General features: G+C 55.3%; 437 protein-coding genes, 5 tRNA genes, 6 pseudogenes and 3 riboswitches (1 of these 451 only partly in view). Of the genes and pseudogenes, 215 read left to right on the top strand and 233 right to left on the bottom strand.

What is annotated here, in order from left to right; genetic code table 11:
• On the top strand, positions 1 to 247 hold the 3' portion of the coding sequence (locus WKS99_RS07195; protein WP_340405655.1) for an AraC family transcriptional regulator. It extends 599 nt beyond the left edge of the window; 247 of the gene's 846 nt are visible here — the last part of the coding sequence; its start codon lies off the left edge, out of view; its stop codon occupies positions 245 to 247.
• Between the two features lie 149 nt (positions 248 to 396).
• Here WKS99_RS07195 and WKS99_RS07190 read toward each other — a convergent pair whose 3' ends face one another.
• From WKS99_RS07190 to WKS99_RS07175, 4 genes are all read right to left on the bottom strand, one after another.
• The gene (locus WKS99_RS07190; RefSeq protein WP_147571208.1) at positions 397 to 1,275 is read right to left on the bottom strand and encodes a YitT family protein; all 879 of its coding nucleotides are present in this window, start codon (positions 1,273 to 1,275) and stop codon (positions 397 to 399) included.
• Positions 1,276 to 1,299: 24 nt separating this feature from the next.
• The gene (gene pgsA, locus WKS99_RS07185) at positions 1,300 to 1,824 is read right to left on the bottom strand and encodes a CDP-diacylglycerol--glycerol-3-phosphate 3-phosphatidyltransferase (RefSeq protein WP_147571209.1); all 525 of its coding nucleotides are present in this window, start codon (positions 1,822 to 1,824) and stop codon (positions 1,300 to 1,302) included.
• A 346-nt stretch (positions 1,825 to 2,170) separates the two neighbouring features.
• Complete coding sequence (gene rimO, locus WKS99_RS07180; protein WP_340405654.1) at positions 2,171 to 3,496, bottom strand: 30S ribosomal protein S12 methylthiotransferase RimO; 1,326 nt, start codon at positions 3,494 to 3,496, stop codon at positions 2,171 to 2,173.
• A 20-nt stretch (positions 3,497 to 3,516) separates the two neighbouring features.
• Positions 3,517 to 3,750 carry a helix-turn-helix domain-containing protein gene (locus tag WKS99_RS07175; protein WP_147571211.1) on the bottom strand — a complete coding sequence of 78 codons (234 nt, stop codon included), beginning with the start codon at positions 3,748 to 3,750 and terminating at the stop codon, positions 3,517 to 3,519.
• A gap of 69 nt (positions 3,751 to 3,819) precedes the next feature.
• Here WKS99_RS07175 and WKS99_RS07170 point away from each other — a divergent pair, with 69 nt between their 5' ends.
• Complete coding sequence (locus WKS99_RS07170; protein ID WP_186852473.1) at positions 3,820 to 4,074, top strand: hypothetical protein; 255 nt, start codon at positions 3,820 to 3,822, stop codon at positions 4,072 to 4,074.
• Here WKS99_RS07170 and WKS99_RS07165 read toward each other — a convergent pair.
• The 10 genes from WKS99_RS07165 to WKS99_RS07120 all read right to left on the bottom strand — a co-directional run bounded on the left by WKS99_RS07165 (position 4,071) and on the right by WKS99_RS07120 (position 16,019).
• Entirely contained in the window at positions 4,071 to 4,691 is a 621-nt protein-coding gene (locus WKS99_RS07165) for a regulatory protein RecX (protein WP_147571212.1), read from the bottom strand. The genes WKS99_RS07170 and WKS99_RS07165 overlap by 4 nt on opposite strands.
• Entirely contained in the window at positions 4,692 to 5,801 is a 1,110-nt protein-coding gene (gene recA, locus WKS99_RS07160; RefSeq protein ID WP_186852472.1) for a recombinase RecA, read from the bottom strand.
• A 119-nt stretch (positions 5,802 to 5,920) separates the two neighbouring features.
• Positions 5,921 to 6,784, bottom strand: coding sequence for a peptide chain release factor N(5)-glutamine methyltransferase (gene prmC, locus WKS99_RS07155; protein ID WP_147571214.1), 864 nt, complete (start codon positions 6,782 to 6,784; stop codon positions 5,921 to 5,923).
• A gap of 102 nt (positions 6,785 to 6,886) precedes the next feature.
• Positions 6,887 to 7,873, bottom strand: coding sequence for a DUF1385 domain-containing protein (locus tag WKS99_RS07150; protein WP_340405653.1), 987 nt, complete (start codon positions 7,871 to 7,873; stop codon positions 6,887 to 6,889).
• A 173-nt stretch (positions 7,874 to 8,046) separates the two neighbouring features.
• Positions 8,047 to 9,474: a sensor histidine kinase gene (locus WKS99_RS07145; protein WP_147571215.1), complete on the bottom strand. Its 1,428-nt coding sequence runs from the start codon at positions 9,472 to 9,474 to the stop codon at positions 8,047 to 8,049.
• A 251-nt stretch (positions 9,475 to 9,725) separates the two neighbouring features.
• Complete coding sequence (locus WKS99_RS07140) at positions 9,726 to 10,415, bottom strand: response regulator transcription factor (protein ID WP_147571216.1); 690 nt, start codon at positions 10,413 to 10,415, stop codon at positions 9,726 to 9,728.
• Positions 10,416 to 10,437: 22 nt separating this feature from the next.
• Entirely contained in the window at positions 10,438 to 11,913 is a 1,476-nt protein-coding gene (locus WKS99_RS07135; protein ID WP_240287862.1) for a VCBS repeat-containing protein, read from the bottom strand.
• Between the two features lie 230 nt (positions 11,914 to 12,143).
• Positions 12,144 to 14,225, bottom strand: coding sequence for a sensor histidine kinase (locus tag WKS99_RS07130; protein WP_147571218.1), 2,082 nt, complete (start codon positions 14,223 to 14,225; stop codon positions 12,144 to 12,146).
• On the bottom strand, positions 14,226 to 14,921 hold the full coding sequence (locus WKS99_RS07125) for a response regulator transcription factor (RefSeq protein ID WP_147571219.1): 696 nt from the start codon (positions 14,919 to 14,921) through the stop codon (positions 14,226 to 14,228).
• Between the two features lie 147 nt (positions 14,922 to 15,068).
• Positions 15,069 to 16,019, bottom strand: a complete 951-nt coding sequence (locus WKS99_RS07120) for a 3'-5' exonuclease (RefSeq protein WP_240287865.1) — start codon at positions 16,017 to 16,019, stop codon at positions 15,069 to 15,071.
• Positions 16,020 to 16,173: 154 nt separating this feature from the next.
• Between WKS99_RS07120 and WKS99_RS07115 the strand changes: the two genes are divergently transcribed.
• On the top strand, positions 16,174 to 16,422 hold the full coding sequence (locus WKS99_RS07115) for a hypothetical protein (protein WP_262669792.1): 249 nt from the start codon (positions 16,174 to 16,176) through the stop codon (positions 16,420 to 16,422).
• On the opposite strand, the gene WKS99_RS07110 is transcribed toward WKS99_RS07115, so the two are convergent.
• The gene (locus tag WKS99_RS07110; RefSeq protein ID WP_186852468.1) at positions 16,412 to 17,263 is read right to left on the bottom strand and encodes a patatin-like phospholipase family protein; all 852 of its coding nucleotides are present in this window, start codon (positions 17,261 to 17,263) and stop codon (positions 16,412 to 16,414) included. The genes WKS99_RS07115 and WKS99_RS07110 overlap by 11 nt on opposite strands.
• 181 nt (positions 17,264 to 17,444) lie before the next feature.
• Here WKS99_RS07110 and cysK point away from each other — a divergent pair, with 181 nt between their 5' ends.
• Together cysK and WKS99_RS07100 are read left to right on the top strand one after the other, a co-directional pair.
• Complete coding sequence (cysK, locus tag WKS99_RS07105; protein WP_240288907.1) at positions 17,445 to 18,377, top strand: cysteine synthase A; 933 nt, start codon at positions 17,445 to 17,447, stop codon at positions 18,375 to 18,377.
• A gap of 140 nt (positions 18,378 to 18,517) precedes the next feature.
• Entirely contained in the window at positions 18,518 to 19,831 is a 1,314-nt protein-coding gene (locus WKS99_RS07100) for an Ig-like domain-containing protein (protein WP_262669793.1), read from the top strand.
• Between the two features lie 100 nt (positions 19,832 to 19,931).
• Here WKS99_RS07100 and WKS99_RS07095 read toward each other — a convergent pair whose 3' ends face one another.
• From WKS99_RS07095 to WKS99_RS06995, 21 genes are all read right to left on the bottom strand, one after another.
• A complete protein-coding gene (locus WKS99_RS07095) occupies positions 19,932 to 20,459 on the bottom strand; it encodes a hypothetical protein (RefSeq protein ID WP_147571224.1) in 528 nt (175 codons plus the stop codon).
• A 4-nt stretch (positions 20,460 to 20,463) separates the two neighbouring features.
• Positions 20,464 to 20,961: a pantetheine-phosphate adenylyltransferase gene (coaD, locus tag WKS99_RS07090; RefSeq protein WP_186852466.1), complete on the bottom strand. Its 498-nt coding sequence runs from the start codon at positions 20,959 to 20,961 to the stop codon at positions 20,464 to 20,466.
• A complete protein-coding gene (rsmD, locus tag WKS99_RS07085) occupies positions 20,958 to 21,551 on the bottom strand; it encodes a 16S rRNA (guanine(966)-N(2))-methyltransferase RsmD (RefSeq protein WP_262669812.1) in 594 nt (197 codons plus the stop codon). The genes coaD and rsmD overlap by 4 nt, the downstream gene beginning before the upstream one ends.
• A 3-nt stretch (positions 21,552 to 21,554) precedes the next feature.
• Positions 21,555 to 22,151: a nucleotidyltransferase family protein gene (locus WKS99_RS07080; protein WP_262669794.1), complete on the bottom strand. Its 597-nt coding sequence runs from the start codon at positions 22,149 to 22,151 to the stop codon at positions 21,555 to 21,557.
• On the bottom strand, positions 22,144 to 24,435 hold the full coding sequence (locus WKS99_RS07075) for a xanthine dehydrogenase family protein molybdopterin-binding subunit (RefSeq protein WP_262669795.1): 2,292 nt from the start codon (positions 24,433 to 24,435) through the stop codon (positions 22,144 to 22,146). Before WKS99_RS07075 ends, WKS99_RS07080 begins: the two co-directional genes overlap by 8 nt.
• Positions 24,435 to 24,899 (bottom strand): (2Fe-2S)-binding protein, encoded by a 465-nt coding sequence (locus tag WKS99_RS07070; RefSeq protein ID WP_147571228.1) that lies wholly within the window; start codon positions 24,897 to 24,899, stop codon positions 24,435 to 24,437. Before WKS99_RS07070 ends, WKS99_RS07075 begins: the two co-directional genes overlap by 1 nt.
• 3 nt (positions 24,900 to 24,902) lie before the next feature.
• Positions 24,903 to 25,694, bottom strand: a complete 792-nt coding sequence (locus WKS99_RS07065) for an FAD binding domain-containing protein (protein WP_340405652.1) — start codon at positions 25,692 to 25,694, stop codon at positions 24,903 to 24,905.
• 178 nt (positions 25,695 to 25,872) lie between these two features.
• On the bottom strand, positions 25,873 to 26,646 hold the full coding sequence (locus WKS99_RS07060) for an ABC transporter ATP-binding protein (protein ID WP_340405651.1): 774 nt from the start codon (positions 26,644 to 26,646) through the stop codon (positions 25,873 to 25,875).
• Positions 26,639 to 27,646, bottom strand: coding sequence for a FecCD family ABC transporter permease (locus WKS99_RS07055; RefSeq protein WP_340405650.1), 1,008 nt, complete (start codon positions 27,644 to 27,646; stop codon positions 26,639 to 26,641). Before WKS99_RS07055 ends, WKS99_RS07060 begins: the two co-directional genes overlap by 8 nt.
• Before the next feature lie 22 nt (positions 27,647 to 27,668).
• Positions 27,669 to 28,751 carry an ABC transporter substrate-binding protein gene (locus WKS99_RS07050; RefSeq protein ID WP_240287876.1) on the bottom strand — a complete coding sequence of 361 codons (1,083 nt, stop codon included), beginning with the start codon at positions 28,749 to 28,751 and terminating at the stop codon, positions 27,669 to 27,671.
• A 118-nt stretch (positions 28,752 to 28,869) separates the two neighbouring features.
• Positions 28,870 to 29,205, bottom strand: a complete 336-nt coding sequence (locus WKS99_RS07045) for a winged helix-turn-helix domain-containing protein (RefSeq protein WP_186852461.1) — start codon at positions 29,203 to 29,205, stop codon at positions 28,870 to 28,872.
• Positions 29,206 to 29,216: 11 nt separating this feature from the next.
• Positions 29,217 to 29,729 (bottom strand): cob(I)yrinic acid a,c-diamide adenosyltransferase, encoded by a 513-nt coding sequence (locus tag WKS99_RS07040; RefSeq protein ID WP_340405649.1) that lies wholly within the window; start codon positions 29,727 to 29,729, stop codon positions 29,217 to 29,219.
• A gap of 199 nt (positions 29,730 to 29,928) precedes the next feature.
• Positions 29,929 to 30,849: a tocopherol cyclase family protein gene (locus WKS99_RS07035; protein WP_186852459.1), complete on the bottom strand. Its 921-nt coding sequence runs from the start codon at positions 30,847 to 30,849 to the stop codon at positions 29,929 to 29,931.
• 105 nt (positions 30,850 to 30,954) lie between these two features.
• The gene (locus WKS99_RS07030) at positions 30,955 to 32,019 is read right to left on the bottom strand and encodes a galactose ABC transporter substrate-binding protein (protein ID WP_262669799.1); all 1,065 of its coding nucleotides are present in this window, start codon (positions 32,017 to 32,019) and stop codon (positions 30,955 to 30,957) included.
• Positions 31,976 to 32,929, bottom strand: coding sequence for a sugar ABC transporter substrate-binding protein (locus tag WKS99_RS07025; RefSeq protein WP_147571234.1), 954 nt, complete (start codon positions 32,927 to 32,929; stop codon positions 31,976 to 31,978). The genes WKS99_RS07030 and WKS99_RS07025 overlap by 44 nt, the downstream gene beginning before the upstream one ends.
• Positions 32,926 to 34,692 carry a cache domain-containing sensor histidine kinase gene (locus WKS99_RS07020; protein ID WP_240288908.1) on the bottom strand — a complete coding sequence of 589 codons (1,767 nt, stop codon included), beginning with the start codon at positions 34,690 to 34,692 and terminating at the stop codon, positions 32,926 to 32,928. Before WKS99_RS07020 ends, WKS99_RS07025 begins: the two co-directional genes overlap by 4 nt.
• A 148-nt stretch (positions 34,693 to 34,840) precedes the next feature.
• Positions 34,841 to 36,445 (bottom strand): response regulator, encoded by a 1,605-nt coding sequence (locus tag WKS99_RS07015; RefSeq protein ID WP_147571235.1) that lies wholly within the window; start codon positions 36,443 to 36,445, stop codon positions 34,841 to 34,843.
• A 140-nt stretch (positions 36,446 to 36,585) separates the two neighbouring features.
• Positions 36,586 to 37,644, bottom strand: coding sequence for a galactose/methyl galactoside ABC transporter permease MglC (locus WKS99_RS07010; protein ID WP_147571236.1), 1,059 nt, complete (start codon positions 37,642 to 37,644; stop codon positions 36,586 to 36,588).
• A gap of 17 nt (positions 37,645 to 37,661) precedes the next feature.
• Positions 37,662 to 39,170, bottom strand: a complete 1,509-nt coding sequence (locus tag WKS99_RS07005; RefSeq protein WP_147571237.1) for a sugar ABC transporter ATP-binding protein — start codon at positions 39,168 to 39,170, stop codon at positions 37,662 to 37,664.
• Between the two features lie 160 nt (positions 39,171 to 39,330).
• The gene (locus WKS99_RS07000; protein WP_340405648.1) at positions 39,331 to 40,491 is read right to left on the bottom strand and encodes a galactose ABC transporter substrate-binding protein; all 1,161 of its coding nucleotides are present in this window, start codon (positions 40,489 to 40,491) and stop codon (positions 39,331 to 39,333) included.
• Positions 40,492 to 40,785: 294 nt separating this feature from the next.
• Entirely contained in the window at positions 40,786 to 41,052 is a 267-nt protein-coding gene (locus WKS99_RS06995) for a GNAT family N-acetyltransferase (protein WP_186852454.1), read from the bottom strand.
• A 163-nt stretch (positions 41,053 to 41,215) separates the two neighbouring features.
• On the opposite strand from WKS99_RS06995, the gene WKS99_RS06990 reads away from it, so the two are divergent.
• A tRNA-Gln gene (locus tag WKS99_RS06990) sits at positions 41,216 to 41,289 on the top strand.
• Positions 41,290 to 41,805: 516 nt separating this feature from the next.
• On the opposite strand, the gene citG is transcribed toward WKS99_RS06990, so the two are convergent.
• From citG to citC, 4 genes and pseudogenes are all read right to left on the bottom strand, one after another.
• Positions 41,806 to 42,726: a triphosphoribosyl-dephospho-CoA synthase CitG gene (citG, locus tag WKS99_RS06985; protein ID WP_340405647.1), complete on the bottom strand. Its 921-nt coding sequence runs from the start codon at positions 42,724 to 42,726 to the stop codon at positions 41,806 to 41,808.
• An 18-nt stretch (positions 42,727 to 42,744) separates the two neighbouring features.
• Positions 42,745 to 43,116: pseudogene (gene citX, locus WKS99_RS13480) on the bottom strand (citrate lyase holo-[acyl-carrier protein] synthase); the annotation flags it as partial.
• Positions 43,117 to 43,349: 233 nt separating this feature from the next.
• On the bottom strand, positions 43,350 to 44,264 hold the full coding sequence (locus WKS99_RS06975) for a LysR family transcriptional regulator (protein ID WP_186852987.1): 915 nt from the start codon (positions 44,262 to 44,264) through the stop codon (positions 43,350 to 43,352).
• Positions 44,265 to 44,511: 247 nt separating this feature from the next.
• Entirely contained in the window at positions 44,512 to 45,522 is a 1,011-nt protein-coding gene (citC, locus tag WKS99_RS06970) for a [citrate (pro-3S)-lyase] ligase (protein WP_340405646.1), read from the bottom strand.
• A 249-nt stretch (positions 45,523 to 45,771) separates the two neighbouring features.
• Here citC and citD point away from each other — a divergent pair, with 249 nt between their 5' ends.
• The 6 genes from citD (at position 45,772) to WKS99_RS06940 (ending at position 51,739) form a co-directional block, all read left to right on the top strand.
• Positions 45,772 to 46,074 carry a citrate lyase acyl carrier protein gene (gene citD / locus WKS99_RS06965; protein ID WP_186852989.1) on the top strand — a complete coding sequence of 101 codons (303 nt, stop codon included), beginning with the start codon at positions 45,772 to 45,774 and terminating at the stop codon, positions 46,072 to 46,074.
• Entirely contained in the window at positions 46,067 to 46,972 is a 906-nt protein-coding gene (locus WKS99_RS06960; protein WP_243201012.1) for an HpcH/HpaI aldolase/citrate lyase family protein, read from the top strand. Before citD ends, WKS99_RS06960 begins: the two co-directional genes overlap by 8 nt.
• Position 46,973: 1 nt before the next feature.
• The gene (citF, locus tag WKS99_RS06955) at positions 46,974 to 48,530 is read left to right on the top strand and encodes a citrate lyase subunit alpha (RefSeq protein ID WP_186852991.1); all 1,557 of its coding nucleotides are present in this window, start codon (positions 46,974 to 46,976) and stop codon (positions 48,528 to 48,530) included.
• Between the two features lie 153 nt (positions 48,531 to 48,683).
• Entirely contained in the window at positions 48,684 to 49,709 is a 1,026-nt protein-coding gene (locus WKS99_RS06950; RefSeq protein WP_186852992.1) for a Bug family tripartite tricarboxylate transporter substrate binding protein, read from the top strand.
• Positions 49,710 to 49,781: 72 nt separating this feature from the next.
• Positions 49,782 to 50,222, top strand: coding sequence for a tripartite tricarboxylate transporter TctB family protein (locus WKS99_RS06945; RefSeq protein WP_186852993.1), 441 nt, complete (start codon positions 49,782 to 49,784; stop codon positions 50,220 to 50,222).
• A gap of 17 nt (positions 50,223 to 50,239) precedes the next feature.
• Positions 50,240 to 51,739, top strand: coding sequence for a tripartite tricarboxylate transporter permease (locus WKS99_RS06940; protein ID WP_186852994.1), 1,500 nt, complete (start codon positions 50,240 to 50,242; stop codon positions 51,737 to 51,739).
• 388 nt (positions 51,740 to 52,127) lie between these two features.
• Here the strand turns inward: WKS99_RS06940 and WKS99_RS06935 are convergent, their stop codons facing one another.
• Positions 52,128 to 52,331 (bottom strand): hypothetical protein, encoded by a 204-nt coding sequence (locus tag WKS99_RS06935; protein ID WP_340405645.1) that lies wholly within the window; start codon positions 52,329 to 52,331, stop codon positions 52,128 to 52,130.
• 2 nt (positions 52,332 to 52,333) lie between these two features.
• Positions 52,334 to 53,170, bottom strand: coding sequence for a TrmH family RNA methyltransferase (locus WKS99_RS06930; RefSeq protein ID WP_340405644.1), 837 nt, complete (start codon positions 53,168 to 53,170; stop codon positions 52,334 to 52,336).
• Between the two features lie 246 nt (positions 53,171 to 53,416).
• On the opposite strand from WKS99_RS06930, the gene WKS99_RS06925 reads away from it, so the two are divergent.
• The 6 genes from WKS99_RS06925 (at position 53,417) to WKS99_RS06900 (ending at position 61,280) form a co-directional block, all read left to right on the top strand.
• Positions 53,417 to 54,850, top strand: a complete 1,434-nt coding sequence (locus WKS99_RS06925) for a HAMP domain-containing sensor histidine kinase (protein WP_340405643.1) — start codon at positions 53,417 to 53,419, stop codon at positions 54,848 to 54,850.
• Positions 54,843 to 55,532, top strand: coding sequence for a response regulator transcription factor (locus WKS99_RS06920; RefSeq protein ID WP_147571243.1), 690 nt, complete (start codon positions 54,843 to 54,845; stop codon positions 55,530 to 55,532). The genes WKS99_RS06925 and WKS99_RS06920 overlap by 8 nt, the downstream gene beginning before the upstream one ends.
• A gap of 150 nt (positions 55,533 to 55,682) precedes the next feature.
• Positions 55,683 to 57,407 (top strand): efflux RND transporter periplasmic adaptor subunit, encoded by a 1,725-nt coding sequence (locus WKS99_RS06915; protein ID WP_340405642.1) that lies wholly within the window; start codon positions 55,683 to 55,685, stop codon positions 57,405 to 57,407.
• Position 57,408: 1 nt separating this feature from the next.
• Positions 57,409 to 58,155 (top strand): ABC transporter ATP-binding protein, encoded by a 747-nt coding sequence (locus WKS99_RS06910; protein ID WP_186852997.1) that lies wholly within the window; start codon positions 57,409 to 57,411, stop codon positions 58,153 to 58,155.
• On the top strand, positions 58,152 to 59,339 hold the full coding sequence (locus tag WKS99_RS06905; RefSeq protein ID WP_147571245.1) for an ABC transporter permease: 1,188 nt from the start codon (positions 58,152 to 58,154) through the stop codon (positions 59,337 to 59,339). The genes WKS99_RS06910 and WKS99_RS06905 overlap by 4 nt, the downstream gene beginning before the upstream one ends.
• Positions 59,340 to 59,426: 87 nt before the next feature.
• Positions 59,427 to 61,280 (top strand): S-layer homology domain-containing protein, encoded by a 1,854-nt coding sequence (locus WKS99_RS06900; protein WP_340405641.1) that lies wholly within the window; start codon positions 59,427 to 59,429, stop codon positions 61,278 to 61,280.
• Positions 61,281 to 61,353: 73 nt separating this feature from the next.
• On the opposite strand, the gene WKS99_RS06895 is transcribed toward WKS99_RS06900, so the two are convergent.
• The 3 genes from WKS99_RS06895 to WKS99_RS13475 form a co-directional block, all read right to left on the bottom strand.
• On the bottom strand, positions 61,354 to 65,985 hold the full coding sequence (locus tag WKS99_RS06895; protein WP_340405640.1) for an S-layer homology domain-containing protein: 4,632 nt from the start codon (positions 65,983 to 65,985) through the stop codon (positions 61,354 to 61,356).
• Between the two features lie 116 nt (positions 65,986 to 66,101).
• Positions 66,102 to 66,318, bottom strand: a riboswitch (cobalamin riboswitch).
• Between the two features lie 71 nt (positions 66,319 to 66,389).
• Positions 66,390 to 67,808, bottom strand: coding sequence for a phospholipase D family protein (locus tag WKS99_RS06890; protein ID WP_340405639.1), 1,419 nt, complete (start codon positions 67,806 to 67,808; stop codon positions 66,390 to 66,392).
• Between the two features lie 771 nt (positions 67,809 to 68,579).
• The gene (locus WKS99_RS13475) at positions 68,580 to 68,834 is read right to left on the bottom strand and encodes an elongation factor P hydroxylase (RefSeq protein ID WP_186853001.1); all 255 of its coding nucleotides are present in this window, start codon (positions 68,832 to 68,834) and stop codon (positions 68,580 to 68,582) included.
• Positions 68,835 to 68,989: 155 nt separating this feature from the next.
• On the opposite strand from WKS99_RS13475, the gene WKS99_RS06885 reads away from it, so the two are divergent.
• Complete coding sequence (locus WKS99_RS06885; RefSeq protein ID WP_340405638.1) at positions 68,990 to 69,517, top strand: hypothetical protein; 528 nt, start codon at positions 68,990 to 68,992, stop codon at positions 69,515 to 69,517.
• Positions 69,514 to 70,167, top strand: a complete 654-nt coding sequence (locus tag WKS99_RS06880) for a hypothetical protein (protein ID WP_147571251.1) — start codon at positions 69,514 to 69,516, stop codon at positions 70,165 to 70,167. The genes WKS99_RS06885 and WKS99_RS06880 overlap by 4 nt, the downstream gene beginning before the upstream one ends.
• Before the next feature lie 95 nt (positions 70,168 to 70,262).
• Here the strand turns inward: WKS99_RS06880 and WKS99_RS06875 are convergent, their stop codons facing one another.
• From WKS99_RS06875 to WKS99_RS06865, 3 genes are all read right to left on the bottom strand, one after another.
• Positions 70,263 to 70,907 carry a TetR/AcrR family transcriptional regulator gene (locus tag WKS99_RS06875; protein ID WP_186853003.1) on the bottom strand — a complete coding sequence of 215 codons (645 nt, stop codon included), beginning with the start codon at positions 70,905 to 70,907 and terminating at the stop codon, positions 70,263 to 70,265.
• Positions 70,904 to 72,166 (bottom strand): cation:proton antiporter, encoded by a 1,263-nt coding sequence (locus WKS99_RS06870; protein WP_186853004.1) that lies wholly within the window; start codon positions 72,164 to 72,166, stop codon positions 70,904 to 70,906. Before WKS99_RS06870 ends, WKS99_RS06875 begins: the two co-directional genes overlap by 4 nt.
• 647 nt (positions 72,167 to 72,813) lie before the next feature.
• Positions 72,814 to 72,898, bottom strand: a tRNA-Leu gene (locus WKS99_RS06865).
• Between the two features lie 260 nt (positions 72,899 to 73,158).
• Between WKS99_RS06865 and WKS99_RS06860 the strand changes: the two genes are divergently transcribed.
• Complete coding sequence (locus tag WKS99_RS06860) at positions 73,159 to 74,355, top strand: cation:proton antiporter (RefSeq protein ID WP_186853005.1); 1,197 nt, start codon at positions 73,159 to 73,161, stop codon at positions 74,353 to 74,355.
• A gap of 45 nt (positions 74,356 to 74,400) precedes the next feature.
• Here the strand turns inward: WKS99_RS06860 and WKS99_RS06855 are convergent, their stop codons facing one another.
• Positions 74,401 to 75,408 carry a hypothetical protein gene (locus WKS99_RS06855; RefSeq protein ID WP_186853006.1) on the bottom strand — a complete coding sequence of 336 codons (1,008 nt, stop codon included), beginning with the start codon at positions 75,406 to 75,408 and terminating at the stop codon, positions 74,401 to 74,403.
• Positions 75,409 to 75,423: 15 nt separating this feature from the next.
• On the bottom strand, positions 75,424 to 76,140 hold the full coding sequence (gene trmB, locus WKS99_RS06850) for a tRNA (guanosine(46)-N7)-methyltransferase TrmB (protein ID WP_147571256.1): 717 nt from the start codon (positions 76,138 to 76,140) through the stop codon (positions 75,424 to 75,426).
• Between the two features lie 395 nt (positions 76,141 to 76,535).
• Here trmB and WKS99_RS06845 point away from each other — a divergent pair.
• The 4 genes from WKS99_RS06845 (at position 76,536) to WKS99_RS06830 (ending at position 80,245) form a co-directional block, all read left to right on the top strand.
• A tRNA-Pro gene (locus tag WKS99_RS06845) sits at positions 76,536 to 76,611 on the top strand.
• 383 nt (positions 76,612 to 76,994) lie between these two features.
• Positions 76,995 to 77,639, top strand: coding sequence for an SGNH/GDSL hydrolase family protein (locus tag WKS99_RS06840; RefSeq protein WP_340405637.1), 645 nt, complete (start codon positions 76,995 to 76,997; stop codon positions 77,637 to 77,639).
• The gene (locus WKS99_RS06835) at positions 77,569 to 78,129 is read left to right on the top strand and encodes a TetR/AcrR family transcriptional regulator (protein ID WP_340405636.1); all 561 of its coding nucleotides are present in this window, start codon (positions 77,569 to 77,571) and stop codon (positions 78,127 to 78,129) included. The genes WKS99_RS06840 and WKS99_RS06835 overlap by 71 nt, the downstream gene beginning before the upstream one ends.
• A gap of 145 nt (positions 78,130 to 78,274) precedes the next feature.
• A complete protein-coding gene (locus WKS99_RS06830) occupies positions 78,275 to 80,245 on the top strand; it encodes an oleate hydratase (RefSeq protein WP_340405635.1) in 1,971 nt (656 codons plus the stop codon).
• Between the two features lie 178 nt (positions 80,246 to 80,423).
• Here the strand turns inward: WKS99_RS06830 and WKS99_RS06825 are convergent, their stop codons facing one another.
• The 11 genes from WKS99_RS06825 to WKS99_RS06775 all read right to left on the bottom strand — a co-directional run bounded on the left by WKS99_RS06825 (position 80,424) and on the right by WKS99_RS06775 (position 88,041).
• A complete protein-coding gene (locus tag WKS99_RS06825) occupies positions 80,424 to 82,004 on the bottom strand; it encodes a tyrosine-type recombinase/integrase (RefSeq protein ID WP_340405634.1) in 1,581 nt (526 codons plus the stop codon).
• A complete protein-coding gene (locus tag WKS99_RS06820; RefSeq protein ID WP_340405633.1) occupies positions 81,997 to 83,205 on the bottom strand; it encodes a tyrosine-type recombinase/integrase in 1,209 nt (402 codons plus the stop codon). The genes WKS99_RS06825 and WKS99_RS06820 overlap by 8 nt, the downstream gene beginning before the upstream one ends.
• 3 nt (positions 83,206 to 83,208) lie before the next feature.
• Entirely contained in the window at positions 83,209 to 83,511 is a 303-nt protein-coding gene (locus WKS99_RS06815; RefSeq protein ID WP_087397577.1) for a DUF6809 family protein, read from the bottom strand.
• Between the two features lie 214 nt (positions 83,512 to 83,725).
• Positions 83,726 to 84,061, bottom strand: coding sequence for a type II toxin-antitoxin system RelE/ParE family toxin (locus WKS99_RS06810; RefSeq protein WP_340405632.1), 336 nt, complete (start codon positions 84,059 to 84,061; stop codon positions 83,726 to 83,728).
• Positions 84,054 to 84,308 (bottom strand): type II toxin-antitoxin system prevent-host-death family antitoxin, encoded by a 255-nt coding sequence (locus tag WKS99_RS06805; RefSeq protein ID WP_071429261.1) that lies wholly within the window; start codon positions 84,306 to 84,308, stop codon positions 84,054 to 84,056. Before WKS99_RS06805 ends, WKS99_RS06810 begins: the two co-directional genes overlap by 8 nt.
• 87 nt (positions 84,309 to 84,395) lie before the next feature.
• The gene (mobP3, locus tag WKS99_RS06800; RefSeq protein WP_340405631.1) at positions 84,396 to 86,201 is read right to left on the bottom strand and encodes a MobP3 family relaxase; all 1,806 of its coding nucleotides are present in this window, start codon (positions 86,199 to 86,201) and stop codon (positions 84,396 to 84,398) included.
• On the bottom strand, positions 86,201 to 86,608 hold the full coding sequence (locus tag WKS99_RS06795; RefSeq protein WP_340405630.1) for a hypothetical protein: 408 nt from the start codon (positions 86,606 to 86,608) through the stop codon (positions 86,201 to 86,203). Before WKS99_RS06795 ends, mobP3 begins: the two co-directional genes overlap by 1 nt.
• A gap of 84 nt (positions 86,609 to 86,692) precedes the next feature.
• Complete coding sequence (locus WKS99_RS06790; protein ID WP_340405629.1) at positions 86,693 to 86,869, bottom strand: hypothetical protein; 177 nt, start codon at positions 86,867 to 86,869, stop codon at positions 86,693 to 86,695.
• A gap of 160 nt (positions 86,870 to 87,029) precedes the next feature.
• On the bottom strand, positions 87,030 to 87,401 hold the full coding sequence (locus tag WKS99_RS06785) for a hypothetical protein (protein ID WP_340405628.1): 372 nt from the start codon (positions 87,399 to 87,401) through the stop codon (positions 87,030 to 87,032).
• Complete coding sequence (locus tag WKS99_RS06780; RefSeq protein WP_340405627.1) at positions 87,395 to 87,835, bottom strand: helix-turn-helix domain-containing protein; 441 nt, start codon at positions 87,833 to 87,835, stop codon at positions 87,395 to 87,397. The genes WKS99_RS06785 and WKS99_RS06780 overlap by 7 nt, the downstream gene beginning before the upstream one ends.
• Positions 87,832 to 88,041: a helix-turn-helix domain-containing protein gene (locus WKS99_RS06775; protein ID WP_340405626.1), complete on the bottom strand. Its 210-nt coding sequence runs from the start codon at positions 88,039 to 88,041 to the stop codon at positions 87,832 to 87,834. Before WKS99_RS06775 ends, WKS99_RS06780 begins: the two co-directional genes overlap by 4 nt.
• 506 nt (positions 88,042 to 88,547) lie before the next feature.
• On the opposite strand from WKS99_RS06775, the gene WKS99_RS06770 reads away from it, so the two are divergent.
• Positions 88,548 to 89,513 carry a DUF6076 domain-containing protein gene (locus WKS99_RS06770; RefSeq protein ID WP_340405625.1) on the top strand — a complete coding sequence of 322 codons (966 nt, stop codon included), beginning with the start codon at positions 88,548 to 88,550 and terminating at the stop codon, positions 89,511 to 89,513.
• A gap of 119 nt (positions 89,514 to 89,632) precedes the next feature.
• Here the strand turns inward: WKS99_RS06770 and WKS99_RS06765 are convergent, their stop codons facing one another.
• Together WKS99_RS06765 and WKS99_RS06760 are read right to left on the bottom strand one after the other, a co-directional pair.
• Entirely contained in the window at positions 89,633 to 90,010 is a 378-nt protein-coding gene (locus WKS99_RS06765) for a rhodanese-like domain-containing protein (protein ID WP_204876479.1), read from the bottom strand.
• Positions 90,007 to 90,540, bottom strand: coding sequence for a GDSL-type esterase/lipase family protein (locus WKS99_RS06760; protein ID WP_340405624.1), 534 nt, complete (start codon positions 90,538 to 90,540; stop codon positions 90,007 to 90,009). The genes WKS99_RS06765 and WKS99_RS06760 overlap by 4 nt, the downstream gene beginning before the upstream one ends.
• A gap of 451 nt (positions 90,541 to 90,991) precedes the next feature.
• Between WKS99_RS06760 and dndB the strand changes: the two genes are divergently transcribed.
• The 5 genes from dndB to WKS99_RS06735 are packed head-to-tail and all read left to right on the top strand — an operon-like array spanning position 90,992 to position 97,028.
• Entirely contained in the window at positions 90,992 to 92,026 is a 1,035-nt protein-coding gene (gene dndB / locus WKS99_RS06755) for a DNA sulfur modification protein DndB (protein WP_340405623.1), read from the top strand.
• A gap of 1 nt (position 92,027) precedes the next feature.
• The gene (dndC, locus tag WKS99_RS06750) at positions 92,028 to 93,500 is read left to right on the top strand and encodes a DNA phosphorothioation system sulfurtransferase DndC (RefSeq protein ID WP_340405622.1); all 1,473 of its coding nucleotides are present in this window, start codon (positions 92,028 to 92,030) and stop codon (positions 93,498 to 93,500) included.
• 12 nt (positions 93,501 to 93,512) lie between these two features.
• Positions 93,513 to 95,495: a DNA sulfur modification protein DndD gene (gene dndD, locus WKS99_RS06745; RefSeq protein ID WP_340405621.1), complete on the top strand. Its 1,983-nt coding sequence runs from the start codon at positions 93,513 to 93,515 to the stop codon at positions 95,493 to 95,495.
• Between the two features lie 4 nt (positions 95,496 to 95,499).
• On the top strand, positions 95,500 to 95,889 hold the full coding sequence (dndE, locus tag WKS99_RS06740) for a DNA sulfur modification protein DndE (RefSeq protein ID WP_340405620.1): 390 nt from the start codon (positions 95,500 to 95,502) through the stop codon (positions 95,887 to 95,889).
• A complete protein-coding gene (locus WKS99_RS06735) occupies positions 95,889 to 97,028 on the top strand; it encodes a cysteine desulfurase family protein (protein WP_340405619.1) in 1,140 nt (379 codons plus the stop codon). Before dndE ends, WKS99_RS06735 begins: the two co-directional genes overlap by 1 nt.
• A gap of 140 nt (positions 97,029 to 97,168) precedes the next feature.
• Here the strand turns inward: WKS99_RS06735 and WKS99_RS06730 are convergent, their stop codons facing one another.
• From WKS99_RS06730 to WKS99_RS06690, 9 genes are all read right to left on the bottom strand, one after another.
• Positions 97,169 to 97,996: a restriction endonuclease gene (locus WKS99_RS06730; protein WP_340405618.1), complete on the bottom strand. Its 828-nt coding sequence runs from the start codon at positions 97,994 to 97,996 to the stop codon at positions 97,169 to 97,171.
• A gap of 14 nt (positions 97,997 to 98,010) precedes the next feature.
• A complete protein-coding gene (locus WKS99_RS06725; RefSeq protein WP_340405617.1) occupies positions 98,011 to 98,676 on the bottom strand; it encodes a hypothetical protein in 666 nt (221 codons plus the stop codon).
• Positions 98,663 to 101,830, bottom strand: coding sequence for a hypothetical protein (locus WKS99_RS06720; RefSeq protein ID WP_340405616.1), 3,168 nt, complete (start codon positions 101,828 to 101,830; stop codon positions 98,663 to 98,665). Before WKS99_RS06720 ends, WKS99_RS06725 begins: the two co-directional genes overlap by 14 nt.
• Positions 101,827 to 102,627, bottom strand: a complete 801-nt coding sequence (locus tag WKS99_RS06715; protein ID WP_340405615.1) for a hypothetical protein — start codon at positions 102,625 to 102,627, stop codon at positions 101,827 to 101,829. The genes WKS99_RS06720 and WKS99_RS06715 overlap by 4 nt, the downstream gene beginning before the upstream one ends.
• 14 nt (positions 102,628 to 102,641) lie before the next feature.
• Entirely contained in the window at positions 102,642 to 105,158 is a 2,517-nt protein-coding gene (locus tag WKS99_RS06710) for a helicase-related protein (protein ID WP_340405614.1), read from the bottom strand.
• Positions 105,151 to 108,372, bottom strand: coding sequence for an SNF2-related protein (locus WKS99_RS06705; protein ID WP_340405613.1), 3,222 nt, complete (start codon positions 108,370 to 108,372; stop codon positions 105,151 to 105,153). The genes WKS99_RS06710 and WKS99_RS06705 overlap by 8 nt, the downstream gene beginning before the upstream one ends.
• A 63-nt stretch (positions 108,373 to 108,435) precedes the next feature.
• A complete protein-coding gene (locus WKS99_RS06700) occupies positions 108,436 to 112,692 on the bottom strand; it encodes a PIN domain-containing protein (RefSeq protein ID WP_340405612.1) in 4,257 nt (1,418 codons plus the stop codon).
• Positions 112,693 to 112,695: 3 nt separating this feature from the next.
• Positions 112,696 to 115,971 carry a UvrD-helicase domain-containing protein gene (locus WKS99_RS06695; protein ID WP_340405611.1) on the bottom strand — a complete coding sequence of 1,092 codons (3,276 nt, stop codon included), beginning with the start codon at positions 115,969 to 115,971 and terminating at the stop codon, positions 112,696 to 112,698.
• 88 nt (positions 115,972 to 116,059) lie between these two features.
• A complete protein-coding gene (locus tag WKS99_RS06690) occupies positions 116,060 to 116,269 on the bottom strand; it encodes a helix-turn-helix domain-containing protein (RefSeq protein WP_340405610.1) in 210 nt (69 codons plus the stop codon).
• A 305-nt stretch (positions 116,270 to 116,574) separates the two neighbouring features.
• On the opposite strand from WKS99_RS06690, the gene WKS99_RS06685 reads away from it, so the two are divergent.
• Together WKS99_RS06685 and WKS99_RS06680 are read left to right on the top strand one after the other, a co-directional pair.
• A complete protein-coding gene (locus WKS99_RS06685) occupies positions 116,575 to 117,249 on the top strand; it encodes an alpha/beta hydrolase (RefSeq protein ID WP_340405609.1) in 675 nt (224 codons plus the stop codon).
• A 233-nt stretch (positions 117,250 to 117,482) separates the two neighbouring features.
• The gene (locus WKS99_RS06680; protein WP_340405608.1) at positions 117,483 to 117,731 is read left to right on the top strand and encodes a hypothetical protein; all 249 of its coding nucleotides are present in this window, start codon (positions 117,483 to 117,485) and stop codon (positions 117,729 to 117,731) included.
• 853 nt (positions 117,732 to 118,584) lie between these two features.
• Here the strand turns inward: WKS99_RS06680 and WKS99_RS06675 are convergent.
• The 5 genes from WKS99_RS06675 to WKS99_RS06655 all read right to left on the bottom strand — a co-directional run bounded on the left by WKS99_RS06675 (position 118,585) and on the right by WKS99_RS06655 (position 123,045).
• The gene (locus WKS99_RS06675) at positions 118,585 to 119,121 is read right to left on the bottom strand and encodes a hypothetical protein (RefSeq protein WP_262670037.1); all 537 of its coding nucleotides are present in this window, start codon (positions 119,119 to 119,121) and stop codon (positions 118,585 to 118,587) included.
• Positions 119,105 to 119,395 carry a hypothetical protein gene (locus WKS99_RS06670; protein WP_340405607.1) on the bottom strand — a complete coding sequence of 97 codons (291 nt, stop codon included), beginning with the start codon at positions 119,393 to 119,395 and terminating at the stop codon, positions 119,105 to 119,107. The genes WKS99_RS06675 and WKS99_RS06670 overlap by 17 nt, the downstream gene beginning before the upstream one ends.
• 457 nt (positions 119,396 to 119,852) lie before the next feature.
• Positions 119,853 to 120,782, bottom strand: coding sequence for an Ig-like domain-containing protein (locus WKS99_RS06665; RefSeq protein ID WP_340405606.1), 930 nt, complete (start codon positions 120,780 to 120,782; stop codon positions 119,853 to 119,855).
• A gap of 27 nt (positions 120,783 to 120,809) precedes the next feature.
• The gene (locus tag WKS99_RS06660; RefSeq protein WP_340405605.1) at positions 120,810 to 121,964 is read right to left on the bottom strand and encodes a hypothetical protein; all 1,155 of its coding nucleotides are present in this window, start codon (positions 121,962 to 121,964) and stop codon (positions 120,810 to 120,812) included.
• 208 nt (positions 121,965 to 122,172) lie between these two features.
• Positions 122,173 to 123,045 (bottom strand): tyrosine-type recombinase/integrase, encoded by an 873-nt coding sequence (locus tag WKS99_RS06655; protein ID WP_340405604.1) that lies wholly within the window; start codon positions 123,043 to 123,045, stop codon positions 122,173 to 122,175.
• Between the two features lie 448 nt (positions 123,046 to 123,493).
• Between WKS99_RS06655 and WKS99_RS06650 the strand changes: the two genes are divergently transcribed.
• From WKS99_RS06650 to WKS99_RS06380, 55 genes are all read left to right on the top strand, one after another.
• Positions 123,494 to 124,609 (top strand): hypothetical protein, encoded by a 1,116-nt coding sequence (locus WKS99_RS06650; RefSeq protein ID WP_340405603.1) that lies wholly within the window; start codon positions 123,494 to 123,496, stop codon positions 124,607 to 124,609.
• A 15-nt stretch (positions 124,610 to 124,624) separates the two neighbouring features.
• The gene (locus WKS99_RS06645; protein WP_340405602.1) at positions 124,625 to 126,097 is read left to right on the top strand and encodes a DUF6138 family protein; all 1,473 of its coding nucleotides are present in this window, start codon (positions 124,625 to 124,627) and stop codon (positions 126,095 to 126,097) included.
• Positions 126,094 to 127,476 carry a DUF6138 family protein gene (locus tag WKS99_RS06640; RefSeq protein WP_340405601.1) on the top strand — a complete coding sequence of 461 codons (1,383 nt, stop codon included), beginning with the start codon at positions 126,094 to 126,096 and terminating at the stop codon, positions 127,474 to 127,476. Before WKS99_RS06645 ends, WKS99_RS06640 begins: the two co-directional genes overlap by 4 nt.
• Positions 127,477 to 127,489: 13 nt before the next feature.
• Positions 127,490 to 127,768, top strand: coding sequence for a hypothetical protein (locus WKS99_RS06635; RefSeq protein WP_340405600.1), 279 nt, complete (start codon positions 127,490 to 127,492; stop codon positions 127,766 to 127,768).
• Positions 127,769 to 127,789: 21 nt separating this feature from the next.
• A complete protein-coding gene (locus WKS99_RS06630; protein WP_340405599.1) occupies positions 127,790 to 128,299 on the top strand; it encodes a hypothetical protein in 510 nt (169 codons plus the stop codon).
• A complete protein-coding gene (locus tag WKS99_RS06625; RefSeq protein ID WP_002576934.1) occupies positions 128,296 to 128,529 on the top strand; it encodes an immunity 17 family protein in 234 nt (77 codons plus the stop codon). Before WKS99_RS06630 ends, WKS99_RS06625 begins: the two co-directional genes overlap by 4 nt.
• 16 nt (positions 128,530 to 128,545) lie before the next feature.
• Positions 128,546 to 129,085, top strand: coding sequence for a hypothetical protein (locus WKS99_RS06620; protein WP_445297952.1), 540 nt, complete (start codon positions 128,546 to 128,548; stop codon positions 129,083 to 129,085).
• 41 nt (positions 129,086 to 129,126) lie between these two features.
• Positions 129,127 to 129,327: a hypothetical protein gene (locus WKS99_RS06615; RefSeq protein WP_340405598.1), complete on the top strand. Its 201-nt coding sequence runs from the start codon at positions 129,127 to 129,129 to the stop codon at positions 129,325 to 129,327.
• Between the two features lie 39 nt (positions 129,328 to 129,366).
• Positions 129,367 to 129,954: a hypothetical protein gene (locus WKS99_RS06610; protein WP_340405597.1), complete on the top strand. Its 588-nt coding sequence runs from the start codon at positions 129,367 to 129,369 to the stop codon at positions 129,952 to 129,954.
• Positions 129,955 to 129,964: 10 nt separating this feature from the next.
• The gene (locus WKS99_RS06605; protein WP_340405596.1) at positions 129,965 to 131,104 is read left to right on the top strand and encodes a hypothetical protein; all 1,140 of its coding nucleotides are present in this window, start codon (positions 129,965 to 129,967) and stop codon (positions 131,102 to 131,104) included.
• Between the two features lie 20 nt (positions 131,105 to 131,124).
• Positions 131,125 to 131,469: a hypothetical protein gene (locus WKS99_RS06600; protein ID WP_340405595.1), complete on the top strand. Its 345-nt coding sequence runs from the start codon at positions 131,125 to 131,127 to the stop codon at positions 131,467 to 131,469.
• A gap of 7 nt (positions 131,470 to 131,476) precedes the next feature.
• Positions 131,477 to 132,556 carry an ankyrin repeat domain-containing protein gene (locus tag WKS99_RS06595; RefSeq protein WP_340405594.1) on the top strand — a complete coding sequence of 360 codons (1,080 nt, stop codon included), beginning with the start codon at positions 131,477 to 131,479 and terminating at the stop codon, positions 132,554 to 132,556.
• A gap of 4 nt (positions 132,557 to 132,560) precedes the next feature.
• Complete coding sequence (locus tag WKS99_RS06590; protein WP_340405593.1) at positions 132,561 to 133,181, top strand: hypothetical protein; 621 nt, start codon at positions 132,561 to 132,563, stop codon at positions 133,179 to 133,181.
• Positions 133,182 to 133,194: 13 nt separating this feature from the next.
• Positions 133,195 to 133,791 (top strand): hypothetical protein, encoded by a 597-nt coding sequence (locus WKS99_RS06585; protein ID WP_340405592.1) that lies wholly within the window; start codon positions 133,195 to 133,197, stop codon positions 133,789 to 133,791.
• 14 nt (positions 133,792 to 133,805) lie between these two features.
• Complete coding sequence (locus WKS99_RS06580; RefSeq protein WP_340405591.1) at positions 133,806 to 134,645, top strand: DUF2262 domain-containing protein; 840 nt, start codon at positions 133,806 to 133,808, stop codon at positions 134,643 to 134,645.
• A 12-nt stretch (positions 134,646 to 134,657) separates the two neighbouring features.
• On the top strand, positions 134,658 to 135,020 hold the full coding sequence (locus tag WKS99_RS06575) for a hypothetical protein (protein WP_340405590.1): 363 nt from the start codon (positions 134,658 to 134,660) through the stop codon (positions 135,018 to 135,020).
• Positions 135,021 to 135,032: 12 nt separating this feature from the next.
• The gene (locus WKS99_RS06570) at positions 135,033 to 135,536 is read left to right on the top strand and encodes a DUF2004 domain-containing protein (RefSeq protein ID WP_147571301.1); all 504 of its coding nucleotides are present in this window, start codon (positions 135,033 to 135,035) and stop codon (positions 135,534 to 135,536) included.
• 16 nt (positions 135,537 to 135,552) lie between these two features.
• Positions 135,553 to 135,963 (top strand): hypothetical protein, encoded by a 411-nt coding sequence (locus WKS99_RS06565; RefSeq protein ID WP_240287948.1) that lies wholly within the window; start codon positions 135,553 to 135,555, stop codon positions 135,961 to 135,963.
• Positions 135,964 to 136,018: 55 nt separating this feature from the next.
• A complete protein-coding gene (locus WKS99_RS06560; protein ID WP_240287949.1) occupies positions 136,019 to 136,615 on the top strand; it encodes a hypothetical protein in 597 nt (198 codons plus the stop codon).
• Positions 136,616 to 136,637: 22 nt separating this feature from the next.
• A complete protein-coding gene (locus WKS99_RS06555) occupies positions 136,638 to 137,273 on the top strand; it encodes a hypothetical protein (protein WP_340405589.1) in 636 nt (211 codons plus the stop codon).
• 26 nt (positions 137,274 to 137,299) lie between these two features.
• On the top strand, positions 137,300 to 137,854 hold the full coding sequence (locus WKS99_RS06550; protein WP_147571305.1) for an SUKH-3 domain-containing protein: 555 nt from the start codon (positions 137,300 to 137,302) through the stop codon (positions 137,852 to 137,854).
• A complete protein-coding gene (locus tag WKS99_RS06545) occupies positions 137,851 to 138,846 on the top strand; it encodes a DKNYY domain-containing protein (RefSeq protein WP_340405588.1) in 996 nt (331 codons plus the stop codon). Before WKS99_RS06550 ends, WKS99_RS06545 begins: the two co-directional genes overlap by 4 nt.
• 26 nt (positions 138,847 to 138,872) lie before the next feature.
• The gene (locus tag WKS99_RS06540) at positions 138,873 to 139,418 is read left to right on the top strand and encodes a hypothetical protein (RefSeq protein ID WP_340405587.1); all 546 of its coding nucleotides are present in this window, start codon (positions 138,873 to 138,875) and stop codon (positions 139,416 to 139,418) included.
• A 16-nt stretch (positions 139,419 to 139,434) separates the two neighbouring features.
• Positions 139,435 to 139,761 (top strand): DUF5713 family protein, encoded by a 327-nt coding sequence (locus WKS99_RS06535; protein ID WP_340405586.1) that lies wholly within the window; start codon positions 139,435 to 139,437, stop codon positions 139,759 to 139,761.
• 221 nt (positions 139,762 to 139,982) lie between these two features.
• The gene (locus tag WKS99_RS06530) at positions 139,983 to 140,714 is read left to right on the top strand and encodes a DUF4241 domain-containing protein (protein ID WP_445297945.1); all 732 of its coding nucleotides are present in this window, start codon (positions 139,983 to 139,985) and stop codon (positions 140,712 to 140,714) included.
• 11 nt (positions 140,715 to 140,725) lie between these two features.
• The gene (locus WKS99_RS06525; RefSeq protein ID WP_340405584.1) at positions 140,726 to 141,685 is read left to right on the top strand and encodes an NTF2 fold immunity protein; all 960 of its coding nucleotides are present in this window, start codon (positions 140,726 to 140,728) and stop codon (positions 141,683 to 141,685) included.
• Between the two features lie 8 nt (positions 141,686 to 141,693).
• Positions 141,694 to 141,930, top strand: a complete 237-nt coding sequence (locus tag WKS99_RS06520; protein WP_340405583.1) for a hypothetical protein — start codon at positions 141,694 to 141,696, stop codon at positions 141,928 to 141,930.
• A 15-nt stretch (positions 141,931 to 141,945) separates the two neighbouring features.
• Entirely contained in the window at positions 141,946 to 143,427 is a 1,482-nt protein-coding gene (locus tag WKS99_RS06515; protein ID WP_340405582.1) for a hypothetical protein, read from the top strand.
• 14 nt (positions 143,428 to 143,441) lie between these two features.
• On the top strand, positions 143,442 to 143,993 hold the full coding sequence (locus WKS99_RS06510; protein ID WP_186853055.1) for a hypothetical protein: 552 nt from the start codon (positions 143,442 to 143,444) through the stop codon (positions 143,991 to 143,993).
• 22 nt (positions 143,994 to 144,015) lie between these two features.
• Positions 144,016 to 144,615, top strand: coding sequence for a hypothetical protein (locus tag WKS99_RS06505; RefSeq protein ID WP_186853056.1), 600 nt, complete (start codon positions 144,016 to 144,018; stop codon positions 144,613 to 144,615).
• A 2-nt stretch (positions 144,616 to 144,617) separates the two neighbouring features.
• Positions 144,618 to 144,860, top strand: coding sequence for a hypothetical protein (locus tag WKS99_RS06500; RefSeq protein ID WP_340405581.1), 243 nt, complete (start codon positions 144,618 to 144,620; stop codon positions 144,858 to 144,860).
• Positions 144,861 to 144,878: 18 nt separating this feature from the next.
• Positions 144,879 to 145,748 carry an NADAR family protein gene (locus WKS99_RS06495; RefSeq protein ID WP_340405580.1) on the top strand — a complete coding sequence of 290 codons (870 nt, stop codon included), beginning with the start codon at positions 144,879 to 144,881 and terminating at the stop codon, positions 145,746 to 145,748.
• Positions 145,736 to 146,194, top strand: a complete 459-nt coding sequence (locus WKS99_RS06490) for a C-GCAxxG-C-C family protein (RefSeq protein ID WP_240287971.1) — start codon at positions 145,736 to 145,738, stop codon at positions 146,192 to 146,194. Before WKS99_RS06495 ends, WKS99_RS06490 begins: the two co-directional genes overlap by 13 nt.
• Positions 146,195 to 146,216: 22 nt before the next feature.
• Positions 146,217 to 146,660 carry an Imm51 family immunity protein gene (locus tag WKS99_RS06485; RefSeq protein ID WP_240287973.1) on the top strand — a complete coding sequence of 148 codons (444 nt, stop codon included), beginning with the start codon at positions 146,217 to 146,219 and terminating at the stop codon, positions 146,658 to 146,660.
• Positions 146,650 to 146,979: a hypothetical protein gene (locus WKS99_RS06480; RefSeq protein WP_240287975.1), complete on the top strand. Its 330-nt coding sequence runs from the start codon at positions 146,650 to 146,652 to the stop codon at positions 146,977 to 146,979. The genes WKS99_RS06485 and WKS99_RS06480 overlap by 11 nt, the downstream gene beginning before the upstream one ends.
• A gap of 18 nt (positions 146,980 to 146,997) precedes the next feature.
• Positions 146,998 to 147,315 carry a DUF6881 domain-containing protein gene (locus tag WKS99_RS06475; protein ID WP_340405579.1) on the top strand — a complete coding sequence of 106 codons (318 nt, stop codon included), beginning with the start codon at positions 146,998 to 147,000 and terminating at the stop codon, positions 147,313 to 147,315.
• Positions 147,312 to 147,722 (top strand): DUF6966 domain-containing protein, encoded by a 411-nt coding sequence (locus tag WKS99_RS06470; RefSeq protein ID WP_147571317.1) that lies wholly within the window; start codon positions 147,312 to 147,314, stop codon positions 147,720 to 147,722. The genes WKS99_RS06475 and WKS99_RS06470 overlap by 4 nt, the downstream gene beginning before the upstream one ends.
• An 11-nt stretch (positions 147,723 to 147,733) precedes the next feature.
• On the top strand, positions 147,734 to 148,030 hold the full coding sequence (locus WKS99_RS06465) for a hypothetical protein (RefSeq protein WP_243201020.1): 297 nt from the start codon (positions 147,734 to 147,736) through the stop codon (positions 148,028 to 148,030).
• A 672-nt stretch (positions 148,031 to 148,702) separates the two neighbouring features.
• Positions 148,703 to 149,677: a hypothetical protein gene (locus tag WKS99_RS13470; RefSeq protein ID WP_374740645.1), complete on the top strand. Its 975-nt coding sequence runs from the start codon at positions 148,703 to 148,705 to the stop codon at positions 149,675 to 149,677.
• A 15-nt stretch (positions 149,678 to 149,692) separates the two neighbouring features.
• Entirely contained in the window at positions 149,693 to 150,061 is a 369-nt protein-coding gene (locus WKS99_RS06455; protein ID WP_240287984.1) for a hypothetical protein, read from the top strand.
• A 14-nt stretch (positions 150,062 to 150,075) separates the two neighbouring features.
• Positions 150,076 to 157,284, top strand: coding sequence for an immunity protein Imm33 domain-containing protein (locus WKS99_RS06450; protein ID WP_340405577.1), 7,209 nt, complete (start codon positions 150,076 to 150,078; stop codon positions 157,282 to 157,284).
• 45 nt (positions 157,285 to 157,329) lie between these two features.
• Positions 157,330 to 158,103, top strand: coding sequence for a hypothetical protein (locus tag WKS99_RS06445; RefSeq protein WP_340405576.1), 774 nt, complete (start codon positions 157,330 to 157,332; stop codon positions 158,101 to 158,103).
• A gap of 73 nt (positions 158,104 to 158,176) precedes the next feature.
• Positions 158,177 to 159,040, top strand: coding sequence for a CbrC family protein (locus WKS99_RS06440; protein WP_340405575.1), 864 nt, complete (start codon positions 158,177 to 158,179; stop codon positions 159,038 to 159,040).
• Between the two features lie 28 nt (positions 159,041 to 159,068).
• Positions 159,069 to 159,347: an Imm32 family immunity protein gene (locus tag WKS99_RS06435; protein WP_147571324.1), complete on the top strand. Its 279-nt coding sequence runs from the start codon at positions 159,069 to 159,071 to the stop codon at positions 159,345 to 159,347.
• A complete protein-coding gene (locus WKS99_RS06430; RefSeq protein WP_340405574.1) occupies positions 159,344 to 160,456 on the top strand; it encodes a hypothetical protein in 1,113 nt (370 codons plus the stop codon). Before WKS99_RS06435 ends, WKS99_RS06430 begins: the two co-directional genes overlap by 4 nt.
• A gap of 52 nt (positions 160,457 to 160,508) precedes the next feature.
• A complete protein-coding gene (locus WKS99_RS06425; RefSeq protein WP_340405573.1) occupies positions 160,509 to 160,898 on the top strand; it encodes a hypothetical protein in 390 nt (129 codons plus the stop codon).
• Between the two features lie 36 nt (positions 160,899 to 160,934).
• On the top strand, positions 160,935 to 161,684 hold the full coding sequence (locus WKS99_RS06420; RefSeq protein ID WP_340405572.1) for an SMI1/KNR4 family protein: 750 nt from the start codon (positions 160,935 to 160,937) through the stop codon (positions 161,682 to 161,684).
• 53 nt (positions 161,685 to 161,737) lie between these two features.
• Positions 161,738 to 162,088, top strand: coding sequence for a hypothetical protein (locus WKS99_RS06415; protein ID WP_147571328.1), 351 nt, complete (start codon positions 161,738 to 161,740; stop codon positions 162,086 to 162,088).
• A gap of 66 nt (positions 162,089 to 162,154) precedes the next feature.
• Positions 162,155 to 162,670 carry an SF0329 family protein gene (locus WKS99_RS06410; RefSeq protein ID WP_340405571.1) on the top strand — a complete coding sequence of 172 codons (516 nt, stop codon included), beginning with the start codon at positions 162,155 to 162,157 and terminating at the stop codon, positions 162,668 to 162,670.
• 18 nt (positions 162,671 to 162,688) lie between these two features.
• Entirely contained in the window at positions 162,689 to 163,048 is a 360-nt protein-coding gene (locus tag WKS99_RS06405) for a hypothetical protein (protein WP_186853072.1), read from the top strand.
• A gap of 14 nt (positions 163,049 to 163,062) precedes the next feature.
• Positions 163,063 to 163,722, top strand: a complete 660-nt coding sequence (locus tag WKS99_RS06400) for a DUF3885 domain-containing protein (protein ID WP_186853073.1) — start codon at positions 163,063 to 163,065, stop codon at positions 163,720 to 163,722.
• A gap of 28 nt (positions 163,723 to 163,750) precedes the next feature.
• Entirely contained in the window at positions 163,751 to 164,530 is a 780-nt protein-coding gene (locus WKS99_RS06395; RefSeq protein ID WP_340405570.1) for a hypothetical protein, read from the top strand.
• A gap of 10 nt (positions 164,531 to 164,540) precedes the next feature.
• The gene (locus WKS99_RS06390) at positions 164,541 to 165,254 is read left to right on the top strand and encodes a hypothetical protein (RefSeq protein WP_186853075.1); all 714 of its coding nucleotides are present in this window, start codon (positions 164,541 to 164,543) and stop codon (positions 165,252 to 165,254) included.
• A 185-nt stretch (positions 165,255 to 165,439) separates the two neighbouring features.
• Complete coding sequence (locus WKS99_RS06385; protein ID WP_186853076.1) at positions 165,440 to 166,315, top strand: spondin; 876 nt, start codon at positions 165,440 to 165,442, stop codon at positions 166,313 to 166,315.
• Positions 166,312 to 167,193 carry a DUF4261 domain-containing protein gene (locus WKS99_RS06380; protein ID WP_340405569.1) on the top strand — a complete coding sequence of 294 codons (882 nt, stop codon included), beginning with the start codon at positions 166,312 to 166,314 and terminating at the stop codon, positions 167,191 to 167,193. Before WKS99_RS06385 ends, WKS99_RS06380 begins: the two co-directional genes overlap by 4 nt.
• Before the next feature lie 418 nt (positions 167,194 to 167,611).
• On the opposite strand, the pseudogene WKS99_RS06375 reads toward WKS99_RS06380, so the two are convergent.
• A pseudogene (locus WKS99_RS06375) lies at positions 167,612 to 168,127 on the bottom strand (O-acetyl-ADP-ribose deacetylase); the annotation flags it as partial.
• Between the two features lie 260 nt (positions 168,128 to 168,387).
• On the opposite strand from WKS99_RS06375, the gene WKS99_RS06370 reads away from it, so the two are divergent.
• The 5 genes from WKS99_RS06370 to WKS99_RS06350 all read left to right on the top strand — a co-directional run bounded on the left by WKS99_RS06370 (position 168,388) and on the right by WKS99_RS06350 (position 174,683).
• Positions 168,388 to 169,056, top strand: coding sequence for a response regulator transcription factor (locus tag WKS99_RS06370; RefSeq protein ID WP_240288002.1), 669 nt, complete (start codon positions 168,388 to 168,390; stop codon positions 169,054 to 169,056).
• Complete coding sequence (locus tag WKS99_RS06365; RefSeq protein ID WP_262670089.1) at positions 169,034 to 170,536, top strand: sensor histidine kinase; 1,503 nt, start codon at positions 169,034 to 169,036, stop codon at positions 170,534 to 170,536. Before WKS99_RS06370 ends, WKS99_RS06365 begins: the two co-directional genes overlap by 23 nt.
• A gap of 394 nt (positions 170,537 to 170,930) precedes the next feature.
• On the top strand, positions 170,931 to 171,791 hold the full coding sequence (locus tag WKS99_RS13465) for an ABC transporter ATP-binding protein (RefSeq protein ID WP_435322184.1): 861 nt from the start codon (positions 170,931 to 170,933) through the stop codon (positions 171,789 to 171,791).
• Complete coding sequence (locus WKS99_RS06355) at positions 171,788 to 173,977, top strand: hypothetical protein (protein ID WP_340405568.1); 2,190 nt, start codon at positions 171,788 to 171,790, stop codon at positions 173,975 to 173,977. Before WKS99_RS13465 ends, WKS99_RS06355 begins: the two co-directional genes overlap by 4 nt.
• A complete protein-coding gene (locus tag WKS99_RS06350; protein ID WP_340405567.1) occupies positions 173,970 to 174,683 on the top strand; it encodes a hypothetical protein in 714 nt (237 codons plus the stop codon). Before WKS99_RS06355 ends, WKS99_RS06350 begins: the two co-directional genes overlap by 8 nt.
• Positions 174,684 to 174,859: 176 nt before the next feature.
• Here WKS99_RS06350 and purF read toward each other — a convergent pair whose 3' ends face one another.
• From purF to WKS99_RS06310, 8 genes are all read right to left on the bottom strand, one after another.
• Positions 174,860 to 176,272 (bottom strand): amidophosphoribosyltransferase, encoded by a 1,413-nt coding sequence (gene purF, locus WKS99_RS06345; RefSeq protein ID WP_340405566.1) that lies wholly within the window; start codon positions 176,270 to 176,272, stop codon positions 174,860 to 174,862.
• A 223-nt stretch (positions 176,273 to 176,495) separates the two neighbouring features.
• Positions 176,496 to 178,100, bottom strand: coding sequence for a CTP synthase (locus tag WKS99_RS06340; protein ID WP_240288012.1), 1,605 nt, complete (start codon positions 178,098 to 178,100; stop codon positions 176,496 to 176,498).
• 36 nt (positions 178,101 to 178,136) lie between these two features.
• On the bottom strand, positions 178,137 to 179,552 hold the full coding sequence (purB, locus tag WKS99_RS06335; protein WP_186853085.1) for an adenylosuccinate lyase: 1,416 nt from the start codon (positions 179,550 to 179,552) through the stop codon (positions 178,137 to 178,139).
• 12 nt (positions 179,553 to 179,564) lie between these two features.
• Entirely contained in the window at positions 179,565 to 180,839 is a 1,275-nt protein-coding gene (locus WKS99_RS06330; protein ID WP_186853086.1) for an adenylosuccinate synthase, read from the bottom strand.
• Between the two features lie 14 nt (positions 180,840 to 180,853).
• Complete coding sequence (gene purC, locus WKS99_RS06325) at positions 180,854 to 181,579, bottom strand: phosphoribosylaminoimidazolesuccinocarboxamide synthase (RefSeq protein WP_240288014.1); 726 nt, start codon at positions 181,577 to 181,579, stop codon at positions 180,854 to 180,856.
• Positions 181,572 to 182,660 (bottom strand): carbamoyl phosphate synthase small subunit, encoded by a 1,089-nt coding sequence (locus WKS99_RS06320; RefSeq protein WP_240288911.1) that lies wholly within the window; start codon positions 182,658 to 182,660, stop codon positions 181,572 to 181,574. The genes purC and WKS99_RS06320 overlap by 8 nt, the downstream gene beginning before the upstream one ends.
• 29 nt (positions 182,661 to 182,689) lie before the next feature.
• Complete coding sequence (gene asnB, locus WKS99_RS06315; protein ID WP_340405565.1) at positions 182,690 to 184,273, bottom strand: asparagine synthase B; 1,584 nt, start codon at positions 184,271 to 184,273, stop codon at positions 182,690 to 182,692.
• A gap of 67 nt (positions 184,274 to 184,340) precedes the next feature.
• Positions 184,341 to 186,437, bottom strand: a complete 2,097-nt coding sequence (locus WKS99_RS06310) for a glutamine synthetase III family protein (protein ID WP_340405564.1) — start codon at positions 186,435 to 186,437, stop codon at positions 184,341 to 184,343.
• Positions 186,438 to 186,794: 357 nt separating this feature from the next.
• Between WKS99_RS06310 and WKS99_RS06305 the strand changes: the two genes are divergently transcribed.
• The 4 genes from WKS99_RS06305 to WKS99_RS06290 all read left to right on the top strand — a co-directional run bounded on the left by WKS99_RS06305 (position 186,795) and on the right by WKS99_RS06290 (position 191,735).
• Positions 186,795 to 188,009 carry a glutamine synthetase family protein gene (locus tag WKS99_RS06305; protein WP_262670100.1) on the top strand — a complete coding sequence of 405 codons (1,215 nt, stop codon included), beginning with the start codon at positions 186,795 to 186,797 and terminating at the stop codon, positions 188,007 to 188,009.
• A 36-nt stretch (positions 188,010 to 188,045) separates the two neighbouring features.
• Positions 188,046 to 188,630 (top strand): ANTAR domain-containing response regulator, encoded by a 585-nt coding sequence (locus tag WKS99_RS06300; RefSeq protein ID WP_147571351.1) that lies wholly within the window; start codon positions 188,046 to 188,048, stop codon positions 188,628 to 188,630.
• 147 nt (positions 188,631 to 188,777) lie between these two features.
• Positions 188,778 to 189,908 carry a DUF362 domain-containing protein gene (locus WKS99_RS06295; RefSeq protein ID WP_262670101.1) on the top strand — a complete coding sequence of 377 codons (1,131 nt, stop codon included), beginning with the start codon at positions 188,778 to 188,780 and terminating at the stop codon, positions 189,906 to 189,908.
• A 156-nt stretch (positions 189,909 to 190,064) separates the two neighbouring features.
• A complete protein-coding gene (locus WKS99_RS06290) occupies positions 190,065 to 191,735 on the top strand; it encodes a nucleoside kinase (protein ID WP_340405563.1) in 1,671 nt (556 codons plus the stop codon).
• Between the two features lie 83 nt (positions 191,736 to 191,818).
• Here the strand turns inward: WKS99_RS06290 and WKS99_RS06285 are convergent.
• The 9 genes and pseudogenes from WKS99_RS06285 to WKS99_RS06245 form a co-directional block, all read right to left on the bottom strand.
• A pseudogene (locus WKS99_RS06285) lies at positions 191,819 to 191,962 on the bottom strand (thioredoxin family protein); the annotation flags it as partial.
• A 676-nt stretch (positions 191,963 to 192,638) separates the two neighbouring features.
• Complete coding sequence (locus tag WKS99_RS06280) at positions 192,639 to 192,983, bottom strand: MTH895/ArsE family thioredoxin-like protein (RefSeq protein WP_187029858.1); 345 nt, start codon at positions 192,981 to 192,983, stop codon at positions 192,639 to 192,641.
• A 20-nt stretch (positions 192,984 to 193,003) separates the two neighbouring features.
• A complete protein-coding gene (locus WKS99_RS06275; RefSeq protein ID WP_340405561.1) occupies positions 193,004 to 194,005 on the bottom strand; it encodes a permease in 1,002 nt (333 codons plus the stop codon).
• A 90-nt stretch (positions 194,006 to 194,095) separates the two neighbouring features.
• Positions 194,096 to 194,410 carry an ArsR/SmtB family transcription factor gene (locus tag WKS99_RS06270; RefSeq protein WP_119345130.1) on the bottom strand — a complete coding sequence of 105 codons (315 nt, stop codon included), beginning with the start codon at positions 194,408 to 194,410 and terminating at the stop codon, positions 194,096 to 194,098.
• 88 nt (positions 194,411 to 194,498) lie between these two features.
• Positions 194,499 to 195,683: a plasmid recombination protein gene (locus WKS99_RS06265; protein WP_445297944.1), complete on the bottom strand. Its 1,185-nt coding sequence runs from the start codon at positions 195,681 to 195,683 to the stop codon at positions 194,499 to 194,501.
• 444 nt (positions 195,684 to 196,127) lie between these two features.
• Positions 196,128 to 197,279 carry a helicase RepA family protein gene (locus WKS99_RS06260; RefSeq protein WP_340405560.1) on the bottom strand — a complete coding sequence of 384 codons (1,152 nt, stop codon included), beginning with the start codon at positions 197,277 to 197,279 and terminating at the stop codon, positions 196,128 to 196,130.
• A gap of 3 nt (positions 197,280 to 197,282) precedes the next feature.
• Positions 197,283 to 197,603, bottom strand: a complete 321-nt coding sequence (locus tag WKS99_RS06255; protein WP_340405559.1) for a plasmid mobilization protein — start codon at positions 197,601 to 197,603, stop codon at positions 197,283 to 197,285.
• Positions 197,604 to 197,606: 3 nt separating this feature from the next.
• Positions 197,607 to 198,683 carry a site-specific integrase gene (locus tag WKS99_RS06250; RefSeq protein ID WP_340405558.1) on the bottom strand — a complete coding sequence of 359 codons (1,077 nt, stop codon included), beginning with the start codon at positions 198,681 to 198,683 and terminating at the stop codon, positions 197,607 to 197,609.
• A gap of 13 nt (positions 198,684 to 198,696) precedes the next feature.
• The gene (locus WKS99_RS06245) at positions 198,697 to 198,885 is read right to left on the bottom strand and encodes a DNA-binding protein (RefSeq protein WP_295580496.1); all 189 of its coding nucleotides are present in this window, start codon (positions 198,883 to 198,885) and stop codon (positions 198,697 to 198,699) included.
• 166 nt (positions 198,886 to 199,051) lie between these two features.
• Between WKS99_RS06245 and WKS99_RS06240 the strand changes: the two genes are divergently transcribed.
• Positions 199,052 to 199,603: a helix-turn-helix domain-containing protein gene (locus WKS99_RS06240; RefSeq protein ID WP_340405557.1), complete on the top strand. Its 552-nt coding sequence runs from the start codon at positions 199,052 to 199,054 to the stop codon at positions 199,601 to 199,603.
• A gap of 176 nt (positions 199,604 to 199,779) precedes the next feature.
• Here the strand turns inward: WKS99_RS06240 and guaA (WKS99_RS06235) are convergent, their stop codons facing one another.
• Positions 199,780 to 201,069 carry a glutamine-hydrolyzing GMP synthase gene (gene guaA, locus WKS99_RS06235; protein ID WP_340405556.1) on the bottom strand — a complete coding sequence of 430 codons (1,290 nt, stop codon included), beginning with the start codon at positions 201,067 to 201,069 and terminating at the stop codon, positions 199,780 to 199,782.
• Positions 201,070 to 201,285: 216 nt separating this feature from the next.
• Between guaA (WKS99_RS06235) and WKS99_RS06230 the strand changes: the two genes are divergently transcribed.
• The 11 genes from WKS99_RS06230 to WKS99_RS06180 all read left to right on the top strand — a co-directional run bounded on the left by WKS99_RS06230 (position 201,286) and on the right by WKS99_RS06180 (position 213,400).
• A complete protein-coding gene (locus WKS99_RS06230; protein ID WP_340405555.1) occupies positions 201,286 to 201,915 on the top strand; it encodes an ECF transporter S component in 630 nt (209 codons plus the stop codon).
• 13 nt (positions 201,916 to 201,928) lie between these two features.
• On the top strand, positions 201,929 to 202,891 hold the full coding sequence (locus tag WKS99_RS06225; RefSeq protein ID WP_340405554.1) for a P1 family peptidase: 963 nt from the start codon (positions 201,929 to 201,931) through the stop codon (positions 202,889 to 202,891).
• Between the two features lie 468 nt (positions 202,892 to 203,359).
• Positions 203,360 to 204,487: a sugar diacid recognition domain-containing protein gene (locus WKS99_RS06220; protein WP_147571360.1), complete on the top strand. Its 1,128-nt coding sequence runs from the start codon at positions 203,360 to 203,362 to the stop codon at positions 204,485 to 204,487.
• 215 nt (positions 204,488 to 204,702) lie between these two features.
• Complete coding sequence (locus tag WKS99_RS06215; RefSeq protein WP_340405553.1) at positions 204,703 to 205,767, top strand: TRAP transporter substrate-binding protein; 1,065 nt, start codon at positions 204,703 to 204,705, stop codon at positions 205,765 to 205,767.
• 87 nt (positions 205,768 to 205,854) lie between these two features.
• On the top strand, positions 205,855 to 206,349 hold the full coding sequence (locus tag WKS99_RS06210) for a TRAP transporter small permease (RefSeq protein WP_262670117.1): 495 nt from the start codon (positions 205,855 to 205,857) through the stop codon (positions 206,347 to 206,349).
• A gap of 3 nt (positions 206,350 to 206,352) precedes the next feature.
• Positions 206,353 to 207,648, top strand: coding sequence for a TRAP transporter large permease (locus tag WKS99_RS06205; RefSeq protein WP_340405552.1), 1,296 nt, complete (start codon positions 206,353 to 206,355; stop codon positions 207,646 to 207,648).
• Between the two features lie 71 nt (positions 207,649 to 207,719).
• Positions 207,720 to 208,367, top strand: coding sequence for a class II aldolase/adducin family protein (locus WKS99_RS06200; RefSeq protein WP_340405551.1), 648 nt, complete (start codon positions 207,720 to 207,722; stop codon positions 208,365 to 208,367).
• A gap of 33 nt (positions 208,368 to 208,400) precedes the next feature.
• A complete protein-coding gene (locus WKS99_RS06195) occupies positions 208,401 to 209,453 on the top strand; it encodes an alcohol dehydrogenase catalytic domain-containing protein (protein ID WP_340405550.1) in 1,053 nt (350 codons plus the stop codon).
• Positions 209,454 to 209,479: 26 nt separating this feature from the next.
• Complete coding sequence (locus WKS99_RS06190; RefSeq protein WP_340405549.1) at positions 209,480 to 210,454, top strand: NAD(P)-dependent oxidoreductase; 975 nt, start codon at positions 209,480 to 209,482, stop codon at positions 210,452 to 210,454.
• Entirely contained in the window at positions 210,441 to 211,937 is a 1,497-nt protein-coding gene (locus WKS99_RS06185) for a xylulokinase (protein WP_340405548.1), read from the top strand. The genes WKS99_RS06190 and WKS99_RS06185 overlap by 14 nt, the downstream gene beginning before the upstream one ends.
• Positions 211,934 to 213,400: a xylulokinase gene (locus WKS99_RS06180; RefSeq protein WP_147571368.1), complete on the top strand. Its 1,467-nt coding sequence runs from the start codon at positions 211,934 to 211,936 to the stop codon at positions 213,398 to 213,400. The genes WKS99_RS06185 and WKS99_RS06180 overlap by 4 nt, the downstream gene beginning before the upstream one ends.
• 953 nt (positions 213,401 to 214,353) lie before the next feature.
• On the opposite strand, the gene WKS99_RS06175 is transcribed toward WKS99_RS06180, so the two are convergent.
• From WKS99_RS06175 to WKS99_RS06135, 9 genes are all read right to left on the bottom strand, one after another.
• On the bottom strand, positions 214,354 to 214,593 hold the full coding sequence (locus WKS99_RS06175) for a hypothetical protein (RefSeq protein ID WP_340405547.1): 240 nt from the start codon (positions 214,591 to 214,593) through the stop codon (positions 214,354 to 214,356).
• Positions 214,594 to 215,092: 499 nt separating this feature from the next.
• Entirely contained in the window at positions 215,093 to 216,289 is a 1,197-nt protein-coding gene (locus WKS99_RS06170; RefSeq protein ID WP_147571370.1) for a M20 metallopeptidase family protein, read from the bottom strand.
• Positions 216,282 to 217,565 (bottom strand): L-cysteine desulfidase family protein, encoded by a 1,284-nt coding sequence (locus tag WKS99_RS06165; RefSeq protein ID WP_147571371.1) that lies wholly within the window; start codon positions 217,563 to 217,565, stop codon positions 216,282 to 216,284. Before WKS99_RS06165 ends, WKS99_RS06170 begins: the two co-directional genes overlap by 8 nt.
• 144 nt (positions 217,566 to 217,709) lie before the next feature.
• On the bottom strand, positions 217,710 to 218,615 hold the full coding sequence (locus WKS99_RS06160; RefSeq protein WP_147571372.1) for an L-2-amino-thiazoline-4-carboxylic acid hydrolase: 906 nt from the start codon (positions 218,613 to 218,615) through the stop codon (positions 217,710 to 217,712).
• Positions 218,616 to 218,631: 16 nt separating this feature from the next.
• Positions 218,632 to 219,483, bottom strand: coding sequence for an L-2-amino-thiazoline-4-carboxylic acid hydrolase (locus tag WKS99_RS06155; RefSeq protein WP_262670129.1), 852 nt, complete (start codon positions 219,481 to 219,483; stop codon positions 218,632 to 218,634).
• A 207-nt stretch (positions 219,484 to 219,690) separates the two neighbouring features.
• Complete coding sequence (locus WKS99_RS06150) at positions 219,691 to 221,079, bottom strand: sodium:solute symporter family protein (RefSeq protein WP_147571374.1); 1,389 nt, start codon at positions 221,077 to 221,079, stop codon at positions 219,691 to 219,693.
• Between the two features lie 180 nt (positions 221,080 to 221,259).
• Positions 221,260 to 222,195, bottom strand: coding sequence for a LysR family transcriptional regulator (locus WKS99_RS06145; RefSeq protein ID WP_262670130.1), 936 nt, complete (start codon positions 222,193 to 222,195; stop codon positions 221,260 to 221,262).
• Between the two features lie 176 nt (positions 222,196 to 222,371).
• On the bottom strand, positions 222,372 to 222,659 hold the full coding sequence (locus WKS99_RS06140) for a hypothetical protein (RefSeq protein ID WP_340405546.1): 288 nt from the start codon (positions 222,657 to 222,659) through the stop codon (positions 222,372 to 222,374).
• Positions 222,660 to 223,288: 629 nt separating this feature from the next.
• Entirely contained in the window at positions 223,289 to 223,549 is a 261-nt protein-coding gene (locus WKS99_RS06135) for a hypothetical protein (RefSeq protein ID WP_147571401.1), read from the bottom strand.
• Between the two features lie 30 nt (positions 223,550 to 223,579).
• Between WKS99_RS06135 and WKS99_RS06130 the strand changes: the two genes are divergently transcribed.
• Positions 223,580 to 223,906: a hypothetical protein gene (locus WKS99_RS06130; protein WP_340405545.1), complete on the top strand. Its 327-nt coding sequence runs from the start codon at positions 223,580 to 223,582 to the stop codon at positions 223,904 to 223,906.
• A gap of 18 nt (positions 223,907 to 223,924) precedes the next feature.
• Positions 223,925 to 224,062: a hypothetical protein gene (locus WKS99_RS06125; protein ID WP_262670134.1), complete on the top strand. Its 138-nt coding sequence runs from the start codon at positions 223,925 to 223,927 to the stop codon at positions 224,060 to 224,062.
• 107 nt (positions 224,063 to 224,169) lie between these two features.
• Here the strand turns inward: WKS99_RS06125 and WKS99_RS06120 are convergent, their stop codons facing one another.
• The 10 genes from WKS99_RS06120 to WKS99_RS06075 form a co-directional block, all read right to left on the bottom strand.
• Complete coding sequence (locus WKS99_RS06120; protein WP_340405544.1) at positions 224,170 to 224,694, bottom strand: hypothetical protein; 525 nt, start codon at positions 224,692 to 224,694, stop codon at positions 224,170 to 224,172.
• A gap of 180 nt (positions 224,695 to 224,874) precedes the next feature.
• Positions 224,875 to 224,951: transfer RNA gene (locus tag WKS99_RS06115), tRNA-Pro, on the bottom strand.
• Positions 224,952 to 225,064: 113 nt separating this feature from the next.
• A complete protein-coding gene (locus tag WKS99_RS06110) occupies positions 225,065 to 225,634 on the bottom strand; it encodes a peptidoglycan-binding domain-containing protein (protein WP_147571403.1) in 570 nt (189 codons plus the stop codon).
• Positions 225,631 to 226,878 carry a peptidoglycan-binding protein gene (locus WKS99_RS06105; RefSeq protein ID WP_262670136.1) on the bottom strand — a complete coding sequence of 416 codons (1,248 nt, stop codon included), beginning with the start codon at positions 226,876 to 226,878 and terminating at the stop codon, positions 225,631 to 225,633. Before WKS99_RS06105 ends, WKS99_RS06110 begins: the two co-directional genes overlap by 4 nt.
• Positions 226,879 to 226,887: 9 nt before the next feature.
• Entirely contained in the window at positions 226,888 to 227,283 is a 396-nt protein-coding gene (locus tag WKS99_RS06100; RefSeq protein WP_147571405.1) for a spore cortex-lytic protein, read from the bottom strand.
• Positions 227,284 to 227,414: 131 nt separating this feature from the next.
• Complete coding sequence (locus WKS99_RS06095) at positions 227,415 to 228,416, bottom strand: NAD(P)H-dependent glycerol-3-phosphate dehydrogenase (RefSeq protein ID WP_340405543.1); 1,002 nt, start codon at positions 228,414 to 228,416, stop codon at positions 227,415 to 227,417.
• A gap of 136 nt (positions 228,417 to 228,552) precedes the next feature.
• Positions 228,553 to 229,242, bottom strand: coding sequence for a glycerol-3-phosphate acyltransferase (locus tag WKS99_RS06090; protein ID WP_147571407.1), 690 nt, complete (start codon positions 229,240 to 229,242; stop codon positions 228,553 to 228,555).
• Positions 229,243 to 229,244: 2 nt separating this feature from the next.
• Complete coding sequence (gene der / locus WKS99_RS06085; RefSeq protein ID WP_186851989.1) at positions 229,245 to 230,570, bottom strand: ribosome biogenesis GTPase Der; 1,326 nt, start codon at positions 230,568 to 230,570, stop codon at positions 229,245 to 229,247.
• Positions 230,571 to 230,742: 172 nt separating this feature from the next.
• The gene (locus WKS99_RS06080) at positions 230,743 to 232,125 is read right to left on the bottom strand and encodes a DUF512 domain-containing protein (RefSeq protein WP_340405542.1); all 1,383 of its coding nucleotides are present in this window, start codon (positions 232,123 to 232,125) and stop codon (positions 230,743 to 230,745) included.
• 79 nt (positions 232,126 to 232,204) lie between these two features.
• Complete coding sequence (locus WKS99_RS06075; RefSeq protein WP_147571410.1) at positions 232,205 to 232,639, bottom strand: DUF5655 domain-containing protein; 435 nt, start codon at positions 232,637 to 232,639, stop codon at positions 232,205 to 232,207.
• 124 nt (positions 232,640 to 232,763) lie between these two features.
• Here WKS99_RS06075 and WKS99_RS06070 point away from each other — a divergent pair, with 124 nt between their 5' ends.
• Positions 232,764 to 234,092, top strand: a complete 1,329-nt coding sequence (locus WKS99_RS06070; RefSeq protein WP_147571411.1) for a sodium-dependent transporter — start codon at positions 232,764 to 232,766, stop codon at positions 234,090 to 234,092.
• A 95-nt stretch (positions 234,093 to 234,187) separates the two neighbouring features.
• On the opposite strand, the gene WKS99_RS06065 is transcribed toward WKS99_RS06070, so the two are convergent.
• A complete protein-coding gene (locus tag WKS99_RS06065; protein ID WP_262670140.1) occupies positions 234,188 to 234,358 on the bottom strand; it encodes a hypothetical protein in 171 nt (56 codons plus the stop codon).
• Positions 234,359 to 234,585: 227 nt separating this feature from the next.
• On the opposite strand from WKS99_RS06065, the gene WKS99_RS06060 reads away from it, so the two are divergent.
• The 3 genes from WKS99_RS06060 to WKS99_RS06050 all read left to right on the top strand — a co-directional run bounded on the left by WKS99_RS06060 (position 234,586) and on the right by WKS99_RS06050 (position 238,520).
• A complete protein-coding gene (locus WKS99_RS06060; RefSeq protein WP_340405541.1) occupies positions 234,586 to 235,734 on the top strand; it encodes an alanyl-tRNA editing protein in 1,149 nt (382 codons plus the stop codon).
• Positions 235,735 to 235,743: 9 nt separating this feature from the next.
• Positions 235,744 to 237,072, top strand: a complete 1,329-nt coding sequence (locus WKS99_RS06055; protein WP_340405540.1) for a putative ABC transporter permease — start codon at positions 235,744 to 235,746, stop codon at positions 237,070 to 237,072.
• A 131-nt stretch (positions 237,073 to 237,203) separates the two neighbouring features.
• A complete protein-coding gene (locus WKS99_RS06050) occupies positions 237,204 to 238,520 on the top strand; it encodes a helix-turn-helix domain-containing protein (RefSeq protein ID WP_340405539.1) in 1,317 nt (438 codons plus the stop codon).
• 36 nt (positions 238,521 to 238,556) lie between these two features.
• On the opposite strand, the gene WKS99_RS06045 is transcribed toward WKS99_RS06050, so the two are convergent.
• Positions 238,557 to 240,233, bottom strand: a complete 1,677-nt coding sequence (locus tag WKS99_RS06045) for a hypothetical protein (RefSeq protein WP_340405538.1) — start codon at positions 240,231 to 240,233, stop codon at positions 238,557 to 238,559.
• On the bottom strand, positions 240,230 to 240,787 hold the full coding sequence (locus WKS99_RS06040; RefSeq protein ID WP_340405537.1) for an RNA polymerase sigma factor: 558 nt from the start codon (positions 240,785 to 240,787) through the stop codon (positions 240,230 to 240,232). The genes WKS99_RS06045 and WKS99_RS06040 overlap by 4 nt, the downstream gene beginning before the upstream one ends.
• Positions 240,788 to 241,024: 237 nt before the next feature.
• Here WKS99_RS06040 and WKS99_RS06035 point away from each other — a divergent pair, with 237 nt between their 5' ends.
• The 3 genes from WKS99_RS06035 to hslO are packed head-to-tail and all read left to right on the top strand — an operon-like array spanning position 241,025 to position 242,954.
• On the top strand, positions 241,025 to 241,318 hold the full coding sequence (locus WKS99_RS06035; protein ID WP_147571416.1) for a YerC/YecD family TrpR-related protein: 294 nt from the start codon (positions 241,025 to 241,027) through the stop codon (positions 241,316 to 241,318).
• Positions 241,318 to 242,070: a class I SAM-dependent DNA methyltransferase gene (locus tag WKS99_RS06030; RefSeq protein ID WP_262670144.1), complete on the top strand. Its 753-nt coding sequence runs from the start codon at positions 241,318 to 241,320 to the stop codon at positions 242,068 to 242,070. The genes WKS99_RS06035 and WKS99_RS06030 overlap by 1 nt, the downstream gene beginning before the upstream one ends.
• Positions 242,071 to 242,075: 5 nt before the next feature.
• Positions 242,076 to 242,954, top strand: a complete 879-nt coding sequence (gene hslO, locus WKS99_RS06025) for an Hsp33 family molecular chaperone HslO (RefSeq protein ID WP_147571418.1) — start codon at positions 242,076 to 242,078, stop codon at positions 242,952 to 242,954.
• 124 nt (positions 242,955 to 243,078) lie between these two features.
• On the opposite strand, the gene WKS99_RS06020 is transcribed toward hslO, so the two are convergent.
• Positions 243,079 to 247,176, bottom strand: a complete 4,098-nt coding sequence (locus tag WKS99_RS06020; protein WP_340405536.1) for a DUF6923 family protein — start codon at positions 247,174 to 247,176, stop codon at positions 243,079 to 243,081.
• Between the two features lie 380 nt (positions 247,177 to 247,556).
• On the opposite strand from WKS99_RS06020, the gene WKS99_RS06015 reads away from it, so the two are divergent.
• From WKS99_RS06015 to WKS99_RS05995, 6 genes are all read left to right on the top strand, one after another.
• Positions 247,557 to 248,402, top strand: a complete 846-nt coding sequence (locus WKS99_RS06015) for a tyrosine-type recombinase/integrase (RefSeq protein ID WP_147571420.1) — start codon at positions 247,557 to 247,559, stop codon at positions 248,400 to 248,402.
• A 449-nt stretch (positions 248,403 to 248,851) separates the two neighbouring features.
• On the top strand, positions 248,852 to 249,982 hold the full coding sequence (locus WKS99_RS06010) for a zinc-ribbon domain-containing protein (protein WP_340405535.1): 1,131 nt from the start codon (positions 248,852 to 248,854) through the stop codon (positions 249,980 to 249,982).
• A 40-nt stretch (positions 249,983 to 250,022) separates the two neighbouring features.
• Positions 250,023 to 253,670, top strand: coding sequence for an S-layer homology domain-containing protein (locus tag WKS99_RS06005; protein WP_340405534.1), 3,648 nt, complete (start codon positions 250,023 to 250,025; stop codon positions 253,668 to 253,670).
• 419 nt (positions 253,671 to 254,089) lie between these two features.
• Positions 254,090 to 254,548 (top strand): HAD hydrolase-like protein, encoded by a 459-nt coding sequence (locus WKS99_RS06000; protein WP_340405533.1) that lies wholly within the window; start codon positions 254,090 to 254,092, stop codon positions 254,546 to 254,548.
• A gap of 326 nt (positions 254,549 to 254,874) precedes the next feature.
• Positions 254,875 to 254,994 (top strand): DeoR family transcriptional regulator, encoded by a 120-nt coding sequence (locus tag WKS99_RS13460; RefSeq protein WP_445297951.1) that lies wholly within the window; start codon positions 254,875 to 254,877, stop codon positions 254,992 to 254,994.
• Positions 254,995 to 255,017: 23 nt separating this feature from the next.
• On the top strand, positions 255,018 to 255,608 hold the full coding sequence (locus WKS99_RS05995) for a hypothetical protein (protein ID WP_340405532.1): 591 nt from the start codon (positions 255,018 to 255,020) through the stop codon (positions 255,606 to 255,608).
• A gap of 137 nt (positions 255,609 to 255,745) precedes the next feature.
• Here WKS99_RS05995 and murI read toward each other — a convergent pair whose 3' ends face one another.
• From murI to WKS99_RS05980, 3 genes are all read right to left on the bottom strand, one after another.
• Positions 255,746 to 256,564, bottom strand: coding sequence for a glutamate racemase (gene murI / locus WKS99_RS05990; protein ID WP_340405531.1), 819 nt, complete (start codon positions 256,562 to 256,564; stop codon positions 255,746 to 255,748).
• Between the two features lie 316 nt (positions 256,565 to 256,880).
• A complete protein-coding gene (locus WKS99_RS05985) occupies positions 256,881 to 258,809 on the bottom strand; it encodes a TRAP transporter permease (RefSeq protein ID WP_340405530.1) in 1,929 nt (642 codons plus the stop codon).
• A gap of 107 nt (positions 258,810 to 258,916) precedes the next feature.
• Complete coding sequence (locus WKS99_RS05980; RefSeq protein ID WP_340405529.1) at positions 258,917 to 259,933, bottom strand: TAXI family TRAP transporter solute-binding subunit; 1,017 nt, start codon at positions 259,931 to 259,933, stop codon at positions 258,917 to 258,919.
• Between the two features lie 197 nt (positions 259,934 to 260,130).
• Between WKS99_RS05980 and WKS99_RS05975 the strand changes: the two genes are divergently transcribed.
• Positions 260,131 to 261,030, top strand: a complete 900-nt coding sequence (locus WKS99_RS05975; protein WP_340405528.1) for a LysR family transcriptional regulator — start codon at positions 260,131 to 260,133, stop codon at positions 261,028 to 261,030.
• A 43-nt stretch (positions 261,031 to 261,073) separates the two neighbouring features.
• Here the strand turns inward: WKS99_RS05975 and WKS99_RS05970 are convergent, their stop codons facing one another.
• The 7 genes from WKS99_RS05970 to WKS99_RS05940 all read right to left on the bottom strand — a co-directional run bounded on the left by WKS99_RS05970 (position 261,074) and on the right by WKS99_RS05940 (position 265,352).
• Positions 261,074 to 261,709, bottom strand: coding sequence for a hypothetical protein (locus tag WKS99_RS05970; RefSeq protein WP_340405527.1), 636 nt, complete (start codon positions 261,707 to 261,709; stop codon positions 261,074 to 261,076).
• Positions 261,710 to 261,774: 65 nt separating this feature from the next.
• Positions 261,775 to 262,257: a plasmid recombination protein gene (locus WKS99_RS05965; protein ID WP_340405526.1), complete on the bottom strand. Its 483-nt coding sequence runs from the start codon at positions 262,255 to 262,257 to the stop codon at positions 261,775 to 261,777.
• 358 nt (positions 262,258 to 262,615) lie between these two features.
• Positions 262,616 to 263,428 carry an AAA family ATPase gene (locus WKS99_RS05960; protein WP_340405525.1) on the bottom strand — a complete coding sequence of 271 codons (813 nt, stop codon included), beginning with the start codon at positions 263,426 to 263,428 and terminating at the stop codon, positions 262,616 to 262,618.
• Positions 263,352 to 263,615, bottom strand: a complete 264-nt coding sequence (locus tag WKS99_RS05955; RefSeq protein WP_340405524.1) for a hypothetical protein — start codon at positions 263,613 to 263,615, stop codon at positions 263,352 to 263,354. The genes WKS99_RS05960 and WKS99_RS05955 overlap by 77 nt, the downstream gene beginning before the upstream one ends.
• A 135-nt stretch (positions 263,616 to 263,750) precedes the next feature.
• Positions 263,751 to 264,071, bottom strand: coding sequence for a plasmid mobilization protein (locus tag WKS99_RS05950; RefSeq protein ID WP_340405523.1), 321 nt, complete (start codon positions 264,069 to 264,071; stop codon positions 263,751 to 263,753).
• Between the two features lie 3 nt (positions 264,072 to 264,074).
• A complete protein-coding gene (locus tag WKS99_RS05945) occupies positions 264,075 to 265,151 on the bottom strand; it encodes a site-specific integrase (RefSeq protein ID WP_340405522.1) in 1,077 nt (358 codons plus the stop codon).
• A 12-nt stretch (positions 265,152 to 265,163) separates the two neighbouring features.
• Entirely contained in the window at positions 265,164 to 265,352 is a 189-nt protein-coding gene (locus WKS99_RS05940) for a DNA-binding protein (RefSeq protein ID WP_288860173.1), read from the bottom strand.
• A 166-nt stretch (positions 265,353 to 265,518) separates the two neighbouring features.
• Here WKS99_RS05940 and WKS99_RS05935 point away from each other — a divergent pair, with 166 nt between their 5' ends.
• Positions 265,519 to 266,070, top strand: a complete 552-nt coding sequence (locus tag WKS99_RS05935; protein WP_288860174.1) for a helix-turn-helix domain-containing protein — start codon at positions 265,519 to 265,521, stop codon at positions 266,068 to 266,070.
• A 176-nt stretch (positions 266,071 to 266,246) separates the two neighbouring features.
• Here the strand turns inward: WKS99_RS05935 and guaA (WKS99_RS05930) are convergent, their stop codons facing one another.
• The 4 genes from guaA (WKS99_RS05930) to WKS99_RS05915 all read right to left on the bottom strand — a co-directional run bounded on the left by guaA (WKS99_RS05930) (position 266,247) and on the right by WKS99_RS05915 (position 272,995).
• On the bottom strand, positions 266,247 to 267,788 hold the full coding sequence (gene guaA / locus WKS99_RS05930) for a glutamine-hydrolyzing GMP synthase (protein ID WP_340405521.1): 1,542 nt from the start codon (positions 267,786 to 267,788) through the stop codon (positions 266,247 to 266,249).
• Positions 267,789 to 268,045: 257 nt separating this feature from the next.
• On the bottom strand, positions 268,046 to 268,579 hold the full coding sequence (locus WKS99_RS05925) for a hypothetical protein (protein WP_262668862.1): 534 nt from the start codon (positions 268,577 to 268,579) through the stop codon (positions 268,046 to 268,048).
• Positions 268,580 to 268,703: 124 nt separating this feature from the next.
• Positions 268,704 to 271,913, bottom strand: a complete 3,210-nt coding sequence (gene carB, locus WKS99_RS05920; protein ID WP_340405520.1) for a carbamoyl-phosphate synthase large subunit — start codon at positions 271,911 to 271,913, stop codon at positions 268,704 to 268,706.
• Positions 271,913 to 272,995, bottom strand: coding sequence for a carbamoyl phosphate synthase small subunit (locus WKS99_RS05915; protein WP_147571425.1), 1,083 nt, complete (start codon positions 272,993 to 272,995; stop codon positions 271,913 to 271,915). Before WKS99_RS05915 ends, carB begins: the two co-directional genes overlap by 1 nt.
• Before the next feature lie 237 nt (positions 272,996 to 273,232).
• On the opposite strand from WKS99_RS05915, the gene WKS99_RS05910 reads away from it, so the two are divergent.
• The 3 genes from WKS99_RS05910 (at position 273,233) to WKS99_RS05900 (ending at position 274,876) form a co-directional block, all read left to right on the top strand.
• Positions 273,233 to 273,913 carry a DUF421 domain-containing protein gene (locus WKS99_RS05910; protein WP_340405519.1) on the top strand — a complete coding sequence of 227 codons (681 nt, stop codon included), beginning with the start codon at positions 273,233 to 273,235 and terminating at the stop codon, positions 273,911 to 273,913.
• Positions 273,914 to 273,925: 12 nt separating this feature from the next.
• Positions 273,926 to 274,306 carry a DUF4363 family protein gene (locus WKS99_RS05905; protein ID WP_147571427.1) on the top strand — a complete coding sequence of 127 codons (381 nt, stop codon included), beginning with the start codon at positions 273,926 to 273,928 and terminating at the stop codon, positions 274,304 to 274,306.
• Positions 274,307 to 274,507: 201 nt separating this feature from the next.
• The gene (locus WKS99_RS05900) at positions 274,508 to 274,876 is read left to right on the top strand and encodes a hypothetical protein (protein ID WP_340405518.1); all 369 of its coding nucleotides are present in this window, start codon (positions 274,508 to 274,510) and stop codon (positions 274,874 to 274,876) included.
• Positions 274,877 to 274,922: 46 nt separating this feature from the next.
• Here the strand turns inward: WKS99_RS05900 and gdhA (WKS99_RS05895) are convergent, their stop codons facing one another.
• The 6 genes from gdhA (WKS99_RS05895) to dapF form a co-directional block, all read right to left on the bottom strand.
• On the bottom strand, positions 274,923 to 276,266 hold the full coding sequence (gene gdhA, locus WKS99_RS05895; RefSeq protein WP_186851963.1) for an NADP-specific glutamate dehydrogenase: 1,344 nt from the start codon (positions 276,264 to 276,266) through the stop codon (positions 274,923 to 274,925).
• A gap of 12 nt (positions 276,267 to 276,278) precedes the next feature.
• On the bottom strand, positions 276,279 to 277,625 hold the full coding sequence (gene gdhA, locus WKS99_RS05890) for an NADP-specific glutamate dehydrogenase (RefSeq protein ID WP_340405517.1): 1,347 nt from the start codon (positions 277,623 to 277,625) through the stop codon (positions 276,279 to 276,281).
• A gap of 365 nt (positions 277,626 to 277,990) precedes the next feature.
• On the bottom strand, positions 277,991 to 279,826 hold the full coding sequence (gene glmS, locus WKS99_RS05885) for a glutamine--fructose-6-phosphate transaminase (isomerizing) (protein ID WP_340405516.1): 1,836 nt from the start codon (positions 279,824 to 279,826) through the stop codon (positions 277,991 to 277,993).
• Between the two features lie 332 nt (positions 279,827 to 280,158).
• Positions 280,159 to 280,755 (bottom strand): sugar O-acetyltransferase, encoded by a 597-nt coding sequence (locus tag WKS99_RS05880; protein ID WP_340405515.1) that lies wholly within the window; start codon positions 280,753 to 280,755, stop codon positions 280,159 to 280,161.
• A gap of 132 nt (positions 280,756 to 280,887) precedes the next feature.
• Positions 280,888 to 282,111 (bottom strand): LL-diaminopimelate aminotransferase, encoded by a 1,224-nt coding sequence (locus WKS99_RS05875; RefSeq protein ID WP_147571431.1) that lies wholly within the window; start codon positions 282,109 to 282,111, stop codon positions 280,888 to 280,890.
• Between the two features lie 92 nt (positions 282,112 to 282,203).
• Positions 282,204 to 282,995 carry a diaminopimelate epimerase gene (gene dapF, locus WKS99_RS05870; protein ID WP_340405514.1) on the bottom strand — a complete coding sequence of 264 codons (792 nt, stop codon included), beginning with the start codon at positions 282,993 to 282,995 and terminating at the stop codon, positions 282,204 to 282,206.
• A gap of 209 nt (positions 282,996 to 283,204) precedes the next feature.
• Between dapF and WKS99_RS05865 the strand changes: the two genes are divergently transcribed.
• Positions 283,205 to 285,319: a glutamine synthetase III family protein gene (locus WKS99_RS05865; protein ID WP_412531158.1), complete on the top strand. Its 2,115-nt coding sequence runs from the start codon at positions 283,205 to 283,207 to the stop codon at positions 285,317 to 285,319.
• Between the two features lie 57 nt (positions 285,320 to 285,376).
• Here the strand turns inward: WKS99_RS05865 and nrdR are convergent, their stop codons facing one another.
• Complete coding sequence (gene nrdR, locus WKS99_RS05860) at positions 285,377 to 285,832, bottom strand: transcriptional regulator NrdR (RefSeq protein ID WP_147571434.1); 456 nt, start codon at positions 285,830 to 285,832, stop codon at positions 285,377 to 285,379.
• Positions 285,833 to 286,024: 192 nt separating this feature from the next.
• On the opposite strand from nrdR, the gene WKS99_RS05855 reads away from it, so the two are divergent.
• The 3 genes from WKS99_RS05855 to ppk1 all read left to right on the top strand — a co-directional run bounded on the left by WKS99_RS05855 (position 286,025) and on the right by ppk1 (position 290,600).
• Positions 286,025 to 287,428: an alanine/glycine:cation symporter family protein gene (locus tag WKS99_RS05855; protein WP_340405513.1), complete on the top strand. Its 1,404-nt coding sequence runs from the start codon at positions 286,025 to 286,027 to the stop codon at positions 287,426 to 287,428.
• Between the two features lie 107 nt (positions 287,429 to 287,535).
• Positions 287,536 to 288,441 carry a Ppx/GppA phosphatase family protein gene (locus tag WKS99_RS05850; protein ID WP_262668854.1) on the top strand — a complete coding sequence of 302 codons (906 nt, stop codon included), beginning with the start codon at positions 287,536 to 287,538 and terminating at the stop codon, positions 288,439 to 288,441.
• Positions 288,438 to 290,600, top strand: coding sequence for a polyphosphate kinase 1 (ppk1, locus tag WKS99_RS05845; protein ID WP_340405512.1), 2,163 nt, complete (start codon positions 288,438 to 288,440; stop codon positions 290,598 to 290,600). Before WKS99_RS05850 ends, ppk1 begins: the two co-directional genes overlap by 4 nt.
• A gap of 14 nt (positions 290,601 to 290,614) precedes the next feature.
• On the opposite strand, the gene WKS99_RS05840 is transcribed toward ppk1, so the two are convergent.
• Both WKS99_RS05840 and WKS99_RS05835 read right to left on the bottom strand, forming a co-directional pair.
• Positions 290,615 to 291,301, bottom strand: a complete 687-nt coding sequence (locus tag WKS99_RS05840; RefSeq protein ID WP_340405511.1) for an RsiV family protein — start codon at positions 291,299 to 291,301, stop codon at positions 290,615 to 290,617.
• Between the two features lie 90 nt (positions 291,302 to 291,391).
• Complete coding sequence (locus tag WKS99_RS05835; protein WP_186851954.1) at positions 291,392 to 293,218, bottom strand: LTA synthase family protein; 1,827 nt, start codon at positions 293,216 to 293,218, stop codon at positions 291,392 to 291,394.
• A 390-nt stretch (positions 293,219 to 293,608) separates the two neighbouring features.
• On the opposite strand from WKS99_RS05835, the gene WKS99_RS05830 reads away from it, so the two are divergent.
• The 3 genes from WKS99_RS05830 (at position 293,609) to WKS99_RS05820 (ending at position 296,078) form a co-directional block, all read left to right on the top strand.
• Positions 293,609 to 294,484: an ABC transporter substrate-binding protein gene (locus WKS99_RS05830; protein ID WP_147571440.1), complete on the top strand. Its 876-nt coding sequence runs from the start codon at positions 293,609 to 293,611 to the stop codon at positions 294,482 to 294,484.
• A gap of 129 nt (positions 294,485 to 294,613) precedes the next feature.
• Positions 294,614 to 295,345 (top strand): amino acid ABC transporter permease, encoded by a 732-nt coding sequence (locus WKS99_RS05825; RefSeq protein WP_147571703.1) that lies wholly within the window; start codon positions 294,614 to 294,616, stop codon positions 295,343 to 295,345.
• Positions 295,346 to 295,349: 4 nt separating this feature from the next.
• Positions 295,350 to 296,078, top strand: coding sequence for an ATP-binding cassette domain-containing protein (locus WKS99_RS05820; protein ID WP_147571702.1), 729 nt, complete (start codon positions 295,350 to 295,352; stop codon positions 296,076 to 296,078).
• A 66-nt stretch (positions 296,079 to 296,144) separates the two neighbouring features.
• Here WKS99_RS05820 and spoIIR read toward each other — a convergent pair whose 3' ends face one another.
• From spoIIR to WKS99_RS05765, 11 genes are all read right to left on the bottom strand, one after another.
• Positions 296,145 to 296,762 (bottom strand): stage II sporulation protein R, encoded by a 618-nt coding sequence (gene spoIIR, locus WKS99_RS05815; RefSeq protein WP_186851953.1) that lies wholly within the window; start codon positions 296,760 to 296,762, stop codon positions 296,145 to 296,147.
• Between the two features lie 75 nt (positions 296,763 to 296,837).
• Positions 296,838 to 297,689 (bottom strand): 4-(cytidine 5'-diphospho)-2-C-methyl-D-erythritol kinase, encoded by an 852-nt coding sequence (gene ispE / locus WKS99_RS05810; RefSeq protein WP_186852152.1) that lies wholly within the window; start codon positions 297,687 to 297,689, stop codon positions 296,838 to 296,840.
• Between the two features lie 38 nt (positions 297,690 to 297,727).
• Complete coding sequence (locus WKS99_RS05805; RefSeq protein WP_340405510.1) at positions 297,728 to 299,020, bottom strand: DUF1015 domain-containing protein; 1,293 nt, start codon at positions 299,018 to 299,020, stop codon at positions 297,728 to 297,730.
• Positions 299,007 to 299,210: a hypothetical protein gene (locus WKS99_RS05800; RefSeq protein WP_340405509.1), complete on the bottom strand. Its 204-nt coding sequence runs from the start codon at positions 299,208 to 299,210 to the stop codon at positions 299,007 to 299,009. The genes WKS99_RS05805 and WKS99_RS05800 overlap by 14 nt, the downstream gene beginning before the upstream one ends.
• A gap of 96 nt (positions 299,211 to 299,306) precedes the next feature.
• Complete coding sequence (thrH, locus tag WKS99_RS05795; protein ID WP_340405508.1) at positions 299,307 to 299,906, bottom strand: bifunctional phosphoserine phosphatase/homoserine phosphotransferase ThrH; 600 nt, start codon at positions 299,904 to 299,906, stop codon at positions 299,307 to 299,309.
• Positions 299,907 to 299,998: 92 nt separating this feature from the next.
• Positions 299,999 to 301,189: an aminotransferase class I/II-fold pyridoxal phosphate-dependent enzyme gene (locus WKS99_RS05790; protein WP_147571445.1), complete on the bottom strand. Its 1,191-nt coding sequence runs from the start codon at positions 301,187 to 301,189 to the stop codon at positions 299,999 to 300,001.
• Positions 301,186 to 301,665, bottom strand: coding sequence for an Lrp/AsnC family transcriptional regulator (locus tag WKS99_RS05785; RefSeq protein WP_147571446.1), 480 nt, complete (start codon positions 301,663 to 301,665; stop codon positions 301,186 to 301,188). Before WKS99_RS05785 ends, WKS99_RS05790 begins: the two co-directional genes overlap by 4 nt.
• A 251-nt stretch (positions 301,666 to 301,916) precedes the next feature.
• Positions 301,917 to 303,890 carry a TRAP transporter permease gene (locus WKS99_RS05780; RefSeq protein WP_262668844.1) on the bottom strand — a complete coding sequence of 658 codons (1,974 nt, stop codon included), beginning with the start codon at positions 303,888 to 303,890 and terminating at the stop codon, positions 301,917 to 301,919.
• Positions 303,891 to 304,052: 162 nt separating this feature from the next.
• Positions 304,053 to 304,550 carry a DUF1850 domain-containing protein gene (locus WKS99_RS05775; RefSeq protein ID WP_147571448.1) on the bottom strand — a complete coding sequence of 166 codons (498 nt, stop codon included), beginning with the start codon at positions 304,548 to 304,550 and terminating at the stop codon, positions 304,053 to 304,055.
• Positions 304,551 to 304,583: 33 nt separating this feature from the next.
• Positions 304,584 to 305,639: a TAXI family TRAP transporter solute-binding subunit gene (locus WKS99_RS05770; RefSeq protein WP_147571449.1), complete on the bottom strand. Its 1,056-nt coding sequence runs from the start codon at positions 305,637 to 305,639 to the stop codon at positions 304,584 to 304,586.
• A 408-nt stretch (positions 305,640 to 306,047) separates the two neighbouring features.
• Positions 306,048 to 307,661: a recombinase family protein gene (locus tag WKS99_RS05765; protein ID WP_262668843.1), complete on the bottom strand. Its 1,614-nt coding sequence runs from the start codon at positions 307,659 to 307,661 to the stop codon at positions 306,048 to 306,050.
• A gap of 184 nt (positions 307,662 to 307,845) precedes the next feature.
• On the opposite strand from WKS99_RS05765, the gene WKS99_RS05760 reads away from it, so the two are divergent.
• The gene (locus tag WKS99_RS05760) at positions 307,846 to 308,889 is read left to right on the top strand and encodes a hypothetical protein (RefSeq protein WP_340405507.1); all 1,044 of its coding nucleotides are present in this window, start codon (positions 307,846 to 307,848) and stop codon (positions 308,887 to 308,889) included.
• Positions 308,890 to 308,898: 9 nt separating this feature from the next.
• Here the strand turns inward: WKS99_RS05760 and WKS99_RS05755 are convergent, their stop codons facing one another.
• From WKS99_RS05755 to WKS99_RS05740, 4 genes are all read right to left on the bottom strand, one after another.
• Positions 308,899 to 309,249, bottom strand: coding sequence for a recombinase family protein (locus WKS99_RS05755; RefSeq protein WP_340405506.1), 351 nt, complete (start codon positions 309,247 to 309,249; stop codon positions 308,899 to 308,901).
• 60 nt (positions 309,250 to 309,309) lie between these two features.
• Positions 309,310 to 309,573 (bottom strand): hypothetical protein, encoded by a 264-nt coding sequence (locus tag WKS99_RS05750; protein WP_340405505.1) that lies wholly within the window; start codon positions 309,571 to 309,573, stop codon positions 309,310 to 309,312.
• A 68-nt stretch (positions 309,574 to 309,641) separates the two neighbouring features.
• Complete coding sequence (locus WKS99_RS05745) at positions 309,642 to 310,892, bottom strand: recombinase family protein (protein WP_340405504.1); 1,251 nt, start codon at positions 310,890 to 310,892, stop codon at positions 309,642 to 309,644.
• A gap of 27 nt (positions 310,893 to 310,919) precedes the next feature.
• A complete protein-coding gene (locus tag WKS99_RS05740; RefSeq protein ID WP_340405503.1) occupies positions 310,920 to 311,090 on the bottom strand; it encodes a hypothetical protein in 171 nt (56 codons plus the stop codon).
• Positions 311,091 to 311,311: 221 nt separating this feature from the next.
• On the opposite strand from WKS99_RS05740, the gene WKS99_RS05735 reads away from it, so the two are divergent.
• Together WKS99_RS05735 and WKS99_RS05730 are read left to right on the top strand one after the other, a co-directional pair.
• Positions 311,312 to 312,301: a Fic family protein gene (locus WKS99_RS05735; protein ID WP_340405502.1), complete on the top strand. Its 990-nt coding sequence runs from the start codon at positions 311,312 to 311,314 to the stop codon at positions 312,299 to 312,301.
• 66 nt (positions 312,302 to 312,367) lie between these two features.
• Positions 312,368 to 312,658, top strand: a complete 291-nt coding sequence (locus WKS99_RS05730) for a hypothetical protein (RefSeq protein WP_340405501.1) — start codon at positions 312,368 to 312,370, stop codon at positions 312,656 to 312,658.
• 259 nt (positions 312,659 to 312,917) lie between these two features.
• On the opposite strand, the gene sigK is transcribed toward WKS99_RS05730, so the two are convergent.
• Positions 312,918 to 313,565 (bottom strand): RNA polymerase sporulation sigma factor SigK, encoded by a 648-nt coding sequence (sigK, locus tag WKS99_RS05725; RefSeq protein ID WP_262668834.1) that lies wholly within the window; start codon positions 313,563 to 313,565, stop codon positions 312,918 to 312,920.
• A 303-nt stretch (positions 313,566 to 313,868) separates the two neighbouring features.
• Between sigK and WKS99_RS05720 the strand changes: the two genes are divergently transcribed.
• On the top strand, positions 313,869 to 315,641 hold the full coding sequence (locus WKS99_RS05720; RefSeq protein ID WP_186851947.1) for a Na/Pi cotransporter family protein: 1,773 nt from the start codon (positions 313,869 to 313,871) through the stop codon (positions 315,639 to 315,641).
• Between the two features lie 47 nt (positions 315,642 to 315,688).
• Here the strand turns inward: WKS99_RS05720 and udp are convergent, their stop codons facing one another.
• Entirely contained in the window at positions 315,689 to 316,462 is a 774-nt protein-coding gene (gene udp, locus WKS99_RS05715; protein WP_240288219.1) for a uridine phosphorylase, read from the bottom strand.
• A 229-nt stretch (positions 316,463 to 316,691) separates the two neighbouring features.
• On the opposite strand from udp, the gene WKS99_RS05710 reads away from it, so the two are divergent.
• From WKS99_RS05710 to WKS99_RS05690, 5 genes are all read left to right on the top strand, one after another.
• Positions 316,692 to 317,399 (top strand): hypothetical protein, encoded by a 708-nt coding sequence (locus WKS99_RS05710; protein ID WP_147571459.1) that lies wholly within the window; start codon positions 316,692 to 316,694, stop codon positions 317,397 to 317,399.
• Positions 317,400 to 317,492: 93 nt separating this feature from the next.
• A complete protein-coding gene (gene trkA / locus WKS99_RS05705; RefSeq protein ID WP_147571460.1) occupies positions 317,493 to 318,884 on the top strand; it encodes a Trk system potassium transporter TrkA in 1,392 nt (463 codons plus the stop codon).
• 7 nt (positions 318,885 to 318,891) lie between these two features.
• On the top strand, positions 318,892 to 319,209 hold the full coding sequence (locus tag WKS99_RS05700; protein WP_340405500.1) for a hypothetical protein: 318 nt from the start codon (positions 318,892 to 318,894) through the stop codon (positions 319,207 to 319,209).
• A 36-nt stretch (positions 319,210 to 319,245) separates the two neighbouring features.
• On the top strand, positions 319,246 to 320,682 hold the full coding sequence (locus WKS99_RS05695; protein ID WP_147571463.1) for a TrkH family potassium uptake protein: 1,437 nt from the start codon (positions 319,246 to 319,248) through the stop codon (positions 320,680 to 320,682).
• 211 nt (positions 320,683 to 320,893) lie between these two features.
• On the top strand, positions 320,894 to 322,996 hold the full coding sequence (locus WKS99_RS05690; protein WP_186851944.1) for a sodium-translocating pyrophosphatase: 2,103 nt from the start codon (positions 320,894 to 320,896) through the stop codon (positions 322,994 to 322,996).
• 44 nt (positions 322,997 to 323,040) lie between these two features.
• Here the strand turns inward: WKS99_RS05690 and WKS99_RS05685 are convergent, their stop codons facing one another.
• From WKS99_RS05685 to WKS99_RS05660, 6 genes are all read right to left on the bottom strand, one after another.
• Positions 323,041 to 323,262 (bottom strand): HPr family phosphocarrier protein, encoded by a 222-nt coding sequence (locus tag WKS99_RS05685; protein ID WP_147571468.1) that lies wholly within the window; start codon positions 323,260 to 323,262, stop codon positions 323,041 to 323,043.
• Between the two features lie 279 nt (positions 323,263 to 323,541).
• Complete coding sequence (locus WKS99_RS05680; RefSeq protein ID WP_340405499.1) at positions 323,542 to 325,017, bottom strand: DUF3488 domain-containing protein; 1,476 nt, start codon at positions 325,015 to 325,017, stop codon at positions 323,542 to 323,544.
• Positions 325,010 to 325,555: an RNA polymerase sigma factor gene (locus WKS99_RS05675; RefSeq protein WP_147571472.1), complete on the bottom strand. Its 546-nt coding sequence runs from the start codon at positions 325,553 to 325,555 to the stop codon at positions 325,010 to 325,012. The genes WKS99_RS05680 and WKS99_RS05675 overlap by 8 nt, the downstream gene beginning before the upstream one ends.
• 133 nt (positions 325,556 to 325,688) lie before the next feature.
• A complete protein-coding gene (locus tag WKS99_RS05670) occupies positions 325,689 to 326,285 on the bottom strand; it encodes a cytidylate kinase-like family protein (protein ID WP_340405498.1) in 597 nt (198 codons plus the stop codon).
• Positions 326,286 to 326,287: 2 nt separating this feature from the next.
• Positions 326,288 to 331,102, bottom strand: coding sequence for a hypothetical protein (locus tag WKS99_RS05665; protein WP_340405497.1), 4,815 nt, complete (start codon positions 331,100 to 331,102; stop codon positions 326,288 to 326,290).
• Positions 331,083 to 333,530: an MMPL family transporter gene (locus tag WKS99_RS05660; protein ID WP_340405496.1), complete on the bottom strand. Its 2,448-nt coding sequence runs from the start codon at positions 333,528 to 333,530 to the stop codon at positions 331,083 to 331,085. Before WKS99_RS05660 ends, WKS99_RS05665 begins: the two co-directional genes overlap by 20 nt.
• 182 nt (positions 333,531 to 333,712) lie before the next feature.
• On the opposite strand from WKS99_RS05660, the gene WKS99_RS05655 reads away from it, so the two are divergent.
• Positions 333,713 to 334,354 (top strand): TetR/AcrR family transcriptional regulator, encoded by a 642-nt coding sequence (locus tag WKS99_RS05655; protein WP_147571480.1) that lies wholly within the window; start codon positions 333,713 to 333,715, stop codon positions 334,352 to 334,354.
• Between the two features lie 99 nt (positions 334,355 to 334,453).
• Here WKS99_RS05655 and WKS99_RS05650 read toward each other — a convergent pair whose 3' ends face one another.
• Positions 334,454 to 335,251 carry a PepSY domain-containing protein gene (locus WKS99_RS05650; protein ID WP_147571482.1) on the bottom strand — a complete coding sequence of 266 codons (798 nt, stop codon included), beginning with the start codon at positions 335,249 to 335,251 and terminating at the stop codon, positions 334,454 to 334,456.
• Between the two features lie 1,028 nt (positions 335,252 to 336,279).
• On the opposite strand from WKS99_RS05650, the gene WKS99_RS05645 reads away from it, so the two are divergent.
• From WKS99_RS05645 to WKS99_RS05615, 7 genes are all read left to right on the top strand, one after another.
• Entirely contained in the window at positions 336,280 to 336,498 is a 219-nt protein-coding gene (locus WKS99_RS05645; protein ID WP_340405495.1) for a hypothetical protein, read from the top strand.
• 4 nt (positions 336,499 to 336,502) lie between these two features.
• A complete protein-coding gene (locus WKS99_RS05640; RefSeq protein ID WP_340405494.1) occupies positions 336,503 to 336,682 on the top strand; it encodes a hypothetical protein in 180 nt (59 codons plus the stop codon).
• Positions 336,683 to 336,686: 4 nt separating this feature from the next.
• Positions 336,687 to 338,639 carry an AAA family ATPase gene (locus tag WKS99_RS05635; RefSeq protein ID WP_340405493.1) on the top strand — a complete coding sequence of 651 codons (1,953 nt, stop codon included), beginning with the start codon at positions 336,687 to 336,689 and terminating at the stop codon, positions 338,637 to 338,639.
• Between the two features lie 141 nt (positions 338,640 to 338,780).
• Positions 338,781 to 339,098 (top strand): hypothetical protein, encoded by a 318-nt coding sequence (locus WKS99_RS05630; RefSeq protein ID WP_340405492.1) that lies wholly within the window; start codon positions 338,781 to 338,783, stop codon positions 339,096 to 339,098.
• A gap of 92 nt (positions 339,099 to 339,190) precedes the next feature.
• Entirely contained in the window at positions 339,191 to 339,415 is a 225-nt protein-coding gene (locus WKS99_RS05625) for a putative PDDEXK endonuclease (protein ID WP_340405491.1), read from the top strand.
• Positions 339,416 to 339,480: 65 nt separating this feature from the next.
• Positions 339,481 to 340,110: a sigma-70 family RNA polymerase sigma factor gene (locus tag WKS99_RS05620; protein ID WP_340405490.1), complete on the top strand. Its 630-nt coding sequence runs from the start codon at positions 339,481 to 339,483 to the stop codon at positions 340,108 to 340,110.
• Between the two features lie 72 nt (positions 340,111 to 340,182).
• On the top strand, positions 340,183 to 340,749 hold the full coding sequence (locus WKS99_RS05615) for a hypothetical protein (RefSeq protein WP_340405489.1): 567 nt from the start codon (positions 340,183 to 340,185) through the stop codon (positions 340,747 to 340,749).
• Positions 340,750 to 341,119: 370 nt separating this feature from the next.
• Here WKS99_RS05615 and WKS99_RS05610 read toward each other — a convergent pair whose 3' ends face one another.
• The 3 genes and pseudogenes from WKS99_RS05610 to WKS99_RS05600 all read right to left on the bottom strand — a co-directional run bounded on the left by WKS99_RS05610 (position 341,120) and on the right by WKS99_RS05600 (position 344,126).
• Positions 341,120 to 341,530: a hypothetical protein gene (locus tag WKS99_RS05610; RefSeq protein WP_340405488.1), complete on the bottom strand. Its 411-nt coding sequence runs from the start codon at positions 341,528 to 341,530 to the stop codon at positions 341,120 to 341,122.
• A 354-nt stretch (positions 341,531 to 341,884) separates the two neighbouring features.
• A pseudogene (gene rpoN, locus WKS99_RS05605) lies at positions 341,885 to 343,245 on the bottom strand (RNA polymerase factor sigma-54).
• A 188-nt stretch (positions 343,246 to 343,433) separates the two neighbouring features.
• Complete coding sequence (locus WKS99_RS05600) at positions 343,434 to 344,126, bottom strand: NAD/NADP octopine/nopaline dehydrogenase family protein (protein WP_340405487.1); 693 nt, start codon at positions 344,124 to 344,126, stop codon at positions 343,434 to 343,436.
• Here WKS99_RS05600 and WKS99_RS05595 point away from each other — a divergent pair.
• Entirely contained in the window at positions 344,096 to 344,614 is a 519-nt protein-coding gene (locus tag WKS99_RS05595) for a helix-turn-helix domain-containing protein (RefSeq protein WP_340405486.1), read from the top strand. The genes WKS99_RS05600 and WKS99_RS05595 overlap by 31 nt on opposite strands.
• Before the next feature lie 519 nt (positions 344,615 to 345,133).
• Here the strand turns inward: WKS99_RS05595 and WKS99_RS05590 are convergent.
• A pseudogene (locus WKS99_RS05590) lies at positions 345,134 to 345,356 on the bottom strand (tyrosine-type recombinase/integrase); the annotation flags it as partial.
• Between the two features lie 157 nt (positions 345,357 to 345,513).
• Between WKS99_RS05590 and tnpA the strand changes: the two are divergent.
• The 8 genes and pseudogenes from tnpA (at position 345,514) to WKS99_RS05565 (ending at position 348,699) form a co-directional block, all read left to right on the top strand.
• Positions 345,514 to 345,858: an IS66 family insertion sequence element accessory protein TnpA gene (tnpA, locus tag WKS99_RS13455; protein WP_445297942.1), complete on the top strand. Its 345-nt coding sequence runs from the start codon at positions 345,514 to 345,516 to the stop codon at positions 345,856 to 345,858.
• On the top strand, positions 345,852 to 346,208 hold the full coding sequence (gene tnpB, locus WKS99_RS05585) for an IS66 family insertion sequence element accessory protein TnpB (protein WP_340405485.1): 357 nt from the start codon (positions 345,852 to 345,854) through the stop codon (positions 346,206 to 346,208). Before tnpA ends, tnpB begins: the two co-directional genes overlap by 7 nt.
• Before the next feature lie 78 nt (positions 346,209 to 346,286).
• Positions 346,287 to 347,084, top strand: a complete 798-nt coding sequence (locus WKS99_RS05580) for an IS66 family transposase zinc-finger binding domain-containing protein (RefSeq protein ID WP_340405484.1) — start codon at positions 346,287 to 346,289, stop codon at positions 347,082 to 347,084.
• Positions 346,985 to 347,638: pseudogene (tnpC, locus tag WKS99_RS05575) on the top strand (IS66 family transposase); the annotation flags it as partial. The gene WKS99_RS05580 and the pseudogene tnpC, both read left to right, overlap by 100 nt.
• A gap of 12 nt (positions 347,639 to 347,650) precedes the next feature.
• Positions 347,651 to 347,920: a transposase domain-containing protein gene (locus WKS99_RS13450; protein WP_445297950.1), complete on the top strand. Its 270-nt coding sequence runs from the start codon at positions 347,651 to 347,653 to the stop codon at positions 347,918 to 347,920.
• 125 nt (positions 347,921 to 348,045) lie between these two features.
• Positions 348,046 to 348,285, top strand: coding sequence for a helix-turn-helix domain-containing protein (locus tag WKS99_RS05570; protein ID WP_340405483.1), 240 nt, complete (start codon positions 348,046 to 348,048; stop codon positions 348,283 to 348,285).
• 58 nt (positions 348,286 to 348,343) lie between these two features.
• Entirely contained in the window at positions 348,344 to 348,481 is a 138-nt protein-coding gene (locus WKS99_RS13445) for a sporulation initiation factor Spo0A C-terminal domain-containing protein (RefSeq protein WP_445297941.1), read from the top strand.
• A 23-nt stretch (positions 348,482 to 348,504) separates the two neighbouring features.
• Positions 348,505 to 348,699, top strand: coding sequence for a sporulation initiation factor Spo0A C-terminal domain-containing protein (locus tag WKS99_RS05565; RefSeq protein ID WP_340405804.1), 195 nt, complete (start codon positions 348,505 to 348,507; stop codon positions 348,697 to 348,699).
• Positions 348,700 to 348,876: 177 nt separating this feature from the next.
• On the opposite strand, the gene WKS99_RS05560 is transcribed toward WKS99_RS05565, so the two are convergent.
• From WKS99_RS05560 to WKS99_RS05515, 10 genes are all read right to left on the bottom strand, one after another.
• On the bottom strand, positions 348,877 to 350,412 hold the full coding sequence (locus tag WKS99_RS05560; protein ID WP_340405482.1) for a UxaA family hydrolase: 1,536 nt from the start codon (positions 350,410 to 350,412) through the stop codon (positions 348,877 to 348,879).
• A gap of 12 nt (positions 350,413 to 350,424) precedes the next feature.
• A complete protein-coding gene (locus WKS99_RS05555; protein WP_340405481.1) occupies positions 350,425 to 351,144 on the bottom strand; it encodes an aldolase/citrate lyase family protein in 720 nt (239 codons plus the stop codon).
• A 96-nt stretch (positions 351,145 to 351,240) separates the two neighbouring features.
• Positions 351,241 to 352,152 carry a dihydrodipicolinate synthase family protein gene (locus WKS99_RS05550; protein ID WP_340405480.1) on the bottom strand — a complete coding sequence of 304 codons (912 nt, stop codon included), beginning with the start codon at positions 352,150 to 352,152 and terminating at the stop codon, positions 351,241 to 351,243.
• Between the two features lie 40 nt (positions 352,153 to 352,192).
• On the bottom strand, positions 352,193 to 353,161 hold the full coding sequence (locus WKS99_RS05545) for a C-terminal binding protein (protein ID WP_340405479.1): 969 nt from the start codon (positions 353,159 to 353,161) through the stop codon (positions 352,193 to 352,195).
• 17 nt (positions 353,162 to 353,178) lie between these two features.
• A complete protein-coding gene (locus WKS99_RS05540) occupies positions 353,179 to 354,363 on the bottom strand; it encodes an iron-containing alcohol dehydrogenase (RefSeq protein ID WP_340405478.1) in 1,185 nt (394 codons plus the stop codon).
• Positions 354,364 to 354,433: 70 nt separating this feature from the next.
• The gene (locus WKS99_RS05535; protein ID WP_340405477.1) at positions 354,434 to 355,507 is read right to left on the bottom strand and encodes an Ldh family oxidoreductase; all 1,074 of its coding nucleotides are present in this window, start codon (positions 355,505 to 355,507) and stop codon (positions 354,434 to 354,436) included.
• A 50-nt stretch (positions 355,508 to 355,557) separates the two neighbouring features.
• Positions 355,558 to 356,592 (bottom strand): tripartite tricarboxylate transporter substrate-binding protein, encoded by a 1,035-nt coding sequence (locus WKS99_RS05530; RefSeq protein ID WP_340405476.1) that lies wholly within the window; start codon positions 356,590 to 356,592, stop codon positions 355,558 to 355,560.
• 58 nt (positions 356,593 to 356,650) lie between these two features.
• Positions 356,651 to 358,147, bottom strand: a complete 1,497-nt coding sequence (locus tag WKS99_RS05525) for a tripartite tricarboxylate transporter permease (protein WP_340405475.1) — start codon at positions 358,145 to 358,147, stop codon at positions 356,651 to 356,653.
• Between the two features lie 16 nt (positions 358,148 to 358,163).
• The gene (locus WKS99_RS05520) at positions 358,164 to 358,676 is read right to left on the bottom strand and encodes a tripartite tricarboxylate transporter TctB family protein (RefSeq protein ID WP_340405474.1); all 513 of its coding nucleotides are present in this window, start codon (positions 358,674 to 358,676) and stop codon (positions 358,164 to 358,166) included.
• A gap of 18 nt (positions 358,677 to 358,694) precedes the next feature.
• Positions 358,695 to 359,693 carry a hydroxyacid dehydrogenase gene (locus tag WKS99_RS05515; RefSeq protein WP_340405473.1) on the bottom strand — a complete coding sequence of 333 codons (999 nt, stop codon included), beginning with the start codon at positions 359,691 to 359,693 and terminating at the stop codon, positions 358,695 to 358,697.
• A 292-nt stretch (positions 359,694 to 359,985) separates the two neighbouring features.
• On the opposite strand from WKS99_RS05515, the gene WKS99_RS05510 reads away from it, so the two are divergent.
• Positions 359,986 to 360,750 carry an IclR family transcriptional regulator gene (locus WKS99_RS05510; RefSeq protein ID WP_340405472.1) on the top strand — a complete coding sequence of 255 codons (765 nt, stop codon included), beginning with the start codon at positions 359,986 to 359,988 and terminating at the stop codon, positions 360,748 to 360,750.
• Between the two features lie 112 nt (positions 360,751 to 360,862).
• Complete coding sequence (locus tag WKS99_RS05505) at positions 360,863 to 361,063, top strand: hypothetical protein (RefSeq protein ID WP_340405471.1); 201 nt, start codon at positions 360,863 to 360,865, stop codon at positions 361,061 to 361,063.
• Positions 361,064 to 361,175: 112 nt separating this feature from the next.
• Here the strand turns inward: WKS99_RS05505 and WKS99_RS05500 are convergent, their stop codons facing one another.
• The 3 genes from WKS99_RS05500 to WKS99_RS05490 all read right to left on the bottom strand — a co-directional run bounded on the left by WKS99_RS05500 (position 361,176) and on the right by WKS99_RS05490 (position 362,164).
• Positions 361,176 to 361,310, bottom strand: coding sequence for a hypothetical protein (locus WKS99_RS05500; RefSeq protein ID WP_340405470.1), 135 nt, complete (start codon positions 361,308 to 361,310; stop codon positions 361,176 to 361,178).
• Between the two features lie 240 nt (positions 361,311 to 361,550).
• On the bottom strand, positions 361,551 to 361,772 hold the full coding sequence (locus WKS99_RS05495) for a hypothetical protein (RefSeq protein WP_340405469.1): 222 nt from the start codon (positions 361,770 to 361,772) through the stop codon (positions 361,551 to 361,553).
• Between the two features lie 68 nt (positions 361,773 to 361,840).
• Positions 361,841 to 362,164, bottom strand: coding sequence for a hypothetical protein (locus WKS99_RS05490; protein WP_340405468.1), 324 nt, complete (start codon positions 362,162 to 362,164; stop codon positions 361,841 to 361,843).
• Between the two features lie 323 nt (positions 362,165 to 362,487).
• Between WKS99_RS05490 and WKS99_RS05485 the strand changes: the two genes are divergently transcribed.
• Entirely contained in the window at positions 362,488 to 362,709 is a 222-nt protein-coding gene (locus WKS99_RS05485; RefSeq protein ID WP_340405467.1) for a hypothetical protein, read from the top strand.
• Between the two features lie 127 nt (positions 362,710 to 362,836).
• Here the strand turns inward: WKS99_RS05485 and WKS99_RS05480 are convergent, their stop codons facing one another.
• A complete protein-coding gene (locus tag WKS99_RS05480) occupies positions 362,837 to 363,034 on the bottom strand; it encodes a hypothetical protein (RefSeq protein WP_050622681.1) in 198 nt (65 codons plus the stop codon).
• A 331-nt stretch (positions 363,035 to 363,365) separates the two neighbouring features.
• Between WKS99_RS05480 and WKS99_RS05475 the strand changes: the two genes are divergently transcribed.
• From WKS99_RS05475 to WKS99_RS05465, 3 genes are read left to right on the top strand one after another with little or no spacing between them, the layout of a single operon-like run.
• Complete coding sequence (locus WKS99_RS05475) at positions 363,366 to 363,581, top strand: ABC transporter ATP-binding protein (RefSeq protein ID WP_340405466.1); 216 nt, start codon at positions 363,366 to 363,368, stop codon at positions 363,579 to 363,581.
• 3 nt (positions 363,582 to 363,584) lie between these two features.
• Positions 363,585 to 363,917, top strand: coding sequence for a hypothetical protein (locus WKS99_RS05470; RefSeq protein WP_340405465.1), 333 nt, complete (start codon positions 363,585 to 363,587; stop codon positions 363,915 to 363,917).
• Complete coding sequence (locus WKS99_RS05465; protein WP_340405464.1) at positions 363,838 to 364,956, top strand: tyrosine-type recombinase/integrase; 1,119 nt, start codon at positions 363,838 to 363,840, stop codon at positions 364,954 to 364,956. The genes WKS99_RS05470 and WKS99_RS05465 overlap by 80 nt, the downstream gene beginning before the upstream one ends.
• 133 nt (positions 364,957 to 365,089) lie before the next feature.
• Here WKS99_RS05465 and WKS99_RS05460 read toward each other — a convergent pair.
• From WKS99_RS05460 to WKS99_RS05430, 7 genes are all read right to left on the bottom strand, one after another.
• Positions 365,090 to 365,176: transfer RNA gene (locus WKS99_RS05460), tRNA-Leu, on the bottom strand.
• Positions 365,177 to 365,248: 72 nt separating this feature from the next.
• Positions 365,249 to 365,641, bottom strand: coding sequence for a DUF3783 domain-containing protein (locus tag WKS99_RS05455; protein WP_186851937.1), 393 nt, complete (start codon positions 365,639 to 365,641; stop codon positions 365,249 to 365,251).
• A 55-nt stretch (positions 365,642 to 365,696) separates the two neighbouring features.
• Complete coding sequence (locus WKS99_RS05450) at positions 365,697 to 366,980, bottom strand: O-acetylhomoserine aminocarboxypropyltransferase/cysteine synthase family protein (protein WP_147571487.1); 1,284 nt, start codon at positions 366,978 to 366,980, stop codon at positions 365,697 to 365,699.
• Between the two features lie 89 nt (positions 366,981 to 367,069).
• Positions 367,070 to 367,585, bottom strand: a complete 516-nt coding sequence (locus tag WKS99_RS05445) for a GerMN domain-containing protein (RefSeq protein WP_186851936.1) — start codon at positions 367,583 to 367,585, stop codon at positions 367,070 to 367,072.
• Positions 367,582 to 369,081: a sensor histidine kinase gene (locus WKS99_RS05440; RefSeq protein WP_147571492.1), complete on the bottom strand. Its 1,500-nt coding sequence runs from the start codon at positions 369,079 to 369,081 to the stop codon at positions 367,582 to 367,584. The genes WKS99_RS05445 and WKS99_RS05440 overlap by 4 nt, the downstream gene beginning before the upstream one ends.
• A gap of 53 nt (positions 369,082 to 369,134) precedes the next feature.
• Positions 369,135 to 369,839 carry a response regulator transcription factor gene (locus tag WKS99_RS05435; protein WP_147571494.1) on the bottom strand — a complete coding sequence of 235 codons (705 nt, stop codon included), beginning with the start codon at positions 369,837 to 369,839 and terminating at the stop codon, positions 369,135 to 369,137.
• Between the two features lie 25 nt (positions 369,840 to 369,864).
• Positions 369,865 to 370,263: a ComEA family DNA-binding protein gene (locus tag WKS99_RS05430; RefSeq protein ID WP_240288248.1), complete on the bottom strand. Its 399-nt coding sequence runs from the start codon at positions 370,261 to 370,263 to the stop codon at positions 369,865 to 369,867.
• Positions 370,264 to 370,377: 114 nt separating this feature from the next.
• Between WKS99_RS05430 and WKS99_RS05425 the strand changes: the two genes are divergently transcribed.
• The gene (locus WKS99_RS05425; protein WP_262669687.1) at positions 370,378 to 371,745 is read left to right on the top strand and encodes a D-alanyl-D-alanine carboxypeptidase family protein; all 1,368 of its coding nucleotides are present in this window, start codon (positions 370,378 to 370,380) and stop codon (positions 371,743 to 371,745) included.
• A 200-nt stretch (positions 371,746 to 371,945) separates the two neighbouring features.
• Here the strand turns inward: WKS99_RS05425 and WKS99_RS05420 are convergent, their stop codons facing one another.
• The 8 genes from WKS99_RS05420 to WKS99_RS05385 form a co-directional block, all read right to left on the bottom strand.
• Positions 371,946 to 372,188 carry a TIGR03905 family TSCPD domain-containing protein gene (locus tag WKS99_RS05420; RefSeq protein ID WP_147571500.1) on the bottom strand — a complete coding sequence of 81 codons (243 nt, stop codon included), beginning with the start codon at positions 372,186 to 372,188 and terminating at the stop codon, positions 371,946 to 371,948.
• Between the two features lie 73 nt (positions 372,189 to 372,261).
• Positions 372,262 to 373,023 (bottom strand): sporulation transcription factor Spo0A, encoded by a 762-nt coding sequence (gene spo0A / locus WKS99_RS05415; protein WP_147571502.1) that lies wholly within the window; start codon positions 373,021 to 373,023, stop codon positions 372,262 to 372,264.
• 232 nt (positions 373,024 to 373,255) lie between these two features.
• On the bottom strand, positions 373,256 to 374,392 hold the full coding sequence (gene spoIVB, locus WKS99_RS05410) for a SpoIVB peptidase (protein ID WP_240288252.1): 1,137 nt from the start codon (positions 374,390 to 374,392) through the stop codon (positions 373,256 to 373,258).
• A gap of 274 nt (positions 374,393 to 374,666) precedes the next feature.
• Positions 374,667 to 375,014 carry an arsenate reductase family protein gene (locus WKS99_RS05405; protein ID WP_147571504.1) on the bottom strand — a complete coding sequence of 116 codons (348 nt, stop codon included), beginning with the start codon at positions 375,012 to 375,014 and terminating at the stop codon, positions 374,667 to 374,669.
• A 119-nt stretch (positions 375,015 to 375,133) separates the two neighbouring features.
• Positions 375,134 to 375,328, bottom strand: a complete 195-nt coding sequence (locus tag WKS99_RS05400; RefSeq protein WP_147571506.1) for a hypothetical protein — start codon at positions 375,326 to 375,328, stop codon at positions 375,134 to 375,136.
• Positions 375,329 to 375,426: 98 nt separating this feature from the next.
• Complete coding sequence (locus WKS99_RS05395; protein ID WP_147571508.1) at positions 375,427 to 375,825, bottom strand: serine proteinase; 399 nt, start codon at positions 375,823 to 375,825, stop codon at positions 375,427 to 375,429.
• 195 nt (positions 375,826 to 376,020) lie between these two features.
• The gene (locus WKS99_RS05390; RefSeq protein WP_147571510.1) at positions 376,021 to 377,367 is read right to left on the bottom strand and encodes a uracil-xanthine permease family protein; all 1,347 of its coding nucleotides are present in this window, start codon (positions 377,365 to 377,367) and stop codon (positions 376,021 to 376,023) included.
• A gap of 188 nt (positions 377,368 to 377,555) precedes the next feature.
• Positions 377,556 to 377,756, bottom strand: coding sequence for a hypothetical protein (locus tag WKS99_RS05385; protein WP_147571512.1), 201 nt, complete (start codon positions 377,754 to 377,756; stop codon positions 377,556 to 377,558).
• On the opposite strand from WKS99_RS05385, the gene WKS99_RS05380 reads away from it, so the two are divergent.
• A complete protein-coding gene (locus WKS99_RS05380; RefSeq protein ID WP_147571514.1) occupies positions 377,755 to 379,014 on the top strand; it encodes a diaminopimelate decarboxylase in 1,260 nt (419 codons plus the stop codon). The two genes, WKS99_RS05385 and WKS99_RS05380, sit on opposite strands and share 2 nt — an antisense overlap.
• On the opposite strand, the gene WKS99_RS05375 is transcribed toward WKS99_RS05380, so the two are convergent.
• A complete protein-coding gene (locus WKS99_RS05375) occupies positions 378,987 to 379,283 on the bottom strand; it encodes a DUF6809 family protein (RefSeq protein ID WP_186851933.1) in 297 nt (98 codons plus the stop codon). The genes WKS99_RS05380 and WKS99_RS05375 overlap by 28 nt on opposite strands.
• Positions 379,284 to 379,368: 85 nt before the next feature.
• Between WKS99_RS05375 and WKS99_RS05370 the strand changes: the two genes are divergently transcribed.
• From WKS99_RS05370 to WKS99_RS05360, 3 genes are read left to right on the top strand one after another with little or no spacing between them, the layout of a single operon-like run.
• Complete coding sequence (locus WKS99_RS05370) at positions 379,369 to 379,581, top strand: helix-turn-helix domain-containing protein (protein ID WP_186851932.1); 213 nt, start codon at positions 379,369 to 379,371, stop codon at positions 379,579 to 379,581.
• A 13-nt stretch (positions 379,582 to 379,594) separates the two neighbouring features.
• The gene (locus WKS99_RS05365; protein WP_262669747.1) at positions 379,595 to 379,945 is read left to right on the top strand and encodes a CidA/LrgA family protein; all 351 of its coding nucleotides are present in this window, start codon (positions 379,595 to 379,597) and stop codon (positions 379,943 to 379,945) included.
• Positions 379,942 to 380,622 carry an LrgB family protein gene (locus tag WKS99_RS05360; protein WP_147571531.1) on the top strand — a complete coding sequence of 227 codons (681 nt, stop codon included), beginning with the start codon at positions 379,942 to 379,944 and terminating at the stop codon, positions 380,620 to 380,622. Before WKS99_RS05365 ends, WKS99_RS05360 begins: the two co-directional genes overlap by 4 nt.
• Positions 380,623 to 380,678: 56 nt before the next feature.
• Here WKS99_RS05360 and ftsZ read toward each other — a convergent pair whose 3' ends face one another.
• From ftsZ to WKS99_RS05300, 12 genes are all read right to left on the bottom strand, one after another.
• Positions 380,679 to 381,824 carry a cell division protein FtsZ gene (ftsZ, locus tag WKS99_RS05355; protein WP_147571533.1) on the bottom strand — a complete coding sequence of 382 codons (1,146 nt, stop codon included), beginning with the start codon at positions 381,822 to 381,824 and terminating at the stop codon, positions 380,679 to 380,681.
• A 169-nt stretch (positions 381,825 to 381,993) separates the two neighbouring features.
• Entirely contained in the window at positions 381,994 to 382,860 is an 867-nt protein-coding gene (locus WKS99_RS05350) for a cell division protein FtsQ/DivIB (RefSeq protein ID WP_340405463.1), read from the bottom strand.
• Between the two features lie 99 nt (positions 382,861 to 382,959).
• Positions 382,960 to 384,219, bottom strand: coding sequence for a UDP-N-acetylglucosamine 1-carboxyvinyltransferase (gene murA / locus WKS99_RS05345; RefSeq protein WP_147571537.1), 1,260 nt, complete (start codon positions 384,217 to 384,219; stop codon positions 382,960 to 382,962).
• A gap of 82 nt (positions 384,220 to 384,301) precedes the next feature.
• A complete protein-coding gene (locus tag WKS99_RS05340; RefSeq protein ID WP_340405462.1) occupies positions 384,302 to 385,429 on the bottom strand; it encodes a UDP-N-acetylglucosamine--N-acetylmuramyl-(pentapeptide) pyrophosphoryl-undecaprenol N-acetylglucosamine transferase in 1,128 nt (375 codons plus the stop codon).
• A gap of 61 nt (positions 385,430 to 385,490) precedes the next feature.
• On the bottom strand, positions 385,491 to 386,657 hold the full coding sequence (locus WKS99_RS05335; RefSeq protein WP_186852149.1) for an FtsW/RodA/SpoVE family cell cycle protein: 1,167 nt from the start codon (positions 386,655 to 386,657) through the stop codon (positions 385,491 to 385,493).
• Positions 386,658 to 386,792: 135 nt separating this feature from the next.
• Positions 386,793 to 387,779, bottom strand: coding sequence for a phospho-N-acetylmuramoyl-pentapeptide-transferase (gene mraY / locus WKS99_RS05330; RefSeq protein WP_147571541.1), 987 nt, complete (start codon positions 387,777 to 387,779; stop codon positions 386,793 to 386,795).
• 172 nt (positions 387,780 to 387,951) lie between these two features.
• The gene (locus WKS99_RS05325; RefSeq protein ID WP_147571543.1) at positions 387,952 to 389,466 is read right to left on the bottom strand and encodes a UDP-N-acetylmuramoyl-L-alanyl-D-glutamate--2,6-diaminopimelate ligase; all 1,515 of its coding nucleotides are present in this window, start codon (positions 389,464 to 389,466) and stop codon (positions 387,952 to 387,954) included.
• An 83-nt stretch (positions 389,467 to 389,549) separates the two neighbouring features.
• Positions 389,550 to 391,985, bottom strand: coding sequence for a penicillin-binding transpeptidase domain-containing protein (locus tag WKS99_RS05320; protein WP_147571545.1), 2,436 nt, complete (start codon positions 391,983 to 391,985; stop codon positions 389,550 to 389,552).
• 91 nt (positions 391,986 to 392,076) lie between these two features.
• The gene (locus WKS99_RS05315) at positions 392,077 to 392,640 is read right to left on the bottom strand and encodes a hypothetical protein (RefSeq protein WP_147571547.1); all 564 of its coding nucleotides are present in this window, start codon (positions 392,638 to 392,640) and stop codon (positions 392,077 to 392,079) included.
• A gap of 50 nt (positions 392,641 to 392,690) precedes the next feature.
• Positions 392,691 to 393,626 (bottom strand): 16S rRNA (cytosine(1402)-N(4))-methyltransferase RsmH, encoded by a 936-nt coding sequence (gene rsmH, locus WKS99_RS05310; RefSeq protein WP_340405461.1) that lies wholly within the window; start codon positions 393,624 to 393,626, stop codon positions 392,691 to 392,693.
• Between the two features lies 1 nt (position 393,627).
• Complete coding sequence (mraZ, locus tag WKS99_RS05305; RefSeq protein WP_147571551.1) at positions 393,628 to 394,044, bottom strand: division/cell wall cluster transcriptional repressor MraZ; 417 nt, start codon at positions 394,042 to 394,044, stop codon at positions 393,628 to 393,630.
• Positions 394,045 to 394,392: 348 nt separating this feature from the next.
• On the bottom strand, positions 394,393 to 395,934 hold the full coding sequence (locus tag WKS99_RS05300) for a 4Fe-4S dicluster domain-containing protein (protein ID WP_147571553.1): 1,542 nt from the start codon (positions 395,932 to 395,934) through the stop codon (positions 394,393 to 394,395).
• 302 nt (positions 395,935 to 396,236) lie between these two features.
• Between WKS99_RS05300 and WKS99_RS05295 the strand changes: the two genes are divergently transcribed.
• From WKS99_RS05295 to WKS99_RS05280, 4 genes are all read left to right on the top strand, one after another.
• Positions 396,237 to 396,806 (top strand): uracil-DNA glycosylase, encoded by a 570-nt coding sequence (locus WKS99_RS05295; RefSeq protein WP_147571706.1) that lies wholly within the window; start codon positions 396,237 to 396,239, stop codon positions 396,804 to 396,806.
• 139 nt (positions 396,807 to 396,945) lie between these two features.
• Positions 396,946 to 397,506: an RNA polymerase sigma factor gene (locus WKS99_RS05290; RefSeq protein WP_186851924.1), complete on the top strand. Its 561-nt coding sequence runs from the start codon at positions 396,946 to 396,948 to the stop codon at positions 397,504 to 397,506.
• Positions 397,487 to 398,968 carry a stalk domain-containing protein gene (locus WKS99_RS05285; protein WP_340405460.1) on the top strand — a complete coding sequence of 494 codons (1,482 nt, stop codon included), beginning with the start codon at positions 397,487 to 397,489 and terminating at the stop codon, positions 398,966 to 398,968. The genes WKS99_RS05290 and WKS99_RS05285 overlap by 20 nt, the downstream gene beginning before the upstream one ends.
• 367 nt (positions 398,969 to 399,335) lie before the next feature.
• The gene (locus WKS99_RS05280) at positions 399,336 to 400,418 is read left to right on the top strand and encodes an acyltransferase family protein (RefSeq protein WP_186851922.1); all 1,083 of its coding nucleotides are present in this window, start codon (positions 399,336 to 399,338) and stop codon (positions 400,416 to 400,418) included.
• Between the two features lie 65 nt (positions 400,419 to 400,483).
• Here the strand turns inward: WKS99_RS05280 and WKS99_RS05275 are convergent, their stop codons facing one another.
• Together WKS99_RS05275 and WKS99_RS05270 are read right to left on the bottom strand one after the other, a co-directional pair.
• On the bottom strand, positions 400,484 to 401,338 hold the full coding sequence (locus tag WKS99_RS05275; protein ID WP_186851921.1) for an aminotransferase class IV: 855 nt from the start codon (positions 401,336 to 401,338) through the stop codon (positions 400,484 to 400,486).
• Between the two features lies 1 nt (position 401,339).
• The gene (locus tag WKS99_RS05270) at positions 401,340 to 401,900 is read right to left on the bottom strand and encodes a phosphatase PAP2 family protein (RefSeq protein WP_340405459.1); all 561 of its coding nucleotides are present in this window, start codon (positions 401,898 to 401,900) and stop codon (positions 401,340 to 401,342) included.
• Positions 401,901 to 402,056: 156 nt separating this feature from the next.
• Here WKS99_RS05270 and WKS99_RS05265 point away from each other — a divergent pair, with 156 nt between their 5' ends.
• From WKS99_RS05265 to WKS99_RS05210, 12 genes are all read left to right on the top strand, one after another.
• Positions 402,057 to 403,148: a glycosyltransferase family protein gene (locus WKS99_RS05265; RefSeq protein ID WP_240288274.1), complete on the top strand. Its 1,092-nt coding sequence runs from the start codon at positions 402,057 to 402,059 to the stop codon at positions 403,146 to 403,148.
• A 268-nt stretch (positions 403,149 to 403,416) separates the two neighbouring features.
• Positions 403,417 to 403,914, top strand: coding sequence for a 5-(carboxyamino)imidazole ribonucleotide mutase (purE, locus tag WKS99_RS05260; RefSeq protein ID WP_340405458.1), 498 nt, complete (start codon positions 403,417 to 403,419; stop codon positions 403,912 to 403,914).
• A 30-nt stretch (positions 403,915 to 403,944) separates the two neighbouring features.
• Positions 403,945 to 404,430, top strand: coding sequence for a hypothetical protein (locus tag WKS99_RS05255; protein ID WP_340405457.1), 486 nt, complete (start codon positions 403,945 to 403,947; stop codon positions 404,428 to 404,430).
• Positions 404,402 to 405,088: a phosphoribosylaminoimidazolesuccinocarboxamide synthase gene (locus WKS99_RS05250; RefSeq protein WP_147571707.1), complete on the top strand. Its 687-nt coding sequence runs from the start codon at positions 404,402 to 404,404 to the stop codon at positions 405,086 to 405,088. Before WKS99_RS05255 ends, WKS99_RS05250 begins: the two co-directional genes overlap by 29 nt.
• A gap of 158 nt (positions 405,089 to 405,246) precedes the next feature.
• Complete coding sequence (locus WKS99_RS05245; RefSeq protein WP_147571569.1) at positions 405,247 to 406,671, top strand: amidophosphoribosyltransferase; 1,425 nt, start codon at positions 405,247 to 405,249, stop codon at positions 406,669 to 406,671.
• Between the two features lie 136 nt (positions 406,672 to 406,807).
• On the top strand, positions 406,808 to 407,854 hold the full coding sequence (purM, locus tag WKS99_RS05240) for a phosphoribosylformylglycinamidine cyclo-ligase (protein WP_340405456.1): 1,047 nt from the start codon (positions 406,808 to 406,810) through the stop codon (positions 407,852 to 407,854).
• The gene (purN, locus tag WKS99_RS05235) at positions 407,851 to 408,507 is read left to right on the top strand and encodes a phosphoribosylglycinamide formyltransferase (RefSeq protein WP_240288280.1); all 657 of its coding nucleotides are present in this window, start codon (positions 407,851 to 407,853) and stop codon (positions 408,505 to 408,507) included. Before purM ends, purN begins: the two co-directional genes overlap by 4 nt.
• Positions 408,508 to 408,541: 34 nt before the next feature.
• Positions 408,542 to 408,623, top strand: a riboswitch (ZMP/ZTP riboswitch).
• Positions 408,624 to 408,669: 46 nt separating this feature from the next.
• Positions 408,670 to 409,377 (top strand): IMP cyclohydrolase, encoded by a 708-nt coding sequence (locus WKS99_RS05230; protein WP_147571576.1) that lies wholly within the window; start codon positions 408,670 to 408,672, stop codon positions 409,375 to 409,377.
• Between the two features lie 27 nt (positions 409,378 to 409,404).
• Positions 409,405 to 410,577, top strand: coding sequence for a phosphoribosylaminoimidazolecarboxamide formyltransferase (locus WKS99_RS05225; RefSeq protein ID WP_240288282.1), 1,173 nt, complete (start codon positions 409,405 to 409,407; stop codon positions 410,575 to 410,577).
• Between the two features lie 239 nt (positions 410,578 to 410,816).
• Complete coding sequence (gene purD, locus WKS99_RS05220) at positions 410,817 to 412,073, top strand: phosphoribosylamine--glycine ligase (RefSeq protein ID WP_147571580.1); 1,257 nt, start codon at positions 410,817 to 410,819, stop codon at positions 412,071 to 412,073.
• On the top strand, positions 412,070 to 412,735 hold the full coding sequence (locus tag WKS99_RS05215) for an HAD family hydrolase (protein WP_340405455.1): 666 nt from the start codon (positions 412,070 to 412,072) through the stop codon (positions 412,733 to 412,735). Before purD ends, WKS99_RS05215 begins: the two co-directional genes overlap by 4 nt.
• 265 nt (positions 412,736 to 413,000) lie before the next feature.
• Positions 413,001 to 413,576, top strand: a complete 576-nt coding sequence (locus tag WKS99_RS05210; RefSeq protein ID WP_147571584.1) for a DUF4352 domain-containing protein — start codon at positions 413,001 to 413,003, stop codon at positions 413,574 to 413,576.
• 72 nt (positions 413,577 to 413,648) lie between these two features.
• On the opposite strand, the gene nifJ is transcribed toward WKS99_RS05210, so the two are convergent.
• Positions 413,649 to 417,284 carry a pyruvate:ferredoxin (flavodoxin) oxidoreductase gene (gene nifJ, locus WKS99_RS05205; RefSeq protein ID WP_186851915.1) on the bottom strand — a complete coding sequence of 1,212 codons (3,636 nt, stop codon included), beginning with the start codon at positions 417,282 to 417,284 and terminating at the stop codon, positions 413,649 to 413,651.
• A 370-nt stretch (positions 417,285 to 417,654) separates the two neighbouring features.
• Between nifJ and WKS99_RS05200 the strand changes: the two genes are divergently transcribed.
• The 4 genes from WKS99_RS05200 (at position 417,655) to WKS99_RS05185 (ending at position 421,552) form a co-directional block, all read left to right on the top strand.
• On the top strand, positions 417,655 to 419,163 hold the full coding sequence (locus WKS99_RS05200; RefSeq protein ID WP_340405454.1) for a YifB family Mg chelatase-like AAA ATPase: 1,509 nt from the start codon (positions 417,655 to 417,657) through the stop codon (positions 419,161 to 419,163).
• 53 nt (positions 419,164 to 419,216) lie between these two features.
• Positions 419,217 to 419,675: a VOC family protein gene (locus tag WKS99_RS05195; protein WP_186851913.1), complete on the top strand. Its 459-nt coding sequence runs from the start codon at positions 419,217 to 419,219 to the stop codon at positions 419,673 to 419,675.
• A gap of 93 nt (positions 419,676 to 419,768) precedes the next feature.
• On the top strand, positions 419,769 to 420,935 hold the full coding sequence (gene thiI, locus WKS99_RS05190; RefSeq protein ID WP_340405453.1) for a tRNA uracil 4-sulfurtransferase ThiI: 1,167 nt from the start codon (positions 419,769 to 419,771) through the stop codon (positions 420,933 to 420,935).
• A 29-nt stretch (positions 420,936 to 420,964) separates the two neighbouring features.
• Positions 420,965 to 421,552 carry a GNAT family N-acetyltransferase gene (locus tag WKS99_RS05185; RefSeq protein WP_147571594.1) on the top strand — a complete coding sequence of 196 codons (588 nt, stop codon included), beginning with the start codon at positions 420,965 to 420,967 and terminating at the stop codon, positions 421,550 to 421,552.
• Between the two features lie 328 nt (positions 421,553 to 421,880).
• Here the strand turns inward: WKS99_RS05185 and eno are convergent, their stop codons facing one another.
• The 5 genes from eno to WKS99_RS05160 form a co-directional block, all read right to left on the bottom strand.
• Positions 421,881 to 423,182: a phosphopyruvate hydratase gene (eno, locus tag WKS99_RS05180; RefSeq protein WP_186851911.1), complete on the bottom strand. Its 1,302-nt coding sequence runs from the start codon at positions 423,180 to 423,182 to the stop codon at positions 421,881 to 421,883.
• A 307-nt stretch (positions 423,183 to 423,489) separates the two neighbouring features.
• Entirely contained in the window at positions 423,490 to 425,004 is a 1,515-nt protein-coding gene (gene gpmI / locus WKS99_RS05175; RefSeq protein ID WP_147571598.1) for a 2,3-bisphosphoglycerate-independent phosphoglycerate mutase, read from the bottom strand.
• 126 nt (positions 425,005 to 425,130) lie between these two features.
• Entirely contained in the window at positions 425,131 to 425,904 is a 774-nt protein-coding gene (tpiA, locus tag WKS99_RS05170; protein WP_147571600.1) for a triose-phosphate isomerase, read from the bottom strand.
• 221 nt (positions 425,905 to 426,125) lie between these two features.
• Positions 426,126 to 427,397, bottom strand: a complete 1,272-nt coding sequence (locus WKS99_RS05165; RefSeq protein WP_340405452.1) for a phosphoglycerate kinase — start codon at positions 427,395 to 427,397, stop codon at positions 426,126 to 426,128.
• Positions 427,398 to 427,426: 29 nt separating this feature from the next.
• A complete protein-coding gene (locus WKS99_RS05160; protein ID WP_147571604.1) occupies positions 427,427 to 427,930 on the bottom strand; it encodes a tRNA (cytidine(34)-2'-O)-methyltransferase in 504 nt (167 codons plus the stop codon).
• A 408-nt stretch (positions 427,931 to 428,338) separates the two neighbouring features.
• Between WKS99_RS05160 and WKS99_RS05155 the strand changes: the two genes are divergently transcribed.
• Positions 428,339 to 428,956, top strand: coding sequence for an MBL fold metallo-hydrolase (locus tag WKS99_RS05155; protein ID WP_262669705.1), 618 nt, complete (start codon positions 428,339 to 428,341; stop codon positions 428,954 to 428,956).
• Between the two features lie 51 nt (positions 428,957 to 429,007).
• Complete coding sequence (locus tag WKS99_RS05150; RefSeq protein ID WP_186851907.1) at positions 429,008 to 430,276, top strand: competence/damage-inducible protein A; 1,269 nt, start codon at positions 429,008 to 429,010, stop codon at positions 430,274 to 430,276.
• A gap of 99 nt (positions 430,277 to 430,375) precedes the next feature.
• On the opposite strand, the gene WKS99_RS05145 is transcribed toward WKS99_RS05150, so the two are convergent.
• Together WKS99_RS05145 and WKS99_RS05140 are read right to left on the bottom strand one after the other, a co-directional pair.
• Positions 430,376 to 431,365 (bottom strand): anti-sigma factor, encoded by a 990-nt coding sequence (locus WKS99_RS05145; RefSeq protein ID WP_340405451.1) that lies wholly within the window; start codon positions 431,363 to 431,365, stop codon positions 430,376 to 430,378.
• Positions 431,343 to 431,855, bottom strand: coding sequence for an RNA polymerase sigma factor (locus WKS99_RS05140; protein ID WP_147571612.1), 513 nt, complete (start codon positions 431,853 to 431,855; stop codon positions 431,343 to 431,345). Before WKS99_RS05140 ends, WKS99_RS05145 begins: the two co-directional genes overlap by 23 nt.
• Positions 431,856 to 432,112: 257 nt before the next feature.
• Between WKS99_RS05140 and WKS99_RS05135 the strand changes: the two genes are divergently transcribed.
• Positions 432,113 to 433,513 carry an MATE family efflux transporter gene (locus WKS99_RS05135; protein WP_186851905.1) on the top strand — a complete coding sequence of 467 codons (1,401 nt, stop codon included), beginning with the start codon at positions 432,113 to 432,115 and terminating at the stop codon, positions 433,511 to 433,513.
• 48 nt (positions 433,514 to 433,561) lie between these two features.
• On the opposite strand, the gene WKS99_RS05130 is transcribed toward WKS99_RS05135, so the two are convergent.
• From WKS99_RS05130 to bioB, 4 genes are all read right to left on the bottom strand, one after another.
• Positions 433,562 to 435,241, bottom strand: coding sequence for a PepSY domain-containing protein (locus WKS99_RS05130; RefSeq protein WP_340405450.1), 1,680 nt, complete (start codon positions 435,239 to 435,241; stop codon positions 433,562 to 433,564).
• The gene (locus tag WKS99_RS05125; RefSeq protein WP_340405449.1) at positions 435,238 to 435,819 is read right to left on the bottom strand and encodes an RNA polymerase sigma factor; all 582 of its coding nucleotides are present in this window, start codon (positions 435,817 to 435,819) and stop codon (positions 435,238 to 435,240) included. The genes WKS99_RS05130 and WKS99_RS05125 overlap by 4 nt, the downstream gene beginning before the upstream one ends.
• 153 nt (positions 435,820 to 435,972) lie before the next feature.
• A complete protein-coding gene (locus WKS99_RS05120) occupies positions 435,973 to 436,527 on the bottom strand; it encodes a biotin transporter BioY (RefSeq protein WP_147571619.1) in 555 nt (184 codons plus the stop codon).
• A 15-nt stretch (positions 436,528 to 436,542) separates the two neighbouring features.
• Positions 436,543 to 437,499: a biotin synthase BioB gene (gene bioB / locus WKS99_RS05115; RefSeq protein WP_147571620.1), complete on the bottom strand. Its 957-nt coding sequence runs from the start codon at positions 437,497 to 437,499 to the stop codon at positions 436,543 to 436,545.
• A 189-nt stretch (positions 437,500 to 437,688) separates the two neighbouring features.
• Here bioB and WKS99_RS05110 point away from each other — a divergent pair, with 189 nt between their 5' ends.
• The 7 genes from WKS99_RS05110 to WKS99_RS05080 all read left to right on the top strand — a co-directional run bounded on the left by WKS99_RS05110 (position 437,689) and on the right by WKS99_RS05080 (position 444,305).
• Positions 437,689 to 438,849 carry an S-layer homology domain-containing protein gene (locus WKS99_RS05110; protein ID WP_240288304.1) on the top strand — a complete coding sequence of 387 codons (1,161 nt, stop codon included), beginning with the start codon at positions 437,689 to 437,691 and terminating at the stop codon, positions 438,847 to 438,849.
• 135 nt (positions 438,850 to 438,984) lie between these two features.
• A complete protein-coding gene (locus tag WKS99_RS05105; protein WP_147571622.1) occupies positions 438,985 to 439,215 on the top strand; it encodes a DUF2508 family protein in 231 nt (76 codons plus the stop codon).
• Entirely contained in the window at positions 439,212 to 439,478 is a 267-nt protein-coding gene (locus tag WKS99_RS05100) for a pro-sigmaK processing inhibitor BofA family protein (RefSeq protein ID WP_147571623.1), read from the top strand. Before WKS99_RS05105 ends, WKS99_RS05100 begins: the two co-directional genes overlap by 4 nt.
• Before the next feature lie 188 nt (positions 439,479 to 439,666).
• Positions 439,667 to 441,121: a MerR family transcriptional regulator gene (locus WKS99_RS05095; RefSeq protein ID WP_340405448.1), complete on the top strand. Its 1,455-nt coding sequence runs from the start codon at positions 439,667 to 439,669 to the stop codon at positions 441,119 to 441,121.
• A 132-nt stretch (positions 441,122 to 441,253) separates the two neighbouring features.
• Complete coding sequence (gene serC / locus WKS99_RS05090; protein WP_147571625.1) at positions 441,254 to 442,339, top strand: 3-phosphoserine/phosphohydroxythreonine transaminase; 1,086 nt, start codon at positions 441,254 to 441,256, stop codon at positions 442,337 to 442,339.
• 230 nt (positions 442,340 to 442,569) lie between these two features.
• Positions 442,570 to 443,742 carry a phosphoglycerate dehydrogenase gene (locus tag WKS99_RS05085; RefSeq protein ID WP_147571627.1) on the top strand — a complete coding sequence of 391 codons (1,173 nt, stop codon included), beginning with the start codon at positions 442,570 to 442,572 and terminating at the stop codon, positions 443,740 to 443,742.
• Positions 443,742 to 444,305, top strand: coding sequence for a rhomboid family intramembrane serine protease (locus WKS99_RS05080; protein WP_340405447.1), 564 nt, complete (start codon positions 443,742 to 443,744; stop codon positions 444,303 to 444,305). Before WKS99_RS05085 ends, WKS99_RS05080 begins: the two co-directional genes overlap by 1 nt.
• 52 nt (positions 444,306 to 444,357) lie before the next feature.
• On the opposite strand, the gene WKS99_RS05075 is transcribed toward WKS99_RS05080, so the two are convergent.
• Entirely contained in the window at positions 444,358 to 445,785 is a 1,428-nt protein-coding gene (locus WKS99_RS05075) for an MATE family efflux transporter (protein ID WP_340405446.1), read from the bottom strand.
• Between the two features lie 350 nt (positions 445,786 to 446,135).
• Here WKS99_RS05075 and WKS99_RS05070 point away from each other — a divergent pair, with 350 nt between their 5' ends.
• Genes WKS99_RS05070 through WKS99_RS05045 form a run of 6 tightly spaced genes read left to right on the top strand, consistent with a single transcriptional unit; the run spans position 446,136 to position 448,545 of the window.
• Entirely contained in the window at positions 446,136 to 446,516 is a 381-nt protein-coding gene (locus tag WKS99_RS05070) for a GntR family transcriptional regulator (protein WP_147571630.1), read from the top strand.
• Positions 446,513 to 447,373: an ABC transporter ATP-binding protein gene (locus WKS99_RS05065; protein ID WP_240288310.1), complete on the top strand. Its 861-nt coding sequence runs from the start codon at positions 446,513 to 446,515 to the stop codon at positions 447,371 to 447,373. The genes WKS99_RS05070 and WKS99_RS05065 overlap by 4 nt, the downstream gene beginning before the upstream one ends.
• Complete coding sequence (locus WKS99_RS05060; RefSeq protein ID WP_147571632.1) at positions 447,370 to 448,023, top strand: ABC-2 transporter permease; 654 nt, start codon at positions 447,370 to 447,372, stop codon at positions 448,021 to 448,023. Before WKS99_RS05065 ends, WKS99_RS05060 begins: the two co-directional genes overlap by 4 nt.
• A gap of 24 nt (positions 448,024 to 448,047) precedes the next feature.
• Entirely contained in the window at positions 448,048 to 448,179 is a 132-nt protein-coding gene (locus tag WKS99_RS05055; RefSeq protein WP_340405445.1) for a hypothetical protein, read from the top strand.
• Positions 448,180 to 448,191: 12 nt separating this feature from the next.
• Entirely contained in the window at positions 448,192 to 448,359 is a 168-nt protein-coding gene (locus WKS99_RS05050) for a hypothetical protein (protein WP_240288312.1), read from the top strand.
• A gap of 60 nt (positions 448,360 to 448,419) precedes the next feature.
• The gene (locus WKS99_RS05045; protein WP_262669713.1) at positions 448,420 to 448,545 is read left to right on the top strand and encodes a hypothetical protein; all 126 of its coding nucleotides are present in this window, start codon (positions 448,420 to 448,422) and stop codon (positions 448,543 to 448,545) included.
• 197 nt (positions 448,546 to 448,742) lie between these two features.
• Here the strand turns inward: WKS99_RS05045 and WKS99_RS05040 are convergent, their stop codons facing one another.
• Positions 448,743 to 450,506 (bottom strand): Na+/H+ antiporter NhaC family protein, encoded by a 1,764-nt coding sequence (locus WKS99_RS05040; RefSeq protein WP_240288314.1) that lies wholly within the window; start codon positions 450,504 to 450,506, stop codon positions 448,743 to 448,745.
• Between the two features lie 118 nt (positions 450,507 to 450,624).
• A riboswitch (Lysine riboswitch) is annotated at positions 450,625 to 450,793 on the bottom strand.
• Between the two features lie 87 nt (positions 450,794 to 450,880).
• Positions 450,881 to 451,285 (bottom strand): PaaI family thioesterase, encoded by a 405-nt coding sequence (locus tag WKS99_RS05035; protein ID WP_340405444.1) that lies wholly within the window; start codon positions 451,283 to 451,285, stop codon positions 450,881 to 450,883.
• Positions 451,286 to 451,421: 136 nt separating this feature from the next.
• On the opposite strand from WKS99_RS05035, the gene WKS99_RS05030 reads away from it, so the two are divergent.
• Both WKS99_RS05030 and WKS99_RS05025 read left to right on the top strand, forming a co-directional pair.
• Positions 451,422 to 452,102, top strand: coding sequence for a rubrerythrin (locus tag WKS99_RS05030; protein ID WP_340405443.1), 681 nt, complete (start codon positions 451,422 to 451,424; stop codon positions 452,100 to 452,102).
• Between the two features lie 105 nt (positions 452,103 to 452,207).
• Positions 452,208 to 453,140: an alpha/beta hydrolase gene (locus WKS99_RS05025; RefSeq protein ID WP_340405442.1), complete on the top strand. Its 933-nt coding sequence runs from the start codon at positions 452,208 to 452,210 to the stop codon at positions 453,138 to 453,140.
• 217 nt (positions 453,141 to 453,357) lie between these two features.
• On the opposite strand, the gene WKS99_RS05020 is transcribed toward WKS99_RS05025, so the two are convergent.
• From WKS99_RS05020 to ftsH, 4 genes are all read right to left on the bottom strand, one after another.
• Positions 453,358 to 453,567, bottom strand: coding sequence for a hypothetical protein (locus tag WKS99_RS05020; protein WP_340405441.1), 210 nt, complete (start codon positions 453,565 to 453,567; stop codon positions 453,358 to 453,360).
• A 42-nt stretch (positions 453,568 to 453,609) separates the two neighbouring features.
• Positions 453,610 to 454,044, bottom strand: coding sequence for a hypothetical protein (locus WKS99_RS05015; protein ID WP_340405440.1), 435 nt, complete (start codon positions 454,042 to 454,044; stop codon positions 453,610 to 453,612).
• A gap of 51 nt (positions 454,045 to 454,095) precedes the next feature.
• Positions 454,096 to 454,941 (bottom strand): hypothetical protein, encoded by an 846-nt coding sequence (locus tag WKS99_RS05010; RefSeq protein WP_147571638.1) that lies wholly within the window; start codon positions 454,939 to 454,941, stop codon positions 454,096 to 454,098.
• 71 nt (positions 454,942 to 455,012) lie between these two features.
• On the bottom strand, positions 455,013 to 457,217 hold the full coding sequence (ftsH, locus tag WKS99_RS05005) for an ATP-dependent zinc metalloprotease FtsH (protein ID WP_445297940.1): 2,205 nt from the start codon (positions 457,215 to 457,217) through the stop codon (positions 455,013 to 455,015).
• Between the two features lie 271 nt (positions 457,218 to 457,488).
• Here ftsH and rlmB point away from each other — a divergent pair, with 271 nt between their 5' ends.
• Genes rlmB through WKS99_RS04985 form a run of 4 tightly spaced genes read left to right on the top strand, consistent with a single transcriptional unit; the run spans position 457,489 to position 461,296 of the window.
• Positions 457,489 to 458,274 (top strand): 23S rRNA (guanosine(2251)-2'-O)-methyltransferase RlmB, encoded by a 786-nt coding sequence (rlmB, locus tag WKS99_RS05000; RefSeq protein ID WP_147571639.1) that lies wholly within the window; start codon positions 457,489 to 457,491, stop codon positions 458,272 to 458,274.
• Positions 458,275 to 458,301: 27 nt separating this feature from the next.
• Positions 458,302 to 458,472 carry a hypothetical protein gene (locus tag WKS99_RS04995; RefSeq protein ID WP_186851891.1) on the top strand — a complete coding sequence of 57 codons (171 nt, stop codon included), beginning with the start codon at positions 458,302 to 458,304 and terminating at the stop codon, positions 458,470 to 458,472.
• 28 nt (positions 458,473 to 458,500) lie between these two features.
• Positions 458,501 to 460,741 (top strand): hypothetical protein, encoded by a 2,241-nt coding sequence (locus WKS99_RS04990; protein WP_340405439.1) that lies wholly within the window; start codon positions 458,501 to 458,503, stop codon positions 460,739 to 460,741.
• A 33-nt stretch (positions 460,742 to 460,774) separates the two neighbouring features.
• Positions 460,775 to 461,296: a GNAT family N-acetyltransferase gene (locus WKS99_RS04985; protein ID WP_186851889.1), complete on the top strand. Its 522-nt coding sequence runs from the start codon at positions 460,775 to 460,777 to the stop codon at positions 461,294 to 461,296.
• The last annotated feature ends 77 nt before the right edge of the window (positions 461,297 to 461,373 follow it).

Raw genomic sequence — 461,373 nt, 5'->3', positions numbered from 1 at the left:
CGTCTTCAAGGCGGCCACTGGCTTCTCCGTAATGGAATATATCATCTACAGCCGGGTACTGCGGGCCCGCCAGCTTCTCCAGGAGGGCACCAGCGTCCAGCAGGCCGGGGAGTTGTCCGGCTTCTCAGACAACTCTCATTTCATCCGCACCTTTGGCCATCTCACCGGGGTCACGCCCGGCCGGTATGCCAAGGAGTATCAGAGCAGCGATCAGATCCTGCTCCGTGAAAATCTGAAGCATAGATAGGGACAGGCCCCTTTTTTTCCCGATTTTCCCAGATGAGGCCCCCACTACGGGTCAACATCTGCAAATCAGCTTCTTCTCTTCCTTTTGTCTATTTTGACCGGATATATCAAAGGGCGCTGTGTGCCGCGGCACACAGCGCCCTTTCTTTTTCAATCCCTTGGCCTTCGATAGAACTTCCCGTGGACCCGTTCAGTCCGAATGACATTGACAAAGGCTTTGGGGTCGGCCTGACGTACCTTACGGACCAGGCCCTTGCTTTCTCCCACGCTGACCACCGTATAAATCATGACGCAGGGCTCCCCATTGTACAGGCCAACCCCCTCGATCAAAGTAGCGGTATGGTGGGTATCCTGTATCTGGGCACACACGCCCCCCACCGTTTCCCGTCCCGTGACGATAAACAGGGTGGCCCGGCCGCTGTCCGGGTCCAGCAGACGGATGGTCTGAGTGCTGGTAAACTGGAAAATGATGGAATACAGGGCCCGCTCCCATCCGAAAAGCAGTCCGGCCACCGTCAGCATCACCGCATTGCCCGCCAGAATATAGTTCCAGGCATCGATATTCTTCCGTTCGGACAGGGCGATAGCAATAAAATCAGTACCTCCGCTGGTGGCTCTGGCCCGCAGGCAGAGGCTGACCGCGAAACCGGTGATCAAGCCGCCGAACACACAGATCAGCAGCAGGTCCTCTGTAATGGGGATGGTAGGCACCAGGTCAGTGAAAATGCTGACCAGGACAATACACTGACAGGAATAGAGGGTAAACTTCTTTCCCACAAACCTGAAGCTAATAGCGGCGGGCACCGCATTGAGCAGCAGATATACTGGCGAGAAGGGGATGTCTACTCCCCAAAACTCCCAAGCCGCGCGCTGGGTCAGACGGGCAAGCCCCGTAAAGCCGCCGGGAAACAGGTCGCCGGCCTGGACAAAGCTTTTCATATTGACGGCGATGATAAGCGACGCCAGCGTCACCAGGACCAGGCGGAACAGGATATCTCTGACAGGGGACCGCACCGCTTTTTCCGACATAGCCGCTTCCTCCGTATTACTGGTCTATTTCACATCGGCCAATACGTCCAGGTTCTTCATAAAGTATTCCACGCCGGAATAGATGGTAGCCAGCACGATGACAGCCACACAGATATTGTTGACCCAGGGGGCGATGGGCAACAGCATCAGCACGATGCACACCATAGTGGAGGCGGTCTTTACCTTGCCGGACCAGCCGGCGGCGATGACTCTGCCTTTGTCAGCGGCCACCATACGCAGGCCAGACACCCCGAATTCCCGGATGATGACCACCAGCAGCGCCCAGCCGGGCATCTGGCCAATCTCTACAAACCAGAGCATGGCGGCGGTGACCAGACATTTGTCCGCCAGAGGGTCCATAAACTTTCCAAAGTCAGTGGTCTGGTTATAGTGGCGAGCGATATAGCCGTCCAGGGTATCGGTGAGGCTGGCAATCACAAAAATGGCCAAGGCCCAATAGTTCGCCCCAGGCACATCCAGATAGAGGACCAGCAGGAACAGCGGGATCATAACGACCCGCAGCAAAGTCAGCTTGTTGGCGGTATTCATCTTATCGTTTCTCCTCTTTTTCCGGAACATACTCTATCAATGTCCTCGAATTGGTCATCCAGGTAAGCGCAGAGGTATTCAATGACGCGGGATTCCACATAGACCTTTTTCCGTGTGTATAGTCTCCAGATCAGACACCTCAGCCGCTTTATCTTTTCTAATGACATATTTTTTCAGGCCCTTTTGTTTCAAGAGCTGGAACAGCTTATTATCGAGCAAGGACACCCAGATCACATATATGTTATCATAGCACATTATCAGCACTGGACAAAGCTGGATTCAACATAAAATCTCACTTTGATTCTGCGTCAGCCAAAATCACGCTTCATCCAGCGCCGCGTTTGTATCAGTCCTCAATTTCGCCGGTCAAATCTCCATCAGACACGCCGGTGATACGCACCTTGACAAATTCCCCCGCGGGCACCAGCCCGGCGGCGGTAAAATACACATGGCCGTCGATATCCACCGAGTCGGCATAGGTGCGCCCGGCGTAACAGCCGGCCTGACTGTCAAAGCCCTCGCACAGCACTTCCATCACTGTTCCCAGGCGTTCTTCGTTGTACGAGTCCATGATCCGGGACTGGAGGTCCACCACCAGCTCTACCCGGCGGGCGGCTACCTCTCCATCCACCTGGTCCTCCATGGCGGCGGCCAGAGTGCCTTCCTCGGGGGAGAACTGAAACACACCGGCCCGCTGGATCTTTTCCTCCCGCAGGAAAGCACACAGCTCCTCGAACTCCTCCTCCCCCTCTCCAGGCAGGCCGCAGATTAGGGAAGTACGGATGACCACGTCCGGCATCGCCGCCCGCAGCTTGGCGAAGAGGGCCCGTATCTCCGCCTTGGTGTTTCGGCGGCGCATGGCCTTCAAAATGTTGTCGTTGCAGTGCTGGATGGGGATGTCCAGATAGTGGAGTATCTTGGGTTCAGAGACGATGACCTGGATAAGCTCATCGGTGACGGCCTCAGGATAGAGGTAGTGGAGTCGGATCCAGTGGAAGTCCAGCCGGCACAGCTCCTTCAACAGCTGGGCCAAAGTGGCTTTCTCCTCCAGGTCCAAGCCATACCGGGTAATGTCCTGGGCAATGACGATGAGTTCCTTCACCCCGGAGGCGGCCAGCTTTTTGGCCTCAGCCACCAACGACGCTACGGTACGGCTGCGATAGCGACCACGGAGTTTCGGGATGATACAGAAGGCACAGCCATTGCTGCACCCCTCGGCGATCTTTAGATAGGCGGTGTAGGGGGGCGTGGTGACAATGCGCTCGCCGTCCTCATAAGTGCGGTGGATGTTGCCGAAGTGCTCCGCCTTCTCCCCCTCCATCAGTTCCTCTACGGCGGCCACCACGTCGCTGTAGCTGCCGGTGCCCAGCATCCCATCCACTTCGGGCAGCTCGGCACGGATATCGTCGGGGTACCGCTGACTCAGACAGCCCGCCACTAACAGCTTCTTCAGCTTACCCTGGTCCTTCAGTTGAGCCAGCTCCAGGATGTTGTCAATGGCCTCGCTCTTGGCAGACTCGATGAAGCCGCAGGTATTGAGGACGGCCACATCGGCCCCCTCTGGATCGCCGGTGACGATGTGGCCCGCCTGGCGGCACAGGGCCATCATCTGCTCGGTATTCACCAGATTCTTGGCGCAGCCCAGAGACACAAACGCTACTTTATAAGTCATAGGATCGCTCCGTTTATCATTTATTTCCCCCGCCAGGCAGGGTCATCTGTAATTCCCAGAAGATAATCTGTGGAGACATGAAAATAGCAGGAAAGAGCAACCAATTTATCAATGGTCGTTCCCCGCGCTCCGCTCTCTATCGTACTAATCGCTTTGTGTGAGAGCCCAATCGCTTCTCCCAGTTCCTTTTGATTCAGGCCCGCCCGTTTTCTCAATGCAAGCAAACGGCTGCCGAACACATTTGAATTTGTCATAAATGCTCCTTGACATTTACCTTTTAGTAGACTATAATCTACTCAAAGGTAAGAAAGGGTGTTTTATTTATGTACGATTATATCTCCGCGCTCTGCCTGGGCGAAAGCCTGCGGGATCCCCCGGTCAACCCCCTTGAGAACATACCGTCCAGCCTGAAGAAGCAGTTGGAGGGCATCGCTCCGGCTATGGGCGAGCAGTTCAACCAAGAGTTCCTGCGGCAGCTTCGGCTGGTCCTCACCCGAACGGAGCTAAAGAGCTACCGGGACGGCTTTCAGACCGGGGCCCAGCTGATGCTCTCCATGCTGGAGGACTGCTGCAGCTAGTCCAGCTCCACCTCCGCCCCGCAGCGCCCCAGGGCCTCGTTGATCTCGCTCCAGTGGTAGCCCCGGCGGGCCAGGGCGTCAGACAGCTTCTTCAGCTCCTGACGGTCAGGCGTCCTGCCCCCCAGCTTTTTGGTCAGGAAGGCGTCGATGGCCGTGGAGGAGTCCTGCGCCTGGTCGAGGGCATCCTCCCACAGCTCCCTTGGGACGCCCCGGCAATACAGCTCGTCCCGCAGCTTCCGCTCCCCGTATCCCTTAGCGGAGTAGTAGCGGACTACTTGGGCAGCGTAAGCCGCGTCGTCCAGGTAGCCCAGCTCCGCCATCCGTTCACAGATGGCGGCGGCCTCCTCCTGGGTGGCCTCCCACTGGGACAGCTTTCGCTCCAGTTCCTTTCGGGACTGGGGCTTTCTTGCCAGCAGGGACAGTGCCTTCTCCTTCAGGCCGCTCCGGTGGAGAGAGGCCATCAGTCCCTCGGCCTCCTCCTCGGTCAGCTCCTTCCCGGCGCAGAGGGCAAAATCAATGATTTCGTTCTCCCCCAGACGCAGGATGGAGCCGTCCTCCAGCACAGCCAGCCACCGGCCCTGGACCCGCTTGGAGGGCTTCAACTCCTGGATGACCACTTAGTCCTCTCCATCCTCGAAATCGTCCGCAGCCACATCCACCGCCCGCCCGGCGGCCCTGGCGGCAATCTGGGCCTGCTTGCTCATCAGCTTGAAGGCGTTGGCCCGTACCTGGGCCTCAATGTCCTCGGCCAGCTCCGGGTGGTCCTGGAGATACTGTTTCACCGCGTCCCGGCCTTGCCCCAGGCGCAGCTCACCCATGGCAAACCAGGAGCCGGACTTCTGGACGATATCCAGCTTGACCGCCAGGTCCACCAGCTCGCCCCACTTGGAGATGCCCTCGCCGTAGAGGATGTCAAACTCCGCCTCCCGGAAGGGAGGCGCGACTTTATTCTTCACGATCTTGGCTCTGGTGCGGTTGCCGATGATCTCAGAACCGTTCTTCAGAGCCTCCACCCGCCGCACGTCGATACGCACTGAGGAGTAGAATTTCAGCGCCCGACCGCCGGTAGTCACCTCGGGGTTGCCGTACATGACCCCCACCTTTTCTCGGAGCTGATTGATGAAAATAACGATACAGTTGGTTTTGGAAATGGAGCCGGCCAGCTTACGCAGGGCCTGGCTCATCAGTCGGGCCAGTAAGCCCACATGGCTGTCCCCCATGTCCCCCTCGATCTCCGCCCGGGGCGTCAGAGCGGCCACGGAGTCCACCACCACCACGTCGATGGCTCCGGAGCGGACCAGAGCCTCGCAGATCTCCAATCCCTGCTCGCCGGTGTCCGGCTGGGAGATGAGCATGGAGTCGATGTCCACCCCCAAGGCCCTGGCATAGCCGGGATCCAAGGCGTGCTCCGCGTCGATAAAGGCCACCTCTCCCCCCCGTTTCTGAGCCTCGGCCACAATGTGGAGGGCCAGAGTGGTCTTACCGGAGGACTCCGGCCCGTAGATCTCGATGATGCGGCCCTTTGGAACGCCGCCAATGCCTAGGGCGATATCCAGGGACAGGGAGCCAGTAGGGATGGAGTCCACCACCACATCGGCATTCTCTCCCAGGCGCATGATAGAGCCCTTGCCATAAGCCCGCTCGATCTGGGCCATAGCGGTCTCCAGTGCCTTTTTCTTGTCAGACGCGGGAGTTGCCGACTCCACCACGGGTTTTTTAGCAGCCATGTACATCTTTCCTTTCTCGCCGGCGGCTCTCAGCCGCCGGCCTCTGTCTGTCCCATATATTACCCTTTTATCTATCCGATAAACGGTACTTTTTGTGGGGGGCGGCCCCTTGTTCTAGCTCAACTGTTGATGGTCCCCTCCACCACCCGCCAGATCCCCTGGGTATCGGCTGTGGTCTTAATGTCCTCAAAGCCGTTTCGGGCCAGGATCTCCTCCACCTCGGGTGCCTGGCCGATCCCCACCTCGAAGAGCAGGGTGCCTCCCAACCGGAGGGCGGATTTCCATTTGGCGGAAATGAAGCGGTAAAAGTCTAGCCCGTCTTCGCCGCCGTCCAGAGCCATATGGGGCTCGTAGTCCCGGACAGAGTGTTCCAGACCCAGAATGTCCGCGGTAGGTATGTAGGGGGGGTTACAGACGATGGCGTCAAAATCCCAGAGTGCGGAGCTGGGCGGCTCCATCGCGTTGACGGATAAGCAGGTGACTCTGGAGTTCAGGTCGTTGCGGCGGACATTCTGCTTGCACAGCCGCAGGGCTCCCTCGGACAGCTCCGCCAGCACCACCCGGCAGTTGGGCGCATTGGCGGCCACCGCCAGCCCCACACAGCCGCTCCCGGCGCATAGGTCCAGCACTCTGGCCCCCTCGCCGGCCTCCCGTGCCTTCAAAATCCCCCGCTCGGCCAGCACCTCGGTGTCCATCCGGGGGATAAGGACATCCTGGGAGATATTGAGCGGCAGGCCATAGAACTCCCACTCGCCGATGATATAGGCCACCGGCTCCCCAGCCAGACGGCGCTGGACCAGCTCCTCTACCCGGCGCTCCAGCTCGGCGGACACATAGAGGGACATATCTCGGTACAGCTGCTCACGGCTCTTGTCCGAGGCGTAGCACAGGATTTCTCTGGCCTCCAGCTGGGCCCCCTCCACTCCGGCCTTTTTCAGCCGGGCCCTAGTATCCAGAAACAGATTGTTATAGGTGGTGGCCATACTATCACCTTCCCCGTTTATTTGTATACGGACATAGGCGCACAGGGCTCCCGTTAACGGCCGGAGACGGCCTATCAAAACGGAGCCCGCTTTCCTTTGGCGCTACCAGGCGTCCTCCCCCTGCTTCTCCGGCAGGACCAGCTCCAGGGCCCGGATGCCCACCTCAATCATGGAGTCATCCGGCTCGAAGGTAGTGAAGTTCTGAAGCCACAGGCCGGGGGCGGTAAGGAGCTTGGTCACAGGTCCGTCATGGCGGCCTGCCCAACGATTAAACTCATAGCTGATGCCCACGATAAGGGGCAGCATCGCCAGGTGGGCAAGAAAGCGTAAAATGGCATTCTCCACCGGCCAGATGGCAAAAACTACTGTGGACACTAAAATGGAGACCGCGATGACCATAAACAGGAAGCTGGTACCGCAGCGCGGGTGGTGCCGCGGCTGTTTTCTCACGTTCTCCACCGTAAGGGGCAGCCCAGCCTCATAGCAGAAGATAGTCTTGTGCTCCGCCCCGTGGTAGGAGAATACCCGTTTCATCTCCTTCATCCGGGAGCACAGGGCCAGATAGCCCACAAAAATTACGATCTTCAACAGACTCTCCGCCACGTTCCGAACCAGCATAGACGGGGTAAAAAACCGGACCGCTGTGCCCAGCAGGGTGGGCAGCAGAAAAAACAGGGCAATGGACATCCCGATGCCCAAAATCACGGCCAAGGTAGTGAAGAACGCGGTGGCCTTCTCGCTGCCCAGCCTGTCGTTGAGCCAATTTTCAAATCTGGAGGGCTCTTCTTCCTCCCCGTCCTCAGGGTAGAAATCCGCCGAAAACATCAGGGCAGTCACTCCGTTGTACATGGAGTCGCAGAAGGTGACCACGCCGCGGATCAGGGGCAGCCCCAGGATGGGATATCGGTCCCGGATCAGCTTAATATCTTTCTCCTGTATCTCCAGCTCTCCGTCCGGCCGGCGGACCACCACAGACTGCTTTTTGGGGCCCCGCATCATGATGCCCTCAATCAGAGCCTGTCCACCGCACATGGTCTTAAAACCCTTTTGGCAAGCCCCTTGTCTTTCTTGTTCTGTCTGAATCGACATTTGATTCTCCTTATGTTGGCACTGATAGAATAGGTATATCCAACTATGTCCGGGGAGCTCCCGGCAGTTTCGCCCCCTGTTCTCCAGAGGTCTCACCGTCCCATTCTGAATATTCTCCCCGATATTGTACCAGAGTTGAACGAAAATAGCAAGGTAAAATAGAACTTATGTTCTCATTTGTCCAATGGGAGCCGGATGACCACCAGGCACCCTCCCCCTTCGGCATTTCCAATGAACAGCTGTCCCTCATGCCGAACCACAATCTCCTCACACACCGCCAGACCGATACCGGAACCCCGTGCTTTAGAGCTGCCTTTATAGAATTTATTTTTAATAAATGGTAGCTCTCCCTCCGGGATACCGGGTCCATAGTCCCGGATGCGGATGACGGCTTCCTCCCCCTCCCGGGCGATAGACACATCAATGCGCTTTCCAGAACCTCCATGCTTGGCGGCGTTGTCCAGCAGATTACAGAACACTTGCCGCAGCCGGTGGGGGTCACCGGAGATCGGCAGCATTTCCTCCGGGCAGTCTGTGTACTCCAGTGCGATCCCCTCTCTACGGAAGAACTCGGTATAGGTATACACCGCGTCCTCCAGCTCTGCCTTCAGATCCAGGGGCTCCACCGACAGGGTAAAGCGGCCGTCAGAAATACGGGAGAACTCCAGCAGCTCCTCCACCATATTGGTCAGCCGCCTGGCTTCGGACAGGATGATCTCCATTCCTTTCTTCATATCCTCCGGGTCCCGCAGCTCGCCGCTCTGCATGGTTTCAGCCCAGCCGGTGATGGCGGTCAGGGGGGTACGCAGCTCATGGGACACCGAGGAGATGAACTCACTCTGGGTCTTTTCCGACTGGCGTATCTTCAGGGACATATCGTTGATGGTGTCGGTCAGCTCCCCGATCTCGTCGTCAAATTTCTTCTCGATCTGGACTCCATAGCTTCCGTCCGCAATGAGCCTGGCCGTTTCCGTGATGCTGGCCAGAGGCTCCACAATGGAGCGCACAAAATAGAGATTGGAGAAATAGACCATGGCAAAAATGGCCAGAGCGACCACCGTGATGAGGGACACTGTCAGGATGAACTGGCGGTCGATACCTGACATGGAGGTGACATAGCGGATCAGCCCCTCGGTATGGCCCTGATAGACCACTGGGCTGCAGGCGGCAGCGATGCGCTCCCCCGTACTCGGGTCCCGCCCAATCCACGGTGTCGTCTCCTGATCCTCCAGCGCCCCCTGGATATCCGGCGTATCCGGCGTAGTTCCGGCCGCCAAGTCATTTCCTGAATAAAGAACGGCCCCCGTCTCGTCCAGGAACTGGAGCTCCAGCAGCCCCTTTTCCTCGTATTCGCTGACTGTGCGCTGGGCCACGGTACTATACTCACTGCTGGTATAGTTGCGGAAGCTGTACGCCGTGGAACTGGCCCGGCTCATCAGATCGTCGGTAGTGCCTGTATAATAGTAACTCCGCAGGCTGGCAATGAAGGTGCCCAGGGCCAGAGCTAAAATCAACAGCACTACGCCGACGCTGTTCAGCAGCCAGCGCCGACGAATGCCTCTTATCTTACCCTTATCGTGAAGTTCCATCTTTTTTGCCACTGGAGCACCTCCTTTCCCGTTTTCTGTCCCCTTATGGAGCGGTGGCAACAGTTCTTTTTCAGCATCAGCTTCCTTACGAATAGCCGCAGCCCCAGACCGTATTGACAAACACCGGCTTTGGGGCGTTGCTTTCCCATAGAGCAGGTACCCAGAAGTAAATTCCGCCTTCGGAAATTCTCCAGCCCCCTGGGCCTAAGAATTTATGGCCGGCCCCGTCGAGCGGGGAGGACAACGCCCAAACGCCGTCAGGCTTAACTGCCCCACTTATAGCCGTAGCCCCAGACCGTATTGACAAACACCGGTTTTTGGGCGTTATCCTCAATCTTGATCCGCAGGCGGCGGATGTTCACGTCCACAATCTTCAGCTCCCCAAAGTAGTCTTTTCCCCACACAGTATCCAGGATCTCTTCACGGGACAGGGCCTTTCCTGGGTTCTCCATAAACAGCTTGACGATGGAATACTCCACCTGGGTCAGCTTTACCTTCTGCCCATCCTTTTCCAGTGTCCGGTTCCTAGTGTTGAGCAGAAAGGGGGGATCGCTAATCTCATCAGGGCTGGCCGCCGTCTCATCCCCGCCTGTACGGCGAAATAGGGCGTCCACACGCGCGGTAAGCTCCGCCGGGGAGAAGGGCTTGGTCACATAGTCATCCGCTCCGGTCATAAGCCCGGTTACCTTGTCCATCTCCTGGGTCCGGGCAGTAAGCATGATAATGCCGATTTTGTTGTCCATGGCCCGGATACGGCGGCAGACCTCAAACCCGTCAATGTCAGGCAGCATGATATCCAGCAGGGCCACCTTAATCCCTGGATTGGCCTTCAGTGCGGCCAACGCCTCCTCGCCGGTTCCGGCCTCTATCGTCTGGTAGCCCGCCCGCTTCAAGTTGATGACCACGAAGCTGCGAATATTCTCCTCGTCCTCCAGGACCAAAATTTTTCTCATCTCTGTTTTCCTCCGTCGTCTGTCACTGGCTATACCAGTCTGCCTGGATCGTCCTGAAATACTCCAGCAGGCTGGTCTCGTCCAAGCCGCAGTCCCAGTCGCTGTCATAGAAGGCAGCGGAATAAATCACATTCTCCTCCTCCCGGAGAACGAACCGGCCCTCTCGTGTGGATCGGGCCGCCCGGTTCAGCCCGGTCAGCCGGTAAATGCTTAGGAAGGGCACAGGCTCCTTATCCTCGCCCTGCCAAAGAGAGAAAATAACCTCACGCTGGCCGATGACCTGGTCATTGCGGGAAATGGTAATCTTGCCCTCCCACTCCTGTGGGATGACCAGATACCAAGAATCAGTCACATTGTGATAGGTGGTCATCACATGGTCCCGCTCCCCTGTTTCCTGATACTGATACCAGTCGATCAGCCAGAAATTGGTGGCGGCATTGTCTCCGTATACCGGCAGGCGGCTGGGAGAGGGCAGCTCTATCACATAGTCGCCGTTGATGTCAGTGGGGTCCACCTCAGTATAGCCCAGCATGACTTCCCGGCTTACCCCGGTCAGCGGATCCATTGTTAGATTGGTCAGCCGCCCATTCTGATAGGAGAGCACATCGATCACCCGCCGGCCGTCGGAAAGGGTGCTGGTCACATAGAGAGCCGGTGGATAGAACTCTCCTCCCAGGTAATTGGCTCGGATACGGGTCAGGGACACGATGCCGGCAGACAATGGCACGCTGCCCAAGCTGACCATGGCTCCATCTCTCCATCCGTAGACCTCCACATGGCTGCCCACGCCAGCGGAGTCAATACGGACCACTGCTACCTCGCTCCTGGTGTCCCGGTCAATATCCAGCAGACGGTAACCACTGGAGAAGGAGGAGCCCTCCGTAGCGGCACTGCACCGAGTCAGCAGCAGTTCAGTAGCCAGCAGCTCCGCCCGCTCGGCAGGAGCCGCGCCCCATACCGTGGGGCCGGCCTCCGCAGCCTCCGTTCCTCCGGACACTGGAAGCATCAGCTCGTCCAGAGTATAGACACCCAGCTGATATACGCCAGTGCTGATCTGCCAGTTGACCACCAGCTCCTTATATCCGCTGCCGTTCAGGTCCACATAGTCTATGGAATAGATGGCCGAGCCGTCCCCCTCTACCACAGCGGACACCCGGTATTCCTCTCCTATCTGGGTAAAGATAAATATTTTAATGGACTTCTCAATACTGGGGATACGCAGGAAGGTGATCGCGCTCTCCCGGGTCCCATCCCCGTCCAAATCCTGGAGCTGGATGGTGGCAGTATTGTCGCCTGCCAGGATGACTGCTGTTTCCGCACTGGCGTCAAACTCCATTTCCAGGGCGGTGCGCACCTCCTGAATGACTGCGTTCAGCTTCTCATAGCCGGCTGACTTCTCCGGCTGGCGGTAGAGGTCCTGGGGAGACTGGAACAGGCAGCCGGACAGCAGCAGCATCAGCGCCGCCGGAAAGAGTATCTTATACCATTTTCTCCTCATGCCCTCCACTCTCCTCTCATTTCAGCCTTCTGCCGCTTCCCATAAAAATCCTATTTATCATCATACCACAAACCCGGTAAAAAGGATATACTTTTTTATTGGTTTTCTAAGCTGGCAGCGGCGGATGTCCTTGGGAGCTCGCTCTCCGGTACGGCTTCCCTCTTATATGCAGCCGGTATGGATATAAAAGCAGACCGCCCGCGAGATGCGGGCGGTCTGTCAGTTTACCCTCAATTCGCCTGGGGCAAGGTGATACACGCTTTGAACAGGTCCCCATCCACCTTCAGCTGGAAAATGCCCCCCTGAAGCTCAGTCAGGCTTCGGGCGATGGACAGTCCCAAGCCGGAACCCTCGGTGGTGCGGGACTCATCCCCCCGGACAAACCGCTCCATCAGACGCTCCGGCGCCACGTTCAGCGCCTCTCGGGAGATATTCTTCACCGATAGGACCACCTGTCCGTGCCCCCGCTCCAGGTCCAGGTAGATTCGGGTACCCTCCATGGCATATTTGGCACAGTTGGACAGCAGATTATCGATGACCCGCCACAGATGACGCCCGTCAGCATAGACCCAGGTTTCCCCATCCTGAAGATTCCTTACCACGGTCAGATGGCGGGCGGCCAGCTTCTCCTCCCACTCCCCTAGGGCCTGGTCGATCAACTGGACCATACCGATCTTCTCCCGGCTGACGGACAGCACGCCGGTAGACGCCTTGGACGCCTCCACCAGATCCTCCGTCAGCTTCTTCAGCCGCTGGGATTTGCGGTCCAGCACCTCAATGTATTCCTGGGCCTTGGGGTCGGTCTGCTCCGTAGTTTTTAACAGGTTGACATAATTTATAATGGAGGTGAGCGGCGTCTTCAAGTCGTGGGACACGTTGGTAATCAGCTCCGCCTTAAATCGCTCGCTTTTCATCTTCTCATCCACAGCACTGGACAGGCCCACCGAGATGTTATTCAGGTCCTCGGCCTGGAGACGCAGGTCATGGAACATCCTGTTGGTGTCGATCTGATGCTCCAAGTCCCCTGCGGCGATAGCCCGGCTCCCTTTTCGCAGGCGGTGGAACCCGATGGCCCACCAGGCCAGAAAGAGGAACACCACACCGTTGAGGCCAAACCACAGCAGCCCCGCCAGGCCGTTGTAGCGGGCCGAGGTAAACAGCATGACATTGGCAAAGAAATAGATCAAAAAGCCCAGGAGCACCTTCCAGATGAAGGGCAGGTTGACAATCAGCTCGTGGACAGTGCGCACTGTCCACCCGACCACCCTGCACAGCAGGGTGGTCCGCGCCAACGCCCCGGCCTTAACTCGGACCACCAGGGTACGCAGTGCCAGACAGATGACCCCGACCAGCGCCGCTGTGAGCAGGGAGAGGGCCAAATATATGACCCAGAGCACCCACTGCTCCTCCTGGGAATAGAAATGGACTTGCACGATGAATTGGTACAGGTAGTCCCCAAAATAGAGGCCTCCGGCGGCTAGGGCGGTCCCCACAGTCAACAGGAAAAACCAATGGAACTCCAGGAATATCTTATCCTGCCAGGAGAGTATGATCTCCTCTTTTCCCTCCTTATGTCCCGCCGACCACAGCAGAAATAGCAGGCACAGCAGACTGGCCGCCATCAGGGACAGAGCGGCGGTACACCGGGGGCGGAAGCTCTCTAGGGCCTGGTCAAAGCTGGTGGATAGCTGGTAAAATTCGTCTGCCCGGCTCTCATCCACGTTCAGTGGGAGCCCGCACTCAATGACCATCTGTTCCACGGCGCTCTTGCCCTCAAGCTCCGCCTCACCCGGCACCTGCTCGCTCCCCTGTCCCGACACGCCGATTGAGAATACATAATCATTTTCACTGTTATAGAGGTCGTATTCTTCCTGTGTAAAATGCTCGCCCACCACAAAGGTGGAGTACCACACGGAGGACACCGTCGCAGAGAGAGTCTCCCCCTCCTTCAGATTGGTGGCCAGGACCTGGCCGCCGTCGGCGGTCTTGACCTGAAACCGAAACCAGGTGCTTTCAGCGTCCATCCGCTCCTCCAGCTCCTCCAAGCTCTCCTGGATAGACTGGACAGCCAGATAAGACAGGCTCTCCCCATTTCGTTCCAGCTGGATGGCATCCGCCACCCCGCCGGCCAGCTGGCCCTCTCGGTCTCGCAGCAAAACATAGTAGATACCCGTCTGCTGCCAGTTCTCGGCACCCACGCAGGACAGAGCGGTCAGTGCCCTGTATCCGAACCAGCTACTAGAAAAAGCAAGGGCCAGCATCAGAAAGGCAGCCGTCAGTTTAGCCCATGGGCTCTTCCGTACCGCTTCCATTCAGGCCCCTCCCTTCTCCATCTTGTAGCCCAGCCCCCACACCACCTTCAGCCAGCGGGGGTCCGCCGGGTCGATCTCGATCTTCTCCCTCAGATGGCGGATATGGACGGCTACCGTGTTCTCCGATCCGTAGGCCGGGTCGTTCCATACCTGCTCATAGATTTGGGCGGAGGAGAACACCTGGCCGGGGTGGGAGATCAGCAGCTTCAAAATGTTGTATTCAATGGGCGTCAGCGCCACGGGCTCTCCATCCACTGTGACCCGTTTGGCACTGTCATCCATGGACACCGGGCCAACGGTGATGAGGCCAGTGCTCTTTTCTGAACCTCCCAGGCTGGTATAGCGCCGCAGCTGACTCTTGACCCGGGCTATGACCTCCAGTGGGTTGAAGGGCTTTGTGATATAGTCGTCCGCCCCGATGTTTAACCCCAGTATCTTATCTGTGTCCTCGCTCTTGGCCGTCAGCAGAATAATGGGCACATTGTTCTCCTCCCGCAGCTTGGCTGTGGCTCGAATCCCGTCCAGCTCCGGCATCATGATGTCCATCAGGATCAGATGGATCTCCCTCTGCTCCACAGCCTTGAGCGCCTCTCTCCCATTATAGGCCTTGACCGTCTGATAGCCCTCACTGGTCAAATAGATATCCAGCGCCGACACAATGTCCCTGTCATCATCGCAGATCAGGATAGTATACATGGTCCCTCTCCTCCCGCTTTCCGTGCTTGTTGCTCTAAGGATAACATACAGAGTTTAAGTTGCAAGTGGGAAAATATTAAGAAGTGCTTAAATTGAGCAGAACAGGGGGCGGACCAGCAAAGCCAGTCCACCCCCTGCTGTTCTTTTTTAAGACGCCTTCTCCCTCGCTTCGTCCCCGGATCGTCTTCTTCCGCCGCGCCTCCGCCGCCGGCCGCCCAGCGCCTTGCAGGAATGGAGTTGACCCTTCATGGCCTCGGAGTATGCCTGGATGGTGGCATCCGTCAGAGGTGGGAGGGACAGCCTGCCCCGGAACAGCCCGTCCTCCCCAGGGCTCATCACAAACCGAACCAAGAACCTGCCGTGTTCGCGGCAGGGGAAGGTACCGAAATAGACTCCCTCCCGTCTGGAGCGCCACTGGATGACCCAACCTTTCTCTCCGCACAGCGGGCAGCTCATCAGACGGCTGGTCCGGCTATTCAGTCCGCTCCTGGCCGTTTGAAATGGCCCGATCTCGCGGCTGCTCCCCCCCGGTTCAGAGGTCCAGGTAAATTTTTTTACCCAAGCGGGCGACGACAGCTCGTCGATAGCCGCCGGGGAGATCCACTGGCTGACCACCGCCGTATAGACGCAGTCGTTCAGCGCGTTGTGAAATTCAAAGGGCGCTGGAACGCCGCAGTATTCCACCGCCCGGTACAGAGCAACGCTCTGGCCTGTGCCCACAGTGATGGAGAACGCGCGCTGGAGGTCCCACACCTTTTTTGACAGGTCGGCCTCCATCTTCCAGTACCGGCAGTTCTGGGCCAGCACCTCCATATCGCCGCTGCCCCAGGCGCCAAATTCCCGCTCTTCGCCGCACCAATCCAGGAAGGCTCCCATGGCCTCTGGAAAGGTGGTCTCCGAATCCAGGGACCGCCGCAGCTCCGGCAGATACCTGGCCATCTGTTTCATCTTCTTGTGGACGCGGGGCCGGATAAAGGCGCAAAAGGTATCTGTAATGGGGCCACCCAGCCGGTCTACCCGCACCGCGCCGATCTGGAGGACCTCGTCTAAAACGGTCTTGTCATATCCCTGGTTCCACTCCAGGTCCAAAATGATCATCCTGTCACCTGCCTGTATCTTCTGTATACGACCATACCACATCCTCCTGGAAACGTCAATGGATATCCATGGTTCACCCGTCCCGCGCCTTCGACAAGGCGGCGCGAAAAACCACCCCGGCGGCCAGCGCATAGAATGACCGGGGGTGGTTGTATTGGGTCAACTTTTCCGCGGCGGCAGCCAGGAGCTGCTGGCCATAGCCGTCATACTGGCCCTACTCCTGGCCCAGGACCAGGACAGCGGCCAGTTAGGCCGTATGTCCGCTTTTTTTACCGTGCTGGGAGATATCCTGGCCCTTTTCGCCCTCCAGCCCGACCTTGTAGAGCGGTATCAGGGGCTCTGCTCCCTGCCGGCCAAGGAGTCGGACTGCCCAGCGGACAGGAGGCAGCACCTCATCGGCTGAAAAAGTCCTGGATCTCCTCCAGCCGGTCCACAGCGTCCTGATAGCCGGCCGCCCACAGCAGCCGCAGCTTCTCCGTGTTCCGCTCTGTCCGTGAGACGCCCAGGGTGGAACGGGGCGCGATGACCAGAAGCCGGCCCTCCCGCTCCGCGCGGAAGAGCTCCTCCCGGTCCTGGTTATAGACCTGGGCCCGCTGTTCCATAGCCGCCACAAAATTGGGATATTCCCGGTACTTCTTCCGCACCAGGGGCAGCAGCTTATCTGGCCTGCGCCGGTATTCCCTGGGCCTGGTCAGCACCACCAGAACACGGTCGCAGCCCTGCTCCAGCGCCCTCCGCCATGGGATAGCGTCTCCAACACCGCCGTCCAGATAGGGCTGACCGTTGATATGATAGATGGGAAACATCAGGGGCATGGCGCAGGTAGCCTGGAGCACCAGGGACTCCCGGTCCTGCCGGGGGATCTCCAGATAGTCCGCCCCGCCGGTGTTCAGATTAGTGACCACCGCCTCCGCCTTTCCGGGATAGGCCTGAAAGGCGTCGTAGTCAAAGGGGACCAGCTCGTTTGGGATAGTCTGATAGGAAAACTCCAGACCGAAATAACTCTGATTCTTCTTATCCGCCAGATTACGCATCCCCATGTAGCGCCGGTCGGGGGCAAAGCGAGTGACCACCTCCAGATTTCTGCGGGGCTGCCGGGACAGATAGCTGACGCCGTAGGCCGCCCCTGCCGACACCCCGATGAAATAGTCTGTCATGATACCGCCCTCCAGCAGGCCGTCGCACACCCCGCTGGAAAAAATGGCACGGAGGGCCCCGCCCTCCAGGACCAGTCCTGTTTTCATAGGTTTTCCTTTCTTGACATACTAAGAGATAAGAGCATTATACCCCCTATCTCCCGTCCTTTGCAATCGAATTGACAAAAAACTCTGCCGGGGGTATGATTTTTAATATCAGGCAACTGGGACAGGCAGTGCCTATCCTTGGCTGCTTTGTATCATTTTGAATGGAGAAAGGTTGGTCATCATGGCCCGTATCTATACTGGAATCGAGCCGCTGGTGGGAGGAACACCTCTCCTGGCACTGACACGCTACGGAAAAGCCCACCACTTCACCGCCACTGTTCTGGCGAAATTGGAATACCTTAACCCAGCCGGCTCTGCTAAGGACCGGGTGGGGCTGTCCCTCATTCTGGACGCGGAGGAACGGGGTCTGCTCAAGCCAGGCGCCACCATTATCGAACCCACCTCTGGCAACACTGGCATTGGTCTAGCCTGTATCGCTGCCGCACGGGGATACAAGGTCATTTTAACCATGCCGGATACCATGAGCGCAGAGCGGCGGTCCATGCTGGCGGCCTATGGTGCCCAGCTCGTCCTCACTCCTGGCGCCCAAGGGATGCAGGGAGCGGTGGGAAAAGCTCAGGAGCTGGCCGCCTCGATCCCCGGCAGCTTTATCCCCGGCCAGTTTGAAAATCCAGCCAATCCCCGTGCCCACTACCAGACCACCGGGCCGGAGATCTGGCGTGACACAGATGGAAACGTGGATATTTTTGTAGCCACTGTTGGGACGGGTGGGACTTTGTCCGGTACTGGCCGGTATTTGAAGGAGCAAGATCCCAATATCAAGGTAGTAGCGGTGGAACCTGACGCCTCTCCCCTGCTGTCCGGGGGCCAAGCCGGCCCTCACGGCATACAGGGCATTGGGGCCAATTTTATTCCCCAGACCCTGGATCGTTCTGTCTACGACCAGGTTATCCGTGTAAGGGATCAGGACGCCTTCCAGGCTGGGCGGGAGCTTGTCCGGACCGAGGGAGTGCTGGCCGGCATCTCCTCCGGCGCCGCCCTGTGGGCGGCGGGAGAGCTGGCCCGACTGGAGGAGAACCGCGGGAAGACCATCGTGGTCCTCCTGCCCGACTCTGGGGACCGATATCTCTCCTCCCCCATGTTTGCAGACTGACCGGAGCTCCCCGCATCCGTTGCTGGATGCGGGGAGCTTTGTCTAAAAGGCAGGATCTTTTCTGGTAATTTCTGTGTTCGCATAATTTGGCTCCAATGGCAAAAGAATAGGGATACACCTAATTTTGAAGGAGGTATCCCATGAATCGCTTTCATCCGTTCCGCCGGGTCATGGCTCCCATCCTAGCCCTGGCTCTGGCCTTTACCCTGTCCCTTCCCGCCTCCGCTTTCTTCTGGAATAAAAAGGAGAGCGCCGCTGTCAACGACTTCTCCAAAAACGGGCTTATCGGCACCATCATCTCCTTCTCTCTGGAGGACTTCGCGGTCACCGGAGATAAGAAGACCCAGCTGACTGCCATCACCATCGAGAGCCTGCCTGACCCCGGCGCTGGCACACTAGTCATCGGCGGCCAGCCCCTCCAGGTAGGCACTGTGGTAGACTGTACCGCTCTGGACGGGCTCCGGTTCCAGAGCTCTCCTGTCCCCACCGTGACCACCACCACCTTTACCTTCACCCCCAGCCTCGCCCCCACGCAGGACTGCGGGCCCGTTACCGTCACCTTGTACCTTCTGGACCAGGAAAATCAGGCCCCAATCGCTCGGAATATGGAGCTATCCACCTATAAAAACGTGGCCATCACCGGATATTTCGACGCCGTGGACAGCGAGGGGGACGCCCTGTCCTTCCAGCTCACCTCCACCCCCGCCCGGGGCGCTGTGACTCTGGCAGAGGACGGCTCCAGCCAGTTCGTGTATACCCCCTATGAGAACAAGACAGGGAGCGATTCCTTCACTTATGTAGCCGTAGACCCCGCTGGCAACACCTCCGCGGAGGCCAAGATCACTGTCCACATCGAAAAGGCCGACACCAAGGTGACTTATGCCGACATGGAGGGGAATCCCGCCCATAAGGCTGCGATTCGCCTGGCCGAGGAGGGCATCTATGTGGGCCAGTATATGAACGGCCACTACTTCTTCGACCCCAAGCAGCCCGTCAGCCGGGCCCAGTTCTTGACCATGGCCATGGCCGTGTCTGGTCTGGAAGCCATGGAGGACGTAACACTCACCGGCTTCTCTGACGACAGCGCCATCCCCACCTGGGCCAAGGGCTCTGTTTCCGCGGCTCTGAAGGCCGGCACCATCCAGGGCTCCAAAGATGAGAGCGGCGCCCCCGTCTTTGGGGCGGATACCCCGATCACTCGTGCCGAGGCCACAGTGATGCTAAACAACCTGCTGGACGTGACTGATGTGCCCGTAGAGGTATTTTCTTCTGACAGCCAGGGTCACTGGGCCTCCCAGGCCGCGGCCAACCTAGCCTCCTCCGGCGTCATCCGAATGGAGAGCACCGGCGCCGCAGCTCTATCCAATCAGCTGACCCGGGCCGAGGCGGCCGAGATGCTGGACGGGGCCATGGATGTGCTGGCTGACCGGGAGGACGGCTGGCTGCCCTGGTGAAGCTAAGTCTCCATTCGCCCCCGCTTCGCCGTGATCCCCTGACTCAGACAAAGCAGCGCCGCTGGAAGCTTCCTTCCAGCGGCGCTGTTTCATTTTGTTCTCAATCCTCGTCAGCCGCGGCGTCATAGATAGGCCGGGAGCCGGTGCTCCCCGCCTGGGGCACAGCAGACGCTCCAGCGGCAGCCCGGAAGCTGGCCCGAGACTTCTTGATCTCATCATAGGCGGCAGCCACTGCCTCCTCCGTACGACGCAGCACATCTTCGCAGTACTCGTTGGCCGACCGCTTCAGATCCCGGCTTCGCTCCTCAGTCTCCCGCTTCAGATCGTTGGCCTTCTGCTTGGCCTGGAGGGTGATGACATCCTCCGCCAGCAGCTGGCGCGCCTTATCCTCCGCCGCCTTGCGGATGGAGTCGGCCTCGCGTTTTGCGGAGGCGACCAATTCAGCCCGGTTGGCCATCATCTTTCTGGCCTCAGACAGCTCTACCGGGAACTGGCTTCGGATATCGTCGATCAGATCCAGCGCCCGGTCCCGTTCGATCATACACTTATCACCGGAGAGAGGGACGTTCTTCGCCTCGTCAATCATCTCAAAGAGCATATCCAGCAATTCTTCTACTCCGCTTGCCATGCCATTACCCTTCCTTTCTTTCCATCTGCCCCATGCGCTGGTTCACATCGTTGACGATCTCTCTGGGGACGAAGTCCGCCAGATTGGCTCCGTAGCGGGCCATCTCCTTCACGATGGTAGAGCTGAGGTAAGTATATTTTTCACTGGAGGCCAAAAACATGGTCTCCAACTTGGGATTCAGCTTGCGGTTAATGACCGCCATCTGGACCTCCTGCTCAAAATCCGATACCGCCCGCAGGCCCTTGACCACCACATGAGCCCGACGGCGCTTGGCGTATTCCGCCAACAGCTCGTTGGAGAAATCCACCTCTACATTGGGGAAACGGGCGGTGGAGCGGCGCAGCAATTCCACCCGCTCCTCCGGGGTGAACATCCCCTGTTTTTTGGAATTGACCATGACGCACACGATCAGCTTGTCAAAGCAGGCGGCAGCCCGCTTGATGATATTCAGGTGCCCCAGAGTCACTGGATCAAAACTGCCGGGATAGATGGCAGTACTCATCGTCTATCACTCCCCGCCCGGCGGCAGACTGTCAGCCTGATCTTGCCGTAGCGATACTCTCTCCCCCGTTCATAGGGGGGCGGCAGGGCGGGCAGCTCCCGTTCCGCCGCACTTTCACAGATTATTATACCATGTTCCCGAAGAATGTCAAACTCTGTGATCCGCTCCACGCTCTTTTCCAGCAGCTCCGTGTGGTAAGGCGGGTCCAACAGGATCACATCAAATTTTTCCCCGCAGGAGGAAAGGAAGGACAGGGCGTCCCCTTGGACTACCCGAGACCGCTCACTCAGGCCGGTCAGCCTCAGGTTCTCCCGAATCAGGGCGGCGGCCTCCTTTCTCATGTCCACAAAGGTACAGTGGTCCGCACCCCTTGACAGGGCCTCGATGCCCAGCTGACCAGTTCCGCCAAAGAGATCCAGCACCCTTCTGCCCTCAATCTCGAACTGGATGATATTGAATAGGGACTCCTTGACCTTATCTGTGGTGGGGCGGGTATCCATCCCCTGAAGCTCCTTCAGTCTTCTGCCTCTAGCCGAGCCGGAGATTACACGCATGGTTTTTCTTCCTTTCCTTTGCCGTACTTGGACAATGTTTCAGGCTTCTGATCCATTTTCTTCCAGAGCCTGTCTAGTATCCACATCCTCAAGTTCCCGTGGGGTGTCCACCTGGATTCGCTGACACCGTTCCCCACAGGCCTCCAGGACAGCCCGTCCACCCCGGTCGCCGGTGAGATCCAATAATTGGGGTATCAGCTCCGCTGAAAAGAGGGTGGGATTGCCTACCCTATCTCCCCAGGCGGCGGTGGCGGCCAGCAGTCCGGGCCGGGCCGCATCCAGCAGTCGGGACACAGTCCCCGCCCCCAGCCAGGGCTGGTCCGCCACGGCAAACAGCAAAAAATCCTCTGGAGCGAATCCATCCAAAGCTTGGATAGCGCTCTTTATTGTAAAGGATAATCCCTTGTCACTTTCAGGGCTATCCACAACCCTGGCGCCTAACGCGGCGGCCATCTCCCGAATCTCCAGATAACTGGAGACCACGGTCAAGGTACAGTCTTCCCGTCTTTGGATCAAATCAGCCAGCATATCCAGGCCATATCTATAAAGTGATTTTCCTTTCCAGTTGTAGAGCAGCTTGTTGCTTCCAAACCGGCGGCCGCTGCCTGCGGCCAGATAGAGGATGTGTTTACTCATCCCGGCCAAGGAGCACCTTTTCCGGCGTGATGGGCAGGGAGTGGTGCCGCAGGCCGGTGGCCCGGTACACGGCATGGGCGATAGCTGGGGCCGGCGTATTGATGACGATCTCCCCAATTGACTTTGCGCCAAAGGGGCCAGTCTGCTCATAGCTGGATTCAAATTCCACCTGAAGCCTGCCCATATCCAGACGGGTTGGGATCTTATAGCGCATGAGGGAATCCTCCCGGATACGCCCCTCCCTGTTGTAGGTCACATCCTCAAACAGTGCCATGCCAATCCCCTGAACAATGCCCCCCTCGGTCTGGACTCTGGCCAGATTGGGGTTGATGGGCGTGCCGCAGTCCACCACGGCCGTATAGTTTAAAACCTTTACAGCTCCAGTTTCTTTGTCCACCTCCACCTCGGCCATGCCTACCATAAAGGGCGGCGGCGAGATGGGGGAGGAGTGGGAAACCGTGGTCTGGACCGCTGTTCCGTTTCCGCACATGGACTTGGTAGCGATATCAAAGAGGGATACCTGGGCGGATCCGTCCAACCGACGCACCGCCTTCCTGGCGTACTCCACTTCCTCTCTGGGGCAGTCCAGCAGCTCCGCCCCAATGGCGCAAAGCCGCTCTTTTAACTCGGCACAGGCTTTCTCCACAGCCTTTCCGGTGACATAGGTGGTGCTGGAGGCATAGGAGCCGGAATCATAGGGGGAGGCGTCGGAGTCAGCGCCAAAGACAGCTACTTCATCCACCTCGCACTCCATACACTCGGCGGCCATCTGGGCCAATATAGTATCGCACCCAGTCCCCATGTCCGCGGCGCCGATGGTCAGGTTAAAAAATCCCTCGTCACTCAGCTTGATAGTGGCGGAGCCCACGTCCACCCCAGAGATTCCGGACCCCTGCATGGCCATGGCTACGCCTGCCGCCCGAATCTTTCCGCCGCCCAAATCCCGGACGGGGTACTTCTCCTCCCAGTGGAACAGCTCCTTACAGCGGGTCATGCACCGGTCCAGGGCGCAGGCGTCCGCCCGCTCGTTATAATAGGCGGGCATGACCTGCCCCTGGCGGACCATATTCTTCTCCCGCAGGGCCACCGGGTCCACCCCAAGCCGGTCGGCCAGCTCGTTCACCGCCGACTCCACAGCAAAGATGCCCTGAGTGGCCCCATAACCCCGGTAGGCCCCGGCAGACTGGACATTGGTGTACACCACGTCATAAGCGAAGCGGAAGGCCTCCAGGCTGTTGGTATACAGGGGAATGGATTTGTGGCCGGACAGACCCACTGTGGTAGGGCCGTGCTCACCGTAGGCCCCGGTATTGGATAAGGTATACACATCCAGGGCCCGGATGGTCCCATCCAGGCTGGCTCCCAAGCGCACCTTGATCTCCATCTCGTGGCGGGGAGAGCCGGCAGTCTGGCACTCCTGCCGGGTATAGATCATCTTGGCCGGCCGGCCCGTCTTCCAGGTGACCAGAGCGGGGTATACCTCGGCCACCACCGTCTGCTTGGCCCCGAAGCCGCCGCCGATGCGGGGCTTCTCCACATGGATCTTGGACTTTGGGATATCCAGAGCGTTGGCCAGAATACGCCTGACATGGAATACGATTTGAGTGGAGCTGACGACATGGAGCCGGCCATAGGGGTCCATCTCCGTATAGGTGCGGAAGGTCTCCATCATGGCCTGCTGGCAGGCTTTGGTGTGATAGGTCCCCTCTACCACGATATCACACTGGGCGAGCACCTGGTCCACATCCCCGTCCTGGCAGCTCTCGCTGGCGCACAGGTTGCGGCGGTTGTCCGCCCCCACAGGGCACAGGGACCGCCAGTCCTCCTCAGGGTGGACCAGGATCATGTTGTCCTTGGCGGTGTGGTAGTCCAGTACAGGCTGGAGGACCTGGTAGCGAACCCGAATGCGCTTCAGCGCCCGGTCCACCGCCCCTTCGTCCTCCCCGGCCACGATGGCCACAGCGTCTCCCACAAAGCGCACTCGCCGGTCCAAAATGAGACGGTCGTAGGGGGAGGGCTCTGGATAGGTCTGTCCGGCCATCGTGAACCGCTTTTGGGGCACATCCTTATAGGTAAAGATGGCAGCCACGCCGGGAATGCTCTCGGCGTTTTCCGTGTCGATCTCCTCAATTAGAGCGTGGGCGTGGGGGCTACGCAGCACCTTGACCACCAGACAGTTCCGTGGCGTCACGTCGTCCACATAGGCGGGCTTGCCCAGGAGGAGGGCCATGGCGTCCTTTTTCCTGACCCCCTTGCCCACGATCTTAAGCTCCTGCTGGTCCATCACGCCTTCCCTCCCTTTCTGCTGTCCAGATAGGCCCGGATGCCCCGCAGTTGCCCCTCATAGCCGGAACAGCGGCACAGGTTGCCCGCCAAAAATGTCCGTATCTCCTGGTCCGTGGGGTCCGGATTCTCCCGGAGCAGGGCAATGGTATTGACAACAAAGCCGGGATTGCAGAAGCCGCACTGCTCGGCGCCCTGGTCGGCAATGTAGGTGACAAACGCCTCCGCCTCCCTCTGAAGGCCCTCCAGGGTCTGGACCGTCCGGCCATCCGCTCTGGCCGCCAGTACGCTGCAGGACAAAACCGGTCTGCCGTCCAGCAGCACTGTACAGGCGCCGCAGTTGCTGGTCTCGCATCCCCGCTTCACACTGTAGCAGCCCTGGTCCCGCAAAAAATCCAGCAGCAGCGTATCCGGCCGCACCGAAGCGCTGACAGCCCTTCCATTTAGATTCAGGTTGATCTCCATATGTCACTCCACCCCTTCCAGCTTCAGCAGTCCCCGGCGGACCAAAACCGGACAGAGCGCCCTTCGGCTCTCTTCGCTGCCCAGGGCGTTTCCCCCTAGCTTCACTCGCTGGGACAGTTCAAGGGCGAATGCCTGGGCGATTTCCCGGGTAATACCTCCGGCCAGCAGGCCTCTCTCATCGCTATAGGTCCGGGCCACCATAGGACGGGCGCCCACCGCCACCCGATATTCCTCCTCCCGGCGGACAATGGCGCAGGCGAGGAGAGGAAAATCAGTGGCGCTGTTTCGCTGGGACAGGTATACCGCCCCTGTCACACCTTTGGGGACAATGACTTTGGTAAGGATGTCCCTGGAAATATGACTCTCACAGAAGTCAGCCAGCGGCATCACTCCGGCGTGATACAACTCCACGCGGGCCCCCAGGGCCATCAGAATGGTCAAGACATCAGAAAAGCCGAAGCGTCCAAAGACGCTTCCTCCCACAGTGGCACAGTTACGGAACTGTACCCCCACGATATGCTCCACGCTGTTAGAGATGGCCCCCCCTGTCAGCTCGTTGAGCCCAGGGTGTTTCTCCAGCTCCCGCAGGGACACCATGGCCCCTATCTCAAAGGCGTCCTCCCTCTCCGTGATCTGGTCCAGCCCTAGGCCGCACAGATCAATGGCGACTCCCACCTTTCTGTCCTGCATCTTCAGCCAGAGCATTCCCCCCAGCACCACGTTATTGCGCTTCTGACACAGCTCATAGGCCTCCTTCAGACTTTGGGCCTTGACATACCGGTCGATGGTCAGCAAAGCGTTCCCCTCCATATCTTGATTGGCACAGATGTCCGTCATAATCCACGGGATGCCGCAGCGGCACAGCCAAATTGGCTCTTGCCTGGCGGCATCATCATTCAGCGGCTATTATACCATCCTTTTTCTCCTTTGACAAACAAAAAACGACGCCCTATTAAAGGGCGCCGCTTCCCGTTCAATCGGGCAGACAGTAAAACCTGCCCTCCGCCTCCCGGCGGACACGGATGGAGGGATACAGCCTTCTCAATGCCGCCTGGAGTTCCTCTTCCCTCCGTTCGGCCACTATAATATCGTCCACCAGCCTTCCTCCGTCCAGCAGGAGCAGCCGACGACAGCGGTCCAAGGCCAGAGCCGGGTCATGGAGGACCATCAGGGCGCACTTTTCCCCCTCCACCATCTGAGTGATCCGGTCAAAGAGCAGGGCGGTATTGTCAAAGTCCAGGGCAGTGTTGGGCTCGTCCAGCAGCAGAATTGGGGCGTCCTGGGCTGCCAATCGTGCCAACTGGACTAGCTGGCGTTGTCCCTCGCTGAGTTGGGCACAGTCCCGGTCCAACAGGTGATCCACTTCAAACCGGGCCGCCGCCGCCCGAACTCGTTCCCGCTCCTCTCTGTCTCCCCCGGAGAGGGGACCCGTCCAAGGGTAACGACCCATGGCGATAACCTCCCCCACCAACAGACCGGGAAGCAGCCGTGCCCTCTGGGGGAGCAGCGCCACCTTCCGGGCCTTCCGCCTCGGGTCCCATCCGGCACAGTCCTGTCCATCTAGGAGTATAGTCCCCTCCATCACCTTGGCCCCGCCAGTCAGGCCTCGGAGCAGCGTGGTTTTTCCACACCCATTTCTCCCTAGGACAGCGGCCAGCTCCCCCTTGCGGATAGAGAAAGAGATGTTCTGGACCACCGGCCTTTGATAGCCTGCGCTGAGGTCCCGTACCTCCAGCAGCTTATCCATCCCGGCCTCCTCTCTGCCCCACCAGCAGGGCCAGCAGTACCGGCACACCAAAACATACTGTCCAGATGCTCAAAGGCAGCTCTCCCCCACCAGCTAGGCTTCGGGCCAACAGATCGGCGGCCAGCAGGATATCTCCTCCCACCAAGGCGCACAGCGGCAGATAGGGTCCGCCCCGCCGGCCCAGGAGAAGGAAGGCGATGTGGGGGGCAATCAGCCCCACAAAGGCCACCACTCCGGCCACTGACACCACCGCCGCCACCATCAGCGTGGTCAGACCAAGCAGCAGGCTCCGCCACGGTCCAGGGGCAAGGCCCATGGTCCGGGCGCTCTCCTCCCCCATGGAGAGGATGAGCAACCGCTGCCGGAACAGAAAGATGAGAAGGGCCGGGATAAGGATGACAGCCGCCGCAGGCCACACCTTATCCGCCGTCATAGCGGCCAGGCTGCCCATGGTCCAAAACTCAATGGCGGCCAGCTCTCCCTCCGGGTCAGCCACAGTCTTCAGCACCATCAACCCGGCATCCGCCGCCGAGGAGATGATGACCCCCGCCAAGATATAGGTCCCCGTCCGCTCCAACCCGGCCCAGCGCACCAGGGCCAGAACCAGGACCAGCGAGGCCATTCCCATCAGGAAGGCGCCTCCCATGATCTGGGCGGAGGTTCCGGCCCCCAGCACAATAGCGCAGGCCGCTCCCAAGGAAGCCCCTGAGGCTACCCCTGTCAGGTCCGGGGAGGCCAGAGGATTGCCGAACAGCGTCTGATAGACTCCGCCAGCCAGACCCAGGGCCCCGCCGGCCAGCAGCCCCATCCACACCCGCGGCAGACGGAGTGTCCACAGCACCTGGGCCTGGGTGGTCCCCTTCCGTCCCCCAGCGAGGATGTCCCATATTTCATTGGAAGAAAGGGGGAAGCTGCCCACCTGTACCGAAACTAGGACCAGAGCCGCCATTAGGACGGCTGCTATCCCCAGGGCCTTCCCACTCCGACCAAACCGTTTCACAGGCCGCATCCCCCTCCTTTCGTTACTTGGTGATCAGGCTCCCATCCAGTTGAAAGCCGTAGAAGGTCTGATAGAAGTCCTGCGCGTCGGCCACAAAGTCCGCAAAGGGATAAACGTCCTCATGGAGGACGCTGGTCAGCCACATTGTGCCCAGAATGCCGGAGGGGATGGGAGAGTCCCACTCCTCAATGCCGCTGGGCATGGCGTAGACCGCGCCGCTCTGGACCGCTGGAAGGGAGGCCAACTGGGGATCCCCTAGAATATCCTCAGCCGTATACTCCGCTCCCGCTGGGATAATGACCACCTCCGGCGCCATGGCCAAGACGCTCTCATAGGATACTTCGGCCCAGTAGTCCCCCTCCAGGCCAGCGGCCACATTGGTCCCTCCGGCGCCCTCGATCAGAGAGCTCTGATACATAGCGTCCGGGGCGGCGGTAAGGTAGGAGGAGTTCCCCGCCAGATAGACCAGCGGCCTCTCCGTGCCCTCGGTGAGCTGGGCCATCCGGTCCAGCTGTTCCTCATAGTAGTTTGTCAGCTGGGCCGCCCGGTCCTCGACCCCGCAGGCCTGCCCCAGCAGCTCCAGCATAGTCACTAGTCCTTCATGGGTTTCAGGCTCCACGACCATCACCGGAAGGCCCAGCTCCTCCAGAGTATCCGCATAGTCCATCAGCTTCTTTGGCATGACCACCAGATCCGGAGCCAGAGCGGCCACCGCCTCTACATCCAGTTCTTTCATGGTGCCCACCTGGGGCTTCTCCAGCAAGGCAGAGGCCGCCATATGATAGATTGGACGGGTATCCGCCTTTTTTTCCAGACCTACCACCCGGTCGGCTACGCCCAGAGCAATCGCCGCGTAAGTGGTCACATAATAGCAGCTTACCACCGTCTGGGCCGGACCCTCCAGTTCTACCTGCCGCCCGGCCTGGTCCGTAAAGGCGACTATCCCCTCCTGCCCGCCGCTTTGGACCTCAGCGGAGCCAGCGGCCGCCCCCTGGCTCCCACTGGAAGCCGCGGGGCCGTTCTTCTGGCCACAGGCGGCCAAGGAAAGGGTCATCACAGCTGCAATGGCCAGTGCCAGCAGCCGCTTTTGAAAGTTTATCTTCATCTCTCTATCCCTCTTTATCTTTTGTCGATCTCTGGTCGGCAAATGCCGAGCGTTATTCTAACACAAGAATATCCCTTTGTCAAAAACACCCCTGCCCGTCGGGCAGGGGTGCTCTCAGCTACTGAAAATATTGTGCAAACGCCTTTTGGGCCGCCTGCTCTACTTGGGCGCACATGGCCTCATACCGCTCCAGCAGATCCCTGCCTTCCGGGGTAAGTACGGAGCCTCCTCCTTTGGGGCCGCCGGACTGGCGGTCCAGCAGGGTAAAGCCCCACTCCTTTTCCAGCTTACGCAGCAGGGTCCACGCTTTGGAGTAAGACATCCCCATGGCCTCCGCCGCCTGGTGAAGAGAACCGCCCTCCTCCACACCGCGGAGCAGCCGCATGGGGCCGGGGCCAAAGCTCTTGTCCTGCCGGTAGAGCCTCACGGTCAGATGATAGCGCAGATGCTCCATTTCTTACCCCCTTAAAATTCGATCCCAGGGCGAGCCTGTGTCCCGCGGTCAAAGGGGTGGCTGTGGCAGACCATCTCTGTTGAGTAGTGGGCCGCCTCCTTCATCCAATCCGCGGGCTCCCGGCCAGTAAGCACTACCTCACAATGCTCCGGCCGGCCCAATACAGCCTGACGGAGCATTTCCCGGTCTACCGCGCCAAGCTGCCAGGCCGCACAGGCCTCGTCCAGGATCAGCAGGTCACAGGGGACCTGGAGAGCCTGATGAAGCAGTCTGGTCTGCGCCTGCGCCAGTTCTTTTCGCTCCGCCTCCGACATCTGGAAGAAGAACCAATCTCCAGCCGCCCCAGAGTATATCCTGGCCCCCAACCGCTCTAAAGGGGAAAGTTCCCCGCTCATTCCCCCTTTTAAGAACTGGACTACGGTGACTCCCATACCTTTTCCAAGGGCCCGGAGGGCCAGCCCCATAGCCGCTGTCGTTTTTCCTTTTCCCGTTCCCCAGTAAAGGTGGACCATTCCCCGCTCCATGCTTGTCCCTCCCCATTTCCGCCTGCCTCCAAAAAGCCTTCTCCGCTCCGGAAAGGGCTAAAGCGCCGTTCGCGGCACAGGCATCTTGATATCAGATTGATTTAACTACATTTTCTGAGAAAAATCAAGCTTTGTGACCGGCCGGCTGGGAACAAGGCCATCCCTCTCCTGTCTGTATCTTGTTGGAGTCCATGTTTCCTTATGAATACCGGCCCCTCCCCCGGCGCTTTTTTCCCTCGTCCGCGTACTCATAGCTGGCCAGCTCATCTGTCCGGTCGAACATCAACTTTCCCCGCTCCCACAGGCGGTAGCGGACGGTGGCGCAGAGGCTCTCGTGGATGGTCCGCTCCATCTGTCCGGAAACAGGGGCCCGGAGGGGCTGTCCGCTCTCCCGGACCAGATCCACTGATAATTCCAAATCTCCCTGTCTTAGACGCGCCCCCTCTTTACCCCACTGGACTACTTTTACTCCCTGGTAGGTGGCCATCCGGTAAGATCTGCCTCCGAACCATATCTGACAGATACAGCCGGTAAACCCTCCCACCAGAATAGGGATGTGGGCAATAGAGAGCATGATGCTCCCCTTCTGGCGCTCTTGCCAGCAGCACTGCGTCCACAGGTAGGTCCTGGGGAACGACCTCCCCCTGTCCCCCTCGATATATCCCGTTCCATGGGAGAAATCCAAATACCGCCCGTTCAGGCAGAGCAGCCCCTCCAACGGGTGGGCCATACTCAGCACCGTGTGGACGCACTCCATGGCCGGCACCCGTCGAAAGGGGCCCATAATGTCTGACTCCAGCCTGGTAAACGGGCCGTAACGCAGCTCTCCTTTCAGGGAAAAATCCCCTTCCTCCAAATCCACATAGACTCCGTCCTGGGAAAACCAGTTTCCGCTGACTCGAACCTTAAACTGGTCCGCCCATGCCTGAAACGCCCGTTCTGGGAAAGAGAATATTCTAGTCTGGTCCGCAGTGATCACCTGGATGGTGGCAGAGCGTTCCCCGCCGCGCCGCTGGTGAATCGCCGGGATCAGGGCCAACTCCCCCTCCGGGCCCTGATGCTTTAGATACCAGCCCTCAAAATAGGCCCCACGCCGGCCCGGACCATGGTAGTATTCCATGCTCTCTCCACCTTTTACTCTGTTTAAGATCCATTCCCCCATAGTATATCCCCGCGGGAACAAAATATCAGCGGGACAGGAACCACGCCCCGTCCCGCCAAAGACCTATTCCATTTGAAAGTCCGCCAGATTCTCTTTGGTCACTTTCTGGTAGGAGAGCCAGACGTAGTGGTCCCCAGTCAGCTCCACAGTGTCCCCAGAGTCCTCCACACCGCTCAGTGCCAGTGTGAGGTCCAGCATCGCCCGTGCGATCCCCTCGGCGTCGTTGAGGACCGTGCCGTACAGCGTTCCCTCCGCTACGGCCTGAAGCGCCGGGGCGGTGGCGTCTACCCCCACCACCAGAGGCAGCTCCCAGTCCGTCTGTCCATAGGCGTCTATCGCGCCCAGCGCCATGTCGTCATTGTTGGCGATGACCGCCTCGATCTGGTCCCCAAATTCCTCCAGCCACTGGCCCATTTTTGTGGCGGCCGGCCCCCTCTTCCAGTTTCCGGTGTCGCTTCCCAGTTTCTCCAGCTCCACCCCAGCCTCTGACAACACCTGGATGGAATACTCGGTACGCAGCAGGGCGTCCTGGTGGCCCGGCTCTCCCTCCAGCATCACATACTGGAGGATACCGTCTCCGTTTTTATCCAGCCGCTCCCGGTCGGACAGCCATGCCTTCAGCACCAGTTGCCCCTGAAGGATGCCTCCCTCCTCCGCTCTGGCGCCCACATAGTAGAGCTGATCCCATCGCTCCATATCCTCCGCCACCGGCTGGCGGTTGAAGAAAATCAGGGGCACCCCGGCCTCCTCCGCCTTGTCAATGAGAACCGCCGCCGCGGTGCGGTCCACGATATTGACACACAGCACATCGCAGCCCCAGGTAATCAGCCGGTCCACCTGTTCCAGCTGGGTCGTCTGATTGCTCCTTCCATCAGCCACAGAGAGGTTGATCTTGATGTCCCTGGCCAGTTCCTCCTCCTGGGCGATCCGCTCCAGGTCCTGTACAATGGTGGAGATGAACGTGTCGTCTTGGGTATAGAGCGCCAGCCCCACCCGCAAGGTCTCTGTTTCCGCTCCCTTTTCTGGGCCGCAGCCAGACAGAGGCGCTATGGCTAGCAGGGCCAGCAGCAGGACGGCAACTCCTTTAAGATGTGACTGGGAAGAGTAATTTTTGGTTGTCCGGCTCATAGATGTCCTCCCCTCGGATCAGGAAAAAGGGCGGCGGCTTCATTTCGCTCCGCTCCCCCCTGGCCAGTTTGGCGGCTCCGTCCACCGCCAGATAGCCCGCGGCGTAGTCGCTCCAGGCGGCCACGGCGGACAGGGCGCCCTGATCCAGGGCCGCTACAACGGCGGCGGTCGCGCCTACGCCGTAGAGATCCGCCGAAAGCCCCTCCAGGCTTTTCACACTGGCGGCCGCTTCCGTGGCCGCCGGCTCAAACGTCATCATCTGGGCAGGGCTCAACTGCCTAAGCAGCTCGGGCAGCCGGCTCGCCAGGCTGTCTACAGAGACTGTCTCAACCTGTGTCTCCACCCCAGCCCCGGCCAAGAGATCTTTGGCCGCCGCCAGGCGCTGGGCCACAGCGGTACAGTGGGGAGCGGTGTCAAGCAAAAGCACCGTTCCACCCTTCCAATCCTCCAGTGCCGCCTGGGCCAGACTGGCCCCCATCTCAGCATTGGGGACTACCACGCTCAAATCAGCCCCCTCCAGTGGGGATTCCAATGTGACCACCGGAACGTCCCTGTCCAACTCCCCCAGGCTTTTCTCCAGCGCCGCCGGGTCCGCGGGGGCGACCACCAGAGCGTCCGCGCCCTGCTCGATCTCCCGCTGTAACAGCTCCCACTGCTCCCTGCCGTCGTTGGCGGTGGCCAGGGTCAAAAACCGCAGTTCAGCCCCCAGCTCCCCGGCCGCCTGCTCCATCCCCATACGGGTGTTGGTCCAGAGGGAGCTGTCCTGCTCCCGAATGATGACCGATAGCTCCAGCGGCTGTGGACGCCTGTGCAGTCCAGACATCTGAGGCAGCAGAAGGGTGAGGGCCACAGCGGCTCCCAGAGCTGTCAGGATGGCCAGCTGGATCAGCGCGCTTCTTCTCTTTTTCATGGCACGTCCTCCCGCTGGTACTGAGCCGCCCCGTCCTGATCCAGAGCGGGGAGGCGGATCCGCACAGTGGTCCCCTCGTCGGGTTCGCTGAATATGGTAAGCCCATATCTGTCTCCGAAGGTCAGCCTAATCCGCCGGTGGACATTCCGCACTCCAATCCCCGATCCGCTGGTGCGGATTTCGGGCCTGTCCTCATCCAGCAGAGAGGCGGCCACCTCTGGACGCATCCCCAGCCCGTTGTCCGCTACATCAATGACCAGGTCCTCCCCCTCCCGCCGGGCTGTGACGGTGATGAGGCCGTCGTCCTCCGCTGAGGCCATCCCGTGGTAGATGGCGTTCTCCAAGATAGGCTGTACAATAAGCTTCATGGTATATAGGCCATCGGTCCCAGGCAGGGCATTGATTTGCGTGGTAAATTTGTTTTTATAGCGTATTTGCTGGATATTCATATAGTGGCGGGCGTGCTCCAACTCGTCCGCCAGGGGGATGATGCTCTTTCCTCGGCTGAGAGAGATGCGGAACAGCCGGGCCAGGGAGGTGACCATTTGGATGGCCTCCTCATAGCGGCCCGCCTCGGTCATCCAAATGACGGAATCCAGAGTGTTATAGAGGAAGTGGGGATTGATCTGGGACTGGAGGACCTCCAGCTCACTTCGGCGCTTCTGCCCCTCCTGCTCGATGATGTCGTCCATCAGGTGCCGCATGGTGGACACCATGGACCGGATCGAGTGGCCCAGGCGCTGCACCTCATAGCAACCTCCCTCCTCGATCTCCACGTCCTCCCTGCCCGCCTCCAGCTCCTTGATGGACTGCTCCAGACGGCGGATAGGATCCGAGATATGGGCAGATATCCGGAAATTCAAAAAGGCCATGAGGAAGATAGAGAACAACAGCAGGGACAGCCCAAAAAGGAATATCTGCCGGGAGTCGGAGACAAACCCTCCCTCCACCGGCACGACTCCCACCAGCTTCCAGCCGGTATAGCCCACGGTCTTTACGGTCACCTGGCGGCGTTGGCCCTGGAACTCCTCGCTGTGGGTGCCATCCCGGTAGCGTGCCGCTGCCTGGTTGTTCTCCTCCTGCAGCCCGGAATAGATGAGCTGCTGCCGGGGATGGTAGATCAGCTCGCCGCTGCCGTCAATGAGATACAGGTAGCCCCCATTGGGCAGCTCCACGTTGCGGCACACCTGTTCAATGCCAGCAAAGCCCATATCCACCAGCAGGACACCCCCCTCTGTGGCTCCGTCCCGGGTCAGCTGGACATAGCGGCTGAGGGAAACCACCCACTGGTAGTGGTAGTCCGGGTCCTCGAAGAGATCCTGGACATGGGGTGTAGAGAAATGGAGGTTCTCCTTCTTCTGAAGCGCCGAGAGGAACCAGCCCGTCTGCGTCAGGTCCGCTGGCTGTTTCAGGGTGCTTAACGGAACGGCAGACACCAACCCTCCCCGCAGGTCAAAGAGGGCGATGGACACCAGGGAGTCCCGGTCGTCCTCATATAACAGCTCCATGGGTGCGGTCAGGCTGTCCCGCCCCAGGTCCGCGCTCTTGATAACCCGGTAGTACATGGTGTCGGACACCCGCATCATAGAGCGGAGATAGCTGTCCAGATTCAAATTGACCTGAGCCAGCACCCGCTGGCTGTTCTCCGCCACCAGTTCCCCGGTGGCGGAAGAAAAGCGCCAAAACAGGCTCAGGCCCATAAAGATCATCCCCACCACCGCCACCGTGGTAAAGGAGAGGGAGATAACCATTTGGATGCTCATTTTCTGGTATCGCTGGGCCCAGCGGCTGGTAAACCGCTTTAATATAGAGGTCACTCTCCCCCTCCTCTCTTTTCGTTGACCAGGTCCCCTTTCCTGGGAAAGGGGCAGCGGGCCATGGCCCGCTGTTATGCCCATCCGGCGGATGGCGTCAGCCCGTCTGTCCCGCCCTGAATTTGGAGGGGGACACACCGAACCGGCGCTTGAACACATAGCTGAAATAGTTGGGGTCAGTATAACCTGTTTGCTCCGCGATAAGGTAGGTCTTTTCCTCTGTTTCCCGCAGGAGCTGGGCGGCCCGCTCCATCCGCACCTCAGTCAGATAGGCGATGAAGCTCATCCCCACCTCCCGTTTGAAGAGGGTGGAAAAATAGGTAGGCGACAGGTGGAGATAGGAGCAAAGGGTTTCTACGCTCAAATCCCCATCCCCATAGTTCCGGGCAATAAAATCCTTGGCCCGCTCCACCGTCTTCCAGGTGGAGTCTGTCCGCTGCTGCCCCAGCAGTTCCCGCAGCTTCAGGCCGCCCTTTACCAGCCACCGCTCCAGTTCATCCAGCGAGGAAAAATCCGTGATGGAGATCGCCCCGGTAAAGCCGGACCCAAACACCCGCTCCAGCTCCACCCCGCCTCCTCTGGCTAGTTTGATCAGGCAGGTCATGGTCTCCAGGAAAAACAGGTGGCACTGGGGCAAAGAGAGCCCCGCCTCGCGGACCCGGTCCATCAGTGTACGAATGGTCCGCTCCACCTCTTCTTGGCTTCCCAGCTTGATCGCCGCTGTCAGTTGGCGCTGGTCCTCCTCCTCGAAGGCCAGCCGGACCGTGTGGTCCGGCTCCATATCGCCGATATAGATGACCTGTACGCTCCCCTTCAGCACACGGTAATCCAGGGCGGAACGGGCCCCCTCGGCCGAGGAATGGAGCTCCTCCGGCCCATCGCAGGGCAAGCCCACCCCCACGGTCAGCGACATCCCCAGATAGCTGTAAGCCAGGGCACACAGCCGCCCCAGCTCCTCAATCAGGGGATATATCCCCTGATCTCCCATATGGGCCAGCAGAGCCACTGTATCATTATACAGGATGGCCCGGATGGTACAGCCCTCCAAGGCAAAATGCTCCTCCAAAAACGCCCGGACAGACAGGAGGAGCAGTTCATCCCGCTCCGGCTTTCCCGCTTCGTTGAGGCAGTCCACCTGGACTAGCGCCGCCGCCCAAGTCCCCTGAGGCAGTTCAATCTCGTATCGGCCCGCCCGCTCCTGAATCAGATCAGCCCGTATCTGTCCATCCAGCAGCCGGGCGTAGAACATTTCACGCAGCACGGGCAGGCTCTCCTCATACCGGCGGCGGAGGGTCTCCATATCCCGCCGCTCCAGCCGCTGCCGGTCCAGCTGGTCCTTCAGCTTGTTCAGCACATCCATCAGCTCAGGGGCGTTGATGGGCTTCAGGATATATTCGGATACGTCCATACCGATGGCCTGGCGGGCGTATTCAAAATCGTCAAAACCGGAGAATACTACTAGTTTAGCCGCCGGAAGGGACTGTTTCAAGCGGCGGCACAGCTCCAAGCCATCCATAAATGGCATTTTGATATCAGTGAGGACCACGTCCGGCCTGAGCTGCTCGGCCAGCTCCAGGGCCTCCTGGCCGTTCTCTGCCTCGCCCACCAGGGCGAAGCCCAGACTGCTCCAGTCGATCTTGCGGCTGATGCCGGCGCGGATCTCCTCCTCGTCGTCGGCCAGCAGCACACGGTAGGGCTCCATAGTGACCCCTCCTTTGGAAAGAGTATAGCACAGGTCTGCCAAGCTATTCAAGGGCCTCCCTTCTTTCCCACAGAAGAAAGGCGCCCGTCCGCCGTGTGGTGGATGGGCGCCCAAAAGGCCAGAGGAACGTGCGGTAGAAATTACTTTTTCACCAGATATTTGCGCATATCCAGAGCGCAGGCAAAGAGGATGATCCCGCCCTTGATGGCATACTGCAGGTTCTGGTCCATGCCCACCAGAGGCAGGGCCACGAAAATCAGGCGCAGCATGATAACACCGATGACGATGCCGCTGATCTTACCGATGCCGCCTACAAAGGACACGCCGCCGATGACGCAGGCCGCGATGGCGTCCAGCTCGTAGTTGACGCCGGTGTTGGCGGTATTGGAGGCGATACGGGCGGACTCCACGAAGCCGGCCCAGCCGTACATGGCGCCAGCCAGGGCAAAGACGGCGATGGTGGTGGCAAACACGTTGACGCCGGACACACGGGCGGCCTCCTCATTGGCGCCCAGGGCAAACATGTTCTTTCCGAAGGTCGTCTTGTTCCAGATGAACCACATCAGAACGGTCAGCAGCACAGCGTAGATCACATAGTTGGGGATCTGAATGGATCCGAAGGTCAGCAGAGGGGGATTGCCCACCACGAAGTTGCGGTAGCCCTGATCCAGACCGGAGATGGCCATGCCGTTGTTGTTGCCCTGCTGAACATATAGCAGAAGGATAGTGTACAGGATCAGCTGGGTCGCCAGGGTGACGATGAAGGGGTGCAGCTTGAACTTAGCCACAAAGAAACCGTTAAAGGCGCCGATCAGAGCGCCGATGCCCACCACGATCAGGATGACCAGGGGGATGGGCAGGGTGCCGATATTGGGCCACATCTTGTTGGCGGCGTCGCTGGCCTGGAGCAGGGAGGCGGCCACACAGGCGGTGATGCCCACGGCCCGACCGGCGGACAGGTCGGTGCCGGTCAGCACGATGCAGCCGGCGATGCCCAGCGCCACAGGCAGATAGGCCGCGGTCAGGGACAGCAGGTTGACCAGAGAGCGGGGGGCCAGGAAAGAAGGCTGGGTGATCGCCACATAGGCGGCCACCGCCAGCATAATGATGATCAGGGCATTGTTCAGCAGGGCGTTGCCGACCTGCTTGGCGTCAATGCCTTTCGCCTTGGCGGCGAGCTGCTTGGATTCGTTACTCATGAATCGTTTCCTCCTCTTTACACATACTTCGCCGCCAGGGTGAGGATCTCCTCCTGGCTGGTGTTCTTCGCGTCTACCTCACCGGCTACCTGACCGCCGGACATGACGATGATGCGGTCGCATACGCCCAGCAGCTCAGGCATCTCGGAAGATACCATAATGACCCCCTTGCCTTCGTTGGCCAGGTCGATGATGAGTTGATAGATCTCGTATTTGGCTCCCACGTCGATGCCACGAGTGGGCTCGTCCAGCAGAAGAATCTCCGGCTTGGTCAGCAGCCAGCGGCCGATGATGACCTTTTGCTGATTGCCACCGGATAGAGAACGGATCTGGGTCCTCTGGCTGGGCGTTTTGATGTGCATGGCCTGGATGGCCCAGTCGGTGTCCTCTTTCATCTTCTTGTCGCTAAGATAGGCCAGACGGCCAAAGCCCACCAGGTAATTTTTGATATTGGAGATGACGGTGTTCTCCTTGATATCCCGAATGCCGAAGATGCCGGTGGCCCGGCGCTCCTCGGTAAGGAGGGCAAAGCCGTTTTTGATGGATTCTCTGGGGGTCCGGTTCTGGATCTGCTTACCGTGGAGGGTAATAGTTCCCCCCTGTCGGGTCATGGCACCGAACAGATTTTCCAGCACCTCGGTCCGGCCGGAGCCGTCCAGACCGGCGATACCCAGCACCTCACCCTTTTTCAGTTGGAAAGTAGCGTCCTTCAGCCGGGTATATTTTCCCGCAATATGTTGGACGTCCAGGATCACCTCTCCCGGCTTGTTGGTCTTGGGCGGGAAGCGGTTGGTCAGCTCACGGCCCACCATCAGCCGGATGATCTCGTCCATGGTCAGCTCCTTGGCCGGCTTGGTAGCCACCCAGGTCCCGTCCCGCATAATGGTGACATCATCACTGATCCGCAGGATCTCCTCCATCTTGTGGCTGATATAGATGATGCCGCAGCCCCGGTCCCGCAGCATATTGATAATCCGGAACAGGTGCTCCACTTCAGTCTCTGTCAGGGAGGAGGTGGGCTCGTCAAAGACGATAATCTTGGAATTATAGGATACTGCCTTGGCGATCTCCACCATCTGGCGCTGGGAAACGGGCAGCGTGGACATCACAGCATTGGGGTCCACCTCTACCTCTAAGGTCTCAAAAATCTCCTTTGTGCGCTGGTCCATTATGCGCTCGCTGACCACAAATCCGGCTACTTTAGGATACCGGCCCAGCCACAGGTTGTCCTTCACCGTGCGGGTCAGGGCCTGGTTCAGCTCCTGGTGCACCATGGCCACACCATTCTCCAGGGCCTCTTTTGAGCTTCTGAAATTGATCTCCTTGCCGTCCAGCGTGATGGTACCCGCGTCTCTGTGATAGATGCCGAACAGGCACTTCATCAGGGTGGACTTGCCGGCTCCGTTCTCCCCCATCAAGGCATGGACTGTACCAGGACGGACAGTAAGGTTGACGCCGTCCAGCGCCTTGACGCCCGGGAATTCCTTGCAGATGCCGCGCATCTCCAGCAGTGCTGGCTGCTCCATATTGTTCCTCCTCTCTCTTGGTGAAGCTTCCGCTTCATACGCGCCCGGTACAGGCCGCGTCTCAAGCGGGAGCTTCACTTGGAGAGCGGGGCTGCCATCCGGCAGCCCCGCTCGCTTTGGGTCGTTTCTATTGGGGCCGATTCAGCTTTGCCACCAGTCCTTAGTCCTGGGTAGTAGCGTCATACATGGCGTAAGGCACTCGGATCTTAGCCACATCAGCGTCAATGGTGAAGGAATCGGTATTGGCCATCAGCTCAACGCCGTCCTGAACGTTCTTGACCAGGGTGACGATGGTGGAGGCCATGCCCACGGCGTCCTGCTTGATGGAACCGGTCATGTTGCCAGCCTTGATCAGAGCCTTGGCGGAGTCGGTGGCGTCAACGCCGAACACGGGGATGATGGTGGTGCCCTCGCCGTTGTTATAGCCCACGTTCTGCAGAGCGGCGATAGCGCCCTCGGCCATACCATCGTTGTTGCAGATGACCAGCTCGATCATGTTGTTGTTGCCCTCGTTATAGGAGCCCAGCAGAGACACCATGTAGTCGTTGGCAGCCTGAGCGGACCACTTGCCGGCCTGGTCAACCAGGTACTTGGTGGAAGCGGAGGCATCGTAGTAAGCCAGCTCGGGCTTGCCGCCGGCAGTCAGGATGGCGTTGGCGTCCTCAACGGCGAACTGGGTGCGGGCCTCAGCCTCAGCGTTGGCCTCCTGGCCCTTGAACATCACATAGGAGATGGTGCCGTCGCCGTTCAGGTCCACGGCGTCGTAGTTGGCCATCAGGTAGTTGCCGATCATCTCACCCTGCATATGGCCGGCGTCGGGGGCGTTGGTACCCACGAAGGCGCACTTCTCATAGCTGTTGATCACCTCATTGTCGGCGACCTCGCGGTTGAAGAAGATGACGGGGATGTCAGCGGAGCGGGCGGCCTCAACGATATCCTTGGCGGGATCGGAAGTGGAGGTCTCCACGATGTTGACGATCAGAAGATCGGAACCGGCGGTGATGGCGGTGTTGACCTGGTCAGTCTGGGTGGGCTGGGAGCCGGCGCCGTCCCAGTTGTTGGGCTCAATGCCCAGGGCCTTCAGCTGCTCGTCCATGGACGCGCGGACGCTGGAGATATAGATATCGGAGAAGTCATAGTAGAACACGTCTACCCGCATATCGCTGGCGGGAGTGGCAGTCCCCTGAGAGGTGCTGCCGGCGGCGCTGCCAGCAGAGCTGCCGGCGTTGCTGTTCGCACTGTTGTTGTCCTTGCTGCCACATCCGGCAAACAGGCCGATCATCATGACAGCGGCCAGAGCAAGTGCAAGCTTCTTTTTCATTGTTATTCCTCCTGTTTCGTTCAGTTGGCGTCTTACGTAGACTCGCTGAAAAAACCGACGTTTCTTTCAGCGTCCTTATTCTAATCGTTTCTCGCCGCAAAAACGATAGAAAAAACTACGAACTTCTATAAAAAAACTTGGTTTCGTGAGCAAACAAGAGAAAAATTTTCCGAAAAAAGACGAACCCAGCCCTTTTTCCCTTACAGTATACCCCTCATTTCTCCTGCCTTACACCACAAATTGAAGCAATAAAAAAAAGACGGCCTTGAGCAGGTCGTCCTTCGTGCAGGGGAATTAAAGCAGATCAGACTGATCAGGGTGCTCCTTGAACCACTTTGCCGCATAGCTACAGGTTGCCTTGGCACGCAGGCCCTCCATCCGGATCTGCCGCACGGCAGCATCCAGCAGTTGGCCGGCCACCCCCTGTCCCCGCAGGGACTGGTCTACAAAGGTGTGGTCAATGTCAGCCACCCCCTCTGAAACGGGGAATGTGACCTCTGCCACCAGCTTTCCCTGTTCATCCAAGGCAAAAATGCGCTCCCGCTCATGCTGAAACTCCATATCCATCACCTCTTAAAAGGTAGTATACCTTACTTTCAGATAGAAGGCAAGACAGGACCATCTTTCTTTTTTTGCTTTCAAAATAAAAAAATAAAAAAATTCTATTGACAATTTTCTATCCTCTGCTATAATAACATTCGTGCTTGCGACAGCAGGCGCAAATAGCGGGATTGTGTAAGGGTAGCACGACAGACTCTGACTCTGTTTGTGAGGGTTCGAATCCTTCTCCCGCTGCCACGTCGGAGCAAACGTTATGTCGTTTGCTCCGACTTTTCTATTTAAAATTCAGAGCGCACTCATTTTGTTCCTCCTCTTTTCCAAACCGAACCCGCTGTCACTGGGCTTCGATCTGGGTCCATCGCTTTACAGCGGTTTGGTCTTATGATGAGAAAACGCCTGTTTTACCGTCCTTTACAAGCTAGAACCCCTGAAAGTGCTAAAAAGCACTTTCAGGGGTTTTTTACTGATCAACGCTATTTTTTTCGCCTGTTGGTATTGAAACAAATCGGCTATCCAGTCATCTTATGTACAATTTTCCTCCCTTTATTATGCAGGTCGGGAATCCGAGCCCTTAAATCTCGATTTCGATTGTACATAAATTCTCTGCTACGTACCCCGTTCATAGTCAACTACCATACCACAAATCACATATCATATCGTTATCTTTACATACATATCAGCCACACCAATTTTTAAGGCGCTACAAAGGAGGCAGCGGCCGGAGTCAGACTTCTTCATTACGACACGGCGCTTTTATGAAACACACTCTACCTGGCAAGGTGAAGTATGCTGCAGAAAGTAGAGAAAATAGGTGATTGCCAGTAGATCGGCGCATCCCCCTGGAGATAGATTTCGCTGGATGAGCTCTGTATCCAGCACAGAGGCCGCCTGATCAGGGGGAATGTCACTGAGTAGTAAATCCCGTGTACGACGGACCACCCACTGCCATCCCTCCATTCCACCCCTTGCTATCAAGTTGGTATCGGTGACTGAAGTCATAAGAGCAAGCAGTACTGAGACACCAGCCTCATCCAGACTAGCGCCATCTGTCAGCGCCTGGTTGAGGGCGGGTAGGCCTATCTGCTCCACAGCGGGCAACCCTGCTGCCAACTCTCCCCGAATCCCCCGAATTCCATATTTTATATAGAGTCTATTCCCCGCAGTAGAAGCAGTGTCTGGCGAAATGGTATCCAGCTCAGCTAGAGCCGCCCGGCGTGTCATGGCGGCACACTCACGCAGAATTTCGGATATATTCCATTTAAAGGATGCCGGATTCCACAACCGGCCTACCGCTGCACACACGGTTCCAAGAGAAAAAATCGCACCTTTGTGGGTATTTACGCCACCTGTGACTTGAAGCATAGTGCGCTCCGCGCCCACGCCGTCGGGGCGCAGTTGGAGGAAGGTCTCCTCCGGAGGAAGAGACGCTGTCTCCTGTCCCACAGATACAGCGCGGCGAAAGTAAGGCAACAGGGCACAGGTGCTATCCAGAAAGGTAAATAGGTTCATATCACAGTGGCTTCCATTGTTCCGGCAATCCACCAGCCCAGGCTTCGGTGTGGTACACACCTCATAGAGGAGAGAGCGGCTGGCTAAATCCGCCAAGCTACATCGATCCTGTTCGGCAAAAAAGTTGCGGAGCAGGTTTGTTGTAACTTGCTGGATCTCTGCCACAGAATGGAGCCGTCTAGAGGCACAGTTCTTCCCTTTACATCCACAGACCAGGCATCCACGGGGCGGGAGCATCAGATCGGCGCGATTCCATTTTTCGTGTACTGGATCCAAGACGTCCATATCGAAGATGCGGCCTATTGGGTGTCGATCCTCCAGACCGACACACAGCCGCTTAATCTGCCGCCCATCACCACGGACAGCCCACAGGGCTTCACATCCGGTTGGACTATCGGTTTGATGGCGCTCTACTGTCTCCAGACCAGCGGCGGTTAGCGCCTCATCTAATCTCTTCAGTCCCTCTAGAAACGCCCGTCGGAGCAAAGCATTGTTTTTAATTGGTCCAGCAATATTTAGAGAAAAAGAAATCAGGGCAGTACCAAGTCGGCGCATCAATTCTCTCTGGGACTGAGCCCGTGCCTCACGTGCTATAAGGACTTCTTTAAGTGTTATTTCCCGATCTATGGTAACACACCTCCTCCTGCCATAAAATAAGTTCTGACTTTCTTTGACGTTTCTACCCCCACGGGAGGAAAATACCAACTGCTTCGTGGATAACCAGTACACAAGCCGTCACAGGAACCCTGCAGAGGCCACCCGCGACAGATTGGATAGTCAATGGTCCATTAAAAGGTATATTTTTTCACCAAAAACTCTCTTTGCAGATGTCTTACCGCTACAGAAAGATAGGCATTTTTCAGAGTGGACAAAACAAAAGAATAGGGTGTGGCAAACCGCTCGTCGATTCGGAAAGATTCCCGCTGTTGCAGTGCCAGGGATATCTGTTTACTTGGCATGATAACCGATGCGTAATCTACCTGTGAGAGCGCATCTAGCGTACTCAGATTTCGACTAATCTGGCAGATTTTCGGGACAATACCGGCGTTGGCTAGAATCTGGTCGCAAACCATACGGCTGCGCTGACCAGGCAGGGTAAGAATGATGGGCTCCTCTTTGAAAAAGTCCAAATCAATATATGGTTGCTCAAGTCCAGGCTTATGAAAAACAAATTCCTTATAGCGACTTCGCCGACTGGGAATGACAATCATATTGTCCTTACTGAATTCAAAGTAGTCCAACTCCCCCTGAAGAACCGGGAGATGTAGAATCCCAATATCAACCTCGTGGCGGACGAGCTTTTGCTCAATTTGGCTACTGGTGGCCTCGATGAGGGTAACGGAAATCCCAGGATACTTTGCCTGGAAATCAGGGAGGATGTAAGGGAGCACATAGGTAGCCTGAGTGCCGGTAAAGCCAAGCCGAATCTCTCCGTTTTCTGAGTTATCCACATCTCGGAGCCTTTGTTTCAACTGTGCCTGCTCCCTCAGAACCTTCTGGGCAAATTCAAAAAAACACTGTCCCTCACTAGTCAAAACAACGCCCGTGTTATTACGAACAAACAGCTCCGATCCAGTCTCTTTTTCCAGCTTCTGTATACACTGGCTCAGAGCAGGTTGAGCGACGAAAAGTTGGGAGGCGGCTCGGGTTATACTCCCCTTCTCGGCAATCAGGACAAAGTATTCCAGATCCTTAAAGGTCATACAGGTACCTCCCTGAAATAACATATGTTTATTCTTGATACCCAATTCCGTACTGCGCATCCACTCCCACATTCCTCCCTGACGTTTCTGCCCACACAGGCGAGAAACGATAGAAAAAAATTTGCGTTTTGGGACACAGGGGAACGCAGAATTTTATTTTGTAGAAAACTGAGACTATCCAGAAAAATATGGTCCCTATCTGGAGCAAACCCAGATAATGGTCCTGAGTATAATCATCCGACTACGGTTATCGTGTGCTACCAAAGCGGCGAAGAAGATAATCCCGCGTGCAGGTTGGCACTAGGCTGGACAACTCTGGGGTCACGCAACCATGTTCTCCAAGCAGTTTACGCACCCGAGAGGCGCTGATTGGCTCACCACCTGACATAATTCTGGGAAATTCGACAAAGGATATGCCGTAGCGTTGAAGAAGATGAGTCATGGTTTTATTGTACTGGCGTGTCACTGAATCCAGAGGTTCCTGCCCCGCAAAGCGAACCTGGATATCTAAGGCAGGGGCAATCCGCTCGCCAAAGATCGTAATATCTAGCTCGCTTTGCAGGTCAGATGCGCACTCTGTATCCTTGAGAAAATAGGCGGGAAATGTTTGGCTGGAGATCATGTACTGACCGCCGGGACAGACCAAGACATTAGGCAGATGCCGAACTCCCTCCTGGACCAGGGACAGGCGGTCCAGGAAAGGGAAAAACGAGCGGTCCTCCTCTACGACAAAGATATACAGCAGGTCACATCGGCTGGATGCCTGTTGAATCAGGTACTGGTGTCCTAGTGTAAACGGATTGCAGTTCATTACTGCCGCGCCGATACAATCTAGTCTTTTGACGGGACGTGGAATGCCTGCCAGATAGCTGTCGAGTCCGTTGCGGTCACTTTCCAGCAAGACGACACAGTCTGTTTGCCCCACGACGGTATAACCGCAACGGGAAAACATGGCGGCATTGTGAGGACGGGTGTAAACAAACAGATTGAAGTATCCCTTTTGAAACCGGTCCTGGGTCAGGCTAGAAAGTAGAAGGCCCAGCCCATTTTGTCCCTGTAGAGGTGCGTCAATCGCAAAGCACTTCAGCAGCGGTCCGCAAGCACATCCACAGCCGGAGAGCGTGTCCTCCTGGTATAGACCGAACGCACACTCCACATCGGGCTCTAGGCGTAGGCCATGTGCAGATAAAAACTGAGACAGAGATTCACGCTCCCAGCGGAGCGACAGGCAAATTTCCCGGATTTCGACTCCATCCATTCCCTTCTCACCCCATAGTGATAGTAATATTATTATAAGAGGAACATTACTGGAGCGCAAACATAAAAATTCAATGAGGCCCATCACATTTTCTTATTGCCCAAGCAGTTGCAGTATAAGCATTTTATTTGAGGTACATTTTCTTTTTGTATTTCTGCTCACAATTTCAATCGTGATATACTGTACCCATCCAGAGGAAAGAACCAAGATTTTCATATAAGTGGACAAAAAATCTGGGAGGGGATAGCTATGGAAATCAAAAAACCAGCAATGGCCGGGAGTATGGAGTCCAGTGACTGTATGGTCACAGTACGTCCTGGGGAGAGTGGAATAAAAATCGACCTTCAAAGTGATGTGGAAATGATGTTTGGGGCGTCAATTTTGGAGACGACGCGGCAGTCACTAGCTGAACTCGGTGTGGAGCGGGCGCAAATTTCCATTGTGGATCGGGGCGCACTGGACTGTGTGATTCGTGCTCGGGTTCAATGTGCGGCTCTGCGGGCTGCTGAACGCTCCTATGACTGGTCGAGGGAGGGTGCTTGTCTTGGCTGAACGACAGATTCATTTAAAACGCACAGGGCTTTATGCCAGCGGGTGCAGTCCAGTTAATATGATACAGGCGGTGTTCTACAATGAGGACATGTTAGTTTACGATCTGGAAGACTCAGTGCCGGCATCGGAAAAGGACGCCGCACGGCTCCTTATCTATCAAATGATGAAGTATCATCGTCCACGGAACAAGTATGTAGCTATCCGCATCAACGCGCTGTATTCTGAGTATTTCGAAGAGGATCTACAGGCGGTAGTACGAGCCAATCCAGACGCCATCCGCCTTCCAAAAATTGAATATGCCAAAGAGGTTCAGAGCATTTCTCAGCGGATAGCTCAGATTGAAGATCAGGTCGGGCTTGAAGTTGGGAAAATAGATCTGATCTGTAATATTGAGTCTTATATGGGGATAATCAATGCTCAGGAAATTGCCTCTGCTGATCCTAGAGTGGTGGCGCTTACCGTCTCCGCAGAGGATTTGACCGCCAGCATGAAGGCGCAGCGGACAAAAAAAGGACTGGAAGTTTTCTATGCTCGTAATGCAGTCCTGTTGGCTTGCCGGGCTGCGGGAATCGATGCCATTGACGTAGTATTCAGCGATATCAACGACGAAGAAGGGCTGCGAGAAGACACAGCGCTGGCGAAAAATTTGGGCTTTGACGGGAAAACGGTGGTTCATCCCAGACAGATTGACGTAGTCAACAGCTTTTTCACGCCGAGCCAAAAAGAAATCAACTATGCGCTACGGGTATTGGACGCGGTGGAACAAGGGAAACAGTTAGGCAAGGGGGCAGTTACTCTGGATGGGAGCATGATCGACAAACCGATTGAAATGCGGGCGCGAACCACTTTGGCCCAGGCCGAGGCCGCCGGTATTAAGCTGGACAGGATGGTGATTTAGGATGAAGAATGCGGTTGGCCGGGAATTACCAGAACAAATTGGCGAATATAAGGTCAGGCCCTATCAGGGAGCCTATGAAGGGATGCCTTCCGAAGTACCGATTCACACACTGCGCCGGGCAGGAAAGAGCTTTTCCCATACAGAAAAGTTGGTCTTTTCCCTGAAGGAGGCCATTGAACGGGTAGGACTAAAGGACGGCATGACCATTTCCTTCCATCACAGCTTCCGGGAAGGCGATAAAGTGATTGGGCAAGTTCTGACTGCCATCCGAGAGATGGGAATCAAGAATCTTACCTTTGCGCCCAGTGCGGTAGTTAATATCAAAGAACCTTCGGTAGTAGACTTTGTCCGCGATGGCACCATCCGCCGTATTGAGGCCAGCGGAATTCGGGGCGATTTGGGGGATGCGGTTCTGGAAGGCCTACTGGATCATCCCGTTATCTTGCGCACCCATGGCGCTAGACCCAGGGCCATAGAGGCGGGAGAATTAAACATTGATGTGGCATTCATTGGAGTATCTGCCGCTGACGAATACGGAAATGCCACGGGGCAGATCGGTCCCAATGCCTGTGGCGCCCTGGGCTACTCCTTTATCGATGAACGCAGCGCAGATAAAGTAGTAGTTATTACAGATTTTCTGGTGGATTATCCCTGTACTCCTGCCAGTATTTCTCAGCAGTTTGTGGATGTGGTGGTGAAGGTAGAGCAAGTGGGGGATCCGGAAAAAATTGGGAAGGGCGCCGCCAGAATGACCAAAAACCCTAGAGATCTGATCATCGCCCGCCGTGCCGCCGATGTCATGGCCGCCTCACGGCGCTTCCAGACAGGTTTTTCCTTCCAGACCGGAGCGGGAGCTATCTCCATCGCTTGCACTAACTATTTGGCCCAGCATATGGAGCAGAGGGGCGTTACTGCCAGCTTTGCGTTGGGAGGCATGACAGCCAGCATCATAGAGATGTATCATAAGAAGCTGGTCCGCGTGCTGGAGTGCAGCCAGAGCTTTGACGCCGTAGCGGCCCGGGCCATCGTGGAAGATGCAAATATTCTGGAGATCGATAACTCAGTTTATTCCAATGCGTTTACGAAAGGAGCAATGCTGGATAAGCTGACCTTCGGTGTACTGGCCGCGTTGGAGGTAGACATCGACTTCAATGTCAATATATTGACCGGATCGTCTGGAGAGATGCTGGGAGGGCTGGGAGGCGGCCCTGATGTGGCTGCGGGCGCAGATATCAGTATTGTTTGCCTTCCAGTTTTAAGAGGGCGGACCCCCTCTATTACAAAACGGGTATTTACCTGTTGTACTCCGGGTGAGACCGTCGCCGCAGTGGTGACAGAAGCTGGAATAGCGTTGAATCCCAAACATGTACATTATCAGGAGCTATGCGAAGATCTGGAGCGGGCAAACCTGAAGCTGGTTACAATTCAGGAGTTACAGCAGTTGGCAGAATCACTAACTGGTATACCAGCCCCGATTGAGACAACTGACCGAGTGGTGTGTATTGTGGAATACAGAGACGGGTCAGTTATTGATGTGATTTATCAAATTAAACGGTAGCGCCAAGGCAGATCCATCATAATACATATAAAAATTACTTATATCCACATCGTTTTTTGATATTTTTTCAAAATGTCAAAAACTGATATAATACCAACAGGGTGATTATAGGATCATTCCCATATCTTATTTGTTATAATAGGAGGACTGAATATGAAGCGTTTATCCATTTTGGCACTAGCACTTGCGATGATGTTCAATCTGATGGCCTGCAGCAGCAATACGTCCGGTCCTGAATCGAATTCCGGTTCCAACGGCGGAAGCTCCACTTCGGAGCCCTCCAGTAGTGGAAATGGAGAAGAGTGGAAGCCTTCCCGGACTATTGAGCTAGTTGCCTGCTATGCTGCTGGTGGCGGACATGACATTTTGTTGCGTACAATGCAGAAGATCATTGCAGATGAAAATCTCAGCAGTGCTAACTTTAATGTGGTAAACAAAGATGGTGGTTCCGGTGCTATCGGTATGGCCTATGTAGACGGGCACGCCGGGGATCCCCACTACCTCATGTGCACCACTTCTTCCTTTACCACAACTCCGCTGCAGACCGATCTTGGGTTTAACTATGAAGACTTCACCCCCATTGCGCTCCTGGGCCTGGATCCCTCGATTATTGTGGTGCGCACCGACTCCGGGATCACGAACCTGGACGAGTTGCTGGAGACGCCGGATGTCTCTCTCGGCGGCACCGGCGTGGGCACCATCGATTACATCATTACCAATAAACTCAACGAGGCAAAGGGTGTTGAAATCAACTACATCCCTTATAATGGTGACGGCGAGCAGGTAACCGCTCTGCTGGGCAATCAGGTAACCAGCATCTGCTGTAATTACAATACAGTTTCGGAGTATATCAACAATGGCGACTTTACCTGTATCGCCACCTTTACCCCGGAGCGGCTGGACGCCAATCCCGATATTGCCACCGCAAAAGAGCAGGGCTACGATATCGAGATGAGCCTGTACCGCGGTGTGTGCGCCGCTGCTGACATCACTGAGTCGGAAAAGCAGTTTTATTATGATTTAATGACCAAGGTGAATGAATCTGAAGCCTGGCACAATGATTATTTGGAAGCCAATGGTGTGGAGCCCTATTTTCTGCTGGGGGATGACTTCAAGGCTTATCTGGATGAGGTAAATGAGGAGTTTACCGTTGCGCTACAAGAGGCGGGTCTAATCTAATGTGAATAGCGGGTGGGACGACCGAAGCCGCCCCCCGCCATCACAAAAGGAAAGGGAGGTACTTCTGTTTTTATGATTACCATGTACCGGGTATTCCTTGTCTTTATGGGTGCAGTTTCTGCGTATATGATCCCAGAGGCAATGGGACTGCCCAAGGATTCCCAATATACTATCGGGCCCGGCTTCCTTCCTAGTATTATGCTGGGGGCGATCCTGGTGGGCTGCGTGTTACTGCTGATTATGGATTCCCGTCACAAGGATACAGCCTCCATTGATAAAAGTGCGTATGGACGGCTTGGCCTATATCTGATGTCTACTGCGCTGTTAATTCTGGCCATGGAATATATCGGCATAATTCTCAGCGTTATCGTCTATATTTTCTGTGTTATTTTCTTCATTGAGAGGAACGGCCTTACATCTGCGCTGAAAGTCTCCCTGGTCACTGGGCTTGGCATCTATCTAATCTTTCACACCTGGCTACAGGTTCCCATGACCATCTGTAATTTTTTCTGAGCTGAGGAGGAAAACACATGGAAATTCTACAAAATCTGGGGGCAGGCTTCTTAGTAAACCTGACACCCTATAATTTGGTGGTTATCTTTCTTGGCTCTATGGTAGGAACCATCGTGGGGGCACTTCCCGGCCTTGGCCCATCTGCCGGTCTGGCCCTTATGATTCCTCTCACGTTTACAATGGATGCTTCTGCCGGCTTGGCGCTGTTGATGGGTGTCTATATGGGGTGTATGTTTGGTGGACGTATTACCTCAATTCTAATTAATACGCCGGGCGACGCACCGGCCATTGTGACCTGCCTGGATGGATATCCCCTGATGCAGCAGGGAAGAGGCGGCTTCGCACTAGGCATCTCTGCAATTAGTTCGTTCCTGGGGGGCTTTTTCGGTATTGTCGTACTGGTATTTCTGGCACCTACCATTGCTTCTCTGGTCATCAATTTTGGCGCACCAGAATATTTTATGCTGCTTCTGCTAGGGCTATGTACTATCGCACTACTAGCAGGTGACTCTGTAATCAAGGCACTCTTTATGACCGCGATTGGATTTGTAATCGGTCTTGTAGGATGTGACTTTGTTTCTGGCTACACCCGGTTCTGCTACACCCCGGAACTGCTTGAAGGCATTGATTTCGTAGTTGTCATAATGGGAATGTACGGTATCGGTGAAGTGCTGCACAACATCGAGCACAAGGTTCATTTGAATTTAGGCAAGCCAAACTTTAAAATGAGCGAATATATCCCGACAGGAAAAGAGATCAGGGATGTCTCTATGCCCATGCTCCGCGGTTCCATTATCGGCACCGTAATTGGAATCCTTCCCGCCGCTGGCGGCACAATCGCAACCTTCTTAGCTTATGCTACCGAGAAAAAGCTGTCTAAAACACCGGAAAAATTCGGTCAGGGAATCCCGGCCGGCCTTGCCGCTCCAGAGGCCGCTAATAACGCCTCGGTGGGTGGCGCTCTAGTTCCTCTAGTCACTATGGGAATTCCAGGATCCGGCGGCACCGCAATTTTATTGGGTATTTTTATTATGTTTGGTATGCGCCCCGGCCCCCTGCTGATGGTTGAGTCGGGGGATATCGTGTGGGCCATGATCGCCGCTCTGACCATCGCCAATGTGTTCCTGCTAATCTCTAATCTGCTGATGATTCCCCTGTTCGTCAACGCCATTCGCCTGGTAGACAAAAATTTGTCCGTATTAGTACTTACCCTGTGCTGCGTAGGTGCGTACGCACTCAATTACAGCTTCTTCAACGTGTGGTTGATGCTTTTGTTTGGCCTCTTTGGCTATATGACGAAAAAATTCAAGCTACCTACCGGCCCCCTCATTCTCTCAGTTGTACTAGCATCCTCTTTAGAGAGCTATTTCCGGCAGTCTCTTATGCTTTCCAAGGGCAGCTATATGATTTTTGTGACCCGTCCAGTCAGCCTGGTTATCCTTCTCATCATCGTAGGTTTCTTTGTTTACGGTGTAGTGAGCAAGCAGGTCAAGAAAAGAAAGGGAGCAAAGGCTTAATCTTCTCATATCAGATACTGGGACAGTTGAGCGATGATAGTTTCATTGACAGATTCAACAGAATACTCAGCAGCATATGATCTTAACCCGGCCTCCCCGCATCTCCAAAATTAGGATTATCTTACAGATAGAATCTCGAAACGCAAAAACGTTACACTTAAACGGCGACAAGGAAAAATATAATTTCATTATATGGAAGCAAACAGGGCCAGCGATACATTCACTGGCCCTGTTTGCTTTGATGGTACCAAAGCAAATAGCAGATATATCCGTATGCCCTTCTCATACCTTCCCAGCTCTCAGGATCAGCTGGACGTTTGACTTGAGCTCTGCCGAATTGTCGGCAGCTGCCCTTTCGCATGGAGGTTTAAATACGTCGGAATGTTTTTTAGTCCTGCCCCAGCTCATCCAGGCGGTCCTGCAGCTCGTCCACCAGGTCCTCCAGCTCCTCATGGAGCTCTCCCCAGCGTTCGTGTTCCTCTGTACCCATATGCTCTGGTTCCTGTCCGTCTAACCGGTCTATCTGATCCCTCACCCGGTCCAGGCCTTCCTGGGCCTCTCTGCCACCGCGGAAGGTGATAATATCCGCCATATTTACCCCTTCTTTTTCACCCGCAGCTGCCAAAAGGCCACCGCGCTGGCTGCTGCCACGTTGAGAGAGTCTACCCCGTGTCCCATAGGGATGCATACCGTATCGTCACACCCGGCCACTGTGGCAGGAGCCAGGCCATCCCCCTCTGTTCCCAAGACCAGGGCCAGCTTGTCCTCCGCCATCAGGCGCGGGTCCTCAATGCTGATCGCCCTGCTGTCCAAAGCCAGGGCCGCTGTCCGGAAGCCCAGCTCTTTCAGTCGGTCCAGTCCGGGCCTGGGCCACTGGGAGGCGTCGCTCCCAATCCAGGTCCACGGAATTTGGAAGACAGTACCCATACTTACCCGGACCGCCCTGCGATGGAGCGGGTCGCAGCAGGTAGGGGTGACCAACACGCCGTCCAGGTCCAGCGCCGCCGCCGAACGGAAAATCGCCCCCACATTGGTCGCGTCCACGATCCCCTCCAGGACGGCGATTCGGCGGGCGCCGGCGCACACCTTCTCCACCCTGGGCAGTACCGGACGTCCCATGGCACACAGCATCCCCCTGGTGAGGTGATAGCCGGTCAGCGCCGTCAAAATCTGGTCGTCCGCGGTGTAGACCGGCGCCTCCCCGCACCGCTCTATAAGAGCCCGCCCCGCTCCCTCCAAATGTTTGTGTCCCATCAGCAGGGCGATGGGCTGACAGCCGCTGTCCAGAGCATGTCCGATCACTTTGGCGCTCTCCGCGATAAAGATCCCCTTTTCCGGCTCTCTCCGGCTACGAAGCTGCCCCTCTGTTAGTCGGGCAAAGAGATCCAGCTCTGGCGCCCTCCAGTCCGTTATCTCGATCACATGGGCCATCGTTCCGCTCCTCCAATGTTTAGGAAGGGAGGTCAGCCCCGCTTGTCCCGCCGGTTCTCCCCTCGTTTCTGTCATTTTACCACAGCCCGCCACAGGGTACAAGGGACACCTAGGACGCTGCCCGATACCAGTCCACCCCGCCGCCCGGCAGCGTATCTGTCCGAATTTGTAAAAAGTTTAGATTTTCCCCCTTCTTTTTTTACAAACAGGCACTATAATAAAATCATTATTATGGGAGGTGTCTGTATGAGCATCAAGCGACACCTATTTTTCTATAATACTATATCGGTGTTTACGGCTCTGGTGGTCATGTTGCTGGTCAGCGGGGTAACCACCCACTTTACCGCAGAAAACTACCGGCGGCAGAGTATGGCATCCATGGACGTGACTGCTACCATTGAGGTGCAGGAACTGCTCCAAGGGGAGGAAATCATACGAAAAGACTGGCCCGCCCTGGACCATCAGCTTCGGACACGGGGATATGCACTGACCGTCACCACACAGGAGGGGGATCCTGTATTCTCCTCTTTGGATCCGGCCCAGGACCGGCTATACCATGAGGTGGGCCAGGAAGCGAACTGGGTGGAGGCCACCCCTATCACTATCCAGAGTGCTGATATGGTCATGGTAGGCACAATCAGCGACAACTACTCGGTTGTATCAGTCTCCACCCCCGCCATGCCCATGTTTCTGGGCAGCAAGAGGCCCCCGGCTGAGATTGCCGTCCTTTCCATGGTCCTTAGCGGAATGGCTGCCATTGTCGTTATCGTGGCGCTCAATCTGCTGTTTACCCGCCGGCAGGTCAGAAGGCTGCTGGCACCGGTGGACGCCCTCGCCAGGGCTGCCCGTCGTGTGGAGGAGGGGGACTTCTCCCAGCCGGTGGACTATGGCGGACAGGATGAGTTCTCCTCGGTGTGTACCGCCTTTAACCAGATGCAGGAGCACCTGTTGGCCGAGCGGGAGAAGTCCGCGGCCTATGAGCGGGCCCGCACCGATCTGGTGTCTGGTATCTCCCACGACCTCCGCACCCCCCTCACCTCGGTCAAGGGATATATCAAGGGACTGCGGGACGGGGTGGCCCAAACTCCCGAGCGCCAGCTCCAGTATCTGGATATCGCCTACCGCAAGGCCTGTGATATGGACATACTGCTCCAACGGCTATTTGATTTCTCCCGCCTGGAGACAGGGAACCTCCCCCTCTTTCCCGAGCCCGCCGATCTGGGGGACTTTGTATCCCACTTTGTCCAGGAGGCTGGCCAGGAGGTGGAACAGGAGGGCGGCCGGGTGGAGCTCCACATGATCCCCTCCGCTCACCCGGTGTCTATGGACTCAGAGCAGATCTACCGGGTACTGAACAATCTGAAGGACAACGCCCTTCGGTACGCCGGGGCCAATCCGCTAATCCTCACCCTGACCGTATGGCGGCAGGGCGACATGGAATGCGTCCGCTTCGCTGACAATGGTCACGGGGTAGCGCAGGAGTGTCTGCCCCGCCTGTTTGAACGGTTTTGGCGGGAGGACCAGGCCCGGAGCAGCCAGAACGGCGAGGGCAGCGGCCTGGGGCTGTATATCGCCAAATGCATCATCGAGGCCCACGGAGGGACTATCCGGGTTAAAAACGACGGGGGGCTGGTCTTTGAGATCGCCCTGCCCCGAAGGGAGGACGACTGCCATGGCTAAACTTCTGCTGGCTGAGGACGACCAGGCTATCTCTATGCTGGAGCGGGACTATCTGGAGATGGAGGGCTATGAGATCACGGCGGTAGACAACGGACAGGCCGCCATCACAGAGGCACTGAAGGGGGAGTATGACCTGATCCTGTTGGATCTGATGCTTCCTGGCTGCAATGGGTACGACGTTTGCCGTCTCATTCGGGACAAAATAGACATTCCCATCCTGATGGTGACTGCCCGTACCGAGTCAGTAGACAAGGTCCGGGGGCTGGGTCTTGGGGCGGACGACTACATCGCCAAGCCTTTTGACCCGGCGGAGCTGGTGGCCCGTGTCAAATCCCATCTGGCCCGCTATGCCCGGCTTACCGGCGGCCAGGAGGAACAGGAGGCCCTCACGGTTGGGGATCTCCGCATCCTGCCCCAGAGCTGGAAGGTCTTTAAAGGGGAGCGGGAGGTCAAGATGCCCAACCGGGAGTTCGCTCTGCTGAAATTTCTGGCGGAGCACCCCAATGTGGTCTTCTCCAAGGAAAAGCTGTTTGAGGCCATCTGGGGCTGTGACTATCTGGGGGACAGCGCCACTGTCACCGTCCACATCGGCCGCATCCGGGACAAGGTGGAGGACGACCCAGCTCACCCCACACTCATCGAAACCGTATGGGGCGCAGGCTACCGCCTAAACCGGCAATAACTGATAAAACGCCGCTGAGAAGTCTATCGCTTCTCGGCGGCGTTTGAAATTGTTTGAGTCCTGTTTATCTTTTGTTGTGATTTTCTCCTCCCCCCGTTCAAATTTGTTAGATACACTGGACCTACCTTATGTTGGAAAGGACAGTGTCCCATGATGAAGTTACCGGTTTTATTGAAGCGAGAAGTCCCGTCACCGGAGGATACCCCTCCCAAGTCGGGCTCCAGTCCGTGGAAAAAGAGACTGCTGAGGAAAAGGGTACTGATCCCCGCAGTGGCCTGTGTGGTGGCCCTCTCTCTGGGGATACACTTTTTCGGGGGCGGCCAGACCGCCCTGGCCGCCGACTTGACCTATACCACCGCGGCGGTGGAGCGGCGGGATATCACCTCCGAGATCACCGGAAGTGGGTCTCTGGAGGCGGCCAACTCCTATTCCGTCACCTCCCTGGTGGATGGCACCATCCTCGCTGACTATTTTGAGGAGGGGGATCAAGTGAACGAGGACACTGTTCTCTACGATATCGACAGCTCTGACATGGCCAGCTCTCTGGAGCAGAGTGAGATCTCTCTGAGTCAGGCCCAGCGCAGCTACAACAATAAGTTGAAGGACCTGGCTGACCTGACCGTCATCGCTCCCAAAGCAGGACAGGTGGTGGATATCGCCGTGGAGGCAGGGGACGATGTGAGCGCGGGGCAGACCGTCGCCACCATCCGGGACTCAGACACTATGACTTTGAAGGTCCCTTTCCTGGCCGATGAGTCAGCCGGTTTCTATGTGGGCCAGAGCGCCCAGGTCACCCTGGACAGCACCTTTGAAGTGCTGAATGGCACAGTCACGGAGGTATCTGGCGTGGATCAGGTGCTGACAGGCAACGTCATTGTCCGGGATGTGACCATACAAGTCAGCAATCCTGGCGGTTTGTCCACCAGCCAGACAGGCTCTGCCACAGTGGACGGCTGCGCCAGCGCCAGCGGAGGCAGCTTCTCCTATCTGGCAGAGCGGTCAGTAACTGCCGAGGTCTCTGGCACTGTCGCCAGCATCCACGTCAGCGAGGGCGACCGTCTCTCCCAGGGGGGAGCTATCCTCACGCTGACCAGCGATAATCTGGAGGATGAGCTCCAAAGCGCCGCCGAGGCTTTGAGAAATGCGGAGCTTTCTCTGGAGAGCCGGTATGACCAGCTGGATAACTACACCATCACCTCCCCCATCTCCGGCACTGTCATCGACAAGAACTACAACGCGGGGGAAAACATCGAGACTGGTCAGACCCTGTGCTCCATCTACGACCTATCCTATCTTACCCTGACGCTTAATGTGGATGAGCTGGACATCTCCAATATCCAGGTGGGGCAGCAGGTGCTTATCACCGCCGAAGCGGTAGAGGGCCGGACCTATACAGGAGTAGTCACCAAGGTCAGTGTGGCAGGCACCTCCTCCAGCGGGACCACCACCTATCCGGTCACCATCCGCATTGACGAGACAGACGGTCTTCTCCCCGGCATGAATGTGGATGCCACCATCACACTGGACAGCGCCGGCGGCGTACTGGCCATTCCCAGCGCCGCCCTTAACCGGGGGAACACCGTTCTGGTCACCGCCGACTCCCCCAGCGCCGCCAATGGCACTCTGATGGAGGGCATCGGCGGGGACGGCGAACAGTATTATTCCGTCCCTGTGGAAGTAGGCGTCAGCGACGACAGCTACATTGAAATCATCTCCGGCCTGCAGGAGGGGGACACCGTGGCCTATATCCCAACCACCTCCTCGGGCAGCTTCGAGATGGGCAGCATGATGATGATACCTGGCGGAGGCATGGGCAGCGTTACCATCAGCGGCGGGCCCGGAGGCGGTATGGGCGGCGGGCCTGGAGGGTTCTGATATGAGCGCACTGATCACCTTTCAGAACGTCTGCAAGTATTACCATATGGGGGACGCCACGGTAAAGGCCGCCGACCACATCTCCTTTGAGATCTGCAAGGGGGAATTCGTGGCCATCGTAGGTTCCTCCGGTTCTGGCAAGTCCACATGTATGAATATCATCGGCTGCCTGGATGTACCCTCGGAGGGCACCTACCTCCTCCAGGGCCGGGATGTGGGCCAGATGAACAAAAATGAGCTGGCAGAGATTCGGAACGAGATGCTTGGCTTCATCTTCCAGCAGTACAATCTCCTGCCCAAGCTGAATCTGCTGGAAAATGTAGAGGTCCCGCTGATGTACGCCGGGGTGTCTAAGGGGGAGCGCCGGGAGCGGGCCCACCAAGCGCTGGCCCAGGTGGGGCTGGACGACAAGTGGCGCCATAAGCCTATGGAACTGTCCGGCGGCCAGCAGCAGCGGGTATCTATCGCCCGTGCTTTGGTCGGCCATCCCTCTGTCATTCTGGCCGATGAGCCCACCGGAGCGTTAGACTCCCGCACTGGGCGGGAAGTGCTGGCCATGCTCCAGGATCTCCATGAACAGGGTCACACCGTAGTGCTCATCACCCACGACAACTCCATCGCCGTCCAGGCCCAGCGAATCATCCGTCTGGAGGACGGACATGTGGTATATGACGGCCCCTCCGACGATCCGGAGGCGGTAGTCACCCCCCGGGCCGCCGGAGCAAGGAAAGGGGGACAGCCCCAATGAGAATCACCGAATCTCTCTCCCTAGCGCTGAAAAATATCGTGTCCAGTAAGACCCGGACCCTCCTCACCATGCTGGGCATCATCATCGGTGTGGCGGCGGTCATTGTCATCGTGGGCCTGGGAAACGGCCTGGAGGGCTATGTGGCCGACAGCTTTGCGGACATGGGGACCAACACCCTCACCGTATCTGTCCAGTCCCGCGGAGCCACCCGGACTATGGAGGTAGAGGATATGTACCAGATCGTGGATCAAAATCCCGACTATCTGGACCTGTGCTCCCCTACCGTGTCCATGATGGGGGTCAAGATCGGTACGGATCTCACCTCTACCTCCGCCACCGGGGTCAGTGAGGACTATTTCAGCATCAAGGGCTACACGCTCTCCCAGGGCCGGGGGTTACAGTACAGCGACATCGCTTCCCGCTCCAAGGTCTGCGTAGTCGGAGCTTATGTCAACCAAGCCTACTTCGGGGGCAGCGCCGTGGGCCAGACCCTGCGGGTCGGTGGACAGGCGCTGACCATCGTGGGAGTTCTGGACCAGCAGGCGGAAACCATGGAGGAGGGAGGAAGCGACGACTGCCTCTTCCTCCCCTACTCCACCGCCGCCCGTCTGGGGGGTGGACGGGTTTCCAGCTATGTCATCACCATGGTGGACGAGAATCTGATGGACGCCAGCCAGTCTGCCCTGGAATCGGCCCTGCGCAGCTTTTTCGGCAGTGATGACTATTACACAGTCGTTACCATGTCCGAGCTGCTGGACTCCATGACCAGTATGATCAATATTTTAGTGGGTGTGCTGGCTGGGATCGCCGCCATCTCCCTGGTGGTGGGAGGCATCGGCATTATGAATATTATGCTGGTATCCGTGACCGAGCGCACCCGTGAGATTGGCGTACGAAAATCTCTGGGGGCCAAGGAGCGGTATATTATGGAGCAGTTCGTCATCGAGGCGGCGGCCACCTCCGCTCTGGGAGGCGTCATCGGCATCGTTCTAGGCTATCTCCTGTCCGCGGGAGCCACGGTGGCGGTGGTCCGGCTGATGGGCGAGGCCCTCACCGTGTCCCCCACCCCCACGGCGGTATTGGCGGCCTTCGGCATCTCCGCTGGTATCGGCGTTTTGTTCGGTTACCTCCCGGCCAAGAAGGCCGCCCGCCTCAACCCCATTGACGCGCTGCACTACGACTAAACCAGGGTGGAGCGTGAAGAACAGTATGGAAACAGCTTGTATATGGAGTCTCTTCACTCTCCACTCTCATCAAAAGGAGTTTTTACGATGAAATTAACTCGCCTTCTCTCCACTCTGCTGGCCGCCTGCCTCTCCATGTCTCTGCTGTGCACAGGCTCCCTCGCGGTCAGCGACAGTGCGAAACTAGAGACCATCCAGGTGTTGGGCATCCTGTCCGGGGACGGCTCCGGCAATCTGAATCTGTCCAGTTCTGTCACCCGGGCCCAGTTCGTCACTATGATGGTGGCCGCCTCCAGCCATAAGGATGCGGTGGGAAGTTACGGCAGCTCCCTGTTTAAAGACCTGAAGGGGGACCACTGGGCCAGCCCCTATGTGAAAGTGGCGGTGGAGCAGGGTTGGATGTCCGGTTATGTGGACGGCACCTTCCGCCCGGACCAGGGCATCACCTTGGAGGAGGGCTGCACAGCCCTTCTGCGCCTGCTGGGCTATGATTCCAGCACACTAACCGGGGCCTACCCCACGGCTCAGTTGTCCAAGGCCAGTGCTCTGGGGCTGCTGGACGACGTAGGCGCTGTCCAAGGTCAGCAGCTCACCCGGCAGGACTGCGTAGACCTGTTCTACAATGCACTCACCGCCCAGAACAGCGCCGGGACGATCTACGGCACCACACTGGGCTATACTGTCACCAATGGACAGGTGGACTACTCGGCCCTGGTGACCGCAGATACCAAGGGCCCCTATGTGGCGGAGAGCGGTGCTCTCTCCCTCTCTTTTACCCCCTCGTCCGTATACTACAACGGGGCTCTCTCCTCTCTCTCCTCAGTCCAGCAGTATGACGTATACTACTATAACGCCAATATGAAAACTGTCTGGATCTACCACGACCGGGTAACCGGAACGCTCACCGGCGTCTCCCCCAGCAAGAGCGCCCCCACCTCCGCCACCGTGGCCGGGGTGAGCTACGACATCGGCACTTCCGAGGCCACTTATCAGCTCTCCAGCCAGGGCTCCTTCCAGGAGGGCGATCTGGTCACCCTCCTGTTGGGCATGAACGGCGAGATCATATCTGTGCTGGACGCCCAGGAGAGCGAAGCGACCTATTATGGCAGTGTGGTATCCAGTGTCAAGGGGGCCTCCAGCTCCTCCACCAGTAGCTCCTCCACCACCAGCGCCCAGGTGACCACCCAGGTAGCCTGTACCGACGGAGTCGTGCGCACCTTCTACCATAGTGGCTCCGCTTTAAATACAGGCCGTCTGGTCACGGTGTCAGTCACTCAATCCGGGACCAAGGTGACTTCTCTGTCCAACAAAAAGTTGGAGGGGAGCGTGAGCAAGGACGGCAGCAGCTTCGCTGGCCACGACTTCGCAGACGGAGTCCAGATCCTGGACACCGACGAAAATGGCGGCTACGCCCGTATCTACCCCTCCCGCCTGGCGGGCGCCAAACTGTCTGGTGACGACGTGCGCTACTACAGCCTGGACGCCAACGGAGATATCGACCGCCTGGTCCTCCATGAGGTCACTGGAGATACCTGGGAGTATGTCTATGTGAGCAGTGTAGTAAACAACTCCTCTGACATGAATATCTCCGCCTCCTACATCTATGTCCAGGATGGGCAGACCCAGACGCTGAACAGCAGTAAGCTTTACAGCGTCAAGAGCGGCGGCGCGGCCATGATCTATGAGGACGGCCAGGTGAGCTCCATGCGGCAGTTGTCCTCTGAAACGTTGGACAGCGTGTCCTCCCTGTCCGCCATGGCCGGCAATCAGGAATATGCCCTGGCAGAGGATGTTCAGGTCCTGCTTCGGGACGGCTCAAAATACTATCAGACATCCCTGTCCCAGATCAACGGCGAAGGTTACCGGCTCACCGGCTGGTACGACAACCTGGGCTGTCCCGCCGGAGAGCGCATCCGCATTATCGTGGCTACTCCCCGCTGACCTCCCTCTTCTTTATACGAAAATGGCCGGGCAGGATAAAATCTCCTGCCCGGCCGGTTCTTTTCTGTTCACGTCACCGCAGCATCAGGGCAACCAGTTGACGGAGCATCACAGCCGCCTCGGCTCTGGTGGCGGTGCCTCCAGGGGCCAGTGTCCCGTCCGGACGTCCGCTTAGGATGCCGCTGTCCACTGCCCAGGCCACCGCCTCCCGTGCCCAAGCGGACACGGAGCCGCTGTCCGTAAAACTGGTCAGCGTATCCCGCCCGCTGGTGACCATATCCAGTGTTTCAGCATAACGGAACAGCATCAGGGCGAGCTGTTCTCGGGTAACGGGGTCGTCCGGTCCGAAACGGCCGTCGCCATAACCGGAAATGATGTTCTCCCCAGCGGCCCAGGAGATGCCTTGGGCGTACCAGGCTCCCTCCGCCACATCGGCAAAGGGAAGGTCCGCTGTTTTTTTCTCTGGCTCCTCCAACTGGAAGAGGACCGTGGCCAGCATCCCCCGGCTCAAGGTCTGCCCAGGGGAGAACTGGTCCTCGCTCACGCCGGAGAACAGCCCACGGCCCGCCACGAAGTCCACCGCCGAGCTGTACCAAACTCCGTCCGCCACGTCGGAGAAGGCGCTCTCATAGTCCACCAGCTTCACAGTGGCCCCCTCCTCCAACAGGAAGACGGCCTTTCCATCGCTGATCAGGGACTTTTTCACCACTTCCTCCCTGCCGTCAGCGTGGACGATGACCACCAGCTTGTTTTCCTCCGCCTGATCAATGACCACCCTCTGGAGGCCCTCGCTGTCTTCGGGGAGGGTAACAGTGTAGGTGCCGTCAGACTTATTTTCCTCCACCTCAACGGAAGTCTGGCCCGATTCCCCCTTCCCGCCGGAAGCTCCGCCGCTTGAGGGGCGGTGGTAATCCGGGTCCACCTTGCTGGCGTCCTCGGTGTAAAACACCTGAATCTCATCCCCGCTGTGGAGGGAGCAGCTCCCCATGTACACGTCGGGAAATTCTCCGTTTACCAGATACATCCAGCCGGAGTCCTCGCCATGCTCCTTCTCCCGCAGGGAACCCCGAGGGCCGGAGATGGACACGATGTAGGTGCCGCGGCTTCGCTCCGCCGTGTAGCCGTACTCATCCAGCATCTCGGTGAACACATCGTAGACTGTGTAGGTCTCGCTCAGTCCACTCAGGGCAGTAGTTCCGATCCACTCCTCGCCATCCAAGCCGGACAGGGAGAAAGTGACGTTGTCGATGGTGTCCACCACTGCTGTGGTGCTGGTGGGGTCCGCGGTGCCCCGAACCAGCAGCTTCAGGCCGGGCAGGACGGCCTCATTTACCGCCGCTCTGGCGGCAAACGCGGCGACGGCCTGGGAGGTATCTGCGGTGACCTCCTGGTAATACAGGTCGGCCAGTTCAGCATACTTCGCATATTTCACGGTATCGCGCTGGTACAGCTCACCGTATTTGCCCAGCGTTTCGCTGGACAGATAGCTGGTGATGACGACGTTCTTAGGTTCTTCCTGCCGGGTAACCAACAGGTTCTCGTGGCTGATGACATTGGGGTTGCTGGATTTGAACAGCCGCCAGGCCTCCAGTTCCTCCCACCCCTCGATGGGGGTGGGGACGATGCCATAGCCCTTCATGTCCTTCATATCCCGGACCCAGACCAACTCGCCGTTCTCCTCATAGACCTCCTGGAAGGGGGACAGGTCGGTGGTAATGTTGTCGATGGCCTTGTTCTCTCCCCGTATGCCGTTGAAGTAGTTGGCCTTGACCTTCTCCATCAGCGCCAGCTCGTCATCGATCTCCTTCTGTGTCAGGGCGGGGACCTCGATGGTAAAGGACCGGGCGGCGGTGACGCTGGTTTCGTCGTCGTGGAGAGTGACCGTTATGATGACCTTCGCCGGCTCCTCCCCCACTCCGGGGCGGTACACCCAGAGCCGGGCGGCATTGTTCACACCCGGAGACTGGATGACCTCCTCGTGATCGCTGGACAGGGTGACAGGCATATACTTTCCGTCTACGCCGAAGTCCCGTGTGGTGGGCAGCTGGATATCGTTGATGGCTGTGTAGACGCCGCCCTCGTCCGGAGTCAGCCTCTCACCGGTCAGGGCGTCGGAGAGGCCCTTAGCCGCGAAGCCCTGGTCCAGCTTGGTTAGCAGCTCCTGTTCGATTTCGGCATACTGATCCCCGTCCATAGCTGGAACGGTCACTTCAAATGTATTGACAAGTTCAATGGGGGCTTCCTCGCCAATGACATCGTTGGTATACTGGAACGTAAATTTGGCCGTGAGGATAACGGTCTGATCTTCCTCCCCGCGGCGTACCACACCTACATAGGGGTTAAAGAGCGTGTCGGCAGTATTCTGGTTTTCTCTGCCGATGGAGATAGCTTCCTCGTTGTCAGACTCCCAGGATATCTGGGTCCAGTATTTCTTGTCCACCACCTTGGGCAGGGTGAGGTTTTCGGTGACAGCCAAGCCGTCTCCGCCTCCGATGGAGGAAAGGGTGACCTGGCTCATGATCTCCTCGCTCATAGCCGCCCTGACCTTGGCTGCATCCCAGTAAAGGATAACCGGCACATCGGAGAGCGTGGCGGCCGCCCCATCCTTCTCCAGCGTAAAGGCCACCTTGCAGCTTCCAAATTTGACGGCCGGAACCGTATTGGGGTCCTTATAAAAATAAGTGATGTCGCCGTTATCGCCAATACCTGCCCCTCCGTAGACTTCGGTGACAGACGCGACGGAGACGGTGATGTCATCAAAGCCCTTCTCCGCCAGATCGGCCAACACCATGCGGTTGAGGTTGGTGTCCGTGTCGTAGACCGGGCAGAGCCTGTAATCGTCGCTCAGGGCGGTAATGGCGTGCTGCAGTTCATTTTGTTTGTCCTCATCTGCGGCGGTGTCGGACCAAACTACAATTTTGTACAACGTATTGTAGAAAGCATCGTTGTATGTATATTTTGCAGACAGAGTTACAGTCACCGTCCCCTGAGTTGGGCGGATGACGGTACCGTCTGCCGCGATCACATCATTAAACCCGCCCCACTGGATCTGGGCAGTAATCCCGTTTTCTGTGACCACAGCGGGAAACTCCAGCTTGGTATCCTCTTTGATCTCGTCAGGCAGTCTATTTTCCTGATAGGCCACCGGGTACAGCTTGCCGTGGTCGGCAGTACGGACGGTTGCCTGGTGATCCTGGCAGCTGTGAATCACCCTGCCGCCGCAGGTGATCTCAACCCCGATTTTATATTTCTGGTCTTCTGCTCCAAAATCATCTTCCGAAATGGTATAGGTGGCTTCCGTGGCCCCGGCGATTGGATGAGAGGTGGGATATGCGGCCATAGGCTCATACTTGTACCACTGATATTTCATCTCCAGTCCGGGATACTGTTCCGGGGAATAGGTGCCGCCGCCCTCGATGTTAAGGGCAGCTTCTACCGTCTGCCCTACGGCCACCGCGCCGGGCTGACTTATATTTTGAATGGTGACAGTTGTAAAATGCGGGATCACCGTCAGGGTATAGTCATCTGTGTACTCCTCCCCATCGTAGGTCACCGTGGCTGTTACATTCACCACGCCGCCCTTGCCGGCGGTGACCACATAGCCTTTCACATCGCTGTCCTGGGTGGTTTCCACCCATGCGGCCGCCCCTTCATTGCTGGCGGAAAAGCTCCACTGGACCTCTGGGGTCTCGTCCCCCATATTCTGATAGTCTACATAGAGAATGGTATCATTTTTGTCGCCGCCGCCCGTCTGTACCCAAATTGTATCGCCGTTGGTAGAGCGGATGGAAATACTGGGCTCGGGGGGCTTGGGAGTATTCCCAGCCTGCCAGACGAGGATTACATTACCCTCTGCATCGGTGGTGAAGGCATCGCCCAGCAGAGAAGCGTCGATTGGAAGATCAGAGTTGTCAAAGCAGTTGAACAGTTCGCCGTTGAAGCCGCTGATGGCATCCGATGTGGTAAAGCAGTTGCGAATCGGGGTAGTTGAATATACCTGCCCGACGATACCCCCGGCCCTGTTGGAACCGGAGATCGTGCCGGTGCTATAGCAATTTTCAATGCTTGTCCCATTGGCGGAGCAATAGCCTAGAATGCCCGCCGCCGCGCCGCCTCTGATGTCTGCGGTGTTGGCACAGCCTGAGACGCACACAGATCCGCTGTTGACCCGCCCAATGATGCCGCCGGCCCCCGCATTTACTCCGGTCTTGGAAGACTGGACGCTGCCAGAAAAGGAGCATCGCTCGATGGTGACAGTGCCGTTGGTCTTGCCAACAATGCCACCAACATAACCACTCTTGGTTGCTGACACCGTTCCTTCAACCTTCAGATTTTTAATCGTCGCGCTGTTCACGGTGCCGAACAGTCCAACGCCGTTCGTGCTGCTGTCGTTGATGGACAGTCCGCTGATAGTGTGTCCAGCTCCGTCAAAGGTACCGGCGTAGGCGCTGGTGACATAGCCATTTTGCGGATTAAACGGTATCCATTCCTCATTTTCCAAATCAATGTCAGCCGTCAGCACAGCGGAGAGAGTTCGCTCCCCGCCATTGACCCGATCCCGGAACGCTTTTAGCTCCTCCGCAGAACTAATGTTTACAGAATCGTCCACAGCATTTTCTGCCGCCCACGCCGTCCCCGGCAGCAGGCCCAGCGCCATGACCAGGGTGAGTAGCAGGCTCAAGGCCCTTGTCCTTATTTTCCTCATCAAATCTCCTCCATTTCTCTCATTCAAAACTCAAATAATATAAAAAACGGCCGCGGCAGACCATAACAGGACTGCCGCGGCCGACTTTTCCCGCGGTGCATTTGGGCATACCAATGCCCTGTCATATAAACACCATAGGTCTTCCGGCTTGTGGGGTGTGGAGCACCGCTCCGCGCCTGTCGCTCCGCCTTCTCAGGATCGCTCCCAATGACCGGCTCACGCCATGAACGACAGCCTCCCCCGCATACGGCAACGGGTATTGCTCCGGGTTCTCACCGGATTCCCTCATCCCCGCCTCTGCCCAAAGCAGACACGAGGTCATGATGCTTTTTTTGTCATTATAAAATGATGTTCCGTCCTTGTCAATCCGAATTCCGTTCTGCCTCTTTGCCCAGACTATTATTTTACAAAAATCTCCGCAACGGGATGGTAAGTACCCGCAGGACCAGATAGAACGCCTTTTTCCCAAAGCTCAACTCCTTCGGCACATACTTTTCCCCATACTGATACTCTCCGTCCTCTCTCATTGTCTTACTGTACGTCTGATCGCGCTCGGCCTCTTCCCGAATCATCCGGTTCAATTTGGGAGAATCCACCACCAGCATCAGCTCCGTATCCTGATAGGTGCTTCTCATATCCATATTGTACGACCCGACTACGCTGAGTCTATCGTCAATTACCATAGCCTTTGTATGGCAGGAATGTTCCCCCATATACTCATAGACCTGTACGCCCGTATCCCAGATTTTCCGCCGTTGGTTCAGATAGTCGGTACATCCCCAGGGATTTGCGCCACTGGCTACATCGTTTGTAATAATCTGAATCTCTGTGCCCCCCGAGGTCAGCCGCTCCAGATCATGATACATCTCCCGCCCACAAATAATATAAGGGGTATAAACGATCACCTGTTTCCCCTGAGACATCAGCCGGTTGAGAGAATACCACATCCAGGGCTCCTTATTTTCCGCCTGGATCGGATTTGTCAAAAGGCTGATCCGCCCGGTTTCAAATGTACGCTCCCTCCAGTCCACGGGGACAAATAATTCTGGCTCTGCCGCCCTCATAGCCCGCTCCCGGCTGCGTAACGACTCCTCCTCTCGCTGCCGGTCTTCTTCTCCAAGGCGGCCCTGAAACAGTCTGCTGTCCGGAAGCGCCCAAACCGACTCAAAATAGTTCACCAGCTGATACAGCGAGTCCTCTGGATCCTGTCCAGACCGCATCACAAGAAGCTCCCGGTCGATGTTCGGCTTGACAGAGGGCTGCTCTCCCAAAAACAGATCCGTTGTATTTCTGCCGCCCAGAAGGTAGACCTTTCGATCTACGATCAAATATTTATCGTGGAGCCGCGCCTGCAGCTTCCAGGGCTGGAGCAAGTCAATCGGATTATAAATTTTCAGTTCCACGTTTTTGTGGCCGGCCAGCGCCTTGAATACCGGATCCTTCTTCACATCCAAAAAACCGCTGGCGCCGTCCACCAGCACACGGACCTGAACTCCTCTTTCCGCGGCACAGAAAAGGGCCGAGACCATGTCTGTCCCGCTGCTGTCCCCATTGAAATCGAAGGTCGAGAGGATGATCTCCTCCTTCGCGTTTCCAATCAGATTCATCCGGCAGAACAGTGCATCCTTATTGTTGTCAATATAGGCCGCCCGCTCCGGGCCGACGCCTGTCCCATAAAATCGGCGGTCTTCAAAAGCAGCTCGATACTCTGGTGAAACCTCCTTATGCTCTATGTACGGCACCACCACGGCCAGTATATACAGTAGAATCAGCAGAAACGGAAGCGCTTTTAGACAACAACGCAATACGGAGCTTTTCACCATACTAGTTCCTTTCTCCAAGCCACTTTAAGCTACTATCTTTCTCCTGGGATGTAGACAGTACTATATCAACAAACCATATATCCCGCAAGGGGAAAACCTCCGTTTTTACAGAAATGTCATACTTTTTGTCGAAGACGCTCTGTTATTCCGGGAATCCTTGTTAGGCATCCGCCGTCAAAAACTAATAATGTCAGGCTGACCATCAGGAAAGTGCCAAGGGACTCCGTTACCGTAGTAACCATAATTTGAGAGGCCGTTTTTTTCGTCTGTTTCCAGATGATCTCTGTACCCATCATCGAGACAAAGATAAAACACTCTTTGATACCTTACCACTGCGTATCCATGGTACCTCTTATCAATAAGCAGAGAGTGTGCGGGGCAATCAAAATTCCAGTAAGCAGCCAGCACCAAAATAAAAGGTAGTCTTTCCTTTATTCAGCATTTTTGTTGAATAACATGGCAACTAGAAATTGTCAATCTATGTCTCCATCTGTTATACGGTCCATTTGGACTCTGTCTGGCCGTACAGAGCCGCACTTACGCTCCATGATTTGAATGCGCCTTCTTCCATCCATTTTTATCCATTTTTATCCATTTTATTCATAAATAAAGCTTTATTATATACCTCTTTTTTGTCTAATTAAACTTCCAATTATGATACATTTTCGCCGTTTTTCTAAAAAATATTCTTCATTTTTCACACTTTAAATCCGTTTAAAAGAGGTATATCATCTTTATATTCTTTCTTAGAGGTGAATATTTATGAACTTCTCAAGCTTTGATTTCACGACCCTGCGGGATATACCAATATCCCACCCCTATTATGACACCCCGCGAATCTCCATCTCCGCAAAAGGGAGCGTTTCTATGAACGGAGCTCTGAAAAAAGCAGTAGGAGAACAGAGAGCGTTTCGGGCGAAACTTAGCCCTGATGGCTGTCTGTTTGCGCTTTATCCCAACGAATCGCCTAATATCCGTTTTTCTCCTAAAGGTGGGCACATCATGCAGCCAGCTCTCGTTGAGCATCTGGAGCAGCTCGGTCTATCACTACCTGTTTTGTATACGTTAGAGTGGAACACCGAGCAGCAAGCCTGGGTTGGCTGCTGTGATGAGTTACCTCAACCCCCATCCATTTCTAAACTAAGTCCCCCTCCAAGAGCCTCTAAAACTAGGAGGAAAGTATGAAACGTAAAAAAAAGAGTTTTTCTCTCCGTGGATATCGATTCATCGACGGTTTCATCTGGGAGATCTTCGATTTCTTCCATCTCCCTCATCAAAACAAAGATTTGTATCAGTGCGCTTGGGTCGCCTTTCTCTCCGCCTACCAGGAACGACCTCTTTCCTTTTCCCGTACCAATTCCCCTGGATGGATGCGGGCCTATCATATCATCTGGGACGCGCTTGCAAAAGAACAAAAGTGTACCAATATTTGGCGCTATAAATATACCTCTGCAGACCAACCGGCACGGTATGATATCCCTACTCCCCTCATTGAATTGCAGCATTCCCGCCATGGCGACTTCCAAAACAGTGTCTGTTTCCATGACTATTTGGCACACCTAGGTCCTGATACCCGCCTTATGGCCTATGGCCTGATTCATGGGGATACCATAGAGGAAATCCAATCCTATCTCCGCTGGGACTATGACCACACTCATTTTATTTACAATGATCTTCGGGAAAAGATGGAGGAGTATTTGCGTATATGAGTATCAAGGAGACACCTATATCGTCAGATTCAAGGGCAGCTTCAAAGCATAGGACTTATATCACTATATTAGAGACCTATGTGGCTATTTTAGGGACAATTCTCGGTCTTGTATTTACCTGGAGCCAACTTCGCCTTTCTCAAAATGAAGACGATCGATCTCGCCGTGCAGAACCACTTTCTTACACTTTAGAAGCTGTCAACACACATTATCAATATGATATTCAACAAGAGGGAGTCGCCATGTCCATTCCCGCACCCTCCCTCCGCCTTCATGTTACCCATGGCAGCTTGAGTTCTATTACTGCTATTTCTTTTGATGGATCAGCCTTCCATGAGTTGTCTGACCTTCCTATTTTAGATAGATGGGAGGGCTGTACAGTAGATGTTACTATGCCGGCAGAATCTCTGATTGTCAACGGAAATTTAGTATATGACTACTTTTTTCTTTTCCTCCAACCTACAGAGGGAGAAAATCAACTGGATTTGATTTGCAATACTATTTCTTTGGACACTCAAGAGGTACAAACCAGTATATTCCACCCTATCGCTCTAGCCCAGCTTTCATACCTTGCTGATAGTCCACAGAAAGAGCTGCTCCTGGTATATAATGCACTCCTAAACGACTTTAAAGGTTTAGGGCTATTATAATCTTTTTCCATTTTTCATTTGACATCCTAAGGGGCGACAGACCTACTCTGTCGCCCCCCTATCTATATATAAACCGGTTCCCATTTAACCGCGTATCATTGCTCTGTCTTTTGCTCCCTGCTTGGGGCATCCGCCTGCTGAAACACACCAAATAAGATCATATCCAGCAGCTCCTCTGTGGCTTCCAGCATAGCATGGATATCCTCCAAAGTGCGGCCTCGCAGCAGCATATCACTGAAGGTATAGACGATACTCTCCAGATAACGATTTACCTGCTCCTCCTTCAGTTCTGGGCGCCGCCTCATCCCAGACACGACTACTCTCAAAAAACGCCGATTCATCTCCTCCAGCGGTCTATGTAGAATCTGTATTTGTTCTCTAAGCTGTTCCGGTGGACGAAGCATGGCGTTTTCAAAAACGCGCTTGTGCTTGGGCTCCAGTTGAAAAAAGTATTCCCGGATCATAAAATATTTTTTTATCGCGTCAAAATTTTTCTGCCCGGCCAATTTCTCAGCCTCTCGTTCTACATAGGCTCTCAGCGATAAAAATGTATCCTGGACACAGAGCAGAAACAATTCGTCTTTGTTTGCGTAGTAGTGATACATCATCCCCTTGGATATCCCATGTCCAGAGCAAATGCTTTCCATGGTCACCTGACCATAGTCATGGCTCCCAAATTCTTCTCGTGCCGCACGGAGTATTTCCCGCCTACTCCGTTCTTGCCTTTCCTTTTGAGTCATGCTCCAGCTCCCCCTTCCACTGGAGACACCGTTTTCTTCGCTCTGCCCAACTCACCTGCCCACTCAAAGCCTTTTTTGGCCATAAACACCGCGATCAGTTCATTGATAACCGCCGCGGCCGCAATAGTCCCCTGCACAATAGCCGCGCAATCTGGTGCCGGTCCTGCCAACACAGACACTGCGATACCAGTAAACACCAGTGACACTCCAGAGTGCGGCAACAGTGTAAAGCCCAGGTATTTTCTCACCGGTTTGGGGGCATGGGTGACCGAAGCGCCAAAATAGGCGCCGAGATACTTTCCGATGGCACGGGCCACAATATAGACCGCTGTATAAATTCCGGCGCCGAAAATCAAATGGTAGTCCAGAGGTGCGCCCAAACTCAGAATGACCACTATCATGGCAACCCCGATGATAGGATCCATCACCTTCATGATCCCTTTCAGCTTTTCCTCCGAGACCATATTGGCGAAAACAGTGGAAAAAGACATTCCAATCAGCATAAAGTTAATCACCGGGGCTGGCAGCAGGCTGTTTAAGGCAGCCCCTATCCCCACAGAGACCAGGAGCATCAGGATTACGACAGACAACGTGCTGTTCTGAGTGTGGGTCATTCTCAACAGCTCTCCAGTGATAAACCCGGTAATCATTCCAAGCAGCACTGGGAGGAACACTAAAAAGAGTACCACGGGCACTGGAATCCCCTGGGTGGAAATATGGGCAGACACAAAAGCGATGACTAGAAAGAAAACTAAGGCACCCACCAGATCATCTAGAGCTGCCATAGGAATCAGTGTCCTAGTCACAGGTCCATCCGCCTTCATGTCCCGCACAACAGATAAAGAGGGGGCTGGAGCTGTAGCTAATGCGATCCCGCCGAACACAAACGCCAAATACAGCGGGATATCCACCACCAAAAAAATAACTCCAAATACCAAACTGACCACCAGGAAAGTACCAAGAGATTCAGTCACTGTAGTAATAACAATCTGAGAGCCAGCTTTTCTCATCTTTTTCCAGATGAGCTCTGTGCCGATCATCAGGCCAAAGGTACACTCAAAAACACTCTTTAACATCTCAAACCACCGCGCATCCAGGATACCGTTTCCCAGTAAACCCAGAGCGTAAGGTCCAAGTAACATCCCAGCAATTAACCAGCCCAAAATAGAAGGCAGTTTTCCCTTTGCGATCAGATTTCCAGCTAAAAACGCAATCAATATCGAAACAAGCAGCCTCAATACATCCAGCAGAAGTTCCATTGGCGGTATCCCCTTTTGTTCTTGAGATTTATAGACGGCATCGTCCGCAAGTTTGGATTATAGCATTTATAGACGATATCGTCCATAAAATTTTTGTAAACTTTTGTAACGGGTGAAACTCCATATCTAAGACTTTTTGAAATTTACTGTTTTGACCATCTTATCTATCAATGTGCGTACGCTCTGATTTTTCTCAGGAAAGTTGGAGCAAGCTATATACAGCTTGCCCCGATGCGTAAAGGACGGTTAAACTCGATATCTCCATGTACCCAATAAAAGCGCCACGAAGCGGCGATACCAAATCACGCCCCAGCGCAGCGGTTGTAATTTGGAGAGGGGGAGCAACAAAATAAGTGTGCTCCCACGTGCAAAGGATGGGCAAAATCGATATTTAGGACAGAAACGAAAAACAACCGTCCATAGGGCAGCACCAAATCGGAGTCCAGCGACAGCGGGTCTGGTTCGGAAGCGAGGAGCAGCAGAATGCGCGCGGTGAACTTTGGAATAAAATGAAAAAGCCGCCCGCAGGGCGGCCCCAAACCGGAGCCCAACGAAGCGGGTCCGGTTTGGAAAGGAGGAGCAACAAAATGAGTGCGCTCTGACTTTTATAAAAAGTCGGAGCAAACGATATGACGTTTGCTCCGACGTGGTGCGGGCACGGGGACTCGAACCCCGACGGATCGCTCCATGAGAACCTAAATCTCACATGTCTACCAATTCCATCATGCCCGCATATAAGAAACTGATACTAGACAATGATACACAACACTCGATAAAATGTCAATGGGTATGCAAGTCAAAATCGATATCCCCTATGGCAAACTTCACATTTTTAAATTAAAAAATGAACGAAATCTGAACGCTTGCTCCCTTGACTTTTTCGAAAGTTAAGCCTATGATTTGTCTGCAAAACAGGTAACGGCCTTACGGCGGTAAAGACGGTCCGTCGGATATGATAGTTGTGGCCCGCCTCTTTGCACAGGAGGTATTTTATGGACTCTTATACAATTTTCAAAGATATCGCCATCATTCTGGTGGCTGGCAAATTTTGCGGCCTGTGCGCGCGAAGGCTGAAAGTCCCCAGTGTGGTAGGCGAGATCGTAGCTGGTCTTTTGGTTGGGCCCTGTGTCTTTGGTCTGGTCCAGCCCTCCGATTTCTTGACCCAAATGGCCGAGATTGGCGTTGTGCTCCTCATGTTCTCGGCCGGTCTGGAGTCTGACACCCAAGAACTTCTGCGCAGCGGCCCCAAGGCCCTTGCTATCGCCACTTCCGGCGTTCTGCTCCCCCTAGTTGCGGGTACGGGCCTTTTCCTGCTGTTTTATGGCGGGGACAACTCAGAGAGAAATCTGTTCTATGAAGCGCTGTTCATTGGCTGTATCCTGACCGCAACCTCTGTATCTATTACCGTGCAGGCTCTGCGGGAGCTTGGCCATCTAAAAGAGCAGGTCGGCACCACTATCCTGTCAGCCGCTATCATTGACGATGTACTCGGCATTATCGTCTTGACCCTCATCAGCGGCCTGAAAGATCCCGATTCCTCTTTGTTCATGGTAGCCTGGGGAACTTTGATGTTCTTCCTTTTCTCTGCCGTGGTAGGTTATCTAATCTATCAGTTCTTTGATCGAATGGATGCTCGTCACCCACAGACCAGGCGGTTACCCATCCTTGCTCTGTCCTTCTGCTTGGCAATGTCCTATATTGCCGAGGAGTATTTTGGAATTGCCGATATCACCGGCGCCTATGTAGCCGGATTGGTGTTATCCAATCTGCAAGACGCCCCCTATATCGAGCGCAAGATGGACATTAACTCGTATATCATTTTTGGCCCCCTGTTCTTTGCTTCCATCGGCTTAAGTACCGATGTGGGCGAGATGAATCCTAAGCTCCTTCTGTTTACCCTCGCCTTCCTTGTGGTCGGTCTGCTGTCTAAAGTGGTCGGCTGCGGCGGAATGGCCCGTCTATGCCACTTCTCCGGCAGAGACTCCCTCAAGATCGGTGTCGGTATGATGAACCGGGGCGAAGTGGCCTTGATTGTGGCCCAAAAGGGGCTACTGCTGGGCCTTCTCAATTCCATGTTCTTCACCAGTGTTATCATCTTGATTTTGGTGTCTGCTATCATCACCCCCATCTTTTTGAAGATCCTATATAGCCGGGACTCTCGACTAGAACCGACACCTCCGACAGCATAAACGCTCAAAAACGCCGCCTCGTTTTTCCCAGGCGGCGTTTTTATGTCAGAAATCAGGATACCCCACCAGGGGCTTCCAGCCGAAAAATTCCCGCAGCTGGCGGCCATCATATAGATAAGCGCCAGCGCTGTCCGACCAGGTCAAACAGTCTCCGGTCCACACCGGCCCGCTGGAGCTGCTGGATATCTGTGGGCACTCAAAGTGGAATCTAGGCTGGCTCCCATTCACAGCCGAGGACCATATCCCGTGGTGGAAGGGCTCTCTTTCAGAACCAGACCTTAAAGCTGCCTCCCGAGGGCAGCACAGCCTCAGACTAAACCACAGACGCCCCCCGCTAATCCCCAGCAGGTCCATCTCTTCCCACACCTCCTTCTCCCGCTCAAAGGGAGCCAGGATATCCGGGGCGCTTCCCCACCGCAGGATATCTCTGTAACCTCGAAGTATCGTGGTGCATCTGCCGGTTTTTATATCCAGTGCCTTCACCCCACTTGACTTGGTATATACCACGCTTGTTTCATCCAGCCAATGGTAATGAAAGATGGAGCATTTCGTATCCCGAACCTCTCCGGTATCCAGATCATATAGGTGCAGCACCTTGTTTCCGGAGCGGTATTTATAGTAAGACAGGTACCGACCCTCCGGACTGATCCCCAGTCCCATAGGGGCCCCTTTGGCCTGTTGAAAGCGAACCAGCTTCTCCCCCTGCCGCTCCCCCAATCTCCAACGCCAAAAGCTATTCCCGTCGCTAAAATACAGCGTATTCCCCGGTCCCATAATCGAATCCGCGGTAAAGCAGTCCTCTTTTGTAACCTTGATGGGAACTGTGAGTAGCTGTCCTTCCTGCTGGTCATAAAGCCAAAGGCCGTGGGCCTCCTCAGGCACATATCTCAGCCCTTCGGCAGTGGCTCGGGAATTCCCTATGGCCGCATAGCGCTCTCCGCCCACTAAGTGGGCATACACGCCGGGCGCCAGTGGTCCCGGCAGGGGCACATGCGTGATTTTCTCTCCGTCCAAAATCTGAAAGTCGCTTCCCATTAGGCGGTAAAAGCGCATGATACCGCTCTCCTTCTATCCCGTCTCCGCATCCGTCTTTGTCCTGCGGCTCTGGTCAGGTCCTACGATGGGCTTATATTCCGGCTCCGGATTCATCGCTTCCTTCGTTCCTACGCAGCGGTTGATAGGCGTCCCCATTTGATAGAATTTTTCTTCATAATCCGTCATTACCCCGTTGATACCCTGTCCGTGGAGATCACGAGTAACTTCAGATAGTATGAATCCAGCCTTTGGAAATTGGAAAAGGGACCACTCAAACAGATCCCGGTTGTCGCTCTTGAAGTGGATCTGCCCCCCCTCTCTAAGGATCCCACGATACAGAACCAGGAATTGCTCGTGGGTCAATCTGCGGCGGGCGTGTTTCAACCCTGGCCATGGATCGCAAAAATTGATATACAGCAGATCCACCTCTCCCGGCGCAAAATAATCCCGGAGCTTGGCTGCGTCACCATCAATAAAAAGAATATTATCCAGTCCCTTTTCCATGCTTCGCTCCATAGCAATGACCATGGCGTCAGGCACCCGCTCTAAAGCGATATATAAGACATCTGGGTTCCGTTGAGCGGTCTCCGCAGAAAACCGCCCCTTTCCACATCCGATCTCTAGCCTAATTTCCTTGGCGTCCGGCTTTAACTGTCTCCAATGTCCCCGGTAGGAGGACGGTTCGCGAATCAAAAAACGGGCACACCGCTCCATTCGGGGAATTAGATTGGGCTTTTTTCTCATTCTCATAGGGATGTCACCTCTCAGGTTTGTTACAAAAATATCTTATCATATTGATAGGAATACTTGCAATCTTTTTCAAAATATACTATACTATATTTTGTTAGCTGATTGTCAGTCTGTGAGCAAACAATATGCCGGTTTGTTGGTATATATCAAATGTAAAATGAAACATCGAATATCTGGATATAGTGAAGGTAGTATTGCGCTTGATTTGAGTGGATAGATGACCTATCCATTCCTTTGAAAGCGAGATTTCGGAAGTCCTTAGGACAGTAGCTTGCGGCGGAAATCCCTCAGTTGAAAAACTCCCGCAAAATCGGGTTTGACCACAGAGTTGCCCACAGACATGAAAAACTTACTTTTTCTTTCTCCGCATGGTACCATACAGAAAAATGAAATATCCGGGTGTAGCGCAGCTGGTAGCGCGCTTGCTTTGGGAGCAAGATGCCGGGAGTTCGAGTCTCCCCACTCGGACCAAAAACCGCCTCAAAATATCAGTTTTGAGGCGGTTTTCATAACTTTTTGAGCAATAATTTGGTTAGCGTTCTGCACAAATATGGCCTCAAATGTGGTCAACTCACTTTTGCGGATTTGTTTTGAATTTTCTCCGTAAATGGATTTTTGAGCCACTATTCACCATGATTTATTCAGAAAAGAGGAAAAGGCAAACTACACAATTTTTGAAATATGGGGTCGTGACCACCCATTCGCAATCAGTTCACGCTGCCGCAGCCTTATCTTTGAATCTTGTATCGCAAAATCTGATAGGTCTGGCCGCTCATTGTGGTCTTGTTCCTCCCAACTGGGCCGTGTATAATGGCAGTGGAAAGCAGTGAAAGAAACAAGTATGGAGCAGTGCTATGCGGATCCTCATGCTGGGCAACAGCTTTACATTCACCAACCATATGCCACAGATGCTTGCCGGTCTGACTGGGGCGGAGGTGGTCCACCATACCCGGGGCGGGGCAAGGCTGTCGGAACAGCTGAACCCCAGCACCAGGCTGGGCAGTCAGACCCAGAAGGCGCTCCAGAATGAAAAGTGGGACTATGTGGTGCTTCAGGAGATGAGCCACGGCCCCATCACTGCCCCCAAGAGCTTCTTCTCCAGCGTGGAGCGGCTCTGCCGGCAGATCCGGGCAAACGGGGCGGTCCCAATTTTGTTTGCTACCTGGGCCTATCAGAAGGGCGGGGCCAAGCTGGCGGCCAAGGGCTGGGACTACGACGAGATGGCCCAAAAGCTGTCCGAGGCCTACTACCAGGCGGCACGGGACAATAACGCTTTGATTGCCGATGTGGGCCGGTGGTTTTATGCGTTATCTGATACCCAGGACCTCTACGCCGCCGACGGAGCCCACCCCACTGAACTGGGTTCTCACATTGCGGCGGAGATCATCGCGGCTGTGATCCGGCAGCACGAAAAGGAGGCGCGGAAGTATGCCAAACACCACAAAGCAGGCTCTGGAGGAATCCCTGAAACATATGCTGCTGAAAAAGCCCCTGGATAAGATCACCATCCGGGACATTACCGAGGACTGCGGCATCAGCCGCATGGCCTTCTACTACCACTTCAAGGACATCTATGACCTGGTGGAGTGGGCCTGCATCGAGGACGCGTCCAAGGCCCTCCAGGGAAAAAAGACCTATGAGACCTGGCAGGAGGGGCTTTTGCAGATCTTTGAGGCGGTGCTGGAAAACAAGCCGTTCATCCTCAATGCTTACCGCTGTATCAGCCGGGAACAGATGGAGCGGTTTCTCTACCAGCTGACCTACGGCCTGATCCGGGGCGTGGTGGAGGAGCAGAGCCAGGGGGTGGCCGTCTCTGAGGAGGACAAGTCCTTTATCGCGGAATTTTACAAGTACAGCTTTGTGGGGGTCATGCTGGACTGGATCCGCCAGGGGATGACGGCCGATCCCCAGGCGCTGGCGGGAAAGATCAGCGCCGCCATGCACGGCAGCATCGCCAACGCCATTCGCAACTTTACACGCCAAGAATGAGCGCCGCTTTACAATCCGGGCCCGATGATCAGTTTTTGATCATTGGGCCTGGATTGTAAATGGAATGGAATGCCCGGTTGGAGTAAGATCAGACCATCAAACAGATCCCACCGCGCTGCGGCGGGATTGGAAAGGCGGATCTAACATGGATAAGAAATTTGGCAAGCTGACCGCGGCAGCGGCCGCGGCCGGAGCGGGTGCGGCGGTGATTCTGGCGAAAAAGGCGTCCGACGGCAAAAAAATAGCGGAGAAATCCGAACCCCGCACCTCCGACCCGGCATCCTACCGGAATACGGAGCTGGGCCGGCATCAGAAAAACCGCAAGGGTATCTATTACACCAACGGCAACTATGAGGCCTTCGCCCGGCCAGAGAAACCGGAGGGGGTGGAGAATAAAAACGCCTACATCGTGGGCAGCGGCCTGGCGGCTCTGGCGGCGGCCTGCTTCCTGGTGCGGGACGGGCAGATGTCCGGGGACCACATCCACATCCTGGAGGCCATGGACGTGGCCGGCGGAGCCTGCGACGGCATCTTTGATCCCTGCCGGGGCTATGTGATGCGGGGCGGCCGGGAAATGGAGGACCACTTTGAGTGCCTGTGGGACCTGTTCCGCTCCATCCCCTCCCTGGAGAAGCCGGGGGCCTCGGTGCTGGACGAGTTTTACTGGCTCAACAAGCACGACCCCAACTACTCCCTGTGCCGGGCCACGGTGGGCCGGGGCCGGGACGCCCACACTGACGGAAAATTCAATATCAGCCAGAAGGGGTGCATGGAGATCATGAAGCTCTTCATGACCCCGGATGAGGACCTGTACGACAAGACCATCGAGGACGTCTTTGACGATGAGGTGTTCTCCTCCACCTTCTGGCTGTACTGGCGGACCATGTTCGCCTTTGAGAACTGGCACAGCGCCCTGGAGATGAAGCTCTACTTCCAGCGCTTCATCCACCACATCGCGGGGCTCCCCGACTTCAGCGCCCTGAAATTTACTCGGTACAACCAATACGAGTCCCTGATCCTGCCCATGCAGAAGTACCTGGAGAAAGCCGGGGTGGACTTCCGGTTCGGCACCGAGGTCACAAACGTGATCTTCGACATCCAAGATGGCAGAAAGACGGCCACCGCCATCGAGTGCCGGGTCAACGGCGCGGAGCAGGGCATCGTCCTCACGGAGAACGACCTGGTGTTTGTCACCAACGGCTCCTGCACGGAGGGGACCATCTACGGCGACCAGGACCATGCCCCCAACGGGGATGCGGAGGTACGCACCAGTGGGTGCTGGAACCTGTGGAAGAACATTGCCAAGCAGGACCCCGCCTTTGGCCGTCCGGAGAAGTTCTGCTCCGACATCTCCAAGACCAACTGGGAGTCGGCCACCATCACCACTCTGGACGATAAGATCCTCCCCTACATCACCAACATCTGCAAGCGGGATCCCCGCACCGGAAAGGTGGTCACCGGCGGCATTGTCAGCTGTCAGGACTCCAAGTGGCTGCTGAGCTGGACCATCAACCGCCAGGGGCAGTTCAAGGAGCAGGAGCCGGAGCGAGTGTGCGTCTGGGTGTACGGCCTCTTTACTGATGTGCCCGGAGACTTCGTGAAGAAGCCCATGAAGGACTGCACCGGAAAGGAGATCACCCAGGAGTGGCTCTACCACATCGGCGTGCCGGTGGAACAGATCCCAGACCTGGCCGCCCACAGTGCCGTCTGTGTGCCCACCATGATGCCCTACATCACCGCTTTCTTCATGCCCCGGACCAGGGGAGACCGGCCCGATGTGATCCCCGACGGCTGTGTGAACTTCGCCTTCCTGGGCCAGTTCGCCGACACCCCGCGGGACACCGTATTCACCACCGAGTACTCCGTGCGCACCGCTATGGAGGCCGTCTACGGCCTGCTGGGGGTGGACCGTGGGGTGCCCGAGGTGTGGGGCAGCGTGTACGACATCCGGGAGCTGCTGCACAGCACCGTCTGCCTGATGGACGGCAGGTCCCCCCTGGAGGTTTCGCTGCCCGGTCCTCTGGAGCTGCTGAAAAAGCCTCTGCTGAAAGCAATCCGGGGTACTGTCATCGAGAAAGTCTTGCGGGATCAGGACGTGCTCCGGGACGGCATGTGACCGTTGCTTTTTGCCCTTCTGCGTCCTGAAAACCGAGGAGACGACCGTTACCCAGAATACTTTCATCCCTAACCGGGGACTCCTTCTCAAAGATTATCGCCCGTCATGAGATTGAAAACATTGATATAATGACAAATGAAAGAGGATCGTATCGAGTTATGATACGATCCTCCTCTATTCAGATTTCCCGCCCCAGCATCCCCCTGATCATCTCATACCACTTGGCCGCCGTATGCCGGGTCACCCCGGCGCCTCTGGCGATGGCCCGGTAGCTGTTCACATCGGGGTGGAACTTCATGTACGTCCAGATCTTCTTCTGGGTTTTCGTGAGCTTACCCGGCGGAGTGATGCCCCGCATTTTGTCCCACAGGGCCTGCCGCTCTGTGTTCATCTGCTGGATCAGCACCTTCAGCTTCGCCTCACATTCCTCCCGAGTGTGAGCGTAGACGCATTTGGAGTGCTTTGTGCCGTCCGGCCAGGTGGGGGAGTAGCGGCCCTCAAACAGATGATCATTGATCTGGGTAATACACCCAGTGCCGGGCTTCCGGGTCTTTCTCAGCACTGGCTGGAAGTTCGCAGCCAAGTCCTGCTCTATCTGAGCAGATTCCTCCCGCACCTCGTTGCCCAGTCCCCGGTCGATCTTGGCCGCCGCCTCGGTCTGCATATCCCCGGTGACGTGGGTGTAGATGTCCAGGGTAGTGGCCGCCGACACATGGCCCAGCATGGCGGAGAGGGTCTTCACATCCATGCCGTTTTCCAGGGACAAGGTGGCAAAGGTGTGGCGTAAATCGTGGAATCTGATCCTCTTACACCCGGCCCGCTCCAGAATGATCTGGAGCCGCCGGCGCACCGCTCCCGGCGTCATGGGCATATCCTCTTTGACCGGCGAGGGGAACATCCACCGGGAGTCCACCGTCTCCCGATACGCCCGCAGCACCTCCACCACGCCGGGCGGCAGGACCAGCCTGCGGGTGGAGGCACGGGTTTTGGGGACGCTCACCTGGAGCTGGCCTCGCACCTCGTAGACCTGCTTGTTCACGGTCAGGGCCCCGGTCTTGAAGTCCAGGTCGTCCCACTGGAGGGCCAGTAGTTCGCCCCGCCGCAGACCGGTGCATAAGTCCAGAAGGAACAACTCGTAGTAGCCCTCCGCCTGGGCCTGGATGAGGAACCGCTGGAGCTCCTCCCGGCCCAGCACCTGCATCTCCCGGCCACGCTTGGGCGGCAGCTTGCAGCCCACCGCCGGGTTGGTGCGGATCAGCTCCTCCTGCACTGCCTTGTCCAGCGCGGACCGGCAGGCGGCGTGGAGGCCGCGGACCATGGAGTCGGACAGCCCCTTGCCGAACTGCTCCGTGCGGATGAGCCGTCCAGCCGTTTTCATCCGGGCATAGAACTGCTGGAGGTCTTTCTGTGCCAGCTGGTTCAGGGGGATCTTTCCCAGTTCCGGGATGATGTGCTGATAGATCTTCGCCTCGTAGTTGGCCTGGGTGGTGGGGCGGATCTGGGGCTTCACATAGTTCTGATACCAAAAGTCCAGCCATTCCCCGAAGGGCATCTCCGGCCGGACCTTCTCCGTCCTGGGGCCAGTCATCGTCTCCCGGAGCTGCTTCAGCTTCTCCTGGCACTCCCGCTTTGTCTTGGCCAGGACGTTCTTTGTCCTGGGCAGCCCCTTCTCGTCGTAGCCGATGACCACCCGGCCCTCCCAGCGACCGTCCTTCCGCTGGCGGACAGAGCCCTCTCCCTTTTTCCGGCGCTTACCCATGGCAGGCACCTCCTTCCGGCGTGTCTCTCTGCCACAGTTTCAGGTCTTTCCCCAGGAGATCTTCCAGAAAGCCGCCCACGATGTGGCTGGCCTCCTGCTGCATGTCCGGCGTCACATGGGTGTAGGTGTCCAGGGTGAAGCTGGCGTTGGTGTGGCCCAGGATGCCGGACAATGTCTTGGCGTCCACCCCGCTGGTGAGGGCGTGGGTGGCAAAAGTGTGCCTTAAATCGTGGAATCGGATCGCAGGAAGCCCTGCCTCTTTTAAGATCCGTTTCATCCAGTAGTAGGCGGCGCTGGGGCGCACCGGCTTCTCCGGAGCCAGCGGTTCCGGGAAGATCCACTGGCTGACGGCGTGTTTTTTCCGCTCCTTCAGCCGCTGGACGGTGCTGGGCGGCAGGCGGATGGTCCGCCGGCCTTGACTGGTCTTTGTCTCACCGATCTCCAGCTCCCCGGCCTTGGGGACATTCACTGACCGGAGGATCTTCAGTGTCCCGGCCTTCTCGTCGAAGTCCTGCCACATGAGCCCGCAGATCTCGCCCCGGCGCAGGCCGGTAGTCAGCTCCGTGTAGAAGAAGTCCCGCCAGATCTCGTTGCGGTCCACCGCCGTCAGAAATGTCTCCATCTGCTCCCTCGTGAGGACTTGTTTCGGCTTATAGCTGGCCTTGGGCACCATGGCCCCGTCGGTGGGGTTCCGGGCAACCACATGGGCGGCCTCCGCGTCCTTCAGGCACCGGTGGAGCATGGTGTGGATGCGAAGCACCATGGTGTCCGACAGCTCATGGCCGTGTTCCGGGTGCTCGCGGACACGGCCCTCGTGTTTCAGTTTTCGATACAGCTTCTGGATGTCCATGCGGGTCACCCGGGACACGATTTTATCCCCCAGATAGGGCTTGATGTAGCATCGGATGAACTGCTCGTAACTGCGGAGGGTGTTGGGCCGCAGGGTGGCCGCGCCGTAGTCCTCCATCCACCGGTCCAGCCATTCGCCCAAGGCCATGCGGCTGTCCTCGGTGAGCTCCACGTCCTGAAAGGCCTCCAGGTCCCGGTGGAGCTTGTCCAGCAGCTCCTTCTGCGTTTTCGCCAGGACATACCGGAAGATGGACTCGCCGTTTTGCTTGTGGCCCACCACGATGCGGCCCTCCCAGCGGCCGTCCTCCCGCTTTCGTACCATGCCGTCGCCGGACGGCCTGCGTTTTGCCATAGGCTATTCCTCCTTATTGGGGTCGAGCAGACTGCCGTCGTCCTCGTCCAGGGCCTCCAGGATCATGCGTACTCCTAAACGGAAGCCCAGGATGAAGTTCTCCAGGGCCATGGTGCTGCCGATCTCATTTTCCGCGTTGATGAGCCGGAGCAGCAATGTTTTTTCCTTGTCCTCCAACAGGGCGGTGAGTTTCTCCTCGCACTCCGCTGACTGCTCCATGGCCTTTTTCAGGGCAGTTCCCGATTTGACGATCTGATCGTTGGGGGTGATGTTTCCAAAGTATAGATTTTCCAGTGTGTCTCTCATGTGTGCCGCCTCCTTTGTCAGCAACACACAATACCCGAACTTCCTTCCAATAGCTACCCCCAACTGCAACTATTTTCAGAAAGTTATCATCTGTGGGAGGCTTTTATCTTTGCATTGCGGTCCAGATTTTGATATGCCTGCCATAGAAAAACCGCCTGCATCTCTGCAGACGGTTCCGGTGACAAATCGTTTCTCCCTATGGAGAAGATTGTCTCTATTCGTTTGTTTCGTCGTCCTGCACATCTCCAAAGAGGATGCGAAGATAATCCCGGCGGCCGTAGAGCACACGATCCACATAGACATCGTTGTCAAGAACTCGGTAAAAAGTGAGGTAACTGCCGGTCACCAGGAAACGATAGTCACTCTCGACATCGGCAATCAAGGACAGGGACGGGCCAATCAGACTGTGCTCCCGCAATCTGCGGATGTCCTTTGTGATGTTCCGTACCGTGGAGATCGCTGCGCTGGGATTTTCCAAATTCTTTGCGATATAGGACTTGATCCCGGTCAAATCAGCCTGCGCCTCGTCGGATAAATGCAGGTTATTCATCTGCGATTCCGAGATGTTTCTCTACGGCCTCCAGCGTCAACCAGCCCTTTTCCTCCCCGGACTTGCGGCCCTTGGCCAACTCGTTCATCAGCCGGAGGGTGGCCTGTGTCCGCTCATAGTCCTGCATGTCCACGATGGCGTAGCGGCCCCGGCCATTCTTCGTCAGAAAAACCGGAGCGCCAACTGCCACGTCACGCAGAACCTCCGTGTAATTACGCAGATCGGAGATGGGTTTGATGTTCGGCATGGTGTTCAGCCCCTTTCTTGCCCTTAGTATACCTCGATCTGCTGTAAAATTCAACAGCATTTTTTACTGCGGATTAATTGGCAATTGCTACCACCCCATGGTCATGCCGCCCATGTCCTGCCGGGGAACCTCCTCATGGTCATCTGGCTTGTGGCCCATGGCGATCTTCTTTTCCCGGATTTTCCGCCGCAGCTTTCGGTCCACCTGTTGCCCCACCGGGGCGGCGGGGGGCACCGAGTTTTCCCGGAAAATCTGGCCCAGGTGGTGGAGCAGTTTGGTGGCTGACAGGAACACATTGGGTTTCCGGGTCTGGTCGAAGTGATTCAGGAAGAACTGTGCGTACTCGTTTCCCTGTTCTGCCGATTCATAGAAATACGCCCAGGCCTGTTCCCGGTCCTGTTTGACGTCTTGGCCGGCGAGGTACAGTTTCCCCAGAGTGTACTGGGCGTACTGGTTGCCCTGCTGGGCGGACTCGGTGAGATAGGCCATCGCTTTGGGCACATCCTTCGGGACAGATTCTCCCTCCAGATATAGCTTTCCCAGGCGGTAGGCGGCCCGGGAGTTCCCCTGGGCCGCCGCTTTTCCATACCAGGATACCGCCTCATCCATTCTCTTTTGGCTTTGCAGGAGCTTCCCCAGCGCGTATTGGGCGAAGTTATATCCCGCCTCCGCCGCCCGCTGGAACCACAGTTCCGCCTGCTGGTCGTCGGGAAGGACGCCCCGCCCGTCCCGCCAGCACTTGCCCAACTGATAGGCGGCCAGGGGGAAACCTCTCTGCCAGAGCTGTTCCAGCACCCGCACCTGTTCCGCTTTTTCCTCCTCTGGATTTTCGTACTCCTCCAGTACCTCTTTGGCACTCTGGTAGATTTCGGTCATCCGCCAGCTGGAGTCCCAGGCGAGGTACACCGCATCCTGGTCCTCATCCACCTCGTCCCTCATGCGGGTGTCCTCGAAGGTAACCGTGCCCAACCGGAGCCGCTCCGCCTCCCGGATGACCATGTTCTTGATAGCTTTGAACTCCTTCTGTTGGGAGAGGGGGAGGTGTTCTCTGGACACGTCCTTGTAGTAACGCTCCAGTTCATCCCGGAACTGATTCCACTGTTCATAGCACCCCGCCACCTCCGGGACCTTGGCCAGTTCGTCCACGATGGCGTCCACCTGCGCCTTCACCGACTTTTTCAGGTAGCCGTAGACCTTTTTGCCCTTGTGGTCCTCCAGCATTCCGGCCAGCGTCTCCATCTGCTCTGCAATGGTCGGGCTGTGGCACAGACCTGTTTCCATCTCCCGGATGAGCCGTCCCATGGTCTCCGCTGCCTGGTTCCGAACCTGTTGATAGGACAGATCTTTCTGCTGATAGAGGGACAATAGCTCGTCCTGGAAGATATCGTTGGACAGCTGGGAGCGCATCTGCTCGATGCCTTTCTCAGTCAGATAGCCCTGCTTGGGATTGGCAGACCAGGCCATCATATGGATATGGGGGTGGTGTTTTTCATCGTGAAAGGCGGCACACCATCGGAAGCTGCCTGGCGGTATTTTCATCGCTGTCGCCAATTCTGTTTGATGAGCCAGCAATAACCTGCGCCAGCTCTCGCTGTTTTCATAGCCCAGCCGGTGGGCATCCTCCCGTTTCAGGGAGTAGACGAAGGTCCACACCGGCCCGGTGTGCCCGTTGATCTCCTCCATGGTCTGTTCCAGATCGGTGGGACCGTCAGCAGAGAACAGGCCGTGGGAGCGGGGACGCTGGGCCATGTATTCCAGGTATCCGCCGCCGTCGTGGGAGGGGGACGGAGCCTCAATCAGCTCCACTCCCTCCCGGGTGGCGATGTACTCGGCGTAGTGTCCGCCGCCATTTCCCGGCTTGATGTAGCCTGACTTCTGGATCAACCCAGGCATCACTCAGCCTCCTGTTGATAGCGGACAGTGTCCTCGAAACTGATTTCACCGTTGGTTTCCTTCACCTCTTTGACGCACCGGACCCGGGCTTTTCGCAGCTGATCCGGGTCAATCTCTATGTCGGCAGCCAGAATATTCCCCATGAGATTTTGGTCCACCGACAACTTGAACAGCAGGTGTCCCATCCGTTTACCGAATGCATTCAGCTTGCCTTCCAACACATCGGCGAGGACCCGGGGCAGGTAAGCATCGGCAGATTCCGTGTCCAGGTAACCGGAGTAGAAACGGATGGCCTTTTCGATAAATTCGTTTCTTTTCGCACAGTTGTCCTTCTGGTAGTGTGACTCTACCTGATCCCACACATCGTCATCCATCCAAATGGTGTGTTTGTGTCTATTTTCTTTCATTTTCAAATACCTCCCAAATCCGTGATAGCGTCAGCGAATATCCCGCAACGGCGGGGGTATTCGCCTGTTTTCCTGAAAACAGCGTCAATCGCAGGTTTGGCGACCCAAAAAAGCGTCAGCCTCCATCCCTGGAAACCGCCCGCACTGCGGGCGGAAGTGACTGCCCAGGCGCAACAAAAGCGCCAGGGCTTTCTCCTGCTCCTCGTCGTCGCAAGCTCCATATCCCTCGTTTTCGACCCGCAGGGGCGAAAACTCGCTCATTCCGCTGCTCCGCCTCTCCCCAGCGAACCCGCTCCGCTGGGTTTCGCCGGGGGCCCCATTTTGCCCTCTCCAGAAGCCCCCGAAATCGGGCCAAATCCGCCCTTAAAGCCCCCAGTGGGGCAGGGACTCTGCCCTGCCCCCAAAGAGGGCACATGGTGGCTTACAGGCCGTTACACGGGGAGAGTTGCTTGCTGCAGGGAACGGCATACTGCGGCAGAAAAATCCGGCAGTATTCCTCCGGCCCGGACACCAGATGCCGGCGCATCATCTCGCCGCACTGAAACATCTGGAACACCGCATTTCGATAGCAGGCCGTTATCTCCTCACGGCACTCCCTCGCAAAGATCCTTTGTTCATCTGTCAGGGTTCCACGGCTCTCATCGCAGAGGAACAGAGCCACCCCATCTTCGTCGATAGGCTCCTCGTGCGTACGGTTCCACCGGTTGACAATGTACCGCCGCATGTCTACGGTGCGCCGTGCTGACAGAGACGGTTCCTGCTCGATCATGCAGTCGATTATCTGCATCAGCATCCGGATGCACACTCCTTCCTCTTCAGCGACGCCATGCGCTGCTCCGCTCTCTGTCGTTCCAGCGCCAGATCAGCTGCGTGGAGCTGCCGCGCATAGAACTGTTCGATGGACATCTGGATGGGCAGGATGTAGTAACGCAGACAGCCGTTAAGGGTGCGGCCGTCCCGGGTGGTGACGGTGGTGCGCTCCGTCCGGATCAGACCCCGGTCCTCCAGCTCGGTCACATACTTGCGCACCGTGTTGACGCTCATCCCCACCGCCTCTCCGATGGTCCGGTAGCTGGCCACACACTGGTAGGTCCTCCGATCCTCCCGATGGAGGAGAAACCCGTAGACTGCAATTGCCCCGGCAGACAGTCCCAGGGAGAAGATCTCGTTGGGGAGGGGGAAGTAGTTCTTGATGGGGTCCCGCTCGGGCCAGTGCTGTTTTCTCATTTCACACCTCCCGACTGTCCCTCCGCCCACCGGATGAACTGTTCTTTCGGAACTACCATACGGCTCCCCACACGCAGTGTGGGGAAACCGGGATCGTTGAGCAGCTCGTAGGCGGTGGAGATGGACACGCCCAGCACCTGCGCCACCATCTTGGCGTTGAGGAACAGGGGCAGGTCGTCGTAGGATTTGTAGACAGACAGTTTCAATGTTTTAGTACCTCCGGTGTTTCAAATTCAGAGAAAAAATTTCTTGCGTTTCGGAGGTCTCTCTGTTAAACTGAGACACAGATCAGGCTGTGTTTTCCGAAACGCGGCAGGCCGCTGAACTGTTGCAGCAGTTCGGCGGCCTTTTTTACAGGAACTGTCTTTTTAGATCTGTCTGGCCATGCACCATACCCGTTCCTGCCCTGCGGCCTTGTTTGACCAACACAGCGTTTTCTTCCCCTTGGCACGCTCAGCTGTCAGAGCCCTGCGACAACGTCCTGGCGCTGCTTCCCCGGAGAGTATCGTCTCTGGTGATGGGTATTCGGTTTTCAAGGTGCCGTTCCAAATGTTTGGGATCAGTTTCCCGTTGACAATCGGATTTTCCGGTGTTAGACTATGGTAAGATTATTTTGACAGTTCCTTTTCGACTGTATCGTAACATGATTTTCAATCGCTGTCAAGACTATCTTAAAAATAATTTATGATTGTCTATTCTGGAGGATACCGACATGTGGTATGCCAAGATGTACTTTTCAGAGAAAAAAGAGGTTTTCCAATTCGATAGCTACGGGGTCCAGGGCGTTCCCTCGACCAACAAGGAACTCCCGTTCCTGGAGAGCCTGCTGTCTTTTCTGGAAATGGACTGTGACGAATTGACTCCGTCGCTCCGTAGGATCGCAGAGAGCTGGGCGCGTCTGTTTCAAGATGGAGACCGGGAGGCTGGCACGGCCGCCATGGTGGAGCTGGGCCAGCTGAAGAGCCAGCACATCTATCTGGAACTTCTGTATGTGCGCTGGTATGACCGCTTCTCCCGGATAGGTGCGGACATCCCGGTCAGCGAACAGGAGGACCGGCAGATGCTGGAGGAACTGCGGAGGCTTCCGGAGCAGCTTCCGCTGTATCAGCAGCAGGTACAGCGCTTCTTTGATCTCGTTCTGGATGTGGATCAGGCGGGGCGTGACCCGCAGAAGCAGGCATCGGCCCACTATCTCTACGATGCCCCCAAGGACCCGGAGCTGTTCGCCTTCCGGCCCATCCCTCTCAGCTTTGAGCCGGTGGAGCCGGGCCGGTGCTCGCCGGTCTTATATCCCCTTCACATTTCGGACATGATCGACTACTCCCTGCGCAGCTGCGTGGAGCGCGGCATTACCGTCCGGCGGTGCAAGAACTGCGGCCGCTGGTTCCCCCAGACCGGCCGGGTCAGCGCGGAGTACTGTGAGCGCCCGGTGCCCTCCGGTCAGCAGACCTGCCGGGAGGCCGGAGCCTTCCAGCAGTGGACCAAGAAACAGTCCGACGATCCGGTGTTCAAGGCCTACCGCAAGGAGTACAAGAAGCGCTTTGCCTGGATCAAGGCCGGCCGTATCACCGACGAGCAGTTCTATGCCTGGAGCGAACAGGCCCGGGAGATGAAAAAGAAATGTGACCGGGAGGTCATCACCCTGGACGAATTCAAGGACTGGCTGGGGAAGCCGTGAGGACGAATCGGCAGAAAATGAACAACGGGACGCGCCCAAAGGCGCGTCCCGCGTATTCTTTGTATCGGCGATGCAGTTTTTGCAGGCCTCACATGTGCTTAGGCTCCCTATTTCCGAGTCTACGACTCCGTCTCATAGGGCCAGGTATTAATGCCGCCGAATTCGTAGATGTTGGTGTAGCCCAGTTCTGCCAAAGCAGAGGATGCCGTCTTGCTGCGGTTCCCGCTGCGGCAGTACACCAGAACTGTGGAATCCATTTCGGGGATCACTTCGGCGGCGGTATCCTCGTCGATGGTTCCCACCGGCAACAGGACGGCGCCGGGGATGTGGCCGCTGTCGTACTCATCCTGCTCCCGCACATCCAGGATGATGACTTCCTGGGCGTCCATCATCTCTTTGGCCTCCTCCTGGGTGATCTGCTGGTAGCCATCCGCAGAGTTTCCGCCGCACCCGGTCAACAGCAGAAGAGATAACAGTATAGGCAGGATTCGTTTCATTTGAGTTCCTCCAGAAGTTCGGCTGCAAAGGTTTTGTGCCCCTGCTCCGTAAAGTGGACGCCGTCGTAGGCCAAGGGGATGTCCCACTTTCCGGCGTCGGCAGAGCGGATGCCCAGATGCTCTGCCAGGGTCTGACAGAGTTGAGCAAAGGTGCGGGAATCATCGATGAGCTGCTGGCTGGGCACCCACGTGCCCAGCTGTACTGGTGGTGGGGCAATCAGCAGGATTTTACTTCGATCCAAGGAAAGGCTGGACAGAAAACGCTCCATCCTATCAGCGGCCTGCTTCGGACTTCGTCCCTGGAGCAGGTCGTTGGTCCCAAGCATGACGATCAGCAAATCGGTATCAGCAGGGAAGGCGAGGGCCGCAGATGGAATCTCTCGGCCATTCTGACCCATGTTGCAGACACTCCAGCCGGTTTCCACAGCCAGGATGTCAACCCATCGGCTGTCCGGATCATAGCGGCCACCCAGATAGGAGCGGGGATCGTAGCCGTAGGTGTTAGAATCACCGAAACAGACGACATTCATACATCGTCTCTCCTTTCTCTGCATGTAAGAGGTTTTAATCAGTCTGGATGCGTTTTATCTAATATCTCCAGTTTACTTGACTGCTTTTAGCTTACGTAAAATTTCTTTATCTGCCGAACAATGACAATTCATGAACTTCTCCCGATTTTAAAGGGCATAACTATTTCGACTATTTATATCAATTTTTTCACGATTTGAGGACATCAATACCCGGCACCCTTTGGTGTAAATAATCTATACCTACATTTAGGATTTCCTACAAGTACAACTTCCTTTTATCGTTGTTTGCATCTTCCTGAAAATACACAAACAACAGACTTCCACCCTCTTTACACAACTTCCAAAATGGCTTATAATGTGACATGTTATGACTGCTCCACGACGGGGCTACAGATCCTGTTTTCTGCTGTTCACTGTCCAATCATCTATTATGTTAGAGAGGGTGCCATTCTTGAGTTTCGCTTCTTTTGTATTTCCTGCCGTCAAGGGTATCCAGGCGAAAAGAGAATACTTTACCTCGATGGTTCCATTAGAGGTGATTCCTAAAATCTTTCAATTTGCTGGCGAAGAATTACCACCAGAAATTCGGGCACAGCGTATCCTAAATCGCGCCAGGATTCCAGAAATTCGAGATTATATTTTAGAGAATCCAGATGATTATGTGTTTTCTTCGATAACAGTTTCCGTTGATGGTGGTATGGAGTTTATTCCATTAAATGAGAATGAGCCCTTCCTCGGTCACATTACAATTTCTATGAGCGCAAAGTTCCTCATAAATGATGGTCAGCATCGCCAGGCCGCTATCGCTGAAGCAATAAAAAGGAATCCTGAACTAAAAAATGAGCATATCTCGGTTGTCTTCTATCGGGATGAAGGGCTTGCTCATTCTCAGCAAATGTTTTCAGACCTTAACCGCTATGCAATTCGCCCTACGAAATCAATTAACATCCTTTTTAACTCGCGAGAAGAATCATCCATTATTGCAAAGCGAGTTATTGATACGGTTAGTGTCTTTCAGGATATGGCCGAAAAAGAACACACCTCTATTTCTAATCGTTCTAAAGCACTGTTCACCTTGAGTGCAATCTGTAGTGGTACAGAAGCTTTATTGAAAGATCTTGACTTAGACTTGGAGGAGAAATGTAACCTGGCAATTCATTTTTGGGAACAGGTATCTCAGCATATTCCTTTTTGGAAAGCCGTGAAGGATGGTCAAATCAAGTCTTCTGATGTGCGCAAAAATACAATTTGTACATTGAGTATCACTCTCAATGCCATTGGATCTGGAGGAAATCAAATTATTCAAAGATATCCAGATACATGGGAGGCTCATCTTCGCCACTTAACGCATGTTGATTGGAATAAAACCAACCCTGTATGGGAAAATCTGGTCTTTGTTCATGGAAAAGTTGCTACAAACCGTACATCCCAAAAAGCCATGGCTACATATATAGAAAATATTATGACAGAAGAAATTGGTGGATAGAATGGCTAATTTAACCAAAGATGATATTCGTATTGTACTTAATACAATACAGGAAGTATATTTAGCAGATAAGATACCCTGGATTTGTGGATACAGTGGCGGTAAAGATTCCACCGCTGTTGTACAGCTCGTTTGGACCGCTCTCTCTCAGCTTCCAAAGGATAAATTACACAAACACGTTCATGTTATTAGCACCGACACACTGGTCGAATCCCCAGTTGTTGCGCTGTGGGCCACACGATCTATTGCACGCATGAAGGAAGCTGCAAACAACCCTGAACACAAGTTGCCTATTATTCCCCATAGGCTTGTTCCAGAGGTCACCAACACATTCTGGGTAAATCTTATAGGGAGAGGTTATCCATATCCTCGCCGTGATTTTCGTTGGTGCACTGACCGCATGAAAATCGATCCTTCTAACCGTTTTATTAAAAAGATTTTGGATGCAGAGAGTGAAGCAATCCTGGTCCTTGGAACGCGCAAAGCCGAGAGTGCTACCCGAAAAGCTGTCATGGAAGGTTATGAGAAGAAGCGTTATCGTGATCATCTTAGTCCCAATGGGTCGTTTCCTAACTCCTATGTTTTTACCCCTATTGAAGACTGGAGTAACGACAATGTCTGGCAATATCTTGTACAATACCCCAACCCCTGGGGGCACTCAAACAAAGATTTGTTAGCGATGTATAGTGGCGCCTCGGCGGATGGCGAGTGTCCATTGGTACTGGATACATCTACGCCCAGTTGCGGTAACAGTCGCTTTGGTTGTTGGGTATGTACTATGGTTTCTGAGGATAAATCTATGGCGGCTATGATCCAGAATGACGAAGAGAAAGCGTGGATGCTTCCCATGCTTGAATTTAGAAACGAAATCGCCGGCACTTGGGAAGTTGATAGAAAGCGTAGAGATTTTCGCCGTATGGATGGACGCCTAACATGGCACAATGAGCGACTGGTACACGGCCCATATACACAAGAAACTCGCAAGTACTTTTTAACTCGACTGTTAGAGGTTGAGAAGCTTGTTCATGAGATTGGACCAGAGGAAATCAAGGATGTGCCGCTGATCACCATGGATGAACTTAGGTTTATTCGTCAAATCTGGATGGATGAAAAGCACGAGTTTGAAGACTTGTTGCCTGAGATCTATGAATCTGTTACAGGAAAACGCTATGAAGATGGGACAATCAGCAAAAACAAGTATTTTGGGCCAGCTGAAGCAAGTATTCTTCAAGAGACTTGCCAGTCAGTATGCCCAAATGAGACTTTGATATATGAAATGCAAAGATCTCTGTTAGATATTGAAGCTAAAGCAGCAGCCATCTCTAACAAGAGGAATGTAATTCAAAATTTTGAGAAGGAAATTAAAAAAGCATTTTATCGTGATGAGGATGATGCCGCTCTTATTGCAGAAGAACGCGCAAAAAAAATCACAGGAATGCAGGAAACTTTTGACGATGGAAACTGGACTGAGTGAGGTGCCAGGAATATGTATTTTACAAAAATTGAGTTACATAACTTTGGCATCTACAAGGGCCACCACGAAATGTGTCTTTCCGACCAAATCGGCAATCGTAATGTTACTCTCATAGGGGGGTTGAATGGTCGAGGAAAAACGACCTTTCTTGATGCTATTTTACTTGCGTTATACGGAAAACAGGCATTAAAGTATATCCAAGAAAACGCACGTTCCTATGAACGACTACTCATAGAACACATTAATAAACATGCGACAGATGAGCTTACTTATGTCGCCGTATCACTCTGCCTGGACGATGGAACTGCCTTACGCGTTTGCCGTAATTGGAAATTAAAAGGCAAGAAAGTTGATGAATCTATTAGTGTCGAGAAGAATGGCACCATAGATAAGTACCTTGGTGAAAGTTGGAGTTACTATATTGAAGAGATCCTACCTTTTGGGATAGCGAGATTTTTCTTCTTTGATAATGAAAAGATTACACAACTGGCCGATGACGCTTCATTTGAGCAGATTAAAACTTCAATTAAATCTGCAATTGGTGTTTCTACCATTGAAAAAGCGATTACTCATATTGATGAAGTAATTCGCCGGAAGAAAGATGCTTTGCAGGCTTTCGAAAAAAGCGAAGTTAACCAGGGTTACCAAGAGGTAGAAGCGCAGCTCAAGGAACTCAATGCAAAAATCGAAGCAGCTCGTCGAGAGGCTGAAGTCTTAAAAGCAAATTGCGAAAGCATTGCAATTGCTATAGACACTAAGGAAAAAAAGTTCTGGGCTTCTGGCGGTGACTTAACACTCAGTCGAGATGCAATTAAACAAGAAAAAGAAAAGATTAAGGCATATGTACAAGAAGTTCGTGACGAAATCATGCTTCGCGTGTCTGATCCAGCTACCCCACTCTTTATGTGTCGCAAATTGGTAACACAAGCTTATGATGAAGAGATTGATGAGCAAAAAAAAGCGGCACTGAAACTTTCTGATCCAATCGTCGAAAGTATTCAAAAAAATATTTTGGATCGATTTAATCAGAGTGATTTTGATGACAGAACGCTCAGAATTATCACAGATATTGTAAAGCAAGAGATTAGAAAATTTACTTCAGTAGGCGAGGACATGGAACACATTAACATGTCTCATACGACTATGCTTCTCTTTGATAAATTGATTGTCGAAATATTTCATTCCCTTGATCAAAAAATAAAAACTTTAATCAGCCATGTGGATGCGCAAGAAAATGAGCTCATGAGCTTAGATGCACACCTTGGTGAATCAGATGAAAAGACTATGGCTATGAAACTCTACGAAACACTTAAAGAATATGAGCGAAAAAAGGCCTTAGCTGATGACCAATATAAAAAGCAACAGAGCTTAATCGAAAACTTGGAGCATCAAAAAGAAATTCTTCATTCTAAGCGTTTGCAGTTAATCAAAGCTATCGCAGAAAAAGAGAATACAAATGATGATAATTCCCGCATTATCAAATATTCTGTGATGTCTATTGAAGTTCTCAATGAGTTTAAGGTTCGTTTACAGCGCGAAAAAATAGACAAACTTTCTGCAACTGCTACAGAATGTTTCCAGACTCTGGTTGAAAAAGATTCACTTGTGAGCAAAATCCATATCGATACGGACAGCTTAGATGTAACTATACTTGATCCCGATGGACATGTAGTGTTAAAGAACCAGCTCTCTGCAGGAGAGCAGCAGATGTTTGCCATTTCTATTGTGTGGGCACTGGCCCGAACATCTGGATATAAGGCTCCAGTGGTCATCGATACACCTATGGCCCGCTTAGACTCTTCTCACCGAGCAAATTTTGTTAACAATTATCTACCATCTGCAAGTTCCCAGGTTATGGTTCTTTCCACAGATGAAGAAATTTATGGTAGGTATCTTGATATGATCCGAGAAAATGTTGTAAATTATTTTACTCTACATTATCGGGAAGATGAACAATGCACCTCTATCATCAATGGTTATTTTGAGGGGATGTGATAGTATGATTATAAAACATTTTAAACTGTCACAGCCAGAGAAAGACCGGCTCATTCGGATTAAAGCAAAAACTGGTGTTCAAAACTGGAATATTCTTTGCCGATGGGCATTGTGCTGGTCACTGGCGGAGCCCACGATTCCAGGCAGCATTGATCCGCAGTCTGACAGCAATGTTGAAATGGATTGGACTACTTTTGCCGGCGAATATGCAGAAATCTATGAAGCAATTATCCGGCAGCGTTGTTTGAATGATGGCTTGGGAGATGATCCAAACACGTTGATTAGATACTTCCGACTTCATCTTTATCGAGGTATCAACCATTACAGCACCAGGGACGCTTTGAAAAACTGTTCAGATCTGCTCGAATCTGCTCTCCCGAAGGAGGAAGCATAATGGCTGTTTATCTTGACTACAACGCTTCTGCTCCGATAGATGAAAGAGTTTTGGAGAGAATGATTGAAGTGTATCGCTCTCATTATGGCAACGCAGATAGTAGAACTCATATTTTTGGTACTGACGCTAAAGAAATTGTTTCCTCTGCAAGAAAATCCATTGCGGAGATCCTGTCTGTGGACAGTACGGACGTTTTCTTTACCAGCGGTTCCACCGAGAGTAATAACATGGCGATTCTCGGATTGCTCGACTATGCTCTTGAAAGTGGCCGCAATCACTTCATTACCACATCCATCGAGCACAAGTCTGTTTTGGAAGCCATGAAACACCTGCAAGAAAAAGGATGTGTCGTGGATTTTGTTTCGCCCGATGCGTCTGGTCGAATCAAACCAGAGCAGATTCTCAGCCTCGTCACGGACAAGACTCTGCTTGTTTCCATGATGCAGGTCAACAGCGAAACCGGCGTGATACAGCCTATTGAAGAGGTCGGTGCAGCATTGGCAGGAACTAAGACATATTTTCATGTTGATGCCACACAAGGTTTTGGTAAGTTGAATGACAGCTTGCGAAATGCCAAATACAATATGCTCAGCATCACTGCCCATAAGATCGGCGGTCCCCAGGGAATTGGTGCGTTTATCATGCGGCGTGACCGTACATATAGACGGCCTCCCATCAAACAGCTTATGTATGGCGGTCAGCAGGAACGCGGATACCGTCCGGGAACCACACCGGTGGCCTTGGTTGCGGGCTTCGCTCTCGCAGCGCAGCTAAGCGACAAGGAATCTGACGCCCACATGGAAAGCTGTAGAGCAATCAAACAAAGATTCCTGGAGGCTGTGCAGGGTCTGAACTACACTTTGAATGGAGACCAGGAATACTGCATACCGTCCACTGTGAACATCAGTTTCCACGGTGTTGATGCAGAGGGTATCTTTCTTGCGGTGAAAGAGGATTATGCGTTCTCTAATGGTTCAGCCTGTAACTCCGGCAGCCACGCTCCAAGTTATGTATTGGCAGCCATGGGGCTGGATGAAGAACGAGTGAGTGAGGCTATCCGTCTTTCTTGGAACCATGATACAAAAGTTGACTTCTCAGCCCTTACGAACTATGTGAAGTCTATGACTGATTATGACTGAAAACAATGTAAAATAAGAATCAAGCGCAATAGGAAAAATGGCCTCTCCAAAAGCTGTTCCGGCTTTTGGGGAGGCCACTCTTTGTACGTGGTTTTTCAAAGGGTTATTTTGCGATAGTCCCTTATCTTTTGATAAGGTGTTCAAGCAGTACCGAAAAAGTCCGTGTCAATTTCATAAGTGCCAAATGTTTGCACACATCGAACACCTATACCGCTACGTAACATTAAATCAGTAAGTAGTGCACCATCAATTAGTACAATTTGCTTTCCTACCTGCTCTAAGACTTCTTTTCTCGCGTCTTTAGTAAAGCTGGAAGTTGTAATAAACACTCCCTTGGTAACTTTTTTCATCGCTCCGGAAAAAGCCTGTATTTCTTTGCATCCAACATTATGACTTGACGCATAACGTTTGGCTTGGATATAAATTTTGTCCAAGCCAAGTTTATCTTCATTGATGATTCCATCAATTCCACCATCGTGAGATTTGCCTACAACTTGCCCTGCATCTGTTCCATAACCATATCCTAAAGCAAGAAGGAGCTTAACTACAAGGTGCTCAAAAAAGCTTGGATCATTATTAAGAATCATATCAAGAAGTTGACTTTTTATGCTGTCTTTATGTTCATTGTAATACTTTTGTATTTTCTCCTCTGGTAATAGGTCTGATGCAGAGGATACGGGAGGCTTTTTGGGAATATCATCACCTGAAGCAGTGAATGTTGATTCTATGAGTGAGTAAACGGCTGTTCCGCGTTTGCCAGAAACAATGTAGAAATGTTTAACCGGATGTGCTGACGGAAAGTCGAGTCCTCGACAATGCCTGCGGAGGCTATGTCCAACAATTGAGTTTGGATCTGCCGTATTAAAGGTATATAATTTTCCGGAAAGTATTTGATTTGTTATTTCTTTACAGGTCAATCCATCTTTTTCCTTACTAAGTACAGCTTTAATCGCTTCAAGAATAGTCATTGTCACCCTCCTTTCTAAAACCTAATTTTCAGTTTGCCTGTGAGATTCTTTTCCTTGAGCCATGCCATGATATTGGGGGTCAAATCCAAAACCGTAGCTCGCTGAGAAGAGACCTTCTTTAAGAAGTCTTCGATTTCGGGGTTCAAAGAGAATTGATTAGTAATTTGCTTTGCTTCCGCCACATCGGAAACCAGGCTATTTACCGCTTTAACGGATGGATTTCCAGCAACTGTTTGAGTGATGCTGTCTGTCAAGTCCTTTGCCCGTTTGGGGTCATTTGATAGACCACCAATCATAGACAAATAGCCTTTGGGTCCATCTGAATACTTCTGAGCTGCATCCCGCCATACAATTTTAATTTGCGTTGCAAACGCATCTCCCTTGGATTTCAGTAGCTTAACGGTTTCCAAGGTTAACTGCATTTCGGAAACGCCGTTTCCACAATCGTCGATGCAAGCCAGTAATTCGCTGCGAGTAGGCTCATCCATAAGCGGAGTGCTAACAATTCCTTTTTCTTTCATGGCCTCAGCGCAATCAATGGTGTCTTTAATACTCTCGGTTGCCTGGGCAAGCTGTGCCAACGCCTTCGCATACGTTTCGGCGTGCTGCTTGCTTTCGATTGTTGCTCGGCGTTTTTTGATCGCGGAGGTGCAATTTTTGATCGTTTCAGTTAACAGCATTTTCGTACACCTCCATATTCTCAAGTTGAGTATAAAGTGCTTCCATAGAGGACAGGGCAGCTTCAGACAATGCCTCCGTACCAGAAAAACCGCCAGTAGCGGCTATATCTTTTTTGGCCTTGGCCCCTTCTTGGTCAGCCTTTTGAGCAATCGTCTGAATATCTCGAAGGAAAGCATACAACACATGCAGTGAGTTGCCAGAGTATGTTGTCAGCTGCTTTATTGCTGGCACAGAGGCCGCAGCGTTAATCAGCTTGATATGCTTCATCACAGTTTTGGCTATTTCAATGGGAGGCTTTTCATACTTGACCCTCAGCTCTGTACTTCCTATGATTCCATTCGCAGAAAACACAGAAAACAGCTCTTGAATAGCAGCCAGAGAATCCATAAGGTTCTCCTGGGTGGGTTCACCAATATACTCTTTGAGTTTACCTACCACCTTTGCAGCTTCCTGAGTATCCGCAACCATAGTTTTTTTAATGCTGGGATAGAGCGCTTTCAACAGCGTAGCAGGATTATAGAGAAGATGCTTCTGTGGGATGCTACCAGGCAATGTTGCTTCAATATCCCAATCGGCAACCATAAGCTTTTCAGTGGCCAGTACCAGCTCGTCTGTTCTATAACAGGATTTCGCGTTGGGATCGACTGAAAAATGGATTGCGCCCATTGTGGTTGCCGAAGCTTGTTTTAAGAAGGTCAAGGCACTATCAAAGTCAGCTTTACGGTTAAGGACGAACTGAATCATGTCGTTCCACTCACGGGTGTCTCTCTTGATGCTATCGTCCTTCTTGAAATCTTTGAACAAAGATTTGATTGTTGAATAGGGAGAACTGGTATCAACCTTTTGACCCAAGATACACGCTTTAAGATATTGGATTGCAAGGCACCACTCCAATACCGGGAGAGGATCTTCCCCCTGCTTAGTAGCGGTAACTTTTTCGATGATTTTAGCTTTTCTGCGTTCCAACCAAGTAATCAACCTCTGCTGGTAATAAGCTGCGCCCGCGAAATCCCAACCTTTTGCGTAGTTCAGTTCATTCAAGGCCATCAGAGCATCGCGGCTTTCGGAACTTCTGTCCATGTAAACGATGGCTCTATCAATATTTGTGGGAGAACTTTGATCGTCAATATAGTAGCAACCCAGGTCAGAAAGGCGCTCTTCTGCAATATAGGCCGGGATACCAATATCCTGCCAGTTGATTGCACCACATTGTTTGGAATCTCCACGAACAAGAGTACGAAGCCAACCACGATAGTCGGGATCATATTTCAATATTTCACCCTTGGTAAACCAGGCCGTGATATCATCCTTAAACTTACGATAATTCTTTGTGGCACCATCGACAGGAGGCTTGGCCTTGGGAGGCTCTGAAGTAGTAGTTTGATGAACAGGAGTGCCCTCACTGTGTTTTACTGGTTCGGATGCAGTCGCCGGAGATACAGTTTTCCCCGTGGATTTGTCCACGATTTCGCCTATGCCAGTAAAGGTAGTCAATCCTATATCTGCAAGGAAAGCTTGATTAAGGCCACCAAAACGCAGTATCCCATCGGTTTCTTTCACGCCGGATGCAGAGCCGTCACCCCAAATAGCAAACAACGCTTTCAGACGGTTCTTATCGTCAGAACCCATACTTTCCAAACGGTCAATTGAAGAACTGTGTGGGTCATTGGACATCTGAGCGTTACTGGGGTTAAGCGGGAAATACCAACCATCCCCGTACTGCTTGCCATCAAAATATTCTTTTAACTGAGCGCGAATAACATTCTTCAAGAACATTCTCGGGCTTTTCGTCGCAAGAGATTCATACAGAGTCAGTAGTGCATGCCGGTTAAAGGGATATAGTGTTACCTCCTTATTGCCGATGGTTGTGGTATCCCATTCACAAGGAGGTGTGAAATCACTGATTGGCAATTCACTCAAATCTGCGCCAGAGTCAATCCAATTATGGAGTGCTGCAGGGTCACAGTAAATTGCGTTCAAATACCGGCCAGCCATCTGAATAATAAATTCGTCCGTGCCATAGGAGCGTTCTGTAACTTCAATTTGATGTGTTACACGGTCTTTGAAATTGCCGCGAAACGCATAATAATAGTCGTTGGTGATACCGATTATCGAAGTAACACGACACAGATCGACGTAGTCGCCGCCATGCTCATAAGAAAGCGCCGTAATGAGTTCCTGATCGATTCCGGTAAAGCCGGTGAAGTCTTCAATAAAAATAGTAAGATTTTTGCCTTGTGTTTTCAAATCTCGTCTTAGTTGCGCAAAAATTGTCTCTGCATTTTCACTTGAAATATCTGCGCAACGCTGAATGACCTCTCTCGTAAATCCATTGAGATAGTTAATGAGTTTTGTAATCTCAAATTCATCGCCTTTCAAGGAGGCCGCAAAGAGAGATGCTTGGGGATCTCCCTGTTTCATTACAGCACGGATGATTTTAGATACATTGAAATCATCTTCTGTAAAAATGGTTGTGTCTTGAAGAATCTGATTGCTCGGAGCAGTGATAACATTATAACATCTGGATATTGCGCCGCCTTCACGCAGCAGATGTTCACTTACACGGCTGTCAGCAAGATAACTGGCAATGTCACGGCATTTGACAGCTTTGTATGTTTCACCCGACACATCGTTTCGTACAGCAGCAATATAAGCATACAAAATCTCTGTTTTGAAAGAGCCTTCATCTTTGGAATCGGAAGAGACCACAAATTTACGCAGCTTCTCTGCAACATCTGGATCTTTAATTGCATTCTGTTCCAATAACTGAGAGAAGGCACCGCGAACAGAGTTATTCAAACGACGCAGGAAAACCAGCTGCTCAGTTGCTGGATTATATACAGTGGAGGGACTCCTTTCAAACTTGCCTTTCAGATAGCGGATGAGATGAGATTTACCGGTGCCATGATTGCCTCGAACAATGATCATGCGATGTTCATTGTCAGGATTATAAATCAGTTGCTCGAAAACCTCATCTTCGCTCATCAACTTTGTTGGGGCAGGCATTTTCCCCTCTTCGTAATAACCACCACGGAAAAGTTCAAGAGACGAGAATGGCATGTGAGTAGACATGAAATAGGCATCTTCAGTGGCCATATCATCTGTTTTAATCGCATACCGTTCCATTACAGAACGATATTGTTCCCATTTCATGAGTTAATCGCCTCCTTCACCGAAATGTGTGTGAATCCGTTGATGGGATCACCGTCTACATAGTAGAGCATAACAGGAGTGGAGTCAGACCATGTTTCAAGTTTAATAAGCCCAATTTCGTGCAGTGTGCGGAGGCCAGCAGAGAGAGCCAACGGGAGCTTGCTACCAACCTCGACTTCTGGTAATTTTGTGCTCAACCAGAGCATAAAATCCTGGGCAAGAATGGTCTCATTATATGTGAACTTCTCGGTGTATGTAGTCGCCAATATATCTTCTAAACGGAGCTTCATATTGGGGATTATCATTGTTCCGCTCAAATAGCCAAGCCCTAAAAAAGTAGCCCAAAAGCGCCATCCAAGGACAGCGTTTTCATTCAGGGCAGCAAGCTCTTTCACCTCAGAAGCACAGGTCTTGGCTATACCTTCCCAGGATTTCAATGCAAAAATTCGTTCATTCTGAGCAATCAGCCACTTAGTGAACATATGAAATGTGGTGTTTTTTGCGGAGAAGACCCGAGCACCCACATATCGCCGAAAAGCTTTAGGTGAGGCGATTACACCGGGATCAACTGCTAAAACCAAATTTTCTGCTTCAGCTTTGATAAGGGAAAGTTCTTCGAGGGCCACATTGATCGACTTGTTGATCTGGTCGATTTCCTTTTCGTCATTGATCCCCAATGTCATGCATTGCCGAACCTCATCGCGACTCATGCTTTTATGGGAAACCAATCGGCAGACAGAGAGAACTCGCTCCGGCGTCGGCTCCATTCGCATGCCGTCTGGATTGACTTTGAACATACGAATAACCTCCTTTAGAATTTTTGAATGGGAATAGGATAACCGTCGCTATACTCTCTTATCGTCTTACCACCATTGTCAACGATAGTATTCTCGTTGCAGTAGAGGATCTTACGATAGCCAAAGGCATCCAGTTTTCCAAGGTTCTTGTACAGAGTAAAGTTTGTGGCAGTGTCACCGTCAAAAATACAGACAACACCTTTGGCGAAGAGATAGGGGCAATGGACAACCGCATAATAGAACTCTTCGTAATTTAAGAGAATGCCATTGTAGACAATCTCATTAGCCAGACGGCTTGGAACAATAAATGCACCGATATTGTTTTGATAAGCCTTTTCTGCAATCACAACAACTTCTTCGGTGCTGTAAGGTCCTGTTGATGGTCTGCTGATAATCATTTCATTAAAGGACCCCATATTTCTCCCCAAGCGTGGAGCAGGAGGTGCAGCTGGAAGCTTGATCTCAGGATCAGTTCGCAGCTTGTAAGTATCATCACTTGTGATGCGGCCTTCCGGATCTGCTGGACAGCCGTTGCATACTTCCCGTGAAAGCGGGAAAAGGTGTCTGAAAACACGTCCCCAACACAATGCTTTAGGAGAGGATACAAGCTCACTCATGATTCTATAACCAACCATTTGTGCTTCATATTCTCTGGCACGGGGTTCTGTCAGTGCAGCTGCGAGGCTGTCATCATCGCTGAGAATATCAGGTTGTAGCAACTTAACCGTAACCGTGTAATATTTTTTGGGCGGAATCGATTTCTTGTCGAACACATAGTTTGCATCCAGAAGGTCAATAAACCCAGTCCGATACAGGAACAGGAGCAGATTGACATTCCATGCAACATTCCGGTTTCCTGCATACTCGGCCTCCTCGTCTGTCATCGTGGGCGGAGTAGCAGAGGTATTCAGAACACACTCGTCAGAATCAACCATTGCTGCCGGGTTAGAAAGCAGTGCGTTCCAACGAATAACAGCTCGTTCAACCGTGAGAACTCTTTTGCTGACCAGTCCCAATGCCCTACGCACATCACCATCGCTGTCATATCTGCTTTGGTAAGGGATAAACAGACTGAGCGATGGAAGTCTATCACGACCGCCACGCCCTACCTCCTGATAAAATCTGCTTAAATTTTCAGGACAGCAAGCGTGAATAATTGTTCTGACATCAGGTTTATCAACACCAATACCAAAGGCAGAGGTGGCAATCACAACATCAAAGTCGTGATTTTTCCAGCCGGATAATATAGTGTTTCGGTCTATTTCCTTGGTTTCTCCGGTGAAAACGGGGATATTTTTGTATCCAAATTCACGAAGCTTTTTTTGCAGTTCCTTAGCTTCTCTTGGTTCAAGCACATAGACAACCATCGGCTTTGGAAGCAATTTGATGGCTTCGATAGTCTTATCAACTTGTTCTTTTCGAGACTTTGCAGAGTGGAAATAGAATCGTGGCTCCTGGCGAAGTGCATCGCAACGAACCTGAGCATTTTTTCCGTTTGAACCAAACAGTGCAAACAAGGTATCAACTACATCATCAGACAGCGTAGCCGAAAGCAGAAAAGTACGAATAAACTCTTCTGATTCATACTTCCACTTCTTCAAAAGTATAGAGAAAATCTGAAAGTCAGGTCTAAAAAATACGCCCCAATCTGGAACGACATGGGCTTCATCAACCACAATATTGGCTAAATAGTGGTCTTTTGCGGCATTGTCCAGTATGCGGTGAAGCTCCGAGTTTTTGAGGATTGCTTCAGGCGAAGTAAAAAGAATACGGGCTTTTCTGCCTTTCAGGGATTGGATAATTTTAGCCCTTTCAAGCTCGGACTGCTCACCCCGATAACAATAAATCTCCGTTCCATTTGTCAAGTTTTGCTGCGCTACATAGTACTGGTCTAAGGACAACGCTACAGTGGGCACAATTACAACAGTCAATCCATCAGAAGAGCTTGCCAACAGTTGCGTGACCAAGCTCTTACCGCCGCCGGTAGGAAGGGAAATAAGAAGCGTATGCCCATTGGGTAAATTCAAAGCGGTATGAACGGCTACCTTTTGCTCAAAGCTTTTATAGGCGCTAAAGCCAGTATGTGTTGCCAGTATCGCGTCACCAGAAGATTCAGTTTCAAACTCAATACCATCGTCATGGCGAAGAGCATACACATCTTTGATATATTGATGGGGTTCGAGCCATTCAGGAATATGGTGTAAGCAAGACACTTGCAAGTCGTTTTCACACACAAGATCGAACTCTGCACCGTACTCTTTTACAACCGCATAAAGTTTTTCAGTAAGCTTAACGCGACCAAGAACTAAGATAAGGTCACGAATATTTAGGCATATATCCTTTGCTGAGGCTTCTTCTCGTTTGAACTGAACGACACGTCGGATAAATCCAATTACATAGCGTGACCTTGCTGCCTCCTGCATTTTCAAAGAATCAGATGTATCGACAAGATTTTTCTCTAATTCCGCAATGGCACTTTGGGACTTCATGGCCCCCACTATGTATTGCTGTAATACTTCTTTACTATCCATTACTTCTCACCCTCAAGAAACAGACTGCATCCAGCTCTGGCTTCGCATTTTTGAGTGCTCGAAGCGTCACATCGAATAAATGTGCCCTTTCATCAACACCAGACATATCCCGTTCAAAGTAGATGCATTCTGCTCTATATCCATTCAAAACACGCTGCATTTCTTTCTCAGCCGCTTCGAAATCAGAGCGTTTTTCAAGCCTGACGCAGGCCCGCTTGTAGGCTGCCGCAGAGGCTTTGTCAACTAAAGGCTCCCATAAGCTTGGAGGGTTTCGACTAATAAAGCGCTCCAAGGGAGAAATTGACATTTTTCCGCTGCCACGCCGCCCAAGGTGACTGGCATTATTGGGTTGCAGTTTAAGCAAAGTATTGAGGACTTGCTTTTCAGGGACTTCTTTGCTCCTTGTCGTTAATGGTACGGTAACAAGGATCTGCTTGAGCGGAAGATACATCCTATATTGTGCCAGTGTCTGTAGCGTCATTCCATTTTCAAGCAACTCATCAAGTTCCGGCACGATATTATAAATAAATACGAGTCCATCATAATTGTATGTAGAAATTGTTTCAATGCCAGTGCATCTACCTCTGTTACAGCCCACTGCGTTTGAAATGATAGAATCGTAAACAGGATCGCCCGGCGCAAAGAACAGAATATCTTCTCGAGTGGCTGCGGTTTGACGATCAAAAGAACCAAGAATTTTTCCTTCTCTTCGCATAATGGACGTACTGCTGTATTTATGCCAATCAGGTGGAATAAACAGGGACTGTCTTGCCGCATTTACGCTGAAAGTGCTTTCTCTAAACTCAATCAAGCCGGAACTGGTGGGCCTCTCCGGGGAGAGGCCGGCCTGTTTGCCCCACCCCATCATAGCTGTGGCAAATAGGTTGTCATCTTCTGATGCGTAGATGCCCAAAACATTATCAATCCCTTGGGACAATGGACGGTATAAGGTGGCTCCGAGGTCGAAATCCTGCTCGTCCTCAACGCTTTCCCGCATTTCCTCTGCTTGGTCCAGAATATCATCAAATGCATTTGTAAGGCCGGTATAGTAGTCATCAAGCAGAGCTTCAACAATCAGTTGGTTCAGTTCCCCCGTGATGATTTCAAGTCCACTCAGAGACTGTTCAAACAGTTTCATGCCGTCTTTCCAAATATGAAAGAGTTGCTCCTCAACAGAAGTATCTGCATAAAGTACAACAGACACAACATCCTTGTTGGGGTCGCGTCCAAGCCTGTCTAAGCGACCGATACGCTGTTCGAGTGCGTTGGCATTCCACGGCAAATCAAGATGAATAATCTGAGCCGCATTCTGAAAGTTTCGGCCTTCACCACCGGTTTCGTCACAGATAATTACACGACATGCAGGATCGTTCTGGAAAGCATATACGCTATCTTCTAGTTCGTCACGCCCCATGTGCTGTCCAAAAGCCACCGCATAAATTCCCGTAGCGGTATATCTTTCGTTGAACAGTTTTAAGAACTGAACAAGCGTAGCGTTATGTGCAGTGAATACTACCATTTTGCAATTCTCATCGTCCAAGATATCTGTCTCCTGGTCAATGTAATTCATTGCAGTCATTAAGCGCCCTTTGATTAAATCAGGATCTTCATCAAGCGCGACATTTACTAAGCTGTGCTCGTTTTCCGCTTGACGTCTCCAAGCAGCTGCGCTGTCCAACAATATTCCATCATCAATTTGGAGCTTATGGAGGGCATCTTCAAAGGCCCACGGGCTACTGAACAACGCAGAAAGAAGAGGAATAGCAGTTTGGGTCACATATTCTTCATCTTCGCCGTTATCAGCAAGATAGGCGAGAGTGTTCTGAATTGCCCCAATCTCATTATAGTTTTCGTTAAGAGACAGCGGTGAGTACGGGATAGCACACAAGGTCCGTCGAGCCATTTTTTCAGAAATTAACTGCCGACGATTGCGGATTACTCTTCGCTCAATTCTGTAATTCTCGCAAATATACGCCAAAGCTTGCTTGACCTTGGAAAGTCCCTGGTCTTCCGCATTAAGATCAATTTCCTTAACCATCTTCTCCAAGGCTATATCCTCAAGTGTTTCTACAATACTATTTAGATCGTCTAAGACGATTTCTGTGTACTCGTCATAGCGTTCCAAATATCCCAAAAGAAGATTGGCGGACTTCTGGATACGTTTTTGCCGCTTTACCATCCAGGAAAAGCGTTCAGCAGACATGGTCTCATATTGCTCTGGATTGAGTAGCGCAAGCAGACGGCGATATTCCTCGTTTCTGTCCTGAATGGGGGTTGCAGACAAAAGCAGAATGTGTGTTACTTTCCTGCTGAGATTCTGCACTTGACTGTACCAAGTATCGTTGGCAAGAAGTCTATGCGTTTCGTCTACAATAGCAAAATCCCAGGGCATAGAAAGAATCGCCAAAGATTTGCCGATATCCTCCATAGGGAGCAGACAAATTGGAGCGCGAGGAGAGGCAATAGCAGAATCAAAGCCATATTTGTAATGTAGCTCATTTTTCCACTGGCTGGACAAAGCACCGGGCACAATAATGAGTACCTGGAGATCTTTCTTTTCGCTGGCCAATATGCTGAGAATAGAGCACGCTTCGACAGTCTTACCCAAGCCAACTTCATCAGCCAGCATATAGCGGACAGGCGTAGTTTCAAAGCAACGAGCCACGGTGCTTATCTGGTGCGGGAGCAGAAAAGCACGGCAACCAGCAAGCACACGGAAACCATAGGTAGCGTTGTTCACAAGGTGAAGGTTCTTGCTTACTTTGAGATGATTGATAAACCATGTAGGGTGCTGGAACTCATAGGCTCGGAGCTGTTTGTTGGGTGCAAAGTTCATCTGCGAATAATCAAACTTGAGCTCTGTTTCGCACTCTTTGATGTGCTTTCCATTCGGTAGTTTAATCCAATACCAATAGGGTTCGTCCTCGGAATAGGGTTCAGAGGCACGAGACACGATTGTTCCTCGTCCCCAACGCCCCTCAACAACACCGCCCGGACAGGCTTCACAACGAGTTACCGCCTGGGCGAAGAACACATTGTGCTGAAACAGATCCTCATAGTATTGTCTACTGCCCAACAGATCGTGCATTTCGACCTTAATTGTATCGGCAATTTCATTGTACTCAACAAGCTGAGCAAGGACATAAAAGCGAGGATAATCCCTGTCACCTTCTTCAACAATGATGGGACAGCGATAGTAACATCCTACTAACATACGTAGCGCTCCTTTCTCAGCTTAAACAAGAAACCAAAGCTACGTTAGTAGTTTCTTGCTGCGTTATAGGGTTTCAAGTTCTCGTTTGATATGTTCTTGTTCTTTCAAAAATCTTGCGGTAAAAGGAACGCCTTTCTTGACTTTCAAACCGGCAAAACTGCTCTCAGTCTGAGCCATAAAATCAGCGAGCGTTTTAATCCCGTTGTTCTGTAAGACAGAAATCTGGCTTGCCTCCAAGTGAAGAACCTTAGCACTGATTTTTTGCGCAAGGTATTCTTCCTGGGCTTTTGCCCGTCTTTCAGTTTCTGCAGTTTCACTTATTTCCTTTGCGGGAGCATCTATTGCCTCAGGACATTCAACTAAATCCGTGACCGCTACTGTTTTCGCGCTTGCAACCGACTGGGTCATATCATCAAACGAGGATTCGGGAGGGGTAAGGAAGTCCTTGGACGTCCATACCTCAAGCCCCTCTCCAGATGCCTTGTTAGAAAGGCTCCTGTCATCGGTAATAAAGATGACAGGAATATCGGTATAGTACTTATAACGAAGGGCCACAGTCAAAATCATATTGTCGTTATGCTCCTTCTCGCCGATATCCGCACGATAGACATTGGGAACTAAATCGATCAATCCCTCGGCGTAAGTAAGCGGGAAATGCCTCTTGTAGTTAAAAATTGCCGTTATAGCCCGCTGAGCCTTGATTTTCCGCTCGTCCGCGCCGAAACGGGTCTTATGATGTTCAAGCTCATTGTTTACATCCTTGGGAACTACAACAAGTTCACCATCATTTACGCCGTCGAGTAGATTCGGACAATTCATAATCGAGCATGTGTCAAACACAATAATCGAAGAATACTTGTGCAGCTCTGCAAGTTCAACCTCTGTGAATTCAAGTGCTCTCTGTTTTTCCAGCAGTGCGTCCTGGGTTTTGACAGTATGAGAGAGGCTACGGTTCTGCTCCTCAGCTGTTGCAAGGCGATCCTCGGTTTCTGTAAGCTTGTCCCGAAGTTCTTGACTTCTACGTTCCTCCTCTGCTAAACGAGTTTCAATGCGGGTGGTATCCTCACAGCGGTTTCTTCTCAAAGTAAGTTCACTTTTAAGACTCTGGATTTCCTGACGGTTACCTTCTACCATTTCTTGAATAGCCTTTAGCGTTTGCTCAAAAGCCCCCCATTTGTTCAGCACGGCTCTGCCCCCGGGTGTAGCATTCTCAACAACAGAACCGGGAATGGCAGATGGGGGCGATTCGACCACCGCATTTACAACATCGTTATGGGTAACATCAGCGGTCGGTATCTCATGCACAACTGGTCTCACACTGGAAGAGGTAGGAGTTTCGTTTATATTCGCTGCCAGAGACTCAGAAGTGGAGGGCCGTGGAGCTCTGGTAGTAGTATTTACATGAGCCGAACGACTGCTCCGGGGCTCACTTCTGGAGCTGGACATGCTGATTTGGCTACCCAAGAAAGATTCCATACAATTTCCTCTGTGAACACAATAGGTGCACCAATCAGAGGGAATAGCAGTTTTGTTTTTTCCTAAAGATTGGTTGAGATAATCCTTGGCTTCTCCACGAAGAATATCGATTTGCATTTGGTTCTCTGGTTTCGGCAACTTGCGGAGTGAATAAATCTTTTGCCAGCCATCTCTTCTTGTAAGTGCTTCGAATTCATGATAAGGATTTTTTATTTCGACTTCAGAAACATCAACGGCAAATAGCGCAGTCCCAAAAAGCTTTCGCGTCTGCATATGGGCAGGATCATAGGGCTTTACAGTTGTTCCATGATCTTCTGTAATTATTTCATGGACAAGGTAATTTTTAGCTCTTAACTTAAGGTCGAAAATCTCAGTTGATTTCCAAAACTTAAAGTAGGGTTCAAGTTTTTGGGCTTCTTGTTCCAGAATTTTGGGTAAATACTTTATTGCGTCAGAGCGATTTTGCTTTCCAACTCTCTTCCATACCGCTTCAATCAACAGGTTCTCGAAAAACTTTTGGTACAGGAAGTTTCCTTGTATAACAGGAGCATCTTCCATTACATAGTCCAGAAAGAACCGATAGGGACACAAAAACATGTCCATCATTTGATAGCGGTCATATTTAATGCTCTTGGTAACTTCTTGTCCGACAGATATAGAGAACGGTACAGTTTTATTGATGCTCTCTATCAGTTCAGCCTTGGGTATCAATCCCAAAATGGCCAACAGAGCATACGGCTCTGTGGTTTCATCGCCATACTGCTTCACATAGCTAAGCCGAACATCACAGCGGTTGTAACACAGACCGTAGAACAAAGCATATCTAAGGAAATTGCTACGTTCACCCAGGGCGGTATAGTACACCTGGAATTGCAAATCAATTGGTGAATAGGTAGCATGAATAAACTCATCCGTGAGAGGCCACGGGAGTTGATCGTTGACGGTCATATTCATGTCGCGGTCTGATACACAAGCAAAATGGTAGACCTTATGTTGCTCTTTCTCAAATTGACGTTTGCTTTGCAGAATATCGCCATCGATCTGCTCAAAATTCTTTACAATCCAGTCTACACCTTGATTTTCGTCATTCTTCTGTTTCAAATAGTAATATAGCCCTTCTTGCAAATCTCTGAATGTACCGGAGAAAGTAGAGTTCTCCGGCTTGATTTTATCGAGGCGTAGCTGTAGATCCTTAATCAAGGCTCGCTCCTGCTCATTGGCCAGGGCTAACTCACGCTGTTTGAGGAACTCTTCGAGGTTGTGGAAATGCTTGCCGAAATTAATGAAATCCTCACGGGAATTGTCCAAGGCAAACAGATAGGTTGCAATTTCGTTAATCTCTTCGATCGCTCGGATGAGCGCAAGTAAGTCTTCCTTCGTGACCTTGTACTTGTTGTAAACGGACAAATTTTTGAGTTCGGAGAGCACATCCGTCCCCGGAGTTGCAGCCAGTTTATCATAGTTTTTAGCATAGCCCTCAACGACCTCGCGTTGGAATTCCTCGTATGTTGTCACATTCTCAAAGAGAATCGCGACATTGTAGAATGTCCGAAGTAGCACTTCTCCGGGGGCCACACTTAGGATGTTGGAGGATAAACATTCTTTGATGGCGTTGATATCGAAGATAATGTGTCTGTTCTCATAATCCCACAGACGGTAAATTGCAGAGAAGAACTGTCCGATGGGATAGGAAAGGAAGTGCCGATCATTGGCATATTCAGGATAGTAGATTTTGAGCAAGGTATGTACATCTCTGTTTGCTGTATATACTTGCTCATCTAAATGTCGGAGAACAGCAGCCTTATTCCATACATCATTGCCTCTCTCCATGACGCTGCGAGAGTCAGAATAGCTCTGGATAGCTGCATCAAAGTGGTTGGAGACAAAATGTGCATACTCAGTAATGTTCGCGAATTCCATAAGCTGAACACTCTTGTACAGCTTATACCATTTTCTAAGTAATGGACTACCTATTGCACTTCTACCTTCGCAAATCTCACCCAAAGCGCAGGCCAGAGCGTTGCTGGGATTTTGCATCGTAGGTGACTCGTATTCACGAATGGCAGTGTCGTGGTGAATGGGAACTTCGAAACACCCGTAGATTTCATTCCAGGAGGAATAAATCGTTGGATATTTCTTTTGATAATTGAACAAAAAGATGATGGTCATGCCCATCTTTTCCATAGCAAGCAAAAGACGGAGCTGCACCGGCGTGAACTGATGCACACCATGCACCACTATGCTATTAAAGGGCTGTTCTTTCGTAACGCCCACGGCTCTTTCGCAGCGTTTTACTTCCTGCGGTGTTCCGGTACACTCTTCAACTTCCTTTTTTGCGAGAGCAACAACGATTTCTTTAAGCTTTTCACGGGAAGGGGTTTGAGGAAACCGGAAAAGAGAACTCTGCTGTGCTTGTTTTAGCATATAGACAAAGAGCCTTTGCTCCGTGTTGCCCTTACTTCCATCAATGGCAGCTGCACTAATATCCAATTCTATAAAAAGGCGGACAGCTTCAAGGAAGTGGTTCTGATTGTGCTCCAAGGACATGTGAAAAGGTTTGCTAATCTTCCGTTTCTCTAACAGCTGCCTGAATACTGCAGAGAAAGCGCTGTACTGCTGAATCCGAAGGCTGATATTATCTGTCCATTGCATATAGACATCTTCATGTTCGACCAGATCATCTAACGGACAAATCAAGCCCTCAATTTTATCTCCGAGAACATCCTTAAGTCCATTTACAAGGGTTCGCGCACTGCAGAAGTGAGGCAAGGCAGAAATCTCATTCCAGAAATCCGCTTTATCTAACTTATAGGGATCTTCGTATGTGTAGATTTTAAACGGCATTTCTTACACCTCCGGTTCTATGAGATTTTGCCAGGATAGATTCTGTTTCCCTTGGATTTCAATCCATGAAAACGAGCGAATTGATCTTGTCATAGCAACATAGAGGATTCGAGTTTCCTCACGGGCTTTTTCAGACTTTTCGATAATTTCGTCGTAGAAGTCGTTTTGAATTGTCTCACCGGAATTACCTACGTTCATACTATATCCTATTCGATACCGGCCCTGAGACTTTGCAGTACTAATGTGAAGCTGCGTCTTCTTGATGAAGTCAATCGAGGCAGAGCAAAAAGGCATGATTACATGACCATACTCAAGGCCCTTCGATTTATGTACCGTGATGCACTGAATGGCAGAATCATCCTCATTGCTTGCTGGCGTCCGGCTGTCAACGGAGACTTGGGAGACGATACTATTATAAAGATGTTCCTGTAGCGTGTTGATAGTAAGCCTGTCCACATTGCAAGCGTTAATAAGCTGCTCAAACAGCAAGTCCACATTCAGCTGATAGTAGTGCTGTTTCCAAGGATCATCACTAAAGTGTTTCCAGGGTTCCAGGGTGCTGTACACCTTGCGGATGGCTTGCAGGATAGGTCGTGTTCTTAAACTTGCTACAATAGTTTCCCAAGTGTTATGTTTTTTATCAACGGTGTTTACAAGCATCCGATTCATAAAATTGATAAGGTAATTGACCTGTTCTTTCTCGTCTGCCTTCGCTCTCCACTTTCCGTTACGGATCTTCATACGGATTTCATAAAGATTGGACTTGGGAATGTCCAAATTAAAGAAATTTGAGGTCACGAGGTTGTAGAGATAGTCAGCTTCATCAAAATGAACCAGGGCATTGACCAAAGTGAGCATGTCCATAGCAGGCTGGGACATATACAAGTCACCGCCTGTATTGGTATGTACGCTGATTCCAAGGCGGGCACAGTCAGTACGAATCATATCAGCTTGCCAGTTTTCGCGAACCAGAATGGCAATGCTCTTTTCCTTTGCGGAGAGTTTCATGCCGTGGCTCTCTTCATATTGGATACGCTTCTGGATTCTTTTGATTTCGTCGACAAGAACAGGAATACGCATTTCCTCATTTGCAGCCGGAAGACGCCGGTAGAAACGACTCTTGGAGGACAAGTATCTTCCGTTGTAGTCTCTTGTGGCGATGAGTTTATCTTTGTCCAGATCGTAGGTAAGCAGTTCTTCGTCCATTTTCCCCCATGTGGTGAAGGAGCGATCAAAGATATCCAGCAAATGCTTGTCAGTGCGGTAGTTCCGTCGCAAAGAAAACTCCAACCATTTCTCAGGGTTTTTGTCAATGCCCAACTGGTCAAAGGCTTTTTCCTTTGCTCCACGGAAGCGATAAATGCACTGCTTAATATCACCTACAAGAAACAGATTGTAGTCGAGTACCTGGGCAATCCGCAGCAAAGATTCAATCTGAGAGTCATCCGTGTCCTGAAACTCGTCAACAAACATAAATTGCTGGGCATCCTTGTCCGTTTTCAGTTCTCTGATTCTGTTCTCACTGGCTGGATCATTGATGAAACGGTTAAGAATAGACATCATGGAGCTGAGATGGATTTTGTTATTTTCCAGAAGCTCCTTCAGATATTCTCGTTCAACGGATGGAATTACGCTGGCCAGTAGCTCGTGCAATTCACCGTGAGACTCATTATTCAAAAGAGTTCCAAAATCTTGAGGTTCAATAGCTTCGATATTGACACTCTTATTATGTAGTTTTCCGATGAAGTCAAGGATGCTATCACGGATAGCATAAACAGGCATACCAAGCTTATCTGTATAGTCCTTGCCGTATTCGATTCTTTTTTGATGGATATACGCATCAAGTAAATCCGAAATCTTTTTGCGGCGGTAAAATTCGCTGGAGGTTATACCCAAGTCAATTCCGTAGCCAAAAGAGGTACCCATTTGAGCAATCAAATTTTTCGCATAGGAATGAATTGTGCTAATCTGCATGTGGTCGATTCTGGAGATCATCTCTAAGTAATCCGGGTTGGAGGTTACGAGGTAGCAATTTCTAAAGTATATCTTGAGCTTTTCCTCCATTTGATTCGCAGCCTCATTTGTGAATGTAATCATCACAATACGGTCAGCCATTTTCCAAAGAGGGACATTTTGGGTATAGCAAATAAAGCCAATGCGGGAAATCATTGTATAGGTTTTGCCAGTACCCGCACCAGCACGAATTACAATGTTCTTTTTCGGCGAAGCGTGCTCAACTTCATACTGCTCAAAATTAAACTGGCTCTGTTCGCTAAGTTTTTTGAGAATAAGCTCTTGAGCACGGCTATATTTGCCGTTCTGGATTACAAAGGAGGTGGTATCCTTATCAAAAGGTGCACTCAATACGCTCATGGAACAATGGAAGCCCATGAACATGTCATTAACAGAATTGGCTGGAGGAGTATGGCTTTTCTGCTGTTCAAATGCAATTTCAATATTGTCACGATTCCGTACTAAGCCTCTTTGTGTGAGTACCGTATCAAGAGCATTGAGTACAAATATCATTTGTTCTTTCTTGGAGAAAACACAATATAGCTTGCAGCCATGCATATACTGAGTTGTGATGTCGTTAATGATATTGCCGTTCAACTCATCAGTCTCTGCGAAATAATAAAAACGGGAATAGTCATGTTGATGGTAAAAATGTACCAGCTCTTTTTCAATTTCAGATTCGTCATCTTCATCCAAGTTAATATCAGTTTCGTACAGATTTCGAACCTCCAACATGGTTTTAGAATCAAACGGATCCCTTTTCCAGTGGAGGGTTTCTGATAAGGCCCGGTCTATTTTTTTGCAGAAGGAAGTTGTATCCTCCAGATCTTCTTTTAATATAGTAAATGACTCATCTAAAACAACATCCAGCCTTTTTTCGTGATAAAAATTTTTTGAGACTTGAGGAAGGCAGACCATTTGAAATACCAATGGAATCTTGCCTAAATTCTGACGTATGTGTCGCTCAAGTGTAAAACGATATCCACGCGCCTGTTTTTGGGGCGTAGCTGGCACGTTTCCCTCATTGGTTCTGATTATAATGGTATCGCTATGCTCGATCCGAAGAATGTTTTCTTCACGCCACCCCTTTAATTCCACAACTAAAATACCTTTTCCTGGCATGAGAATGCAGACGTCAAATTCACGGCCATATATTTGACGGTTCCAGTAAATGATGTAATCATCGTCTAAAAACTCTTGGGCCTTGGTTATAAACAAGTTTTCTCCGAAATTGGTAGACCGTACACTTCCAATCAATTTTGCCATGGAGCAAGCCTCGCTTCCCTATACAAGCGGCATATATTTACACCTGCCCGTATAATATTCTCTCATAATAAAAGTCCATTTTTCAGGACTATTCTTTGTCGGGCACGATTTCCAAAATATCACCGATCTGACAATTCAAGGCTATACATATTTTTAGAAGAATCTCTGTGGTTACATGGCCGTTCCTGCCCATTTTAGTAACAGAGGCTGGGCTAATTCCTGCTTTTGCACACAAATCTTTCTTCTTCATGTCCTTATCAATAAGTAGCTTCCAAAGCTTTTTATAGCTGACTGCCATAGAAGATTCCTCCATACTGATAAACAAAAAAGCTCTGCCAAGCGGCAGAGCTTTTTTCCGTTGCAGCCATACCGCCAAGGTCTATTTCCAACACCTGACAGCGTTGTGTATAATAATAGCATATTCAACAGAGATACGCAAGAAAATCATGCATTCGCACGATTCTTAGTTTCCTTACGAGAGGATTCCATGCGACTTCAATGGATCACATCTGTTGTATTCGCGGTTCCTTTGCTGTACAATGAGGAAAACGAGTTCAATTCCAGCAGATAGCAATTGTTGGAATGGAAAGCAGATGAACCAATATGCGAAACTTTGCAATAGACGGCAAGAGTATATCTGTTTTCTCAGCCGTTCAAACAGAGGCCCCAATTATCTACCTAAACACCTTCGCCAATGAAGGACAAAGAGTGTTCGAGGTTGCGCAGGTGGTTGGCTGCCCACCCTTTTCCCTGGTGGCCATCAGTAGTCTGGACTGGAACCGGGATATGGCCCCTTGGGACAGTCCGGCGGTGTTCAAGAACGGGGAGCCCTTCACCGGCGGGGCGGATGACTACCTGCGGCTGCTGGTGGAGGAGATCATGCTGGAGGTGGAGAAGGGGCTGGCCGGGCCTCCGGCATGGCGGGGGATTGCTGGATACTCTTTGGCTGGCCTGTTCGCCCTGTACGCCGTCTACCAGACGGATGGGTTTTCACGGGTGGGGTGTATGTCCGGCTCCTTGTGGTTTCCTGGTTTTAAGGAATACGTCTTTTCCCACGAACCGAAGCGCCGGCCGGAGTGCATTTACTTCTCTCTGGGTGACAAGGAGGCCAAGACCCGCAATCCAGTCCTGAAAACAGTTCAGGAAAATACAGAGGGAATCCGGGCTTTTTACCAAAGTAAAGGTATTGACACAGAGTTCCAGCTGAATTTCGGAAACCACTTTGTCCGGGGGATCGAACGGACCATTGCGGTCATTCAGTGGTTGTTGAGCAGATAGGGAATGGTCTTTGCCCTTATTCTTTGAATAGGCGTGTGAGAAACTGATATGCCTATCGCACAGAAAATACTTGTTTAGCACCCTCGGCAGAGGTACAATAGATCAAACAGCAGAAAGGATTAAAATAAATGGGTTATCACCGTTTTTCTTCTTGGCAGATAGGCTGCCTGTAAGAGAGCATGTTTCCTTGACGACTCTTGCAGGCGGCCCGAACTGTCAAGGAGTGAGCACAATTGAACAGAAACCGCAGTTACTATCGCAAACAGCGCATGCGCGCGATCCATCGCAAGGAAACGATTCTCCGCCAGCTTGGAGGAGAAGAGAATGTCCTTGCGTGGGAACACGGCGCCGCTGGACGGCTGTCCAAGGGGAAGATCCACTGTTCCTGCTGGATGTGCCGCAGGAAGTCGTATGACGACCCCCAGATTCGGGATAAGCGGGCGGCCATGGATGCCGCCCAGCAGCTGCTGGAAATCGAGTAACTTCTCTCACGAAAAAACGCTTCCCGGACGGGACCGGCAGACACTGCCGCCCCTGGTCAGGAAGCGTTTTTGACCCCATATTTGACCACAGTCAGGACCGGAACACATGGAAACAGCGGATTTAAGAGCGTCAAAAAATATTCGATACCGAGCGGAAAGTGCTGGAAAGCACTACAAATCACCACAAAAAATTTGGTTCAAGCGTTTGGGAGCAAGATGCCGGGAGTTCGAGTCTCCCCACTCGGACCAATTCCCCTTGGAGCAGACGCTCCAAGGAGAGTTTTTCTTTATTTTGCGGAGCAAATTTGGAAATTCACTTTTCTCCTATTGCCCGTTGGTAAATTTCGTCCAGCTTAATTTGCATTTCTGTATATATTGCATTTTTCTCATCTATTTCCTGAATGATATACTTTATATTTACTTTTGTAGTCATCATTATAAGCACGATAAACTTAACAAACGAAACAGAGGTGAGAACTGTAAATAATGTCATTATTTCAGCATAATGAGGGATTTCATACGGGACAAACACGCACAATACTGTTGCTACAAATGATTCAGTTAAACCTACTCCAATTAAAAAGAACAGTTGCCCTTCTACCTTATTTTTTAGTAATTCATCGTTTATTTTTGATGCAGATGTCGCATAAATCGACCATATTGTAAATATATTCCTATAATAACCGATGCAACACCTTCTATTCCAGAACACCAAGATTCAGAAAAATAATCCGCCAAGATTTGAGTTACTTCAGTAATGCGCCAAGATAGGTTTATCCACAGAATCCCTGACATAATAATTAACGCTTCCAATTTGCAATTTTTCCATACGAAAGAGATTATGAGATTGAGCTTAGACAACAGGCCTTTCCTCCCAAATCTTATTAATTTCATAGTCCTCCCCAATTTCTATTGAATTCGAAAAGTAATCTTGCACCTGCTGATAATACTTTGTTCGCTCGTTTCTGAGTATCTCGTCCATATTATTTAGAATATATCCAGTTCCTAACTGTGTTACCTTGATTGGAAAAACCCCTTTTAAAATAGTAGTGCTGTCTTTCAATTTTGCTATATCGATTTTCTCATCAGGCCCATTGCGATAATTAACAGTTATCTCGTTGCTACAATTTGCATCCAAGTTGATAGATTCCAAAAGTTCAATAAGTACTCCTATGTTGAGAGTTGCTTTTTTCTTTTTGCCTAAGCCAAGTGTTAGCGTAAAAGTGTTTGATTCCCTCGTCGTTTTAGAAAGCTCCATCAGCGCTTTAAGATGTTCATGGACACCTTTTTCTTCGTGAACTTGACCGGAAAGAAAATCATTTAATGGCCGACCTATATTTAAAGCAATTGTTACACTTCGCACTTCCTGTGCATTACAAATCTTCCTCAAGTGCTATATTACGCATTATAGGGCGGAGGCGAACTTTATATTCTACATCCGGTGGAAGATAAGAATTAAAATAATCCTCAATATCGTTGTCATTAGGCCCCGCAAGATTAGATGATAGTAGTGCGACGCGGTACCGCTTGTGATATGCAATCGAATTGACATCGAACATATCCTGCGGAATGTCAATCAATTTTTCAGTCGTTGGATCGCTTCCGAAAGGTTTGTTTTTCTCTTTGAGTTTTCCAATGGGAACAACCAGATAATCCTTGTCCATGTGATTCCACTTGTACGCATGAACGCGCATAATTTTCCCATTAATTCGGCGAATGACATTTTCAGGGGAATCTTCCACAACTTCTTGAATTTTTTAAAAAGGGAACGATGGCACGAGATGTTACTTGTCCTCCGCCGCTGCTCTCAAATGCGATTGTGTAAGCCTTCATAAAATTCCCCATTGCTGACTCCTCCATTGTGTCAATTTATAATATTTAATATATCATGTCTGTTTCCCCATGACCAGCCATGCGAGACTCCCTTTTCATACTTAAGGCGGTTCCAATCGTTTTTTGTTTCATGTTCCGCAAGTTCTGATTCGTGGGTTGCGGCAAAATGGAGCTGAGTGCTCTGAATATGAGGCGTCAATCCGGACATCTGAAAACGCAAACATCCCCGCCTTTTATCGTTTCCATGCGGTACTTGTAAAAGGAACGGGAGTGTTTTTGACCACAGTTTTAGGTCCGACAGAGCCGTGTATAATAGCAGCTGAAAGAAATCAAAACCAGTAAGGTCACAATCTGGGCACGGGTGCAGCTCATGTCCGGGCTGAACGTGGTGGTGGAGGTGCCGCTGGTAATGCCCTGCTCCACAGCCCACTTCACCTCGTCGGCGTAGTAGGCGCTGGCGGGCACGTCCGCAAAGGCGGGGGCTTCCGGTTCAGTCTCGATCAGCTTGAAGCTGACCTCCACCTCTACACGGGTGCCGGGCATCTTGAAGGTGTACTTGCCGTTCCCCTTGTCGGTCAGGTCAAGCTCCCTGCCCTTGCTGTCGGTCACGGTCAGCTCGTCCAGCTCATAGCCCTTGTCGGGATCGACGGTGATGGTGACGGTGTTGCCCTGCTCGGCGTAGCGGTGGCTGGTCTTGACCTCGCCGCCCTTCACGTTCTTGGGCAGGGTGACGCTGTAAGTGGGGTCGTCGTCATCGGAAGAACCGCCGCCGGAGGTATAGGTGGTTACAGTGACCGTACAGGCGGCGCTTACATTTCCGGCGGTTACAGTAATCGTTGCAGAGCCGTTGGATACAGCGGTGACCAGACCGCTCTCATTCACAGTGGCGACGGCTTCGTTATCGGAGGACCATGTGACGGAATCGGTGGTATTGTCCGGTGTTACGTTTGCGATCAGTTGGACGGTGTTCGGCGTGGTATTGCTGTACGGGGTCACGCTGGTCTGATTCAGAGAAATGCTTTCGGCAGGGAGGTCGTTTTGCGTTACATCGCCGTCCTGGTCCACACTGCCGCCGTTGGGCAGCTCGGTGGTGCCGTTGGAATCGGTGACGGAGCTGCCAGTGCCCAGCATGATGTTGCCATCGTTGTCCATATAGCTACCGCCAGTTTCGCCCCCGTCGTTCTTGCCCACGGTGATGGTGGTATCGCCCTTCTGCACCTTGGAGCCACCGGCCAGAGAGATAGCCTAATCATTGTTCTCTGTTGAAGAAACCTGGCTCTCAGCTCCTTCTGCAAAAATCAGTTTTCCTCCGTTTTCTACTGATATGGCAGGTTCACCAACAGCGGTAATCGTATTCTCTCCCTCTTTACCACTCATTACACCAACAGTTCCACCAGGGAGAGTAAGTGTAGCTCCACTCTCTACTTCAAAAACAGGAGACGTTCCAGAACTTTCAAACTCGCCACCTTTTATAGCGACCGATGCACCGTCTTTAACACGAACTGCCGGAGCTTCACTCGAACTGTGCTTTAGTACAGTAGCCAGTTCCGAAGAGTTGACTCTTTGATATGTCGGCATACCTGTTTCCGTATTACCAGCTGAACTTGGCCCCGCCTCAAAGATAAATTCTCCGCTCTGTACCTCAACAAGAGGTTCACTAGACGTGTCATCTTCACTCCGCTCGATTTGGAAGCATCCCGAATGAACGGTTCCATCCTCTACTATAATGGCAGGCTGTCCTTCGGGTGCAATGAGAACGTCTGGAACCGCATTTATTTCTTTAGGTGTGCCGTAACGATTTTCCAGAATCAGAGTTCCTACCTCTGATACTACAATAGGTTCTGACAAGTGAATCTCAATTGCCTGAGTGTCGGTATATCCCATTTCTACACTGGGACTCTGATTCCGGAACATCAGAGTTCCGTTCTCAATTTTGATTTCACCGTTAAAGTTCAGCGTTGTTACGCCTTCCCAAAAGTAGTTGCCAATTCTGGTGTCACGTTTTACAATAAATTTATCTGTAAAGATAAGTGCATCCTCTCGTGCTTTGGTAATCTGAAGCCACATAGGGCTTTCCTCTGTAAACGCCAATGTCTGTTTTTCCGGCTCTGCATACCACATAGACATTCCATCTTTTAATGGGCCAGACTGAACCAAGTGAGATGACGGATTAGCATACCAACCGTATAAAGTATCAAGAGAATCTGTCGCTGTAACTGGTATAACCGCACCCGGATTCAAATCTTTTTGAATAGTTGCCGTCTTACCAGAATAATAGGTCACTGGTGCCAGTGTAATCAAACGTGCTACATCGTCAGTCGAGGCCGCAGCAGCTTGCAAAGGCACAGCTCCTAATATTATGGTAGATGCAAGAAGTGTAGATAAAATGCGTTTCTTCATTCTGTTTTTCCCCTCTCTATCTATGTAAAAATCATTTATGCCTGCCCCCACAGGCCGGGAAAACGTGAGATTACTTGACTGTCCCGGCAACACCCCCCAGTTCTTTTGACAGGCTCCCGCCCGTCTTTTCTGTGGAAAGAACGTCCGCAACAACATTCTTTCCGTTCTGTCGTTTTGGGCAGAAAAAAAGACCACAACAGAACGGAAACTATGTGGTCAAGACAAGGCCCATGCGCTCCATCTGCCGGGCGTGGACGGCCCCGCTCTCCATGGTGTAGACGCGGGTGGTGTTTACGCTGGAGTGGCCCAGAATGTCCGCCAGCCGGGACAGGTCCTTTTCCAGCGTGTAATAGGTCCGGGCGAACAGGTGGCGCAGGTTGTGGGGGAACACCTTGCCCGGCTCCACTCCGGCGCTGTCGCACAGGCGCTTCATGTCCCGCCAGATGTTGCTCCGGTCCAGGGGATTTCCCGTCCGGGTGGTGAATACAGGATTTTTGACGTCCGCCGGTTGGGCGGTCTTTTTTTGTGCCTGGAGGTATGTTCGCAGCAGGCGGCGCAGCTTGTCCGGGAGAAAGACGGTGCGCCGCTTGCCCTTGTTGGCGATCTCCGCCCGGCCCGTCTGAACGGCCTCCACGGTGACGAATTTCAGCTCGCTCACCCGGATGCCGGTGGCGCAGATGGTTTGCAGGACCAGAGCGAGGCGCCGGTTCCCGTCCAGCTCCGCCGCCCGGACCAGCCGGACGTACTCGCTCCGGGTCAGCTCCCGGCCCTCGTCGCAGAACGGGGACTTTTGAATGTTCAGCAGCTTCACGGCGCACTCCCGCCAGCCCATGAAGCGCAGAAAGCCGTTGACGGCGGCGATCATGCTGTTGACTGTAGCCGGGGCGTGGGCGGCGGTCAGTTCCTCCTTCCAGCCGATCAGGGCGGCCTTGGTGACGGGCCGCCCCGCCAGATGGCGGCCCAGGGCCTCCAGGTCCCGGACGTACTTTTCAATGGTGCTGTCCGCCCGTTCCTCCTCCCGCAGATGAAGGACATAGCGGCGGAGCAGGTTGGCGGTGAATTTGTGGCATTTTGGTTCCATAGCGGTATCTCCTTTGGTGTCCAGATATCGCTATTGTACAGGATCAGGGGGACATGATACGAACCGGAAGGTAAAAGCTTTTTCCTGTTAAGATTAATGTAAATTTTGGTTGATTATTTCCTCGTAATTCGGTATGATGAAAATAAACGATTCCAGCATATCATTTCCTTTGAACGAATCCTCCAGCCGTACAAGCATTGACATGATCAGAGTGTACACTGTATGTATAGAATCTGGAGTAATACATCTGGAACCTTTGGAAAATGCGTATGAATCATCCAATAACGGCCTCGTTTCTATATAAAAAACTGATTTTCTCCCAAGAAGAAACCACATCCGCCGGTGGATGTGGTGTTTCCCTCGCGGCCTTTTCACGCCCCGCGTCAGCCTGTCCAAGTGACAGAGCGTCGCGGGGCGTTTTTCTATCATCTGAAAGGAGTCGAAAAATATGAGCCTGAAATATACCTGCCCCGGCTGTGGGACCCCTTTGGGCTATGACGGATTGTGCTGGAAATGCAAGTGTGAGCAGGAGCGAAAAACTGCATTGGCCTGGACACCGGAACAGATTGCCGAGAAGCAGAGAAACCTGATCCAGAACATCCATCGGCTTGCTGATATGGAGGACCCCGAATGTACCGACTTCTGGCAGCTTCTGGGCTATCGGGATGCCATCACCCCGGAAATCCAGCGGGCGGCGCTGGCCGCAGGGGTGTTCTGGCCCTGTGAGATCTATTATCACGCTCCCGCTGATGTGGGGGAGGGCCTGATCCACGCGCTGCTGTCCACAGAGGATTCCAGTGAAGCGTCCAACCTGATGTGCTGCCTTGCTTTCCAGGGTGATGGCCGGGCACTGGAAACGCTGTTGGAACTGGAGAATCATCCCCGCTCCTGGCGCAAGAAGCTCTATGTAGACCCGTCCATTTACGCCCAGTGCGGCGGCTGGACCTTTAATAAAAAGGGACAACGGACCCAACTCAACTTCGATACCTGCTTTTCCTTCGTCAAGGGAGCCCCCGGCGAAGTGTCCCCCGTCCGCATCGGGCGGGCACGGGAGGACACCTGTCCCCACTGCGGCGGGCGGATGGCGGACATGCTGGTGCTGGACGGCCAGGACGAGCGGCTGAAGTTTCTGGGGCTGGACGGCATTCTGACCGCCACCTGCTGTCCCAACTGCGTGGGCTTTCTGAAAGGCCCCGCTTTCAACCGCTATACTTTGGACGGCGGCGTAGAGGTCTTTCCCTCCGAGCTCTTTGACGGGGCGGAGAAGACGGATTGCTATGTCCGGCCGGAGGACTACAGGTCCCTTACCGAAAATCCCTTCGTGCTGGGCGGTGCGCCTGTGCCCCTGTTCTATGGCGCCGCCTGTGACGATGTGAACACCGTCGGCGGCTTTGCCAACTGGGTGCAGGACTGGGAATACACCGCCTGCCCCCACTGCGGAAAGCCCATGAAATATCTGGCCCAGATCCAGTGGGATACTTTGATGGACGGCACAGAGGGCACACTCTACATCGAGTTCTGCCCCGACTGCCAGATCGTATCCATGCAGCACCAGCAGACCTGATAGGAGGAAATCGCTATGAATTTGCCAAAGTTCAACAGTGCGGACGGGCGCTGTTACTGGATGAAGCCCGAGGTACAGGAGGAACTGCAGCCGCTCTTTGACCAGTGCATCCAGGATGCCATTGACGGGAGAATCACGCGGCTTGATTCCCTCTGGCCGCCGGTAGTGGTTAGCAGTCAAGGTGCGCCCTTTGAGGTGTGGCAACTGCTTAGGGCGTGGACCGAAATACAGCGGGCCGAGACCCTGGATGCGGAAAAGGCCATCGCCTTCAGCGAAAACCTGCGCCGCCAGAGCCGGTGGGGTGAAATTGACCACCATCTACTTGATATGCTGAAACGGGAGCTGCAAGAGAAGTATTTTGTTGCAACAGGCAATGAAGATGATCACTTCTGGGATCGGGAGTATTCCCTGAAACCAGGCATTCGTGCAGAGGAGGTCCCGGAGACGCTGCTGCGTTTTGCCTGCTATGTGGCGGTGAGCTATAAGGTATATGGTATGGACTTTCAGTATCTGGACACCAATTACCTCTTTGGATTGGTGGAGAAAGTCCGTCCGGATATGGTGAAAAAGCTCCGGGAACATGGGACCGGCAGGCTGCCGCGCTCTCTGCAAAAGCGGAAAACAGAGCACTTCACCGCATCGGCCAACGATGCCTTTGCCGTAATCCGTATTACTGCCAGGGACAGTACAGAGGAATGCTATGCCGAAGTGCTGAACTACCTGTGTGAGCTTCTGGAGCAGGAGGATTTTCCCCGCAGCTATGCGGTGGAGTTCAAAGGACCGGAAAAGAGTTATCTTCCCATCACAGGACTGCCCAAAAAGGGAGTAAACCAGTTCTTTGCCTGTGCCGTACAGTACCCCGGCCTCCATCCCCTGATGGAACGGTACGCCCGGCTTGCCATGCGGCAGTATGAGCAGTACACCAATCTCAGTGATGAGCAGTGCGCTCTCCCGGGAAGTTTTGCCGTGTTTGCCCTGGGAATGCTGGGGCAAGAGTGGCGGCAGCTTATCTGGGATTATCTCGACCTTTGTGATGATGAGCACTCCCACTTACAGGAAAAATTCCTCAGAGAGTATGTAAAACAGTTCGGATTTACCGCCGATACCGTCCCTGTATTTGTCCGTGGGGTGCTGTCCATGCAGAACATGAAGTATTCCAAGGACTATGCCGCATGGATGGCAAACTCAGAGAGCCTGGACGCTCTGCTGGAGGCAAAAATCCACCTGTCTGAGATCGTTCCAAGCGGTTTCTCCTCCGACGAGGACGACGATGACGAGGATGAAGAACCCACCGAGGAAACAGAAGCCAGCCCGGAGGAAGTGCTGCAATACGCATGGGAAACGGTCTGCTATGTGATCTGGGGCAAAGCCAGCGCCAAGGGTGGTCAGAAAGTGGTGGAATCAGCTTCAGAGGAACTGAAAGAACTATACCGACAGATTTTTATTCCGATAATGGAGAACCTGGAAGAAAGTGGTGGCCTGCTATGAGCTTGCCAAAGCGTGACGGCGTGCATGGCCGCTACTACCTGATCCATAAACCGGATACGAACCCCGAGGTGCTGGAACACGCCGATCAGTGCATCCAGGATGTGTTGGATGGAACTGCAAAAGAAAACCATTCCGGCTATCCGGTGGTCGTTCGGACCCAAAGCGGAACACCCTTTCTTCCCAGCCAGCTGCTGGAGCGGTATCTGTCCAAACTGCCTTTGCAGGGATTCCCCTATGAGGAAGCTGTTATCTTCTGCGATGCCCTGCGGCGGCTGGTTGGCTGGGAAGAGATCCGCTATACATTGGAGAAGTATATAGAACAGCAGGTGCAGGAGCGGTTCTTCCTTGTGGGAGAGCGGGACGATGGGTTTACAGTCTTTCCGCCCTGTACGGTGTGGCCGGAGTTGCGGCCGGAGGATGTGGACGAAGGGCTGCTGCGCTTTGCCTGCTATGTGGCGGTCTGCTGCACGATGTATGGGCAGAGCTTTGAATCTCTTAAAACCGAACACATCCTCGGTCTGGTTTCCCAGCTCCGTCCCAACATGGTAAAGGAACTGAAAACCAATGGCAGCGGCAAGCTGCCGAAGGACATCCAGCGGCGTAAGACGGAGCATTTCATCGCATCGGCCAATGATGCCTTCGCCACCATCCGCATTACCGCCAGGGACTCCACCGAGGAGTGCTATGCTGAAATCCTGGACTACCTATGTGCGGTGCTGGAGCAGGAGGAATTTCCCCGCAGTTACTCGGTGGAGTTCAGAGGAAAGGAGAAAATCTATCTGCCCATTCCCGGCCTGCCCAAGAAGGGAGTCAATCAGCTCTTTGCCTGCGCTGTGCAGCACCCCAATCTGCATCCGGCTATGGAGCGATACGCTCGTCTGGCTATGCGGGAGTTTGAGTGGTACAACAACCTCCCCGATGAAGCCTGCGCCATGCCCGGTACCTTCGCCGTGTTTGCTCTGGGGCTAGAGGGAGAACAGTGGGCACCGCTGGTGACGGAGTATCTGGATCTCTGTGACGATGAGCACTCCTCCCTGCAAGAGAAATTCCTTCATGCCTTGATCCGGAAGTTTGGTTTTCAACCATGGACGCTGGGGGTATTGGTGCGGGGCGCTTTATCTATGCAGTGGCTGGAGCCTGCCAGGGAATTCCGCAGCCTGATCGCCAATGCGGAAAGCCTGGATGCGCTGCTGGCAGTCAAGCGCCGCTTTTCCGCTTATCTCCTGCCGGAGGAAAACGAAGACCCGAAATTCCAGGCCATCGCTTGGCAGAGCCTGCTCTGGGCCATCTGGGGCCCGGCCTCCGAAAACGGCGGCAGCAAGGTCATCAAGTCGGCGCCGAAGGAACTGAAAGAGAAATACCAGCAAGTATTTTCGTAAGGAGGGTTCTATCATGTGCGAGCACTGCCGAAACATTCAAACATGGAGAAAATTTGACGCCCCAAAGGACTACCTGGCCTGCATTGCTTATATTCAGCAGTTGGTGGGACAAGGCCAATTTGAACTGATGACAGAGGAGTCCACCTATCCGCTGGAGAAGGTAAAGACTGAGGATGGATGGGCAGACGAAATTATGGCTCACATGATCCGGTGCAAGCACTGTGGCCAGATCTTCACCTGTGTAGTCAACACCTGGCGGGGCAGCGGACACTTCAAAAAAGGCAAAGGATGACACAGAAAAGGCGGTGAAACGATGAATCAGACAGAAGAAACAAAACTGCTGGAGTATATTGAGCAGTGGAATGATGCGGACGAGTTCTCCCGATGTATTGAGGCTATCGAAGCCATCCCGGAGCAGGAGCGAGGTTATTTGCTGACCGTTAAACTGAGCCGGGCTTACAGCAATCTGGCGGTCCTGGGAAATCATGGAGTGCATGGGACCGACGGTGAAGTGGACGGGGATCTCATCCGACACGCCATTGATTTGCTGGAATCCGTCCGCACCCAGGGAGAGGACGATCCCTACTGGAACGCCCGGATGGGCTATTCCTGCCTGATGGCATACCGCTCCGCAGCCACCGCCTATACATACGCAAAACGCTGGCTTGCCATGGCCCCGGAGGACCCGGACACCCAAAAGCTGGTCCGGGACTGCGAGAAATATTTAGAAGAAGAAAAAGCCTTGGAGATGGATTGGAAAGAGCGGGAGGAGATCATCCGAAAGGAAACTCCTGATGATGGAAAGAGGGTTATATGTAAATGAACAGCGAGCAGATCACAGCATTTTTGCAGGAGCATTGGTACATTGCCTCGGTGCTCATCGGGGCCGTGATTTTAATTGGGGCGATCCGCAACTGGAATTGGCTCTGCGACCCCACCGGCACACGGGATGCCCACCGCCACAGCAGAGGATACCGGCGGGTGGTGTTCTTCCTGCTGGGCGTCCTCCTGATCGTAGTGAGCATCTGGGGATTTGTGCTGAAATTGAAGTAGGAGGAGAAAGACTGTGATGACTGAAAAATATCCTACCTGGCTCATCGGACATGTGAAAGGATGGGCGGAGAATCGTCTGCCCACCGTGACGCTCTGTTCTACCACCGGCAGTGAACTGCTGGAGGTTTGGTATTACGGAGATCTGCTCACGGTGAAGGGAGAGCCTCAATCCTATATTGTAGATGGGGACGAGGCCCCCGGACTGGTGGCGGCCCGCGATCCGGAGAGCAGCGAGGAGTTTGTCATCTTCGACGGCGGGCGGCATGGCTACGACAATATGTTCTGCGATGAACACGATCCATCTGAATTGGAACACCGCCCCCTCAAGCGGTATGAGATCCCCGCCTCCAAGCTGGTGCTGGAGCTGGGGTACAGCGTGGACTACGAGGATGAAAAAGAGGACTTCGAACCTGATGAGGCGGATACCGTGGAACTGATCAACGGCGGGCGTATGCCCTGGGAGCAGGTCAAGCGGGACGGCATCGACTATATCGCCCTTTACTATGTGAACGAGGACGGGAAACAAGTCCAGATTCTGGACGCAGAGCTGGCGTGAGTACAGCTATTCTATCCTTTGATAATCCGAGGAGGCGCCCCATGAACCAAGAAGAACAAATCCGCCTCTACCGGCTGATGGAAAAGCTCAACTGGTTCTTCTATCAGGAGATGCACTATTTGAACCGGGATATTGCGGAACAGACCGCGCGGGAGTGTTACCCGGAGATTCGGGAGTTTACATATGATATTTTATGGAACGACCTGCCCAAAGAGGCGCAGGAACAACTTGAGGAGGATTAACTCCAATCACTTTACACTGACCCAGGAGGTGGAACCGCAATGTCCATAACCGCCTATAAAGTTGAAGCCGTCGGACATGACCGAACCGGCGAAGACTATGGCTATGTGAATATCATGTACCGCTATGGCAACAAGCAGTCCTGTCCTCGGCCAGATCAATGTGAAAAGATAGAAGTTATGTGGGCGGATGAGAGCGTCTACGGGCCGCCCGCCCCCGGCAGCAAGGTGGGAGATTTTATCCAGACATGGCTGATGGGCTCCTGGGACTGCGGGGTATTTACCCACCGGGAGATCGCCCAGCGGCTCATGGATACCTTCACCGGTCTGAAGCTCAAGGAGCTGGCGTGGTTTGAGAACCCCAGAGAAAAGACGCTGAAAAATGGCAAACCGCGTGCGCGCCGGGCCAAGTGGCTGCCGGAGCGGGAGGTCGATCTGGTGTATCTCTACTCCGATCACTATCTTGACGCAAGAAATTCAGTTCCCGCTGAGACCGACTTCTTCACCGTCACAAGGATGGATTCCTGGGGCGTGAGCACCTGGTTCATGTGTACCCCAGAGGCCGCCGGGAAACTGATCGCCATGGATTACGACAATCTGGCCGTCAAGGAAACCACCATTGTGGGATAGGAGAAAATGAATGATGACTTTGGAACAACTGCCCCCCAAGGGCGTAAAGCGAGAACAGGCCATTTTGGAGCTGGGCAAGGAGGAAGCAAACGGCGAACTGCTTTTCCAGCTTGTGAATACAGAAAAGGGCAAATGCAAAACGGCTGCTCAAAAGGCTTTGGCGCAGCTGGAGTATGCCCCTGCTGCCCCCCTGTGGGCCAAACTGGTCAAGGGCAAATGGATGGGCAGCAATATCATGTCGGATACCTGTTCCGACTGTGTATCGGAGCAGATTGCCCCAGTTATTCTAAAGACTCTCTCCCAACTGCTGGACGAGGGGGACACAAAGCCCCTGGAAATCGAACAACTGAACTTCTGTTTCCATCTGATGTTGGGGAAAGCCTCGCCAAAAATGCTGGAGGTCTACCGCTTTCTGGCGGAAAACATCCAGCGGATCGCCCAGCTGAAACGCGCGCCAGTTTATCCGGATGATGATTGTACCTCCTGGTGGATCACAGACGGGCTTCGCATTTGGGATGCCACACCGAAGGAAAAAGAGAAAATTCCCGCTGTGGTGCTGACCGCCTCCCTGATCCGCAACCCGGATGAGCGACTGCAAGCATTGGCTGATGAGCTGAATGAACGCTACGGCGGCAGCTGGCTGATGCCGGTCTTTATGAAGGCGATCATCACCCAGCCCAAGGAGCAGGTGTATGAGACCTATTCGCCCCTTCTGGATACGCCGCAAAAAGGCTATTTGTTCCATGCGCTGGGAATGCTCCATTACCGCTGTTATCCGGAAGGCTGGACCTATGAACGCCTGGGCCCGGATGGAATGATCGCTCTGATTTTCTGGGGGGATTATAGCTATGGAACCTATGACACAAGGTTTATGATTGAACGCTATGTGGATCTGGATGAGCGGTGGCTCTTTGATCTGGCCAAGGACCCGGAGGGCCACAAACCTACGGTGACATGGCAGACCTACAACCGGGGCGGTGTGCTATATGGAAGCTACGACGAAATGTTCATCAGCCTGCTGCCCCGCAAGGTGGAAAACCCGGAACTGAAGCGCATTCTGTGGGAATACTTCCGTATTCGCAGCGAAAAAGTGAAAGTGGAAGAAAGTATTACTGTTTACAAAGACGCCGCTGAGCGGTTTGGCGATTAAGCAGGAATGGAGCGACTGGCATGATCGGAACAGATGAAAACCGGGCGGTGCTCCATGTGGAGGTCGTCTTCTGGAGCGGCAAACGAAAAATACCCCCCAGCCTGGTCAGTGGAAAGTATAGTCCCCATTTTGTTGTCACAGGAACCACTGAATATCTGGGTGTGTGCTTCCTGGATGGAACGGAGCGTTGTGCATTTGATGAAACGGCTTTGGGGAATGCTCAGCCCCTCTACCCGGACACTGTGGACTACGGCCCGCTGGAAAACAATGCGGAATTTTTGATCTATGAGGGAGCAAAAGTCGTTGGTAAGGGCCGGGTGCTGGGCCGGACGATACCATATAAAGTGAAGCCACAACGAAAGTAGGTGCCTTATGTACCAAATTGCATATATTGGCCACTGGGAGACCCTCCCGGAAACGGCTGCCGCCATCTGTGACCATGACACTTCCAAACTGGAGGCGTTGCTTCAAGGCGGTCTGAATTTAGATGTTCCCATCCAGCTCAGCGAATACATCAAGCTGATGCCATTGGAGATTGCGGTTTTTCGGAATGATGTGCCCATGATCCACTTCCTGCTGGAGCATGGAGCTGATCCCGGTCTGGCAGAGGAACAGCCCCTGCTGCTTACCGCCGCCCGCTGTTGTGGGCCGGAGGTGGTGGCGCTCTTTGCTGGACAGGCCGCAAAACTCAGCCCGAAGCAGAAAGAGCGGGCCTTCCAGGAAGTGCGCTGGGGCAAGCATCCGGAGAATATCCAGGTGCTGGAGCAAGCCGGGATCACAGTGGACAAGTTTGGCGGCGAGGCGTTCCGGGCGGCGGTGTCTGATGGGCAGGCCGAGCTTGCAAAACTGCTGCTGGAAAAAGGGGCGGACATCAATTACCACAAGCCGGACATGGTGTTCCCTTACGCCTCCACCCCTGTCACCGAGGCCGCCCGCTCAAACAATTTCCTCATGGTGCGCTGGCTGGTGGAACAGGGGACCGACATCACCATTGCTGACAAATACGGCGACCGGCCTTACACCGTGGCGGTGCAGAACAAAAATCAGGAGCTGGCTGACTACCTGAAGGCCCTGGAACCGGAGGACTGGCACAACGAGCAGGAAAAGGTCCGGCAGCTCATGCCCTATAAGCTGCCCGCCAAGCTGGTGGAATATCTGAAAACCGGCCCCTTGCGGCTGGAATTCCCGGAGCAGGAGTGGGTGAAGTGGGCGGAGCTCTACTCCTTCATGGATGTGCAGGAGATGACCTGGAAACGGAAGAAGCTGCTCTCCCTGATGGTGCAGATGGACAACTACAGCGACTATCTGCTGCTGTGGAGCCCCAGGGACAAAAAGCTGTGGTATCTGGACATCGAGCATGAGGAATTCCACCCTCTGGCCAAATGGGATGACTTCATCGCAGATCCCGGACGGTATCTGAACGGGATGATTGAGGGTGAGTTTGAGGAGTAAATCCATGACATCAATAGACTTTCTGAACAAGGTACATAAAAACCTGGACTCGCAGGAATACAGCCTCTCTTATTCTCCGGCCAAGTCCAAGAATTATATGCTGTACTGCAACGGCAGCTTTATCGGCGGCCTGTTCGATGAGGAGCTGTGCTTCGTCTACGCCGACAGTGTGAGCGAGCTGCTTGGGTGGCCGGGCCCCGTCTACCGCGGCTACTCCAGCACCGCCCAGCACAGGATGCTGGTGATTCCGGAGGAGCACTGGGAGAAGGCGCTGAAACTGCTCTATGCCGAAAAATTTGACTGGAACCGTTTGGTGTACGACATCACCTACACCAGCATTGGCGCGGCTGTGGTGGAGGACTTCTACGACGAGAATGTGGTATTCCTGCGCTTCTGCTTTGAAAAGGAATTGCTGAAAAAGAACCCTCTGGACCGGCAGGGCCGTATCCTTCGGATGGTCTATCTCAATCAGGATTTGACAGAAGCGGGCAAATATCTGTTCCCCAGACTGATGCAGAAGTTTCTTGTTTTTACAGACCGCAGCGGGAAAACCAGCCTGGAAACCATGCTGAAACGGTGGTACACCGCGCTGGAAAAGGAATACCGCAATCAGACGGCGGGATAAGGAGGGCAATAACATGATGACAGAAGAAAACAGAACCTATATTACTCAACTCAAGGTCACGGATGTTCCGTGGCACCGGCTCACCACCGCCTATGGCCGGGGGACGGAGTTTCCCGCACATCTGACGGTACTGGAGCAGATGTGTGACTTGGCGTCCGTCAAAGAGTCCCTCTATGAGCTCACCACCAACATGGAGCACCAGAGTACCCTTTGGCATACCACCCCTTTCGGCATGGTGTTTCTGAGCCGGATTCTGGGGAAGGCCCTTGCGGAGAGCGGCCGGAACCCCGCAGCCCATTTTCTGGCCGGGGAACTACTGGACTTCTTTGCCTGCATCCTCCAGTGCTTCCACGATGGAGATGAGCTGGAGCACGCCTCTCCCCTACCCTGCTTCTCCGATTTGTTAAAGGAAGAATACCTGTGGTCGGAGGAATACGACGAGGAAGAAGATGAGATGCGCTACGAGGAGGACGAGGTGTTCCCCGATGACCTGTTTTACAGCTTCTATTACTACTCATGGCAGGCAGTGCTGGCCTACCAGGGCGCACTGGAGCAGGAGATTCCTCCGGAGTTTACCCCCAAGATCGCGGCAGTTCTGGAAGGGCTGTAAGGGAGGCTGCACCCATGTTTGAAGAATTTTATGAGATGTACGAGCCCGAGGAGCAGGAAGTGGTGGCTTTGATCCGCAACTGCATCGGGGGCGGATACAACAATAGGGGCAACTTTTGGCAAATGACCGTCGTGACACTGGGCGTGGTGTTCTGTGACACCGGAAAGGTCAGCACCAAAGAGGAGCGGCTGGAGTGGCCGGTCACCGATGAGGAACGAAACAGCGGCAAGGGCTGGGGACGCTTTCAAAGCGAGCAGATCTGCCGCCTGAAGATCCGCCGGATGAAAGAAGACTGGGCAAAGGATCTGGTGGTGCGGCCCTGGTGTATCTCCCAGGTAGTCAAGGCCCATGAGGACTGCCCGGAGCTTCAAGCCGTTCTGGACGAGTACCACAAGCCGGTGGTGATTCAGGACCAGGTGCTGGGAGAACTGACACTGGACAAGGACCATGATGCCTTTGAGGGGGAGATTCAGTGGCGCGGAAAGGCTGTGCTTCTTTCTCTGGAGGTCAATGCTGAAAGCAAGCCCTCCTGGACCCGCGCCCGCAGTGCCGCCAAGAAGCTGCTGGCCGACTGTGAAACCTGGGACAAGGCCATGCGGGAGCTTGCGGCCAAGAACCTGACTGGGCTGGCCAACGACTGGCTCTCCCAGGATGAGGATAACCCCCGCGATCCGGAAACAGACCCCATCACGGAGGAAGAACTTGCCCGGCGGATCAGCATGACCAGCCTGTCCGTCACCTCCGGCGGCAGCTTCACCGCCTGGTTTGACTGCGACGAACTATTTACCGACCATGCGGTGACAGTCTACGGCTCCCTGAAAAAGGGCGTCAAAGCTGCCAACATCGAGGGGTAAGGAGGCGCAGAGATGAAACTGTATGAGTATTGGCTTGGGTTGTATCCCCTTGATTGGGAATTTTGCTTTATGCCAGTGCAAACCTATAAAAGCTTCATCGCAGAGCAGTATCATAAAAACCCCGCTTTTTACAACATATCAGCGGGTTCTATTGAGGCGGTATTGGCACACATTGACGCCATTTTATCTGCGGCTATGGAGGACTGGAATAAAACCACGAACCATGCTGTCCTGCGTTGTCCTCCAATGATTTTTCCTCTCCCAAAGGGACAGGAGAGCAATGTAGCGGAATTTGCTGTCATTCTCAAGATGGATAATGATGGAGATACAGTGGTCTATTCACCAATTCCATTGCCCCATCTGGAAAACCAATAAGGAGGTACAGAGATGAAACTGAACTGTAAACGCATTGATTTACCATATACGCCCGGCGAGGAAATCTTCAACTTTCCCGAAGAATCGGGACTGCCCTTTCTCTTCGATGTGGAGGAAGAACTGACTGCTGATCCTGCTGCTATGGATGCGGTGGGAGAAATGCTGGATGAGGCGGAGAAATTGGCGGAAAAGGCCAAAGCCGCCATCAAAGCGGCGCTGGCGGACGAGGACAGCCGCTACCATAGCATTGTGACATTTTTCATGGAGTTCCACCGGGACGAGGTAGGCCCGGATATTGCGGCGGAACTTTTTCCGGGAACCGACCCATCCAAGCTGTCCTTTGCCGAGATGGTGGACTTTTTGAAGCTCAAGCGGTTTGGCAGCCTGGTGGATAGCGAGATGAATCAACAAGTTTTCATTATGGATCTGTCCTTCAACCCGGAGATCACCGACGAGCTGATGGTGGTCTACTTTGATTTGAACAAGGAGATTTTTTGTATTACTCATGAGAGCTGAGGAAAGAGCGTTACCTATGGAAAAAGCGGCTGCTGTTAACACCTGCTTAGGTGTTTTGAAGGGACGGGACTGCATCTATCTGGATCAGGTGAAACAAGATGATCTGAACAATCTGACCTTTATGGGGGACATCAATGGCCATCTAATCTCCCAGCACAGTGACGAAAAAGACTGGTTTCCCTACACACTCACCTTCCGGCGGGTGCTGACCTATTTTGCCTGTGAATTGGACACCTATGAAAGTCTGGCTGGGACGGGGCGTCTGGATGGCAGCTCTTTTGATTTAATTGAGGATAGCACCTGGCTGAAGTCTTTGCCGGTGCGGGAGGACTTTGACAAAGGCATCTATCGGCACTACCGGCTGTTTACATACGATGATGTTTACAACATCATTGCGGTTTCCTATGAGTTTGCGGCAGAGTTGTAAATGTCTGAAATATGGATAATCATTGAAAGAATCAAGCCAGGAAGGGGGCGCGGCAATGAAACAGAATAGCAAACGGCGCAAATATCTGCCCACACTTCTGGTTCAGCAGATCCGCCTGCAATGGTATAAAGACTGCCGGGGCGGAAACGCGGCCGCACAGCGGAACCAGTATCCCAAAGCCATGCGGCTGCCGAAAGACTTCTTCTCTTACTATTCCTTTGGCCTGCCTACACACTTTGTATCGATCTTACAGAGGCCCGATGGATTTCAGATCGATAGGGACTGTCGCAGGCTGATGGAATGGAAGCCGAATGGCACAATGCGGCTTCACCCTTTCGAACTGATTCAGCAGGAGTCCGGAATCCAGGTGCGTTACCGCTATGATTGGCATATTGGTGCGATACCAGAGCGATATACCTACGATAAGGCCGGGCAAAAACAGCCCCTCAATGAACTGGCACTGGATTTGGCTCCCGGTGAGTATGGAAGCGCTGTCTGCAATGGGCGGTTCCGGGACTGGGATACAGGAATCTGGTATTATGTACTGGATATTTTGAATGTGATGCCGCTTACAGAACCCACTGACTCATTGACCAGTTTTACGGACAGAGAGCCTAATAAGATATATACCCAGATCGACCGACTGTGGTGACGAAAGACAGGAGGATAACCGCATGATTTCCACAAAAGATTTATCTGGCCTACCCAATGTGGAGCGCCTGAAAAACTTCTGCAAAGGGCTGGCGGCTCTGGACATCATCATGGTGGAGGAGGAATGGAGCTTCATCCGCCACTATACCTACAACCCCGCATGGCGAAAAGGCAAAGAGGCATTCTTTGCCACTGATGGCAGTGACCAAAGCATGATCGTCATGTTTGCGCCGGAAGGCTGTGTAATCAACGGTGTGGACTCTGAACTCTACGACTGGGAGGAAAAACTTCCCCGTATCGAAGACCTGACAGATGGGATGCCCCCTGCTTTGCAAAAACTCATGGGCAGCCGTGAAGTCAAAAAGATGAAAAGCACCTTCTGCGTCTGGACGGAAGATGGCACCACCTGGCACTGCAATCCCATGAACGGCGAGGACGCATCCAACGATCTGCTCTCCACGATTGATGGCAATCCACAGACCTATGTGGAGTACGGGAAGTGGTTTTACCCAGCAGACCTACCTTTGGAAGCTGTGCGCCAGCTTGCGGACGGGGTACCAGTGACAAAAGAACTGGTCGCTGCGTTGAACCCTAAGCGCAATGAATGGGAAGAAATCAAGGCGGGCCTGGGCAAGATTGGGTATCCAAATGAACTTTGATTCACAGCAGACAGGAGATGAATTGAATGATCAAAGAACGCATCCCCATCTCCGGCGATCTCAAAAGCAAGGTTAAGCAGCTGATGGAGTACGCCGGATGGCAGGAAGGCCGCAGTGTGGATATTTCCATTGCGGAGCAGTATTACGCCGCTCATGGCATCCCGATGATGAAGACCACCCAGCGATTTTACCGTAAGTATTTCGGCCTGTGCTGTGAGTGGTACCTGGCGCAGAAAAAGCTGAACTGGGCGGCTGACTTTCAATTCGCTCTGTTCCCTTACCTGGTCAATGGGATCAAAAATCATTTGGAAGAAGCCTTTTTTCGGGATATGTCCGGCTGTGAGCTGGCGGAGATCGAGCAGGCAGCTGGTCAGAAGTGCCAGCCCATCGGTCACATCGGCTATTACTACCCGGCAGAGGTTTGGATCTCGGAGTACGGGAAACTGTATGCAAAATATGAGTATCAGGACGAGATCGAGTGCTTTCCCGATGTGTTTGCCCTGATTGAACGGGAACTGCGGCAGTGCAAATTTGATTCCGCCGCTATGAAAACCGTTGGGGCACTGGACGGAAAACTATGAAACAGGACTTTATTATTTGGCGCAATCAAATATTGCAGAATCTGCGGGACATTTCACCGCTAACATTTGGGATGTCACAGGATGAGGTCATGGAGGTATTCGGCAAGCCAGATGCCGTTTCCACTATGAGAAGCGACGGGAAACCTTTGATCTTCAAATATTGTGACATTGAACTACATTTCGATAGAAAGGCCCCTCATGGGCTCCACTTGATTTACAGCGACGATGAGATTGAGTTGAGCATCACAGCCGAGCACGGAGAAATGCTGCAACCAATCACCAACACAGAGCCGGTGGACAACGAATTTTTCCTTCGGGATGGAGCCGTCTATTTCTCCGGCCTATATGAAAACGGTCTGCTCAAAGGTGTTGCGCCCAAAGGCTTCTGCTGCTGGCGTTACTGGGGCAAATCCTCTACGGCCTGCTTTCTCGGCGGGATTCGCCTGCGTGGAGCAGACCCGGCATCGTTTCGGGTGTTAAACTATGCCTACGCGATGGATAAAACAGCCGTCTACACCACCAGCGGGAGAATCCCAGATGCAGAGCTGGCAGCCTTCCAGGTATTAGACAACGGCCAGAACGATTCGGGTGCGCCCCAGGGATATGCAAAAGACGGTCATCAGGTCTACTTCCACAACGGGGACGGCAAGGTGAAGATCATCAAGGGCGCGGAAGTTTCCTCTTTTCGCTCCTTGGGCGATACCTATTTTGCCAGAGATGAGAAGCGGATCTATGCCTACGGCAAGCAGCTTTCCAAAGCAGAGCTGACTTCTTGGAAACTGCTTGGGCACTGGTATTCCCGGGATGCTAAGCGGGTGTATTACCTCAACCGGGAGATCAAGGGGGCGAATCGGGACAGTTTTGTGGTATGTACCCCGCTGGACGCGCCTCCGCTTGCCGATCATCTGGCCCGCGATAAAGACCACTTTTACCAGAACGATGAGATAATGGAAGAAACACAGTGGCGGGAAAGGCTGCACGAGATAACCTAAAAACCGTAAACGGAGGGAAAACGGCTATGGACTATTTGAAAACACTGCATGAAAATCCTGATTTGGCAGAGGAATTTGATTCGCTGTTTGACTTCTTCCTGCTGGATGAGTTGTCCCCGCGGGATGACGCAGAAGGCCGATGCACCTTTTCCCTGCCCGGCATGGCGTTTGCCAGGGATGGCTCCGGCGGAGAATACCACCTGTTGGAAGATGGCTCCATCGGCTATTACAGCAGCGAAGGCGAGGCAGGCCGTCTGGCTGAGAGCATGGATGACCTTTTTTCCCTGCTTGTGAGCTGTATTTGCTGGCACGACTGCTGTGACACAAAGCTGTATGTGGATTCCAAAACATTGGAGGAGTATGGGCAGAGGCAGCGCAACTGTAACTTGGAAGATATGGATGTGGACAGCTTACGGCGGGTGTCTGATGCCCTCGGCATCCCTACTGGTGAGCCGCTGGCTCCGGTTCTGGAGCGGTTCCGCAACGCAACCCAGCGTGAGCCTCTGTATCAGTGTATATTTCACGAGGACGACGGAAGCCTGACCGAATCATACGGTCTGATGTTTGAATGAGAAAGGAACAATCCCTATGAAAGCATTTGACCCCAATTACAAACTGCTGGACGAGATGTATCAGAACGATTACTATCCTGCTTTTCTGGTAGACAAGGTAAAGGACGAGCTTCAGAAGGTCATCGACCTGCTGGAGAGCGGTGAAACCGACACCGAAACGGTGCAGGAAACGCTGGACGAGGCGGTCTGCGGCATCAACGATCTCCAGGAGGAGTTTGACGAGCACGACAGCGAGATCGAAACGGTGGCACGGGAGTGTATCGCGGCAACTGTGGCCTACATTCTGGCGTGGTTCAACATCCCCATTGACACTGAGGAGGCCATCCGGGAACGGGACTGGTGATCCCTATGGCAGAAAAAGAACTGGCCGTTTGTGATGAGTGCGGCAGTCTGTTTTTCAAAGGCTCATCAAAGATGATGGGGCTGTGCCCGGAATGTGCCCATATTCTATATGGCTACCCGAATTGTGACCATCATTTCCAGAATGGCCGGTGTGTGAACTGCTGCTGGGACGGCTCAAAGAGTGTGTACATCAAGAAACAGAATCAACAGGAGGAAACTGATATGCCTACAACTGAATGGCTGAACAAATACGAATCCATCAAGGATAAACTGACCTGTAAAGATGACTTGGAGGCCCACTTCACAGAGAAAGTGATTGGGAACATGGGCGTGGATGTACTGGACATCGGCGCAGTCCATTTCACCACCGGGCAGATCTTCGCCTGTGATCCGCTGGTGGAGCTGGAGGACACTCTGCCGTTCCTTCAAACGATCCCCGCCGGAACTTATCCGGTGAAAATCTGCGTGGTGCCCAGCGAACAATACGGCGACCGCTACGCCTGCGTCAAGGTGGAGGTCAGCCAGGAAAAGCCTGTCCGCTATGAGCTGGGCATGACGGGCAACGAGGAGTTGGACGCGGCGCTGGGAGATGACGACTACTTCGGTTTCGGCGTGGATGCCGGGATGGGGTGTATCGCGGACATCCAGACCCAGGCGGCCTTCAAGACATACTGGGCCAAGCGGCTGGAGGAGGACCCGGACATCGACCCCTACAACGACCTGTTCTGCGACTTACTGGAGGAAAACGCCCAAGCCCACCCCAAATATCAGGGAGACTGCGGCGACTGGCTCAACTGGACAGTACCGGACACGGACTGCAATCTGCCCATCTTCTCCTCCGGCTGGGGTGACGGTTACTATCCCGTCTACTTCGGCTATGACGCCAAGGGAGACGTCTGCGCCGTGTATGTGCGCTTCATCGACATTGAAGCCTGTTATAGAGAGCAGGAATAAGGAGGCACGCTATGGAATGGCCAAAACGGGCACGGACAGCGGACTGGGAAAACGGTGTCCTGACCTTGGATGGAGAGAAGCAGTTTGAGATCCCGGAGCTGACCGCCGAGATCATGGGGCGGCTGGCCGGTTATACCCTGGTGGGCTTCCACACAAAGGGATTCCCGGTGACGGATGAACTGCTTGCCCCCTTTGCCGGGCATAAAAGCATGGTCAATTTCGGCGTGGAGAAGGGCGCGCTTACCGACGCTTGTTTCCCCGTCTTTTCCGCCATGCCCAAGCTGCGCTATCTGCTGCTGGACGGAAATGCCGCCATCCACGGCGGCGGCCTGTCCGCCCTGCAAAGCTGTAAGCTGGACCTTCTCACCCTCAACCACACCGGGCTGGACGACGTTGGACTGCTCCAGGCGTCCTCCATCCCCAAGCTCTCCCACATCCAGATCGACCATACCGCTGTGACATACGAGGGCCTGCTGGCCATCGCCGGCAACAACTACATCCATCCGGTGGCCCATAAGCAATTCACCAAAGAGCAGATGGAACACTTCTCCCAGCTCCAGCGGGAAAAGGCCAAAAAGCCCGCCCAGCTGGATGAGCAGGCAGCGTCGGAATGCCGCAGTGTGTTGTCCGCTTTCTTTGCCGAAATGACAGAATGGGAGCAGTATATGGAGCAGGTTGGGTTTGAAGATCCCGAGGCTGTGCCCCGCCTGCTGGCGATCTGGGAGAAGTATGTGAGCGAAAAGCCCCGTCCGGGCTATCTGCCTCTGGATCTCTCATACAGTGCCCAGGGCACCTACAAGGGCGAGCAGTTCCTGGATGCAGAGCAGATCACCAAGAACAAGCTCTATATCTATACCAGAGAGAAAAACACCGGCTTTGACCGCCGCTTTCTCATGAAGCGTGTGGGCGGGGGCTGGATGATCGACGCGGTGCAGGAGCGGCTGGACGGCTGGCAGCGCACAGGATTGTGAGGCATCACATGGCTTGGGAATATGAAACCTTTGGCCCGGACGGTCAATGCAAATTGTTCGGTGTGAACATCTTTGACTACGACTGGCAAACCACCGGAAAGCGGGTAAAAGTCCAAGACCCTATCTATCACCAGGACCACACTTTCGAGGTCTGGCAGGTGGAGCTCGGCGGGCAGATCCACCGCTTTGCCGCCGGAGAGTTCTCCAACTGCGTATGGGGATTTTATTTAGAGAAAGACGGATGAGAGGAGCGTGAACCCATGAAAGCCAGCGCTGGAGAGGTCTATACCGTTTACAACCAATATCTGAAACGCTACACCGCCTGCCAGGTGGCCTATATTGCGCCGCCGGACTCGGTGAGCAAGGAACCCTGGGCGGTGGTCCTCTCTCTGGACTGGGTGGGGGACGCGCCTCTGACCGCAGAGGAACTGCCCCATCTCCGTCCGCTCTACAAGGACTTCATGTACTGGTCCCGTGACCTTCACTTGCTGCGGGTGCCGGTGGAGGTCCCGCCCCAATATAAGTTAGTGGGCACACTTCCGCCCTTCACCGACCAGCCCTGCCGCTCCTACGGCGGCTGGAATGACGGCTATGATGTGTGCCTCCAGATTCGGTGGCAGGCCATCCCGGAAAAGCGGCGGCGGGCCTTCAAGGAGGCCATGGAAAGCGACGAGCAAACGGAGATCGGCGGTATCCCGCTGAAGACCAGCAGCCATCAGGTGATGGACCAGTACGCGCCATTCGATTCGGCGCTGGAACTAAAGGCGCTGCCCTGCCTCTCCGACCTCGTCTGCCAGCGGTGGCACCCGGATCTGCTGGAGTTTTTGCGGGAAAACCCATTCCTTGATGAACTGACTTTGCTGAACCACGGTCAGAGGACGCTTGATCTGCGGGGCACCAGCATCAGAAAGCTGATGCTGGACATGAACGGGCTGGAGGAACTGTGGCTGGGTGAGGATACAGAGCAGCTCCTGTTCCAGAACAAGGGGCCGGACGCCTGTGCCATCCATGCCCCCGAAGATGGCGGCGGTTTGACCCTCCAATTTATCGGGGAATACCGCCCGCACACGGAACTGCCGAACCTTTGGGGGCTGCATGGCATCCAGCTGAAGGACTTTGATCTCACCGGACTGGATGCTGTCCATCCCCATCTGAAGGAGCTGCGGCTCTGGGGCGCTCCGGGAAATCTGAGAAACTTCTCCGCCGTGGGAGGGTTCCGGGAACTGACGAACCTCTCCACCTTTGACCTGTTCGGCTTCGGGGCGGACGACATCCCCACCCCGGAGCAGATGCCGGAGCTTCGCTGGTTCTGGATGACCAGCCTGCCGGAGACAGCAGCAAAAGCGGCAAAGCAGCTCTGGAAAAGCAAGCCGGGAATGGATCTGCGCCTCACCAAACCCCGGAAACCGGAGTGGCTGGCGCAAAATCTGGACAATCCCTTCCGAGGCTGGGACGGCGCGGAGCATATCCCTGCCGCCGCCGCGAAAAAAGCAGCCAATCAATACCGCAAGACCCGCTCCCAGCTGATGAAGCTGGCCGCTGAACCGGGCGAGGGCGCCCAGGCCCCGGCGCTGGATGCGGTGGCAGCCTACACCCAGACCTTCAACAAGATGGGCTTTATCGAAACCGAGGAACGGGATGAAATTTACATGGCCCTGCGGGGTATCCTGGATGCCCTGCCGGGCGATACGCTCCAGAAAGAAGCCCTGATTGAGAAGTTTGAGGAACTAAGAGATTTTTGAGGAGAACAAGTAGCATGATAGAGTTCAGCAAGGATCATAGCTCGGCATGGATGGAAATGATGTCGGCCTATCAGGTTTTTCGGGCAAAGCTGTTTGATTGGGCCCACGAACCAGATCAGATAAAACAAAAGGATTTGCTGCTGGAGCTGGACTCTTGGCAAAATCGGGATCTTCACAGAAGGATGCTGGTAGTAGATCTTCTGCACAGCACAGATATGTGGGACGAAAAAGCCCTCCTCTTAGTTCTGAAAGAACTGACAGCGATTGCCCTACTGGAACAGGATGAGATTGCCGCTTATGCTCGAATGGCATTGTCTAAACTCAAAGACCAGTCGGAGCGGCTTACCATTGCCGATGAGGTGCTTCGTCTTGCAGCGGTCGAGGAAGAAAAGGCGGAACCTGATCCCGTTGTATTCCACAACGGCTGCCTGCTGCTGTATGAGTTGCACTGTGAAGTAGCGTTCTCGCAGTATGAAGATCGGTATGCGAATCTGATTGAGCAGGCATACGGTTTAGATGAAAAAGACTTGGCGGGCATGAAAAAAACGCTGTCCGCCGAGCCTTGAATTGAAAGGAATGTGTGGGCGCATGAGCCGAATCGTCGATGAACCCTATTTTACATACAATGCCTACAACGCCCTGACCTCCGGCATCCAGGTGAAATGCCCCAAGTGCCACGGTGCGGGTGTTGTAACGGCGGATGATGGCAACGCCTATTTCCTCTGCCTGAGCTGCGGTCATCAGGAAATCCGTGACCGGACGATCTACCGCTATGATGTCCATAACCAGTGCAAAAACTGCGGCAGGTACTACCGGGTGGATATTGAAGATACTGCAAAACAGCACTTTTCCGTTCTCCATGTGGCCTGTCCCTATTGTGGGACAACCATGTCGGGAGAAGTTCATAAAACAGCGGAGGCTTTCTCCTACATTGCTGATATTCAGAACGGACGAGAGCCTTATTTTGGCCTGGAGCTGTGGTTTTTGACCTCATTCCAGGGTAAGCCGGTCTGGGCCCTCAACCGGGAGCACCTTGCCTATCTGATCGACTATCTCAGCGCCGGCCTGCGGGAAAAGCCGTTTGGAAGTCCGAAAAAGACCCAGGCCGACCATCTCCCCACCTTCATGAAAACCGCAAAGAACCGGGAGCGGATCGTGAAGCTGCTGAAGAAAATGCAGGAGGAATGAGGATGGAACAGAAAGTAATTTACAACGGCCAAATTCTTACTCTGACTCACTTTTGGGCAACGGGAGAGCCCTGCCTGTGGATCACTGACCCGCAGCAGATCGGAATGCCCAAAATGGAGTTTGTGGGTGGATACCCAAATGAATACTGCATTTTTCTGAAAAATCTGACTGAAACGGAACTGGCACAGATCACATCCCTTGACGGCGTTCCACTGGATGTGAGAGAAGAACTGCGGCAGATCTAATGGGAAAGGACAAATCCTATGGCACTACAAGATAAGAAAATCATGCCTCCCCCCTGGCTGGCCCACCGGGAGATCGAGCGATACTCCATTGGCTGGCGCATGGGTTATGGGGAGGATTACATATACCGATTTGGCGATTGGCTGGACACTCTCTCGCCGGAGGAGCGGGCGGAATACCGCGCCCTCTTCCCCGAACCGATGACCTGGAAGGGCTGGTGGGATAACGAGGACAGCAGCGAGGTGCTGGAGCATGGCGGCTTCTTTGTGGAGGTGTGGCAGCCGGAGGGCCAGCCCAAGTACACCCGGCAGTGGCTCCAGCAGGAGTTTGCCGCCGGGAGAACGCAAGAGCTGTGCCTGTTCTGGGGCCATCAGCCTGCTGAGGACGGCCAGCTGACAAAAAGCTGCCTCAGCCAGTGGTGGATGGAGGACTTCTGGTCTGTTGCCGACACCTACCTCTGTATGGAGCAGTATATGATGGCAGGCAAAGCCGGGCTATTTGGGGATAGTGAAATCCGGGAGCAGATTTTGAAATGCAGCGACCAAAAGCAGATCAAAGCCCTGGGCCGCAAGGTGCGGGGCTTTGACCAGAAGGTATGGGACAGGTTCAAATACGCCATTGTGCTGCTTGGCAACTGGTACAAATTCAGCCAGAACCGCGAACTGCGGGAGTTTCTCCTCTCCACCGGGGACAGTGTGCTGGTGGAGGCCAGCCCCTACGATGCCATCTGGGGCATCCGGCTCTCGGCCAGCTCCCCGGAGGTCCAGGACCCCATGAAGTGGCGTGGACAGAACCTGCTGGGCTTTGCGCTGATGGAGGTACGGGACGAACTGCGCCGGGTGACGCAGAATGAAATGCTTTGCGATTGGAGTACAGTATGGGAACAATGAAACTCTATGAACTGGTCAACCACTACCACATCGGCACAGACCTGACCTGTGCCGAGGCGATGTTTCTGGCTTGCAATGAATATTACCATCTGAATTTATCCGAGGAAACCCGGAAGATGTTCTCCGTCATGGGCCTTGGGATGCAGACTGAGCAGTCCTGCTGCGGCGCTTTTACCGTGGCGGTGGGGATCATCGGTCTGACGACCGCCAAAGAGGGCCAGACGGATGTGGACAACATGGAAGGCTACCAGATGATCGCTGAATTGACGGAGTTTATGCTGGGCTTCTACGGAACGCTCCACTGTATCGAGCTGCAAAAGCTGGAGATCGTGGGATACGAAAATCCCTGCCACGCCATTGTGGAGGCGCTGGCCAAAAAGCTGGAGGAGCTGCTGGCGGGCCGCAGGATCTTCCGCCCGACAAACGGGGGGCAGATCGGTTCCTGATATGCCGGAAAAGGAGAACACCATGAAAGACCTTTGCCAATACGGAAACAGGCAGGATAATGAATGGGAAATCCTGCCCTGGATACCTGATCCGCGCCCGCCATTCAAAATTTGGGTGAAACCAGAGCAAATCGCGCCATTCTTTCTCATTCCCCACCACCCCTATGCAATCTCCCTTCTGCTGAAGATCAGCGACGGATTCCGGGCAGAGGAATTCTGCCGGCTGGGACTGACCGGCAGCAGCGGGGACTGGGAGCGGCTTGTCCGGGGCGTAATCCGGGAGTTTGAGGAAAACAACAGCGGCAAGGACCTGTTTCACTTCGACTCCGACAAGGATGTGTTCTGCGTGTATTCCCAATACATCGACGATTTGATGCTGCTGTCCAAGATGATCCGAGCGGCCTGTGACGATGAAAAAACGATGGGGGCTTATCTGGGCAAAGGAGAGGTGGAACATGAGAAATAAGGAACAGGAGCTCGCATGGCAAAAAGTAATAGAAGCCTGTATGGAGGATGTGAAAAAACACTTTGCTGATATAGAGCAAAGTGTCGAGTTCGGCGCATACATACAGCCGGAAAACTACTTCGTGTCCTACATCTTTGCCACCGACGTACAATTAGAAGCGGCACAGCAGAGCGGACTGACGGAACAGGTCAATTCCTATCACAGAGAGCAGCTGACAAAGCGCCATTACCCCATTGAGGGAATCAAGGACTGCACCTTTGCCTCTCAGGAGGAATGTGACCGGGAATTTGGCGGGAATTGGTATTACTATTTCAAATGATAGGATGAGGGCATCAAGATGATTGAATACATCAAGCTCTTTTGGGAGGGCGCACCGGGGGAAGAACCGCCGGTTATCCTCTATGAAGTGGATACAGAAAATGAGCGGCTGGCCCTCCGTTCCATTGACATCTTTGCGGATGGCAGCACCCGCAACATCCCTGACCTTTACGACGGTGCTATCGAGATCACGCCGATTCCCACCGTGGAGGAATTGAACACCCATGTCTGGGGCGAGGAGTTCCACGCCTGCGTCATAGAGAAAGCGGAATTTGAGGCTATCTGGCAGAATCACACCTACAATGAAGAATTAAAGGGGACAGGAGAAATTGGATGAAACAGACCGATATTTATACCGAGGCTCTAATCTGTCTGCGGTCGATTTTACAGACGGACCACCCGGAATTCAAAAACTGGATCGACTGGCTGGAGCGGGATATTGAGGACTGGACCCAGCGGCGGGAGGTCGCCCACCATCTTCAGGCATACGGCGGCATGGGTTCCTTCAACGACCTGCCCAGTATGCGTGGAAATCATGACTATATTTTCGACTTTCTCAAGTCCGTGTGCTATGCCTTCGGCCATCTTTATGGCAAACGGGAAGGCATTTCTCCAGAAGCGTTGATGAAAGAATGTGTCCATGATGCCGAACAAGCATCTTATCACCCCCGTAAAGAGCTGAACCAAGCCATTGCCCAGCACTTGATGCAGGGCGATTTGCAAGAGAATCTGAATCGGATGTAGGAGGACAAACGATGGTTCAAGCGTGGCGCAAGGTGAATTTTGGCACTGGAACAGTTACCTTTTTGGATGACACACAAAAAGAAGATATGCTGCAAGTGGAATATCCAAACGGATTTTTGTTGGATATGGGCTGGTATCAGGACAGATACATCATTTCCATCATTCATAATTTTGATTGGACGCATCCAGTCAAGCGGTATGAAGCGGCAGATAGGGATCAACTTCCTGCGCTGTTGACAGAGGCGGCTCACAGTGTAGAACGGGCATCTCAAAATGACAAAGTGGAGAAATGGCGCAAAGAATCGTGAGGTAAGCGTATGGCAAAAGACATCAGGGAGTGCCTGCTGGAGCAGGCAAGAAAATTTCATCAGTGGCAGGAAATCACTTATCCCGGAAAAACCGCCGAGGAGATTGGCGGTGCGTGGGAAGTCGATTATCCATACTGGAATGACACTTACAGCGCCTTTTGCCATGTGTTGACCCAAACGGATGCAGAAACGGCAGACAGCGTCCTGCTGGATGAGATGGTCTATCTGATCGCCAGGGCCAACGAAGCGGAGGGGTTTATACAGGAGACCACTTTCCATCCCAAATGGTTCGAGTGCCTCTGCCGCAGGGCCGCAGCCTCCAATGAGAGTGAGGCCAAGTGGCAGTTTGCCGCCTATCTGCCGGAATGCTCATGTAGTCAGAAAGTCAGGGATATAATTATGGATTTCGCAAAGGACCCCAATGAATATGTGAGCCGTCGGGCACTTTTGGCGATGCCCGCTCTGCGTCCCGATTGTGTGGAACAATTTGCTCCGCTGTTTTGGGAGCGCAACTGTTACTCTCCTGAACTTCAGGAATACCAGCGGATCGCTGTTCTGATTTCGCTGGACGCCATCCATTCCGACCTGCTTCCACAATACTTGGAGCGGGCCAAGCAGGATGGTCGGAGCTATCTGCTGGAACACGCAAAACGAATCGAAGGAGGACTTGCCATGAACGAAAAACTGTCCCGTCCCCAATTCAATCAAATGGAAACCACCGAGAAGCAGGCACTGATGGAACGCCTGGCTGCTCGTTATACTATGACCTTTCTCGGTCTACATACTTTTGACCGCTGGGGCCAGAGCTGCACCACCGGTATCTTCGAGAAAGATGGCCGGGAGTTCGTCTTTGTCCCAGGCGATACCATCACCCTGGGCTGGGAGCAGTTTGCCGTGGGGCTGAATCAGGAGAGCCGGGAGGAGTTGGAGTACCTGTTTCAGGAGTGGGAGATGGAACCGCAGAACCCGGAGGAGATGGTCCGGGAAAGCATGGCTCCCGTTCGGCAGGCGGCCATTGGCCCCATGCTGGTGGGCCGGGAGCTGGAGGAACTCTGCTGGGAGCCGGTCAAGATGGACGATCCCAGGCTGACTGCCCACCCTGACTGGCTGGAGAAGTTCCGTGATTTTGCCTGGAGCGACCTTGACAGTCTTACCTTGCACCAGTCGGCTCGCATAGAACGGACAGAAGATGGATTTCAGACCTGGATCTATAGCCGCACAGACTACGATGCGCTTCTTGCCGGGCTGGAACAGCAGGGGCTTTCGCTGCCCACGGCGGACGAGTGGGCCTACCTGTGTGGCGGCGGGTGCCGCACCCTGTTCCCCTGGGGGGATGGAATGGACTACTCCATGCACCTGCACCACTTTGAAAGCCCAGAGGATGAGGACAAACCCTTCGATATGGAGGAACCCAACTTCTTCGGCCTGTCCATCGCCTACGATCCCTATATGCGGGAAGTGGTGCAGGCTGATAGACTTACCACCTGCGGCGGTGATGGCGGGCGCAGCATCTGCGGCGGACTGGGAATCTTTCTCGGTTTCCTGCCCTGTTCTCCCCACTGTAAGCCGGAAGTGCAGGAGGACAAGGAACTGAACGGAGATTATGACTTTTATCGGCCCATTATCCGGGTGGAGTTTGATGGATAGACCGGAGTGATACGAATGGAAAAAGAGAATCTTGTTTGCCCCTCCTGTGGTCAGTTGGCGGCACAGATGAAGGAGGACGGCAGCATCTCCCACCGCCAATATGACCAGCTTCTCCAGAAACTCATGGAACTGGAGCGGCAAGGTGACATGGAACTGTTCGCCGGTGACTGCCCACTGGAGGATACCGGCGCGGTGCTGGACGCTGAACAGCACTATACCGCCTGCCACTATATGCAGTGCCGCAGCTGCGGAGCCCTCTACTTTGTGGGAGCCTGCATCCGGGGTGCGCCGGTCTTTCGGCAGGTGGCAGACATCAGAAAGGAAAAACTGGACACCCGGCTGTGGGGCCGATGTGGAACCTACTACTTACAGAAAAAAGACTGAAGGAGGCGTGACAGATGTATATCAAAAAATACTGGGGCAACTTTATGGGAGGCTCGGATGACAGCCTGAACCTTGTGGCATTTTTAGAGGACCAGAAAAAGGAGGAGATCCCCCTCAGCGAGATTTTTGCCAAGATTGGGCTGGACAAGCAGACCTGGGACTTCCGCCAGACTGTGGAGTATCTGGAATTCACCCACTCCAATGGCGTGGAGATGGACTTTCATTTCGCCATTGATGTGGTCACCGATCTGGCCGCCGTCCTGCTGGAGTGCAGCATCAGCGGCGGCGTAGACCTCCACGACCTGGATTCGTACCACACCCCCCATCGCCGCATCCGCGTCACCGCCACGCCGGAGGAGCACGACGCCATGAACAAGGCCCTGGCGGATTTTGCGCAGAACCCGCTGGAATATGACCTCAGTGAGATGATGGACGACGAGGAGATCCAGGAGATGGCTCGGGATGTGGAGGCCCTGCGGAAGGAGCTGTATGAGTCCGCCGGCCGCAACCGCAGCTACCATGTGAAAGCGGAGGATGTGAAACATCTGCTTCCCGACTGGGAGGGTGCCGATGGCTGCATCGCCACCAACCGTATCACGGTGGAGGGCTGCAAGGTTGGCTACTGCTACCGTGAGGAGCCGGACGGCGACTGGGACAGCGGCTGGCGCTTCACCGCTGGTGACGAGAGCGAGGCGTACATGGACGACCCCAACAATGCCGGGATCTACAAGCTGAATACGATCTGCAACGACGATCCCGACATCATCCCTCTGCTGAACACCCCCGCTCCCTGCGCCTTTGAGCGGGATGAGCATGGTGTGTTCCAGCAGATCAAAGACTGGAAACCGGAACAGGACGAGGAGGAGCCTGATATGGACATTTTGAAGCAGTGCCAGAAGTGGAATGAAAACGACGAATATCAGAAGATCATTGACGCGCTGGAGGCCATCCCCGCCCAGGAGCGCACCCCTGAGGAGGACAGCGAGCTGGCCCGGGCTTATAACAATTTGGCAGACCCATATAAGCCAGGTGGCAAGGATATGCTCAAGAAGGCCATCGCCCTGCTAAAGCCCCACGCGGAATATTTCGAGGGCGACCACTGCTGGAACTTCCGCATGGGTTACTCTTACTTTTATCTGGATCAGGAGGGCCGGGCTCTGCGATATTTTGAAAAGGCATTGGAAGCCCGCCCCGGTGATGAGGACACCAAAGAGTTTATTGACTGGTGCAAGAAGGGCATTTCCCTGCCCCAGTTCTCGGAGTGCTTCCGGGAGCGGACAGAGGACTGGTGGGAAACCTTTGCCGAGATGGAAGCAGAATTGCGCCAGATGATGGATGAGGACAAAGACCACACCCGAGGTGCGGAGATCATGGCCCAAATGGAGGAAACCCTGAATTTGGTTTTTGACGAGATTTCCTTCGAGATGGGCTTCAACGGCGAAAAGCATGAGCTGATCCTCACCCCGGAGGGTGACAAGGTCAAGCTGTTTGAGCTGGTCTATTTCCAGAAGCACGCCCCCAAGGAGGTACTGGAGCACTGGAATATCCTTGTGGGCCGTCAGCCCCTCCAGAACATCGGCCTTCGCACCGAGGATGGCTGGGAGATTTCCGGAGAGGATGTGCAGATCTGGCTGGAGGAGCAGGGGGAGAACAGCTTCGCCATCTCCGTCTACTGTGAAAAGCTGCTGCCCATGCTCCGTGAGGCGGAAGGCCGGGCCTGGTGGATGCTCACTACCCTCACCGATCAGGTGCTGGGCGAGATCCCCCACATGAGATACATAGACAGCTTTGATGTGCTGGAGGAACCCAAGGCAGAGCCGTCCTTCCTCCTGTCCCAGCTGCCCGACAAACTGCGGGAGCAGGGCCTGGAGCTCTCCACTGATCCGGAAGCCTATCTGGAGAGCTATCTTGGCTACGAAATGAAACCCAAACAGGACCCGGACGCTGACTGGCGGCTGGATGTAATGGCCGGTTCCACCTGCTGTGTGCCGCTCATCAACGGCTATCTGAATGCCGACAATGATTTCATGGACGATCTCCATGCCGACGGCGCAGTAGCGGGCTTCTTCTGCTATCCTCTGGATACCCTGCGGGAGGAGGAAGGAACGGAGAAGATCTTCGACTTCCGGGACAAGCTGGAGGAAGTGCTCACCGCCGGGGACGGCCCGGAGGTGCTCACCCTCACTGGCGGAGCCACCGGCCTCTACTGCGGCTATGTGGACTTCATCGCCTGGGACATCCCAGAGGCACTGAACATGGCGAAAGCGTTCTTTGAGGACAGCGACATCCCCTGGGCCAGCTTCCACACCTTCCGCCGTGAAGCGGGCACAGTGAACCTGAAAACACCGCCCCAGGAGGAACCGGACGATGAGGAGCAGGCCCCCGAGCTGGACGAAACGCTGACAGGCATGGACTATATCCCTTACACTCCGCAGAACGAAGAAGCATTCTTCCAGCAACTGGAGCAGTGGAACGACGAGGACGAGTACACCCGCTGCATCCAGGCATTGAACGCCATCCCGGAGGACTGGCGGAACTACCGCACCGCCTACGCCCTGGCACGGGCGCTGGAGAACTATGCCATCATCGGGGACCACGACGAGGGCACCCCCAACTACAAGGGGGACAAGGCCCTGCTGCGGGCCATTGAGGCACTGGAGTCCGTCCGGGAGGAGGGCCGGGACAAGGCGGAGTGGAATATGCGGATGGCCTACGGCTATCAGTATCTCCACGGGCAGGAGGAAAAGGCCATCCCCTACGCCCGGCGGTGGGCGGAGCTGGACCCGGAGGACGAAAATGCCCCGGCGGTGATTCGGGAGTGCAGGGCGGAGATCCGGAAACGCCAGCGCAGCCGGAACAAGAAGGCCAAATTCGTACCTGGCAACACCCCGTTCGAGGGCTTCGACCTCACCAACTTCTGGGATGATAATTGGTATGCGCTGAAGGAGTATGTCAGTGAGCCCCCCTCTGACGAGCTGATCGCCAGCGTGGAGGAGGAGCTGGGCTACAAGCTTCCCGCCGCCTATATCTGGTTGATGAAGCGGCACAACGGCGGGATCCCGGTGAACACCTGCTATCCCTGCGATGAGCCCACCTGCTGGGCGGAGGACCATGTGGCCATCACCGGCATTTTTGGAATTGGGCGGGAAAAGAGCTGCTCCCTCTGCGGGGAATTGGGCAGCCAGTTTATGATCGACGAGTGGGAGTATCCCGCCATCGGCGTGGCCATCTGCGACTGTCCCAGCGCCGGGCACGATATGATATTCCTGGACTACCGGGCCTGCGGCCCCCAGGGAGAGCCTGCGGTGGTCCATGTGGATCAGGAAAACGACTACAAGATTACCCATCTGGCAGACAGCTTTGAGGAATTTATCCGGGGCCTGGAACATGAATCCCTGTATGATCCGGATAAAGAAGATACAGACGATCTCGACGAGGAAGATGACGCTGACGGGGAGGAAAACAGCCACACAGGCGTCTTCACCGGCTTTGTCCTCCTGTCCAAGGCAGAATGGGATAAAGAGCAGTTCATCCGGGACATGAAGGAAAAGTGGGACATCACCGTGGATGAATACGACACCAGCGAGGAAAAGGACGATGACGCCCTGGTGTTTGAAGTAGGCGATATGCTGGCCGCCGTCAGCCTGGCCTCCTCTCCTATCCCCGGTGGTGAGGCTGAGGTAAATGCGGAAAACAACTATATGTGGGAGGATGCAGTCCAAGTGGCCAAGGAACACCGTGGCCACATCATGGTAGCGGTTCTGGGCAAGGAGGAGAAAGTTCTGGAGAAGGGCAAGCTGTTCACCAAGATGGTGTCCGCCTGCTGCCGCCAGAAATATGCCACCGGCATCTACACCAGCGGCGTGGTATTTGAGCCCCGGTTCTATGAGGGTTTTGCCGATATGCTCAAAGAGGACGAACTGCCCATCTTCAACTGGGTCTGGTTCGGTCTGTACCAGAGCGAGGGCGGCTTGAACGGCTACACCTACGGCATGGATGTGTTCGGCAAGGAGGAGATGGAGGTGCTGAACGCCGACGCCGAGCCGGAGGATCTGCGGGACTTTTTGGCCAGCCTTGCCTCCTATGTGCTGGCGTGTGATGTGACGCTACAAGACGGCGAGACCATCGGTTTTGCGGCAGATGATAAGCACACCATCACCCGCAGCCCCGGAGTCTCTCTGCCGGAGGAGCAGATGACCCTGAAAATCAGCTGGGAGCCGCTGGATGACGGCCCGGATGATGACGGTGGGGACGGTCCGGAGGGTGAAGGACCTCAGGATGAGGAGCCCGGCCAGCCCGAGACAGGTTCCCTCCTTTCAGCGGAGGATATCGAAGTTTTGGAGTCCTTTGATGACGGTGCATCGGGCTATTTCGGGAAAATGATTCAGTGGCTGGATAACTTTATTGAACAAGGCATTCAGGAAGGAAGATTTACAGAAAAACAGGCCCGTCAGGATCTTCAAATCGCCCTGTGGTACTCCTTCGCTTACAACAATCTGGACTCCTACCGCTGCTACTGCAAGGCAGCGGAGTGGATGAAGGACTCGGAACAGAACGCCAAAGGCTGCGCTGCTTGGTACTACCGCTACTCTGTGGCCCTCATGTACTGCGGGAAACTGAATGAGGCCATGGAATATGCCGAAAAAGGCGCTCGGGAGGAACCAGACTACCCCTGGGTGTGGCTTCAGGTGGGCAAGCTGCGGGCCCACTTTGGAGATAAAGCCGGGGCTTTGGAGGCGGTGGAGCGGGGCCTTGCCATAGAGCCCGGAGACCACGAATTTACCGTCTTACGGGAAGAGATCGAAACCGGTGCCACCCTGGAACAGATGGAGTATCACTGGATCAACCCGGATCTGGATCGGAAACTCCAGATGGGGTTGGATGAGGACGCTGATGACAAGCAGCGCTCCATTTCCTGCATCACGGTCAGTCAGAAGGGGCTGGAGGACTTCTGGAAGATATTCGGCCCTAAGCCGGAGGAATACGAACCAAATAATCCCTTCACCCATTTCCCTTACAGGAATATGGATTTGGTATTCCAGATGAACGAGGGCGGCATGTCCAAACTGAGCCCAGAATGGCTGTGGAAACTAAAAGGTTGGCTGGATAGCGGGGACTGGCTGGAGCGAAAACACCCGGACGGCAGGGTTGCCCGCCTGGACACAGTATTGGTTGGGCTGGACTGCCGCATCGGTCTTCTTTACAAGTTGACGGATCAGGAGGAATACTTCCAAATTTTTATCAATCCAGATGGCACGGAGCAGACAGACACCCTCTGGTCCTCGGAAGGAGGCAGCCAGCCCGAGGTCTACACCGAGGAGGAGATGGAGGCCGTCGAGGGGCACATCCAGCAGTATTTCGGCAAGTTCGAGAATGTGTTCCACGAGCTGGTTTCCCCCGACATCCATGTGGACATCTGCGTGGTGCCGCCCACAGAGGAGCGGGATTACTACACCCTGGTGACGATGGGCATGGGCGCCCACCGGATGAATGTGCCGGAGGAGCTGGCGGAGTACAAGCTGGAGCGGGCGGAGCTAGCCATCGCACTGCCTGCGGACTGGAAACTGGATCAGGAGTCCATGAAAGACGAAAAGTGGTACTGGCCCATCCGTCTGTTAAAATCCCTGGCCCGTCTGCCCATCAACTGTGACAGTTGGTTGGGGCATGGTCATACGGTGGAGAACCGGGAACCATTTGCAGACAACACCAAGCTGTGTACTGCTACCCTGATCGGTCCCCAGGGTACGGAGGATGGCTGCGAGGTCTGCACCCTCCCAGGCGGCGAGGAAATCAACTTCTATCAGGTCATCCCGCTTTATGCGGATGAATTGGACTATAAACTGGAACATGATGCAGACGCTCTGCTGAACAAGATGAGGGGGATCAGTTTTGTGGTAAACCCCACCCGCCAGGATGCTGTCACTCGTGGTACCCTTTCCAATAATGATTTTGACGGTGAGATGGACGACGCTTCCTATCACCTTGAGAGCATTGAGGAGAAGGAACTGCCCATTGACCCCATCAATGCTTATAACCACATGGCTATCTACTTGCGCTGGTGCATGGAGCACGACCTGATGGGCGAGGACTTTCTGAAAGAATACGGCGAAGTGGCCAAACAGGTCAAAGCCGACCCTGCTAGCGTGGATCTGCGGGCGTTTATCCGGGATGAGCTGGACGGCTGTCTGTTCTCTGTGCTATTCAATCAGCAAGGCCGCGCCTTTGCGGGCTATTACTACGGAGAGGACGACAGCCCCTACTATCCCGCCGATGTTGACGACAATGCCCACCGCTTCTTCGGCCCGGAGCGGTATCACTCCGATGAGTTCCGGGATGAAGCCTACCTGTTCATCCCCTTTGATGAGGACTACTACCAGGCCATGGCAAAGGCGATTGAGGAACGCTTCACCAACTGGCAAGGACAGGACTTCGACGAGGACACACTGGAACCCTCCGAACTGGCTGAGGCGTTGATGGAGTATCTGGACTGTGAATGCACCTATTTCCCCTCCATGAAGGACGATGACCCCATTATGGCCGCTTACGGTTATGCCAAACGGGAAAGTGTCAAAGAAGGCTTTGTGCCGGTGCTCATCAAGGCGGATGACGAAACGCTGTTGGAGTGTCTGGTAATGAACGCCGACCCGGAGCATGATGCGGATTGCTATGAATTTGACCTCAAAACCGTGGAGGAGTACCGTAAAAAGATGCTCTCCGCCCCCATCAAGGACAGCAAGGCAGTTCTGGAGGAACTGGTCGGCCAGCGTAAAGCGGAGGCCGAGGATGACGATATGGACTGGGATGAGGAAGTCCTGGGCGAGATGGAGGGCGGCTATGACAATGACCGCTTCTCCTGCTATTGGGATTCGGACAGCCACATGACCTATCCTCTCATTCTGGCCAAGATCCCGGTGAAGAACCCCTGGGAAATCTTCGCCTACCTGCCCTTTGGAAACTGGAATGAGTGTCCTGACACCCCGGACCTGATGGCAGTGGCGAAATACTGGTTCGAGCAGCATGGTGCCATCCCAGCCGCCATGAGCCACGATGAACTGGAGTTCCTGCTCCCGGCCCCTGTTTCCCAGGAACAGGCTATGGAAGTTGCCGCAGAGCAGTACGGCTTCTGCCCGGACATCGTGGACCAGGAGCAGGATGACCCCACTGTGGGCAATCTGGCGGATGTCCTGCGGCAGTCCACCGTCTGGTACTTCTGGTGGGATTGATGGGCTGTATCGGAATGACAGAATAGCAACGATAGGAGGAACGTTATGAAAAACTTGCAGATACTGATAACGTGCTGTTTCCTGGTACTGCTGACTGCCTGCGGGCGGGAGGGCGGCGGCACGGCCCAAACCCCTGTTGCTTCAGAGGAGATCACAGAGAGTATCACGCAAATGCCGGATGAACAGGAGAGTGAAGCCATGCCGGAAAATATGGAATTGGGGATCACAGTGAACGACGTCTATTATCCGATTCCGGTTTCTTTGAAGCAGTTAACCGAGGATGGGTGGAAAATCAGCGGGCAGACACCCTATTTCCTGGAGCCGTTTGTGGGTGAAGAGTATTACGAAACGCGGGCAGATTGGTCCCTGACAGAGGATGGGCAGGGGATTTTGCCGGGTGGGTCCATCATCCGGCTCCTGGAAAAAGACGGGGTGTTGTTAGAGGTGACCATTACAAACCAGGTGTCCACAGGGTCGGATACGCCACCTCAAAAAATCGAAGATGGTGTGGTAGATTCTATGGTGGTTTTTTATGATGAGAAACACACCAGCATCAAATTGGATAATCAGGAACTGAACCATGTAACCCAGGATTATTTGATTGAGAGGTATCCTTCCAGTGATGGTTGGACTCATCTTCCCAACACATACAGCGATCATCCAGAGTTTGGGATTTCCACAGAATATACCATCGAAAATGATCTGAACCAGTACAACAACAGTATCACGATCTATTTCGATTTGGAGAACAGACCGTTCAAAGTAAGTGTATGGAACGAGACCCCTCTGGACCAGGTGGAGCTGCCCCCACAAACATGACGGGCGGACTCATGTTTCCAGAGAGTGGTCTACGGTTTGGTGCTTCTGGTGGGATTGATGGGAGGTACGCCCGATGACAGAATATCAGAAAACCTACATCGAACTAAAAAAGCAGTTTTCCGCAACCGACGGCGGTCCGGACAGTGTCCGCGCTCTCTATGCCTTTAAGGAGGAACTGGAGCAGAGTGAGGACCGGCAGGCCAAGGAAGTGTTGGTAGATGTGTATGATCTGCTGGACTTCAAGAAGGATGCCTATGAACTGCTCTGCCAAATCGGCAAGCGCTCCGATAAAAAGACCCTCAAGCGGCTGGGCGTCTTGAAGGACTATGCGGAGAGCTGGGGCAACCACTATGCCATCCCCAAGCCCAAAACACCGGAGGAAAAGCAGAAGGAGAAGGAGCGGCGGGCCCAGCTGGGCCTGCCCACCTTCCGGTATCATCCGGACCCTCTGGAAACCGGCGCTTTTGAGGAGTCCGCAGATGGCGTTGTCTGCGACTGCTGCGGCAAGACGACCCGCATTTTCTATACCAATCCGTTCTTTTCTGTGGAGGAAGTTGCGTATCTGTGTCCGGCGTGTATCGCCAGTGGCGAGGCGGCCCGGAAATATGACGGCAGCTTTCAGGACGATTACTCTGTGGATGATGGTGTAGACGATCCGGAGAAGCTGGACGAGCTGATCCACCGCACCCCCGGCTACTCCGGCTGGCAGCAGGAATATTGGCGCGCCCACTGCGGTGACTACTGCGCCTATCTGGGCCATGTGGGAGCCAGAGAGCTGCGGGCACTGGGTGTGCTGGAGGGGGTGCTGGACGACACCATGTGGGACGAGGAACAGAAGGAACTGATTCAGGAATCCGTAAACGGCGGGCATCTGCAATGCTATCTGTTCCAGTGCCTCCACTGCGGAAAGCACCTGGTCTGGATGGATTTTGATTGAGAAGTTTTCAAAAGGTGGGATACAAGCGATGACAACCAAAACACTGACTATTCAATGGAATGAGGAACAACTGCCCATCCTTCCGTTAGAGCCGGAAGCCCACCTCTCCTTTGCCACCCATGATGACGGAAATGAGTTGGAGCTAACAGGAAACCGGGCTGGGCTGCTCCTATTGGCGAAAGCCGCTCTTGGTATGGCGGAAACCATTCGTGAGGATGGATTCCACATCCATCTGGATGACCTGTATAGCATCAACGCCGAGGGAAAAAGCATCCTGATTCGAAAGGAGGAACGGTCAAAACCATGATGGAAAAAACCTTCCTCAACCCCGCTACAAATAAGCAGTGGCGGATTGAAATTGACGGCCATACCATCCGAACCTGCCCCAATGGCGGGAAGGTCAAGGAGATCCTGTGTGACTCCGCCTTCCAGGTCAAGAGCAAGGCGGCCAGCGCCATGATGGGCCAGATGCGGAAAGGATTCGTCTATCAGAATCCGGACGCCGCTGTTGGGCAGGTGCGGTGCCATCGGTTTGTCGGAAAGGACAGCAACGGCTTCATGCCTCTGGCCGCCGCCCTCACGCGGGATGACTTCTTCCTGACGCGGGTGGTAGGCGATTTTGAGGACGAGCTCCTCTATCACTTCGATGGCAATGGGGAGATCCTCGAAACGATTTCTCTGGGCGGCAAGCGGATGACCTATGAACAGGTTCTCTGCCCCAATGATACTCTGCTGCTGAACAACAGCTATCTTTTGGAGCAGTTCTCCCTCCGCACCCATGCGGTCACCCCCTTTGCCAGCAAGAAAAACAGCATGAAGGCCATGCTGGACCAGAGCGGCGACCTGGCTCTGTGGTACACAGGCGAGGAAATCGTGGTCTTTGACTTTGGCAGCAACACAGAGGTGTGGCGGGAAACGGTAAAATGCAAGAAGTCGAAGAATCCGAATTTTGCCTATTACTGCTTCGGAATGCTCTCGCCCCGTCAAAGCAAAGCGGCCTACCGTGTCACCGAGGGTGAGTATGTGCTGGTCGATTTGAAGTCCGGCCAAAAAGTAGTGATCCCCAATGAGGGCTGGCATCCCTTCTTCTCCCCGGATGACCAGTGCTTCTCGGTGGGCGGCAGGTTCTATCTGACCCAGACCGGAGAGGAGATGACCAATCCTTTCCCGTTTTCTGTCCGGCAAGGGCTGAGTTTTTCAGATACCTGCACGGTGCGGACAAGTGGCAGCCTGATGGCCGTTCAGCAGGAGCGTGGCAGTTCCCCCATAGAGGTGTGGGATACCGGCAGCGGCCAGCTGCTGGCCACCATTGACGACCCCTTTGTGGTGCGGCAGGTGAGTTTTTCCTTTACCAAGAGCGGACTTGTCCTGCACACCGATTATGGGGCCATGAGCATCTATTCCTGCCCCCTCTGAAACGGAGGGATGAACTATATTTATTTTTACGATGAGAAAATGGAGGGGCACAATGAACTTTAACGAAGCAATGCAAATGCTTGGAACCAAGTTGCAAGGAAAGTACGGGCATTTAGGCTTCAAGTATAAAAAATCCGACAAAACACTTACGAGGCACAGTAAAAATTTCACCTATATGATTGCGTTTTCCTCATTTGGCGGGAACACAAAGGATAGCATAAGCATAGAGGTTTGCTATATAATCAACACCCGTCCATACGACCCTTATGGTTACGCCAAACCAGACGCCAACACACAACCACTGTTTTACAGTTTAAGAGACAATGAAATATATCTTGATATAGGAAATGAAGAAAAAATTAACAATGCCTTTGAGATTGTTTGTCAGTGGATGGATAAATTACTGATTCCAAAAATGAATGAGCTTTGTGCTACCGAGTAATGTGGAAGTTAAGGTTGGGAAAGAGCGTGGACACCTATGGACAAAGAATCATTGACAGTAAAACTCCTGGACTTGGCTGAGGGACGGGAAACACCTGAAACCTGGCAGAACTGGTGGGACGAACATGAGACGGAGTTGGAAGCCCTGCTGAGTCGGGGTGAATTTCTGAAGCTGAAGCCCTGCCGGCATGGTTTTCAGTGGGTCCCGGTGTTTGGCAGCCAAAAGGGAGCCATCGCCATTCTGGAAAAGAGCGGCACAGCATTTGAGGCCAGCGATCTCTACCAGGATCGGTATCTGGCGGAGCTGGACGCTTTCTGCAAGGAGCAGGAGCGAGTGCAGCGGGAAAAGCAAAAGGAATTCAAGACCAACAACCCGGAGTTGTTTGGCCGATACCCCAAGTTCTCCAAGGCGCTGGCAAAGGTGCTGGACTCCTCTGATGAGATCCAGCCTGCCGCCACGGAGGTGCAGATTGGGAATCAAGAAAGCGTGCTGGACTTCACGCTCCCGTCCCAGGTGCGGGAGTTCTTCCTGCTGACCGCAGGCATCCAGGTGTCCGCAGGCGTGACCATTGATTTGTCCGGCCTGTTTGATCTGACCATTCATAGAGAGCGGTATTGCGTGCTGGGCGAGTTCTGGAAAGAAGCGGACGGCGACCAGCTCCTGCTCCGCCCCGGAGAGGAAACCATCTGGTACTACGCCCATGAGCAGGACAAGGTAAAGCGCCTCTGCAATGATATGACAGAACTGCTGGAGAAGAAACTGGCGAGGTATTTCAATGAGCAATAAAAACAGCGCGGTGATTGAGGGCCGAACTGTAAATCAGCGAAGGAAGAATGAAAATGACATTAGAAGAAATGTTCTGTGATCTTTATGATAAATATAGTAAGGATTTTAACTGGTATATGATCCCCTTCACACAGGCGGACGGGGCATTTGTTGCTGAACTAAACAAAGAAATAGGACAAGACCACTTCTTATACGGCAAAAAAATCTGGGCGGTTGCGAAGTGCGAATCCAATGATGATGTGTTATATGTTCTCAGAAACGGAATAGGAAGAGACATTTACTATCTGTTTCATTTGACTTATTCGGCACAAAATGCGGACGGATTTCCCCGGTATGAGGAGTTTGCAGATATATTTGCAGTAAAAGAATTTATAGAACGATCATATATCGAGGATTATATGTAATCTTCAAATTTCAATTTATTGGGAATCTACCTTACCCGCAGCGGCAGCAGAAAGGAGGCGGTCACTATGTCAACTTGGAGCGGAATGCGGAACAAACTGGAAAGTGACTATCTGTGTCCGGCGCTCCGGGGCCACATCCAGTATTTTGCCACCAGTTACAGCAAAAGTGCTGACCATGAGGGCCGGGCAGCCATTCGTGTGGACGGCGTGGAAGTGCTGCGGAGCAACTACTACACCTATTTTGAGAATGTGTGGACGAAATTTCATCACCTGCGGTCCACAACGCTGAAGGATCACGACTCCGCAAAAGAGGCCATCTACCAGGCTCATGCCTTTGCGCTGGAGCAGGGTACCTTTGACCAAAAGGTGTTCTATGAGGCGTTTGGTATCTTTGACAACCAGAGCATTGAGAAAAGCCTTGTCAGCGAGAATCCTCTTGTCCGCATCTTTGCCCTTCTGGACCGCAGGCTGGGAAAGCGCCGCCTGCTGGCTTTGGAGGAATCCATGGAGCAGGAACTGGACTGGGTACGGGCCTTCTATGTGATCCGGATGCAGGCAGAAGGGCTGATGGAAAAAGAATAACATTTAGGAGGAACTGCCATGTCACAGATTGCATCCTTTTATCTTCTCAAAGGCGGCCAGCGGCAGGAATTACCCAACGGTAACTGCTCCGGCTCGGTCTATATGGCCATCTGGGACTGGTGTGAGCGCGAGCTTGATCTGGATGTCCGTTTTCCTGCTCCCCAGACGGAGGACACCCTGGACTGCGCTCTGCTGGAGGGAGAGCTGGCGTCTAAACTGCTGGCAGTTCTGCGGGAGCAGGACCTCCCGGAGCTGACCGCTGAAATTGCCCCAGACTGGGATCTGCCCACCGAGGCGGTGCAAAGCGGACTTGAAACGCTGCGCTCCCATCTGGAACTGGTGCGGGGCAATACAGCCCTGCTGTATGAAATGTTATAAGACGGAGGGATACCATGCTGGCAAAGCGGTTTGAACACATTTTACATGATCTGGGCATGGCTGGGCTGGAACACCCTTTGTTCTACCATGCGCCGGTGGGCATTCGGCTTGAGATTGGCGGAGATGAACCAGTCTATCTGGAATGCACCTATTTGGACGAGAACACCGAGAAACTAACTCCAAATCCCGCCTATGTTCAAGGCGCACTGGAGCGGGCGATTATGATCTACCGTAACCTTCCAGCGCCGCCAGGTATTCTGCGAATTGACGGGTATCCCGAGGAAAAACCTGTCGAGTCCCTGCTGACGGCCATCCAGCAGAGGGCCGCACTTCCTGCCCCGCATGAGCAGATCACAGCGACCATGATGGACGAGGACGGGGATACATATGCTCAAGTACAGTTTTACTGGGATCTCAGCAAAATCAGCTTTCAACCGGAGCGGCTTCTCCAGGAGATCATTCTGGGGGACATCGGCGGCTGGAACGGCTTTGTGTCCAGCGTCTATCTGACCGGGCCGGGGCCATTCCTCTACCACCTGTACGATGACCGTGGGTTGGATATACTGGGCGGCTCACGGGAACTGCTACTGCCGCTCTATCATCAATTCCATGACTGGATCTTGGAATACAATCTGGAGAAGATTGACCGACTGTTCGCTCCGGCAAAAGAATGACCGTACAGACAAAAAAGGAGGCATCACGATGGGACTTGATATCTACGCCGGAACATTGACCCGGTACTATTCTCACAACTGGAAAACCGTTGTCCAGCAGTGGGCGGAGGAAAACGGATACGCCTTTAACCGGATCACGCCGGATGGAGAACCCGCTGACAACGAGGAGGATCTGTCCCCGGCCGAGGTCCAGGCGGCGGTGGAGAACTGGCGGGATCAGATCTTGAGCGCCATTTCTCAGCCGGACCAGCCCCCCTACACCCCCTGGCCGGAGGATAATGAGAAGCCCTATTACACGGACAAGCCGGATTGGGATGCCTTCGGCGCTATGCTGCTGGTGGCCGCCTGTCGTACATACGAGGAACCGGTGCCATCTACTGTGGAGAAAGACTGGGACTTCATGGGGAACCCTATTATCGCCCGTCTTTCGGCAGATAAAGAACGGGTTTGGTCATTGTTTCGCGGTGCTACATGGTGGATTCCTTTGTCGGCCAGCTTCCTGTTCCAAGGACCGCTTCCTACCAACGATACAGCTACAATTGGTACGGTAGGAGGGCTTCGAAAAGAGCTGGAGAAGCTGAACCAGCTGGCGTGGCAGGCCGATGAGGATACCATCCTTGATTGGGCGGATACGGAGGGATACCCGGTAGACGGAACCATAGACGCAGATGGGCAGTACAGCAAGGCGGACATCCCGGAACACACCCAGTATGACACCCAATCCCTGGCCAAGTTCGCCTTCTCCATGTTCTGGCGGGCCATGCGATTTGCCGAGGAACAGCAGGTTCCCATTTTACTGGATTTTTAGGGAGGTTTTTATGGGATACGACGTGAGTTTTCACCCGATTTCGCCGGAAGAAATGCGGGAATGGTATTTTACTCCCCTTACTTGGATACAGCAGGGACAGGAGGAAAAGGTACTGGCCCTTGCCGCACGGCATGGAATGGAGGATTTCTATGCGGAAAAGTATCTGGATACCCTGCGGGTCGGGGCGGGGACAGAGCCGGATGAATTGTTTGATAAGAGCCACGGCTTTTATATTGCGGTAATCCAGGGCTTTTTCCGGGATTACTATTACACCAGAGGCAGTGCCTTTTCTTTCTTGGTGGAGCAAAAGCCGGAATATGCCCGGTACTTCACCCCATGGACACAGGTGGTACCAACCTTCTTTCCCAATCCAGCAAAAAATCGGATCATCGAAAACTACTGCTCCGGTGTATACCTGTCTCCGGATCAAGCCGCACAGCTTCTCCGGGATATGAAGCAGGGGCCGAAGGTTCTGGAAGATATGGAGAGGCTTTGGAGCGATGGGCAGCTTGCGGTGCTGAAAAAGGCCCTCACCGCCGCCGTGGAGCTGGGTGCTGGCCTGCTGGAAGCCACTGAGGTAGTGGAGCCCAATCCCATCCGCCCCAATGAGAGTACAAGCTATTCCAACCTGTACCACTGCGACCGGGATGGGGTATATCTCTACATAGACATGGCTCTGAAACAGATTAGCCAAACAATGGAGAGGAGTAAAGACCATAGTTGAAAACAGAAAATTGATAAGAAGGAGAAGCGATGGATGAATGGAATCATCCTTTTGGTGGGCGTTTTATTGTTCGCGATACTGATAATGTTGCTTCTTACAAAGCAATGGGGTGGTCTGATCCTCTTTTTCCTTGCCCTGTATTTGATTTTCAAATAGTGGATGAACTTTGCCTGGAGGTGGGTACTATGGAACAAAGACGCCCTGCGGACATCTTTGCGGAGGCCCTGGACTACCTGTGGAATGGGCTGGGCTTGGAGGAAAAGGGCTGGAAGCGGCTGAAAAAGGGCGACTTCAAAAAGAGAACAAAAAACGGCCTGACCTATCAGATCTGGTTTGATAGGAGCCGATACAACTACCTGGACTATGAGATCGGTCATGGAAATGTGGAGGTAGGCTTCACCTGCATCATTAAGCTGGGGGATGACCGCCTCTATTCTTTTAAAATAGAATCCACAACAGGCGGTTCGTTCTTCCGGATGCTGACAGAGGATCTGCGGCTGGACACCGGGCTGCTGGACACCTTCCTGCCCCTGATCAAAGCCCACTACCTCGATTTTATCGACCGCTTTGAGGCGGACCCGGCAGAGGCGCTCCAGCCGGTCTGCGCCCCCTTTACCCAGCCGGAGGATTACATCTGGCGCATTCATGTGGATGAGCAGATGGTGGAACGGTACGGAACGGCGGAGCAGCTGGCGGAGTACCGCCGTCAGGCGGAACTGCGCGGAACGCCGGAGCACAAGGCAAAGAACTGGATGGGCTCGATGTTGTTCCACCTCTCCCACTCCGATGATGTGGATCACGCCTGGGCCTCAAGCCGCACCAGAGCGGAGCTGGACCAGGTGGTGGACCCCTTTGTACAGGCCAAGCGGCAGACAGGACAGTGGTCGCAGGAGGATGAGGCGGGCTATCAGCTCTACCGGCAGGAGACAGACCCGGAGAAACGCACCTTTCGGGTCTGGTATCTCATCGCCAACCCCCGGGGCCTGCCGAAAGAGTTTGTCCAGAAAGAACTGGAGTTCCGGTGGAAGCTGTTCCCTCAAAAGAAGGAGGAGACCAAATGAGCAATAAAGTGTTCCAGCAGAACCTGGATGACAAAAAAGGCCCCCAACCCGGCGGCCCTTATCTCATTCAGATGCTGTTCAAAGAGCCGGCGGATATGCCGGACAAGGATGAAATGACCGCTGTGATGGAAAAGCACATCGGCGCTGTAGAGTGTTTCTGCCGCGACAAAAAGATGGCCGGCTATGCCGCCCTGGATCATATTGCGGAATTTCAGGACGGTAAGTGCCCGGTACAGTTGATGGTGATGAAATGCGACAAGTTCAAGGGCAAAGGCTTTGACGCCTTCCTGATGAGCCAGATGTGGGACTGCCAGGAGGACCGAGAGCGGATCTTCCGGGAGTGTCAGTATCAGGTCGTGGCCACCGATATGCTGGCAGCGGCGCTTCCGGCGCTGGAACGGGCCAACCTGGACGCCAACTTTTTGGAGGCTCTGGCAGAGCTGTATCCCACCTGCGAGGCGTTCTATTTCCAGAACTGTGGCAAGCTGTTTCTGGCGGAAGATGTGCGTTCCCACCAGATTGAGGGGCCAGACCGTTTCATCCGTTTCGGGGTCAATGTCCGCTTTTTCAACATCGAGGGCACCGAGGATATGCTCATCGATACGGTGGGCATGAGCACTTTGTTCCTGCCGGATCTCCAGTACCACTTCCACGGCATGGACCCCAACTGGGTGGTCAATCATGCCTACAATGTAGCGTCATATATTCTGGGGAACGATAATCCTATTAGCAACGGGGAAACCGTAGACGGCGTAGTAGACGGGAGAGTGAGCCGGGAGATTCAGTGGAAGTGCCAGTATGAGGATGCCCTGATCCAGCCGCCCAGAGGGGTACTGGATATCAACATGGGGGAATATGCCTCAGGGGGAGGACGCTGATCTGAGGGGATCTTTGTGTGTGCCAGCGCGCAAAATGGCGCACACAAAACCGCCTGATTATCCCTCTTATAAATTGCCCATTATCTCGGAAACAGACAGCGAAAAACGGTCCGTTAGGGTTTTCCTTCCCTAACGGGCCGTCCTGTTTTATTAGCTCGGTACAGGCTTTCATATTCATGTGCGGTCGGATTCGCAGCGGGGCTGTTTCACTCCTTCCCCGGCCCCAGCCTCTCAGCAAGCTCTGACCAAAAATGGACAGGGCCATGTTGCTTGCATAGAAATTGTAATTCCGGAGTATGAAAAAATAATTTTATGAAGATATTGAATCCGCGCAGAGTCTGGGCAAAACTTGGAATCGATGTTAGTCTTTTTTGTCGTATTGGGGCCTCGCTCATTTATTTTCCGCAACAAGACAATGGTCTTCAGTATCATCGGCAAGGTCCGCAAAAAGCTTCCTGGCGATAGAAAAGGCCGTCCGGTCAAAGATCACCAGATAGACCGTCACGTCGTGGTCCAGCACAAAGTGCCCGATGATGTCCACAGCCACCTTCAGCGCCTGCTCCTTGGGGTAGCCGTACACTCCAGCGGAGATAAGCGGGAAGGCCACCGTCTGGCAGCCATGAGCCAAGGCCAATTCCAGGGAAGAACGGTAGGCAGATTCAAGCAGTTCCCGCTCCCCGTGGCGGCCGCCCCGCCAAATTGGTCCCACCGTGTGGATCACATATTTTGCAGGCAGCCGGTATCCATTCGTGATTTTTGCCTCTCCCGTCTTACAGCCGCCCAAGGCGCGGCACTCGGCCAGCAGTTGAGGTCCGGCGGCACGGTGGATGGCGCCGTCCACACCTCCGCCCCCCAGCAGGCTCTGGTTCGCGGCATTGACGATGGCATCCACCTTCAGCGTCGTAATATCATTTTGCACAATGCGCAGGGGCATAGAGGCGCCTCCTTCATTTCTATCAAAATCAAATTTCTGCCCATCCTTCTATTTGACCACAGTATAGCATCCTTCCTATGTTTTGTCGATAGAGGGCCTGGAGTTTGTCTGCCCCTATTATCCCTGGGACGCCTTTGTAAATGTCATGGGGGTCCACCTAAAGTCTGTCATTTTATGGGTTGTTCAAATTGATATGGAAGATAGGCTTCTTCATACGAAATTCATAAACCTGTACTATACTAGTATAGAGGTGATCTCACATGAAAAAAATCTTGGTCGTAGAGGACGAGCCAGACATCCAAGAGCTCCTGGGCGCTTATCTCAGAGACACTGGATATGACGTAGAGATCGTGGGAGATGGGGTTGCGGCTCTGGACCGCTTTCAAAAGGGGACCTTTGATTTGATCCTTCTGGACTTGATGCTGCCAAAAATCGACGGCTTCGGCGTATGTGAATTGATCCGGCGAGAGTCTGATGTGCCCATCCTGATGCTCACCGCCCTGGATGGTGAGGAGGAGCAGTTACGGGGCTTTGGTCTGGATGTGGACGACTATGTGACCAAGCCCTTCTCCATGCCCATCCTTCTGGAGAAGATTCGGGTAATCCTCCGCCGTTTTGACGTTGTGGAGAGTGACAGCCGGCTGCACTACCGGGAGCTGGTGATAGACCCAGACGCCCGCGAGGCCCTTCTGAACGGCCGACCGCTGGAGCTGACCGCACGGGAATTTGAGCTGCTACACACCTTTGCCGCCGCCCCCGGAAGAGTGTTTACCCGGGAAATGTTGCTGGCCAAGCTGTGGGGTTATGACTTTTACGGAGATGAACGGGTGGTGGACAGCCACATCAAAAACCTACGCCACAAGCTGGGGGCCGGCTACATCGAAACGGTAAGGGGGGTGGGCTATCGTGCTGGGAAAACGGCTCGCTGAAAGCCTGACTGTCCGTGTTTTCCTCATTACTGTCCTAATTCTATTCGGTGCGGGGGCAGTGACCTTCGGTCTGATTGCCTGGGCCACCCCCAGCACCTATACCGCTGTTGTCAACGATGACCTGACACGGCAGGTGAAGGCCCTCGCAGTCAAGCTGGAGCAGTCCTCATATAGGGACTGTGGGCCTCTGTTGGACGATTTCATCCGTGCGTCCGGAGCCCAGGCTATGCTGGTCGGTCCGGACGGAGCGCTCGCCGACACTGGTGCCCAGTTGGCCGTCCAACCGCTGTATGAGGACAGCACCATGGTAATCACGGCATCCGGCAACTTGGGAGAGGCAGACGCCGCCATCGCCCGGGCAGAGGGTACCTCTGTGGCCGGTGATATGGTTTCCGTCACCATGTCCGAACAGGACACCATTGTCACCGAAGTACGGTTTTCCGATGGAGAGGATCCCTATTCTCTCTATGTCACCCCGCGGATGGAGGCGGAAAATCTGGCGGTGCGGGCGCTGGTCCAGATGGCCCCGTGGCTGTTGCTGGTGCTGCTGGTCTTTTCCCTTCTGTGCGCCTTTGGATACTCTCGCTATATCACCCGACCTATCGTCCGACTCAGCGGCATCGCCCAAAAAATGGCCGGGCTGGACTTCCACTGGGAGTGCGGAGAGCGGCGCCGGGACGAAATCGGGCAGCTGGGACGCAGCCTGGACCAGATGTCCCATCGGCTGTCCGCCTCCCTGGCTGAACTGGAGGCAGCCAACCAGACCCTGCGCGGAGAGATCGAACGGGAGCGAGAGCGCCAGCGGCAGCGGACGGCCTTCTTTTCCGCCGCCTCCCACGAGCTGAAGACCCCGGTCACCATTCTGAAGGGACAGTTGACCGGGATGCTGGAGGGGGTGGACGTGTACCGGGACCGGGACAAATATCTGCTCCGCTCCCTCCAGGTCACTGGACGGATGGAGAGCCTGATTCAGGAGATGCTGAACATTTCCCGTGTGGAACAGGGGATAGTAACCGTGGAGAGGGAAGCCGTGGGCCTGGCAGCCCTGTTGGAGAAACAACTTTCCCAAGATGCTGGGCTGCTGGAACAGCGGGGGCAGCGGCTCTCCGCCTGTCTGACCACCGAAATCACGGTAGAGGGGGACCCCTCTCTGCTGGGTAAGGCGGTGGGCAATCTTCTCTCCAACGCCGCCCTCTACTCCCCCGAGGGGGCCGAGATTCGGGTGTGGTGTGGCCTCCTGGATGGCTGCCCCGCCCTGACGGTGGAAAATACCGGGGCCCATATTGGGGAGGAGGCTCTCCCCCACCTGTTCGAGGCCTTTTACCGGGCGGAAGCCTCCCGGAACCGGAGCACCGGCGGCAGCGGCCTGGGGCTCTATCTGGTGAAAATGATCCTGGAGCGGCACGGAGCCACCTGCACCATTGAAAACACCCCAGAGGGAGTACGGGCGTCTGTCCGCTTTTTAGAAGAGGTATCATGAGAAAACCATTCCCTTCTCCCCCACTTTGGCCCCCGAATCATAACCACTGGCTGTGCCGGTGATTTCGATTGTAAAAAACACCGCTAGAAAAATCCACACATTGGAACGCTGATAGACACAATATGCGGCCTTTTCCCAGCGCGAGAATTGAGCCGCACGTTAATCGTCCCTCTGTTCAGCGAAGACAGCGGGAGAAAGCAGGCCGCAAAATCAGGAAACCACCATTCGTCAGGCCTCATCTCCCCAATCTACCGTTGGCGGAAGCATATCACGCTTTGTATACCAAATCCATATTCCCTCTGAATCTCCACACAAAACACACACCCGCTCCAAACCGTCTCCATACGGCGCTGGTATCCTAGCCGCATCCCAAGCAGAAAGGAACCTGACACATATGGAGATCAACATTCAAACCGTCGGCATGACCTATCCCAACGGAAAGCAGGCTCTTAAGGGCCTCTCTCTGGATTTGCGCTCCCCCAGCCTGGTGGGTCTGCTGGGCCCCAACGGGGCGGGCAAATCGACCCTGATGAAGCTGCTGGTGGCTGCCCTGCTCCCCACCACCGGCTCCATTCTGGTGGATGGACAGCCTCTGACCAGGGTGGAGCGGCAACTGAAGGCCCGACTGGGCTATCTGCCCCAGGACTTCGGACTGTTCGACGAACTCACTGTGGAACAGTTTCTGGACTACATGGCAGCCCTCAAGGGATTGCGGGGCCCCAGAGCCGTCATACGGCAGGTAATCCGCTCCGTCAATCTGGAGGAAAAGGCAAGGGCCAAAATCCGCACCCTGTCCGGCGGGCAGCGCCAGCGGGTGGGCATCGCCCAAGCTCTTTTGGGGGATCCGGAGCTGCTGATTCTGGACGAGCCCACAGTGGGCCTGGATCCAGAAGAGCGTATTCATTTCCGCAATCTCTTTTCCCAGACCGCCCAAAACCGGCTGGTGCTGCTGTCCACCCACATCATCGAGGACATACAGTCCGTGTGTGGGCAGCTTGTGGTCATTGACCAGGGCCAGGTCCTGTTTTCTGGCACCCCAGAGGCGTTGATCCAGACCGCCACCGGTCATGTGGGTATCTTTTGGGAGAAGGACGCTGCCCAGGAGAATGGACTTCACATCACCGCCCGAGTAAATACCGGCCAGGGAGTCCGCTGCCGGGCGGTGGCTGACGTGCTCCCTCCCTTCGCCCAGCCGTCGGACCCCACCCTGGAGGACGCCTACCTCTATCTCATTTCCCAGGAGGCGGTCCAATGAAGCCCCCGCGTCTGTTTTCTCTGGAGCTTGGGCGGCTACTGAAAAGCCGTCTGACCTGGCTGGTCCTGCTGTTGACCGTCCTCTCTCCTGCCGCCGGGTTGGTGCTCTACCGGCCTGCCGCCGCCAGCACCATGCTGTCCACCTATCTGGCCAACCCAGCTCTGGCCGGCGGCGTTGTGGGCGGCGTCCTGTTCGGCCTTCTGGCAGTGTACGAGCTGGACCGGACGGAGCGCGGCCGGTTCAGCCTGCTGGTGGACGGGGCGGTCTCTCCCCTGATGATGGCCCTGGTGCGCCTGCCCGCTCTAATGGCAACAGCGGCACTGGGACTGAGCCTTACTGTTGTAGTGTGGTTCCCGGTGAGCCGGCAACTCATCGGCTCTGTCTTTGATGGAGCCGACTACCTGTTGGCCTACGGGCTGCTCATGGGGCTGGCCCTTTGGCTGTCCATTTTGGCGGCAGCATCCGCCTATCAGTTCACCCGGCGGGTGGACCTATCCCTGGTTCTCTTTACCTCCTTTTCCGCTTTAAGTCTTACGGTGTGGGCCGGGGACTGGCAGTTGTGCTGGCTCAACCCCTGTGTGTGGGCCCTGTCCGATGACTTTTCTAACCTTCGTATCTTCCGGTCCGTGGCTTATATGCGCCTGACCTGGCTGGCAGCCCTGGCTGGGATATGGGCTGTTTCCTACCTGTGCGTCCGGCGGTATGAAAAGGGGCTCCTGGGTTCTCTGGCCCAGAATGCCCGGCGGGCCTACCGCCCCGCTGTGGCCCTGCTGCTCCTGATCGGCTCTGGCGCCGCCTATGCCGCCCAGCCCTTCGTAGACCACAGCAACCCGGACCTGATGGCCATGACCTTTTACGAAATTCCCTACGCCGAGGGGGTGGTGTGCACCGGCCGCTCCGCTCAGGTGTTTCCAGATACCGCCTCTGGAACAGTTTTCGGTCGGGCCAGCTATCAGTTTGAAAATACCTCCCAACAGGAACGAACAGCGTCCTTTGGCGTGACCCCTGGCTACACAATCTCTAATGTGCGGGCCAACGGTGTGGAGGCTCCTTTCTCTGTAAGCGACTACCAGGAATATAACGAAGCCCTGCTGGAGGTAACTCTCCCCGCTGATGAGCAGGTGGAGTTAATCATGGAGTACAGCGGCTTTCCCCAAGAGAGCAACGTCATGTCCACGATGCAGGGCAGCGCGGAGATCAGCGGGGAATACCTGTGTCTGGAAAACGCAGCCCTGTCTCCCCGGCTGATGAATGTGCTGCCAGGCGAGGCGGGTTATCCCACCACCATGGAGCTCACCCTGCCCTCCTCCATGACGGTCATCCCCTTCGGCTCCAGTGAGGCGGAAGTGGTGGCCCAGCACGACGACGGCACCGCCACCTGGCGCTATCAGTTCAGCAGCACCGGCGGAATCGTCTATGCTGGGGACTATATCCGGGAGGACATTCAGGCCGGGGGTATGACCATCCAGTTCTATTACGGCCGTAAGCACCAGGCTGTGATGGCGGAGGCTGGCGCGGCAGATGCGGTAAAGGCGGTGGTGGACTACTGCACAGAGCATTACGGTCCCCTATCTTTTGGCGCCGGGAAAACCCTGAAGCTTGTCCAGAGCCGAGTGTCTGGCGGCGGCTATGCCGCAGACGGGGCCAGCCTGCTGGATGAGGCGGACTTCACCTCCGCCAATCTCAGCGACGGAGGCAAGGGCGCCGCCCCCGGTGAGGTAATGATACACGAATTGGTCCACCAGTGGTGGGGCCTGGGCAATATGTTTGATTTGGCGGCCCCTGCCTCTCCCTGGTCTGCCGAGGGCTTGACCGTGTACACCACCTACCGTATCGTAAAGGAGCTCTACGGCGAAGATTACGCCCAAACACACTATGTAGACCAGTGGAAGCGGGAGGTGGAGGACTACTACCTAGATTTCTATGTCCGCAATCCAGAGTTCTTGGCCAAGTTGCCCCAGGAGGAGCAATTAGCGATCAGCAACAGTCTGTCCTTCATACGTCAGTACCACGAGATGCCCTTGAAGATCTTAAAGGCGGAGAAACTGGTCGGCGGGGAAGAGGCCATGGACCAGGTTCTGTGCGGCCTGTTTACCCGAGAGCTGGACCCCATGTATCCCTATCTCACCTATCAGGAGTTTTTGGATGCCTGCGGGCTGACGGAGGAGGCGTTGAATCTTGGCTAAGATTTTCGGATATGAGTGCAGGCGGCTGCTGTGGAACAAGTTTTTCCTGGGCCTGTTGGCAGTCCTGCTGTTTTACGGGTGGCAGGTCCTGGATCGGGTGACCATCCTGGGGGTGTCCCACACTGCCCCCTTCTCCCCATGGAGCTTTGGGGACTACCTGTGCCGGCTGCTCCCCCTGATGTGGATCGGGGCCCTGTTTTTTCTGACCTTCTTTACTTCGGGAAAGGCCCGGCGGGCGGCGGTGCTCACCGATGCCGCCCCGGCGGAGCCCTATCGATACGCCCTGGCCCGGTGCGCCGCCGCTCTGGTGGGGACGGGGCTGCTGGCCTTGGCCTGCCTGGGCGAAGCGGCGGTGTTTTACGGTCGATACTTCGGCTGGTACCGCTGGGGGGAACTGGTCCTCCCAGCCCTGGCTACCCTGGCCCCTCCTTTGGTGTTTGCCCTGGGAAGTGGCTGGCAGTTAGGGAGAGTACGGCCCTGGCTGATCTTCCCGTGGATGCTCCTTCCCATTCTTCTGACGGCGCTGCCCCTACCTGAATCCCTTGGACTGTTAAATGGCAGTATCTTTGTAAGCCGTCCTCTGGCCCTGGGCGTGCTAGATCCGGCCTTTTCCTTGCCCGTGGGCGCCATTGTGACCCAATGTGTTCTTCTCCTTGCAGGCGTGTTATTCCTGATCATCCGTCCTTCCAAGAGAAAAATACGCTGAACCTGTCCGGTACAGGCAGGATCTTATAAGGGGAGCGATTTCATCTCTCTAATCTAAAAATCTCCCATTTCAATGATTGAAATGGGAGATTTTCCTCTCTGTTTAAATATCTGATTCTTTTCCTTCCAATCTTAGGAGGTGACATCCCTCGATTTACTGTCCGCTGCTGGCACCATCTACTGGGATAGCTTCCGTTCAAAGCGGTCCTTCCTGGTATCCGAGGGTATTGCGGTGGGATATCGGCCGCTGAAACAGGCGTCACAGCAGTTCCCTCCCCCGATAAGTTCCCCCAGCTTGGACAGTGGAAGATACCCCAGCGAATCCGCCCCTATCATGTCTGATATTTCCTCTGGCGTGTGGCTGCAGGCAATCAGATTTTCCTTCGAGTCGATATCTGTGCCATAGTAGCAGGGATTCAAAAAGGGTGGCGCCGAAACACGCACATGGATCTCACAGGCTCCCGCCTCTCGTAGAAGGCTGACAATACGGCCGCTGGTAGTACCCCGGACAATGGAGTCGTCAATGAGGACTACTCGCTTTCCCCGGACAGTCTCTCCGATGGCACTGAGCTTGATCTTCACCTTGTCCAGACGCTGCTCCTGTCCCGGCGAGATAAAGGTGCGCCCAATATACTTGTTTTTGAGCAGTCCAATTCCGTATGGGATACCGGAGGCCTGGCTGAATCCAAGGGCGGCGTCCAGCCCTGAGTCCGGCACCCCTACCACCACGTCCGCCTGAGCCGGGTGCTCCTGTGCCAGGATCCTTCCGGCCCGGAGTCGGGCGGCGTGGACGGATACCCCATCGATGACCGAGTCCGGACGGGCAAAATAGATGTACTCAAAAATACAAGGCCGCCTCGCGGCTTTTCCACAGTGCTCCCTCCGGGCGACCATTCCTTCCGGACTGAATACCAGGATCTCTCCTGGCTCTACATCACGGACGAACCGCGCTCCTACGGCAGTCAGAGCACAGCTCTCCGAGGCTGCCACATAGCCCCCGCCAGGCAGTTCCCCATAACACAGGGGACGGAACCCATAGGGATCTCGGGCGCAGATCAGCTTCCTGGGAGACATGAGTACCAGAGAGTAAGCCCCCTCCAGCTCATCCATGGCCTTGCTCAGAGCTTCCTCAATGGAGGGGCAGGTCAGCCGCTTTCTTGTAATGGTATAGGCAATAATCTCTGTATCGCTGGTGGTATGAAAGATGGCTCCCTTCAGCTCCAGTTGCCCCCGCAGTTGGGCGGCGTTGCTGAGGTTTCCGTTGTGAGCGATGGCCATGTGCCCCTTCACATGGTTGACCTCAATGGGTTGGCAGTTGCCGCGATTTGCGGCCCCGGTAGTGCCGTACCTCACATGGCCCACCGCCATGGCTCCCTTGGGAAATCGGGCCAGCTCCTCCTGAGAAAAGGCCTGGCTCAACAGCCCCAGATCCTTTCTTGAGAAGAATACACCGTCGTCGTTGACCACGATGCCGCAGCTCTCCTGTCCCCGGTGCTGGAGGGCATACAGTCCGTAATAGGCCAGACTAGCCGCCTGGATCGGGGCTTGGCTGATGACGCCGAATACACCGCACTCCTCATGGATGCTCATTTCTATTCCTCCCGCTCTGAAGCTGGCGCCGGCCCGCGCGCTTCCTTATTCCCTGTTTTTCTCCTTCGCCGCGAATATAAATTCCCGAAACAGCGGATGTGCCCGGTTGGGCCGGGCGCAAACACGGGCTCCCCCCGTGTTTGTCCCGGTGTTTCAATGCCCTCCGGCTCTCCGCTGCCGCGGAAACCGCCGGAGCTGGCAAAAAGCCGGCCCGCGCACGCTCTTACGCTCCGCTTTTCTCCTTCGCCGCGAATATAAATTCCCGAAACAGCGGATGTGCCCGGTTGGGCCGGCTTTTCAGCTCCGGGTGGAATTGGACGCCTACAAACCAGGGATGGGAGGGCAGCTCTACTATCTCCACCAGCCGACCGTCCGGCGACAAACCAGACAGGCGCAGCCCAGCTTGGGTCAACCGCTGGCGATATTCGTTGTTGAACTCATAGCGGTGCCGGTGCCGCTCCGAGATGTCCGACGTTCTGTAAGCTTGGAACGCCGCTGTGTCTTCCCGGTCAATGCGGCACGGGAAGGCGCCCAGGCGCATGGTGCCTCCCTTGTCGGTCACGCCCCGCTGGCCCTCCATCAGGTCGATGACGGGATAAGGTGTGTCCGGGTCCAGCTCGCTGGAGTGAGCCCCCTTCATACCGCACACATGGCGGGCAAACTCCACCACCGCCATCTGCATTCCCAGACAGATGCCCAGAAACGGTATTTTATGCTCCCTGGCATAGCGGATGGCGGAGATCTTGCCCTCGATCCCCCGGCTGCCAAAGCCGCCGGGTACCAGGACGCCGTCCACTCCGGCAAGGAGCATCTCCACGTTGCCCTCTGTGACCGCTTCGCTGTCTACCCAGCGGATGTGTACCTTTACCCCGTTCTCGATCCCTCCGTGGGTCAGCGCCTCCACCACAGAGAGGTAGGCGTCATGGAGGGCCACATACTTACCCACCAGTGCGACCTCCACTTCTCCTTTTGGGTGCTTGGCCCGCTGAACCATAGTATCCCACTCGGTCAGGTCCGGAGCGTGGCACTCCAGCCCCAGATGCTTCACCACCACCTGAGCCAGTCCCGCCTTCTCCAGCATCAGCGGGACCTCGTAGAGCAGGCCGGCGGTCAGATTTGGGATGGCGTTTTCCACCGGGATATTGCAGAACAAGGATATCTTTTCCAGGATCTCCTGGGGCACCGCCTCATCACTACGGCACAGGATAACATCGGGCTGGATGCCCAGCGAGAGCAGCTCCTTGGCCGAGTGCTGGGTGGGCTTTGATTTCAGCTCCCCGGTCCCTGGGATGGATACGATGAGGGATACATGGAGAAACATGACGTTTTTTCTCCCCCGCTCGGCGGCCACCTGGCGGATGGCCTCCAGGAACGGCTGGGATTCGATATCGCCTACCGTACCACCGATCTCTACAATGGCTACATCGGTTTCAGGCCCCTCCAAGGTATAAATACACCGCTTGATCTCGTCGGTAATATGGGGGATGATTTGGACCGTTCCACCCAAATAGTCCCCTTTCCGCTCCCGATTCAGTACGTTCCAGTATATCCGGCCCGCTGATACCGAGGAGTTTACCGTCAGATTCTCATCGATGAAACGCTCATAGTGGCCTAGGTCCAGGTCAGTTTCCGCCCCATCATCGGTGACAAAGACCTCCCCGTGCTGATAGGGGGACATGGTCCCTGGGTCCACGTTGAGATATGGGTCCAGCTTCTGGACTTTTACCTTCAGCCCCCTCTGCTTCAGGAGCCGGCCCAAGGACGCCGCTGTGATCCCCTTGCCCAGGCCGGACACCACGCCTCCAGTCACAAAGATATAGTTTGTCATAGCCCCTTCTCTCCCTTCACTGGCCGCAGCCTGTTCTCACAGCTCGATCCGGGCAGTCTCCCGCTCCAGATCCGCAAACAGCGGACGGATGCTCTGGACAAAGTCCTCCACCTGCTGGGCACACCGGCCGGTATACAGCTCCGGGTTCAGCAGCCGCTCCATATCCCCTCGTGACAGGCCGAAGGACGGCTCCCCGGCCAGCCGGTCCAACAGGTCGCAGTCCCCCCCATCTTTCATCCGGGCGGTGGCTGCCATGGAGCAGCGGCGGATGATTTCATGGAGCTCCTGCCGGTCTCCCCCCCGCTTTACCGCCTCCATCATCAGATTTTCCGTGGCGATGAAGGGCAGGTACTCCTTTACCGTTTTCTCAATCACTCTTTCATTGACATGGAGCCCGTTTGTTACATTCTGGGCCAGACGCAGGATAGCGTCAGCGCACAAGAAGCCCTCGGGCAGGGCAATGCGCCGGTTGGCTGAGTCGTCCAGCGTCCGCTCCAGCCACTGGGTCGAGGCAGTCATAGGGGCATTCATAGCGTCGGCCATCAGATAGCGGGCCAGGGAGCAGATTCGCTCACAGCGCATAGGGTTGCGCTTATAAGCCATGGCGGAGGACCCAATCTGGTCCTTTTCAAAGGGCTCCTCCACCTGCCTGTCGTGCTGGAGCAGGCGGATATCATTGGCCATACGGTAACAGCTCTGGGCGATAGAGGAGAGGCAATTCAAAATGCGGCTGTCCAGCTTTCTGGGGTAGGTCTGGCCGCACACCGGGAAGCACTCCTCAAATCCGAAGTCAGAGGAAATCTTCCGGTTCATTTGACTGATCTTCTCCTGGTCCCCGTCAAACAGGTCCAGGAAGCTGGCTTCAGTGCCGGTAGTCCCACGGCAGCCCAGGAACTTGACGTTCTTCAGGGTGAAGTCCAGTTCGGACAGGTCGGACTCCAAGTCCTGGAGCCAGAGCGCCGCCCGCTTACCTACCGTGACCAGCTGGGCGGGCTGATAGTGAGTGTAGCCCAGGGTAGGCAGGGCCCGATATTGCTGGGCAAAGTCGGCCAGATTGGCCATCACCTGAAGCAGCTGCTGGCGGAGATAGCGCAGCCCATCCCGGTAAAGGATCAGATCGGCGTTGTCTGTGACATAGCAGCTGGTGGCCCCCAGATGGATGATGCCGGCGGCAGAGGGGGCCGCCTGTCCAAAGGCGTAGACATGGGCCATCACGTCGTGGCGCACCTCTTTCTCCCGCCGCCTGACACAGTCATAGTCGATCTCGGAGATGTGGGCCTCCAACTCCTCTACCTGCCCCTGGGTAATGGGCAGGCCCAGTTCCATCTCCGCCCGTGCCAGGGAAACCCACAGCCGCCGCCAGGTCTGATAGCGGGTATCGGCGGAAAAAAGCTGGAGCATATAGGGGGAGGCGTAACGGGTAGACAGCGGGGATTCATATCGGTCAGTCATTTGTCGTCCTCCTTATACTCTGATGACGCTGTCCCGCTCCGGCCCCACCGAGATATAGGCGATAGGACAGCCGATGGCCCGCTCCACATGGCCCACATACTCCTGGGCCTGGCGGGGCAGATCCTCCCACCTACGGGCCGAGGAGATGTCCTGCTTCCAGCCCGGCAGATACTCGATCTCCGGCAGGGCTTTGCCCAGGGCCGTGGGGAAGGGAAAGCTCTCTGTAGGCTGGCCGTCCAGCCGGTAGCGGACGCACACAGGGATTCGGTCCAGATAGCTGAGTACATCCAGTTTGGTCAGCGCGATCTCTGTGGCCCCCTGGATTTCCACCCCGTACCGGGTGGCCACCAGGTCGATGGGGCCTACCCGCCGCGGCCGGCCGGTCTTGGCGCCGTATTCCGCTCCCGCCTTCCTCAGTTTCTCCGCCTCCGGACCGAACATCTCACAGACAAAGGGCCCCTCCCCTACACAGGTGGAGTATGCCTTTACCACACCTACCACCCGGTCAATTTTGGCGGAGGGCAGGCCGGAACCGATAGGGGCGTAGGCCGCCGTGGTGTTAGATGAGGTGGTGTAGGGGTAGATGCCGAAGTCCAGGTCCCGAAGGGAACCCAGCTGGGCTTCGAAGAGGATGCTCTTTCCCCGGCTCTGGGCCTGCTTCAAATAGGCCCCGCTGTCACAGAGATAGGGCTTGATTTTTTCGCAGCTGTTGGCCAGCCACTCCTCCACCCTCTCCATGGTGAAGGGCTCTGCCCCATACACCTTAGTCAAGGTTAGGTTCTTCCACTCCAGAAGCTGGGCCAGATGGTCCCGTAATTCCTCCGGATAGAACAGCTCTCCGGCCATAATGGTCTTTTTCTGGTACTTATCGGAGTAGAAGGGGGCAATCCCCTGCTTGGTTGAGCCATACTTGTGGTCCTTCAGCCGCTTCTCCTCCAGCTCGTCCAGCTCCCGGTGCCAGGGCAGCAGAAGCGAGGCCCGGTCGCTGATCTTCAGATTCTCCGGGCTGATCTCCACTCCTCTGGACATCACATCCTCTATCTCTGTCCACAGGTTCTCCGGGTCCAGAGCCACCCCGTTCCCCAGGACATTGACGACCCCCGGGCGGAAAATACCCGAGGGAAGAAGATGGAGGGCAAATTTTCCATACTGGTTGATGACGGTGTGTCCGGCGTTGCCGCCCCCCTGGTAGCGGACCACAAGGTCATAGTCCTGGGTGAGCAGATCCACCATCCTTCCCTTGCCCTCGTCCCCCCAGTTGATGCCCACGATGGCGCAGTTTGACATATCTTTCCCTCCGTTTACAGTTGTTGGTTGAGCCGGTCCATGACCTGGCGGTAGGCCGCCTCCACGCCGCCCAGATCCCGGCGGAAGCGGTCCTTGTCCAGTTTGTCCCCAGTCTGACTGTCCCACAGGCGGCAGGTGTCGGGGCTGATCTCATCGGCCAGGATTATGGTGCCGTCTGGCAGCCGGCCAAACTCCAGCTTGAAGTCCACCAGTGTGACGCCGCACTGCTTCCAGATCTCCCGGAGCAGCCTGTTGACCTCCAGGGCATAGCGCCGGATGACCGCTACCTCCTCCGGGGAAGCCAGCCCCAGGGCGAGCACATGGTCGTCGTTGAGCAGAGGGTCCCCCAGCTCATCATTCTTATAGGAAAACTCCAGGGTCGGCCGGTAAAAGACCGCTCCTTCGGCCACCCCGTACCGCTTGGAAAAGGAGCCAGCGGCAATGTTGCGCACGATGACCTCCAGGGGGACGATGGCCACCCTCTTTACCAGGGTATCCCGGTCGTTGAGCTCCCGGACCAGGTGGGTGGGGATTCCCTCCCGCTCCAGCCGGGCCATCAGCAGATCGCTCATCCGGTTGTTGATGACACCCTTACCGACGATGGTACCCTTTTTCAGCCCATTGAAGGCGGTGGCGTCATCCTTATAGGATACAATCAGCAGCTCCGGGTCATCTGTGGCGTACACCTTTTTCGCCTTGCCCTCGTAGAGCAGCTCCCGCTTTTGAGGCATTTCACTCATTTGTTTTCCCTCCCATAGACGCTACAAATCGGTCAAACAGATACTCCATATCCCTGGGGCCGGGGTTGGCCTCTGGATGGAACTGTGTGGAAAAGCAGTTGGGGCGGCGGTAGCGCAGTCCCTCGCAGGTTCCGTCGTTGGCATTGATGTGGGACACCTGGGCCACCACCGGGTCCACGGTATCGGCCAGTACCATATAGCCGTGGTTTTGACTGGTGATAAACACCCGGCCCCTCTCTACATCCCGGACCGGGTGGTTCCCGCCCCGGTGGCCATAGTCCATCTTTCCCGTCCTGGCCCCGGTGGCCAGTGCCAGCATCTGGTGGCCCAGACAGATGCCATACAGGGGCAGGCCGCTGTCATAGAGCTTTTTTATCTCCCGGATCATGTCTGTGTTCTCCGCCGGGTCCCCAGGGCCGTTGGACAACAGCACCCCATCATAGCCGCCGGAGAGGACCGTCTCGGCCGGGGTGGAGGCGGGCAGCGCCGTGACGCTGCATCCCCGGCGGCGGAGACAGTCTATCATATTCTGCTTGACTCCGTAGTCCATCATGGCCACATGGTACCGCTCCTCCCCTATGGCGGGAAATTCCTCCGGGGCGGAGCGGGTAACCTTCTGGATCGTATCCCGGACCTTATAGGCGTGCAGCCGCTCCAATACCTGCCCCACATCAAACTGCTGGGCACAGGTCAGCATGGCGTTCATGCTCCCCTGGCTGCGGAGCAACTTGGTCAGGGCACGGGTATCCACCCCCTCGATGCCGGGGATATCATGCTCCTTCATATAATCCCCCAGGTCCATCTCTCGGCGGAAGTTGCTCCCCCTGGGGGACAGATGGCGAACCACCAGCATCTCCACCCAAGGGCGGCTGGACTCGTTGTCCTCGCTGTTCACCCCGTAGTTGCCGATGAGGGGATAGGACATGACCACGCCCTGTCCGGCATAGGAGGGATCGGTCAGGATCTCCTGGTAGCCAGTCATGGAGGTGTTGAACACCAGCTCGCACACCCGCGCCTCTGTGCTCCCGATGCTGGTACCGGAGAGGACGCTTCCGTTTTCCAAGATCAAAGTCGCTTTCAAACTGCTCACTCGCTTCCTATGTGATGGTCTTAAACTCCGCTCTGGCCGTAGTTGGCCAGCACACGGGCGGAGGGGTCATCCACGTCGCAGCCCTCCCACTCCCGGTTGGGCATCCAGAAATCCAGGACCATCCCGCTCTGCCCCGGATAGTATTTCTCAAATATCTCACGATAGAGCAATGACTCCTTGGTAAAGGGGCGGGCATGGACATACTTCTGCCTCAGCTTCTGGAAATCGTCATCGGTGTAACACTGTTCCGCGTATTCCTTCAGGTCGTCCACCAGTGAGTGGCCCACAGCGTCGGAGAAGGCCGCCTTCTCCCGCCACAGGATATCCTGGGGCAGCCAGCCGCCCTCCTCGAAGGCGTGGCGGAGCAGATACTTGCCCTTTCCATATCGGTTCCGCTTCCGCTCCGGGTCCACCGACATGACATAACGCACGAACTCCAGGTCTCCGAAGGGGACTCGTGCCTCCAGGGAGTTGACCGAGATACACCGGTCTGCCCGGAGCACATCGTACATATGCAGCTCTCGGACCCGTTTTTCCGACTCCTCCTGAAACGCTTGGGCAGAAGGGGCGTAGTCTGTATACTTATAGCCGAACAGCTCGTCGGATATCTCGCCAGTGAGCAGCACCCGAATATCGGTCTGCTCGTGAATGGCCTTACAGACCAAGTACATTCCCACGCTGGCCCGAATGGTGGTAATGTCGTACGTGCCCAGCAGGTGAATCACCCGCTCCAGGTTGGAGATCACATCCTCCCGTGTGATGATCACCTCCGTGTGGCGGCTGCCGATGTATTCCGCCACCTCCCTGGCGTATTTCAAATCGATGGCGTCGCCGCTCATGCCGATGGCAAAGGTCCGAATCGGGGTCTTGCTCCGCCGGGCGGCGATGGCGCACACCAAGGAGGAGTCAAGCCCTCCGGACAGCAGGAAGCCCACCTTGGCGTCGGCCACCAGCCGCTTTTCCACCCCGGCGATCAGCTTTTCCCGGATGTTCCGGCATACCGTTTCCAGGTCATCCCGGCAGATCCGCTCCACCTGGGTCATATCCCGGTAACAGATAAATCTGCCGTCCTTATAGTAATGTCCAGGGGGGAAGGGCAGTATTTCTCCCGCCGCCAGGCCCAGCAGGTTCTGGGGCTCGCTGGCAAAGAGGATAACTCCTTGGCTGTCATATCCGTAATAGAGGGGGCGGATGCCGATGGGATCACGGGCGGCGATGTACTCCTGTCTCTCACCGTCATAGAGGATGCAGGCGAATTCCGCATCCAGCATCCGGAACATCTCCACCCCGTATTCCCGGTACAGAGGGAGCAGCAGCTCACAGTCAGAGTCGCTGGCAAAGGTATATTTTTCTTCCAGTCGCTTTTTTAGCTTTTCAAAGCCGTATATCTCGCCGTTGCACACCACGAAGCTGCCGTCCAGCGCAAAGGGCTGCATCCCGGCAGAAGTCAGGCCCATAATGGACAGCCGGTGGAATCCCAGCAGGCCCTTTCCTGTGTCAACGATCCGGCTGTCATCCGGCCCCCGACTGACCGTGCGCTGAAAGCCGGCCTGAAATGCCTCCAGGTCGAGCACTGGGCCGCAATATCCCATAATGGAACACATAAACGCTCCTCCAATCTCTATTGGGCCCCGGTCCGAATGGAGGCCGGGGCCAGAAGGGATCTGGTCGTTACCGCACGCCAAACAGCAGGTCGCCGTAAGTGGGAAACGGCCAATACTTTTTGGGGGTCAGGGACTCCGCCTCGTCGCAGGCCAGGCGCAGCTGCCCCATTTTACACAGGATCACATCCCGGACAGCGGCGGCCTCCTGGGCGATATCCCCGGCGGAGGACACCTCCAGCACCGCCTGCTCCAGCTCCGCGGTTTTGGCCGCCATCTGATCCGTGAGAGCAGACAGCTTTTTTACCAGCTCGGACTCATACCCGCAGGGGCAGCCAGGGACCAGTTCCCGCTTGGCGGCCGCCCCTCTGGCGGTGTCCAGCGCAAAGGACTCCACGGCTGGCAGGATCTCCGTTCTGGCCATATCCACCATGGTGTTGGCCTCGATCAGAATGGTTTTGCAGTAGTTCTCCATCATGACCTCATACCGGGAGGTAAGTTCCTCCAAGGTCAGCACGCCGTGGGAGGTGAGGAGCCTGACATTCTTCTCATCCAGCAGATGGGGGACGCAGTCCGGGGTGGTGCGGTAGTTGAGCAGGCCCCGCTTCTCTGTGGCCTCAGTGATCCAGGCATCATCGTAGCCGTTTCCGTTGAAGATGATGCGCTTGTGCTCCCGGATAGTCTGCCGGAGCAGCTCCTGCAGGGCGGCGGGGAAGTTCTCGGCCCCCTCCAGGCGGTCGGCATAGAGCTTGAGGCTCTCAGCCACAGCGGTGTTGATCATGATGTTGGCGCAGGCGATGGAGTCGGAGGAGCCCACCATGCGGAACTCAAACTTGTTGCCAGTGAAGGCGAAGGGGGAGGTGCGGTTCCGGTCTGTGGTATCCTTGCTGAATTTGGGCAGGATATCCACCCCAAGCTTCATCTTGGTCCGGGCAGCTCCCTGATAGGGGGTCTCATGGTCAATGGCCTCCAGCACACCGTTCAGCTCATCTCCCAGGAAGATGGATACCACAGCGGGAGGCGCCTCGTTGGCTCCTAGGCGGTGGTCGTTGCCGGCCGTGGCCACCGAGATGCGCAGCAGGTCCTGATAGTCGTCCACCGCCTTGATGACGGCGCACAGAAACAGCAGGAACTGGGCGTTCTCATAGGGCGTATCACCGGGAGAGAGCAGGTTGACGCCAGCGTCGGTGGAGATAGACCAGTTGTTGTGCTTACCCGATCCGTTCACTCCTACAAAGGGCTTCTCATGGAGCAGACAGACCAGCCCGTGCCGGGCGGCCACCTTCTGCATGATCTCCATGGTCAGTTGGTTGTGGTCAGTGGCAATGTTGGTGGTGGTATAGATAGGGGCCAGCTCGTGCTGGGCCGGGGCCACCTCGTTATGCTGGGTCTTGGCCAGGACACCCAGCTTCCACAGCTCCTCATTCAGGTCCTCCATAAAGGCGGCCACCCTGGGTTTAATCACGCCGAAATAGTGGTCATCCATCTCCTGTCCCTTGGGGGGCTTGGCGCCGAACAGAGTTCGGCCGGTAAACCGCAGATCCCGGCGCCGCTCATACATTTTGGCATCCACCAGGAAATACTCCTGTTCTGGACCCACCGCGGTGGACACCCGTTTCACCGTGTCATTTCCAAACAGCCGCAGGATGCGGAGGGCTTGTCGGTTCAGGGCCTCCATGGAGCGCAGCAAGGGGGTCTTTTTGTCCAGCGCCTCGCCGCTGTAAGAGCAAAAGGCCGTGGGGATGCACAGCGTTTTCCCCTTGATAAAGGCATAGGAGGTGGGGTCCCAGGCGGTGTAGCCTCTTGCTTCAAAGGTAGCCCGCAGCCCCCCGGAGGGAAACGAGGAGGCGTCCGGCTCCCCTCGGATCAGCTCCCTGCCTGAGAATTCCATGATAACCCCTCCATCTGGAGAGGGGGTGATAAAGCTGTCGTGCTTCTCGGCGGTGATGCCGGTGAGTGGCTGGAACCAGTGGGTAAAGTGGGTGGCCCCCTGGGCTACGGCCCAGTCCTTCATGGCGGCTGCCACAGCGTTGGCCACACCCAAATTCAATTTAGCCCCCTCGTCGATGGTCTTCTTTAAAGACTGGTATACCTCAGCGGATAAATTTGCCTTCATCACCCTGTCGTCGAACACCATGCTTCCAAAATACTCCGGAACAGCTGCCATTGTCTTTCACCCTTTCTACTTCTAAAAAAATGCAAAAAAGGCGAAGGCGCCTCTAAGGAAAATCCTTAAAGACGCCTTTGCCTTTATGTGCCGCATTATAGCCCCGTGGCAGCCGTTTGTCAATGAGATTTTGGACTGTTTAGTACATTCTGTAACAGTTTCCAAAAACATTTCGCCCTATTTTTCCTGTTTCTGTCTGGACCGCCAAAATTTTTTCCCATAGGAGACAACACTGGAAAATCCATTTTTACCGGTGCTATAATAGCAGCGGATCCCGTTCCACCAGGCTGCCAGCCGGCTTTGCGGCCTTCGCATATGCCCGGCGACGCAAAAATATCCATGAAAGTTGGTGTGACCGTGAAATATTCCAAGCGCGAGGTCATGCAGTATGTTCAGGAGGAGGAGATCAAGTTCATCCGCCTCGCCTTTTGTGACGTATTCGGCCGGCAGAAAAACATCTCCATCGTGGCCACCGAGCTGCCCCGGGCCTTTGAGTACGGCATCGCCATTGACGCCTCCGCCATCGCCGGCTTTGGGGACGTAGCCCATTCCGACCTGCTCCTCCGGCCTGACCCAGAGACGCTGATGCTCCTCCCCTGGCGCCCGGAGCATGGGCGGGTGGTGCGGATGTTCTGCTCCATTGTCTATCCCGACGGCCAGCCCTTCCCCTGTGATTGCCGGGCCCTGCTCAAGCAGGCTGTGGCCCGCGCTGAGGAGAGGGGGCTTCAGTTTCTCTTTGGCGCGGAGCAGGAATTCTACCTGTTCCGGCGGGATGAAAACGGTGAGCCCACCAAGATCCCCCACGACAGGGCCAACTATATGGATACGGCCCCAGAGGACAAGGGGGAAAACATCCGCCGTGAGATCTGCCTCACTCTGGAGCAAATGGGCATCTGGCCTGAGTGTGCCCACCACGAGGAGGGGCCCGGCCAGAACGAGATCGACTTCCGCTACTCCGACCCTCTCACTGCCGCCGACAATGCCATGACTTTACAGGCCATCGTGAAAATCATTGCCGAGCGGAATGGGCTGTGCGCGGACTTCAGCCCCAAGCCCCTGGAGGGGAAACCGGGCAACGGCTTCCACATCAATATGTCAGTGAAGTCAACGGATGGACTGGACCACCTGCCCGAGATGGTAGCCGGTGTGCTGGACAAGGTGGGGGAGATGACCGCCTTTTTGAACCCTACCCGAGAGTCCTATTCCCGTCTGGGCGGCTATAAGGCCCCAGATTATATCTCCTGGTCCAAGGGGAACCGTTCCCAGCTGATCCGGATCCCAGCGGCGGCTGGTGAGTACCGTCGAGCGGAGCTGCGCTCTCCCGATCCTATGGCCAACCCATACCTGGCCTTCGCACTGATGATCTATGCCGGCCTGTACGGCATTGAGCGGCATCTGGAGATGCCTCATCCCGCCGAGGTGGACCTCTACCAAGCGGACGCAGAGACGCTGGTAAAATTCCGTCGGTTGCCTCAGAACCTCCAGTCCGCCTGCGCCACCGCCGCAGACAGCCCCTTTATCCAGACCTATATCCCGGAAGCCATCCTGGCGGAATACCGCAAGCGGGCCTGAAGCCCGTCTGCATAACAGGGAAAGGAGTGGGAAGCCATGAGCCTGAAGGAGCAGGTATACAGCGTTCTTTTTGTATCATCGGCGGAGCGGTTCAACATCGGCTTTTCCGCCGTCCTTCAGGAAACTCCCTGTGAGCCGGTGGTCACAGTGTCTAGCGTAAGCGCCGCCGAGCAGACCCTAACCCAGCGGTCCTTTGATTTTATCTTCATCAACTCTCCCCTTCCGGATGACTCCGGCGTTCGGTTCGCCGTTGACAGTTGCCGTCTGAGGGGGACTGTCATCCTTTTACTTGTCCCCAGCGACCTCCATGACGAGGTCTATGACCGAGTGGCAGAGCACGGAGTATTCACCTTGCCCAAGCCCTTTTCCCGGACCATGCTCCTCCGGGCGGTCAGCTGGATGGTCAGCACCCGGGAGCGGCTCCGGAGGCTGGAAAAGCGCGTCCTGCCTCTGGAAGAGAAGATGGAGGAGATCCGCCTGGTCAACCGGGCCAAATGGTTACTCATCAGTGAATTGAAGATGACCGAGCCGGATGCCCACCACTATATCGAGCATCAGGCGATGGACCGCTGTGTGTCCAAAAGATCCGTTGCGGAGGATATTATCCGTCTTTATACATAGCGGTCCCAAAAGGCCGGAGGGCGCTCCTCTTACCCCACCTGTGGCCCGCGTTCAAATCTCCTCTTGACATGGAGTGTACTCCAACCTTTATAATAGGACAAGTGAAAGTAGTCTTTGAGAATCATATTGTTCAGGAGGGAACCGATCATGGCAGAGTCCAAGGTCTATTTTACCGATTTTCGCACGATCGCCTTTGGCGATAGCCTGCCTATCAAACTGAAGAAACTCATCCGCAAGGCCGGCATCGGCCAAATCGACATGGATGGCAAGTTTGTGGCCATTAAGATGCACTTCGGAGAGCTGGGCAACATCAGCTATCTCCGCCCCAATTACGCCAAGGCGGTAGCCGACGTAGTAAAGGAGCTGGGCGGCAAGCCCTTCCTTACCGACTGCAACACTATGTACCCCGGCAGCCGTAAAAACGCTCTGGAGCACCTGGAGTGCGCTTGGGAAAATGGTTTCACGCCCCTCTCTGTGGGCTGCCCTGTTATTATCGGCGATGGACTGAAGGGGACTGACGATGTGGCTGTCCCCGTGGTGGGCGGTGAGTATGTGAAGGAGGCGAAGATCGGCCGTGCTGTGATGGACGCCGACGTTTTCATCAGCCTGACCCACTTCAAGGGACATGAGATGACCGGCTTCGGCGGGGCCATTAAGAACATCGGCATGGGCTGCGGCTCCCGGGCCGGTAAAACCGAGCAGCACAGCAGTGGAAAGCCCAGCATCTCCCCTGATCGGTGCCGGGGCTGCCTGCGCTGCCAGCGGGAGTGCGCCAACGGCGGACTGGTCTTTGACCAGCAGACACGGAAGATGCATGTGGACCACGACCACTGTGTAGGCTGCGGGCGCTGTCTGGGAGCCTGTAACTTTGACGCTATCTCCTTTGACAACGACAACGCCAACGAAGTCCTCAACTGCCGCATGGCGGAGTACACCAAAGCCGTGGTGGACGGCCGTCCCTCCTTCCACATCTCTTTGGTGGTGGATGTTTCTCCCAACTGCGACTGCCATTGTGAGAATGACGCCCCCATCCTGCCCGACCTGGGGATGTTTGCCTCCTTTGATCCCCTGGCGCTGGACCAGGCCTGCGTAGACGCCTGTCTGGCTGCTACCCCCATGCCCAACAGCCAGTTGTCCGACCATCTGGCCGACCCCGGCTTCCACGACCACCACGATCACTTCACCAACTCCTCCCCTGAGTCCGAGTGGCGCACCTGCCTGGAACACGCCGAGAAGATCGGTCTGGGGAGCCGGAAATACGAATTGATTCGCGTCTAATCCCGCGCACATGAATCATCCTCCCGCCTTACCAGCGGGAGGATGGTTTTTTCTGTTCCGCTGACTGGTTGATTTCCCATGCCCCCGGTGATACAATGATATTTGACCGTCGTCTTTCAATCCATCCGGCCGCGTTGACCTGAGGAAGGAGTTTTTATGGAACAGACCAAGCTGTGCGCCGTAACTGTGGGCGAGACTGCGCGCGCCTACCCCTATGGGACCACTTATCAAACCATTGCCGCTGACTTTCAGGAGAAATATGAAAACGATATTCTGCTGGTCAGCCGAAACGGGAAGCTCTGTGAGCTGAATAAAACATTGGACCGGGACTGCACCCTGGACATAATCACAGCAAAGGACAAGCCCGGCATCCAAACCTACGAGCGAAGCGCGGTCTTTCTGATGCTCAAGGCCTTTTATGATGTGGCAGGCAGCGAAAACGTGGAGCGAATTTCTGTGGAATACTCTATTGGCCCAGGGCTGTTTATTCGGGCCAAGGGCAGCTTTGTCCTCAACCAGTCCCTCTTGGATCAGGTCGGCGAGCGGATGCGGCTGCTTGTAAATCAGGCAATCCCCATTCAAAAACACTCTATCAGCACGGACGACGCTGTGGAGCTGTTTCAGAAAAATCGGATGTACGACAAGTCCCGTTTGTTTGAATTCCGGATCAATTCCCATGTCAATATCTATTCTCTAGACGGCTTTTCAGACTATTTTTATGGATACATGGTCCCGGACACCAGCTATCTCAAATGGTTTGATCTTCAACTGTTCCAGGAAGGCTTTGTCCTTCTTCTGCCCAGCCAGAAAAACCCCCATGCGCTGGCGGAATTCCACCCCTCTGTCAAGGTCTTTCAGGCCCTTTATGATGCCACGCTTAGGTCCGAGAAGCTGGGCATTTCCAACGTGGCGGAGATGAATGAGACGATTGCCAGCGGCGGCGCCACCCAGATGATCCTGACCCAGGAGGCCATGATGGAGAAGCAGATTGGCGACATCGCCGAAGAGATCTCCCGACGGAAAGACGTCCGGTTTATCATGATCGCCGGCCCCTCCTCCTCTGGTAAGACTACCTTCTCTCACCGCCTGTCCACACAGCTGCTGGCCTGTGGGATGCGCCCCCACCCCATCGCTACAGACAACTATTTTAAAAACCGCGCAGATACTCCCCGCGACGAGAATGGGCAGTATGATTTTGAAAGTCTGGGGGCCATGGATGTCGAACTGTTTAATCAGGATATGACCAGGCTTCTGCGGGGGGAGAGCGTTGAGATTCCTCAATTCAACTTCAAAAAGGGGGCGCGGGAATATAATGGTGACTACCTCACCCTCGGCCCCCAGGATATTCTCGTCATCGAGGGCATCCACTGCCTGAATGACCAGTTTTCCTATTCGCTCCCCACGGCAAGCAAGTATAAAATCTATATTAGCTGTCTGACTACACTGAATATCGATGACCACAACCGCATCCCTACCACGGACGCCCGCCTCCTCCGCCGGATCGAGCGGGACGCCAGGACTCGGGGGTACAGCGCAAGAGCCACGATCCAGATGTGGCCGTCTGTCAGACGGGGCGAGGAGCGTTATATCTTCCCCTATCAGGACAGCGCGGATGTGATCTTTAATTCTGCCCTGATCTATGAAACGGCTCTGCTGAAGCCATATATCGAGTCTTTGCTCTTTGCCGTGCCCAAAGACTGTGGCGAGTACACAGAAGCCAAACGTCTTTTGAAGTTCCTGAACTACTTTTTACCTATTCCCTCCGACGATGTTCCGAAGACCTCCCTGATGCGGGAGTTTATCGGCGGCGGCTGTTACAAGGTCTGAAGACAGGCCCTGCCGCCTGTGTTTTTACTTTAAATATAAAGCCTGTGACTTTTGTCACAGGCTTTTTCTATTAAAAAAGAAAGTTAGAAAGTAGTATATAATTTGATATTTTTTATCGCCTTGCCATCCACCACCAGCGCCGGGGTCGTCATAACCCCATAGGCGGCGATTTGCGTGAAGTCCGTTACATGGTCGATAGTAGTGTCCATTCCCAGCTCCGCCAGGGCAGATCCCAAGAGGTGAGGAGGGACAAACTCTCAGAAATAGAGAAAACAGGGTGCCCCTCTGATTTCAACCGTCAGACGGGCACCCTGTTTTTTCAACCATAAACCATTGGTACCAAATCGTTGCCACAGAAGGCCTTAATCCCTCAAAACCCAGTCATATCGGGCTTTTTGGGCCTCTGAAATCATTCCCACTCGGCAAATTCAGGTATATGGGATTGTATTTAGGGTAGTTTTATGGGCGAAATATTCGCGAATATGTTAATGTTTTGCCTGCTTATTTGGGGCAGTTCATTTTCTTAGTATCAAAATAGTATCACAAAAATTGAGGAATTGCAAGGGTTTCAGGCCCTAAACGGCCATAATCAAAACTTACCTCAATTTGATGTAAGTTTCTGTCGAAATCGGTCTAGAATTGAGACCGATTTCGACCACCGCCCGGGAGCGCAATCGCTCCCAGATAATAGGGGATTGATTTCCGCTCTTGCGGAAATCAATCCCACCATGGGACGCAATTCGACAACCGACCCCCACCCAAAATCAAAAGAGGCGGGCAAGCACCTTTGGGGCTTGCCCGCCTTGATGACCGCAGAGCAAGACCGGGCGGGGCGGTCAATGGCGGCGCACTTGTGCGCCGTTCATCTTGACCATTGACGGCCCCGGCTGGGGTTGCTATAAATCATCCTCTTACCTTCTGAATGAGGGCTTTGGCTTCGTCTTTTTTCAAAACCTTTCCATAAGATACCACCTTCCCATCTACCACAAGAGCGGGGGTCGTCATTACGCCATAGGCGGCGATCTGCGTGAAATCCGTTACATGGTCGATCGCGGTGTCCATCCCCAACTCGGCCAGCGCCTCACGGGCGGCCTCCTCCAAAGCGTTGCACTTGGCGCACCCGGAACCAAGCACCTTAACGCCACCGGAAGCCTTGACCGCCTCTGCATGGGCCATCGTTTCTGGGGTGCAGTTGCCGCCACAGCAGCAGGACGCGGGTTCTTCTTTCTTCTTGCTGAACAGTCTCATGTTTCATTACCTCCTAAAAATTAAATCAAAATGAATTGGAACACATTGAACAGATAGCCGACGATGACGATACCAATGGTGCAGATGGCGATAAACAACGCCAGCAGTTTTGGCTTGACGGCTTTGCGGAGCATGATAAGGGACGGCAGAGACAAGGTAGTAACAGCCATCATAAAGGATAAGACGGTGCCGAGTTGTGCCCCCTTAGAAAGCAATGCCTCCGCAACAGGAATTGTGCCGAAAATATCCGCATACATCGGAATACCAACGATAGTAGCCAGGATCACACCAAAGGGATTACTGCTGCCAAGCACCATTTCGATCCAACTTTCCGGTATCCAGTTGTGGATCACAGCGCCAATCCCGACACCGATTAAAATATAGGGAAACACTTTCTTGAATGTGCCAAGCATTTGTTCCTTTGCGTAGGTGAGCCGTTCCCGGATCGCCAGGTCTGGAGACTCAATGTCAACGCTGCCAGCCGAAAGTACAAAACTTTCAACATACTTTTCCATACGCAGCTTTTCGATCATGCTACCGCCGATCACCGCAATCACGAGCCCAAGGATCACATAGACAACAGCCACTTTTGCCCCGAAAATGCTCATGAGCAGGACAAGACTTCCTAAATCAACCATTGGAGACGAAATCAGAAAAGAAAATGTCACGCCCAAAGGAAGCCCCGCGCTTGTGAAACCAATAAACAGCGGAATAGATGAGCATGAACAAAAAGGCGTTACAGTTCCCAGCAGAGCGGAAATGATATTTGCCCAAATCCCACGGAAACGCCCTAAAATGCGTTTGCTCCGTTCTGGAGGGAAATAACTTTGGATATAGGAAATCGTAAAAATCAGCACACAGAGCAGCACCGTGATTTTCAAAACATCATAGATGAAAAACTGAATACTGCCGCCTATGCGTCCATTTACATCTAAGCCCAGCGCCGACAGCCCAACGCCAAGAAGTTCATTCAGCCATTTCATGCCAAGCACCTGGTCTTGAATGAAATCCCACACGCCCATACAAAAGCCTCACTTTCCATAGATAGAAAATATATCAAAAAATTTTGATGTATCGTGCCGATAGAAACGCCATCTAAGTAGATGGCGTTTCTATCCACAACGAGGACAGGTACCCTCATGCTCCATGTCTGGAGTTGTCAACTTCTTCAGCAATTCCACCGCATAGTTCCTGCCAGCAGGACTCAGGCGGTAGTGCATCCATTTACCCTCCTGGCGACTGACAACAATGCCAGAATCGCAGAGGATTTTCATGTGGTAGGAAAGGCCGGACTGCGTTAAATCCAATGGCTCTTGCAGGACGCAAGCACACTTTTCACCGCTCCTTAACTGTTCCAGGATTGCAAGCCGCTTAGGGTCACAGAGGGCCTTGAATACCTTTGCCTGCTCTTGATACGCTGTCCCCATGTTTTCACCTCACATCAAATTATTTTGATATGATTAGTATATGCGGCAATTATGCGTTTGTCAACAGTTCAATCAAAATTTTTTGAAGTCAACGCCCGCCACGCTCAAGAGAACGCCGGGGCCGCTTGCGGCCTTTCTCCGCCTGTTCCCTCTGCTTATCGGCCTCCACCGCCGCCGCTACCTGCTCCGGGCCAAAAACCCGTTTGACCCGTGTATAGTCGGCGGAGATCTGCCGCAGTTTCTTGTTCTCAATCTTCACCTCCATCAAGCGGTCAGACAGATGGGCGTTTCCCTCCCGCACCCGGTCATAGTCCCCTTGCAGACGGTCAAACTTCCCTTTCAATTCGATGTAGGCCCGGTACAAAGAGCGCAGCACTTGAACGATTTTCGCTAGCAGGGGTTTTGCCTTTTTCTCCCGGTAGGACTTGCCGCTCTCCAGCGTCCCGGCCTCCGGCAGAATTTCCTCCGGGTCAGCGGAGAAATCTGCCGCCAACCGCTCCATGTTTTTTACCGCCGGGGCCAGTTCTTTCAGCCGCCGCTCCTGGCTCTCCACCTGGCTCTCTTTCTCCGCCTTGACTGTCTCCAGGGCGGCGATTTCCTTTGTCCTCTGCTCTTTCTTGTAGTCCAGCACAGACAGGTGCTTGTCGTGGGTGCCCTTGTCCTCCCACTCTATCCCGTGGCGCTCCATCACAGCGGCAAGCTGTTCCTTTTCAGAGCGTACCCACTGGCTCCACTCCGTGTCGCCCCTGGTGCCGCCCTTGAAGCCCTGGGCCGCTAACGCCTGTTTCAGCGATACTCTGGTATCAAGCCCCCGCTTGCTCCCCGTGGTGTAGGGAACAAAGTCAATGTGCAGATGGGGCGTGGCCTCGTCCATGTGGAGGTGAGCCGAGAATACCCTGAGATTGGGATTGCGCTCCTGAAACGCTTTCATGTATTCGCCCAGCACCGTTAAGGCAAGCCGCCCCTCATCGCTGTCGGCGCTCATATCGTCCTTGTTGCCTACTTGTAGGATAATTTCATGGAACGGCTTTTCCTGCTTGCCGGATCGGATTTTCTCATAGTAGTTTTCAATCTTGCGGTCTGCCCTGGTCTGCTTAGCGTTGTATCGCTCCAAAGCCTCGTCAAAAAGTTCATGGTACACCGCCTTGATATTCTCATGGCAGTATATTACATTCAGGTGGGAACGCTCTGGATCGGTATTCTTGGCGTGAAACTTCCTGCTGTTATGATTGACCGAGCCACGCCCCACCATGACGCTGATCGTCCTTTTCAAATTGATCCCTCCTTCCTTTTCCGCCGCGCCAGCGGCGGGCCTTTGTTACTTTCTGCGAAAGTAACGCAAAAGCACTTTTGACAGCCTAACGGCCATCAAAAGCGCATTTGCGCCCTACGGGGTGGTGTGGGGGCGTTGCCCCCGCCGTCTGCGGACGGCTCCCCCAGCAGGGCCGCCCTTTGAAAAGGGCACCCTGCACCCCGCCTAAACTTTTTCACTCGCCGTGGGGCAGGGAGGAAAGGCCAGCGGCTTTCCTCCCACCCGGTGAGTGTTGTCCGTGGGCCGAAAGTCAAGGGGTACGGGTTGTATTGCCTTGCGGCAATCTCCACCCGCAGGTATGCCCCCTTGACTTTCGCCCCCGCTCCTCGTGACGGTTGTGACGATGGTGACGATGTTTCAGGCACCGCCCCGTTCTCTATTTCATCGTCACAACCGTCACCATCGTCACACTTCCTCTACCCATACCAGCCTGATACGGCTCCCGGTGCGGATATGGGTGTTTGTATAGCCGATATGGAAGTCAAGGAGCAACTTCCCGGCCCGGACATTCAGCCGCTTTGTCAACGCATTGGGCTGAATATCCAGTCCCAGGACAGCGGCAAGGTCGGTGGCTGTCCCGTTCCATTCGGGCCGCTCCGCCGTCACCAGAGCGGCCACGGCCTCTAAAACTGGGTCGGGCGGCTCCTTGTGCAGTTCCGTCTCCCGCCGCTCCAACTCCCACACAAGCCGCTCCTCGTCTTTTTTCAGATATAGCCTTTGGTCTTGCAGGTCACGCCCGGAAATATCCAGCGTGGCGGCGCTGTCTGTCCTCCGCTCCTTTTGGAGCAGAATGGCCCCGTCTGCCGCCCCCATCAGGCCATTGGTGCCGGAGATTTTGTCAAACCTGTCATCGGCCTGTTGTTTCCGTGTATGGTGTACCAGCAGGACGCAGACCCCGCTTGCGTCAGCAAACCGTTTCAGTTTGGTTATCACCTCATAGTCGCTGGCATAACTGTACCTTTCGTCCCCGGTCTCCCGGATTTTTTGCAGGGTGTCGATGATGATAAGCCGGGTGTCCGGGTGTTCTTGGACAAAGCCCTCCAACTGCTTTTCCAAACCGCCGCCCAGCGTGTGGGCACTGATGGAGAGGAACAGCCCCCCGGCGCTGTCTGCCCCGAACATTCGGTATAGGCGCTCCTGCAAGCGGGGGTAATCGTCCTCCAGGGCCAGATAGAGGACGGCACCCCGGCGGACTTCGTACCCCCACAAGGGGAGGCCCATACTCACATGATAGGCAAGTTGGGCCATGAGGAAGGACTTGCCGACTTTGGGAGCGCCCACAAAGAGGTACACCCCCGGATAGAGCAAGCCCTCCACCACGGGGGGCTTGCTGGGAAACACATGGTCATAAAGTTCGTTCATGGAGAGAGAGGGCAGATAGGCCGGGTCATTGACCCGGTCTATCTGCCGCAGGATTTCCCTAAAATCCCGCTCTTGGGGCTTGTGTTCGGTCTGTTCCTCTGCTATACTTTGGTCAGGTTTTTGTGAGAGCGGCTGTCCCCCGTCTGCGCCAACAGGCGGATATGGGGCAGTCGTTTTCTCTTTTCCTCTATCCATCTATCAATCCCCCCTCATGCCGTCCATGATGGCGGCGATCTGTTGAATGGTGTCCAGCAGTTCGCCGTCCACACCACCCCCGGCCTCTATCCGTTGCAGTTCCGTCAGTACAGCGGCACACTCGTTCCGCAATGCCTTGTAGACCCGTGGATTGCCTTGCACTATCACCTCCCGGCACAAGAGTCGCCGGGTGATATAGTCCTGTTTCGTCAGCCCCGACAGACACACATAGGTGTCCAGTAAATCGGCCTCCTCCGGCGATAGTCTGAACGCTACCTGACGATTTCTCCAGCGATTGTGGTTATCAAGATTTTTCGCTGACATGATTTAGGCCCCCTTTCTCTCCATGTCCAGCCTGTCCGCCATCTCCGCCTGCCGGGTGGGGAACAGGTGGGCGTAGCGGTAGGTAATATCAATGCTCTCATGCCCCACCCGGTCAGCGATTGCCAGGGCCGTAAAACCCATGTCAATCAGCAGGGAAATGTGACTGTGCCGCAGGTCGTGTATTCTGATCCGCTTGACCCCGGCCTCTTTCGCTCCCCTGTCCATCTCCCGGTGGAGGTAGGATTTCGTCACCGTGAAAATGCGGTCTGTCGGCTCCACGGCGTACAGGCTTTTGATATAGTCCTGCATTTCGTCACAGAGGAAAGAAGGCATTTGAATGACCCGGTTACTCTTTGGCGTCTTGGGGTCGGTGATAACATCCCGGCCCTTGATACGCTGGTAGGACTTTGAGATGGTAACAGCCTGCTTTTCAAAATCGAAGTCCGCCGGGGTGAGGGCCAGCAGTTCCCCCTCCCGTACGCCGCACCAGTAGAGCATTTCAAAGGCGTAGTAGGACAGCGGCTTGTCCATCATGGCCTCGGCAAATTTCAGGTACTCCGCCTTTGTCCAGAACAGCATTTCCCGGCCCTTGGCCTTGCCCATGTTGCCCACCTGGGCGGCTGGATTGACTTTCAGATTGTAGTGCCGCACCGCATGATTGAACACGGCGCTCAACTGATTATGGAGCGTTTTCAGGTACACCGGGGAATAGGGTTTGCCCTTTTCATCCCGGTGGTTGAGCATTTCATTCTGCCACGCCATGACCTCTTTCGAGTGTATGTCACACATCTTCCGTTTGCCGAAGTAGGGCACCAACTTCTTGTAGAGGATATGTTCTTTCGTGCCCCAGGTGTTTTCCTTGATACGGCCCTTCATGTCCGCCACATAGACGGCCACAAAGTTCTCAAAGGTCATTTCCAGATCGGCGGTCTGCTGTTGCAGGAATGTCCGCTCCCACTCCAACGCCTCCCGCTTGGTGGGAAAGCCCCGTTTCATCTTCTTGACCTTTTTGCCTGTCCAGTCCTCGTAGTAAAAGGACGCATACCATGTACCCTTTGCCTTGTCTTTGTATGCTGGCATTGTCGTTCCCTCCTTACTGCCTGTCCCGCAGTCCGTAGAATTTTTCCTCGAAGTAGCGCCTGCTCACCCGTCCGGGGATGGTGATAAAACCTTTCTCTTTCAGTTCCTCGTTCATCTCGCGCACCAGTTTGTAGGCGTAGGGCTTGGAGATACCCAGTTCGCTGGCTACCTCCTCCGCTTTTACAAACAGTTCCTTGCTCATGTTCTGCACCTCCTTATTTATATTTCGCAAATATGTTAATGACTACACCCTCATTATACATTAACATCAGAGTTAATGTCAAGAATTTAATTCGCATTTTTGTTAAACTTTATCTTGCGTATTTCGCTTTTTTGCGCTATACTATTTTCAAAGGCGGTGTTACATAATGACAGTTGGAGATAAAATAAAGAAAATCCGCACTTTTCGAGGCATGACGCAAAAGGAATTAGGGATCGCCATCGGCTTTGAGGAAAAGGGAGCGGACAACCGTATCGCACAGTACGAGACGAATTACCGTGTGCCCAAGCGGGAGTTGCTGGATAAGATAGCGGAGGCGCTGCGGGTAGACCGCCAGAACTTCTATACCATTCGACCCGGCTGTGCTGAGGACTTCATGCGCACATTCTTCTGGCTCGACGAGGACAGCCCCGGCTCTATCTGCCTGTTTCCGCTTGTCCGTGTCCCCGGTAAAATCAAAGAAGAAACCGTTGTCCAGTATAACGACAGTTACGACTGGCCCGCACAACCTCCCGTGGGCATTTACTTCAACTATGGGCTTGTAGATGAGTTCATGCACGAATGGCTCTTGCGTCAACAGGAGTTACACGCCGGGGAAATCACAAGGGACGAATACTTTGAATGGAAACTGAACTGGCCCCGTACCTGTGACGATGGCAAGGAAAGCCAGTATTACGTCACCTGGCGGAAAAATAAATAAGACAAGCAAAAAACCGCCCTGCTGAATTTGTCGTTCAGCAGGGCGGTTTTGCTTGTCCTTTTGGGATTATTCTCTTGGGAGTACCGGGCAGACACGAATAGTATCAATCCAGTATCAAGAGCCTTGCGGACGGGCAAAAAAGCCTGTATTCATGCGGGTTTGCGCCGTTTTGACGGTCATTCCCACTCTATGGTGCCAGTAGGCTTTGGTGTCAGGTCAAACAGCACTCGATTGACTCCCTTTACCTCGCTGGTAATGCGGGCTGTGATATGCTGGAGCAAGTCGAAGGGCACATTCTCCACTGTGGCGGTCATGGCGTCCACGGTATTGACAGCCCGGATAATGACGCACCACTCGTCGGCCCGCTTGTTCTCCCGGACGCCCACGCTCTTCAGGTCGGGAATGGCGGTAAAGTACTGCCATACCTTCCCCTCCAAGCCGTTTTTGGCGAACTCCTCCCGAAGAATGGCATCCGACTCCCGGACAGCCTCCAGGCGATCTCGAGTAATCGCGCCCAGGCAGCGCACTCCCAGGCCAGGACCGGGGAAGGGCTGGCGGTACACCATGGAATCGGGTAGGCCCAGAGCCTTACCACAGGCCCGCACCTCATCCTTGAACAGCATCTTTAGCGGCTCTACCAGCGCAAAGTTCAGATCCTCCGGCAGACCGCCCACGTTGTGGTGGCTCTTGACCGCCTTGACGGTTTTGGTTCCGCTCTCGATGATATCAGGGTAGATGGTCCCCTGACCCAGGAATTGGATACCCTCCAATTTTCGGGCCTCCTCCTCAAAGACGCGGATGAACTCCGCTCCAATGATCTTACGCTTCTGTTCCGGATCAGCTACCCCGGCCAGCTTGTCCAGGAAGCGGTCCACCGCGTCCACGTAGACCAGATTGGCGCCCAGTTCCTCACGGAAGACCTTGACCACCTGTTCGGGCTCCCCCTTACGCAGCAGGCCGTGGTTCACATGCACACAGGTGAGCTGTTTGCCGATGGCCTTAATGAGCAGAGCGGCCACCACAGAGGAGTCCACTCCTCCGGACAGGGCCAGCAGCACCTTTTTACCGCCCACCTGCTGGCGGATGAGCTCCACCTGGTCGGCAATAAAGTTCTCCATATTCCAGTTGGCTTCTGCCCCACAGATGGTAAAAATAAAGTTGGACAGAGCCTGCTTGCGTTCCTCTGCATTCTCCGGCCAAGGGGCATCTCCCTTGTGGTCTACCAGCAACGCAGGGATATCGCAGTTGTAGATGTCCTGGGACACGTCAATCTCCACACCATCCACCACCCGGTTGGGGCCCCCGTTCAGGATGATACCCTTGACATTGGGCAGGGCTCTCAGCTCGGCCAGCGTGATGTCGTGGGGGTGTATCTCACTGTACACGCCAAGGGCACGGATTTCACGGGCCAGTCTAGGATTTTCCTCACTGCCCAGATCCAGAATGACGATCATATCCTGTTTCATTGGCAAATGCCTCCTTATTTTTCTCTCTCAAATATCCTATCATGCCGCGTCCCTTCCCGCAAGAGTAAATCGTAAAAAGGTCCCTCGCCTCTTGCAAAAGAGTACAAAGTAGGGTATACTGCCCTTGGCATTCCAGCGTTCTTCTTGATATGAAGAACGCCCAAAAAATTGCGCTGCATCCGCAATATGGCGGAGCGGCAGCAGGAGGAACTGAATATGGAAAAGGCAAAAACCAATCTCACGTACCTGATCGAATTGGCCCTGCTCGTCGGGATCCTGCTGATGATGAACATTACAGGACTGGCGATGATCCCTCTACCTGGACAGTACGCGTCGATCATGACTGTACCAGTGGCTGTGGGCGCGATGATGCTTGGGCCTTTAGCTGGGGGAGTTCTGGGCGGTGTGATGGGCTGTATCAGCTTCTATACCGCCATCAAAACTGGGTTCAGCACCCTGTTCCTTGCGGGCTACACCGGCGGTATAGTGGTAGTTCTCAGCTTCATCAATACTATCATTCCTCGCATCCTGATGGGTATCTGCGTGGGCTGGATATACCGGGCCGCCAGCAGACTGGACCGGGGAAAGACGATCTCCTATTACATCGGCGGCATTGCGGCTCCGCTGCTGAACACCCTTTTCTACATGACGGTGCTGGTCCTGATCTTTTTGAACGCCCCCACCCTCCAAGCGCTTCTGGGCGAGGAGCTGATGGCTAAGTTCCAGGATAACATCCTGCTATTTGTGGCCGCCTACGTGGGGGTCCAGGCCCTGATCGAAGCCGCGCTGGGCTGCGTCATCAGTGGCTCTGTCTGTAAGGCTCTGCGCGTCGTGCTGAAACAGTGAAGGGGGAGAGGTCATGCAAGAGATCGGGATTATGGATGTGGGCGGCTTTCAGGTCGGTCACGCCCAAGATTTGGAGGGAGCCACTGGATGCACTGTCATCCTCTGCGACCGGATGAGCCCCGCCGGACTGGATGTCCGGGGCGGCGGCCCGGCCTCCCGCGAGTCCCAAATATTGAATCCTGTGGCTGCCGCCGAGGGGATCAACGCGGTACTGCTGTCCGGTGGCAGCGCCTTTGGTCTGGATGCCGCCGGCGGAGTCCAGCGGTATCTGGAGGAGCGAGGCATCGGCTTTGACACAGGGGTGGCCAAAGTCCCCCTGGTAAGTCAGTCTTGCCTGTTTGACCTGGGTGTTGGCAGCAAGGAGGTGCGGCCCACTGCGGACATGGCCTATCAGGCCTGTGAGAACGCCAGCCGGTCCGCCCCCGCCCTTGGGAATGTGGGCGCCGGCACCGGCTGCTCCATTGGAAAGTACCGTGGAATGGACAGGGCGATGAAATCAGGTTTCGGCACCTTTGCCCTTCAGGCCGGCCCTGTTAAGGTGGGCGCCCTGGTGGCGGTGAATGCGCTGGGTGATGTGTATAGCCCCGACGGAAAAGTGGTCGCCGGGCTGCTTGATAAGAAGAAATCAGGGCTGTCCTGCACCTTGGATGAGCTGTTTTCCGATGCTTCTCCAACCGGGAATCTGTTTACTGGCAATACTACGTTAGGCATTATCGTCACCAACGCACAATTTTCCAAAACCCCTCTGACCAAGATTGCTGGTATGGCCCACAACGGCTATGCCAGGGCCATTCGCCCGGTTCACACCACCGCTGACGGAGACAGCATCTATGCTCTCTCCGTGGGCTCTGTTCCGGGTGACGTCAATCTGGTGGGTGCCCTGGCCGCTCAGGCCATGGAGATGGCGATCCTTCGAGCTGTCCAGACGGCGAAATCCGCCTATGGACTGATTGGTTTGTCTGACCTTTCCCACTGACCATGGGGCCTCCCTTCTGTATTTCCACCAGGGAAATGGCTCTTTTAGGAGAGGATTACCGCTATTCCCAGAGATATAAGTTTTTTGAGAGTAAGTAAGCACGGCTGAAGTCTGTCGAGTGGAAAGCGCAGCAGGAACAGGACAAAGCGAAAAAGGACTAACGTACAAGGCGGGGACATCTATAACGATGTCCCCGCCCTGATTATGTCAGTTATCAATCAAAATATATTATCATCATCAAAATCTTCTATAATTTTTTCAAACGCGACAATGTAAGATATATTAAGCAACAAGTAAAAGCACTCCCCCGTCTGCGGAAAAGCTTGCGCCATGGTTGACTGAGTCGTCACAGGCCATGAAACTTTTACCAGCCCTTCACGGTTTGACAAAGCGGCTTTGACAGCTTATATTTATGATGTCGAGCGGAATCCGCCATTTTACTGTGTACAGAAAAAACGAGGGTTTGATATGATAAGCCGGAAAGTAGCAGAACAGCTTGTGGCAAAGTTGCGTGAGGGCACCAATCTGTTTGTGGATGTCATAGACCAAAAGGGCGTGATTCAGGCCAGTCTAAACCACAAATGCGTGGGTTCCTTTCATAAAATAGCCTACGATCTGATCAAGGGCAATCGGGATTTTGTCAACGTGGAAAAAAGTCTGGATACCCTTGGAATACCACAGGGTGTCATTTTTGTCGTAAAAGAAAACGGTGCGCGGGTGGGTGCCGTGGGTGTTTCCGGTCCCCCCGACAGCATACACTCCGTCGCTGAAGTAGTAAAGCTCACGCTGGAGACAATGCTGGCGTACGAGTCCCAGTACGAAAGCTTTCAAAAGTACAACAACAGCCGGGACATTTTTTGCCAGGCGCTCATGTATGGTGAACACATCTCCAAGGAGGTGCTGATCTCCCGGGCAGAGAAGCTGGGCATACAGGCCGACTGTCTGCGGATTTCTATTTTTATTGTTACGGAGCCCAAAAGTGATTTTACCCAACTCGTCCAGCGCAGTGCATCCAACCCCCTGGCCAGTGAGCAGGATATCGTGGCCATCAGCCGTAGCAACCGAATTGCGGTCTTTAAACACTTGGAGCGTGACAAGGGCCTTTTGGCTAATTACCGCTATATGGTGGAGGAATACTTAAAGTGGTGGCGCAGGGAGCTGATGGATATGGGGGTCCGGGTGCAGTTCAACATTGGGACCATTCAGGACAAGCTGATCCGTTACCGGGAGGCCTACCAGCACGCGGTATGGCTGGTGACATCCGCAAAGTGTCGGGAGGAGCTGAATTGGTTTTATGATTTCACGGACCAATATCTGCGCAGCCTTGTCCCCAACGAGGTACACCGCAGCGTATTCCAGACCTACGCAGAGCTGATCGACGCCAATACGCTGGAGTATTTCCCCGATCTGATCGGCACTCTGGAGTCGTGTAATTATAACTTTATTCAAGCTAGTCAGAAGCTGTTTATCCACAAAAACACAACCGCCTTCCGGTTGGATAAAATTAAAACATCTCTCAATATAAATCCTGTAAAAAATCCAAAAGATCGTGATTTTGTTAACAATCTTCTCTACTATCTCCAACAGTGCCAGTAATACCGCATTGTTTAATTGCCCAAATTTATTCTTTTAAAACTGGTTATAATAGAAAGAATACCCAAAACCTTGTGCTACTGGCACAAGGTTTTGGGTATTCTTTTGAGCTACCGGACATAGGAGTGCCCGACTGTTCCATGCTATGATTAATTAAGATACGCAGAAGTTCAATTCTGGAAGATGCATCACAAGGAAAAAGAAAAGGAGTAAAAAAGATGAAAAGAATGACCGCACTTGTATTGGCACTGTCCCTGGCACTGTCTTTGACGGCCTGCAGCCCCAAGGAGCCCTCAGGCTCCGACTCAAAATCCGAGCAGCCCGGCTCAGCTTCCAGCGCCTCTACCTCCAACCCCGGTACTGCCAGCGAGTTTGACCAGGACGTGGAAATCAATATCGCCCTGCATACGGCTGACGGAATTCACGACGAGGCTGTCAAGCTGTTCAAGACCAAGATTGAAGAGGCCAGCGGCAGCGCAATTACCGTCAATGTCTTTGAGAACGGCACCTTGGGCACCGAAGCGGAAAATGTGACCCAGCTGAGCACCGGTGAAATTGAATGCGCCATTTTGTCCACCCTGTACTCTGGCAATATCCTTGCCGAGTGGGATGCCACCGCCATTCCCTTCCTGTTCAAAAGCATGGAGGATGTAGAGGCGTACTGGTATAAATACTGGGATGAGATGCAGGAGCTGTCCATCTCCACCTCCAACATCCGCATGATTGATCTGCTGACACGAGGCAGCCGCTGTCTGTCCGCCGACTATGAGATTTCCGAGCCCTCCCAGCTAAATGGCTTCAAGCTGCGTCTGCCCGAGACCACCTCCTGGCTCACAGTATGGAAATCCCTGGGCGCTAACTGCACCGCGATCAACTGGAACGAGACCTACACCGCCCTGCAAAACGGCGTTGTGGACGGCCAGGAGAATCCAGCGGCTACCGCTTACACCGCCAACATCCAGGAAGTCAACTCCTATATGATGAAGACAAACCATGTATACCAGTATTTCTATTGGTGCTTCAACGAAGACTTCTGGCAGAGCCTGCCTCAGAGCTACCGGGACCTTATCCAGTCAACGGCCGATGAGTGCTCTGATTACTGTGCTGAAATTGCGGAGGAAAAAACCGCCTACTATGAGCAGGAGCTGGCCGCCGGCGGGATGACAATCGTGGACGTGGACTTTGACGCTTGGCAGCAGGCCGCCATCCCCGGCATCCAGCTTGCGGCCGAGCCGCTGAATGACACCGCCAAGGATTACGTCTACTCCCTGCTGGAAGGCTGATTGCGATAATTGGGGGTCCCTGTCTGCCGATGTCTCTCACGGTATGCGGGCAGGGGCCCTCTTCCGGACATGAATGAGGATAAAATTATGTTAGACAAGCTATCCAAACAGTTGATTAAGCCCATTAGACTGGGCGTCTTTTTAGTTATGCTGATCATGGTGGCTCTGGTGGTAACCCAGATCTTCTGTCGGTTTGTTATCAACATCAGTGTGCCCTGGACCGAGGAGATGGCCCGGCTTTGCTTTGTGTGGATTATTTTTTTGGGTTCTGCCATCGTGGAGTGTGAGGGCGGCCAAGTATCCACCACCATTTTTATCCAGCGGATGAGAAATACTCCCCGGTTTATACTGCTCACAGTCATCCATGCAGTCGAAATTCTGTTTAACCTGTGCCTGTTCGTCGGCTGCATTCAGTCCTGGAACACAGTGAAAATGATGACCTTTTCCACTGTGCCCATCTGGAATTACCAGCTTTTGTACATTCCTCTCATCCTTGCGGCCCCCGTAATGATCTTTTATCTTGTCGTCCAGAACATTGAGTTCTATCATACGATGTTTCCCAAGAAAGGAGTTGCCGGCTGAGCTATGGCGTTAAAACTTTTTGTCTTTGTCGTGCTGTTGATCCTGCTGTTCTGCCTGGGGTTCGGCGTGCCCTACGCCATCGGTACGGTATGCATGGTCGTGCTGGTAATGAACAACGGCTTCGCCGACTTCCCCTTCCACACCTTGGCTCAAAAGGTGGTCAATTCGGGAAACAGCTTTGTGCTCATGGCGATCCCCTTTTTCCTGCTGGCTGGAAAGCTCATGAACACCGGCGGGATCACCAACCGCATCTTTCGCTTCTGCAACACCGTCATCGGCTGGATTCCCGGCGGGCTGGGCCATGCCAATGTACTGGCCAGCGTGGTATTCGCTGGCATGAGCGGCTCCGCCGTGGCGGACGCAGCCGGGCTTGGCAGCATTGAGATCAAGGCCATGGAGGACGCCGGGTTTGACAAAGGCTTTTCCGCCGCTGTTACCGCCGCCTCCTCTACCATCGGACCCATCATCCCGCCCAGCATTCCCCTTATCGTTTACGCCTGCGTGGCCAGCAACGTGTCTGTATCCAATCTGCTGATTGCTGGAATTGTACCGGGTATTTTGATGGCCATCGGACTGAGCATAGCCATCTACATCATCTCCGTACGGCGACACTATCCAAAGATGCCTTTCCCCACGTTGCGTCAGATCTGGGATGATTTTCGCAAGGCGGTGCTCTCTCTGTTAACTCCAGTCATCCTGATCGGCGGGATGCTCTCCGGCGTGTTTACCGCCACCGAGGCCGCCGTTGTATCTGCTGTCTACGCCTTCATTCTGACGGTGTTCATCTACCGGGAGGTGAAGCTTTCCCAGCTATGGGGCATCATCATAGAGACGGCCCGGGAGTCAGCCGGTATCCTGTTTATCGTCTGTATCTCAAATATGTACGGCTATCTGCTTACCCGGGCCCAGATCCCCGCTCTGCTGGTCAAAGCGGTGTCCGGCTTTACCACCAGCCCCGTAGTAGTCTTGTTGATCTTAAACGTGATTTTTCTTATCATTGGCTGCTTCATGGATGCAAACGCGGCCATTTTGATCCTGACCCCGGCCATCTGGCCTCTGATTACGGCAGTCGGCATCGATCCCACCCACCTGGGCCTCGTGATGGTGCTGAACTTAATGATCGGCCTTCTGACGCCTCCTGTTGGCATGTGCCTGTTCACTGTATCCCGGGTTGCCAACCTGCCGCTGGAGCAGATGATTAAATCGGTGCTGCCCTTCTATATCCCGCTGCTGGCCTGCCTGCTGCTCGTGACCCTGTTCCCGTCCTTGGTGTTGTTCGTACCTGGACTGCTGGCGTAATCATCCCAAACGGCCCGTTCTGACGCCCATACCCGCATCAGCGGTCCGGTATTGATAAAGGAGCGTTTATTATGAGTGAACAAGTATTGTATCAAGAAGAACATCTGGCCCGTCTCTCCCTGGTCCAATGGGGCAAAGAGCTCTATGATCAGGGCCTGGTCAAAGGGAGCGGGGGGAATCTGTCCATCCGGCTTTCAGACGGTACAGTGCTGCTTACCCCCACCGGATTTTTCTTGGGCCATATGACGCCGGAGTGTATCAGCCGGTGTGACATGCAGGGCAACCTGCTCAGCGGCAACAAGCCTACCAAGGAAGTCCCGCTCCATTTGGCAGTCTACCGAACCCGGCCTAATGTGCACGCCGTGTGCCACACTCACTCCGTCTACGCAGTGGCCTATGCCAGCACCGTGGAGCCGGGCACCGTAATGCCTATCTGCACCCCCAGTGTGGCAGCCAAAGTGGGCCTGGTGGAGGTCAAGGGCTATGCCCACCCTGGCTCAGAGCAGCTGGGCCGCTTTGTGGAGGAGGGGCTCCAGCGCTCCAACGCCGTCCTGCTAGCCAACCATGGCGTGGTTGCGGTTGGAAAGGATATGGAGGCGGCTGTGTCTATGGCCAATGAGGTAGAGAACAACGCCATTCTGCTCGCCCTAGGCGCAGGCAGGCTGCATATCCTCTCGGAGGAGAACGTAGCGCATCTGCTGAAGAAAATCACCCTATAATTGAAACACGTTTATTTAAAAGGAGGCAGCGGCATGGAGCCGAACTTTATGAAGGCCCTGGTTTTTCAAGGTCCTAAGCAATTTGAGGTGAAGGAGGTCCCCATCCCCCAATGCGGGGAAGACGAGATGCTTGTCAGAGTCCGCTTTGCCGGCGTATGCGGCACGGACAACCGCATCTATCAGGGGACCAAGGTAATCGCCGCGCCGCGAATCACCGGACACGAGTTTTCCGGAACCATCGAGCGGCTGGGCAGCCATGTGAAGGGCTATCAGCTGGGGCAGCGTGTCAGCGTATACCCCATGCTCTACTGCGGCCACTGCTACTGCTGCCGGGAGGGCAGAACAAATATCTGCGCCAACCGCACCACCATCGGCTATGAGATTGACGGCGGCTTTGCGCAGTATGTCAAAATTCCCAAGCGGGCCATTGAGTGCGGAAACGTGGTGCCCATCCCGGACAACGTCTCGGACGAAATCGCCGCCATCTCGGAGCCCATCGCCGCCGCCTATCACGGGATGCAGCAGGCCGGTCTGCGGGACGGGGAGACCTTTGTCATCATCGGCGCGGGCCCCATAGGCCTGTTCCACACCCAGTTGTCCAGGAGCGTGGACCTGGCCCGCCGGATCGTCATTGAACCCATTCCGGAAAAGCGCAAAATGGCGCTGGAGATGGGGGCGGACCTTGTCATCGACCCAGCCGCCCAGGACGCCAAGGCGGTCATCCTTGAACAGACCGGCGGGCAGGGCGCCGACGCCGTCATCGTGGACGTAGGCGTGACCAGCGCCCTGGAGCAGTCCCTGGATTACGTCAAGAAGGGGGGCCGGGTGGTCATCTTTGCCGGCATGCCCGTGGGCAGCAAGATCACCATCGATCCCAACACCATCCACTACAAGGAGATCATACTCACCGGGTCTTCCTCCTCCTCCGCCGTCAATCAGGCCGAGGTGTTCCGGCTGCTGTCCTCCGGCAAGGTGAGCACCGAGGGGATGATCTCCGGCTGCTTCCCCCTGGAGGAGTGGCGCACCGCATTTGAAATGAAGGCCAACTACGTCGGCGTAAAAACCATAATGGACCCCTGGGCCTAAGCCAGGGGAAAAGGAGAGCATAATCTGTGAAAGCATTCGTTTCTGCACAGCTGACCCAGGAGGGGCTGGATCAGCTCGCCCAGTACGCCCAGATCAAGCTGGGGGGCTGGGGGCATACCGGAAAAAAGCTGACGCCGGAGGAGCTGGTGAAGGCCGCCTCCGACTGCGAGATCATGGTCATTTGCTATGAAGAGATCAACGATTACGTCCTGGATCATCTGCCCAATCTGAAGCTGATCGCCTGCTCCCGCGGGGGCGTGGAGAACATCGACCGGCAGGCCGTCCGGCGCCACAGCGTCTGGGTCACCAGCGCTCCGGGCCGGAACGCCAACGCGGTGGCGGAGCTGGCGGTTGGCCTGATGATCTCCGCTTTGCGTCATATCCCCAAGACCCATCACTACATTATGTCCCAGCAGTGGGACAGGGTCCCCTGGGACATCGCCGGCAACACGTCCTTCAAGACCTTCGACGGATACGAGCTGTGCGGCAAAACCGTAGGTCTGGTGGGCTACGGGGCCATCGCCCGCCGGGTGGCTAAGCTTTTGTCCGGCTTTGACGTGAAGCTCATTGCCTATGACCCCTTCCTCACCCAGTGGCCCGAGGGCGTGACCAGTGTGGGCTGGGAGGAGCTGTTCTCCACCGCCGACGTGGTCAGCCTGCACTGTAAGCTGTCCGATACCACGCGGGGGATGGTAAACCGGGCCGCCCTGCAGCACATGAAGCCCACCGGTATTCTCATCAACACAGCCCGGGGCGCCCTGGTGGACGAGGACGCCTTGTATGAGGCCCTCGCCGGCGGCAAAATTGCCTGCGCCGCCCTGGATGCCCAGGTCCATGAGCCTATGCTCCACGACTCTAAGTTCCTGACCCTGGACAACATCATCCTGACCCCCCACATCGGCGGGGCCTCCCGGGATATCATTGCCCAGCAGACCCGAATCGTGATGGAGGACGTAACGGCCTACTTTGAAACGGGGAAACCGATCCATGTCATCCAGTGAGCCGACCTTCCTGGGCATCGACGTGGGGACCAGCAGCGTCAAGGCCGGCTTCGTCTCTTCCGACGGCCGGGGTCTGCTGCAGACCTCGGCCGAGTACCCCACCTTCTACGGCCCGGACGGACAGGCAGAGCAGGATGCCTTCGACTGGTGGAACGCGGCCACCCGGGCGGTGCAGGCGCTGGTCAAGCAGGCGCCCCATCTCGCCCGGGCGGTGCAGGCCGTCTCCGTGAGCTGTCAGGCCCCCACCCTGTTTGGGGTGGACCGCCACGGGCATCCGGTGGGGCGCGGCCTGATCTGGATGGACCGTCGGGCGCAGCCGGTGTGCCGCGGGGTGCTGCAGGAGCACGCGGAATATATCCATCAATACTCCTGCAACCGGATCGATCCCTACTATATGCTCTCCAAACTGGCGTGGCAGAAGCGGTATCACCCTCAGGACTACGCCCGGACGGACAGCTACCTTCCGATCAACGGCTGGCTCGTCTATCAGCTGACGGGCAGCCGGCTGGTGGATGTGACCAACGCCAACCTGACGCAGCTTATGAACGTCTACACCCTCAACTGGGACCGGGGCATCTTTAACCGGCTGGACCTCGATCTGGATAAGATGCCGCCGGTGGTCGCCTGCGGCACGGCGGCGGGCGTCATACGTCCCGAGATCGCCCGGCTGTGGGGGCTTCCGCCCCGGACCATAGTGGCCGCCGGCTGTGTGGACGGGTCGGCCGCCCCGCTTGGGTTGGGCCTGTCAGCCGATGGGGACGTCTTTGAGATGTCCGGCACCTCCTCGGGCATCGGGGTGATTCTCTCCAACCCCCGGTTTTGTCCCAACCTGTCGCTTATGAAGCACGTTCGGGAGGACAAGTGGTTTTTAAAGGGGAGCACCTCCTGCTCGGGAGGCTCCCTGAAGTGGTACCGGGATCAGGTGGACCGGCTGGCGGACCCGGAGTGCTTTCAAACCTACAGCCGTCTGGCTCAGGAATCCCCACCGGGCGCGGGCGGCGTGCTGTTTCTGCCTTATCTCAACGGGGAGCGGGCCCCTTTGTGGGACAGCCGCCTGCGGGGCGTGTGTCTGGGCTTTTCCAGCGCCACCGGGAAGAAGGACCTGCTGCGCGCCATCCTGGAGGGGACCGCCTACGCCCTGCGCACCATTTTGGAGGAATTTCCTTTGAATCAACAGCAGTCCGACGTTATTCTGGGAACCGGCGGAGGTTACAACAGCGCGCTCTGGTCTCAAATCAAGGCGGACGTGCTGGGACGGACCATCTGTGCCAGAAAAACCACCTTCGACGCGGCCGTGCTGGGCTCCGCTTATGTGGCCATGGAGGCCGCCGGGGTCCCGGCGCCCAAGCCGCCCAGGGACACGGAGGAGGTTCTTTACCACCCGGACCCGGCGCTGGGTTCCGTTTACGGGCGGCACTACCGGCGATTCCAAAAGGCGTATCAGGCCACCCGTGTACTGTTTCATGAGGAGGACGAACCATGATACTTTTAGCGGGCGTTGACGTGGGCTCCACCGGGCTGAAGGTTGCCCTCTATGTTCCTGATGGCCGCCGAGTGGGCTACGCCTATCGTGAATATGCCATCGACTATGGACCAAACGGGCAGGCCACTCTGAACCCTATGATTTGGTGGCAGAGTCTACAAAGCTGTTTTAAGGAGCTGTCCGCCCAGTTTGAGTTGAAACAGGTTGCCTGTCTGGGTATCAGCAGCGCCAATGCCATGGTTCTCACTGATGAACACTTTTCCGCCGTATTTCCGGCCATTATGCAGCTTGACAAGCGCGGGGCGGAGATGGTCGCCCAGGTAGGGCGGGAACTGGGTGACGACTGGCTGTTCTCCAGAACGGGCAACCGAAACGCCCCTGGCTATCAGTGGGGGCCAACGCTGAAATGGCTCCAGACGTACGAGGGTGAACGCCTAGCACAGGCCAAGCGCCTGTGTAATCCCACCAGTTACCTAGCGGCGCGTCTTACCGGAAAATATACCATGGACATAACTCGTGCGGCCACCACGCTATTGTATTGTCCAGAGACCGGGGTCTGGGATGGTGAGCTCTGGCGGTACTTCGGCCTGCTTGAAGTAGAGCAGCCTGCCCTGCTTCCCCCCCACGCTCTGCTGGGGCATACCCTCGATGGCTGCGGCCTGCCCCAGGGTATCCCTGTGGCAACAGGCGGAATCGACACTATTTGCGCCATGCTAGGACTCTCTGGCGGGACTCCGGGCGATGTCCTCATCATGGGAAGCGTGGGGCGGTTCGCCGCCGCAGTGTCCCAATGGGACTGCCGCTTTTTAAACACGCTCTCCTGGGACGGACGCCAAAAAATAAGCATGACTCCGGTCAACAATGCGGGCACCGCTTTGAAATGGGTCCGCAGCCTCCTTCTTTCCGGCAGGGACATCCAGGACGTCAGCTACGACCAGCTCAACCGCTTGGCGGAACAGGTACCTCCCGGCAGCGAGGGGCTGCGTTTTTTCCCGTTCCTCAACGGAGCTAGCTGCCCCCACTGGAGTGAGGCTGTGCGGGGCACCTTTCTGGGGCTGGAGGCCTACCACACGCCGGGCCACCTGATCCGGGCCGTGATGGAGGGGGTCGCCCTGTCCCTGGGAGAAAATCAGGCTTTACTCGCTCAATGCGGCGGTCTGTGTGAAGACCCTGTGTATCTGGGCGGCGGCGGGGCAAAAAGTCTCGTTTGGAGTCAAATTCTCTGTGACGTGCTGGGGCGGGAGCTGCTACTTCCAGAGCAGGTGGAAACAGAGACTATCGGCAGCGCCCTCCTGGGAGGCATGGCCTGTGGCCTTCTCCGCCGGGAAGATGCCGCTCAATGGAATCAGGTGCGTAGCCGCTTGACCCCTGACTCCTCCCGCAAGGTGGAATACGCCGGCCTCCAGGCCCGTTTTTCTGCCGATTATGCGCTTTTGGAACGGCTCTACAAAGGCGGCGGCTGATCCGTCCCTTCCTTGCGCAGCCGGTATCCGCCCGGGACACATCGATGCCGGGGCATTTTTCTGTAGAGTCTCTCATAAAATACCCCACAGCCGAGGCTGTGGGGTATTTTGTGTCTCTCTGTGCCCTGCGCGTACGTCGCATCCTCTATGCGGCGGTGGGCGGAAAACCGCCTGTACAGGTCCAGGACAGCGTTGTCCATGATATAGGGCGTACCAAAATCGGCCGACGTTCCTGTTACCCAAGGCCAAGGCCAACTTCTCCGTCAGGGAAAAGGGCCGGTCCGCCCCCGCCATCAAAATGTCCAGGCTGTCCAGCTGGCACACCCCCGGCATCGCTCCCCCTGCTCCCGGGGGACGGGGGTCCCTAGCTGGCGGACCAGTTCCTGCTAAGTGCGGAAATGATGGAGGATATCCGTGCCCACAAGCACCCCGTCCAGGCTAAACAAAATTACTTAGATTATCAGTATACGCTCTTTCGAATCGAGCCTCTGCTAAAAAATTTCGCAACGCCCGGAGGCACGGATCAGATAAAGTCCATATGCTCCGTCGCTACGGGCTTGGCAGTCTCGTCGCCCTAGCCGGCAGGTATCCTGGGTATCCCCAGAGGGGGACGCCCACCACCCGATTGAAGGTGGCGGAGAAGTGGGTGATGTTCCGGCAACTCACCAGCTCGGCCACCTCGTACACTTTGACGTACACGTCACGCAGCAACTACTTGACCATGAGGATACAGCAACGTGTCAGGTAACTTAAAACGGTGTAGTCCCTCTTCTTTTTAAACGTGTGGCTCAGATACCTCAGGGGAACGAACTCGTCCGGGGAGATACAAAAGCGCAGGATGCCCACCAGGTCCGTGGACGTGAGGGCACCTGGTTGGTTTTGCTGATTCACTTCATAGTGTCCAGAGTGCTACACAAGAAGTAGGAGTTGAGCTAGGCCTGGAGCATCCGAATCTAGGCCTGGTTCAGCTCCTGTTGATTTTCGATCATCGCCTGTTGGTCTCCTTCAGGGTGACCGCCATACTGTTGAAGTGCCAGGCCAGCTCCCCCCAGTTCGTCGTCCCAAACCCGACAGACGTACACAGCCCGATTGTCCTGCACCACCTTCCCAATGTGCTGGCGCTCCCGCTCGATAGGCCAAACATCCGTCTGCTGAGCCGCAGACTCATGAGCACGGAGATGACCATGCGGCACCGGCGCCAGCCCAACGGTCAGCCCGGGCCGTGAGCAGTACACTCCCCGCCAGTAAGGAGTGGCTAGTAAATAAGTTTTTTAAGATTGGTCAGCAGCGTTTGTGAATATGCGACACGTTCCTAACTGAAAAGGTTAGGCGTTAAGCTGAAATCTAATAAAGAATAGGAAGGAGCTTTACAGATAAATCAGTTTCATAGAACTGATATTCCGACAAGTGGAATGACGGGGTAACGCCCGGAAACGCCTATTCTAAGACCACGTCGGGCATGGCGCAAGCGCAAAGACACATTAGTAGAGAAGTAGGCGGAAGTCCACCCTAACGGTCCACATCGAGGAAAGTGTCTCAGCGGTGGGGGTACGGATGATACGCTGGAGGTCTATAAAATCCCGATGGTGAAAATGCACGGTGGAATGCACTCAGGAAGCCATGAATGTACGGGTCAAGATGAACGAGTTGCAGAAATGCGGCTGCCTCTGTAATGGAAAAAGACAATTTTACTCATAACGAAAGGAAATCAACCGCGAATTGCGCCAGAGCAGAAACTCCATATGGCAACGTCTCAGAAGGAAATATATTTTCAGCCACATGCAGTCCGAGTGATGTATTAGGCTTGCTCTCTATAGCTGTTCCAAGCAGAAATTGTGCCCCATGATTGTTACAGGCATTCAACAGACAGGAAAAGTCGTCGGAGCCCATTGATGGTTTTAAATTTTTATTTATTTTTTTTGCTCCCAACACACGCTTTACGGATGACTCCAACTGTTCGCAAATCTTGGGTTCATTGATTAAAGGTGGCATCCCTTTCTCTATAGCTACTGTACACTGTCCACCCATTGCCACACAAAAGTCTCGACTTAGTTGACAGATACGATTTAGATGAGCGTGACGGACAGAATCATCAAAGGTCCGAAGCGTGCCACACAATGTGACCGTATTTGGAATGATATTTGGAGCTGTTCCTCCACTAATCGTACCAAAAGTTAGAACTGAGGGATCTGTTGCACAATTATTACGGCTAATCACAGTCTGCAGTTGCATTAACAGTCCTGCGCTCATCACAATAGGATCCACACAATCCTCTGGATGTGCTCCATGTCCCCCTGTCCCACTCACTGTTATTGTAATAGTATCACAGCTTGCATTACAGATACCTGGTAAAATCCCTATCGTTCCAAGAGGAAGCGCTGGTGCGCAGTGAAAGCCAATAATACCATCCGGAATTGGGGAAAAGATTCCTTTTTTCAACATGCTCTGTGCGCCATCGCAAGTTTCTTCAGCACATTGAAAAATAAGAAGGACTTCGCCATGCAATTGGTGCCGCTGTTGCGCAAGGTACTGCGCGCAGCCTAACAGCGCCGTAGTATGGATATCATGACCGCAGGCATGACTAATTCCAGTAGCTTGGGAGGAAAATGACAATCCTGTAGCTTCTTGAATTGGCAGCGCATCGATATCCTCCCGTATAGCCAACAACTTTCCGGGATGGTCCCCGCTTATTTTTGCTGCCACACCTGTCGACAGGCCCAGGTCTAAAATCGGAATATCATAAGATCTCAACATTTCACAAATAAAAGATGTGGTTTGTTGTTCCTGATGCCCCAATTCTGGATGCCGGTGCAAGTACTCTCTTACCGAACATAACTCTGGATAAGCAGCAACCGCCCAATCCATGACTCCAGTGCAGGTATTACTCATAATCAGCCTCCACCATCATACGAATGATTACTCGGTCAGTTTCCTTCATGCCAACTCGGCCAAGACGACTGATATTGTCAATGGTATTTTCTACTCCTTTAGCAACTAGCCCTTCACCGTTATAAAATTGCTGTCCCTGTTGGTACATTTCAAAGCCTAAAATGCCCGCCTCTACTGCCGTTGCAATTTTTGCCGCACAGGAAGCTTTTGCTCCATCGCATACCATTCCAGACGCAATAGCCAACGCATTAACGATTGTATGCACTATACAATCATAGGTACCTCCATGCAGATAGGCAATTCCCGCTCCCGCTCCCGCCCCTGCGCTGACAGCACCGCAGTATGCCGACAAGCGGCCAATCCCAGCCTTTTCATGCAATGTAACTAAATTAGCTAACAGGAGAGCACGATAAAGCTTCTCCTTACCCACACCCAAGTTCTCCGCATATTCAATAACAGGCAGTGAAACAGCAAGCCCTTGGTTCCCACTGCCCGAATTGATTACAACGGGCAGCTCGCATCCATTCATTCTGGCATCTGAGCCAGCAGCCGCCCTGGCTTTTGCCCGAGTTCGTACATCATTTCCATGAGCTTTCAGCAATACTTTTCCAATATTGGCACCATAGTTTCTCTGCAATCCCTCTTGGGAGATATTGGTATTCATTTGAATTTGCCGTTCCAACACTTCCTGTACATCGTTTAGATCACAAATCTCTACAAATTTATATATATCTTTGATGTTTAATACTGTTAGATTAGATTCATGTGCTTCTTCAGAAACAATAGGTGCAGAAAACAGAACTGTTCCGTTTTTCTCTTTCAGCACAATGTTTGTGTGAGTCTGTGCAATACGAACTTTTGCCCATTCCTTTTTATAAAAGGCAGTTACAATAATATCCAGTACCAGATCGGAAGCAGCTGGTGAAACGGTAATCTTAGTGTTGTCAAGATATCCCGTTTTTTTCAAAATGTTTTCCTCGCCAATATTAGAGATAACCTCCAACCCTGCGTTTTCGTCGCCTGCTAGTGCACCAATAGCCGCAGCTGTTTCGATTCCTTTCAGGCCTCCAGTATTGGGGACCACTACACTTTTCACATTTTTTATAATATTGCCGCTGGCCTCTACATGAATTCTATCCGGTACATGCCCCAATACCGAGCGTGCAACGGCTGAACAGTACGCAATGGCAATTGGCTCCGTGCATCCTAGAGAGGGAACCAATTCACGGGTTAGTATCTCTACATATTCTTGATAAATTGCATCTTGCCTATCCACATCAACCCCTCCTTCAATTTGATTCTTTCGATATCATACATAAGAAAATAAGAGCATCCGTGCAGAGGAATCAGAAAAAACTTATCTCCGCACGGATGCTCGTCATGGTCTCCCGATTCTAATCATCTTCACGCTGGTTGTATGTTAATTGCATTGGGGGGCGAGTCCTAGCTCTTGGAATAGCGGTTGGTAAAAGAAACAGTCCATAGCTTCTTTCAGCCCATTTTTTCCATAAATATCCCACATAGGCTCCTTAGAAGAATCTGCTTCCAGCGGGTAATTTCTGGAAAAGAAATCAATTGTGAGCGGTTGGCCTTGCTCTTTTGCAGACTGTTTCAACCGTTCCGCTGCATCTTTTTCCATATTTTGTAAGCCCTCACGTATGGCATCCATAGCCTGCTCTCCCAGTTGTGCAAGTGCTGTAGTGGCAATATGAGAATAGAGTTTAATGAATAGCGTACCAAATCCGGCCTTTCCATATGCCTGCTTCAGTTCACTCGTAGGTCCGGTATAACAGGGATCATACTCCTCAAAGCAAACAGGCTTTAAGTCTTCCGGGAGATTCTCTGGGCGCAGAATGACATTGAATGCACAATACTCATCTTCGGGTTGAGTCTGTGTTTTGGCGAGGTTTACCTTTGAATAGCCATATGCATAATGACTATAACTAGCATTATGAAACTCTTCACAATAAATCCTTCCAAGTTCAAGTACGCCATATCGCTTCCAAATATCAGCCATAGGGCAAAACAGCGTATGAGATACCCTCTCCTGTGCATTCAGAGTCTGCAGTTCCCGACGAAAGCGGGGATCAGGCGGCAAATCGGGTCCTACTGCAAACAAACTGTGCATATTGATTTTCACGTTGGCTTTCAGATGCCTTTCCCGCAAGCTTTCTGCCCGATCGCGACCAAATTTTCGCGTTCCTTCTCTCAGTGCTCGCTCTCCCTCCACGCCAAACTGTGCCAACAGCGGACCAGCTAAAAAAGAGTACAGCAATGTGTAACTATCGGCTAAGTTCATGATTTCCATTTCTTCTCGCGTATACATAGACCTGCCCTCATTTCTACAGCGCAAAAGTCGCTTGGATTTGTTCTACTACATTAATCCAAAAAATTTCCTTTTCTGCGTCTTCTAAAAAAGAAGTTGCACTGGTAAAAGTTTTTTGGTTGTAGGGCATTGGAAGAAACGCATTCATAAATACCGTGTCAAGCGCCCACCCCGCACGGTTCGCCTGGTCTGGAACGGCACATATTATGTCTTTTGCAAATGCCCTAAGTCCGCGGGCTAAAGCGGCAACCCCATCCACTCCCTGATTCTTTACATTTTGATAAAAGGCATCATAAAGATGAAGGAGGTTGCGTCCGGTGCTCCACGCCGGCGATGCCTCTGTCCCATTTTCGAATGCTTCCTGTTGCTGGGGCGTCATGTTAGCTGTTCGGTAATAAAATGCCAGCACACAACGATTATCTCTAGGACAAGTCAAAGAATTGGATACATTGGCCTGTCCTTTCCCTGATGTGTAGCCCTGAATAAGCGCATGGGCATATTCTTCGCAATACAATGACCCGGCAAACGTCTCATCCAGCGCTGACCACTGTTTTGCCAGGGGACAACTGTATACCTCTTGTAACTGTGCTTGTTTTGTATCTCGGAGAGTCACCCGGTAAAATCTAGGGTCCGCTCCGCAGCAGGGCTCTTCAGCAAACAGGTTTTTCAGGTTAATAGATATGCCAGCCTCTACCTGATGCCGCCGGATCCGCTCTCCCTTTTCCTGAGCATACTGCACAACAGACTGCCGCACAAGACGTTCTCCCTTTACCCCTCCCCAATGTATCAGTGACGAGGACAGGTAGGCATACAACTTTCCAAAGCAGTTAAACTGAAATTGTGCTTTGATTTCCTCTTGCGTATTCATGTTCAAACTCCTTTTGTGTCCACAATTACTCACTCTTGATAACATCTATACAAATCGGTTTTCCGCTAAATCCAGCATTATTTTCCCCTATCTTTTTTCTTCTCGTCAAAAAAGATCCAAATCATCCAAACCATAAAGAAAATAAGCGCAAAAATGTGCAAATAAATCAAAATTTCCATACAATTTTCTCCTTTCCACTCTTACCCATCACAGGCTCTTCACTGTCGCCTTAGGATCAAGAAGAGTAATCAGGGAAAACACTATAAAGTTAGCCAGTGTCCCAACCGCGGCTCCCGGCAAACCCAAGAAGGTAATCCCTGTTACCTCAAATACCACCGCTGTCACAGAACCAACGACCATAGCACAATTTGCGGCCAAGGCAGACTTTTTACAGTTATTAAAGAACAAGGCATACAGCATGGGAATGAAACATCCACCAACATAGGCCGCAGAAGCCAAGTTCCAGATACTCATAATACTCTGCATCCAAATGGCAACAACCAAACCGCCTAATCCCAATACCAGTGTGGTGCGCTTGGTAATCTTCAGCATTTTCTGATCATCGCACTCCGGGTTAATCACATTTTTATAAATATCGTTGGAATAATTGGTTGCAGCAACCAACAAATAGGAGTCTGATGTAGACAGAATGGCGGCCAATAATGCCGCAAAAACCAGTCCCCGTAGGACAGGGGGCAGTTCATACAGAAGCAGGCTGGAAAATGCTGCATCCGGCTTAATGTTAGGAATCAAAATATAGGCGCAGGTACCCAGCAGTAGGATTACCATATAAAAGGTATGCAAAGGAATCAGGGAAAGCAAAGTGCCTTTTTTGGCCGTTTTTGCGTCCTTACAGGCAAAAAATCTCTGATATCGGTTTCCATCAATTAGCGTGGTTAAAGATGTCGTAAAAATCAAACGTATAATGGCGGTGATATCATTGGGAACAGTTAGGTGACTTTGGGGAACAGCAGCGACAATCCCTTCCCAGCCCCCTACATTCTCAAAGCAGAGCCATGCAGCAAACGCAACGCCGAATCCCATAATAATGAATTGGACATAATCCGTTACCGCTACGCCCCAAAAGCCACTAAAATAAGTAAAGAGGAGAATGACGACTGTGCTGATGATAGCTCCGTAAACAAAAGGAATTCCAGTGACAACATTGATTACAGTACCAAAGGTCACAGTCTGCATGGCAGGACCAGTTCCCATCAGATACAGGAAACTGCACAATCCACCATATGCCTGTGCCGGTTTTCCGTACATCCGACCTAATACATCTGGCGCAGTAAATCCACCAAAGTTGCGAAGCTTCGTTGCCAAAAATAATCCTGTCACAATTGTGGCAATGTAAATCGCAATCATGGAGGGAAGGATAGTCAAACCTGACTCATATACATTTCCCACCCAACCATTAAGCACACCTCCGCCAATAGCAGTTGCCAAATAGGTTCCCATAAAGATGGAAATACCTAGCTTGCGGTCTGCTACCATGTAGTCTGCAGATGACTTAGTTTTCTCTTTACATTTAAGGCCCACTAATACGACGCTAACCAAATAAACCAGGATTACAATATAATCAATTCCACTCATCTGTTCCTCTCACTCCTTCTTGTAATAATCGCATTGAATCTAAAGGTGCGGCCACATCCTTTTATGTGAATATTATATAATCTCTCCGCCTTTTACAGGTAGTATGAAAAAGCGACAACTGTTTAATAAAAAAGGAGAAGCTCAAGGCAGCTTCTCCTTTTTTAAACTAAGGAATATAATTTATGTCTCAGACCCGGGAAAGTATTCCTTCAAACCACGAACAAATTCTTTAGCGATGTCTGACAAAATATAGTCTTGGTGCTTCATCCAGCCAATTTCTGAGCGAATATTACAGTTTTCTAAACGGAGCGTTCTACGATTAGTGGCTGTTTCTGGTGAGGATTGATAAATATTATCACTATAAATAGAGTTTAAATAGTAGCCATGTGTTGTATTCAGGTGTTCAAAAATAGCTGATCGGGATGTTGTAGCAATCCGCTGCCGCGCACGTGGAATTCCCAATTTTCGGAAGATATCAGAGTATGGTCCGGATGCCTGTCCTGAATAAAGAATAACAGGATACCCTGCTAAAGCATCAGGAGAAACACTGCTTTGTTCTTGATGAAACAAAGGATTCGAACGCCCCACAGTAATACCAACTTCTAAGCTGGCCAGAGAATAGAATTGTATCTTTTGGGCTTTAAACTTCTGTTCTTCAGCAGGCAAATAGCAGCTCCAAGTACGATATACTCCTATCTCCGCAATCCTATCTGCCACCAAAGTAGGAACATCAGGTTCATACTCTTCATACTGCTGGATACATACACATTCATTTTTATACTTTTCCAGCAGCTTCCCACATAGAGCAGACACAAAAGGGAAACCCATACTTGCTACAGAAAAGCAAACTTCATTACGCTTGTTTTCTTCAAAAAACATATCCAATTGATCTAACTGAATTTGCAGGGGTTTTAGATATGCTACAACGCGATGTCCAAAGGGTGTTAACTTAACACCTTTAGGCGTTCTAATAAATATTTCATTTCCTAATTCCCTCTCCAAATTTTGAATTGCATTTGACAAAGCTGAGTGTGGGATAAACAAATTTTGTGCTGCTTTATTAATTGAAGATGTTTTTGCAATCTCTAATATATATTTCAGTTGTGCAATAGTCATTTTCTCCGCACTCCTCACATGAACATTCGTTAATATATACTTCACTTTTCTACAGCACATAAAGTTTAAATTAAATTTACATGATTATAGGCAGCTTGTCCATACTAAATAGTAGATTATCTTCAGGTGGATGTAATGTTCAACATAGGAAGGTCTGTAAGGAATTGATAGGGATTTTATGGAACTGTTCCTGCTTGGATACATCTCTCTGAAGCGATTTGTAATACGAAGAACGATTTAATTTCAGAATTCCGCATAGTTCCGCAATTGGATATTTCTTTTCGTGATGGATCACCTGAATAACAAGATATTCTCTTTCCTACCAGACTCGGCTCAACCTCTCTTCCTCCCCTTTCCAGCTCCTTCTTTTCCCGCTCTGCGATTTCTTGATAGCTCTTTCCTTCCGCCAGACAAGCTCTAACAATTTCGACCCATTCGTCCAACATTGTATCCCGTTTGGCCATTTGAATCCCTCCGGCTTTTAAGAGGTCTTTGAATTCTCTATGGTCATTATAGCATTTGATCTATCCGCAGGGAACAGAGGGGCTTACAATTTTGTATTTCAAGCATAGATCCGTATAACTAATGTCCCCGTTCAGATATTCCTTTACTGCCTGTAGTTTTACCTGTACTGGATATTTTTTGTTCTTTTACATAGGATATAGCCCCTCTCCCCTGTACATCTCATACAGTCGCATTTAATTAATTTGAGAGACAATACACTTTCGATACACAGTAGCTATCGCTTTCTCCTCGCATAATATTTTCAACTACTCAAATTTTCTTTTCTACTGGCAGTTTCCCCTTATGCGGCCCCCTTTCGCTCTACTTTTTTACTTGTCTACTTTATTGGGCGTATATCACCGTGAGATTTATTTTTAATGTACCAGGGCCCCGCCGTATGGTGGGGCCCTGACTGTTCGACCCTGTTTCTGCTACGGCACCATTGTGCGAGGTTAGGTGGATGCGTACCTCTCACAGAAGGAAACGCCCTCACCGCTGGAGTGGTTTGGCACAGCGGTGTGTGGGGAGGTTTTTCTCCTTTTTGGGAGTGGGCAATAACTTGTGAATTTTTAGCCGGATGTTGGGGCCTCTACTTCAATCCGGGCGCATATCCGTAACTCCCACCTGTACGTTTGGATTGATTGATGGATTGAACGCAGAGAGAGGGTTTCGTTTTGGAGCTCTCGCCGCTTTTGGCGGTAGAGTCCTTTCCGCTGGCCGGAAGGTCTCTCTCTATTTCCCCCTGTATCGCCCCGGTCAGTGTGTGCAACCCCTCCCAGATGCCCACTTTGTACTTCATCAGCAGCTTGGCCTGCACCACGTAGCGGTCAAATTTAATAACCTCCGCCATATTATACCGCCGTTTCTTGGGTGGGGCCGTATGCTTTCGCAGTTTACCCAGCAGATACAGGCAACGGAACTGCTGGCGCAGATTGAAAGTAGGCTCGCCACTATAGCGTGGCTGGGGCGGGCCTTTGGTGTCCACCTCATTCTTGCCACCCAGCGCCCAGATGCCAACATCATCCCAGGACAAATCAAGAATAACCTGGACTTCCGTGTGTGCGGCAGAGCGGACAATGTACTCTCTCAGATCATTCTGGACAACACCAGCGCCGCCGATCAGATCCCCAAGGACGCAAGGGGCCGTTTCATCACCGGGAACGGCACTGTATTCCAGGGCTATTTGTTTGACGAGGGTCAGCTTTAAGACTGGGGGGCGGCTCCTGTGGCAAGGAAAAAGAAGTTCAACCACTACGGTACCGGGATACCCTATCACGAGGTGGAAGCCCTGGCCCGTGTCCTGCTCCCGGAGATACAGGCGTTTTTCGAGAGCGAGGAAGGACAGCGGGAGTTTGCCGAGTAGAAAGCACAACAGGGGAAGGACAAAAAGAAACAGAACTAATACATAAGGCGGGAACATCTGAAATGATGTTCCCGCCTTTTCTCAACGCCTCGACAAACTGGAATTTGTCAAAGAGGATTGTTCCAGTATTCCACGATATTTCCGTTCACATCATAAAAAGTAATGGTACCAGCATTTATAGGCAAGACAATCGCAAAAGGTTTATTGCTATCAATATAAATCCCCTGAATGGAGTTACCATCATCTATTTGTAGTTGTGTTACCTGCTGCTGATTCATAGAAATAAATGCTCGTTCTTTATATTCCTCTACTGTGAACTCTACAATTTCCCTTTCAACTCCTGAAAGGCTCCCACCGCCACGAAAGAAATATCCAAAGGAGAGCCCTGGACGATTAACATAGACAGAAAAAGTGTGGTCACTCATATCCTGGGGATAAGAAATATACGCAGCCATTGTGCCGGAAACATTTCCCTCGACTGTCCAATCATCCTTAATCTTCTGCGACGAACGAATATCCGCTTCTAAATTGGTTGAAGCCACCCCAATATCATTGTTGACATAGAGAAATCCAACAAACAAAATGCAAACGAGAACAACCCCCAGCGTTATCTTTAGAAAAACTTTTTTCATATAATAACCCACCCCTGCAACTTCCGATTTGTTCTATAAAAATATGATAACAGCAGGGAAAATAAAAAGCAAGGGCAGGACTGTTTCTCCTGCCCTTGCTTGTCATATTACATTGTCGAAAGAAATGATAAATCCGAACACATTACCCGCCTGGATAATGTAGTTCGGATCATCATTGTTTGGTCCGAGTGCCGAGATTCGAACTCGGGGCCTCTTGAACCCCATTCAAGCGCGATACCAAACTTCGCCACACCCGGAAAGAGCTGCCAGAATTTTCATCAGTCAGACAGCTTGTATATATTAGCATACCGGAGAAAAAAAAGCAAGCCCCTTTTTCAACTTTTTTCATTTTATTTTTTGGGCAGGGAGCTCACCCCCTGCCCTGATAGCGGCTGCTGTCCTGCTGTTTTCTCTCTTTGACCACAAACATCTCGTACAGGCGGCCCAGCAATTCCCAGGTCTGCCGGTCCATGATCCCGCTCTCCTCTAGCCCCGCCGCCCTCTGGAGCCAGCGGGTATTGGCCACCGAAGCAGGCCCATGAAGCCCGTCTGCCTGATCTGCCGTAATCCCATCGAAATATCGGGCCAGTATTCGGAGCATCGCCTGTGGAATAATTAGGAACTCCTGCTCATTTCCTGGATAGACCCGGGCTTCCTGTCCGGGGAACAGGCGCACCGGCCGGGGCTCTGCCAGCTTCCGCTCGAGAAGGATCCACCGCTCCCGGATGTCGTTCCAAGTTTCCTCGTCCACCATGCCGGTCACTGGAGGATGGAGCTCCCGTTGAAAGAGCATCACCGCCTCCAGAGTCCGTTCGCCAAACACACCATCCGCCACAATCTCAGGCAGGAAGGGATATTGCAGCGACAGCCTCCGCAGCATATACTGCAGACTTCTGACCGGCTGTGCCAGCAATTCCCGCTCCAGTTCATCTCGTGTCATACCAACACCTCTCCTCTCCGGTCCGTCTGGCCAAACCGCACAGTTTCCCCTGGAAATTGCCCGACCCGTGGGGTGTCGGCATAGCTGCTGGCATCCGAGCCTACATTGATAACCGAGACCGGCATAATCTCAGTGGCTGTTCTGGGGAAACGGACCATATCCCGGCGCATGAACTGGTCCGCCAGAGCAAAGTGGCCATAGATGGAGTTCCAAGTGACCTCCCCAACCACCCCATCAATCGTAAGCCCAACCAGGCCCTGGTATTGCCGGACAGCCTGGGTTGTGTTGTGTCCAAAGTCCCCGTCTACCTCGATGGGCAGCAACGCCTCGTCGAACTGCGCCATCACGGCCAGCATATATTGCAGGACTCGGACCTCAGGACCAGTATCCCCCTCCCGCAGAGTCCCAGGGAACTGGAACTCGATCCCATAAAAGGTCTGGCCCTCGCTGATAAGTTCAGCCAGTTTGGTGACACCTACATAGAGAGAGACCATTTTATACCAGGTTGCCTTTCCCACGATTCCGTCCGCGGTTAAATTGAATATCCGCTGGAATTTTCTGACGGCCTCCTCTGTCTTCTCATTAAAAGCGCCGGTAACCGGCCTAATTTTGGGAATCGCGGGATAATTTTGCGAGATGCGGTTAATCATGGTCTGAATCGCTACGACCTCCTCCCCCGCTGACCCCAACCGCAGGGGGTAGCCGGGATAGGAGCGAGTCATATCCTGGATCGGCGCTTCCACCACCAGCTCGATATCGTCGCCGTAGTAGCGGTAGAGGATCTCCATAGAGTTTGCTCCCTGCTTCGCCATGTCCTGGCTGCCCCATTGGGACAGTCCGTCGCAGGTGCTGGTGGTCCCATTGCAAAATTTGGCGGCCAAAGGCTCTACAAACCCCCGACGGCGGATATAGTCGTTAAAGATCTCATCCACTACCCGGCTGATGCTGTCAAAGAAGTTGCGCCCCCGGATGAATTTCTGGTCGTACTGGGTGGTGGAGGTAATATCAAACTCATAGCCCCGGCTGCGGTAGTACTCCGTGTACACCCGGTTGAGAGCAAAGGAGATGATTGCCAACACATTGGCCCGGATGGCCGACAGCTCCCAGGTAGGGTATATCTCGCTGGAGGCCACATTTTTCACATAGTCCGGGAAGCTGACCGTGATGTTTTCCGCCCACTGACTGGGCAGCCCCAGATGGACCGTAATGTTGGTTGGGATATAAGGAGTGATGATGACCGGCATTGTTCCACCTCACAGGCTCTGGGCGGTGATCTCCCGCTGGTCCCTTACCTGGAGGCTGGACTGGCCCTCGGCCAGCGGGATCAGCTCCATGTCCTGGGTCGTTTCCACCCCTGGGAATATCTGGACTCCATCTACCTGGAGCATAGCGTATCCGGGATGCTCCGCCCACACGCTGCATATGGCAAATGGAACGGGGCCATCTGTATGCGGGGCGGTACTCTCTCCCAGCAGCGGAGTCGATATCTGGAGCGGAAGAATGGCTCCGCTGCTGTCCGTGACCTGGAGGGAGAGCAGCTCCCGCCTGCCCCCCTTCCCCTCATGGGTGACCACCACGGTGGCTCCGCTAATTGGAATCTGTGCCCGCGAGGTATAAACCCTGATAATCAATGTACCAATATCGTCCATATGCGCCCTCCTGTCCGCGGGTTCTGCCCGCTTCTGTTTTCCCCATACTATGTCGGCGTACAGGTCGTTGTGCTTCGGGGTGGTAAAAAAAGCCGCCTGTTATAAAAACAGGCGGCTTTTAGCTTTTGATCTTAGCTCCAGCTCTCATCCAGTTCGGACCGCTTGGCGCGGCCCATCAGGTCCGTGATGACCGCGTGGACATCTCGGCCCTGGTAGAGCACCTCATAGGCGGCTTGGGCAATCGGCATCTCCACTCCGGCCTTTTCCGCCAGGGCCTGGGCATTAGCAGCAGCGTAGTAGCCCTCCACCACGGCGCCCACCTCCTGCATGGCCTCATGAATCTCTTTGCCCTGGCCCAACAGGATACCGCACCGGCGGTTTCTGGAGTGCATGGAGGTACAGGTGACGATGAGATCGCCTACGCCAGCCAGGCCGGTAAACGTCTCCTTTCTGCCCCCCAGGGCCACGCCCAGCCGGGCCATCTCGGCCAGTCCCCTTGTCATAAGCAGGGCCTTGGTGTTGTCCCCATAGCCCATCCCGTCACAGCAGCCAGCGCACAGGGCGATGACGTTCTTCAGGGCGGCGCAGATCTCGGTGCCCACCTTATCGTCGCTGGTATAGACACGGAAGCGGGGGTTCATGAACAGGTCCTGGACCTTTTGGGCTATAGACAGCTCGTCCGCCGCCGCCACCACGCCGGTAGGGATACGGCGCCCCACCTCCTCCGCGTGGGAGGGCCCAGACAGCACCACCACAGGGCATTTGCCCTGAAGCTCCTCCTCGATGACCTGACTCAGACGGAGCGAGGTATCCTTTTCAATTCCCTTGGACACCGATACAACAATGGTCCCTGGGTCCACCAGCTCCCGCAGCTGGGCTGCGGTGGCTCGAACAGCGAAGGAGGGCGTTGCCAGCACCACCAGACCACATCCCTTGACCGAGGATAGGTCGGTGGTCAGTTTCAGTTCCTCCGGCAGAGGCACTCCCTTGAGCATGGGGTTCTCATGGGTGTCCCGCATCCGGTTAGACTCCTCCTGGTGATAAGACCAGAGAGTGACATCGTTTCCGTTTTCCAGTAACAGCAGGGCCAGGGCAGTCCCCCAGGCGCCGCTGCCTACTACGGTGATCTTCATCAGAGTTTACCTCCCAATGTAATATTGTAGGGGCCAGTGTCCACGACGGCCCTCCAGTTCACGGTCTCATTTCGTAGGGGCACAGCACGATGCGCCCCCGGGCGGGCAGCTCCATGGGGCCGCCCCCGCGGTCATATCATTTCTTTTTACGCAGAGAAAACTTATTTTCCGTTCCGGAGAGCAGCCGCTTGATATTGGCCCGGTGCATATAGACCACCAGCCCGCCGAGCAGCAGCCCCAACAGGGTGATGACCCAGTCTTGGTAAACAAACCAAGTGGCCACAGGGAAGGAGGCCCCAGCCCACACCGAACCCAGGGACACATATCGAGTGAGGACGGCCAGGATGAGAAAGCCGCCCCACACGACCAGAGCGATCCGCCAGTCGATCATGATGGCGATGGTTCCTCCGGACAGGATGCCCTTACCCCCCTTGAAGTGGAACATACAGGGAAACATATGGCCCAACAGGCAGAACAGGCCCGCCCAATACTTGAACAGGACTACATAATAGGCGACCGTAGCACCATCCAAAGGGAAGTCCGGCATGATGCGCGGGTCATATCCGCCGCCAATTTTAACCGCGATCAGAATGGCCACCACTGCCTTTAGCACATCGGTGAGAATAACCACAAAGGTCAATGGGCCGCCGAAGGTACGGTAGAAATTGGTCAGCCCCGCGTTGCCGCTTCCGTGGTTTCGCACGTCGTCCCGCAGGATATATTTGGATACGATCACCGCCCCATTGAAGCAGCCGCAGAAATAAGAGATGACTGCCACGATCCAAAAATCCATCCGGGTGAGGAAAAATAAAATCGCGGAACCCATTATCACTCCTCCTTATCGCTGCGCTGCCGCACGGTCAGCCGGACAGGGGTGCCCTCCAGGCCGAAGGTGGAGCGGATCTGATTTTCCAGATATCGCTGATAGGAGAAGTGGAACAGCCGGGCGTCGTTGCAGAAGCAGACGAAGTGGGGCGGACGGATGCCCACCTGTGTCATATAATAGATCTTCAACCTCCGCCCCTTGTCTGTGGGAGGCTGGACCCGGGCGGTGGCGTCGGCCAGGACCGAGTTGAGCATTCCAGTGGTGATGCGCATTGCGGACTGGTCGTTGACATAGTTAATAAGCTCAAAGAGCCGGTCCACCCGCTGGCCGGTCAATGCGGAAATAAAGACAATAGGGGCGTAGGTCATATAAGACAGGTCCCGCATGACCTCCTGACGCATCTTGTCCATGGTCTTGCCGTCCTTCTCGATGGCGTCCCACTTGTTGACCACAATAATGCACGCCTTACCCGCCTCGTGGGCCAATCCGGCCACCTTGGTATCCTGCTCAGTGACTCCCTCCTGGGCGTCGATCATGATCAGGCACACATCGCTGCGCTCGATGGCCATGGTGGAGCGCAGGACGGAGAACTTCTCGATCCGGTCATCCACCCTGGACTTCTTCCGCATCCCGGCGGTGTCGATAAAGAGATATTTTCCGTGCTGGTTCTCAAACGCGCTGTCCACAGCATCCCGGGTGGTGCCTGCCACGTTGGATACAATGACCCGCTCCTCTCCCAAAATGCGGTTGACCAGAGAGGATTTTCCCACGTTGGGCTTTCCGATAACTGCCACCTTGATGACGTCGTCGTCCTCCTCCTCGTCCTCCTCCTCGGGGAAGAACTGGAAGCAGGCGTCCAGCAGATCGCCGGTGCCGTGGCCATGGAGGGCGGACACGGCAATGGGATCGCCCAGCCCAAGGTTATAAAATTCATAGATATCCGGGTTCTCCCGCCCGGTCTGGTCTGCCTTATTGACTGCCAAGATCACCGGCTTGCCCGATCGGAGGAGCATATTGGCCACCTCCTGATCGGAGGCGGTCATTCCGGTCTTGATGTCGCACACAAAGACAATGACCGTGGCGGTGGAGATGGCGATCTCCGCCTGCTCCCGCATGAAGGCCAGGATCTGGTCGTCGGTGCCCGGCTCGATGCCGCCGGTATCCACAATATCAAAGGTGCGATTTCTCCACTCACACTGGGCGTACAGCCGGTCCCGGGTGACGCCGGGGGTGTCCTCCACGATAGACAGCCGCTGGCCGCACAACTTGTTAAAGAGCATGGACTTACCGACATTTGGTCTGCCTACAATAGCAACAAGAGGTTTCATGTAATCATCCTTTCATATGCCCCTATCAAAGCCCAGCAAATCGGGTTTGATGTGGGGAGGAGGCGCAAGAGAATGCAGCAAAAAATGCCCAGACGTCGTTATGGGAGAAGCGGCCTTCGCGGCGGCGAGGGGCGACCTGAAATATGCCGGTCTTTCCACATTCGGCTCCCCGCTACACTCTTTGATTGTATTGATAGTATTCTGTTTCTTCCTGGCTCTGGCGTTGGGCCATAGGGGTAATCTCCAGTCCGCAGATTGCGTCGCACAGCTCATAGCCGTCCTGCTCCACTGCCGTAACAGGAACACCAAGTTCCCGCTCCACATCGTCCACCGACACGTCGTCCAGAAAGACCCGCTCCCCGGAGCGGAGCATATTGGCCGGGATCAGCAGGCGCTCTCCCAGCTCCCGCCCCTTGAGCTGATGGATCAGATCGCCTCCGGTGACCAGTCCGGCCACCGTGATGGTCTCTCCAAAGAAGTGGTTGACGATGGGATAGACCCTGCCCTCTATTTTACCACATTTCTCCCTGGCCTGGGAAATCAATCTCTCCAAATATGGGGCGGCGGACACCCCGGTGGCGATGGAAAACGGGGTGGCGCCCGCCATCTCCTCCGGCTCCATCAGGTCCAGCGCCCGGCCAAACTCCCGGGAGAGCAGGGTGAGCATCCCCACCCCGTTGTCCAGCTGGGTAAACTCCTCAAAATACTCCTCCAGCGGGAGCTCCCGGCCGGCCAGGAGATAAAACTCATCCGAGCACCACGCCAGCCTGGTCCCCGCCCTCTCCAGATGGCGGGCGGCAAAGCCCTCCACCTGGTCGATGACCGCTCCGGCGGTCTCTGTGTTGTAAATGGTCAGGGGATACAGCCCCTCCCGGTATTTCGTCACGCCTACGGGGACCACCGAGATGCTGTTCACCGCCGGATACATCCCCGCCAGGTCATGCAATGTCTTATCCAGAGCGGGGCCGTCGTTGATGCCGGGGCAGGATACGATCTGGCAGTTCATGGTGATGTGGTTTTGGGCAAACCGCTCCATGATGTCGATGCTCTCCCCCGCCCGCCGGTTCTTCAGCATCTCCGCCCGGAGCGCCCGGTCTGTGGTGTGGACGGACACGTTGATGGGGGAGATCCGCAGGTCGATAATCCGCTGTACCTCCCGAGGGGACAGGTTCGTTAAGGTGAGGTAATTGCCCATCAGGAAGGACAGCCGGGCATCGTCGTCCTTAAAATAGAGAGAGGGTCGCATCCCAGGGGGCATCTGGTCCACAAAGCAGAAGATACAGTTGTTGGCACAGGAGCGGGCCCGGTCCATCAGATAGGTCTCAAATTCCAGCCCCAGGTCCTCCCCCTCCCCCTTGCGGATCCGCAGGGTGCGGGTGGAGCCGTCTCGCTCCCGGAGGGTCACTTCCAGCCTGGGATCATAGCTGTAAAATTTATAGTCCAGCACGTCCACGATCATGTGGCCGTTGATGTGGGTCAGCGTTTCGCCCACCCGGATACCCGCCCGGTGGGCCGGACTTCTAGGGTCTACTGACTTCACAGCCGTCATGCTCATGGATGCTCACCTTCCTTATGGGGTCTATCGTAGGGCGTTCGAATCATTTTACAATAGGTTGCCCGGTATTGCAAGATTTTCAGCTCTTTCTCCGCCGCCTGCGCCCGGAAAATTCCTTGGACAGATAGAGCCAGCCCATTAGCTCCTCATCCAGCTCGCCAAGATCGGCCACCGAGGTGTGGTGGGTCCAGCGGTTGGGGTAGGGCTCTGTCGAGTAGGGAATGCGGGGGCTTTCCACCTGAAATTCCAGAAAAAAAGACAGCCCCACATAGATCCGCCCGTCCGGCCTTTTCCACCGGGGCAGCCATAGGGCGGCGAAAGAGCCTGGGCCTTTCCAGGTAATCTGGCTCTTCTGTACCACCACTTCAAAGTCACCCAGCCTATCCCGGACAGCCCTCTCAATCTCCAAATAGAGGGGCAGCAGCTCAGGCTGTTTCATAAAAAACAGGTCCACCGAGAGGTCGTTCACCGCTCCATCCTCCGTTCTCTCAATTTGGGCACCTTTTACTTCCATCCTATCCCAATCCCTCCCCTCTGTCAACGAAAATTCACCCCTTTGTTTTTTTCCTATAATATGGTATGCTTACATCTGCGCAGGACCTTCCCTGTCAAAAAGAGAGAGGCGTGATCGAACATCCATGAAACATGAGAAGAAACGAGATTCCTGGGGCTCTAAGTGGGGCTTCATTCTGGCCTGTATCGGCTCCGCGGTCGGCATGGGCAACATCTGGCTCTTTCCGGCTCGGGTGTCAAAATACGGCGGAGCCACCTTCCTGATCCCCTATCTGATCTTTGTGGTTATCATCGGCTCCACCGGCGTCATCGGGGAGATGGCCTTCGGCCGGGCCACCCGGTCCGGTCCTGTCCACGCCTTTGGCGAGGCCACCAAGCTGCGCTTCGGCACCGATAAGCCTGGCAAGCTGCTGGGCCTTATCCCGGTCCTGGGATCCCTGGCCCTGGCCATCGGTTACTCTGTGGTCACCGGCTGGATCTTCAAGTACACCGCCCAGTCCATCACCGGCGCTCTGTCCGCCCTGGACGGAGTAGACGCCTTCAGCGCCAATTTTGGCGCCACCGCCTCTGGAAACCTGGGCTGGCAGATCGCCGGCATGGCGGTCACCATCGCCATCATGGCCTTCGGCGTGGGCCGGGGCATCGAGAAGGCCAATAAAGTCATGACGCCCCTGTTCTTTCTACTGTTTATCGGTCTGGCCGTCTACCTGGTCACTCTGCCCGGCTCCTCCGCCGGCTATCAGTACATCTTCGTCCTCCGCCCTGAAGGGCTCCTGGACCCCTGGGTATGGGTCTATGCCCTGGGCCAGGCATTTTTCTCCTTGTCCATTGCCGGCAATGGAACACTGATCTACGGCTCCTACTTGAGCCCTGACTCCGACATCCCCTCTGACGCCAAGATGGTGGCCCTCTTTGACACCTGTGCCGCCCTGTTGGCCGCTCTGGTCATCATTCCCGCAATGGCGGTGGCGGGCCAGCAGCTCAACGAGAGCGGTCCGGGCCTAATGTTCATCTACCTCCCCAATGTGATCCGCGGAATCCCCGGCGGGCCAGTCATCCTGGTGGTATTCTTTGTCGCGGTGGTTTTCGCTGCTCTGACCTCTCTGGTCAATCTGTTTGAGGCCCCCACCGCCACCCTCCAGGAGCTGTTCCACCTGCCAAGGCCCGCTGCCGTCGGCATCATCGGGGCCATCGGCATTGGAGTGGGCCTGCTCATCGCCCCTATCGTCTCCCAGTGGATGGACGTGTGCTCCATCTATATCTGCCCCATCGGCGCCCTGCTGGCCGCGGTCATGTTCTTCTGGATATGCGGCAAGGACTATGTACTCAAGCAGGTAAACCTGGCCCGCCACAAGCCTCTTGGGTCCTGGTTCTATCCAATGGCAAAATATCTGTTCTGCGGCGTTACCCTGCTGGTTCTGGTTTTGGGGGCTGTCTTCGGCAGTATTGGTTGAACGCTCTCCCCACTCACAAATACAGAGAGCCGGAACACAGGCTTGTGTCCCGGCTCTCTGACCAAATGGGGAAAACAAATGTGGAGGCCGCTTCTTTAACGAGCAGCAGTCTTACTCCTGTCCCAGGAATATGCCTTTACAGACTTCTTATGGGCGGCAGACCGGACTATCCTAGATACCAGCTTCACGGACAGAGCCAGAACAGACGCTACTAAAATAACGATAGCGGCAATCACCAGTCGAAGCAACATATAATCAGCTATCATAACGACTCACCTCTGTACTTTATTATCCGAATCCTGCCCTTTCGGATGAGCCTATCCTATTCCATTTCATAAAAAAATGGGATTAAGCAAAATGCCGCCGCATTAAATCCGCATTAAACTTTCCTGCCGCCCACCTGAAATCATATTCTCAAACGAAACATCTTTCCAATTTGCCTATCCAACCCCAGTGTGCTATGATACAAAAAATATAGAGAGAGGACATGACCATGGAAAAGCTCTACGAACAAGACCCATTTCTGACCCGATTCTCCGCCCATGTAGAGTCCTGCATACAGGGCAAGCGAGGCTATGACGTAATACTGGACCAGACCGCTTTCTACCCCGAGGGGGGCGGTCAGCCCTATGACCTGGGCGTCCTTGGGCCGGTCCAGGTATTGGAGGTCCACGAGCGTGAGGGCCGGGTAGTCCACACCTGTGACGGCCCTTTGGAGCCCGGCGCTCAGGTGGAGGGGCAGATTGACTGGGAACGCCGCTTCGATTTGATGCAGCACCACTCCGGCGAGCATATCGTGTCCGGCATCGCCCACGCTAAGTGGGGGTGCGACAATGTTGGTTTTCATATGGGGAGCGACTTCATTACCATCGATTTAAACGTACTGCTGGACGGAGACCAGCTCCAGGAGCTGGAGGAGGCGGCCAACCGCTATATCTGGGAAGACCACCCCATCTCCATCACCTTCCCTTCTCCGGAACAGCTGGCAACACTGGAATACCGGAGCAAAAAGGCGCTGACTGGCCGGGTAAGAATCGTTTCTTTCCCCGGCGCTGATACCTGCGCCTGCTGCGGCACCCATGTGGCCTCCTCCGGCCAGGTGGGCTTTGTGAAGCTCCTGTCCGTTCAGAAGTTTCGTGAGGGGGTACGCATCGAACTGGTGTGCGGCAGTCGGGCCTTGCGTTATGTAAACAGCATTTTAGCGCAGAACCACCAGGTGTCTACCCTTCTGTCTGCCAAGGCCTTTGAAACTGGGGCAGCGGTCCAGCGGCTGACCGAGGAGAACGCCGCTCTGAAGTCCCGGCTTCTATCCATGGAGGAGGATCGCTTTGCTTCCCTGGCCCGTCAGCTCACTGGGGCAGGAGATGTGCTTCTCTTTGAGGAGGGCCTGACCCCTGATAGTCTGCGCCGCCTGTGCGACGCCGTCCTCCAGACTTGTGGCGGGCGGTGTGCCTGCTTCTCCGGCGTGGATGGTCAGGGCTACAAGTACGCCGTTGGCCAACTGGAGGGCGACCTGCGTACCTTTGCCAAGGAGATGAACCAAAGCCTCAACGGCCGTGGTGGCGGCAAGCCCGGCTTTGTCCAGGGCTCGGTCCAGGCGGACCATGGGGCTATCCAGGCATTCTTTTCCGCCGCTGGATAAGGAGTTTCTATGGAATATACAGTATATCAGCTTCTCTGGTTCTTTCTGGCCTACTCCTTTTTGGGGTGGCTGGGTGAAACCGCTCTGGCGGCCGCCAAAGGGCGGCGGCTTATCAATCGGGGGTTTTTGAATGTCCCCTTCTCCCCGGTTTACGGCCTGGCGGCTGTGTTGTTCGCCATCTTTCTGCCCGAACTGAAAAATACGCCCTTTTTTCTCTTTCTCTTTGGCCTGATTATTGCCACCGGCCTTGAACTGTTCACCGGCATCCTACTGGAACATCTCTCCGGCCAGAAGTGGTGGGACTACTCCAGATACCGCTTTCAATTCGAGGGTCACATCTGTTTGGGATACTCCCTTCTCTGGGGCGGGATGGCCCTTTTGTGCCTCTATTTTGGCAACCCCCTGCTGGTCAGGCTGGCCGGACTGATTCCCCGCTCTGTCGGTCAGCTCATCCTGCTGGTCCTGTTCTGTCTGCTGGCCGGCGACCTGCTTACCTCTCTGGCCGCCCTGCTCCAGCTCAATACCAGTCTGAAGGAGCCCAGTGAGCTCTCCCTCCGGCTCCGTCGTCTCACCGACCATCTGGATAACGCCGTCACCCGGTATATCCAGCGCCGTATGGCCAGGGCCTACGGCCTACGGCGGGAGCGGCTGGAGGAACAGGCCCGCCGCAGAGCCGCTAAAAAAGGAACGTCCGGAGTCTTTGCCCAGGGCTGCTGCTTTTACAAGCTGTTGTGGCTGTTTTTGATCGGCGCCTTTCTGGGCGACATGATTGAAACCATCTTCTGCCGTATCACGGCCGGGGTGTGGATGAGCCGAAGCAGCGTGGTCTACGGCCCCTTCTCCATTGTCTGGGGGCTGGGGGCCGTCCTGCTCACCGCTGTTCTGTACAAGTACCGGCACAAGAGCGACAGCTACGTCTTTCTTGTTGGAACCGTGGTGGGCGGCGTCTATGAGTATCTCTGCTCCGTTTTTACCGAGTTGGTCTTCGGCACGGTGTTTTGGGATTACAGCCACCTGCCCTTCAATCTGGGCGGACGCATCAATCTGTTATACTGTTTTTTCTGGGGCATCGCCGCTGTCGTGTGGCTCAAGTCCATCTACCCCCGGCTCTCCCAGTGGATCGAGCGGCTCCCTCTCCGGATCGGCCGGGTCCTCTCCTGGGTCCTCATCCTCTTTATGGTGGTCAACATCGCCGTGTCCTGTCTGGCCATGGGACGGTACACCCAGCGCCAGACTATGGACGCTCCGCCCGACACCGCGCTGGGACAGCTTCTGGACCGCCGTTTCCCAGACAGCCGCATGGAGCGCATCTATCCCAATGCTATTTTGGTGGACTGAGGTCCTCTAAACTCCTTGCGCCCCAATGGATTCCGGAGAATGTAAACCGCCGGTTAGCAGGATTCAAACCGCGAGGGGGTGGTCTTTTTCTCCCCTTTTTGCTAGGGTGAATGCAAAGGAGGCCGATGACCATGACGACCGGACAACGTATCGCCGCCAAGCGCCGGGAGCTGGATCTGTCCCAGGAGGGGCTGGGCGAGGCTCTCGGCGTATCCCGACAGTCTATTTATAAATGGGAATCTGATTCCAGTCTGCCCGATGTGGACAAACTAGTGGCTCTCAGCCGCCTGTTCCATGTATCCGTCGGCTGGCTGCTCGGTGTGGAGGAGGACCAGGAGGAGCGCATCTCCGACGATCTCTCCCCTGCCCAGTTGAAACTGGTAGAGGAGATCCTGTCCCGCTATCAGCAGTCCAGCCAGTTCACCGCGGAACAGCAGGAGCGGGTGTCGGAATTGGTGGAGCAGAAGGTTCGGGAAAGCCGCTCCCCCCGCCATAGGCGCTTGCGTTACGGCGCCGCCTGTCTGGCCCTGCTGCTTGTCCTTCTGGCCGGGCGCTCCCTATTCGCCCGGTTGAAGGAGCTGGACCGCCAATACACCGACCTGGCCAATTCCGTGGGCAATATTACCTACTCGGTCAATAGTCAAATCGGCTCCATTACCAGCAGGGTGGAGGAGATCCTAAAATCCCAGAACAGTCTGGTGGCCGACTACGCTACCAATATCCAGTCGGCCGACCTGGCGTCCAATACTGTCACCTTTTCGGTCCGTGTGGTTCCCAAGACCTATACTGAGGGGCTGGAGATCCTTCTCCATGCTGATACCGGGGATGGGTTGGTAGACGTTCCCGCCGTTCCTGGACCAGGGCAGGAGTTCTCCGGCCAGATCACCTGCCCTCTGACAGACAGCATCACCTTATCCGCGGTCCTGGTGGACCAGGGAACACGCCAGACTCAACTACTGGGTAACTATTCCTCTCTCTACGGCAGCAGTCTACCAGCGGTAGATATCTCTCTTTTGGAGAGTGCCCTGTTAAATATTCCCCGTGGAGAGGACGGCCTGTTCCATGTGAGAGAGAATTATGGCTTCCTCACAGGGCTGTCCGCCTCCGTCTCTGCGGTCAACGAGGATATTGGTCAATCCCAGGTCAAGCAGGTCCAGCTCGGACTGTTCCGAAACCGAGCACTGCTCTTTTGGCTGGAGCCATGTAGCCGTCCAGACAATCATCACGGCTTTGAGAAGGCGGAGCAGTGGTTCCACCTTCCCTCCGTGGAGCTGGATCTCCAGGAGGGGGATGAGCTGGTCTTCGCCGCCCTGGTCACCGACCAGTACGGCCGGCAGATAGTCACCCCCTCTCTCCCCGCTTCCCGAGTAGAGGGGGATGAGATCACCTGGTTCAGCACCAGCTTTGACTTCCCCAGCGAGCCGGACGGCTGGGGGCTTGCGGGATAAAAAGACAGCGGACTGGTCACAGTCCGCTGTCTTTTCCTATTCCTCTGTCTCCACCCGCCGGACCGCCAGATAGTAGTGCTCCTCCTCCGGATTCAGCTCCACGGTCCGTATCCCGCTCTCCGGCTCAAATCCAAAGTTTTGCCGAACGATCTCGATCTGCTCCCGGTCCTCCAGAACGGCGCTCTGGCCGGTAAAGGTGAGGGCGGAGCCCAGCCTGGTCACCAGGTCATAGCCGTATACGCCCTCGTTTTCGGTGTGGGCACAGTAGAAATCGAAGCTGGCATTCTTGACCAGTTGGGCAGTCACTTCCACTGTCCCGCCAGCGGGGATAGTCACTTCCCCCTCCAGATAACATACACGGTCTGCCACTTCAAAGTCCACCTCTTCCAGCCAGCCGGTTTCATACCGCTCCGCCGGGTCCTCTGACAGCAGGCCGTAGCTCATCAGATAGCCGCACAGCAGGCCGTAGTACATCTCAAAGTCCACCGTAGCCTGGGCGGGGTGGCGCAGGCCCCACAGGTCCTTGCTCCACCGCTCCATATCCGTCTCATAGAGCAGGGCGGCCGCATCCCGAAGGGCGGTATCCAGATCGCTCTCATACCGCTGGATATCCACCCCGGCCTCTATCTTTTTGTCCGTGTCCCAGCCCCCGGTGTTATAGCCCTGGGTGGTCATATTGGCCACGTCGTCCCCCAGGACAATTAAATAATAGGGTCGGTCGTGATCCCGTTCCCATTCCTGAGGAATGGAGAAGCTCTGGCCCATGATCCCCGCCTCCCGATCATAGAAGCCGCCATGGAAGCCGTAGGAGAGAACAGTAGTCCTGTCATAGTCCAGCTCGAACTCCACCCGGAGGGTAGGGTTTGGAAGGTCGGCCTTCTCGTCCTGCTCCGGCCCCCAGGGATCGGTGAATCGATAGACCGTCACCGGCACGCCTGTCAGGTCTGGGTAATCCCCCAGGGCTCCCTCCAGATAGGAGCCGTCGGACAGAAGATCCCGGTACGCCTCCCAGGAGTCCAGCCCCCGCAGGTTCAGCCGCTCCCCATCTGTCTGTCCCTCGGTGTCCTGAAAGCCGCCGGAGTATCCGCCGGGGTGAAGGACAGTTTCCAGTTCTTCGCCGTCCGCAGACAGGGTTGGCATCCGCTTCGTCAAGTCCCTCAGGGAGCTGACAAAGGGGTAGAGCACCTGGACCCTCTGCTCCTGGTCGGAGTGATTGGTCAGTACATAGCGGTCGCGGATCAGAAGGTCCGTGGACCGGCTGGAGTAACCCCTATCGGGGAAGCTCTCCCGGAGATCACTTAGGATCTTATCGTAGCTCTCCTCCCCCCAGGCCGCTTCTTCGGCGGCCATCTCCTCATTAGAGATCCACCGGGGTACCCAGGGTTGAAAGTCCAGAGTGATCTCCCGCTGGGCGGTGACAGCCCCGTTTTCCTCCGCCAAGGTCAGGGGAAACACCGGGCCTGCATAGGACATGAAATTGGTCACCCCGTCCGCTCCGCTCCCGCCCAGGCCGTTGTTGGATGAGCTCCCCCCCATCCGGGGCAGATACCACACTGCCGCCCCCGCCACCAGGCACAGACAGGCGGCCAGGGCGGTCCACCGCCTCCAACGGGGGGCGGGCCGCTTTCCGGCCGGTCTCCGGGCCGCCTCATCTACCTTCTGGTCTGAAATGTCGCTCAGAGATTGAAAGATCCTCTCACTCTTGTCACTCACAGCACTACCCCCTCTCGCTCCAGATACCGCTTCAGACCCGTCCGCAGGCGGAGCAGCCGCTGGCTCACCCGGTTTGGGGACCAGCCCAGCTGACCGGACAGCTCATCCAGCCGCTGTCCGTACCAGTATCGGCGGACAAACAGAACTCGGTCCTCTCTCGGCAGACCGTCCAGCCAGCGGTCAATGGTCCGGGAGAGCTCCCGCGCCTCTGTCTCCTCCTCGGCGCTGGGGACGGCTGGCACACAGTCCTCCAGCTCCAGTACCAGCGCCTCCAGCCCTTCTCCCCGCTTCTGGCTCTTTTGGGCCCGCCAGCGGTCGATGGACAAATTGCGGACCAATCGGACCAGATAGGCCCGCAGGGAGGCAGGCCGCTGGGGCGGCATGGTATTCCAGGCCCGGTGCCAGGTGTCGTTGACACACTCCTCCGCGTCCTCCCGGCTGGCCAGGATATTGTGGGACAGAGAGCGGCACAGCGTGCCGTATTTTTCGTCGGTGGCCGCAATGGCCCCCTCGTCCCGGGCCCAATACAGCTGGATGATGTCTGTGTCCTCCACGGCCGCACCTCCTTCCAAAATCCTATTCATCCTTCTAGACGTAAAAAAACGCGCGATATGACATCGGATTGATTTTTTATTTTATCATGGGCCGGTGAAAAAAGCTACGAGGGGCGGACCTCGGGTGCCGGTCCTCTGGCTGTATTTTTTTGTTTACTTTCACATGGTAGCCTGTTAAAATATAGAAGTATGGAGATATCCCCCACCCTTGGAATCATCGGGAGAAAGGAGCCTGTTATGTCAAAATTTTTGGATAAAGAGGCCAGCGATACCCTGTATCGCGCCATTTTGACCCTGAAGGACGAGGACGAGTGCCGCCGCTTTCTCCAGGACCTGTGTACCGTGTCCGAGCTGAAGGCCATGGAGCAGCGGATGGAAGTGGCCATGCTGCTGGATGAGGGCCTGATTTACAGCGACATTCTGGAAAAGACTGGGGCCTCCAGCGCCACCATCAGCCGGGTGAACCGGTGCCTCCACTACGGGGCAGAGGGCTATCAGCGGGTCATCCCCCGCCTGAAGGAGCGGCGGTGATGAACAGCTACCGCTTTCTGGCCGGCTGCTATGACCAGCTGACCTATGATGTCCGCTATCCCGCCTGGGCCGACTATATCGAAAAGCACTTCCGCCGCCAGCCCCTGCCAGGCAGGACGGTGCTGGACCTGGCCTGCGGCACGGGCTCCCTCACCCGGGAGCTGGCCTTGCGGGGCTATGAGATGATTGGAGTGGACCAGTCGCCGGAGATGCTGGCCGAGGCGGCGGAGAAAAACCGGGGCGCCGCCCCCATTGAGCCCATCTTCCTGTGCCAGCCCATGGAGAGGCTGGACCTGTACGGCACCATCGACGCCTGTGTGTGTTGCCTGGACAGCGTCAACTATGTTACCGACCCGAAAAAGCTCCAGCGGGCCTTTGAGCGGGTCCACCTGTTTCTCATGCCTGGGGGTCTGTTTCTCTTTGACGTAAACACGGTGGAAAAGCTGGAGGGGCTGGATGGTCAGGTCTTTTTGGATGAAACCGAGGACGCCTACTGCGTCTGGCGGGCGGAGTACTCCCGGCGCGGCCGCATCTGTTCCTATTTCATGGATATTTTCCAGTTGGACGAAAGGACCGGCCAGTGGGAGCGGGGGGAGGAGCTCCACCGGGAGCGGGCCTACACCACGGAGGAGCTGACGGCCATGCTCCGGCAGGCGGGTTTTTCCCAGATCAGGATATTCGGAGAATTGAAAATGCGTCCCCCCGTGGACGGGGAACAGCGCGTTTTTTTCACTGCGAGAAAGGACAAGTAATATCTATGCGCGACGAAATCGTAAGAGCAATAACCGGCGACGGCCTGGTCAAAGCTGTCGCTGTCACTGGACGGGACGTGGTGGAGCGGGCTCGAAACATCCACAAGCTGCTGCCCATGTCCACCGCCGCCCTGGGGCGGGCTCTGCTGGGGGCCTCTATGATGGGCGACATGCTCAAGGAGGAGCAGGGCTCCCTCACCCTTCAAATCAAAGGGGGCGGCCCCCTGGGCACCATTTTGGCGGTGTCCGACTATGAGGGCAACGTCCGGGGCTATGTCCAGCACCCCCAGGTGGACCTGATGGAGAAGTACCGGGGCAAGCTGGACGTGGGGGCCGCGGTGGGAACCGACGGCACCCTTACCGTCATCAAGGACATCGGACTGAAGGAGCCCTATGTGGGGTCTATCGGTCTGTTTTCCGGTGAGATCGCTGACGACTTGGCCATGTACTTTGTGGAGAGCGAGCAGATCCCAACCGCCTGTGCCCTGGGTGTACTGGTAGGGCTGGACCAGTCTGTCACCGCTGCCGGCGGCTATCTCATCCAGCTTCTGCCTGGCGCCGACGAGGAGATGATATCCAAGATAGAGGCCGGGGTCCATGCCATGGGCTCGGTCAGCCACGCTCTAGCCGATGGACTGGACGGCGAGGGATTGCTGAAAGCGGTACTGAAGGACTTTGAGCTGGAGATCCTGGAGAAGCATCCGGTGGAGTACCGGTGCTACTGCTCCCGAGACCGGGTGACCCGCGCCCTCATCAGCATGGGGCGGCAAGAGCTGTCCGGACTGATCGCCGAGCAGGGCCAGGCGGAGCTGTCCTGCCAGTTTTGCGACAAAGTGTACCGCTACTCCAGGGAGGAACTGGAGGACATTTTGGCCAATATGTGAGCATCAGGGCTGGCCCAGGTGGGTCAGCCCTGATCTTCTCTTTTGGTAAACAGCTTGCGCGGCTCCAGGACTCTGTTTTAATTTTAGAAGATGCCGGAAGGATATCCTTCCGGCATCTCTCTTTTCAGCAGGGCAGTTGGCGGTGCCGGGGCATCGGGCCCTGGCACCAGGGCCTCCACACCACCGTGGCCGCCGATGCCTCGTTGTCCTCGGGCCTCAACTCCAGGGACAGAGCAGTTACCGCCGCCCGGTTGACAAGGACGCCCTGGGCACAGGCATCCACCTGCCCGGCCAGCAGCAAGGACCGGGATTGCCCGGAGGGGATATCCCCCAGCTCGTAGCTGCCAATCCAGGGCTGCCAGGTGCCGCCGCCGTCGGGTGACACCATCACCCCATTCAACTCCGCCGGCAGTTGGTCTGTCACTACCGCTTGCAGCGCCGTTTCTGGCCCCAGGTTGGTCACCTGAAGCACATAGACCAGCGTCTGACAAGGCTGGACGTAACCTGGCGCCCACTTGCTCAACTGTAGATCCGTGCCGCCCGCGATGGGTACCACGCTGGTGGATGAGTTATTTGTGGGATCTGGATCCGGCGTAGTGCTGGACACGACGGCCGTGTTGGTGACACTGGTTCGGGCCTCCACCGCCAATCCACCCTGGATCAGGAAGGACCGCGCCCCACCCTCCGGCAGTTCTCCAATAGGATAGCTCCCGCTCCAGGGGCCCCAGGTGGCTCCGCCATCCAGGGAGAACTCTACATTGGACAGCTCCGGCGGAGTGATATCCGCCAATATTACCCCTTGGGCAGTGCTCGGCCCCCGGTTGGTCACCAAGATAGTATAGGTCAAGCTCTGACCGGGCTGGACCGGGTCCACGGGCCCCGTCTTGACCACCGCCAGGTCAGCCGTCTGGAGCACCGGAGTCACATCAGTGGAACTGTTGTTGCTGGGGTCCGGGTCCGGGGTAGTAGAGGCCACCACCGCTGTGTTGACCAGGGTATCTCCCGCAGTTGTGCTTACAGTGCCCCGCAGCAGGACCGAGCGGCTCTGTCCGGCGGGCAGGATGCCCAACCCATAGGGGCTGGACCAGGGTGCCCAGGTGGCCCCGTTATCCAACGAGAACTCCTGTCCCAGCAGGGCGGCCGGAACCGAGTCGGTCAGAATCACATTCTGTCCGTCCGAGGGGCCGCTGTTTCCCACCGTGATGGTGTACTGGAACTGCTGGCCGGGCACCGCGGGAGAGGTCCCGCCCTCCTTTACCACACTCAGATTGGCGGACTGCTCCACCTCCACCGGTGCGGTATCCGTGTTGTTGTCCGGATTTGGGTCCGGTGTAGTGCTGGATACTACCGCGGTGTTGGACAGGGGGCCAGCCTGGGCCGAGGGGGACACTGTCCCTCGGATAAGGACTGTCCTGTTGTCCCCCGGCAGCAGGGTACGCAGCGGATAGGGGCTGGACCAGGGTGCCCAAGTGATCCCTCCGTCCACGGAGAGCTCGGGCCCCAGAAGGGCACCCGGCGTCTGGTCCGCCAGTTCCACGTTCTGGGCAGCGGAGGGGCCCGCATTGGTCACTATCATGGTATAGACCAGGGGCTCCCCCGCCCGCACCGCCACCGGCAGCCCCGTCTTGACCACCGCCAGGTCAGCGGAAACGTCTACCGGGATCCGTACCGTGTCACTGTTGTTGCCGGGGTCCGGGTCCGGGGTGCTGCTGGACACGGTCGCGGTGTTTTCCACCAGGCCCTCCGCGTCCATGCTCACCGTCCCCCGGATGAGCACCTGTATCTGCCGCCCATTGGCGATGGTCCCCAGGGCATAGCTTCCCGTCCACGGCTGCCAGCTGGCCCCGTTGTCCAGAGAGAACTCCTGCCCCAGCAGAAGGGCGGGCAGCATATCGGTGATCTGGCCATCCACCGCCGGGTCCGGGCCCAGATTTTGGACCAGGATAGAATAAGTCAGCAACTGACCATGGATAGCCGGATTCGGGGAAGCGATCTTAGTTACTGCCAAGTCGGCGGCAGTGTTTACTGGGGTCAGCTCCGTGGCTGTGTTGTTGGTGGGATCTGGGTCTGGAGTGTCGCTGGTAATGGTCACGGTGTTCTGGATGGTCTCAGCGGCATCCGCTCTCACCGTCCCCCGGAGGACAACGGTCCGTGCGCCGCCCGCCGGCAGGGTGCCCAGGGACAGAGACCCGGTCCAGGATTGGAAGGTCACACCATCCAGAGAATACTCCCCGTTGGACAGCTGGTCAGGTAGGGGGTCGGTAAGGCGGACGTTCTGTCCGTCCGCCGGCCCCAGATTGGAAACTTCCACGGTATAGGTCAGTACCCCGCCCGCAGATACCGGACTGGGCGCCCCGGTCTTGGTAACCGCCAGGTCGGCGGCCAGGTCAACGGGTGTAATATCCGTGGAGGTATTGTTACTGGGGTCCGGGTCCGGGGTGGGACTGGTCACGGCAGCCGTGTTGACAATGGTCTGGCCGGCCGCAGGGCTGACTACGCCCCGCAGCAGCACCACTCTGGCCACCCCTGGTATCAAAGTCCCCAGGGGGAGAGTTGGGCTCCACGGCTGCCAAGTGGCTCCGTTGTCCAGCGACCACTCCAGGCCGTCCAGGCCATCGGGCTGCTGATCCTCTAAGGTGACATCTACCGCGCTGGAGGGGCCGGCGTTGCCCACCGCGAAAGTATAGGTCACCAGGTCCCCCGGACGGGCTGGTTTGGGCGCGCCCAGCTTCAGCAGAGACAGGTCCGCCTCCTTCCCCACCGGCACCTCCACGGTGTCTGTGTTATTGGACAGGTCCGGGTCAAAGGTAGGAGAACTGACTACGGCGGTATTGACGATGCTCCCCGTGGCCGCTGGGTCCACGGTCCCACGGATCAACACTGTGACGCTGTCCCCTGACGGGATGTCACCCAGAGGGGTCGAGCCGGCCCAGGGCTGCCAGGTGCTTCCCCCATCCAGGGAGAACTGGGGGGACAGCATCTCTGGGGGAACTGTGTCAGTGAGTTGGGCATCCTGTGCCGGGTCGGGGCCATTGTTATAGTTTTTGATGCTGTACGTCAGCGGTCCCCCCGCAGTAGCGGGATTGGGGTCCGCCGTCTTGGTCATCTGCAAGTCCGCTGTGGGCTCCACCACCGCCCGGGGGCAGATGGCCCCGTCGTTAAAGGAGGCAAAAAAGGTGGTGGAGAAGGGCACTCCTACGGCAGTGTTGCCACTGTGGGTATAGCGGTATACCGTTCCGTCGTTGTTGGCGATGGCGTAGACAGTCCCGGTGCTGTCTATGACCACCGCGCCGAAAGACGCATTTGGATTGGGGGCGGTGGTGGACAGGGCCGTGACCTGGCCAGTGGTGGGGACGATTCGAGTGAGCACCCCGTTGCGCTGCACACCGTACAGGTTTCCGTCCGCCGGGTCGTAGGCCCAGTCACTGATGTTGACCGCGGAGGACAGGGGCGTGCCATAGTTTGCCGTCTGCTCCACATAGCCCGCTCTGGGGTCTACCAGCTTCAAATAGGTGGCCGAACCGGGACGCAGATCCACTGTGTAGTAGCGGGCCGCGTCATTGATATACAGGTAAAAGAATCCGGCCGCGTCAAAGGTCCCGGTGTTGTAGCCGGCAGCCGGCAGTCCGTTAGGGCGAGTCAGTGGGGTCAGGGTCCCGTCCCCATCTACACGCACCAGGTTGTTGGTCGTCTGATCATAGCCATAGAGATAGTTGTCCAGGGGACTGTACCCAATGGCGTTTACATCGTGGGCTGGGTCTACCGCCCCGCGCAGCACCGACTGCCCCGTGACCAGATCGATGTCGTACCAGTTGGTGGGCCGCCCTACAAACTGAATCATCCGGCTGGAGCAGGGCAGCGGCGCGCTCAGGGCGTCGTGTCCGAAGTTCTGTCCGGAGAGCTCCGCATTGGATTCCACTTGAGCGGCAGTCACGGTAACATCCGCTTTACGCGGAGTATTGGAGTGGAGATAGCCCGCCGGCTGTGGAAAAGCTGAGGGCGGACATGAGGTGGGTTGGACCACCGGCTCATATATCGTATAACTGCCGGCGGCCGCCACAGAGAAGGAATAGCGGCCAAAGGCGTCGGTCTGCACAGTAGTACAGCTGCCTACGGCCCTGTATAATGTCATGGAAACGCCGGGGATCCCCGGTTCGCCCCCGTCAAACTGACCATTTCGGTCCAGGTCGTCATAGACGACCCCGGTGATGGTGGCTGGCATTTGAAATACATCTCCCTGTTAAAATTGGCGGCTGAAAATTGGCCTACGCCGCCACTCCATATTATGCCATGCCGCCTTCTTAGGGCACTTGGACCGGGTATTCGAAGGCTCCCGCCTCAGAAACGGCTTCAAAAGGAGCGATCTTTTTTCCTGCCAGCAATAGCCCAGGCTCTATTTTCTCCTGAGCAATACACGATGGATGAAATGCCCTCTCACATGGAAACATCTTTTCATGTAAGAGAGCGTTTTGTCGTTCCAGGGCACAAGGTTCCTGTCCCTTTGGTAAGTTTGGTATCAATTTGCAACATAAGCCCTGCAAAAGAGGATACGAGCCGACCCTGAACGGTTACACTAAGAGGAAACATGGAAAGGAGCGGGACATGAAAAACAGGAGTATCAGCGGAGAGCATCTGATCCGGTTTCGGAAGCGGCTGGAAGATGAGGAGCGAAGCGCGGCGACGGTAGAGAAATACCTGCGGGATGTGGCGCAGTTCGCGTCCTTTCTGGCGGGCGGCGTAGTAACCAAGGCCTCCGTTGCCCGGTGGAAGGAGCGCTTGCTAGAGGAGGGCCAGTCTCCCTCTACGGTGAACGGCAAGCTGACGGCGCTGGACCGCTTTCTGGCCTTTGCCGGCTGGGCGGACTGCCGGGTGCGTCACCTGAAGCTGCAGCGGCGGCTGTTCCGGGACTCGGACCGGGAGCTGACACGGGAGGAGTACGGCCGTCTTGTAGCGGCGGCGGGCGCGGCCGGAAAGGAGCGGCTGGAGCTGCTGCTGGAGAGCGTCTGTGCCACCGGGGTCCGGGTGTCCGAGGTAAGATATCTCACTGTGGAGGCCGCCCAGCGGGGCAGAGCAGAGATATCTCTCAAGGGCAAGATCCGTGCCATTCTCATCCCTGGCAAGCTGTGCCGCAAGCTGCTGAAATACGCCAGGAAACAAAAAATCGCCTCCGGTGAGATATTCCTCACCAGAGGCGGAAAGAGCTTATCCAGGAAACAGATCTGGGCGGAGATGAAGGGGCTCTGCCAGAAAGCTGGGGTAGCCTCCTCCAAGGTCTTTCCCCATAATCTGCGCCACCTATTCGCCCGAACCTTCTACCGGGCATGCCGGGACGTGGCCAAGCTGGCCGATGTGTTGGGCCACTCCTCCATTGAAACGACCCGTATCTACCTCATCTCTACTGGCGCCGAGCACGCCCGCGCCTTGGAGCGGTTGAGGCTGGTGTCCTAGCCTTATAGACAGAATCAGCCTTCTGTCCCAAAAAATTGAGAGGAAAAGGCTGATACATCCATTACATAACAATAATCATATCAGGGGAAGGCCGAAAAAGCAAGTGTTTTTGCCTTCCAAGGCATGAAAATCAGGACCGACGAATCCATTTTTTCGCCGGCCTGTGTTTCCATGCCCATGATTTGACAAAAAGTCGCTCTCCAGAGCGGCTTTTTTATTTTTTCCGCCCCATGAAGCGGCTATTGAGGACAAAAGGGCCGCTCTCCCCGACCTTATCCAGAACAGAAGGCTGATTTTGTCATCCTTCCAAGTGTTAATGGACAAGGCAGCATTTTTAACACCTTATCCTATTATGACAGAAGGCTGATTCTGTCCCGAAGGTCAAGAAGCCCTTGTAGGCTGGGCCTTTTTGTCCCGCGCGGAAAGGGGATGAGGATATTCGGAAAACGATGCATCAGTTGTGTCGGCAAACGGGCCGTGAGGAACTATTGGAGCAGTGGCACCCCACGAAAAACTTGCCGCTGACACCGGACACGGTAAGTGGCGGGAGCAGCCGCCGGGTGTGGTGGCGGTGCAGAAAGGGGCATGAGTGGCAGAGCGCTGTGTACGCCCGGGTGAGCGCGGGGGCCGGGTGCCCCTATTGCTCTGGGAAGCTGGCCGTCCCCGGCCAGACCGACCTGGCATCCCGCTTTCCGGAGGTGGCTTTCCAATGGCACCCCACGAAAAACGCCCCTCTCACCCCGGACCAGGTGCTCCCCGGCAGCCACAGGCTGGTCTGGTGGCTATGCAAAAAAGGGCACGAGTGGCAGGCCGTGGTCAAGTCCCGGACAGCCGGCAGCGGCTGTCCGGTGTGCAGCAACCGGGTAACTGCCCCTGGGGAGAACGATCTGGCTGTCACCCACCCGGAGCTGGCCGCCCAATGGCACCCCACGAGGAACGGGTCGCTGACGCCCCAGGAAGTGACGGCTGGGAGCCGCCGAAGGGTATGGTGGAAATGCTGTCGGGGGCATGAGTGGCAAGCCAGAGTCCTGTCTCGATCCTTTGGGGGCACAGGCTGCCCCTACTGCGCGGGCAAGCGGGTAATCCCTGGGGAGAACGACCTGGCCAGCCTCTACCCGGAGGTAGCCGCCCAGTGGCACCCAATGCGGAACGGCGCTCTGGCCCCAACTCAGGTGTCGCCGTACAGCAACCGGAAGGTGTGGTGGCGGTGTGAAAAGGGCCACGACTACCAGGCGGTGGCGGCGGCCCGGACCATGGGTGGAAGCGGCTGCCCCTACTGTGCAGGGCGGAAGGCGCTGGCGGGCTTCAACGACTTGGCTACTCTGGCGCCGGAGGTGGCGGCCCAGTGGTACTGGACGCTCAACGGCAGCCTAACGCCGGAGCAGGTGACGGCCGGGAGCCGGCGGAAGGTATGGTGGGAGTGCCCCTATGGCCACGTGTGGAAGGCGGCCATCTACTCCCGGACGGGAGAGCAGCACAGCGGCTGTCCCGTCTGCGCGGGCAAAGCCCGAAGCCGGCGGGCCCCCGCCCCAGCCGCCTGGGCGGCCAATCAGTCAAACAGCGGTATAGGCCGCATTTGAACCTATGAAACACCCTAAAACGCAAGGAGGAAATGAGTACATGAAGAAACGATTGACAGCGATCCTGCTCACTCTGGCGCTGGTCCTCTCCCTGGGTCCAGTGTCAGTCTGGGCGGCAGGCGGGAGCGGGCTCTCGCCGGATGACCCGATGGCGGTGCCGGAGGAGGGCATGGTCATCAAGGGCGGGACCTACTACGGTATTTCCTACGAATGGTTTAAAGGCATCAACCCTAACAAAGACACCATGTATTTTTCTATTCCATTGCCTGAAAAAGTTACCACTGTCATTGCTGATGGGTTCCGGGATTCATGGAGTTCAGAGAAAGAAAACAATGGCGCCGCCACCTATTATAGCGGCAGTCGGAAAACTGACTGGGCGCACTACAACGTAGTCACCATTGACTTCTCCGAAGCCGCCAATTTGACCACCATCAAAAGTCAGGCGGCGATGGGTGCGCCCCTCACCGGCGTGCTGGATCTATCCAAGACACAGGTACAGACGATAGAAAAGAGCGCCTTCAGCGGCTGCACGGGTCTGACCGGCGTGATCCTGCCCGATACCCTTGAGGTCCTGGGGGCGGCTGACGGCAGCAGCGGCAGTGTTTTCAATGGGTGTTCAGGGCTGGAGTTTGTCCGCACAGCGAACAGCGAGGAGAGTACGGTCTTTGAACTGCCGGACAGCCTGAAAGCCATCGGAAAGCAGACTTTCAAAGATGCCTTTTCCGCCGGAATGGATGTGAAGGTCGTTATCCCAGAATCTGTGGAGACCATCGGCAGCGAGGCATTCTACAGCGGACGCATCTCCCAGATTGTGGTAAAACGGCAGGGAGACGGCTGGGACTCGAACTACACCGGTTATAGCAGCAAAGCGTTCCATACCGGAAACAGCAGCCTGCTGATCATCTTTAATGACGACAAGAGCTATCAGGATTACAAACTCAACTGCAGTCCCACGAGCACTTCCAGAAATGCCATGACCCATCCCCTGACGATTCGATTTGGCGACACAGGTATTCAGCAGGAAAAGCTGAACTATCAGTCTATTCAGTATACCCGGATTGAGGGTACTGACTTTTGGGAGAAGGATACAGCATATACACTCCCCACTCTGGAAAATACGCCGGATGAAAAGCCTGGCTACGATGTACAATGGATGCTGGGCAGCAGCGCATTGACAAACACGGGGAAAGTGGATACCAATCAGACAAACCCGCAGGCCAAGGTGTCCTATTCCCTGCAAAACCCCACAGTCCAGTTTTCGGTGGACGGCGTCGCTCAGGCAAACGGGAACCTGACCGTAGAGCTAGATGACCAGGAACACACCGCCGGGGTACTGGTGTCCCATCCGCTGCTTCTGGAAAAACAGGGCAGCACGGAAGATGAATATGTCTACTTCCAATACTGCTGGTGGGACGAGTACGACCAGACCCCAAATGGCCCGCGCAGCATTGCGGAGCCAGATATCTTCTCTAACAGCGAGGGAAGCGGCATCCTGAATCGTGTAAAGACAGAACGTTCAGAAATTCCCATTGAGAGTAAAGACCATGAGAGAATCAGCCCCAACCAGTACATGGTAGAGATTTACGGCTATATCGTCAGGAATGGTGGAGAGCCAGAACTCTTCTATAAATCACATTATAATTTTATCGACTTCGGAAGCGACAACGATTACGAGGCGACAGTAACCAATTCTTACGTTTTCCAGGTGACGGTCATAGAGCCCAAGACCATCACGATTGAATCCCAGGACATTACGGCCTATACCGGCGGCGACTCCATCAATGACGACTCCTTCCCCACGGCCCGCTACAAGGTGACGGGTACGGAAAACGTCACCTTGGGTGAAATCGTTGTCACTGACAAAGCGGGCGAAGCGGGCGTAGAGTATGCCCTGTCTGACATTGAGGAGGGAGAAATCGTCCTTCTGCCCTGGCTGGAGGAGGGCTTTGTCCCAAAGGCAGAGGCAAACGCTCTGTCAGACGACGGCTTCGATACCGCAGATGATGACCGTGAGGCCGGCCTGTACGACATCGTCGCCACCAACCTGAACGAACTTACTGTGGAAACTAAGGACGGGGACCCGGTAGATATCGACTTCTACCCCGGCACCCTGACCGTGCGCAACGTATCCGATCCGGACAAAGTTCTGGACAACACCGTAGACATTGCCCAGCCCGTGGTCCACAGCGAGGACGACGTGGATACCGACGACGGAATCGCTGTGGCCGTGATTCCCGATGGCGCGCATTTCTATACCAACGGCCAGGAGGACCTGGGCGTGCTGGGCACGGATACAACCGATCCCGACGCCAACCCACAGATTGCCCTGCTCTTTGACGATATTCTCGAACGGGACGCTGCGGCCCAGGCCGACACGCAAGCGTTGTTGGCAGAGCGCGCGGCTGAAACGGGCCATGCCCTCACAGAAAATCAGTATGAGTTCAAGTATCTGGACCTCATCAACGAGCACGACGGCAACGCCTGGGTAAGCACAGACCAGGATATCACCATCTTCTGGCCCTACCCCGAAGCGGTCAAGAGCAGTTACAACGACTACACCTTTAGCGTCCTGCACTTCGAGGGTCTGCACCGGGAGTACCAGATCGATACAGCGGAGGACATGGAAAATCTGATCGATGCCTCCAACGTGGTTTCTATTTCCGCCGCCAAGACAGACAAGGGCGTGAAATTCACCCTGAGCGGGGACGCTGCTAACGGCAGCTTCTCCCCCTTCGCCCTAGCCTGGACGAAGGAGAGCGGCGGCAGCTCCGGTGGAGGCGGCGGCACCACCCGTTACACCATCACGGCCAGTGCGGAGGATGGCGGCTCCATCAGCCCCAGCGGTTCCGTCCGTGTTGCCCGCGGCAGCGACAAGACCTTCACCATCCGGGCGGACAGCGGGTATGAGATCGCCGACGTGCTGGTGGACGGAGAAAGCGTGGGGGCCGTTCGCTCCTACACCTTTGAGAACGTCCGGGAGAAGCACACCATTCAGGCCCAGTTCCGGGCTGTCAAGCCGGTGGCTGACCCTGACCACACCGGCGTATCCAACTGGCTCAATGCGGAGGACCACATGGCCTATCTGACCGGCTACCCTGACGGCACCTTTGGCCCCAACCGGAGCATGACACGGGCGGAGGTGGCCCAGATGTTCTACGCCCTGCTTCTGGACCAGGATGTGAAACTTACCGTATCCTTCTCCGACGTGCCCACCGAGGCGTGGTACGCCAAGGCGGTGAACACCCTGGCTTCCCTGGGTATGGTGGACGGCGTAGGCGGCGGCCGGTTTGACCCAGACCGGGCCATTACCCGCGCGGAGTTCACTACCATCGCCATGGGCTTCGCTCACAGAGTGAGCGAAGGAGAAGCCGGCTTCTCCGATGTGTCCGAGAGCGACTGGTTCTATCCCTATGTGATGAGCGCCTCCCAATATGGATGGATCGGCGGGTACAGCGACGGCACCTTCCGCCCCAACAACACCATCACCAGGGCGGAAGTGACCACCATCGTAAACAATATGCTGGCTCGGGCGGCAGACAAGGACTATGTGGACGCCCACGCCGACAGCCTCCGTCAGTTCCCCGACGTGGCCGAGGGCTATTGGGGTTACTACCAGATCATGGAGGCTGTCAACAGCCACAACTATACCAAGTCCGACGGCATGGAGGATTGGACTAGGTTGAAGTAACAGCGCCCATCTATCCCCTGCCCGCCTTCTAATTAAGGAGCACAAAGGAGGGAGCCGTTCCAACTGGAACGGCTCCCTCCTAAATTTAGATAAAATTTCACTATCGCTGACTTTTGCCACAATTACTCCCACTCGGCAAATTCAAGTATATGGGAGTGTATTTCAGGTGATTTCACAGGCAAAATATTCGCAAATATGTTAATGTTTTGCCTATTTATTTGGGGCAGTTCACTCTTAGTATCAAAATAGTATCATAAAAACCGAGAAATTGCAAGGGTTTCAGGCCATAAACGGCCGCAATTAAAACTTCCCTCAATTTGGACGTGTTGACAAGGATTGAAAAAGCTCTGCCTCTCCAAAGATAGATCAAGAGCTTTCCCCATAGACTGCTTTCTTCAGCACAGAAAGGAGACAGTATTATGAATCCATACCGCGCGGTTCTTTTTGACTTCGACGGAACTTTGATGGACACTTCTCCCGGTGTCATAACTTGTTTACTCCAAACGCTGGTAGAACTGGGGATTCACGAGGAGCACAAAGAAGTTCTACAAATTTTTTGGGAACCTCCTGCAGGAGAGTTTTTCATAGATGCATATGGATTTTCTGAATCCCAAGCTCAGAAGGCAAGCCTGCCATTTCGCCAAAAATTTCAAAAAGGCAGTCATCTAGATGCGATTCCCTACGAAGGAATCAAAGAGTTCATTTTTGCTCTCCGCAACTTTGGCTGCCGGACCGCTGTTGCAACCAATAAGCAGCAAAAACTAGCTCAAAGTATGATTCAGCATTTTCATTTTGCTCCATGTTTTGATGCTGTTTGTGGAGCAAGTGAACATAAACGTCTGCAAAAATGGGACATCGTTCAACAGGCATTGGATTAGCTACATGTGTCAAATCTCAAGGAAGCGGTTTTAATCGGTGACAGTAAATACGATGCAGACGGGGCTTTGCGGTCTGGAGTTAATTTTATTGGCGTGGGTTACGGCTTTGGCTTTTAGAATCCTTCCGACCTAGAGCCATATCCAAACGTAGGCTTTGCCCCAACGTTTGAGGACTTAATCAAGCTATTTTAAAATGAAATATTTGTTTGTTTTTTCTACCCAAGCTTGCTTTTTCCTGAGCAAATCATATAATAAAAATTACTGATACTGGCGATTCTGCCAAATTTAGAGAAGTTCTCGTGCAATAACATAACAGATTTGTAAAAATTAAAGATTGCCTTGCAATCAACGATTCTGCTTCTACTAGGGTACTATCTGAGTACATTGAGGTCAGTATGGTTACCATTCGCAAGGATCTTGCCGAATTGGAACAAGCCGTGTTATAAAACGAACACATGGGGGTGCAATTTTGGCGCAGACCCCCAAAAAGCTTTCCACAGTTCCTACTGAGATCCAAATTCCCGCCCCCATCGACACGCTCACGGATCAGGCCAAAGAATATGTCCGCCCCAAGGATTTCATCTTCTTGGGATCAGGGCGTACCTGTCTGTCTTTGGCCGAAAAAATTAAGACTATCAGTGGAATCTCAGTGATTGCCAATAACGTTTCAGCGCTTACCATTTTAAAACCCTATGTACAGAACATTATTCTGCTGGGCGGTGAGATCATTATGACACCGGATAGTCTATTTGCCACAAGTGATGCTAACTTGCCTGCGACAACGAGTGGGATGTTTGTCAATAAGGCTTTTTCCAGTGGTGTTGGAATTAATCTAGAGGCCGGGTTAACCGTAAATAATATGTTCAGCATATACGTCTGTCGTGTCATTCCTCAGTTAACAGAGGAGTGGTACGTTATGATGGATTCCAGCAAATTTGGTACGCGTGCATTTTACCAAGCAGCAGAATTAGGTAAAATCTCCCACTTAGTTACAGACATGGGGGACGAAACAATACTCCGTAAATACAAAGAAAAAGGAGTGGATGTAATCCACCCATAAAATAATTCAAAAAGCATAACCTGTTTTCCAAGTATGGAAATATTTAATTTTAAAACCGCCCCTTATGCCAGACACGTAGTCTAGCATAAGGGGCGGTTTAGCTATGCTCGATACAAAAACAATATTTAGTAATTATATTATTCTTTTAAAGGAACAGGGGCTGGTACAAGTGAGACAGGAGAGGTTACATGTAATCCTAACAATTTGGCCATGTTGGTGTACACATCGCAGTCACTTGTTGTATAAATATGAATTGAACCATCACCATCTTTGCGCAAACCATTGACCTGCAGTAAATACTCTTTTACCTGCATAGCTTGTGCTACTGCCGGATTAATCAGATACTTAAGGTTAGGATAAATATCTTGGATAATATCTTTTACTAATGGAAAATGTGTACACCCCAAAATTAACGAGTCAATATCCGGTTGTTGCGCTATGGTATCATCAAGGACATTCTGAATTTCATGTTCAATTTTATTTAAATCGAAATCTCCGTCCTCAATCAGTCTCGCAAGCCATTTGCTACCCCTAGGAATTACTTGGATATCTGGACAAGCCGTGTGAATATATTGTTCATAACAACCTGATTGTGCAGTAAAGACAGTGGAGAAAAGAATTATTTTCTTTGGATGAAGTTTAATTACTGTATCACTGCCCGCACGAACAATACTTATAATTTTAAAGGGAAATTCGTCTTGATACTCATCAATCAGTGTAGATATGGTGTTGCAACCAACCGCCACAACTTTAACATTTTTTTCTTGAAAAAAAGCTAAACATTGATGAATAAGATCTAGAATTACTCGTTTGCTTCGATTGCCATACGGTTGATTTTTTCCATCTCCGTAAAACATTATATTTTCATTTGGAAGAATTTTTTGAAGTTCCTTTACAACCGTGTAGCCCCCAAATCCAGCATCTAAAACGCCAATGGGCGCATCGGCACACAACATAAAATACCTCGTATAATAAGATTTGCAGATGTTTTTTAAGTGTATCTGCTTAGTACACTCCGTGTAATCAGCAGGCTTAGAGATACCCGTGATACAATAGCTGTAGGACAGCAGGGACAAGTTCTCCAATACCTCGTTGGATTGAAAAGGTACTTCAAGAGGAGCCGGTTCCCCTAGTCCGGAAGTTAACTGCAAACTCATTGGCTATTTGCCGGAGGTAAGGCCGCCCTTTCAGCAGTAAGGGATATCGCATTGGACTCCTTTGATTCCAGATAAGGCATAGTCGCCTCGTTTAGCACATGAAATACACAATTCCTTAGGCGCGGGCCTTCAATGTATATTTCTGCCAAGCGTAAATCGCAGCAATTAGTGTCACTCCTACTACATCTGTCACCAGACCCGGATGAACCAGCATTGCTCCACCAACAATTAGAGCAATTCTCAAATACAAGGGTGTTGTAGTGACAAAATACCCGGTTAGACCCGCACCAATCCCAATCATTCCAATAATTGAAGTGGCGGTAATCTGGATGACTCCCAACGGCGTGGTATCAATTAAGATCAGTTGAGGATTATACACAAACATATACGGAACGAGGAATGCTGCGATTGCTAGTTTTGTAGCGTTAACACCGGTCCAGAAGGGATCGCTTTTCGCAATTGCAGACCCGGCATACGCCGCCAAAGCGACGGGAGGCGTAATGTCCGCCACAATACCGAAATAAAAAGCAAACATGTGGGCCGCCAAAACGGGAACTCCTAGTTGGACAACGATAGGTGCTGCAATGACAGAAGTAATTAAATAGTTTGCCGTAGTGGGTACACCCATACCCAACACAATGGAAGTGACCATCGTAACAATCAACGTAGGGAGCATGTGTCCATCGGTTAGTGCAATCAAACTATCTCCAAACTTTAGGCCCAGTCCAGTCAGCGTGACCACACCTACAATAATACCAGCAGTAGAACATGCACAGGCAACAGACACGATGTTACGCGCGCCTATAATCAAGGCTTCAAAGATATCTTTTAAAGGAACATGAGTCTTTTTGCGGAGGAAGGGACAAATAATTGCAGTGATTATACCGCCTAACGCCGCCCGTGTTGTGGTGAAACCCATTAGCAAAAAGGCTATAATCGACACCAAGGGCAAAATAAGATGTCCCTTTTCCAACATCAGCTTCCCCGCCTTGGGGAGTTGTTCGCGGGGTAGTCCTTTTAACCCAAGTTTTTTTGCTTCCAGATGAACCATAATCCAGATTCCTAAAAAGTAAAGAAACGCAGGGATTACGGCAGCTTTAGCCACCTCAAGATAACTGACACCAATCGTCTCAGCAATCAGGAAGGCAGCAGCTCCCATAATAGGAGGCATTAGCTGTCCGCCAGTCGAGGCGGCCGCCTCAACAGCACCAGCAAATTCCGGCTTGTAGCCTAATGATTTCATTAACGGTATCGTGAAGGAGCCAGTAGAAACCGTATTAGAAACAGAGGAGCCAGAGACTGTACCCTGTAGGGCACTAGTCAGCACAGCGACTTTCGCCGGTCCACCTGCTGCCCAGCCTGCTAGTGCATTTGCAATATCAATAAAGAAGGCACCGATTCCCGTTTTTTCCAAAAATGCTCCAAAGAGTATAAACAAAAAGACAAAAGTAGAACAAACCCCTAAAGGCATTCCCATAATGCCTTCCGTTGTATAGAACATATGAGTAACAATTCGAGAAATTGAATAGCCGCGGTGACGAAGGAAGCCGGGCATCATAGGACCAAAATAAGCATAAAGGAGAAATACTGTTGCAATGATTACAATAGGAAGCCCAACTACACGGCGGCAAGCCTCCATAACTAAAATCACGGCAATTGCGCCTACAATAACATCCAACTGTGTATAGGCTCCTGAGCGACGAACGAGTTCGTTATAGTTTAAGATATAGTAGAGCGCTACGCCGATATATACAAACCCAAGAACCAAATCAATGTAGTTCATTTTATGGCGATTTCCTTTTGCCGTAGCAGGATAAAGCCAGTAAGAAAGAGGAATTACAAATGAGAGATGTGTCATTCGAACAAGCTGTGGGGGAATCGTACCAGTAATAGAACTATAAAGTTGAAAAATTGTAAGGCACAGCAGAATAGCGGTAATCATTTTATTGCCAAAACCAGTAAATTCCCGAGTATTTGACTCGCGTTCGAGCTTAGTTACGTCAATATTTTCTGTAACTGGTTTAGATTTTTTCAGCCAAGCCAAATCCAACACCCCTTTTCACACTAACAGGTAGGCAGGCAATGGTTGACCTGCCTACCTGTTAACAACTCAAACTATTGAACAGAATAAGTAGAACGTGATATTACAGCTCAGAGGACACCAACTTCTTTATAATACTTGACAGCACCTGGATGCAGGTGTTCCACATCGATTCCTTCCAAAGCGGAATCTAATGTAAGCATTTTAGCGTTGGCATGTGCCTCACCGAATTCGTCAAGGTTCTCGAAAACAGCTTTGGTAACTTGGTAAACAAACTCTTCAGACAAATTGGTACTGGCAATGAACGTAGCCTTTACTGCAATACTGTCAGCACCTTCTTCTAAATTGTAGTACTCTCCATCAATATGGGCTTTGGCAAAGTAAGGATAATTTGTAACAATCTGCTCCATTTTTTCCGAATCGATACTGACAAGGCGAACATCAGTAGTAATGCCAACTTCAGTCAGTGCAGTATTCGGCACACCAGTCAACATAAAAAAAGCATCTATGCTACCATCCTGGAAAGCAGTAGCAGATTCTTTGTACGAAAGGAAATTGGGCTTAATATCATCATAGGTCATGCCATATTCTCCAAGAATAATGGGCATATTCGATTCGGTTCCCGAACCGACATCGCCAACAGATACCCGCTTTCCTTTTAGATCCGAGATTGAATTGATATCACTATCAGCTCGCACAACAAGGTGTAGAATCTCTGGATAGATACTACAGATAGCACCAAACCCGTCGGTAACTTTATCAAACTGAACAGTCCCACTCATTGCGTAAGAAATATTATCAGTTTGTGCCAATGCGAAATCAATTTCACCATTGCTGATTAACCGTACGTTTTCTAGTGCACCACCCGTTGCATTTGCAGTAATATTCGTTCCAAGTGCCCGGTTAAGCACCTGGCAAAGGGCACCTCCCAAGGGATAATAGGTTCCCGAGGTACCTCCCGTACCCATGATGTAATCGCCACCCAGTTCCAAAGTTCCATCTTCCTGGGAGGAAGTCGCTCCAGAGCTATCGGCAGAACCGTTGGCCCCATTCTGTCTCGTTTGTCCACATGATATCAGCGAGAAGGTAAGTGTGATTGCTAAAGCTAAAGAAAGAACTTTTTTCATTGTTATGCCTCCAATCATCTGTATTACCTGTGCCTAGGCTTTTGCCGTCTTTACAATATCATAAATAGATTAATATATAAAACGAATAATATGGCTTTATATTATTCAAACTTTTGCTTTTATTTCTTTATGTTTTGAAATTTTATGGTATAATAGTTTTACAATTTTAACAGGTGATATGAGAAAGGAAGTTCAATGTGGACTATAGAGATATTGAAATTTTTTTAGAGATATCCAGAACCCACAATATAACAAAAGCAGCAGAGAACCTCTTTTTATCCCAAACCAGCGTTAGTCACCGTCTCAAAAGATTGGAAGCAGAATTGGGAGCTCCGTTGATCACTCGGCAACGGGGCATGAGATCTCTTGAGTTTACTCCCCGTGGAGAAGCATTCATACCACTGGCAAAGCGTTGGATGGATCTGTACAAAGAAGTAGAAATTTGTATAAATGGACCGGAAATGACTCTCTCCATTGGTGCCATCCATAGTGTAAACCCAGGATTTCTTTATCCACTAATCCAAAGGATGATTCAAGAAAAACATGGATTAACGATTTATCTTTCGCAGATGTCCAGCATTGACCTTTATAAAGCAATAGAAAATCAACAGATTGATATTGGCTTTGTAGGTTTTCGGTACCACCGTCCTCACGTCCATGTACGTCCTATTTTGCGTCAAACATTATGTGTCGTTTCTCAAAGCCCAAATTTTTGTCCTAATACGGTAATATCGCCCCAAGAACTTGATCCGCAACTTGAAATATATTCTTACTGGGGACCTGAATATCAAGCTTGGCATGACCGTCGGTGGAGCCCCGCTTTTCGCCCTTGCGTAGTAACGGACAGCATGTCCAACGTCTCTCTTTTATTATCAGGAGGGGATTATTGGTCCATTCTGCCTTCAAATCTTGCCTTCGATTTAGTCCAGACATCCAACCTTAAAATGTATCAGCTTTCGGATCCCCCTCCTGAACGAGTTTGCTACATGATTACACATCAATTTCCCAAAGCCGGACATAAGCAAGCCATTAATATCTTCAATCAAATTTTAGCGCAGACAGAAAATGAGCACCATGAACTGCCACTGCAGATATAAATTTGTTTTAAAACCTTATCGTATGATTATAATCTACTTTTATTTACCGCCCGCCTCGGTCAAGCGAGCGCCGGGGCCGCTTGCGGCCTTTCTCAGTCTGTTCTCTCTGCTTGTCGGCCTCCACCGCCGCCGCTATCTGCTCCGGGCCAAAAACCCGCTTGACCCGTGTATAGTCAGCGGAGGTCTGCCGCAGTTTCTTGTTCTCTATCTTCATCTCCATCAATCGGTCAGACAGGCGGGCGTTGCCCTCCCGCAACCCGGTCATAGTCCCCTTGCAGAGGCGGTCAAATTTCCCCCGTAGTTCCATACAGGCTCGATATAGGGAACGCAGCACCTTTACGATTTTCGCCAGCACGGGCTTTGCCTTTTTCTCCCGGTAGGACTTACCGCTCTCCAGCATCCCGGCCTCCGGTAGAATTTCCTCCGGGTCGGCGGAGAAGTCCGCCGCAAGCCGCTCCATGTTCTTTACCGCCGGGGCCAGTTCTTTCAGCCGTCGCTCCTGGCTCTCCACCTGGCTTTCTTTCTCCGCCCTGACCGTCTCCAGGGCGGAAATCTCCCTTGTCCGCTGCTCTTTCTTGTAGTCCAGCACAGACAGGTGCTTGCCATGGGTGCCCTTGTCCTCCCACTCTATCCCGTGGCGTTCCATCACGGCGGAGAGTTGTTCTTTCTCCGAGCGCACCCACTGGCTCCATTCTGTGTCCCCTCTGGTGCCGCCCTTGAAACCCTGTGCCGCTAACGCCTGTTTCAGCGATACCCTTGAGTCCAGCCCGCGCTTGCTCCCGGTAGTGAACGGCACAAAGTCGATGTGTAGATGGGGCGGGCTCCGATCCTGAGGTGGGCCGAGAATACACGGAGGTTTTGGTTGTGCTCTTGAAAGGCTTTCATATACTCGTCTAGCACCGCCGCCGCAAGTCGCCCCTCGTCACTATCGGCGCTCATATCGTCCTTATTGCCCACTTGCAGGATAATTTCATGGAACGGCTTTTCCTGCTTGCCGGATTGGATTTTCTCATAGTAGTTTTCAATCTTGCGGTCTGCCCTGGTCTGCTTGGCGTTATATCGCTCCAAAGCCTCGTCAAAAAGTTCATGGTACACCGCCTTGATATTCTCTCGGCAATATGTTACATTCAGGCGGGAACGCTCTGGATTGGTATTCTTAGCGTGAAACTTCTTGCTGTTATGATTGACCGAGCCTCGCCCCACCATGACGATGATTGTCCTTTTCAAATCAATCCCTCCTTCCTTTTCCGCCACGCCAGCGGCGGGCCTTTGTTACTTTCTGCGAAAGTAACATCAAAAGCGCATTTGCGCCCTACGGGGTGGTGTGGGGGCTTTGCCCTCGCCGTCTGCGGACGGCTCCCCCAGCAGGGCCGCCCTTTGAAAAGGGCACCCTGCACCCCGCCTAAACTTTGTCACTCGCCGTTGGGCAGGGGGGAAAGGCCAGCGGCCTTTCCCCCCCACCCGGCAAGTGTTTCCGTGGGCCGAAAGTCAAGGGGTTCGGGTTGTATTGCCTTGCGGCAATCTCCACCCGCAGGTATGCCCCCTTGACTTTTGGCCCCGCTCCCCGTGACAGCCGTCACGGTCGTCACGCCTGGGGAGGGACGAGGGAGAGAGTGATTGTCCTCCCGGCGTGGGTGCGGGCGCTCTCGTAGCGGATATGGTACTCATAGAGCAATCTCCTGGCCCGGACATTCAGCCGCATGGTGAGGGCGTTTGCTTTCATATCCAGCCCCAGGGCGGCGGCGAGGTCTGTCGCCGTTCCCGTCCACTCTGGCCGCTCATCTGTCACCAAAGCGGCCACAGCCTCCAAAACCTCGTCGGACGGCTCCTTGTGCAGTTCTGTTTCCGCCCGCTCCAACTGCCACATAAGCCTCTCCTCGTCCCGTGTGAGATAGAGGCGCTGGTCTCGCCCGGAAATGTCCAAGGTGGCGGCGTTGCCCGTCCTCCGTTCCTTTTGGAGCAGAAAGGCCCCATCCGCCGCCCCCAACAGGCCGTTGGTGCCGGAAATCATATCGAACCTATCGTCGGTCTGTTGCTTGCGGGTATGATGCACCAGCAGGAGGCAGACCCCGCTTTCGTTCGCAAACTGTTTCAGCCCGGTTATCACTTCATAATCATTGGCATAACTGTATTTCTCGCCCCCGTCCTCCCGGATTTTTTGCAGGGTGTCGATAATAATAAGGCGGGTGTCGGGATAGTCCTTGACAAAGCCCCTTAACTGTTTATAGAGGCCGCTTGCCAACTGTTGAGCGATGGTAGCAAAGCGGAGGTGTTTGGTGCTGTCCGCTCCAAATATTTGGTAAGCCCGCCCCTGTAAGCGGTCATAATCGTCCTCCAAAGCCAGATAGAGGACTGTCCCCTGTCGGACGGAATACCCCCACAGGGGTAGGGTAGCCAAGCTGGAGCATGAGGAAGGACTTGCCAACTTTGGGAGCGCCCACAAAGAGGTACACTCCGGGATAGAGCAAGCCCTCTATCACAGGCGGCCTGCCGGGGAACACCTGCTCATAGAGTTCGCTCATGGAGATGGTGGGCAGATAAGCCGGGTTGTTAGCCCGGCTTATCTGCCGTATAAGTTCCTCCAAATCTCTGTCCTGGGGGCTGTGTTTGTCGAAATCCTCTGCTATACTTTGAGTGGTTACTTGTGAGAGCGACTGTCCCCCGTCTGGGCCAACAGGCGGATATGGGACGGTCGTTTTCTCTTGTAATCTATCCATCAATCAATCCTCCCTCATGCCATCCATGATGTCGGCGATTAGTTCAATAGTCTCCATCAGTTCACCGTCCACAGCGGCCCCGGCCTCTATACGCTGCAGTTCGGCCAGTACAGCGGCCAACTCGTTCCGTAGGGCTTTGTAGATCCTTGGATTGCCCTGCACCACCACATCACGGCACAACAGCCGCCGGGTGATGTAGTCCTGTTTGGAAAGCCCGGAGAGGCGCACAGCGGTTTCAATCTGTTCGTCCTCCTCCGGGGACACCCGGAACGCCACGGTCTTATTTCTCCATCGGTTGTGGTTGTCAAGGTTTTTCGCAGACATGATTTAAGCCCCCTTTCGCTCCATGCCCAGCTTGTCCGCCATTTCCACCTGCCGGGTGGGGAACAGGTGGGCGTAGCGGTATGTGATGTCGATACTCTCATGCCCCACCCGGTCAGCGATTGCCAGGGCCGTAAAGCCCATATCAATCAAGAGGGAGATGTGGGAGTGTCGGAGGTCATGTATTCTGATCCGCTTGACCCCTGCCTCTTTCGCTCCCCTGTCCATCTCCCGGTGGAGGTAGGATTTTCTTACCGTGAAAATGCGGTCTGTCGGCTCCACGGCATACAGACTTTTGATGTAGTCCTGCATTTCGTCACAGAGGAAAGCGGGCATTTGAATGACCCGGTTGCTCTTGGGCGTCTTGGGGTCTGTGATAACATCCTGGCCCTTGATACGCTGGTATGACTTGGAGATTGTGACCGTCTGTTTTTCAAAGTCGAAGTCGGCGGGAGTGAGGGCCAGTAGCTCACCCTCCCGCACTCCGCACCAGTAGAGCATTTCAAAGGCGTAGTAGGATAGCGGCTTATCCATCATGGCCTCCGCAAACTTTAGGTACTCCGCTTTTGTCCAGAACAGCATTTCCCGGTCCTTGGCCTTGCCCATGTTCCCCGCTTGGGCGGCGGGATTGACTTTCAGATTGTAGTGCCTTACGGCATGGTTGAAAATGGCGCTTAACTGATTGTGGAGCGTTTTTAAGTACACGGGAGAATAGGGCTTGCCCTTTTCGTCCCGGTAGTTGAGCATTTCATTCTGCCACGCTATGACTTTCTTGGAGTGAATGTCGCACATCTTCCGCTTGCCGAAGTACGGCACCGACTTCTTATAGAGGATATGTTCTTTCGTCCCCCAGGTGTTTTCCTTGATGCGGCCTTTCATATCCGCCACATAGACCGCCACGAAGTTTTCAAAGGTCATTTCCAGATCGACGGTCTGCTGTTGCAGGAATGTCCGCTCCCACTCCAGCGCCTCCCGCTTGGTGGGAAAGCCCCGTTTCATCTTCTTGACCTTTTTTCCCGTCCAGTCCTCGTAGTAAAAGGACGCATACCATGTACCCTTTGCCTTGTCTTTGTATGCTGGCATTGTGTTCCCTCCTTACTGCCCGTCCCGCAGTCCATAGAATTTTTCCTCGAAGTAGCGCCTGCTCACCCGTCCGGGGATGGTAATAAAACCTTTCTCTTTCAGTTCCTCGTTCATCTCCCGCACCAGTTTGTAGGCGTAGGGCTTGGAGATACCCAGTTCCCTGGCTACTTCCTCCGCTTTTACAAACAGTTCCTTGCTCATGTTCTGCACCTCCTTATTTTCGTTTCGCAAATATGTTAATGCTTGCATTTTCATTATACATTAACAGTAGAGTTAATGTCAATAATTGAATTCGCATTTTTGTTAAAGTTTATCTTGCATATTTCGCTTTTTTGCGCTATACTATTTTCAAAGGCGGTGGGATATTATGACAGTCGGAGACAAGATAAAGAAAATCCGCACCTTTCGAGGCATGACGCAAAAGGAATTAGGGCTTGCTATCGGCTTTGAGGAAAAGGGAGCGGACAACCGTATCGCACAGTACGAAACGAATTACCGTGTCCCCAAGCGGGAGTTGCTGGACAAGATAGCGGAGGCGCTGCGGGTAGACCGCCAGAATTTCTACACCATCGCCCCCGGCTCTGCCGAAGATTTCATGCGGACATTCTTCTGGCTGGACGAGGACAGCCCCGGCTCTATCTGCCTGTTTCCGCTTGTCCGTGTCCCCGGCAAAATCAAAGAGGAAACCGTTGTCCAGTATAACGACAGTTACGACTGGCCCGCACAACCTCCCGTTGGTATTTACTTCAACTATGGGCTTGTAGACGAGTTCATGCACGAATGGCTCTTGCGTCAGCAGGAGTTACACGCCGGGGAAATCACAAGGGACGAATACTTTGAATGGAAACTGAACTGGCCCCGTACCTGTGATGGCGGCAGGGAAAGCCAATACTATATCCCGTGGCGGAAAAATAAATAAGACAAGCAAAAAACCGCCCTGCTGAATTTGTCGTTCAGCAGGGCGGTTTTGCTTGTCCTTTTGGGATTATTCTCTTGGGAGTACCGGGCAGACACGAATAGTATCAATCCAGTATCAAGAGCCTCTTGGACGGGCAAAAAAGCCTGTATTCATGCGGGTTTGAGCCGTTTCAAGCGTCATTCCCACTCGATGGTGGCGGGGGGCTTGGACGTGATGTCGTAACAGATGCGATTGATACCCTTGACCTCATTGACAATTCGGGTGGAGATCTTGTCCAGCACGTCGTAAGGGATTCTGGCCCAGTCGGCGGTCATAAAGTCACTGGTGGTCACGGCGCGGAGCGCCAGGGTGTAGTCGTAGGTCCGGCCGTCTCCCATGACTCCCACAGAGCGGGTATTGGTAAGGACGGCGAAATACTGGTTCAAGTTCTTGTCCTCACCGGCTTTGGCAATCTCGTCCCGGAAGATGAAGTCCGCCTCCCGGAGCATATCGGCTTTCTCTTTGGTAATATCTCCGATGATGCGGATGGCCAGGCCGGGGCCGGGGAAGGGCTGCCGGGACACCAGATATTCCGGCAGACCCAGCTCACGCCCAAGCTGGCGGACCTCGTCCTTAAACAGCAGGCGCAGCGGCTCAATGATCTCCCGAAAGTCCACATAGTCAGGCAGCCCACCCACATTGTGGTGGCTTTTGATGACGGCGGCGTCCCCCGCTCCCGACTCGATGACATCGGGGTAGATAGTACCCTGGGCCAGGAAGTCCACGGCCCCCACCTTTTTGGCCTCCTCCTCAAAAACCCGGATAAACTCCTCGCCGATGATCTTCCGCTTACGCTCCGGCTCGTCCACTCCGGCCAGCTTCAGCAGGAAACGGCTTTCGGCGTCCACCCGGACGAAGTTGATATCCCACTTGGAGAAAGCGGCCTCCACCTCGTCGCCTTCATTCAGGCGCATCAGTCCGTGGTCCACAAAGACACAGGTGAGCTGCTTTCCCACCGCCTCAGCCAGCAGGGCGGCCACCACCGAGGAGTCCACCCCTCCGGACAGGGCCAGCAAAACCTTTCCCTGCCCCACCTTTTCCCGGACGGCGGAGATAGCCGTGTTTTTATAATCCTCCATAGTCCAGTCGCCCTTGGCTCCGCACACCTCGTAGAGGAAATTGCGGATCATCGCCACGCCATTTTCGCTGTGATTCACCTCCGGATGGAACTGAACGCCGTAGAATCCCCGCGTTTCATCGGCGATAGCCACGTTGGGGCAGGCGTCGCTGTGGGCTACCAAGGCGAAGCCCTCTGGCACTTTGGCCATATAATCCCCATGGCTCATCCAGGAAATGCCCTGGGCCGGCAGTCCGTGGAACAGCTTGCAGGCCGTATCGTAGTAGGTCTGGGTCTTGCCGTATTCCCGGGCGGAGTCGTCCTGGGCCTCGATGACCTGTCCACCCAGAGCGTGGGCCATCAGCTGACAGCCATAGCAGATGCCCAGGATGGGCACGCCCCAGGTAAAAATGTCCGGATCCACATGGGGGGAATCATCCAGGTACACAGAGTTGGGACCGCCGGTGAAAATGATGCCGATGGGGTCCATGGCCTTCAGCTCGGCCAAGGGGGTCGTGTACGGCTTTACCTCGCAATACACATTGCATTCACGGACCCGGCGGGCGATGAGTTGGTTATACTGTCCGCCGAAGTCCAGAACGATGACAGTCTGATGGGACATGGAAACATCCTTCCTTGCTTCATAAAATGGAATAATTTACAAAGATTTAACCGTCCCCGCCTTGCTTTTTACCTCCAGCGGCGCTATGATAAACGCAGAACACAAGGAAAGGAGGTCATGCCATGAATGATTTTTACTGGAACAGCCGCTCTGATCTGGAGGATCTGATCTATGAGGACCAGCAGACCGTCGCCAGTGAGCGGTAACACGAACAGATCTGTGCAAGAAGCCACACCGAAGGGTGTGGGTTTTTTGTTTTATGGGATGTATCTCCCGCCCTCTACGCGGAACTGGGCATATGACTCATAATAGTCCTGTTCTTGAAGGGGGCCGTCGGAACTCCTGTGCCAATAGCCGAAGGTGATCCGGTACTGTCCGTCGGGCAGTTTTCCATAGGGCGACAGAAATACCTGTCCCTGAACAGTATCCCCCGGCTCCGCTTCCAGTCCCACCCCGGCAGTGTCGTATTCCTTATGGGGGACCCAGTACCACTGTCCGTCCAGCAGGGCAGTCAGCCCGGCATCGAACAAGAGCTTCCCCTCCCGGTCCACCGAGGCCCCCGACTCCAGCCGCGCATCGCTGAAATTGGAAAAGGTCAGATACAGCTGATACCCGGTGGTTTCCAGGGTCAGTTCCGCGCCAGAATAGGCTTCCATCGTCTCTGCCGGGGTCAGCTCCTCCGCCCGCAGGGACACGGGCCGGGAGGTAAACCAGGCAAAGGCCGCCAGCCCTCCCAGAAGGATAGCCAGCACCCCACAGAAGGATCCCCATTTTTTGACCGCGTTTTTCATCCTTTACGCCTCCCAAATCCTTTCTATTGTATAAGACGGAAATCATAGGGCGGAGTTGCGGACAGATGAAAAAGATTTTGAAAAAGATGAGCGGGGGAGGGAATTTCCCTCCCCCGCGGGGAGCTTAGATCTTGGTGATGTCTATGGGTGTCAGGTCCTCACTGCGGCTCTGCTGCCGGACGGTGAGAAGGGCCCGGGCGGTGTCGATGGCGGTAACACAGCCCACCCCATGCTCCACGGCGGAGCGGCGGATCCGGAATCCGTCAGAGTCGTGCTTCCGGCCCCGCGTCGGGGTGTTGATGACAAGGTCCACAGTCCCGGAGGCAATCATATCCAGGATATTGGGGTGGGCCTGGGATACCCGGTTCACCCGCTTGCACTCAATACCAGCCTCGTTCAGTGCGTCACAGGTCCCAGAGGTGGCATAGAGCTCCACTCCCATGTCCTCAAAGCCCCGGGCAATGGAGATCACCTCGCTCTTGTCCTCATCCTTGACCGTAAGGATGACCCGGCCGCCCTTCTTGGGAGCCCGCATTCCGGAGCCCTTAAACGCTTTGAGCAGCGCCTGGGGGAAGGTCTCGGCCAGTCCCAGCACCTCACCGGTGGACTTCATTTCAGGGCCGAGGCCGGTATCCACGTCGGTGAGCTTTTCAAAGGAAAAGACGGGGGCCTTCACGGCGAAGTAGCTGGCCTCCTTATAGACGCCCGTGCCATAGCCCAGGTCCTTCAGCTTCTGGCCCAGCATGACCTTTGTGGCCAGGTCGATGATAGGCACGCCGGTGACCTTAGAGATATAGGGGATGGTGCGGGAGGAGCGGGGGTTGACCTCAATGACGTAGATGTCGTCGTTATAGAGGATATACTGGGCGTTGATCAGGCCAATGACACCCAGGTGCTGGGCCATGTTCCGGGTGTGCTGGAGGATGAGATCCCGGTGCTTCTGCTCCAGATGAAGGGGGGGATACACGGCGATGGAGTCGCCCGAGTGGACGCCGGCCCGCTCCACGTGTTCCATAATACCGGGAATAAGGATATCCTCCCCGTCGAAAACGCCGTCCACCTCCAGCTCCCGGCCCATCAGGTACTTGTCGATGAGGATGGGGTGCTCCTGAACGGTCATATTAATGATGCGCATGAATTCCTCGATGTTGCGGTCAGAGTAAGCGATCTCCATCCCCTGTCCACCCAGCACATAGGAGGGCCGGACCAGGACAGGATAGCCCAGTTCATGGGCGGCGGCCAAAGCCTCCTCGGTGGTATAGACGGTGCGGCCCTTGGCTCTGGGAATGTTGCACTTCTGCAAGATCTCGTCGAACCGCTCCCGGTCCTCGGCCGCGTCCACGCCGTCGGCGGGGGTGCCCAGGATACGCACTCCCATTTCAGTCAGGGCCTTAGCCAGCTTGATAGCGGTCTGCCCGCCGAACTGAACCACAGCTCCCCAGGGCTTCTCCTGCTCCACAATGTTCTGCACGTCCTCAGCGGTCAGGGGCTCAAAGTAGAGCTTGTCCGCCACGTCGAAGTCGGTGGATACGGTCTCCGGGTTGTTGTTGATAATGATGGTTTCATAGCCCAGGCGCTTGAAGGCCCAAACAGAGTGGACAGAGCAGTAGTCGAACTCGATGCCCTGGCCGATGCGGATGGGGCCGGAGCCCAGCACCAGCACCTTCCTGCGGTCCCCCCCGTTGTCCACGGCCTCGTTCTCCCCGTCATAGGAGGAGTAGTAGTAGGGGGTGGCGGCGTCGAACTCGGCGGCGCAGGTGTCCACCTTCTTAAAGGCCGGAATAATGCCGTACTTCTCCCGCAGGGCCTTGACCTCCGCCTGCTTCATGCCGCAGAGGGTGCCGATATAGCTGTCGGCAAAGCACATCTCCTTGGCCCGCTTCAGCAGGTCGGCGTCAGGAACGCCCTTGCAGGCCTTCAGCTCCTCCTCCATGTCGATGATGCGCTTGAAGCCGTCCAAGAACCAGACATCCATCTTGGTGATGTGATTGATCTTCTGGGGAGAGAAGCCCCGGCGCAGGGCCTCGGCCACCACGAATAGGCGTTCGTCCGTGACCTGGACCAGCATATCCTCGATCTCGTCGGTATACAGTCCTTCCAGCTTGTCCAGCTTCAGGGCACGAACATTCAGCTCCAGGGAGCGGATGGCCTTCATCAGAGCGCCCTCGAAGGAGTTGGCGATAGACATGACCTCGCCCGTGGCCTTCATCTGGGTACCCAGAGTGCGGCTGGCGGTGGTAAACTTGTCAAAGGGCAGGCGGGGAATCTTCAGCACACAGTAGTCAATGGTGGGCTCAAAGCAGGCCATGGTGGTGCCGGTCACCGCGTTGGGGATCTCATCCAGGGTATAGCCCAGAGCCACCTTGGCGGCCACCTTGGCGATGGGGTAGCCTGTGGCCTTAGAGGCCAGGGCGGAGGAACGGGACACACGGGGGTTGACCTCGATGACCGCGTACTCATAGCTGTCCGGATTCAGGGCAAACTGAACATTACATCCCCCCTCGATCTCCAGGGCGGTGATGATGTCCAAGGCGGCGGAGCGGAGCATTTGGAACTCCCGGTTGGCCAGGGTCTGGGTAGGGGCCACCACGATGGAGTCGCCGGTGTGAACTCCCACGGGGTCGATGTTCTCCATGGAGCAGATGGTGATGACGTTGCCGGCGGAGTCCCGCATGACCTCGAACTCGATTTCCTTCCAGCCGGAGATGCACCGCTCGATGAGCACCTCGTTCACCCGGGACAGGGCGATGCCGCGCTCAGAGATCTCCCGCAGGGATGCCTCGTCATAGGCGATGCCGCCGCCGGTTCCGCCCAGGGTATAGGCGGGACGGACGATGACGGGATAGCCGATCTCATTGGTGAAGTCCACCGCATCCTGAACGGTGTTGACCACTTTGGACACCACGCAGGGCTGCCCGATGGACTCCATGCAGTCCTTAAAACCCTGGCGGTCCTCCGCCTTGTGGATAGAGGCAGGGCTGGTACCCAGCAGGCGCACCCCATATTTCGCCAGAGTCCCGTTCTCATGGAGAGCCATAGCCATATTCAGGCCGGTCTGGCCGCCCATGTTAGGCAGCAGGGCATCAGGGCGCTCCTTCTCGATGACCTGGGTGATAGAGGGGATATTCATTGGCTCGATATACACATGGTCGGCGATATCCTTGTCCGTCATGATGGTGGCGGGATTAGAGTTGACCAGCACCACCTCCAGCCCCTCTTCCTTCAGGGCCCGGCAGGCCTGGGTCCCGGCGTAGTCGAACTCGGCGGCCTGACCGATGACGATGGGGCCGGAGCCCAGCACCAGTACCTTCTTTATGTCCGTATATTTCGGCATTACTTGGCACCTCCCATGGATCCAACAAAGCGGTCAAACAGATACTCCACAGCCTTGGGGCCGGTATTGCCCTCGGGGTGGAACTGGGTGGAGAAGCAGTTGGGGCGGGCATATCTCAATCCCTCGCAGCTTCCGTCGTTCACATTCTCCAGGGACACCTGGGCCACCGCCGGGTCCACAGAGTCCCGGACCACGGCATAGCCGTGGTTCTGGCTGGTGATGAATACCCTGCCCAGCTCCAGATCCCGGACAGGCACGTTGCCTCCCCGGTGTCCGTAGGGCAGCTTCTCGGTCCTGGCCCCGGTGGCCAGGGCCAGCAGCTGGTGGCCCAGCCCCAGCCCAAAGAGGGGCAGGGAGCTGTCATACAGCTTCTTCACCTGGGCGATGAGGGCGGTGTTTTCGGCCGGGTCGCCCGGACCGTTGGACAGCAGCACTCCGTCATACCCGCCGGCCAGCACCTCCTCGGCCGGGGTGGAGGCGGGCAGAGCGGTCACCGCGCAGCCCCGGCGGGTCAGGCTGTCCACCACGCCCTGAGTGACGCCGTAGTCCATCACCGCCAGGCGGCATTTCTCCTCTCCCTGGGCGGGGAACACCTGTGGCTGAGTCCGGGTGACTTTGGACACGGCATGTTCCACTTTATAGGCTTTCAGCTTTTCCAGGGCCTCAGCGACATTAAAATGCTCCGCACAGGTGAGCATACCATTCATGCTCCCCTGGTTGCGGAGTATCTTTGTCAGCGCCCGAGTGTCCACACCCTGGATGCCGGAAATATTATGCTGCTTCAAAAAATCATCCAAGGTGTCCTCACAGCGGAAGTTGCTCCCGCGGGGGGACAGATGCCGGACCACCAGAGCCTCCACCCAGGGGCGGCTGGACTCGTTGTCCTCGCTGTTGACACCATAGTTGCCAATGAGGGGATAGGACATGACCACGCCCTGCCCCGCGTAGGATGGGTCGGTCAGGATCTCCTGGTACCCGGCCATGGAGGTGTTAAACACCATCTCACAGATCCGGTCGGAGGTGCTGCCGATGCTGGTGCCGGAAAATACGCTTCCGTTGGCCAGGATCAAAGTCGCTTTCATTGAATTCTCACACGCCTTCCGTTCCAGTTCTATTGTTTGGTTAAATCAAGTTATTTTATCGAAAAATCGTCTGGTTGGCAAGATGTATCTTTCCTTTTTTCAGCAGAATTTTCGGGGGAGCTTTTGGGCAATTTGCAGGATATTTTCCATCCGGCGGGGAAAGACTGAAAGAAAGAGCCGTCCATATCCCGCGGCCCTCCCCAAAGGGCGCGGACATCGATACCGCGAGGTGATCTTTTGTTCACAGGACTGATCCGCACTATCATCCTATACATCTTCATTATTATAGGAATCCGCCTGATGGGCAAGCGCCAGGTTGGGGAGCTGGAGCCCTCCGAGCTGGTCTTGTCCCTCATCATCGCCGACCTGGCTTCCGTCCCTATGCAGGATTACGGCATCCCTCTGCTCACCGGCATCCTCCCCATTTTGGCCCTATTGGCCATGACCATGATCCTGTCCGTCCTCACTATGAAAAGCGTCCGGTTCCGGGCCCTCATGTGCGGCCGACCCAGCATCGTCATCCGGGATGGGCTGGTAGACCAGCGGGAGATGGCCCGAAACCGGCTGACCATAGATGAGCTTTTGGAAGAGCTGCGGGCCAAGGGTTACACCGATCCGGCCACAGTGAAATACGCAATCCTGGAAACCAATGGACAGTTGTCCGTCCTGCCCTATGCCAACCAGAAGCCCCCCACCGCCCAGCAGCTGCAGGTGTCGGCGGAGGAATCGGGCCTGCCCCTGGTGGTAATCAGCGACGGCCGACTGCTGGAGCATAACCTGCGGGCTCTGGGCCGGGACCGGAAGTGGCTGGACCAGCGTCTGGAGGAGCGGGGCTGCTCCGGCCTTGAGGCCGTCTTTCTGCTGCTGGTGAATCAAACGGGCAGCATCTACCTGGCCCGGAAGGATATGAGCGTATAAGGAGGGATCGCCATGAAGCGGCTCTGGATAGCCGTCGCCCTGCTGGCGGCCATGTGCGGGGCAACCCTGGTCAACGCCTACTACTGCCAACAGCTGGCAGACAGCCTGTCCGGCCGGCTGAACCAGGCCCAGACTTTGGTGGAGCGGGAGCAGTGGGACCAGGCGGAGGAGCTGACCCGGCAAGTCTACCAGGACTGGCAGGACAGCCACTTTTATCTCCATGTGGTCATGCGCCACTCGGACACCGATCAGATTTTACGGACCTTTCAATCTGTCCTCCAATATCTGGAGCTCCAGGAGCTGGACCAGTATGCCGCGGCCAACGCCGACCTGGCGGCACAGATCCAGCTGTTGGCCGAGATGGAGCAGGCCAGCCTGGTCAATGTGCTGTGATTTGCTTTCAAAAATTCACAAATATATATAAAATTCACTTTTATATCAATGATTTTATGTTCGATATTTACAGTTTTATGTTAATATGGTAAAATTAAATTATTAAAAATAGTTATCAGCCCTATTATAGAAGAAAAGGGGCAGTGCTGTATGGAGACCCACAAAGCTGGGAGAAAACTTCTTCGCCCGGAGTATTTTCTTATGCTCGTCCAGCTCCTCGTCCTGGCATCGCAGCTCTTCTATTGGCTGTGCGGCGTCCGGCTCCGGCTGTTTAAGCCCGGCTGGGAGGGAGCCGCTGTTGTCATCTTCGTTTCGTACAGCATCCTGTGTGAAATCCTGAGTTACTCCACCATTTTTGTCCGGCGGGAGCATCTGATCACCGTTTCTCCCCCCTGGCGGAGAAACTGGAGGCGCTGGTTTTTCCTGCTGTTCACGCCCCATGTCCTGTACAGCCTCTGGTATGGGCTGTGGATGACCTTCTTCGGCCGCTTTCCTCCGGCTCTTATTCTGTCGGCTTTGATCCTTGTCTTTCTCTATCTCGCCTACCAGCGGCTTTCGGAGCACGCATAAAAACGAGGGACAGCAGCGCTGTCCCTCGTTTCTGCTTGTTCCGGTATCAAAGCCCCTGGGCAATCATGGCCTCCGATATCTTCTTGAACGCGGCGATGTCGTTGCCGGCGATCAGGTCATAGCCCAGCCCATACTCCTGGGCTGCGGCGGCAGAGGCGTCATAGATGCCGCTCATGATCTCTCGCAGCTTATTGTCCACCTCTTCCCGGTCCCAGTTGTACCGTATGGAGTTTTGGGCCATCTCCAGGGCGGACACGGCCACGCCCCCAGAGCCCGAGGCCTTGGCCCCGGCTGTCAAAATCTTGGGACTGAGCCGGAGGAGCTTCAGCGCCTCGGCGGTGGCGGGCATATTGGCCCCCTCTACATAAAAGCCCACGTCGTTGGCCAGGATGCGTACCGCATCCTCCACATCCAGCTCGTTCTGAGTCGCGCAGGGGATGACTATGTCTGTCTTTATCTCCCAGGGCTTTCTGCCTGGGAAAAACTCTACTCCGAACCGCTGGGCATAGGGCGCCACTTTGTCCCGGCCGCTGGCCCGGAGCTCCAGCAGGAAATCCAGCTTCTCCTGGGTACACACACCCTCCGGGTCGTAGATATAGCCGTCCGGGCCGGACAGGGTAACCACCTTAGCACCCAGTTGGGCCGCCTTACGGCAGACGCCCCAGGTCATGTTGCCAAAGCCGGAGGCCGCAATGGTCTTGCCCTCCAGGGTATCCCGCTGATGCTCCAGCATTCTGGCCAGAAAATAGATAGTGCCGGAACCGGCGGCCTCCTGGCGGACCTTACTGCCCCCGTAAGTCAGTCCCTTGCCGGTCAGGGCGCTGCTCTCCGCTTTTCCCATCAGGCGCTTATACTGGCCATAGAGGTAGCCGATCTCCCGGCTGCCCACTCCAATATCCCCGGCGGGCACGTCGGTGTCCGCGCCGATATAGCGGTACAGCGCATTCATGAAGGACTGGCAGAAACGCATGATCTCTCGGTCGCTCTTTCCCCTTGGGTCAAAGTCAGCGCCACCCGCGGCGCCGCCAATGGGCAATCCAGTAAGGGCGTTTTTATAGGTCTGCTCAAAGCCCAGGAATTTCACCACCGAGGAGGTCACCCCCGGATGGAAGCGCAGCCCGCCCTTATAAGGACCGATGGCGCTGCTGAACTGGGCGCGGTAGCCGTGGCTGGTGTGGGCCACACCCCTATCATCCACCCAGGGGACAAGAAAGGTAAACATCCGCTCCGGCTCCACCATCCTGGTGAGCAGGTCCAGCTTCTCATACCTGGGGTCGTCAAGGGCTGGATCGATCATCTCCAGCCAGGTCAAAACACACTGGAGGTACTCGGGCTCGTGGGCGTAGCGCCGCCGCAGCTGGGCGGCCACACGGACAGCATACTCATTCATCGTATTCCTCCTTTACACGATGCCGTAGGCCAGCATGGAGTCGGCCACCTTCAGAAAGCCCGCGATATTGGCCCCCGCCACCAGGTCGCCTGCCATGCCGTACTGGGCGGCGGCATTGGAGGCGTTGCGGTACAGGTCATCCATAATGGTCTTAAGCCGCTGGTCCACCTCCTCAAAGGTCCAAGAGAAGCGCATGGAGTTTTGGCTCATCTCTAGGGCGGACACGGCCACGCCGCCGGCGTTGGCCGCCTTAGCGGGGGCGAACAGCAGGCCGGAGCCCTGGATAACCTCCACCGCCTCAGGCGTACAGGGCATATTGGCCCCCTCCGCCACGGCGAAGCAGCCGTTGGCCACCAGTGCCTTGGCCGCCTCCCCGTTGAGCTCATTTTGGGTGGCGCAGGGCAGGGCAATGTGACAGGGGATCTGCCAAATGTTGGAGCAGCCCTCCTGATAGCGCGCGGAAGGCCGGCGCTGAACATACTCTCGGATCCGGGTGTGCTCCACCTCCTTGAGCTGCTTGACCAAGTCCAGGTCGATGCCCTCCGGATCATAAATATAGCCGTTGGAGTCGGACATGGCCACCACCTTGGCTCCCATCTGGTGGGCCTTTTTGCAGGCGTAGATAGCCACGTTGCCTGAACCGGAGATGACCACGGTGGACCCGTCAAAGGACCGCCCCGCCTCCCGCAGCATATTGTCGGCAAAATAGCACAGTCCATAGCCGGTGGCCTCCTTGCGGGCCAAGGAGCCGCCATAGGTCAACCCCTTGCCAGTAAGAACTCCGGTAAACTCATTGCGCAGCTTCTTATACTGTCCGAAGAGATAGCCGATCTCCCTGGCCCCTACACCGATATCTCCAGCCGGAACATCGGTGTCCGGCCCGATGTATTTGAACAGCTCATTCATGAAGGACTGGCAAAACCGCATGATCTCCAGGTCCGACTTGCCTTTTGGGTCAAAGTTGGCGCCGCCCTTGCCGCCACCGATGGGCAGTCCGGTCAGACTGTTTTTGAAGGTCTGTTCAAAGCCCAGGAACTTGATGATGCTCTCATTGACTGAGGGGTGGAACCGCAGCCCGCCCTTATAGGGGCCGATGGCACTGTTGAACTGGATGCGGTAACCCCGGTTTACATGGATTTTCCCCTGTTCATCCTCCCAGGGCACCCGGAAGGAGATGGTACGCTCCGGCTCCACCAGGCAGTCCATCACACCCTGGGAAATCAGCTCCGGCCGGGCGTTTACCACAGGTGCCAGGGAGGAGAGCACCTCCCGCACCGCCTGGTGAAACTCTGGCTGGGCCGGGTTATTGCTTACCACCCGCTCCATCAGACCATTCAAATACTCATTTCGGATGCCCATATCGTTACCTCCTAAAAATTTTTTGCAGAGCTCCGCTCCTCATGTCCCCCTTCTCTGCTCTTTGGCGCTTTAGTGTGATACCGTTATAGCACTTCTCTGTTTTGCAAGTCAATGATTGTTTTCTTGCATTTTTAATCTTTGTAGGATCATTCACATTTCATATGCATCTCTCAATATTTTTCGTTTATTTTTTAACTAACTTGAAAATTATCCTGCAAGATGGTTCCTTTTTAACAGAATCCCTTCATTTTTTATGTCCCAAAATTTTCATTTTTTCCTTTTTACATTCAAAAGAGCTCCCCTGTGTTTTTACACAGGGGAGCTCTTTTAACTTAATATCAGCCCGCTGTTGTCCAAACAGCAGCCTATTCCACTGTAACGCTCTTAGCCAAATTCCGGGGCTTATCGATGTCACAGCCCCGCATCAACGCCACATAGTACGCGAAAAGCTGGAGGGGCACCACGCCCAGAGAAGGCAGGAGCAGCTCATGGGTATCCGGGATGGTCATGACGCCGTCGGCGGTCTTTTCCATCTCCCCGCTGTGGCTCTCGGTGGTGAGGGCCAACACGTCGGCCCCACGGGCCTTTACCTCCACCACGTTGCTCATAGCCTTTTCAAAAAGCCTGTCGTATGTCCCCAGTGCCACCACCAGGGTCCCCTCCTCCACCAGGCTGATGGTACCGTGTTTCAGCTCACCGGAGGCGTAGGCCTCCGAGTGGATGTAGGAGATCTCCTTCAGCTTCAGCGACCCCTCCAGCCCTAGAGCATAGTCCAGGTTGCGGCCCATGAAGAAAATGGAGTTGTGGTTAAACCAGTGGGAGGCAAAGTACTGGATGCTGTCCCGTTCAGCCAGTACCCGCTCCATCTTGTCTGGCAGGCGGGTCATCTCATCCAAGATCGTGTGGTACTCCTCTGGGGCGACAGTGCCCAGCACTCTGGCAAACCACAGGGCCAGCAGGTCCAGCACCGCCAGTTGGGTGGAGTAACCCTTGGTGGTGGCCACGGCAATCTCCGGACCCGCCCAGGTGTACAGCACCTCGTCAGACTCTCGGGCGATGGAGCTGCCCACCACATTGACGATGGACAGAACCTTGGCCCCAAGCCGTTTGGCCTCCCGCAGGGCGGCCATAGTGTCCAGAGTCTCTCCCGACTGGCTGATGACTACCACCAGCGTACTCCCGTCTACGATGGGATCCATATACCGGAATTCAGAGGCCAGCGCCACCTCCACCGGCCTGCGGGTCAGCCGCTCCAGTACATATTTGCCCACCATGCCCACATGGTAGCTGGAGCCACAGGCCACAATGTACACCTTGCTCATCGCCCGGACATAGTCCTGACTGAGTCCAAAGTCCTCAAAGCAGACCTCTCCCTCCCGGATACGGGGCAGGATAGCCCGGCGCAGAGCCTGAGGCTGCTCCATGATCTCCTTGAACATGAAGTGCTCATAACCGCCCTTCTCCGCCGCGTCGATCTCCCAGTCCACATAGGATATCTCTTTGTCCACAGGCTCCAACAGCCGGTCATAGCACTGGATGCCCTCCCGGGTCAGGACGGCCAGCTCTCCATCCTCCATATAGCCCACCTGCCGGGTATGCTTGATGATGGCCGTGACGTCGCTGGCCAGAAAATTGCATCCGTGTCCATACCCCAAGATCAGCGGGCTATCTTTTCGGACAGCGATGATCTGGTCCGGATAGTCGGCACACAGGATGCCTAGGGCATAGGCCCCTTGGATCCGGTGAAGCACCTGCCCCACCGCCTTCAGCAGATCCCCCTGATAGAAATACTCAATGAGCTGGGCCACCACCTCCGTATCCGTATCGGACAGGAAGGAAACGCCCTTACCCATCAAAAAGGACTTCAATTCCCCATAGTTTTCAATGATCCCGTTGTGGACCACGGCGATCTTGCCGCTTTGGCTCACCTGGGGATGGGAATTGACATCGCTGGGCGCCCCGTGGGTGGCCCAGCGGGTGTGACCGATGCCCACGGTGCCCTTGACCGCCGCCCCGTTCTGGAGCTGGTCGGCCAGCACCTTCAGCCGGCCCTTAGCCTTGTGGACAGAAAGGGTGCCTCGATCCTGGTCATAGACCGCCATCCCTGCCGAGTCATAGCCCCGGTACTCCAGTCGGGACAGTCCTTCCAGAAGAATGGGAGCTGCTTGCTCCTTGCCAATATAGCCTACAATTCCGCACATATTCTGTTTTCCTCCTGATTTCACACGTTTGATTTCTTCAAGAGGACAAACTCGCAGCCATTTGCCTCGTCCCCCGGTCACAGCCCCTCTGTTTTGCGGTCGCCCGCATATTTCTGACTGTGTCACGCACCCGGAGCCCGCACGGAGGGGCATCCGCCGAATCTTTCGATCATGGCCGGATATTGAAGGAAACAGTCCTTCCCAGCCATTTTCCCCTCTCCTCGTCGTCCCCCAGTTCAGCCGGGGGCACTGGCGCTTCTGATGGGCCCAAGCCCATAGTCCTCCTTTCTTTCTGCGACATTTGGTATATAAAAGCCTATTCAGCTCTCATATCAAGTCTTTGATTCCCTTGGAAATTGAATCGTCCCGTCCTCCTGGGTGATAGGCCGAACCGGACGGCAGGGATTGCCTGCCGCCAGCACATGGGGCGGGATGTTCCGGGTGACCACGCTTCCCGCGCCGATAACCGCCCCGTCCCCGATGGTCACTCCAGGCAGCACCGTCACTCCGCCGCCGAACCATACATCGCTGCCCACAGTGATGGGGGCGGCATACTCCCAGCCGGCCCGGCGCCGCTCCGCGTCCATCGGGTGGCTGGCCGTGTAAAAGCCGCAGTTGGGGCCGATCATCACGTTGTCCCCAAAGGTGACAGGCATACAGTCCAAAATGACGCAATTATGGTTGACATAAAAATTATCTCCCACTCGGATGTTATACCCGTAGTCGCACCAGAAGACCGAATTTACCACAATATTTCCTCCGGTGTGTCCAAAGAGTTGGGAAAGTACCCGCTCTCTGGCCGGACCGTCCCCGCTGGGCAGGACGTTGAGCTTCTCACACAAAGCCTTGGCCCTGTCCCTTTCCCAGACCAGCTCCGGGTCTCCGGCGTTATACAGGGCGCCAGAGAGCATCTTCTCCTTTTCCGTCATGGTTCACCCTCCTTTCCAAGCCGTCCTCTGCATTATAGTACGCGGTCACCTGTCCCGTAAAGAAAAAATTGCCGTGGACAGGGAAACGCGCGCGGAAGATGACTCCCCCGCGTGCGTTCTCCCTCTGTGCGTTTACTTGTCCAGCATGGCTCGGATGCGGTCCACCGCTTCCTGGGTGGCGTCCGCGTCTCCGAAGGCGGTCAAACGGATATAGCCCTCGCCGCTGGGACCAAACCCGGCGCCTGGGGTAGTGGCCACATTGGCCCGGTCTAACACCAGGTCAAAGAAGTCCCAGGAGCCCATGCCATCCGGCGTCTTGAGCCAGATATAGGGGGCGTTGACTCCGCCAAAGCACTCCAGCCCGGCGGCGGACAGCCCCTCCCGGATGACCTTGGCGTTGTTCTGGTAATAGGCGATGGCGGCGCGGGTCTGCTCTCTGCCCTCTGGGGTATAGATGGCCGCAGCTCCCCGCTGGATCACATAGGGGACACCGTTGAACTTGGTGCACTGACGGCGGTTCCACAGGCTGTTCAGCTTGACACCCTGGCGCTCCAGTTCCATGGGCACCACGGTGTAGGCGCAGCGGTTGCCGGTAAAGCCGGCAGTCTTGGAGTAGGACCGGAACTCAATGGCACAGGTCCGGGCACCTTCGATCTCAAAGATGGTGTGGGGAATCTCCTCCTCGGTGATAAATGCCTCGTAAGCCGAGTCATAGAGGATGACAGATCCGTTTTTGTTGGCGTAGTCCACCCAGGCCTTCAACTGCTCCCGGCTGGCCACAGCGCCAGTGGGATTATTGGGGAAGCAGAGATAAATGATATCCGCTTTCTCCTTGGGGGGCTCCGGGGAAAAACCGTTGGACTCCACACAGGGCATGTAGACCAGCCGATCCCACTTGCCTAACTCCTCCTGATAGCTGCCGGCCCGGCCAGCCATGGCATTGGTGTCCACATAGACGGGGTAGACCGGGTCACAGACGGCCACAATGTTGTCTACTCCAAAGATGTCCCCGATGTTGCCGCAGTCACTCTTGGCACCGTCGGACACAAAGATCTCCTCCGGCTTGATATCCACCCCGCGGGCGGCATAATCATGCTGGGCGATGGCCTGCCGCAGGAAGTCATAGCCCTGCTCCGGACCATAGCCGTGGAACCCCGCAAAAGTCCCCATCTCCTCCACGGCCTTCTGCATGGCCTGGATGACCGCTGGGGCCAGCGGCCGGGTCACATCCCCGATAGACAGCTTGATGATCCTGGCCTCCGGGTGGGCGGCGGAATAGACAGAGATGCGCCGGGCTACCTCAGAAAACAGGTAGCTGCCGGGCAGCTTCTGATAGTTCTCATTGATCTTTACCATGGTACCAACTCCTTCGTATGGCAGTTTCTAAGGTCTTAATGGTTGATATTATCCCTGATGGACAGGGGGTTGTCAATGGAAAACTGAAATTTTCATCCCATCTCTATCTCTCCCTCGAACACCGTCCGGGCTGGGCCGGTCATAAAGATCCGTCCCTCCCTCCACTCCAATCCCAGCGTCCCTCCGGGCAGACGAGCCTCCGCCCGACTTCCGCACAATCCCTGCCGTCTGGCCGCCTCAAAAGCAGCGCAGGCCCCGGTGCCGCAGGCTAGGGTGATCCCGCTCCCTCGTTCCCACACCCGGACGTGGAGATCATGCCCATCCTGACAGGACACAAATTCCACATTGGACCGCTCCCGCAGATTGGGATGACATTCCAGCACCGGGCCCAGTTCTTCCAGCCTGACCCTCTCTGGGTCTGGGCAGAAAATGACGGCGTGAGGGTTCCCCACTCCCACCTGGTGGACCGTGTACTGCTCCCCCATCGCCTCCAGCTCCACCTCTGGATAGAGAATCGCCTGCCCCATGTCTACGGTGACCTGTTCCACCTTCCCTCCCCGCACCGCCAGCTCTAGCCCACGGGGGCCGGCATCGGTGTCAATAGTCAGGCAGGTCTTCCGGGTCAGCTTCCTGTCATAGACGTACTTGCCCACACAGCGGATGCCGTTCCCACACATGGCCCCCCGAGAACCGTCGGCATTGTACATCTCCATGGTAAAATCTCCGGTCCGCCCTGGTTTGATACAGATCAGTCCGTCCGCGCCCACTCCGAAGTGCCGGTCAGACAACCGGACTGCCAGAGTCGGTAAATCCTCCGGCTCCCCTTCCATGCAGTTTACATAAATATAGTCGTTGCCCAGCCCCTCCATCTTTGTAAAACGCATATTCTCGCCCCTTTCTGGGGTGAAGGTGCGCAAGCGCCGCCACCCCGGTCCAGCCTATGCGTCCCCCTCTCCTCTCATGCCGCCCTCCGGGTGGCCCCTTTGTGGATTTTCTCTACAACTTCTTTTGGCTCCGACGGGATATTTGCAAGATTTTTTCTTGCCATAGGGGGGAGAGATAGGCTATTATGGTAGTAATTTGAAAGGGGCTGATCAGCTTGAGCGACTGTATCACTGAAATTTTTGCTTCCAACGTATTCAGCAGAACCGTCATGCAGGAACGCCTGCCCAAAAAGGTATACGCCGAATTGGTAGATGTGATGGATAACGGCGGCAACATCTCCATGGCCACCGCTGACATCGTGGCCACTGCCATGAAGGACTGGGCCGTGGAAAAGGGCGCTACCCACTACGCCCACTGGTTCCAGCCCCTTACCGGCATCACCGCCGAGAAGCACGACTCCTTCCTCACGCCGCCGCAGGACAGCAGAACCCTGCTTCAGTTCACCGGCAAGCAGCTGATCATGGGAGAGCCAGACGCCTCCTCCTTCCCCTCCGGCGGCCTCCGGGCCACCCACTACGCCCGGGGCTACACGGCCTGGGACATGACCTCCCCCGCCTTTGTCAAGGAGATGTCCTGCGGCACCGTCCTGTGCATCCCCACCATCTTCGTGTCCTACACTGGCGATGCCTTGGATAAGAAGACCCCCCTCCTCCGGTCCATGGAGGCCATCAACACCCAGGCTCTGCGCATCCTGCGGCTGTTCGGCAACACCCAGGCCAAAAAGGTTACCCCCTCCGTAGGGGCCGAGCAGGAGTATTTCTTGGTAGACCGGGACAAGTACCTCAAGCGCCGTGACTTGATCTATACCGGCAGAACGCTCTTCGGGGCTCCGGCCCCCAAGGGGCAGGAGATGGACGACCAGTATTTCGGCGTGATCCGCCCACGGGTGGGCGAATTTATGGCTGACCTGAACCGGGAGCTGTGGAAATTGGGGATTCCCGCCACCACCCAGCACAACGAGGCTGCCCCCGCCCAGCATGAACTGGCCCCCATCTATACCACCTGTAACCTGGCCGTTGATCAGAACCAACTGACCATGGAGACCATGAAGCGGGTGGCCACCCGCCACGGCCTGGTCTGCCTGCTCCACGAAAAGCCCTTCGTGGGGGTCAACGGCTCTGGCAAGCACAACAACTGGTCCATCTCCACCGATCAGGGGGAGAACCTGCTGGCTCCAGGCGACACGCCCAACGAAAACCTCCAGTTCCTGCTGGTGCTGGCCTGTATCATGAAGGCGGTGGACGACCACGCCGACCTGCTGCGCTGCTCCGCCTCCTGCGTGGGTAACGAGAGCCGTCTGGGCGCTCAGGAAGCCCCGCCCGCCATCATCTCTATCTTCCTGGGGGACCAGTTGGACGACGTGGTGGCACAGATCGTGTCCAACTCTGAATCCATCAAGCTGCTGGCCAGCGGCAAGCTGGACTCCGGCGTATCCACTATCCCTGTCCTGGACAAGGACGGCACTGACCGGAACCGCACCTCCCCCTTCGCCTTCACTGGCAACAAGTTTGAGTTCCGCATGGTGGGCTCCTCCGACTCCATCGCTGAGGCCAATGTGGCCCTGAACGCCATCGTGGCCGAGGCTTTCTGCCAGGCTGCCGATATCCTGGAGGGGGCCGAGGACTTTCACGGGGCCTGCTCCAGGCTGATCCACGACTGGATGAGCCAGCACCAGCGCATCATCTTCAACGACGACGGCTATTCTGACGAGTGGGTGGCCGAGGCTGTCCGCCGGGGCCTGCCCAACCTCCCCTCTATGGTGGACGCCATCCCCGCCCTCACCACCCCCAAGGCCGAGGAGCTGTACTCCAAGTTCGGCATCTACACCAAGACCGAGCTGGAGGCCCGGGCGGAGATCATGTACGAAACCTATGTGAAGATGATCAAAATCGAAGCCAACACCATGATCCATATGGCCTCCAAGCACTACATCCCCACCGCTATCGCCTATACCACCCGGCTGGGCCAGTCCATAACCGCTGTGGCCTCCGGCTGTCCCCAGGCCGACCTCACCGTTCAGCGCAAGCTGCTCATCCAAGTCAGCTCCTATCTGGCCGACGCCTCCGCCGCCCTGGACCAGCTCAAACCTCTGATGGACCGTGTGGACGCCATCCAGGACATCAAGGAGATGGCCCACGCCTATCACGACGCTGTGGTGCCCGCTATGGCCGCCCTCCGCCACCCGGTGGATGAGCTGGAGCTTCTGGTGGATAAGGACCTGTGGCCTGTCCCCACCTACGGTGACCTCCTTTTCGAAGTATGATCTTGTCCGCAACATGAAGAGACCTCCCCGCCGCCGGCGGGGAGGTCTCTTATTTCCCTATTTGTCCTCCAGCAGCTTGTTCAGCTCATGCATGAAGGTGTTGATGTCCTTGAATTGACGGTACACCGAGGCGAAGCGAACATAGGCCACCTCGTCGATTTTCTTCAGCCGCTCCATGACCAGCTCGCCCACTTCGGAGGAGCTGATCTCCCGCTCCATCTTGTTCTGGAGGACCTGCTCGATCTCATTGACCATCTCCTCCAGCATATGGTAGGGCACTGGGCGCTTCTCACAGGCCCGGATCAGGCCGCTGAGTACCTTGTTCCGGTCAAAGCTCTGGCGGCTGCCGTCCTTTTTCACCACCATCAGGGGCAGACTCTCCATAGTCTCATAGGTGGTGAACCGCTTGTGGCAAGATAGACACTCCCGGCGGCGGCGGATGCTGGCCCCCTCGTCCGCGGGGCGGGAATCCACGACCTTGCTCTCCAAATAGGCACAGTAGGGACACTTCATACCACATACCTCCCAGGTATTGTCTTTCTCTCCGCCATCTCTCGCGGTCCCGACGAAGGAGCAGGGCAAAATCAAGTTTTTATAATCATTATATGGTTATTATAACACAGCAGGCCAGAACTAGACAAGGGTAAAAAACAGGACTGTCCCCTTCTTTTCCGGCATATCTGTGGTAGAGCGAGGTGATACGATATGGAATTTCTAGCCCGTCTGACAGACTTCATCTGGTCGCCCTGGCTGTTGGGGCTGTTTCTTCTCACCGGCCTGGTCTACTCTCTGGGTTCCGGTTTCTTTCAAATCTTCGGTTTCCGCCTGTGGCTGCGCTCCACGCTCGGTTCCCTGTTCCATGGTAGGAAAAAAGCGGGGGGCGGCCTGTCCTCCCTCCAAGCTCTGGCCACCGCCCTGGCCTCCACCATGGGAACGGGCTCCATCGCCGGGGTGGCCACCGCCCTGACCCTGGGCGGGCCTGGGGCCGTTTTCTGGATGTGGATCTCAGCCCTGCTGGCTATGATGACAGGCTGTGGTGAGAAGCTGCTGGCCGTAAAGTATCAGCGGCCGGCTCCCGGCGGGGGACTCCAGGGCGGGCCCATGTTTTACCTACGGGACGGCGTGGGCTCTCCTCTGCTGGCAGGTTGGTTTGCTCTGGCCTGTTTGCCCGCTACCCTGGCCGGGGGCAACTTAGTTCAGTCCTCCTCCATCGCCCTCTCCCTGGAGGCCACCTTCGGCCTGGAGCGGGTCTGGGCAGGCGTGGTCACCACCCTGCTGGCAGGACTGGTGATGGTGGGCGGCATCGGCCGCATCGCCAAGGTATCCTCCGCCCTGGTCCCAGCCATGGCTCTGCTCTATCTGGGCAGCGGTGCTCTTGTACTGGCCGGCAACTGGCGGGCTATCCCTGAAGCTGTGGAGCTCATCTTTACCTGCGTCCTGTCCCCCTCCGCCGCTCTGGGCGGCGGAGCTGGCTGGACGGTGGCCTCCGCCCTGCGGTATGGGGTGGCACGCGGAGTGTTTACCAACGAGGCCGGGCTGGGCACCTCTGCCATGGCCCACGGGGCCGCCCAGGTGGACCACCCTGCCCGACAAGGGATGTGGGGTGTCTTTGAGGTATTTCTATCTACGCTGGTGGTATGTACCGTCACCGCTCTTACCATCCTGGTCAGCGGCGTGTGGGACCCGGCGAATCCATCTATGCTGACGGGTGCCCCGCTTACCGCCGCCGCCTTCGGCTCTGTACTAGGCCGGGCCGGGGAGGGGGTGGTAGCCCTGTCCCTCCTCCTCTTTGCCTTCTCCTCTATCCTGGGCTGGAGCTACTACGGACAGCAGTGCCTGCGCTATCTCTCAGGAGGTGATCGTTTACTCCCGGCCTATCGGACGGTTTTTCTGGCCTGTACTCTGGCCGGCGCTCTGTGGGAGCCGGGCGCTATCTGGCTGCTGGTGGACCTGTCCAACGCCCTGATGGCCCTTCCTAATCTGGCCGCCCTCCTTATGCTGGCCCCTGAGGCTCTCTCCACCCTGCGGCAGTGGACAGAGCTGCGGCACGCAAATTTAACCTCCATTTTACCATTTCATCAAAGAAACCCCCACCATGATATGCTATAATAAAATTTATCCGCCTGCCCCGGTTTGGCAGAGAGGATCGCTTTATTTTTGTCAGATCTGGGAACACTGTACCCATCGATCTTTCATATGGGAAAGGGGTATCTGCCATGATACACGGCGTAGTAGACCTTGGCTCCAATACGGTTCGACTGTCCATCTATCAGTGCGAGGAGGGCAGCGCCAGGCTGCTGATGAACCGCAAGGTGACCGCCGGTCTGGCCGACTATGTAGAGGGGGGCACCATGACGCCCCAGGGCATTCAGACTGCCAGCCAAATCCTGATGGAATATCAGGATCTGATGAAAAACCTGGGCTTTGACCAGCCTCATGTCTTTGCCACCGCCTCCCTGCGCAACATCTCCAATACCGAGGACGCTGTGGCCCAGCTCCAGCGGGACACCGGCCTGTCCGTGGATGTGTTGTCTGGAGCGGAGGAGGCCCGTCTCTCCTACCTGGGGGCTGTCAGCCCCACTGGGCCTAACAGCGGCCTGCTCATCGACCTGGGCGGCGGCTCCACCGAGCTAGTCCACTATCGGGAGGGACAGATCTTGTCCTCCTGCTCCCTCCCTCTGGGTTCCCTATCCCTGTTTAGCCAGTATGTCGCTCACCTACATCCCACAGGGAAGGAGCGGAAGGCCATCCGGGCCCATATCAGGGAGCAGCTGGACCACTTTGTCCCCGCTCCCCCTTCTATCCCCCAGGCCTGCGGGGTGGGCGGTACGGCCCGTGCGGCCTGTAAGGTGGCAAACCGCCTGTTTGGCCGCCCTCAGAACTGCCATACCCTGTCCGCCCAGGAGCTTCGCCGCCTGCTGAAAACTCTGAAAAAGCCGGACCACGACCACCTGCATCTGCTGCTCAAGGCCGCCCCTGACCGCATCCACACGCTGATCCCCGGCCTTCTAGTGCTGGACACAGTGGCACAGGCCTACCAGCTTCAAGAGATTTTGGTCAGTTCCTGTGGCGTCCGGGAGGGCTACCTCCACCACAGGGTACTAAAGGGGGAAGCGGGATGAGCCTTCCAACGGACTACCGGTATACCCAGGACCGTGAGCTGTCCTGGCTGAAATTTAATGAGCGTGTACTGGCTGAGGCCAGGGACGAGTCCGTTCCCCTGATGGAGCGGCTGAAATTCGCCGCCATTTTCACCAGCAACCTGGACGAGTTCTTCATGGTTCGGGTGGGTTCTATTACTGATATGGCCCTGGTGAAAGAGGAGCACATAGACAATAAGAGCGGCCGCACTCCCCAGCAGCAGTTGGAGGCCATCTTCAAGGCGGTCCCTCCCCTGTACAAGCAGCGGGACAAGGTCTTTGACCAGTTAGACCTGCGGCTGCGCTCCTGTAACATCTGCCGGCTGTCTATGGAACAGCTGGACAGCAAGGCCAGGAAGCAGGCGGACAGTTGGTTTCAAAGCCAGGTGCGCCCCATCCTCTCCCCACTGGTGGTAGACCTGCACCACCCCTTCCCCCACCTGCCCAACAAGGGGCTGGCGGTGGCCCTATGCCTAAAGCGGGACGGCCGGGACTCCTTTGGCTTTCTCCCTGTCCCCACCAGCCTGCCCCCCTTTCTGCGGTTGGAGGAGCGGGGCTTGCACTACATTCTTCTGGAGGATCTTCTTCTCTCCTACGCTGACCAGATCTTCGACCAGTTCACAGTCACGGAAAAGGCCGTGGTGGCCGTCACCCGGAACGCGGATATCAGCCCGGAGGACGAGAGCTATGATGTAGATGAGGATTTCCGCCAGCACATGCGAAAGCTGGTCAAAAAGCGGGCCCGCCTCTCTCCGGTCCGGCTGGAGTTCCAGGGGGGAAAGGGGGATAAGCTCATCCCATTTCTCTGCCAGCGCCTGGGCTTAAACCGGGATCAGGTCTTTAAGACCCGCTGTCCCATCCGCCTGGAGTATGCCTATGCCCTGGCCGCCCTCCTGCCGGCTGAAAGCGCGGCCGCCCTGTGTGACCCGCCCTTCTCCCCTCGCTTTCCCGCCTGCCTGGACCCCCAGAGACCCATCTTGCCCCAGGTATTGGAACGGGACGTCCTTCTTTTCTATCCCTTCGAGCAGATGGACCCCTTTCTCCACCTGATTCGGGAAGCTGCCTTTGACCCCCAGGTAGCCTCCATCAAAATCACCATCTACCGTCTGGCCTCCCGAGCCAAGCTGGCTGAATATCTGTCCGCCGCCGCGGAGAACGGCAAGGATGTCACCGTACTCATGGAACTGCGGGCTCGGTTCGACGAGCAGAACAACATTCGCTGGGCCGAGCGGATGGAGGAGGCAGGCTGCACCCTCCTCTACGGCTCCGAGGCGCTCAAGGTCCACTCCAAAATCTGTCTCATCACCCGCCGGACCAAAGCCGGAGTCCAATATATCACCCAAGTTGGTACGGGCAACTACAACGAAAAGACCGCCAAACTCTATACCGACCTATCCCTCATAACCGCTGACCCGGTCATTGGGGCGGACGCCGCCGCCTTCTTTCAGAACATGGCTATCGGCAATTTCCATGGAGAATACCAGCGCCTGCTGGCCTCTCCCCTTGGCCTTCGGGACAGAGTCATGGCCCTCATCGACCGCGAGATCGCCAAGGGCAGCCAGGGCTACCTCTTTTTCAAGCTCAACTCTATCACCGACCGAACGCTCATTGACAAGCTGGCCCAGGCTTCCCAGGCCGGGGTGGAGGTCGTCATGAACGTCCGGGGCATCTGCTGCCTGATGCCGGGGGTACCGGGACTGACTGACCGGATCACCGTCTTTTCCATCGTTGGTCGGTATCTAGAACACAGCCGCATCTATCAATTCGGCCGGGGTGAGGAGGCGGACCTGTACATCTCCTCTGCCGACTTCATGACCCGGAATACAGAGCGTCGAGTGGAGCTGGCCTGTCCGGTTCTGGACCCCTGGGTTCGAGGGCGGCTGTTCCACATCATTGACCTGCTCCAGCGGGACAACGTCAAGGCCCGGGAACTGAAGCCGGGCGGCGGCTACCATCCCCGCGAGTTGAACGGACAGGAGCCGGTCAACTGCCAGGAGATATTTCAGCAGGAAACCGTTTCTCCCCCTGTCCTCCCTCCCCTCCACGGCAGCAGCTCAAGGGCAAATCGGAACAGGCTCCCCGCCTGGCTTCGTCGGCTCCTGCCCAGAAAAAGGGAACGCAGAGGGCCCAGGTCCGAGTGACCTGGGCCCTCTGCTTATGCTTCCGGCCGCTCCTCCCGTTCTGCCAGTGGGAAACGGAACACCGGGGTTCCCTCGGCCGCCGGGGCGATGGCGCACTGGGGAAAGGCAAATGCCAACTCCCCATCCTGCAGCCAGAAGTCACGGCTGGGCAGCAGCTTCCCTATGTATTTCTCCCAGCCCTGGTCCAGAAAGCAGTCTCCGCCCGTCCGGCGGGCCTCTCCCTGCTCTCGAATGGCAGCGGTCAGCCTGCCTTTCCACCGCCTCTCCCCAGGAAAAAAGCGTTTCAGGGGCTCTGGCCTCCCCTCTCTCACCTTCCACACATCTCCCCAGGTCACCCGGCAGGGCTTTCCGTCCCCACGGATCTCCTCTCCCTCCAGCCGGATGGACAGCAGCCCGCCCTCCAAGGCGGTCACCTCTCCTCCCAGCCGCCCCGTCCAGCACTGGAAGGGACGGGACCGCTCCCGCTTCTGGGCGAAAGAGAGGCAGGCGGCTAGGTACACCTCTCTCTGCCACCGCTGTTTCCAGGATCGGGCCAGCCGGTCGTAGTAACGACTAATCCACCGGCCGCTCAGGCCGGCGTTTTGGACCTCCGGCCAGGACAGGGTATATTCCAGCACCGGCTCTCCCTCCAGGGTCAGGCTCCCCTTCTCCTCATGCCACAGGACCTGGGGCTCTGTCCGCCCCGCTCCCCTTTCCTTCATAGCGGTCCCTCCTCTATCCTTCTTGGTACATCCTATGTACCACCAGAGCGAAGGGTGAGAGGGGGGGGCGCTGCAGCGCCCCCCTCTTGGTCAGTTCAGGCAGAACATGGGGCGTGCTTCGTCAAACAGGTCCACCATGCCGCAGTAATTCAATATCTCGTACTTTCGGAGCCACTCCCGCTGCTCCTCGTTCAATTCCTTTTCCTCCAAAAATTCTCCACCCGCCGTGCAAAAGCCTACCGGAGTGACTGCCGGCAGCACCTCGTAGCAGTCGGCCAAAAACTCCATATAACCCGTCAGCGGCAGTCCAGCGGTCTGGGCAGTCAGCACTCCCAGATAGTTGGGGCTGATGACCACGTCTCTCCGCTCCTCGATATCGTAGTTGGCCCAGATGAAGAAGGGAACAGCATACTGCCGCATGACCTCCTCGGTGGTCCGCTCTGACAGCTTCTTGCCGTACAGTTGCTCATAAAAGGCATTTTTCAAAGGGGGCTGGTGGTCACCGAAGAAAACGATCAATGTGGGCTCCTCACACTGACTATAATAAGCGATCAGCTCCTCCAGAGCCTTGTCGCTCTCCCGGGCCAGAGCCATATACTGTTCCGCTGTGCTGTCCGCCTGTTTCAACTCGTCCGGCAGGAGGATAGTCCGCTCCAGATTGTTCCATCCCTGGGCGTATCCGCTGTGGTTCTGCATGGTCACGTTGAAGAAAAAGCTCCTATCCTCCTCCTCCGTGGTCTGGAAAATGGTCCGGTAGTCGGACAGGTCGGAAACATAGTGCCGGATATAGCAGGGTTCGACCACGTCCTCCTCATAGAGCTGGCTGTCAAAGTCCAGATAGTCATAGGCCAGCACTCGGTTCCACCCGGAGGACTTGTAGGGATGGAAAGCCGTAGTGTCATAGCCCTGGCTCCCAGCCAGGGCAGCCAAGGAGGGCATGTCCTCCTCCACATACAGCTGGTAGGCCACGGTGTGCGGAGGCTGGAACAGGCTGGTGAAGCCAGTCAAGAACTCAAACTCCACAGTGGCGGTCCCTCCGCCTGTCACCGGGGAGTACATCCAGCCTTGGATGGTGTTTTCTTCCATGGAATGGAGGAAGGGCAAAGGGTCCTCCGAGGGCGCAAAGCCGTCGAAGATGGAGAAGTCACCAAAGGACTCGTTCATGATGCCAATGATGTTTACCGGCCGCTCCCCCTGTGATGTCCCATCTGTCCCTGGATACTCCTTCATCAGTTGGAGCACAGTTTCCTCCGAGTATCCCTCCGGCTCGTCCACCGAGGAGTAGCGCAGAGCGATGGTGAAGTTAAGTAAAAAGCCGTTGCGCTGAGTGACCCACTGCTGGGTATAGATTCCCAAGGCCGGGAGCATACCAGTGAAGAAAAAGGCATAACTGTACCCCAGCACGGCCGTCCACAGGACCAGGGCGAAGGGCAGGCGTATCTTGGCCCGTCTTGTCTGGGGAACGCAGAAAAACACCAGTGCCAGATAGGCCACCAGCAGGATAGCCGCCTGGGTAATATAGAGGTCTGGAGAGTAGTCAAAGCCATCCGCCACATTGGCGGCGGTGCGCCACCCGGTGATATCCGCTGGAAACAGGATACGGCCCCGGAACCGTAGGACATAGTGGTTGACCAGCCCGAAAGTGAAGGCCAGGCAGGCCCCCAGAGCGGCGGCCCGGCGGTTTCTGCCCAGGACAAGCCGCAGAACGAAAAATAGGCCGTAGTACCACACCAGGTTCATCAGGACCTGCCAGCCATCCAGATCGGAAAATATGTCGTTTTCATTCAGGATCTCCACCATCCACAGACAGGCCCAGGGACCCAGCAGAAATACCAGCCGGGACAGCCATTTGCCGGGCCGCTCCCTCATGTCAGCCAGCAGACGGGGAAAAGTATCTTTGTACAGCAGTGCTTTCATTATGTTCCTCCAACGGCCCTCAAAACCGCTATTTTATAGCATAACTCCCCCGTGGGAAAATGCAAGGGTTCTGTTCCTAATTTCATAAAAAATTTAGATTTTTTCTTCAGGCGCCCAAGTATATAGACGCAGGCCAGAACGAAATGTTGCGCAGAGGCCGCAGATTTTTTATTCATTTGATTTTGAATATTCATTTTGTCTCATCACTCGGTCTACTTCTTTTGAAATTTTGATATATCGTGTCTTAATAATCAATTTTTTACCCAAAAATTAAAAAGTTTCATTCACAATTTTGCATATTTATCTATTGACGAAAAATAGTCTCTGGGGTATACTCATCACAACGTCCCGAATCAGTCCGGGGCCCCATTGAAAAGGAGATTTTTAAACATGAAAAAACTGCTTGCTTTGACCATGGCTTTGGCCATGTCCCTGTCTCTGGCCGCCTGTGGCAACAGCGGTGACCAGAGCGCCCCTGGCTCTGCCAGCTCCAACGGCAGCGCCTCCACCTCCCAGTCTGACGCCAGCACCTCCACCGGCGATGCCAGCAGCGCCGGTGACGCCTCCTTCACCACTGTGGAGGAGGGCAAGCTGATCATGGCCACCAACGCCACCTTCCCTCCCTATGAGTACATCGAGGGCGGTCAGGTAGCCGGCATCGACGCCGAGATCATCACCGCTGTGGCCGAGAAGCTGGGCCTGGAGCCTGTCATCGAGGACATGGAGTTCGACGCTGTTATTGAGGCTGTCAAGGGCGGCAAGGCCGACATCGGCCTGGCCGGTATGACCGTCACCCCCGACCGTGCCGCTGAGGTGGACTTCACCGTCAGCTACGCTACCGGTGTTCAGGTCGTCATCGTGACGGAAGATTCCGCCATCACCAGCGTAGACGACCTGTTCGCTGAGGGCGCCAACTATGTGGTCGGCGTACAGCGCAACACCACCGGCGACATTTACGCCACTCAGGATATCGAGGACGCCGGCCTGGGCACCATCGACCGGTACAGCAAGGCTTCTGACACCGTGCAGGCCCTGGTGTCCGGCAAAGTGGACTGCGTGATTATCGACAACGAGCCCGCTAAGGCCTTCGTGTCCGAGATCGACGGTCTGAAGATCCTGGACACTGAGTACATCACCGAGGACTACGCCGCCGCCATGAATAAGGAGAATACCGCCCTGTACGATGCTGTGAATACCGCGATGCAGGAGCTGCTGGACGACGGTACCATCCAGAGCATCATCGACAAGTACATCACCGCCGACTGATTTTCGTGATAAATACATAGACCGGCAAGGGGCCCAGGACACTGGACCCCTTGCTTTTCAAGTGAGGAGAGGAGCAGAATGGGACCATCGGCATCTAAGTTGTGGCCTACTGTAGCCCCGGACTGGATCATGAACGGCCCGGAATGGCTCAATGATCTGGGCTATGACATCTATAAAAGCCTGATTTTTGACGACCGCTACATGATGTTTGTGGACGGTCTGATCAACACACTGAAGCTCACTGCCATGGCCCTGATCCTGGGCGTGATCCTGGGCGTGGTCGTGGCCTTGATCCGGGTCACCTGGGATAAGACCTGCCTGGAGATACGTGGGCCCCGGCGGATCGTCCTGGCCATTGCCAATTTCGCCGCCAAAGTCTATTTGACCGTCATCCGCGGCACCCCCGTGATCGTCCAGCTGCTCATTTTGTACTATGTGGTCTTTGCCTCCAGCCGGAACAAGCTGCTGGTGGGCGCCCTGTCCTTCGGCATCAACTCCGGCGCCTATGTGGCAGAGATCATCCGCAGCGGCATCATGTCCATCGACCCCGGCCAGATGGAGGCGGGCCGCTCCCTTGGCTTTGGGTATGTGGCCACCATGCGGCACATCATCCTGCCCCAGGCCTTTAAGAATGTACTGCCGACTCTGGCCAACGAATTTATTGTCCTGTTGAAGGAAACAGCCGTGGCTGGCTATGTGGGGCTGAATGATCTGACCTATGTGGGCAATATCATTGGCGGCAACGCCTATGACTACCTCTTCCCCCTGCTCATCTCCGCGCTGGTCTATCTAACTCTGGTCATGTTCTTCACCTTCCTGGTAGGAAAGCTGGAGAGGAGGTTGAGAAACAGTGAACGATAATGTGATCATTCAAGCCGAAAAGGTGCAAAAGTACTTCAACGGCGGTGCAATCAAGGCCCTAGACGGCGTTTCCGCCCAAATACAAAAGGGCGAGGTAGTCGTGGTCATCGGCCCCTCCGGGTCAGGGAAGTCCACCTTCTTGCGCTGCTTAAACCTCCTGGAGCTCCCCACTGGAGGTAAAATATTCTTCAAAGGTGCCGATATCACGAACCCCAAGGCGGACATCAACCTGTACCGTCAAAAAATGGGCATGGTATTCCAGCATTTCAACCTGTTTCCTCACATGACCATCCTGAAAAATATGACTCTGGCCCCTACACAGCTTCTGAAAAAGAGCAGGGAGGCGGCCGAGGCCCAGGCCATGACCCTGCTGGAACGGGTAGGGCTGGCGGACCGAGCCAGCGCCTACCCCAGCCAGCTCTCCGGTGGCCAGAAGCAGCGGATCGCCATTGTCCGGGCACTGTGTATGGACCCGGAGGTCATGCTTTTTGACGAGCCCACCTCCGCTTTGGACCCGGAGATGGTAGGCGAGGTTCTGGACGTTATGAAGGAGCTGGCGCAGGATGGTATGACCATGGTGGTGGTCACCCATGAGATGGGCTTTGCCCGTGAGGTGGGCAGCCGGGTGCTGTTCATGGACGGCGGACAGATCCTGGAGGAAAATGAGCCCAAGGCCTTTTTTGACCATCCCCAGCATCCCCGCACCCAGCTCTTTTTGTCCAAGGTACTATAAGAATAAACGAAGTCCGGGCTGTTTACAGCCCGGACTTCGTTTATTCTTCGAGAATGTGGTTTCTTACTAGCTGAAAAAGGCTTCCAGTTGTCCCAGCAGCTCCATACCCTTGAATTTTAGCACATAGCCCTCGCTCTCGCCGGTGACTAGTTTGACCTGGTCCTGACTGAAATAGCCAGCCTGTGCGGCGGTATCTACGGTTTCGCTGGCCGCCCCCAGGCACAGGGGCGGGAAGGCCACACACCACCAATTCTGCCCCTCGCCTTCCCCAATAACCACCCGGAGAGCCGTATAGTTCCCGGCGGGCAGGGCGAAGCCGTCGTACTCCTTGGTAGGGAACCAGCACTGGGTCAACTGGGCGGACACCGGGTAGTCATAGCCCTGCTCCTCCACCACCTGTCGCCCGGCATCCGCCAGTTGGGTCAGACTGCTCTCCAACGCGGACCGGGCACCTTCCAGGGTCGCGTTGGAGGGGTAGACCGCTTGTGCCTCCTCCAGCACCCGGTCCCGGACTGCCAGCTTCAACGCCTGGTCCTGGGCGCTGTCTGAGTTTGCGATCACATGAAAGCGGATAACGCTGTCCGCCAGCTCGTGCTGCTCCTGACCCAGCCAGCTCCCTCCCACCAGAGCACACAGCAGGCCCAGCATCAGGGCCATCTCCCACCGCTTCAGTTTTCTGTCCATAGGTCCTCCTTGGGGCCTTAAAAGGCCGTCCACACTGTAAGTAAGTGCTTACAGTATGGACGGCCCCTGATGTTCTTAAACCGTTTCCGCCAAAAAAGTTTCCCGGTACTGCTCCCGCAGCAGCTCGCAGGCACTCTTTGCCTTCTCAAGCTGAGTAAAAAGGCCAAAGGCAGAGGGTCCGGTCCCGCTCATGGTCGCTCCCAGCGCCCCGCAGTGGATCAGAGTGTTTTTGATGTCCGCTACCCGGCTTCGCTGCCGGTCGGGCAAGACATCCTCAAATACATTGTACATTCTTCGAGCAACCCCCTCCAGATCCTCCGCCGCTAGAGCGTCCATCACCCCCTGAGTGTCCGGGCGCCGTGTCACCCTGACCCGGTCCAACTGGGCGAACAGCTCCGGAGTGGAGATGGGAAAGGGCGGTTTACACACCACAACCCAACAGTGGGGCAGAGGGGGCAGAGGGGTGAGGACCTCTCCCCTGCCCTCTGCCAGAGCGGTCCCCCCTAGCACACAGTAGGGCACATCGGACCCCACCCGCTCCCCGATCCTAGCCAGTTCCAGAATAGAAAAGGGCTCTCCCTCCATCTGATCCAGGGCCCGGAGGACAGCAGCGGCATCACTGCTCCCTCCGGCCATACCGGCACAAACAGGAATGCGCTTTTCGATGGTGATATCCAGCCCCTTTACCCCGATCCCCCTGGCCTCCCAGAAGCGGAGAGCCGCCTGGGCTGCCAGATTTTTTTCGTTGTTGGGCAGGAAGTGGAGGTTGGTCCCTACCCGCAGCCCCCGGCCACCATTCTCCTTTACCGTCAAGGTATCCGAGAGAGTGATGGACTGCATGACCATCCTCATGTCGTGGTAGCCGTCGGGCCGTTTTCCCAGCACGTCCAGGGTAAGATTCAGTTTTGCGTTGGCCTGGACCTCCATAGTTTCCTCCCCGGCGGCTCCCGCCGCCCTCATTTTTTTCAGCGGATCTTTCTGGCCTCCAGATAGAAGCGTTTTTCCTGTGCCTCGCCCATGGAGAAAGTCTTTCTGGGCAGCACGCCGTCGTGAATGACTGTGGGGAACAGGGACTCCTTGGCCATGGGAGGCAACAGGAAGGCGATGGCATCCCGCCGGTTCCGGGCCAGTTCTCTGGCCACCTGCTCCCCATGAATATAGTCAATCTTAGCCCCAGGTCGGGCGGCTATGTACTGGTCCAGGAAGGTCTGAAGCGTAGCCACCGGCAGCTGGGCACTTGGGTGGGGGACCACCACCTGTCCCTGCCCATCGGCACAGATATAGGGCAGGATATGTGCACAGCCATCCACTTTCCCACCTCTGAACGCACCGGGATAAAATCCCTCCAGGGCGGACAACAGCTCCTCCGGCTCCACACCGAACACCACCCGGTGGATAGGTTCAAACTCCAGGGACTCGTCGTGGAGATTGACCAGCTCGCACAGGGCATACCGGGAGGGCAGGCTGTCCCACTGATCCTGTGGAACCAGCTTCTTCTGCCGCTCGTAGCACTCCTTGGCTGTGGCCAGGGAGTGGTTGCCGTCCCCGGCAGCAAAGAGCATAACTGGAAGCGCATCCTTTAGGGCGTATCTCTCCCGGAACGCGGCCGGGTCAGCCAAGGCAACCAGAGCCTGTTCCACCTGCTCCAGCTGCTCCTGAGTCAGCTTCCAGCCCCTGATATGGCCGCCGCCCTCCATCAATTCAAAGTCGTAGAGGAGCTCCATTCCACCTGTCTGGCCAGCTAAGGGCTCTATGACGGTCTTTTCCGGGTCATCCGACAACAGCATAATGTGAGGCAGTTCGATGGGAGCGTTCTTCCGCACCGCTACCCGGGGCGGGATACGGGAGAGGACGGTCCCCTCCGTGGCCCGGACCATGGCCCCGGAGCCGGGCTCATAGTCATACCGCTCCAGGTCCACCATGCCCACAAGTCCCCGGCGGGTCCTGCCGCTGGTCATGACACGCTCCACATAGATCATGCTGTGAGGGTATTCTACAAACCGGTTTTCCCGAAGATAGCGGGTCATGGTATTGTTGATCTCCATGATATCGGTTTCCACATTGGGCCCCTCCAAGCAGCTCTCCGGCAGGATGAGCCGTAAGGTCGAGGGGGCTTTTCCCACCCGCTCCTCTACCCGCTGCCAATATTCAGGCTGGGAGGTGTACTGATCACAGGCCACCACCGACCACAGAGTCATGTCGCAGTCTCTGGGCAACAGGATGTTGGCAGGGCGGAAGGGTAGATCAATCTTTTTCATCTTTTCTCATCTCTTTCAGCAGAAGGTCCAGCTTTTCCTCCAGCCGATCACATCTGTTTTTCAGATACCAGATGGCCAGCGCCACCGCTGCGGCCGCCAGGAAAACGAGCAGAATCTCCCTAAATTTAAAACCCAACCAGCTGAGCACAGCCAGCAGCAAGAGTACGCCGAGGGCACACTTGGCAAACACAGGTCCACGCTCCCTTCCCCATGCAGGGGCCGCCACAGGCGGCCACCATTCCGGCGGGGAGACGAGGGCGTCTCCCCCTACGCTCCTTTCCTCGGATCAGAGGACAGCCTCGATGGCGGACAGCAGCTCGTCAAACTCCTCAAATGCTGGCAGCTCCGGGTGGGCCGCCTTGATGGCATCCGTGGACTTGAAAAGGAACCCGGCCTTACTGGCCTGTATCATCCCAAGGTCGTTGAAGCTGTCGCCGGCAGCGATGGTGTCAAAGCCACAGGACTGCAGCGCCTTTACTGTGGTAAGCTTGGATTTCTCACAGCGCATCTGATAGCCGGTGATGGCCCCATCCGGCCCCACCTTCAGGGTATTACAGAACAGAGTGGGCCAGCCCAGCTTGGCCATCAGGGGCTTGGCAAACTGCTCAAAGGTATCGCTCAAAATGATCACCTGGGTCTGGGCCCTCAGCTTGTCCAGGAATTCCTTGGCCCCAGGCAGGGGATCTATGGTGGAGATGACCTCCTGGATCTCCTTTAGGCCCAGACCATGCTCCTTCAAGACTCCCAACCGCCAGGTCATCAACTTGTCATAGTCGGGCTCATCCCGTGTGGTGCGCTTCAGCTCCGGGATTCCGCTGGCTTGGGCAAAGGCGATCCAGATCTCTGGAACCAGGACGCCCTCCATATCTAAACATACTACATTCATGGCAGATACCTCATTCTCTTTTATTTTTTCAGAAGGCCGCTGGAGTCATGGGCTCTCATCTGTCCACCTACCCAGGGCCCCGTCAGCGGGCTTTACTGCCCCACATGTCCCTGCCGGCGGCGCAGGTTGACCAGGAAGTTATCCAGCCGGGAGATAGACTCGGCAATGTCCTTCATAGATGCCGCGTAGCAGGCCCGGACAAAGCCCTCGCCACCAGGGCCAAAGGCGTTTCCAGGAATGACAGCCACCTTCTCTTCCATGAGGAATCGCTCACAGAACTCCTCGCTGGATAGACCGGTGGAGCGGATATCGGGGAACACATAGAAGGCGCCCTTGGGCTCGAAGCAGCTCAGACCGATCCGGTTCAGGTTTTCCACCAGGTATCTGCGGCGGCGGTCGTACTCCTCCCGCATATGCTCGATGTCTCCGTCGCCGTTGCGCATGGCCTCCACCGCGGCATACTGGCTAGTGGTGGGGGCGGACATGATGCCGAATTGATGGAGCTTTGTCATGGCTGCAATGATTGGTTTGGGGGCACAGACGTAGCCCATACGCCAGCCGGTCATGGCGTGGCTCTTGGAGAAGCCGTTGACCACTACGGTCCGCTCATACATATCGGTCAGGTTTGCGGGGGACACATGGCGCTGGCCATAGGTCAACTCCGCGTAGATCTCGTCAGAGATGACCATAATATCGCTGCCGCGGAGGACCTCAGCGATGGCCTCCAAATCCTTGCGCTCCATGATTCCGCCTGTGGGGTTACAGGGAAACGGCAGTACCAGAACCTTGGTCTTATCTGTGATGGCCGCTTTCAGCTCCTCCGGGGTCAGGCGGAAATTGTTTTCTACCTTTAGTTCCACATACTTGGGCACGCCCCCGGCCATTTCAGTCAACGGTCCATAACAGACAAAGGAGGGCACAGGCACGATGACCTCGTCGCCAGGGTTGACCAGTACCCGGAGGGCCAGGTCAATGGCCTCGCTGCCGCCCACAGTGACCAGAATCTGGTCGGTGTAGTCATATTGCAGATCAAAGCGGCGGTTAAGATAGGCGGCGATCTCTCGCCGGAGCTGGAGCATACCGGCGTTCGAGGTATACTTGGTGTGTCCCCGCTCCAGGGAGTAGATACCAGCGTCCCGGATGTGCCAAGGGGTAACAAAGTCAGGCTCTCCGATGCCCAGAGAGATTGCGTCTGTCATCTCCTCCAGGATATCAAAAAACTTGCGGATACCAGAAGGCTTGACCCCTTGGATCTTCTCATTCAGAATATGATCGTAATTCATGTAAAGATATACTCCCTTTCCTCCGGATCCTGGGGCCGGAACACCAAGTGCTTCTCTTTGTATTTCTTCAAAATAAAGTGAGTCGCAGTGCCGGTGACTCCCTCAATAGGGGCCAGCCGCTCGCCTACAAACTGGGCTACCTCCCGCAGGGTGCGGCCCGAAATGATAACCGTCAAGTCGAAGGAGCCGCTCATGAGGTACATGCTCTCCACTTCGTCATATTGGTAGATACGCTCCGCGATACGGTCAAAACCGCTGATAGTCTGTGGGGTGACCTTGACCTCGATTAGAGCCGTAACATTCTCCCTGCGTACCCGGTCCCAGTCGATGATGGCCTGATACCCCAAAATCGTGCGGTCTTCCTCGTATGTTTGAATGGCTGCCTTTGCCTCTGCCTCAGGCACTCCAGCAGCCGCAGCCAGCGCGGCCACCGGCATGGTGCAGTCCTGTTCCAACAGTTCCAACAGCTTTTCCATGAACGCTCTCCTCCTGTTTCTCTGCCCGCAACCGGGTAGGATCTGCGTGAGATTAAAATACCCGTTTATTATACATGTAACTGGAGAGAAAAACAATCCTGCGAATAAAAATAGCGGATAAAAAGGCGCCGCCCATACTTTCGTATGGGCGGCGTTCTTTTGACTGGCGATAACAAACAGGCAAAGGCCTTTTCCAAATGGACTATCCTAGCCGAGATGTGTTTTCTTGCGTTTTGGAATCACTTGATAGCTTAGGCTACGGCCTTCTTATCTTTGTGCAGGAGCTGGAATACAATGACCACAACTACTAAGCCCACACCGATCAGGTCGGTAACGGTGCCGGGAATCAGCATAGCCAGGCCGCCTGCGGCTACCATGATCCGCTCCAGTACGTTCATGTTCTTAATCAGATAGCCCTCAAGGCCAGCGGCCACACCCGCCATGCCGATAAAGCTGGTGATAATGATCTGAACAACCTGGAAGGGAGTGGAGTTAATGAACAGCATTGCGGGATTCAAAGCAAAGATATAGGGAATCAGGAAAGCGGCGATAGCCAGACGGGTCGCCTGGAAGGCCGTCTTCATGGGGTTCGCCTTGGCGATGGCAGAACCAGCGTAAGCTGCCAGAGCCACAGGAGGCGTAATGTCCGCCACAATGCCGAAGTAGAACACAAACATATTGGCAGCGATGGGGTCCATGTTCATACCAGTAACTAGGATGGGGGCACAAGTGGTAGCCATGATGATGTAGTTGGCTGTGGTAGGCACGCCCATACCCAGGACGATACAGGTGATCATGGTGAAGAACAGGGCGATCATCAGCTGGCCATTGGCCACACCCACGATGGCACTGATGAAAATCTGGCCCAGGCCGGTCAGGGTGACCACACCGGCAATGATGCCGGCCACACCGCAGGCAATGCCAATGGACAGACAGTTACGGGCGCCGTTCTCTAAAGCCCGAAGGAAGGTGAAGATGCTGGTATCGTTCTTCTGATGATAGAAGAAGGTGTCTACCGCTTTATCCACCAGGCTGATAACGATACAAAGGATGGTCGCGATAATAGCGGAGCGGGCCATGGTATAACCGCTCATAATGATGACCACCAGTACCACCAGAGGAATCAGCAGGTAGATCTTCGGGAGCAACTGACCCCACTTGGGCAGCTCGTTTCTGGGAATACCCTTCAGATCCAGACGTTTAGCGCGCAGATGCACCTGGAGGAAGATGCCAGTAAAGTACAAAATAGCAGGCAGGATGGCCCGTCTGATAATATCGCTGTACGGTACACCCACCATCTCCGCCATCAGGAAGGCGGCAGCGCCCATAATGGGTGGCATGATCTGACCGCCTGTGGAGGCCGACGCCTCAACAGCGCCCGCGAATTCGGGGGGATAGCCGGTCTTTTTCATCATGGGGATGGTAACAGAACCAGTAGTCACGGTGTTGCCCACAGAGGAGCCCGACACCATGCCGCACAGTGCGGAGGAAATAACGGCCACCTTAGCGGGACCACCGGTGGCCCAGCCAGCCAGAGCATTGGCGCAGGAAATAAAGAAATTACTAATTCCGGTAGCCTCCAGGAAAGCACCGAAGATGATGAACAGCGCGATGTAAGTAGAGCACACGCCGATGGGGGTGCCGTGGATGCCGTTGGTAGTATAAAACAGGTCATAGACGATGCGCTTCAGCGACTTTCCATCATAGAAAGCGTAGGCGATGAAACAGGTGGCCACTACCAGGATGGGCAGGCCTACCACACGCCGGCAGCATTCAAAGAGGATCAAGGCTCCCACAATGCCCAGCACAACCTCCAGCTGGTTGATGCGGGTAGCGCGAATCATCAGATCCTGCTCATTGAAGAAGAAATAAAGGTAGGGGCTGGCCCCAACGATGGCCAGAATAATATCGTACCAAGGGATACGGTTGACTCGCTGAACAGCGCCCTTGCGCATAGGGAACACAATGAATACCAGCAGAATCACCAGACCCAGGAACAGGGGACGGCGCTTGGTTTCGCTCCAGGTGGATACCAGATTCATCCACATCAGGAACAGGCTGAATGCGATCAGCAGGCCACTGACCACATACTTCGGCACACCTTCCCAAATACGAACGTTTGACTCACGGTCGTATTTTTTCATAATCTCATCAACATCGGCCTGCACATTTGCGCCATTTTCTGCCGGTGCGGTGTTTACAGTTTTCTTATCCTGATCTTCCACAGAGATGCCTCCTTTGCTAAAAATCGTATCTTTTGATAAAAGAAACTCTGCTTCAGGTCCGCTCTTTGGCCGCACTCGGCTGCGTCTTCCATTCCCTCTCCGAGATCACAACCAAATTTTTACAAAGCGTAAAGCTGGGGGCTTCTTTGATCTTCCAAAACGCTATGGAAAGATACGCGAATTTTCGTAGCTAATGTGGACCTTGGTATTCCGTCCGCACACATCCCGCAGACTGATCTCCTCTCCACCAATCGATAGCGTGTGATCGGATACTGTGCCCACAAAAAGATAAAAGCTGGGAAGCTCCATATCAATCTTAGAGACCACCATGGCGCCTGTTCCCTCTTCATAGGTCAGCTCCATTTTAGGGTCCAAGTCAGAGGGCACCCCGGCACCAAACCCATAGTAGATGGTCTTCCTCAGCATGATTATGCCCCTCTCATCCACGTCATACACATCCGTCACAGGCGTCTTGTTGACGGAATGGATAAAGGTGATGGAAAATTCCTCTCCCCGCTCCAACGGATAAGAGATGTAGGTTTCCCCAGTCTCCGCATCACGAATGACCAGATGGCCTTCCGGGCGGAGCATAAACACTGCGGCCGCGATAACCAGACAGACTATCGCGGCCGCGGCTACCAAAACTTTGTTCTTATTCACAAAGCGTTATCAGTCGCGTCTAAGAACAGACACTCAGCTCAGAGTGGCACCCTGCTCGGTCAGATACTTCTCAGCGCCGGGATGATAGGGGATGCTGACGCCAGCGACAGCGCCTTCCAGGGAGAGCTCCTTAAACTTGGCGTGACCGTCAGCCAAGCTGGCCTGGTTGTCAAACATAGCGGTCATCAGTTCATACACCACATCCTCAGGCACGTCATTCCGGCACACCAGCATGGCGCGGATGCTGACGGTGGTGGTATCGCGGTCCAGGCCGTCATAGGTGCCGGCGGGGATCACGGTCTTAGCATAGAAGGGGTAAGCAGCCATCAGGTTTTCAATGTGCTCGTCTTCCAGAGTGATGACATTCAGAGGCTTGTTGGCAGTCGCAGCCAAGTCCACCAGAGCGGTGGTGGGGGCGCCAGACACACAGAAAGCGGCGTCGATCTTGCCATCCTTCATGCCCTCGGCGGAGTCAGAGTAGGACTGGTAAACGGGGTTTACGTCGTTAAAGGTCATGCCAAACTCAGCAAAAATCTGACCAGCGGCGAAGTTGTCGCCGGAACCGGAAGCGCCGACGGAAACGGTCTTACCCTTCAGGTCAGTGAAGGTCTTGATGTCGGGATTCAGGGTGAACACCTGGACCACCTCGTCATACAGGGCACACAGGGCGCCCCAGTCCTCATAGGGGTCTTCGCCGTCGAACAGGTCAGTACCAGTAGCGGCATAGTAAGCTACGTCGTTCTGGATAATGGCGAAGTTGACCTCATTATCCTGGAGCAGCTGAACGTTAGCGGCGGAGGCGCCGGTAGAGGTAACACCGATGTTCCCCTTGGTCAGAACGGGATTGAGGACGGTGGCCATTACGTTACCGATAGCATAGTAGTTTGCGCTGGTGGAGCCGGTGGCGATGGTGATATCCACCTTCTCACCAGAGGGAGTTTCGTTGTTGGGAGTAGAGGTGCTGGCAGAGGTATTGCTGCCACCGCTAGTGGAGCTGGTGTTGCTACCCTTGTCATTGTTCCCACAGCCGGTCAGTGCCAGACTGAGGATCATGACCATGGACAGAGCAAGTGCTAGTTTCTTTTTCATGTTCTCTTTCCTCCAATTCCATTTTTTCGTTTGCTCTTTCCAAGTGGAAAGAGCAAACGCCCTATAGGGCGTTTCATGGTTGGTCCATAGACCCGCTTCCTATACTGCGGTTCCATTATATTACATTCATGTCAAAAATGCAATATCATTTTTTCCTCCCCCCTCTCCTCCTCTAATTGTCTTGACATTTTGTATAAAAAATTATTTATTGCATCTACTTTTTACTCCTTAATTTCCCTATATTTTTTCCTGTTTCTTTATTATTTCCATAGCTAAACGCCTATGATTTCTATGGATATTTTTTTATGGCATCCAGCCATCCATCCCCTCCTGCAGCTTTTCTAAAGCCCTCTTTTCAATGCGGGATACATAGCGACACGCCTACTGTAAGCGATTGGCTCCGGAAAATTACGCCGTCTCAAACGGCGCAATCCCTTGCGAATTCTGGCTTGCCTCATCCAGTTGGGCGAAACGGAATTTGATGATGACTTCCTTATCCTCGGTCAGCTCCACCCGCTCAATAAGGCTGACCAACAGTTCCCGGCTCTCCCCTGCCGTCTCGATAAATCGCTGTACCAGTTCCCTGGCCCTGTCCTCACTGCGGACGGGGCTTTTTTTCTGAAACTCCAGGGCCTGCCGCTTTTCCTCCAGCTGCTCCCGCTCCAGTTTGACCCTGCCGAAGATGCGCTGGAAGTCCTCCTCGGGCAGCAATCCGTTGAGCCGGTCGGTGTACATCCGGTCCAGGTTGGCCGTAAGACTGTTGATCCTGGCCTGGATGGCCTGGAGCTCCGTTTCCAGACTACTCTGCTTTTGGGCATGCTCCACAGCTTCCTGGGCCATGGGCAACAGTTCGTCTGGATCCAGATATGCCCGACAGACTTCCCTCACCTTGCGAATGACCGCATCAGTGACCGTCTTCTCCTTGATGGAATGACAGGTACAGACACCCGCTTTGGTAAAGCGCTGGTAGGTCCGGCAGACGAAGTACAGCACATCCTCTCCCCTGGCGTTTTTTCGGTTGAGTACCGCCAAAGGGTAGCCGCACTCGTGGCAGAAAATCAATCCCTTCAGAAGAAAATCGTAGGTCCGGCTCCGTGTGTGCTTGCGGCTGTTCACCAGCAGTTGCACCTTCTGAAAGGTCTCCGCATCCACCAAAGGTTCATGGGTCCCCTCTACGATCACCCAGTTGGCCGGGTCCTGTTTCAGGCACTTCTTGGACTTGTAGCTGATCTTCACACTGCGTCCCTGGACCATATTGCCAATGTAAGTCTCGTTTTTCAGCATTTCAGAAATCCGCTCGCTGCTCCATAAGCCGGTGTAAGGTCCGGGGGTTCCAACCTTCCAGCCGCAGTAGGTGGCCGGTGTGGGGATACCTTCTTTATTGAGTGTAGTCGCAATCTTACGGCAACTCATACCTGAAAGGGCCAATGCAAAGATCCGCCGCACCACCGGAGCTACTTCCTCATCAATGACAATCTTGTTTTTCTCCGTGGGGTGCATCTTGTAGCCATACACTGGCTTTCCGCCGATGAACTGCCCCTTCCGCTGCTTATCCCGCTTGACGCTCTTGATCTTCTTGGAAATATCCTTGGCGTACATGTCGTTCATGATGGCACGGAACGGGGTGATGTCATTGGCGGTAGAGTCCACACCGGTGTCGATGCCGTCCAGCAGGGAGATGTACCGCACCCGGTGTTCCGGGAAGTACCGCTCCATGTAGTGGCCGGTCAGGATGTAGTCCCGGCCCAGGCGGGAGAGGTCCTTGGTAATGACCATATTGACCTTCTTGGCCTCGATGTCGGCGATCATCCGCTGGAAGCTGGGCCGGTCAAAACTGGTGCCGCTCCAACCGTCGTCCACATAGGTGTCGTAGACGCTCAGCCGGTGCTGCTGCACAAACTCCCGCAGCAGAGACTCCTGGTTCTGGACGCTCTGAGATGGTCCCTCGCTCTCGTCCTCCTTCGATAGCCTGATGTATAAAGCCACATGGTAATCCATGGTGTTGCTTACCTCTAAGTACATGCTATACCTCCTGAGATAAGCGGCCATTCATCATAAATATGATAACATTTCATAGCCGTTTTGTCAAAAAATTAGCGTTATTTAGGAGGTTTCTATCTATAAACGTGCGGAAAGACTCCAAAATCAAATCTTCCGCACATTCTCCTTCCTCCGCAAAGTAGCAGTGCACAGGGATGTCCTGCTTGTGTTTTTCCAACTCATCTTCCTCCTTTCCGGGATTGTAAAGAATATGCAGGAAAAAGGCCGTTTTGCTTGTCCGTTTCGGAAAAAACCGCACCGGATTTCCGGTGCGGTTCGACTGAGATTGACAAAGTTTTTCATTCCTTTTACAATGGGTCCAGGAGGTGGCGAAATGCATCCCGGTCTCAATCGATACATCCAAACCCTGCGAATGGCGGCAAAGGAGAAAGAAAATCGGAGCAAACCGCCCATCATCTCTTCGGATATAGTGCAAACCGCGGACTTTGTGTTCTCGCCGTTGCCGTACCACGGCAATGACAGCGGTCAACTTCTCTTGGCCAAATGCAAAGCAAACCGAAGGGAACAGTATCTGGTAAAGCATGCATATTCAGACTGTGCGGCAAATGAATTTGTTTACACAAAACTGACGCAGGCCATGGGCTACCAGATGCCGGATGCAGTTCTCTTCCAGCTCTCCCCCGGAGAGAAACGCTCCTATTTCAAAACAGAGTATATCATTGGTGAGAAATATTTGAACTTTACACAGCGTGTCCACTCTGCTGCCCAGGCGCGTGAATGTGCAGAAAATTGGAAGCAATTTTTCAGCTTTCAAGCTCTATACTCCATAACTGATGAGGGGGATAAGCTGGAAGTCTATCTGGCAGATGACAGTCAAATCTATCGAGTCGACACCACAGATGCCTTTCCGCTTCACAACGGACATTACGATAACGTTGGCACTTTGATGGCCTACCATTTCCATCAGCAGAGGAATATGGTGTCTCCGTTGGCAGATATCAGTCTGTTTCCGGTCTTTCGCACAGAGCAGTGTGACCGGGAACTGGAAGAAATCGAACGGCTGTGCCCGGAGGGCCGAACCCATTATCTGGAGCCATTTGCGAAAGTCCAAGAGATTTCCTCTGAATACATTGATAACTTTTTGAATGTGCTTTGCTATATCTACCCGGACTGTGTTGGAGACTTCTTCAAAAAATATCTCGAAGTCCTGCGGCATCAATGTTATGAATACTGGAAGGAAAAGCGGTGAGGTCGGGCCTCACCGCTTTTGTCCACAATGTGGGATACGATCCAATTTATTGGCAGACAGGATAGGAAACGGCCACTTTGGCTCCTCCCAAATGCTGCCTCGGAACAGGCGTGTCCGTTTTACCACCAGCACCGTGTCAAACTTTCCCTCTTTCCAGTCCGCCAGCATCTGATTCAGACCGGGCCGAGTCAGGTCGCGTCCGGGATATCCCGCATCTTCATAATATCGGGCAGGCTCCAGCCCTTGCTCCCGTGCAAAAGCCTCCAGTTTGCCGCGTTGCGCGGACAAGGCTCTCTGGTATGTCTCGCAATCTCCTCCGCCATCCACCCGGCAGTAAAGTGCCGCACGGTTGTTTCCCATCCGAATCACTCCCTTCTGTCCCATTATTTCATATAAGCGAGAAAGTTTTTGCCGAAAAAATCACCGCATTTCAATCAGCCCATCCAGGAACCGTTCGAAATCCGGCAACAGTTGAATATTCAGTTCGTAACCCCGCCGCACTTCGATCCGCTGCACGACGATAGCCAGCAGCATTTTTTGTTCCTCCAGCGTTCCACTGCGGAAAATCTGGTTCAGCCCGCAGTATTTCCGCTGCTTAATCTCGATCTCCCGGCGCAGTTGTTCTCCATTTTGGAGCCTGGCCTCCAACTCATACAACTGCTCTCTGGTTTTGTCGATTTCCACCTCTGTTCCTTGCAAAAGTTCCTGAAGAAGAGGTACCCCGAAGGAGCTCTCTCCGCGGATCGCCCGGGCTACCTCGCCGCGCAGAGTCTCCCGGTCCCGCTCCTTCTCGGATAAATACTGCTGCGCCGCCCGGTGGGCATCCCGCCGCTCCTGAAGTGCAATCTGATATTTATACTCCAAAATGGTTTCTGCCGGCAGTGCCTCAGCTGCTCCAGTAAGGTGGAAATCGCAGTCTTGACCGCCGCTTCTATACGCTCGGCGTGATAGGTCCGGGGACCATCGCAGGCCGTTGGTTCCCCGTCCACGCTGGCATTACAGCGGTAGAGCCGCACATCCCGGCGATAGAGGGACCCATCCCGCTTGCGGCGGTACTCCTTCCGATGGATGGTGCTGTTCATGCGGGCGCCGCAGTGGGCGCAATAGGTTAGGCCGCTCAACAAAGCCTTTCCGTGTATGGGGGCAGAAATGGTATTCATGTTGTTCTCCTTTCGGTTTCGGCTTTCTCTCAATTCCTGTACCTGTGCAAAAATCGCATCCTCCACAATTTGAAGGTGTGGCAGCCTTGGAGATTCCACGCCGCCTTTTTGTAGATAACCCAGGTATCGTTTGCTGGATAACATATGAGAGATGGATGCCTGATTCCACCGTTTTCCTTTGCGGGTTGTGATGTTTTGACTGTTGAGGTATTTGGCGATGCGCTGGCTGCCCAAGCCTTCCCGGGCTGCCTTGTCAAAGATGATCCGCACCACCCGGGCCTCTTCCTCGCAGATTTGAAGCTCGTACAGCGCCTGTTTCTTTTTGTTCAACCGTTCTCCCCGCACCAAACGGTATCCATAGGGACACTGTCCCCCGGTAAAACAGCCTTCTTTCGTCAACTGCCGGATGCGGGTACGGGTGCGTTCAGATATCTTCTCGCTCTCTCCGGCGGCCTGCCAGTAGCGGATGTAGTTGGTCAGCTTGTCCACATGGTTGTCAAATCGCTGCTCGCCCTCACAGACGCTCCATACAGAAACACCGTTGCGCACCAGCCACTCCACCACAAAGGGCGTCTCATCATCCCGCCGTCCGATACGGTCAAACATGTAAACCAACAAAATATCAAATTTCCCAGCCATGGCATCCTCACGGATCTCTATGACCGCATCCCGTTGCTGCATGGTCAGCTTATAGCCGGAGACGCCCTTTTCAGAGAACTCCCTTAAAATCTCCCAGCCGCGTTCCTGAGCAAAGGTCTGACAGGCAATTCTCTGCATAGGAATATCATTCTTTTCCACCTGTCCTCGGTCAGACACACGATAGAGGCAATAAACCCGGTTCATAGCGATGCTCCTTTCTGTTTGATGCCTCTATTCTAAATCGGTCGCTTCCATTTGAACAGGCGCCGCAGGTTGCTGGATCAGTGCGGTGCAAACATAGTGCCAGATGCTGGTCTCCTTGGGCGTCACAGAAAAAGAGAGAGTCACCTTACACTCCGCCGTTTCCATCGTCAGGCTTTGTTTGCTCGAATCGTAATTCATGTGGATTCCTCCTGAATCAAATATTGTTGCATGATAAAAGCCGCCCTACAGGCGGCTGAATCTCTTTCATCAAATTAGGGTTGCGAACGCAATGGGAGCGCAAATGGGTCGCATCCCCAGAAGCCGAACGATTGCAGTTGCGCACGACAGGGTATTTTGATTGATGAAACGAGTGATGTATGGTATAATAAAACCAATCATTTACAGCGGCGAGGTATCACATGAGAAACAAAAAGCCTCCTTTTGAAATCACAAATCAGATCATTGACTATGTGGCGGAGATCGCCGAGCTGGTGGGCCGTTTGACCGTAATCTCTCCTCTATCCACGAGTCCCACGCTCCGCCGCACTAACCGTATCAGAACCATTCATGGTTCTCTGGCCATTGAGCAGAACACCCTTTCCCTGGAGCAGGTGACAGCAGTTCTGAACGGCAAGCAGGTTCTGGCTCCGCCCAAGGATATTGCCGAAGTCAAGAACGCCTATGAGATTTATGAGCGGCTGGATGAACTCGATCCTTATTCGGTGGATGACCTTCTGACTGCCCATGGAATTATGACACATGGCTTGCTGGAAGAATCCGGCGTATTCCGTACCCGACCTGTGGGCGTGGTGGATAACGAAGGACATATCCTGCATTTTGGTACGCTTCCACAGTATGTCCCTGATTTAGTCATGGAGTTATTGGACTGGGCAAAGGCTAGTGACGTGCATATGTTGATTCGCAGCTGCGTGTTCCACTATGAACTGGAACTGATCCACCCCTTTGCCGACGGAAATGGGCGTGTGGGGAGGCTGTGGCACACACTGCTACTCTCCAAGTGGAATTCATCGTTTGCCTGGCTCCCGGTGGAGTCCATCATCCACGACCGCCAGCAGGAGTATTATGATGCCATCAATGCTTCCAATGACGCAGGAGAGTCCACAGTATTTATTGAGTTCATGCTCTCAGCCATCAAAGCATCACTCATAGATGCAATCAGTGCGAGTGATGGGATGAGCGATGGAAAGGTGGATAAGGTAACCCTTCGCTGGAAGAAAATTGAGGAGTTCCTGAAAACCCACGACTATATCATGAACGCCGATGTGCGGGAACTGTGTGGGGTATCAGCTGCGACAGCAAATCGCATCCTTGCAAGTTTGGTGACAAAAAACAAACTCATTAAAGGACGTAAAGGTAGTCACTGGGTGTATAAGTATTATATGATTTAAACTACGTTGTATAGCAATGCCCAAAAGCCAAAAATTATATATAATATTGCGATAGGAGGCCTATCTATGGACGAACAACTAATTCTTGATACATTTGAACCCCTTAGTCAAGAGGACTACATTAACAAATTTGAGCAATCCCAAGTCGAAAATGAAAGCGAAGAAGATATTACAAAAGATATAAACTGGAGAGTCAACACCTCGTATACCAGCTATAATCGGCAAGTCCGTTCCAGCAACCATGGCATCAAGGAAAAAAACATTTTGAGTATTTTTCTGCCTATAGGCATTAAAATCTCGGAAATAGACGAGGATATCTTATTGCTCTTGATAACTTTGGCTCAGAACGTGGATTAATTGCTCACTCCACACGAGCCAGTACATTAACTACGCCAGATGATGCTCTATCCAGTGTAAATAATATAATGACTTATATTGACACATTTGATCGATTTTTAGCTACTTATAAAAACTCAGTTCGCTGAACTTTTCATTTTGATGAATGGCTACTTATCTTCCTAAATTTTTTGCCGTTTACAATAACCGCGGCGCTACCCCAGTCACGCACGAAGCCCGGAAAACCTGTCTACATCAGGCTTTCCGGGCTTCGTTTACATTAGCGGCGGCGCGATACATAGGAACGGCTGATGCCGCACAGAGACGCGATTTCCCGTTGGGTGCGAGGCGGGCGGTCATCCAGTCCATATCTCAAGGTAATAACCGTGCGCTCTCTGGGTGTCAGGCAGGTATCGACACAGCGGCGGACCCTTACGCAGGCATCCCTGGTATCCAACTCCTCCAGCATATTATCGTCTACGGCGATTACATCCATTAGGGACAGGGAACCGCCCTCTCCCGCAGACTCCAGAGTATCCGCCAGAGAGACCTCGCCCTGGAGCTTGCGTTGGGAGCGGAAGTGCATCAGTATCTCGTTTTCTATACATCGGCTGGCATAGGTCGCCAACTTTACGTTTTTGTCCGCCTTAAATGTAGATATCCCTTTGATAAGCCCGATAGTCCCAATGGAGATCAGATCGTCCTGGTCCCCGGTTTGGGCATAGTATTTTTTCACGATGTGAGCTACCAGGCGAAGGTTGTGTTCCACCAGCAGATTTCGGGCCTCCAGGTCACCCTGGGCGCACCGTTCCAGATATTCCCTCTCCTCCGCCGCTTTTAGTGGACGGGGAAACGAACCTCCACCTCCGGACAGCCGAAGGGTAAAAAAAAGTCCGTTCATCATCAGATAGATCACAGGCGACAGCATAATCGATAACACCTCCGCCCCACTCTATTCCCGCTCTGCCCGTCCCCATTCCCCAAATATCTCTCCTGTTCTGTCGGACAGGCCAAATCTCTCCGAGGATCCCGCCTCCATCTCAGTTCTCCTCCCTTCATACCCTACAAATTCCTGGAGATTTCCTCTCCTTTTTCTCCGTTTTCTTCAAAATTTTTGAAAAATTTCAAGAACTCCTTTACCTGCCCCACTTCTTCTTATATAATTTATAATGTTAAGTTTGTGTAAAATTTTGGAGATGAGGACAGGGTGTCCTCATGGGAGGAAAGAAAATTGGGGATTCGTGATGTCATTGCCCTGCTGGGCGCCCTGGCCATCTTCCTGTTCGGTATGTCAACCATGACTTCCGGCCTGGAAAAACTGACTAGTGGAAAACTTGCTTCCCTTTTGGAGAAGCTGACTGATAATATTTTTAAAGGTGTCCTGCTAGGCGCAGTGGTGGCTGGTATGGTCCACTCCTCCGCGGCTACTACCGTTATGTGCATCGGGTTTGTCAACGCTGGCATTCTTAAGCTGCGGCAGGCTGTCGGCGTCATCATGGGGGCCAACATCGGCACCACCATTACAGCCCAGATCCTGCGGCTGGGCGGCCTATCCGATGAAAATTTGTTTTTGGCTCTCCTGAAGCCTGAGATGCTAGGACCACTGACCGCCTTTGTGGGGATTCTGTTTTTCTCCTTCTTCAACAGCGGCCGCAAAAAAACAGTAGGTCAGATCCTGATCGGCCTTGGGCTGCTGTTCATCGGTATCAAATCCATGGAGAGCGCCCTAGCCCCCTTGACTGAGCTGGAGGCCTTCCAGCAGCTGTTCATCCGCTTCTCCAACCCGGTACTGGGCATCGCTGTGGGTGCGGCTATCACGGCTTTGATCCAGAGCTCCACCGCCTCTGTGGCTATTCTACAGGCCCTTTCCGCTTCCGGCGTGGTCACATTTTCCACCGCCCTGCCCATCATCATGGGCCAGAACATCGGCACCTGCGTCACTGCCATCTTGTCCAGCATCGGCGCCAGCCGGAACGCTAAACGGACCGCTGCCGTCCACCTATACTTCAATGTGATCGGCACCGTGTTCTTCCTGGTGGTGTTGTACGGTCTCAACGCCCTGATAGGGCTGCCCTTCTGGCAGGATACCATGGACTATGGCTCCATCGCGAACCTGCATTCCTTCTTCAATATCGCTTGTACTGCCCTTCTGCTTCCTTTTAACCGGCAGTTGGTCAGCCTGGTGGAATGGACGATCCCAGACTCCGGTGCCGCTGATCCGGTAGCCACGGTGTTAGACCCCCGCTTCTTGTCCACTCCGTCAGTAGCTCTGGAACGGGCACGCACCGTGGTCCTCCAAATGGGTGAACTGGCCAAGAACAACTACCATCTGGCGGTGGAGCTTCTGTCCCATTACGATCAAAAGCAGTTGGATCTGCTTAACGAGCAGGAGGAGGCGCTGGACCATATGGAGAGCTCTTTGGACCAATATCTGGTCCAGCTCTCCCGCCACTCCTTAGATGACAAAGGCAGCGACCTAGTATCCGATCTGCTTCACGCCCTGTCTGATTTCGAGCGCATCGGTGATTATGTAGTCAACCTGTCCGAGTCGGCTACCGCGCTGAACGACGCCGCTCTCTCCTTCTCCCCCAAGGCACAGGCCGAGCTTGACTCCCTGTGCGCCGCCGTAGGAGAGGCCCTGAACCAGGTGCTGGAGGCCTACCGTGCCCACGACGCCTACGCCGCCTTCCAGGTAGAGCCTTTGGAGGAAGTGGTGGACCTAATCACCGCCGCTCTGCGGGAGCGCCATGTGGAGCGGCTGAAAACCGGAGAGTGTACGGTAGAGGTGGGCACCCAGTTCCTGGAGCTGCTAACTAACCTGGAGCGCATCTCTGACCATTGCTCCAATGCCGCCGTCCGCGTCATCCACCAAGCGGCCGAGAAAGGCTCCCTAGTCCGTTCGGACATCCACGCCTATCTCCACCAGCTCCACCAGGGCGGATCACCCCAATTTGACCAGCTGTTCGCCCAGGCCACTGAAAAGTACTACCAGCCCATCTCCTGACCTGTTTTCTACATGGCAAGAGCCGCCCGTGAGGGCGGCTCTTGCTTCTATTTCGCGAGGTCCTGGGCAATCAGCAGCCGAACAGCATCCACCCCAACTTGGATGGCGGAGGAGGTGTCGTGGGACTCCTCCTGATCCAAGCCCGCCTGCTCCCGCTCCTGGTTCCAGATCACATGGAACACAGATCCACACCGCACCCGGCGGCTGGCCGCCACAGCAAAGAGAGCCGCGGACTCCATTTCAGAGGCCAGCACCCCCAGGCGCTTCCATGCCTCCCATTTCTGCTTCAACTCATAGGACACCGGCATCCTGCCTGGAGAATGCTGACCATAGAAGGAGTCCTTACACTGGACCACCCCGGCATGCCAAGGGTAGCCCAAGGTCCGGCACGCCTGAACCAAGGCACAGGTGACCGCAAAGTTAGGGACTGCGGGCCACTCGATGGGGGCGTACTCCCGGCTTGTCCCCTCCATCCGGACAGCACCGGTGGCCACCACCACATCGTTGCTTCGGACAGCCAAGTCGATTCCCCCACAGGTCCCCACTCGGACAAAAGTATGTGCACCGATGTTCGCCAGCTCCTCCATCGCAATGGCCGCGGAGGGTCCACCAATGCCGGTAGAACACACCGACACTTTTTCTCCCAACAGGGTACCGGTATAGACCACATATTCCCGGTTGGTCCTTATATGGACAGGCTGGTCAAAACAGCGGGCGATGGACTCACACCGCCCCGGGTCACCCGGAAGAATACAGTATCCCCCCACGTCTCCCGGCCTGCACTGGATATGGAACTGTATGTCCCGCTCCTGCTCATTCATGGGAATGACCTCCTTTTTCCTGATATCTGGTTTATTTTAGCATGACTTTCCACTCGAAACAATATATTTGTGGCGGGCACCTAAAAGCCTATCTGTCAATCTTGACCTTTCTGTGGAACTATACTATAATTGGCCTTACTATAATTGTGCTATTTTACCCCTTCCTTGATTCATTCAGGGAGGGATGGGCCTGTCATTCTATTTACACCGCCATGAAGGAGGTCCTATTTTGAAGCGTTCTATATTCCCTGCGGCCGCAATCTGTCTACTGATTGGTTTTTTATTAGGTGGCATCTTTCCCTTTCCTTGGTCCCTTCGGGAAACTGTTATCCTTCCTCCTACCCCCAGCGCCCTGTCCAACGCTCCCGCCCCTGGCTCTTCTTCTGTCACAGACAGCTCCACCCAGACAGAATCATCTACCCCCCTGCCCCCGGACAACTTTCCCCTGCTCAACACCGCCTGTGCTGTTCTCCATGCCTTGAAAGAGGAGGATTACGGTCAGGTGGCCTCATTTGTCCACCCCGAAAAGGGCGTAACCTTTACCCCGTACTCTACCGTAAATCTTGAGCAAGACCTGACCCTTTCCGCGGCCCAAATCCAGGGGCTGGAAGAGGACCCCCGGGTCTACACCTGGGGCTTTGAAGATGGCCGAGGCAACCCTATCCAGATGACGATATCCCAATATGTGGACCGGTATGTATTCAACCAGGACTACACCCAGGCCAGTGAGATCGGCATCGACCAGATTATGATTAGCGGCAACGCCCTGGAGAATATTACTACGGCTTACCCCGGTTGCCGATTCGTAGACTTTTGTATCCCCAGTATTGACCCAGTGAACGAGGGGTTAGACTGGTGCTCCTTAAAGCTGGTATTCGAGCTGGGAGAGTCTGGCTGGCTGCTGGTAGGTGTAGTACACGGTGAGTGGACCATCTAAAGTCCGCTTCTCTGTCTCTATATGTTCTGAAAAACATTCCCTCCTGCTCTGGTGAAAGCAGAGTATGATATCATACGCGAAAGGATATTTTACATGAAAATCATCATTGTAGGCAGCGGAAAAGTCGGCTTCACGCTGGCAGAACAGCTGGTCCGGGAGCAGCACGACGTCACCATCGTGGATCTGCGGGAGGAGTCTCTGCGCCGGGCCTCCGATATGCTGGACGTCATGGTTATCCACGGGAACGGTGTCTCCACCTCCACTCTGCGGGAGGCCGGGGCGGATACCGCCGACCTGCTGGTCGCGGCCACCAATTCAGATGAGGTCAATATGGTCTGCTGCCTGACCGCAAAAAACATGGGCACCGGCTACACCATCGCCCGTATCCGTGACCTGGAGTATTCTAATAGCCTGGTAGAGTTGCGCCGGAATCTGAAGATCGACATGGTCATCAATCCAGAGAACGCCACCGCCATTGAGATTTCCCGCCTGCTCCGTTTCCCTCCCGCCGCCAACATTGAAACGTTCTTTCGGGGCCGTGTGGAGCTGATGGGCTTTCGCCTACAGGATGGAGATTTTCTCGTTGGCACCCCCTTCTACTCTTTGCCTCCCCAGGTCAAGGAACTGTCCCTGCTGTTCTGTGCTGTAGAACGGGGAAAATCGGTGGTCATTCCCAATGGCTCCTTTGTTCCTCAAATTGGGGACAAGCTGTATCTGGTAGGACGTCCGGAAAGTCTGGATCAGTTTTTCCGCCTGCTGGGCCGATACGCTCAGAAGGTCCACCATGTCTTTATTCTGGGCGGCGGCAAGATCTCTGTCTACTTAGCACGCATTCTGGAGAAGATGGGGATGAAGCTGAAAATCGTGGAATTGGACGAGGCCCAGTGTCGTCTCATCAGTGAAAAATTCCCCAAGTCCATGGTAATCCATGGCGATGGTTCCGATCAGGAGCTGCTGGAGTCGGAGCGTTTTTCCGCTTCTGACGCCTTTGTAGCCCTCACGGACCGGGACGAGGACAATCTGATCATCTCCCTATATGCCATGCAGCAGGGCATACCCAAGGTAGTCGCCAAGGCCAACCGCCAGAATTATGCCGGCATTGCCCGGGCCATCGGTCTGGAAAGTGTTATCTCTCCCAAGGCCATCACTGCCGCCCAGATCCTTCACCGGGTCCGCGGGATGCAGAACTCTCAAGGCAGCGTGATGAATTCACTCCACCGCATCGCTGACGGCGCGGCTGAGGCCATGGAGTTTACCGTGCGTTCTACTACCCGTTATCTGAATGTTCCCCTGAAGGATCTCCGTCTGAAAAGCGGCATTCTGATCGCCGTCATCATGCGTGGGCGGGACATCATCATCCCGGAGGGTTCCTCCTCTATTCAGGAGGGAGATTCCGTCATTCTGATCTCCCGCGGCAGACTCATCCTGGATTTAAACGACATCTACGAGGACGATGGCCCGTTCCCCCACCCTGGAGAGCCTTAAACTTATTTTGAAACTGTTAGGGCAGGCGGAGCTAAAAGGGTTGGAGTGGGTCCTTCCCCCTGCCCTGGCGTCTTTCGGTTGCTTTCCCCTCCTTCTACTGGGGACCTCCCTGATCCTCTCTCTGGATGGGCACTCCTTTCCAGTCTCCCTCACCTCCGCTTTGACCAGTTTGAGCAATGTCTGGACCGGGCTGGATCTGATAGAACCTACCGGTCACTCTTCCTACCTGTCCAAACTGGTCATGTCTCTGTGCATGGCCATCGGCCGTCTGGAGCTCTTCCCCATCCTGGTCCTTTTCAGCCGTGAGGCTTGGCGGCACATCTGATCTTTTTTCCCGATATTATTTTCCCGGAGGCCCTATATGAATGTCAAGCTCATCCTGAAACTCCTCGGCCGCGTAGAGCTGCTAATTGCCGGCTCCATGCTGCTTCCTCTGGGGGTGTCTCTGCTCTATGGCGAAAGTCCTCTCCCCTTTTTGACCAGCATCGCCGTTCTCCTGTGCACCTGCCTTCCCCTCTCTCTAATGCGGACTGGGTCTGGCTTTTTTCTGCGGGACGGCTTCGCTGCTGTCGGCCTGATCTGGCTGCTGGTCAGCGTGGCCGGGGCGCTCCCCTTTTACTTCTCTGGGGAGTTTTCCTCCTTTACAGACTGTCTGTTTGAATCCGCCTCCGGCTTCACCACTACTGGTGCCACAATCCTAGCTGATATTGAGGCCTGCTCCAAAGGCATCCTCTTCTGGCGCTCCCTCACCCATTGGCTGGGCGGTATGGGCGTATTAGTGTTAGCCACTGCTATCGTACCCTCTCTCGGTATCCGCTCTCACTACCTGACCCAGGCGGAGAGCCCCGGTCCGGTCTTCTCCAAGCTGGTACCCAAGCAGGCCCAGACCTCTAAAATCCTGTACAGTATCTATTGCGTCCTCACCCTGACAGAGGTTGTGTGTCTGAAACTGGCTGGTATGCCGCTGTATGATTCCTTTATTCACGCTTTTTCCTCCGCCGGTACCGGGGGCTTTTCCAACCGGAATGCCAGCGTGGGCGCTTATGGCAGTGTGGCCATCGACTTGATTATTACCGTCTTTATTCTTCTGTTTTCACTGAATTTCGCGGTCTATTTCCTGCTGCTCACCCGGAAATGGCGGGAAGCCCTCTCCAGCGACGAGCTCCGGTTTTTCCTGCTAGTGGTGACAGGCGCCACCATCCTGATTGCCATAGACATCGCTCCCCTCTATACCAGTATTTGGGAGAGCCTCCGATATTCCGTGTTCCAGGTAGCCTCTATCATCTCTACCACTGGCTTCGCTACCGCGGATTTTGTACTCTGGCCCCATTTCTCCCAGACAATTCTAGTGCTCCTTATGTTCTGCGGCGCCTGTGCCGGCTCTACCGGAGGAGGCATCAAGTGCTCTCGGGTATTGATTCTGCTCCGTTCCATTCGGCGGGAGATCCACCGGGTTATTCATCCCCGGTCTGTCGAGGTAGTTAAGCTGGACGGCAAGGTGGTGGAAGAGGACACACTACGTTCTATTAGCGTTTTTGTCGGCAGCTATCTTTTCATCATATTAGCTGCCACCCTGATCATTTCTTTAGACGATTTTCCCTTCTCCGTATCTTTCAGTTCCGCCCTTACCTGTATCAGCAACGTGGGTCCTGGTTTGGAGCTGGTGGGTCCCACCGGTAATTTTTCCGCCTTCTCCCATCTGTCCAAGATAGTCATGTCACTGTGTATGATTATCGGGCGTCTGGAAATCTTCCCCATTCTGGTCCTTTTCAGCCGTCAAGCCTGGCGACACACCTGATTTTTACAAGCGGCCCGGCCATTTCCTTGGAAATGGCCGGGCCTTTTTCGGCTACTTCCACCCTTTCTGTCACTGCTATCTTTTTTGAATCTCCCGTTATTTTGACTTGCAATTTTTTTGTTATGTGGTAAAATACTTTTATAACTTTACGACTAAGCAATCTTATTCTATATTTAGAATTTGCTTATCGTATCAAAGGAGCGTGTAAGATTTGGATAGATTGTTCTGGATCGGATTAGTGGGAGCTGCGGTGGCACTGTTGTTCGCCTGGCTCCAAAGCAACAGGGTCCGGGCCTTCTCCGAGGGCAACGACACCATGAAAAAGATCGCCGCCGCTATCCGGCAGGGTGCAAACGCCTATTTGAAGCACCAGTATGCCACGGTGTCCAAGGTCTTTTTCGTGGTGTTTTTGATACTGCTGGCTCTGGCAAGGTTCCATATGCTGGATAACTGGTTTATTCCCTTTGCCTTCCTCACCGGCGGCATCTACTCCGCTCTAGCCGGCTTTGTGGGGATGAAGATCGCCACCTCTGCCAACGCCCGCACCGCCCAGGCGGCCAGCGAGAGCCTGAACAAAGGGTTGAATGTAGCCTTTTCCTCCGGCGCAGTCATGGGCTTCACTGTGGTAGGATTAGGTCTGCTGGATATCTCGGTGTGGTTCCATATTTTGAAGTATGTGGCTCACTATGACGCCGCCAAAATTGCCCAGACCATGGTTATGTTTGGCATGGGCGCCTCCTTCATGGCTCTGTTCGCCCGTGTGGGAGGCGGTATCTTCACCAAAGCCGCCGACGTGGGCGCCGACCTGGTAGGTAAGGTAGAGGCTGGCATTCCGGAGGACGATCCCCGCAACCCCGCAACCATCGCTGACAACGTAGGTGACAATGTGGGTGACGTGGCCGGCATGGGCGCCGACCTGTATGAGAGCTATGTGGGTTCTATCCTGGCCACCTTCGCTCTAGGTGTGGCCGCTTATCCCGGCAGCAGCTGGGAGGCTATGCTGCTCCCCATTGCTCTGGCTGTGGTGGGCATTCTGTGCTCCATTTTTGGCTCCTTCCTGATCCGAACCAAAGAGGGAGCCAGCCAGCGTGAGCTGCTGGGCACCCTGCGCAAAGGCACCTATACCGCCGCTGTCCTGGCCGCTGTTATCGCCGCCCCCTTGACCTATTTCATCCTGGGCAGTTGGGGCGTTTACATCGCCATCCTCTGCGGACTGATTGGAGGCTGTGCCATCGGCTACTTCACCGAATACTACACCTCCGACACCTATAAGCCCACCCAGGGGCTGGCCGACTCCACAGAAACCGGTGCCGCCACCACCATCATCGGCGGCCTGTCCCTGGGAATGCTGTCCACCATCGCCCCCATCCTCATTGTGGGCGCGGCAGTCATCATCTCCTTCCTGGCTGCCGGAGGCTCTCTCACTACCTCTGCTGAAAACTATACCGAGCTGTTCTCCAAGGGCCTCTACGGCATTGGCATTGCCGCCGTCGGGATGCTGTCCACCCTGGGCATTACCCTGGCGACCGACGCCTACGGCCCTGTGGCTGACAACGCCGGCGGTATTGCCGAGATGTCCGGCCTGGGTGATGAGGTCCGTGAGCGCACCGATGCCCTGGACTCCCTGGGCAACACCACCGCCGCCACCGGAAAGGGCTTTGCCATCGGCTCCGCCGCCCTCACCGCCCTGGCCCTGCTGGTCAGCTATGTAGATATCGTGAAGGCCAAGATGGATTATGCCCCTGACCTCTCCCTCACCAACCCAGCTGTGCTGGTGGGACTGTTCATCGGCGCTATGCTCACCTTTGTCTTTGCCGCTCTCACCATGAGCGCTGTCCAGCGGGCCGCCCAGTCCATCGTGGTAGAGGTCCGCCGCCAGTTCCGGGAGATCGCCGGCATCATGGAGGGCACCACAGATCCTGACTACGCCTCCTGCGTGGGCCTTTGTACCAAGGGGGCCCTGCGTGAGATGGTGAAGCCCTCCCTGCTGGCCATCATCGTTCCCATCTTCACCGGTCTGATCCTGTCTGTGGAAGGTGTGGTGGGCCTGCTGGGTGGTGTGTCGGTTTCCGGCTTTGCCGTGGCGGTATTCATGTCCAACGCCGGCGGCGCCTGGGACAACGCCAAGAAGTACATCGAGTCTGGCCACCACGGCGGCAAGGGCTCGGAGCAGCACAAGGCCGCTGTCATCGGCGACACTGTGGGCGATCCCTTCAAGGACACCTCCGGTCCCTCCCTGAACATCCTGATCAAGTTGGTATCTACCGTGTCCATCGTGTTCTCCGGCCTGATCGTCAACTTCCACCTGCTATAAAAACATAAAAACCGCCCCCGCACATTAATGCGGAGGCGGTTTTTTCAGGCCATTTTGGAAACCAGCTTGCTGAAGGCGCGGGGATCGACGTTGTCCTCCGCTACCACATGGGCCTTCTTCCCGATCAGGGCGAACAGCCCCAGCAGGGAGCGGGCATCCAGCATTACAGTGCCGGAACTGAGCCACACCTCATAGGGGGCCTTGGCCGCCAGCCGGTTTATTTTTTCGATCTGAGCACCATTCTTGATCTCGATCTCACAAATCATATCTATTACCTCCTTGATATCCGCCCGCGCGTTCTTAAGGTGCGGGCGGCCGTCGTGCCTCACCTCCATGCCGTCGGCCCGTGGAGGGAGGGGGCAGTTTCCTGTCGCTCTTGCCGTCGAGCGGACCGCCTCCTTCTGCGGTCGCCCGTATTGTATCAGGAAGGACTTGCCTACGTCAAGGACGATTTTTGTTGAAGTCGCATAATTTATATCTTCATTTTTTGTATATAAATCACAATTCAAATCCTCAGCCACAGTATGGCCGAGGGTCTGATACCTCTAATCTTCCGGTCCGGCCATGAGGTCCATCTGCACTGTTTTAAAGGTTTCATCGTCAAACAGATGGATCTGCCGGTGCTCCCAGGCCGACAGCAGGGGATAGCACAGCCAGCTATTCTGGTGGGTGTAGTCCATCTGGGATAAGAAGTATATCTTATCCTCCCCCTTGCCCCCCACATAGGACACATAGCCCCGGCAATTCTCTCCCCACAAGGGCAGGGAGAACTGGGCGGACATGTCCCGCTGGAGGTTCGGCCCAAAGGAAAAGCCTCTTGAGGTATACTCATCCCACCCCAGGCTGGTGTACTCTCCCGTAAAGGTCTGTCCCTCCCGATCATAGAGCAGCCGTCCGGAGAACTCTGTGGGGTACTCCTCCCAAGCCGCATACTGACTTTCCGCCGTAATTGCGGCGATTTGAAGGCGGATGCTCTCCGTCCCCCGGACCTTGGGCTCCTCCTGCCAGAGGAAGTGCTGGATCACCTTCCACCGCCCATCAGGAAGTTCCAGCGCCACACTGGTAAGGCGCAGCTCATACACATCATAGACCCGGCTGATGTGGGTGCTGTTCCCCACAGTTTCCCGCACCTCACGGCCCTTATTCATGGGAAATTCCCTTTGCTCCACCACCGCCCGGATACTTTCGGCACAGTCAGCCAGATCCTCCGGAGCCAGGTCGGATGTCACGTCCTCCGGCACCCCCAGGTCCAGAAGGTGGGCTGCGGTTTCCTCCCATCCCGTCTGCTCCCCGGCAGGCCGCGGGACCCACTCCATAGGGAACCGGCCAAAAAGGAGGGTGGCCAGAGGCAGACAGACCAGCAGAGCCCCAAGCCAGGACAGGCACACCGTCCTGTCAGACAGGCGGACAGGGGCCGCCTTCACTTCATATCCGGCTCCGTCCAGGAGATTGGCCAGCCTGGCCAGGTTGCGGAGCAGGGCGATATAGCAGACCAGCAGGACCAGCAGCATCGGCCAGCCCTCCGCATCCAGGAAGGCCAGTCCGGTCAGGAGCAGATAAAACACGACCAGCGCACCGGCGGCGCCGGCTCTTTGTTCCTGCCCGGCTTTCCGCTGGACAGCCCTGATCCCCTGCCACAGGCAGATATACTGCAGCAGAGGAATAAGCAAGGTCAGATACATCCAGGTGGGGGTCCCCTCGATTCGCAACAGGGTGGCGTTAGCCAGCAGCCGGAAAAATTGACCCATAACCCGGTATAGACTGATGGCCCAGCCCAGGGCAAACCACCCATTCTCTCGACGCAAAGTTCGGAAACCCAGCCACATCAGCATCAGGCCGGCGGTTGGCAGCAGATACTGCAGCCACAGGAAATGGATTAAAATGGTGGTCAGCCCCACGCCCCAGACAACACGCCTAAGGGCCCGCTTCCAGGGCGTGATCTCCTCCAGCACTTCCGCCGGAGGCGGTACAGCGGACATCCCCTCCTCTACCATCTGGTCAAAGCTCCGGTCGTCAGACATTCCACTCACCTCCCAATTCCTTACGCAGGCGTAGGCGGATTCGGCGCAGGCGCCCCTCTACGCCCCGCTCGGTCAGCCCTAATTCAGCGGCCATCTGGGCAGCAGACTGAAGGTAATAGTATTTCCGGTAGAACAGACTACAGTCGATTTCACTCATCCGACGCACCGCCAGCAGCAGGCGCTGGGTACGCTCCTTGCGCAGCAGCTCCTCCTCCGGTCCGGGGGCAGGGTCCAGCATGCTGTCGTCCAGCGGCTGACAGTCCCCGGTCCCGCGGCGGGCGGCCCGCCGCCGGTTTAGGGCTGTATTCCGAGCAATGGCCGACAGCCAGGCGGTCAGAGAACCCCGCTCCGGGTCGAACTGGTCCGCCCTCTCCCATATCTGGAGGGCCACATCAGACAGACACTCCTCCCGTTCTCGCGGGTCGTCCAGGATTGGGCACAGGATATAGCGCAGCAGCGGGCCATGCCGGACCAGCAGCTGATCCAGCCCCCGCTGATCCCGGCTCCGCAGCAACCGGAGCAGCTCCAGGTCGTCCATGGGTTCCCCCCTCTCTCTTCTCTCTACCTTACTATACACCCATTGGAGGGGATATCCCACGAAAAATTATTCTTTTTAATAAATGGAGAGAGGACGCCTGTATGCGTCCTCTCCCCATTTGCCATTTCACTCTTTAGAGCGCGAGATAGAGTTTTTCAATTTTCTCCACCGCTTCGTCAGCAGTCTGTGCGCCCATGTCCAGCTCAAGATCACAGCCGCTTCCCCATTCCTGCCCTGTATAGTGCTCATAGTAGGCGCGGCGCCGCTTATCCATCCGTTTTACCGTCCGGACCGCCTTGCCTGGAGAGAGCCCCTCTTGGGCCATCTTCCTCCGCACCCGGTATTCAAAAGGGGCACGGACAAAAACCTTCAGCAGCCGTACCTCCGCGTCCCGCAAAACGTAACCGGCGCAGCGGCCTACGAAGATACAGTCCTCCTCACTTGCCAGGCGGCGTATTTCATGGCTCTGAAGGGCAAAGAGCACCTCTGAGGTGGGCAGTCCCCGGACAATGTGCTGGTTTCCCTCATATACCCCTTGAAACAGGAATGGGTTGGTCGCTGTTTCGTCCGCCTTTTCCAGCGTCTTGACCGCCAGCTCCCCATATTTGCAGGCCAGATGCAGAATGTCCCTCTCATAGACCCTGATCCCCAGCTTCGCTCCCGTTCTGACCGCAATCTCATGGCCTCCGCTGCCAAACTGGCGCCCAATGCAGATGATCTTATGTACCATGGTCATCCCTCCTCTCTCTTGACCGCCTCCTCCACTGGCGCCGGTATCGAAATCTCCTCCGTTTCCTCAGGGAAGGTAAAGCTTCCGGATATAGACACAGGGGCGTTGATAGATAGGACATGGACACTGCCACGAACCTGGAATGAGATACGTTCGATTCCCTGGTCTGTCAGTTCGATCTGGAGCTTCCCGGCAGTCAGGCTGGTGTCCAGCCCTTCCGCCTCCGGCAGAAGCGCCTGGATCACCTCTTCGATTTCCTCCTGCCGGAGGGAAAGGGTGTACAGACCGGTCCCGTTCCGCTCCTCATATTCCAGGCCGCCCTCCAGCCAGAGATGGAGCAGCACGCCCGGCAGGCTGACCAGCTCCTCCTGTCCAGACACGGAGCCTCCCTGCTCATCCAGGACCCCTCCATCCACCATATACAGGGTCTGGCCGCTTTTTCTCAGCCCGACCACCTCTCTGCCGTCCACATAGGTCCGGAACAGCTCCAGTTCGCTGTCCACTACCAGTGGGCCACAGTCCGCCTGGTAGGACAGTCTGGATACCAGTGGGTCCTCCGCGTTCAATCTCCGCCAAGCCAGGAGCAGCCGGAGCAGGTCTGGGGCCGTTTCCTTCTGGTCCCCGGCCAGGATACGAGCCCGAACAGGCTGGGGCAGGTCCACCTTCCCCTCCGCGGTGTGTATTCTCAGCTCAACGGCCAGGGATATACAGTCGTGATCCGTCGTATCTGCTGTTCCCTTCGTCCAAAGGCGGAGGGTAGAAAGCTCATTCCCCTTCGCGACCAAGTCTAAGTTTAGGCTCTCCAGGGAGGTCAGATACGATGCGGAATCAGGAAAGAGCGCTTTCAGAATGGAGGAGACCCGCTCGCCGCTTACTGTAACGCTGTATATGTTCTCTCCACTGTTGGAAAAGGCGGAGATATCCCCATCCCGGTATAGCCCTGCCACTGTGTCCAGAAGGGCCGCGTAGTCCGGGAAGCCCATATCCACACGGACGGAGGTTCCATCTCCTAAATAGAGCATCCCATCACTGTAATATACCGCCGCTCCATCACGTTCTAGCCTCGTGGTAAGATGCTCCCCCACCTGAACGATGTCGATCAGGGCATCGATGCGGTAGCGCCGACCGCCTGCCTCCGCCTGGGCATCCATCTCTATCGTCAGATCGGGCTGTTGGGCATACCGGTGCAGCAGACGGACAGCGGCGACGGTATTCCAGCCTCCAGAAACAAGGAACCACGTCGCTCCCCCTATCAAACAGGCCAGCACCAGCACTGCGGCGGCCAGCCGAGTCCTTCGGGTCTTTTTTCCGCCGCCTGCTGATCCAGCCGGCGTTTCCCTGTCCTGTGCTACAGCCCTTTGGAGCAGCCTGCGGTGTTTCGCCCAGCCCACCGCACAAAACACGAGTCCGGCCACCAGGGCCGCCGCAATCGGCCAGACCCACCATATTGGAGTCCGGGTCACTACCGCAATCTCAGGGGTATCCCCCTCCAGCCGGACCAGCAGATAGCTGCCAGCCGTTTCCGTATCCAGACGGGTCCATCTACCCTCGGAAACAGCATAGAACTCCGTCCGCTCCGTCTTTCCGTTGGGAGATAGGTAGCGTACCGTATGAATAGACTGTCCATCCGCCGGTATGGTCACCTTCCACCGCTCTAAAACCCTACGGCGGTCCGCCAGGGTCTGGAGCTGTCTAGGATAATCCTCCCCCGTTTCCAGCAGCCTGGCTTCCAGACTGTCCCCCTGGTCGAACTCCCCCTCTACAAAGAGGACCGGCCGGCCGTCGTCCCGCAGTTGGGCAGAGGACAGCGCGGAGCGGTATGCGGTGTAGACCGCGGTCACATCTGTGTCAAACCGCAGATCCGTCAGATCCTCCCGGTCCCACACCGCAAAGCATCCCTCCTGGTGGGGGATCTCCGGCAAAATCGAATCGTCAAAGGAAGCGCCATAGTCAAAGGGGACCGTCTGGATCACTCGGCCATCCGCCCAGAAACGCAGCTCCAGCCGCTTCATAGGGGTGGGGATATCCTCCATCTGGAGCAGTTGTTCGTAGGAAATAGGTTCCGCTCGGCCGGCGGCACTGACGCGGTTTAGGCCAGCCAAATCGTCTGACACAAATCGGTTATTCTGGAATAGGCCCTGATCTGTGCCGGATATCGCACCGGCATACTCCTCATACTCTGGGATAAGGACGAAGGAACAGCACCCGGTGACTGATCCCCCGGAGTCCCTGGCTCCGGCGGCCCCCACGATACCGCCCACATAACGCTTTCCGGACAGGGCGCATTTGGCAAAACTCTCCCGTATCGTCCCCACCGCATAGCCGGCGACGCCGCCCACATAGTCTCCGTTCTCGCTCTCCGCGCTGCCGTAGGCCTCACACTCCAGGATAAGCCCCAAATCCATCCGGCCGCAGACACTGCCTACATGGTCCCGCCGGCCAACTACGGCTCCGGTGTTGGTACACCGCTGGAGGATGGCCTTCAGCTCATAGGCTCTCCGGTAGATAGGCGCGCTGTTGGAAATCAGGTCATCCTCAGGGTCCAGCTCATACTCCACTGCCATGGAGCCAGCCACTCCGCCTACATTGAGATCCCCGGAGATGGCCGCCGTGTTGGAGCAGGACAGGAGCCTGCCGCTGGTCACCTGGTCGATATTCTCCTCTGAGGTATCCGAGATACTGTCTTCCAGGTCGTAATTTTCGATCTCCCGGATGGCGTCAATCAGAGTATCTGTCACCACCCCGACCTGGGCACTAATGGCCCGGATGTCGCCGGTCAAGTCGCCTACCGAGGCGGCAGCCGTGTCATTCAGGAGGCCCATCTGGTCGTTCAGCCGTTCCATCGTGTCATAGAGGGCGTCAGAGGCGGCGCTGACCTCCTCCCCAGGGTGGGCGATCTGGATAGGGTCCACCCCAGCCAAGTAGCCGAACAGATCCTCCAGCCCAGCAAACACTTCTGTCCCAGTTTCTCCCGCCTGTTCAAACGAGCTCACGGCATCCGCCAGGGCGTCCAGGCCGTCACTCAGTTCCTGCCCCACGGCCTTCAACTCATCCAGGGCATCCCCCAGGCTGTCCACCGCCTTCATGGCCGCGCCGGAGGAGTCCACCACGTTTTTCACACCACTCCGGATCTGCCGCAGGCCCTCCCGGATATCCTCCAAATCGAAAGAGATGTTCAGACGCACGGTTTCCGCGCCGCCGCCCACCTGGGTCAGGGCATCAGAAATCTGCCCCATCTCTCCCCCCAGCTCCTCCATGCTCTGGGCGGCCACGTCTTCCACCACGCCGGACTGGGCCGCCAGATCCATGGCTCTTCCCAGCTCCTCTGCCGCCTGGGCGGTCTCTCCAACCCCCTCCTCGATCTTTTCCAGGGCCTCCCGGCTGCCAGTCTCATCCTCAATGCGGACGAAGTTCCGCAGCTGTTCCAACCCGTCGATGATCTTTCCTATGCCGCTTTTCAGCAGCCGGCCGGCCTTCTCGATGCTGTCCGCCGCCCGCTCCAGTTCATCTACCGCCTGGGAGCCATCGATCCGGGCCAACTCCCGCAGGGCATCCTCCATCAAGTCCAAACTGTCCGTCAGTTCTTCCGCAAAGCCGGTAGCATCGCTGGAGATGTCCGCCATCTGATCTAGGGCGTCAGCCAGGATGTCGCTGCCCCGGTTGATTTCTGTAATCACCTCGTCCCCGTAGTCTGACAGACGATCTGTCAAGTCCTTGGCGTGTCCGGTGGCGTCATCAACGGAGGCTCCGATGGCATCCAGATTGTCTGAGATCCGGCCGGCGGCTCCATCGGCGTGGTCCGCCGCCCGGTCTACCAGCCCTCCCAGGCGGTCCAGCTCCTTCTGAATGGTATCCAGCATATCCTCTGATAAATTCAGCACAATGTAGGGCTCTGCCTGGCCAACGATACCGCCGATATCCTTGCGGCCGAATACCTGTCCGCGGTTGACGCAGTAGGCCACATGGCCGCAGCTTCGCCCCGCAATGCCGCCTACGTTGTAGCCGATGTGGGGATATCCGACAACACCGGCATTGATGCAGCTGAGAACCATACCAGATGAGTACCCTGCTATACCTCCAGTATCCGTGGCGATATTCACCGTATCCAGCGCGCTCAGGGTAAACAGAGACTTGGACACATCCAGATCCAAATTCGTCAGCTCGAGCCCAGGGTCTGTGCTGGTAATATTGACATAGCTATTGTTTCGGCATCCCGACAGCACACCGCAGTTTTCGCCAGCGATGCCGCCAGTCATGCTCTTTCCAGTGATACCTCCGGCGGCAGAACAACCCTGGATCTTACCTGTCAGCCCGTTCAGTCCGGCAATGCCTCCCACCCGGTCTGTCCCGGTAATCGTCCCGGAGAAGGAGCAGGCCGCGATCACGCCATAGTTCTCTCCCGCGATGCCCCCTATGGACGAGCCATGGCCAGACGGCTCAATACTGCCGGTCACATGGAGGTCCTTTACCACCGCGCCCTCCTGCAGGGTGCCGAACACGCCCGCCGGGGTCAGCCCGCTTGACAGGTCCAGCCCGCTGATAGTATAGCCGCCACCGTCAAAGGTACCGCCGAACGTGGGGATCGGGGTATATCCCGTACCCGCCAGAGAGATATCCGCTGTCAGCGCCACGTGCTTGCCCTGGGACCAGGTGTCCAGCGCACAATTACGGGACAGTTCCAGAAGGTCCTCGGCGCAAGTGATCCGAATCACCCCGTCTTCCACCGCCAGTATAGGGCCTGCTGCCTGGACACACAGGATAAGGGTGAGCAGGACACTGACCGCTCTCCTGATCCAATCAGTTCTCTTGCGTTTCATGCTCTGCCTCCTCCTGCGCATAACCTGAGATCAGGTTCAGATCCACATCTCCGTCTACGATGGCATGGACGGTGCCGCTGATGGTGCCAGATATCTCTCCCCGCACCAGCCCATCTACTCGGACCCGCCCGCTGGCCCTGTGTTTTTTCACCGCGCTGGGCACGGAAAAGGATGTCTTTTCCACCACCGCGCCGCCAATCAACAGAATCTGAGGCAGGACAAACATGACCAGAACAATGGACAAAATCGTTCCCCGCCCAAGGCTTTGCCCGATACCCACGATGGCCGCCTCTGACGTCATCTGCCCGATGAGCAGGCCGGCCACGGTCAAAATACTGCCCGATGTAACAATGGTTGGAAAGGCAAAATTCATTGTTTCAATGATGGCCTGTCTGTGGTCCATTTGGTCTTTCAGCTCCATGTAGCGGCTAGCGATCACGATGGCATAGTCGATGTTAGCCCCCATCTGGATAGAACTGACTACCAGATAGCTGAGGAAAAACAGCGGGGTCCCGGTGAAGGCCGGAATGGAGAAATTGATCCAGATACTGCCCTGGATGACCAGGATCAACAGTACCGGCATCCCCGCAGATCGAAAGGTGAACAGCAGCACCACCAGGACGATGAGGATGGACACCACGCTGACCACCGTGTTGTCCGTGGCAAACGCGGCCTTAAAATCAGCCTCTGTGGTGGAGTTTCCAGCCAGGTAAATACTCTCTCCTGGGTAATATTTCTGGGCAGTTTCCTGGACCGTATCCAGAAAGGCGTAGGTCTCCTCTCCCCCCTCAGGCAGGGTCAGATAGACCAGCATCCGGTCATATTCGCTTCCTTGGAGCTGCACCTTGGCATGTTCAATCTGCTCCCGCGCCTCGTCCAAATCATCGGTCTGCTCCTTGTCTAAGGTGACATAGCCCTCGTCCAGCTGGTCACAGATAAACAGAAACATATCCATCAGCGGGACCCGGTAGGCGGAAATGCCGCCAATGATCCGTCCATAGTCCTCATTCTTGACCGCGTATGCTGTATAGACCAGCTTGGCCAACTCATAATCCAGATCCGCCAGTTCGGCAAACTGTCTGGGCGTTAGCCGGTCGGCCAGCATATAGCCGTCCATCGCCTCCACATTGGACAACCCCATGGTGTAGTCCACTTCCGTATATTGTTCCAACTCGTCCAGGATCATCCGTTCCTTCTCGTAGTCGCCGGTGGGCACCATAAGCGCCACAAGGTTTTTCGATGTAAAATTCTCCTCGATCATCTGGGAGGCAATCTGCACCTCATTCAGTTTCGGCGTTTCGATACTCCCGTACCCATAGACATAGGGACAGTCCGAGGAGAAATGGATACCCAGAACCACCAGGACCAGAAATACAGGCGGTATCACGAATCGGGACAGATAGGCAAATTTTCCTACAAAGGGGATCTTTGGGATAAAGCTGCGGTGCTGTGTCTTGTCCATCAGCGGACCGAACAGGATCAGCAGGCCCGGCATCACCACAAATACAGCCAGTAGGGCAAACAGGATGGCTTTAATCAGGCAGACCGCCATATCAGGTCCCAGCTTGAACTGCATGAACATCATGGCCACCAGCCCACCGATGGTGGTCAGTGAGCTGGCGCTGATCTCCGGAATGGCTTTGCTGAGAGCTATGATGGTCGCCTCCCGGATGGGCAGTGTCTGATGCTCCTCTTTGAAGCGGTTACAGAAGATCACGGCGTAGTCCAGGGACAGGGCAAGCTGGAGGATGCTGGTCACGGAATTGGACACGAAGGAGATTTTTCCCAGCAGGAAATTGCTGCCCAGGTTCAAAATCATGGCCGTAACAAAGGTCAGGATAAGCACAGGGACCTCGGCGTAAGTCTGTGAGGTCAGCAAGAGCACCACTAGCACGATCACCGCCACATAGACCATGATGACATTGACTTCAGCGTCAATGATATCCCCCTTGGTGTTACCCAGCTCCGTGGATACGAATACATCCCAGCCAGTGAGGCTCTCCCTGGCCCTGTCCAGGGCCTCCAGGCACCTCTCATCGTCTTCGTCATAGTCAAAGGTAAGCGAATAGAGGGCGGAGGCATGGGCATAGTGGTCTGTTGTGTCATCGAATTCCACGCTCTGCACGCCGTCCAGCTCCAGGAGCTCCGCCTTCACCCGACGGGCCTCCTCCAGAGAAATGTTGGCCACCATCAGATCCGCGGTACCGAAGGTGGTGAACTGCTCCTCCATCACATCCAGTCCCTGGCGGGTGGTGGAGTGGATGGGCAGATAGGAGGAGAGATCGTTCTCTACCTCCACCCAGTTCCTGGAAAACAGCGTGAATATGGTACCGATAATGACCAGCAGGAAAAACAGGTTCCGTTTGTCCACAACAAAGGTGGCAAGACGCACCATAACACTCTCCTGATCCTTGTTTCCTTTTTTCATCTCTTGGCGGCTCCTTTACTACCCGCAATACACCATTATCATAACACTTTATTATATTCAAATAGAGGCGGCTCCAGCAAAGGTCAATCCCGCGGCAGTGTCATAAATCGGTCCTCTGTCCCATAGATCAGTTGAGCCTCCAGCCCCTTTGTGCTATACTAACAGGCACAGGAGGGCATTCTATGGAGAAAAAATGCTATGTCGCTTCCCAGCAGACAAAATGGGCTCTGGCTGCGGCGTTAAAAAAATTGATGGCTCAGAAGCCTTTGGAGAAAATCACGATCTCAGAGCTCACCGACCTATGTCATATCAAGCGGCAAAATTTTTACTACCATTTTGAGGACATCTACGACCTGATGCGCTGGATGTTTCAGAATGAAGCCGTATCTCTGCTGGAGCGACGGGAAGGAGCTCTCCTGTGGCGGGAGGGCCTTTTGGAGCTCTTTCACTATTTACAAAGCAATCGTGCAGTCTGCCTTTGCGCGCTGCGCTCTCTGGGCCGTGGGCATATCCGCCGCTTCTTTGAGGAACAGCTCCATACCATCATCTCACAGACCATTGAAGGCTTTCTTCCCGACCTGCAAGACCCATCGTCCTCAGACCATGTGGCTCTTCTGGCCCACTTCTATGTGGTGTCCTTGGCCAGCGTCATGGAGAGCTGGCTATTGGGAGAGATCGATCAGACTCCGGATGAGCTGATCAATTTTATCAGCACTGTTTTGGAAGACCACCTCCGGGGAGCCGCATTACGCCGAGGGCAGATCTCCTCTATCCCTTCTGGCGATCCCTCTTTTCCAAGAGGCTGCTCCTTAGAAGAGGAATAATGCAAAAAACGTCCCGGAACTGTGATTGTTCCGGGACGTTTCCTATTTCGATATCAGGTTGACCAGACAGCTGCCCCTCGCGCGGATTCTCTTTGTGTTTCAGTCCCAATCCGCTTCCCAGTCAATGATCGCGCCGGTTACGGCATCAATTTCAAACTCATACTCCATCCAGCCGCTTCGCATCTCACCTTCGTACAGCACACGCCCGTCGTCTACCTCCAGCTTGAAGTCAGTGTAAACCCCTGTGGTACCGGCAGCCTGTTCCACGATCTGCTTTGCCTTGGCCTCACCGATGTAATCGCTGTCCGTGGTGGAGATGGTGTACCACTCAATATCATAGTCAAAGCCCAGGATTTCCCCCGTAGCCGCGTCGATCTTGTAGTCGTACTCCTTATTTTCAGAGAAGAACTCTACATCATAGACCCGTAGTCCGTCGTCATAGTCCAGCTCCGCATAGAGGAACACCGTGTCCTTCGCCTTCACACCGGCATGGTCCAGAGCGATCACCTTGGCCTCTTCGGCGCCGATATCGCCGCTAGCCTGGGCCGGGGTCCCAACACCCATGTACCATTCAACATCATAGTCAAAACTCAGGATGTCTCCACTGGTTGCGTCGATCTCGTAATCATACTCCTTGTTGCCAGAGAAGAATTCCACGTCATATTCTACACGTCCATGGTCATGGTCCAGCTTGACATGGATCCAGGAGAGTTGGGATGCCTCTATCCCGGCGTGGTCAAGGGCGATTTCTTCCGCCCTGGATTTCCCGATAAAGTCTGTGTCAGCAGTCTGCCAGGGGCGGGATGCATTGGCACCCATTACGGGGGTAAGCAGGGCCCCAGTCACCATTACTGCGGCGGCGCAACCCACCAAAGTCTTTGAGAATGTCTTTTTCATTTTTATGTCCTCCGTCAAGTTGTTATTTCAGCAATTTTTGGGGGGCTGATTTGCTGTTCATCTATATAACGCACGACCCTTCCATTTTATTGCACCAAAAGAAAAATTTTTTCTATCGGCTCCATTGGCCCGAAGGTCTGCGCAGATCCCTAGCTGATGGCACGATTATATCGCAAATTCGGAACTGAATAAATAAGCGGTGGTGGAGTCTCTGATTTCATAGCGAAAGCAAAATACGCAAGAATACCCAAAATGGTTTTCAGAAGAATAACAAAACCCCGGAGTCCTTTCAACGCAAGGATTCCGGGGCGTAAAGAGTACAAAAGACGGTTAAAGCCGATATTTTTTCAGAAACGAAAATAGCCGCCCATAGGGCGGCCCCAAATCAAAGCCCAACGCAGTGGGTTCGATTTGGAAAGGAGAAGCAAGGGAGCGGGCGGATGACGTCTTTTTGTGCCGTGGACATAAAAAGACGTCGGAGCAAAGCGGACTTTGCTCCGACGTGGTGCGGCTGACGGGAGTCGAATGGGCATTTTTTCTTTTTATAGTCTTTCATTATATATCACAATCCCTTGTGCCCCAGCGGGTACAAGGATTTTATTTAATTTTCCCATTCTCCTTTTTTCATGACTTTTCATAAAAACAACGGACAAATAACGGACAAATTTTCATGTTAATCGGTAGCAGATACACGTCCTAACCTGACATGCCCATAACTAAGATTAGGGGTGTTATGTCATGTATGATAAACTTTTTTGTGTAAAATAGAGAACTTAAAAAATGCAGCCGAATATTAAACCATTTTATTTGAATTAAAATCCATTATCTTATCAAATTTCATCATTTAAATTGCAATAATTCAATCTGTGATTACAACATCCAATATTTTAAATTTCTAATCGTGTCAATACAAAAAAACAGAAACTAGATACAGCCACTAGATATAGTGGACGAAAACAAAACCGATTGCTAAAATATACTCAATGAACACAAACCAATGTTCGATACTAAAAAAGGAGTATGATTGTATGAGAATGAGAACCATCGAGCAAGCCGCCGACTATGTACGGGAGCATGACCCCGGCACCGCCTTAACCAAGACTGCAATCCGACGGAAGGTGCTATCGGGTGAAATTCCGTCTACCAGGGCGGGAAAGAAATATCTGCTAGATCTGGACACATTGGAGAAATTTCTTTTCACCCCCTCCCCTACTCTCAACAGCGGGATTAGACCTGTCAGGGGGTGAACGAATGATTGAGAACAAAAAAGAAGCCCGGTCCGGTGCTGGAACACCGAACCAGGCAGAGGAAACAACGGCCACGGACAATGACCAGAAGTTTTCCCAATCCAATGATACCACGAAGCAGGAGCGGGAGCAAGCGGGATTTGTTTCCCAACTTCATGACCGGACAACAGAAGATCGGCGGTGATTGAGTGCCAATCGACTTTAAAGAACTGAAAAGGGAAGATTGCCGCACGGTGGCCCGCCGCCTGGGGCTGGAACTAAACCGACAAGACAAGGTACGGTGCTTTCTACACGCCGGGGACAAGAACCCCAGCTTACAGGTATACGCTGATGGCTGGAAGTGTTTTGGTTGTGGTGAGCATGGGGACGCTGTTGACCTTGTGGCCCGGTATCGGGGTATTTCTAAAGGAGCGGCCGCACAGTGGATTGTTGACACAATGGGGATACCCCAGCCGATAGCGGCGCCGACACCGAAAAAAAGCAGTAGTTCAGACTATGGCAAATTCGAGCGGGAGCACATTTATCCCGGAGGCCAACTAAAACACGTTGTATACAGAAAGGCGAATGGAGGAAAGTCCGCACCGTGGAAACATCTTGAAAACGGGGTATGGCTTGATAAGCGACCCGAAAACTTGTTTCCCGTACCGCCGCTGTACTACCGCCGGGACAACCTCCCGCCCTCTGTCTTTCTGGTGGAAGGGGAAAAGGATGTTGACCGCCTGGAGAAAAACCAGAAAGCGGCAATCAGCTTGCCAGATGGCAAAGACAGCAAATGGTATTCCGAGTATCAGCCCTTTTTCTCTGGCCGGAATGTATATATCATCCAGGACAATGATGAACCTGGCAAGCAGTACGCCCAGCGGATGGCGGCCACGCTCCAGGGGATCGCCAAGAGCGTTTATGTGCTGGACTTAACCAAAGTATGGCTGGAACTGCCTACAAAGGGCGATATATCCGATCTGCTGGACTATATGGGCGACGATGCGGGAATATTGGCGCTTCTTCAACTCGCACAGGATGCGCCGGAGTGGGAGCCAAGTCAAGCGCCGGGAACCGTAGAACAAGGGCGGAAAGTAAAGGCTGCCTCTGAATTTGGTGAGGACAACACAAAATTCCTGTGGTATCCGTATATCCCCATTGGTGACTACACTGTTATGATGGCGGACGGCGGAACTGGAAAAACAATCCTCTGCTGCGGAATTGCGGCAAGTATTAGCGCAGGGAAACCCCTGCCCGGTGACGTGTTCGCCGGGGAGAAGGAAAACGTGCTCATTATCTCCGGTGAGGACAGCGGCGAGGTTTTGAAAAGTAGACTTAAAAAATCCGGGGCAGACCTTAACAAAGTATTCATTCTCGACCGGATAGATTCCGAAGGAATGAGCATTTCAGAACGCTATGACGAATTTGAGGCTACGTTTTTACAGTGCAAGCCGGCCTTGACGGTGCTTGACCCGTGGCATTGTTTTCTTGGGACAAACGTGGATATTTCAAGAATTAACTCCCTGCGGCCTGTACTGCAAAAATTGTCCAACCTGTGCAAGAAATGCGATTGTGCTATGATTTTAATTTCTCATGTCAACAAGAGGGAGCAAGGGGCAAACGCCAACAATGCCGCTATGGGATCAGCGGATTTAATCAACGCCGCCCGCTCCGCTTTCCGTGTAATTTTCGACGAAACCGACGAAGATTGCAGAATTATGGTACATACCAAATCAAACTATGCCTCTTATGGGCAGTCGGTAAAGTATCGGATTGTTGATGGCGGTGTGGAGTGGGCTGGATTTTCCGACATTACCCGCCAAACACTGGAATTAGCAGCAAGGCGCAAGTCTACGCCGGGAGAGGTCATTCAGAATACGTCGGAAAGAGATGTAGTCAACAACTCTTTGATTTTGGCGCTTGAATCGGCCGCAAACCAGTTTGTCCCCACACGCTACTCCTATGATGAATTTAAGAAACTGCATGGAGATCTGATTTTTGGGGGATGGCAGCCAAAACGTGCGCTTGATGGAGTGAAAGACCGCCTCGCCGATGATGGATTTTTTTTGAAAACCTGTCCTGTAAAGAAAAGCGGGAAAATGGCAAACGGGTTTATGATTCAACGCATAGATACTAACATGCCAGAGCAAGTCGGTTTATGAAATAGCAGATAGTTTTGTATGGATATGTTTTTATAAACTTTATAAACCTCATATACCGAAGTATGCAAAGTTTATGAAGTTTATGAAATTACGCCCCAGCAAAATAGTACATGAAATCATAAACCGTGAAAGGAGAACGATATGGACAGCATTGAAAAAGAAGTATTGAAATATTTGGAAATGGACGACTTTGAAACCTGTTTACGCTGCTCATTCTATCCCGGCGGCGGCTCCTGGATGTGTTATGCCCCGTGGACTGATTTGCAGATGGAGGATGATAATATAAACCCTTGCCGGGAGGGTGTATGTCTTTACCTGTCCGGGAACCCAGGCCCACACCTAAAGAAACTTTTGGAGCGGGATATTGACTATGTCTGGATAAGGGAAGAGGGCGAGTTTGTGGCAAAAGACCCTGATGTGAAAACCAATGCGCTCCGTCAACGGATAAATGGGCGCTAAATCGCAGAGAAAAGGCCGAGCGGGAGAGTTAGAGCTTGCCCGGCTTCTCCAGGGGTGCGGCTACGATGTACAGCTGGGACGGGCGGTGAGTTATGGGGCTACCCGGCATCCATATCGAGTGCAAGCGGGCGGAGCAGCTGCGACCTTATTCCTGGCTGGAACAGGCGGAGCGGGACGCTGTGCGCTTTGGTGATGGCCTCCCCACTGTATTCTTCCGCCGCTCCCGCTCCCCGTGGTTGGTGGTGATGAAGCTGGAGGACTGGCTAAAGATATATCGAACCCAGAGCGAACCCAGAAAAACCGCCCCCAGCGAATGAGAGCGGCCCTGTGGCGGAGTGTGGACTTGTCAATCACATTCTACCATGAAAGGGGCCGGGTATCAATGACCAATGAAGAACTGGCGAAGGAGATCCAGAGCGGGGATAGGGACAAGTTGCTGGATTTGTGGGCACAGGTAAAGAGATTCGCTCATAATTTGGCCTACAAATGGACTGTGGCCCTCAATGGGCGGGGCGGGCTGTCTGTGGATGATTTTGAACAGGCGGCCTTTCTCGCCCTTCTGGAAGCCCTTGAAGGCTGGCGGCCAGAGGGCGGGGCATTTCTCACATGGTACGGCTTAAAGCTGAAAGGGGCCTTTTCCGAGGCGGCAGGGTTGAGAACACAACGGGCCAGAAGGGACCCGCTCCAAAACTGTATCTCTCTGGATGCGCCAATTACAGACAGCGAGGGGGATACATTGTCACTGGCGGATGTGCTGCCAGACCCGGAGGCGGAACAGGTCATAGAAAATATTGCGGAGTGTGACCTGCGCTATGCTTTACACCGGGCCTTGTTGACCCTGTCAGAGCCACAGCGGCGGGCCGTGGTACTGCGGTGTTGCTATGGCTTTACCCTGGATGAAACAGCGGTCAGAATGGGAACTACCAGGACAACGGCCAGATCAGCGGAACAAAAGGGCCTCCGCCTCCTGCGGCATCCCAGGAACAGCCAGAGGCTAAGAATATACCGTTAAAATCGCCAGAAAACGCTAATATAATTGAGTTTGATAACGTATTTAGGCATAAAAGCAGAAGGGGGTGGAGGTGTGTATTTTCGCTGTAACGCTGGTGGATGGAATAAAACCCATGAACAGGTGGAGCAGACACCCCGAATAGATAGTTTTGAGTTGGCGTTTACCCATGCCTGGGGCGGGCTATTCTGTGGTGGGAAATACCTGGACATTTACCAGGAAGATGACTTTTGCGAGCTATTCCCTCCAAGCGGATACAAGATCAGGCTATCCCACAAGCGCAACGGCTACGGCGGACAGCAGACTTTTTTCCTCTGCCCCGGATGCGGCCAGAGGGTGCGATATCTGTATTTGACAGGACAGAGAGGTTTCTTGTGCCGGAAATGTACCAAGCTGAATTACAAAAGCCAGCAGCAGACAAAGGACGGCATGGTGGACTACTGGAAGGGAATGGAATACGCAAAGCGATACCTGACCCTTCCGCCGTGGCCGATTGATGGATTTTCTTTTTTAGGTTTTCGTCCAGACAGGCCAAAGGGGATGCACGAAACAACATACCGCCGCCATCTGGTCCGTTTCTCCCGATATCAGCTCCGACACGGAAAGCGGCTGATGGAAGATCTGGCCCGGATATGCCGATAGTACATCCCCCCACCCCCTACCCCCTGGGAAATACCACCTAAGGGACCGGTGAGGGGAACTTTTTCCAACTCTACGACACTATGCAGGAAAGGGGGAGCCACCTACATTAGGCAGCTCCCCTGTTTCATTCCGTATACTCCCCCTCTCCCAGCAAATCGTAGTGGGCAGACTTACCAACACCACAGCGCCCCCTTAAAGTGGGGGAAAGGTGCAAGAGTTGTCAATGAACTGCTAGCTAGGTACCCATGCGCCCAGGGTCATCTACGGCGGTGTGACCAGCAGGAGCTGGCTTTCTTCCAGAGAGATGCTTGTTAGGAAACTATCCAGTTCCTTAGCGGTCTGCTCTGAACTTCGGCCTTGGAGCAGATCGTTAGTCTCCAGCATGACAATCAATAATCTGTATCTGTATCTGAGGGAAAGTTGGGAACATCTGTGGAGATCTTTTGGCCATTTCTCCCATGTTGCAGACCATCCAGCCAGTTTCCATGGCCAGAATATCCACCCAACGCCCGCCCGCATCGTAGCGCCCACCAAAATATCTCCGTGTATAGCCGTAAGTGTTGAAATCGCCGAAGCAGATGGCTTTCATTTTGCCGCATTCCCTTCCTTGATTATCTATGCATCGCATGATACACTTTATCGCAATGCCCTTTGCAAAAACGAATTGACGGATTTTATGACCGAACGGCACCAACGGTTCTACTCCCCCATTCAGGGTATGCGTTTTCACATGGCTGGGGTGCCCCTCTTTATTTTCCGCTTCTCTGTACACGTACATCATAGCCTAAAACTTTGTGCACTTACTGCTGTGGGTAATGGAAATCTTTTTTAGTCCCCAAAAGTGAGCCACTTTATCTGCAAGCATTGAAATATACAGGGCACCTCAAGTAAACGTCAAAAGAGAAACAGACGAGAAATCCGCTGCTCATCTGTTTCTCTTTTGACACGCACCTTACTTTGCAGCGGCGGGGCTGTCTCGGTACAATTCTTTGCCTCTGTCGAGGCACTGGAATGTCAGAAGGCACACTCAGAGCATCTGGCTCACAGACTCTGGTCAACATATAAAAAAGAGGGCTTTCCTATATGTTGGAGCCGGACCTATTTTATCAAGTTAATGTCTCTAATGACAAAAGAATCAAAGCAGCCTTCGGCCAGAAGCGTTCGGGATATTCAGCTCTTCCCGATATTTTGAGACGGTGCGCCGAGAAATAGGGCAACCCAGCGCTGCCATTGACTCGCACAGGCTCTGATCAGACATGGGATGGGCCTTGTTCTCTTGGTCCACCAGTCTGCGAAGAAGCGCATGGGCCGCAACGACGCCTACTTCCCTATGGGCCGTGTCATAGGTGCTCGCATTGCGGGAAAAGAAGTAGCGCATGGGAAAGACACCCTGGCTACATTGGAGGTATTTCTCCCGTACGGTGCGGCTAATCGTGGATTCATGGAGATCCAACTTTTGTGCGACCTCGGACATCTTCATGGGTCTTAGGGCCTGTGGCCCGTATAAAAGAATGCCTGTTGCCCGTCTACGATTGCCTGTGCACAGCGGAGGAGGGTGCTCTTCCGCTGCTCTAGGGCTCGGAGGACACCTTCGGCCTGGTGGAACTTCTCCATCAGATATCCCTTCACTTCGGGATCCTCTGATTGCCCCATCAGAGCCTGGTAGTTTCGACTGATGTGAAACACAGGATGGTTCTCGTTCCTTAAGCGGACGACCAGGTGCCCATCCATTTCCTCCACGAACAGATCTGGTAGAATGTATGGTACCTGTGAAGGGCGCTCAAAAGGGGCTCCCGGACGGGGCTCTAACTCATGGATCACTCGTTCTGCCTGCTGTACCTGTTTCACAGAGATGGAAAGCTTAGTAGCAATGGAGCGATAATGCCGTTTTGCCAGTGCCTCCAGATGGCCTCTTACAATCTCAAGAGCGGGTCCTCTTTCATGAATTCTCTGCAGTTGAAGTTCCAGACATTGAGAAAGATCAACGGCTCCGATCCCCGCCGGCTCCAGCGAGCGCAGAAGTTCAAGACAGGGTTCCAATTCCTTCACAGAGATCGACAGGTTGTCCGCCAGTTCACATAAGGGGATGCGCAGATACCCATCCTGATTTAAACAGGCGGCCAAGTAGCGGACCCGTTGAGCAGTATCTTCATCCAGTTTCAAGGGATAGAGTTGCCGTGAAATAAATCGGAACAGAGTTTCCTCCAGACCACCCTCGTGTCCTACCCGGGCTAAAGGATCAAATTCTTCCTCCTCCACACGTTGATAGTAATAGTTTTGTTGATCATTATCTTCCAGCCAGTTCAGACGGTCGAGCAGCCGGTTATCCCGGCTTTGTTCCATTTCGGAAAAGTCCTCGTTGAGCTCTACCATAGGATTCTCCTGGGCCAGATCTCGCAGGTATTCCTCCAGTTCCATCGTGCTCATCTGGAGCAATTCCAGGCTCTGCAGCAACTGCTGATTCAGGGCTTGGACCTGCTTTTGGATCAGTTCCATCTCTGCACCTCCTTCTCCATTGTTATTATAGCAGATTCTATTTTTTCTACAATAGAGGACAACAGGGGGGACTGGTGAGCTATATCTATCAAACATCCGGTCAGGATAGAAAGTAGGATTACACCCTCCGACAGGACAAAAACCGCATCGGAGGGCGTGAAGGCCATATTTAGTTGTGCTTTATCCAATCACCGGATACCAGTTTTTAAGTAAGACATGACTTGTGCCCTGTCCATTCCGGCGATTCCAAGCTCCTCCATGGTGTATGCATCCTGATAAAAGTTTCTTCCGCACACAGCACAGAGTATGTTGGCCAGGGCCGTATGAACATCATTGCGAAAGCCCAGTTGCTGCAAAAAGGTAGCAGTAGGGATCAGGCCATAGGGTACATCTTCCGTTACATAGCGATAGTCCATCGTTGTGGGCATTTTACTGTATGCAAAATGCGGCAGAGAGTGCTGCAACTCTGAAACAGTATCTCCCTTCGCCCCCTGATGCCCATACCAGCTTTGGATGATCTGCACAAGGGAGGGTACATTCATCCCTTCGATCTCATTGAGCGACTGCCGTTCTTTATTAAGCGCATCCATTAAATTATCCAGAGAAGGAGCCGTGACGCACTCGCGATAGAAGAGCCGGTCTTCTTTGTTATCGATACAGGCAGCATTGAGCAACATCAAGGACGTGTGCAGTGTTGTGTTAATATTGGAGAGGCCGGTTTCAATCACATTATTGTACGGTGTGATATAGGGATACAGGCTTTGCAACCGCTGAAAAGCGGGCTCACTACCTTGGCTGGGGAAGAAGGCAACGCCTAAACCATGCTTATAGCCGCGGACCCAGACGGAAGATGGAGTTTTTTTGCGGCACGCGTACATCATACAGGAAAATTCGGCGAACCAGACCTTGGCGGGAACGGAAAGAAGATATTCCTGAGCTGTATCAGTACTATCTCAACCTGTTCGACCACTCCCTGTATGTGAGACTTAAGGACTCTTTCACCTATGCTTTCCAGCCTGCATTCACCTATTCCTACCCTGGAAATGTCCGTGAGCTTGTCAACATTGCGGAAAGGTTCAAATCTCTGCTGGATCCGCAGCGAATCGGAGATGAGAGTTACCTTCGACAACTTGTCCAGGAGTGTCTAAACACAGAAGAAGTCGAAAAAATTGAGGCCGCACCTTGTCTTGAACTGCCTATCAGCGGAGATTATGAGAAGGATATTCACCAGGCGGAGCGGGAAATCTTGCGGCATTATCTGGACAGTGCGCAGTGTTCTATGACGCAACTTGCCAAACAGCTGAACATGAGCCGCACTACGCTCTACAACAAGCTGAGGGACCAGCTCCAGATATCCAAGGACGAGTGACCATGGGCTGTACCACATTCCGGAAGGGTTGAAACAAGCGTCAAAATGAGATTTACAGAATTTTCAAAAAAACTATGGCCTATGAAAAAGGGCACGGCAACATAGCGTCGTCAGGCCAATTTTCCCTTATTGTATCATTGGGAAAAACTTTCGTATAGATTAGATTCAATCTCTGGCTTGAACCTCTTTTGGCATTGAAACTACCCCATACTTGGTTTGTTTCTTAACGTTGCAAGCTTGGCTATGATCTCTGCGGTCTTTTATCGATTATGAAGTTTGCCGCCTGCACTGCGTTGATGAGTATTTTCAATTCTAGAACACTGAAGCTATGATTATCTAGATAGTACGACTTCTCATGACCGACCATCGCAGATATCACCTCAAACCTGTACCGTTTCTTTTATAAACGCTGGAAAGCATTGATATTTCAAGTTTTTCAAATGCACATACCAGTTTAGCCCGTGCCTTAACCCTCTACTAGCGAGGGGGCGTTATCTTTGTTTTGATTGAACGCCTCGTTTACAAGTGGTTATTGTATTTCACCTTGGCATAAATATCCATTGTTATTTTCTGTTTTCATGGCCTGCCAGATATTGTGCTGTCTTAGGATCAACAGAAGCGTAAATGAGATTGGTGATATATGTGTGACGTAATTGGTGTGGTGTTACCTGAAAATCAAGGCTATGTAATAACCCTACCGTTGTGATCAAGCTTTCTCACCCAAGATTGGCGTTACAGTTTTCGTGATTTTCAGTCCATTAATATCTCTGACTTAACTTTTTGCCCTAAAAATTTTTTTGTAAGCGTCAAGTATAGTAACGGGTAGACAGACATGAGAGAATAGTGGTGGAACGTTTTGAGACGTTCCGCCACTATTAACTATTAGGCGGTGTATCCAGATGACGAGCAATGAACTGAAGCACCAGGCAAAGACTCAGGAATGGGGATTGGCAACACAGGACTACCGGAGCAGCGGGCTGTCAGTACGGGAGTGGTGCCGCCAGCAGGGTATCACGCCAACAACATATTACCGATGGGAAAGAGAGGTTCTGTCCGATATAGGTAGGAAAGACGCCGAGGGACGTTCTGGGAGCACATTTGTAGAACTGCCAGCACCGCAACCATTGCGAAATAATTCGGAACGTACCGCTACACTTAACATTGGGAGTAGCGGCATTGATCTGTATCAGGAAATGGGGCCGGAATTGCTGCGGACCCTGGTGGAGCTGCTGAGACAATGCTGAACGATTTTACCGGAGCAGACAAGGTCTACATCGCCTGTGGATATACAGATCTGCGCAAAGGGATCGATGGTTTGGCCACGATGGTACAGCAGCAGTTTGAACTGGACCCGTTCAGCAATACGCTGTTTCTGTTCTGTGGGCGAAAGCGGGACCGAATAAAAGGGCTGTACTGGGAACAGGATGGCTTTATCCTCCTCTACAAGAGGCTGGAGCAGGGAGCGTACCAGTGGCCGAGGTCCGAAGTTGAGGTGAAGATGCTGACGCCACAGCAATACCGCTGGCTTATGGAAGGGCTGAAGATTGAGCAGCCCAAAGCACACAAAGCATTAACTGGTCTGAGTATGATATAGCATTAAAATTGGATGCTATTTTCTCGAAGCTCCTTGAAAATACTGGTATTTCAAGGGGCTTTATGTTATAATGGAAACATGAAAAATGAAGTGAACATTACCACAAGCGACACGGAAATAGTGACCATTTCCCGTGCGGAATATGAGTCTCTGAAGGCGGAAAGAGACGACCTGAACCAGAAGCTGGACTGGCTGATGGAACAGGTGCGTCTTGCCAAAAAGAAGGCCTACGGGGCATCCTCCGAACAGACGAAGGAGGAGGTGATTGGCCAGTTGAGTTTCATGTTTGATGAGACGGAGGCGTGGCTGTCTACCAGAAGGACTGCCACAAGAGAAATCAGGGTTACCGCTCATACCAGGCAGAAGCGGTCCTCCCGTGCGGAGGAGGCTCTGCCTGAGAACGTCCCCGTTGAGGTGGTGGAACACCGCATCCCGGAGTCTGAACGTAACTGTCCTGAATGCGGTACGCTCATGACAGAGATTGGGACCGAAGTACGCCGTACTCTGGTAATGGTCCCTGCCCAGGTGAAGATCCGGGAAGATGTTTATTTTACATATGCCTGCCAGAACTGCAAGCAGACGGGGAGGGAAACACCTATCCTGAAAGCCGAAAAAGAGCCTCCCCTGATTTCAGGCAGCTACGCCGCCCCGGAGGCTGTGGCCCACATCATGGTGCAGAAGTTTGTGATGTACGCTCCGCTGTACCGGCAGGAACAGGAATGGAACCGGGCCGGGGTAATGCTCTCCCGGCAGACGATGAGCAACCGGGTCTGCGGGTGGCGGAGGACTGGTTGCGGCCCATCTACGACCACCTGCACCGGCAGTTGCTTCAGCGCGAGGTTCTCCATGCGAATGAAGCAACCCTGCAGGTGCTGAAGCTGGAAGGGCGGACAGCCAGGAGCAAGTGCTATATGTGGCTGTACCGAATCAGCGGAGACGCCGAACACCCCATTGTCCTGTATGAGTACCGACAGAACCGAAAGGCGGAGAATGCCGAAGCGTTCCTCAAGTGCTTTACGGGCTGGCTCCATGCGGATGGTTATTCCGGCTACCACCGATTACCGGAAAACATCCGGGTAGTTGGCTACTGGGCGCATCTGCGGCGAAAGTTTGACGAGGCGGTGAACGCCTTGCCAAAAGAGTAGCAGGTTGGCTACACGGCGTTGGAGGGACTGCAATACTGTAATGCTCTCTTCGCCATTGAAAAGGAGCTGGCGAATCTGCCGCCAGAAGAACGTTATATCCAGCGTCTGGCTCGGTCCAAGCCGGTGATGGACGCTTTATTGGCATGGGCGGAAACGAAAACCGCCTCGCCCAAGTCCTCTTTGGGAAAGGCGCTGTACTATCTGCGTGAACAGTGGCCATATCTAAAACGCTTTTTAGAGGACGGGCGTCTGGAAATAAGCAACAGCCGGGCGGAGCGGAGCATTAAGCCCTTTGTGATGGGGCGGAAGAACTGGCTGTTCGCCAATACGGAGGGTGGCGCTCAGAGCAGCGCCATTGTTTACAGCCTGATTGAAACGGCCAAAGAGAATGATCTTGATCCATACCGGTATCTGGTCTATATATTTTCTAAGGCGCCAGGACTAGCAGCCACCGATAAGGACTGGGCGCCAGGACTAGCAGCCACCGATAAGGACTGGGCTTCAAAACTGACACCAGGCAAGGCCCTAGCGCGGTGCCGAAGGCTCCAAAAGAATTCTACAATATGATTCTTTGATGGACTGACTGAAAGGTTGGTCCATTTTTTTAGAGATTTTCTACCAAAGGGGAACTACAGAACCTCACAGGTAAACCCTCCCATCCTTTATGCTTTGCATGAAGGGAGGTGAGGAAAATGTTGGCAATATTTGCTGGAACAAAACTGCGTGAGGTACGGGAACGACAGGATATGCCCCAGGCTGAATTGGCGGCCAGAGCAGGTACGTCCGTCCGTTATGTCCGTGCCCTTGAAACAGGCAAAAAGCGCAAAGCGTCCGCAGAACTGCTTTACAAATTGGCGATTGCACTGGATGTCCTAATGGAAACATTCATGCAGCACCAGCCAGAAGAACACGACAATTTTTACTATGAGTGAGAGGCAAACCGTGCATTGCTATGAACTGAACGAAATCATATGAGGAGGAGATGGTATCATGACAGATTCTCAAGTAACTTGCAATCTGCTTTACCAACTTGGAATATCCCCGCATTATAAAGGTTTTTTCCATACCGCCTACGCAGTGTCGTTGTGCATGGAGCAACGGGACAGACTTCTGCTGGTGACAAAATGACTTTATCCTGATGTTGCCAGGAAATACGGCGCACAAACTGGAAAGCAGTAGAACGGAATATCCGAACTGCATCCACGATTGCCTGGAAACGCAACCAGCCACTATTAGAATCTCTGGCGAAAAGGCACCTTGACAGGCGTTCGTGTTCCACTGAATTCCTCGCGCTTCTCTTCCACACTGTCCTGTTCAATGAACCTCAAAAATCTCCTGATCCTTAATTCTACAAACTCTCTTCATTCTAACCAGAAGTGGAGGCGGGCTATTTTGCTCACTTCCATTCCTTTCTCGTTTGACGCTTACTGTACGGAAAGTCGGCACCTGTTCACCGATCAGGTGCCGACTTTCTTGCTCATACGTCACATTGATATACGTGATAATTTTTGCCACAGGACAGTTTATCCCGTTGCTCCAATTCCCCACGGAATGTACTCATCATTTCCCATTCCAAATCCTTCACTCTTTGTTTTTTCACCAGATGCAACCGCAATAATTTTTTCAAAAATTTTCTTCCCAACTTCCTCTAGTGTGCAGTCACCATCAATAATAGCACCAGCATTAATATCCATATCTTCTGGCATTCTGTTAAACAACTGTGAATTTGAGGCTATTTTAATTGTTGGGAAATATTGAGAGCCATAGCACGAACCCCGTCCAGTAGTAAAAACACATAGATTGCATCCCCCCGCAAATTGTGCTGTAGCGGAAACCGGATCGTAGGACGGTGCATCCATTATCACCAGGCCGCGTTCTTTGATTTCTTCCGCATAACCATAAACTGCATTAAGGGGAGTATTTCCTCCCTTTTTTACACTGCCCATGGCCTTTTCCAAAATATTGGTCAGCCCTCCAGCATTATTGCCTGGCGTGACCTTTCCGTTAATCTGCATATCTTTGCCCTTACAGTACTCCACCCACCACTGAAGTGCTGCTAACAACTTTTCACCAGTTTCTTTAGATTTGGCACGACGGATCAATACACCTTCTGCACTAAACAACTCCGTTGTCTCCGACAGACATGCAGTTCCTCCATTTTCCACAATAATATCCATCGCTTTTCCTAGTGCAGGGTTTGCCGAAGCACAGGAAAATGCATCTGATCCACCACATTGAAGGCCAATACTTAAATTCTCTATCGAAACCTCTTGTCGCTGAAACGCATTGGCTATCGGCAGCATCTGTTTTACAATTTCAATTCCCCGTTTCACTGCTTCTGGGGCTCCCATATCTTGGATTGTCAACTTGTGAAGCATCGGTCCTTCTTCCAGTTTTTCCATTTCAAAAAAGGAATCAATATTGTTATTTTCGCAGCCTAATGCACACACCAGCGCCCCCGCCATGTTGGGGTTTCGTATATGACCAGCAATCACTCTGCGCAGGTAGGTCATTGCGAGAGCATTTCCCTTTTCCATACCGCATCCTAATGTAGTAACAAGTGGCACAACACCATCCACATTGGGATAATCCTTGAGAATCTCAGATGTAAAGTATGCCGCAATCCGACGGGCTACTGTTGCTGCACAATTGCTCACCACGGGGATTGCAATATAATTTCTGGTCCCTACCTTTCCATTCTCTCTCAAAAATCCCCAAAAGGTCCTGCGCTGCTCTGGTGGAAGCAGCTTCACTGGATGATAATCTGCACAAAAGTCTACTGACTGGTTTACCGCATCAAATTTAATCTCTTTATTGTGCATATGGGTACCTGGTACCACATCATATGCCGCATACCCAATCATCGTATTGTACTTAAACACAGGCGCTCCCTTTGCTATAGTACAAATCGCCACTTTATGTCCCAACGGAATATCGCTCTGTATCACGATGTTCCATTCCGGCAAAATTGTTCCCTGTTTAATGGGTACCCGAGCCACTGCTACATTATCGTGTTCATCCATACGGATAATCGGGCTTTTTTCTTTCATATTACTCATAGGCACCTTCCCCTAGCCATTTAAGGTTCTGCTAATACGGTCATGCAGTGCCTTTCCATCGGCATTCCATCGTTCCAGCAAATATTTCATTTGGTCCCCCAGAGAAAAGTGGTGCACACCCAGCTCTATGTACCGCTCTGCAGCCTCTGGTGTCGGAATCTCACAGCGCACTGCAATCCCATGCTTTTGGGCAACTTCGATCACCTGTTTCTCAACTTCAAATATCTCGTTCCGATGGTCTTTCAGGTCCATCCCACGGCTCATGGCATAGTCCGATGGTCCAAACTGAATCATATCTACCCCATGGATGGAACAAATATCTTCAATCTCGTCCACTGCACTCTTTTTCTCAATCATAAATGCCCGAACAACTTCCCGTTGTCGCTGAGCGTGCTCCATCTGGGAAAGGTATGGCTGGAAGCCAATAAACCGGCGATTGGGATAACCAAACAGCCCACCATCTTGAACGGTCTCGGGAGTCACCAATCTTATGCTTTCTTCTACCTCTGCCGCATTGCGACAATCAGTAAACAAAATTGCCTGTACACCAGAAGCGATTGCCTTTTGTGCCACATAACCGCGGTTTTGGAAATCCACTTTCATCATCAGGCCTATATTATGTAACTCTGCCGCACGAGCCATATTCTCTAGGTCAATCTGAGAAAAAGGGGTATATTCCCCTACAAATTCCACATAGTCATAATTACCCGTACTCCCCACAGCTTCAATCATTACCGGCCATGTACTCCAGATTCGTGTTGCTACACTAGACCCATTGTCTTGTAGCAAGGCTCTCAAACGATTTGTCCTATTTACCATACTCTTTCCTCACCATTCCAAATTGCAACGCTTCTTATCTACAACAGCGAGTGCTTGACGAATCTTTTCTTTCTGTTCCGCCGTTACTTGCTCACTGGGCTCACACATTCTCTGGTCCATGAACCCCAATAGTGAACAGGCTGCCTTACAAGCTGCAATTCCATACTTAGCATAGCTAAAGGCGTCTTGTGCCTCCAGCAAAAGCGCAGAATATACCTTTAATTTCTCAATATCTCCCGCTTTTGCATAGTCATATACTTTTAGGCAAATCTCCGGTACAACAGGCCCAATATTAGGAATAAACCCATCCGCTCCCATTAGCAAGCTTACACCTGCTAGCTGGGTCATCCCCTGGAACAGCATAAAGTCTGTTCCCTTAAAATGATTCAAGCAGCGAAGAAATTCCCCAAATTGTCCACTTGTATCTTTATATCCTACCACATGATCAAATTCTGCCATCTTAAAAACTGCTTGGGCGGAAATGGTGTTTCCTGTAAACGGAGGAATGTTATAGACAAAAATATCTGCCTCTGTATATCTCGCTATTTTCTCGATATGGCGGATTGTCTCATCTGGAGTAGAATGACGTGAATAAAATTCTGGTGTTACCACCGCAGTCAAGCCACCCATTTGTTCAAATGCTTTTACATTGTCAATAACACGGGTTGTGCTTGTATCCATACAGCCGGCCAGCACAGGAACACGTCCCGCCACATGGTCTAAAGTAATTCGTATAGCACGATTTCGCTCTTGTTGTGTTAATCCCAAGCACTCCCCATTGGTTCCACAAACAAAGATCCCATGTAGTCCCTTTTCAATACAATAATCAATCAATTTGCGCAACGCCTTTTCATCTACTCGCTCGTACTCATCTATGGGAGTTGAAATTGGCGGAACTACTCCGTAAATCTTCTGTTTCATGGTCATAAAACCTCCTATACTTTCTTTTTTAGTCAGCTCATCAACGTCGTAATCCCGTTAGATGGTTGACAGGATAGTGAATCGCCTCACCTCTAGCAAAGCGGACTGCCTCCTCTGCAATCTTTCGCTTAAGTTCCTGGGCTGCCTCTTCTGAATACCACGCCATATGGGGTGTTAAAATAATGTTGTCATGCCGAAACAGCGGATGCTTTGCGGGGGCTGGCTCTTTGCTCATACAGTCTAAAGCGGCTCCCGCCAAATGACCGCTTTCGAGCGCCCAATCTAACGCCTCTTCATCCACAATCCCGCCGCGGGCCACATTGATTAAGTATGCTCCTTGTTTCATCATTTCCATTGCCGATTTATCTAGCATTCCTCTAGCCTGGTTCAGTGGGCAGTGAATCGAAATTACGTCGGATGCCTGCAATAACGTCTCCACTGTTACTGGAGTAATATACTCCGTCCTATCTTCCGCTTTGGGTGTATAATAGGGATCGTAACCCAGCACTCTCATTCCCAGCCCACTGGCTTTTCGGGCAAAGTTGCGGCCAATGCGTCCCATTCCAATTACCCCTACTGTCATAGTACTAAGTCTGCGAATTGGGATTGAGGTACGATAATCCCAGGTTCCATTTTTAGTTTGATGGTTCATCTGCGGAAGTTTACGTACCAACGCAATCATACAGCTCAAGGCATGGTCAGCCACTTCGTTCATGCCATAGTCCGGCACATTTCCCACCTGTATGCCTAGCTCCGTTGCGGCCCCCACATCAATATTGTCAGTCCCCACACCATATCGAACAACATATTTTAAATTTGGTAATCGCTCCATTACTTTTTTAGTAATTGGTGCATACTGGTTGAGTATAATATCGGCCATTTGACATTGCGCAATTAGATCCTCCTCAGTTTTGCATTGGAGAAGTGTAAATTTCATCCCCGCCTCAGCAAATACTACCTCCTCTTGAAGAGTATCTTCGTGATCACAGTCTGTTATAAAAATATTCATGATTTTTCTCTCCACATTCAACGAGCCAATTGAAGTATCTGCTTAATATCTTCAATGCCTAACGGCACAAAATTTCCAACTTTAAGCTTTCCGCCATTGGTACACTTCTCCGCCATCTCATGGATTTGTTCATCTGTTACCTGCGGGATTCCCAAGTCACGAAGATTTGTTGGCATATTGAGCTTTCGATAGAATTCCACTAGTGCCTCAATTCCCATCAATGCTGTACGCTCTGGGGCGTCATAATCCATCGGGCAACCCATAACCCGCACTGCAAATTGTGCGAAACGGCCCACGTTATGCCTGTAAACATAACGGGCCCAACTGCCCCAAATTGCCGCAAGGCCAGCTCCATGGTTCACATCAAACATGCCGCCCAATTCATGCTCAATCTTATGGCATGCAAAGTCCCCTACACGCCCTGTACCAGTCAACCCATTATGCGACAAACTACTTGCCCACATCAGCTCTGCACGGGCATTATAGTCCTTAGGATTCTTTAGCAACAATGGAGCGTTATGTAACACAGTTATCAACAAACCTTCAGAAATACGATCAATGAGTTCATTGTTTTTTTCATTTGCAAAGTACCTTTCCTGCGTATGCATCATTATGTCTACCGCCCCAGCCGCTGTCTGATATGGCGGCAGCGTAAAAGTCAGTTCTGGGTTCATTATGGCAAAGCATGGACGAGCTAAATCTGTATTGAGGGATCGCTTTAATCCCCTATCTTCGTTTGTAATAACGCAAGAGTTACTCATCTCACTACCAGCAGCGGCAATCGTCAACACCACCCCTATGGGAAGACATGCTGTCGGTCTAGCCTTTCCATCAAAGAAATCCCATATATCTTGATCCGGATTTGCTATGGCATAAGCGATGGCCTTGCTAGAATCAATTACACTTCCACCTCCCACCGCAAGCAAAAAATCTACATTTTGGCTGCAAGCGAGCTCAACGCCCTCTCTCACTTTAGTGAGCCTTGGATTTGGCTTAACCCCACCTAATGTTACATAAGCAATGCCTGCTTCTTCTAAGGAATTCTCTACTCGGTCCAAAAGCCCAGATCTCCTTGCGCTTTCCCCTCCGTAATGGATAAGCACCTTTTTCCCTCCCCGGGTTTTAATTTCTTTTCCAACTAAGGACTCGGTAGCTTTTCCAAAAATCACTTTGGTCGGTGCATAATACTCAAAATTCAGCATATTCTTCTCCTTTAAAATTCAGAGGGGGGTAACCTCACGGTTACACCCCCTCTTTTTTTATGTACCCGTGTTATACCAGTCCCTGGGTGTCGATGTCAAAGTCCCTGCAAATACCTAACAAATCGTTTACAATTGAAGGCAAAAGGGGAATGCCCTCTTGAAGCCGCTTTTCCTTCAAATTGTATTCAATTTCACCTGGCATGTATATCGTTTCGGCCTCACTTGTTTTGGGGCAGTTTTTGATATACCGTATATAGGAATCCATTCTCTCTTGAAATTGCTCTAGTGCTGTAAACTTAGAGACATCCAAGGCGGCAAAGAAGTGTCCACATCCCTGAGGTCGTTCATAACATCCGGAAAGCCCGGTTATTTCACCACCACAGTGCCCTCCAATCAATGGCCCCGTCAGGAGATCCATAATGACTGCTAAACCAAACCCCTTGTGGGCTCCCACCGGACACAACATTCCTGTTAACGCTTTCTGCGCATCAGTTGTCGGATTTCCATTGCTATCAGTGGCCCATCCTAACGGAATTTCTATGTTTTTTTTAGCCGCAATCTGAATCTTGCCATGTGCTACCTCGCTGCATGACATATCTAGTACTACAGGTGGATATACCCCTGCAGGTACGGCAATAGATAGCGGGTTATTTCCTACCATTTTAGCCGCACCGCCAGGAGGCGGCATAAGGGGAGTTGCATTGGTCGTAGAGAAACCTATCATATTGCGCCTCGTCGCCATCTGCGTATAATAAGCTACGGCCCCATAGTGATGGCTATTACGTACGCCAACACACCCCACTCCATATCGTTCCGCCTTGTTCATCGCCATCTGCATTGCATATGTGCCACACACCTGTCCAAATGTGTCGTGTCCATCCAATACGGCGACTGCCTCACGATCTTCTACAACCTCAACGGGCCTATCTGGAAAAACGACTTTATGCTGGATTCGCGCTACGTACACCGGAATACGAATTGCACCATGGCTACTGACACCACGCAGATCTGCATCCAACAGGCTATCCGCTATGATTGACGCTCGCTCATGAGAAAACCCCTGCTTTTCAAAAATTTCTATCTCGATTCGACGGAGGGTTTCAACCGGAACTATTCTTTCCTGAATCGTCTCTTTGTCCGCCATAACAGTTTCCTCTGTTCCTATTATTTTTCAATGATGTTTACCCAGGGCTATCAACTTAAATACTGCTTAAACCCTTGGAAGGTTTGGTACTGAGTCTCCAACACCTCAAGCGTCTCTTCTATGGTCAACGGTTTAGCGCTCTGGTAGGAATAATCTTCCACATCCTTGACATATTCAGCATTTGTCTCATAGATATTTTGTAGCGTATCATTGATTTTCTGGATAATGGCGGGGTCCGTCCCTTTTTGGGCCATCAGGGCAAATTTGGTATCCACGATGATGCCGTCCAGAACATCACACACGCAGGGCATGTCAGGAGCGGCGGGAATCGGATTGGCACATAGGGTAGCTAACTCTATGAAATCACCATTCTCCACATAGTCACGGCTTGAAGCATAAGAAGCAAAGGTACAGTCTATCGACCCATTTAGCAAAGCGGGCATACGGTCCACGCCATCACCAGCATCCACAATTTCTAGCTGTAGTCCCGCCGCCTTCATGGCGGCAGCTGCGGCATACAGGGCACCACCCATCGCCACGCCCATAATCACAGTATTTTCCTTAGCGTAGTCTACAAATTCCTGTAAAGTGGTGTATGGTGCATCACTGGGCACCAGTAAAACCTCACCAGAATAAGAAGAAAAAATGGAAATTGCGTCCAATGCCTCATAGTTATAGTCAGTCAACCCTGTCGCCGGATTGGCGCTGAGCGACGCAGTATTAATCGCAAGGAAGTTATACTCTGGGTCTGTGCTATTCATGATCTCATTAGCAGCTAGGGAGGCGTTTGCTCCCCCCATATTGGTCACAATAACGTTTACGCCCAGCTCCTTGCCCAAGGCATCAGCCATATACCGAGTACAGACATCTGAGTCACCGCCAGCATTATAACCTAGAACAATGTTAATATCCTTCTTAGGCCAGTCGAGTGTGTTAGATTCGTTATTACCACCACTAACACTACCTGAGCTTTGGTTTACAGAGTTGCTGGTACTACTATTTGAATTTCCCTGTTGTCCGCCGCAGCCGGTCATCGTTGTCGTCATCATCGCCAAAGCCAAAACCATTGCCAGTGCTTTTTTCATTTTCTTTTCTCCTTTTCATTTTTTATGATTTACTCAGATTTTATCTGTCAAATCCGAATTAAGCTTCAGCCTTGCTATAAGGCTTTTTGACCCGGGATCGGACAATAAAGAAGACTGCCACCACCGTTGCGACTAGGAAAGCAATTGCGATGGGATGCTCTGCCCAGCACTCAGGATCTATGGCTAAAAGTTGTGTTGAACGACGCAGATTAGTCTCCAGCATTGGGCCCAAAATAAATCCAAGAACCAGGGGCGGTTGAGGCATGTTAACTTTCCCTAATAGATATCCCACCACACCGAAAATCACTACCGCTGTCACATCAAAGACCCGATTTGAATTTCCAAAGGCCCCTATACAACACATCGCTACCACCGGAGGCAACAAAAAGTTTCTCGGAATTTTTAGTACATTTACAAAAAATTTCATTCCATAAAATTCCACAAACAGCATCATAACCGCCGCAATTAACATGGCCCCATAAATAGCGTATACCGTATCTCCATATTTTTGAAAAATCAGAGGGCCTGTGGTCACGCTGTGAATCATTAGCCCCCCTAGTAGCATGGCAGTAGCACCATCACCAGGGATTCCCAAAGTTAATAGTGGAACCATCGCACCACCAATTACCGCGTTGTTCGAAGTCTCACTGGCCACCACACCTTCCATACAACCCTTGCCATATTTCTCCGGGTTCTTGGAGCGGGACTTCTCCACACTGTAGGCCAGCAAGCCAGCGGTTCCTCCACCAATTCCAGGTAGTATTCCAATTCCAGTCCCTATCAATGCCGAGATTAACATGTTTGCAAAGTTATCCTTAAATTCTTTTAGCGTGAAACCGAAACCTTTCACCTTTTCAGTCTCGCGGATAATGATATGTTTAGGATGAACTGCTTCGTGAGCAGCGGATGCAATCTCTGTAATTGCGTACAAACCAATTAGAATTGTTAGCAGTTGGAATCCGCCCGTCAGGTTAACATTTCCAAATGTAAACCGCTTCATGCTGTCAATGGGACTTAGCCCCACAGTCGCAAACATCAAACCGAGGGTTCCTGAAAGTAAGCCTTTTATCATGTCCTTGCCCGCCAGAGCAATTACCAAGACAAGAGAGAAAATTGCTAAAGCGCAATATTCAAAGGGGCTAAATTTAATAGCAACCTTTGACAGTTGAGGAGCAATTGCCATTAAAATGAGGAGGCCTACCATTGTTCCAATAAAAGAATAAAACACACCAACACCCAGTGCCTTTTTGGCATGTCCACTTGCAGCCATTGGGGCGCCATCAAACGTTGTTGCCAGTGAAGATGGCGTCCCAGGAATATTTAGCAGAATAGCAGAAATCAACCCGCCCGAAATTCCACCAATGTAGAGCGCCATTAGTATACAAACCGCCGACTTAACATCCATCGCATAAGTCATTGGTAAGCACATAGTAATTGCCATCGTGGCTGTTAAGCCTGGAATTGCCCCAAATACAATGCCAACTGCCACACCCAACAAAATAATCAAATACATTTTTGGGTCTGTTACAACTGATAAAAACCCTTCCAAATACATACGTTTCCCCCCCTTCTTAAAATCCAAGGATACCACTCGGAAGAGGTACTGACAGCAATTTTACAAACAAATAATCTGACAATATAGAAAAAACTACAGATAAAATCAGTGCTTTAACAACCAATTTCTTATTAATTTTCTTTTGCTCAGTTAAAAGTATAATCTGAATAATTAGATATATAAAAGTCGTAAGCAGATATCCTACAGGGCGGAGAACCAAAGCATAGGCAAACAAGAGAATAAATGTTCCCAAGACAGTGTAGTGATCTGTAAACCAGCTTTTCACGCTCCTTCCTGTCCAAAGTTCTTCCCCTGATACTTTTAACCGCTTCATTTCAAAAAGGCTTCGAACAATCAAAATAAATGCCAAAACCAGCATAAGTATTGCCCATACTGTTGGAATTGTCTTGGCACTTATAAAATCACTGTTATTGCCAAATGACTGTATACCGTGTGATGCAACATAATACACGACACTGAGCAGTACAAATACTATTCCAGCAAATAAATCTCTCACACATTTTTTCATCCACTTCTCCTCCATTTCTTAAAGACTTGCCCACGGCCGATCTTTCCAATAAGGGTGGTCATATACTGACCGATCTGCTACAAAAGGCCATTTTTGGCCATGGAGTATGGTCATCATTCCTGTAATCATCATCGTACAGATCTGTTCCACCGCTCGGCTTGTCTGTGCCGCCATATGAGGCGTACAAATCAGATGAGGGGCCTTCGCTAGAGGACTATCTGTCGCCAATTTTTCACCTACAAACACATCCAAACCAGCTCCACCAATTACACCATCCCATAGGGCTTGGGCCAAATCATCTTCATTAACAATACCGCCTCGAGCACAGTTTACCAAGATTGCATCTGGCTTCATCATATTTAATTGTGACGTTGAGATTAGATTTTTCGTTTGTTCGTTGTATGGAACATGAACGGAGACTATATCTGCTGTACTGAGCACTTCCTCCATCGTATGGCAAGATTTATACCCTGCTTCTTCCAGTTTTGATGTCGGCACAAATGGATCATAGGCCTCTACCTGAAATCCCAGTCCAATACACATCTTAGCTACCATGCGTCCAATATTCCCAACTCCAATTAATCCAACAAGTTTCCCTTCAAATTCGAAAGAACGAAACTCTTGTCTAATATCCCAGTTGCCGCGTACTGTCTCGTTGTGACAAACAATCATATTTTTTGTGAGGGCTAATATCATCGCTACAGTATGCTCTGCAACAGAACGTGCATTTGCTCCTGGAGTAATAACAACTGGGATTCCCAACTCCGCCGCCGATTTTACATCAACAGTATCAAACCCTACTCCATGTCTTGCAATTACCTTTAAATTCGGGCAACCCACCATATCTTCGCGCTTAATATTTCCCTCCTTGAGCATTAAGGCATCTGCCCATTGGAGTTCAGATAAAAAGTTACAGGCATCGACTTTTTCTACTATTCTATACTCTGCCTGGCTAGCTAATGTCTTCATTGCTTCATCACATAGCTGCCGCGGCGTAATAATTACCTTATAGCTCACTCTAAAATTTATCCTCCTTTCATTTTGATGTTTCATAATATAAAACTTAGTTTCATTTTTCTATTATTATGTTACTAGCATATCATTCATTTTGTCAATGTAATTCTCTATGTATTCATTGACAAAGATTTAATTGTAATTTAGTCTATTTTGCCGAATAAATTTTAGCAACTCTTCGCTATATTGACTCATCTTTCAAATTTTATTTGCTTTTTTTGATTCATTGTTTTATAATAAGAAATGCTGTTTTGAAACATGATTTAAAATCACCTTTCTATTCCTGGAGGTAGTTATGAATCAGCCTGGAGCAACTGTTCAATCTCTTGACCGCGTATTCGATATTGTTGAAGCACTATCTAATCACGGAAATGAGCTTTCGATCTCTCAAGTATGCTCTATTACAGGTCTCCATAAAAGTACAGTACATCGAATGCTTGCCTCTTTAAAAGCCAGAGGCTATGCTGTTCAAACTTCTTCTGGCTCTTATAGGCTCACCTTCAAATTTTGCAATCTGTCACAAAAAATCATCAACAATGTTAGCGTTCTCCCTATTGTCCTCCCCCATCTTCGGGCTCTCTCCATGTCGGTTCGTGAAATTGTCCACTTTGTTATTCAGGACAACACTAACACAGTATATCTTGACCGTATAGAGCCACCCAATCATAATTATCGGAGTACTGTTAATATCGGGATGCGTCGCCCCCTTCACACTTCTGCTGGTGGAAAAATTATTTTAGCCTCACAAGGACCACAAGCCTGGGAAAATTATTGGGAGATCGCAGATAAAACTCCCATTACTCCGTATACCATTACCACCTTTGATCGGCTAGAAAGCGAACTGCAGATTTTCCAAAAGCGTCAGTATGCCACAGAAAGCGAAGAGAATACTTTGGGTTATTCTTGTGTCGCTGTATCTCTTTATGACCGTTACAATGACGCACATTATGCTATTACGCTTTCTTCATTAAAATCTCTGATGACAGAAGGTCATATTCAAGAGCTTCTTCCACTACTCTTCGATGTTAAAAAACAAATTCAAAACGATATAGGTCTTTAAGTCAACTCGGGCTAATAGATTATATTGTAAATCAAGGCGCTGGAAGCGATTAAGAGAAAAGATATTGCGAAGAGATAGATATCGCTGTAGAGAGAGCAAGAGGTATGGGCGGATGGTAGAGGCAACAACAGCACACCATGTTTGGCCGGTGGAACAGTACCCAGAATACCAGTGGTGTGAGTGGAATCTGATTGCCCTATCAGGTGAAGAACACAATGCAATGCATGACAGAGAAACTGGAGAGTTAACTGATAAAGGGGAATATTGGAAAAGAAAGATTACCCCCCATCCCCCCCAGGAAAACACCACCTAAGGGACCGGTGAGGGGAACTTTTTCCAACTCTGAGACGTTATACAGAAAAAGGGGGGAAGCCCGTGTGGGCAGTTCCCTCCTTCATCACGTTATTCCAGCTTTAGCAGCAGTTTCACGGCCTCCAAGCGTTCCCCCGGCGTGGCCTGGGGGTTATCCCTCTGATTTGGCGGAGGGCTTCTATCTGGGCCTCCTTTTCCCGCTCCCGGCGGACTCTCTCCGCCCTCTGGCGGCGCTCTTTTTTAGTCATGCTGTGCGGCCTCCTTTCCTTGCCTCCAGGCTTCCATTATCCATGCACGGCAAGCCCCTTTGGGTAGCTGATAAACTTTTCCACCGTGACAGGGAATATAATCGGATTATCCACGATGCTCCGCCTCCCTCAACGCTCTCTCGTAAGCAAGTGCCACTGTCAGGATATGGCGCATAAATTTCTCTGTATTGTTCCTATTCAGGACGCATTCGATCTCGAATCTCAATAGTTCTTTCTGGTTCATACCGCCGTCTCCATCTTTTCTAGCAGATCCTGGAGGGAACAGAGTACAAGGTTGAGGGCTGGTATATATACATCCTCCGTGCGTGCATAAAAGCACACTTCATAGTCTTTTGCGTCTTGGTGTTCTTGCTCCATATCTTCCATAATTAAGCCAAAGGTCGTTGAGATTGCTTTAAGAGAAAATCGTGCGCCGTCCATATCAATCTTTCTTACTTCCATCATATATCCTCTTTCAGTTGATTTCTAGAGGGGACTGTGGTAAGCTATCACTATAGCCCCCTCCGGGGTTACAGGCTCCTATATCCGTATAGCTTGGTCGGCGCTTCGGATAAGGGGGCTTTCCTTATGCCACGCAGAGTCTTCTCGTGGTGGTTTCTCTGGTAAATGCTTTCGCCACATCTGGAAGGGCAACAGAAAGGGCCCTGGTGTCGATTCTGGCGGTTTTTACAGACTTCCATGTCACCATACTCCCCCGCTCTCACGGCCTCAGAATCGCCCATAAACGCCTTTATAGCATCCTTGATAGATTCCGCTTCTTCCTCCGCCTCTGTAATCAGGGCTTGTAGCTGGCGCAGCTCCCGGCATTTGCTCTCTAACTCTGTGGTGCTCATCGTATTTACCTCCTTGTGTTTGCGGGTCAAGCGGCTGGCGGCTCTTAAGTCTTACTTACCTTTCTGTGTGGCTTCTATCCGGTCCAGCTCTTACGTTGTCGTTCATATTGGTTCCCCGACCTTCGCTTGTCCCTGGGGTGTTCCCTCTTGCTGTAATTATATTATAGCACTTAATCAGTGCGCTCGCAAGATGGAATATTACACATATTATTAAGTGCTTTTTTGTAATTCGGCACTTGTTAAGTATTGATTCTAGGGGTATAATGGGATCACACCGGAGGAGGTATGCCCCATTTTAGGGTACTCCTAGAGAGGAGGAACACATGGAGGACGAAAGAAAAGCTCCAAAGTACACGGAGGCGAAAAAGCGAAATAATAGGAAATGGGACGCAGCAAACCTTGACCGTGTTTCTATTGCTATGGCAAAGGGGAAAAAGGATGAAATCAAGGCTGCTGCTGCCACCGCTGGCGAGAGCATGAATCAATATATCATCAATGCAGTAGATCAGCGGATGGAGCGGGACAAGCAAGAGGGCGGGGACTAACCCCCGCCTTTTTGCTGCCTGGGCCGTCCTGCTCGTCGAAATTGAACACATGAAAAAGCGAGGGCATACACTTACCCTCGCAAAATAAAAGACGGCACCGAACACCGGCACCGCCTAATTTGTGTACTTACTTTACTTTTGGAAGCGGGAACTTGATCACATTCCCACACTCCTCTGCCCATTCCAGAAGGGCGTTTACTCCATCACGGACTTCCTCATTGGATTCCTCCAGCTTGTCCAGTCGATCAATGATGGGTTGTAATTTCTGATCGAATTTTTCATCCATCATCTGGCCGATGGCCTCTAGCAACTCCTTGTCTACCATCATCATCACTCCTTGTTCAGATTATACGGTGTCGGTATTCGGCTGTCAAGATACTCGCAGAGGCGGCGGGTTGGGCTGGTCTACGATGAATCGCTCCGTTGGCCGATTGCCCGCTCTTGCCTAGCTCCTATTTTCTTCGGTGCGTCTGGCCTGTCCCTCTTGACACTATGAATTATACTATATCGTACCCGATATATCAATAGACAGGTATAACAAATATCGTACCCAATATATGTGCAAAGTGTATATTGTACCCAATATATAAAAGTGCTATAATAGGACCATAATGGAAAGGGTATCCTTATTTTGAGGGGCCCCAGGAGGTGAGATCATGCCAGCATCGAAAGCCCAACAGAGGGCCGTTAGTAAATACATGAAGGAAAACTATGATGAAATAAAGGTCCGCATGGAAAAAGGCCAAAAGAACACTATCAAGGCCCACGCAGAGGCCCGTGGGGAGAGCGTAAACGGTTTTGTGAACCGGGCCATAGCGGAGACTATGGAGCGGGACAACGGCGCTCCTGCGGGGCCCAATAAGGAGGAATGACCTGTGGCCACGATTAAGAAGCGAGAGGGCAAGACGGGAACAAGCTACCTTATTCGGGCCTCATGTGGCTATGACACATCGGGCCGACAAGTGATGCGCTCCATGACGTGGAAACCGAAGCCAGGTATGACAGAGAAGCAGATTGAGAAGGAGCTAAATCGGCAAGCGGTCCTCTTTGATGAAAAGTGTTCGGCCCAGGGGATGGGTAACGGAAATGTCAAATTTCAGACCTTTGCGGAACAGTGGTTCAAAGAATATGCAGAGCCAAATCTCCGCCCCCGTACCGTTGCACGGCTCCACCAGTTGGAGGAGCGGACCTATACACATCCGCATTGACAAGCTGACCGCACGCCACATCCAGCGATTTATTGATAACCTGGGGGAAGATGGAATCAGCGCAAAGAGGGACCTTGCAAAACCGAAGGACGACTTATCCGCCATATTGAAGGGTAGAACTCAAAAGGACCTAGCAGAGACCAGCGGCGTTTCCCGCTCCACTATATCGTCTATGTGTCGGGGGGAGGGAGTAACCCTAACCACAGCGGAGAAGATTTCCACGGCTCTGGAAAGGTCCACAAAGGATCTGTTTACCATTCAACGGAGCAACGGAAAATTATCCCCAAAGTCTATCCAACACTATCTCTCCTTTGTGTCGTCTGTTTTGGACTACGCCTTTCGGTTTGAGATGATTTCCTCCAATCCATGCAAACGGGTAGTAATCCCTAGCGGAGAGGCCCCGGAGCGGGAATGTTATACTGTCGAGGAGGCACAAGCATTTTTGGATAGCTTGAACCATGCTCCCACCAAATACAAAGCTTTCTTTGTTCTGGCGATCTATGGTGGGTTTCGGCGTGGAGAGTTGTTGGGGCTGGAATGGGAAGATATAGACTTTCAGGCTAAAGTGGTGAAAATACGGCGGACTTCTCAATATTTACCAGGGCGTGGCACATTTACGGACGATACCAAAACTGAAAAGAGCCACCGTACTTTGAAGCTCCCGGCTCCAGTTTTCAATGTATTAAAGCGATTGCAGATTGAGCAGACACAAGACAGGCTTCGGCTGGGAGATCAGTGGCATAATTCCGGCCGCCTGTTTGTGGGTGATACAGGGGAGCCTATCCATCCCAATACGCCCTATCACTGGCTCCGGCGCTTCTGTGAGGATACAGGACAGCGATTTCTAGGTATCCACGCATTCCGTCACTTGAATGCCTCCCTGCTGATTAACAGCGGCGTGGATGTCAAAACAGTATCCGCCTCCCTGGGTCACTCCCAAGTGACAACTACGCTCAATATCTATGCCCACACTTTCGAGGAGGCACAGGCCAGAGCGAGCGAAGCTGTGGCTGACCTTCTTACCAAGAAACAGGCATAAAAAGAAGCTGTCTCCCATCATCGGAGGCAGCTTTTTCAATCCATAACGGACAAACAACGGACAAATCACCTAGTGCAAGAAAAAGTAAAACCCCGGAAGCCTTGATTTACAAGGGATTCCGAGGTTTAGAAGGTGGTGCGGCTGACGGGAGTCGAACCCGTACGCCCATACGGACACAAGCACCTCAAGCTTGCCAGTCTACCAATTCCAGCACAGCCGCAAAGAGCGGTCCAACGACCGCTTGATTATTATACTGTCCCAGCGGAGATTTGTCAACGGGATTTTTCCCACTTTAGTCCTTTTCCGCCTTCTGGGCAGCAATGGCCTCCCGCTCCTTCTTCAGTTCCTCATAGAGCTGGTGGGTATCCCACTCCTGATTGGAAGCAGTCAGAACAGCCTTCAGAGGGATCGGAGGCAGCTTTGCCAGACGGATAACCTCCAGCACCTGGTTGAGCAGAGCGTTGTTCAGTCCGCAAAAAACCAGCATAGCTTCTGGAAGCGCCTCACTCATTTCTCCGCCCTCTCCTCTACCAGCAGCCAGATCAGACAGAGCTATGTGGTAACGGTCCGGCTCTACTACCCGCATCCGCAGCCGCAGCATGGCGAAAATCTGCCGCAGCTTAGAAAACTCCGGTCCGGAGAGGTTGTACATCAGGATAGTACCTGCGTTTCCTACACGCTTCATATCAAAAATCCTTTCCATGCCGGCACGGGGTTCGCCGCGCCGGGTCGTTTCTGATTCAGACTGCCTCCAGGGCCTGCTCGATGTCAGCGATCAGGTCGGCCGCGTCCTCGATGCCGCAGGACATCCGCACCAGGTCCGGGGTGATCCCAGCGGCGGCCAGCTCCTGGTCGTTCATCTGCCGGTGGGTGGCGGAGGCGGGATGGAGGCAGCAGGTCCGGGCGTCAGCCACATGGGTCTCGATGGCAGCCAGCTTCAGGTGCTTCATAAAGGTTTCAGCCGCCTTGCGTCCGCCCTTGACTCCGAAGGATACCACACCGCAGGTCCCGTTGGGCATGTACTTTTTGGCGACCTCATAATACTTGTCCCCCTCTAGGCCGGGGTAGGTGACAAAGCTGACCTTGGGGTGGTCCTTCAAAAACCTGGCCACAGCCAGACCGTTCTCACAGTGGCGGGCCATACGGACGTGGAGGCTCTCCAATCCCAGATTCAGCAGGAAGGCGTTCTGGGGGGACTGGATGGAGCCAAAGTCCCGCATCAGCTGGGCGGTACACTTGGTAATAAACGCGCCTGCCTGCCCGAACTTCTCGGCGTAGGTGATGCCGTGGTAGCTGTCGTCCGGGGTGGTCAGGCCAGGGAACTTCTCAGCGTGGGCCATCCAGTCAAAATTGCCGCTGTCCACAATGGCGCCGCCCACAGCCGCTCCGTGGCCGTCCATATACTTGGTGGTAGAGTGGGTGACGATGTCACACCCCCACTCGAAGGGGCGGCAGTTGACTGGAGTGGCGAAGGTGTTATCCATGATGAGGGGCACACCGTGGGCATGGGCCGCCTTGGCGAACCGCTGGATGTCCAGCACGGTGAGGGCGGGATTGGCGATAGTCTCGCCGAACACTGCTTTGGTATTGGGCCGGAAGGCGGCCTCCAACTCCTCGTCAGAGCAGTCTGGCTCTACAAAGGTAAAGTCAATGCCCATCTTCCGCATAGTTACGTGGAACAGGTTATAGGTACCGCCATAGATGGTGGAGGAGGCAACGATATGGTCGCCGCAGTTGGCGATATTGAAGATGGCGTAGAAGTTGGCCGCCTGACCAGAGGAGGTGAGCATGGCGGCAGTTCCCCCCTCCAGCTCACAGATCTTGGCGGCAACATAGTCGTTGGTCGGGTTTTGCAGCCGAGTATAAAAATAACCACTGGCCTCCAGGTCAAAGAGCTTGCCCATGTCCTCGCTGGTGGCGTACTTAAAAGTAGTAGACTGGACAATGGGGATCTGCCGGGGCTCTCCGTTTCCAGGGGTATAGCCGCCCTGGACACACTTGGTATTGATTTGATAATCACTCATAAAATTTCCTTCTTTCTTATGGGGCATGGCGGACAGGACCGCCCCAACATCTGGGGGATAGTTAAGCTTACCCTCCCGTCCGCGATTTGTCAAGTAGCCGAATCGGCCCCCTCCATCAGTTCTTCGGTCAGTACCGCCTCCCCAGCCTGAAGGAGCTGGTGGCTACGGTAGCTGGAGGTGTGACCCTCTGAACGTATCTCTACCCACTCTACGCCCTCTAATTGTGACAGGGTAAGGACGATGCAGTAGTCGGCAAGCGTCAGGGCCATATCGGTCAGTCCCCCGTATTGCTCTGACAGATAGACAGTGACCGTTTCACCCTCCCGCTCCCAGGAGCGCAGAGCTACTCCTCTGGGGAATGGGGAGCGCAGTCCCTCCTGTGAGGGACCAGACAGCAGAGCCAGAAGCAAGTCTTCCGGGGTGGGCCGTCCACGGTCCTCCGGCCAGTCCAGGGGCTGGGTATCCAGTGCCGGCCCGTGTCCTACCCCACTGCTCACGGCGAAATAGAGCTCATACTCTCCCTTCTCTTCCCCGCCGCTCCCGCAGCCCGGCAGCAGGCGCAAAGCAAGAAGGAGTACCAAAGCCAGAGCGAGGGTCCTTCTCATCCTTCTCCCTCCTCGTCCCGGTCCGGCTGGGCGGTATACTGGGGGAATCCCACGGTAAAGAGGGTCCCCTCTGGGTGGCGGGGCCTAGCAGTAATCCAGCCCCCGTGACGGCGGACCGTGTCCCGTGCGATGGACAGGCCCAGTCCGGTCCCGCCGGCCGCCCGGGAACGGGCCTTATCCACCCGGTAGAAGCGGTTGAATATCTTGGGCAGGTCCTCCTCCGGGATACCTACCCCCGTATCCCCCACCTCAAGCAGGACCTGGTCTGTGTCCCGGTAGACTGACACAAAGACCTTACCGCCTGGGAAATTGTATTTCACGGCATTTTCGATCAGATTGAAACAGATTTGATACAGGTCGTCCCCTGTGCTTCGGACCACACAGTCCGCCTTCAGGTCCTTCTCGATGGTCACACCGGCAGCGTCAGCCACAGGAAGGAGCATAGACACCGCCCGGTCTGCCACTTGGGACAGGTCCACTGGCTCAGTCTGTCCAGCAGGCAGGCTGTCCAACCTGGTCAATGCCAGTAAATGCTCAGTGATGCGGGTCAGTCGGTCTGCCTCCGCGCCGATATCAGAGACAAACTCCCTTGCTGTGTCACGGTCAATCTGGTCGTTCTGGAGGATGGAATCCGCCAGTAGACGGATGGAGGCCAGCGGTGTTTTCAATTCATGGCTGGCGTCAGACACAAAACGGCGGCGGACCTCCTCCGTGGTCTGGAGCCGGTCGGTCAGCTGGTTGAACTCCTCAGCCATCTGGGCCATCTCGTCCCGCCCCTCGATCTGAAGCCGGTGGCCGTACTCCCCTTCGCCCACAATGCGGATGGCCCGCAGGAGGGCGGCGATCCGGGCGGTAAGCATCTTGGAGAAAAATGTGGACATGACCAGGGTGGCCGCGGCGATGACCAGTGAAATGGTGCGCAGGTTCTGCTGTAGGCTGCTCAAAAGCTGCCCCTGGGCCGCGTCTACCTCCAGAATATAGATGGAACCGATGATCATGCCCCGGTAGACGATGGGGGAGGCGGCGGTTGAGGTAAACACATCGTTCTCATAGCGGGAGTAGAACACATCCTTCCCCCGCAGCGCCCCCACCACCTCCTGGTAGAGGGCATACCGGTAGTGTGGTTCCTCTGGCTCCTCCTGGTTCTCCTGGTCCTTCTCCCCCGCCTCCAGGCTGTCATAGAGGATCAGACCTGCCGGATCAGTAACCAGGATACGGGACAGCCCCATGTTGTCCAGCATATTCATTACCCTGGCCACCTGGTCGGCGGAGAGAGACTCCAGCTCCATGAGAGCGGAGGCCATCACCGCCGTCTGGCTCTTCAGCGAGTCCCGTTTGGAGGTAAAGAGGAGATCTTGGGAGGCGATGACCGGATAGGTATTCAGCAGCACCAGCACCACGGCGAAAATGACCAGGTAGCTCATGGCATACTTGACCTGAAGAGAGGCAAAAAACGGCACAGTCTTGCCCGGCTTCTTCTGCTGCGGCCCCGCCATTTTGTCTCCCTCCTTCCTTAGTCTGTCCGCCCACACCCACTCGAGGCCTGCGCTTAACGCTCCCGCTCCTCCGGCCGGTTAGACAGAAAGTAGCCCACGCCCCACTTGGTACGGATATACTCCGGGTTGGCCGGGTCCAGCTCCAGCTTCTCCCGGAGCCGGCGGACGTGGACATCCACTGTGCGGTAATCTCCAATATACTCATAGCCCCAGACCACATTGAGCAGATTTTCCCGACTGTACACCCGGCCTGGATTGCGCATGAGCAGCTCCATCAGGTCGAACTCCTTGGCGGTGAGCTCCACCATCTTGTCCCCCTTCCAGGCTGCCCGCTCCCCGGTATCCAGCCGAATGTGGCCTATGGACAGAACGCCGCCCGACTGCTTCTGTCCGGCGGCGCCGGAACGGCGGAGGAGCGCCCTCACCCGCGCCTTCAGCTCCAGGATGTTGAAGGGCTTGGTGATGTAGTCGTCCGCCCCGCTCTCAAATCCCATGAGCTTGTCCGCGTCCTCCCCCTTAGCCGTCAGCATGATGACGGGCACATTGGAGAACTCCCGGATACGCATACAAGCCTGAAGGCCATCAATCTTGGGCATCATCAGGTCCAGCAGGATCAGGTCAAAGCTCCCCTCCCGGGCCAGCTCAACCGCCTGCTCCCCATCGTAGCCCACCTCCACCTGGTAGCCCTCGTGCTCCAAGTTGAATTTGATGCCCTTGACCAGTACCTGCTCGTCGTCTACTACTAATATTTTCGCCATGGATAAAAACTCCTTATTCCCTGTCCTAGCCCACACAGGCATACTCCCGCAGCCCATCCAGGATACCTGGTCCGATCCCGGACACATTGTCCAGCTCGTCCACCGACTGGAAGGGCCCGTGCGCCTCTCGGTAGTCTACAATGTCCTGGGCCCGCTTCTCCCCAATGCCCGGCAGGCGCCGCAAATCATACTGGTCCGCGGTATTGAGATTGATCTTCTCCCCGGGCAGAAGGCTGTCCGGCCTCCCCCCGAAGGAGGAAGATCCCTTTTCCGTCTCCTGGGGCTCCTCCCGGTCGTTCCGGGCGGCAGTCACCTGATAGGGCTGGGCCGCACTCCTCTGGGCCAGGAACCAGCCCCCAGTGAACAGCACAAACCCCGCGGTTAGCAGCAGTATCACCTTATCGAAGCGGGATATATCTCTCATCTTTCTCCCCCCTGCCGCTTGCGGACTGCCGCTGCTTTTGCTATAATACTGCTATCCGACTTTGCCAGATGAACGGATATAAAATTAGTATATCATACATACGGAGAATTTCCTATGAAAAAATATCGCTTTCTCTCTCTACTTCTGCTGTTCCCCATGGTACTGACTTTGTTCACCGCCCCAGCCGCTGCCCTGGAGGAGCCTGACCTGTTTTGCACCAACGCGGTACTGCTGGATGCCAATTACAACGAGGTACTGTACGACAAGGGGGCCTATGAGAAGGCCTATCCCGCCAGCACTACCAAGGTCATGACCGCCCTTCTGGTGCTGGAAGCCATTGAGAACGGTCAGCTCTCTCCCTCTACCATGGTCACCGCCGGCCCTACCCGGATGCAGGATATCCCCTCCGGCGCCGGCTATGTGGTGGCCAGCTTGAAGGAGGGCGAGGTCATGTCGGTGGAGGACCTGCTCTACTGTGTCATGCTCCCCTCCGCCGCCGACGCCGCCAATGTATTGGCGGTAGAAGTAGATGGTACCATCGAGGATTTCGTAGCCCATATGAACCGAAAGGCCGGGGAACTGGGTTGTCAGAACACCCATTTCACCAACACAGCCGGCATGCACAGCGAGGACCACTACTCCACAGCCTATGACCTGGCCCTGATCTTCCAGGCGGCCTTGGAATACGACCTGTTCCGCACCATCATCAAGACTGCCGCTTACACTGTACCCGCCACCAATCTGTCGGCGGAGCGGTATTTCTACAACACCAACGGACTGATTTCCAACCTCTGGTACTCCGGCTATGTCTATGACAAGTGTATCGGCGGCAAGACAGGCAACACGGACGAGGCTGGCCGCTGCCTCATCGCCGCCGCCGAGGACGGGGACACTCTGCTCATTTCGGTGGTGCTGGGCTCCGGCCCCATGGAGCAGGAGGGCTATGAGGACTTGCGCCAGGGACAGTTGGTAGAGAGCAAACGGCTGCTGGAATACGGCTTCAACAATTTTGAACGCGTCACCATCACCAAGGGGACCGAGCCTGTGGACAAGGTGGCGGTCACCATGTCCCGCCAGGCGGACGAGGTCAATGTCAAGCCTCAGGGCTCCATCACCCGCACGCTCCCCAAGGACATGGATCTGGACGCCATTGAAACTAGGATTGCCCTCTTTTCCCAGGAGGTGGAGGCCCCGGTGGAGGAGGGCCAGGTGCTCGGCGTTATGACTCTGTCCTATGAGGGCGAGGTATACGGCAAGCTGGACCTGGTAGCGGTCAATTCCGTGGAACGGTCCGAGCTGTTGTATAAAAAGGAGCAGTTCATCTCCTTCTTCCAGGATACCTGGGTCCAGATCGTCCTGGCTGTCGTTCTGCTGCTGGCCGCCTTTATCCTGCTGAGGCTGCTGGTCTTCCGCAAGAAGCGGCGGTATCGCTCCGGCACCGGCGCCCGCTCCCGGAGCAATTATCGGGGCATTCGAAAATAACCTTCTCCTCCAGTGGGATAGAGCGGGACCTGTCAGCTAGTTTGACCAGGTCCCGGTCCACCCGTCAGGGCGCCCCTTTCCGCAGACCTCGCGCCCGTGCGACATCATGTGCTCCAACATAAAAAAACAGGCACGGCTGGGCTGAGGACAGCTCCCTTCCGCGCCTGTTATCTATGGTCATCATGTCGAGCTCACCCAGCTCAAATGAGAGTTTTCAGTGCCTGGGCCATCTGGTCAGGACAGGAGGTGCTCTTAGCTCCGCAGCGGATGCCCTCCAGCCGCCCTATGGCTTCTTTGACTTCCATCCCCCGCAGCAGTGAGGACAAGCCCTGCAGATTTCCGCTGCAGCCGCCCTCTACCCGGACTGAGAGGATGCGTCCCTCCTCTACCTCTATTTCAAACAGATGGGAACAGACACCCTTAGGTCTGTATCTAATCGTCATATGGTTCACCCCATTTCCTCCGCTATCATAGCAAAATCGGAGGAAAAAGGCAAGTATTTCTCTCCTGTATCCGTTATGCCTGGTGTTTTCTCTGCAGTTGAAGCCGGTCGGCGATCATGGCGATGAACTCACTGTTGGTGGGCTTTCCCTTGGCGTTGGAAACGGTATAGCCAAAGTATTTCTGCAGCGTCTCTAAATCGCCCCGGTCCCACGCCACCTCGATGGCATGACGGATTGCCCGTTCTACCCGGCTGGCAGTAGTATTGAACCGCTTGGCCACTTCGGGATAGAGGACCTTGGTCACCGCATTGATCACGTCCATATCCCGGACCGCGATCAGGATGGCCTCCCTCAAATACTGATAGCCTTTGATGTGGGCGGGCACTCCCACCTCGTGGATGATGGCCGTGACCTGCTTCTCCAGATCGACGCCCCGATCACCCTCTGTTTCTATGGCTGTCCCACCGGTGAGGTCCCGAATCCGCTCACACAGGGCACTGCTTCGACAGGGCTTCACCATAAAATAGTCAGCCCCCTTTGCCGCAGCGGCATCCGCGATCCCGCCTCTGGTATAATTGGACAGCACCAGGATCTTGGGGCGTTTCTCCATCTTGTTCAGCTGTTCCAGCACCTCCAGGCCGTCCAGGCCCGCCAGCACAATCTCCATCACCACCGCGTCCGGCATCAGCTCGCTCACCATACGGACTAACTCAGCCCCATCGCCTGTCTGACCGGCCACTTGGATATCCGCCTCTCCGGACAGGCTGTCTACCAGACCCCGCCGGAAGTCCTCTCCAGCGTCTGCAATCAATATTCGTTTGATTGCTTCCATCATGATATCACTCCTACTGCTTCATATGTCCTCGTCCACAGTTGGGACGGGTTTCGACCGGCCACCTATAATCTAGCATAATCAGACAGCATATTCAAGCCAATTCTTCTATATTTTTCCATGAACTTTTCTTTAATTTTCGACATTTTTGGAATATTTTGGATGTTATCTGTGGAAGTTTGTGTCGTATTAGAAAGAAAAAGGGCCTCAGGTGTGGTATCCTGAGGCCCCTGGCTCAAGACATCTGGGCTTGGCGGCAGCTGTCGGCCTGTCGGATCATATTTTCCGCCAGGATGCCATAGCCCCGCTGGGGGTCGCTGACCAAGACGTGAGTCACAGCGCCCACCAGCCTGCCGTCCTGCAGGATCGGGCTGCCGCTCATTCCCTGGACGATGCCGCCGGTGGTCTCCAGCAGCTCCTGATCGGTCACCTGGACCATCAGGTTACGGGTCCCATCCCCATCCAGAAAGAGTTTGGTAATCTCGATGTCAAACTCTTCCACCTTGTCCCCCCGGATATTGGACAGGATCGTGGCTTTTCCAGTGTGGATCTGCTCCCTGTCAGCCACTTCTACCGGCTCCAACCCCTGGGTCAGCTCGTTTTGGTCCAACTGGCCAAAGATACCCAGATTGGTGTTGGCGTAGAGTGTTCCCAAGTCCCGGGTCAAATCAAATTGCCCATGGAGTTCACCGGGCTGGCCGCTGACCCCTTTTTTCACATCAGACACCGTCGCCTCCATGATAGCGCCCGATTCCAGCGGCATAAGCATGGCGGTATCCACGTCGTTGATGCCATGGCCTAGGGCGGCGAACACACCGGTCTCCGGGTCATAGAAGGTCACTGTTCCGATGCCCGCCATTGAGTCTCTCAGCCAGACGCCCAGTTGGTAATTCCCCTGACTGTTGGCCACAGGGGCGGTAGTCAGCTGCAACTGCCGCTGGCCCCGGACCGCCTGAATGGTCAGCTGCTCTCCCTGCTGCTGTGCCACCATCTCCTGTATTTCTTCGATGGTGTCCACCTCTTCCCCATTGATATGGGTAATCACGTCTCCCGCCTTCAAGCCGCAATCCCGCCCGGGGTATTGGGCGCCCCGCTCTGTTTCCACCGGTGAGAGGCCCACCACCAGCACACCGTCAGAAAAAAGCTTGATACCCACTGCCCGGCCCAGGGGGATCACCTGTTCGCCAATCTCGGTATCCACGGAAGCGGCGGCGGACAGTCTAGGCATTGTCAGCATGGCGGGCGCGGCCGCTTCCGAGGCCCTTCCCCCATCTCCGGTCAACAGGATAGCCGCTAGAAGACACAGCCCCAGCACACCCGCCAAAGCGCCGGCCATACCGGGGCCGCCCTTCTGTTTTGGTCCTTTCTCCATTTGTTCCACCCCCTTAAAAACGAAAGGGCGGACGGCACGTTCAAGCCGTCCGCCCTCTCATTATGACCGTGTCGGGGGAGATTCAATCAAGGGTAGACCTTCCACCCTTTCCAGCTGTCCGCGCTTCGTCCTATCTGGGACGGACAATGGAAAAAGGACCCTGGACCCTAATGTCAGCAAAGGAATATTTTTTAGCAAAGACAGACTGGAGGACCCCCAATGGAATCCCTCCAGTCTGTCCGATCCATTTCCTTTCCCTGAAGCTGGGCGCTTTTTACAGCCGCGCGGACCACTCCGCCTCTCGGAAGCCCACCAGCACAAAGTCATCCGCCACCAGGATGGGCCGTTTGACCAGCATTCCGTCGGTGGCCAGCAGTGCCAGCTGATCCTCCTCCGTCATGGTGGGGAGCTTGTCCTTCAGTTCCAAAGACTTGTACAATAGGCCGGAGGTATTAAAAAATTTTTTTAATGGCAAGCCGCTGGCCTGCCACCATCCGCGCAGCTCTTCCGCTGTAGGATTATTCTCCTTAATGTGTCTCTCGGTGTAGGACACGCCCCGGTCGTCCAGGAATTTTTTGGCCCGCTGGCAGGTGGTGCATTTGGGGTAACATACAAACAGCATGGTCGCCGCCTCCTTTTTTCCTATGGTATCATGTTTCTCAGGGCGGCGCAACCAAAAGAGAACATTTCAGCCAGAAGTTCTCTGCTGAAAAATATCATAGTTGGAATGAAAATCCTTTTTTACCTCATTTCGGGCGGTACGGTCGTATCCCGTCCCAGCTCTTCCCCCAGCTTTTGCAGCTCTCCCAGGGTCGATACGCTGATATCGCTCTCCAGCAGACGCAGCCGGGCCCGTGGGGGCATCTTGTCCCAGTAGGACAGCAGCACCGGGTCGTGGCCCACCACATCCTGTGGCAGACGGTAATATTGCTCCATAAGCTCTCCTCCTTCTCCCACAGCTTGCCCGAAAAAGGGGGAGAGCATACGAAAAAGAGCCTGCCATGTCAAATCATGGCAGGCCCCTAGCGGCGGTGTTATTCCTGGGGCGGATTCTCCTGGGCTTCTGTTTCCTGAACCTCCGCTTCCTGATGGGCAGACGGCTCCGCTGCGCGCTCCACAGGCTCCACCCGCGCGACCACCTCCACCTCATCGTCGGCAGAACTCTTCAGCTCGGCGATGCGGTCGTTGTTGGCCTCGATCGCCGCCTTGGCCGCAGTGATCTTCTCGCAGGAGGCGGCATAGGCCGCCTCAGGGGCGGCACCCTTCTCCGCGTAGTACAGCTTACCCAGCTCGATGTACGCCTTTTTGATGGTGTCCTCCTCGCCCATGTTGGCGGTCTTTAGCTTGGCGATCTCCGCCAGCCGCTTGGACTGGGCTACACCGGCCTGGGCCAAGTCAGTGGCCTTTTCCTTGAAATTATCAAAAAATCCCATGGTATCATTGCCTCCTTCATTCCATACGGTCGCCCGTTTGATGGCTTCATTTTATCCTATTTTGTTTTCCAGCGCAAGGACCTTGCCCCCGATTTAATGTTTTTTTCATCTTTGCTATATCTTTCTTTCAGGAATGGAATAAAAACGGAGTCTCCGGACATTCCGAAGGCCCCCGTTTCCAACTACATGTATCACTCAATACCGTCCAAAGTCACCGGAGCGGCCCTTGGTCACATCGGCGCCGAATTCATAGTCCTTGCCGGGCAGGATGGCGTTGAGGGCGATGCCAGCGATGGCCGCAATGGCCAGGGAGGTCAGCGTCACGGAGGCGCCGCCCACATGGAAGGTCAGTCCGGAGAACTCGTTGTTGTTGCCCCAGATCTTGAAGCCCAGGCCGCACACCATGATGACGGCCGCAATAATAAGATTGCGGGAGTTGGTGAAATCCACCCGGTTCTCCACCACGTTGCGCACGCCGATAGCGGAGATCATGCCATAGAGGATGAAGGACACGCCGCCGATAATGGCGGTGGGGATGGAGTTGATGACGGCGGCAAACTTGGGAGAGAAGGACAGCACCACCGCATAGACAGCGGCCAGCCGGACCACCTTGGGATCAAAGACCTGGGACAGCTCCAGCACACCGGTGTTCTCGCCATAGGTGGTATTGGCGGGACCGCCAAACATTCCGGCCAGGGAGGTGGCGATGCCGTCGCCAATGAGGGTGCGGTGGAGGCCCGGATTCTCAATAAAGTTCTCCCCCACCGTGGCGGAGATGGCAGACATATCCCCGATATGCTCCATCATGGCCGCCACGGCGATGGGGGCCATGACCAGGATGGAGGTAAGGTCGAACTTGGCCAAGACAAAGGGCTGCAGTCCGACCAGTTCCGCGGCGGCCATGCCGGAGAAGTCCACCTGGTTGGTAGCCAACGCTACCACATAGGGGATCACAACGCCCAGCAGAATAGGAATGATCTTGATCATGCCCTTGCCCCAAATGTTTGCCGCGATAACAACAGCGATGGACAGAAGGGCCAGCCACCAGTTCGTGGAGGCGTTATTGATCGCGCTGGGGGCCAGGGACAAGCCAATGAGGATGATGATGGGCCCGGTGACTACGGGGGGCAGGTAGCGCATGACCTTGCGCACGCCCAGCAGCCGGATCAGAGCGGCCAGCACCAGATACATCAGGCCAGCTATCACGATGCCGCCCAGGGCGTAGGGCAGCTTTTCCTCTCCGGTCATATTGGCATAGATGCCGGAATCCAGCTGGGCCACCGCGCTGAAGCCGCCCAGATAGGCAAAGGAGGAACCCAGGAACGCTGGCACCTTCAGCTTGGTACATACGTGGAAGAACAGGGTGCCCACACCGGCGAAAAACAGGGTGGTCTGGATGGAAAGGGGCAGCCCGTAGCCCTGGACCAGGATGGGGACCAGCACGGTAGCGCCGAACATGGCGAACATATGCTGAAGGCCGAGGATCAGCATTTTGGGCAGGCCCAACTGACGGGCGTCGCGGATAGGCTCGTGGTGATTCATTTACATTTCTCCCTTCACGTTTGGCACACAAAAAAAGACAACCACATTGTGATTGTCAGCGGCAGATAGAAATGAGGGCCCCGTCAAACTTAGGCCAGCTAAAAGGCTCATACATGGTCATGACGCGCTCCCCCTTTCTCGTTCCGAAGTATCATAACAGAATTTCCGACAGGACGCAAGAGAAAATGTTATGTTTTCGGGATTTTTTCTCGAAAGATAAAAGATTTTTTCTTCTCTGCCGGCTTGTTGGTCGTTCCGCGCATTGACTTTTTTCCCTTGGGGGGATAAACTAGTTTTGATTTTTCCCTCTTGGGGAGTTTTTTGCCTTCCCGCTGGGAAGGCTTTTCTCTGTCCCGCCCCATACCAAAGATAAAGGAGCGATCTGCCATGAAGCGGCCCTTCGTCACCCTGGAGCAGCTCCAGGAAATCGTCAAACAGTACCCCACCCCCTTCCACCTTTACGATGAGAAGGGCATCCGTGAAACCGCCCGCGGCCTGTACCGGGCCTTCTCCTGGAATCCAGGCTTTAAGGAGTATTTTGCCGTCAAGGCCACCCCCAATCCCCAAATTCTGAAGCTCCTGCGGGAGGAGGGCTGTGGCGTGGACTGCTCCTCCCTCACCGAGCTGATGATGAGCCAGCGGTGTGGCTTTGCCGGGGACGAGATCATGTTTTCTTCCAATGATACGCCCGCCGAGGAATTTCAGCTGGCCGCCGAATTGGGGGCCACCATCAATCTGGACGATATCAGTCACATCGACTTTTTGCGGAACACCATCGGCTATATCCCCAAAAAGATCTCCTGCCGCTATAACCCTGGCGGCACCTTTACCCTGGGCGAGAGCAAAGAGGGCTTTCAGGTGATGGATAACCCCGGGGAGGCCAAATACGGTCTGACCCGGCCCCAGATGACCCAGGCATTCCGCCGGCTGAAAGAGCTGGGCGCCGAGGAGTTCGGCATCCACGCTTTCCTGGCCTCCAACACCATTTCCAACGAGTATTACCCCGCCCTGGCCGCCATTCTCTTCCGCACCGCTGTGGAGTTGAAGGAAGAAACCGGCTGTCATATCACCTTTATCAACCTGTCCGGCGGAGTGGGCGTCCCCTACCGTCCGGATCAGCCTGCCAATGACATCGCGGTCATCGGCGAAGGGGTACGGAGGGCCTACGAGGAGATCCTGGTCCCCGCGGGGATGGGTGATGTGTCCCTCTGCACCGAGCTGGGCCGGTTCATGCTGGCTCCCCACGGCCACCTGGTCACCCAAGTTCTCCACGAGAAGCGCACCTATAAGGATTATATTGGGGTGGACGCCTGTGCCTCCAATCTGATGCGGCCGGCCATCTATGGGGCCTATCACCACATCACTGTGATGGGCAAGGAGGACCTGCCCTGTGACCACAAGTACGACGTCACCGGCGCCCTGTGTGAGAACAGCGACAAATTCGCCATCGACCGGATGCTGCCTGAGATAGACATTGGTGATCTGTTGGTCATCCATGACACCGGCGCCCATGGCCACGCTATGGGCTATCAGTACAATGGACGGCTCCGTTCCGCCGAGGTCCTGCTGTGCGAGGACGGCTCTACCCGCCTGATCCGTCGGGCCGAAACGCCGGAAGACTATTTCGCCACCGCTATTTGGGAGTAAGGCGTCTGCCGGGGACTGAGGGCTGTATACAACTCCGCGCCCATTTCCAGGGCGATTTGGAATTTGTACTCCATGTCCAGGCACAGCTGGTGCGTCAGACTGTCCATCAGCTGGTCCAAAAGCTGGCACCCCTCCTCATTCAGCCGCCCCTTCAACTGATTGTAATTTTTATCCACGATTTCACCACTAGCCCGATAGTCCGGGTCTTTCATCATTTCATTTCGGCATTCCAAGACATAGTCATACAGGATTCTTACCGATTCTATCATGATTTGTCCTCCCACTTTTATACTCCAAACGGGTTAATTCTATTATAATTACTCCGTTTGGGGCTGTCAAGGGGGTAAAGAAAAAATGACAAAATTATCTGACCGTCTTTTCCTCCTCCGAAAAGAACGGCATCTCACCCAAGGAGATGCGGCAAAAGGAATGGGCGTCCCGTTCAGCACTTACCGGCGATATGAAAAGCGGGAGCGGGAGCCGGACGCCTCCACCCTGGTCCGGATGGCCGACTTCTACCAGGTCACCCTGGATTACCTGGTGGGCCGGTCTGAGAAAAGGAGCTAGTATTTTGAACATCATGGGTGAGATCGCCGTTGTGTTCGGCGTTTGTCTGATTTCCGAGGGCATCTCCTTTCTGCTGCCCTTCCCCTTTCCCGCCGGGGTCATCAGTCTGGTGCTTCTCCTGCTGCTCCTCTTTTCTGGAGTGGTAAAGGAGCGGCACATTGGCCGGGTCTCCGGCTTCCTGGTGGACAATATGGCCTTCTTCTTCGTCCCGCCCTGTGTAGCCATCATGGAGCATTGGGAGAAGCTTCTTCCCTACCTGCTCCCCTTCCTTTTTATTGCCGTAGTCACCACCCCCCTGGTCTATCTGGTCACCGCCTGGACCATCCAGCTACTCATTCGGCGGAAAGGGGGGAAAGGCCGGTGAGAGACATTCTTTTCTCCTCCCCCTTCTTTGGCATTGTGCTGACCTGCGCGGCCTGGAGCGTGGCTCAGTGGATCCAGAAACGGACCGGCTGTTTCCTGCTCAACCCCCTTGCCGTGGCCGTGGCTCTGATCCTGTCGGTATTGGCAGCCCTCCGTGTCCCGTATGAGGACTACCAGCAGGGCGGCGATGTCCTCTCCCTGCTCCTGGGCCCAGTGACCGCGGTGCTGGCCCTGAATATCTACCGCCAGCGTCAGCTACTAAAGGAGTATTTTTTCCCTGTCCTGGCGGGGTGCTTCACCGGCTGTCTCACTAGTCTTGGGTCCATCCTTCTGCTGTGCAAACTGCTGTCTGTGGACAGTGTCATTGCCTCCTCCCTCCTGCCTAAAAGCGTCACAACCGCTATCGCTGTTGCCATCTCGGACAGCAACGGTGGTATTCAGGGCATCACAGTCACCGCCGTGCTGGTGGCCGGAGTAATAGGCGCTATCTTTGCCCCCCTTTTCGCCAAACTGTTCCACGTCACAGACCCGGTGGCGGAAGGGGTGGCCATCGGGGCGTGCAGCCATGCTCTGGGTACCTCCAAGGCCATGGAGATTGGCGCTCTCCAGGGGGCTATGAGCTCTATCGCCCTTTGTGTATGCGGCATCATGACCTCCATCATCATCATGTTTTTCTAATCCGCATAAAAGCAGCCCGTGCCATCGGCACGGGCTGCTTTGTCTTTTATCATAAATTAGCGTTTCTTGCTGAAAATACGCTCCAAAATATCCCAGTCGTCGTCACTGACCTTGGGCTTCTCCGGTTCGGCAACAGGAGAAGCGGCCGACTGCCCCTCTCCAGCTGGCTGCCCAGCCTCCTGGGACGGAGCCTGTACCGCGGGACGCTCCCCAGCAGCGCTGGGGGCAGTTGGAACACTGTTGGGCGCCTGGTCAAACCCGGTAGCGATGACAGTGACCCGAATCTCGTCCTCCAGGGACTCATCAAAGGCAGCGCCGAAGATGATATTGGCGTCGGGGTGAGCGGCCTCTTGGACCAGGTTGGCCGCTGTCTCTACCTCCTCCAGGCCGATATCCATAGAGCCGGTCACATTGATCAGCACGCCCTTGGCGCCGTTGATAGAAGTCTCCAGCAGGGGGCTGGAAATAGCCATCTTGGCAGCCTCCTCAGCCTTATTCTTGCCCGCGGCGCGGCCAACGCCCATGTGGGCGCACCCCGCGTCCTTCATGACGGCGGACACATCGGCAAAGTCCAGATTGATAAAGCCGGTGTTATTGATCAGGTCAGAGATGGACTGGACGGCCTGCTGCAGAACATCGTCCGCAATCTCAAAGGCGTTGAGCATGGTGATCTTCTGGTCCGTGGCCAGCTTCAGCCGCTCGTTGGGGATGATAACCAGTGAGTCCACCTTGTTGCGCAGTTCAGCAATCCCGTTCTCCGCCTGCTTCATACGGCGCATTCCCTCGAACCGGAAGGGCTTGGTGACCACGCCCACGGTAAGTATCCCCAGCTCCTTGGCAATATCGGCCACGATGGGGGCCGCGCCAGTGCCGGTGCCACCGCCCATGCCGGCGGTAATAAAGACCATGTCAGCGTCCTCCAGGACCTTGGAGATCTGGCTACGGTTCTCCTCGGCAGACTTGCGGCCCACCTCAGGGTCGGAGCCCGCCCCCTGGCCGTTGGTCAGCTTCTCGCCGATCTGTATCTTCTGGCCTGCGCCAGAGAGCGACAGCGCCTGCTTGTCGGTGTTGACCGCGATGAAATCCACGCCCTTGGTGCCGGTACGGACCATACGGTTGACCACGTTATTGCCGCCGCCGCCGACGCCCACTACCTTGATGTTTACTACGCTTTCAGGACCCATATCCAATCCGAAGGCCATTGTCGTTCCTCCTATGTAAATGTGGAAGCTATCGCCGCAAAACAACCTGTTGTGGATAGCTTCCGCTTGTGAAGTCTACATTTTGTTATATTGTATCGCTCTTTCCTTTGCCGGTCAAGAGAAAATCTCGCTTCCGACGAAACTTTCCGTCATTTTCCAATACTTCCCATCAATCGGGAGAATACACCGCGGCGTAGTCCTGCTGTGTCAGGTCCATGGTGCCGGATGCCTGACTGCCAAACTCCTCCTCCGCCTTGGCCACCGCCTGCTCCAGCACTCGGAGCTTATAACTAAAGTCCGCGTTAAGGGGCATTTTTACCTCAAACCGCTCCAGGTAGTGCAGTTTGACCTGGGTGTCACTCAGTTGGATGGAGGATACCCGATCCACCGCCTCCATCTCCTCCAGAGTGGCCAGCAGATCCAGCAGGGCATCCAGTCTGGGCCGCTCCGCCTCTGGGATCTCCAGCATGGTACCCGCCTTTGGTGACAGGGCGGTGAGCCCTGTCACCTCGATGGCTCCGCTGTCGGCGGGCGCCGGCTCCAGCAGCTTGCCCCCCACACTGATGAGCCATGGCTCCGAAGCCGCCTGGAGGGTGGCCGGCTGACTGCCGGAGGAGCTGGCCTCTGGGTCCTCCGCCGGCTGCTCCGGTTCCTCCACTGTCACCGCCGCACCCGGTTCCGGGGGCAGGATCTGGGCGACAGCGTCCCACTCGGACACCGTAATGACGATGGTGCTGGGCAGAGAGCGGCGGATCAGAATCTTCTCCACATAGGGCAGCTGCCGCAGCACCTGATTCCCGATCTGATACTTATTCATTCGGTAGAGATTGTCGCCGATTTGGATGCCGGAGGCGTCTATCACCTCTTGCTGTGTATAGCGGCTGTTTCCTGTCACAGCGATGGTCTCCACCTGGAAAAATACTGTGGCCCCTATGGTCAGGGCGATGACCACAGCCAGGGCGCAGAGCAGCTTGAACAGAGGGCCAAAGCGCCCTCTGTTCTTCCTGCGTGTTCTGCTGTGGTTCTTTCTCGGCATACGATCCTCCCTGGCTCCGCCGGGCTCCCATCCGGTTCCTGCCGGAAGTCTGCACAGCTTCGCCGCTGGTTCTCTGTGTTCCCAATGGTCCCCCTCTGGTCAATCCGGAAGCTCCTGAATATCCGCTCCCAGGGCCCGCAGGTTCTGAGGCAGCTTCTCATAGCCCCGGCAAATATGGTGCAGGTCGGACACCTCCGTGGTCCCCTCCGCCCCTAGTCCGGCTACCACCAAGGCGGCCCCGCCTCTCAGGTCCGTGCTTCGGACGGCGGCTCCATGGAGCCTTCCTACCCCGGTGACTACCGCCACCCGGCCGTCTACCCGGATATCCGCCCCCATGCGGCGCAGCTCGTCTACATGGCCGTACCGGCTATCAAACATATTCTCCACAAACATGGTGGTCCCCTGCCCCCCAGTCAGGGCGGCCATCAGGATGGCCTGCCCATCGGTAGGGAAACCGGGATAGGGCGCGGTACGCACAGTTGGGATGCTCTGAAGCGGCCCCCGGCTCTCCAGCAGAATGTGGTCCGGTCCGGAAGTCAGGCGGCAGCCCGCCTCCTCCAGCGCACTGAGCACCGCGGTAAGCGTCTGGGGCTCCGCCCGGGTCAGCTCCACCTCTCCTCCGGCGGCGGCCGCCGCGCATAGATATGTAGCCGCCGCGATCCGGTCCCCCATGACGCAGTGCTCCGCCGGATGGAGCGGCACGCCGCCCCGGATGGTGATAACCGAGGTCCCTGCCCCCGACACCTCCGCCCCCATAGCCCGCAGAAACCCTTGCAGGTCCACAATTTCCGGCTCGCGGGCGGCGCCCTGAATCAAGGTGACCCCCGGACAGCCGCAAGCGGCCAGCATGGCGTTTTCCGTCGCGCCCACGCTGGGCAGGTTCAGGCAAAGCTCCCTTCCCCGGAGGGCTCCGCCTCCCTGGCAGCGCAGGCACCCCTGGTCCTCCCGGATCTCCGCACCCAGACGGCGCAGAGCGGACAAGTGCAGGTCGATGGGCCGGGGGCCCAGCTCACAGCCGCCGGGATAGGTCAGCTCCGCTTCCCCCAGCCGGGCTAGCAGCGCGCCCAGAAAGATCACAGAGGAGCGCATCTCCCGCATCAGCCGGTCCGGAATGTCCGAACGGCACAGGGCAGAGGCATCCACCAGGACAGTATCCCCCTCCCGCTCCGTCCGGCAGCCCAGAAGGCGCAGGATGTCCAGGGTAGCAGATACGTCGGACAGGTCGGGACAGTTGTGGATGACACTCTGACCCGGGGCCAACACGGCGGCGGCCAGGATGGGCAGGACACTGTTCTTGGCCCCCTGAACGGACAGGCTGCCCGATAGGGGCCGTCCGCCCTCGATTCGATAAAAGCTCATGGGATAGCCTCCAAATTTCTTTGATTCAGGCTATCCTATGCGGAAACAGTCCATTTGGTTTATGAGGCGGCCCCGCCCCTTCTTATGCTTTGTCTCGCATGATTTCCCGCAGGGTCTGGTATATCTTCTCCCCGGCGTTGGGCACAGCCATGGCGTTGAGGGCCCGGACCATAGCGTCCCGCCGGTCCCGCTCCTGCATCAGCAGCTCCACAGTATCGTAGAGGGTATGCTCCCCGCAGTCCTGCTCCCGCAGGAGGATCGCCGCCCCCTGGTCAGCCAGCACCCGCGCGTTCTTTTCCTGGTGGTTGGCAGTGACATTGGGGGATGGGACCAGCACCGAGGGCTTGGCGATGGCGGTGATCTCCGAGATCGTGGAGGCCCCCGCCCGGCACAAGACCACGTCGGCGGCGGCCATGACCAGAGGCATATCATAGATATACTCCCGGACCTCCACCCCGTTGTCCCCCAGCTTCAGCCCCCGGCGAAGAAGCTCCTCCCGCATCCAGGGGAAGTCCCGGCCGGCGCCATGGATATGGCGGATGGGAGCGCCCTCATAGCACTCCTTGGCGATGAAATCCACCATCTTCTGGTTCATGACCTCTGCCCCCAGCGAGCCCCAGTAGGACAGCAGCAGAGGCCGCTCGTCGGCGAGGCCCAACTTCTCCCTCGCCTCCTGGCGGGTATACTTGAAAAAATCGCCCCGGACCGGGGTGCCGGTGACCACCACCTTGGAGGGGTCGTCGTAGTAGGAACGGCTCTCCTCAAAGCCCACCATCACCCGGTCCACCACTCTGGCCAGAGCCTTTGTGGTCAGACCTGGGACGGCGTTTGACTCATGGACGGCGGTGGGGATCTTCCGGCGGGCGGCCTCGTTGACCACAGGGAAGGAGGCGTAGCCGCCGGTGCCCACCACCAGGTCAGGTTTAAACTCATCCAGAATAGCCTGAGCCTGCTTTTTGGACTTCCGCATATTCATCAGGGTGCCCAGGTTGTGGGCGATATCAGCAGGGGCAAAGGAGCGGTGGAAATTGGTGATGGTGACGGAGCGGATCTCGTAGCCCTCCTTGGGCACCAGCTTATTTTCCATCCCTCCATCGGCCCCCACGAAGAGGACCCGGCAGCCTGGGTGCCGCTCCTGGAAGATATGGGCCAGAGCCACCGCGGGATTCACATGGCCGGCGGTACCGCCGCAGGTAAACAGAATGTTCATAAAACACCTCTTCTGTGAGCGTGAAGAACAGATGCCTTATCTTAGCTCTCCACGCTTTCTATCAGTCCTTTTTCGGCGCCGGAATCTGCCGGGAGATGCTCAAAATAATGCCCATCTCCGCCAGTTGTATCATCAGCGCGGTACCCCCGTAGCTAAAGAAAGGCAGGGAGATGCCCGTGTTGGGGATCAAGTTGGTAACCACCCCGATGTTTAGAAATACCTGGGCGGCCAGCAGCGTGATGATACCCACGATGGTCAGGGTGCCGAATTTGTCTCTGGCGTGGAGGGCCAGCCAATAACCACGCATGATAAGCAGGGCGAACAGGATCAGGACGATGGCCGCTCCAATGAAGCCCAGCTCCTCCACCACGATAGAAAAGATAAAGTCATTTTCCGGCTCAGGGATGTAGAGAAACTTCTGGCGGCTCTTGCCCAGCCCCAGGCCCAACAGGCCGCCAGAGCCGATGGCATAGAGGGACTGGATGGGCTGATAGCCCGCGCCCTGGGGATCGGACCAGGGGTCCAGCCACAGGTTGATCTTCCGCGTCATATAGTCGGTGGCAAAGACCACAAAGGTAAGGGCGGCCACAGCAAAGGAGCCCAGCCCTACGAACCATCCCAGATTGATGCCTGATGCGAAAAGGACGGCGGCGGCGCCCACCATGATAAGGATGGTACCCGACATATGGGGCTCCATGACCACCAGTACCAGCACCAGGGAAAGCACCGCACCGTAAGGCACCAGTTCCAAAAAGCCGATGCGCTCCAGCCGGTTCAGAGTCCGCCCGGTGAGCGTCCGGTTGGTAAACTTCTTTTTCCGCTCGGTGTCCCGCTTGGACAGCCGGGCCGCGAAAAACAGGACCACCGCCACCTTGGCAATCTCGGAAGGCTGAAAGGTGGGGCCGGCCACCAGGAAAAGATAGAGCCAGCGTTTCACCTGATTGATCTCTACGCCAATGGGCGTCAATACCAGCACCAGCAGCGCAATCGCGCCCACCAGCACAAAGACAGACATCCAGCGAAAACGCTGGTAATTGATCTTGGATGTCACATACATCACCAGCAGACCTGCCGCGGCATAGGCGGCCTGCCTTCGGATGTAGAACATGGGGTTGTTCTGTACATTTTGGGACGAGTCATAGTAGGCCGAGGCAAAGGAAGCGGAAAACATCATGATGAGCCCGATCCCCACCAGCATGAGCACCAGCATCAGGAAGGGCAGGTCCATGGGGCCGCGGGCCAGCTGCTCCTCCATGGTCAGGTCACGTTTTGCTTTTCTGGCGATAATGTCCACCTCCTTTGATCAAATGGGGACGTACTCGGACAGGGATCCGGAAAAGCGCGGGGCTGCTCTCTCCCGGCGTCAGACCGGATAGCGGTTCATTACTCCCAGAAAGGCCACGACGCACAGCACCAACGTCAGTCCGGAAAAGACACAAAAGAGCTTGGTTTCGCTCCAGCCGCCCATCTCCAGATGGTGGTGGAGGGGCGCCATGCGAAAGAACCGCTTTCCGCCTGTTTTCTTGAAATAGACTACCTGGATAATATCGGACAGCACCTCAGCCACATAGACCAGGCCGATGATGGGGATGACCAGGGGGATATTCAGGGCGAAGGCCAGCCCGCACACCATACCGCCCAGAAAGAGGGAGCCTGTGTCCCCCATAAAGACCTTGGCGGGATGGAAGTTATAGAGCAGGAAGGCGGACAGACCGCCGGCCAGGGCAGCAGAGAGTACCGTCAGGTCATCCCGGCCGTACCAGGCGGATACGCCCACATAGAACAGGGCCACAGGGATGGTGACGCCGGTGGCCAGCCCGTCGATGCCGTCGGTCAGGTTGACGGCGTTGACAGTGCCCACCATGACAAAAGCGGCGAACACCATGTACACCACCCAGGGAAGGGCCAGCTCTACATTCAGGAAGGGGATATACAAATTGGGGGTCAGATAGCCGCTTCCGCGCAGCAGCACAGTGAAGACGATAGCCGCCGCAAGCTGGAGCAGGAACTTCTGACCGGCAGTCAGTCCCTCGTTGGCGTGGTGGCGCAGCTTCTGAAAGTCATCAATAAAGCCGATGATCCCGAAGACCAGAGCAAACAGAAACACATACAGGTGGTTTCGGCTTCCCCGAAGCAGGTCCTCCCACCCGGCGGTAAGCACGGCCACGCCGATGGCCAGGATAAACATGATGCCGCCCATGGTGGGGGTCCCCTGTTTGGCCATGTGCCAGGTGGGTCCATCCTCCCGGATGGACTGGCCCGCCTTCAGCCGGCGAAGCAGCGGGATCAGGATCTGGCCCGCGATAGCGGCCACGCCAAAGGCCACGATAAAGCTCAGTATATATGTCATGTCGGAACCCCTCCAGGTCGTCTTTCTCTCAAGTAAGTCAAACCGCGCATATGCGGCCTATTATTATACTATGCCCGCCGGAGTTTTTCCAGTCCTTTCTTGTCGTTCCGGCAGAGTTTTAAGCCTTTGCACACACTTTCCCGTCCCTTTTCTCGGAAATGGCGCGCCTTTCTCACGGCTCCGCCCCACTCCCCGCCAGCGCCGTGCCGGCCCGCGCTTGGGCGGCCGCCTTAGGAGGCGTTTTTTGCGCGGCAAACCAGTCGGCTACGATCTCCCGCTCGTCCAGATGATGGAACACGCCGTTGATCTCCTGATAGGTCTCATGGCCCTTGCCCGCCAGCACGATCACATCGCCAAGCTGTCCCTGGGACAGGGCCCAGCCGATGGCCGCAGGCCGGTCCGGCTCCACATGGACCTTCTCCAGCTCCCCCTCCATACCGGACAGGATATCGGTGATAATGGCCTGGGGATCTTCCGTCCGGGGATTATCCGAGGTGACCACCACCACATCGGCCAGGTCCTGGGCGATGGCCCCCATAATGGGCCGTTTGGTTTTATCCCGGTCTCCCCCGCAGCCAAACAGACAGATGAGACGCCCGGCGGTAAAGTCCCGCGCGGTGGTCAGGATGTTCTCCAGGGCGTTGGGGCTGTGGGCGTAATCGATGATGACGGTATAGGCCGGAGGAACAGGGACCACCTCCACCCTGCCCTTTACCCCGTGGACCGCGGGCATGACCCGAGCCATCTCCTTCAGACCCAGGCCCAGGCACAGTCCGGCGGACAGGGCCGCCAGGGCGTTGTAGATGGAAAACCCTCCGGGGATGGGCAGGTGGACGCGGACTAACCTGCCGGTGGAGAGCGCGTCAAACTCCACGTGGCTGGGGAACAGGCGGATATTTTTGGCGCTCAAATTCGCCTGGGTCCTGTTTTCCGAATAGGTAAACACCGGACATCTGACCCGTTCCAGATACCAGCGGCCCGCTGGGTCGTCCAGGTTCAGCACCGCCTGGCGGCACTGGTCAAAGAGCAGTCCCTTGGCCGCTCGATATTCCTCCATGGTGTGGTGATAATCCAGGTGGTCTTGGGTCAGATTGGTGAACAGCCCCAGGTCAAAGGTCAATCCCGCCGTCCGGTGCTGGACCAGGGCGTGGGAGGATACCTCCATTACCACATAGGTACAGCCATTGTCCAGCATCTGGCGCAGAAGGGCTTGGAGCTCATAGCTCTCCGGGGTGGTGCGGTGGGCAGGCAGCTCCTCCCGCCCTATCATGTTCCGATTGGTGCCGATCAGGCCCACCTTGGCCCGGCGCGTCCCCTCCAGCAATTCTTTGATGAGGCTGGTGGTGGTGGTCTTGCCGTTGGTCCCGGTGACCGCCACCAGGGTCATAGCGTCCCCCGGATGTCCAAACCAGTTGGCCGAGAGAAGGGCCAGAGCCAGTCTGGTATCCTCTGTCACCAGCCAGGGACCCGGCCGATCCGGAGCCCGCTGGCACAGGACGGCCGCGGCGCCTCTCTCCAGAGCCGTGTCGATGTACCGGTGACCATCCGTCTTATCTCCGGGCAGAGCCACGAAGAGAGCGCCGGGCTCCAGGGTCCGGCTGTCATAAGAAATGGAATTTATTTCCATCTCCTGGTCAATGTTACCCCCCTTGAGGGGGACGCCGTTCAACAATTGGCGCAATTTCATGTCGTCACCCCTCAAGGGTGGGTTTGATTCTCTATAAATTTTGCCAAAATGATGCAGCAGTCTAGCGAGCCGGAGGGATCTCCCTATCTCGAGTCTACCGCGCCGTCCTCCACAATGTTGGAGAACTGAACATCTACCACGGTGCCCATGGCGGCTGTTTCTCCGCCCAGGATGCTCTGGTCACTGGCAGTCGTGGTATTACTATAGTACACAGACACGCCGGAGGCCCGCATAAAGAACCCGGCCTCCTCCAGCCGTTTCTTGGCGCCCTCATAGCTCATGCCCACCACATCTGGGACAGTACCGCTCTCCTCGGGCACCGCGTCCCCTAGGTATAGCACCACAGTGGAACCTCCTGGGACGCTGGCCCCGGCGGCAGGGAGTTGAGCGGTAATGCTCTCTCCCTCGCCCACTGTGCGGTACTTCAGGTTTTTCTTGTCTAACGCCTTTTTGGCATCGGCCACTGTCATACCGGTGACTTTGGGGGTATTTACATCCACGGCGGCGGACTCGTCGGCGTTGTACTTCTTCTCCACTCCCATATAGTCCAAGATCTGGGCGATCAGGGGGCCAGCTTTTGGGGCGGCCATATTGCCGCCGCTGATGTACACCCCTGTGGTGGATTCTTTGGGGTTAGTGGCGCTCTCCTGAGGTTTGTCGTAGGCCAGCAGGACGATGACCTGAGGGTCGTCAGCCGGAGCGAAGCCCATAAAGGACACGATAGTGCGCCCCGTCTCCCCTGTTTCCGAGGAGCCCGTCTTACCGCCGATGCGGTACCCCGCCACATAGGCGTTCCTGCCGGTCCCCTTGGACACCACCTGCTCCAGGATATCGGTGGCCCGCTGGCTGGTCTCCTGGCTGACCACTTGACGGACGACCTCGGTCTCCGTGTTCTGGACCACGGTGCCATCCTTCGTACTGATAGACTGGACCACATAGGGCTTTACCAGGTTACCGCCATTGATGACGGCCGCAAAGCCTCGAATCATCTGGAGGGGGGTGACGTTGAATCGCTGGCCGAAGGAGGCTACCGCCAGGTCAGTGGGAATCATGTCTTCCCGCTCCCAGACCACGCCCTTGCCCTCTCCAGGCAGGTCAATGCCTGTTTTTTCCTTCATGCCGAAGGCCTCGAAATAGTCGTAGAACAAATCGATGCCCAGCCGCTGACCGATGGCGATGAAGGCGGGGTTGCAGGAGTTGCCCACCGCCTCCGCCAGGGTCTGGGAACCGTGGCCAGTGACCTTGGAACAGTGAATCGTGTGATCGGCGATCTTCACGCTGCCGGAGCAGTAAAAGGTGTCGCTCTCACTCACCACCCCCTCCTCCAGGGCGGCGGCCAGCACCAGGGCTTTGAAGGTAGAGCCCGGCTCATAGGTATCGTCGATGGCCTTACTCCGCCACTGGCTCATCACGGCCTGACTGTATGCCTGACTCTCTGCCTGTGCCATGAGCTCGGCGTCGGTCAGATTTTCCGGATTGTCCGCCTTCAACTGCTCGTAGATGGCCTGAGTGTTCTCATCCATCTTTCCATTCAGCATATCATCCAGAATTTTTGAGTAGTTATTGGGATCAAAGTCCGGGGAACTGGCGATCCCCAGGACAGCGCCAGTGTTGGGGTCCATGGCAATGGCGAAGGCGCCGTTGCGCACGTCATAGTCCTGGATGCCCTCCTCAATGGTTTTTTCCAGATAGGACTGGATGGTAGCGTCGATAGTCAGGGTCAAGTCATAGCCGTCAATGGCGTCCACGAAATCAGAGTATGCGTTGTACATCTGGGTGCCCGCTCCGGTCTTGGTGGTGACCACCCGGCCGGCGGTGCCCTCCAGCACGTCGTTGTACGCCGCCTCGATACCGTAGGCGCCCCCCTCGTCATTGACAAACCCTAGGGCCTGGGCAGCTAGGCCGGAGTAGGGGTAGTAGCGTTTGGTCCCGGGAGTAAGGTATAGGTAGGCGGAGGTCTTGTTCTCGGTGATGTATTCCCGGATGGCCTGGGCCTCCTCCTCCTCGATGTTCTTCTTGATCTCACGGTAGGAATACTTGGTGGCGTGCACCTGGGTATCTACTCTCTCCTCGTCCAGGCCGGGGACGAGAGCCATCAGGTCCCGGACCATCTGGTCCTGCTTGGCGGCCACCGCCGCCTCGTAAGCCGCCTGGTCCAGATTGCCCTCCTCATCGGTAAAGTCCTTTTTGGACACGCTCTTTTCCAGGTCGTTGGGGGATAAGATCAGGTTGTATACTGTGGCTGACATGGCCAGCACGTTGCCGTTTCGGTCGTAAATGTTCCCCCGGCTGGAGGATACAGACAGGTCCAGCGTCTGCTGCTTGGTGGCCAGCTGCTGGTAGTAGTCATGGTTGACAATGGCGATGTTCCACAGCTTCCAAAACAGAGGGATGAACATAAGCACACCGCACACCGCCATCAGGAAGACCGTGCGCCGGAATATAGACCGTTTGGAGTGGCTGCCCCGGGTCCCGCCGCCCGCGCTCTGGCGGCTTTTTCTCCCGTATTCCTCCCGCATAACGCTTCCCTCCTTTGCGGTAGAAGGGCGCAAGAAATATCCTTTCTTGCGCCCCTTGCTCTATCTTTCGTCTTTCATCTATATGGCCGGTTCAGCGGAAATATTCAATCATTTCTCCCAACACTGTGCCCGCTGCCTTCAGGGCGCCGACGATGCCTCCGGAAGCCTCCTGCTCACCGTAGACCACCACGGTATCCGGCTCGGACAAATCGATGTACTCTACCTGGTCGCTGGTGGGCCGCACCATGCTCTCTCCCACCGCGGCCTGGATCGTCTCCATATCAAAGACCTTTTCGTACTGGGCGGACAAGGTAGCGTTCTCTGTCTGGAGTGTGGTCAGCTGGTTTTGGAGGGATACCACCTCCCCATTTAGGGCGGTAAACTGGGCAAAGCTGGTAATGAGCAGGGCCGCAAAGACTGCCACCGCAATGAATCCCACCACCGCGAAGGGAGCCACCTGACCGGCCTCTCGGACCTGGACCTGGGTGCGGGTCAGCTGCTTGCGGCGGACGTGCTCCCGTGTCTTGGGCTGGGGACGGCGCTGAAGCTCCTCCTCCCTTCTGGGGGCACGGACGGCAGAGCCGTCATAGGCGGGGGCATAGGCCACGCTGCCATAGGTGTTATATACGGTTGTGCTGCGACGGCGGGCGGCCATAGCGCTCACTCCTTCTCTTTGGTAGGAAGCGGGCACGCCGGACGTGCCCTTCACAATTTTTCCGCCACCCGCAGCTTGGCGCTGCGGGAGCGGGGATTCTCCTCCAATTCCTGGGCAGAGGGGAGAATGGGTTTTTTATTCACCAGCCGGATGTCCGGCGTCTTGCCGCAGACGCAGACGGGAAAATCCGGCGGGCAGGTACATCCCCTGGCAAAACCGGCCAGGCTGGTCTTGACAATGCGGTCCTCCAGAGAGTGGAACGTAATCACCGCCAGCCTTCCCCCTCTGCTGAGATGGGAGACCGCCCCCTGGAGCATCCGGTCCACAGAAGACAGTTCGTCGTTGACCGCGATCCGAATGGCCTGAAAGGTCCGCTTCGCGGGGTGCTGTTTTTCTCTCAACGCCTTGGCGGGCATAGCGCTTTTGATGATGTCCACCAGCTCCAGAGTAGAGAGGATAGGCCTCTCCGCCCGGCGGCGGACGATAGCAGCGGCGATCTGAGGAGCGCAGCGTTCCTCACCGTACTGAAAGAGGATGCGCCGCAGCTCCTCCTGGCTCCAGGTGTTGACCACCTCCGCGGCGGTCAGCCCCTCAGACCGGTCCATCCGCATATCCAGGGGGGCGTCAGCCATGTAGGAGAACCCACGGGAGCTGTCATCCAGCTGCGGGGAGGACACCCCTAAATCAAAGAGCATCCCATCCACACCGGACAACTCCAGCTCCTCTATAATCTGGCCCACCCGGTCAAAGTTGCTGTGGACCAGGGTGACCTTATCCATGTATTCGTCCAGCCGCCGATCCGCAGACTCCAAGGCCGCCTCGTCCCGGTCCACACAGATGAGCCGCCCGGTATTCAATCTCTTTGCGATCTCCCGGCTGTGGCCTGCCCGGCCCAAGGTCCCGTCCAGATACACGCCGTCCGGGCGGATATTCAGCCCCTCAATGCACTCATTGAGCAGAACTGGGTAGTGGGTAAACTCACTCATATCAGAATCCCAGCTCCGCCATACAGGCAGCCATCTTCTCCGGCGTCATTTCTTCCTCCTCCTGGGCATTCCAGGCATCGGCGGACCAGATTTCCGCCCGGTCATTGACTCCGATGATGACTACATCCTTCTCCAGGCCGGCATATTTGCGCAGCTTCTGGGGGATGACGATGCGCCCCTGGCTGTCCAGCTCGCACTTGGCGGCGTTGGCGAACAGCGGCCGCATGGCCTTGGACTGGCTCATTGGCAGGGAAGCGAATTTTTCAGTAAAGCGATCCCAGGTGGCTTGGGGATAGATGGCCAGGCAGGCGTCCACGCCCATAGCCAGGTAGAAGGTGACCCCCAGCTCCTCCCGGAGCTTGGCGGGGATGAACAGCCGGCCCTTAGCATCGATGCTGTGCTCGTATGTGCCGGTCATGTTCCTCACCTCTCCCCCACTTTAGTGGTTTATATAGGGATTTTACTCCACTTTACTCCACCTTGCCTTTTAGTATAAAAGGTGTTGACATAAAATGCAAGTCTTTTTTTCATGGTTTTTTATAGAAAAAACCGCCGCTTTCCTTCGAAATCGGCGGTTTCTTTACAAAAACATCTGTTCCATTTAGTTTACAATAACTTCCAACCAGTCCAGCCCCATTGATATCTTGTGCTACTCTCTTCTTTCCATCGCAATATGTTGTGCTCGTTTTTCTTTTCTGACAAAAAAGTCCGTCCGCACCCGGAACGGGCGCGGGCGGATCCATTGTCATCTCCGACAAACAGGGGTTCAGTTGACTTCAGCCTCATCCTCCAGCCTCTCCAGCTCCTCCAATCGCTGGGCTACGGGGGACTCTAGCGCGCTCTGGCTACAGGATGTCTGCATATAGGCGGCCACAGCGGTGGTGCTCTTCTTCACCGGAGTGATGGTTCCCGCGCCGGCCACACAGCCGCCGGGACAGCCCATCCCTTCCAATAGATAGCCATTATACTTGCCGGCCTTAGCCATTGCCAACATCTTCCGGCACTCCCGCAGACCATCGGCGTGCTCCACCAGAACCTCTCTTTCGGGGTCCAGCTCCTTGATGGCAGCCTTGACCGCGGCGGCCACTCCCCCCGTCACCGCGAAGCCACGGCCAGCGCCAGTGGCTCGCATAAAGTCGTTCTCGGGATCGCCGGGCATCTTGCTGGGGTCCACGCCCTTAGCGTCGAACACGCCCTGCATCTCCTCAAAGGTGAGGACGAAGTCCACATAGCTTCGGATGGTACGCCGGGAGGCCTCCAGCTTCTTAGCGGCGCAGGGGCCAATGAATACCACACGGGCCTCGGGGTCCTCCTTTTTGATGAGCCGGGCCGTAAGCACCATGGGCGTCAGGGCCATGGAGATGTTGTCCTTGAACTGGGGGTACAGCTTTTTAGCCATCACAGACCAGGAGGGACAGCAGGAGGTGGCCAGGAAGGGGAGCTCGTCCGGCACCTTCTCCAAAAAGTCCTTGGCCTCCTCGATGGTGCACAGGTCGGCGCCCACCGCCACCTCCCGCACATCGGCAAAGCCCACCTGGAGCATAGCCTCCCGCATCTGGGCGGCGGACACATTCTCACCGAACTGGGTGACGAAGGCGGGGGCCACAGCGGCGACGACTCGATCCCCCCGCTTGATGGCCTGGATCATCTGGAAGATCTGGCTCTTGTCCGCGATGGCGCCGAAGGGGCAGTTGACCAGACACATTCCGCAGGATACGCACTTGTCATAGTCGATCTTGGCCCGGCCCAGCTCGTCAGAGCTAATGGCATCCATGCCGCAGGCCTCGGCGCAAGGCCGCTCAAACTTGATAATGGCGTTATAGGGGCACTGGTCCACGCACTTGCCGCACTTGATGCACTTCTCCTGGTCGATGACGCTCTTACCCTGGACCACCTTAATGGCATCCTTAGGACAGACTTCCCGACAGGGATGAGCCAGACAGCCCTGGCACATATTGCTCACCCGGACCTGCTTTGGGGGGCAGGCGTTGCAGGCAAAGGGAATAATGTTGATCAGCGGGGGCTCATAGTACTTCTCCGCCACCACGCTGTCCTCCAGATGGTCGATGGTAGGGGCGTATTCATTCAGATCCCGCAGAGGCAGGCCGATGGCCAAGCGCAGCCGCTCGCTGACGATGGCGCGCTCCACCAAAATATTCTGGCGGTAACGGGCCACCTCGCCAGGGATGATCTTATGGGGCAGGCGTCTAAGCGTCTCCCCATAGTCGCCGCCCTCAAAGGACATCCTCGCCACCTCGGTAAAAACCTTGCGGCGAATGTCGTTGACTACGGTATGCACTCCTCGCATCCCAGTTTCCTCCTTAGAAAGATACAGATAAGATTCTTTTTCAATCGGTATCATACCACAATATCCTGTTGCTTGACAATGCCTCATCTGACAAGTATTCCCGTTTTTTGCAGGAAAAATTGTATTTTTGTGTGAAGACTGGGATTTTCTAGGATGTGTTCTCTTTATTTGCAGAGTTTGATTCAGGAACTATCCTGTTTTTATAGGGTCTGGAGTAATCTTTTTCTTTGCGCGGCAGGTAAATCGTGTTATACTGAAAGCAAGGAGCTTTGAGATATAGAAAGGAGTGATCAGCGGTGGCGATGCTGGATTGGGGACCTCTGGAACAGGCCTGTATGTCCTGTCAGAAATGCGCCCTGGCGGACACTAGGCACAACGTGGTCTTTGGGGCAGGTGTGCCAAACGCGGAAGTCATGTTTATCGGGGAGGGCCCTGGAGAGAACGAGGACTTGCAGGGCGAGCCCTTCGTAGGCCGGGGCGGGAAGCTGCTGGACGATATGCTGGAGCTCATCGACCTGGACCGGAAGAGGAACGTATACATCGCCAATATCGTCAAATGCCGCCCGCCCCAGAACCGTGACCCTCTCAACTCGGAGCAGGACGCCTGCATCGGCTATCTCCGCAACCAGGTCGCCCTGATTCGCCCCAAAATCATTGTGTGTCTGGGGCGCGTCGCCGCCATCCGTCTGATCAAGGAGGACTTTAAGATTTCAAAGGAGCACGGCCAGTGGTTCGAAAAGGCCGGTATCCATATGACCGCCCTGTTCCACCCGGCGGCCATCCTCCGGGACCCCCGGCGGCGGCCGGAAACATTTGAGGATTTAAAGGGCCTCCAGGCCAAGATCCAGGCGATCTGTGAACGGACCTATTGACGTTGTTCTGCCGGCAGCTGCTCTGCCGGCAGATTTTTTTCGATACTGTGAAACGCCGCCCCACCCCCAGCCGTACCTATAAGCAGAACCAAACGTACGAATGGTCTACACCCTACTGAAACAGAGAGGAGGAAGCTCCTTGGACGAAACAGGTCTGGTCCTGGCGCTGGCCCAGGGCGACCGCGCCGCGCTGGAGGATACCATCCGGCGGTATACCCATTATGTGGCCGCAGTAGCCGCCAGGGCCCTGGCCCCTGAGCCGCTGAGGGAGGATTTGGAGGAAGTGGTCTCCGACACCTTTCTCGCCCTGTGGCGCAGCCGGGAATCGCTGGACCCGGTCCGCTCCCTCCGGCCATGGCTGGCGGTGACCGCCCGGAATCTGGCCATCGACCGGGTCAGAAGGCGGCGGGAAACGGACGCCATTCCAGACCATCTTCCCGACAGCCGGCCGGGCCCCGAAGAGCTGGCGGAGCGGAACCAGCTCCACAGTCAGCTCCGGCGGCTGGTGGACGGCATGGAGGAGCCGGACCGGACTCTGTTCCGGCGCTATTACTTTGAGGAGGAGCCGCTGCACCAGGTGGCCAAAGAGCTGGGGCTGAACCAGGCCACTGCCCGGACCCGGCTGGCACGGGGACGGCATAAGCTGCGGGAGGCCCTGTGTGGGAAAGGAGGGACGCCCTGTGTCCAGTCACATTCATGAGCTGTGGAACGACTTAGGTCTGCCCGAGGAGTACCCCGAGCTGGACCCGGAAGCCATCCTCTCCCGTGTCGAGGCGGCGCTGGAGCAGGAAGAGGCGGCTTCCGCTCCGCCGGAAGGTCCAAGGCAGAACAGTATGAAGAAAAAAATGAAATGGGCGGTCCTGCTGGCCGCCACCCTGGCACTGACCACGGGGGCCGCCCTGGCGGCGGCCTACCAGATGGGGGTACTGGACCTGTTTTTCACACGGGGGGACGCCAGCGTGGTGGAGCCCTATGTACAGGACACCATCAAAAGCGTGGAAAACGAGGACTACCGCCTGACGGCGGACAGTATGCTCTATGACGGTCAAAACGTCTTTGTTGTTCTCACTGTGGAAGGGCTGAATCAGCAGGCTATCGACGACCTGATGAGCAACCGGGCCTTTGCCGAGGCCCACCGAGAGCCCTGGGGGGAGGATATGGTAAGCAGGCTGCTGGAGAGCGGCAGCACCGGCCCCGATGGGATCTCCTACGATCTTCGCACCCATTCGGGCAGTATGGGAATCCATGACCTCCCCAATCCCAGCGGCACCAGCCGTTCCTGGCAGATCGACATTCAGTTCGGCGAGTATGTCGGCCCTTTGGAGGAGCCTCTGAATGTATGGCTGGCCTTTATGGGCCGGGATTACGCCGTACGGCTGCCTATGGATTCTGTGGTGGAGCCCATCCGCGTCACCCCGGACCTGGAGGTCATCTCCAATGAGTTTCTGGGGCTCCGGGGCCGGTTGAAGGAGCTTATCCTCACCCCAGTGTCCTACTCCTACGAGTTGGAACGCCTCGGGGACTGGTCCTCCTACGCCGACTCTATCACTGACCTGGGCGTTGCCACCGACCTGTTCTATCTGAAGATGAAGGACGGCTCCATCCTGACTCTGGCACAGTTGGGAGACGTGAACCATCAGTTTGAACAGGTGGTGGACCTGACCCAGGTGGATTCCATCGTCTTTGACCAGTGGGAGTTCCCCGTGGACGGCTCCCCCGCCAGAGAGGCGGAACTGGACCCCCGTCTGCGGCCCTTCCTGATGGACCCGCCCAGCCCGGTCTATGACCTGGAGGGGCTGCGCCTGGGCCATCTGTCCCTCCGCCAGCTCTGCGAGAGGCTGGGAGCGGAGTACCGCTGGGACGAGGACAGCCAGACCGCCACCGCTCGGTACCGCGGGGTGACCATCACCGCCACAGCGGGCAGTTCCACCATCCTGGTGGACGGACAGCCTATTGAGGCCACCTACTACTCCACCAAAACAGACGAAAACGGCGACGAGATGTATCTCCCCAACCCCGCCGTCCCCGTCCCGGACGGGTGCGACCTGCTGGTGGGGCACCATCTCCTGGAGGACGCCTGGAACATCTGGTGTCTGGGATGCTGGAGCCACGATGTTTCTCCCGAGGGCTTCCAGTTCGACGCCTGGCTCATCATCCCCTGATCCTGCCGCTTGCGCCCCTGCCTGAATCCAGGCGGGGGCGCTGAGGCTTTCGAAAAAGTGGCAGAGCCACTTTTTCGAGAAAAGACGCACGCAGGATGGGCCTCGATTCCTTACGGAAAAGTCGGCCCACCCTGCGCGAGAAGTGTCATTTCCGACGCGCATGTCGTCGGAAATGACTGAATCAAAATTTATTCCGTCGCCTGCGGGTGCCGGAACTCCTTGCAGGAGGGCTTTTTCGACAAGCTGTGCGCCCCTGCCTGAATCCAGGCGGGGGCGCTCTTGACTTTATTTTGCCAGTTCCTTATACTAAAAACGAATTCTGGCGAAGAACGCCGTCCATCACCCGGCTTCGGCCGGAGAGAGAGAAGTGTCCGCCTTGCACAACACCGCTCATCCGTCCGTCGGGCTGGAGCGTCCCCCCTCCCGCCTGCCTGTTTTAGATGACTTCAATGCCCTGTGCTGCCTGCTGGTCATCATGATCCACGTCATGTCTCTAGGCATCACCGACGCCGACCCCACCTCCTGGCAGGGGGCGGTGGTCTTTGTCCCCTGGCTTCTCAGCCGGTGTGCTGTCCCCGGCTTTCTGTTCAGCGGCGGGATGAAGATGGGGCTGGAGCTGGCGAGGGACACCCTGTCCCCCTACGGGCCCTATATCCTGCGCCGGGCCAAAAAGGTCTATTTCCCCTACCTCTTTTGGACTTTGTTCTACTATCTCTGCTTTCTGCCCATCGGCTATGTGCGGGGCAGTCTGGCAGAGCTGGGAAATTATTTATGGTTCGGCTCTCTGTCCGCCCAGTTCTACTATGTACTGGTGGTCATGCAGCTCTATCTCCTGCGCCCCCTGTGGCGGCAGCTGGTCCGACGTGTGGGCTGGCTGGCCGGCTGTGCGGGCGCCCTGGTGGTCATGCTAGCCGCTCTCTGGCTCCAGGGCGCGGCCGCCCGGGCCCTTCCCTGGTTCGCGCCCTATCAGGGCAAGCTGTTCATTACCTATCTGTTCTATTGGGTGGCCGGTCTGTACGCCGGCTATCTCCGGCCGGAGCGCCCGGCCCCGGCCCGCCGGCTGTGGGCCATCCTGGGCTCAGGGCTGGTGGTGCTGACCTATCTGGGCCTGTGCTATCTGGAATTTTCCGCCGGGGTGGTATTCTTTAACCTGGAGCTGATGAAGCCCCTCTCCAACCTCCTGTCCATTTACCTGCTGATGGAGCTGTGCGCCGCCTTGAAGAACTGCGGCCCTCTGCTCCGGCGGTTCCTCAACTGGCTGTACCAGGCCTCTCTCTTTGTGTTCTTTGTCCACTGCCTGGTGCTGACCTACGCCACCGCTATCCTGCAGAAGCTGGGCGTCCACTCCCTCTCTCTGCTGCTAATTGGCCGTCTAGTTGCCGCCTATTTGGGCTCCTTCCTTCTCTATTGGCTCTGGAACCGGCTGCGGCAGACGATTCACCCCCGCTGATTTTGTTCATAAACGAAAAAGAGCGCGGACAGGGTTTCTGTCCGCGCTCTTTATTAACGTCCATCTCACCTGGCCTTGGTTTCTCGCTGGAATTCCTCCATACAGGCGCTCTGGAGTAAATGGAATCGTTCCCGATCCCTGCCACCCACAGGGATGCCGTCGATGGACTCCACTCCCATGCACAGGGCGCTGGAGCTGGTGACAATGGCCTCGTCCGCGTTCATCAGCTCCACCATGGAGAAGGGTTCCTCCACCACCGGGACGCCGTTCTCTTTCGCCAGGGCAATCAGATGCTTCCGGGCGATGCCGGGGAGGATGAGCTCGTCTGTGGGGGCGGTGCGCAGCACTCCGTCCTTCAGCATGGAGATATTGCTGTGGGCGCACTCGGTGACTCGGCTGCCTCGATGGAGCACAGCTTCGTCACATCCCCGCTCCGCCGCCCGCTGGCTGGCCAGTACGCTTGGGATCAGATTCAGTGTCTTGATATGACACAGCTTGTACCGGTTATCCTCTAGGGAGATAAGCCGATAGGGCTGATTCAGGTCCTTCATCCTGTGGGGCCGCACATAGGCCAGCAAAGTGGGGGCCACCTCTGCCGGAGGGAAGGCGTGCCCTCTGGGGGCTACGCCCCGGGACACCTGCCAGTACAAGAAGTGGTAGGGGGCCTCCTCCGCCGCTTCGATGACCTTCTGCAGCTCGGCCCGCACCTGGTCCCGCTCCATCCGGAAGGGGATCTCCAGCAGCCGGAGGCTGTTATACATCCGGTCCAGATGGTCCTCCAGCGCGAAGGGGACGCGGTTGGCCACACAGGCGGCCTCATAGATGCCGTCGCCGAAGTAGAGGGCCCGGTCCCCCATGGGCACCTTCATCTCCTCCAGAGGGCCAATTTCTCCGTTGTAATAACCGACGTTCTTCCACATATCACTTGGCTCCTTTCCTATTTTCTTTCAACCGATCCGTCCTGTAACCGTCCAGCTTCAGCGCCACCCAGGCGCACAGTGTTCCAATCAAAGCCCCAGCCAGCACATCCGTGGGATAGTGGACTCCCACATACAGCCGGGACAGCCCCATCAGGACCGCCAGCAGTACAGCCCCGATCCGTCCCCAGCGCCAGGGCAGGGTCTTGGCCCAAGCCACCCCGGCCGCAAAGGCGGCACAGGTATGTCCGGAGGGGAAGGAATGGGGGTCGTTTTCCACCACCAGGGGAAGGATGGGCAGGTCCAGCCAGGGGCGGGTCCGCTCCACCAGCGGCTTTATGGTCACATTGGTAACCAGCAGTCCCAGCACCATAGCTGTCAGCGCCAGGCCCCCCGCCCGCCGGGTAGGCCGCCAGCACAGCATGGAAAGGGACAGTACGATCCACAGCAGCCCGGCGTTGCCAAGCTGGGTGTAGAAGGCCACGATGGGGTCCAGCCAGTCCAAGCGCAGGTCCTGAATGGCCAGCAGCAGCGAGGCATCCAAATTCAATAAGGCTTCCAGCATTCTCGTTTCCTTTCCAGACGGAGCCCCTGCCACCCCCGGCTCCGCCAGCCAGAGGGGGGCAGGAAAAACCGCCCGCTTGACGGTATCTCCCTCTCCATACTATAATAGGTAAAAAGGTCCCATAAGTCAATGTCATTTTACCGGGAGGTCTCCTCTTTGAAGCAGATCCTATGTCTATCCAATGAGCCCTGGAGCACCTCTCCGGGCCGGACCCAGCAGCTCCTCTCCCGGCTGCGGGACACACAGATCTTATATTTCGCTCCCCCTGCCGGCAGACGGGACCGGAGCTTTCGGCAGAAGGGGCAGAAGGTGCGCCCCAACGTGACGGTCTACACCCTTCCCCCCACCCTATTCCCGGTGTCGGAGCAGTATTCCCGGCTGTTCCTGCGCAACCAGAGGAAGCTGGGCCGATTCATCGCCGACAAGGCCGCCCGCCACCGTTTCCAATCACCCCTGCTGTGGACCACCAGTCCAGAGCAGGTCCACCTGCTGGACCACCTGGAATATGACGGGCTTGTCTACGACTGCGACCGGGATTGGGAGGAGCTGCCCCCACTGTGGGAGGGCGCCCTGGCCAACAACGCCGACATAGTCTTCGCCGCCTCCCCCCTGCTGGCCGACCGGCTGTCCCCCTGCAGCTCTAACATCGCTCAACTGCCCAACGGGGTCAACTACCCCATGTTCTCCGGCGAGGGGGGCTCTATTCAGTCGGACCCTCTGCCCCAGGTCCACGGCCCGGTGCTGGGCTGGGCCGGGGTCATCCACCGGGAACTCGATCTGTCCCCCATCCTTTACGCCGCCAGGGAGCGGCCTGGCTGGACCTTCCTGCTGCTGGGCCGGCAGGAGGACAATCCCCTCCTTCCTCGACTCAGGCGGCAGCCCAACGTGGCGCTGGCCGGCCCCTGCCCTCTCAATGAGGTACCCGACTGGCTGTTCCGCTGCGATGTGCTGTTGGAGCTGCTGCGGGAGGACCGGCCGGACAGCGATGTGATCTCTGGTCGATTGTATGAGTACCTGTCTACCGGGAAGCCCATCGTGTCTATGCTGTGGCCCGAGCAGGTAGAGATCTTCCCCGACGTGGTCTACGGAGCCCATGACGAGCGGGAGTTCCTCACCCTCTGTCAGCACGCCTTGGAGGAGGCCCCCGGCTTCGTCTCTCAGCGCCGCCAGAGCTACGGCGCGGCGGCGGCCTGGTCCCTCCGAGCCGCTGCGGTATCCCGTATTTTGGACACTGCCGGCCTGCTGTGAGCAGAGGATGCCAACTTTTTTGTCCCGTATTTCGCAATTCCTTGTACAAGCCTACGAAATTCATTCCCTCTCTTGCAAAGCCCGCGTTTTTTCGATAAAATGGAACCCTAATGGATGGAAGGGGGCTTAGTCATGGGCTTTATCCGGGTGTTTTCTCCTAGGTTCGTCACTGGCTACGGCCCCAATCTGCCCAAGGCCGAACACTAACATTCTATCAGGCTATCTGTACCCGCAGATAGCCTGAATCTTTTTTGACAAAGGAGAGGTTTTGATGAAAAAAGTCGCTGTCATCATGGGCTCGGATTCCGACTGGCCGGTGGTGAAGGGAGCCTGTGAGCAGCTCCAGAGCTTTGGCATCCCCTTCGAGGCCCATATCCTCAGCGCCCACCGCACCCCCGCCGCTGCCGCCGACTTTGCCAAAAGCGCCCGTGAAAACGGCTTCGGTGTCCTCATCTGTGCCGCCGGCATGGCGGCCCACCTGGCCGGGGCCTTTGCGGGCAACTCCACCCTGCCGGTCATCGGCATCCCCATGAAGGGGGGCGCTATGGACGGGCTGGACGCCCTGCTCGCCACCGTCCAGATGCCCAGCGGCATTCCTGTGGCCACTGTGGCCATCAACGGGGCTAAGAACGCCGCTGTACTGGCCGCCCAGATTTTGTCTGTCTCCGACGACGAGCTGGCCGCCCGGCTGGACCAGGCGAGGGAGAGCATGGCCGCCCAGATCGCCGAAAAGGAGAAGAAGCTCCAGGCCGAGCTGGGACAGTAAGAGGCAGCCCGCTCACTGTGGAGGCGCGTCATGAAGAAGTCGATTCCTATCTGCTTCATTGGCGCTGCTCTCGGCGCCCTGTCCGCCCTGATCTCCCATCTGCAGAAGGTCTTTTACTGCTGCATCGCCCTGTGGTCCATCCCCGCGGGCATGGATATTTTCTTCGCCGCCCTCTTTACGGCTGTCTGTGCCGTGGCCATGGCCGCTCTCTATCTCCCCCTTGGGAGGGGACGGTATGGCGGGGTACTGCTCCTGTGGATCCTCTCCACCCCCCTCTGGGGAATGCTGTTCCCCACCCCGAATGAGATCTACCGGGCCGTCTTTCAGACGGAGGCCTCTCTGGGCGGTGGAGGCGGCTTCGCCCCTCCTCTTTGTTTCGTTGTGCTCCTTTTTTGTCTATATCCCCGTTTTCCTTTTCGCCTGTTCCATTTTTTATCCCAAATACACTCAGCATCCATTTCAATTTCATACATGGAGGAATGTCATCATGGAAAAGAAGCTTGTTTACACTGGTAAGACCAAGGACGTGTTTGCTCTGGACAACGGCAACTACCTGCTGAAGTTCAAGGACGACTGCACCGGCAAGGACGGCGTGTTCGATCCCGGCGAAAACTCTGTGGGCCTGACCATCGATGGCGTGGGCGACGTGAACCTTCGGATGTCCATTTATTTCTTTGAAAAAATCAACGCTGCCGGCATCCCCACCCACTATGTGTCCGCCGACCTGAAGAACACCACCATGGAGGTCAAGCCTGCCAAGGTGTTTGGCCACGGGCTGGAGGTCATCTGCCGCCACAAGGCAGTGGGCTCCTTCCTCCGCCGCTATGGGGAGTACATCGCCGAGGGTGCCGACCTGCCCGCCTATGTGGAAACTACCTTTAAGAATGACGCCCTGGGCGATCCCCTGGTCACCAAGGACGGTCTGGTCGCTCTGGGTGTCATGACCGAGGAGCAGTACGACGCCATCAAGGAGGAGACTCAGAAGATCACCCAGATCGTGGCCGACGACCTGAAGGAGAAGGGCATGGTCCTGTACGACATCAAGTTCGAGTTCGGCTACGACGCGGACGGCAAGGTTATGCTCATCGACGAGGTGGCCTCCGGCAATATGCGGGTCTACAAGGACGGCAAGTACATCGATCCCATGACCCTGTCCAAGCTGTTCTTCGCCTAAATCGTGGACGTCGGTATCATTGGCGGGCAGGACGGCCCCACCGCCATTCTTATCAGCAGCAGCCCCATCGCGTTGCCTTTCATGCTGCTGATCCTTGCGGGACTGGTTGGAGCTGCCTGGTTTTTCCTGCACAAACGCAAAAAGTAAGGAGCAAATAAATGGGTGGTTTTTTTGGGGCCGTTTCCAAGCGGGACGTGACCCTTGATATCTTTTTCGGAGTGGACTACCACTCCCATCTGGGTACCCGCCGGGGCGGTATGTTGATCCATGACCCCCAGGACGGATTCCAGCGCCAGATCCACTCCATCGAGAACACCCCCTTCCGCACCAAGTTCGAGAAGGATCTGTCTGACTTCCACGGTTGCAGCGGCATCGGCTGCATCAGCGATACCGATCCTCAGCCCCTGCTGGTCCGATCCCACTTAGGCCTGTACGCCATCACCACCGTGGGCATCATCAACAATGCCGAGGAGCTGATCCAGCAGTATTTCTCCGACCACGGACATCAGTTTATGGCCATGAGCTCCGGCAAGGTCAACGCTACCGAGCTGACCGCGGCCCTCATCAACCAGAAAGATGATCTGGTGTCCGGTATCCTCCACGCCCAGGACGAAATCAAGGGCTCCATGACCCTGCTCGTCCTCACCGACAAGGGGGAGATCATCGCCGCCCGGGACAAGTTGGGCCGGCTGCCGGTCCTGGTGGGCCAGAACCAGGAGGGCTGTTGTGTGTCCTTCGAGTCCTTCGCCTACCATAAGCTGGGTTATGCCGACGCCTATGAGCTGGGGCCGAGAGAGATCGTGCGTATTACGGCTGACGGGTATGAAACCCTGTCCCCCGCCGGCGAGGAGATGAAGATCTGCGCCTTTTTGTGGACCTACTACGGCTACCCCAACTCCAACTATGAGGGGAAAAATGTGGAGGTCATGCGCTATCAGAATGGCGAGATTATGGCCCGGGATGAGGTTCTCCACGGTCTTCTCCCCAAGGTGGACTATGTGGCCGGTGTGCCCGACTCCGGCGTGCCCCACGCCATCGGCTATGCCAACCGCAGCGGCAAGCCATTTGCCCGCCCCTTTGTCAAGTATACCCCCACCTGGCCCCGTTCCTTTATGCCCACCAACCAGGACGTTCGGAATCAGGTGGCCAAGATGAAGCAGATTCCGGTACCCGAGCTCATTGAGGGCAAGAAACTGCTCTTCGTGGACGACTCCATCGTCCGGGGAACCCAGCTCCGGGAAACGGTGGAATTTCTCTATGAGTCCGGGGCGGAGGAGGTCCATATGCGCTCCGCCTGCCCCCCCATTATGTACAGCTGCAAATACCTCAACTTCTCCCGTGGCAACTCGGACATGGACCTGTTGGCCCGCCGTACGGTCCAGGAGCTGGAGGGGGACGAGGGCCAGCTCCACCTGGAGGAGTACTCTGACGCCCGCACTGAACGAGGCCAGTGCATGCTCAAGGCCATCTGTGAGAAGCTCGGTTTTGACTCTCTCGGCTACCAGTCTCTGGATGGCCTGCTGGAGGCCATCGGTCTGGACCGGGACAAGGTGTGTACTTACTGCTGGAGCGGCAAAGAATAGGCGTCAGCACGCCATCCCAACCGGAATGTGAAGTCAGAATGGCTCCGGTCCTGCCGGGCTGAACTCCACTGTTCCGTCTGGGGCGCAGTCCACAATTCCTGACTTTTAAGTTCTAATTTGATCTGGAGGTCTGAAGATGAAAAACTCCCACTCCGCTTCCTATGCCGCCGCCGGCGTAGACGTCACCGCTGGCTATGAGGCTGTTCAGCGCATCAAGCCTATGGTGGAATCCACTTATATTCCCGGTGTCATGGGTACTCTGGGCGGCTTCGGCGGTATGTTTGCCCCCGACATGGCCGGCATGAAAAAACCAGTGCTGGTGTCTGGCACCGACGGCGTGGGCACCAAACTGCGGCTGGCCATGCTGCTGAACAAGCACGACACCATCGGCATCGACTGCGTGGCTATGTGCGTCAACGACATCATCTGCGGCGGCGCCTCTCCCCTGTTTTTCCTGGACTACATCGCCTGTGGCCGGAATGATCCCGCCCGTATTGCCGAGATCGTCGCCGGCATCGCCGAGGGCTGCCGCCAGTCTGAGTGCGCCCTGGTGGGCGGCGAGACCGCTGAACACCCCGGCGTCATGCCCGACGAGGACTATGACCTGGCCGGCTTCTCTGTGGGCATCGTGGACGAGGAAAATATCATTGACGGCAAGCGCCTATCCACCGGCGACGTACTCATCGGACTTGGCTCCACCGGCGTCCACTCCAACGGGTTCTCTCTGGTCCGCAAGGCTCTGGATGTGGAGCACACTGACCTGACCTCCCCCATGGAGGAGCTGGGCGGCCGGAGCCTGGGCGAGACTTTGTTGGCCCCCACCCGCATCTATGTCAAGGCGGTCAAGGCTCTGCTGAAGGCCGGAGTAGATATTCACGCCATCAGTCATATTACCGGCGGCGGGTTCTACGAGAACGTGCCCCGAATGATGACAGACGGCCTCACCGCCCGCATTAATCTCAAGACCTTCCCCAAGCTGCCCATCTTTGATCTGATCCAGCGGAAGGGAAACATCCCGGAGCGGGATATGTACAACACCTTCAACATGGGCCTGGGCATGATCCTGGCCATCCCCGCTGTTCAGGCGGAGCGGGCTCTCTCCACTCTGACGGATGCGGGCGAGAATGCCTATCAGGTCGGCTCTGTGGTTTCTGGCAGCGACGGTGTGGAGTTAGTCAAATGAAAAATATCGCGGTTTTGGTATCCGGGGGCGGCACCAATCTCCAGGCCCTCATCGACGCCCAGGGGCGGGGTGAGCTGATCAACGGTCGAATCACCGCTGTCATTTCCTCCACCCCCAGCGCCTATGCCCTGGAGCGGGCCAAGGCCGCCGGCATCCCCGGCTATGTGGCGGCCCGAAAGGACTACCCCTCCAGCCAGGCCATGACTGCGGCCCTGGTAGACAAGCTGAAGGGATTGGATATCGACCTGGTGGTATTGGCCGGCTTTATGGTCATTCTGACTGGCGAGATGGTCCGCGCCTTCCCCAACGCCATCCTCAATGTCCATCCCGCCCTCATCCCTTCCTTCGCCGGCCCAGGGTGCTACGGCCTCCATGTCCATGAGAAGGCCCTGGAGTATGGGGTCAAGCTGTCCGGCGCCACTGTCCACTTTGTCAGTGAGGAGTGCGATGGCGGCCCCATCGTCTCTCAAAAGGCGGTGGAGGTCCTCCCCGACGACACGCCGGAGGTACTCCAGCGGCGCATCATGGAGCAGTGCGAGTGGCAGCTGCTCCCCCAAGCCGTGTCCCTGTTCTGTCAGGACCGGCTAAAGGTGGAGGGGCGGACCGTCCGTGTTTTGGAGCATCCAGAACACGGAACGCGGAACGCAGAATGAATTTGCTTTTCTTACCCTTTTTTGCTACAATGTAACTGTGCGATATGACTGACGGTAAGTGGAAATGACCACGGGGAGTATCGCGTAATACAAGGCCGACCGTCTGGGCGCACCAATTCACAGAACTGGTGCGCCCTTTTTTTACAACAAAGGAGGAATACTGTGAAGACACATGATCTGAAGGAGATCCTTTCCAACCATCCCTATCCTGGCCGCGGCATCGTCCTGGGCCGCACCGCCGACAACAGCAAGGCCGCCATCGCCTATTTCATTATGGGCCGCAGTGAGAACAGCCGCAACCGGGTTTTTGAGGAAACCGAGGACGGCATCCGCACCAAGGCATTTGACGAGAGCAAGATGGTGGACCCCTCTCTCATTATCTACCATCCTGTGAGGGTGGTAAACGGGGCCACCGTAGTCACTAACGGGGACCAGACCGACACCATCCAGCGGTTCCTTCTGGATGGCAAGAGCTATATCGAGGCCCTTCGCACCCGCTGCTTTGAGCCCGATCCCCCCAACTACACCCCCCGCATCTCTGGTGTGGTGGAGGCCGACGGCAGTTATCAGCTATCCATCCTGAAGTCGGCTGACGGTGATCCCAGCTGCAACCACCGCTACTTCTATGAGTACGACGCCCCTGTGGCCGGCACCGGCCACTTCATCCACACCTATCAGGAGAACCTGGACCCTCTGCCCTCCTTCGAGGGCGAGCCCCGGAAGGTGGCCATCGAGGCCCCGGACGCTCAGACCTGGGCGGAAGAGCTCTGGGCCAACCTGAACCACGACAATAAAGTATCCCTGTTCGTCCAGTACATCGACCTGGCCAGCGGCGCCAGGGAGACCGTCATCATCAACAAGCATGGCTGAACACCGCCAGAAAGGAAGTACGCTCACATGAATGAACTGGAACTGAAATACGGCTGCAACCCCAACCAGAAGCCCGCCCGCATCTTTATGGAGCAGGGCGATCTGCCCCTCAAGGTGCTCAATGGCAAGCCGGGCTATATCAACTTTATGGATGCTCTCAACTCCTGGCAGTTGGTGAAGGCTCTGAAGAAAGCCACCGGCCTGCCCGCCGCCGCCTCCTTCAAGCACGTCTCTCCCGCCGGAGCCGCCCTGGGCCTGCCCCTGTCCGATACCGAGCGGCACATCTATTTCGCTCCAGAAGGGGACCTGTCCCCTATCGCCTGCGCCTATATCCGGGCCCGAGGTGCCGACCGGCTGTGCTCCTTCGGGGACTGGGCCGCCCTGTCTGATGTGTGTGACGGAGACACCGCCCGCTTCCTGGCCGCCGAGGTGTCCGACGGCGTCATCGCCCCCGGCTATACTGATGAAGCCCTGGAGATCCTGAAAATGAAACGCAAGGGCAGCTATAATGTGGTTCAGATCGACCCGGAGTACCAGCCCGCCCCTATTGAGCGCCGCAACATTTTCGGTATCACCTTTGAGCAGGGCTATAACGACCTGGATATCAGCGAGGAGATGCTCTCTAACCTGGTCACCGCAAACAAGGAGCTGTCCCAGCAGGCCAAAAACGATATGCTCCTGTCCCTCATCACTTTGAAGTACACCCAGTCCAACTCCGTGTGCTATGTCAAGGATGGCATGACCATCGGTGTAGGTGCCGGCCAGCAGAGCCGCATCCACTGCACCCGTCTGGCGGGCAACAAGGCGGATATCTGGTGGCTGCGTCAGCACCCCAAGGTTTTGGGGCTGCAGTTCGTAGACCACATCCGCCGCCCTGACCGGGATAACGCCATCGACATCTATATCTCCGACGAGCACGACGACGTGCTGGCCGAAGGCGTGTGGCAGAACACCTTCAAAGTGAAGCCCGATGTGTTGACAGAGCAGGAAAAGAAAGATTGGATCGCCCAGATGTCCGGCGTCACCGTGGGCTCCGACGCCTTCTTCCCCTTCGGGGACAACGTGGAGCGGGCCAGGAAGTCCGGCGTGCAGTACATTGCCCAGCCCGGCGGTTCCATCCGGGACGATCAGGTCATCGCCACGGCGGACAAGTACGGCATGGTCATGGCATTTACCGGAATCAGACTGTTCCACCATTAAGCACTTTCAGTGGGGGCTTTGCCCCTCTGGATACGGCGGCGGTTCTTAAGGGGTCCGCCGCCGATACCCCCCTTGCCTTTTCAATGAAAAAGATGCTTTTTACCGCCACACGGCCAGGGGGCATAGTGTCCTGCGGCAAAATAAATTCGCCTTCGGGCAGCATTAATATCCTTTCTGCCTTTGGTAGAAACTCCGCTAAACTGGATGGTCTATGGCCGCCCGTATGAAAGGAGCATATTATGAAAGTTTTAGTCGTCGGCGGAGGCGGGCGTGAGCACGCCATCTGCTGGAAGCTGGCCCAGAGCCCTAGGGTCACGGAGTTATACTGCGCCCCCGGCAACGGTGGCATCGCCCAGGTGGCCAAGTGTGTCCCCATCAAAGCCACCGATGTGGAGGGCATGGTCCAATGGGCCAGGGAGAACGCCATGGACTTTGTCATGGTGGCCCCGGATGACCCCCTGGCCCTGGGTATGGTAGACGCCCTGGAGGCGGCGGGCATCCGCGCCTTTGGCCCCCGTGCCAACGCCGCCATCATCGAGGCCAGCAAGGCCTTTTCCAAAGGGCTAATGAAGAAGTACCACATCCCCACCGCCAAATATGAGACCTTTACCGACTTAGACAACGCCCTGTCCTATATTCGGGCGCAGGGGGCTCCCATCGTAGTCAAGGCCGACGGCCTGGCTCTGGGCAAGGGGGTAGTGGTGGCCGCCACTGTGGAGGAGGCCGAGGCCGCCGTCCGAGACATGATGGAGGGCAGAAAGTTCGGTGACTCCGGCTCCACTGTGGTCATCGAGGAGTGTATGGTAGGCCCTGAGGTGACTGTGCTGGCCTTCTGTGACGGGGAGCACCTGGTCCCCATGCTGTCCAGCCAGGACCACAAACGGGCCTATGACGGAAACCAGGGACCCAACACCGGGGGCATGGGCGCCTTCTGTCCCTCTCCCAAGTACACCCCGGAGATTGCGAAGGAGTGCATGGACAAGATTTTTCTGCCCACTGTGGCTGCTATGAAGGCGGAAGGGCGTCCCTTTAAGGGGGTCATCTACTTCGGCCTAATGCTCACCAAGGACGGCCCCAGAGTGGTAGAGTACAATGCCCGGTTTGGCGACCCGGAGACCCAGCCCATCCTGTCCATGCTGGACAGCGACCTGCTGGACATCTTCGAGGCCTGTGTGGACGGCACCCTGGACCGGTGCGAAATCAAATGGAAGAAGGGCGCCGCCTGCTGTCTGGTGCTGGCCTCCGGAGGCTACCCGGTGAAATACCAGAGCGGTTACCCTATCTCCGGGCTGGATGAGGCGGGCAGGCTGGCCACCGTATTCCACGCCGGCACAAAGATTGGCAAGGACGGCTCGATCCTCACCGCGGGCGGCCGTGTACTGGGGGTCACCACCACCGGGTCCAATCTGGAGGAGGCCATCTCTAGGGCCTATGAGGCGGCCAAGCCCATATCCTTCCGGGATATGCACTTCCGCACCGATATCGGGAAGGTATGAACAAGAAAGAATTGGAGGGCGTAGTATTTGACGCCGACGGCACCCTCTTTGACACCGAGCGTCTGGGTTACTGGGCCTGGGAGGAAGCCGGCCGGCAGATGGGTTGCCCTCAGGCGGCAGACTGCTATCCAGAGGTAGTGGGCCGGGGCCGCGGGGATGTGCTGGCCCTTCTGCCCCGGCTCTTGGGGCCCGACTTTCCTCACGAGCCCTTTATGGAGCTCCGCTCCCGGTTAGCCACCGAGCGGATGGAGCGGGAGGGCGTCCCGGTCAAGGAGGGCGCCCGTGAGGTTCTGGAGTTTCTTCAATCACGGAAGATGCCCTTGGCGTTGGCAACCTCCACCTATTACGACCGGACCATGTACCGGTTGGAGCACTCCGGTCTGGGCCGATACTTCCAGGCCGTTGTGACCGGGGACCAGGTATCCAAGAGCAAGCCGGACCCGGAGATCTATCGGGCGGCCTGCCAGAGGCTGGGCGTCTCTCCGGCCAAGGCGGTTGCTGTTGAGGACTCCCCCAACGGTATCCGCTCCGCCCTCAGTGCGGGGATGACCGCTGTGATGATACCAGACCTGATCCCCTCTTCCCCTGAGTTGGATTCGCTGATCTGGAAAAAATTTGATGATCTGTCCAGCCTACTACACTATTTACAGCGAAAACTGTAAAAAAACACCCTTCTGTCCTGGTCGCTCCAGGGCAGAAGGGGTATGCATCATAGTTGGAAAGATAAGCAGTATGTTTCTCTCCGGATAGAAATATTTTGAAAAGGTGTACCTTTACAAATTTTTGCTCCACACCTTTCCAGTTCCTAAATATATCACAAGGCACCTGATTGGGCAAGTTTTTTTCAACATTTTTCCATTTCCATCCCCTTTATAAAAGCACACCTTTTTAATTTTAAATCAGAGGATATTGAAAGGACTGTAAAACATGAAAAAACTTATCTCTATCGCGGCGGCACTGGCGCTCTCCCTCACTCTGGCCGCCTGTGGCACAGGCGGCACTCCCTCCACTGGCGGGACCGCTGACAGCAGCGGCAACGTACACGCGGAAGACGGCTATGGCGAGGGACGGATCGCGGACACTGTACACACTTATTTCTTTGATTATACGGTCAACAGCGCCCACATGGCCAAGGAGTACGAGGGATATCTCCCCGCTGAAGGCAATGAGCTTTTGGTGGCTGAGGTGACTGTAAAAAATACCAGCACCTCCAGCATTGAAATGTATGATACTGACTTCCAGGTCCAGTGGAACAGCGATGACGAGAACGCCTTCTGCTATCCCATCACTACTGACCCGGAGACGTTTGAGGAGTTGCCTCCTCTGACTGACGAGCAGCTCCCCGGTACTTACCCTCTGTCGGTGGACGAGGAAGTGACCGGCCTGCTGGTATACGAGGTACCCGCCGGCAACCGGGATTTTTCCATTTCCTATTTGGAGCAGTTTGACGACAACTCTGAGGGCGATACCTTCTTCGTGTTCTTCACAGCGGAAGACCAATAAGTGATATATAAAGAGCCTGTGTCCCGTGGGACACAGGCTCTTTTTGTTGTGGCAAGGATGTGCCGGGGATCTTTATTCCTCGTACATCTTCTGCAGACGGGTCAGCTTCTCGTAGCGCTTCTTGGCGGTCTCCTCGTTCAGGGCGAAGAGCTCCTTGGCGCGGTCGGGGAAGGACCGGGTCAGGCTGGAGTAGCGGGCCTCGTTCATCAGGAACTCCTGATAGCCGCCGGCGGGCGCCTTGCTGTCCAGGGTAAAGGGATTCTTGCCCTCCGCCTTGGCAGCGGGGTTGAAGCGGAACAGGTTCCAGTAGCCGCACTCCACAGCCTTCTTCATCTCAGCCTGGCAGTTGGTCATACCGCCCTTGATAGAGTGCATCTCACAGGGGGCATAGCCGATGATGAGGGAGGGGCCGTGATAGGCCTCGGCCTCGGCAATGGCCTTCAGTGTCTGGTTGGGGTTGGCACCCATGGCCACCTGGGCCACATAAACGTAGCCGTAGGTCATGGCGATCTCAGCCAGGCTCTTCTTGGCCACGGTCTTACCGGCGGCGGCAAACTGGGCCACCTGGCCGATGTTAGAGGCCTTGGACGCCTGTCCGCCGGTGTTGGAGTACACCTCGGTGTCAAAGACGAAGATATTGACATCCTCGCCGGAGGCCAGGACGTGGTCCACGCCGCCGAAGCCGATGTCGTAAGCCCAGCCGTCGCCGCCGAAGATCCAGACGGACTTCTTGGCCAGGTAATCCTTCTCCTGGAGGATTTCCGCCACCAGCTTGCAGGCGTCGCACTGACACAGCTTCTCACCCTTGGCCTGCAGCTCCTTGCCAAACGCCTGGATCTCAGGGTTGGAGTTAGCCAGCAGCTCGTCCACGGTGCACAGGCTGGCCTCCAGAGCGGCCACATAGGCCTTGGCAGCCTCGCCGTTAGCGGTGCCGTCCTCCATGGTATCCAGCCACTTCTGGGCGGCCTCCTTCAGTTCGGGACGGGCCCACTCCACCGCGATCAGAGCCTCGGTCTTAGCGGCCAGCCGGTTGCGGATGGCCTTCTGACCCAGATACATACCCAGGCCATGCTCGGCGTTGTCCTCAAACAGAGAGTTGGCCCAGGCGGGACCCTTGCCCTCAGCGGTAGTGGCATAGGGAGAGGTAGCGGCGGGGCCGCCCCAGATGGAGGAACAGCCGGTGGCGTTGGAGATATACATCCGGTCGCCGAACAGCTGGGTGATCAGGCGGGCATAGGCGGTCTCGGCGCAGCCGGCGCAGGAGCCGGAGAACTCCAGCAGAGGCTTCTTGAACTGGGAGCCCTTAACAGTCAGGTCAGCCACATCCTCCTTGACGGAAACATTGGCCACCATGTAGTTGAAGGCGTCCTGCTGGGGCAGCTCCTCCTCCTGGCCCACCATGGTCAGGGCGCTGGTGGGACAGATGTTGGCGCACACGCCGCAGCCCATACAATCCAGGGGGCTGATGGCGATGGAGAACTTGTACTGACCCTTGCCCTTGCCGGCCTTCACGTCCACGATCTTGGCGGAAGCGGGAGCCTTGGCGGCCTCCTCCTCAGTCAGGGCAAAGGGACGGATAGTGGCGTGGGGGCAGACATAGGAGCACTGGTTACACTGGATACACTTAGAGGAGTCCCAGGTGGGCACGGAGACGGCCACGCCGCGCTTCTCGTAGGCGGCGGCGCCCAGCTCGAAGGTGCCATCCGCATGGGGCACGAAGGCGGAAACAGGCAGGCTGTCGCCATCCATGCGGTCTACGGGGTCCAGAATGCTGTTGACCATGTCCACCAGCTTGGCGGGGCCAGTGTGCTTGCTGACCTTGACCTCGTCCTTGGCGTTCTTCCAGTCGGCGGGCACATCGTACTTCTTGAAAGCAGTGGCGCCCAAGTCGATGGCCTTGTGGTTCATGTCCACGATATCCTGGCCTTTCTTCAGGTAGGACTTGGTGGCGGCATCCTTCATATACTGGATGGCCTCCTCCTGGGGCATGACCTTGGCCAGAGTAAAGAAGGCGGACTGGAGAATGGTATTGGTACGCTTGCCCATGCCGATCTGCTGGGCCAGGTCGATGGCATTGATGGTATACAGCTGGATATCGTTCTCGGCAATATACCGCTTGGCCTCGGCAGACAGGTGGTGGGCCAGCTCCTCGTCAGACCACTGGCAGTTGATCATAAACACGCCGCCGGGCTTGACGTCACGGACCATGGGGAAGTCCTTGGTCACATAGGAGGGGTTGTGGCAGGCCACAAAGTCGGCCTTATTGATATAGTAGGGGGAGCGGATGGGCTTATCGCCGAAGCGCAGGTGGCTGATGGTCACACCGCCGGTCTTCTTGGAGTCATACTGGAAATAAGCCTGCACGTACTTGTCGGTGTGGTCGCCGATGATCTTGATGGAGTTCTTGTTGGCGCCCACAGTGCCGTCGCCGCCCAGACCCCAGAACTTGCACTCGATGGTGCCTTCCGCGGCGGTGTTGGGCGCCTTGTGCTCCTCCAGGGAGCTGCCGGTCACGTCGTCCACGATGCCCATAGTGAAGTGGTCCTTGGGCTTGTCCTGAGCCAGGTTCTCATACACAGCAAAGACGCTCTTGGGCGGGGTGTCCTTAGAGCCCAAGCCGTAGCGGCCGCCCACGACCACCTTATCGGTGATGCCGGCGCCGGCCAGAGCGGTAATGACATCCAGGTACAGGGGATCGCCCAGGGCTCCGGGCTCCTTGGTGCGGTCCAGAACAGCGATCTTCTTGGCGGTGGCGGGAATGGCGGCGATCAGCTTGTCCGCCTTGAAGGGGCGGTACAGACGGACCTTGATCAGGCCAACCTTCTCACCGTGGGCATTCAGGTAGTCAATGACCTCCTCCGCCACGTCGCAGATGGAGCCCATGGCGATGATGACCCGGTCGGCATCGGGAGCGCCATAGTAGTTGAACAGCTGGTAGTTGGTGCCCAGCTTGGCGTTGATCTTGCCCATGTACTCCTCAACGATCTCAGGAAGAGCGTCATAGTACTTGTTGCACGCCTCGCGGTGCTGGAAGAAGATATCGCCGTTCTCGTGGGAGCCGCGCATGGTGGGATGCTCAGGGTTCAGCGCACGCTTGCGGAAGTCAGCCACGGCGTCCATGTCCACCATCTCAGCCAGGTCGGCATAGTCCCAGATGGCAACCTTCTGGATCTCGTGGGAAGTACGGAAGCCGTCGAAGAAGTTGATAAAGGGGACGCGGCCCTTGATGGCGGACAGGTGGGCCACAGGAGCCAGGTCCATGACCTCCTGCACGTTGCCCTCAGCCAGCATGGCGAAGCCGGTCTGGCGGCAGGCCATAACGTCGGAGTGGTCGCCAAAGATATTCAGGGACTGAGCGGCCACAGTACGGGCGGATACATGGAACACCGCGGGCAGAAGCTCGCCGGCGATCTTGTACATATTGGGGATCATCAGCAGCAGACCCTGGGAGGCGGTGTAGGTGGTAGTCAGGGCGCCCGCGTTCAGAGAGCCGTGGACAGTACCGGCGGCACCAGCCTCAGACTGCATCTCGATCACCTTGACAGTGGTGCCAAAGATGTTCTTCTGGCCCTGGGCCGCCCACTGATCCACATAGTCGGCCATAGGACTGGACGGGGTAATGGGGTAGATGCCGGCCACTTCGGTGAAGGCGTAGCTGACATATGCCGCAGCATTGTTGCCGTCCATGGTTTTGAATTTTCTTGCCATGAGAGTTCCCTACTTTCTTCATATTTTGGCGGACGGGCGGGGAACGCTCGTCCATGTTCCAGACATTTCTGCCCTAAGCATGCCAATGCCCCGCCCTGTAAAACGCCTATGATAGTTATAGGTGTTTTCTTATGGGAGCACATGACAGTGCCGCCCCCCGGCAGTAGGGGAGCGGAGCAGTATTCTTGACCGCTCCTAGTTTATCATTTTTTCCCCCGTTTGTAAATCCAATGGATGAAATTTTTCTTGCTTTTTTCCTCGACATATATAGAAAAAGCTATACCTTCCATTGAAATTTTTGGGAGAAACAAGTAAAATAGAAATCAAGCAACCCATCCGGGCCTTCGGCCCGGCAACAGGAGGTTTTCCCATGGTCTTCACCATCCGTTCCCTGGGGCTCCATGGAGTGTCCGGCTATTCTGTTTCCGCCGAATGTGATCTGTCCAGCGGACTGCCCGCCTTCAATGTGGTGGGCCTCCCCGACGCTGCTGTCAACGAGGCCAGAGACCGGGTAAGGGCGGCCATCAAAAACTGCGGCTTCACCTTCCCGGTGAGCCGCATCACCGTCAATCTGGCGCCCGCCCATGTGAAAAAGTCCGGCACTCTCTACGATCTCCCCATTTTGGTGGGAATCCTGTGCGCCGGCGGCCAACTGAAGCTGCGGGACCGGGACTGCGCCTTTGTGGGGGAGCTCTCCCTTTCAGGGGAGCTGCGGCCCTGCGCTGGGATGCTGCCTATGGCCCTACAGGCCAAGCGTGAGGGCATCCGCGCCCTCTTCGTCCCAGAGGATAACGCCGCCGAGGCCACTCTGGCCGATGGTCCCGCCGTCTACCCTGTACGGGATGTGGCCCAGCTGGTACGCCACCTGTCCGGCGAGGAATCCATCATCCCCGCGCCCCCGTGGTCCCCCTCCCCGGAATCCGACTGCTACCCCGACTTCTCCGAGGTGAAGGGGCAGGACCTGGTAAAGCGGGCTCTGGAGATCGCCGCGGCCGGGGGGCACAATGTACTCATGTCCGGCCCACCCGGCTCCGGCAAGTCCATGCTGGCCCGCCGACTGCCCTCTATTCTGCCTGCCATGTCCCGGCAGGAAGCGCTGGAGACCACTGAGATTCACTCGGTAATGGGCCTGACCTCCAGAGAGCGGCCCCTGATCGATATCAGACCCTTCCGCTCCCCTCACCACACCGTATCCCCTATGGGAATGGCGGGGGGCGGCTCCAATCCCCGGCCAGGTGAAATTTCTCTTGCACACAACGGCGTGCTTTTTTTGGACGAGCTGCCCGAGTTCCCCAAGGAGGTGCTGGAGGTGCTGCGCCAGCCCCTGGAGGACGGCCAGGTCCAGATCTCCCGGGCCTCCGGCACAGTCACCTATCCCAGCCGGTTCATGCTGGTATGCGCCATGAACCCCTGCAAATGCGGCTGGTACGGCCACCCCTCCGGCCGATGCCGGTGTACGGAGCACGAGGTAAAAAAGTATCTCTCCCGCCTGTCCGGCCCCCTGCTGGACCGTATCGACCTCTTTGTTCAGGTGGATGCCCTGAATTTTGAGGAGCTGTCCCAGCGGGAGCAGGCAGAGCCATCCTCCGCGATCAAGGCCCGGGTGGACCGGGCCAGAGCGGTACAGACCCGCCGAAGCGGCTCCCCCTGCAATTCCCAGCTGGGCCGGGTGGAGCTGGACCGCTTCTGTGCCCTGGATGAAGACTGCCAAAAGCTGATGCGGGGAGCCTTCGACCGCCTTGGGCTCACCGCCCGGAGCTATGACCGAATCCTGCGGGTGGCCCGGACCATCGCCGATCTGGAGAGAAGCGAGACCATCCAGCCCCCACACTTGGCCGAGGCCCTGCAGTTCCGCCCACCGGAGTACCTGCGGCGGTGAGGTAAAACCAGGGCGTTCCCCCGATTACTTGGAAATTTATGGAGGAATATACCATGAAATTAAAAAATCCCATGCTGGTGGTCAGGGACATTGATCAGTCTGTGGAATTTTATAACAGGGTGTTTGGGCTCCATGTAATTATGGATTTTGGCGCGAATAAGACCTTAACAGGCGGTCTGGCCCTCCAGACCGCGGAGACCTATCAGGAATTTATCGGAGACAGGGCCATCTCCTTCGGCGGCAACAGCTTCGAGCTCTACTTTGAAGAAGATGATTTTGACCAGTTTGCTGACCGGCTCAAGGGGTTCCAGGTGGACTATGTACACCCCGTCAAGGAGCATAGGTGGGGACAGCGCGTGGTCCGCTTCTATGACCCTGACCGGCATATCATTGAGGTCGGGGAAAATATGAAGGCGGTCTGCAGGCGCTTTCTGGCCAGTGGGATGACGCCAGACCAGGTCGCTGTCCGAATGGACGTACCTATGAAATTCGTAAACGCCTGCCTGCGGTGATCCTACATACCGATGCTCCCCCTTGTCCCCCGGAAAAAAATCTGCTATGATGGTTTAATCACCAGTGTTCAACAGGAAAGGAACCGACCAAATATGAATGAAATGATTTTGCTCAAGCTGGGCGAGCTGGTCCTAAAGGGCCTGAACCGCCGCAGCTTTGAGGATAAGCTCCAGGCCAATATCCACCGCCGCTTAAACGGCCTGGGCCAGTTCCGGGTATATACCCGCCAGTCCACCACCTATGTGGAGCCTATGAATGCGGACTGCGACATGGACGGGGCCTGGGAGGCCATGAAAAAAGTCTTTGGAGTCGTGGGGCTGTCCCGGGCCCGCTCCTGTGAGAAGGACAAGGACGCCATCCTGGCCGCCTGCCGGGAGTATCTGGACAGCCAGCTCCGCTCCGCCAGGACCTTCAAGGTGGAGACCAAGCGGGCGGACAAGACCTTTCCCATGACCTCTATCCAGGTAAGCCAGTATGTGGGCGGTGAGCTCCATGAGGCCTATGACAATCTGGAAGTGGACGTCCATCACCCGGAGCTGACCGTCTATGTGGAGATTCGGGACTACGCCGCCTTCGTCCACGCCGACCCGGAGCCAGGCGCGGGCGGCCTGCCGGTAGGCATCAACGGCAGAGCGGTATCCCTGCTGTCCGGCGGCATTGACTCGCCAGTGGCCTCCTGGATGATTGCCAAGCGGGGCGTCGCACTGGAGATGGTCCACTTCTTCTCCTACCCCTATACCTCCCCGGAGGCCAAGGAGAAGGTGCTGGAGCTGGCCCGGCTGCTCACTCCCTGGTGCGGGCGGCTCACGGTCCATGTGGTCCCCTTCACCGCCATCCAGGAGGAGCTGCGCCGCTCCTGCCCGGAGGAGCTGTTCACCATCATCATGCGCCGGTTCATGATGCGCATCTCCCAGGAGGTGGCCAAACGGTGCGGCGCCAAGGCCCTGGTCACTGGTGAGTGTCTGGGCCAGGTGGCCAGCCAGACCATGGAGGCGATGAACGTCACGGGGGCTGTGGCCGCCCTGCCTGTTCTGCGGCCAGTCGTGGGGCTGGACAAGGAGGAGATTGTCCAGATCGCCCGGAAGATCGGCACCTTTGAGACCTCCATCCTGCCCTACGAGGACTGCTGCACCGTTTTTACTCCCCGGCACCCCCGGCTCCGCCCCATTCTCACCGAGGTGGAGGCGGCGGAGGAAAAGCTGGACGTCGACGCCATGGTCCAGGCGGCGGTGGAGGGCATTGAGCGCGTCCAAGTCTGATGGAAAGAGGGAAAGGAGCACGGTCAGCCATGACGATCCGACTTGCTGTCCCTGGAGATGCTCTGGCTCTGTTGGAGATTTACCGTCAGTATATTCAGACCCCCATTACCTTTGAATATGAGCTGCCCACCTTGGAGGAATTTACCCGGCGCATTTCCGATGCGTTGAAACAATACCCCTATCTGGTGCTGGAGGACCAGGGCAGGCTGTTGGGCTACACCTACGCCCATCCAGAGCGTGAGTGGAAGGCCTATCAGTGGAACGCGGAGCTGTCCATCTATTTGGCCCCTGCCGCTGTTGGAAAGGGCTATGGCAGACGGCTGTACCAAGCTCTGCTGGACCTTTTGTCCCTTCAGGGCGTCCGTACCGTATACGGGGTTGTGACCTCTCCGAACCCGGCCAGCGAGGCCCTCCAAAAATCCCTGGGCTTCCGGCTGATTGGCGTACATAAAAATACCGGCTACAAGGCTGGTCAGTGGCGAGACGTGCTGTGGTTTGAGAAGAGTCTGGCTCCCTACGACGCGGACCCCCAGCCTGTCCTCCCTTTCTGCCAGCTTGACCAGCAGCAGGTAGATCGGGTGCTGGCCGCTTACGGTCACGAGGATACACCGGCATAGCCGGTGGATCTTTTTGTATACAAAAAGGCAGGACCGCTTCAGCGGTCCTGCCTTTTAACGTAAAATTGCTTACTTCAAGTTGAAGAATGCCTTCATACCGGGGTACTCGGCGATGTCGCCCAGCACCCAATATGCACCCGGCGCACATTGGGGACCCGAAGGCTTAAAATGCTCGGCGGAAATAAATTCCGCCTGCGCCAAGGTTTTCGCCTTTGCGAAAACGCTTGTACGCGCTGCGCGCGCCCCATCTGCGATGGGGCCCCAAGGAGCTGGGCGACGGGAAAAGCAAAGCCGCCCGTTGGGCGGCTTTGCTCGGAAGCTTGGAAGCTTACTTCAGATTGAAGAAGGCCTTCATGCCGGGGTACTCGGCGATGTCGCCCAGCTCCTCCTCAATGCGCAGGAGCTGGTTGTACTTGGCCACGCGGTCGGTGCGGCTGGGGGCGCCGGTCTTGATCTGGCCGGCGTTGAGGGCCACGGCGATGTCGGCGATAGTGGCGTCCTCGGTCTCGCCGGAGCGGTGGGACACGATGGCGGTGTAGCCGGCCCGGTTGGCCATCTGGATGGCGTCCAAAGTCTCGGTCAGGGTGCCGATCTGGTTGACCTTGATGAGGATGGCGTTGCCCACCTTCTTCTCAATGCCGGTGGACAGGCGCTCCACGTTGGTGACGAACAGGTCGTCGCCCACCAGCTGGACCCGGTCGCCGATGGCCTTGGTGAGCATGGCCCAGCCCTCCCAGTCTGTCTCGGCCATACCGTCCTCCAGGGAAATAATGGGGTAGGTGTCGGCAAACTTCTTCCACATATTGACCAGCTGCTGCTGGGTCAGCTTCTTGCCGGACTTGGGCTGGACATAGCACTTCTGCTCCTCGTCCCACCACTCGGAGGAGGCAGCGTCGATGGCGATCTTGAAGTCCTCGCCGGGCTTGTAGCCAGCCTTCTCAATGGCGGCCACAATGACCTTCAGGGCGTCCTCATCCTTCTTCAGATTGGGGGCGTAGCCGCCCTCGTCGCCCACGCCGGCAGCGGGGGTGCCATTCTCCTTCAGAACGGTCTTCAGGGTGTGGAACACCTCGGCACAGCGGCGGAGGGCCTCACGGAAAGAGGGGGCGGAGACGGGCATAATCATGAACTCCTGGATCTCCACGTTGTTGGTGGCGTGGGCGCCGCCGTTCAAAATGTTCATCATGGGGACAGGAAGCTGTTTAGCGTTCACTCCACCGATATAGTTATACAGGCTGGTGCCCAGGCTCTCAGCGGCGGCCTTGGCGCAGGCCAGGGAGGCGCCAAGAATGGCGTTTGCGCCCAGGCGGCTCTTGTTGGGGGTGCCGTCCAGGTCGATGAGCATTTTGTCGATAGCCACCTGGTCCAGCACGTTGGTGCCAATCAGGGCCTCGGCAATCTCAGTATTCACGTTCTTCACAGCGTTCTCCACGCCCTTGCCCATGTAGCGGCCCTTGTCGCCGTCACGGAGCTCACAGGCCTCATAGATGCCGGTAGATGCGCCGGAGGGCACGGCGGCACGGCCCATAGTGCCGTCCTCCAGATACACCTCTACCTCAACAGTGGGGTTACCGCGGCTGTCCAGGATCTCGCGGCCGACTACGTCCACAATTTCGATCATCTGCTTCATATGATTTTATCTCCTTTCATTTTTCCGGCGGCACGCCGGGCGGTACAGGCCGCCCCTGCTATTGAACGCCGCCGGTATCCGTAGGGGCGGCCTGTGGCCGCCCGAATACGCTCAGGTCACAATCAGGGTCTCCCCATCCATCTCTGCCGGCTTTTCCAGCTTTCCCAAACGGGCAGGCCCGTTTGGGGGCCCTTTGATTTTGAGTCCTCGGGGCAAATAAATTGCCCCTCCGGAAATTCCTCGCTCCGCTCAGAATTTAACCGGCCTGGAAAAGCCCCTTTGGCTTGGAACTTCAACTTCCCCGGGATCAGGTCACAATCAGGGTCTCCCCATCCATCTCTGCTGGCTTTTCCAGGCCCATGAGGTCCAGCATAGTGGGGGCGATATCGGCCAGCCGTCCATCCCGCAGCCGCACGTTGGCACCCACGATATAGAAGGGCACGGGGTTAGTGGTGTGGGCAGTGAAGGGCTCACCATCTGTATCTATCATCCGCTCCGCGTTTCCGTGGTCGGCGGTGATCAGGGAAATGCCCCCCATTTTAGAGGTGGCCTCCACCACCTTAGCCACACATTCATCCACCGTAGTCACCGCTTTGCAGGCGGCCTCATAAATCCCGGTGTGGCCCACCATGTCGCAGTTGGCGAAGTTGAGAATGATGACGTCATAGGCTCCGCTTAGGATTCGGCGCACCGCCTCCTCCATCACCTCGTAGGCGGACATCTCCGGCTTCAGGTCATAGGTGGCTACCTTGGGAGAGGCGATGAGCACCCGGTCCTCCCCTGGGAATACCTGCTCCACACCTCCATTGAAGAAGAAGGTGACATGGGCGTACTTCTCCGTCTCCGCGATGCGCAGCTGGGTCAGTCCCAGCTTTGAGATATACTCTCCAAAAATATTCTCCAGCTTCTGGCGGGGATAGGCCACCGTGACATTGGGCATGGTGGCGTCATACTCGGTGGTACAGACGAAGTGGACCGGTACAAAGCCGGTCGTACGCTGGACATCTGTAAAGTCCTCGTCCACCATAGTGCGGGTGATCTCCCTGGCCCGGTCAGGGCGGAAATTGAAAAAGATCACCGAATCATTGTCCTGGAACTGGGCCCCCTTGGCGCAAACCACGGGCTCCATGAACTCATCTGTGACGCCGGCGTCATAGGACTTTTGAACCGCAGCCGCAGGGTCGGGCTCATAGGGAGCCTGCCCGCAGACCATGGCGTCATAGGCCCGCTGGAGCCGATCCCATCGCTTATCCCGGTCCATGGCGTAGTACCGGCCCATCACCGTGGCGATCTGTCCCACGCCCAGCTGCTGGAGCTTGGCCTGGAGCTGCTCGACAAAGTGCTTGCCGGAGGTGGGAGGCACGTCCCGTCCGTCCAGAAAACAGTGGACATAAACCTTTTCAATTCCCTGCTCCCTGGCCATCTGGAGCAGGGCAAAAAGATGGGTGATGTGGCTGTGGACACCGCCGTCAGACAGCAGGCCCATCAGGTGCAGGGCAGAACCCCATTCCCGGCAGTTCTCCATCGCCTCTGTATAGGCGGTGTTTTTAAAAAATTCGCCGCTCTGAATATCACGGCTGATGTGGGGCAGGTCCTGGAACACCACCCGGCCCGCGCCGATGTTGGTATGTCCCACCTCACTGTTGCCCATCTGCCCCTCAGGCAGACCTACATCCAGCCCGGAGGCAGACAGACGGCAGCCGGGGCACTCGGCAAAAATACGGTCCAGATTAGGGGTAGGGGCATTGGCTATGGCGTTGCCGGCGGACTGGGCCCCGGTGCCAAAGCCATCCATAATGATAAGAGTCGTAGGTGTTTTCATAACAAACCTTTCTTTTCAGGGTACTCATGGTCACACCGCCTTTGGCGGCCTCCCATTCTGGGGCGGCTTTGCCGCCCGCCTTACACTCACGTTCACGCTGGTCCGGTATGGGCAGCGGCCGCAAGATTACTCCTGATTCGCCGCGTTGATGATCTGCACGAAATCGGCGGGCTTCAGAGAGGCTCCACCGATCAGGCCGCCGTCCACGTCGGGCTGGGCCAGCAGCTCGGCGGCGTTCTTGGCGTTCATAGAGCCGCCGTACTGGATGGTGACGGACCGGGCCACATGGGCGCCATACAGCTTGCGGATGACGGCACGGATCGCCTGGCAGACCTCACCGGCCTGCTCGGCGGTAGCGGTCTTGCCAGTGCCGATGGCCCACAGGGGCTCGTAGGCGATGACCACATGGCGCATCTTTTCAGCGGGCACATTGGCCAGAGCGCACTTGACCTGATAGGCGATCAGCTCCATGGTGACGCCCAGTTCCCGCTGCTCTAGGCTCTCGCCCACGCAGATGATGGGGGTAAGGCCGGCATTGATGGCGGCGTGGACCTTCTTGTTCACAGTAAAGTCAGTTTCGTTATAATACTGGCGGCGCTCGGAGTGGCCGATGATGACATACTTGGCGCCGGCCTCCTTGATCATCTCGGCGGTGATCTCTCCGGTATAGGCACCGTGGTCCTCGTAATGGCAGGTCTCGGCGCCGATGGCGATATGGCAGTCTTTGAACAGACGGACAGCCGCCTGGATGTTGGTGGCGGGGACACAGAGCACCACGTTGCACCACTTGCCCTTGGGCATAATCGGCTTGATCTCCTCAGCAAATGCCTTGGTCTGGGAGAGGGTGTTGTTCATCTTCCAGTTGCCGGCGATGATAGTCTTACGATAACGACGATTCATGGCGATTACTCCTATCTTTTCCTTTTGTATATTTTGTAATAGAGCAAAGCAGCAGAGAGAGGAAAACAAAAGTACAGGCGTCTCCTGTGTCTCTCTGTTTTCCGCCGTTCACGCTCCTGACTTCGCTCTTTGTTCAGCGTCACCTGCGGGCAAGCCGCTTTGGAGGACTCCGCCTCCCTTTTTTATGACAGATCTGGCCTATCGTGGGACGGGACAAAGCCTTACTTGTCCAGCAGGCAGGCCACTCCTGGAAGTTCCTTCCCTTCCATAAACTCCAGGCTGGCACCGCCGCCGGTGCTGATATGGGTCATCTTGTCGGCATAGCCCAGCTGCTGCACTGCGGCCGCGGAGTCGCCGCCACCGATAATGGTAATGGCGCTGGTCTTGGACAGGGCCTCGGCCACCGCCTCGGTTCCCTTAGCGAAAGCGGGGAACTCAAACACGCCCATAGGCCCGTTCCAGATGACGGTGCCCGCGTCAGCTACAGCGTCACAGTAGAGCTTGACCGTTTCCGGGCCGATATCCAGTCCCTGCCAGCCGTCCGGGATCGCCCCGGCCTTCACCACCTGGGTGTTGGCGTCTGGAGCAAATTTGTCCGCGCACACTGTGTCCACAGGGAGGAGCAGCTTAACGCCCTTGTCCTTTGCCTTCTGGACCATCTCCTTGGAGTAGTCCATCCAGTCGGCCTCCAGCAGGGAGTCGCCCACCTTACCGCCCTGGGCGGCGGAGAAGGTGTAGGCCATGCCGCCGCCGATGATGATGGTATCGGCGATCTCCAGCAGGTTGTTGATGACGCCGATCTTGGAGGACACCTTAGACCCGCCCAGAATAGCCACCAGAGGCCGCTTGGGGTTGGCCAGGGCGCCGCCAATGATCTCCAGCTCCTTCTGGATCAGAAAGCCGGACACGGCGGGCAGATAGCCGGCCACCCCGGCGGTGGAGGCGTGGGCCCGGTGGACGGCGCCAAAGGCGTCGGACACATAGACGTCTGCCAGGGAGGCCATGGCTTTAGCCAGGGCGGGGTCATTCTTGGTCTCCCCCTTCTCAAAGCGGGTGTTCTCTAGCAGCAGCACCTGGCCAGGCTGGAGCGCGGCGGCCTTAGCCTGGGCGTCGGGCCCTACTACGTCCTCCGCCATGAGCACCGGCCTGCCCAGCAGTTCGCTCAGGCGGGCGGCCACCGGCTTCAGAGACAGCTCTGCCAGGGACTTTTTCCACTTCTCCTCGGTCAGAGAGGCGGGGTCTTTCCCCTTCTCAGTCTGCTTCTTCACATAGGAATCAAAGGTAGCCGCCGGCTTACCCATGTGGGAGCAGGCAATCACCGCCGCCCCCTGGTCCAGCAGATACTGGATCGTGGGCAGGGCGGCCCGGATGCGCTTGTCATCGGTGATAACGCCGCTTCCGTCCTTCGCCATCGGCACATTGAAATCACAGCGCAACAGGACCTTTTTCCCCTTGATATCGATGTCCTTCACCGTCTTTTTATTGTAGTTCATCTCTTGGCTCCTTTCTTAAAACAAAAGGGTTATAGAACTTGGGATCTCCCTTTCTCCGCCATCTCGCCTTCGCCCGACAGCCCCGGAAAGTCGAGCTGCCGCAGCGCCTCATAGGTGAGGACGGCCACTGAATTGGCCAGATTCAGGCTTCTGGCGTCCGGCCGCATCGGGATGCGGATACACCGGTCCGGGTACTGCCGGCGAAATCCCTCCGGCAGCCCCGCAGTTTCCTTCCCAAAGAACAGCCAGCAATTATCTCGAAAGACTGCCTGGGTATAGTCCCGTGGCGCTTTCGTCGTGGCCAGCCACAAATCCGGGGCAGGATTGACTTCAAAGAAATGGTCCAACCCCTCATAGACCTGAAGATCCACCATATTCCAGTAATCCAGCCCGGCCCGACGCACGGCTTTTTCACTGATATCAAAACCCAGAGGCTTGATCAGATGGAGGCGGCTGCGGGTAGCGGCGCAGGTCCGTGCGATATTCCCGGTATTCTGCGGGATCTCTGGTTCTACCAGCACGATATTCAGCACAGCAGGACCCCCCTTGATTTCGCGGGTATCATTGTATTCCATTTTATCGGGAATTTCAACTGTAATTTGGTCGAAAAATTGCAAAAAATCAAAAAACAGGGCCATTTTTCATTCTGCCCCCAAAAAGCGGGGCTCCTATTTTTTTATTTCTTATTAAACTATTCTTTTCCCGTCCTTGCTCTCATCTTAATGCCCGGTTTTTCTCTTTAATACAGTTCCTATCCTTCTTCTTCCAACCCCATACCCAGTTTTTTCCGCCGCTCACTTAAAAATTTTGGCTCTTTTTTGCTCCTCCTATTCCCCTTTCTTTCAAACTCGTGCTATAATGGTGCCAGGTCTAAAAGATATGGGCATTTTCCACAAATCTATGCTTGCGGGAGCTCTGCTCCCCAAAAGGAGGCGGCATTTATGAAGCTTATCTGGAACGGGCATTCCTGTTTCACCATTCAATCAGAGGATGGCACCCTGGTACTAGACCCCTATCAGGACGGGTCTGTGCCCGGTCTGAGCCCCCTGTCTCTGACGGCCGACCTGGTGCTGTGCAGCCATGAACACCGGGACCACGGGGCCAGGGAGACGGTAGCGCTCACCGGCCGCACCGCCGCTTTTCAAGTGGATCGGCTGGACGCCTTCCACGACGATTCCCAAGGCAGCCAGCGGGGGAAAAACACCATCCACATCCTCTCCTCCCAGGGACTGCGGGTGGCCCATCTAGGTGATTTGGGCTGCTTCCCCACTCCGGAGCAGATGGACCGGCTGATGGGGCTGGACGCTCTACTCCTCCCTGTGGGGGGCTATTACACCATCGACGCCCAGCAGGCCCATGAACTGGTCCGCGCGTTGAGGCCCCGTGTGGTGGTGCCTATGCATTACCGCTCCGACTCCTTTGGCTTTGATGTCATCGCCCGGCTGGAGGATTTTCTGGCCCTGTGTGACCACGTGGTCCGCTATGATGGCAACACCCTGGAGCTGACCTGTGACACCCCCGCCCAGACCGCTGTGCTGACCTATCAGGCGGGAAAATAGACCGGCTCCCATTCCCCGCGTACCATAAACCAATGACTGGAGGTCTTTCCCATGTCTCACACTGTCGAGATCCTTTCCGTAGGCACCGAGCTGCTTCTCGGCAACATCGCCAACACCGACGCCCAGACGCTCTCTCAAGGGTTAAGCGAGCTGGGGCTTAACGTCTACTACCACACAGTAGTGGGCGACAATCCTCAGCGGGCCCGGGAGGCGGTGGCTATCGCTAAGAAGCGGGCGGATATCATCATCACCACCGGCGGGCTGGGCCCCACCTGCGACGACTTGACTAAGAACGTGCTGGCCGAGGCGTTTGGTAAAAAGCTCGTCTTTGACGAGCCCTCTGCGGAGCGCATCCGCTCCTACTTTGCCAAGACGAAACGGCCCATGACGGACAACAATCTGCAGCAGGCCATGCTGCCAGAGGGCTGCACCGTCCTGGCCAACGACTGGGGGACTGCCCCCGGCTGCGCCTTTCAGGCCGAAGGGGTCCATGTCATCATGCTCCCTGGCCCCCCCAGCGAGTGCCGCCCCATGTTTCAATACCGGGCAAAGCCCTATCTCCAATCCCTGTCCGAGGGCGTCATCGCCTCCCACACGCTGAAGCTGTTTGGCATCGGTGAGTCAGCGATGGAGGCCCAGCTCCGGGATCAGATGAACGCGATGTCCAACCCCACCCTGGCCCCCTACGCCAAGGAGGGGGAGTGCGAGCTCCGGGTCACCGCCAAGGCCCCCACCGACGCCGAGGCACAGGCCCTGCTGAAGCCTACGGTGGAACAGGTGAAGGCCCTCTTCGGCTCTAAGGTCTACGGGGTGGATGTGTCCTCTTTGGAGGAGGTGGTCGAGGGGCTGCTGCGGGAGAAGGGAATGACCATCGGCGTGGCCGAGAGCTGCACCGGCGGGCTGATGGCCAAGCGGCTGACCGATGTGGCTGGAGCCTCCCAAGTCTTTCTGGGTGGCATCGTGTCCTACACCAACCAGGTGAAGGCAGGGATGCTCCATGTGCCCCAGCACCTGTTGGACCAGTTTGGGGCCGTGTCCCCCGAGGTGGCGCTGGCCATGGCAGAGGGGGCCCGGAAGGCCCTTGGGTGTGACATCGCTCTTGCCACCACCGGAGTTGCCGGGCCGGACAAGGACGATTGGGACAACGAGGTGGGCACCATGTTCGTGGCCATCGCCACCCCGGACGGCACCCATGTGCGTCCCTTGAAGCTGGGCAGCCGCCCGGTCCGGGCCCGGCTGCGTACCCAGACCGCCCATCACGCCTTCGATCTGGCCCGGCGGTATCTCACCGGCCTGCCCTATGAGGACGGAGCGGTCTGACAGAAAACGGGACAACAATGGACTGTCGAAAAAGTGGCTATGCCACTTTTTCGACAAATTGGGACGGGGCCTCTGTCTATGACAGAGGCCCCGTTTTCTTTAATCCTTCCGCAGGAAATACCAGACCATGGTCAGCCCCAGCAGGGCTATGATCCCCATATACACATAGAGCAAAAACTGCTCTGCTGTACCGATACCGCCGCCCCAGCTTTCTGTCACCGATCCGTCCCGGTACCGGCCGGTAATGTCATTTCCTTCCCTGTCCAGAAGGCGTATTTCCCGGACATCCAGCCAAAACACCTGATCCTGACCATCCCCGAATTCCCAGCCCAAGTCCCGGATCAATTCTTCCTGGTCATAAAGCCACAGGAAGTCAGGCTCCTCCAGGTCATAGGTCCGGGTGGTGGTCCACCGCTGGATCCCGTCCCAGCTTCCGCCCCAGAATTCCAGCTGGGCGGACAATATCTCCCGGCACCCATACCCGGCAATCATAAACTGTGTCCGGTCCGTCCCCAATCTACCGCAATATACTCCGGCGGTGTAAGGGGAGGGGGAATAGGAGGCGCTGACCGGGCGGTATTTGCCAAATATCCCCCGCTTGAGCAGTACGATCCCATTTACATTATTAGCGTTGTCCGCCTTGAAAAAAATTGCCAGTTGTCCTTCTATTTCCTGCCAGCCGCCCACATGGATCGGCGTTCCCTCCTGGACTCCCTTTGTGTCCCGGCTGTCTGATGGACGGGATACATAATCCTCCACAGCGGCCAGCCGGCCGGCCTCGGTATTGGGATAGTGGAACTCCTGGTCATAGAGCCACCACATACACCACAGGGCCACCACCACTGACAGCGCGGCAGCCAGCAGCCGGGTCCGCTTCACCCGTTTCAGGAACTTCAGCGTCCCCTTTGGCGCTTTCTCCAGCGGCACCTGCGCCCGCATATCCTTCTCCAGCTCCCTGCAATTCTCACAGCCCTCCAGGTGCGCCCGCACCTGAGCGGAAGTTTCCTCCTCCGTCAGTCCCTCCAAATAGGCGGGCAGCAGGTCCCGCACCACACAGCAGTCCAAATTATTGCGACCGTTTTCCACCATATCCACCTCCCATCAGTTTGGCCAGTTCCTCCTTACCCCGGTAAAAGCGCACCCTGGCCCACACCTCGCTCTTTCCCAAAATGTCCCCGATCTCACGGAAGGAGAAATCGCCGGCCAGCCGAAGGTGGATCACCTCCCGTGTATCCCCGTCCAGCCGCTGCATGGCCCGGTACAGTGCCATACGGTCCTCCCTCCGCTCTGTCTCCTCCACTGGATCGTCAGAGGCAGCCAGGGTAGACAGCCGCTCCTCCTCCAGCGGAGCCGTCCTCTTCCGGCGCTCCAGTTCCTTGTACCACAGGCGCTTGGCGATGGCGCACAGCCAGACCTGGGGCGTGCTGTCCCCCCGAAAGGCATCCAGGTTCTTCAGCGCCTGATAGAAGGTCTCTTGGGTCAGTTCCTCCGCGGTATCCTGCTCCCCGGTGATGGAGAACAGATATCGGAACACCTGCCGGGCGTGCTGCTCGTACAGGTCCTCCCCCCTGTGTGCCATGGCCTTCACCTCCCTCTCTCTGACCGTTAGTTCCTTGTCAGGCCCTTTCGTTACAACATTTTACCCGTCTATAAAAAATACTTATTTTTCCATCTATTTGCGCAAAAGGTCGATTCCATCTTGCCTTTTGCCATGTCTATTGCTATAATCTAAAATATAACAATAAAAAACGCAACTGCTTTTTACAAGGTCGTACAGAGCCTCCCTCTGTGCGGCCTTCTATTCCCCAAACCAGTCTGGAAGGATGTGACAGTAAAATGCATCGGCTCGGGACCCGTCCCAAGCGGAGGGGCGATGTGGACATGACGCAGGGAAATGTGGCCCACCATTTAGTCATGTTCGCCCTCCCCCTTCTGGCGGGCAACATCTTTCAGCAATTTTACAACACCGTAGACACATGGGTAGTGGGCAACTTCGTCAGTAATGAGGCCTTCTCCGCCGTGGGTACCGTCACCCCCATCGTCAATATGCTCATCGGCTCCTTTATGGGCCTTGCCAGCGGGGCTGGCGTGGTCATCTCCCAATATTACGGCGCCAAACAGATGGAGCGGGTCAAGCAGGCCGTCCACACCTCCCTTGTCATGACTCTGGTGCTGGGCGTAATCATGACGGCTGCCGGCATCCTGCTCACCCCCTTCCTCCTGGGGCTGATGAAAACGCCCGCGGATGTCTTTCCAGAGGCCACGGCCTACCTCACCATCTATTTCTCAGGGGTGATGGGCCTGATGCTCTACAATATGGGAGCGGGCATCCTCCGGGCGGTGGGTGATTCCAAGCGCCCATTCTATTTTCTGGTGGCGGCGGCCGTGCTTAACATCGGCCTGGACCTACTGCTGGTCATTGTGTTCCATATGGGAGTAGAGGGCGTGGCCTACGCCACCATTATCTCCCAGGGCGTTTCCGCCCTGCTCACTCTGCTGCTCCTGGTCCGCACCAGCTCCTGCGTCAAGCTGGACTGGCGGGCCCTGCGGGCTACCCCCTTCATTTTGAAGCAGATTGCCCGCGTCGGCATCCCCGCTGCCCTGCAGATGGCCATAACCGCCTTTTCCAACGTATTCGTTCAGTCCTATATCAACTTCTTCCAGGCTGACTGCATGTCCGGCTGGACCGCTTATACGAAGATCGATCAGATCATGTTCCTGCCCATGCAGTCCCTGGCCCTGGCCGCCACCACCTTTGTGGGCCAGAATCTGGGCACCGGCCAACTGGACCGGGCCAAGGAGGGCACCCGGACCGCCTTTTGTCTCTCTTTGGGCATCACCGTAGCCCTCTCTGTTGTGACGTTCTGCGCCGCGCCCGCTCTGGTGGCCTTTTTCAACGATAAGCCGGAAGTGGTCTCTTACGGCACCCTCTTCCTGCGGGCCCTGGGTCCCTGCTATGTGCTGTGTTGTGTCAATCAGATCTATGCCGGCGCCCTTCGGGGGGCGGGCAAGAGTCAGGTCCCTATGTACATCATGCTCTTTTCCTTTGTAGTGTTCCGTCAGATCTATCTGTACGTCACAGCGAACTTCATCTCCAACACCGTCCTTCCTATCGCCATGAGTTATCCGGCTGGCTGGCTGATGTGCAGTGTGGTTACCCTGGTCTACTACCACCGGGTAGGTTTGGGCGGCAACCGTCTGGTAGACGACTCCGCCTCCATGCCGTCCCGTCCCTAGACCGCCAAAAGGCCCCGGCGCTCAACGAGCGCCGGGGCCTTTTCTTTTTTAGTCGTCCCAGTCCTTTTCGTATTCCAGGATCGCTCCGGAGGCTCCGTCGATGGTGTACTCATACTCCATGCCGCCGGACCGGAACTCCACCTCATATTCCAGCCGGCCGTTGTCATAGTCCCGCTCGGACCGCAAGCCGGCGACCTGGCTCTCGGACAGGCCGGCGTGCCCCAAGGCGGCAGACTTAGCCGCTTCCGCGCCGATATCCGTACTGGAGGCACTGGCGTGCTTCTCCGTATCATAGGCGACCACGGAGCCATCGACAGCGTCGATGGTATAGTCATATTCGGTGCTGCCTACCCAGAACTCCACCTCGTATTCCAGCCGCCCATCGTCCCAGTCCTGCTTCACCTTTACATCGGTGGCCTGGGACTCGCTGACACCGGCGTGTTTCAGCGCGGCGGACTTGGCCGCTTCCGCGCCCACATCTTGGGTGCCAGAGCCACCAGTGCCGGAACCGCTGTAATTCGGCGCCCGGTGGGTCTCCCGCTCCTGCTTCAGTACAGAGCCGTCGGCGGCGGCGATAGTATAGTCGTACTCGGTGGTATCCACCCAGAACTCCACTTCGTATTCCAGCCGGCCATCATCCCAGTCCTGCTGGACCCGCAGCCCGCTGACCTGGCTCTCAGACACGCCGGCATGTTTCAGCGCCGCCTCCTTGGCCTTCTCCTGGCCAATATCACTGGAGCCGCTGCTGGGTTTCGTCCCGGCACCGCCGCTCTGCCCGCTGGCCAGAATATCCTTCTGTCCGCTCAGAACTTCTCCTGTCCAAGCGTCGATATGGTACTCAAACTCTCCCCTGGCTGTCTTAAGCTCCACCTCATAGTGGGGTACGCGGTCGTCCAACTCAGGATCTACATCGGCCACCACAGAGCTCACCGCCATCGTGCCCGCATATTCCTCCGCAGCGATGAACGCCGCCTCTTTTCCAATCGGCATCGCGGGGGCGCCGATCTTGGCCAGGTCCTTCAGCTCCTCCACAGAGAGCTTGGCCAGCTCTTCAAACTTTAGATCGCTGTTCAGCGCGATCACCTGGTTGACCAGGCTGGCCTTTCCGGTGGAGATGTTATTTGCCTTCGCCTGCTGGTCCAGCTCCACACTGGCGTCCACTGTCTGGCTAAGGATAGACGCATTGGATGCCTGGGCCTGGAGGACCGCGTCCACGGCACCTGTCAGCTCCTGCTGGAGCTTGACCGCCCGTGCCTGGTCCTTATCCTCCACAGAGATCATGATGGCGGAGGAGATGCTGTCCAGATAGCCGTTGCTCACCAGGGCACCGACGATGGCGTTCACCGCCACGTCCAGCTTTGTCCCCTTCAGGTCTGCCCCACCCCCCATACTGGACAGGACTGTACGGGCCTCCTCATTCAGGGGGGTGCAGGAGAGGACTTTCTCCCTTTTATTTACCTTCAACTCAATACTTGGATTCACATCCAGAGAAACAACAGAGGCCACAGCGTTTGCCTGATAATAAAACGCGCCGCCTCCGCCGCCAACCAGCGCCAGGGCCAGACAGGCAGCCATCAGATTGCGTATGGTCCTGCTTGGACGTTTCTTCGTCATAGGGATCACGGTTCCTTTCCGCGCCTCACAGCGGGAGAGCACCCCTTCCAGATCATCGGGGGCGGCAGCGGACAGGACCAGCTCCAGCCGGCGTTCCAGTTCCTTATCTGTCATCGGGCGTCATCTCCTTCCAGCCGTACTTTCAGCTTTTTCAGCGCTCTGTGATATTTGGACAGGACCGTGGCCAGAGGCAGCTCCAACAGCTGCGCGATCTCCCGGTGCTTCAGCCCAGTGACGGCGTGGAGCACCACGATCCGCCGCTCCTGCTCCTCCAGCGCCGCCAGGGCCGTCTGGAGCAGCTCCCGCTCCTCCGGGGAGAGGGCCGGACCCTCGGCCGGAATGGCGTCCCACTCCTCCTCGCTCAGATCCGCCTGACGTTCTCTCTGCCGCAAAGCCATCAGCGCCAGGTTCCGGGCCACCGCCAGGATCCACGCCATGGGCGAGCCCTGGGGGCGGTATTGGGGCGCCTTCTCCCAGATCCGAACAAAGGCGTCCTGGGTGAGATCCTGGGCGTCATGGGCGTTCTTCACATAGGACAAAGTGATACCATATACCGCCGTACGGGTACGGTGGTACAGCTCTGCCAGAGCCTCCTGGCTGCCGGCGGCTATCTCGATCAGCAGCCTGTCCAGCGCCTCCCGGTCCTCTTTGCCCGTTCCTTCCGTTGTCTGTGCCATAAGCAGCATCAGCATGGGCCATTTCTCCTGTCATTCAAGTAATGCACAAGCCGCTCGTTTTATTGCGCGGTGGAAAAAGTTTTTTTGACACCTACCTAGCGTTTGAGTTTAAACCTTTTTTCTAAAAAAAACAAGAGCCGCTTCGGCGGCTCTTGGCCAATTTTTATTTTATCCCTCCGGCTGGAGCCCAGCTTTTTTCAGCCGGTTCCGGAGCATCGGTCCTACCGCAATAGCCACTACCATCTTGACCAGGTCCCCGGGGATAAAGGGGAATACGCACATGGTCAGGGCGGGCAGCAGATCGCTTTCCGCCTGGAAGCAGAACCAGGCCGTGCCAAAGGCATAGCACAGGGCAGTGGCTCCAATCATTCCGGCCAGCTGTACGCCCCGGTTCCGGAATTTATCGATCACAAGGCCGGCGATCACCGCCATGGGGATGAAACCGACGATATAGCCGCCCGTTGGGCCGGCCAGCTTGGCCAGGCCGCCGGAGTACCCGGAGAACACAGGCATTCCCACCATGCCGATGAGCACATAGACCAGATAGCTGACGGTACCCCGTTTCCAGCCCAGAACATACAGCGTGATGTAAATGGCAAAATTCGTAAAGGAGATGGGCACCGGCCCCACGGGAATGGAAAGGGGGCCCAGGACGCAGATGACGGCAGCCATAACCGCGGTCATCGCCAGCGGATAAACTTTATTCCTTGTTTTGGTTTCCATATTTTCTCTCCCTATCTACCGTTCTAATTGATAGCCAAGCCGGATAGCCATTTCCATATCTCCCGCCACGCTGGTGCCAGTGGTGGTCAGCATATCCCCGGTAATCGCGGCATTGGCCCCGGAGCGAAACAGCGCCTCGCCCCCATCGGGAAATCGACCCCGGCCGGCCGCCATGCGGATCCAGGCGGTTGGATTTATGTACCGGAACAGGGCCACCGCCCGCAGCACATCCTCCTGGGAGATCGGCTCGACCTGCTCCAGTGGAGTACCTGGGATGGGGGTGAGCAGATTCAGCGGGATGGAGTCTATCTCCAGCTCCGCCAGGCTCAACGCCATATCGATGCGGTCCTCCCAGCTCTCTCCCATTCCTAAGATCCCCCCGGAGCACACCTGAAGTCCCGCCTCCTTGGCTCGGAGGATGTTGTCTATCTTATCCTGATAAGTATGGCTGGTGCATATCATGGGGAAATATCTACGGGAGGTCTCCAGATTGGCGTGGAAGCGGGTCACACCGGCCTCCTTCAGCGCCTTGAGCTCCTCCAGGGTCTGTAGACCGTGGGAGGCGCACAGGGCCAGACCCGTCTCCTTCCGCAGCCGGCGGTAGGCCGCCAGACCGCGCTCCAGCTCCTGGCCGTGGAGGTCCCGGCCGGCCGTCACAATGGAGTACCAGTGGACGCCGGCAGCCTCGTTTCGCTTTCCCTCGGCCAAAATATCCTCTTCCGGCAGGAAGGGGTACTCCTTCACATGGGTGTTATGGTGGCAGGATTGGGCGCAGAATTTGCAGTCCTCCCCGCACCGGCCGCTTCGGCCATTGATGATCGTACAAAAATCAAAGCGGTCGCCGCACAGCTCTCTCCGAATGGTGTCCGCTCCCGCCCGCAGTTCTTCCAGGTCCGCTGTCAAGAGTTGGGACAGATCGTCCGACCGGTTCAGGCGGCGGCCTGATCGGATCTCCTCAGCTAGTTTTTTCACTTTGATCCCCCCAGATTGTAAACCATTTTCATTGTTTAGTATACGTCTCCCCCCACAGTCTGTCAACCAAAAAAATTTTCAGTTGACGATTTGCGTATTTCGCCTTTCGACAACATCCGCCCTTGTAAATCTATTCTCTTTTGGGTATAATTTCTTTCACGTGTTTTCCATGGATGAAAGGAGTCTCCTATGATCAAACAAAACCGATGGTTGTGCCTGTTTCTGGCCTTCCTTCTATTCGCCGGACCGGCTCTGCCTGCTCAGGCCGCGGAAGCGGACTTTGCCTCCTTCCTGATCGATGGGGATGAGATGGACTTTCCCCAGCGCCCCCTGCATATCCAGCTCTACCAGAGAGATCAAACCGGGACGTTTGTTCCCTCCGACCAGGTAGTCGGAAGTTTCCCCCTTAATCGCACCGCAGGGAACACCACCTTTTATATCCAGCTCCATGCTGACGGGGTACAGGTGACAGTGGACTACCTGACCGACGCGAACAGTGATGGTGTCTATGAACTGTTAGACGGACAGGATGATCCCATCTGTGACGTAGTCACCGCCGACGGCCGGCTGACCGCCTGGGACGGGGTGGATCACAGGCTGGAGGAGGGCCAGATCTTTGCCCTCCCCGCCGATCTGCTGGCCAGCCGGGGGCAGGCTGTCCTCCAAGGCCGGCTGGCGGCAGGTCAGGAGGATGTGGACCCGGACCATCTGATCTATCTGCTCTCCCTTTCCTATGTTCCCGCCGGCGGGGGCGAGCCCCAGACGCTCCACTATTACCTCCAGCTGTTCCAGTCGGTGATCATCCCCTCCGATGTGCCCGTTGGCTCCTGGTACTACGAGGCTGTGGAATATGGTCTGGCCCAGGGCTTTTTTTCCGGCACCGGCGAGGACTCCTTCTCCCCCCAGGGCACGGTCACACGGGCCCAACTGGCCCAGATTCTGTGGCGCTTGGGCGGCTCTGAAGAAGGGCGGGAAGTTTCCTTCACCGACGTTTCCTCCGGAGATTGGTTCCTTGACGCCGCCTGCTGGTGCGCCCAGGAGGGAGTCATGTCCGGTGTAGGCGACCAGCGGTTTGGCCCGAACCAGGTACTCAGCCGGGAGCAGTTAGCTCTGATCCTGTACCAATACGCCCGCAGGACCGGGCTCCAGATGGAGGGCGGGCAGTCTTTGGCGCTGTTTACCGACGGTCCCTCTACCTCCTCCTGGGCACGGGAGGCCCTGGGCTGGGCTGTGGACCATCAGCTGCTGTCCGGTTATGAGGATGGTTCCCTCCATCCCGGACAGGGCGTCACCCGTGCGGAACTGGCTGTGGCTCTGTATCGCTTCTGTCAGGATCTCCTGGAGCTTTGACCTTTCCCATAACGGACCTGGCCGGTTTTCCGGCCGGGTCCGTGCTCTTTTTTCCCTGTGTGGTTAAAGGCTGGAATATTTGTCCAAACTATCCATACAATGGTCCACAGGAAGAAATGAAAGGAGCGTGGCTATATGGCGTTTTCTCTGTCCCGCCGCCGGTGTGATAGCGCACAGGAGTTGGAGCGGCAGGAGCTGGTGGCCTCCTTGGCCCACACCCGCACCCTCATCAATCAGGCCTACGGGGGGTTTAATACAGCCAGCGACGGGGACCTCATCGAGTCCTATGTTTTTGAGATCAATGCCCTCCAGGCGCGGTACAACTACCTGCTGCGCCGGGTCAAGCAGCTGGAGGGGGTTTCATGACAGGATTGCCGGGATTCGCAGCCTGGGGGCTGGCCGGACTGCTGGTCTGCACCGCCCTGTTGATCCTCCGCCGCCCTGTGGCCCAGCTGATCCGTCTGATTCTGCGCTCCTCAGTGGGACTGGCCGCCCTGGCCCTGTTTTCCCAGGTTGGTCAGGCATTGGGCGTGACTTTGGGGGTCAACCTGGTCAATGCCCTGGTGCTAGGGCTGCTGGGCGTACCTGGCTTCGGCCTGCTGCTGATGCTCCAGTGGGTGCTAAAATAGATGGCCTGACCAGGCTTTATATAGCCGCCTTTCACACTGCCGCCCGGCTTTTCTGGGCGGCAGTTCTTGTCGTTTTCAGAAAATATTTATATAATTGATTATATTCTTCTTTTTCTCTTGACTGTAAAGGGACTTCATACTTTACACTGGTCCCATCTAAGCCATTCATTTTCAGGAAGGAGACAGCTATGACCATCAAAGAAATAGAAGACCGCACCGGGCTGCCTCGGGCCAATATCCGGTTCTATGAGTCCCAGGGCCTGATCGCCCCAAGCCGTGGGGAAAACGGTTATCGGGACTACTCCCAGGAGGACTGTCAGACTCTGCTGAAAATCAAGCTGCTGCGGAAGCTGGACTGCTCCCTGGAGGACATCCGGTCCCTCCAAGCGGGAGAACAATCCCTGGATCAGCTCCTGGAGCAGAGGCTGGCCCAGCTGGAGGGCAGATACGCCGAGCTGGAACAGGCCAAGGCCCTATGCCAGAAGCTGCGGGAGGACCGGGCGGACTGGTCCTCCATGGACCCGGCCCGCTATCTCTCCTGGGCCCCTTCCACCCCAGCGGATGAGGTGGCCGACATCCGCTTCCGCATCCCCTGGCGGCGGTATTTCGCACGTTCCCTGGACCTGCTGCTGTATGGCACTCTGTGGAGCGTACTGCTTGCTCTGGTCTTTCGGATCAACATCCTCTGGCGGGGCCCTTTGGGGGATCTGCTGGATACGGCGGCCACCCTGACCCTTATGGCGGCGCTGGAGCCCCTGTTCCTCCACCGCTGGGGGACCACCCCAGGCAAGGCCCTTTTCCGGCTGAAGCTCACCCGGTCAGACGGCAGCTATCTCTCCCTCCAGGAGGGCTTTCGGCGGACCTTGTCGGTAATCATTATGGGGCTGGGTCTGACCATCACGCTTTCCATTCTCGCCCTCATCCCTCTTGTGACTCTGATCCTGGGCTACGTCCGCTGCAAAAAGGGGCGGGAGCAGCCCTGGGCCCTGGAGGACGAGGCCTGGTCCGACGGTACCGACGGCACTCAGGGCTTCTGGGATCAGCCCCGCTCCGGACGCCGCGCGGCAGCCTATCCGGGCATCTACGCGCTCTGTGTGGCCCTCCTTATGGGCGCCGCTCTGTTTGCCGCTATCCCCCGGCACCATGGCGCCCTGACCCCGGAGGAATTTGCCGCCAACTACAACCATCTAGCCACCTTTGCCTCCGCCCCCGAGGAGCCCGGCTATATGCTCCAGCCAGACGGCTCCTGGCTCCAGACGGACCCAAACAGCTTCCCCATCTTTCTGTTTGGCTCCGGCCCTCTGGATATGGACATCCAAAGCCGGCAGGGGGCGGTCACCGGTCTGTCCTTCTCCATGGAGAACCGGGAGCAGGGCGGCGTCCGTTCCCTTTCCACCACTCAGGTATGGCACACGGTGAACGCCCTGCTGGGTCACGGCGAACTGCTGGCCCACCCCTCCCTGAAACCGGTGCTGTCCGCCCTGAAGGAACCCCGTCCCGGCACCCAGAGCTGGACTGTGGACGGCTGGCAGCTCACCCTCGAGCTAGAATTGAAGGGGTATGACAGCCACAAGGGCCAGCTGGTTTCCCTGCCGGGCCAGGAGCAGTATGTCCGATATGACTTCTCCATTCGGCAAATCTAAGAAAAGAGATCGTTTCCTGGCCCCTTTTCCCTGTTCAGCCATTGACACTCCCTTTTCAGTTGTCTATAATTAAAAGTTGCCCCGGTCCCTTCTGCGGAGCGGGGCAATTTTTATAGGAAAGGGGCTCTTCAAATGAGCGACCAGCGTGTTTACAACTTCTCCGCCGGCCCGTCTATGCTTCCACTGTCCGCACTGGAGCGCGCCGGGTCAGAAATCACCAACTACCGGGGGTCCGGTATGTCTGTGATGGAGATGAGTCACCGGTCAAAAGTTTTCATCCAGATCTTTGAGGAGACCCAGGAGAAACTGCGCCGGATCATGAACGTCCCCCAGGGATATAAGATCCTGTTTCTCCAGACAGGCGCCTCCGGCCAGTTCTCCATGATCCCCTTGAACCTCATTGGAAAGACGGGAAAGGCCGACTACGCCGTCACCGGCAACTTCTCCAACCTGGCTTACAAGGAAGCCCAGAAGTACGGCCAGATCCATCTGGCCGCCTCCAGCGAGGACCGGGACCACAGCTACATCCCCGCCCAGAGCCAGTTGAAGCTGGACCCAGAGGCCAGCTATTTTTACTACTGCGCCAACAACACCATTTATGGCACCGAGTGGCAATATGTCCCTGACACCGGCAGCGTGCCCCTGGTGTGTGATATGTCCTCCGACATCCTGTCCATGCCGGTGGATGTATCCAAATTCGGCCTTATCTATGCTGGGGCACAGAAAAACATGGCCCCTGCCGGCCTCACTGTGGTCATCATCAAGGAGGAGTTAGCCGGGCATGAGTTGCCCTATACCCCCCTTATCATGAACTACAAGACCATGATCGACAAGGATTCCATGTACAATACACCCCCCTGCTGGTGCATCTATATGCTGGGCCTCACTCTGGACTGGGTGGAGGAGAACGGCGGACTGGCCGGTATGGAGAAGCTGAAGTGGCAGCGGGCCAATATGCTCTATGACACGCTGGACAACTCCAAGCTGTTCCGGTGTCACGGGGAAAAGGGCTCCCGCTCCGGCATGAACGTCACCTTCCGCACCGGCAGCGAGGAACTGGATGCCAAGTTCGTTTCCCAGGCGGCCCAGGCCGGCTTTGTCAATCTGAAGGGCCACCGGAAGACCGGCGGGATGCGGGCTTCTATCTATAACGCTATGCCCGTCGAAGGCGTGGAAAAGCTCTGCGACTTTATCAAGGCCTTCGATAAAGCGAACTGACGGGGCCCCCATAGGAGCCCCGCGCAGTGGGTCCCATGGGGAGAGGAGGCGCAAGGAATCGCAGCGAGGAATACCCGCCAGAGCGTCCCGAGCGAAGCGAACTTTGCGCCAACCACAACGCCAAGCCTGTGGATGGCGTTGAAAAGCTGTGCGATTTTATCCAGGCGTTTGACCGGAAGGACCGACGCGGCCGACATGGCCGCTCCTATAACATAAAATAAGGTGATCGTATGTACCGTATTAAGACTTTGAACAAAATCTCTTCCGCCGGGCTGGACCAGCTGGACAAAAGCCGCTTCCAGATTGGAACGGAAGTGGAGAACGAGGATGGCATCCTGGTCCGCTCCGCCCCCATGCAGGACTATTCCTTCCCCCCCGCCCTCCGGGCCATCGCCCGGGCGGGCGCCGGGACCAATAACATCCCCATCGACCGCTGCTCCGAGAACGGCATCGTGGTGTTCAACACCCCCGGTGCAAACGCCAACGCGGTGAAAGAGCTGGTCATCGCCGCCATGCTCATCGCCTCCCGGGATATTCTGGGAGGGGCGGACTGGGTCCAGGAGCAGGCCCACACCCCTAAGGTGGATGTGGCCGCCGCTGTGGAGAAGGGCAAATCCGCCTTTGTGGGGCCGGAGCTCTACCGCAAGACCCTGGGCGTTATCGGCTTGGGCGCCATCGGCGCCCTGGTGTGCAACATCGCCCTGGACCTGGGGATGGATGTATACGGCTATGACCCCTTCCTATCTGTGGACGCGGCCCTCCGGCTGGACCGCCATGTCCATGTGGTCAAGGACGTGAATGAGTTGTACCGGGTGTCTGACTACATCACCATTCACGTCCCCTATAACAACAACACCAAGGACTTTATCAACGCCGAGGCCATTTCCAAAATGAAGGGCCAGGTGCGCGTCCTCAATCTGGCCCGCGGCGGTCTGGTCAATGACGAGGATATGATCGCCGCCCTGGAATCCGGCCGGGTCGCCAAATATGTCACAGACTTCCCGGACGAGCGGATCACCACGGTAAAGAACGTCATCGCCCTGCCCCACCTGGGGGCTTCCACCCCAGAGAGCGAGGAGAACTGCGCTGTCATGGCCGCCCGCCAACTCCAGGATTATCTGGTCAACGGCAACATCACCAACTCGGTGAACCTGCCCAACGTGTCACAGGAGTGGAGCGGCATCGCCCGACTGTGCCTGATCCATAAGAACGTGCCCGCCATGCTGACCCAGATCATGTCCACCCTTTCTGACGACCGCATCAACGTGGAAAATATGACGAATAAGTCCAGAAAGGACTATGCCTACACCATCGTAGATGTAAACACCCGGCTGACTGACGAAGTGGCGGATGAGCTGCGGGCCATCCCCAATATGATCCGTGTCCGGGTGCTGAACCACTGATGCGGCCCCATATCCAGTACAACTCCCCGGTGGTCCTCACCTTTGCTCTCCTCTCCCTCGGCGCTCTGGCCCTGGGGTGGGCCACCGGTGGCTGGACCACCCTGCATCTGTTCTGTGTCTATCGTTCTCCCCTGTCTGACCCCCTGACCTATGTGCGTCTGGCGGGCCATGTGCTGGGCCATTCCGGCTATGCCCACTACTTGAGCAACATGATGCTCCTGCTGGTGGTGGGCCCTCCCCTGGAGGAAAAGTACGGCTCCCGCCGCCTGCTCCTGTGCATCCTGGTCACGGCCCTTATCTCCGGGCTGGTTCAGTTTTTGTGTTTTCCCAAGACAGCTCTGCTTGGGGCCAGCGGCATCGTATTCATGCTGATCCTGCTCTCCTCCCTGTCCGGTATGCGGGCGGGGGCTATCCCTCTGACCCTTATTCTGGTGGCCGTCCTCTATTTGGGAGGCGAGGTGGTTGACGCCATCACCCTCCGGGACAACGTATCCCAGCTCACCCATGTGGTGGGCGGGCTGTGCGGGGCCTGCCTGGGCTTTGCCATGAGCCGGAGGCCATAACGATATCCATAAAAAAGCTCTCTGTCAGATAGGTTTGACAGAGAGCTTCTTTTTATATGGCCTGAGCCTGACCCAATGCCGCTGGCTGCTGCACTGCGGTCTGGGCGTCACTCTCCAGGCGGCGGTGGCTAGCCGCCTCCTGGATAATCCAGTTCCGCCGCTTCCAGTAGACCGCCATGGTGACCAGGGGCGGAAACAGGTCGGACACCGTCTCCGCGAAGAAAGCGGCGGTAGCGCCGAAGACTGCCGGCAGCAGGAACAGGGCGGTGAAGTACACGCCCTTGCGGAGCAGAGACAGGGGCAGAGACCACTGCATCATCCCCATGCCGGTGAACCCGTCGATTAAGGTGTACTGGAAGGCCAGTGGGATGAGGCCAATGGTGCATATCTTGATGGCCTGGACCGCCAGAGCGGACACCTGGAGGTCGGGAGTGAAAATGTGGGTAAAGGGGGCGCACAGGAACTGGCCCACCAGGAACAGCACGGTGGTAAAGGCCAGACAGAGGGCCAGGATGTACTTCTGGGCCTCCAGAATGCGGTCGGGGCGGCCAGCTCCAAAGTTATAGCCCAGAATGGAGCCGGTAGAGCCGGTGATCCCCGCCATGGGCATGGTGATAATAAGCATGAAGGACTGGGCGATGGTAGCGGCGGCTACCAGCATATCTCCCTGCTCCGGTCCGCCGTAGTTCTGGAGAACAGCGTTCAGCGCGATAATCATCACATTGTCCAGCGCAATGATGAGGAAGGGAGCCAGCCCAGTGAGCAGGACCCTGGAGATGATCTTCCGGCTGTATCCCCCGAAGGTGATGCGCACCTGGGGTACAGGGCCAAAGAGAAAATGGAGGACAAACAGGCAACTGCCCAGTTGGCTGATTACAGTGGCGATGGCCGCTCCACGTACCCCCATGTTCAGCCCAAAGATGAACACTGGGTCCAGGGCGATGTTGAGCACCGCCCCAAGCATCACCGACTGCATCCCCTTCTTGGCAAAGCCCTGGCAGATGACAAACTGGTTCATTCCGTTGGCCAGCAAGGCGAATACCGTGCCGAACAGGTAGTAGGTGTAATAGTCCAGAGCATAGGGCAGGGTGGTCTCACTGGCTCCGAAAAGCAGGAGCAGAGGCCGCCTGGTCAACAGGGCACCGGCCATCAGGAGCACCGCCAGCACGTTAAGCAGGAGAAAGCAGTTTGCCAGTATCTTTCTGGCCTGGGCCAGGTTACCCTCGCCCATCCGAATGGACATCAGGGGGGAACCGCCGACCCCTACCAAAAAGGCCACGGAGCCGATCATGGTGACCACGGGACCACAGACGCCGGCCCCCGCCAGGGCCAGGTTGCCGATCTCCGGGATATTCCCGATGTAGATGCGGTCCACAATGCTGTACAGCACACTGACAAATTGGGCCAGCATACTGGGAATCGCAATATTCAGGACCAGCTTTCGGATGGGATCGCGGCCCAGATCATTTTCCAGTTTCACGTTCTTCGCCTCTCCACACACTTTTTCTAAGTCTTCTCTAGGCGCTGGCAATTATAGCACCGGCCTCTCTCCTTGTAAATTAGGCAAAACCATAGCATTTCCCGCTTTTTTTCCAGAAAACTGGCCAAAATGCTTAATGGCGGAGGCCGGATGTCTCCCATGCTCCGCCTTCCGCCATACCACTGCCAAAAAATTTTTTACCCGCCCTATTGACAACAGCTTTCTATTGTTATATTGTATATGTAGTATATATACAGAAAACACAAAATAACAGTGCGTCAGAGGGCGGGCGCTGGACCTGGTACCGGCCGGCAGCTCTCCCCTCTCTCCACTGTTAGAAGGGGCATGAGATGGACATCATTCTAAGTAATTCCAGCGTCAAACCCATTTACGAGCAGATCACCGACCAGGTGAAGGAGCAAATCATGGCCGGAACCCTGTCGGCGGGGGATGCCCTGCCCTCTATGCGCCTGCTGGCTAAGGAGCTCCGTATCTCCGTCATCACCACCAAGCGGGCCTACGAGGAGCTGGAACGAGATGGCTTTTTAGAGAACGTCCCAGGCAAGGGCTGCTTCGTGGCGCCCCAAAACCGGGAGCTGCTGCGGGAGGCCCAGCTCCGCCGGGTGGAGGAGAAGCTTACCCAGGCGGTGGAGGAGGCCCGGAAGGGAGCCTTCTCTCTCGATGAGCTCCATGAGCTATTGGATATTCTGTATAAAGGTGACGAATTATGACAAATAGTATTGAAGTGCAAGGGCTCCGCAAGTCCTATGGCGATTTTTCTCTGCGGGATATCAACCTGACCGTTCCCGGAGGGGCCATCATGGGCCTCATTGGCGAGAATGGGGCAGGCAAGACCACTACCATCAAATGTATTTTGAACCTGATCCGCCGGGACGAGGGGACCATCACCCTCCTGGGCCACGACAACCAGAGGGAGGAGCGGGCCGCCAAGCTGGAGATCGGCGTGGTGCTGGACGAATGCTTTTTCCACGACTCCCTCCGCCCCCGGGACATCGATTTGATTCTCTCCCGGATATATCAAGGTTGGGACAGCGCCCTCTACCAGCGTTATCTGTCCAAATTCCAGCTGCCGGAGCGCAAATTCGTCAAGGAATTCTCCCGCGGGATGAAGATGAAGCTGTCCCTGGCTGCCGCCCTGTCCCACCGCCCCAAGCTGCTGATCTTGGATGAGGCCACCTCCGGTCTGGATCCCATTGTCCGGGATGAAATTCTGGACGAGTTTCTCGGATTTATCCAGGACGATGACCATGCCATCCTCATCTCCAGCCACATCACCAGCGACCTGGAGAAGGCGGCGGACTATATCACCTATATCCACCAGGGGCAGGTGGTCCTGTCCGACGCCAAGGATCGTATTCTGGACAATTACGGTCGTCTGGCCTGCACCGCCGCACAGCTGAACTCTGTGGCCCCAGACGATTTGATCCGGGTACGCCGCAGCTCCTACGGCTGCGAGGGCCTGGTGGCCGACCGGGCCGCCTTCCGCCGCCGGTATCCAGAACTACTGGTGGAGCGGACCACGCTGGAAGACATCATGCTATTCATCGCAAAGGGGGAAGCACAATGACCGGACTGGTTCTAAAAGATATGCTCGTGATGCGAAAGACCCTTAAGACTTATGTGCTGTTTCTAGCCTTTTACCTGCTGCTGGCCGTGATTGGACTCTTTCCCATCTCCACCATCACCGCCGTCACTCAAATCATTATCATGATGCTGCCCCTGTCCGCCTTCTCCTTCGACGAACTGGCCAAGTGGGACCGATACGCCCTCACTTTCCCCACTGGCCGGAGGAGTCTGGTGGGCGCGCGCTACCTGTTCACCCTGGTGATGGCCGCCGCCGCAACCCTCTACTCCCTGGTGGCCTGCGTGGTCCTGTCCATTGGGAAAGGGCAGAGCGCCATGGCCGAAAACCTGTTGAGCCTGATGGTATCTCTGGGGCTGGGACTCATCATCGCTGATATTCTCCTCCCCCTGTGCTATAAATTGGGGGTGGAACGGGCCCGCCCCTATATGTATATCGTCATTTTCGCCCCCCTGCTCCTGTTCTTCGGCGCCTACAAGTTGGGGCTCTTCGAGGGCATCGACCTCTCCTCTCTGGACCGGATGCCGGAGAGCACTGTTCTGGCCGTGGGCTCCCTACTCCCTCTGATCCCACTCCTGGGACTTGGGCTATCCTACCTCATCTCCTGCCGTATCATGGAACAGAAGGAGTTTTGATATGAAAACCGGGGTCCTGATGGTATGGACGGGCTGCCTGGTATCCATCACCCTGTCGTCCTGCATTTCGCCTGGATCGCTACCGCCGTGGAGCGGGTGCTGGTCCTGGCACTGCTGGCTCTGGCCGGAGCTTTCGCTCTGGCCCATCGGAGATAAGGAGGAACCTCTATGCCAAAAATTATGCCCCTAATCTGGGCTGGCCGCGCCGTAGCTGTCACCCTGGTGGCGCTCGCCTTTACGGACACCATCCCCAGTGGAAGTTTTCTGTTCTGGCTCCTCTTTGCCCTGGCCGCCGGCCTTGTCCTCCTTGGCGGCGGCTGGCGAAAGCGCCGGTGATTTACATTTTCTCCCTCCCATGCTATAATAGTAAAAAATGATTGAGGGAGTGTGACCGCTATGACCACTAAAGAAGCCATCCGGGAATTGGAGCACATGAAGCAGTATGCCACCGCCAAGTCTATCCCTGCTCTAGACCTTGCCATCAAGGCACTGCAGGAAAAGCTGGAGTGTGAAAAGGTCTAGCTCCCCAGATGTGAAGGCCGGACAGGAATCGGGAAAGGCAAAATCGGGAACGCACAACGTCCCCAGCAGGATTTGAAATCATTGAGAATCTTTCTTCTCCTGCCGCATCTAAACAAAGACGGAGCAGAAGCGACGCTTCTGCTCCGTCTTTGTTTATTTTATTTCTGCTTTCGGTCTGGATATCCCGCCGTTTTACCTCAGGCGCTCCTCCGAGCATTCTTTACGAAAAACAGGAAGCCCAGCATTAGGACGATGCCAACCGGCAGAGCGATGATACCGGGTAGGCCGAAGTAAGCCAACGCACCGGCTACCACATAGGAAATGCCGGCAATAACCGCGCAGGAGATTGCATAAGGCAACTGGGTGGACACATGGTTGACATGGTCACACTGGGCACCGGCGGAGGCCATGATGGTGGTGTCGGAGATGGGGGAGCAGTGGTCTCCGCACACCGCGCCGGCCATACAGGCGGAGATGCAGATGATGGCCAGAGGGTTGTCCATGGAAAATACGTTCTGGACAATGGGGATCAGGATGCCGAAGGTACCCCAGCTGGTGCCGGTGGCAAAGGCCAGCAGACAGCCCACCACGAATACGATGACGGGCAGCAGCATCTGCAGGCCCTGGGCGCTGCGGACGAAGTCACGGACAAAGTACTTGGCGCCCAGTGAATCGGTCATGCTCTTCAGGGTCCAGGCAAAGGTGAGGATGAGGATGGCGGGCACCATGGCCTTGAAGCCCTCAGGGATACAGCCCATCATCTCCTTGAAGGTCATGGAGCGGCGGACGAAGAAGTAGATCAGGGCGAACAGCAGGCCAAAGGCGGAACCCAGCATCAGGCCGATAGAGGCATCAGAGTTGGAGAAGGCATCCACAAAATTCTCCCCGGAGAAGAATCCGCCGGAGTAGATCATGCCGATGACGCAGCAGACCACCAGCACCACGATGGGCAGCACCAGGTCCATCACAGTACCCTTGGTGTCGTCGATTTCCTCATCCATCATGGCATAGGGGTTGGAGCCGGAGAACAGGTCGCCGTTCTCTACGGCGTTCTTCTCGAATTTGGCCATGGGGCCGAAGTCTACCTTCATCAGCACCAGGCCCAGCATCATCACAATGGTGAGCAGGGCATAGAAGTTATAGGGGATAGCCCGAATAAACAGATTGAGGCCCTGGCCGTCCTCGGCAAAGCCGGACACGGCGGCTGCCCAGGAGGAGATGGGCGCGATGATACATACCGGCGCGGCGGTGGCATCGATGATATAGGCCAGCTTGGCCCGGGACACGTTGTGCTTGTCGGTGATGGGCCGCATGACGCTGCCCACGGTTAAGCAGTTGAAGTAGTCGTCAATGAAGATCAGGCAGCCCAACAGGATGGATGCCAGTTGGGCACCGACCCGGGACTTGATGTTCTTCTTGGCCCACCGGCCGAAGGCGGCCGAGCCGCCTGCCTTATTCATGAGACACACCATAGTGCCCAGAATGACCAGGAAGATGAGAATGCCCACATTGTAGCTGTCTGACAAGGAGGCCACGATACCGCCGCTGAACACATGATTCAGCGTCCCCTCAAAGGAGAAATTGGAGTACAGCAGGCCGCCCACCAGGATTCCAATGAACAGGGAGGAGTACACCTCCTTGGTAATCAGGGCCAGGGCGATGGCGATGACCGGGGGCAGCAGGGACAGGGCGGTGTTGTAGGAGCTGCTGGGGGACTGGATATACCCCTCACCCCCACAGGTGGGACACACAAAGGTGCCGCCGCAGGCCTCACATTCAGCGTCAGTGCCCAGGCATACGGAACACCCGCCCGTAAGGCCGCAGTCGGGACACTCGATCATCTTGGTGCCCGATATCTCGGTGGGGTCGTCCGCCAGCACGGCAAAGCTGGTGGTGGCCAGGGCCAGCACCATCATCACCATGATGATCAGGCGCACAGGCCAGGATCTTCTCGTTCTCATTTCTTTTCCCTCCACATGATTCTCTCTCCGGGGCCGCAGCCCCCCGCGCAAACAAAAAAGCCACAGGCACGTCAAGCGCCCATGGCAAAGCCGGACGTCCCCAGGCGGACCCCAGGGACCTTCGGATAGCGCTCCACTTGTTCGTGACAGTCCGCAGGATATTCTCCTGCGGCCCAGGTTCGCCTCTCCAGGCAGAGAAGCCAGCCTTCGGCGGTACACCCTCTCCTGGGGACGGCTGCCTGGCCCTGTCCCACAGTACGCATGAGTACCGCGCCTCTATCCACTATTCATTTGGAATTGCAAGTATCCTACCACGGCCCTTCACTATTGTCAAGCCTCTTTCGAAAAAAAGCTCCTTCTTTTTCAATTTTCTATCAATCCATCATAAAAAAGGTGAAAGTGCCGGTGGCCACCACTACATCCTGGTCGTTGGTGAGCACCACCTGGATCACAGACAGGGTGCGGCCCATCTTCTTGGGCGTGGCTACACAGAATATCTTCTTTCCAAAGGCGGGGCGCAAAAATTCCATAGTGCTTCCCGCGGTGACGCAGACGCCGCCCCTGGAACAGGCGCAGCATCCCCCCACCGTATCGGCCAGGGTGGCCATTGCCCCTCCGTGGACATTCTTATGGGGATTGATGCTGTTAGGTCCCACCACCAGCTCCCCCTTGGCATAACCGGGCTCCACATGGGTCACGGTGATGCCGTTCTCATAGGAAAACTGGTGCGGCGTATTGACTGTGCGGAATATAAAATCGGTCCTCTCCTGGTCAGTCATGGAACCGCTCCTTTGCTCGTTGTCAGGGGAAGTGTATCACAAAAACATCTGTGGGGCAAGGCTGACGGGAAAAATTTCACCGATTTTCCCCCAAACGCATAGATTGGTAAGAACTCATACCCAAGGAGGAATCGCCATGGAAAAAAACTCGAACCCTGCCGCCCTGACTCCCCAGGGCGTGGACCAGGAGGCGTTTGACCGGGTATGGCGCCGTGTGATGCCCGATCAAGCGCAGAGCCCCATCGCCATAGGGCGGGCGGAAGTAGATGAGATCGCCCCCGCCGAAACCGCCCCCCAAGACCAGTGCGAGGCCGCGCCGGTCCCAGCCGAGACCCCGGTACAGCCCGCCGCTTCTCCTACGCCCCCTCCCCCGTCCCGCAGCAAAGCGGAGGAGGACCCCCCCTTCTGCCTCGGCAGCCAGTCCCAGGGGGAGGAACAGACGCTCGCCTCTCTCATGGACCTGGTCAAAGAAGGGGTCTTCATTGCCCAGGCCCTAGTCCGCAGGGGCGGAAGCTGCTCCAGGTCACTGAGCTGTCTGGCTGCCGACCACCGGCGGGCCCTGCGCCAGCTCTCTGCCGCCTACTTTCTCATCACCGGTCAGCGTTACCGCCCACCGACCCCCTCTGTGGTCATTAACGCCTCTCTCCCCCTGGCCCTACGGGATCAGTTCGTCTGGGAGCAGCGATGGGAGCGGGCCAATCAGCAGGCCGCTGAGACCACCTCGGATGCCTGTCTCAAGGAATTATATCAGGAGCTGGCCCAAGACGGGGTCCTCCATGCCGCCACCATTCGCTCACTGCTGGAACAGATGGGTTGACTGTTTTCTCAGCTTTGGGGTAAACTGGACAGGAAGGTGGGCGGCAGGGCCAGGCCGCACGCGCCCCCGCCATCCTCCACATACCGATGAAAGGAGCGCGGTTCTATGACCCAGACCAAGGAGTTCTCCTATCCTTCCTCTGACGGCGTCCATACTATACACGCCCAGGAGTGGTTCCCCCAAAGCAGCCCTATCGCTGTAATTCAGATTGTCCATGGGGTGGCAGAACATATCGAGCGGTACCAGCATCTGGCCCAATTCCTCACCGCCCACGGCTTTGTTGTGTGCGGCGAGGACCACCTGGGCCACGGCCTCACAGTGAACGACGGTCGATACGGTTACTTCGCCCCCCGCGGGGGATGGGACCTGGTCACCCAAGATGTGCGCCGCCTACGGGAGATAGAGGGGGAAAAGTTCCCCGGTCTGCCCTATGTGCTGCTGGGCCACTCCATGGGCTCCTTCCTCACTCGGACCTATCTGATTCGCTGGCCGGGAACGGTGGATGGAGCGGTTCTCTCCGGCACCGGCCAGGAAAAGGCGCCCTTAGTGGCCTTCGGTCGGCTTCTCGCCGGGGGGCTGGCCGCCCTCAAGGGCCCGGACTATGTCAGCCCACTGATCTATGAGCTTTCTCTGGGCGCCTACAACAAGAAATTTCAGCCCGCCCGAACCCGCGCCGACTGGCTCAGTAGGGACCGTGACATGGTAGACGCCAACTTAAACGACCCCCTGTGTGCCTTCCAGCCCACGGTATCCATGTTCCGGGATATGATGGAAGGACTGCAGTTCATCGCCAGCAAAAAAAATCTATCCAAAATGGACGTGGACACCCCCATCTATTTTCTGTCCGGTGACCGGGACCCCGTGGGCTCCATGGGCAGGGGGGTACGGAAGGTGGAGGCGATGTTCCGCTCCGCCGGGTGCCGGGATGTGACTGTCAAGCTGTACCACGGAGGCCGCCATGAGATGTTCAACGAGCTCAACCGCCAGGAGGTCATGGAGGACCTGCTAGTCTGGCTGGAACAGCGGCTCTTTGACTAGAGCCCAGTTTTTCCCCAGTGTTTTGCCTCTTTGTCTCCTTTGGCGTACAGGGAGCCCAGAAAATACGACAGTAAAAGAGCGGCTGTACGGCCGCTCTTTTACTGTCTTTCCCCTTTGAAGAGGAATACTGCTCTCATCGGAACCGCGACAATCATGGATGGTGAGATACAACGGGTGGTTTAGAGGGGCACAAGGCGCCACCCTAATCCCTCCACCTTCAGTTTGTCACCAGCTCGCCTGTCAGGATGTGGTCTCTGGTCATGGTCTCTCCCTGGGGCAGGTCCACTGTAATCCTGTTCCAAAGCATTCCACCCTGTTTCCCCTCCGTTCCCCTGTGGTGGTATCGGACAGAGAATCTGTGTATGGGACAATGGGCAGCCAGGACCTCATATGCCAACATGGCCTGGTCGGCCATTCTCTCCCGCATGACTGCCTCATCGGGGATGGGCTCATCCGCGCCGCCATAGAACTACACATCGACGGATATGACGGCCTCGTCCGGCATCTGGGGGCTCCATCTGGCTGACCACATGGTAATATTCTGGTCCGGGACCCAGAGCCCTGTCCGGCGGATGACACTGTCGATGTACAGTTTCTTCCGCAGGGCCTCTTCCCGTTCCTTATCCTCTACGACCAGCCCGCCATATCCCAGACTCCGCTTCTCGCCGCCGTCGGAGAAGGAGAGATAGTAGCCGCCGCCCACCAAATCATAGCCCGCCCAGTGGCCCTGCGCCCTCCACTCCGGATGGACCTGGGCCGCATATTCCTTCATCGCGCGGGCGGCCATCAGATTGCCGATGACTGGTGGAAAACCAAGAGAAAGGAGGACAAACACAATCAGGGGCCCCACCAGAAGCAAGAGGGTCAGGCCTACACCCAGCCGTTTCTGTCCCAATCCTTCCATAAGGTTCCCTCCCCCTTTTTCGAAAATGATAGCAGAAGGTGGGCTATGCGGTCAATGAAATTGGGATATCTGGTCATTTTCCCGAGATAAGTGGTCCAAAAAATTTCGGACCTTCTCTATCTGTCCCCCTTGGACCGGGATAGTCATTTTCCCTCCCGCAGCTTGCACCTGGAGGGAGTATCCCCGCCTCTCCGGCACCAGCTCCGCGCCGTCCATGCTCTCCCAGGGGGCATACAGGACACAGGTGGAATAGCTGTCGTGGCTGATAGCAGCCAGGCCCCGGTCCATGACTCCCAGAAAATACTCCGGGTCCGGGGTCCTCTGGATCAGCCAGAGCAGGCCGCCCGTCTTTCCCCGAAGGTACAGGCAGTCCTCCAGCCGCTCCCCCAGCCGGTAGCACAGCAAGGCGGTGTGGTACATCCCATAGCTCTCCTCCAGCAGCCAGCCCAGCCGCTCAGGCTCTGGGTGCTCGGTGGGAAAGGACAGACCGGAGGGCCGCCCCAGCAGCAGGGACAGCACCGGCCGCAGTTGGTCCTCCTTCACCTTGTTGTAGGAGAAAGAGGCTTGATCGCCATTCTTTAAGTAGATGGTCAGGGTACATTTCAACAGCTGGACCTCATAGCGGATGGCAGCCGCCCCCTGGGGGATGAGCAGCCGGGTTACCCCTCCCCGCCACAGGGTCTGTAGGAGGACCTGGCCACGCCACCAGGACACGGCGTGCTCCTCCTCCCCTACTCCCTGCCGTACTTGGGGAATATAGGTCACGTTGCCGGGAGGCAGCCCTTCTCCCCGCCATTCCTCCAGAGCCGGGCGGAAAAGCTGGGGCAGCTCCGACCACTGATAGATACGCTTTGGCCAGGATGCCAATGTGGGTCGCCGGTCCTCTACTAATTTCACGGTCCTGCCCCCTTGATACAAAAGAGGTAAGACGCCTCGGAGAGCTTACGCTCTCCGAGGCGTCCCGTTCATCAGGTCTGGTCCTTGGTATCCTCGTCCTGAGACGGGGCGTGCTCCTGTTGTTCCGCCGGTCCCTGACCAGCGGGAGCGGTGGGTTCAGAGTCCTCCTCTGTGCCCTCCCCCTCAGGCTGACGGCCGCTGGCCTCCCCTTCGTCCAGAGCGGGAGGCTTGACCTCCTCGCTGACGATATGGATGTGCTTGGCCGGCGCCTCGATCACATCCGGTACGGAGGGGCGGAACGCCTTTTCGCTCTTGCGGGTAGAGGCGTAGGCGTCCTCCACCAGAGCGGGATCCCGGCCCTCGATGATGGCCACCATCTCGCCGCCAGTGATGGTCTCTTTCTCCAGCAGATAGGACACTACCTTGTGCATATCCTCCAGATTCTCCTGGATAACCTTTACAGCGTCCTCGTAGCAAACGTCCAAAATTGCTTTGACCGCCTTATCCATCACAGCCGCGGTATCCTGGGCGCAGTCCAGGCCGTAGCCCCCGTCCAGATACTGGTTACGGACCGAGCCCAGGGCCATCATGCCGAACTCCTCGCTCATACCGAACATGGCCACCATGTTCCGGGCGATATTGGTAGCCTCCTGGATATCCTGAGAGGCGCCGTTGGTCATGGTATCCATCACCACCTGTTCAGCGGCCCGGCCGCCCATGGAAACAGATATCTTGGCCATAAGCTCTTCCTTAGTCCGCAGGTTGGTCTTGTCCTCCTCGGGCATCAAGAGGGTATAGCCCAGGGATCCCTCGGTGTGGGGGACAATGGTGATCTTCTGCACCGGCTCGGCGTTCTTCTGCTTATAGGCCACCATGGCGTGGCCCACCTCGTGGTAAGCCACCAGCTTGCGCTCGAATTGGGTGAGCACAGAATTTTTCTTCTCACTGCCGGCGATGACAAACTCGAAGGAGGCCAGCAGGTCCTCCTGGGTCACCATGCGGCGGCCGTGGCGGACGGCCCGGAGGGCCGCCTCGTTGACCAAGTTAGCCAGGTCAGCGCCCACAGTGCCAGCGGTAGCTAAGGCGATCTTCTTCAGGTCCACGTCCTCGCTCAAACGGATGTTTCGCGTGTGGACCTGGAGGGTGGCCAGACGTCCGGCCAGATTAGGCCGGTCGATGGTGATGCGCCGGTCGAAACGGCCGGGGCGGAGCAAAGCCTTGTCCAGCACCTCGGGCCGGTTGGTAGCTCCCAGGACGATGACGCCCTTGCCGGGGTCAAAGCCATCCAGCTCGGCCAGCAGCTGGTTCAGTGTCTGCTCCCGCTCGTCGTTGCCCCCCATGCGGTTGTCGCGGGACTTGCCGATGGTGTCAATCTCATCGATGAAGATGATACAGGGGGCCATCTTGCTGGCCTCTTTGAACAAGTCACGGACACGGCTGGCGCCCACGCCCACGAACATCTCTACAAAGTCGGAGCCGCTGATAGAGAAGAAGGGGACGCCGGCCTCGCCGGCCACGGCCTTGGCCAGCAGGGTCTTACCAGTACCCGGAGGGCCCACCAGCAGGGCGCCCTTGGGCAGCTTGGCGCCGATTTCAGTGTACTTACCGGGGTTGTGGAGAATATCGATGATCTCCTGGAGGGACTCCTTGGCCTCATCCTGGCCGGCCACATCCCGGAAGGTAACACCGGTCTTCTTCTCCACATACACCTTGGCGTTGGCCTTGCCCACGCCGCCCAGGCCGCCCATTCCTCCCTTGCCGCCTACCCCGCGGAACAGGAACATCATAGCGCCCACCAACAGCAGGATGGGAAGCAGTGTGGAGATGAGCAGGGACAGAATATAGGCAGAGCTGTCCACCGGGTCGCTGCCGTAGTTGGTCACCCCGTGCTCATCCAGCAGGTCGTAGATGCTCAGGTCGGATACTGGGGGCGGGGTTGTGACATATTCCTTCTCCTGGCTCTGGCCCCGGAGTGGGATCTGCATTCCAGCAAAGATTCCTTGGTCCCGCTCCTCTTCCTGGGGCAGATAGGCCTCAGCCTCTTCCTCCATTCCTTCCTTCAGGGTGATGACGTACTCGCCGCTCTCCATCCGCACGGACTCCACCAGCTCTGCCACCACCCACTGGCGGAAGATGGAGTAATCCACCTGGACTTGGTTGGCGTTGGCATAGGATGAGGTGCAGCTTTTGAACAGCATGGTCAGTACCAGGGCCCACATAATAATGCTGATGAGGCCCAACGTGTTCTTTTTGTTGTTTCCCTTATCTGGTTTCAAAGGAGAATACCTCCAATTTTCTGCTTGATTTTCTCTTTTCTGTCCAAATCACATTTAGGACTAAATGGTATCATACCACATCCGCACTTTAAAAACAAGAAAAGCGGGTGTAAACTTTCTGTAAAAGGTAAGGGGGTCTGCTCGGACCGCGGAGCCCCTCGATCCCCAATCGGTTTTTTCCCCGTCCTGTATTTTTGACTTCCCCCTTTCGCCTAAATATGATATACTGTTTTTTATCGTTGGAAATTTTGACATCGGAGGGAACTGCCCCATGAATAATAGACCGCCTCTGCGCCGCTCCGCCCCTGTGGAAACGGAGAACGACGGCATCATTGAAGGCCGCAACGCGGTCATCGAGGCCCTGAGAGCCGGCGTGGCCATCGACAAAATATTTCTACTCAAGGGCGAGCGTGACTCGGCCCTGGGGCATATCGCCTCCACCGCCCGGGAGAAGGGCATCGTAGTGGTAGACGCCGACCGGCGGAAGCTGGACAATATGAGTCGAACCCACTCCCACCAGGGAGTCATCGCCCAGGCCGCCGTTCGGGAGTACGCCTCTGTGGACGACATCCTAGCCGCCGCCCGGGATAAGGACGAGCCCCCCCTTATCGTAGTATGTGACGAGCTATCCGACCCCCACAACCTGGGGGCGGTCATCCGTACCGCCGACGCCGCCGGCGCCCACGGAGTCATCATCCCCAAGCGCCGGTCTGCCGGTCTGACCGCCGTGGTCGCTAAGACCTCAGCCGGGGCTGTGGCCCACGTTCCTGTCGCCCGGGTGGCCAATCTGCCCACTGTGCTGAAGGAACTGAAGGAGGCGGGAGTCTGGGTATTCGGCACCGCCATGGATGGGTCCACCTCCCTGTACCATGCCGACCTGAAGGGCCCTGCCGCCATCGTCATCGGCAGCGAGGGGGAGGGGATGGGCCGCCTGGTGGGAGAGAGCTGTGACTTCACCGTTTCCATCCCTATGTTCGGCAAGATCAATTCCCTGAACGCCTCCGCTGCCGCCGCGGTCCTGCTGTATGAGGCTGTCCGCCAGCGAACAGGCAATTAGTCAGACTTGCAGGAGGAATTTTCTATGATGCCAATTAAGCCTTTTAACGGGTTGGAGGCCGCTATTTGCACCATCGCAATGGCTGTCGTCGGGTACCTCGTCGGGAGCCTGCTGGCCATCCCGGGTGCGGGCGCCGTAGTATTTGCTATTGCCACCATGGGTGGATTCCTCTTGAGCGCCATCCATCGTAACCAGTGACTGAATTTCAAATTTCAAGGAGCCTCCCATGAGCGACCGCGACGATAAAAAACGAAACGAGGACGACCTGGCGGAGATCCGCTCCCTCATCGGGGACACGGACACAGGCGGTTTCTCTCTGGAAGATATTTTGGCGGAATACGGGTCCGGCAAGGTTCCGGGCCGGGGTGCGGTCCCTGTTCCCCCCAAAAAGGAGCGGGAGCCGGAGGGACCTGACCTGCCCTGGCCGGAGGCTCCCCGCACCTCCCGGCGTGAGGGGAAGGTAGTTGCCTTTCCCGGGGGCCAGATACAGCAGCCTCCTGATGAGGAGGAGCTGCCTGACGAGGAGGAGCTGCCTCCCGACGAGGCTTCTCTCCCCAGTGAGGAGCCAGAGGAGCAGTTGGACGGCCCGGCGGCTGACAAAGAAGTGATTCCTTTTCCGGAGGAGGAGAGCGTCCTATCCGCCTTTCTCAAGGACCTGGGCAAAAAGGCCGACGACTATGCGGACCATATGTTTGAGGAGGACGAGGCCATCGACCACTCCGAGGTCCGCCGCCTGGAGAAGCTGATCCCAGGCACGGACCGGGAGGAGGAGCCGGAGGAGGTCCCCCGGTCCCGCCGTCCCAGGCCCCAGGACCCCCCTCCCCCGGACACGGACCCCCAGGAGCTGGCCCGGAGCTATCACAAGGGATTGGGCGGGGCCCGGCTGCGGGTACTGGCTGTGTTCCTCCTCTTTGCCCTCTCCCTGGTCCAACTGCTGGTACCCGCCCTGGGACTTGTATGGCTCCCCCCTCTGGACGACCTGTCCATCCAGCGTTGGATCGCCGTAGGCCTGCTGGCCGCGGGCGTACTGCTGGCCGGTGACGCGCTGGTGTCCGCCATTGGTCGGGCCTTCCATGGCAGGCTTGGGATGGATGTTCTGGCGGCCCTCTCGTGCGCCGCCACTCTGGCGGACGGCGCTGTGCTGGCTCTCCACCCCTCTCGTGGAAATCAGCTACCATACAGCGCGGTGGCCCTGGCCGGCCTGTTCTTCCTGCTCCACGGAGCCTATCACAAGCGGTGCGGCCTGCGGCTCTCCTGCCGAACCGCGGCCGCCTCCGCCACTCCCTATCGGGTCACCCTGGACGAGGGGAAATGGAACGGCCTGGACACCTATACCAAATGGTCCGGCACCCAGGAGGGCTTTGGCAGCCAGATCCAGGCTGACGATGGAGCCCAGCGTATTTTTCGCCGCTTCTGCCCCCTGCTACTGCTGGGCTGCCTGCTGCTTTCCCTGCTGACCTCGGTGGGGATCGGCCAGCCTGAGCATCTGTTATGGTGTCTGTCCGCCACCTTTACCGCCACCTCCGCCTTTGGAGGAAGCTTGATCTACGGCCGCTCCTTCCACAAGCTGGCCCGGCGTCTGGCCCAAAGCGGTGCCGCCCTGGCTGGCTGGCCAGGCATCTCCCGCTCCCGGAGGGGGGACCGAGTTCTCATCACGGATACCGATCTGTTCCCCCCCGGCTATGTAGAACTCAACGGAGTGAAGGTGTTGGGCAACTTCCCCATGGAGCGGGTGGTGGCCTATACAGCCACTCTCATCCGGGACTCCGGCAGCGGCCTGACCAAGCTGTTCCACGACCATCTCCGCGCTCTGGGAGGCCTGATGCGGAATGCCGACCACCTGTGCTGCTACGAGGGGGGCGGCCTGTCCGCCAATATCCGCGGAGACCAAGTGCTGGTAGGTTCCGCAGCCTTTATGAATCTGATGGATATTCCCCTCCCCCAGGGGTTAAACGTAAAGAGCGCCGTGTTCTGTGCCATCAACGGGGAGCTGGCCGGTATCTTTGCCTTGAGCTATTCCCTCCACGACACCATTTTTCCCGCTCTGGAGGAGCTGATGCGTGAGAAGATCGGCCCTGTGCTGGCCACCCGTGATTTTAATCTGATCCCCGCCATGCTTCACCAGCGTTTCAAGCTGGCGGCGGACAAAATGGACTTTCCTCCGGTGGAACGGCGGCGGGAGCTGTCCGATCCGGAGCAGCCCCACAGCGATGTCCTCACCGCTCTGTTGTGCCGGGAGGGGCTGTTTCCCTTTGCCGAGGCTGTGACGGCCGCCAAGCGACTGCGGTGGGCAACCCGGCTGGGCGCCATTATCTGCTGTGCCGGCTCCCTGCTGGGTCTGCTGCTGGCCGCCTATCTCACCTCTGTATCCGCCTATTCCTCCCTTTCCCCTCTGAATCTGCTCGTTTTCATGCTCACCTGGCTGTTCCCGGTATGGTTCCTGTCCGGGTGGGTCCACCGCTACTGATGGGACCTGAGCTGAACGAATGAGGTGATCCTTTTGATTCGACTGGCCTGTGCTGACGACCTGGACGCCGTCGACGCCATCTATGACGCCATCCTGACTCTGGAGGAGGCCCGCCCCGTATCCTTCACCAACTGGCAGCGGGGCAAGTATCCCACTCTGGACCACGCCCGCCGTGCCATGGAGGAGCACACCCTCTGGCTGGCCGGGGAGGATGGGAAGTATTACGGCACCTTTATCCTCAACGGCATCCAGCTTCCGGAGTATGCCCAGATCCCCTGGCAGTTTCAGGCTCCGCCGGACCAGGTGGCCGTGATCCACACCCTGATGGTCCACCCGGACTGGTCTGGCCGGGGCAAGGGCCGGGAACTGGTCGCCTTCTGTGAGGAGGAGAGCCGCCGCCAGGGAAAATCTGTCATCCGGTTAGATACCCCGGAGGGCAACACCCCTGCCAATCTCATGTATGCCCGTCTGGGCTACCGGCTGGCTGGGGCTGCCGAGTTTTTCTTCCAGGGATTTATCCATGAGATCCTGAACTGCTACGAGAAGAAGCTGTAATCGGAGATAGAACAGAGCGGCGGGGGGCCCCCCGGGGGGGGCCCCCCCCCCCGGTTTGGTCGCCCCCCGCCCCCCAC

The organism is Flintibacter sp. HCN-6482 (assembly GCF_037892565.1).
Classification (GTDB): domain Bacteria; phylum Bacillota; class Clostridia; order Oscillospirales; family Oscillospiraceae; genus Lawsonibacter; species Lawsonibacter aceti.
The sequence above is the reverse complement of the archived record's forward strand: the minus strand, read 5'-3'. Positions and strand labels throughout refer to the sequence as shown.

Coding starts and splice junctions, on each gene's coding strand:
- WKS99_RS06495 (WP_340405580.1), top strand. CDS start 144,879: ATGGCACTACAAGATAAGAAAATCATGCCTCCCCCCTGGCTGGCCCAC.
- WKS99_RS06270 (WP_119345130.1), bottom strand. CDS start 194,410: ATGGGGACAGCGTATCAAGAGCAGGCAAAGGTATTCAAGGCCCTCTGT.
- WKS99_RS05400 (WP_147571506.1), bottom strand. CDS start 375,328: ATGGAGCAATATTACCGTCTGCCACAGGATGTGGTGGGCCACGACCCG.
- WKS99_RS06340 (WP_240288012.1), bottom strand. CDS start 178,100: ATGACAAACTATATCTTTGTGACTGGAGGCGTGGTGTCCGGCCTGGGC.
- carB (WP_340405520.1), bottom strand. CDS start 271,913: ATGCCGAAATATACGGACATAAAGAAGGTACTGGTGCTGGGCTCCGGC.
- WKS99_RS06855 (WP_186853006.1), bottom strand. CDS start 75,408: ATGCGCTTTTACCGCCTAATGGGAAGCGACTTTCAGATTTTGGACGGA.
- WKS99_RS06060 (WP_340405541.1), top strand. CDS start 234,586: ATGGAAAAGCTCTACGAACAAGACCCATTTCTGACCCGATTCTCCGCC.
- tnpB (WP_340405485.1), top strand. CDS start 345,852: ATGCTGAACGATTTTACCGGAGCAGACAAGGTCTACATCGCCTGTGGA.
- WKS99_RS05185 (WP_147571594.1), top strand. CDS start 420,965: ATGACGATCCGACTTGCTGTCCCTGGAGATGCTCTGGCTCTGTTGGAG.
- WKS99_RS06445 (WP_340405576.1), top strand. CDS start 157,330: ATGAAAAACTTGCAGATACTGATAACGTGCTGTTTCCTGGTACTGCTG.
- WKS99_RS06405 (WP_186853072.1), top strand. CDS start 162,689: ATGTCACAGATTGCATCCTTTTATCTTCTCAAAGGCGGCCAGCGGCAG.
- WKS99_RS05935 (WP_288860174.1), top strand. CDS start 265,519: ATGACAGTCGGAGACAAGATAAAGAAAATCCGCACCTTTCGAGGCATG.
- WKS99_RS06185 (WP_340405548.1), top strand. CDS start 210,441: ATGTCATCCAGTGAGCCGACCTTCCTGGGCATCGACGTGGGGACCAGC.
- WKS99_RS13450 (WP_445297950.1), top strand. CDS start 347,651: ATGGGGCGGAAGAACTGGCTGTTCGCCAATACGGAGGGTGGCGCTCAG.
- mobP3 (WP_340405631.1), bottom strand. CDS start 86,201: ATGCCTGGGTTGATCCAGAAGTCAGGCTACATCAAGCCGGGAAATGGC.
- mraZ (WP_147571551.1), bottom strand. CDS start 394,044: ATGACCGGCACATACGAGCACAGCATCGATGCTAAGGGCCGGCTGTTC.
- WKS99_RS05350 (WP_340405463.1), bottom strand. CDS start 382,860: ATGCCGAGAAAGAACCACAGCAGAACACGCAGGAAGAACAGAGGGCGC.
- WKS99_RS04995 (WP_186851891.1), top strand. CDS start 458,302: ATGCCAATTAAGCCTTTTAACGGGTTGGAGGCCGCTATTTGCACCATC.
- WKS99_RS05165 (WP_340405452.1), bottom strand. CDS start 427,397: ATGAACTACAATAAAAAGACGGTGAAGGACATCGATATCAAGGGGAAA.
- WKS99_RS05730 (WP_340405501.1), top strand. CDS start 312,368: ATGGACGAACAACTAATTCTTGATACATTTGAACCCCTTAGTCAAGAG.
- WKS99_RS05095 (WP_340405448.1), top strand. CDS start 439,667: ATGACCATCAAAGAAATAGAAGACCGCACCGGGCTGCCTCGGGCCAAT.
- nifJ (WP_186851915.1), bottom strand. CDS start 417,284: ATGGCAAGAAAATTCAAAACCATGGACGGCAACAATGCTGCGGCATAT.
- WKS99_RS06205 (WP_340405552.1), top strand. CDS start 206,353: ATGGCGTTAAAACTTTTTGTCTTTGTCGTGCTGTTGATCCTGCTGTTC.
- WKS99_RS05085 (WP_147571627.1), top strand. CDS start 442,570: ATGTACCGTATTAAGACTTTGAACAAAATCTCTTCCGCCGGGCTGGAC.
- WKS99_RS05055 (WP_340405445.1), top strand. CDS start 448,048: ATGGACGGGCTGCCTGGTATCCATCACCCTGTCGTCCTGCATTTCGCC.
- WKS99_RS05495 (WP_340405469.1), bottom strand. CDS start 361,772: ATGGAAGTAAGAAAGATTGATATGGACGGCGCACGATTTTCTCTTAAA.
- mraY (WP_147571541.1), bottom strand. CDS start 387,779: ATGACATATATACTGAGCTTTATCGTGGCCTTTGGCGTGGCCGCTATC.
- WKS99_RS06145 (WP_262670130.1), bottom strand. CDS start 222,195: ATGACTATTGCACAACTGAAATATATATTAGAGATTGCAAAAACATCT.
- WKS99_RS06910 (WP_186852997.1), top strand. CDS start 57,409: ATGAGCGCACTGATCACCTTTCAGAACGTCTGCAAGTATTACCATATG.
- WKS99_RS05250 (WP_147571707.1), top strand. CDS start 404,402: ATGGAAAAGAAGCTTGTTTACACTGGTAAGACCAAGGACGTGTTTGCT.
- citF (WP_186852991.1), top strand. CDS start 46,974: ATGAAGAATGCGGTTGGCCGGGAATTACCAGAACAAATTGGCGAATAT.
- purF (WP_340405566.1), bottom strand. CDS start 176,272: ATGAGCATCCATGAGGAGTGCGGTGTATTCGGCGTCATCAGCCAAGCC.
- WKS99_RS06150 (WP_147571374.1), bottom strand. CDS start 221,079: ATGAGTGGAATTGATTATATTGTAATCCTGGTTTATTTGGTTAGCGTC.
- WKS99_RS06450 (WP_340405577.1), top strand. CDS start 150,076: ATGTATATCAAAAAATACTGGGGCAACTTTATGGGAGGCTCGGATGAC.
- WKS99_RS06860 (WP_186853005.1), top strand. CDS start 73,159: ATGGACTCTTATACAATTTTCAAAGATATCGCCATCATTCTGGTGGCT.
- WKS99_RS05540 (WP_340405478.1), bottom strand. CDS start 354,363: ATGCTGAATTTTGAGTATTATGCACCGACCAAAGTGATTTTTGGAAAA.
- WKS99_RS05685 (WP_147571468.1), bottom strand. CDS start 323,262: ATGATTTGTGAGATCGAGATCAAGAATGGTGCTCAGATCGAAAAAATA.
- WKS99_RS06735 (WP_340405619.1), top strand. CDS start 95,889: ATGGCTGTTTATCTTGACTACAACGCTTCTGCTCCGATAGATGAAAGA.
- WKS99_RS07070 (WP_147571228.1), bottom strand. CDS start 24,899: ATGGAGATCAACCTGAATCTAAATGGAAGGGCTGTCAGCGCTTCGGTG.
- WKS99_RS06430 (WP_340405574.1), top strand. CDS start 159,344: ATGATGGAAAAAACCTTCCTCAACCCCGCTACAAATAAGCAGTGGCGG.
- WKS99_RS06645 (WP_340405602.1), top strand. CDS start 124,625: ATGAATTTGCCAAAGTTCAACAGTGCGGACGGGCGCTGTTACTGGATG.
- WKS99_RS06615 (WP_340405598.1), top strand. CDS start 129,127: ATGAACCAAGAAGAACAAATCCGCCTCTACCGGCTGATGGAAAAGCTC.
- WKS99_RS06160 (WP_147571372.1), bottom strand. CDS start 218,615: ATGTATACGCGAGAAGAAATGGAAATCATGAACTTAGCCGATAGTTAC.
- WKS99_RS06290 (WP_340405563.1), top strand. CDS start 190,065: ATGGAACAGACCAAGCTGTGCGCCGTAACTGTGGGCGAGACTGCGCGC.
- WKS99_RS05335 (WP_186852149.1), bottom strand. CDS start 386,657: ATGGACCTGCCCTTCCTGATGCTGGTGCTCATGCTGGTGGGGATCGGG.
- WKS99_RS06835 (WP_340405636.1), top strand. CDS start 77,569: ATGCCAAACACCACAAAGCAGGCTCTGGAGGAATCCCTGAAACATATG.
- WKS99_RS06605 (WP_340405596.1), top strand. CDS start 129,965: ATGATGACTTTGGAACAACTGCCCCCCAAGGGCGTAAAGCGAGAACAG.
- WKS99_RS06870 (WP_186853004.1), bottom strand. CDS start 72,166: ATGGAACTTCTGCTGGATGTATTGAGGCTGCTTGTTTCGATATTGATT.
- WKS99_RS05030 (WP_340405443.1), top strand. CDS start 451,422: ATGGAAAAAAACTCGAACCCTGCCGCCCTGACTCCCCAGGGCGTGGAC.
- WKS99_RS07025 (WP_147571234.1), bottom strand. CDS start 32,929: ATGAAAAAGAGAAGAAGCGCGCTGATCCAGCTGGCCATCCTGACAGCT.
- WKS99_RS07075 (WP_262669795.1), bottom strand. CDS start 24,435: ATGGACCAGCAGGAGCTTAAGATCGTGGGCAAGGGGGTCAGGAAAAAG.
- WKS99_RS05145 (WP_340405451.1), bottom strand. CDS start 431,365: ATGGTGGAAAACGGTCGCAATAATTTGGACTGCTGTGTGGTGCGGGAC.
- WKS99_RS06275 (WP_340405561.1), bottom strand. CDS start 194,005: ATGGGCGTGTGGGATTTCATTCAAGACCAGGTGCTTGGCATGAAATGG.
- WKS99_RS13465 (WP_435322184.1), top strand. CDS start 170,931: ATGGAGATCAACATTCAAACCGTCGGCATGACCTATCCCAACGGAAAG.
- WKS99_RS06880 (WP_147571251.1), top strand. CDS start 69,514: ATGAGTATCAAGGAGACACCTATATCGTCAGATTCAAGGGCAGCTTCA.
- WKS99_RS06895 (WP_340405640.1), bottom strand. CDS start 65,985: ATGAGGAAAATAAGGACAAGGGCCTTGAGCCTGCTACTCACCCTGGTC.
- WKS99_RS06310 (WP_340405564.1), bottom strand. CDS start 186,437: ATGGCAGCTGTTCCGGAGTATTTTGGAAGCATGGTGTTCGACGACAGG.
- purC (WP_240288014.1), bottom strand. CDS start 181,579: ATGAGTGAAATGCCTCAAAAGCGGGAGCTGCTCTACGAGGGCAAGGCG.
- WKS99_RS05485 (WP_340405467.1), top strand. CDS start 362,488: ATGGAGGACGAAAGAAAAGCTCCAAAGTACACGGAGGCGAAAAAGCGA.
- WKS99_RS07005 (WP_147571237.1), bottom strand. CDS start 39,170: ATGGAGCAGCCAGCACTGCTGGAGATGCGCGGCATCTGCAAGGAATTC.
- WKS99_RS05390 (WP_147571510.1), bottom strand. CDS start 377,367: ATGAATCACCACGAGCCTATCCGCGACGCCCGTCAGTTGGGCCTGCCC.
- WKS99_RS06090 (WP_147571407.1), bottom strand. CDS start 229,242: ATGGGTTCCGCGATTTTATTTTTCCTCACCCGGATGGATTTTTGGATC.
- WKS99_RS06380 (WP_340405569.1), top strand. CDS start 166,312: ATGAGCAATAAAGTGTTCCAGCAGAACCTGGATGACAAAAAAGGCCCC.
- WKS99_RS06945 (WP_186852993.1), top strand. CDS start 49,782: ATGATTACCATGTACCGGGTATTCCTTGTCTTTATGGGTGCAGTTTCT.
- WKS99_RS06485 (WP_240287973.1), top strand. CDS start 146,217: ATGAAAGACCTTTGCCAATACGGAAACAGGCAGGATAATGAATGGGAA.
- WKS99_RS05525 (WP_340405475.1), bottom strand. CDS start 358,147: ATGTATTTGGAAGGGTTTTTATCAGTTGTAACAGACCCAAAAATGTAT.
- WKS99_RS06785 (WP_340405628.1), bottom strand. CDS start 87,401: ATGCTGATGCAGATAATCGACTGCATGATCGAGCAGGAACCGTCTCTG.
- WKS99_RS05110 (WP_240288304.1), top strand. CDS start 437,689: ATGATCAAACAAAACCGATGGTTGTGCCTGTTTCTGGCCTTCCTTCTA.
- WKS99_RS06795 (WP_340405630.1), bottom strand. CDS start 86,608: ATGAAAGAAAATAGACACAAACACACCATTTGGATGGATGACGATGTG.
- WKS99_RS05440 (WP_147571492.1), bottom strand. CDS start 369,081: ATGGCGGGGCCGCAGCAGAAGAAGCCGGGCAAGACTGTGCCGTTTTTT.
- spo0A (WP_147571502.1), bottom strand. CDS start 373,023: ATGATGGAAGCAATCAAACGAATATTGATTGCAGACGCTGGAGAGGAC.
- WKS99_RS05225 (WP_240288282.1), top strand. CDS start 409,405: ATGAATGAACTGGAACTGAAATACGGCTGCAACCCCAACCAGAAGCCC.
- coaD (WP_186852466.1), bottom strand. CDS start 20,961: ATGAGTACTGCCATCTATCCCGGCAGTTTTGATCCAGTGACTCTGGGG.
- WKS99_RS05435 (WP_147571494.1), bottom strand. CDS start 369,839: ATGGCGAAAATATTAGTAGTAGACGACGAGCAGGTACTGGTCAAGGGC.
- WKS99_RS06505 (WP_186853056.1), top strand. CDS start 144,016: ATGAGCCGAATCGTCGATGAACCCTATTTTACATACAATGCCTACAAC.
- WKS99_RS06540 (WP_340405587.1), top strand. CDS start 138,873: ATGGACTATTTGAAAACACTGCATGAAAATCCTGATTTGGCAGAGGAA.
- tpiA (WP_147571600.1), bottom strand. CDS start 425,904: ATGAATCGTCGTTATCGTAAGACTATCATCGCCGGCAACTGGAAGATG.
- WKS99_RS05245 (WP_147571569.1), top strand. CDS start 405,247: ATGGGTGGTTTTTTTGGGGCCGTTTCCAAGCGGGACGTGACCCTTGAT.
- WKS99_RS06635 (WP_340405600.1), top strand. CDS start 127,490: ATGTGCGAGCACTGCCGAAACATTCAAACATGGAGAAAATTTGACGCC.
- WKS99_RS05200 (WP_340405454.1), top strand. CDS start 417,655: ATGGTCTTCACCATCCGTTCCCTGGGGCTCCATGGAGTGTCCGGCTAT.
- WKS99_RS05040 (WP_240288314.1), bottom strand. CDS start 450,506: ATGAGAACGAGAAGATCCTGGCCTGTGCGCCTGATCATCATGGTGATG.
- WKS99_RS05430 (WP_240288248.1), bottom strand. CDS start 370,263: ATGAGAGATATATCCCGCTTCGATAAGGTGATACTGCTGCTAACCGCG.
- trkA (WP_147571460.1), top strand. CDS start 317,493: ATGAAAATCATCATTGTAGGCAGCGGAAAAGTCGGCTTCACGCTGGCA.
- WKS99_RS05905 (WP_147571427.1), top strand. CDS start 273,926: ATGAAGCGGCTCTGGATAGCCGTCGCCCTGCTGGCGGCCATGTGCGGG.
- WKS99_RS05695 (WP_147571463.1), top strand. CDS start 319,246: ATGAATGTCAAGCTCATCCTGAAACTCCTCGGCCGCGTAGAGCTGCTA.
- WKS99_RS06650 (WP_340405603.1), top strand. CDS start 123,494: ATGAGCCTGAAATATACCTGCCCCGGCTGTGGGACCCCTTTGGGCTAT.
- WKS99_RS05255 (WP_340405457.1), top strand. CDS start 403,945: ATGAAGAAGTCGATTCCTATCTGCTTCATTGGCGCTGCTCTCGGCGCC.
- citC (WP_340405646.1), bottom strand. CDS start 45,522: ATGGATGGAGTCGAAATCCGGGAAATTTGCCTGTCGCTCCGCTGGGAG.
- eno (WP_186851911.1), bottom strand. CDS start 423,182: ATGAAGCAGATGATCGAAATTGTGGACGTAGTCGGCCGCGAGATCCTG.
- WKS99_RS06005 (WP_340405534.1), top strand. CDS start 250,023: ATGAAGAAACGATTGACAGCGATCCTGCTCACTCTGGCGCTGGTCCTC.
- WKS99_RS05195 (WP_186851913.1), top strand. CDS start 419,217: ATGAAATTAAAAAATCCCATGCTGGTGGTCAGGGACATTGATCAGTCT.
- WKS99_RS05655 (WP_147571480.1), top strand. CDS start 333,713: ATGGAGAAAAAATGCTATGTCGCTTCCCAGCAGACAAAATGGGCTCTG.
- WKS99_RS05880 (WP_340405515.1), bottom strand. CDS start 280,755: ATGACGGAAAAGGAGAAGATGCTCTCTGGCGCCCTGTATAACGCCGGA.
- WKS99_RS06330 (WP_186853086.1), bottom strand. CDS start 180,839: ATGTCAAACTGCGCCATCGTGGGCATCAACTGGGGGGACGAGGGCAAG.
- WKS99_RS06640 (WP_340405601.1), top strand. CDS start 126,094: ATGAGCTTGCCAAAGCGTGACGGCGTGCATGGCCGCTACTACCTGATC.
- WKS99_RS07040 (WP_340405649.1), bottom strand. CDS start 29,729: ATGGAGCGGGGAATGGTCCACCTTTACTGGGGAACGGGAAAAGGAAAA.
- WKS99_RS05270 (WP_340405459.1), bottom strand. CDS start 401,900: ATGCTGGAAGCCTTATTGAATTTGGATGCCTCGCTGCTGCTGGCCATT.
- WKS99_RS07120 (WP_240287865.1), bottom strand. CDS start 16,019: ATGATCATTTTGGACCTGGAGTGGAACCAGGGATATGACAAGACCGTT.
- WKS99_RS05770 (WP_147571449.1), bottom strand. CDS start 305,639: ATGAAAAAGAAACTAGCACTTGCTCTGTCCATGGTCATGATCCTCAGT.
- WKS99_RS06010 (WP_340405535.1), top strand. CDS start 248,852: ATGCATCAGTTGTGTCGGCAAACGGGCCGTGAGGAACTATTGGAGCAG.
- WKS99_RS06915 (WP_340405642.1), top strand. CDS start 55,683: ATGATGAAGTTACCGGTTTTATTGAAGCGAGAAGTCCCGTCACCGGAG.
- WKS99_RS05665 (WP_340405497.1), bottom strand. CDS start 331,102: ATGAAACGCAAGAGAACTGATTGGATCAGGAGAGCGGTCAGTGTCCTG.
- rlmB (WP_147571639.1), top strand. CDS start 457,489: ATGAATAATAGACCGCCTCTGCGCCGCTCCGCCCCTGTGGAAACGGAG.
- WKS99_RS07140 (WP_147571216.1), bottom strand. CDS start 10,415: ATGAGAAAAATTTTGGTCCTGGAGGACGAGGAGAATATTCGCAGCTTC.
- WKS99_RS06065 (WP_262670140.1), bottom strand. CDS start 234,358: ATGATAGCTGATTATATGTTGCTTCGACTGGTGATTGCCGCTATCGTT.
- WKS99_RS05625 (WP_340405491.1), top strand. CDS start 339,191: ATGGGGCTACCCGGCATCCATATCGAGTGCAAGCGGGCGGAGCAGCTG.
- WKS99_RS05535 (WP_340405477.1), bottom strand. CDS start 355,507: ATGGCGGACAAAGAGACGATTCAGGAAAGAATAGTTCCGGTTGAAACC.
- WKS99_RS05560 (WP_340405482.1), bottom strand. CDS start 350,412: ATGAGTAATATGAAAGAAAAAAGCCCGATTATCCGTATGGATGAACAC.
- WKS99_RS06120 (WP_340405544.1), bottom strand. CDS start 224,694: ATGAAAAAAGTTTTTCTAAAGATAACGCTGGGGGTTGTTCTCGTTTGC.
- WKS99_RS06790 (WP_340405629.1), bottom strand. CDS start 86,869: ATGAGCGAGTTTTCGCCCCTGCGGGTCGAAAACGAGGGATATGGAGCT.
- WKS99_RS06600 (WP_340405595.1), top strand. CDS start 131,125: ATGATCGGAACAGATGAAAACCGGGCGGTGCTCCATGTGGAGGTCGTC.
- purM (WP_340405456.1), top strand. CDS start 406,808: ATGAAAAACTCCCACTCCGCTTCCTATGCCGCCGCCGGCGTAGACGTC.
- WKS99_RS05915 (WP_147571425.1), bottom strand. CDS start 272,995: ATGAAAGCGACTTTGATCCTGGCCAACGGAAGCGTATTTTCCGGCACC.
- WKS99_RS13475 (WP_186853001.1), bottom strand. CDS start 68,834: ATGCTCAACGAGAGCTGGCTGCATGATGTGCCCACCTTTAGGAGAAAA.
- rimO (WP_340405654.1), bottom strand. CDS start 3,496: ATGACTTATAAAGTAGCGTTTGTGTCTCTGGGCTGCGCCAAGAATCTG.
- udp (WP_240288219.1), bottom strand. CDS start 316,462: ATGAATGAGCAGGAGCGGGACATACAGTTCCATATCCAGTGCAGGCCG.
- WKS99_RS06515 (WP_340405582.1), top strand. CDS start 141,946: ATGAAAGCCAGCGCTGGAGAGGTCTATACCGTTTACAACCAATATCTG.
- WKS99_RS05215 (WP_340405455.1), top strand. CDS start 412,070: ATGAACAAGAAAGAATTGGAGGGCGTAGTATTTGACGCCGACGGCACC.
- WKS99_RS06095 (WP_340405543.1), bottom strand. CDS start 228,416: ATGAAGATCACCGTAGTAGGCAGCGGCGCCTGGGGGACTGCCCTGGCC.
- WKS99_RS05945 (WP_340405522.1), bottom strand. CDS start 265,151: ATGCCAGCATACAAAGACAAGGCAAAGGGTACATGGTATGCGTCCTTT.
- WKS99_RS05210 (WP_147571584.1), top strand. CDS start 413,001: ATGAAAAAACTTATCTCTATCGCGGCGGCACTGGCGCTCTCCCTCACT.
- WKS99_RS05480 (WP_050622681.1), bottom strand. CDS start 363,034: ATGGTAGACAAGGAGTTGCTAGAGGCCATCGGCCAGATGATGGATGAA.
- WKS99_RS05065 (WP_240288310.1), top strand. CDS start 446,513: ATGACAAATAGTATTGAAGTGCAAGGGCTCCGCAAGTCCTATGGCGAT.
- WKS99_RS05320 (WP_147571545.1), bottom strand. CDS start 391,985: ATGCGGGAGGAATACGGGAGAAAAAGCCGCCAGAGCGCGGGCGGCGGG.
- WKS99_RS13470 (WP_374740645.1), top strand. CDS start 148,703: ATGAACGAAAAACTGTCCCGTCCCCAATTCAATCAAATGGAAACCACC.
- WKS99_RS06730 (WP_340405618.1), bottom strand. CDS start 97,996: ATGACTATTCTTGAAGCGATTAAAGCTGTACTTAGTAAGGAAAAAGAT.
- WKS99_RS06695 (WP_340405611.1), bottom strand. CDS start 115,971: ATGGCAAAATTGATTGGAAGTGTACGGTCTACCAATTTCGGAGAAAAC.
- WKS99_RS05520 (WP_340405474.1), bottom strand. CDS start 358,676: ATGAAAAAATGTGTGAGAGATTTATTTGCTGGAATAGTATTTGTACTG.
- gpmI (WP_147571598.1), bottom strand. CDS start 425,004: ATGAAAACACCTACGACTCTTATCATTATGGATGGCTTTGGCACCGGG.
- WKS99_RS06685 (WP_340405609.1), top strand. CDS start 116,575: ATGCGAAACTTTGCAATAGACGGCAAGAGTATATCTGTTTTCTCAGCC.
- WKS99_RS06410 (WP_340405571.1), top strand. CDS start 162,155: ATGTCAACTTGGAGCGGAATGCGGAACAAACTGGAAAGTGACTATCTG.
- WKS99_RS06105 (WP_262670136.1), bottom strand. CDS start 226,878: ATGCCGGTCATCATCACTCCTTATATCCCAACCAACATTACGGTCCAT.
- hslO (WP_147571418.1), top strand. CDS start 242,076: ATGCGCGACGAAATCGTAAGAGCAATAACCGGCGACGGCCTGGTCAAA.
- WKS99_RS07035 (WP_186852459.1), bottom strand. CDS start 30,849: ATGGAATACTACCATGGTCCGGGCCGGCGTGGGGCCTATTTTGAGGGC.
- WKS99_RS05550 (WP_340405480.1), bottom strand. CDS start 352,152: ATGAAACAGAAGATTTACGGAGTAGTTCCGCCAATTTCAACTCCCATA.
- WKS99_RS06455 (WP_240287984.1), top strand. CDS start 149,693: ATGGAAAAAGAGAATCTTGTTTGCCCCTCCTGTGGTCAGTTGGCGGCA.
- WKS99_RS06690 (WP_340405610.1), bottom strand. CDS start 116,269: ATGGCAGTCAGCTATAAAAAGCTTTGGAAGCTACTTATTGATAAGGAC.
- WKS99_RS06415 (WP_147571328.1), top strand. CDS start 161,738: ATGACATTAGAAGAAATGTTCTGTGATCTTTATGATAAATATAGTAAG.
- WKS99_RS05855 (WP_340405513.1), top strand. CDS start 286,025: ATGGAATTTCTAGCCCGTCTGACAGACTTCATCTGGTCGCCCTGGCTG.
- WKS99_RS06170 (WP_147571370.1), bottom strand. CDS start 216,289: ATGAGTAATACCTGCACTGGAGTCATGGATTGGGCGGTTGCTGCTTAT.
- WKS99_RS06100 (WP_147571405.1), bottom strand. CDS start 227,283: ATGGACGATATTGGTACATTGATTATCAGGGTTTATACCTCGCGGGCA.
- WKS99_RS06300 (WP_147571351.1), top strand. CDS start 188,046: ATGAGCCTGAAGGAGCAGGTATACAGCGTTCTTTTTGTATCATCGGCG.
- WKS99_RS06420 (WP_340405572.1), top strand. CDS start 160,935: ATGGACAAAGAATCATTGACAGTAAAACTCCTGGACTTGGCTGAGGGA.
- WKS99_RS05135 (WP_186851905.1), top strand. CDS start 432,113: ATGCATCGGCTCGGGACCCGTCCCAAGCGGAGGGGCGATGTGGACATG.
- trmB (WP_147571256.1), bottom strand. CDS start 76,140: ATGAGAATGAGAAAAAAGCCCAATCTAATTCCCCGAATGGAGCGGTGT.
- WKS99_RS05340 (WP_340405462.1), bottom strand. CDS start 385,429: ATGAACATTCTGTTTACCTGCGGCGGTACCGCCGGCCATGTGAATCCC.
- WKS99_RS06200 (WP_340405551.1), top strand. CDS start 207,720: ATGAGTGAACAAGTATTGTATCAAGAAGAACATCTGGCCCGTCTCTCC.
- WKS99_RS05630 (WP_340405492.1), top strand. CDS start 338,781: ATGGACAGCATTGAAAAAGAAGTATTGAAATATTTGGAAATGGACGAC.
- glmS (WP_340405516.1), bottom strand. CDS start 279,826: ATGTGCGGAATTGTAGGCTATATTGGCAAGGAGCAAGCAGCTCCCATT.
- WKS99_RS05670 (WP_340405498.1), bottom strand. CDS start 326,285: ATGGTACATAAGATCATCTGCATTGGGCGCCAGTTTGGCAGCGGAGGC.
- WKS99_RS05765 (WP_262668843.1), bottom strand. CDS start 307,661: ATGTACTTAGAGGTAAGCAACACCATGGATTACCATGTGGCTTTATAC.
- WKS99_RS05675 (WP_147571472.1), bottom strand. CDS start 325,555: ATGGACGACCTGGAGCTGCTCCGGTTGCTGCGGAGCCGGGATCAGCGG.
- recA (WP_186852472.1), bottom strand. CDS start 5,801: ATGGCTGCTAAAAAACCCGTGGTGGAGTCGGCAACTCCCGCGTCTGAC.
- WKS99_RS06710 (WP_340405614.1), bottom strand. CDS start 105,158: ATGGATAGTAAAGAAGTATTACAGCAATACATAGTGGGGGCCATGAAG.
- WKS99_RS05070 (WP_147571630.1), top strand. CDS start 446,136: ATGGACATCATTCTAAGTAATTCCAGCGTCAAACCCATTTACGAGCAG.
- WKS99_RS05595 (WP_340405486.1), top strand. CDS start 344,096: ATGGAGTTTTTTTGCGGCACGCGTACATCATACAGGAAAATTCGGCGA.
- WKS99_RS06760 (WP_340405624.1), bottom strand. CDS start 90,540: ATGAATGTCGTCTGTTTCGGTGATTCTAACACCTACGGCTACGATCCC.
- WKS99_RS06580 (WP_340405591.1), top strand. CDS start 133,806: ATGTTTGAAGAATTTTATGAGATGTACGAGCCCGAGGAGCAGGAAGTG.
- WKS99_RS05620 (WP_340405490.1), top strand. CDS start 339,481: ATGACCAATGAAGAACTGGCGAAGGAGATCCAGAGCGGGGATAGGGAC.
- nrdR (WP_147571434.1), bottom strand. CDS start 285,832: ATGAAGTGTCCCTACTGTGCCTATTTGGAGAGCAAGGTCGTGGATTCC.
- WKS99_RS06780 (WP_340405627.1), bottom strand. CDS start 87,835: ATGAGAAAACAGCACTGGCCCGAGCGGGACCCCATCAAGAACTACTTC.
- WKS99_RS13445 (WP_445297941.1), top strand. CDS start 348,344: ATGACAGATTCTCAAGTAACTTGCAATCTGCTTTACCAACTTGGAATA.
- WKS99_RS07100 (WP_262669793.1), top strand. CDS start 18,518: ATGAATCGCTTTCATCCGTTCCGCCGGGTCATGGCTCCCATCCTAGCC.
- WKS99_RS05365 (WP_262669747.1), top strand. CDS start 379,595: ATGGGTGAGATCGCCGTTGTGTTCGGCGTTTGTCTGATTTCCGAGGGC.
- WKS99_RS05100 (WP_147571623.1), top strand. CDS start 439,212: ATGACAGGATTGCCGGGATTCGCAGCCTGGGGGCTGGCCGGACTGCTG.
- WKS99_RS05375 (WP_186851933.1), bottom strand. CDS start 379,283: ATGATAGAATCGGTAAGAATCCTGTATGACTATGTCTTGGAATGCCGA.
- WKS99_RS05940 (WP_288860173.1), bottom strand. CDS start 265,352: ATGAGCAAGGAACTGTTTGTAAAAGCGGAGGAAGTAGCCAGGGAACTG.
- WKS99_RS06570 (WP_147571301.1), top strand. CDS start 135,033: ATGAAACTGAACTGTAAACGCATTGATTTACCATATACGCCCGGCGAG.
- WKS99_RS05380 (WP_147571514.1), top strand. CDS start 377,755: ATGAAGCGGCCCTTCGTCACCCTGGAGCAGCTCCAGGAAATCGTCAAA.
- WKS99_RS05745 (WP_340405504.1), bottom strand. CDS start 310,892: ATGAACCGGGTTTATTGCCTCTATCGTGTGTCTGACCGAGGACAGGTG.
- WKS99_RS06030 (WP_262670144.1), top strand. CDS start 241,318: ATGAACAGCTACCGCTTTCTGGCCGGCTGCTATGACCAGCTGACCTAT.
- WKS99_RS06240 (WP_340405557.1), top strand. CDS start 199,052: ATGACAGTTGGAGATAAAATAAAGAAAATCCGCACTTTTCGAGGCATG.
- WKS99_RS06930 (WP_340405644.1), bottom strand. CDS start 53,170: ATGGCCCATGTGATCGAGATAACGGACTGGAGGGCGCCAGAGCTGGAT.
- WKS99_RS06560 (WP_240287949.1), top strand. CDS start 136,019: ATGAAACAGAATAGCAAACGGCGCAAATATCTGCCCACACTTCTGGTT.
- WKS99_RS06020 (WP_340405536.1), bottom strand. CDS start 247,176: ATGCCAGCCACCATCACCGGGGTCGTCTATGACGACCTGGACCGAAAT.
- dndE (WP_340405620.1), top strand. CDS start 95,500: ATGATTATAAAACATTTTAAACTGTCACAGCCAGAGAAAGACCGGCTC.
- WKS99_RS06395 (WP_340405570.1), top strand. CDS start 163,751: ATGGGACTTGATATCTACGCCGGAACATTGACCCGGTACTATTCTCAC.
- WKS99_RS05840 (WP_340405511.1), bottom strand. CDS start 291,301: ATGAAGGAAAGGGGAGCGGGGCGGACAGAGCCCCAGGTCCTGTGGCAT.
- WKS99_RS06425 (WP_340405573.1), top strand. CDS start 160,509: ATGAACTTTAACGAAGCAATGCAAATGCTTGGAACCAAGTTGCAAGGA.
- WKS99_RS05385 (WP_147571512.1), bottom strand. CDS start 377,756: ATGGCAGATCGCTCCTTTATCTTTGGTATGGGGCGGGACAGAGAAAAG.
- WKS99_RS06510 (WP_186853055.1), top strand. CDS start 143,442: ATGATAGAGTTCAGCAAGGATCATAGCTCGGCATGGATGGAAATGATG.
- WKS99_RS06080 (WP_340405542.1), bottom strand. CDS start 232,125: ATGAGCATGACGGCTGTGAAGTCAGTAGACCCTAGAAGTCCGGCCCAC.
- WKS99_RS07095 (WP_147571224.1), bottom strand. CDS start 20,459: ATGGCAAGCGGAGTAGAAGAATTGCTGGATATGCTCTTTGAGATGATT.
- WKS99_RS05545 (WP_340405479.1), bottom strand. CDS start 353,161: ATGAATATTTTTATAACAGACTGTGATCACGAAGATACTCTTCAAGAG.
- WKS99_RS06770 (WP_340405625.1), top strand. CDS start 88,548: ATGTGGTATGCCAAGATGTACTTTTCAGAGAAAAAAGAGGTTTTCCAA.
- WKS99_RS06590 (WP_340405593.1), top strand. CDS start 132,561: ATGACATCAATAGACTTTCTGAACAAGGTACATAAAAACCTGGACTCG.
- WKS99_RS05805 (WP_340405510.1), bottom strand. CDS start 299,020: ATGAAAAAGATTGATCTACCCTTCCGCCCTGCCAACATCCTGTTGCCC.
- WKS99_RS06975 (WP_186852987.1), bottom strand. CDS start 44,264: ATGACCTTTAAGGATCTGGAATACTTTGTCCTGATTGCCGAGAAGGGG.
- WKS99_RS05050 (WP_240288312.1), top strand. CDS start 448,192: ATGCCAAAAATTATGCCCCTAATCTGGGCTGGCCGCGCCGTAGCTGTC.
- WKS99_RS06390 (WP_186853075.1), top strand. CDS start 164,541: ATGGGATACGACGTGAGTTTTCACCCGATTTCGCCGGAAGAAATGCGG.
- WKS99_RS06620 (WP_445297952.1), top strand. CDS start 128,546: ATGACTGAAAAATATCCTACCTGGCTCATCGGACATGTGAAAGGATGG.
- WKS99_RS05875 (WP_147571431.1), bottom strand. CDS start 282,111: ATGGTAAAGATCAATGAGAACTATCAGAAGCTGCCCGGCAGCTACCTG.
- WKS99_RS05315 (WP_147571547.1), bottom strand. CDS start 392,640: ATGGCCGCCCGCCGTCGCAGCACAACCGTATATAACACCTATGGCAGC.
- WKS99_RS06260 (WP_340405560.1), bottom strand. CDS start 197,279: ATGGATAGAGGAAAAGAGAAAACGACTGCCCCATATCCGCCTGTTGGC.
- WKS99_RS06565 (WP_240287948.1), top strand. CDS start 135,553: ATGGAAAAAGCGGCTGCTGTTAACACCTGCTTAGGTGTTTTGAAGGGA.
- WKS99_RS07030 (WP_262669799.1), bottom strand. CDS start 32,019: ATGAGCCGGACAACCAAAAATTACTCTTCCCAGTCACATCTTAAAGGA.
- WKS99_RS05300 (WP_147571553.1), bottom strand. CDS start 395,934: ATGCGAGGAGTGCATACCGTAGTCAACGACATTCGCCGCAAGGTTTTT.
- WKS99_RS06490 (WP_240287971.1), top strand. CDS start 145,736: ATGGGAACAATGAAACTCTATGAACTGGTCAACCACTACCACATCGGC.
- WKS99_RS06250 (WP_340405558.1), bottom strand. CDS start 198,683: ATGCCAGCATACAAAGACAAGGCAAAGGGTACATGGTATGCGTCCTTT.
- WKS99_RS06230 (WP_340405555.1), top strand. CDS start 201,286: ATGGAAAAGGCAAAAACCAATCTCACGTACCTGATCGAATTGGCCCTG.
- WKS99_RS07000 (WP_340405648.1), bottom strand. CDS start 40,491: ATGAAAAAGAAGCTTGCACTTGCTCTGGCCGCTGTCATGATGATCGGC.
- WKS99_RS07190 (WP_147571208.1), bottom strand. CDS start 1,275: ATGTCGGAAAAAGCGGTGCGGTCCCCTGTCAGAGATATCCTGTTCCGC.
- thrH (WP_340405508.1), bottom strand. CDS start 299,906: ATGAATGTAGTATGTTTAGATATGGAGGGCGTCCTGGTTCCAGAGATC.
- WKS99_RS06935 (WP_340405645.1), bottom strand. CDS start 52,331: ATGGCGGATATTATCACCTTCCGCGGTGGCAGAGAGGCCCAGGAAGGC.
- WKS99_RS06015 (WP_147571420.1), top strand. CDS start 247,557: ATGAAAAACAGGAGTATCAGCGGAGAGCATCTGATCCGGTTTCGGAAG.
- WKS99_RS05045 (WP_262669713.1), top strand. CDS start 448,420: ATGACCACTAAAGAAGCCATCCGGGAATTGGAGCACATGAAGCAGTAT.
- WKS99_RS06810 (WP_340405632.1), bottom strand. CDS start 84,061: ATGAATAACCTGCATTTATCCGACGAGGCGCAGGCTGATTTGACCGGG.
- WKS99_RS05600 (WP_340405487.1), bottom strand. CDS start 344,126: ATGATGTACGCGTGCCGCAAAAAAACTCCATCTTCCGTCTGGGTCCGC.
- WKS99_RS06940 (WP_186852994.1), top strand. CDS start 50,240: ATGGAAATTCTACAAAATCTGGGGGCAGGCTTCTTAGTAAACCTGACA.
- sigK (WP_262668834.1), bottom strand. CDS start 313,565: ATGCTGTCGCCTGTGATCTATCTGATGATGAACGGACTTTTTTTTACC.
- WKS99_RS05570 (WP_340405483.1), top strand. CDS start 348,046: ATGTTGGCAATATTTGCTGGAACAAAACTGCGTGAGGTACGGGAACGA.
- der (WP_186851989.1), bottom strand. CDS start 230,570: ATGAAACCTCTTGTTGCTATTGTAGGCAGACCAAATGTCGGTAAGTCC.
- WKS99_RS06655 (WP_340405604.1), bottom strand. CDS start 123,045: ATGGAACCAAAATGCCACAAATTCACCGCCAACCTGCTCCGCCGCTAT.
- WKS99_RS05130 (WP_340405450.1), bottom strand. CDS start 435,241: ATGACAGATAAGGAACTGGAACGCCGGCTGGAGCTGGTCCTGTCCGCT.
- WKS99_RS05025 (WP_340405442.1), top strand. CDS start 452,208: ATGACCCAGACCAAGGAGTTCTCCTATCCTTCCTCTGACGGCGTCCAT.
- WKS99_RS05740 (WP_340405503.1), bottom strand. CDS start 311,090: ATGAATTACGATTCGAGCAAACAAAGCCTGACGATGGAAACGGCGGAG.
- WKS99_RS06725 (WP_340405617.1), bottom strand. CDS start 98,676: ATGCTGTTAACTGAAACGATCAAAAATTGCACCTCCGCGATCAAAAAA.
- WKS99_RS05425 (WP_262669687.1), top strand. CDS start 370,378: ATGAAAAAATATCGCTTTCTCTCTCTACTTCTGCTGTTCCCCATGGTA.
- WKS99_RS06765 (WP_204876479.1), bottom strand. CDS start 90,010: ATGAAACGAATCCTGCCTATACTGTTATCTCTTCTGCTGTTGACCGGG.
- citD (WP_186852989.1), top strand. CDS start 45,772: ATGGAAATCAAAAAACCAGCAATGGCCGGGAGTATGGAGTCCAGTGAC.
- WKS99_RS06140 (WP_340405546.1), bottom strand. CDS start 222,659: ATGGCCAAACGGGATACAATGTTGGACGAATGGGTCGAAATTGTTAGA.
- WKS99_RS06465 (WP_243201020.1), top strand. CDS start 147,734: ATGGTTCAAGCGTGGCGCAAGGTGAATTTTGGCACTGGAACAGTTACC.
- WKS99_RS06480 (WP_240287975.1), top strand. CDS start 146,650: ATGAGAAATAAGGAACAGGAGCTCGCATGGCAAAAAGTAATAGAAGCC.
- ispE (WP_186852152.1), bottom strand. CDS start 297,689: ATGGAGGTCCAGGCCAACGCAAAACTGAATCTTACCCTGGACGTGCTG.
- WKS99_RS05150 (WP_186851907.1), top strand. CDS start 429,008: ATGTCTCACACTGTCGAGATCCTTTCCGTAGGCACCGAGCTGCTTCTC.
- WKS99_RS06700 (WP_340405612.1), bottom strand. CDS start 112,692: ATGCCGTTTAAAATCTACACATACGAAGATCCCTATAAGTTAGATAAA.
- WKS99_RS06155 (WP_262670129.1), bottom strand. CDS start 219,483: ATGAATACGCAAGAGGAAATCAAAGCACAATTTCAGTTTAACTGCTTT.
- WKS99_RS05640 (WP_340405494.1), top strand. CDS start 336,503: ATGATTGAGAACAAAAAAGAAGCCCGGTCCGGTGCTGGAACACCGAAC.
- WKS99_RS05035 (WP_340405444.1), bottom strand. CDS start 451,285: ATGACTGACCAGGAGAGGACCGATTTTATATTCCGCACAGTCAATACG.
- WKS99_RS06825 (WP_340405634.1), bottom strand. CDS start 82,004: ATGGGTAAGCGCCGGAAAAAGGGAGAGGGCTCTGTCCGCCAGCGGAAG.
- WKS99_RS06715 (WP_340405615.1), bottom strand. CDS start 102,627: ATGTTCAAAGTCAATCCAGACGGCATGCGAATGGAGCCGACGCCGGAG.
- WKS99_RS05925 (WP_262668862.1), bottom strand. CDS start 268,579: ATGAAAAACGCGGTCAAAAAATGGGGATCCTTCTGTGGGGTGCTGGCT.
- WKS99_RS06840 (WP_340405637.1), top strand. CDS start 76,995: ATGCGGATCCTCATGCTGGGCAACAGCTTTACATTCACCAACCATATG.
- WKS99_RS06220 (WP_147571360.1), top strand. CDS start 203,360: ATGATAAGCCGGAAAGTAGCAGAACAGCTTGTGGCAAAGTTGCGTGAG.
- WKS99_RS05420 (WP_147571500.1), bottom strand. CDS start 372,188: ATGACGATTAGATACAGACCTAAGGGTGTCTGTTCCCATCTGTTTGAA.
- WKS99_RS06900 (WP_340405641.1), top strand. CDS start 59,427: ATGAAATTAACTCGCCTTCTCTCCACTCTGCTGGCCGCCTGCCTCTCC.
- thiI (WP_340405453.1), top strand. CDS start 419,769: ATGAATGAAATGATTTTGCTCAAGCTGGGCGAGCTGGTCCTAAAGGGC.
- WKS99_RS05080 (WP_340405447.1), top strand. CDS start 443,742: ATGCGGCCCCATATCCAGTACAACTCCCCGGTGGTCCTCACCTTTGCT.
- WKS99_RS06905 (WP_147571245.1), top strand. CDS start 58,152: ATGAGAATCACCGAATCTCTCTCCCTAGCGCTGAAAAATATCGTGTCC.
- WKS99_RS06875 (WP_186853003.1), bottom strand. CDS start 70,907: ATGACTCAAAAGGAAAGGCAAGAACGGAGTAGGCGGGAAATACTCCGT.
- WKS99_RS06535 (WP_340405586.1), top strand. CDS start 139,435: ATGAAAGCATTTGACCCCAATTACAAACTGCTGGACGAGATGTATCAG.
- WKS99_RS06995 (WP_186852454.1), bottom strand. CDS start 41,052: ATGGAGTTTCAGCATGAGCGGGAGCGCATTTTTGCCTTGGATGAACAG.
- WKS99_RS06180 (WP_147571368.1), top strand. CDS start 211,934: ATGATACTTTTAGCGGGCGTTGACGTGGGCTCCACCGGGCTGAAGGTT.
- ppk1 (WP_340405512.1), top strand. CDS start 288,438: ATGAGCCTTCCAACGGACTACCGGTATACCCAGGACCGTGAGCTGTCC.
- tnpA (WP_445297942.1), top strand. CDS start 345,514: ATGACGAGCAATGAACTGAAGCACCAGGCAAAGACTCAGGAATGGGGA.
- WKS99_RS06050 (WP_340405539.1), top strand. CDS start 237,204: ATGACGACCGGACAACGTATCGCCGCCAAGCGCCGGGAGCTGGATCTG.
- WKS99_RS06950 (WP_186852992.1), top strand. CDS start 48,684: ATGAAGCGTTTATCCATTTTGGCACTAGCACTTGCGATGATGTTCAAT.
- WKS99_RS06055 (WP_340405540.1), top strand. CDS start 235,744: ATGGAATATACAGTATATCAGCTTCTCTGGTTCTTTCTGGCCTACTCC.
- WKS99_RS06720 (WP_340405616.1), bottom strand. CDS start 101,830: ATGAAATGGGAACAATATCGTTCTGTAATGGAACGGTATGCGATTAAA.
- WKS99_RS06245 (WP_295580496.1), bottom strand. CDS start 198,885: ATGAGCAAGGAACTGTTTGTAAAAGCGGAGGAGGTAGCCAGCGAACTG.
- WKS99_RS05830 (WP_147571440.1), top strand. CDS start 293,609: ATGAAAAAACTGCTTGCTTTGACCATGGCTTTGGCCATGTCCCTGTCT.
- WKS99_RS05325 (WP_147571543.1), bottom strand. CDS start 389,466: ATGAAATTGCGCCAATTGTTGAACGGCGTCCCCCTCAAGGGGGGTAAC.
- WKS99_RS05980 (WP_340405529.1), bottom strand. CDS start 259,933: ATGAAAAAAGTTCTTTCTTTAGCTTTAGCAATCACACTTACCTTCTCG.
- WKS99_RS06630 (WP_340405599.1), top strand. CDS start 127,790: ATGAATCAGACAGAAGAAACAAAACTGCTGGAGTATATTGAGCAGTGG.
- WKS99_RS05450 (WP_147571487.1), bottom strand. CDS start 366,980: ATGAGTGATTATCAAATCAATACCAAGTGTGTCCAGGGCGGCTATACC.
- WKS99_RS07080 (WP_262669794.1), bottom strand. CDS start 22,151: ATGAGTAAACACATCCTCTATCTGGCCGCAGGCAGCGGCCGCCGGTTT.
- WKS99_RS05755 (WP_340405506.1), bottom strand. CDS start 309,249: ATGGGAAACAACCGTGCGGCACTTTACTGCCGGGTGGATGGCGGAGGA.
- WKS99_RS05650 (WP_147571482.1), bottom strand. CDS start 335,251: ATGAAAAAGACATTCTCAAAGACTTTGGTGGGTTGCGCCGCCGCAGTA.
- WKS99_RS07110 (WP_186852468.1), bottom strand. CDS start 17,263: ATGAAAACAGGACTGGTCCTGGAGGGCGGGGCCCTCCGTGCCATTTTT.
- WKS99_RS07020 (WP_240288908.1), bottom strand. CDS start 34,692: ATGAGCATCCAAATGGTTATCTCCCTCTCCTTTACCACGGTGGCGGTG.
- WKS99_RS06255 (WP_340405559.1), bottom strand. CDS start 197,603: ATGTCAGCGAAAAATCTTGATAACCACAATCGCTGGAGAAATCGTCAG.
- WKS99_RS07010 (WP_147571236.1), bottom strand. CDS start 37,644: ATGAGTAACGAATCCAAGCAGCTCGCCGCCAAGGCGAAAGGCATTGAC.
- WKS99_RS06545 (WP_340405588.1), top strand. CDS start 137,851: ATGAAACAGGACTTTATTATTTGGCGCAATCAAATATTGCAGAATCTG.
- WKS99_RS06920 (WP_147571243.1), top strand. CDS start 54,843: ATGGCTAAACTTCTGCTGGCTGAGGACGACCAGGCTATCTCTATGCTG.
- dndC (WP_340405622.1), top strand. CDS start 92,028: ATGGCTAATTTAACCAAAGATGATATTCGTATTGTACTTAATACAATA.
- WKS99_RS05405 (WP_147571504.1), bottom strand. CDS start 375,014: ATGCTGTTTGTATGTTACCCCAAATGCACCACCTGCCAGCGGGCCAAA.
- WKS99_RS06595 (WP_340405594.1), top strand. CDS start 131,477: ATGTACCAAATTGCATATATTGGCCACTGGGAGACCCTCCCGGAAACG.
- WKS99_RS05155 (WP_262669705.1), top strand. CDS start 428,339: ATGAAGCTTATCTGGAACGGGCATTCCTGTTTCACCATTCAATCAGAG.
- WKS99_RS05660 (WP_340405496.1), bottom strand. CDS start 333,530: ATGAAAAAAGGAAACAAGGATCAGGAGAGTGTTATGGTGCGTCTTGCC.
- WKS99_RS05580 (WP_340405484.1), top strand. CDS start 346,287: ATGAAAAATGAAGTGAACATTACCACAAGCGACACGGAAATAGTGACC.
- WKS99_RS06195 (WP_340405550.1), top strand. CDS start 208,401: ATGGAGCCGAACTTTATGAAGGCCCTGGTTTTTCAAGGTCCTAAGCAA.
- WKS99_RS06435 (WP_147571324.1), top strand. CDS start 159,069: ATGACAACCAAAACACTGACTATTCAATGGAATGAGGAACAACTGCCC.
- WKS99_RS05900 (WP_340405518.1), top strand. CDS start 274,508: ATGCTCGTCCAGCTCCTCGTCCTGGCATCGCAGCTCTTCTATTGGCTG.
- WKS99_RS06610 (WP_340405597.1), top strand. CDS start 129,367: ATGTCCATAACCGCCTATAAAGTTGAAGCCGTCGGACATGACCGAACC.
- WKS99_RS06035 (WP_147571416.1), top strand. CDS start 241,025: ATGTCAAAATTTTTGGATAAAGAGGCCAGCGATACCCTGTATCGCGCC.
- gdhA (WP_186851963.1), bottom strand. CDS start 276,266: ATGAATGAGTATGCTGTCCGTGTGGCCGCCCAGCTGCGGCGGCGCTAC.
- WKS99_RS05370 (WP_186851932.1), top strand. CDS start 379,369: ATGACAAAATTATCTGACCGTCTTTTCCTCCTCCGAAAAGAACGGCAT.
- WKS99_RS06890 (WP_340405639.1), bottom strand. CDS start 67,808: ATGGTGAAAAGCTCCGTATTGCGTTGTTGTCTAAAAGCGCTTCCGTTT.
- murI (WP_340405531.1), bottom strand. CDS start 256,564: ATGTTGTGTGCCGATGCGCCCATTGGCGTTTTAGATGCTGGATTTGGG.
- WKS99_RS05680 (WP_340405499.1), bottom strand. CDS start 325,017: ATGTCTGACGACCGGAGCTTTGACCAGATGGTAGAGGAGGGGATGTCC.
- dapF (WP_340405514.1), bottom strand. CDS start 282,995: ATGCGTTTTACAAAGATGGAGGGGCTGGGCAACGACTATATTTATGTA.
- WKS99_RS07170 (WP_186852473.1), top strand. CDS start 3,820: ATGTACGATTATATCTCCGCGCTCTGCCTGGGCGAAAGCCTGCGGGAT.
- purN (WP_240288280.1), top strand. CDS start 407,851: ATGAAAAATATCGCGGTTTTGGTATCCGGGGGCGGCACCAATCTCCAG.
- WKS99_RS05060 (WP_147571632.1), top strand. CDS start 447,370: ATGACCGGACTGGTTCTAAAAGATATGCTCGTGATGCGAAAGACCCTT.
- WKS99_RS06500 (WP_340405581.1), top strand. CDS start 144,618: ATGGAACAGAAAGTAATTTACAACGGCCAAATTCTTACTCTGACTCAC.
- WKS99_RS06385 (WP_186853076.1), top strand. CDS start 165,440: ATGGAACAAAGACGCCCTGCGGACATCTTTGCGGAGGCCCTGGACTAC.
- WKS99_RS05020 (WP_340405441.1), bottom strand. CDS start 453,567: ATGCGGGAGAGAATGGCCGACCAGGCCATGTTGGCATATGAGGTCCTG.
- WKS99_RS06550 (WP_147571305.1), top strand. CDS start 137,300: ATGATCAAAGAACGCATCCCCATCTCCGGCGATCTCAAAAGCAAGGTT.
- WKS99_RS07060 (WP_340405651.1), bottom strand. CDS start 26,646: ATGGATAAGCTGCTGGAGGTACGGGACCTCAGCGCAGGCTATCAAAGG.
- WKS99_RS05735 (WP_340405502.1), top strand. CDS start 311,312: ATGAGAAACAAAAAGCCTCCTTTTGAAATCACAAATCAGATCATTGAC.
- WKS99_RS06475 (WP_340405579.1), top strand. CDS start 146,998: ATGATTGAATACATCAAGCTCTTTTGGGAGGGCGCACCGGGGGAAGAA.
- WKS99_RS06210 (WP_262670117.1), top strand. CDS start 205,855: ATGTTAGACAAGCTATCCAAACAGTTGATTAAGCCCATTAGACTGGGC.
- WKS99_RS05950 (WP_340405523.1), bottom strand. CDS start 264,071: ATGTCTGCGAAAAACCTTGACAACCACAACCGATGGAGAAATAAGACC.
- WKS99_RS06075 (WP_147571410.1), bottom strand. CDS start 232,639: ATGGAAGTAAAAGGTGCCCAAATTGAGAGAACGGAGGATGGAGCGGTG.
- purD (WP_147571580.1), top strand. CDS start 410,817: ATGAAAGTTTTAGTCGTCGGCGGAGGCGGGCGTGAGCACGCCATCTGC.
- WKS99_RS05140 (WP_147571612.1), bottom strand. CDS start 431,855: ATGGCACACAGGGGGGAGGACCTGTACGAGCAGCACGCCCGGCAGGTG.
- WKS99_RS06585 (WP_340405592.1), top strand. CDS start 133,195: ATGATGACAGAAGAAAACAGAACCTATATTACTCAACTCAAGGTCACG.
- WKS99_RS06820 (WP_340405633.1), bottom strand. CDS start 83,205: ATGGCAAAACGCAGGCCGTCCGGCGACGGCATGGTACGAAAGCGGGAG.
- WKS99_RS05510 (WP_340405472.1), top strand. CDS start 359,986: ATGAATCAGCCTGGAGCAACTGTTCAATCTCTTGACCGCGTATTCGAT.
- WKS99_RS05785 (WP_147571446.1), bottom strand. CDS start 301,665: ATGGAAAAGCTGTTGGAACTGTTGGAACAGGACTGCACCATGCCGGTG.
- guaA (WP_340405521.1), bottom strand. CDS start 267,788: ATGTCCCATCAGACTGTCATCGTTCTGGACTTCGGCGGACAGTATAAC.
- WKS99_RS07175 (WP_147571211.1), bottom strand. CDS start 3,750: ATGACAAATTCAAATGTGTTCGGCAGCCGTTTGCTTGCATTGAGAAAA.
- WKS99_RS05475 (WP_340405466.1), top strand. CDS start 363,366: ATGCCAGCATCGAAAGCCCAACAGAGGGCCGTTAGTAAATACATGAAG.
- WKS99_RS06110 (WP_147571403.1), bottom strand. CDS start 225,634: ATGACACGAGATGAACTGGAGCGGGAATTGCTGGCACAGCCGGTCAGA.
- WKS99_RS06815 (WP_087397577.1), bottom strand. CDS start 83,511: ATGAGAGACACACTGGAAAATCTATACTTTGGAAACATCACCCCCAAC.
- WKS99_RS06925 (WP_340405643.1), top strand. CDS start 53,417: ATGAGCATCAAGCGACACCTATTTTTCTATAATACTATATCGGTGTTT.
- WKS99_RS06885 (WP_340405638.1), top strand. CDS start 68,990: ATGAAACGTAAAAAAAAGAGTTTTTCTCTCCGTGGATATCGATTCATC.
- WKS99_RS07045 (WP_186852461.1), bottom strand. CDS start 29,205: ATGGAGCATCTGCGCTATCATCTGACCGTGAGGCTCTACCGGCAGGAC.
- WKS99_RS06830 (WP_340405635.1), top strand. CDS start 78,275: ATGGATAAGAAATTTGGCAAGCTGACCGCGGCAGCGGCCGCGGCCGGA.
- WKS99_RS05505 (WP_340405471.1), top strand. CDS start 360,863: ATGGTAGAGGCAACAACAGCACACCATGTTTGGCCGGTGGAACAGTAC.
- WKS99_RS05790 (WP_147571445.1), bottom strand. CDS start 301,189: ATGAATTACGATCATATTCTGAATGAGAAGATCCAAGGGGTCAAGCCT.
- WKS99_RS06295 (WP_262670101.1), top strand. CDS start 188,778: ATGGCAGAGTCCAAGGTCTATTTTACCGATTTTCGCACGATCGCCTTT.
- WKS99_RS06670 (WP_340405607.1), bottom strand. CDS start 119,395: ATGGACAAGGATTATCTGGTTGTTCCCATTGGAAAACTCAAAGAGAAA.
- WKS99_RS05610 (WP_340405488.1), bottom strand. CDS start 341,530: ATGATGTACGTGTACAGAGAAGCGGAAAATAAAGAGGGGCACCCCAGC.
- WKS99_RS07135 (WP_240287862.1), bottom strand. CDS start 11,913: ATGAGGAGAAAATGGTATAAGATACTCTTTCCGGCGGCGCTGATGCTG.
- WKS99_RS05530 (WP_340405476.1), bottom strand. CDS start 356,592: ATGAAAAAAGCACTGGCAATGGTTTTGGCTTTGGCGATGATGACGACA.
- WKS99_RS06440 (WP_340405575.1), top strand. CDS start 158,177: ATGACAGAATATCAGAAAACCTACATCGAACTAAAAAAGCAGTTTTCC.
- WKS99_RS06705 (WP_340405613.1), bottom strand. CDS start 108,372: ATGTTAGTAGGATGTTACTATCGCTGTCCCATCATTGTTGAAGAAGGT.
- pgsA (WP_147571209.1), bottom strand. CDS start 1,824: ATGAATACCGCCAACAAGCTGACTTTGCTGCGGGTCGTTATGATCCCG.
- gdhA (WP_340405517.1), bottom strand. CDS start 277,625: ATGGGCATCCGAAATGAGTATTTGAATGGTCTGATGGAGCGGGTGGTA.
- WKS99_RS06470 (WP_147571317.1), top strand. CDS start 147,312: ATGAAACAGACCGATATTTATACCGAGGCTCTAATCTGTCTGCGGTCG.
- murA (WP_147571537.1), bottom strand. CDS start 384,219: ATGAGCTTTTATCGAATCGAGGGCGGACGGCCCCTATCGGGCAGCCTG.
- WKS99_RS05105 (WP_147571622.1), top strand. CDS start 438,985: ATGGCGTTTTCTCTGTCCCGCCGCCGGTGTGATAGCGCACAGGAGTTG.
- WKS99_RS06070 (WP_147571411.1), top strand. CDS start 232,764: ATGAAACATGAGAAGAAACGAGATTCCTGGGGCTCTAAGTGGGGCTTC.
- WKS99_RS05120 (WP_147571619.1), bottom strand. CDS start 436,527: ATGGAAACCAAAACAAGGAATAAAGTTTATCCGCTGGCGATGACCGCG.
- WKS99_RS05395 (WP_147571508.1), bottom strand. CDS start 375,825: ATGGGATTTTTTGATAATTTCAAGGAAAAGGCCACTGACTTGGCCCAG.
- WKS99_RS05275 (WP_186851921.1), bottom strand. CDS start 401,338: ATGTGGAAGAACGTCGGTTATTACAACGGAGAAATTGGCCCTCTGGAG.
- WKS99_RS05490 (WP_340405468.1), bottom strand. CDS start 362,164: ATGAGCACCACAGAGTTAGAGAGCAAATGCCGGGAGCTGCGCCAGCTA.
- WKS99_RS06215 (WP_340405553.1), top strand. CDS start 204,703: ATGAAAAGAATGACCGCACTTGTATTGGCACTGTCCCTGGCACTGTCT.
- WKS99_RS07125 (WP_147571219.1), bottom strand. CDS start 14,921: ATGTATACTATCCTGATCTGCGATGATGACAGGGACATTGTGTCGGCG.
- ftsZ (WP_147571533.1), bottom strand. CDS start 381,824: ATGGCCTTCGGATTGGATATGGGTCCTGAAAGCGTAGTAAACATCAAG.
- WKS99_RS05295 (WP_147571706.1), top strand. CDS start 396,237: ATGCTGGATTGGGGACCTCTGGAACAGGCCTGTATGTCCTGTCAGAAA.
- cysK (WP_240288907.1), top strand. CDS start 17,445: ATGGCCCGTATCTATACTGGAATCGAGCCGCTGGTGGGAGGAACACCT.
- WKS99_RS05835 (WP_186851954.1), bottom strand. CDS start 293,218: ATGAAAGCACTGCTGTACAAAGATACTTTTCCCCGTCTGCTGGCTGAC.
- WKS99_RS07015 (WP_147571235.1), bottom strand. CDS start 36,445: ATGGAGCCCTACCGTGTGCTGCTGGCCGACGACGAGGAGGAGATCCGC.
- dndD (WP_340405621.1), top strand. CDS start 93,513: ATGTATTTTACAAAAATTGAGTTACATAACTTTGGCATCTACAAGGGC.
- WKS99_RS06805 (WP_071429261.1), bottom strand. CDS start 84,308: ATGCCGAACATCAAACCCATCTCCGATCTGCGTAATTACACGGAGGTT.
- rsmH (WP_340405461.1), bottom strand. CDS start 393,626: ATGAGTGAGTTTACCCACTACCCAGTTCTGCTCAATGAGTGCATTGAG.
- WKS99_RS05555 (WP_340405481.1), bottom strand. CDS start 351,144: ATGATTGAAGCTGTGGGGAGTACGGGTAATTATGACTATGTGGAATTT.
- WKS99_RS07050 (WP_240287876.1), bottom strand. CDS start 28,751: ATGAAGATAAACTTTCAAAAGCGGCTGCTGGCACTGGCCATTGCAGCT.
- WKS99_RS05445 (WP_186851936.1), bottom strand. CDS start 367,585: ATGAGAAGGACCCTCGCTCTGGCTTTGGTACTCCTTCTTGCTTTGCGC.
- WKS99_RS05125 (WP_340405449.1), bottom strand. CDS start 435,819: ATGCTGATGCTGCTTATGGCACAGACAACGGAAGGAACGGGCAAAGAG.
- WKS99_RS05500 (WP_340405470.1), bottom strand. CDS start 361,310: ATGACTAAAAAAGAGCGCCGCCAGAGGGCGGAGAGAGTCCGCCGGGAG.
- prmC (WP_147571214.1), bottom strand. CDS start 6,784: ATGGCCACCACCTATAACAATCTGTTTCTGGATACTAGGGCCCGGCTG.
- WKS99_RS05645 (WP_340405495.1), top strand. CDS start 336,280: ATGAGAATGAGAACCATCGAGCAAGCCGCCGACTATGTACGGGAGCAT.
- WKS99_RS05825 (WP_147571703.1), top strand. CDS start 294,614: ATGAACGGCCCGGAATGGCTCAATGATCTGGGCTATGACATCTATAAA.
- WKS99_RS06355 (WP_340405568.1), top strand. CDS start 171,788: ATGAAGCCCCCGCGTCTGTTTTCTCTGGAGCTTGGGCGGCTACTGAAA.
- WKS99_RS06225 (WP_340405554.1), top strand. CDS start 201,929: ATGCAAGAGATCGGGATTATGGATGTGGGCGGCTTTCAGGTCGGTCAC.
- WKS99_RS05850 (WP_262668854.1), top strand. CDS start 287,536: ATGATACACGGCGTAGTAGACCTTGGCTCCAATACGGTTCGACTGTCC.
- asnB (WP_340405565.1), bottom strand. CDS start 184,273: ATGTGTTCCATTATGGGATATTGCGGCCCAGTGCTCGACCTGGAGGCA.
- WKS99_RS06555 (WP_340405589.1), top strand. CDS start 136,638: ATGATTTCCACAAAAGATTTATCTGGCCTACCCAATGTGGAGCGCCTG.
- WKS99_RS06660 (WP_340405605.1), bottom strand. CDS start 121,964: ATGAAGAAACGCATTTTATCTACACTTCTTGCATCTACCATAATATTA.
- WKS99_RS07130 (WP_147571218.1), bottom strand. CDS start 14,225: ATGGAAGCGGTACGGAAGAGCCCATGGGCTAAACTGACGGCTGCCTTT.
- WKS99_RS06525 (WP_340405584.1), top strand. CDS start 140,726: ATGGAATGGCCAAAACGGGCACGGACAGCGGACTGGGAAAACGGTGTC.
- WKS99_RS06575 (WP_340405590.1), top strand. CDS start 134,658: ATGAAACTGTATGAGTATTGGCTTGGGTTGTATCCCCTTGATTGGGAA.
- WKS99_RS06530 (WP_445297945.1), top strand. CDS start 139,983: ATGCCTACAACTGAATGGCTGAACAAATACGAATCCATCAAGGATAAA.
- serC (WP_147571625.1), top strand. CDS start 441,254: ATGAGCGACCAGCGTGTTTACAACTTCTCCGCCGGCCCGTCTATGCTT.
- guaA (WP_340405556.1), bottom strand. CDS start 201,069: ATGAAACAGGATATGATCGTCATTCTGGATCTGGGCAGTGAGGAAAAT.
- WKS99_RS04990 (WP_340405439.1), top strand. CDS start 458,501: ATGAGCGACCGCGACGATAAAAAACGAAACGAGGACGACCTGGCGGAG.
- WKS99_RS05455 (WP_186851937.1), bottom strand. CDS start 365,641: ATGAAGCGTGTAGGAAACGCAGGTACTATCCTGATGTACAACCTCTCC.
- WKS99_RS05465 (WP_340405464.1), top strand. CDS start 363,838: ATGCAGAGCCAAATCTCCGCCCCCGTACCGTTGCACGGCTCCACCAGT.
- WKS99_RS06370 (WP_240288002.1), top strand. CDS start 168,388: ATGAAAAAAATCTTGGTCGTAGAGGACGAGCCAGACATCCAAGAGCTC.
- WKS99_RS06400 (WP_186853073.1), top strand. CDS start 163,063: ATGCTGGCAAAGCGGTTTGAACACATTTTACATGATCTGGGCATGGCT.
- WKS99_RS06625 (WP_002576934.1), top strand. CDS start 128,296: ATGAACAGCGAGCAGATCACAGCATTTTTGCAGGAGCATTGGTACATT.
- WKS99_RS06135 (WP_147571401.1), bottom strand. CDS start 223,549: ATGGCGGAGGTTATTAAATTTGACCGCTACGTGGTGCAGGCCAAGCTG.
- WKS99_RS06000 (WP_340405533.1), top strand. CDS start 254,090: ATGAATCCATACCGCGCGGTTCTTTTTGACTTCGACGGAACTTTGATG.
- WKS99_RS06520 (WP_340405583.1), top strand. CDS start 141,694: ATGGCTTGGGAATATGAAACCTTTGGCCCGGACGGTCAATGCAAATTG.
- WKS99_RS06280 (WP_187029858.1), bottom strand. CDS start 192,983: ATGAGACTGTTCAGCAAGAAGAAAGAAGAACCCGCGTCCTGCTGCTGT.
- WKS99_RS06130 (WP_340405545.1), top strand. CDS start 223,580: ATGCTTTCGCAGTTTACCCAGCAGATACAGGCAACGGAACTGCTGGCG.
- purB (WP_186853085.1), bottom strand. CDS start 179,552: ATGACTGACCGATATGAATCCCCGCTGTCTACCCGTTACGCCTCCCCC.
- spoIVB (WP_240288252.1), bottom strand. CDS start 374,392: ATGGAGAAAGGACCAAAACAGAAGGGCGGCCCCGGTATGGCCGGCGCT.
- WKS99_RS05015 (WP_340405440.1), bottom strand. CDS start 454,044: ATGGAAGGATTGGGACAGAAACGGCTGGGTGTAGGCCTGACCCTCTTG.
- spoIIR (WP_186851953.1), bottom strand. CDS start 296,762: ATGGACAGAAAACTGAAGCGGTGGGAGATGGCCCTGATGCTGGGCCTG.
- WKS99_RS07150 (WP_340405653.1), bottom strand. CDS start 7,873: ATGTCGATTCAGACAGAACAAGAAAGACAAGGGGCTTGCCAAAAGGGT.